This window comes from Streptomyces sp. NPDC040718 (assembly GCF_055593565.1).
On sequence record NZ_JBVIXO010000001.1, the window covers coordinates 679947 to 1109362 of the forward strand.

Annotated in this window: 410 protein-coding genes, 4 tRNA genes, 9 pseudogenes and 1 riboswitch (1 of these 424 only partly in view); of the genes and pseudogenes, 165 read left to right on the forward strand and 258 right to left on the reverse strand. The window is 71.6% G+C overall.

The window, feature by feature from the left end; genetic code table 11:
• From ACZ597_RS03080 to ACZ597_RS03095, 4 genes are all read right to left on the reverse strand, one after another.
• On the reverse strand, nt 1-649 hold the 5' portion of the coding sequence (locus ACZ597_RS03080; RefSeq protein ID WP_471324139.1) for a trypsin-like serine peptidase. It extends 143 nt beyond the left edge of the window; the window shows 649 of its 792 coding nt (coding positions 1-649); it begins with the start codon at nt 647-649; the stop codon falls past the left edge of the window.
• Entirely contained in the window at nt 646-1731 is a 1086-nt protein-coding gene (locus tag ACZ597_RS03085; RefSeq protein WP_471324142.1) for an alpha/beta hydrolase, read from the reverse strand. Before ACZ597_RS03085 ends, ACZ597_RS03080 begins: the two co-directional genes overlap by 4 nt.
• 220 nt (nt 1732-1951) lie before the next feature.
• Entirely contained in the window at nt 1952-3097 is a 1146-nt protein-coding gene (locus tag ACZ597_RS03090; protein WP_471324145.1) for an alpha/beta hydrolase, read from the reverse strand.
• A gap of 137 nt (nt 3098-3234) precedes the next feature.
• Nucleotides 3235-3672, reverse strand: a complete 438-nt coding sequence (locus ACZ597_RS03095) for a MarR family winged helix-turn-helix transcriptional regulator (protein ID WP_471324148.1) — start codon at nt 3670-3672, stop codon at nt 3235-3237.
• A 77-nt stretch (nt 3673-3749) separates the two neighbouring features.
• Here ACZ597_RS03095 and ACZ597_RS03100 point away from each other — a divergent pair, with 77 nt between their 5' ends.
• Complete coding sequence (locus ACZ597_RS03100) at nt 3750-4733, forward strand: SMP-30/gluconolactonase/LRE family protein (protein ID WP_471324151.1); 984 nt, start codon at nt 3750-3752, stop codon at nt 4731-4733.
• Nucleotides 4734-4765: 32 nt separating this feature from the next.
• A pseudogene (locus ACZ597_RS03105) lies at nt 4766-5234 on the forward strand (Uma2 family endonuclease).
• Nucleotides 5235-5280: 46 nt separating this feature from the next.
• Here ACZ597_RS03105 and ACZ597_RS03110 read toward each other — a convergent pair.
• Nucleotides 5281-7671: a xanthine dehydrogenase family protein molybdopterin-binding subunit gene (locus tag ACZ597_RS03110; RefSeq protein ID WP_471324153.1), complete on the reverse strand. Its 2391-nt coding sequence runs from the start codon at nt 7669-7671 to the stop codon at nt 5281-5283.
• Between the two features lie 254 nt (nt 7672-7925).
• On the opposite strand from ACZ597_RS03110, the gene ACZ597_RS03115 reads away from it, so the two are divergent.
• The gene (locus tag ACZ597_RS03115) at nt 7926-9524 is read left to right on the forward strand and encodes a PucR family transcriptional regulator (protein WP_471325118.1); all 1599 of its coding nucleotides are present in this window, start codon (nt 7926-7928) and stop codon (nt 9522-9524) included.
• 52 nt (nt 9525-9576) lie between these two features.
• On the opposite strand, the gene ACZ597_RS03120 is transcribed toward ACZ597_RS03115, so the two are convergent.
• From ACZ597_RS03120 to ACZ597_RS03130, 3 genes are read right to left on the reverse strand one after another with little or no spacing between them, the layout of a single operon-like run.
• Complete coding sequence (locus ACZ597_RS03120; protein ID WP_471324156.1) at nt 9577-10299, reverse strand: sulfite exporter TauE/SafE family protein; 723 nt, start codon at nt 10297-10299, stop codon at nt 9577-9579.
• On the reverse strand, nt 10293-11063 hold the full coding sequence (locus ACZ597_RS03125) for an alpha-ketoglutarate-dependent dioxygenase AlkB (RefSeq protein ID WP_471324159.1): 771 nt from the start codon (nt 11061-11063) through the stop codon (nt 10293-10295). The genes ACZ597_RS03120 and ACZ597_RS03125 overlap by 7 nt, the downstream gene beginning before the upstream one ends.
• Nucleotides 11047-12279 carry a hypothetical protein gene (locus tag ACZ597_RS03130; RefSeq protein ID WP_471324162.1) on the reverse strand — a complete coding sequence of 411 codons (1233 nt, stop codon included), beginning with the start codon at nt 12277-12279 and terminating at the stop codon, nt 11047-11049. Before ACZ597_RS03130 ends, ACZ597_RS03125 begins: the two co-directional genes overlap by 17 nt.
• Before the next feature lie 120 nt (nt 12280-12399).
• On the opposite strand from ACZ597_RS03130, the gene ACZ597_RS03135 reads away from it, so the two are divergent.
• Complete coding sequence (locus tag ACZ597_RS03135; protein ID WP_471324164.1) at nt 12400-12546, forward strand: hypothetical protein; 147 nt, start codon at nt 12400-12402, stop codon at nt 12544-12546.
• A 243-nt stretch (nt 12547-12789) separates the two neighbouring features.
• Here the strand turns inward: ACZ597_RS03135 and ACZ597_RS03140 are convergent, their stop codons facing one another.
• On the reverse strand, nt 12790-13044 hold the full coding sequence (locus tag ACZ597_RS03140; protein ID WP_471324167.1) for a Txe/YoeB family addiction module toxin: 255 nt from the start codon (nt 13042-13044) through the stop codon (nt 12790-12792).
• Nucleotides 13041-13322, reverse strand: a complete 282-nt coding sequence (locus tag ACZ597_RS03145; protein ID WP_384705275.1) for a type II toxin-antitoxin system Phd/YefM family antitoxin — start codon at nt 13320-13322, stop codon at nt 13041-13043. Before ACZ597_RS03145 ends, ACZ597_RS03140 begins: the two co-directional genes overlap by 4 nt.
• Nucleotides 13323-13515: 193 nt before the next feature.
• On the opposite strand from ACZ597_RS03145, the gene ACZ597_RS03150 reads away from it, so the two are divergent.
• The 3 genes from ACZ597_RS03150 (at nt 13516) to ACZ597_RS03160 (ending at nt 14503) form a co-directional block, all read left to right on the forward strand.
• Complete coding sequence (locus ACZ597_RS03150) at nt 13516-13809, forward strand: transposase (protein WP_471324171.1); 294 nt, start codon at nt 13516-13518, stop codon at nt 13807-13809.
• Nucleotides 13810-13977: 168 nt separating this feature from the next.
• On the forward strand, nt 13978-14247 hold the full coding sequence (locus ACZ597_RS03155) for a type II toxin-antitoxin system Phd/YefM family antitoxin (protein WP_019434848.1): 270 nt from the start codon (nt 13978-13980) through the stop codon (nt 14245-14247).
• Complete coding sequence (locus ACZ597_RS03160) at nt 14240-14503, forward strand: type II toxin-antitoxin system RelE family toxin (protein ID WP_365927099.1); 264 nt, start codon at nt 14240-14242, stop codon at nt 14501-14503. Before ACZ597_RS03155 ends, ACZ597_RS03160 begins: the two co-directional genes overlap by 8 nt.
• 134 nt (nt 14504-14637) lie before the next feature.
• Here ACZ597_RS03160 and ychF read toward each other — a convergent pair whose 3' ends face one another.
• Entirely contained in the window at nt 14638-15726 is a 1089-nt protein-coding gene (gene ychF / locus ACZ597_RS03165) for a redox-regulated ATPase YchF (protein WP_471324175.1), read from the reverse strand.
• 150 nt (nt 15727-15876) lie between these two features.
• Here ychF and ACZ597_RS03170 point away from each other — a divergent pair, with 150 nt between their 5' ends.
• The gene (locus ACZ597_RS03170) at nt 15877-16374 is read left to right on the forward strand and encodes a DUF6542 domain-containing protein (RefSeq protein ID WP_471324178.1); all 498 of its coding nucleotides are present in this window, start codon (nt 15877-15879) and stop codon (nt 16372-16374) included.
• Here the strand turns inward: ACZ597_RS03170 and ppgK are convergent.
• On the reverse strand, nt 16368-17141 hold the full coding sequence (gene ppgK, locus ACZ597_RS03175) for a polyphosphate--glucose phosphotransferase (RefSeq protein ID WP_471324181.1): 774 nt from the start codon (nt 17139-17141) through the stop codon (nt 16368-16370). The genes ACZ597_RS03170 and ppgK overlap by 7 nt on opposite strands.
• A 21-nt stretch (nt 17142-17162) precedes the next feature.
• Entirely contained in the window at nt 17163-18167 is a 1005-nt protein-coding gene (locus tag ACZ597_RS03180; RefSeq protein WP_471324184.1) for a 4-hydroxy-3-methylbut-2-enyl diphosphate reductase, read from the reverse strand.
• Nucleotides 18168-18253: 86 nt separating this feature from the next.
• Between ACZ597_RS03180 and ACZ597_RS03185 the strand changes: the two genes are divergently transcribed.
• From ACZ597_RS03185 to ACZ597_RS03200, 4 genes are all read left to right on the forward strand, one after another.
• Nucleotides 18254-19618, forward strand: coding sequence for an APC family permease (locus tag ACZ597_RS03185; RefSeq protein ID WP_471324186.1), 1365 nt, complete (start codon nt 18254-18256; stop codon nt 19616-19618).
• Between the two features lie 58 nt (nt 19619-19676).
• Nucleotides 19677-20969: an exodeoxyribonuclease VII large subunit gene (gene xseA / locus ACZ597_RS03190; protein WP_471324189.1), complete on the forward strand. Its 1293-nt coding sequence runs from the start codon at nt 19677-19679 to the stop codon at nt 20967-20969.
• A 51-nt stretch (nt 20970-21020) separates the two neighbouring features.
• Nucleotides 21021-21257, forward strand: a complete 237-nt coding sequence (locus tag ACZ597_RS03195; protein WP_471324191.1) for an exodeoxyribonuclease VII small subunit — start codon at nt 21021-21023, stop codon at nt 21255-21257.
• Between the two features lie 108 nt (nt 21258-21365).
• The gene (locus tag ACZ597_RS03200; RefSeq protein WP_471324193.1) at nt 21366-21956 is read left to right on the forward strand and encodes a malonic semialdehyde reductase; all 591 of its coding nucleotides are present in this window, start codon (nt 21366-21368) and stop codon (nt 21954-21956) included.
• A 125-nt stretch (nt 21957-22081) separates the two neighbouring features.
• On the opposite strand, the gene ACZ597_RS03205 is transcribed toward ACZ597_RS03200, so the two are convergent.
• Nucleotides 22082-22609 carry a DUF4245 domain-containing protein gene (locus ACZ597_RS03205; RefSeq protein WP_471325121.1) on the reverse strand — a complete coding sequence of 176 codons (528 nt, stop codon included), beginning with the start codon at nt 22607-22609 and terminating at the stop codon, nt 22082-22084.
• A gap of 226 nt (nt 22610-22835) precedes the next feature.
• On the opposite strand from ACZ597_RS03205, the gene glpX reads away from it, so the two are divergent.
• Nucleotides 22836-23867, forward strand: a complete 1032-nt coding sequence (glpX, locus tag ACZ597_RS03210; RefSeq protein ID WP_471324196.1) for a class II fructose-bisphosphatase — start codon at nt 22836-22838, stop codon at nt 23865-23867.
• A gap of 90 nt (nt 23868-23957) precedes the next feature.
• On the opposite strand, the gene ACZ597_RS03215 is transcribed toward glpX, so the two are convergent.
• Nucleotides 23958-24353, reverse strand: coding sequence for a WhiB family transcriptional regulator (locus tag ACZ597_RS03215; protein ID WP_386381584.1), 396 nt, complete (start codon nt 24351-24353; stop codon nt 23958-23960).
• Between the two features lie 132 nt (nt 24354-24485).
• The gene (locus ACZ597_RS03220; protein WP_471324200.1) at nt 24486-25166 is read right to left on the reverse strand and encodes a DUF1707 SHOCT-like domain-containing protein; all 681 of its coding nucleotides are present in this window, start codon (nt 25164-25166) and stop codon (nt 24486-24488) included.
• Between the two features lie 149 nt (nt 25167-25315).
• Between ACZ597_RS03220 and ACZ597_RS03225 the strand changes: the two genes are divergently transcribed.
• From ACZ597_RS03225 to ACZ597_RS03235, 3 genes are all read left to right on the forward strand, one after another.
• The gene (locus tag ACZ597_RS03225) at nt 25316-26980 is read left to right on the forward strand and encodes a fumarate hydratase (RefSeq protein WP_471324203.1); all 1665 of its coding nucleotides are present in this window, start codon (nt 25316-25318) and stop codon (nt 26978-26980) included.
• A 138-nt stretch (nt 26981-27118) separates the two neighbouring features.
• A complete protein-coding gene (locus ACZ597_RS03230) occupies nt 27119-27727 on the forward strand; it encodes a hypothetical protein (protein ID WP_471324205.1) in 609 nt (202 codons plus the stop codon).
• 74 nt (nt 27728-27801) lie between these two features.
• Nucleotides 27802-28575: a glycerophosphodiester phosphodiesterase gene (locus tag ACZ597_RS03235; protein ID WP_471324207.1), complete on the forward strand. Its 774-nt coding sequence runs from the start codon at nt 27802-27804 to the stop codon at nt 28573-28575.
• Nucleotides 28576-28652: 77 nt separating this feature from the next.
• Here the strand turns inward: ACZ597_RS03235 and ACZ597_RS03240 are convergent, their stop codons facing one another.
• Nucleotides 28653-30182 (reverse strand): ricin-type beta-trefoil lectin domain protein, encoded by a 1530-nt coding sequence (locus ACZ597_RS03240; protein ID WP_471324209.1) that lies wholly within the window; start codon nt 30180-30182, stop codon nt 28653-28655.
• Between the two features lie 107 nt (nt 30183-30289).
• Between ACZ597_RS03240 and ACZ597_RS03245 the strand changes: the two genes are divergently transcribed.
• The 3 genes from ACZ597_RS03245 (at nt 30290) to ACZ597_RS03255 (ending at nt 34900) form a co-directional block, all read left to right on the forward strand.
• Entirely contained in the window at nt 30290-31693 is a 1404-nt protein-coding gene (locus tag ACZ597_RS03245) for a class II fumarate hydratase (RefSeq protein ID WP_471324212.1), read from the forward strand.
• A 103-nt stretch (nt 31694-31796) separates the two neighbouring features.
• Nucleotides 31797-32519 carry a cytidylyl-2-hydroxypropylphosphonate hydrolase gene (gene fomD, locus ACZ597_RS03250; protein ID WP_471324215.1) on the forward strand — a complete coding sequence of 241 codons (723 nt, stop codon included), beginning with the start codon at nt 31797-31799 and terminating at the stop codon, nt 32517-32519.
• A 251-nt stretch (nt 32520-32770) separates the two neighbouring features.
• Nucleotides 32771-34900 (forward strand): SpoIIE family protein phosphatase, encoded by a 2130-nt coding sequence (locus ACZ597_RS03255; RefSeq protein WP_471324217.1) that lies wholly within the window; start codon nt 32771-32773, stop codon nt 34898-34900.
• Nucleotides 34901-34959: 59 nt separating this feature from the next.
• Here ACZ597_RS03255 and ACZ597_RS03260 read toward each other — a convergent pair whose 3' ends face one another.
• Entirely contained in the window at nt 34960-37251 is a 2292-nt protein-coding gene (locus ACZ597_RS03260; protein ID WP_471324220.1) for a transglycosylase domain-containing protein, read from the reverse strand.
• Nucleotides 37252-37495: 244 nt separating this feature from the next.
• Between ACZ597_RS03260 and ACZ597_RS03265 the strand changes: the two genes are divergently transcribed.
• The 5 genes from ACZ597_RS03265 to ACZ597_RS03285 all read left to right on the forward strand — a co-directional run bounded on the left by ACZ597_RS03265 (nt 37496) and on the right by ACZ597_RS03285 (nt 42413).
• A complete protein-coding gene (locus ACZ597_RS03265) occupies nt 37496-38407 on the forward strand; it encodes an SPFH domain-containing protein (protein ID WP_471324223.1) in 912 nt (303 codons plus the stop codon).
• Complete coding sequence (locus tag ACZ597_RS03270; protein WP_471324226.1) at nt 38404-38721, forward strand: type II toxin-antitoxin system antitoxin; 318 nt, start codon at nt 38404-38406, stop codon at nt 38719-38721. The genes ACZ597_RS03265 and ACZ597_RS03270 overlap by 4 nt, the downstream gene beginning before the upstream one ends.
• A gap of 139 nt (nt 38722-38860) precedes the next feature.
• Nucleotides 38861-39385, forward strand: coding sequence for a PadR family transcriptional regulator (locus tag ACZ597_RS03275; protein ID WP_471324229.1), 525 nt, complete (start codon nt 38861-38863; stop codon nt 39383-39385).
• On the forward strand, nt 39382-40068 hold the full coding sequence (locus tag ACZ597_RS03280) for an ABC transporter ATP-binding protein (protein WP_471324232.1): 687 nt from the start codon (nt 39382-39384) through the stop codon (nt 40066-40068). Before ACZ597_RS03275 ends, ACZ597_RS03280 begins: the two co-directional genes overlap by 4 nt.
• On the forward strand, nt 40065-42413 hold the full coding sequence (locus ACZ597_RS03285; protein ID WP_471324234.1) for an FtsX-like permease family protein: 2349 nt from the start codon (nt 40065-40067) through the stop codon (nt 42411-42413). Before ACZ597_RS03280 ends, ACZ597_RS03285 begins: the two co-directional genes overlap by 4 nt.
• A 49-nt stretch (nt 42414-42462) precedes the next feature.
• Here the strand turns inward: ACZ597_RS03285 and ACZ597_RS03290 are convergent, their stop codons facing one another.
• Nucleotides 42463-43410, reverse strand: a complete 948-nt coding sequence (locus tag ACZ597_RS03290; protein ID WP_471324236.1) for a hydrogen peroxide-inducible genes activator — start codon at nt 43408-43410, stop codon at nt 42463-42465.
• Between the two features lie 135 nt (nt 43411-43545).
• Here ACZ597_RS03290 and ACZ597_RS03295 point away from each other — a divergent pair, with 135 nt between their 5' ends.
• Entirely contained in the window at nt 43546-44100 is a 555-nt protein-coding gene (locus tag ACZ597_RS03295; RefSeq protein ID WP_469111318.1) for a peroxiredoxin, read from the forward strand.
• Between the two features lie 3 nt (nt 44101-44103).
• Complete coding sequence (locus ACZ597_RS03300; RefSeq protein ID WP_471324239.1) at nt 44104-44643, forward strand: alkyl hydroperoxide reductase; 540 nt, start codon at nt 44104-44106, stop codon at nt 44641-44643.
• A gap of 77 nt (nt 44644-44720) precedes the next feature.
• Here ACZ597_RS03300 and ACZ597_RS03305 read toward each other — a convergent pair whose 3' ends face one another.
• The 5 genes from ACZ597_RS03305 to ACZ597_RS03325 form a co-directional block, all read right to left on the reverse strand.
• Nucleotides 44721-45407, reverse strand: a complete 687-nt coding sequence (locus tag ACZ597_RS03305) for a hypothetical protein (protein ID WP_471324240.1) — start codon at nt 45405-45407, stop codon at nt 44721-44723.
• On the reverse strand, nt 45391-46740 hold the full coding sequence (locus ACZ597_RS03310) for an AI-2E family transporter (RefSeq protein ID WP_471324243.1): 1350 nt from the start codon (nt 46738-46740) through the stop codon (nt 45391-45393). The genes ACZ597_RS03305 and ACZ597_RS03310 overlap by 17 nt, the downstream gene beginning before the upstream one ends.
• 118 nt (nt 46741-46858) lie before the next feature.
• Nucleotides 46859-47578: an aggregation-promoting factor C-terminal-like domain-containing protein gene (locus tag ACZ597_RS03315; RefSeq protein WP_471324245.1), complete on the reverse strand. Its 720-nt coding sequence runs from the start codon at nt 47576-47578 to the stop codon at nt 46859-46861.
• Nucleotides 47579-47992: 414 nt separating this feature from the next.
• Nucleotides 47993-49309: a PhoH family protein gene (locus tag ACZ597_RS03320; protein ID WP_471324248.1), complete on the reverse strand. Its 1317-nt coding sequence runs from the start codon at nt 49307-49309 to the stop codon at nt 47993-47995.
• Nucleotides 49310-49615: 306 nt separating this feature from the next.
• The gene (locus ACZ597_RS03325; protein ID WP_405978907.1) at nt 49616-50377 is read right to left on the reverse strand and encodes an isoprenyl transferase; all 762 of its coding nucleotides are present in this window, start codon (nt 50375-50377) and stop codon (nt 49616-49618) included.
• Between the two features lie 127 nt (nt 50378-50504).
• Here ACZ597_RS03325 and mgrA point away from each other — a divergent pair, with 127 nt between their 5' ends.
• Nucleotides 50505-51542 (forward strand): L-glyceraldehyde 3-phosphate reductase, encoded by a 1038-nt coding sequence (mgrA, locus tag ACZ597_RS03330; protein ID WP_471324251.1) that lies wholly within the window; start codon nt 50505-50507, stop codon nt 51540-51542.
• Nucleotides 51543-51673: 131 nt separating this feature from the next.
• Here mgrA and ACZ597_RS03335 read toward each other — a convergent pair whose 3' ends face one another.
• On the reverse strand, nt 51674-52426 hold the full coding sequence (locus tag ACZ597_RS03335; protein ID WP_471324254.1) for a prepilin peptidase: 753 nt from the start codon (nt 52424-52426) through the stop codon (nt 51674-51676).
• 273 nt (nt 52427-52699) lie between these two features.
• On the opposite strand from ACZ597_RS03335, the gene ACZ597_RS03340 reads away from it, so the two are divergent.
• The 3 genes from ACZ597_RS03340 (at nt 52700) to ACZ597_RS03350 (ending at nt 55290) form a co-directional block, all read left to right on the forward strand.
• Complete coding sequence (locus ACZ597_RS03340) at nt 52700-53077, forward strand: DUF192 domain-containing protein (protein ID WP_471324257.1); 378 nt, start codon at nt 52700-52702, stop codon at nt 53075-53077.
• A gap of 22 nt (nt 53078-53099) precedes the next feature.
• Nucleotides 53100-53717: an SMI1/KNR4 family protein gene (locus ACZ597_RS03345; protein WP_471324261.1), complete on the forward strand. Its 618-nt coding sequence runs from the start codon at nt 53100-53102 to the stop codon at nt 53715-53717.
• A 265-nt stretch (nt 53718-53982) separates the two neighbouring features.
• Nucleotides 53983-55290: an extracellular solute-binding protein gene (locus ACZ597_RS03350; RefSeq protein WP_471324264.1), complete on the forward strand. Its 1308-nt coding sequence runs from the start codon at nt 53983-53985 to the stop codon at nt 55288-55290.
• 166 nt (nt 55291-55456) lie between these two features.
• On the opposite strand, the gene ACZ597_RS03355 is transcribed toward ACZ597_RS03350, so the two are convergent.
• Nucleotides 55457-56080: a hypothetical protein gene (locus ACZ597_RS03355; protein ID WP_471324266.1), complete on the reverse strand. Its 624-nt coding sequence runs from the start codon at nt 56078-56080 to the stop codon at nt 55457-55459.
• 180 nt (nt 56081-56260) lie between these two features.
• Between ACZ597_RS03355 and ACZ597_RS03360 the strand changes: the two genes are divergently transcribed.
• Nucleotides 56261-57394 (forward strand): serine hydrolase domain-containing protein, encoded by a 1134-nt coding sequence (locus ACZ597_RS03360; protein WP_471324268.1) that lies wholly within the window; start codon nt 56261-56263, stop codon nt 57392-57394.
• A gap of 14 nt (nt 57395-57408) precedes the next feature.
• Here ACZ597_RS03360 and ACZ597_RS03365 read toward each other — a convergent pair whose 3' ends face one another.
• From ACZ597_RS03365 to ACZ597_RS03375, 3 genes are all read right to left on the reverse strand, one after another.
• Nucleotides 57409-57729 (reverse strand): nuclear transport factor 2-like protein, encoded by a 321-nt coding sequence (locus ACZ597_RS03365; protein ID WP_471324271.1) that lies wholly within the window; start codon nt 57727-57729, stop codon nt 57409-57411.
• Nucleotides 57730-57858: 129 nt separating this feature from the next.
• Entirely contained in the window at nt 57859-58680 is an 822-nt protein-coding gene (locus ACZ597_RS03370; protein WP_471324273.1) for a polysaccharide deacetylase family protein, read from the reverse strand.
• Nucleotides 58681-58914: 234 nt separating this feature from the next.
• Nucleotides 58915-60501, reverse strand: a complete 1587-nt coding sequence (locus ACZ597_RS03375; protein ID WP_471324275.1) for an MDR family MFS transporter — start codon at nt 60499-60501, stop codon at nt 58915-58917.
• 120 nt (nt 60502-60621) lie between these two features.
• Here ACZ597_RS03375 and ACZ597_RS03380 point away from each other — a divergent pair, with 120 nt between their 5' ends.
• Nucleotides 60622-61206: a TetR/AcrR family transcriptional regulator gene (locus ACZ597_RS03380; RefSeq protein ID WP_471324278.1), complete on the forward strand. Its 585-nt coding sequence runs from the start codon at nt 60622-60624 to the stop codon at nt 61204-61206.
• Nucleotides 61207-61236: 30 nt separating this feature from the next.
• Here ACZ597_RS03380 and ACZ597_RS03385 read toward each other — a convergent pair whose 3' ends face one another.
• Both ACZ597_RS03385 and ACZ597_RS03390 read right to left on the reverse strand, forming a co-directional pair.
• On the reverse strand, nt 61237-61464 hold the full coding sequence (locus tag ACZ597_RS03385) for a hypothetical protein (RefSeq protein WP_471324281.1): 228 nt from the start codon (nt 61462-61464) through the stop codon (nt 61237-61239).
• Nucleotides 61465-61484: 20 nt separating this feature from the next.
• Nucleotides 61485-61802, reverse strand: a complete 318-nt coding sequence (locus tag ACZ597_RS03390; RefSeq protein ID WP_471324284.1) for an antibiotic biosynthesis monooxygenase family protein — start codon at nt 61800-61802, stop codon at nt 61485-61487.
• 150 nt (nt 61803-61952) lie between these two features.
• On the opposite strand from ACZ597_RS03390, the gene ctaD reads away from it, so the two are divergent.
• Entirely contained in the window at nt 61953-63593 is a 1641-nt protein-coding gene (gene ctaD / locus ACZ597_RS03395; protein WP_471324286.1) for an aa3-type cytochrome oxidase subunit I, read from the forward strand.
• Nucleotides 63583-63972: an aa3-type cytochrome oxidase subunit IV gene (gene ctaF / locus ACZ597_RS03400; protein WP_471324288.1), complete on the forward strand. Its 390-nt coding sequence runs from the start codon at nt 63583-63585 to the stop codon at nt 63970-63972. The genes ctaD and ctaF overlap by 11 nt, the downstream gene beginning before the upstream one ends.
• A 1-nt stretch (nt 63973) precedes the next feature.
• On the opposite strand, the gene qcrB is transcribed toward ctaF, so the two are convergent.
• Nucleotides 63974-65608, reverse strand: coding sequence for a cytochrome bc1 complex cytochrome b subunit (gene qcrB, locus ACZ597_RS03405; RefSeq protein ID WP_471324291.1), 1635 nt, complete (start codon nt 65606-65608; stop codon nt 63974-63976).
• A gap of 89 nt (nt 65609-65697) precedes the next feature.
• On the reverse strand, nt 65698-66102 hold the full coding sequence (locus ACZ597_RS03410; protein WP_471324294.1) for a nuclear transport factor 2 family protein: 405 nt from the start codon (nt 66100-66102) through the stop codon (nt 65698-65700).
• Nucleotides 66103-66199: 97 nt separating this feature from the next.
• On the opposite strand from ACZ597_RS03410, the gene ACZ597_RS03415 reads away from it, so the two are divergent.
• A complete protein-coding gene (locus tag ACZ597_RS03415; protein WP_471324297.1) occupies nt 66200-66745 on the forward strand; it encodes a TetR/AcrR family transcriptional regulator in 546 nt (181 codons plus the stop codon).
• A 104-nt stretch (nt 66746-66849) separates the two neighbouring features.
• Nucleotides 66850-67437 carry a Uma2 family endonuclease gene (locus ACZ597_RS03420; protein WP_471324300.1) on the forward strand — a complete coding sequence of 196 codons (588 nt, stop codon included), beginning with the start codon at nt 66850-66852 and terminating at the stop codon, nt 67435-67437.
• Nucleotides 67438-67449: 12 nt separating this feature from the next.
• Here the strand turns inward: ACZ597_RS03420 and ACZ597_RS03425 are convergent, their stop codons facing one another.
• Nucleotides 67450-68019, reverse strand: coding sequence for a hypothetical protein (locus ACZ597_RS03425; protein WP_471324303.1), 570 nt, complete (start codon nt 68017-68019; stop codon nt 67450-67452).
• Nucleotides 68020-68130: 111 nt separating this feature from the next.
• Here ACZ597_RS03425 and ACZ597_RS03430 point away from each other — a divergent pair, with 111 nt between their 5' ends.
• Nucleotides 68131-69240, forward strand: coding sequence for a DNA polymerase III subunit beta family protein (locus ACZ597_RS03430; RefSeq protein ID WP_471324306.1), 1110 nt, complete (start codon nt 68131-68133; stop codon nt 69238-69240).
• Between the two features lie 60 nt (nt 69241-69300).
• Here the strand turns inward: ACZ597_RS03430 and ACZ597_RS03435 are convergent, their stop codons facing one another.
• From ACZ597_RS03435 to ACZ597_RS03450, 4 genes are all read right to left on the reverse strand, one after another.
• On the reverse strand, nt 69301-69777 hold the full coding sequence (locus ACZ597_RS03435) for a ricin-type beta-trefoil lectin domain protein (RefSeq protein ID WP_471324308.1): 477 nt from the start codon (nt 69775-69777) through the stop codon (nt 69301-69303).
• A 351-nt stretch (nt 69778-70128) separates the two neighbouring features.
• Complete coding sequence (locus tag ACZ597_RS03440; protein WP_471324311.1) at nt 70129-70746, reverse strand: hypothetical protein; 618 nt, start codon at nt 70744-70746, stop codon at nt 70129-70131.
• A gap of 69 nt (nt 70747-70815) precedes the next feature.
• Nucleotides 70816-71394 carry a DUF4291 domain-containing protein gene (locus tag ACZ597_RS03445; RefSeq protein ID WP_471324314.1) on the reverse strand — a complete coding sequence of 193 codons (579 nt, stop codon included), beginning with the start codon at nt 71392-71394 and terminating at the stop codon, nt 70816-70818.
• Between the two features lie 44 nt (nt 71395-71438).
• Complete coding sequence (locus ACZ597_RS03450) at nt 71439-71666, reverse strand: hypothetical protein (protein WP_471324316.1); 228 nt, start codon at nt 71664-71666, stop codon at nt 71439-71441.
• A gap of 248 nt (nt 71667-71914) precedes the next feature.
• Here ACZ597_RS03450 and ACZ597_RS03455 point away from each other — a divergent pair, with 248 nt between their 5' ends.
• From ACZ597_RS03455 to ACZ597_RS03465, 3 genes and pseudogenes are all read left to right on the forward strand, one after another.
• Entirely contained in the window at nt 71915-72766 is an 852-nt protein-coding gene (locus ACZ597_RS03455; protein ID WP_471324319.1) for a helix-turn-helix domain-containing protein, read from the forward strand.
• 9 nt (nt 72767-72775) lie between these two features.
• Complete coding sequence (locus ACZ597_RS03460) at nt 72776-72973, forward strand: hypothetical protein (RefSeq protein ID WP_471324322.1); 198 nt, start codon at nt 72776-72778, stop codon at nt 72971-72973.
• A 75-nt stretch (nt 72974-73048) separates the two neighbouring features.
• Nucleotides 73049-73300 (forward strand): annotated as a pseudogene (locus ACZ597_RS03465) (helix-turn-helix domain-containing protein); the annotation flags it as partial.
• 156 nt (nt 73301-73456) lie between these two features.
• Here the strand turns inward: ACZ597_RS03465 and ACZ597_RS03470 are convergent.
• Both ACZ597_RS03470 and ACZ597_RS03475 read right to left on the reverse strand, forming a co-directional pair.
• On the reverse strand, nt 73457-73969 hold the full coding sequence (locus tag ACZ597_RS03470) for a hypothetical protein (RefSeq protein WP_471324324.1): 513 nt from the start codon (nt 73967-73969) through the stop codon (nt 73457-73459).
• An 11-nt stretch (nt 73970-73980) separates the two neighbouring features.
• A complete protein-coding gene (locus tag ACZ597_RS03475) occupies nt 73981-80064 on the reverse strand; it encodes an RHS repeat domain-containing protein (RefSeq protein WP_471324327.1) in 6084 nt (2027 codons plus the stop codon).
• A 795-nt stretch (nt 80065-80859) separates the two neighbouring features.
• Here ACZ597_RS03475 and ACZ597_RS03480 point away from each other — a divergent pair.
• The 3 genes from ACZ597_RS03480 to ACZ597_RS03490 all read left to right on the forward strand — a co-directional run bounded on the left by ACZ597_RS03480 (nt 80860) and on the right by ACZ597_RS03490 (nt 87389).
• Nucleotides 80860-84978 carry a ricin-type beta-trefoil lectin domain protein gene (locus tag ACZ597_RS03480; RefSeq protein WP_471324330.1) on the forward strand — a complete coding sequence of 1373 codons (4119 nt, stop codon included), beginning with the start codon at nt 80860-80862 and terminating at the stop codon, nt 84976-84978.
• A 496-nt stretch (nt 84979-85474) separates the two neighbouring features.
• Complete coding sequence (locus tag ACZ597_RS03485; RefSeq protein ID WP_471324332.1) at nt 85475-85768, forward strand: hypothetical protein; 294 nt, start codon at nt 85475-85477, stop codon at nt 85766-85768.
• Between the two features lie 28 nt (nt 85769-85796).
• On the forward strand, nt 85797-87389 hold the full coding sequence (locus tag ACZ597_RS03490; protein WP_471324335.1) for a peroxidase family protein: 1593 nt from the start codon (nt 85797-85799) through the stop codon (nt 87387-87389).
• 118 nt (nt 87390-87507) lie between these two features.
• Here the strand turns inward: ACZ597_RS03490 and ACZ597_RS03495 are convergent, their stop codons facing one another.
• Nucleotides 87508-87900: a nuclear transport factor 2 family protein gene (locus ACZ597_RS03495; RefSeq protein WP_470966892.1), complete on the reverse strand. Its 393-nt coding sequence runs from the start codon at nt 87898-87900 to the stop codon at nt 87508-87510.
• A gap of 157 nt (nt 87901-88057) precedes the next feature.
• On the opposite strand from ACZ597_RS03495, the gene ACZ597_RS03500 reads away from it, so the two are divergent.
• On the forward strand, nt 88058-88678 hold the full coding sequence (locus ACZ597_RS03500) for an IS5 family transposase (protein WP_471325124.1): 621 nt from the start codon (nt 88058-88060) through the stop codon (nt 88676-88678).
• A gap of 226 nt (nt 88679-88904) precedes the next feature.
• On the opposite strand, the gene ACZ597_RS03505 is transcribed toward ACZ597_RS03500, so the two are convergent.
• The 14 genes from ACZ597_RS03505 to ACZ597_RS03570 form a co-directional block, all read right to left on the reverse strand.
• A complete protein-coding gene (locus ACZ597_RS03505; protein ID WP_471324338.1) occupies nt 88905-89543 on the reverse strand; it encodes an OmpA family protein in 639 nt (212 codons plus the stop codon).
• A gap of 4 nt (nt 89544-89547) precedes the next feature.
• Complete coding sequence (locus tag ACZ597_RS03510; RefSeq protein ID WP_471324340.1) at nt 89548-90135, reverse strand: hypothetical protein; 588 nt, start codon at nt 90133-90135, stop codon at nt 89548-89550.
• Between the two features lie 29 nt (nt 90136-90164).
• A complete protein-coding gene (locus ACZ597_RS03515) occupies nt 90165-90812 on the reverse strand; it encodes a pilus assembly protein TadG-related protein (protein ID WP_471324342.1) in 648 nt (215 codons plus the stop codon).
• The gene (locus ACZ597_RS03520) at nt 90809-91009 is read right to left on the reverse strand and encodes a hypothetical protein (protein ID WP_471324345.1); all 201 of its coding nucleotides are present in this window, start codon (nt 91007-91009) and stop codon (nt 90809-90811) included. The genes ACZ597_RS03515 and ACZ597_RS03520 overlap by 4 nt, the downstream gene beginning before the upstream one ends.
• A gap of 110 nt (nt 91010-91119) precedes the next feature.
• Complete coding sequence (locus ACZ597_RS03525) at nt 91120-91806, reverse strand: response regulator (RefSeq protein ID WP_471324348.1); 687 nt, start codon at nt 91804-91806, stop codon at nt 91120-91122.
• Nucleotides 91803-92882 carry a sensor histidine kinase gene (locus ACZ597_RS03530; RefSeq protein WP_471324351.1) on the reverse strand — a complete coding sequence of 360 codons (1080 nt, stop codon included), beginning with the start codon at nt 92880-92882 and terminating at the stop codon, nt 91803-91805. The genes ACZ597_RS03525 and ACZ597_RS03530 overlap by 4 nt, the downstream gene beginning before the upstream one ends.
• A 3-nt stretch (nt 92883-92885) precedes the next feature.
• A complete protein-coding gene (locus tag ACZ597_RS03535; RefSeq protein ID WP_471324354.1) occupies nt 92886-93788 on the reverse strand; it encodes a DUF5936 domain-containing protein in 903 nt (300 codons plus the stop codon).
• A gap of 16 nt (nt 93789-93804) precedes the next feature.
• Nucleotides 93805-94743 carry a type II secretion system F family protein gene (locus ACZ597_RS03540; RefSeq protein WP_471324356.1) on the reverse strand — a complete coding sequence of 313 codons (939 nt, stop codon included), beginning with the start codon at nt 94741-94743 and terminating at the stop codon, nt 93805-93807.
• Nucleotides 94740-96086, reverse strand: coding sequence for a CpaF family protein (locus tag ACZ597_RS03545; RefSeq protein ID WP_362468118.1), 1347 nt, complete (start codon nt 96084-96086; stop codon nt 94740-94742). Before ACZ597_RS03545 ends, ACZ597_RS03540 begins: the two co-directional genes overlap by 4 nt.
• Entirely contained in the window at nt 96083-96454 is a 372-nt protein-coding gene (locus ACZ597_RS03550) for a TadE/TadG family type IV pilus assembly protein (RefSeq protein ID WP_471324360.1), read from the reverse strand. Before ACZ597_RS03550 ends, ACZ597_RS03545 begins: the two co-directional genes overlap by 4 nt.
• 2 nt (nt 96455-96456) lie before the next feature.
• Nucleotides 96457-96822 (reverse strand): TadE/TadG family type IV pilus assembly protein, encoded by a 366-nt coding sequence (locus tag ACZ597_RS03555; protein ID WP_469111362.1) that lies wholly within the window; start codon nt 96820-96822, stop codon nt 96457-96459.
• A 3-nt stretch (nt 96823-96825) separates the two neighbouring features.
• Entirely contained in the window at nt 96826-98097 is a 1272-nt protein-coding gene (locus ACZ597_RS03560) for an AAA family ATPase (protein ID WP_471324363.1), read from the reverse strand.
• Nucleotides 98098-98104: 7 nt separating this feature from the next.
• Nucleotides 98105-98806, reverse strand: a complete 702-nt coding sequence (gene cpaB, locus ACZ597_RS03565) for a Flp pilus assembly protein CpaB (protein WP_471324366.1) — start codon at nt 98804-98806, stop codon at nt 98105-98107.
• A 39-nt stretch (nt 98807-98845) separates the two neighbouring features.
• Nucleotides 98846-99715 (reverse strand): hypothetical protein, encoded by an 870-nt coding sequence (locus ACZ597_RS03570; RefSeq protein WP_471324369.1) that lies wholly within the window; start codon nt 99713-99715, stop codon nt 98846-98848.
• A gap of 370 nt (nt 99716-100085) precedes the next feature.
• Here ACZ597_RS03570 and ACZ597_RS03575 point away from each other — a divergent pair, with 370 nt between their 5' ends.
• Entirely contained in the window at nt 100086-101780 is a 1695-nt protein-coding gene (locus ACZ597_RS03575; RefSeq protein ID WP_471324372.1) for a chitinase, read from the forward strand.
• A 137-nt stretch (nt 101781-101917) separates the two neighbouring features.
• The gene (locus ACZ597_RS03580; RefSeq protein WP_471324375.1) at nt 101918-103249 is read left to right on the forward strand and encodes a M14 family metallopeptidase; all 1332 of its coding nucleotides are present in this window, start codon (nt 101918-101920) and stop codon (nt 103247-103249) included.
• Nucleotides 103250-103310: 61 nt separating this feature from the next.
• Here ACZ597_RS03580 and ACZ597_RS03585 read toward each other — a convergent pair whose 3' ends face one another.
• Entirely contained in the window at nt 103311-103718 is a 408-nt protein-coding gene (locus ACZ597_RS03585; RefSeq protein WP_471324378.1) for a RidA family protein, read from the reverse strand.
• Between the two features lie 463 nt (nt 103719-104181).
• Between ACZ597_RS03585 and ACZ597_RS03590 the strand changes: the two genes are divergently transcribed.
• Genes ACZ597_RS03590 through ACZ597_RS03600 form a run of 3 tightly spaced genes read left to right on the forward strand, consistent with a single transcriptional unit; the run spans nt 104182 to nt 108107 of the window.
• Nucleotides 104182-105462: an alanine racemase gene (locus ACZ597_RS03590; RefSeq protein ID WP_471324381.1), complete on the forward strand. Its 1281-nt coding sequence runs from the start codon at nt 104182-104184 to the stop codon at nt 105460-105462.
• Nucleotides 105463-105464: 2 nt separating this feature from the next.
• Nucleotides 105465-107045: an N-acyl-D-amino-acid deacylase family protein gene (locus ACZ597_RS03595; protein WP_471324384.1), complete on the forward strand. Its 1581-nt coding sequence runs from the start codon at nt 105465-105467 to the stop codon at nt 107043-107045.
• Nucleotides 107046-107093: 48 nt separating this feature from the next.
• Entirely contained in the window at nt 107094-108107 is a 1014-nt protein-coding gene (locus tag ACZ597_RS03600; protein WP_471324386.1) for a YdcF family protein, read from the forward strand.
• 92 nt (nt 108108-108199) lie between these two features.
• On the opposite strand, the gene ACZ597_RS03605 is transcribed toward ACZ597_RS03600, so the two are convergent.
• Nucleotides 108200-109570 (reverse strand): carbohydrate-binding protein, encoded by a 1371-nt coding sequence (locus tag ACZ597_RS03605; protein ID WP_471324389.1) that lies wholly within the window; start codon nt 109568-109570, stop codon nt 108200-108202.
• Between the two features lie 179 nt (nt 109571-109749).
• Between ACZ597_RS03605 and ACZ597_RS03610 the strand changes: the two genes are divergently transcribed.
• Nucleotides 109750-109935, forward strand: a complete 186-nt coding sequence (locus tag ACZ597_RS03610; protein ID WP_471324392.1) for a hypothetical protein — start codon at nt 109750-109752, stop codon at nt 109933-109935.
• Between the two features lie 211 nt (nt 109936-110146).
• Here ACZ597_RS03610 and ACZ597_RS03615 read toward each other — a convergent pair whose 3' ends face one another.
• Nucleotides 110147-111166 (reverse strand): LysR family transcriptional regulator, encoded by a 1020-nt coding sequence (locus tag ACZ597_RS03615; RefSeq protein ID WP_471324395.1) that lies wholly within the window; start codon nt 111164-111166, stop codon nt 110147-110149.
• Nucleotides 111167-111269: 103 nt separating this feature from the next.
• On the opposite strand from ACZ597_RS03615, the gene ACZ597_RS03620 reads away from it, so the two are divergent.
• Nucleotides 111270-111749, forward strand: coding sequence for a nitroreductase/quinone reductase family protein (locus tag ACZ597_RS03620; RefSeq protein WP_471324397.1), 480 nt, complete (start codon nt 111270-111272; stop codon nt 111747-111749).
• A gap of 121 nt (nt 111750-111870) precedes the next feature.
• On the opposite strand, the gene ACZ597_RS03625 is transcribed toward ACZ597_RS03620, so the two are convergent.
• Genes ACZ597_RS03625 through ACZ597_RS03635 form a run of 3 tightly spaced genes read right to left on the reverse strand, consistent with a single transcriptional unit; the run spans nt 111871 to nt 113576 of the window.
• Complete coding sequence (locus ACZ597_RS03625) at nt 111871-112437, reverse strand: GNAT family N-acetyltransferase (RefSeq protein ID WP_471324400.1); 567 nt, start codon at nt 112435-112437, stop codon at nt 111871-111873.
• Nucleotides 112438-112497: 60 nt separating this feature from the next.
• On the reverse strand, nt 112498-112974 hold the full coding sequence (locus ACZ597_RS03630) for a macro domain-containing protein (protein ID WP_471324402.1): 477 nt from the start codon (nt 112972-112974) through the stop codon (nt 112498-112500).
• 44 nt (nt 112975-113018) lie between these two features.
• Nucleotides 113019-113576 (reverse strand): hypothetical protein, encoded by a 558-nt coding sequence (locus ACZ597_RS03635; RefSeq protein ID WP_471324405.1) that lies wholly within the window; start codon nt 113574-113576, stop codon nt 113019-113021.
• Between the two features lie 462 nt (nt 113577-114038).
• On the opposite strand from ACZ597_RS03635, the gene ACZ597_RS03640 reads away from it, so the two are divergent.
• Together ACZ597_RS03640 and ACZ597_RS03645 are read left to right on the forward strand one after the other, a co-directional pair.
• The gene (locus ACZ597_RS03640; protein WP_471324408.1) at nt 114039-115250 is read left to right on the forward strand and encodes a pyridoxal phosphate-dependent aminotransferase; all 1212 of its coding nucleotides are present in this window, start codon (nt 114039-114041) and stop codon (nt 115248-115250) included.
• A gap of 194 nt (nt 115251-115444) precedes the next feature.
• On the forward strand, nt 115445-115855 hold the full coding sequence (locus tag ACZ597_RS03645; RefSeq protein ID WP_471324410.1) for an SCO4983 family protein: 411 nt from the start codon (nt 115445-115447) through the stop codon (nt 115853-115855).
• Between the two features lie 481 nt (nt 115856-116336).
• On the opposite strand, the gene ACZ597_RS03650 is transcribed toward ACZ597_RS03645, so the two are convergent.
• Nucleotides 116337-116591: a hypothetical protein gene (locus ACZ597_RS03650; RefSeq protein WP_471324413.1), complete on the reverse strand. Its 255-nt coding sequence runs from the start codon at nt 116589-116591 to the stop codon at nt 116337-116339.
• Between the two features lie 319 nt (nt 116592-116910).
• Here ACZ597_RS03650 and ACZ597_RS03655 point away from each other — a divergent pair, with 319 nt between their 5' ends.
• A complete protein-coding gene (locus tag ACZ597_RS03655; protein WP_471324415.1) occupies nt 116911-118167 on the forward strand; it encodes a helix-turn-helix domain-containing protein in 1257 nt (418 codons plus the stop codon).
• 14 nt (nt 118168-118181) lie between these two features.
• Nucleotides 118182-118547, forward strand: coding sequence for a hypothetical protein (locus ACZ597_RS03660; RefSeq protein ID WP_471324416.1), 366 nt, complete (start codon nt 118182-118184; stop codon nt 118545-118547).
• A 66-nt stretch (nt 118548-118613) separates the two neighbouring features.
• Here the strand turns inward: ACZ597_RS03660 and ACZ597_RS03665 are convergent.
• The 4 genes and pseudogenes from ACZ597_RS03665 to ACZ597_RS03680 all read right to left on the reverse strand — a co-directional run.
• A pseudogene (locus ACZ597_RS03665) lies at nt 118614-118820 on the reverse strand (type I restriction endonuclease subunit M); the annotation flags it as partial.
• A gap of 338 nt (nt 118821-119158) precedes the next feature.
• Nucleotides 119159-119251, reverse strand: a pseudogene (locus ACZ597_RS03670) (nuclear transport factor 2 family protein); the annotation flags it as partial.
• Nucleotides 119247-119825: a hypothetical protein gene (locus ACZ597_RS03675; protein WP_471324418.1), complete on the reverse strand. Its 579-nt coding sequence runs from the start codon at nt 119823-119825 to the stop codon at nt 119247-119249. The gene ACZ597_RS03675 and the pseudogene ACZ597_RS03670, both read right to left, overlap by 5 nt.
• Entirely contained in the window at nt 119822-120100 is a 279-nt protein-coding gene (locus ACZ597_RS03680; RefSeq protein ID WP_471324421.1) for a helix-turn-helix domain-containing protein, read from the reverse strand. The genes ACZ597_RS03675 and ACZ597_RS03680 overlap by 4 nt, the downstream gene beginning before the upstream one ends.
• Before the next feature lie 105 nt (nt 120101-120205).
• On the opposite strand from ACZ597_RS03680, the gene ACZ597_RS03685 reads away from it, so the two are divergent.
• Nucleotides 120206-120400, forward strand: a complete 195-nt coding sequence (locus ACZ597_RS03685) for a hypothetical protein (protein ID WP_471324423.1) — start codon at nt 120206-120208, stop codon at nt 120398-120400.
• Complete coding sequence (locus tag ACZ597_RS03690; protein ID WP_471324425.1) at nt 120397-120687, forward strand: VOC family protein; 291 nt, start codon at nt 120397-120399, stop codon at nt 120685-120687. The genes ACZ597_RS03685 and ACZ597_RS03690 overlap by 4 nt, the downstream gene beginning before the upstream one ends.
• A 429-nt stretch (nt 120688-121116) precedes the next feature.
• On the opposite strand, the gene ACZ597_RS03695 is transcribed toward ACZ597_RS03690, so the two are convergent.
• Nucleotides 121117-121533, reverse strand: a complete 417-nt coding sequence (locus ACZ597_RS03695; RefSeq protein WP_471324428.1) for a hypothetical protein — start codon at nt 121531-121533, stop codon at nt 121117-121119.
• Between the two features lie 137 nt (nt 121534-121670).
• Here ACZ597_RS03695 and ACZ597_RS03700 point away from each other — a divergent pair, with 137 nt between their 5' ends.
• Genes ACZ597_RS03700 through ACZ597_RS03715 form a run of 4 tightly spaced genes read left to right on the forward strand, consistent with a single transcriptional unit; the run spans nt 121671 to nt 126250 of the window.
• On the forward strand, nt 121671-122774 hold the full coding sequence (locus tag ACZ597_RS03700) for a hypothetical protein (protein ID WP_471324431.1): 1104 nt from the start codon (nt 121671-121673) through the stop codon (nt 122772-122774).
• Nucleotides 122771-123958, forward strand: a complete 1188-nt coding sequence (locus ACZ597_RS03705) for a toxic anion resistance protein (RefSeq protein ID WP_471324433.1) — start codon at nt 122771-122773, stop codon at nt 123956-123958. The genes ACZ597_RS03700 and ACZ597_RS03705 overlap by 4 nt, the downstream gene beginning before the upstream one ends.
• Nucleotides 123955-125658: a substrate-binding and vWA domain-containing protein gene (locus tag ACZ597_RS03710; protein WP_471324435.1), complete on the forward strand. Its 1704-nt coding sequence runs from the start codon at nt 123955-123957 to the stop codon at nt 125656-125658. The genes ACZ597_RS03705 and ACZ597_RS03710 overlap by 4 nt, the downstream gene beginning before the upstream one ends.
• The gene (locus ACZ597_RS03715) at nt 125645-126250 is read left to right on the forward strand and encodes a hypothetical protein (protein WP_471324437.1); all 606 of its coding nucleotides are present in this window, start codon (nt 125645-125647) and stop codon (nt 126248-126250) included. The genes ACZ597_RS03710 and ACZ597_RS03715 overlap by 14 nt, the downstream gene beginning before the upstream one ends.
• Before the next feature lie 167 nt (nt 126251-126417).
• Here the strand turns inward: ACZ597_RS03715 and ACZ597_RS03720 are convergent, their stop codons facing one another.
• The gene (locus tag ACZ597_RS03720; protein ID WP_471324440.1) at nt 126418-128277 is read right to left on the reverse strand and encodes a phosphoenolpyruvate carboxykinase (GTP); all 1860 of its coding nucleotides are present in this window, start codon (nt 128275-128277) and stop codon (nt 126418-126420) included.
• A gap of 220 nt (nt 128278-128497) precedes the next feature.
• On the opposite strand from ACZ597_RS03720, the gene trhA reads away from it, so the two are divergent.
• The gene (trhA, locus tag ACZ597_RS03725; RefSeq protein ID WP_471324442.1) at nt 128498-129187 is read left to right on the forward strand and encodes a PAQR family membrane homeostasis protein TrhA; all 690 of its coding nucleotides are present in this window, start codon (nt 128498-128500) and stop codon (nt 129185-129187) included.
• A gap of 76 nt (nt 129188-129263) precedes the next feature.
• Here trhA and ACZ597_RS03730 read toward each other — a convergent pair whose 3' ends face one another.
• Nucleotides 129264-130643 carry a virginiamycin B lyase family protein gene (locus ACZ597_RS03730; protein ID WP_471324444.1) on the reverse strand — a complete coding sequence of 460 codons (1380 nt, stop codon included), beginning with the start codon at nt 130641-130643 and terminating at the stop codon, nt 129264-129266.
• A gap of 306 nt (nt 130644-130949) precedes the next feature.
• Between ACZ597_RS03730 and ACZ597_RS03735 the strand changes: the two genes are divergently transcribed.
• Nucleotides 130950-131714: a hypothetical protein gene (locus ACZ597_RS03735; protein WP_471324447.1), complete on the forward strand. Its 765-nt coding sequence runs from the start codon at nt 130950-130952 to the stop codon at nt 131712-131714.
• Between the two features lie 54 nt (nt 131715-131768).
• Here ACZ597_RS03735 and ACZ597_RS03740 read toward each other — a convergent pair whose 3' ends face one another.
• From ACZ597_RS03740 to ACZ597_RS03760, 5 genes are all read right to left on the reverse strand, one after another.
• Entirely contained in the window at nt 131769-134201 is a 2433-nt protein-coding gene (locus ACZ597_RS03740) for a galactose oxidase-like domain-containing protein (protein ID WP_471324450.1), read from the reverse strand.
• A 22-nt stretch (nt 134202-134223) separates the two neighbouring features.
• Complete coding sequence (locus ACZ597_RS03745; RefSeq protein ID WP_471324452.1) at nt 134224-135423, reverse strand: glycosyltransferase; 1200 nt, start codon at nt 135421-135423, stop codon at nt 134224-134226.
• A gap of 6 nt (nt 135424-135429) precedes the next feature.
• Entirely contained in the window at nt 135430-136980 is a 1551-nt protein-coding gene (locus tag ACZ597_RS03750) for an ArnT family glycosyltransferase (protein WP_471325127.1), read from the reverse strand.
• A 164-nt stretch (nt 136981-137144) separates the two neighbouring features.
• Entirely contained in the window at nt 137145-138512 is a 1368-nt protein-coding gene (locus ACZ597_RS03755; RefSeq protein WP_471324454.1) for a glycosyltransferase, read from the reverse strand.
• Between the two features lie 239 nt (nt 138513-138751).
• A complete protein-coding gene (locus tag ACZ597_RS03760) occupies nt 138752-140812 on the reverse strand; it encodes a thioredoxin domain-containing protein (protein ID WP_471324457.1) in 2061 nt (686 codons plus the stop codon).
• A gap of 184 nt (nt 140813-140996) precedes the next feature.
• Here ACZ597_RS03760 and ACZ597_RS03765 point away from each other — a divergent pair, with 184 nt between their 5' ends.
• From ACZ597_RS03765 to ACZ597_RS03775, 3 genes are all read left to right on the forward strand, one after another.
• Complete coding sequence (locus tag ACZ597_RS03765) at nt 140997-141497, forward strand: hypothetical protein (RefSeq protein ID WP_471324459.1); 501 nt, start codon at nt 140997-140999, stop codon at nt 141495-141497.
• Nucleotides 141498-141609: 112 nt separating this feature from the next.
• Nucleotides 141610-141882, forward strand: coding sequence for a hypothetical protein (locus ACZ597_RS03770; RefSeq protein WP_470854031.1), 273 nt, complete (start codon nt 141610-141612; stop codon nt 141880-141882).
• Nucleotides 141879-142286: a PIN domain-containing protein gene (locus ACZ597_RS03775; protein WP_471324462.1), complete on the forward strand. Its 408-nt coding sequence runs from the start codon at nt 141879-141881 to the stop codon at nt 142284-142286. The genes ACZ597_RS03770 and ACZ597_RS03775 overlap by 4 nt, the downstream gene beginning before the upstream one ends.
• A 33-nt stretch (nt 142287-142319) precedes the next feature.
• Here the strand turns inward: ACZ597_RS03775 and ACZ597_RS03780 are convergent.
• Nucleotides 142320-142478 (reverse strand): annotated as a pseudogene (locus ACZ597_RS03780) (DUF255 domain-containing protein); the annotation flags it as partial.
• 209 nt (nt 142479-142687) lie between these two features.
• Between ACZ597_RS03780 and ACZ597_RS03785 the strand changes: the two are divergent.
• The gene (locus ACZ597_RS03785) at nt 142688-145909 is read left to right on the forward strand and encodes a tetratricopeptide repeat protein (protein ID WP_471324465.1); all 3222 of its coding nucleotides are present in this window, start codon (nt 142688-142690) and stop codon (nt 145907-145909) included.
• A gap of 170 nt (nt 145910-146079) precedes the next feature.
• Here the strand turns inward: ACZ597_RS03785 and ACZ597_RS03790 are convergent, their stop codons facing one another.
• A complete protein-coding gene (locus tag ACZ597_RS03790; protein WP_471324468.1) occupies nt 146080-146316 on the reverse strand; it encodes a hypothetical protein in 237 nt (78 codons plus the stop codon).
• A gap of 2 nt (nt 146317-146318) precedes the next feature.
• On the reverse strand, nt 146319-147200 hold the full coding sequence (mca, locus tag ACZ597_RS03795) for a mycothiol conjugate amidase Mca (RefSeq protein WP_471324470.1): 882 nt from the start codon (nt 147198-147200) through the stop codon (nt 146319-146321).
• A gap of 107 nt (nt 147201-147307) precedes the next feature.
• Between mca and ACZ597_RS03800 the strand changes: the two genes are divergently transcribed.
• The 4 genes from ACZ597_RS03800 (at nt 147308) to greA (ending at nt 150297) form a co-directional block, all read left to right on the forward strand.
• Nucleotides 147308-147721, forward strand: a complete 414-nt coding sequence (locus tag ACZ597_RS03800; RefSeq protein ID WP_471324473.1) for a DUF4307 domain-containing protein — start codon at nt 147308-147310, stop codon at nt 147719-147721.
• Nucleotides 147722-147888: 167 nt separating this feature from the next.
• Entirely contained in the window at nt 147889-149082 is a 1194-nt protein-coding gene (locus tag ACZ597_RS03805; RefSeq protein WP_471324476.1) for a hypothetical protein, read from the forward strand.
• Between the two features lie 98 nt (nt 149083-149180).
• Nucleotides 149181-149690, forward strand: coding sequence for a cupin domain-containing protein (locus tag ACZ597_RS03810; RefSeq protein ID WP_471324478.1), 510 nt, complete (start codon nt 149181-149183; stop codon nt 149688-149690).
• A gap of 109 nt (nt 149691-149799) precedes the next feature.
• Complete coding sequence (gene greA, locus ACZ597_RS03815; RefSeq protein ID WP_470967155.1) at nt 149800-150297, forward strand: transcription elongation factor GreA; 498 nt, start codon at nt 149800-149802, stop codon at nt 150295-150297.
• A gap of 106 nt (nt 150298-150403) precedes the next feature.
• Here the strand turns inward: greA and ACZ597_RS03820 are convergent.
• A pseudogene (locus ACZ597_RS03820) lies at nt 150404-150589 on the reverse strand (ATP-binding cassette domain-containing protein); the annotation flags it as partial.
• Nucleotides 150590-150741: 152 nt separating this feature from the next.
• The gene (ilvA, locus tag ACZ597_RS03825; RefSeq protein ID WP_471324482.1) at nt 150742-151974 is read right to left on the reverse strand and encodes a threonine ammonia-lyase; all 1233 of its coding nucleotides are present in this window, start codon (nt 151972-151974) and stop codon (nt 150742-150744) included.
• A 304-nt stretch (nt 151975-152278) separates the two neighbouring features.
• Here ilvA and ACZ597_RS03830 point away from each other — a divergent pair, with 304 nt between their 5' ends.
• From ACZ597_RS03830 to ACZ597_RS03840, 3 genes are all read left to right on the forward strand, one after another.
• Entirely contained in the window at nt 152279-152800 is a 522-nt protein-coding gene (locus ACZ597_RS03830; RefSeq protein WP_007266115.1) for a MarR family winged helix-turn-helix transcriptional regulator, read from the forward strand.
• A gap of 72 nt (nt 152801-152872) precedes the next feature.
• Nucleotides 152873-153316: an RNA polymerase gene (locus tag ACZ597_RS03835; protein WP_471324486.1), complete on the forward strand. Its 444-nt coding sequence runs from the start codon at nt 152873-152875 to the stop codon at nt 153314-153316.
• Nucleotides 153313-153561 carry a hypothetical protein gene (locus ACZ597_RS03840; protein ID WP_471324489.1) on the forward strand — a complete coding sequence of 83 codons (249 nt, stop codon included), beginning with the start codon at nt 153313-153315 and terminating at the stop codon, nt 153559-153561. Before ACZ597_RS03835 ends, ACZ597_RS03840 begins: the two co-directional genes overlap by 4 nt.
• A gap of 38 nt (nt 153562-153599) precedes the next feature.
• Here ACZ597_RS03840 and ACZ597_RS03845 read toward each other — a convergent pair whose 3' ends face one another.
• Nucleotides 153600-154757, reverse strand: a complete 1158-nt coding sequence (locus tag ACZ597_RS03845) for a cystathionine gamma-synthase (RefSeq protein ID WP_471324492.1) — start codon at nt 154755-154757, stop codon at nt 153600-153602.
• Nucleotides 154758-154899: 142 nt separating this feature from the next.
• Here ACZ597_RS03845 and ACZ597_RS03850 point away from each other — a divergent pair, with 142 nt between their 5' ends.
• The 4 genes from ACZ597_RS03850 to msrA all read left to right on the forward strand — a co-directional run bounded on the left by ACZ597_RS03850 (nt 154900) and on the right by msrA (nt 159704).
• A complete protein-coding gene (locus ACZ597_RS03850; RefSeq protein WP_471324495.1) occupies nt 154900-156009 on the forward strand; it encodes a hypothetical protein in 1110 nt (369 codons plus the stop codon).
• A 209-nt stretch (nt 156010-156218) separates the two neighbouring features.
• Nucleotides 156219-157817: a M48 family metalloprotease gene (locus tag ACZ597_RS03855; RefSeq protein ID WP_471324497.1), complete on the forward strand. Its 1599-nt coding sequence runs from the start codon at nt 156219-156221 to the stop codon at nt 157815-157817.
• Nucleotides 157814-158956: a hypothetical protein gene (locus ACZ597_RS03860; protein ID WP_471324500.1), complete on the forward strand. Its 1143-nt coding sequence runs from the start codon at nt 157814-157816 to the stop codon at nt 158954-158956. The genes ACZ597_RS03855 and ACZ597_RS03860 overlap by 4 nt, the downstream gene beginning before the upstream one ends.
• 85 nt (nt 158957-159041) lie before the next feature.
• Nucleotides 159042-159704: a peptide-methionine (S)-S-oxide reductase MsrA gene (msrA, locus tag ACZ597_RS03865; protein WP_471324503.1), complete on the forward strand. Its 663-nt coding sequence runs from the start codon at nt 159042-159044 to the stop codon at nt 159702-159704.
• Between the two features lie 52 nt (nt 159705-159756).
• On the opposite strand, the gene ACZ597_RS03870 is transcribed toward msrA, so the two are convergent.
• Nucleotides 159757-160803, reverse strand: a complete 1047-nt coding sequence (locus ACZ597_RS03870) for an NAD(P)-dependent alcohol dehydrogenase (RefSeq protein ID WP_471324506.1) — start codon at nt 160801-160803, stop codon at nt 159757-159759.
• Between the two features lie 208 nt (nt 160804-161011).
• On the opposite strand from ACZ597_RS03870, the gene ACZ597_RS03875 reads away from it, so the two are divergent.
• Nucleotides 161012-161914: an MmyB family transcriptional regulator gene (locus ACZ597_RS03875; RefSeq protein WP_471324509.1), complete on the forward strand. Its 903-nt coding sequence runs from the start codon at nt 161012-161014 to the stop codon at nt 161912-161914.
• Between the two features lie 16 nt (nt 161915-161930).
• Here ACZ597_RS03875 and ACZ597_RS03880 read toward each other — a convergent pair whose 3' ends face one another.
• The 3 genes from ACZ597_RS03880 to ACZ597_RS03890 all read right to left on the reverse strand — a co-directional run bounded on the left by ACZ597_RS03880 (nt 161931) and on the right by ACZ597_RS03890 (nt 164744).
• Nucleotides 161931-162902: a GNAT family N-acetyltransferase gene (locus ACZ597_RS03880; RefSeq protein WP_471324512.1), complete on the reverse strand. Its 972-nt coding sequence runs from the start codon at nt 162900-162902 to the stop codon at nt 161931-161933.
• Between the two features lie 135 nt (nt 162903-163037).
• Nucleotides 163038-164282 carry a L,D-transpeptidase gene (locus tag ACZ597_RS03885; RefSeq protein WP_471324515.1) on the reverse strand — a complete coding sequence of 415 codons (1245 nt, stop codon included), beginning with the start codon at nt 164280-164282 and terminating at the stop codon, nt 163038-163040.
• Nucleotides 164283-164441: 159 nt separating this feature from the next.
• Nucleotides 164442-164744: a hypothetical protein gene (locus ACZ597_RS03890; RefSeq protein WP_471324518.1), complete on the reverse strand. Its 303-nt coding sequence runs from the start codon at nt 164742-164744 to the stop codon at nt 164442-164444.
• 146 nt (nt 164745-164890) lie between these two features.
• Here ACZ597_RS03890 and ACZ597_RS03895 point away from each other — a divergent pair, with 146 nt between their 5' ends.
• A complete protein-coding gene (locus tag ACZ597_RS03895; protein ID WP_471324520.1) occupies nt 164891-165280 on the forward strand; it encodes a hypothetical protein in 390 nt (129 codons plus the stop codon).
• Between the two features lie 63 nt (nt 165281-165343).
• On the opposite strand, the gene hutH is transcribed toward ACZ597_RS03895, so the two are convergent.
• The 5 genes from hutH to ACZ597_RS03920 form a co-directional block, all read right to left on the reverse strand.
• Entirely contained in the window at nt 165344-166885 is a 1542-nt protein-coding gene (gene hutH / locus ACZ597_RS03900; RefSeq protein WP_471325130.1) for a histidine ammonia-lyase, read from the reverse strand.
• Nucleotides 166886-166951: 66 nt separating this feature from the next.
• Nucleotides 166952-168070: a GGDEF domain-containing protein gene (locus ACZ597_RS03905; protein ID WP_471324523.1), complete on the reverse strand. Its 1119-nt coding sequence runs from the start codon at nt 168068-168070 to the stop codon at nt 166952-166954.
• A 97-nt stretch (nt 168071-168167) separates the two neighbouring features.
• Nucleotides 168168-168971: an enoyl-CoA hydratase/isomerase family protein gene (locus ACZ597_RS03910; RefSeq protein WP_471324526.1), complete on the reverse strand. Its 804-nt coding sequence runs from the start codon at nt 168969-168971 to the stop codon at nt 168168-168170.
• Between the two features lie 26 nt (nt 168972-168997).
• Entirely contained in the window at nt 168998-170149 is a 1152-nt protein-coding gene (locus ACZ597_RS03915; RefSeq protein WP_471324529.1) for an adenylate/guanylate cyclase domain-containing protein, read from the reverse strand.
• Nucleotides 170150-170418: 269 nt separating this feature from the next.
• Nucleotides 170419-171285, reverse strand: a complete 867-nt coding sequence (locus tag ACZ597_RS03920) for a biotin--[acetyl-CoA-carboxylase] ligase (protein WP_471324532.1) — start codon at nt 171283-171285, stop codon at nt 170419-170421.
• A gap of 131 nt (nt 171286-171416) precedes the next feature.
• On the opposite strand from ACZ597_RS03920, the gene ACZ597_RS03925 reads away from it, so the two are divergent.
• The 4 genes from ACZ597_RS03925 (at nt 171417) to ACZ597_RS03940 (ending at nt 174116) form a co-directional block, all read left to right on the forward strand.
• Nucleotides 171417-173009: an acyl-CoA carboxylase subunit beta gene (locus ACZ597_RS03925; RefSeq protein WP_471324534.1), complete on the forward strand. Its 1593-nt coding sequence runs from the start codon at nt 171417-171419 to the stop codon at nt 173007-173009.
• 21 nt (nt 173010-173030) lie between these two features.
• Nucleotides 173031-173243, forward strand: coding sequence for an acyl-CoA carboxylase epsilon subunit (locus ACZ597_RS03930; protein ID WP_471325133.1), 213 nt, complete (start codon nt 173031-173033; stop codon nt 173241-173243).
• A 92-nt stretch (nt 173244-173335) separates the two neighbouring features.
• On the forward strand, nt 173336-173470 hold the full coding sequence (gene mmpB, locus ACZ597_RS03935) for a morphogenic membrane protein MmpB (protein WP_267033075.1): 135 nt from the start codon (nt 173336-173338) through the stop codon (nt 173468-173470).
• 37 nt (nt 173471-173507) lie between these two features.
• Complete coding sequence (locus ACZ597_RS03940; RefSeq protein WP_007266093.1) at nt 173508-174116, forward strand: Maf family protein; 609 nt, start codon at nt 173508-173510, stop codon at nt 174114-174116.
• Here the strand turns inward: ACZ597_RS03940 and ACZ597_RS03945 are convergent.
• On the reverse strand, nt 174097-174543 hold the full coding sequence (locus ACZ597_RS03945) for a hypothetical protein (protein WP_471324536.1): 447 nt from the start codon (nt 174541-174543) through the stop codon (nt 174097-174099). The genes ACZ597_RS03940 and ACZ597_RS03945 overlap by 20 nt on opposite strands.
• Before the next feature lie 390 nt (nt 174544-174933).
• On the opposite strand from ACZ597_RS03945, the gene ACZ597_RS03950 reads away from it, so the two are divergent.
• Entirely contained in the window at nt 174934-176697 is a 1764-nt protein-coding gene (locus tag ACZ597_RS03950; RefSeq protein WP_471324539.1) for an acetyl/propionyl/methylcrotonyl-CoA carboxylase subunit alpha, read from the forward strand.
• A gap of 126 nt (nt 176698-176823) precedes the next feature.
• Here the strand turns inward: ACZ597_RS03950 and ACZ597_RS03955 are convergent, their stop codons facing one another.
• The gene (locus ACZ597_RS03955) at nt 176824-177756 is read right to left on the reverse strand and encodes a DeoR/GlpR family DNA-binding transcription regulator (protein WP_471325136.1); all 933 of its coding nucleotides are present in this window, start codon (nt 177754-177756) and stop codon (nt 176824-176826) included.
• Nucleotides 177757-177991: 235 nt separating this feature from the next.
• Nucleotides 177992-179431, reverse strand: coding sequence for an NAD(P)H-quinone dehydrogenase (locus ACZ597_RS03960; protein WP_471324542.1), 1440 nt, complete (start codon nt 179429-179431; stop codon nt 177992-177994).
• 162 nt (nt 179432-179593) lie between these two features.
• Here ACZ597_RS03960 and ACZ597_RS03965 point away from each other — a divergent pair, with 162 nt between their 5' ends.
• From ACZ597_RS03965 to ACZ597_RS03975, 3 genes are all read left to right on the forward strand, one after another.
• The gene (locus tag ACZ597_RS03965; protein WP_007266087.1) at nt 179594-180031 is read left to right on the forward strand and encodes a gamma-glutamylcyclotransferase family protein; all 438 of its coding nucleotides are present in this window, start codon (nt 179594-179596) and stop codon (nt 180029-180031) included.
• A gap of 125 nt (nt 180032-180156) precedes the next feature.
• Nucleotides 180157-180963: a purine-nucleoside phosphorylase gene (locus ACZ597_RS03970; protein WP_471324546.1), complete on the forward strand. Its 807-nt coding sequence runs from the start codon at nt 180157-180159 to the stop codon at nt 180961-180963.
• Between the two features lie 75 nt (nt 180964-181038).
• Complete coding sequence (locus tag ACZ597_RS03975; RefSeq protein ID WP_471324549.1) at nt 181039-182685, forward strand: phospho-sugar mutase; 1647 nt, start codon at nt 181039-181041, stop codon at nt 182683-182685.
• Nucleotides 182686-182764: 79 nt separating this feature from the next.
• On the opposite strand, the pseudogene ACZ597_RS03980 reads toward ACZ597_RS03975, so the two are convergent.
• The 3 genes and pseudogenes from ACZ597_RS03980 to ACZ597_RS03990 form a co-directional block, all read right to left on the reverse strand.
• Nucleotides 182765-183037: pseudogene (locus ACZ597_RS03980) on the reverse strand (IS30 family transposase); the annotation flags it as partial.
• A 269-nt stretch (nt 183038-183306) separates the two neighbouring features.
• Nucleotides 183307-183606: pseudogene (locus ACZ597_RS03985) on the reverse strand (helix-turn-helix domain-containing protein); the annotation flags it as partial.
• Nucleotides 183607-184397: 791 nt separating this feature from the next.
• Nucleotides 184398-184610: a hypothetical protein gene (locus tag ACZ597_RS03990; RefSeq protein ID WP_471325139.1), complete on the reverse strand. Its 213-nt coding sequence runs from the start codon at nt 184608-184610 to the stop codon at nt 184398-184400.
• 291 nt (nt 184611-184901) lie between these two features.
• Between ACZ597_RS03990 and ACZ597_RS03995 the strand changes: the two genes are divergently transcribed.
• Nucleotides 184902-186020 carry a helix-turn-helix domain-containing protein gene (locus tag ACZ597_RS03995; protein ID WP_471324552.1) on the forward strand — a complete coding sequence of 373 codons (1119 nt, stop codon included), beginning with the start codon at nt 184902-184904 and terminating at the stop codon, nt 186018-186020.
• Between the two features lie 13 nt (nt 186021-186033).
• Nucleotides 186034-186612, forward strand: coding sequence for an HD domain-containing protein (locus ACZ597_RS04000; protein ID WP_471324555.1), 579 nt, complete (start codon nt 186034-186036; stop codon nt 186610-186612).
• 641 nt (nt 186613-187253) lie between these two features.
• On the opposite strand, the gene ACZ597_RS04005 is transcribed toward ACZ597_RS04000, so the two are convergent.
• The 3 genes from ACZ597_RS04005 to afsQ1 are packed head-to-tail and all read right to left on the reverse strand — an operon-like array spanning nt 187254 to nt 190034.
• The gene (locus ACZ597_RS04005; RefSeq protein WP_471324558.1) at nt 187254-187865 is read right to left on the reverse strand and encodes a hypothetical protein; all 612 of its coding nucleotides are present in this window, start codon (nt 187863-187865) and stop codon (nt 187254-187256) included.
• 4 nt (nt 187866-187869) lie between these two features.
• Nucleotides 187870-189360, reverse strand: a complete 1491-nt coding sequence (locus ACZ597_RS04010; RefSeq protein WP_471324561.1) for a sensor histidine kinase — start codon at nt 189358-189360, stop codon at nt 187870-187872.
• Nucleotides 189357-190034: a two-component system response regulator AfsQ1 gene (afsQ1, locus tag ACZ597_RS04015; RefSeq protein ID WP_470967296.1), complete on the reverse strand. Its 678-nt coding sequence runs from the start codon at nt 190032-190034 to the stop codon at nt 189357-189359. Before afsQ1 ends, ACZ597_RS04010 begins: the two co-directional genes overlap by 4 nt.
• Nucleotides 190035-190237: 203 nt before the next feature.
• On the opposite strand from afsQ1, the gene ACZ597_RS04020 reads away from it, so the two are divergent.
• On the forward strand, nt 190238-190942 hold the full coding sequence (locus ACZ597_RS04020) for a SigE family RNA polymerase sigma factor (RefSeq protein WP_471324564.1): 705 nt from the start codon (nt 190238-190240) through the stop codon (nt 190940-190942).
• Nucleotides 190943-191123: 181 nt separating this feature from the next.
• Here ACZ597_RS04020 and ACZ597_RS04025 read toward each other — a convergent pair whose 3' ends face one another.
• Nucleotides 191124-191756 carry a uridine kinase family protein gene (locus ACZ597_RS04025; RefSeq protein WP_471324566.1) on the reverse strand — a complete coding sequence of 211 codons (633 nt, stop codon included), beginning with the start codon at nt 191754-191756 and terminating at the stop codon, nt 191124-191126.
• A 143-nt stretch (nt 191757-191899) separates the two neighbouring features.
• On the opposite strand from ACZ597_RS04025, the gene ACZ597_RS04030 reads away from it, so the two are divergent.
• Nucleotides 191900-192274, forward strand: coding sequence for a hypothetical protein (locus ACZ597_RS04030; RefSeq protein WP_471324568.1), 375 nt, complete (start codon nt 191900-191902; stop codon nt 192272-192274).
• A gap of 79 nt (nt 192275-192353) precedes the next feature.
• Here ACZ597_RS04030 and ACZ597_RS04035 read toward each other — a convergent pair whose 3' ends face one another.
• Genes ACZ597_RS04035 through deoC form a run of 3 tightly spaced genes read right to left on the reverse strand, consistent with a single transcriptional unit; the run spans nt 192354 to nt 195684 of the window.
• Entirely contained in the window at nt 192354-193259 is a 906-nt protein-coding gene (locus tag ACZ597_RS04035; protein ID WP_471324570.1) for an aldehyde dehydrogenase family protein, read from the reverse strand.
• Nucleotides 193259-194716: an aldehyde dehydrogenase family protein gene (locus ACZ597_RS04040; RefSeq protein WP_471324572.1), complete on the reverse strand. Its 1458-nt coding sequence runs from the start codon at nt 194714-194716 to the stop codon at nt 193259-193261. The genes ACZ597_RS04035 and ACZ597_RS04040 overlap by 1 nt, the downstream gene beginning before the upstream one ends.
• A 5-nt stretch (nt 194717-194721) precedes the next feature.
• On the reverse strand, nt 194722-195684 hold the full coding sequence (gene deoC / locus ACZ597_RS04045) for a deoxyribose-phosphate aldolase (RefSeq protein ID WP_471325141.1): 963 nt from the start codon (nt 195682-195684) through the stop codon (nt 194722-194724).
• 137 nt (nt 195685-195821) lie between these two features.
• Between deoC and ACZ597_RS04050 the strand changes: the two genes are divergently transcribed.
• The 3 genes from ACZ597_RS04050 to ACZ597_RS04060 all read left to right on the forward strand — a co-directional run bounded on the left by ACZ597_RS04050 (nt 195822) and on the right by ACZ597_RS04060 (nt 197410).
• Nucleotides 195822-196454, forward strand: a complete 633-nt coding sequence (locus tag ACZ597_RS04050; protein ID WP_471324575.1) for a PH domain-containing protein — start codon at nt 195822-195824, stop codon at nt 196452-196454.
• Between the two features lie 114 nt (nt 196455-196568).
• Entirely contained in the window at nt 196569-197144 is a 576-nt protein-coding gene (locus ACZ597_RS04055; RefSeq protein ID WP_471324578.1) for a VanZ family protein, read from the forward strand.
• Between the two features lie 53 nt (nt 197145-197197).
• Nucleotides 197198-197410 (forward strand): PspC domain-containing protein, encoded by a 213-nt coding sequence (locus ACZ597_RS04060; protein ID WP_471324581.1) that lies wholly within the window; start codon nt 197198-197200, stop codon nt 197408-197410.
• Between the two features lie 46 nt (nt 197411-197456).
• Here the strand turns inward: ACZ597_RS04060 and ACZ597_RS04065 are convergent, their stop codons facing one another.
• The 3 genes from ACZ597_RS04065 to ACZ597_RS04075 all read right to left on the reverse strand — a co-directional run bounded on the left by ACZ597_RS04065 (nt 197457) and on the right by ACZ597_RS04075 (nt 199907).
• Nucleotides 197457-198224, reverse strand: coding sequence for a hypothetical protein (locus ACZ597_RS04065; RefSeq protein WP_471324584.1), 768 nt, complete (start codon nt 198222-198224; stop codon nt 197457-197459).
• Between the two features lie 128 nt (nt 198225-198352).
• Nucleotides 198353-198619 carry a hypothetical protein gene (locus ACZ597_RS04070; protein ID WP_471324587.1) on the reverse strand — a complete coding sequence of 89 codons (267 nt, stop codon included), beginning with the start codon at nt 198617-198619 and terminating at the stop codon, nt 198353-198355.
• Between the two features lie 139 nt (nt 198620-198758).
• A complete protein-coding gene (locus ACZ597_RS04075) occupies nt 198759-199907 on the reverse strand; it encodes an adenosine deaminase (RefSeq protein WP_471324590.1) in 1149 nt (382 codons plus the stop codon).
• 113 nt (nt 199908-200020) lie between these two features.
• Between ACZ597_RS04075 and ACZ597_RS04080 the strand changes: the two genes are divergently transcribed.
• The 3 genes from ACZ597_RS04080 to ACZ597_RS04090 all read left to right on the forward strand — a co-directional run bounded on the left by ACZ597_RS04080 (nt 200021) and on the right by ACZ597_RS04090 (nt 202419).
• A complete protein-coding gene (locus ACZ597_RS04080; RefSeq protein WP_471324593.1) occupies nt 200021-200740 on the forward strand; it encodes an alpha/beta hydrolase in 720 nt (239 codons plus the stop codon).
• A 64-nt stretch (nt 200741-200804) separates the two neighbouring features.
• Nucleotides 200805-201170, forward strand: a complete 366-nt coding sequence (locus tag ACZ597_RS04085; protein WP_471324596.1) for a cupin domain-containing protein — start codon at nt 200805-200807, stop codon at nt 201168-201170.
• A 217-nt stretch (nt 201171-201387) separates the two neighbouring features.
• Complete coding sequence (locus ACZ597_RS04090; RefSeq protein ID WP_471324599.1) at nt 201388-202419, forward strand: helix-turn-helix transcriptional regulator; 1032 nt, start codon at nt 201388-201390, stop codon at nt 202417-202419.
• Nucleotides 202420-202444: 25 nt separating this feature from the next.
• Here ACZ597_RS04090 and ACZ597_RS04095 read toward each other — a convergent pair whose 3' ends face one another.
• Together ACZ597_RS04095 and ACZ597_RS04100 are read right to left on the reverse strand one after the other, a co-directional pair.
• Complete coding sequence (locus ACZ597_RS04095; protein WP_471324602.1) at nt 202445-203242, reverse strand: hypothetical protein; 798 nt, start codon at nt 203240-203242, stop codon at nt 202445-202447.
• 128 nt (nt 203243-203370) lie between these two features.
• Entirely contained in the window at nt 203371-204309 is a 939-nt protein-coding gene (locus ACZ597_RS04100) for a LysR family transcriptional regulator (RefSeq protein WP_471324605.1), read from the reverse strand.
• A 98-nt stretch (nt 204310-204407) separates the two neighbouring features.
• Here ACZ597_RS04100 and ACZ597_RS04105 point away from each other — a divergent pair, with 98 nt between their 5' ends.
• The 3 genes from ACZ597_RS04105 to ACZ597_RS04115 all read left to right on the forward strand — a co-directional run bounded on the left by ACZ597_RS04105 (nt 204408) and on the right by ACZ597_RS04115 (nt 207665).
• Entirely contained in the window at nt 204408-205703 is a 1296-nt protein-coding gene (locus ACZ597_RS04105; RefSeq protein WP_471324608.1) for an MFS transporter, read from the forward strand.
• Between the two features lie 173 nt (nt 205704-205876).
• Nucleotides 205877-206584, forward strand: coding sequence for a L,D-transpeptidase family protein (locus ACZ597_RS04110; RefSeq protein ID WP_471324611.1), 708 nt, complete (start codon nt 205877-205879; stop codon nt 206582-206584).
• A gap of 82 nt (nt 206585-206666) precedes the next feature.
• Complete coding sequence (locus ACZ597_RS04115; protein WP_471324614.1) at nt 206667-207665, forward strand: sigma-70 family RNA polymerase sigma factor; 999 nt, start codon at nt 206667-206669, stop codon at nt 207663-207665.
• On the opposite strand, the gene ACZ597_RS04120 is transcribed toward ACZ597_RS04115, so the two are convergent.
• The 12 genes and pseudogenes from ACZ597_RS04120 to ACZ597_RS04175 form a co-directional block, all read right to left on the reverse strand.
• Nucleotides 207564-207890 (reverse strand): STAS domain-containing protein, encoded by a 327-nt coding sequence (locus ACZ597_RS04120; RefSeq protein ID WP_471324617.1) that lies wholly within the window; start codon nt 207888-207890, stop codon nt 207564-207566. The genes ACZ597_RS04115 and ACZ597_RS04120 overlap by 102 nt on opposite strands.
• A 284-nt stretch (nt 207891-208174) precedes the next feature.
• The gene (locus tag ACZ597_RS04125; protein WP_471324620.1) at nt 208175-209452 is read right to left on the reverse strand and encodes a thymidine phosphorylase; all 1278 of its coding nucleotides are present in this window, start codon (nt 209450-209452) and stop codon (nt 208175-208177) included.
• A 116-nt stretch (nt 209453-209568) separates the two neighbouring features.
• On the reverse strand, nt 209569-209967 hold the full coding sequence (locus ACZ597_RS04130) for a cytidine deaminase (RefSeq protein ID WP_471324623.1): 399 nt from the start codon (nt 209965-209967) through the stop codon (nt 209569-209571).
• On the reverse strand, nt 209964-211226 hold the full coding sequence (locus ACZ597_RS04135) for an ABC transporter permease (RefSeq protein ID WP_471324627.1): 1263 nt from the start codon (nt 211224-211226) through the stop codon (nt 209964-209966). Before ACZ597_RS04135 ends, ACZ597_RS04130 begins: the two co-directional genes overlap by 4 nt.
• Nucleotides 211223-212338 (reverse strand): ABC transporter permease, encoded by a 1116-nt coding sequence (locus ACZ597_RS04140; RefSeq protein ID WP_471324630.1) that lies wholly within the window; start codon nt 212336-212338, stop codon nt 211223-211225. Before ACZ597_RS04140 ends, ACZ597_RS04135 begins: the two co-directional genes overlap by 4 nt.
• Nucleotides 212335-213993, reverse strand: coding sequence for an ABC transporter ATP-binding protein (locus ACZ597_RS04145; protein WP_471325144.1), 1659 nt, complete (start codon nt 213991-213993; stop codon nt 212335-212337). The genes ACZ597_RS04140 and ACZ597_RS04145 overlap by 4 nt, the downstream gene beginning before the upstream one ends.
• A gap of 242 nt (nt 213994-214235) precedes the next feature.
• Nucleotides 214236-215300 carry a BMP family lipoprotein gene (locus tag ACZ597_RS04150; RefSeq protein WP_471324633.1) on the reverse strand — a complete coding sequence of 355 codons (1065 nt, stop codon included), beginning with the start codon at nt 215298-215300 and terminating at the stop codon, nt 214236-214238.
• A 218-nt stretch (nt 215301-215518) separates the two neighbouring features.
• Complete coding sequence (locus tag ACZ597_RS04155) at nt 215519-216775, reverse strand: amidohydrolase (RefSeq protein WP_471325146.1); 1257 nt, start codon at nt 216773-216775, stop codon at nt 215519-215521.
• A gap of 137 nt (nt 216776-216912) precedes the next feature.
• Entirely contained in the window at nt 216913-218055 is a 1143-nt protein-coding gene (locus ACZ597_RS04160; protein ID WP_471324636.1) for a hypothetical protein, read from the reverse strand.
• 39 nt (nt 218056-218094) lie between these two features.
• Complete coding sequence (locus ACZ597_RS04165) at nt 218095-219015, reverse strand: N-acetylneuraminate synthase family protein (protein WP_471325149.1); 921 nt, start codon at nt 219013-219015, stop codon at nt 218095-218097.
• Nucleotides 219016-219381: 366 nt separating this feature from the next.
• Nucleotides 219382-219843: pseudogene (locus ACZ597_RS04170) on the reverse strand (acylneuraminate cytidylyltransferase family protein); the annotation flags it as partial.
• Entirely contained in the window at nt 219747-221102 is a 1356-nt protein-coding gene (locus ACZ597_RS04175) for a DUF6716 putative glycosyltransferase (protein ID WP_471324639.1), read from the reverse strand. The gene ACZ597_RS04175 and the pseudogene ACZ597_RS04170, both read right to left, overlap by 97 nt.
• 155 nt (nt 221103-221257) lie before the next feature.
• Between ACZ597_RS04175 and ACZ597_RS04180 the strand changes: the two genes are divergently transcribed.
• Nucleotides 221258-222253 (forward strand): glycosyltransferase family 2 protein, encoded by a 996-nt coding sequence (locus ACZ597_RS04180; RefSeq protein WP_471324640.1) that lies wholly within the window; start codon nt 221258-221260, stop codon nt 222251-222253.
• Nucleotides 222250-223596, forward strand: a complete 1347-nt coding sequence (locus ACZ597_RS04185) for a polysialyltransferase family glycosyltransferase (protein WP_471324642.1) — start codon at nt 222250-222252, stop codon at nt 223594-223596. Before ACZ597_RS04180 ends, ACZ597_RS04185 begins: the two co-directional genes overlap by 4 nt.
• A gap of 73 nt (nt 223597-223669) precedes the next feature.
• Here ACZ597_RS04185 and leuE read toward each other — a convergent pair whose 3' ends face one another.
• Together leuE and ACZ597_RS04195 are read right to left on the reverse strand one after the other, a co-directional pair.
• Nucleotides 223670-224320, reverse strand: coding sequence for a leucine efflux protein LeuE (gene leuE, locus ACZ597_RS04190; RefSeq protein WP_471324645.1), 651 nt, complete (start codon nt 224318-224320; stop codon nt 223670-223672).
• Nucleotides 224321-224366: 46 nt separating this feature from the next.
• Nucleotides 224367-225950, reverse strand: coding sequence for an acyl-CoA mutase large subunit family protein (locus tag ACZ597_RS04195; RefSeq protein WP_471324647.1), 1584 nt, complete (start codon nt 225948-225950; stop codon nt 224367-224369).
• A gap of 540 nt (nt 225951-226490) precedes the next feature.
• Here ACZ597_RS04195 and ACZ597_RS04200 point away from each other — a divergent pair.
• Nucleotides 226491-227360 carry a L,D-transpeptidase family protein gene (locus ACZ597_RS04200; protein ID WP_471324650.1) on the forward strand — a complete coding sequence of 290 codons (870 nt, stop codon included), beginning with the start codon at nt 226491-226493 and terminating at the stop codon, nt 227358-227360.
• A 279-nt stretch (nt 227361-227639) separates the two neighbouring features.
• Here the strand turns inward: ACZ597_RS04200 and ACZ597_RS04205 are convergent, their stop codons facing one another.
• Entirely contained in the window at nt 227640-228677 is a 1038-nt protein-coding gene (locus tag ACZ597_RS04205; RefSeq protein WP_471324653.1) for a hypothetical protein, read from the reverse strand.
• Nucleotides 228677-229426 (reverse strand): RNA polymerase sigma factor, encoded by a 750-nt coding sequence (locus ACZ597_RS04210; RefSeq protein WP_471325152.1) that lies wholly within the window; start codon nt 229424-229426, stop codon nt 228677-228679. The genes ACZ597_RS04205 and ACZ597_RS04210 overlap by 1 nt, the downstream gene beginning before the upstream one ends.
• A 329-nt stretch (nt 229427-229755) precedes the next feature.
• Here ACZ597_RS04210 and ACZ597_RS04215 point away from each other — a divergent pair, with 329 nt between their 5' ends.
• From ACZ597_RS04215 to ACZ597_RS04260, 10 genes are all read left to right on the forward strand, one after another.
• On the forward strand, nt 229756-230376 hold the full coding sequence (locus ACZ597_RS04215) for a 2-oxo-4-hydroxy-4-carboxy-5-ureidoimidazoline decarboxylase (RefSeq protein WP_471324656.1): 621 nt from the start codon (nt 229756-229758) through the stop codon (nt 230374-230376).
• A 152-nt stretch (nt 230377-230528) separates the two neighbouring features.
• Nucleotides 230529-230909: a succinate dehydrogenase, cytochrome b556 subunit gene (gene sdhC / locus ACZ597_RS04220; RefSeq protein WP_471324659.1), complete on the forward strand. Its 381-nt coding sequence runs from the start codon at nt 230529-230531 to the stop codon at nt 230907-230909.
• A 5-nt stretch (nt 230910-230914) separates the two neighbouring features.
• Nucleotides 230915-231397, forward strand: a complete 483-nt coding sequence (locus tag ACZ597_RS04225; protein ID WP_360872664.1) for a succinate dehydrogenase hydrophobic membrane anchor subunit — start codon at nt 230915-230917, stop codon at nt 231395-231397.
• Nucleotides 231398-231420: 23 nt separating this feature from the next.
• A complete protein-coding gene (gene sdhA / locus ACZ597_RS04230; RefSeq protein WP_471324662.1) occupies nt 231421-233175 on the forward strand; it encodes a succinate dehydrogenase flavoprotein subunit in 1755 nt (584 codons plus the stop codon).
• A complete protein-coding gene (locus ACZ597_RS04235; protein ID WP_471324665.1) occupies nt 233175-233933 on the forward strand; it encodes a succinate dehydrogenase iron-sulfur subunit in 759 nt (252 codons plus the stop codon). Before sdhA ends, ACZ597_RS04235 begins: the two co-directional genes overlap by 1 nt.
• Nucleotides 233934-234066: 133 nt before the next feature.
• Nucleotides 234067-235248, forward strand: a complete 1182-nt coding sequence (locus tag ACZ597_RS04240; RefSeq protein WP_471324667.1) for a serine hydrolase domain-containing protein — start codon at nt 234067-234069, stop codon at nt 235246-235248.
• Nucleotides 235249-235302: 54 nt separating this feature from the next.
• Nucleotides 235303-237300 carry a bifunctional metallophosphatase/5'-nucleotidase gene (locus ACZ597_RS04245; protein ID WP_471324670.1) on the forward strand — a complete coding sequence of 666 codons (1998 nt, stop codon included), beginning with the start codon at nt 235303-235305 and terminating at the stop codon, nt 237298-237300.
• A gap of 91 nt (nt 237301-237391) precedes the next feature.
• Nucleotides 237392-237811 carry a hypothetical protein gene (locus tag ACZ597_RS04250; RefSeq protein WP_471324672.1) on the forward strand — a complete coding sequence of 140 codons (420 nt, stop codon included), beginning with the start codon at nt 237392-237394 and terminating at the stop codon, nt 237809-237811.
• Between the two features lie 3 nt (nt 237812-237814).
• Nucleotides 237815-238252, forward strand: a complete 438-nt coding sequence (locus ACZ597_RS04255; RefSeq protein ID WP_471324675.1) for a thiol-disulfide oxidoreductase DCC family protein — start codon at nt 237815-237817, stop codon at nt 238250-238252.
• A gap of 11 nt (nt 238253-238263) precedes the next feature.
• Complete coding sequence (locus ACZ597_RS04260) at nt 238264-238998, forward strand: TetR/AcrR family transcriptional regulator (RefSeq protein WP_471324678.1); 735 nt, start codon at nt 238264-238266, stop codon at nt 238996-238998.
• Between the two features lie 22 nt (nt 238999-239020).
• On the opposite strand, the gene ACZ597_RS04265 is transcribed toward ACZ597_RS04260, so the two are convergent.
• Nucleotides 239021-240250 carry an MFS transporter gene (locus ACZ597_RS04265; protein ID WP_471324680.1) on the reverse strand — a complete coding sequence of 410 codons (1230 nt, stop codon included), beginning with the start codon at nt 240248-240250 and terminating at the stop codon, nt 239021-239023.
• A gap of 109 nt (nt 240251-240359) precedes the next feature.
• Between ACZ597_RS04265 and ACZ597_RS04270 the strand changes: the two genes are divergently transcribed.
• Entirely contained in the window at nt 240360-240902 is a 543-nt protein-coding gene (locus ACZ597_RS04270; protein ID WP_471324683.1) for a MarR family winged helix-turn-helix transcriptional regulator, read from the forward strand.
• A 19-nt stretch (nt 240903-240921) separates the two neighbouring features.
• On the opposite strand, the gene ACZ597_RS04275 is transcribed toward ACZ597_RS04270, so the two are convergent.
• Both ACZ597_RS04275 and ACZ597_RS04280 read right to left on the reverse strand, forming a co-directional pair.
• Nucleotides 240922-242274 (reverse strand): metallophosphoesterase, encoded by a 1353-nt coding sequence (locus ACZ597_RS04275; protein WP_471324685.1) that lies wholly within the window; start codon nt 242272-242274, stop codon nt 240922-240924.
• Nucleotides 242271-242513, reverse strand: a complete 243-nt coding sequence (locus tag ACZ597_RS04280; RefSeq protein WP_471324688.1) for an SCO4848 family membrane protein — start codon at nt 242511-242513, stop codon at nt 242271-242273. Before ACZ597_RS04280 ends, ACZ597_RS04275 begins: the two co-directional genes overlap by 4 nt.
• 121 nt (nt 242514-242634) lie before the next feature.
• On the opposite strand from ACZ597_RS04280, the gene ACZ597_RS04285 reads away from it, so the two are divergent.
• On the forward strand, nt 242635-243906 hold the full coding sequence (locus tag ACZ597_RS04285) for a D-alanyl-D-alanine carboxypeptidase family protein (protein WP_471324691.1): 1272 nt from the start codon (nt 242635-242637) through the stop codon (nt 243904-243906).
• Here the strand turns inward: ACZ597_RS04285 and ACZ597_RS04290 are convergent.
• From ACZ597_RS04290 to ACZ597_RS04305, 4 genes are all read right to left on the reverse strand, one after another.
• Nucleotides 243903-244811: a YihY/virulence factor BrkB family protein gene (locus ACZ597_RS04290; RefSeq protein ID WP_471324694.1), complete on the reverse strand. Its 909-nt coding sequence runs from the start codon at nt 244809-244811 to the stop codon at nt 243903-243905. The genes ACZ597_RS04285 and ACZ597_RS04290 overlap by 4 nt on opposite strands.
• A 170-nt stretch (nt 244812-244981) precedes the next feature.
• Nucleotides 244982-245566 carry a 2'-5' RNA ligase family protein gene (locus ACZ597_RS04295; protein ID WP_471324696.1) on the reverse strand — a complete coding sequence of 195 codons (585 nt, stop codon included), beginning with the start codon at nt 245564-245566 and terminating at the stop codon, nt 244982-244984.
• An 83-nt stretch (nt 245567-245649) separates the two neighbouring features.
• Nucleotides 245650-246663: a tryptophan--tRNA ligase gene (gene trpS, locus ACZ597_RS04300; RefSeq protein WP_471324698.1), complete on the reverse strand. Its 1014-nt coding sequence runs from the start codon at nt 246661-246663 to the stop codon at nt 245650-245652.
• Between the two features lie 92 nt (nt 246664-246755).
• On the reverse strand, nt 246756-248024 hold the full coding sequence (locus ACZ597_RS04305) for a serine hydroxymethyltransferase (protein WP_471324700.1): 1269 nt from the start codon (nt 248022-248024) through the stop codon (nt 246756-246758).
• A gap of 35 nt (nt 248025-248059) precedes the next feature.
• Nucleotides 248060-248150: riboswitch (ZMP/ZTP riboswitch) on the reverse strand.
• 117 nt (nt 248151-248267) lie between these two features.
• Here ACZ597_RS04305 and rocD point away from each other — a divergent pair.
• A complete protein-coding gene (gene rocD / locus ACZ597_RS04310; RefSeq protein WP_471324702.1) occupies nt 248268-249473 on the forward strand; it encodes an ornithine--oxo-acid transaminase in 1206 nt (401 codons plus the stop codon).
• Between the two features lie 146 nt (nt 249474-249619).
• Nucleotides 249620-250162, forward strand: coding sequence for a hypothetical protein (locus ACZ597_RS04315; protein ID WP_471324704.1), 543 nt, complete (start codon nt 249620-249622; stop codon nt 250160-250162).
• Nucleotides 250163-250186: 24 nt separating this feature from the next.
• On the opposite strand, the gene ACZ597_RS04320 is transcribed toward ACZ597_RS04315, so the two are convergent.
• A complete protein-coding gene (locus ACZ597_RS04320) occupies nt 250187-251383 on the reverse strand; it encodes a glutathionylspermidine synthase family protein (protein ID WP_471324706.1) in 1197 nt (398 codons plus the stop codon).
• Nucleotides 251384-251389: 6 nt separating this feature from the next.
• Nucleotides 251390-251692, reverse strand: a complete 303-nt coding sequence (locus ACZ597_RS04325; RefSeq protein ID WP_471324708.1) for a hypothetical protein — start codon at nt 251690-251692, stop codon at nt 251390-251392.
• Nucleotides 251693-251789: 97 nt separating this feature from the next.
• Between ACZ597_RS04325 and ACZ597_RS04330 the strand changes: the two genes are divergently transcribed.
• Entirely contained in the window at nt 251790-252602 is an 813-nt protein-coding gene (locus tag ACZ597_RS04330; RefSeq protein ID WP_471325155.1) for a DMT family protein, read from the forward strand.
• Nucleotides 252603-253124: 522 nt separating this feature from the next.
• Here ACZ597_RS04330 and pdxR read toward each other — a convergent pair.
• A complete protein-coding gene (gene pdxR, locus ACZ597_RS04335; RefSeq protein ID WP_471324711.1) occupies nt 253125-254543 on the reverse strand; it encodes a MocR-like pyridoxine biosynthesis transcription factor PdxR in 1419 nt (472 codons plus the stop codon).
• Between the two features lie 46 nt (nt 254544-254589).
• Here pdxR and ACZ597_RS04340 point away from each other — a divergent pair, with 46 nt between their 5' ends.
• Nucleotides 254590-255105: a carboxymuconolactone decarboxylase family protein gene (locus tag ACZ597_RS04340; protein WP_471324713.1), complete on the forward strand. Its 516-nt coding sequence runs from the start codon at nt 254590-254592 to the stop codon at nt 255103-255105.
• 16 nt (nt 255106-255121) lie between these two features.
• On the opposite strand, the gene ACZ597_RS04345 is transcribed toward ACZ597_RS04340, so the two are convergent.
• The 7 genes from ACZ597_RS04345 to ACZ597_RS04375 all read right to left on the reverse strand — a co-directional run bounded on the left by ACZ597_RS04345 (nt 255122) and on the right by ACZ597_RS04375 (nt 261672).
• Complete coding sequence (locus tag ACZ597_RS04345; RefSeq protein ID WP_471324716.1) at nt 255122-256129, reverse strand: hypothetical protein; 1008 nt, start codon at nt 256127-256129, stop codon at nt 255122-255124.
• A 3-nt stretch (nt 256130-256132) separates the two neighbouring features.
• A complete protein-coding gene (locus ACZ597_RS04350) occupies nt 256133-256504 on the reverse strand; it encodes a hypothetical protein (protein WP_471324718.1) in 372 nt (123 codons plus the stop codon).
• On the reverse strand, nt 256494-258236 hold the full coding sequence (locus ACZ597_RS04355; protein ID WP_471324720.1) for a hypothetical protein: 1743 nt from the start codon (nt 258234-258236) through the stop codon (nt 256494-256496). Before ACZ597_RS04355 ends, ACZ597_RS04350 begins: the two co-directional genes overlap by 11 nt.
• A 136-nt stretch (nt 258237-258372) precedes the next feature.
• Nucleotides 258373-259362 carry a malate dehydrogenase gene (locus ACZ597_RS04360; protein WP_471324723.1) on the reverse strand — a complete coding sequence of 330 codons (990 nt, stop codon included), beginning with the start codon at nt 259360-259362 and terminating at the stop codon, nt 258373-258375.
• Nucleotides 259363-259587: 225 nt separating this feature from the next.
• The gene (locus ACZ597_RS04365; protein ID WP_471324726.1) at nt 259588-260148 is read right to left on the reverse strand and encodes a Rossmann-fold NAD(P)-binding domain-containing protein; all 561 of its coding nucleotides are present in this window, start codon (nt 260146-260148) and stop codon (nt 259588-259590) included.
• Between the two features lie 50 nt (nt 260149-260198).
• Complete coding sequence (locus ACZ597_RS04370) at nt 260199-260804, reverse strand: DUF3017 domain-containing protein (protein ID WP_471324729.1); 606 nt, start codon at nt 260802-260804, stop codon at nt 260199-260201.
• A gap of 7 nt (nt 260805-260811) precedes the next feature.
• The gene (locus tag ACZ597_RS04375; protein ID WP_471324731.1) at nt 260812-261672 is read right to left on the reverse strand and encodes a bifunctional methylenetetrahydrofolate dehydrogenase/methenyltetrahydrofolate cyclohydrolase; all 861 of its coding nucleotides are present in this window, start codon (nt 261670-261672) and stop codon (nt 260812-260814) included.
• Nucleotides 261673-261924: 252 nt separating this feature from the next.
• Between ACZ597_RS04375 and ACZ597_RS04380 the strand changes: the two genes are divergently transcribed.
• Nucleotides 261925-262671, forward strand: coding sequence for an RDD family protein (locus ACZ597_RS04380; RefSeq protein ID WP_471324734.1), 747 nt, complete (start codon nt 261925-261927; stop codon nt 262669-262671).
• A 100-nt stretch (nt 262672-262771) separates the two neighbouring features.
• Here the strand turns inward: ACZ597_RS04380 and purH are convergent, their stop codons facing one another.
• Nucleotides 262772-264349 (reverse strand): bifunctional phosphoribosylaminoimidazolecarboxamide formyltransferase/IMP cyclohydrolase, encoded by a 1578-nt coding sequence (gene purH / locus ACZ597_RS04385; protein ID WP_471324737.1) that lies wholly within the window; start codon nt 264347-264349, stop codon nt 262772-262774.
• On the reverse strand, nt 264346-264969 hold the full coding sequence (gene purN / locus ACZ597_RS04390) for a phosphoribosylglycinamide formyltransferase (RefSeq protein ID WP_470967611.1): 624 nt from the start codon (nt 264967-264969) through the stop codon (nt 264346-264348). Before purN ends, purH begins: the two co-directional genes overlap by 4 nt.
• A gap of 249 nt (nt 264970-265218) precedes the next feature.
• On the opposite strand from purN, the gene ACZ597_RS04395 reads away from it, so the two are divergent.
• The gene (locus ACZ597_RS04395; RefSeq protein WP_471324741.1) at nt 265219-265797 is read left to right on the forward strand and encodes a hypothetical protein; all 579 of its coding nucleotides are present in this window, start codon (nt 265219-265221) and stop codon (nt 265795-265797) included.
• Between the two features lie 216 nt (nt 265798-266013).
• Here ACZ597_RS04395 and ACZ597_RS04400 read toward each other — a convergent pair whose 3' ends face one another.
• Nucleotides 266014-267507, reverse strand: coding sequence for a cell division protein PerM (locus tag ACZ597_RS04400; protein WP_471324744.1), 1494 nt, complete (start codon nt 267505-267507; stop codon nt 266014-266016).
• A 119-nt stretch (nt 267508-267626) separates the two neighbouring features.
• Between ACZ597_RS04400 and ACZ597_RS04405 the strand changes: the two genes are divergently transcribed.
• On the forward strand, nt 267627-269144 hold the full coding sequence (locus tag ACZ597_RS04405; RefSeq protein WP_471324747.1) for a helix-turn-helix domain-containing protein: 1518 nt from the start codon (nt 267627-267629) through the stop codon (nt 269142-269144).
• A gap of 67 nt (nt 269145-269211) precedes the next feature.
• Here the strand turns inward: ACZ597_RS04405 and sucD are convergent, their stop codons facing one another.
• The 5 genes from sucD to ACZ597_RS04430 form a co-directional block, all read right to left on the reverse strand.
• Nucleotides 269212-270102: a succinate--CoA ligase subunit alpha gene (gene sucD / locus ACZ597_RS04410; protein WP_365158006.1), complete on the reverse strand. Its 891-nt coding sequence runs from the start codon at nt 270100-270102 to the stop codon at nt 269212-269214.
• 21 nt (nt 270103-270123) lie between these two features.
• Entirely contained in the window at nt 270124-271302 is a 1179-nt protein-coding gene (gene sucC, locus ACZ597_RS04415; RefSeq protein WP_471324750.1) for an ADP-forming succinate--CoA ligase subunit beta, read from the reverse strand.
• Between the two features lie 263 nt (nt 271303-271565).
• Nucleotides 271566-272711 carry a VWA domain-containing protein gene (locus ACZ597_RS04420; RefSeq protein ID WP_471324753.1) on the reverse strand — a complete coding sequence of 382 codons (1146 nt, stop codon included), beginning with the start codon at nt 272709-272711 and terminating at the stop codon, nt 271566-271568.
• Between the two features lie 92 nt (nt 272712-272803).
• On the reverse strand, nt 272804-275059 hold the full coding sequence (locus ACZ597_RS04425) for a DUF5682 family protein (RefSeq protein ID WP_471324756.1): 2256 nt from the start codon (nt 275057-275059) through the stop codon (nt 272804-272806).
• Nucleotides 275056-276162, reverse strand: coding sequence for an ATP-binding protein (locus ACZ597_RS04430; protein WP_471324759.1), 1107 nt, complete (start codon nt 276160-276162; stop codon nt 275056-275058). The genes ACZ597_RS04425 and ACZ597_RS04430 overlap by 4 nt, the downstream gene beginning before the upstream one ends.
• 134 nt (nt 276163-276296) lie before the next feature.
• Here ACZ597_RS04430 and ACZ597_RS04435 point away from each other — a divergent pair, with 134 nt between their 5' ends.
• On the forward strand, nt 276297-277634 hold the full coding sequence (locus ACZ597_RS04435; RefSeq protein WP_471324762.1) for an SWIM zinc finger family protein: 1338 nt from the start codon (nt 276297-276299) through the stop codon (nt 277632-277634).
• A 295-nt stretch (nt 277635-277929) separates the two neighbouring features.
• Nucleotides 277930-279501 (forward strand): DUF5691 domain-containing protein, encoded by a 1572-nt coding sequence (locus ACZ597_RS04440; protein ID WP_471324765.1) that lies wholly within the window; start codon nt 277930-277932, stop codon nt 279499-279501.
• A 33-nt stretch (nt 279502-279534) separates the two neighbouring features.
• Here the strand turns inward: ACZ597_RS04440 and ACZ597_RS04445 are convergent, their stop codons facing one another.
• Nucleotides 279535-279939: a cobalamin B12-binding domain-containing protein gene (locus tag ACZ597_RS04445; RefSeq protein WP_007265988.1), complete on the reverse strand. Its 405-nt coding sequence runs from the start codon at nt 279937-279939 to the stop codon at nt 279535-279537.
• Nucleotides 279940-280149: 210 nt separating this feature from the next.
• Here ACZ597_RS04445 and ACZ597_RS04450 point away from each other — a divergent pair, with 210 nt between their 5' ends.
• Both ACZ597_RS04450 and ACZ597_RS04455 read left to right on the forward strand, forming a co-directional pair.
• Nucleotides 280150-280983: an esterase/lipase family protein gene (locus ACZ597_RS04450; protein WP_471324768.1), complete on the forward strand. Its 834-nt coding sequence runs from the start codon at nt 280150-280152 to the stop codon at nt 280981-280983.
• A gap of 263 nt (nt 280984-281246) precedes the next feature.
• Complete coding sequence (locus tag ACZ597_RS04455; protein WP_471324771.1) at nt 281247-282764, forward strand: M23 family metallopeptidase; 1518 nt, start codon at nt 281247-281249, stop codon at nt 282762-282764.
• Nucleotides 282765-282887: 123 nt separating this feature from the next.
• On the opposite strand, the gene pcrA is transcribed toward ACZ597_RS04455, so the two are convergent.
• Nucleotides 282888-285389 carry a DNA helicase PcrA gene (pcrA, locus tag ACZ597_RS04460; protein ID WP_471324774.1) on the reverse strand — a complete coding sequence of 834 codons (2502 nt, stop codon included), beginning with the start codon at nt 285387-285389 and terminating at the stop codon, nt 282888-282890.
• 86 nt (nt 285390-285475) lie between these two features.
• On the opposite strand from pcrA, the gene ACZ597_RS04465 reads away from it, so the two are divergent.
• Both ACZ597_RS04465 and ACZ597_RS04470 read left to right on the forward strand, forming a co-directional pair.
• The gene (locus ACZ597_RS04465) at nt 285476-285832 is read left to right on the forward strand and encodes a hypothetical protein (protein ID WP_471324778.1); all 357 of its coding nucleotides are present in this window, start codon (nt 285476-285478) and stop codon (nt 285830-285832) included.
• 158 nt (nt 285833-285990) lie between these two features.
• A complete protein-coding gene (locus ACZ597_RS04470; protein ID WP_471324781.1) occupies nt 285991-287043 on the forward strand; it encodes a C40 family peptidase in 1053 nt (350 codons plus the stop codon).
• 16 nt (nt 287044-287059) lie between these two features.
• Here ACZ597_RS04470 and ACZ597_RS04475 read toward each other — a convergent pair whose 3' ends face one another.
• The 3 genes from ACZ597_RS04475 to ACZ597_RS04485 form a co-directional block, all read right to left on the reverse strand.
• Entirely contained in the window at nt 287060-288172 is a 1113-nt protein-coding gene (locus ACZ597_RS04475; RefSeq protein ID WP_471324784.1) for an alpha/beta hydrolase, read from the reverse strand.
• Between the two features lie 85 nt (nt 288173-288257).
• On the reverse strand, nt 288258-288953 hold the full coding sequence (locus ACZ597_RS04480; RefSeq protein WP_427715168.1) for a LuxR C-terminal-related transcriptional regulator: 696 nt from the start codon (nt 288951-288953) through the stop codon (nt 288258-288260).
• The gene (locus ACZ597_RS04485) at nt 288950-290242 is read right to left on the reverse strand and encodes a PspC domain-containing protein (protein ID WP_471324788.1); all 1293 of its coding nucleotides are present in this window, start codon (nt 290240-290242) and stop codon (nt 288950-288952) included. Before ACZ597_RS04485 ends, ACZ597_RS04480 begins: the two co-directional genes overlap by 4 nt.
• Nucleotides 290243-290373: 131 nt before the next feature.
• Here ACZ597_RS04485 and ACZ597_RS04490 point away from each other — a divergent pair, with 131 nt between their 5' ends.
• The 6 genes from ACZ597_RS04490 (at nt 290374) to ACZ597_RS04515 (ending at nt 296110) form a co-directional block, all read left to right on the forward strand.
• A complete protein-coding gene (locus ACZ597_RS04490) occupies nt 290374-291669 on the forward strand; it encodes a PspC domain-containing protein (RefSeq protein WP_471324790.1) in 1296 nt (431 codons plus the stop codon).
• Nucleotides 291656-291880, forward strand: coding sequence for a hypothetical protein (locus tag ACZ597_RS04495; RefSeq protein ID WP_469111559.1), 225 nt, complete (start codon nt 291656-291658; stop codon nt 291878-291880). Before ACZ597_RS04490 ends, ACZ597_RS04495 begins: the two co-directional genes overlap by 14 nt.
• Nucleotides 291881-291962: 82 nt before the next feature.
• Nucleotides 291963-293510 (forward strand): recombinase family protein, encoded by a 1548-nt coding sequence (locus ACZ597_RS04500; protein WP_471324793.1) that lies wholly within the window; start codon nt 291963-291965, stop codon nt 293508-293510.
• A 286-nt stretch (nt 293511-293796) separates the two neighbouring features.
• Nucleotides 293797-294384 carry a recombinase family protein gene (locus ACZ597_RS04505; protein WP_351030539.1) on the forward strand — a complete coding sequence of 196 codons (588 nt, stop codon included), beginning with the start codon at nt 293797-293799 and terminating at the stop codon, nt 294382-294384.
• A 545-nt stretch (nt 294385-294929) separates the two neighbouring features.
• Nucleotides 294930-295640, forward strand: a complete 711-nt coding sequence (locus tag ACZ597_RS04510) for a DUF5919 domain-containing protein (protein WP_471325158.1) — start codon at nt 294930-294932, stop codon at nt 295638-295640.
• Nucleotides 295640-296110 (forward strand): NUDIX domain-containing protein, encoded by a 471-nt coding sequence (locus tag ACZ597_RS04515; RefSeq protein ID WP_471324796.1) that lies wholly within the window; start codon nt 295640-295642, stop codon nt 296108-296110. Before ACZ597_RS04510 ends, ACZ597_RS04515 begins: the two co-directional genes overlap by 1 nt.
• An 8-nt stretch (nt 296111-296118) precedes the next feature.
• Here the strand turns inward: ACZ597_RS04515 and ACZ597_RS04520 are convergent, their stop codons facing one another.
• From ACZ597_RS04520 to guaA, 4 genes are all read right to left on the reverse strand, one after another.
• Nucleotides 296119-296622 (reverse strand): DoxX family protein, encoded by a 504-nt coding sequence (locus ACZ597_RS04520; RefSeq protein ID WP_471324799.1) that lies wholly within the window; start codon nt 296620-296622, stop codon nt 296119-296121.
• Between the two features lie 19 nt (nt 296623-296641).
• Complete coding sequence (locus ACZ597_RS04525; protein WP_471324802.1) at nt 296642-297883, reverse strand: hypothetical protein; 1242 nt, start codon at nt 297881-297883, stop codon at nt 296642-296644.
• Between the two features lie 133 nt (nt 297884-298016).
• On the reverse strand, nt 298017-298802 hold the full coding sequence (locus tag ACZ597_RS04530; protein ID WP_471324805.1) for a class II aldolase/adducin family protein: 786 nt from the start codon (nt 298800-298802) through the stop codon (nt 298017-298019).
• A 169-nt stretch (nt 298803-298971) separates the two neighbouring features.
• Complete coding sequence (gene guaA, locus ACZ597_RS04535) at nt 298972-300564, reverse strand: glutamine-hydrolyzing GMP synthase (RefSeq protein ID WP_471324808.1); 1593 nt, start codon at nt 300562-300564, stop codon at nt 298972-298974.
• A gap of 271 nt (nt 300565-300835) precedes the next feature.
• Between guaA and ACZ597_RS04540 the strand changes: the two genes are divergently transcribed.
• Complete coding sequence (locus ACZ597_RS04540; RefSeq protein ID WP_470968207.1) at nt 300836-301189, forward strand: chorismate mutase; 354 nt, start codon at nt 300836-300838, stop codon at nt 301187-301189.
• A 274-nt stretch (nt 301190-301463) separates the two neighbouring features.
• On the opposite strand, the gene ACZ597_RS04545 is transcribed toward ACZ597_RS04540, so the two are convergent.
• The 7 genes from ACZ597_RS04545 to ACZ597_RS04575 form a co-directional block, all read right to left on the reverse strand.
• A complete protein-coding gene (locus ACZ597_RS04545) occupies nt 301464-303140 on the reverse strand; it encodes an LPXTG cell wall anchor domain-containing protein (RefSeq protein ID WP_471324811.1) in 1677 nt (558 codons plus the stop codon).
• Between the two features lie 181 nt (nt 303141-303321).
• Nucleotides 303322-305127, reverse strand: a complete 1806-nt coding sequence (locus tag ACZ597_RS04550; protein ID WP_471324813.1) for a GMC oxidoreductase — start codon at nt 305125-305127, stop codon at nt 303322-303324.
• Nucleotides 305128-305136: 9 nt separating this feature from the next.
• Entirely contained in the window at nt 305137-306768 is a 1632-nt protein-coding gene (locus ACZ597_RS04555) for a succinic semialdehyde dehydrogenase (RefSeq protein WP_471324815.1), read from the reverse strand.
• A gap of 125 nt (nt 306769-306893) precedes the next feature.
• Nucleotides 306894-308528, reverse strand: coding sequence for a serine/threonine-protein kinase (locus ACZ597_RS04560; protein ID WP_471324817.1), 1635 nt, complete (start codon nt 308526-308528; stop codon nt 306894-306896).
• Between the two features lie 114 nt (nt 308529-308642).
• A complete protein-coding gene (locus ACZ597_RS04565; protein ID WP_471324820.1) occupies nt 308643-311153 on the reverse strand; it encodes a protein kinase in 2511 nt (836 codons plus the stop codon).
• A gap of 88 nt (nt 311154-311241) precedes the next feature.
• Nucleotides 311242-313758 (reverse strand): serine/threonine-protein kinase, encoded by a 2517-nt coding sequence (locus ACZ597_RS04570; protein ID WP_471324823.1) that lies wholly within the window; start codon nt 313756-313758, stop codon nt 311242-311244.
• Between the two features lie 192 nt (nt 313759-313950).
• Nucleotides 313951-315657 carry a glycerol-3-phosphate dehydrogenase/oxidase gene (locus ACZ597_RS04575; RefSeq protein WP_471324826.1) on the reverse strand — a complete coding sequence of 569 codons (1707 nt, stop codon included), beginning with the start codon at nt 315655-315657 and terminating at the stop codon, nt 313951-313953.
• 255 nt (nt 315658-315912) lie between these two features.
• On the opposite strand from ACZ597_RS04575, the gene ACZ597_RS04580 reads away from it, so the two are divergent.
• On the forward strand, nt 315913-317142 hold the full coding sequence (locus ACZ597_RS04580) for a nucleotide sugar dehydrogenase (RefSeq protein ID WP_471324829.1): 1230 nt from the start codon (nt 315913-315915) through the stop codon (nt 317140-317142).
• 155 nt (nt 317143-317297) lie between these two features.
• Nucleotides 317298-317777 (forward strand): hypothetical protein, encoded by a 480-nt coding sequence (locus ACZ597_RS04585; protein ID WP_471324832.1) that lies wholly within the window; start codon nt 317298-317300, stop codon nt 317775-317777.
• Between the two features lie 180 nt (nt 317778-317957).
• Here ACZ597_RS04585 and ACZ597_RS04590 read toward each other — a convergent pair whose 3' ends face one another.
• The 4 genes from ACZ597_RS04590 to ACZ597_RS04605 all read right to left on the reverse strand — a co-directional run bounded on the left by ACZ597_RS04590 (nt 317958) and on the right by ACZ597_RS04605 (nt 322477).
• A complete protein-coding gene (locus tag ACZ597_RS04590) occupies nt 317958-319082 on the reverse strand; it encodes a GuaB3 family IMP dehydrogenase-related protein (protein ID WP_471324835.1) in 1125 nt (374 codons plus the stop codon).
• A 155-nt stretch (nt 319083-319237) separates the two neighbouring features.
• Nucleotides 319238-320737, reverse strand: coding sequence for an IMP dehydrogenase (gene guaB / locus ACZ597_RS04595; protein ID WP_471324838.1), 1500 nt, complete (start codon nt 320735-320737; stop codon nt 319238-319240).
• Between the two features lie 148 nt (nt 320738-320885).
• Nucleotides 320886-321515: a sigma-70 family RNA polymerase sigma factor gene (locus ACZ597_RS04600; RefSeq protein ID WP_007265958.1), complete on the reverse strand. Its 630-nt coding sequence runs from the start codon at nt 321513-321515 to the stop codon at nt 320886-320888.
• 350 nt (nt 321516-321865) lie between these two features.
• On the reverse strand, nt 321866-322477 hold the full coding sequence (locus ACZ597_RS04605) for a response regulator transcription factor (protein WP_003948568.1): 612 nt from the start codon (nt 322475-322477) through the stop codon (nt 321866-321868).
• A gap of 379 nt (nt 322478-322856) precedes the next feature.
• On the opposite strand from ACZ597_RS04605, the gene ACZ597_RS04610 reads away from it, so the two are divergent.
• On the forward strand, nt 322857-323183 hold the full coding sequence (locus ACZ597_RS04610; protein ID WP_030298281.1) for a WhiB family transcriptional regulator: 327 nt from the start codon (nt 322857-322859) through the stop codon (nt 323181-323183).
• 137 nt (nt 323184-323320) lie between these two features.
• Here ACZ597_RS04610 and ACZ597_RS04615 read toward each other — a convergent pair whose 3' ends face one another.
• Complete coding sequence (locus ACZ597_RS04615; protein WP_471324841.1) at nt 323321-324217, reverse strand: LysR family transcriptional regulator; 897 nt, start codon at nt 324215-324217, stop codon at nt 323321-323323.
• Nucleotides 324218-324391: 174 nt separating this feature from the next.
• On the opposite strand from ACZ597_RS04615, the gene ACZ597_RS04620 reads away from it, so the two are divergent.
• Nucleotides 324392-325165, forward strand: coding sequence for an SDR family NAD(P)-dependent oxidoreductase (locus ACZ597_RS04620; RefSeq protein ID WP_471324844.1), 774 nt, complete (start codon nt 324392-324394; stop codon nt 325163-325165).
• 74 nt (nt 325166-325239) lie between these two features.
• A complete protein-coding gene (locus ACZ597_RS04625) occupies nt 325240-325932 on the forward strand; it encodes an ester cyclase (protein ID WP_471324846.1) in 693 nt (230 codons plus the stop codon).
• A 93-nt stretch (nt 325933-326025) separates the two neighbouring features.
• Here ACZ597_RS04625 and groL read toward each other — a convergent pair whose 3' ends face one another.
• Complete coding sequence (groL, locus tag ACZ597_RS04630) at nt 326026-327654, reverse strand: chaperonin GroEL (protein ID WP_471324849.1); 1629 nt, start codon at nt 327652-327654, stop codon at nt 326026-326028.
• A 133-nt stretch (nt 327655-327787) separates the two neighbouring features.
• Nucleotides 327788-328096, reverse strand: coding sequence for a co-chaperone GroES (gene groES / locus ACZ597_RS04635; protein ID WP_053682586.1), 309 nt, complete (start codon nt 328094-328096; stop codon nt 327788-327790).
• Nucleotides 328097-328394: 298 nt separating this feature from the next.
• Between groES and ACZ597_RS04640 the strand changes: the two genes are divergently transcribed.
• From ACZ597_RS04640 to ACZ597_RS04655, 4 genes are all read left to right on the forward strand, one after another.
• A complete protein-coding gene (locus ACZ597_RS04640; RefSeq protein ID WP_471324852.1) occupies nt 328395-329075 on the forward strand; it encodes a response regulator transcription factor in 681 nt (226 codons plus the stop codon).
• Nucleotides 329068-330480, forward strand: a complete 1413-nt coding sequence (locus tag ACZ597_RS04645) for a sensor histidine kinase (protein WP_471324854.1) — start codon at nt 329068-329070, stop codon at nt 330478-330480. The genes ACZ597_RS04640 and ACZ597_RS04645 overlap by 8 nt, the downstream gene beginning before the upstream one ends.
• 76 nt (nt 330481-330556) lie before the next feature.
• A complete protein-coding gene (locus ACZ597_RS04650; protein WP_471324857.1) occupies nt 330557-331795 on the forward strand; it encodes an LCP family protein in 1239 nt (412 codons plus the stop codon).
• Nucleotides 331783-333195, forward strand: a complete 1413-nt coding sequence (locus ACZ597_RS04655; RefSeq protein WP_471324859.1) for an FtsW/RodA/SpoVE family cell cycle protein — start codon at nt 331783-331785, stop codon at nt 333193-333195. The genes ACZ597_RS04650 and ACZ597_RS04655 overlap by 13 nt, the downstream gene beginning before the upstream one ends.
• A 530-nt stretch (nt 333196-333725) precedes the next feature.
• Here ACZ597_RS04655 and ACZ597_RS04660 read toward each other — a convergent pair.
• The gene (locus tag ACZ597_RS04660) at nt 333726-334034 is read right to left on the reverse strand and encodes a putative quinol monooxygenase (RefSeq protein WP_471324862.1); all 309 of its coding nucleotides are present in this window, start codon (nt 334032-334034) and stop codon (nt 333726-333728) included.
• Between the two features lie 102 nt (nt 334035-334136).
• Between ACZ597_RS04660 and ACZ597_RS04665 the strand changes: the two genes are divergently transcribed.
• Both ACZ597_RS04665 and ACZ597_RS04670 read left to right on the forward strand, forming a co-directional pair.
• Nucleotides 334137-334472 carry an ArsR/SmtB family transcription factor gene (locus tag ACZ597_RS04665; RefSeq protein ID WP_471324864.1) on the forward strand — a complete coding sequence of 112 codons (336 nt, stop codon included), beginning with the start codon at nt 334137-334139 and terminating at the stop codon, nt 334470-334472.
• A gap of 810 nt (nt 334473-335282) precedes the next feature.
• Nucleotides 335283-335807: a hypothetical protein gene (locus tag ACZ597_RS04670; RefSeq protein ID WP_471324866.1), complete on the forward strand. Its 525-nt coding sequence runs from the start codon at nt 335283-335285 to the stop codon at nt 335805-335807.
• A gap of 5 nt (nt 335808-335812) precedes the next feature.
• On the opposite strand, the gene ACZ597_RS04675 is transcribed toward ACZ597_RS04670, so the two are convergent.
• Nucleotides 335813-336871 (reverse strand): NAD(P)/FAD-dependent oxidoreductase, encoded by a 1059-nt coding sequence (locus ACZ597_RS04675; RefSeq protein WP_471324869.1) that lies wholly within the window; start codon nt 336869-336871, stop codon nt 335813-335815.
• A 179-nt stretch (nt 336872-337050) separates the two neighbouring features.
• Here ACZ597_RS04675 and ACZ597_RS04680 point away from each other — a divergent pair, with 179 nt between their 5' ends.
• Entirely contained in the window at nt 337051-337947 is an 897-nt protein-coding gene (locus tag ACZ597_RS04680; RefSeq protein WP_471324872.1) for an RNA polymerase sigma-70 factor, read from the forward strand.
• Nucleotides 337948-338038: 91 nt separating this feature from the next.
• Here the strand turns inward: ACZ597_RS04680 and ACZ597_RS04685 are convergent, their stop codons facing one another.
• Nucleotides 338039-338908: a polysaccharide deacetylase family protein gene (locus ACZ597_RS04685; RefSeq protein ID WP_471324875.1), complete on the reverse strand. Its 870-nt coding sequence runs from the start codon at nt 338906-338908 to the stop codon at nt 338039-338041.
• Between the two features lie 14 nt (nt 338909-338922).
• The gene (locus ACZ597_RS04690) at nt 338923-339870 is read right to left on the reverse strand and encodes a polysaccharide deacetylase family protein (protein ID WP_471324878.1); all 948 of its coding nucleotides are present in this window, start codon (nt 339868-339870) and stop codon (nt 338923-338925) included.
• A 90-nt stretch (nt 339871-339960) separates the two neighbouring features.
• Between ACZ597_RS04690 and ACZ597_RS04695 the strand changes: the two genes are divergently transcribed.
• The gene (locus ACZ597_RS04695; RefSeq protein WP_471324881.1) at nt 339961-341142 is read left to right on the forward strand and encodes a class I SAM-dependent methyltransferase; all 1182 of its coding nucleotides are present in this window, start codon (nt 339961-339963) and stop codon (nt 341140-341142) included.
• A gap of 147 nt (nt 341143-341289) precedes the next feature.
• On the opposite strand, the gene ACZ597_RS04700 is transcribed toward ACZ597_RS04695, so the two are convergent.
• The 5 genes from ACZ597_RS04700 to tsaB all read right to left on the reverse strand — a co-directional run bounded on the left by ACZ597_RS04700 (nt 341290) and on the right by tsaB (nt 344571).
• A complete protein-coding gene (locus ACZ597_RS04700) occupies nt 341290-341934 on the reverse strand; it encodes a hypothetical protein (RefSeq protein WP_471324884.1) in 645 nt (214 codons plus the stop codon).
• Between the two features lie 70 nt (nt 341935-342004).
• Entirely contained in the window at nt 342005-342280 is a 276-nt protein-coding gene (locus ACZ597_RS04705) for a hypothetical protein (protein ID WP_471324887.1), read from the reverse strand.
• Nucleotides 342277-343398 carry a tRNA (adenosine(37)-N6)-threonylcarbamoyltransferase complex transferase subunit TsaD gene (gene tsaD, locus ACZ597_RS04710; RefSeq protein ID WP_471324890.1) on the reverse strand — a complete coding sequence of 374 codons (1122 nt, stop codon included), beginning with the start codon at nt 343396-343398 and terminating at the stop codon, nt 342277-342279. The genes ACZ597_RS04705 and tsaD overlap by 4 nt, the downstream gene beginning before the upstream one ends.
• The gene (rimI, locus tag ACZ597_RS04715) at nt 343391-343912 is read right to left on the reverse strand and encodes a ribosomal protein S18-alanine N-acetyltransferase (RefSeq protein WP_471324893.1); all 522 of its coding nucleotides are present in this window, start codon (nt 343910-343912) and stop codon (nt 343391-343393) included. Before rimI ends, tsaD begins: the two co-directional genes overlap by 8 nt.
• On the reverse strand, nt 343909-344571 hold the full coding sequence (gene tsaB, locus ACZ597_RS04720; protein WP_471324896.1) for a tRNA (adenosine(37)-N6)-threonylcarbamoyltransferase complex dimerization subunit type 1 TsaB: 663 nt from the start codon (nt 344569-344571) through the stop codon (nt 343909-343911). The genes rimI and tsaB overlap by 4 nt, the downstream gene beginning before the upstream one ends.
• 135 nt (nt 344572-344706) lie before the next feature.
• On the opposite strand from tsaB, the gene ACZ597_RS04725 reads away from it, so the two are divergent.
• Complete coding sequence (locus ACZ597_RS04725; protein ID WP_471324899.1) at nt 344707-345264, forward strand: hypothetical protein; 558 nt, start codon at nt 344707-344709, stop codon at nt 345262-345264.
• 109 nt (nt 345265-345373) lie between these two features.
• On the opposite strand, the gene ACZ597_RS04730 is transcribed toward ACZ597_RS04725, so the two are convergent.
• The 9 genes from ACZ597_RS04730 to ACZ597_RS04770 form a co-directional block, all read right to left on the reverse strand.
• Nucleotides 345374-345550 (reverse strand): hypothetical protein, encoded by a 177-nt coding sequence (locus ACZ597_RS04730; protein WP_471324902.1) that lies wholly within the window; start codon nt 345548-345550, stop codon nt 345374-345376.
• A gap of 172 nt (nt 345551-345722) precedes the next feature.
• Nucleotides 345723-346277: a tRNA (adenosine(37)-N6)-threonylcarbamoyltransferase complex ATPase subunit type 1 TsaE gene (gene tsaE / locus ACZ597_RS04735; RefSeq protein ID WP_471324905.1), complete on the reverse strand. Its 555-nt coding sequence runs from the start codon at nt 346275-346277 to the stop codon at nt 345723-345725.
• A complete protein-coding gene (locus tag ACZ597_RS04740) occupies nt 346234-347409 on the reverse strand; it encodes an alpha/beta fold hydrolase (protein WP_471324908.1) in 1176 nt (391 codons plus the stop codon). Before ACZ597_RS04740 ends, tsaE begins: the two co-directional genes overlap by 44 nt.
• A 27-nt stretch (nt 347410-347436) precedes the next feature.
• Entirely contained in the window at nt 347437-348573 is a 1137-nt protein-coding gene (gene alr / locus ACZ597_RS04745; RefSeq protein ID WP_471324911.1) for an alanine racemase, read from the reverse strand.
• A gap of 221 nt (nt 348574-348794) precedes the next feature.
• The gene (locus ACZ597_RS04750) at nt 348795-350213 is read right to left on the reverse strand and encodes an NAD(P)H-hydrate dehydratase (RefSeq protein WP_471324914.1); all 1419 of its coding nucleotides are present in this window, start codon (nt 350211-350213) and stop codon (nt 348795-348797) included.
• Nucleotides 350214-350216: 3 nt separating this feature from the next.
• Entirely contained in the window at nt 350217-350588 is a 372-nt protein-coding gene (locus ACZ597_RS04755) for a holo-ACP synthase (protein WP_471324917.1), read from the reverse strand.
• A 66-nt stretch (nt 350589-350654) separates the two neighbouring features.
• A complete protein-coding gene (gene glmS / locus ACZ597_RS04760; protein WP_471324919.1) occupies nt 350655-352517 on the reverse strand; it encodes a glutamine--fructose-6-phosphate transaminase (isomerizing) in 1863 nt (620 codons plus the stop codon).
• Nucleotides 352518-352638: 121 nt separating this feature from the next.
• Nucleotides 352639-353406 (reverse strand): hypothetical protein, encoded by a 768-nt coding sequence (locus tag ACZ597_RS04765; RefSeq protein WP_471324921.1) that lies wholly within the window; start codon nt 353404-353406, stop codon nt 352639-352641.
• Nucleotides 353403-354173: a hypothetical protein gene (locus ACZ597_RS04770; protein ID WP_471324924.1), complete on the reverse strand. Its 771-nt coding sequence runs from the start codon at nt 354171-354173 to the stop codon at nt 353403-353405. Before ACZ597_RS04770 ends, ACZ597_RS04765 begins: the two co-directional genes overlap by 4 nt.
• Before the next feature lie 243 nt (nt 354174-354416).
• Between ACZ597_RS04770 and coaA the strand changes: the two genes are divergently transcribed.
• Entirely contained in the window at nt 354417-355436 is a 1020-nt protein-coding gene (coaA, locus tag ACZ597_RS04775; protein WP_471324928.1) for a type I pantothenate kinase, read from the forward strand.
• A gap of 16 nt (nt 355437-355452) precedes the next feature.
• Entirely contained in the window at nt 355453-356421 is a 969-nt protein-coding gene (locus tag ACZ597_RS04780; RefSeq protein WP_471324930.1) for a DUF389 domain-containing protein, read from the forward strand.
• 8 nt (nt 356422-356429) lie between these two features.
• Here the strand turns inward: ACZ597_RS04780 and glmM are convergent, their stop codons facing one another.
• From glmM to rpsL, 41 genes are all read right to left on the reverse strand, one after another.
• Nucleotides 356430-357788, reverse strand: a complete 1359-nt coding sequence (gene glmM / locus ACZ597_RS04785; RefSeq protein WP_471324933.1) for a phosphoglucosamine mutase — start codon at nt 357786-357788, stop codon at nt 356430-356432.
• 136 nt (nt 357789-357924) lie between these two features.
• A complete protein-coding gene (gene rpsI, locus ACZ597_RS04790) occupies nt 357925-358440 on the reverse strand; it encodes a 30S ribosomal protein S9 (protein WP_045945298.1) in 516 nt (171 codons plus the stop codon).
• Between the two features lie 42 nt (nt 358441-358482).
• Nucleotides 358483-358926: a 50S ribosomal protein L13 gene (rplM, locus tag ACZ597_RS04795; RefSeq protein ID WP_362460589.1), complete on the reverse strand. Its 444-nt coding sequence runs from the start codon at nt 358924-358926 to the stop codon at nt 358483-358485.
• Nucleotides 358927-359161: 235 nt separating this feature from the next.
• Complete coding sequence (locus ACZ597_RS04800) at nt 359162-360418, reverse strand: glycosyltransferase family 87 protein (protein ID WP_471324935.1); 1257 nt, start codon at nt 360416-360418, stop codon at nt 359162-359164.
• A 38-nt stretch (nt 360419-360456) separates the two neighbouring features.
• On the reverse strand, nt 360457-362076 hold the full coding sequence (locus ACZ597_RS04805; protein ID WP_471324938.1) for an ABC-F family ATP-binding cassette domain-containing protein: 1620 nt from the start codon (nt 362074-362076) through the stop codon (nt 360457-360459).
• A gap of 69 nt (nt 362077-362145) precedes the next feature.
• Nucleotides 362146-363009: a tRNA pseudouridine(38-40) synthase TruA gene (gene truA, locus ACZ597_RS04810; protein WP_471324941.1), complete on the reverse strand. Its 864-nt coding sequence runs from the start codon at nt 363007-363009 to the stop codon at nt 362146-362148.
• 97 nt (nt 363010-363106) lie between these two features.
• Nucleotides 363107-363571 carry a 50S ribosomal protein L17 gene (rplQ, locus tag ACZ597_RS04815; protein ID WP_215023458.1) on the reverse strand — a complete coding sequence of 155 codons (465 nt, stop codon included), beginning with the start codon at nt 363569-363571 and terminating at the stop codon, nt 363107-363109.
• 105 nt (nt 363572-363676) lie between these two features.
• Nucleotides 363677-364699: a DNA-directed RNA polymerase subunit alpha gene (locus tag ACZ597_RS04820; RefSeq protein WP_007265920.1), complete on the reverse strand. Its 1023-nt coding sequence runs from the start codon at nt 364697-364699 to the stop codon at nt 363677-363679.
• A gap of 147 nt (nt 364700-364846) precedes the next feature.
• Nucleotides 364847-365251, reverse strand: coding sequence for a 30S ribosomal protein S11 (rpsK, locus tag ACZ597_RS04825; protein ID WP_003956432.1), 405 nt, complete (start codon nt 365249-365251; stop codon nt 364847-364849).
• A 54-nt stretch (nt 365252-365305) separates the two neighbouring features.
• A complete protein-coding gene (gene rpsM / locus ACZ597_RS04830; protein WP_007265919.1) occupies nt 365306-365686 on the reverse strand; it encodes a 30S ribosomal protein S13 in 381 nt (126 codons plus the stop codon).
• 199 nt (nt 365687-365885) lie between these two features.
• Nucleotides 365886-365999, reverse strand: coding sequence for a 50S ribosomal protein L36 (gene rpmJ, locus ACZ597_RS04835; RefSeq protein WP_003956441.1), 114 nt, complete (start codon nt 365997-365999; stop codon nt 365886-365888).
• A gap of 73 nt (nt 366000-366072) precedes the next feature.
• Nucleotides 366073-366294: a translation initiation factor IF-1 gene (infA, locus tag ACZ597_RS04840; RefSeq protein ID WP_003956442.1), complete on the reverse strand. Its 222-nt coding sequence runs from the start codon at nt 366292-366294 to the stop codon at nt 366073-366075.
• A 152-nt stretch (nt 366295-366446) separates the two neighbouring features.
• Nucleotides 366447-367298 carry a type I methionyl aminopeptidase gene (gene map / locus ACZ597_RS04845; protein ID WP_471324944.1) on the reverse strand — a complete coding sequence of 284 codons (852 nt, stop codon included), beginning with the start codon at nt 367296-367298 and terminating at the stop codon, nt 366447-366449.
• Nucleotides 367299-367399: 101 nt separating this feature from the next.
• On the reverse strand, nt 367400-368047 hold the full coding sequence (locus ACZ597_RS04850) for an adenylate kinase (protein WP_471324946.1): 648 nt from the start codon (nt 368045-368047) through the stop codon (nt 367400-367402).
• The gene (gene secY, locus ACZ597_RS04855; RefSeq protein ID WP_471324948.1) at nt 368047-369360 is read right to left on the reverse strand and encodes a preprotein translocase subunit SecY; all 1314 of its coding nucleotides are present in this window, start codon (nt 369358-369360) and stop codon (nt 368047-368049) included. The genes ACZ597_RS04850 and secY overlap by 1 nt, the downstream gene beginning before the upstream one ends.
• A 188-nt stretch (nt 369361-369548) precedes the next feature.
• Nucleotides 369549-370004 (reverse strand): 50S ribosomal protein L15, encoded by a 456-nt coding sequence (gene rplO / locus ACZ597_RS04860; protein WP_401247064.1) that lies wholly within the window; start codon nt 370002-370004, stop codon nt 369549-369551.
• Nucleotides 370004-370186, reverse strand: a complete 183-nt coding sequence (gene rpmD / locus ACZ597_RS04865) for a 50S ribosomal protein L30 (protein ID WP_005313525.1) — start codon at nt 370184-370186, stop codon at nt 370004-370006. Before rpmD ends, rplO begins: the two co-directional genes overlap by 1 nt.
• The gene (gene rpsE, locus ACZ597_RS04870; RefSeq protein WP_007265914.1) at nt 370186-370788 is read right to left on the reverse strand and encodes a 30S ribosomal protein S5; all 603 of its coding nucleotides are present in this window, start codon (nt 370786-370788) and stop codon (nt 370186-370188) included. The genes rpmD and rpsE overlap by 1 nt, the downstream gene beginning before the upstream one ends.
• Nucleotides 370789-370833: 45 nt before the next feature.
• The gene (rplR, locus tag ACZ597_RS04875) at nt 370834-371217 is read right to left on the reverse strand and encodes a 50S ribosomal protein L18 (protein WP_401247066.1); all 384 of its coding nucleotides are present in this window, start codon (nt 371215-371217) and stop codon (nt 370834-370836) included.
• A gap of 2 nt (nt 371218-371219) precedes the next feature.
• Nucleotides 371220-371759: a 50S ribosomal protein L6 gene (gene rplF, locus ACZ597_RS04880; protein ID WP_427708472.1), complete on the reverse strand. Its 540-nt coding sequence runs from the start codon at nt 371757-371759 to the stop codon at nt 371220-371222.
• A 20-nt stretch (nt 371760-371779) separates the two neighbouring features.
• Entirely contained in the window at nt 371780-372178 is a 399-nt protein-coding gene (gene rpsH, locus ACZ597_RS04885; RefSeq protein WP_007265911.1) for a 30S ribosomal protein S8, read from the reverse strand.
• Between the two features lie 224 nt (nt 372179-372402).
• Entirely contained in the window at nt 372403-372588 is a 186-nt protein-coding gene (locus tag ACZ597_RS04890; protein WP_003956452.1) for a type Z 30S ribosomal protein S14, read from the reverse strand.
• Nucleotides 372589-372593: 5 nt separating this feature from the next.
• Nucleotides 372594-373145 (reverse strand): 50S ribosomal protein L5, encoded by a 552-nt coding sequence (gene rplE / locus ACZ597_RS04895; protein WP_030298216.1) that lies wholly within the window; start codon nt 373143-373145, stop codon nt 372594-372596.
• Nucleotides 373145-373456, reverse strand: a complete 312-nt coding sequence (gene rplX / locus ACZ597_RS04900) for a 50S ribosomal protein L24 (RefSeq protein WP_388934833.1) — start codon at nt 373454-373456, stop codon at nt 373145-373147. The genes rplE and rplX overlap by 1 nt, the downstream gene beginning before the upstream one ends.
• A gap of 2 nt (nt 373457-373458) precedes the next feature.
• Nucleotides 373459-373827: a 50S ribosomal protein L14 gene (gene rplN, locus ACZ597_RS04905; RefSeq protein ID WP_003956455.1), complete on the reverse strand. Its 369-nt coding sequence runs from the start codon at nt 373825-373827 to the stop codon at nt 373459-373461.
• A 129-nt stretch (nt 373828-373956) separates the two neighbouring features.
• A complete protein-coding gene (gene rpsQ / locus ACZ597_RS04910; RefSeq protein ID WP_007265908.1) occupies nt 373957-374238 on the reverse strand; it encodes a 30S ribosomal protein S17 in 282 nt (93 codons plus the stop codon).
• The gene (gene rpmC / locus ACZ597_RS04915) at nt 374238-374462 is read right to left on the reverse strand and encodes a 50S ribosomal protein L29 (RefSeq protein ID WP_007265907.1); all 225 of its coding nucleotides are present in this window, start codon (nt 374460-374462) and stop codon (nt 374238-374240) included. The genes rpsQ and rpmC overlap by 1 nt, the downstream gene beginning before the upstream one ends.
• A complete protein-coding gene (gene rplP, locus ACZ597_RS04920; protein ID WP_007265906.1) occupies nt 374462-374881 on the reverse strand; it encodes a 50S ribosomal protein L16 in 420 nt (139 codons plus the stop codon). Before rplP ends, rpmC begins: the two co-directional genes overlap by 1 nt.
• 5 nt (nt 374882-374886) lie before the next feature.
• Entirely contained in the window at nt 374887-375726 is an 840-nt protein-coding gene (gene rpsC / locus ACZ597_RS04925; protein WP_007265905.1) for a 30S ribosomal protein S3, read from the reverse strand.
• Nucleotides 375726-376073: a 50S ribosomal protein L22 gene (gene rplV, locus ACZ597_RS04930; RefSeq protein WP_007265904.1), complete on the reverse strand. Its 348-nt coding sequence runs from the start codon at nt 376071-376073 to the stop codon at nt 375726-375728. Before rplV ends, rpsC begins: the two co-directional genes overlap by 1 nt.
• Nucleotides 376074-376116: 43 nt before the next feature.
• Complete coding sequence (gene rpsS / locus ACZ597_RS04935; protein WP_007265903.1) at nt 376117-376398, reverse strand: 30S ribosomal protein S19; 282 nt, start codon at nt 376396-376398, stop codon at nt 376117-376119.
• Between the two features lie 12 nt (nt 376399-376410).
• Complete coding sequence (gene rplB / locus ACZ597_RS04940; protein WP_125822122.1) at nt 376411-377247, reverse strand: 50S ribosomal protein L2; 837 nt, start codon at nt 377245-377247, stop codon at nt 376411-376413.
• A gap of 39 nt (nt 377248-377286) precedes the next feature.
• Nucleotides 377287-377610 (reverse strand): 50S ribosomal protein L23, encoded by a 324-nt coding sequence (gene rplW / locus ACZ597_RS04945; protein ID WP_007265901.1) that lies wholly within the window; start codon nt 377608-377610, stop codon nt 377287-377289.
• Nucleotides 377610-378260, reverse strand: coding sequence for a 50S ribosomal protein L4 (rplD, locus tag ACZ597_RS04950; protein ID WP_401247073.1), 651 nt, complete (start codon nt 378258-378260; stop codon nt 377610-377612). The genes rplW and rplD overlap by 1 nt, the downstream gene beginning before the upstream one ends.
• Nucleotides 378261-378264: 4 nt before the next feature.
• A complete protein-coding gene (rplC, locus tag ACZ597_RS04955; protein WP_007265899.1) occupies nt 378265-378909 on the reverse strand; it encodes a 50S ribosomal protein L3 in 645 nt (214 codons plus the stop codon).
• A gap of 14 nt (nt 378910-378923) precedes the next feature.
• Nucleotides 378924-379232 (reverse strand): 30S ribosomal protein S10, encoded by a 309-nt coding sequence (gene rpsJ / locus ACZ597_RS04960; protein WP_003948644.1) that lies wholly within the window; start codon nt 379230-379232, stop codon nt 378924-378926.
• A gap of 477 nt (nt 379233-379709) precedes the next feature.
• A complete protein-coding gene (locus tag ACZ597_RS04965; protein ID WP_471324951.1) occupies nt 379710-380723 on the reverse strand; it encodes a hypothetical protein in 1014 nt (337 codons plus the stop codon).
• A gap of 180 nt (nt 380724-380903) precedes the next feature.
• Nucleotides 380904-382097: an elongation factor Tu gene (gene tuf / locus ACZ597_RS04970; RefSeq protein WP_361606931.1), complete on the reverse strand. Its 1194-nt coding sequence runs from the start codon at nt 382095-382097 to the stop codon at nt 380904-380906.
• Between the two features lie 150 nt (nt 382098-382247).
• Entirely contained in the window at nt 382248-384380 is a 2133-nt protein-coding gene (gene fusA / locus ACZ597_RS04975) for an elongation factor G (protein WP_471324954.1), read from the reverse strand.
• Nucleotides 384381-384419: 39 nt separating this feature from the next.
• Nucleotides 384420-384890, reverse strand: coding sequence for a 30S ribosomal protein S7 (gene rpsG, locus ACZ597_RS04980; protein WP_007265894.1), 471 nt, complete (start codon nt 384888-384890; stop codon nt 384420-384422).
• Between the two features lie 2 nt (nt 384891-384892).
• Nucleotides 384893-385264, reverse strand: coding sequence for a 30S ribosomal protein S12 (gene rpsL, locus ACZ597_RS04985; protein ID WP_007265893.1), 372 nt, complete (start codon nt 385262-385264; stop codon nt 384893-384895).
• Between the two features lie 403 nt (nt 385265-385667).
• Between rpsL and ACZ597_RS04990 the strand changes: the two genes are divergently transcribed.
• The 5 genes from ACZ597_RS04990 (at nt 385668) to ACZ597_RS05010 (ending at nt 392716) form a co-directional block, all read left to right on the forward strand.
• Entirely contained in the window at nt 385668-388151 is a 2484-nt protein-coding gene (locus tag ACZ597_RS04990) for a YfhO family protein (protein WP_471324957.1), read from the forward strand.
• Nucleotides 388152-388212: 61 nt separating this feature from the next.
• Nucleotides 388213-388926 carry a Crp/Fnr family transcriptional regulator gene (locus ACZ597_RS04995; protein ID WP_471324960.1) on the forward strand — a complete coding sequence of 238 codons (714 nt, stop codon included), beginning with the start codon at nt 388213-388215 and terminating at the stop codon, nt 388924-388926.
• Nucleotides 388927-389052: 126 nt separating this feature from the next.
• Nucleotides 389053-389844, forward strand: a complete 792-nt coding sequence (locus ACZ597_RS05000) for a hypothetical protein (protein WP_471324963.1) — start codon at nt 389053-389055, stop codon at nt 389842-389844.
• Nucleotides 389841-391679, forward strand: coding sequence for a hypothetical protein (locus ACZ597_RS05005; RefSeq protein WP_471324966.1), 1839 nt, complete (start codon nt 389841-389843; stop codon nt 391677-391679). Before ACZ597_RS05000 ends, ACZ597_RS05005 begins: the two co-directional genes overlap by 4 nt.
• Nucleotides 391676-392716, forward strand: coding sequence for a M48 family metalloprotease (locus tag ACZ597_RS05010; protein WP_471324969.1), 1041 nt, complete (start codon nt 391676-391678; stop codon nt 392714-392716). The genes ACZ597_RS05005 and ACZ597_RS05010 overlap by 4 nt, the downstream gene beginning before the upstream one ends.
• 61 nt (nt 392717-392777) lie before the next feature.
• Here ACZ597_RS05010 and ACZ597_RS05015 read toward each other — a convergent pair whose 3' ends face one another.
• The 10 genes from ACZ597_RS05015 to ACZ597_RS05060 form a co-directional block, all read right to left on the reverse strand.
• Nucleotides 392778-396677 carry a DNA-directed RNA polymerase subunit beta' gene (locus ACZ597_RS05015; RefSeq protein ID WP_405979191.1) on the reverse strand — a complete coding sequence of 1300 codons (3900 nt, stop codon included), beginning with the start codon at nt 396675-396677 and terminating at the stop codon, nt 392778-392780.
• 95 nt (nt 396678-396772) lie between these two features.
• Nucleotides 396773-400255: a DNA-directed RNA polymerase subunit beta gene (gene rpoB, locus ACZ597_RS05020; protein WP_470967996.1), complete on the reverse strand. Its 3483-nt coding sequence runs from the start codon at nt 400253-400255 to the stop codon at nt 396773-396775.
• A 563-nt stretch (nt 400256-400818) separates the two neighbouring features.
• On the reverse strand, nt 400819-401205 hold the full coding sequence (rplL, locus tag ACZ597_RS05025) for a 50S ribosomal protein L7/L12 (RefSeq protein ID WP_388934867.1): 387 nt from the start codon (nt 401203-401205) through the stop codon (nt 400819-400821).
• A gap of 110 nt (nt 401206-401315) precedes the next feature.
• Nucleotides 401316-401846 carry a 50S ribosomal protein L10 gene (rplJ, locus tag ACZ597_RS05030; protein ID WP_401452325.1) on the reverse strand — a complete coding sequence of 177 codons (531 nt, stop codon included), beginning with the start codon at nt 401844-401846 and terminating at the stop codon, nt 401316-401318.
• Between the two features lie 283 nt (nt 401847-402129).
• A complete protein-coding gene (locus ACZ597_RS05035; RefSeq protein ID WP_471324974.1) occupies nt 402130-403050 on the reverse strand; it encodes an SCO4651 family lipoprotein in 921 nt (306 codons plus the stop codon).
• A gap of 183 nt (nt 403051-403233) precedes the next feature.
• Nucleotides 403234-403962, reverse strand: coding sequence for a 50S ribosomal protein L1 (gene rplA, locus ACZ597_RS05040; RefSeq protein WP_007265886.1), 729 nt, complete (start codon nt 403960-403962; stop codon nt 403234-403236).
• An 87-nt stretch (nt 403963-404049) separates the two neighbouring features.
• Nucleotides 404050-404484, reverse strand: coding sequence for a 50S ribosomal protein L11 (gene rplK / locus ACZ597_RS05045; RefSeq protein ID WP_007265885.1), 435 nt, complete (start codon nt 404482-404484; stop codon nt 404050-404052).
• A 166-nt stretch (nt 404485-404650) separates the two neighbouring features.
• Nucleotides 404651-405562 carry a transcription termination/antitermination protein NusG gene (nusG, locus tag ACZ597_RS05050; RefSeq protein ID WP_471324977.1) on the reverse strand — a complete coding sequence of 304 codons (912 nt, stop codon included), beginning with the start codon at nt 405560-405562 and terminating at the stop codon, nt 404651-404653.
• An 84-nt stretch (nt 405563-405646) separates the two neighbouring features.
• Nucleotides 405647-405928 (reverse strand): preprotein translocase subunit SecE, encoded by a 282-nt coding sequence (gene secE, locus ACZ597_RS05055; RefSeq protein WP_045945273.1) that lies wholly within the window; start codon nt 405926-405928, stop codon nt 405647-405649.
• A gap of 105 nt (nt 405929-406033) precedes the next feature.
• Nucleotides 406034-406106 (reverse strand) — tRNA-Trp (locus ACZ597_RS05060).
• A gap of 195 nt (nt 406107-406301) precedes the next feature.
• Here ACZ597_RS05060 and ACZ597_RS05065 point away from each other — a divergent pair.
• Together ACZ597_RS05065 and ACZ597_RS05070 are read left to right on the forward strand one after the other, a co-directional pair.
• Nucleotides 406302-407528 carry a pyridoxal phosphate-dependent aminotransferase gene (locus ACZ597_RS05065; protein ID WP_471324980.1) on the forward strand — a complete coding sequence of 409 codons (1227 nt, stop codon included), beginning with the start codon at nt 406302-406304 and terminating at the stop codon, nt 407526-407528.
• Nucleotides 407529-407679: 151 nt separating this feature from the next.
• Nucleotides 407680-408699 (forward strand): adenosine deaminase, encoded by a 1020-nt coding sequence (locus tag ACZ597_RS05070; RefSeq protein ID WP_471324983.1) that lies wholly within the window; start codon nt 407680-407682, stop codon nt 408697-408699.
• On the opposite strand, the gene ACZ597_RS05075 is transcribed toward ACZ597_RS05070, so the two are convergent.
• The 10 genes from ACZ597_RS05075 to ACZ597_RS05120 all read right to left on the reverse strand — a co-directional run bounded on the left by ACZ597_RS05075 (nt 408653) and on the right by ACZ597_RS05120 (nt 414743).
• Nucleotides 408653-409105, reverse strand: a complete 453-nt coding sequence (locus tag ACZ597_RS05075) for a hypothetical protein (protein ID WP_469111620.1) — start codon at nt 409103-409105, stop codon at nt 408653-408655. The two genes, ACZ597_RS05070 and ACZ597_RS05075, sit on opposite strands and share 47 nt — an antisense overlap.
• Before the next feature lies 1 nt (nt 409106).
• A complete protein-coding gene (locus tag ACZ597_RS05080; RefSeq protein WP_471324985.1) occupies nt 409107-410207 on the reverse strand; it encodes a UDP-N-acetylmuramate dehydrogenase in 1101 nt (366 codons plus the stop codon).
• Nucleotides 410208-410606 (reverse strand): DUF3291 domain-containing protein, encoded by a 399-nt coding sequence (locus tag ACZ597_RS05085; protein WP_471324988.1) that lies wholly within the window; start codon nt 410604-410606, stop codon nt 410208-410210. It abuts the gene before it with no gap.
• 20 nt (nt 410607-410626) lie between these two features.
• Entirely contained in the window at nt 410627-412069 is a 1443-nt protein-coding gene (locus ACZ597_RS05090; RefSeq protein WP_471324991.1) for a DHA2 family efflux MFS transporter permease subunit, read from the reverse strand.
• Nucleotides 412070-412159: 90 nt separating this feature from the next.
• Nucleotides 412160-412735 (reverse strand): TetR/AcrR family transcriptional regulator, encoded by a 576-nt coding sequence (locus ACZ597_RS05095; protein ID WP_471324994.1) that lies wholly within the window; start codon nt 412733-412735, stop codon nt 412160-412162.
• 489 nt (nt 412736-413224) lie between these two features.
• Nucleotides 413225-413653, reverse strand: coding sequence for a MaoC family dehydratase (locus tag ACZ597_RS05100; protein ID WP_470968054.1), 429 nt, complete (start codon nt 413651-413653; stop codon nt 413225-413227).
• Between the two features lies 1 nt (nt 413654).
• Entirely contained in the window at nt 413655-414107 is a 453-nt protein-coding gene (locus ACZ597_RS05105; RefSeq protein WP_471324998.1) for an FAS1-like dehydratase domain-containing protein, read from the reverse strand.
• Nucleotides 414108-414298: 191 nt separating this feature from the next.
• On the reverse strand, nt 414299-414463 hold the full coding sequence (gene rpmG / locus ACZ597_RS05110) for a 50S ribosomal protein L33 (RefSeq protein WP_007265873.1): 165 nt from the start codon (nt 414461-414463) through the stop codon (nt 414299-414301).
• Between the two features lie 86 nt (nt 414464-414549).
• Nucleotides 414550-414622: transfer RNA gene (locus ACZ597_RS05115), tRNA-Met, on the reverse strand.
• A gap of 48 nt (nt 414623-414670) precedes the next feature.
• Nucleotides 414671-414743 (reverse strand) — tRNA-Thr (locus tag ACZ597_RS05120).
• Nucleotides 414744-415080: 337 nt separating this feature from the next.
• On the opposite strand from ACZ597_RS05120, the gene ACZ597_RS05125 reads away from it, so the two are divergent.
• Both ACZ597_RS05125 and ACZ597_RS05130 read left to right on the forward strand, forming a co-directional pair.
• Nucleotides 415081-416346 carry an amidohydrolase family protein gene (locus ACZ597_RS05125; RefSeq protein WP_471325002.1) on the forward strand — a complete coding sequence of 422 codons (1266 nt, stop codon included), beginning with the start codon at nt 415081-415083 and terminating at the stop codon, nt 416344-416346.
• Nucleotides 416347-416400: 54 nt separating this feature from the next.
• Entirely contained in the window at nt 416401-417057 is a 657-nt protein-coding gene (locus ACZ597_RS05130) for an SDR family oxidoreductase (protein WP_471325005.1), read from the forward strand.
• A 61-nt stretch (nt 417058-417118) separates the two neighbouring features.
• Here the strand turns inward: ACZ597_RS05130 and ACZ597_RS05135 are convergent, their stop codons facing one another.
• Entirely contained in the window at nt 417119-417559 is a 441-nt protein-coding gene (locus tag ACZ597_RS05135; RefSeq protein ID WP_471325008.1) for a DUF3574 domain-containing protein, read from the reverse strand.
• A 106-nt stretch (nt 417560-417665) separates the two neighbouring features.
• Between ACZ597_RS05135 and ACZ597_RS05140 the strand changes: the two genes are divergently transcribed.
• Nucleotides 417666-418175 (forward strand): hypothetical protein, encoded by a 510-nt coding sequence (locus tag ACZ597_RS05140; protein ID WP_471325009.1) that lies wholly within the window; start codon nt 417666-417668, stop codon nt 418173-418175.
• A gap of 101 nt (nt 418176-418276) precedes the next feature.
• Here the strand turns inward: ACZ597_RS05140 and ACZ597_RS05145 are convergent.
• A tRNA-Tyr gene (locus ACZ597_RS05145) sits at nt 418277-418358 on the reverse strand.
• A 204-nt stretch (nt 418359-418562) separates the two neighbouring features.
• Between ACZ597_RS05145 and ACZ597_RS05150 the strand changes: the two genes are divergently transcribed.
• The 3 genes from ACZ597_RS05150 to ACZ597_RS05160 all read left to right on the forward strand — a co-directional run bounded on the left by ACZ597_RS05150 (nt 418563) and on the right by ACZ597_RS05160 (nt 422010).
• The gene (locus tag ACZ597_RS05150) at nt 418563-419051 is read left to right on the forward strand and encodes a YajQ family cyclic di-GMP-binding protein (RefSeq protein ID WP_470968081.1); all 489 of its coding nucleotides are present in this window, start codon (nt 418563-418565) and stop codon (nt 419049-419051) included.
• A 246-nt stretch (nt 419052-419297) separates the two neighbouring features.
• Entirely contained in the window at nt 419298-420725 is a 1428-nt protein-coding gene (locus ACZ597_RS05155; protein WP_471325013.1) for a SulP family inorganic anion transporter, read from the forward strand.
• A 43-nt stretch (nt 420726-420768) separates the two neighbouring features.
• The gene (locus ACZ597_RS05160) at nt 420769-422010 is read left to right on the forward strand and encodes an APC family permease (protein WP_471325016.1); all 1242 of its coding nucleotides are present in this window, start codon (nt 420769-420771) and stop codon (nt 422008-422010) included.
• Between the two features lie 124 nt (nt 422011-422134).
• Here the strand turns inward: ACZ597_RS05160 and ACZ597_RS05165 are convergent, their stop codons facing one another.
• The 6 genes from ACZ597_RS05165 to ACZ597_RS05190 all read right to left on the reverse strand — a co-directional run.
• Nucleotides 422135-423217: a barstar family protein gene (locus tag ACZ597_RS05165; protein ID WP_471325019.1), complete on the reverse strand. Its 1083-nt coding sequence runs from the start codon at nt 423215-423217 to the stop codon at nt 422135-422137.
• Complete coding sequence (locus tag ACZ597_RS05170) at nt 423214-423606, reverse strand: YccF domain-containing protein (protein ID WP_471325021.1); 393 nt, start codon at nt 423604-423606, stop codon at nt 423214-423216. The genes ACZ597_RS05165 and ACZ597_RS05170 overlap by 4 nt, the downstream gene beginning before the upstream one ends.
• Complete coding sequence (htpX, locus tag ACZ597_RS05175; protein ID WP_471325024.1) at nt 423603-424466, reverse strand: zinc metalloprotease HtpX; 864 nt, start codon at nt 424464-424466, stop codon at nt 423603-423605. Before htpX ends, ACZ597_RS05170 begins: the two co-directional genes overlap by 4 nt.
• A 211-nt stretch (nt 424467-424677) precedes the next feature.
• The gene (locus tag ACZ597_RS05180; protein ID WP_471325027.1) at nt 424678-426222 is read right to left on the reverse strand and encodes an NADH-quinone oxidoreductase subunit N; all 1545 of its coding nucleotides are present in this window, start codon (nt 426220-426222) and stop codon (nt 424678-424680) included.
• Nucleotides 426219-427772, reverse strand: a complete 1554-nt coding sequence (locus ACZ597_RS05185; protein ID WP_471325162.1) for a complex I subunit 4 family protein — start codon at nt 427770-427772, stop codon at nt 426219-426221. Before ACZ597_RS05185 ends, ACZ597_RS05180 begins: the two co-directional genes overlap by 4 nt.
• Before the next feature lie 38 nt (nt 427773-427810).
• Nucleotides 427811-429416, reverse strand: a 1606-nt coding sequence (locus ACZ597_RS05190) for an NADH-quinone oxidoreductase subunit 5 family protein (RefSeq protein ID WP_471325030.1), incomplete at its 5' end; no start/stop codon positions are given.

Sequence of the window (429416 nt, forward strand, 5' to 3'; positions counted from 1 at the left end):
GGCTGCCGCTGGTGCCGGTCCAGAAGCCCGAGCAGCTGATGTACAGCATGTCGGGGTCGTCGAGGTCGTGGCGGGTCTGGGTGGTGCAGGACACGGGCTTGTTCTGCGGGTTGTGCTCGGACTCCGGGTATCCGACGACGGTGACCTCGCGCTCGTACCCGGAGGTCCAGTCGGGCGCGGGCGCCTCGCCCTTGCCACCGACGGCGTCCTGGACGCTGCGGCCGTCCTCGTCGGGCTCGATGGTGAGGAAGGCGAAGTCGGCGGTGTCGTCGCCCCACTTCGTCCAGCGTTCGTCGACGTGGATCGAGCGGACCTTCCACACGCCGAGGGGCTGGGTGCCGGAGCCCTCTCCGGAGAAGGCGGGGGCGAAGGAGAGCTCGCCGATGGCGAGGCCGTCGTGGGCGACCTCGCCGGGCACTCCGTCCTCGCCCGCCGGGGCGACGCAGTGCGCGGCGGTCGCGACGACGTTGCCCTCGGGGCTGTCGACGACGCTCGCCGTGCACCAGTGCTCCCCGTTGGCCATGAGCACGCCGACGGTGGGGAAGGGGTGCACCGGGCGCTCGCCGGGCGCCTTGAGGAACGCGACGGCGCAGACCATCGCGAGCCCCGCGGCGGCGGCCGCCGTGGCCCCCTTCACCCTGGGGCTCATCGCACGGCGGGGTCGGGTGTCGGTCCCTGCATCACCTTGCTGATCCACTCCAGGGAGCCCTCCCTCATTCCGCGTACGTACGACTTCCCGTTGTGCTCACCATCCTGGATCACCTGGAGCCGGGTGTGCACGGGGCCCCTGCCGTACTCGCGCATGAACCGCTCCGCCAGGTCGCGGCCGCTCTCCTTGGTGCCGATCTGGAAGTTGATCCAGACCTCCGGACCACCCTCCTTGATCAGTTCCTCGGCGAGCTTCTCGGGGTTGTTCTCGTCCATGGCCTGCCTGTTCCCCTTCCAGAGGGGGGAGTCGGGGACGATGTCGACGCCGCTGGCGATGACCGCCTTGAAGCGCTCGGGGTACTTGAGAACGTGCTTGAAGGCGCCGAAGCCGCCCGAGGAGGATCCCATGAAGGCCCAGCCGTCGCGGGAGGTGAAGGTGCGGAAATTGGCCTTCGTGAAATCCGGGACGTCATCGGCCATCCAGGTGCCCATCTTCGGCTGGCCCGGGATGTCCGATCCGTCGAAGTGGTGCTTGGTGTCCGCGTTGATCACCGGCATGACGAGGATGAAGGGCAGGCTGGTGCCCGCCTTGACCCCGTCGATCACGGCCTGCTGGAGCCCGAGGCCGGGACCGGTGCCCCAGTAGTTCTTGGGGTAGCCGCGTCCTCCGGGCAGAGAGATCAGCACGGGGAAGGCGCTCTTGGCGTACCTCGGTTCGTCGTACTCCTTGGGCACCCACACCCACACGTCGCCCGTGAACCCGGACTTCCGGCCGGTCAGGGTGGTCATCGCGATCTGCGTGCCGTCCGGCAGCCGGCTCGTGCGGGTGAACTCGGCCTTGGGGCCGGTGGGCATCAGCACCCCCGGGCTGATGTCCTCGGCGGCGGCCGACTCCTGGATCTTGCCGAAGGAGACCGGATCCCCTATGTCCGAGAAGAGGCCCGCCTTGTACGCCGCGCCGCCCCCGGCGGCGAGGGCGAGCGCGAGTCCGCCGCCGATCAGGATCTGGCGCCTTCGAGGGCGCCGGGGGCGACGGCCGCCCTTGGTCGTGGGGCCGCCGTCGCCTTGGTGGTCATACTGCACGGATTCGTTCCCGTTCCTTCTCCGGCGCCCTGGTTGGGCGCGGGTCGGACCGATTGGTCCCCCTTAACACCTGTACAGAGGTGTGAACGACCGTATGGGTTGCCTGGGACCGGGGCGACGTGGTGAGGGCCACGTGGCGGAGTCCGGCGACGGGTCGGCGAAGGCGTCCGGCCTGCGGGAACGGGAGGGTTTTCGAACGTACGGGGCCCCGGTCGGCCGGTCAGCCGACCTCGGGCCTGGGCCCCTTCATCACCTTGCTGATCCACTCCAGCGAGCCCTCCTTCATGCCGCGCACGTAGTGCCAGCCGTTGTGCTCGCCGTTCTGGATGTCGCGGATGGTCGTCTTGACCGGGCCCTTGCCGTACTGCTGCACGAACTTCGCCATCCGGTCCTTGCCCGGCTCCTTCGTGCCGACCTGGAAGTTGATGTAGACGTCCGGGCCGCCGCTCGCGATCAGCTTCTCGGCGAGCTTCTCGGGGTTGTTCGCGTCCATCTCCGCCTGGTGGCCCTTCCAGAGCGGGGAGTCGGGGGTGATCTCGCCGCCGCTGGCGATCACGGCCTTGAACCTGTCCGGGTGCTGGAGGAGCGTCTTCATGCCGACGAAGGCGCCCGAGGAGGAGCCCATGAAGGCCCAGCCGTCGCGGGACCTGTACGTACGGAAGTGGGTCCGGGCGAAGTCCGGGACGTCCTCGGCCATCCAGGTGCCCATCTTGGGCCGGCCGGGTATGTCGGCGCCGTCGTAGTAGTACTTGTCGTCCGGGTTGAGCACCGGCATGACCAGGATGAAGGGCAGGCTGGTGCCGGCCCGGACGCCCTCGGACACGGCCTTCTGGAGGCCGAGGCTGCGGTCGGCCCAGTAGTTGGTGGGGAAGCCGTTGCCGCCGGGCAGGGCTATGAGGACCGGGAAGGCGCTCTTGGCGTACTTCGGGTCCTCGTACTCCTTGGGGGTCCAGACCCAGACGTCGCCCTCGAAGCCGGACTTGGCGCCGGCCAGGCGGGTCTTGGCGATGACCGTGCCGTCGTCGAGCTCGGCGGTCCGCCTGAAGTCGGACCTGGGTCCGGACGGCAGCCGCACGTCCGGGTCACCGGTCGGGCCGGGCGGGGCGGAGGGCTCCGCCGTCTTCGCGCCGCCGTCCGGTCCTGTGGTGGGGTCCGTGGCGCCGGCGGCGGGCGGGCTGGGCTTGCCGAGGGCGGCGGCCCCGCCGTTGCCGGAGAACCAGTCCTTCCCGTAGGCGGCGAAGCCGCCCGCGCCGAGGAGCAGCGCGCAGACGACGCCCCCGCCGGTCCACATCGCGCGCCGGGACTTCCTGCGGCCCTGGCCCCGGTCGGGTTCGTGGCCGGACGGCTGCTGCGGGTACTCGTGCACGGACTTCGCTCCGAACGATCGGGCCTGCCCCGGGCGGGACAGTGCGGGTGGACGCCCCCCTACTCCTGATGCGCGGATCCCGCGAGAAGTTCCGGGACCTCGTGGGAATCCGGCCGGAACATCGGGTTTCCGGCGGCTCACCTCAAGGTGTCGAGCACCTCGGCGCACCGCCCCAGCAACTCGATGAGCTGCGCCCGCTCCTGCTCCGTGAGGGCGGCGGCGAGGGCGGTCTCGACACGGACGGCGCCGGTGTCGGCCCGCTCCATCGCGGCGCGGCCCTCCGGGGTGAGCCGGGTCTCCAGCACGTTGCGGTGCCACTCGTGGGGGGTCCGCTCGATGAGGCCGCGCTCGTGGAGGTTCTTCAGGACGGTGTTCATGGTGGGCGGCGTGACCCCGCAGAGCCGGGCGAGGGCGGCCGCCGAGATGCCCGGCTTCTCGGCGAGCCAGAGCAGGGCGGCGTACTGCGGAACCGTTACTGCCGCCGGCTTGCATGCGGCGTTCTTCGCCGCGAGGAGCGCCTGCTCGGCGCGCTTGATGTGCGCGCCGATGCGCTCCTCGGGAGGCATGGAGGTCATTGCGGCATCCTATGACCCTTGCCAGTCATTAGAACTCTAATTACTCTGCGGACACGCCGATCAAGAAGGGTCCACCCATGCGCAAGTACTCTAACGTCGTCATCGCGGCGGCCGTAGCCCTGGCCGCGGCCCTGACCACGGCGGCCGCCCCCGCACCCGCCGCCGAGTCCGCCTCCTCCGTCGGGACGGCGTTCACCCTCCCCGGCTCGAAGGTCTACCCGGAGGGCATAGCCTCCGACCCCCGCACGGGCACGGTGTACGTCGGCTCGTACGCGGACGGCACGGTGTACCGCGCCCGCCCCGGGGCCCGTACCGCCGAGGTGTTCCTCCCGTCCGGCACCGACGGCCGGCGCACGGCGAACGGGCTGCGCGTGGACGCGCGGGGCCGCCTGTGGGTCACGGACTCCACGGCCGGGGTGGCGGTGTACGACACGGCGACGGGCACCCGCCTGGCCCGCTTCGACGCGGACGCCTCCGTCCCCCACTTCGTCAACGACCTGGTCATCACGCCGGACGGCACCGCCTACCTGACGGACAGCGTCCGCGCGGTGGTCTACCGGGTCACCCCCGGGCAGCTGCGCGCCGGCTCCGGCCCGCTGACCGTGGCGTACGACCTGAGCGGGCACGTCACCCCGCCGCCGCCCGGGCAGTTCACGCTCAACGGCATCACCGCCGACCGGGCGGGCCGCTACCTGCTGACGGTCGACATGACCGCGGGCGAACTCCACCGCGTCGACCTGCGCACCGGAGCCCTGAGCCGGGTCGCCCTCACGGGCGGCGACCTCAAGGCCGCCGACGGCCTCCAGCTCTCCCCCACGGGCACCCTCCGGGCGGCCCACAACATCACCGACACCCTGACCCGCTGGCAGCTCACCCCGGACGGCACCCGGGCCCGCCTGACCCGCACCCTGACGGACCCGTCGCTCCAGATCCCCACCACCCTGGCCCACACCCCGGGCCGCACCCTGGTGGTCCGCTCCCAGTTCGACAAGGGCGGCCCGATCACCCCCTCCACGGGCACCCCCACCACCTTCTCGGTGGCCGCGGTCCAGGGCCTGTGACGGCCGGGGCCCCGGGCCGCTACCGTGAAGCCATCACCGCACTGCCCGAGTGGATGCGCCCGCCGCGCGCGGAAGGCTGGTTCGCGGAGGACCTGGACCGCCTCCCCGAGGCACCGCGCCACCGAGGTCGAGCGGGAAATGACGATCCGCCTGGACTCCCGCAACCGTCCTGAGCCGGACCTGCTGCTGACGGACCTGCCCTACGACCCTGACCGCACCTGGTTCGCCCCCGAAGACGTGAAGCTCGTCATCGAGGTCGTCTCCCCCGAATCCGCCCACCGCGACCGCACGGTGAAGCTCCGCAAGTACGCGGAGGCGGGCATCCCCCACTACTGGTGCATCGAGGACGAGGACGGGTCGGCCGTGGTCCACGTCTACGAACTCGACGGGCCGACGGGCGCCTACGCGCCCGCCGGCATCTTCCGGAACGCCCTCCGGCGCCCGGTGCCCTTCGAGATCGGCCTGGACCTCGACAAGCTCACGCCGCCCCGCAACGGGTGACCGGTGCCCGGGGAGGGGCCGCTCGTGACGCCCCGGGCACCGGTGGTCAGAGGCCCGTCAGGTGCTCCGGGCGGATCGGGGTCTTGTTCAGCTCCAGGCCCGTCGCGTTGCGGATGGCCGCGAGGACGGCCGGGGTGGACGACAGGGTCGGGGCCTCGCCGATGCCGCGGACGCCGTACGGGGCCTCCGGGTCGGCCAGTTCGAGGTAGTCGACCGGAATGGTCGGGGTGTCGAGGATCGTCGGGAGCAGGTAGTCCGTGAAGGAGGGGTTGCGCACCTTCGCGGTCTTCGGGTCCACGATGATCTCCTCCATCACCGCGACGCCCAGCCCCTGAACGGTGCCGCCCTGGATCTGGCCGATGACGGACAGCGGGTTCAGCGCCTTGCCCACGTCCTGCGCGACGGCCAGCTCCACGACCTTGACCAGGCCGAGTTCGGTGTCCACCTCCACCACCGCCCGGTGCGCGGCGAAGGCGTACTGGACGTGGCCCTTGCCCTGGCCTGTGACCCGGTCGAAGGGCTCGGTGGGGAAGTGCCGCCACTCCGCCTCGATCTCGACGGGCTCGTCCTCCAGGACGTCGACGAGGGCGGCGAGGACCTCCCCGCCGGCGGTGACCACCTTGCCGCCCTCCAGCAGCAGCCCGTCGGACGCCCACGCCGCCTGCTGGGCACCGAACCTGCGCCGGCCGATCTCCAGGACCCGCTCCCGGACGAGCTCGCAGGAGTTCTTCACCGAACCGCCGGTCATGTACGTCTGGCGGCCCGCGGAGGTCGAGCCCGCCGAGCCCACCTGGGTGTCGGCGGGGTGGATGGTGACCTGCTGGACGCCGAGTTCGGTGCGGGCGATCTGCGCGTGGATGGTGACACCGCCCTGGCCGACCTCCGCCATGGCCGTGTGGACCATCGCGACGGGCTCGCCGTTGACGGCCTCCAGCCGCACCTTGGCCGTCGAGTAGTCGTCGAAGCCCTCCGAGAAGGCGACGTTCTTGATGCCGACCGCGTAGCCGACCCCGCGGACGACGCCCTCGCCGTGCGTGGTGTTGGACAGGCCGCCCGGCAGCGCGCGCAGGTCGGCCGGGCCGCCGGCGGTCTCCCACTGGCGCACGGGCGGCAGCGGGCGCTCCTTGACCATGCGCAGCAGTTCGGCGACCGGGGCGGGGTGGTGCACGACCTGCCCGGTGGGCATGACCGTGCCCTGCTCCATCGCGTTGAGCTGCCGGAACTTCACCGCGTCCATGCCCAGTTCGGTGGCGAGCTTGTCCATCTGGGCCTCGTACGCGAAGCAGGCCTGGACGGCTCCGAAGCCGCGCATCGCGCCGCAGGGCGGGTTGTTGGTGTAGAGGCCGATCGCCAGGATGTCCACGTCGTCGATGACGTACGGACCGACCGAGAGGGACGCGGCGTTGCCGACGACCGAGGCCGTGGAGGAGGCGTACGCCCCGCCGTCGAGCACGATCTTGCAGCGCATGTGCGTCAGCTTGCCGTCGCGGGTGGCGCCGTGCTCGTAGTACAGCTTCGCCGGGTGGCGGTGCACGTGGCCGAAGAAGGACTCGAAGCGGTTGTAGACCATCTTCACCGGCTTGCCCGTGCGCAGGGCGAGCACGGAGGCGAGGATCTGCATGGAGATGTCCTCGCGTCCGCCGAACGCGCCGCCGACTCCGGCCATCGTCATGCGGACCTTCTCCTCGGGCAGGCCGAGGACGGGGGCGATCTGCCGGAGGTCCGAGTGCAGCCACTGGGTGGCGACGTACAGGTCGACGCCCCCGTCCTCGGACGGCACGGCGAGGCCGGACTCGGGGCCGAGGAAGGCCTGGTCCTGCATGCCGAAGGTGTACTCGCCCGTGACGATGACGTCGGCCCGCGCGGCGGCCGCGTCGGCGTCGCCGCGGACGATCGGCTGGTGGTGGACGATGTTGGGGTGCGGGACGTGGGCGGAGTGGTGGTCGTCGCGGTCCTCGTGGACGAGTACGGCGTCCGGGGCGAGCGCGGAGGCCTCGTCGGTGACGAGCGGCAGCTCCCGGTACTCGACCTTGATCTTCGCGGCGGCGCGGCGGGCGGTCTCGGGGTGGTCGGCGGCCACCAGGGCCACCGGCTCGCCGTGGTGGCGCACCTTGCCGTGGGCCAGGACGGGGGTGTCCAGGAACTCCATGCCGTAGTACTTCGTGGGGGCCGGCAGGTCGTCGTACGTCATGACCGCGTGGACGCCGGGGACGGCGAGGGCCTCGGCGACGTCGATGGAGACGATCTCGGCGTGCGCGACCGTGGACCGCAGGGTCTGGCCCCACAGCATGTCCTCGTGCCACATGTCCGAGGAGTACGCGAACTCACCGGTGACCTTGAGGGTGCCGTCCGGGCGCAGCGTCGACTCGCCGATGCCGCCCCTGGTCCGGGAGCCCTGGGTGACGTTGGTGGGGATACCGCTGGTGGTGCCGGCCATGTTCGGACCGCCTCTCTCCGTGACGTGCCGGTGCCGCGACCCCCGTGCGCGGCATCCGGCTCCCGCGTGGCCGAATCCGCTGTCGGCCGCACGCAGAGCAGTACACACAGGGCCCGGGGGCTCGAGGCAGTCACCGATCCGTCAGAACCGGGTTCCCAGCGGGCTGTGGACGACCGTGCGTTCCCACCGCACCACCTCTGTGAGCTGCGGCGATCCGGCCCCGGGAAGGTGCGTGCCGTGAGAGGGTGACGGCCATGCGGCTGCGCGAACTCCTCGACACCCACGAGCTGGGGCTCCGTCTGCTCGTGGGCCGGGACTCCGGTGACGGCGTACTGGAACGCGCCGTCCGCTCCGTCCCGACCATCGACCTGGCCGACCCCGGCCGCTTCCTCACCGGCGGGGAGCTGGTCCTCACCGGGCTCGCCTGGTGGCGGGGTGCCGGGGACGCCGAGGCGTTCGTACGCGTCCTCGCGCGGGCGGGCGTCACGGCCCTGGCGGCCGGCGAGGTCGAGCACCGGCTCGTGCCGCACGACCTCGTACGGGCCTGCCGGCTGCACGGCCTGCCGCTCGTGGCGGTGCCGCCGGAGACCTCGTTCGCCGCGATCACCGAGCACGTCCTGCACCGTCTGCACCGCCGGGACGTCGGCAGCCTCGCCGCCGTGGTCGAACGCCACCGGCGGCTGCTCGCCGACCGGGCCGCGCCGGACTCCGTACTGGAGCTGCTGCGGCAGAGCCTCGGCCTCGACGTGCGCGTGCTGTCGGCGACCGGGCGCCAGATCGCCGGGGCCCGCCCCGCGCCGCACCCCAGGACGGCGGCGGCCCTGGCCGCCCGGTACCTCGCGGCCCGCCGCGCCGGCGGGGCCGCGCCGTACCGGGTCGAGGTCGGGGAGCGGCTGTACACCCTGATGCCGGTCCCGGGCGGCACCGGAGACGCCGCCGAACTGGGTGACTGGCTGGTCGTCACGGAGGCCGACACCTCCCACTGGACCGCGTCGGACGCGGAACTCCTCGACCGGGTCGCCGAACTGCTCGCCGACGCGCGGGGTGCGCACGAGCAGGCGAAGGCGGCCCGCCGCGACCTCGCCCGCCGCTCCCTCGACCTGGTGCGCGGCACCGTCCCGGGCGAGGAGATCCCCGTACGGCTGCGCAGTACCGCGCAGTCCGTCATCAGCGGGGTGGTCGACTGGCCGCGCTGCCAGTACGTGGTCGCCGGCGGCGTCCCCGCGCCGGCGCTGCGCGTCCTCCTGGAGGAGGCGCTGATCCAGCCGGACGGCCCGGTGCCGGTGTCGTCGGAGGACATCGCCGCCACCGTCGACGGCGACGAGGTGGTGCTCCTCGTCCTGGCCCCGGAGGAGGCCCTCGACCACCCGGCCCTCCGGCGCAGGCTCTCGGCTGCCCTGACGCGCTGGCTCGGTCCCGCGGAGCGCGTCTGCGTAGGCGTCAGCTCTCCGGTGGCCGACCCCGGGAACGCGCGCCGGGCCCTCGCCGAGGCCCGCAACGCGCTGCGGGTCGCCCGGGAGGGCCCGGCCCGGGTGGCCGTGCGCGGCCCCGACGACCTCACCGCGCACATCCTGTCGCTGCTGCCGCTCATCCCGGCCGAGGCCCGCCGGACCTTCGCAGCCCGCCACCTCGGCCCCCTGCGGGACCACGACCGCCGCCACCGCAGCGAGTTGCTGGCCACGCTGGAGGCGTTCCTCGACTGCGACGGGTCCTGGACGAAGACGGCCGCCCGGCTGCACCTCCACGTCAACTCGCTGCGCCGGCGCGTCGCCCGCATCGAGGAACTGACCGGCACCGACCTGGGCCGCCTGGAAGCCAGACTGGACTTCCTCGCGGCCCTCAAGGCCGGCTGAGCCGTCGACCGCCCGGGGCGGGGCGGCGGCGTCGGGCGTCAGGCGGCCGGCGTCAGGCGGCGGCCACGCGCAGGACCACCGAAAGGGAGCTGACGACCAGCAGGCCGAGGACGACGCGTCGGAAGCGCTCGGCGTTCAGGCGGTGGAAGACGTTCTCGCCGACGAATGTCCCGATGAGCAGCGCCGGCACCCCGACGACGAGCATCTGCCCGACGGTCGCGGTGAGCTGCCCGCTGATCCCGAAGCCGGCGAGCGCGGCGAGGCTGGTGCCGGAGAACACCACGCCCAGCGTGGCGCGCTGCACACGGGGCTCCAGCCGCATGCTCTGGAACGCGGCGACCATCGGCGGCCCGTCGATGCCGGTGGCGGCGAAGGAGGCTCCGGAGAGCATCCCCACCGCCATCACCATCTTCATGCCGCCGCCCAGGGTGATCTTCCGCCACACGATGAACGTGCTCAGCAGGACCACCGCCGTGATGACGAACAGCAGCACCCGCGAGGGGAGCGTGGCCAGCAGCCACACGCCGAACGGCACGCCGGCCAGCCCGGACAGCAGGGTGGCCGCCATGACCTTGCGGTCGACGTACCGCCAGTCGCGTACGGCGATCCACAGACTGAGCGGGGCGGCCATGGTCCCGGCCACCACCACCGCGCTCGCCGGGTCGATGAGCAGCGCCAGGGGCGGGACGGCCACCAGGGAGAAGCCGAAGCCCGCCGTGGTGCGTACGGCGGAGGCGGCGGCCAGTAGCAGGAAGGCGGCGAGGAGGATCAGCACGGCGGCTCCAGATCGCTCTCGCTGACGGTGTACGTCAGCGGGGGGTGGGTGAAGTCCGTCTCGTCGTTCTCGCGGCGCCGCAGCCGGTAGAACTCGCGCCGCTGCTCGTCGTCGGCCGGCACGAGGCGCGCGCCCCCGGGGAGGTGGGGGTGTCCGTCGCGGAACCGGACGAAGGTCTTCGAGGTCCGGAAGGTCACGCCCAGCCATTCGTTGTCCGCCGCCGGGGCGGGCGCGTCCAGGATGATCCTGTGCCTGAGCCGCCGGTTCGAGTCGACGGAGAACGCGACGACGCCGTTGTGGTCGAGGGGTATCTCGAACCCCTGCCCGCCGTCCCCCTTCGGTTCGAAGACCAGCTTCCGCGGCGGACCCGCTTCGGGATGCCGGTAGCAGGAGAAGACGGCGATGAACGACCCTTCGGCCAGATCGAGCGCCTGGTCGGAGTGGCCGCCCATGGTCCGGTAGGCGTTCGTGTAGCGCTCGATGAGGGCGTTGTTGAAGCCGGCCGGAAGCGCCGCACGCTCCTGGATCCGCCGCGCCAGCCGTTCGTGCACCGCCCGGAAACGCTGCGCCGGGCTGCCGTACCGGGTGGTGGTGCGCACGAGGGGCACACCGTCCGCCTCGTCGGCCCTGGTGAGCACGGCGCCCCGCCGGCCCTTCCCCAGCTCTTCCCACCGGACCGACCCGGACAGCTCCGCGAAGAGGTCCTCGCCGGCCGGCAGGGCGTAGGAGAGGATCTCGTCCGGGATCCTAGATCCGAGGGGCAACGTAGTCTCCCGTGTTCATGCTGAAGAGGAACGCGTCGCCGTAGTCGACGAAGGACGAGGTCCTGTTCTCCTCGGCGTACAGCCTGCGCAGCTCGTCCATGCCCTCGGGTGTGGGCGGCCCCAGTCTCACCGGACCGCCGGCCTTCTTGAGGAACGTGGCGCCGTCCTTGTGAACGGCTTCGGCGCTCGAACAGCGCACCACGTATCCCAGCCGGGTCGGCAGCAGTTCGGCGTCCAGCCCCGAGGGCCGGATCTCGTGCGTGTACAGGCGGTTGGTGGACAGCGGCATGAAGAACACCGAGCCGGGGTGGAGGGTCACGGTGAACCGCGCGGGCAGCGCGACCCCGTCGCGTTCCCCGACCGGCTCCTTGAGGCGGAACCGGAGGCTGGTCAGCCCGCTGGCACCCTTCACGCCGTGGTCGAAGGGGTCCTCGTCGAGGGGCTGCAGCCGGTCGAGCCGGTCGTAGAAGGTGCAGAAGGCCATGACCCCGTTGACGGGCATGTCCTTGGTCTTGTCCGCGTGCGCGGAGATCTTCGCCTTGGCCTGCTTGCGCCCGGCCGTGGCAAGGGTGTTGGGGTAGATCTGCGCGAGGACGTGGTTCAAGGGCGCGTGGTCGCGGAACACTGCCGCGGCCTCGCGGTTCAGGGCCTCGACGATCTCCGTGTCGGTCGGGCCGAAGCCCTCGGTCGGCCCCGAGAGGTTCGTGGAGCACCGCAGCAGGCGGAAGTGCAGTTCGTCGCCGTCCCGCGTGACGGGCGTCAGGTAGATCCCGCTGCGGTGGGCCGTTCCGGGCTTGGTGGACTCGGTCAGGGACTGGAACTCGTGCTCCGCGCCGATCCGCCCGAAGTGGTCGGCGCCGGGGTCGAAGAACCGGCGGTAGTACACGCCGGCGCCGTGCACGCGGACGGGCACCCGGCCGAGGCCCACGGCGGTCCACGCCCCGCCGGCGTCCTCGCGGTAACCGTGCGACAGCTCCCGGACGGCGAACACCCGGTCCGCCCCGTCCAGTCGGCCGGAGCTGATCGCGGACACGTCACCGCACAGGTAGACGGTCTTCCCCGCGAGGCCTCCGGACGGAACCTGGGCGAGCTCCTCCGGCGTGATCACGGACCCGAAGAACTCCCTGACCAGGTCGTCGTCCCGCAGCGCCGAAGGCGCGACCAGGACGTTGCCCCCGTCCTCGATGCGGGCCTCTGCCGCCTCCGCCGTGCTCATCACGGCACCCCTCCCCACTGCGGACGTGAACGATCAAGCTAACCCACGAATACAGCGACGTCTGCGAGATATGGCCGCCGCCGACGCGGAACACCTCGGCGCTTCCGGGGCCCCGGCCGCGTGAACATCCCCTACCTGTACGACGCCGGGGCGCCCATCGCCATCGACAACGACGACCGGCGCAGGTGGGCCCGCCACAGCTTGGCCCTCGAAGGCGGCCGGGACATCCACGTCCCGGGCGCGACTCGGCTGCGGCCGCAAGCGTGAGCCACGGGGAACTGGTGGCGTGGGTCGTACACGTCGGACACCGCCCCACGGTCTACGACACGTAGCCGCTCCAGGTGTTGCGGACCGCTGCGGACAGCACAACGGCCTGACCCGCGTTCTCGCAGGTCAGGCCGTCTACGGGTGTGCGCTCAGAAGTTGAAGCGGACCGTGGAGTGCAGAGCTGCGACCTGCGGAAACGTCGTTCCTGAGGGGCCTCTCCCAGCACCATCCCGGCACGGTCGGTCAGTAGTGGTACCGAGCCGCGAGAATGACGATCTCCTTGTCGGTCAGCAGGTAGACGAGGCGGTGCTCGTCGTCGATCCGCCGCGACCACGCACCAGGCAGGTGGTACTTCAAAGGTTCGGGCTTGCCGATCCCCGAAAACGGGTCACGCCTGACGTCCTCGATGAGCTTGTTGATCCGGGCGAGCATCTTGCGGTCGTTCTTCAGCCAGGACGTGTAGTCCTCCCAGCCCTGATCCTCGAAGACAAGCCTCACGCGGCACCCGCACCAGCGTCCACCGAGTCCGGATCGATCAGCTCCCGCTCCGACACATTGACGTGGGCCAGGGCGTTCTCGTACGCCTTGAGCAGCCGGCGGGCGTTCGCCGGGGAGCGCAGCAGGTACGAGCCCTCGCGCAGCGCCGCGTAGTCCTCGGCCGAGACGAGCACGGCGTTGCCGTGCTTCGAGACGATCTCGATGGCCTCGTGGTTCTCGTTGACCTTCTTGATCAGCGGAAAGAGTTCCTTGCGGGCTTCGCTCGCAGTTATGGACATGACCTGACCCCTTCCCTCAAGTGGTACCTAATAACGTACCACTCTCGGTGCCGCCCAGAAGGGAGAGGCGCCTGAGGGGCTGCCAGCCATCCCAGCACCACCCCGGCACGGGAAAAAACCAAGGGGGTCTGCCGCACGATCGGGTGACATCTGATCTGGCTTGCCCCGTGGGGCGGGTGGGAAGGATGTCGCTGTGCCGAAGCCTTATCCGGAAGAGTTCCGCCAGGACGTCGTGCGGGTCGCGAGGAACCGCGGCCCGGGTGTGACGGTCGAGCAGGTCGCCACCGACTTCGGGGTCCACCCGATGACCTTGTGGAAGTGGATGCGCCGGGCGGACATCGACGACGGGGCCAAGCCCGGAGTGAGCAGTCAGGAGAACGCGGAGCTACGCGAAGCACGCCGGCGGATCAAGCTGCTGGAACAGGAGAACGAGGTCCTGCGCCGCTGCACGTTTGGCGAAACTAGCCAACATGCAGTAACGAAGTGACTACACGTTGAAGCGGAACGTTCAACGCAGCGCTCCGACCTGCGGAAACACAGCCCTGAAAGTGGCTATCCAGCACCCATCCAGCACGGTGCGAGCTCACTCGGCACATCCGGCACCACGGCCGAACCACGGTTGTGTACACATGGCACACTCGGTACGCTTGAGCATATGACGCAGCCGCTGCCCATAGAGTCCATCCGCGACGTGCGCGCCCACCTGGCGGAAGTCGTGGAGCGTGCGGACCGCGACGACGTACCCACGGTCATCACGCGTCGGGGCAAGGAAGTCGCCGCCGTCGTCTCCATCGAGGTGCTGCGCAAGTATCAGGAGTGGGAAGAGCGCGAGATCAACCGGATCATCGACGAGCGCATGGCCAACCCGGCACCCGGCATCCCGATCGAGGACATCATGAGGGAGACGCTGGCGCGAGGTGAGTGAGTACCGAACCGTCTTCCGACCTGAGGCGCAGGCCGAGCTTCGGAAGATCCCTCGTGACATGGCGCTGCGCATCCTGGCCAAGCTGACCGAGCTGGAGACCGACCCTCTCGGCTTCAACACCACCGCACTCGTGTCCCAGCCCGAGCGACGCCGCCTGCGCGTCGGCGACTACCGCGTCGTCTACACCCTGGACAACGGAGAGCTGGTGGTCTGGGTCGTTCATGTCGGACACCGGTCCACCGTTTACGAGACCTGATCGCCGCTGACCCCACGTCAGAATATCCAGCACCCATCCAGCACGGTGACGGCGAAGGGGTCGGACTCGACAGAGTCCGACCCCTTCTGACCTGCATGTTTGCCACGTCAGCAACGTGGTGTTATTTCATCCGCTCAGACGTTGAAGCGGAACTCCACCACGTCGCCGTCCTGCATGACGTAGTCCTTGCCCTCCATGCGGGCCTTGCCCTTGGCGCGGGCCTCGGTGACCGAGCCGCAGTCGACCAGGTCCGCGAAGGAGATGACCTCGGCCTTGATGAAGCCGCGCTGGAAGTCGGTGTGGATCACGCCGGCCGCCTCGGGGGCGGTGGCGCCCTGCTTGATGGTCCAGGCGCGGGTTTCCTTCGGGCCGGCCGTCAGGTACGTCTGGAGGCCGAGGGTGGCGAAGCCGACGCGGCCGAGGGTGGCGAGGCCGGGCTCGTCCTGGCCGACGGACTGGAGGAGCTCGAGGGCCTCCTCGTCGTCCAGCTCCGCGAGGTCCGCCTCCAGCTTCGCGTTCAGGAAGATCGCCTCGGCCGGGGCGACCAGGGCGGCCTGCTCCGCCTTGAAGGCCTCGTCCGTCAGCTCGTCCTCGTCCACGTTGAAGACGTAGAGGAAGGGCTTGGTGGTGAGCAGGTGCAGCTCGTGGAGGAGGTCGCCCTGCTCCGTGCCCTTCATGATGCCCTTGGAGAAGAGGGTGTCGCCGGCTTCGAGGATCTTCTTGGCCTCGACGACCGCCGCCAGGACCGCGACCTTCTCCTTCTGGAGACGGGACTCCTTGGTCAGGCGCGGCTCGGCCTTCTCGATGGACTGGAGGTCGGCGAGGATCAGCTCGGTGTTGATCGTCTCGATGTCGTCCTTGGGCGAGACCTTGCCGTCGACGTGGACGACGTTCTCGTCCTTGAAGGCGCGGATGACCTGGCAGATCGCGTCCGACTCGCGGATGTTCGCCAGGAACTTGTTGCCCAGGCCCTCGCCCTCCGAGGCGCCGCGCACGATGCCCGCGATGTCGACGAAGTCGACCGTGGCGGGCAGGACGCGCTGCGAGCCGAAGATCTCGGCCAGCTTGGCCAGGCGGGGGTCGGGGACGCCGACCACGCCGATGTTCGGCTCGATGGTGGCGAACGGGTAGTTGGCCGCCAGCACGTCGTTCTTGGTCAGGGCGTTGAACAGGGTCGACTTGCCGACATTCGGCAGGCCGACGATTCCGATCGTGAGCGACACGTTGGCGACTTCCCGTAGCTGGAGGGGGCGGCGGCCCGGAGGTGGGCCACCGGACAGTTTACTTTCCGATGAGCGGCACTGGTTGTACGCGTGTCCGGGCGGGGATCCGGGCCCCTTCCCGCCTAGTTTGGTGGGGTGGAGCAATACAGGATGCGTTCGGTACGTCACCCGCAGGTGCCCGCCCGTGTGCCCGCCGGGGTGCCCGCCCAGTCCCGGCGCCCCGTCGCGCCCCGCCGGATGCCCCGGCCCATGCTGACCGGGTTCGGCGCCGGACTGTTCGCCTGCCTGGCGATGCTGCTGGTGGCGGGGGTCTGCCGGCTCCTCTTCGGCTCCTCCCTCTTCGCGTACGGGCTGCTCTTCCTGCCCGTCGCCGCCGCGATCGGCGTATGGGTGCGGCCGGCGGACCTGGTCACCGCTCCGATCTCGGCCCCCATCGCCTTCGCCGCCGGGGTGTGGCCCGTCTCGGGCGGCTCCGGCGGCTTCGGCGGGCAGCTCATGGGGGTGGTGTCCGCGCTGTCCCTGCACGCCGGGTGGCTGTACGCGGGCACGCTGGCCGCCGGACTGATCGCGCTGGTGCGCCGGGCCGCCCTGAGCGGGCGCAAGCGGGCCGCCCGGCAGCAGCGCAGGACGGCCGGCGCCGCCTACTGAGCGCCGTCGGCCTTGCCGGTCCCGTCCGCCCGGTCGCGGGCGGCCATCGCGGCGCCGACGATCCCCGCGTTGTTCTGGAGCTTCGCGGGGACGATCTCCGCCCGGATCCCCTTGACCAGCGGCAGGAACTTCTCGGGCTTGCGGCTGACGCCGCCGCCCAGGATGAACAGGTCCGGGGAGAAGAGCATCTCCACGTGGGCCAGGTACTTCTGCAGCCGGTGCGCCCAGCGCTCCCAGGTGAGGTCCCCGTCCTCCTTGGCCTTGACCGAGGCCCGCGTCTCCGCGTCGTGCCCCTTGAGCTCCAGGTGGCCCAGCTCCGTGTTCGGCACGAGCCGCCCGTCCTGGAAGAGCGCGCTGCCGATGCCGGTGCCCAGGGTGAGCAGGAGCACCGTGCCCGGGACACCGCGCCCCGCCCCGTACGTCATCTCCGCGACGCCCGCCGCGTCGGCGTCGTTGAGGACCGTGACCGGCCTGCCGTCCAGCCGGGCGGACAGCAGGGCCGCCGCGTCGACGCCGACCCAGCCCGGGTCGACGTTGGCCGCCGTACGGGTGATGCCGCCCGTGACCACGCCCGGGAAGGTGACGCCGACCGGGCCGTCCCAGGAGAACGCGCCGACCACCTCCGCGACACAGCCGGCCACCCCGTCGGGGGTGGCCGGCTGTGGGGTGAGTACCTTGTGGCGCTCCTGCGCCAGCTCGCCGCGGGCCAGGTCCACGGGAGCGCCCTTGATGCCTGAACCGCCGATGTCCACACCGAAGATCTGCATGGACATACGGTACGAAAGGACTTACTTCTCGGCGACCAGTTCCGCGGCCTCCGTGCGCAGGTCGCGGCGGAGCTCCTTGGGCAGGGAGAAGACGATCGACTCCTGGGCCGTCTTGACGATCTCCACGTCGGCGAAGCCGCGCTCCGCGAGCCACTCCAGCACCTGCTCGACCAGCACCTCCGGCACGGAGGCGCCCGAGGTCAGGCCGACCGTGGTGACGCCGTCCAGCCAGGCCTCGTCGATCTCGCTCGCGTAGTCGACGAGGTGGGCGGCCTTGGCACCGGCGTCGAGGGCGACCTCGACGAGGCGGATGGAGTTCGAGGAGTTCTTGGAGCCGACGACGATGACGAGGTCGGAGTCGGCGCCCATCACCTTGACGGCGGCCTGCCGGTTCGAGGTGGCGTAGCAGATGTCGTCGCTGGGCGGGGAGACGAGCAGCGGGAACTTCGTCTTCAGCGCGTCGACGGTCTCCATGGTCTCGTCGACCGAGAGGGTGGTCTGGGAGAGCCAGACGACCTTGGACTCGTCGCGGACCTCGACCTTGGCCACGTCGTCGGGGCCGTCGACGATGGTGATGTGGTCCGGGGCCTCGCCGGAGGTGCCGATGACCTCCTCGTGGCCCTCGTGGCCGATGAGGAGGATGTCGAAGTCCTCGTTGGCGTAGCGGATGGCTTCCTTGTGGACCTTGGTGACCAGCGGGCAGGTCGCGTCGATGGTCGCGAGCCGGCCGGCGGCCGCCTCCTCGTGCACCACCGGCGCCACGCCGTGCGCGGAGAACATCACGATGTTGCCCGGCGGGACCTCCTCCGTCTTCTCGACGAAGACGGCGCCCTTCTTCTGAAGCGTCTGGACGACGTACTTGTTGTGCACGATCTCGTGGCGGACGTAGACCGGAGCACCGTACTGCTCCAGGGCCTTCTCGACGGCGATCACGGCACGGTCCACGCCCGCGCAGTAACCGCGGGGGGCGGCGAGCAGGACGCGGCGGGAGGCGGGAGCAGGGGCGGGAGCAGTCATGTGCTCCATCGTACGGGGGTCTCCAGCAGGCCGGACGTCGCCCGTTCGGCACAGACTTGGCCGAACGTACGTACCGACCGTCCCCCGGAGGATCGATGGCATCCGCTACGGATCCCGCCACGGCGGCTCCCGCGGCGCTGCGCCGGAGCCTGGGCTTCCGGGACCTGGTGGTCTACGGGCTGCTCTTCATCGCCCCCATGGCCCCGGTGGGGGTCTTCGGCACCCTCGACGCGAAGTCGCACGGCGCGGTCGCCCTCGTGTACGTGGTCGCGACCGTCGCGATGGCCTTCACGGCCTTCTCGTACGCGCAGATGGTGCGGGTGGCCCCGCAGGCCGGCTCGGTCTTCACGTACGCCCGCAAGGGGCTCGGCGAGGGGGCGGGGCTGATCGCGGGCTGGATGGCGATGCTCGACTACCTGCTGATCCCGGCGGTGGCGTACCTGTTCTCCGGAATCGCGATGAACGCGCTGGTCCCGGAGGTGTCGCGGTGGGTGTGGACGGCGCTGGCGGTGGTGGTCACCACCGCCCTGAACCTGTGGGGCGTACGGGCCGCCGCGCGGGTGGGCTTCGCCGTGCTGGCCATGGAGATCGTGGTGCTGCTGGTGTTCCTGGTGGCGGCGGTGACCGTGCTGGCCCAGGGCGGGGCCCGGCGCGGCTGGCTCTCGCCGCTGACCGGGGACGGCTCGCTGGGCTTCTCGGCGGCGGCGGTGCTGGGAGCGGTGTCCGTCGCCGTCCTGTCGTACCTGGGCTTCGACGCCATCGCCTCCTTCGCGGAGGAGGTCACCGGCGGCAGCGCCCGGGTGGCCCGGGCGGTGCTGTTCTGCCTGGCTCTGACCGGGGTGCTGTTCGTCGCGCAGACCTACCTGGCGGCGCTGCTGGCCCCGGTGTCCTCGGCGGAGCTGGCGGCCGACCCGGGGCGGCAGGGGCCGGCCTTCTACGACGCGGTCGAGGCCTCGGTCGGGCCCTGGCTGCACGACCTGGTGGCGGCGAGCAAGGCCGTCGGGGCGGCCTTCGCCGCGCTGGCCGGGCAGGCGGCGGCCGGGCGGCTGCTGTTCGCGATGGCCCGGGAACGGCGGCTGCCGGGCGCGCTGGCGCGCACCTCGGGCGGCACTCCGAGGGCGGCGCTGCTGGTGGCGGCCGCGGTGACGCTGGTGGCGGCGGTGTGGGCGGCCCGGCGGGACGACGGCCTCGACCACCTGGTCTCCGTGGTGGACGTGGGGGCGCTGGTGGCGTTCACCCTGCTGCACGCGTCGGTGGTGGGGTGGTTCGTGGTCCGGCGGGGCGAGGGGGCGCCGGTGTGGTGGAAGCACCTGGTGGTTCCGGTGCTGGGGGCGGCGGTGACGGTGGCGGTGATCGTGGAGGCCTCCCGGACCGCGCAGCTGGTGGGGGCGGTGTGGCTGCTGGCGGGGCTCGGGGTGCTCCTCGTGCAGCGCGGGCGCGGGGGCGCGGACCCCGCATGATCCGAAAGACACGGCCTGGGCCTGAGACGCTGTCAGCGGCTGCGGTTAGCCTGCGTGCATGGGTCTGAATACGTCGGCTGATGCGCCGCTGCCGGTCGGTCAGGTGTCCCGGCTCATCGGGGGCTGGATCGACCGCCTGGGCCAGGTGTGGGTGGAGGGGCAGATCACGCAGCTGTCCCGGCGGCCGGGGGCCGGGGTGGTGTTCCTGACGCTGCGCGACCCGTCGCACGACATCTCCGTCAGCGTGACCTGCTTCCGCCAGGTCTGGGACGAGGTCGCGGACGTGGTCTCGGAGGGCGCGCGGATCGTCGTACTGGCCAAGCCTGAGTGGTACGCCCCGCGCGGGCAGCTGTCCCTGCGGGTGACCGAGATCCGCCCGGTCGGGATCGGGGAGCTGCTGGCCCGCCTGGAGCGGCTGAAGCGCTCGCTGGCGGCCGAGGGGCTCTTCGCCCTGGACCGCAAGAAGCCGCTGCCGTTCCTGCCGCAGCTGATCGGCCTGGTGGTCGGGCGGGCCTCGGCGGCCGAGCGGGACGTGCTGGAGAACGCCCGGCGGCGCTGGCCGGCCGTCCGCTTCGAGGTGCGCAACGTGGCGGTGCAGGGGGTGCACGCGGTGCCCCAGGTGGTGGAGGCGGTCAAGGAGCTGGACGCGCGGCCCGACGTGGACGTGATCATCGTGGCGCGGGGCGGCGGCAGCGTGGAGGACCTGCTGCCCTTCTCCGACGAGGAGGTCGTACGGACGGTGGCGGCCGCCGGCACCCCGGTGGTCTCGGCGATCGGGCACGAGCCGGACTCCCCGCTGCTGGACCTGGTCGCGGACCTGCGGGCCTCCACGCCCACGGACGCCGCGAAGAAGGTGGTCCCGGACGTCGGGGAGGAGCTGGAGCGGGTGCGCCAGCTCCAGGGCCGGGGGCTGCGGGCGCTGCGCGGGCTGCTGGACCGGGAGGAGCGGGGCCTCGCGCACGCGCTGGCGCGTCCGGTGTTCGTGCACCCGCAGCGCATGGTGGAGGCGCGGGAGGCCGAGCTGGAGGCGCTGCTTGCCCGCAGCCGGCGCACGCTCGGGCACCTGCTGGACCGGGCCGACTCGGAGCTGGAGCACACCCTCGCCCGGGTGGTCGCGCTGTCGCCCGCGGCCACCCTGGAGCGCGGGTACGCGGTGCTCCAGCGGGCCGACGGGCACGTGGTGCGGGCGGCCGGGGAGGTCGTGGCGGGCGAGGTGCTGCGGGCCCGGGTGGCGGCGGGCGAGTTCACGGTGGCGGTCGCGGAGACCGGCCCGGAAACGGCTTCGCCGCAGGTCCCGGAGCCGACGGTGGAGGCGGGCTCGACCGCTGGTCCAGACCGCCTCGAAAACTGACACATTCTACGCCAATCAGGCGCAGCACGCACCTACGATGGGACCCAAGGAATGACCGACACCGATACGGCGCTGGGGTACGAACAGGCACGGGACGAGCTCGTCGAGGTCGTCCGCAAGCTGGAGGCCGGTGGCACCTCCCTGGAGGAGTCCCTGGCGCTCTGGGAGCGCGGCGAGGAGCTGGCGAAGGTCTGCCGGCACTGGCTCGAAGGGGCCCGCGCCCGGCTGGACTCGGCACTGGCCGCCCGCGAAGCGGCGGCCGGCGAAGGGGACGGCCGCGAGGAGTGATCCGCACCACCACCCGAACCACCCGCCCAGTTAGTAGTTGAAATTTCATCTACTTTGGCCGTAGAGTCGGAGCCACCGCTTCACCTCCGCATAGAAGAAGGCTTACCGATGTCTCTCGTGCTCGATGCCGCTGCCCAGGACCTGCTGTTCCGCGAGGCCCGCACCGCCAACTCGTTCTCCGATGAGCCGGTGACCGAGGAGCAGGTCCAGGCCATCTACGACCTCGTGAAGTTCGGCCCCACCGCCTTCAACCAGAGCCCGCTGCGCGTCACCCTCGTCCGCTCCCCCGAGGCCCGCGAGCGCCTCGTCAAGCACATGGCCGAGGGCAACCAGGCCAAGACCGCCGCCGCCCCGCTGGTCGCGATCCTCTCCGCGGACAACGAGTTCCACGAGGAGCTCCCCCAGCTGCTGCCGCACTTCCCCCAGGCCAAGGACGCCTACTTCTCCGAGCGCCCGGTCCGTGAGCAGGCCGCCGTGCTGAACGGTGCCCTCCAGGCCGCCTACTTCATCATCGGCATCCGCGCCGCCGGCCTGGCCGCCGGCCCGATGACCGGTCTGGACTTCGCCGGTGTCCAGAAGGAGTTCCTGGACGCCGACCACACCCCGCTGATGGTCGTCAACATCGGCAAGCCGGGCGAGAACGCCTGGTTCCCGCGCTCCCCGCGCCTGGACATCGACCAGGTCATCACCACCGTCTGAGCCGCCCGGGCCGCCTGAGCACCGGCACGGACACGACGTACGACGAAAAGGCCGCCCGCCCCGGGGTTCCGGGGCGGGCGGCCTTTCGTCATGCCTTCAGCCGGTACGCGCACGCGGCGCGGCCGCTACGGGGTCTGCGGGCCCTGCTTGAACTCCAGCGCCGCCGCCATCGCGCCGAGCCGCTCGAAGTCGGCCGTGCCCGTCACCACGGTCACGTAGCCCTGCTCCTGCCGGACGAGCGCGTCGTACTTCTCGCCGTCCCAGCGCTCCCACGCCCGGTCGCCGACCTGCTGGGTCTGGCCGGTGGCCTTCGCCTGCTGGGTGAGCTTGGCCACGTTCTTGGCCGAGGCGTCGGTGGACTGCTCGACCGCGACGTACTGCTTGTCCGGGTCCTGGAAGCCCAGGTGCCAGGCGTTCGCGTTCTTGCGCTCGAAGGTCACCGAGGTCGCCCGCCACTGCTCCGGAAGGCCCACCGGGGCCGCCACCGGGTACGGCGCCGCGCGCCGGGCCGTGATGGTCTCCACCCGGTAGTCCACCGTGCGCGTCGGGTCGGCATCCTCGTCATGGGGGACGAATATGTAGATGCCCGCCACGACCACGCCGATCACCGCCAGCGACCGGACCATGTCCCAGACCGTCTGCTTGCCTTTCATACCTGCCACCGCACCATCGTCCCGCATCACCCGCGGCGATCACCGGCGGGGGTGGGAGTGGCGCGGAACGGGGCCGTCCCGCCAGGAGCACACGATGTCCGCTCAGCCGTACGGCATGACCGATATTCCGCTCATACGTGACCCGGTCTGCTCAATATGTCGATGAACCGATAGAGTTCCAGCACCCTCACATCCCGGCCGTCGTCGTACAGAAAGGTGCGCTCCGATGACCGAGCACAACCTGCCGCCCCAGCTCGAAGTCGCTCCCGATTCGCCTGACCGCAACCTCGCCCTGGAACTCGTACGGGTCACCGAGGCCGCGGCCCTCGCCGCGGGCCGGTGGGTCGGCCGTGGCGACAAGATCGGCGCCGACGGCGCCGCGGTCAACGCGATGCGCACCCTGATCTCCACCGTCTCGATGAACGGCGTGGTCGTCATCGGCGAGGGCGAGAAGGACGAAGCCCCGATGCTCTTCAACGGCGAGCGCGTCGGCGACGGCACCGGAGCCGAGGTCGACATCGCCGTCGACCCGATCGACGGCACCACGCTCAACGCCAAGGGCATGCCCAACGCCATCGCCGTCCTGGCCGCCGCCGACCGCGGCACCATGTTCGACCCGTCCGCGGTCTTCTACATGGACAAGCTGGTCACCGGCCCCCAGGCCGCCGACTTCGTCGACATCAACGCCCCCGTCTCGGTGAACATCCGCCGCGTCGCCAAGGCCAAGAGCATCGCCCCCGAGGACGTCACGGTCGTCATCCTGGACCGCCCCCGCCACGAGGGCATCGTCAAGGAGATCCGCGAGACCGGCGCCCGCATCAAGTTCATCTCGGACGGCGACGTCGCCGGCTCGGTCATGGCCGTCCGCGAGGGCACCGGCGTCGACCTGCTCATGGGCATCGGCGGCACCCCCGAGGGCATCATCTCCGCCTGCGCCATAAAGTGCCTCGGCGGCGTCATCCAGGGCAAGCTGTGGCCCAAGGACGAGGCCGAGCGCCAGAAGGCCATCGACGCGGGCCACGACCTGGACCGGGTCCTGACCACGAACGACCTGGTGTCCGGCGAGAACGTCTTCTTCGTCGCCACCGGCATCACGGACGGCGAGCTGCTGCGCGGCGTCCACTACCGTTCCGAGACCGCGACCACGTCCTCGCTGGTCATGCGCTCGAAGTCGGGCACGATCCGGCAGATCGACTCCACGCACCGCCTGTCGAAGCTGCGCGCCTACAGCGACATCGACTTCGACCGCGCCCAGTAGGAGCGGTCCGGCCGGCGACGGCACGGCGAAGGGGCGGCCCCTGTGCGGGGGGCCGCCCCTTCGGCACGTCCACGGCGCCGCGCGCGCCGGTCAGCCCGCCGCGGCGACCGGTCCGGGAGCGCCGGGGAGCAGCTCGGCGGCCCGGCGCCGCCTGCGGCCCAGCACCACCCGCCGCTCGGCGGCGGTGAGCCCGCCCCAGACCCCGTACGGCTCCGGCTGGAGCAGGGCGTGCTCGCGGCAGGCGACCATCACCGGACAGCGGGCGCAGACCCTTTTGGCGGCCTCCTCGCGGGCGAGCCGGGCCGCGGTCGGCTCCTTGGACGGTGCGAAGAAGAGTCCCGCCTCGTCCCTGCGGCAGACGGCCTCGGCGTGCCATGGGCCGTCCTCTTCCCTGGCCGGAACCCGCGGCTTCGGCACGGCTGCCGGGCGCGTCGGAAGACTCTGGACGGCGGCTGCCTGCAGGGACTGATGCGGCGGATGCGGCACGGTCTACTCCTGACGACGTATACGCGAGCGAGAGACGATGCACCAGTCCCTACCCGCTGCGCGTGCCGCTATGCACCGCGTGCCACCGGGGCGACCTGGTTCGTCCGAAACCGGACGCAGCCCGGTCGGGTTTCAGTCGAGGTGTTTGCGGAGCTTCTCGGCCAGGTCGACGAGGCGGGATCCGCGCTTGGGCCGGGCCTCGATGTTGCCGAGCAGGGCGAAGCCGCGGACGATCACCACGGGGGCCTGCGGGTCTGCGGCGACGCCCTCGCCGCGCACTTCGAAGTTGCCGAGGACGCCGCTGCCGTAGCCGCGCAGGGTGACGTTCTCAGGGACCAGGACCTCGACGTTGCCGAGGACACTGGTCACGGTGATCTCGGTGACCTGCTGCTCGAACACGGCCTCGGTGAGGTCGATGGTGATGTCGCCCATGACCGATACCGCACGGGTGCGCGCCCCGGGGCGCCAGCGGCCCTTGCGGGCGGAGCTGCTGCACACGGCGACCACCGTCTCGACGGGCCCGGCGGCGGCCGTGGCCGCCACGGCCTCGGGCGCGGCGGCCGGCCGGTGGCCGCCCGAGGCCGCCGGGAGGTCGCGGACCAGCAGGTCCAGCTCGCCGACCGTCTTGACGGCGTACAGGGTGTCCAGGCGCTCGGAGTGCTCCTCGGAGGTCAGCCGGCCCTCGGCCAGGGCGTCGGAGAGGATGTGCGCGATCCGGTCCCGGTCGGCGTCGGAGGCGCGCAGCCCGGAGGGCCCGGCAGCCGGCTCGGCGGGCGCGGGAGCAGGGGCGGCGGGGTGCTTTTCCATGTCCACGCCACCCAGCATAGCCAGACACGATAGATCGCGATACTGCTGGGTGAGCCTTACCTCACAGACACAGCCGCCGCGAGAGGTCCTACGCTTGATGTCCGCGCTGCCAATTGGTCGCCAGCGTGTCTGCCGAGTGAGGAATGGCTACCCAAATGCCGGAGTTCGCGTACACCGACCTGCTGCCCCTGGGCGAGGACACCACCCCCTACCGGCTGGTGACCTCGGAGGGCGTCTCGACGTTCGAGGCCGACGGCCGTACGTTCCTCAAGGTCGAGCCCGAGGCACTGCGCAAGCTCGCCGCGGAGGCCATCCACGACATCCAGCACTTCCTGCGCCCCGCGCACCTCGCGCAGCTCCGCCGGATCGTCGACGACCCGGAGGCCAGCTCGAACGACAAGTTCGTCGCGCTCGACCTCCTGAAGAACGCGAACATCGCGGCGGCCGGCGTCCTGCCCATGTGCCAGGACACGGGCACGGCGATCGTCATGGGCAAGCGCGGCCAGAACGTCCTCACGCAGGGCGGCGACGAGGAAGCCCTCTCGCGCGGCATCTACGACGCCTACACCGAGCTGAACCTGCGCTACTCGCAGATGGCCCCGCTGACCATGTGGGAGGAGAAGAACACCGGCTCGAACCTGCCCGCGCAGATCGAGCTGTACGCGACCGACGGCGGCGCGTACAAGTTCCTCTTCATGGCGAAGGGCGGCGGCTCCGCCAACAAGTCCTTCCTCTACCAGGAGACGAAGGCGGTCCTCAACGAGGCCTCCATGATGAAGTTCCTGGAGGAGAAGATCCGCTCGCTCGGCACGGCGGCCTGCCCGCCGTACCACCTGGCGATCGTGGTCGGCGGCACCTCGGCCGAGCACGCGCTCAAGACCGCGAAGTACGCCTCCGCGCACTACCTGGACGAGCTGCCGCGCGAGGGCTCCGCACTGGGCCACGGCTTCCGCGACGAGGCCCTCGAACAGCAGGTCTTCGAGCTCACCCAGAAGATCGGCATCGGCGCGCAGTTCGGCGGCAAGTACTTCTGCCACGACGTCCGCGTCGTCCGCCTCCCCCGCCACGGCGCCTCCCTCCCCGTCGCGATCGCCGTCTCCTGCTCGGCGGACCGCCAGGCGGTCGCGAAGATCACCGCCGAGGGCGTCTTCCTGGAGCAGCTGGAGACGGACCCGGCGCGCTTCCTGCCCGACACCACGGACTCCCACCTGGACGAGTCCGCGGACGTGGTCTCCATCGACCTGAACCAGCCGATGGACGAGATCCTGGCGACCCTGACCAAGCACCCGGTCAAGACCCGCCTGTCCCTCACCGGACCCCTGGTCGTGGCCCGCGACATCGCGCACGCCAAGATCAAGGAGCGGCTGGACGCGGGCGAGGGCATGCCGCAGTACCTCAAGGACCACCCGGTGTACTACGCCGGCCCCGCGAAGACCCCCGAGGGCTACGCCTCCGGCTCCTTCGGCCCGACCACGGCCGGCCGCATGGACAGCTACGTCGAGCAGTTCCAGGCGGCGGGCGGCTCCAAGGTCATGCTGGCCAAGGGCAACCGCTCCCAGCAGGTGACGGACGCGTGCGGCTCGCACGGCGGCTTCTACCTCGGCTCGATCGGCGGCCCGGCGGCGCGCCTGGCGCAGGACTGCATCAAGAAGGTCGAGGTCCTGGAGTACGAGGAGCTCGGCATGGAGGCGGTCTGGAAGATCGAGGTCGAGGACTTCCCGGCCTTCATCGTCGTCGACGACAAGGGCAACGACTTCTTCCAGAACCCCGCCCCGGAGCCGACGTTCACCCACATCCCGGTGCGCGGCCCGGGTCTGTAGTACGTGGCTCCAAGGGCCCCTCCCCCGAACGGGGGAGGGGCCCTCGTGCATGTCGGCCGATCGGCAGATGCCCTACCGGCGGGCTCCGGGCGAGGCTGGTCCCGTACCCGAACGGCCTACCTGAAAAGGGAGTTCACCATGAAGACCCGTACGCGCGCCCTCGCCCTCGCCGGAACCGCCGCCCTGCTCGCGGCCCTGGCCCTCGCGAGCCCCGCCCCTGCGGCGCCGGTCGCATCCGAGGTCGCCTCGGTGCACGGGGGCGGCGCGATCCACTTCCCCTACTCCCCCAAGGACGACATCCGCTTCACGGTCGACGCCGAGTCGGCCCCGTGGACCAAGCCCCATCAGGCACCGGGCCTGGAGAAGGGCCTGCCGACGGATGCGCGGGGCCGGGTGACGATCTCCCACCACTTCACGGAGACCGGCTTCACCGGCACCGCCGAGGCGGAGGTGGACTGCCTGGTCACGGGCGGCAAGACCGCCACCCTGACCGCCGTGGTCAAGACCTCGAACGTCGACGGCTGGGAGGACAAGCGGATCGGGATCAGCGTCCAGGACGGTGAGCGCGGGGCGCCGGACCGGGTGGGCTTCTCCTGGGGCGTCGCCAACGTCGACGTGAAGGCCGACGGCTCGGTCTCCGAGCCCCGCGTGGGCACCTGCATGGCCCCGGCCCCCTTCACGGAGGTCGTCAAGGGCGGCTTCAAGATCACGCCCGCCCCACTGGCCCCGATCCCCGCGAAGCAGTAGGGCCGGGTCGCCGGTTAACGTCGGAGTCACCGGCCCGCACCCGGCCGTTCACCCCGGTTCGCAAGGATCCCCGTATGACAGCGACGACTCCCTCCCTCCGCACCGCCCGCACCACGCGGGTCGTCGCGCACCGCGGGGCTTCGCACGAGCACCCCGAGCACACCGTCGAGGCGTACCGGCAGGCCATCGCCGACGGGGCCGACGCCCTGGAGTGCGACGTGCGCCTGAGCCGCGACGGGCGGCTGGTGTGCGTGCACGACCGGACCGTGCAGCGGACCTCCGACGGGCGCGGGGTGGTCTCGGAGCTGACGTACGAGGAGCTGTGCGCGTTCGACTTCGGCGGCTGGAAGGGCGCGGAGCACCGGGGGGCGCGGGTGCTGCTCTTCGAGGACCTGCTGAAGGAGGCCCTGGCGGCGGACCGGCCGGTCGGGCTGGCGGTGGAGACCAAGCACCCCACCCGGGCCGGCGGGCGGCTGGAGGCCGAGCTGGTGCGGGTGCTGAAGGAGCACGGGCTCGCCGACGGCTCCGACGGCCGCGTCGAGGTGATGAGCTTCTCCCGCAACGCGCTGACCCGGATCCACCGACTGGCGCCGGGTCTGCCGGCCGTGTACCTGATCGAGCGGGGGCTGCGGCCGCCGCGGCCGCCGTTCGCGGGGCACGCCGGTCCCGGTATCGACCTGGTGCGCAGGGATCCGGGGCTGGTGGGGCGTCTGAGGGCGAAGGGGCTGCGGGTGCGGGTGTGGACCGTGGACGAGCCCGAGGACGTGGAGCTGTGCGTGCGGCTCGGGGTGGAGACGATCATCACCAACCGGCCCCGTCAGGTGCGGGAGCAGTTGGAGGGCCTGTAGGAGGCCTCCGGCGTGGGAACACCCGGCCGGGATGGTCCGGCCGGGTGTGGGGGGTGCGGTGGCGGTGCGGGAGGGCCCTACGCGAAGCGCTGGTTCGCCGAGCCGTTGCAGGGCTGGAGGCGCAGCGGGTCGTGGGCGGCGGCGACGGTGAGGCACATGCCGGTCGCGGCGGCGGGGCGGAGCGTGGCGCCGTCGCGGACGAACTGCTGGTTGGCTCCGCCGTGGCAGTTGTAGAGGATCAGCCCGGTGCCGGCGCCGTAGTTGGCTCCGGGGGCGTCGAGGCAGCGGTCGTGGGTGAGCTCGACGTGGAGGGACTTCTTGGCGGAGTCGTACCACCAGCCCTGGTTGCGGCCGCCGTGGCAGTCCCAGCCGACCACCTTGGTGTCGTTGGCGCTGGAGCCGCCGAAGGAGTCGAGGCAGTTGCCGGTGGCCTCGTTCTTCAGGGGCTTGTAGAGGGAGTCCCAGGCGCCGGCCTGGAGTACGGGGGTGCCGGTGCTGGCGGGGTCGGCGCAGGAGGCTTCGCGCAGGCCGGAGGCGTAGAGCTGGGTCAGGCAGGACGCGAAGGCGCCGTGGCCGCGGTAGTTGGGGTGGAAGGACTGGCGGGCGGTGTTCTCGTCCCAGGGGAAGTGGTCCCCCAGGTCGAGGTAGAGGCCGCGGGCCCAGGTGTCCTCCATGCAGACCTCGTGGCCGTGGAAGAGCCGCGAGTTGTCGAGGTAGACGGCGCCGGAGGCGAGGGCGGCGGCACGCATGCCCTTCTCGAAGGCGGGCACGGCGTGGTTGCGGCCCCAGGTGGCGTCGGAGTCGTAGCCGGCGCAGCCGCCGGGGAGCTTGCCGGGGAAGTTCGGGTTGTCGTTGAAGTCGGGGCCGATGGGGCTGGGGTAGCCCATGACGACGAGCTTGTAGTCGGAGTCCGCGTAGCCGGCGTCGCGCATGACCGTCTTGAGGTCGGCGACGGTGGCTTCGACCTTGGGCCTGAGGCCGTCGACGCGGGCCTGCCAGCCGGGGCCGTACTTGGGTTCGCAGGTGCCCTGGCTGAGGACCCAGCGGGTGACGCAGTCGGTCATGACGGGGCCGAACTGGAGGTCGTCGTTGGCTCCGGCGACGAGCAGCACCATCTTGATCTTCGTGTTGCGGGCCTTGACGGCGAGGCTGTCGCTCTGTACGAGCTCGTCGGCGTACTGCTTGCTGCCGCCGATGCGGATGTTGCCCGTGTAGCCGCCGGAGCAGGCGACGTTGAAGGTGAGGTCGGCGGGGATGCCGGTGCGGTGGATGGCCGCGTCGGGTGAGCGGTGGCACTGGTTGGACGCGGTGTTGGTGGCGGGGTCGTAGGTGCCGACGCCCTCGCCGGAGATCTCGCTGTCGCCGAGCGAGATGAGGCCGGTCTTGCGTTCGGCGAGCGGCCGGATCGCCGGGTCCCCGTAGATCTTGGTGGCCTCGGCTGCGCGTACGGCCTCCAGCTCCGGCGGGAGGGGTGTGATCGAGCCGGACGCGGCGGGTGCGGCCTGGGCCATGGGGGTGACGGCGGTGACGCCCCCGAGGGCGGCCGCGAACGCCGCGACGGCGGCGAAGGTACATCTGAGCCTGGGTTTCGTACGGGCACGTGCCATGAATGCCTCCCCGATATCGGTGTTACCACCGGTATTTACTGGCCGGTAGGGGAGTTGGGAACAGTTCGAACAAGACAATTGCTCAAGTTTCTGAGGAGGCTACGAAAATGACTGACGATCAGCAGCCGCAGGCGTTCCGGACCGAGCACGACTCCATGGGCGAGGTACGGGTCCCCGCACACGCCAAGTGGCGCGCGCAGACCCAGCGCGCGGTGGAGAACTTCCCGCTCTCCGGGCAGCGCATCGAGCGCGCCCACATCGAGGCCCTCGCCCGGATCAAGGCTGCCGCCGCCCTGGTCAACGCCGAGCTGGGGGTGGTGGACGAGGACGTGGCGCAGGCGATCCGGTCCGCCGCGGCCGAGGTCGCCGAGGGGCGCTGGGACGAGCACTTCCCCGTCGACGTGTTCCAGACCGGGTCCGGGACCTCGTCCAACATGAACACCAACGAGGTGATCGCCACCCTGGCCACCGAGCGGCTCGGGCGCGAGGTCCACCCCAACGACCACGTCAACGCCTCGCAGAGTTCCAACGACGTCTTCCCCTCGTCGATCCACATCGCCGCCACCGCCGCCGTCTCCCGCGAGCTGATCCCGGCCCTGGAGCACCTCGCCGCCGCCCTGGAGCGCAAGGCGGCCGAGTTCGCCGAGGTGGTCAAGGCCGGGCGCACGCACCTGATGGACGCCACCCCGGTCACCCTCGGCCAGGAGTTCGGCGGGTACGCGGCCCAGGTCCGCTACGGCGTCGACCGGCTGCGGGCCGCGCTGCCGAGGCTGGCCGAACTGCCGCTGGGCGGTACGGCGGTGGGCACCGGCATCAACACCCCGCCCGGGTTCTCGGCGGCCGTGATCGCCGAGGTGGCCGACGCGACGGGGCTCCCGCTGACCGAGGCGCGCGACCACTTCGAGGCGCAGGGGGCGCGGGACGCGCTGGTGGAGACCTCGGGGGCGCTCCGTACGATCGCCGTCTCGCTCACCAAGATCTGCAACGACCTGCGCTGGATGGCCTCCGGCCCGCGCACCGGATTGGCCGAAATCAATCTGCCGGATCTCCAGCCGGGGTCCTCGATCATGCCCGGGAAGGTCAATCCGGTCGTCCCCGAGGCCGTGCTGATGATCGCCGCGCAGGTGATGGGGAACGACGCGACGGTCGCCGTGGCGGGCGCCGCCGGCAACTTCGAGCTCAATGTGATGCTCCCGGTCATGGCCCGGAACCTGCTCGAATCGATCCGCCTGCTCGGCAACGGGAGCCGGCTGCTGGCCGACCGCACCGTGGACGGAATCACCGCCAACTCCGAGCGGGCCAGGGAGTACGCGGAGTCCTCGCCGTCGGTGGTGACCCCGCTCAACCGGTACATCGGCTACGAGGAGGCGGCCAAGGTGGCCAAGCGGGCGCTCGCGGAGCGGAAGACGATCAGGGAGGTCGTGCTGGAGTCCGGCTACGTCGACCGGGGCGCGCTCACCCTCGCGCAGCTGGACGAGGCGCTCGACGTACTGCGGATGACCCGGCCCTGAAACCGGTTCCGGACATGGGCCGAATCCGGTCGTTTACCGTCCCCGGACCCCACCGTGACCTGCACCGCAGCATCTCGCGGGGCCGCCGCCCTAAGATCTGCGCATGACAGGTACCTACGGGGGGCCCGGGGGCGGCGCGGTACGGCCCGCCGCGGGGGACGGGACGCGTGAGCAGCACTGGGCGCCCGGGGAGCAGATCCTCTGGCGCTACCGCGACCACGCCCCGGGGCCGGCCGGCCCGTTCCACATCGCCCGCCCGGTGACGGTGGTGCGCGACACCGACGAACTGCTCGCCGTGTGGATGGCGCCCGGCACCGAATGCGTCAAGCCCGTGCTGGCCGACGGCAGTCCGGTGCACCGGGAGCCGCTCGCCACCCGGTACACCGCGCCGCGCACCACCGCGCGCTCGCGCTGGTTCGGCGGGGGCGTGCTGAAGCTGGCCCGGCCCGGGGAGCCGTGGTCGGTCTGGCTGTTCTGGGACGACGACTGGCACCTGCGGAACTGGTACGTCAACCTGGAGGAGCCCCGCACCCGGTGGGCCGGCGGGGTCGACTCCGTGGACCACTTCCTCGACATCGCGGTCTACCCGGACCGCAGCTGGAAGTGGCTGGACGAGGACGAGTTCGCGCAGGCGCAGCGGATCGGCCTGATGGACCAGGACCAGGCGTGCCGGGTGGTGGACGCGGGGCGCGCGGCGGTGGAGGTCGTCAAGGCCTGGGGGGCTCCGTTCTGCGACGGATGGCAGGACTGGAGGCCCGATCCGGCCTGGGGAGTTCCGGTTCTGCCCGAGGACTGGGACCGCACCCCGGCGCATATGACCTCATGAGACCCTTGATGCGCCCCCGGGGTTCAAACGTAGGATCGTCCTCCGCAGGTCGCGCACGAGGGGCCACACTGGTCCCGCATCCGTAAATGACCTGCGGCGACCGGGACTTGACCGGAGGTCGACGCGAGCGAAAGGTAACGAGCGGGACGCGGTACCCGGGGGTGATGGTGCCCCCGCCGCTGAGCGGGTATACCGCGACTGACCGAGTTGAGTGCAGCGCACATCGAGCGCAAACGGACGGAATTCCACGCGTGACGGAGTACCCCACCTCCCAGGAGGGCCCGCAGCCCACCGTCGCCTCCGGCGGAGGTACGGATGAGCTCGGCCACGGCAAGGCCCCCATCGCGGCCGCCGAGGCCGTACGCACGCATGCCGACTTCCCGCGCCCGCGCGGCACCACCGGGGAGGGCTCCGGGCACGGCCCGGCGGACACGGCCGCGGCCTCCGCCCGCGGCCGGGACGGCGAGGCCGCGCGCAACGCCGGCCGGCGCGGCCCGGCCGACGGGGCTCCGGGCGGCGAGCCGGCCGGCGACGGGGCTGCCGCGGCGGCCGTACGGGCGGTCCCGCTCGCGGGCACGGGTGCCGGATCCGGCCCGGGCTCCGGGCCCGGCGAGGTCGGCGTGGCCCGCCGCGAGGGCGACCGGCTGCGCTTCGTCGGCGCCGCCACGCGCCGGATCGCGCGGGGCATCGACCTCGACGAGATCGTGCTGGGCCTGTGCCGGGCCACCGTGCCGACGTTCTCCGACGCCATCCTCGTCTACCTGCGCGACCCGCTGCCCGTCGGCGACGAGCGGCCCGTCGGCCCGGTCGTTTTAAGGCTGCGCCGCACCGACCGGCTCCGGCCGATCGACGACCTGACCGACGCCGCCGAGGGCGCCGGGGCCGCGGGGGCCGCCGGCGAGCTCGACTTCAGCCAGCTGCCGCTGGTCGGCCCGCAGGGTGACCTGCCCGCGGCCGAGCTGTGCGAGATCCGCCCCGGCGGGGCCCTCGCCGAGGTGCTGCGCGGCGTACGGCCGGTCTTCGGGTCGGCCGCCGGGGCCAAGGACGCGCTCCCGGAGCTGCTGGGCACCGACCATCCCGTGCCGCGCGGCCAGCGGGCCATCCTGGCCCCGCTGCGGGGCCGCCGGCGCGTGATCGGCGCGGCCGTGTTCCTGCGCACCCCCGACCGGGACGCGTTCGAGCAGAACGACCTCCTCGTCGCCGCGCAACTGGCCACCCACACCGCGCTCGGCATCGACAAGGCGGTGCTCTACGGACGCGAGGCGTACATCGCCGACGAGCTCCAGCGCACCATGCTGCCCGACGGCCTCCCCCAGCCCACCGGGGTCCGCCTGGCCTCCCGCTACCTGCCCGCGGCCGAGACGGCCCGGGTGGGCGGCGACTGGTACGACGCCATACCTCTGCCCGGCAGCCGGGTCGCGCTGGTCGTCGGCGACGTCATGGGCCACTCCATGACCTCGGCGGCGATCATGGGCCAGCTGCGCACCACCGCGCAGACCCTGGCGCAGCTGGACCTGCCGCCGGCCGAGGTCCTGCACCACCTGGACGAGCAGGCCCAGCGGCTGGGCTCCGACCGCATGGCCACCTGCCTGTACGCGGTCTACGACCCGGTCTCGCACCGCATCACCATCGCCAACGCCGGCCACCCGCCGCCGGTGCTGCTGCACCTGGGCGGCCGCGCCGAGGTGCTGCGCGTCCCGCCCGGCGCCCCCATCGGGGTCGGCGGGGTGGACTTCGAGGCCGTGGAGCTGGACGCCCCGGCCGGGGCCACCCTGCTGCTGTACACGGACGGGCTGGTGGAGTCCCGGCTGCGGGACGTGTGGACGGGCATCGAGCAGCTGCGCGAGCGCCTCGCGACCACCGCGCAGCTGACCGGGCTGGACCACTCGCCGCCGCTGGAGGCCCTCTGCGACGACGTGCTGGACATGCTGGGCCCGGGCGACCGGGACGACGACATCGCGCTGCTCGCGGCCCGCTTCGAGGGCATCGCGCCCAGCGACGTGGCGTACTGGTTCCTGGACCCGGAGGAGACCGCTCCCGGCCGGGCCCGCCGGTTCGCCCGCCGCGCGCTGGCCCGCTGGGGCCTGGAGGAGTTGAGCGACTCGCTGGAACTGCTGGTCAGCGAGGTGGTCACCAATGCCGTCCGGTACGCCGAGCGGCCGGTGACGCTGCGCCTGCTGCGCACGGACGTGCTGCGCTGCGAGGTCGGCGACGACTCCCCGCAGCTGCCGCGCCAGCGGCGGGCCCGGGACACCGACGAGGGCGGGCGCGGCCTGTTCCTGGTCAACCGGCTCGCCCGGCGGTGGGGCGCGACCCGTCTGAGCAGCGGAAAGGTGGTCTGGTTCGAGCTCCCGTTGCCGGGGGCGCACGAGCGGCGCTGACCACGCGGAAACGGAACGGCCCCGCAGCGGGATCGCTGCGGGGCCGTTCTCGTGTGCGCCTAGCGCTCCAGCAGGTTCGGCTGGGGCGGCTGCGGCGGTGTCGGGTCCTTCGTCGGCGGGGTCGGCTTGCCCGTCGGCGGGGTCGGCTTGCCGGTCGGCGGCGTGGGCTTGCCGGTCGGCGGGTTCGAGCCGCCGGAGCTGCCCGACGGGTCCGGGGTGCCGGACGGGCGGACGGTGCCGGAGCCGGTCGGCGACGGGGAGCCGGAGCCACTGGGGCTGGTCGACGGGGTGGCGGCCCGGGAGGGCGCCGGGGTGCCCATCCTGGCGTCGTCCAGGTCGAACTGGCCCGTGGTCTGGCCCTTGAGCGCGGCCGTCGTGTACGCCTGCCAGATCTGCGCGGGGAAGCTGGAGCCGCCCGCGCGGCCCTTGCCGGCGGTACCGGTCAGGGTGACCTGGCCGTGGGTGTTGGGGTCCTCGCCGAACATCGCGACGACGGTGACCAGTTCCGGGGTGTAGCCGGTGAACCAGGCGGCCACGTTGGACTCGGTGGTACCGGTCTTGCCGGCGGCCTCGTAGGCGGAGCTGCGGACGGCCTTGCCGGATCCGTTCTCGACGACGCCGGTGAGGACCTTGGTCACGGTGTCGGCGGTGGTGCTGGTGAGCACCTGGGAGCCGATGGGGTTGACCGCCTCGAACTCGCCGTCCTTGTGCTCGGCCTTCTTGATGATGGTCGGGGTGACCTTCTTGCCGTGGTTGTCGAGGGTGGCGTAGACGGCGGCCATCTCGACGGTGTTGGCGCTCATCGTGCCGAGCGACATGGCGGGCTTGTCGGCCGGCCAGCCCGGGCGGTCGATCATGCCCATGGAGATGGCGGTCTTCTTCACGTTCGTCGGCTTGGCGTCGACGATCATCTGGGCGTACACCGAGTTGACGGAGGAGTTGGTGGCCTCCTGGACCGAGAGCATCGGGTCGCCGTAGTTCTCGTTGTCCTGGTTCTGCGGGGCGAACGGGGTGTCGCTGCCGACCACCTGGCGCTTGCTGGTGCCGTCGTAGAGGGTGCTCGGGTTGATCGGGCGGCCGTCCTGGGTCTTGGACCCGTTCTCCAGGGCGGAGGCCAGCACGATCGGCTTGAAGGTCGATCCCGGCTGGAAGTCGCTGCGCAGGGCGTTGCTCGCCGACTTCTCGGTCAGGCCCACGCCGCCGTACATCGCGACGATGTGGCCGGTCTTGGCGTCGACGGAGGTGGCGCCGGCCTGGACGCTCTGGTCCTGGGGCCGGTTCTTGGTGTCCTTGCGGTCGAGCTTGGACTCCAGCTCGTCCTGGACGGCCTTCTCCAGCGCGGCCTGCTTCTTCTTGTCGATGGCGAGGGTGATCGTCCAACCGCCGGCGTTGATCTGGGCGTCCTTGATCCCCTGCTTGTTCATCTCGGCCTCGGCGGCCTGGATGAGGTAGCCCTTCTGGCCGTCCATGCCCGGACGCGGCTTGGGCTTGATCGGCTCCTGGAACTTCAGGGTCTGGCGCTTGGCCTGGTCCAGCTTGCCCATCTCGACCATGTTGTCGAGGACGGCGTTGAAGCGGATCATCACGAGCCGCTTGCCGTTGGGGCCGGCGGTCGCCCAGTCGTACTGGCTGGGGGCCTGGATGACGGCGGCGAGGTAGGCGCCCTGCTCCAGGGTCAGCTTGTCGGAGTCGACGCCGTAGTAGGCCTGGGCGGCGGCCTGGATGCCGTACGCGTTGCGGCCGTAGAAGTTGGTGTTCAGGTAGCCGGCGAGGATGTCCGGCTTCTCCATCCGCTGGTCGACCTTGAGCGAGATGATCAGCTCGCGCAGCTTGCGCGTCGGCGACTGGTCCTGGGTCAGGTAGTAGTTCTTGACGTACTGCTGGGTGATCGTCGAACCGCCGGCCGTGCCCTTGCCGCGGACCGTGTTGACGAGGCCGCGGAGCACACCCATGGCGTCGACGCCGCGGTCCGTGTAGAAGGTCTTGTTCTCGATCGCGATGAACGCGGTGCGGACGTCCTCGGGGATCTTGTCGATCGTGACGATCTCGCGGTTCATGTCGCCGGTGCGAGCCATGATCGAACCGTCGGCGTACTTGTACGTGTTGCTCTGGAGCGTCGCGGTCTTGTTCGGGTCGTTCGGCTCGTCCACGGAGAAGTAGAGGGCTATGCCCGCGACCACCAGCAGGAGTATGCCGCCGAGGAAAGTCCCCAGCAGCGTCTTCCAGTTGAGGAAGCGGCGTATGCCGCTGCGCTTCCCGGCCGCCTTGCCCGGGCGCCCGCCGGCGCGCCCGCTCGGCGCTTTCCGCGCACCGCGTTGCTGCTGCGCCCGTCGCGCATCTGCTCGGCCCATCGCTCCCGCTCCGCTCGATTACCCCCCCGACGTCAGCTCAGAAAACTAACACCGCAGGCTGTGACAAAGGTTGATCAACCCAGATCAATACCGGTCAATTCGGACGTGAGAATCAGCACCCACTCCGATGGAACCGACGCCCACGATGCCGGAAGGGTTGCGGTGTCCGCAAAAAGTGATATCACTTTGATAGAGCGGCACGACCGACGACGGCCGAACAGAACCGACCAAACGGGGGCATTCCATGGCAAACGCAGCGGACGCGGGACCTGGCGGAGTACGGGAGTTCACAGCGCGCAGCGTCGGCGGCGGACCCGCCCTGCTGCTCGGGCTGGCGGGCGTTGCGGGCGGCGCGGCCCTGCTGGCGCTCGCCGCAGTGTCGGGCGCGGCGGCGGTCAAGGCGTCCCTGATCCCGCTGGGCGTCCTGCTCATCGTCGCCGCCTTCTTCGCGATGACCGGCCTCAACACCGTGGCCCCCGGCGAGGCCCGGGTGGTCCAGCTGTTCGGCCGCTACCGGGGCACCGTCCGCACGGACGGACTGCGCTGGGTCAACCCGCTGACCTCGCGTCAGAAGATCTCCACCCGGGTGCGCAACCACGAGACGGCCGTCCTCAAGGTCAACGACGCCTACGGCAACCCGATCGAGCTCGCGGCCGTCGTGGTGTGGAAGGTCTCCGACACCGCGCGTGCCGTCTTCGAGGTCGAGGACTTCACCGAGTTCGTCGAGACCCAGACCGAGGCGGCGGTCCGGCACATCGCGATCGAGTACCCCTACGACGCCCACGACGAGGGCGGCCTGTCGCTGCGCGGCAATGCCGAGGAGATCACCGAGAAGCTCGCGGCCGAGCTGGCGACCCGGGTCGAGGCGGCGGGCGTGGAGATCATCGAGTCCCGCTTCACGCACCTCGCGTACGCTCCGGAGATCGCCTCCGCGATGCTCCAGCGCCAGCAGGCGGGCGCGGTCGTGGCGGCCCGCAAGCAGATCGTCGAGGGCGCGGTGGGCATGGTGGAGCTCGCCCTGACCCGGCTGGCCGAGGAGGACATCGTGGACCTGGACCCGGAGCGCAAGGCCTCCATGGTCTCGAACCTGATGGTGGTGCTGTGCGGCGACCGCGCGGCGACGCCGGTCATCAACACGGGCACCCTCTACCAGTGACCCCCTCCGCCGCCCCCCGCCCCGGCGGCCCCCAGGGCCCGGGGGCCGGTTCCGGCTCCGGTTCCGCCCCGGGCCCGGGCCCGGCCGAGGACAAGCCCGCCCGGGCGGCACGGCAGGCGCGCAAGCAGGTGCTCCTGCGGCTCGACCCGCAGGTCTACGACGCCCTCGCGCGCTGGGCGGGCGAGGAGCTGCGCAGCGCGAACGCGCAGATCGAGTTCCTGCTGCGCAGGGCCCTGTCCGAGTCGGGCCGGCTCCCCGGCGGCGCCGCCCCGATCCCCCCGCGCGGCCGCCCCCGCAACGCACCCGATTCCTGATCCCGCACACCCGTGAGCCCGTAGGCCCGTCCAGGCCCGCCGACCTCCCGCCGGCGGGCCTTCGGCGTTCCCCGCTGCCCATATCCGCACGCCAATGACCTATACACCAGGCGTATACACGACGTGTATAGTCGCCGCCATGTCCATCGGCCACACCCTGCTCGGCCTCCTGGAGGCCGGCCCGCGCCACGGTTACGACCTCAAGCGCGCCTTCGACGAGACCTTCGGCCACGACCGCCCCCTCGCCTACGGGCAGGTCTACTCGACCATGTCCCGGCTCCTGAAGAACGGCCTCGTCGAGGTCGACGGGGTCGAGAGCGGCGGCGGTCCCGAACGCAAGCGGTACGCGATCACCGACGCCGGCATCACCGACGTCGAGCACTGGCTCTCCCAGCCCGAGAAGCCCGAGCCGTACCTCCAGTCCACCCTGTACACCAAGGTGGTCCTGGCCCTGCTCACCCACCGCAGCGCCGGCGAACTCCTGGACACCCAGCGCGCCGAGCACCTGCGGCTGATGCGCATCCTGACCCAGCGCAAGCGCAAGGGCGACATCGCCGACCAACTGGTCTGCGACCACGCCCTGTTCCACCTGGAGGCCGACCTGCGCTGGCTGGAGCTCACCGCCGCCCGCCTCGACCAGCTCGCCCGGGAGGTACGCCGATGACCCCGGCCGGCACCCTGCTCGCCGCCGCGGACCTGCGCAAGGCCTACGGGCCCACCAAGGCCCTGGACGGCGCCGGGTTCTCCATCCACCCCGGCGAGGTCGTCGCCGTCATGGGGCCCTCCGGTTCCGGCAAGTCGACGCTGCTGCACTGCCTAGCCGGGATCGTCACCCCCGACTCCGGCACCGTCACCTACGCCGGCCGCGAGCTGTCCGCGATGAACGACGCCGAACGCAGCGCGCTGCGCCGCGGCGAGTTCGGCTTCGTCTTCCAGTTCGGCCAGCTCGTCCCCGAGCTGACCTGCGCGGAGAACGTGGCCCTGCCGCTGCGCCTGGCCGGGGCGCGGCGCAAGGAGGCAGAGGCGACCGCGCTGCGCTGGATGGAGCGGCTCCAGGTCGAGGACCTCGCCGCCAAGCGCCCCGGTGAGATCAGCGGCGGCCAGGGCCAGCGGGTGGCCGTGGCCCGGGCCCTGGTCACCGGACCCCGGGTGATCTTCGCGGACGAGCCCACGGGCGCCCTGGACTCCCTCAACGGCGAGCTGGTGATGCAGCTGCTCACCGAGGCCGCCCGGTCCGCGAACGCCGCCGTCGTCCTCGTCACCCACGAGACCCGCGTCGCCGCGTACTCCGACCGCGAGATCGTCGTGCGCGACGGCCGCTCCCGCGACATGGAGCCGGTCGTATGAGCGCGCCCGGCAGGGCCCTCACGTGGTCCCGGGACCTCGCCATGGGCGTCCGGTTCGCCCTCGGCGGCGGCCGCGAGGGGTGGCTGCGGACCCTGTTCACCGGCGTGGGCGTCGGCCTCGGCGTCGCGCTCCTGCTGATCAGCACGGCCGTCCCGGGCGCGCTCACCGCCCGCGCGCAGCGCGGCGACGCCCGCTCCCTCCTGGGCGCCCCCACCGCCGAGGCGCCGGGCCGCGACACCCTGCTGATAGGCCGGGCCGACATGACGTACCGCGGCCAGGACATAGAGGGCCGGCTGCTCAAGCCGGAGGGCCCCGACGCCCCGCTCCCGCCCGGCCTGGAGGCCTTCCCCGCCCCGGGCGAACTGGCCGTCTCCCCCGCCCTGCGGGAGCTGCTGCGGTCCGCGGACGGCGCCCTGCTGCGCGAGCGCCTCGACGGCAGGATCGGCGGGGTCGTCGGCGACGCCGGCCTGACCGGCCCGGCCGAGCTCATCTTCTACCGGGGCGCCGACAGCCTCCCGGCGACCGAGCCGGGCGAGTTCCGCGTCCAGCGCGTCACCGGCTTCGCCGCGGATCCGGGACGCCCGGAGCTCAGCCCGGTGCTGATGCTCACGGTCCTGCTGACCTTCGTCGCCCTGCTGCTGCCGGTCGTCGTGTTCATCGCCGCCGCCGTCCGCTCCGGCGGGGAGCGGCGCGACCAGCGGCTCGCCGCGCTGCGCCTGGTCGGCGCCGACGCGCGGACGGTACGCCGGATCGCGGCCGGCGAGGCGCTGGCCGGAGCGGTGGCCGGGCTGCTGCTGGGCTCCGCGTTCTTCGTGGCCGGCCGGCGGCTGGTCGGCTCGCTCTCCCTCGGGCAGCGCAGCGTCTTCCCGGCCGACCTCACCCCCGCGCCGGGGCTGGTCGCCCTGGTGGCCCTCGCCGTGCCGGTCGCGGCCGTGGCCGTGACCCTGTTCACGCTGCGCGGGGTCGTCATCGAGCCCCTGGGCGTCCTGCGGACCGCTGTGCCGCGCCGGCGCCGCGTGTGGTGGCGGCTGCTGCTGCCGCTCGGCGGGCTCGGGCTGCTCCTGCCGCTGGCGAAGCGCGGCTTCGACGGCGGCCGGTTCAACCAGTGGCAGGTCAGCGGCGGCGTGGTGCTGCTGCTGGTCGGGGTCACCGCGCTGCTCCCCTGGCTGCTGGAACGCTGCGTCGGCCGGATGCGCGGCGGGCCCGTCTCCTGGCAGCTGGCCGTACGCCGCCTCCAGGTCTCCAGCGGCCCCTCCGCACGCCTGGTCAACGGCATCGCGGTGGCGGTCGCCGGGGCCATCGCCCTCCAGATGCTCTTCTCGGGCGTCGAGGGCGACCTCACCGAGGAGACCGGGCAGGACCCGTCCCGGGCCTCGGTCGCGGTCATGATGCACGGCGGTACCGAGTCCGGTCTCGAAGCCCTGGGCCGGCGGATCGCCGGGACCCCCGGTGTCACCCGGGCCGTCCCGCTGAACACCGTGGGCATCGCCCGGCAGGTCCCGAGCCCCGGCTCGCCCGACCTGACCATCGGCACCTGCCAGGCGCTCGCCGAGGTCGCGGAGCTCGGCGCCTGCCGGGACGGTGACGTGTTCGTCCTCGGCGGCGGCCCGCTGGAGGGGGCGATCGGTCCCGGGGACCGGGTCTTCGCCGGTGACGTCAGGATCACCGCGGAGGCCTCGGCCGCCCTGGGCGGGAAGACCGTCGAGTGGACCGTCCCGGCCGGCGTCCGCACCGTCCCCGCCCGCGAGGACCCGACGGGCAAGCTCCGGTCCGGGGTGCTGGCCACCCCGTCCGCCGCCCCGACGGGCATGGGGCGCGCCCAGTTCGCGCAGGTCTACGTCCAGCTCGACGACTCCGTGCCGGACGCGCTGGACCGGGTGCGCACGGCCGCCTTCAAGGCGGACCCCTTCGCCACGGCCATGACCCTGCGGTCCACGCAGCAGTACCGCGCCTTCACCGGGATCCGGGCCGGGCTGTTCTTCGGCGCGGCCGGCGTCCTGGTCCTGATCGGCACGAGCCTGCTGGTCGGCCAGCTGGAGCAGCTGCGCGAGCGCAGGAGGCTGCTCGCCGCCCTGGTCGCCTTCGGTACCAAGCGCTCGACGCTGTGCCTGTCGGTGCTCTGGCAGACGGCCCTGCCGGTGGCCCTCGGGCTGGTCCTGGCGGCGGGTGCCGGCATCGGGCTGGGCTCCGTGCTGATGGGGATGGCGCACGTCCCGGTCCGGGTCGAGTGGACCCCGGTGCTCCTGCTGACCGGCGCCGGCGCGGGGCTGGTGGCCGCGGTCACCCTGCTCAGCCTGCCGCCGCTGCTGCGGCTGATGCGCCCGGACGGGCTGCGCACGGAGTAGCCCGCGGAGCCGTACGCCCGCCCCGACGGCCTGTTCCGCCGGACAGGCCCTAGTCGGCCGGCCAGACCGGGAGGGGGCGTACGGCTTCGCGCAGCGCGGCCGCGATGGCCCGGAACTCGTCCTGCCGGGCCGTCCCCGTCCGCATGGCCAGCGCGATCCGCCGCGAGGGCGCCGGCTCGGCGAAGTAGCCGGTGGCCAGGTACTCGTTGCGCGCGGTCTCCAGCCGCAGCGCGGTGCGCGGCAGGAGGGTCACGCCGAGACCGCCCGCGACGAGCTGGACGAGCGTGGAGAGCCCCGCCGCGGTGGTGGTGACGTCCGCTCCGGCTCCGCGTCCCGCCTCGCGGCAGATGTCCAGGGCCTGGTCGCGCAGGCAGTGCCCCTCGTCGAGCAACAACAGCTGGAGTCCGCGCAGTTCCTCGCGCGGGATGTCGCGCCGCCCGGCGAGCGGGTGTTCGCGGGGTGCCAGCAGGACGAAGTCCTCGTCGAAGACGGGCAGTTCGGTGATGCCGGGGACGCCCAGCGGCACCGCGAGCAGCAGCAGGTCCAGCCGCCCGCCGGCCAGCCCCTCCAGCAGCGGGGCCGTCTGCTCCTCGTGCACCTGGAGGTCCATGCCGGGGTAGCGGCGCTGGAACAGCCCGAGCACGGTCGGCAGCAGGTAGGGGGCCACGGTCGGGATCACCCCGAGCCGCAGTACGCCGGTGAAGGGGGCCCGTACCGAGTCGGCCTCCTCCAGCAGCCCGCCCAGCGCGTCGAGCACGCCCCGCGTGCGCACCGCGATCCGCTCCCCCGCCGGGGAGAGCAGCACCTTGCGGGTGGTGCGCTCCAGCAGCCGCACCCCGAGCGCCTCCTCCAGCGCGGAGACGGCGCCGGAGAGCGCGGGCTGGCTCATTCCGATCGCGGCGGCGGCGTCGCGGAAGTGCAGGTGCTCGGCGACCGCCGCGAAGGCGCGCAGCTGCGCCAGCGTCGGCTGCTTCGGTCCTCTACTACTGACAGCCACTGATAGGTACCTCCGATCACCCGCCACAAGAGTAGCTATTTCCGTAATCAATGCTGCTGTGCCAGCATGTGAGATCCGTCCAACCCCTTCGGAAAGCCCCCAAAAGGGTCACTTTCCATTCTGCAAGGAGTGAGTGTGCTCACTGTCGGTGACAAGTTCCCCACCTACGATCTGACCGCCTGCGTCTCCCTCGACGCCGACAAGCAGTTCGCGCAGATCGACCACAAGTCCTACGAGGGCAAGTGGCGCGTGGTGTTTTTCTGGCCTGCCGACTTCACCTTCGTGTGCCCGACCGAGATCGCCGCGTTCGGCAAGCTGAACGACGAGTTCGCGGACCGCGACGCGCAGATCCTCGGCGTCTCCGGCGACTCCGAGTACGTCCACCACGCCTGGCGCAAGGACCACGCCGACCTGCGTGACCTGCCCTTCCCGATGCTGGCCGACGTCAAGCACGACCTGATGCAGGCCTGCGGCGTCGAGGGCGAGGACGGCTTCGCCAAGCGCGCGGTCTTCATCGTCGACCCGAACAACGAGATCCAGTTCGCCATGGTGACCGCCGGTTCCGTGGGCCGTAACCCCAAGGAGGTCCTGCGGGTCCTCGACGCCCTGCAGACCGACGAGCTGTGCCCCTGCAACTGGACCAAGGGCGACGACACCCTGAACGCCGGCGCCCTGCTGGCCGGTGAGTGACGGATGTCCCTCGACACCCTGAAGTCGGCCATACCGGACTTCGCCAAGGACCTGAAGCTGAACCTCGGTTCGGTCATCGGCAACCAGGACACCCTGACCCGGCAGCAGCTGTGGGGCACCGTCCTGTCCTGCGCGATCGCCGCCCGCTCCCCGCGCGTCCTGCGTGAGCTGGAGCCGGAGGCCAAGGCCGCGCTGTCCCCGGAGGCGTACGGCGCCGCCAAGTCCGCCGCCGCGGTCATGGCGATGAACAACGTCTTCTACCGGACGCGCCACCTGCTCTCCGACCCGGAGTACGGCACGCTGCGCGCGGGCCTGCGGATGAACGTCATCGGCAACCCGGGCGTGGAGAAGGTCGACTTCGAGCTGTGGTCGCTCGCGGTCTCCGCGATCAACGGCTGCGGCCAGTGCCTGGACTCGCACGAGCAGGTCCTGCGCAAGGCGGGCGTCGACCGCGAGACGGTCCAGGAGGCCTTCAAGATCGCCTCGGTGATCCAGGCCGTCGCCGTCACCCTCGACGCGGAAGCGGCCCTCGCCGCCGAGTAGTCACCCGCCGGGGTGCTCCTGCGCGCCACCGTGCCCCCGCAGCCCGCAAGGGCTGCGGGGGCACGTCGCGTTCCGGGTCACTTCCTGCGCAGCCGGTCCATCAGCGCGCGCATGTCCTCGACCATCGCCGCCTTGACGGCGTTCTCGTCGCGGTCGCCGCCCTCGCCGTCCTGGCCCGGCCACCACTGGACCCGCATGGTGAAGACCGCCCCGCCGTCGAGCACCTGGAGCCGGGGCGCCTCCTCCTCCCCCAGGAACACCGCCCGCTCCCCGAGCCCGGGGACCTGCTCCGGCGGGAGGGACGCGCGGCGCAGGTTCAGGTTGAAGGTGGGTCCGTGGCCGAACTCGGCATCGGGGTCGGTCTTCTTGTGCAGTTCGACCAGCACCAGGGCGTCGTGGGTGGGGAGGCTGTCGCCCCGCCCGCCGACGGAGAAGCACTGGGACCAGTCCAGTGCCGCGCTCTGGTCGTGGCTCGGCATGCCCACGCCCAAGCCCCCGAGCACCGCCCCCACGGCCTTCAGCGGGACCTCCCCGCACAGCTGCTCGCTGTGCCGGTACGCGAGGGGCGGCCCGGCGGCGGCGTAACGTTCCTGCACCACCAGCACCCCCGCCCACACGGCGGAGGCCAGCACGGCCCCGCCCATGGCCCAGAGCCAGGGAGCGCGTCGGCGCCCCTCCCGGCCCCCGGGCCGTTCCGACGGGCCCGGGAGCTCGGCCGGGGAGGCCTCGGCCCACTCCCCTTCGAGCTCAGGCTCGCTGATCATCCCCGGCCTCCAGCGCGGCGGCCCGTACCGCCGTGGCCCCGTGCGGGCCCGGACCCGTGGCGGCGACGACCCCGAGCTGCCGCTCGCGGGAGTACGCCCTCAGGTACACCACCACGGTGTTGGTGACGGCCACCAGCGGCACCGCGACGACGGCCCCGCCGATGCCCGCGATCATCCCGCCGGCGGCCACCGCGAGCACCACCGCGAGCGGGTGGACCCGTACGGCCCGGCCGAGGATGAAGGGCTGGAGCACGTGCCCCTCGATCTGCTGGACCGCCAGCACCACGCCCAGTACCGCCAGGGCGATGACGGGCCCCTGGGTGACCAGCGCCACGACCACGGCGAGCGCGCCGGAGATCACGGCTCCGACGAGCGGGATGAAGGCGAACAGGAAGATGAACACGGCCAGCGGCACGGCCATCGTCACGTCGAGGAAGTACAGCCCGAGGCCGATGAAGACGGCGTCGATCAGCGCGACGAGCACCGTGCCGCGCACGTACGCGGTCAGCGTGCGCCAGGCGCGCGGACCCGCGCCCGCGACACCGGGGCGGGCGGCGGCCGGGACGAGGCCCAGCACCCAGGTCCAGATCCTCTTGCCGTCGTAGAGCAGGAAGAGCGTGGAGAACATCGCGAGCAGCATGCCCGTCATCACCTCGACGAGCACCGTCACGCCCTGGAGGCCGGCGGAGGTGATCTCCTCGGTGTTGGTGCCGATGGTCTCGCTGAGGTTCTTCGCGATGTCGTTGATCTGCTTCTCGGTCACGTGGAACGGACTGTCCAGTGCCCAGGTCTTGAGCTCGTTGATGCCCTCGCGGAGCCGGTTGGAGAGGTCGTCCAGGTTCTCCATGACCTGCCAGACCACGAACCAGCCGACCAGCCCGATGACGACGAAGCCGAGGATCGCCGTGACGGCCGTGGCGAGCCCGCGCGGCAGTCCGAGCCTGCGCAGCCGCACCACGAACGGCTGGAGCAGCGCGGTGACGAGCAGGGCGGCGGCGAAGGCGAGGACGACCAGGCGGACTTCGCTGATCACCTTCATCAGGACCCAGACCATTCCGGCGAGGAGCAGCAGCCGCCAGCTCGCCTCGGCGGCGACCCGCACCCCCCACGGGATGACGGTCACCGGGTCGGGCCGCTCGGGCGGCGGGAGCACCCCGGGCGCGCCCGGCGCCGCGGCACCCCGTGCCGCCGCCTCCGAGGCGGGGGCGGGAGCGGGCAGCGGCGGTTCGCCGACGGTCTCGGCCTCGACCTCGGCCCGCCGCTCGTCCAGGGCCGCCTCCATCCGGCTCAGTCTGCTGCCGAGCCGGCCGAGCCAGCCTGCCCTCTTCGCCATGTCGTTCCTTTCCCCCCGCCCAGCGGTGACACCTCGCACGACCGTACACGCGAGGAACCCCACACCGTCGGACGGTGCGGGGTTCCCCGAGGTCGTGCGCGGGCCCTGTGCCAGGGCTCTAGTACCAGCCGTTGGCCTGGTGGAAGCTCCAGGCGCTGCACGGGCTGCCGTAGCGCTCGTTCATGTAGCCCAGACCCCACTTGATCTGGGTGGCCGGGTTGGTGCGCCAGTCGGAGCCGGCCGAGGCCATCTTCGAACCGGGGAGCGCCTGGACCAGACCGTAGGCTCCCGAGGAGGAGTTGACGGCCTTGTAGTTCCAGGTGGATTCCTGGTTGATGATGTTCGAGAAGCACTGGAACTGGCCCGCCGGGACCAGCTGCCGGGCGATGTCCTTGACCTGGGCGACCGTGTAGGAGCCCTGGACCGGGAAGTCGCCGGCGTCGCGGGCCGCGGAACGGCTGGCGACCTCGCCCTCCTCCTCGCGCTGCTCCTTGAGCTTGGCGTCGGCTTCCGCCTTCTTCACCTGCTCGGCCTTCTCGGCCTCCGCCTTCTTGGACTTGGCGTCCTCGGCGGCCTGGATGCGGGCGGCCTCCTCCACCGAGCGCTTGGCGTCGGCGTCGGCGGCGTGGGCGATGGTGTCGGCCTGCTGCGCCAGCGTGGCGCTCTGGACCTGGGCCTGCTCGCCGACCGGGAGGTCGGTGAGGAGAGTCGCGCCGGAAGCGGTCGTCTCGATGTCGTTGGAGGCGGCATCGCCAGTGGCGACGCCCACGACTGCGCCGACGGTGGTGACCGCGGTGGCCGAAGCCACTGCGAACCCCCGGACCGAGATCCGGCTCACACGGTGTCCTTCCAGCAGCGTCCGCAGTGACCGCGCGGTCGCAAGAGTGCCCCCTCGACACTGGTCTCCGTGGTGTTGAGGTCACCGGAGACACTGGCCCGTGGGCAACTCCCTTGCGGGGGCTGCCGGCTGTACCGGGCGGCATACGGACATCGGCTGTGGAGTTGTTCGTACTGCGCGTATCTCAACCGGAGATACAGGTGTGCCGTATGCGGGGCCTGACGGAGAACAGACTCTGCCGGACCTCGACGCCGCAGGGCAATTCTGCGTTGCGTGTGAAAGGTCACACCTGCCGTGATGCCGGTGATTCGGGAAAACGCCTGTGCAGCAGGGCGCCGCCCGGCTAGGCTCCTGGGCCTTTGCCGGGCGGCGCCAACTTACCGTCCCGCTATGGGGGTTTTACCCCGTTCCCTCCTAGAGGGTCTCCAGCATTTCCGTCACCAGTGCGGCGATCGGGGAGCGCTCGGAGCGGGTCAGCGTCACGTGGGCGAAGAGCGGATGCCCCTTCAGCTTCTCAACGACGGCGACCACTCCGTCGTACCGGCCGACGCGCAGATTGTCGCGCTGGGCCACGTCGTGGGTGAGAACGACCCGCGAATTGGCCCCGATACGGGACAGAACGGTCAACAGGACGTTGCGCTCCAGCGACTGGGCCTCGTCCACGATGACGAACGCGTCGTGCAGCGAGCGGCCCCGGATGTGCGTGAGCGGCAGGACCTCCAGCATCCCGCGCCCCAGCACCTCCTCGATGACCTCGCGCCCGGCGACCGCCGAGAGGGTGTCGAAGACCGCCTGCGCCCAGGGGCTCATCTTCTCGGCCGCGTCTCCGGGCAGATAGCCGAGGTCCTGGCCGCCCACCGCGTACAGCGGCCGGAAGACCATGACCTTCTGGTGCTGCCTCCGCTCCAGCACCGCCTCCAGGCCCGCGCACAGCGCCAGCGCCGACTTGCCGGTGCCGGCCCGGCCGCCCATCGAGATGATCCCGATCTCCGGGTCGAGGAGCAGGTCCAGGGCGATGCGCTGCTCGGCGCTGCGCCCGTGCAGGCCGAAGGCCTCGCGGTCGCCCCGTACGAGCTTCACGTTGCCGTCGGCGGTGACCCGGCCCAGGGCCTTGCCGCGCTCGGACTGGAGGACCAGCCCGGTGTGCACGGGCAGTTCCGCGGCCTCCGGTACGTGGAGCCGCTCCTCGGAGTAGAGGAGGTCCACCTGCTCCCCCGACAGGGCGAGCTCGCTCATGCCGGTCCAGCCGGCGTCGGTGATGGCGAGCTCCGCGCGGTACTCCTCGGCGAGCAGCCCCACGGAGGAGGCCTTGATGCGCAGCGGGAGATCCTTCGAGACGACCGTGACGTCGTAGCCCTCGGCCTGGAGGTTGCGGGCGACCGCGAGGATCCGCGAGTCGTTGTCCCCGAGCCGGAAGCCCGCCGGCAGGACGCCGGGGTCGGAGTGGTTGAGCTCGACGCGCAGCGTGCCGCCCAGATCTCCCAGCGGGATGGGGGCGTCGAGGCGACCGTAGCGGACCCGGAAGTCGTCGAGCAGGCGCAGGGCCTGACGGGCGAAGTAGCCGAGTTCGGGATGGTGCCTCTTGGCCTCCAACTCGGTGATCACCACGATCGGGAGCACGACCTCGTGCTCGTCGAAGCGGGAGAACGCGTTGGGGTCTGCCAGCAGGACGCTGGTGTCGAGGACGTAGGTCCGCCTGTCGGGCAGGCGGCGCTTTGTGCTGGTCACCACGGAAGGACGTACCCCCTCGGAAGAGGTCGGGCCATGAAGACCGGACCGGTCATCGGCGCCAGTGCCAGGGCCGACTTCCGGCCCTCCAATCCGTCCGTGCGAACCGCACGCGCGTCCTGGTGCAAAGGGCCTCCCGGGCGGACGGCCCTGTGCCGTCCGCTGAGACTCGACACCCGTGGATCGGGCGTCGACCTGCCTGGGTTATGCCCTCGAACGTGCGGTGCCATGCCATGGCATATGACGGACGCTCGGTGAATCCCTGGTGAAGGGTTCGCGTGGGGCCGAGGGGGGTGTCCTGTGGGTGGGTCAGGTGCCGTAGCGCCGGTGGCGGGCGGCGTAGTCGCGCAGGGCGCGCAGGAAGTCGACCTTGCGGAAGGCCGGCCAGAAGACCTCGCAGAAGTAGTACTCCGAGTGGGCGCTCTGCCACAGCATGAACCCCGACAGCCGCTGCTCGCCGCTGGTGCGGATCACCAGGTCGGGGTCGGGCTGGCCGCGGGTGTAGAGGTGCTCCGCGATGTGGTCGATGTCCAGGACCTCGGCGAGCTCCTCGAAGGACGTGCCCTTCTCGGCGTGCTCCAGCAGGAGCGAGCGGACCGCGTCGGCGATCTCCTGGCGGCCGCCGTAGCCCACGGCGACGTTGACCAGTATCCCGTCGATGTCGTGGGTGGCCTGCTCGGCCTCCTTCAGCACCGTCTGGGTCTGCGCGGGCAGGATGTCCAGGTTGCCGACGTGGTGGACGCGCCAGCGGCCGTCCTCGGCGAGGCCCCGGACCGTGTTCTCGATGATGTTGAGCAGCGGCCGGAGCTCGACCTCCGGCCGGTCCAGGTTGTCCGTGGAGAGCATCCACAGGGTGACGACCTCGACGTCCGTCTCCGTGCACCAGCCGAGCATCTCGGAGATCTTGTCGGCGCCGGCCTGGTGGCCCTGCACCGTCGTGCCTCCGGACGCCTTGGCCCAGCGCCTGTTCCCGTCCAGGATGACGCCGATGTGCTTGGGCGACGCGTCATGGTCGAGGCGGCCTTCCACCCGGCGTGCATAGAGCCTGTACACCAGGTCGCGCAGCTTCACGATCTTCGAGCCCCTCCGTGCAATGCCCCCGTGCGAATTGCGGTCTCCCCCGAGTCCGCCACATTACTGCGCACCGGGATCGGGTACCCAACTCGGTCTGTCACAAGTCCGTGATAGCAAGGACATCGTGACTGATAACAATCCCTATCGGGCAGAGACCTCGCGCTACGACTCCATGCCCTACCGGCGCACGGGTCGCAGCGGCCTCAAGCTCCCCGCGATCTCCCTGGGCCTCTGGCACAACTTCGGGGACGACCGCTCCCTGGAGTCCCAGCGCGCCATCCTGCGCCGCGCCTTCGACCTCGGCGTGACCCACTTCGACCTGGCCAACAACTACGGCCCGCCGCCCGGCTCCGCCGAGCTGAACTTCGGCAAGGTCTTCGCCCAGGACTTCGCGCGGTACCGCGAGGAGCTGGTGCTCTCCACCAAGGCCGGCTACTTCATGCACCCCGGCCCGTACGGCGAATGGGGCAGCCGCAAGTACCTCCTCGGCTCGCTCGACGCCTCGCTGAAGCGGATGGGCGTGGACTACGTCGACGTCTTCTACTCGCACCGCTTCGACCCGGAGACCCCGCTGGAGGAGACCATGGGCGCGCTCGCGTCCGCGGTCCGGCAGGGCAAGGCGCTGTACGTCGGCGTGTCCTCGTACACGGCGGAGCAGACGGCGGAGGCCGCGCGGATCCTGACGGACATGGGCGTGCGCCCGCTGATCCACCAGCCCTCGTACTCCATGATCAACCGCTGGACGGAGGAGGACGCGCTGCTGGACACCCTGGAGGAGGCCGGCATGGGCTGCATCTCCTTCGCGCCGCTCGCGCAGGGCATGCTGACCGGCAAGTACCTCCAGGGCATCCCGGAGGACTCCCGGGCGGCCGCGGGCAAGTCCCTGAACCCCGCGCTGCTGTCGGAGGACGTGGTGCGCCGCCTGCGCGGCCTGAACGACATCGCGGCCCGGCGCGGCCAGTCCCTGGCCCAGCTGGCGCTGACCTGGGTGCTGCGCGACGAGCGGATGACCTCCGCGCTGATCGGCGCGTCGAGCGTGAAGCAGCTGGAGGAGAACGTGGCCGCGCTGGCGGGTGCGCCGCTCACGGAACAGGAGCTGAAGGAGATCGACTCCTTCGCGGTGTCCACCCCCGGCACCAACATCTGGGCCCAGCGCGGCTGACCTGCGCTTTTGCCCTGAGGGCGCGTGGAACAGAAAACGGGCCGGTCCGTGGGGGGGATACGGACCGGCCCGAGGGGGGGGTTCCACCATAACCCTTCGTAAAGCGTCCTGCGTGCATTGCCGCAAAACGATTACGCTCCGAATCCGCCCAGCAGCACTCCGGTGAGGGCTCCGGCGGCCATGAAGGGGCCGAAGGCGAACCCCTGGTCGCGGCCCGCGCGGCCGCTCAGCACAAGGCCGAGGCCGTATACGGCGCCGTAGAGCAGCCCCAGGAACGCCCCGGCCGCCCATACCCCCCACCCGTACCACCCAAGAGCGACCCCCAGGGCGAGCGCCAGCTTGACGTCCCCCAGCCCCATCCCGGCGGGGTTGATCAGGAACAGCACGAGGTACGCGGCCCCGAGCGCGAGTCCGCCCAGCAGGGCGAGCCGCCAGGACCCGGCGGCGCCGGGCAGCAGCGCGGCCGCGCCGAGCAGCGCGGCGCAGGCGGCGGCCAGGGGCAGGGTGAGCACGTCGGGGAGCCGGTGCACGGCGAGGTCGACGACGGCCAGCAGGACGAGCACCGGCGCGAGCGCGACGAACACGGCCGCCTCGGGCCGGGGGCCGAGCCCTGCCCCGAGTGCGGCGCACACCCCGGCGGTGATCCCGCCGGTCCAGCCGGTGCGGGGGCCGTAGGGCCGCGCCGTCGGCCCGCCGGGGGTGCCGGGGGCGCTGGGGGCGCACCGGGCGGGCCCGAGCCAGCCCCGCAGCGGGTGGCCGTCGGGGCAGCGCCCGCGCCAGGGCCGGCCCGGTTCCACCGAGAGGCGGTACGCCGCGCGGGGCAGCGCCAGGCCGGCGGTGGCGCCGTACGCGGCGGCGGCGAGGGTGATCACGAGTGCGCCCATCCGGTGACGGTAGGCCGCCGGGCGCTCCGCGGGATGGGCCCCGGGACCCAACGCCGCCGTCCCGCCGACGGGGCGCGGCCGCTGCGCGGGGCGAGGTCCCCCGCCCGCCCTTCCACCGTTCCCCGGGGGCTCCGCCCCTGACCCCGTTGCGCTCGAACGCCGCGCGGACCGGATGGTGCCGCGCAGCGGCAAATCCGGCCCCGCCGGCGTATGAGGCGCGGGGGTCCGGGGCGGAGCCCCCAGGAGGCGGCGCCGAGCCCTAGGGTGACCCGCATGGCGTACTGGCAGGACGGCCCCGGCACCCTCCTCATCGGCACCGTGGCCGTACCTCTGGAGGTCGCGGCCTCCTACCGGGCCCGGACCCGCGGCCTGCTCGGCCGCGACGGCGTGGAGGGGGCGCTGCTGCTGACGCCGGCGGGGAGCGTGCACACCTTCCGGATGCGGTTCCCGATCGACGTGGCCTACCTCGACCGCCGGATGCGCGTGATCGCCCTGACCACCATGCCCCCGGGCCGCCTGGGCCTGCCCCGGCTCCGCTCCCGGCACGTGCTGGAGGCCGAGGCGGGGGCGATGGCCGGCTGGGGCCTGGCCGTGGGGAGCCCGGTCGCCGTCTCGACCTCTCGGCACGGGGCGGTAGGTTGGGGCGGTTGAGCTGGGGTCTCAGGGGAGCGGCATGACGGAGAACGCGCGGATCAAGGCGCTGGAGCAGATCATGCCGGCGACGCACGGCGCCGACGAGGACGTCGACTGGCAGGCGGCGGAGGCCGTGTGGGGGACCCGGTTCCCGGCCGACTTCGTGGCGTTCATGGGGCGTTACGGGGCCGGTTCCATCAACGGCGAGGCCAGCATCCTGCTGCCGCTGCCCAAGCCCGGACTCCAGTGGGACCCGGCCGAGATGGCCGAGGAGACCGCCAACGCCCGGCAGCTGTGGGACGCCGGGGGCGGCCGGGCGGCCTTCGACGTGGACCCGGAGTCGATCATCGCCTGGGGCGTCACCGGCGGGTCCGACATCCTGTGCTGGCTCACCACCGACCCCGACCCGGACCGGTGGCCGGTGCTGGTCGCCGGACGGCACACCGCCGACGCCTTCGCCGTCCACCCGTACGGCATGGCCGAATTCCTGCTCCGGCTCTGCTCCGACGAGTTCGACGTGAGCCCCGTGAGCATCACCTTCTGGGACGCCGGCCACCTCAGCTTCGTCCACTGGCGCAAGGCCCAGCGCCGCTGGCAGGAGGGCCGCAACCCCGAGACGGGCGAGCCGGACCCCTACGCCGGCGAGTTCGCCGACTAGCAGCCGAAATCACACCCAGCCCGTTTCCGGCCCGGAAACGGGCTTTTCGGCATGTCTACGCGCGTCGCCTATCCCTTGGCCATATCGGAAAACACAATCGGGAAATCCCCCGGTTGGAGCATTGAACACAACTGCCGACCCAATGCGTTCAAGCCGACCGCCCTCGGGAGAGAATTCCGGCCAGACGGGCCACGGCGGGACACCCCAGCCCGGAGCAACTCATAAGTAATAACGGGACTCAAAAGAAAATCAGGGGTATCCACCCGTGCGACGAAGAATGTTCGGCGCGGCCGCCACAGCAGCCGTGTTCGGTCTACTGATACCGCTGTCCGGCTGCGGAAGTTCCTCCGGTGACGGCGGCGCCGACACGCTGCGGCTGATCGCGGCCGAATACGGCAACACCCCCGCCACCAGTTCCAAGGCTTTCTGGGACAAGGTGACGGCCGATTTCACCAAGGCGAACCCCGGCATCAAGGTCGAGGTCAAGCTCCTCCCGTGGGCCGACATCGACCGCGAGGTCTCCCGTATGGTCGACGCGGGCAAGGCGCCGGACATGGCCCTCATGGGCTCCTACTCCGACTTCGCCGCCGAGGGCAAGCTGTATTCCGCGGAAGAACTGCTCTCGATCAGCGCGGAGGCGAACTTCCTCCAGCCCCTCGCCGAGGCCGGGTCGGTCGGCAACACCCTCTACGGCCTGCCCTTCGTGGCGAGCAGCCGCCTGCTCTTCTACAACACCCGGCTGTTCGCGGACGCCGGCCTCGTCGCCAAGGACGGCTCGCCCACCTGGCAGCCGAAGACCTGGGCGGACCTGGAGACCGCCGCCAAGGCGCTCAAGGGCAAGGGCGTGAAGTACCCGTACGCCCTGCCGCTGGGCCCCGAGGAGGCGCACGCGGAGGCGATGATCTGGGAGCTGTCCAACGGCGGCGGCTACGCCGACAGCAGCGGCAACTACAGCCTGGCCTCCGACCAGAACATCCAGGCCTTCAACTGGCTCCAGACCAAGATGGTGAACCCCGGGCTGACCGGCCCGACACCGCCCTCGCAGCTCAACCGCGCCGACGCCTTCGCGGCGTTCCTGCGCGGCGAGGTCGGCATGCTGAACGGCTACCCGTCCCTCTCCCACGAGGCGCGCGCCAAGGGCATCACCGTCGGCGCCGTGGCCATGCCGGTCTCGGACTACCTCGGCACCGGCGAGACCCCGCCGACCGTGGGCGTGGCCGACTGGATGATGGCCTTCAAGCAGAACGGCAAGCGCGAGGAGATCGGCAAGTTCCTGGACTTCGTCTACCAGGACAAGAACCTGTCGGACTTCGCGGGCCGCTACCACCTGCTGCCCTCGACCGTCACGGCCTCCCGCACCCCTTCGGGCGGCGGCCTCGACAGGAACGACGAGCAGTTCCTGACCGCCCTGCGCGGCGCCCAGCTCTACCCGGTGAACAACCCGGCCTGGATGTCGGTCAGCGACACCATCAAGCGCAACATCGGACGGGCCCTCGAACCGGGCGCCAGCCCGAAGGCCGTCCTGGAGGACATCGCCGCGAAGGCGAGCGCCGCCTCGAAGAAGAAGCACTGAAAGTCCCCTGCGACAAGGGACCTTCGCCTCCCTGCCGCACCCCATCCCGTACGGCAGAATGGCTGTCGGCACTCGATCCGAGGCCGCGGCCCCGTCGCCCGCCGAGCACCCACAAGGTGCGCGGGGCGACAGGCCTCCCCCTCCCCATCTCCGCCCCTGCCTCCCGCTACGACCCGCCGTTCTCCGCGGAGAACGCCTTGCGGTACCGCTCGCAGCCGGAGTCCCAGCGCAGGGTGCCCGTCAGCGTCCCGTAGTGGGTGCGCGTGACCGACCACTCCACCGTGTACTCGCCGGTGTCGCACGCGATCTTCTTGTCTCCCGCGACCTTCTGACGCCCCGTCGCCGGCTGCCCCGTCAGCTTCCGCTCCACCTCCGCCCGCGCGACCCCCTTCGCGTCGCGCAGCACGGCGTGCACGACGATCGGGTGCGTACCGTTCTTGGTGGTCAGGCCCTGGTTCACGAGGGCGTCGGAGACCGCCCAGGCGAACTCGTACGAGGGCTGCCAGGAGAGCGTGGCCGGGTCGGGGACCTGCCGCTCGCTCCTCGGGTCGTGGGGGTGCGACGGGCGGGAGACCGTCGAGTACCGGATCCCCGGGTGGAAGCGGGCCTGGCCCTCCAGCTTGTGCTTCTTGTTCTCCGTCCACACGGACTTCATCGCGTGCTCACCCCCGGCCGGGTCCTGGAGGTAATCGGTGCCCGGGGCAGCGGTGGCGGACGTCTGGCCGAGGGCTGGGGCGACGGCCGCGGCTGCCGCGGCGAGGGCGAGGGCGGCGGTGCGAGTGCGCTTCATGCCCGGACCAACGGGCCCCCGCGGCGGGCCGGAACGACGCCGTGCGCGCGTTCACCCGTACGGAGCGGCCGGCGGACGCGCAGGTGACAGATTCCCTTCCGGACCGAAATGCGCGCCGGACGCCTCTGGTTGTCTCTGCCCGAACGGGGAAACGGTCCCCGCACCACCACGGGGGACGGCATGGGCATGACGGTCGACGGGACGGTCGCAGCGGGCTGGGAGGCGGTACGGGAGGAGTTCGAGGCCTTCGTGGCCGCCGAGCCGAACCCGCCGGAGGCCCAGCTGGCGGTGCGCCACCACGGTCGGACCGTGGTGGACCTGTGGGGCGGCGAGGACACCGACGGGTCCACCCTGAGCGGGGTCTTCTCCCTCACCAAGGGCGCCGCGCACCTGGTCGTGGCGCTGCTGGCGCAGGAGGGCGTACTGGACCTGGAGCGCCCGGTGTCGGCGTACTGGCCGGAGTTCACCGGGCACGGCAAGGAGCGGCTGACGGTGCGGCAGCTCGTCGCGCACCGCTCCGGGCTGATCAGCAGCGACGAGGGCTTCTCGTACGAGGAGGTCGCGGACGACGCGTTCATCGCGGCCCGGCTGGCGGTGCAGGAGCCCTTCTGGGAGCCCGGCACGGCGTACGGCTACCACGCGTTCGTGATCGGCGCGCTGACGGGCGAGGTGGTGCGGCGGGCGACGGGCCGCTCGCTCCAGCAGGTCTACGAGGAGCGGGTGCGGGCGCCGTACGGGCTGGACCTGTACATGGGTCTGCCGGCGGAGCTGGAGGGCCGCTGGAAGCCGGTCCTGGAGATGCTGCCGACGCCCGCGCAGCAGGAGCTGCTCGCGGCGGGCGGCCCGCCGCCCGAGATGATGAGGACGGCCTTCAACTGGCACCACGAGCCGCCGATGGACCTGGTCGGGTACGCCAACCACCCGAAGGTGAAGGCCCTCGGCCCGGCCTCGGCGGGCGGCAGCGGTACGGCGCGCGGGGTGGCCGCCCTGTACGCGGCGGCCATCAGCGGGCTGGACGGCATGCCGGCGCTGCTGGAGCCGGCGACGGTGGCCGACGTGGCGCGGCTGCACACGCCGGGGCAGGACCGGGTGACCTCGGAGGCGGACCACTTCGCGCTGGGCTTCGAGACCCAGCCGGCGGTGGGCCCGGAGGCCTTCGGGCACTGCGGTGCGGCGGGCGGCAACGGCTTCGCCGACCCGGTGACGGGGATCGCGTACGGGTACACGCGCCGCCGTTTCGGCTTCCCGGGCGGGCTGGCCCCGGAGAACGGGCGCCTGACGGCGGCGGTGCTCAGGGTGGCGCGAGGGCTGTAGGCGCTTTCCTCCGGTCAGGCCTGGCCGGTCTCGAAGCGGCTGATGTGGCCGTCGGAGACGGTGAACCGCCAGGCGGTGCGCATCTCGCCCCAGGTGTCGTTGCGGTAGGCGACGACGAGGGCCCGGCCGTCGTCGGTCTGCTTCTCGACCGACATGTGACCGCGGGAGGAGAAGATCTCGCGGTCCGCCCAGTCGGTCAGGTCGCGGTCCGAGCCGTCGTCGGACATGGTCGCGCCGGGGGCCAGGACGGCCCGGAAGGCGTCCTGGTCGCCGGCGTTGACGGCGGTGACGAAGGCCCGGACGGCGGGGTCGGTGAGCTGGTCGGTCTTGATCACGGGGTCTCCCGGTCGTGTTCGTGGTCGTGCGTCCTGCGCTGCGCGCGCGACCAGGGAACACCCCCGGCGGGGCCGGGCGGCCGACCCTCACCCGTTCGCCGCCCGGCGGCGTGTCAGTGCCGGTGCGTGTCAGGAGGGGTCGGGGGCGGTGCGCACCGGGAATCCGGTGGGCCGGCCCTGCTCCTCCAGCCAGGTCAGGACCTGGTCCAGGGCGGCGACGGTCTGCTTGCGGTCGCCGCCGCCGTCGTGGAAGAGGACCGTGGGGCCGTTGCCGATCTCGCGCTTGACGGCGTCGACGATGGCGGCGGTGCCGGGCTTGCCGAAGTCCTTGGTGTCGACGTTCCAGCCGAGCGGGCGCATGCCGTCGGCGGCGGCGATCCTGCGGCTGTCGGGGGTGAAGGCCCCGCCGGGGGCCCGGTAGTACTCGACCTTGGCGCCGCCGCCGGCGGCCTCCTCGATCAGCTTCTTCGCGTCGAGGATCTGCGCCCGCTGGTAGGCGACCGGCTTCTTGTCCATGGACGTGTCGTGGTCCATGGAGTGGTCGCAGAGCCGGTGGCCGGCCGCGACCACCTTCTTGACCAGGTCGGGGTGGGCCTTGGCCTGCGGGCCGATCATGCAGAAGACGGCCTTGACGTCGTGCTTGGCCAGCACGTCCAGGACCTGCGGGGTCCAGCGGGGGTCGGGGCCGTCGTCGATGGTGATGTTGACGGCATTGCCGCCGGCCTCGGAGGCGTGGGCGATGCTGTCGGGCAGCCCGGCCGGCTGTGCCTGCGGCGGCTCGGCGCCCGGCCCGTTGCCGCCCTTGGGGGTCTGCGTACCCGCCTGGTGGGCGGCGGGGCCGTCGTCGGTGGCGACGAGGGCCGTCACGCCCCAGATGGTGGCGGCCACGGCGGCGGCCGAGGCACCGACGGCTATCCGGTTCCGGAGGCTGTGCTTCTGCGTGCTCGTCATGTGTCCACTCCCCGTCCGGCCTTGCAAGGGTTCTGTGGGTCATGACGCCTTGGTACCTGGCGGGGTTCCACCGAATTGCCCAATAAATTCCAGGTAATAAGGACTTTGGTCCTCAATAACCTCAGTTGTCACACCTCTTGGGGCGCGTCTGCCCGGGACGCGCGAAAGGCGGGTGCGGCCCGGGGAACCCGGGCCGCACCCGCCTCCACCGCAGGCAGGGCGACGACTGGCGGATCAGTGCGCGAAGGAGTCCTGCGGCGCCTGCGCGGCCTTGGCGGGCTCGCCGCCGGCCGGGGCCGGACCCGCGCCCCGCAGCGGGACCTCCTTGACGAACCAGGCGAGCACGAAGCCCAGTACGGCGATCGCCGCGCCCAGCAGGAACGCCGAGTGGGTGCCGGCGGCCACGGCGTGCTGGTAGGCGTCGCGCACGGCCTCGGGCAGCTTGGCCAGGCTCGCCGCGTCCAGCTGGGCGGAGCCGGCGGCCTGCGCGGCCTGCGGGCCGAGCCGCTCGGACATGGTGTCGGTGACCCGCGAGGTGAACAGGGAGCCCATCAGGGCCACGCCGAAGGAGCCGCCGAGGGTGCGGAAGAGGGTGGCCGAGGAGGAGGCGACGCCCATGTCCTTCATGTCGACGCTGTTCTGCGCGACCAGCATGGTGATCTGCATCAGGAAGCCGAGACCGGCGCCGAGGACGGCCATGTAGAGGCCGGAGACCAGGCGGGTGGTTCCGGTGTCCATGGTGGCGAGCAGGAAGAGTCCGACGACCATGAGGGCGCCGCCGATGATCGGGAAGACCTTGTACTTGCCGCTGCTGGTGGTGATCCGGCCCGCGATGAGCGAGACGACCATCATCGAGAGCAGCATGGGCAGGAGCAGCAGGCCCGAGTTGGTGGCGGAGGCGCCCTGGACCGACTGCTGGAAGAGCGGGAGGTAGAGCACGCCGCCGAACATGGCGAAGCCGACGAGGAAGCCGATCACCGACATGAGGGTGAAGTTGCGGCTGCGGAAGATGTGCAGCGGCATGACCGGCTCGGCGGCCTTGGTCTCGGCGTAGAGGAACGCGGCGACGGACAGGACGCCGACGGCGATCAGGCCGATGATCTCTGCGGAGCCCCAGGCGTACTCGGTGCCGCCCCAGGTCGTCACGAGGACGGTGGAGGTGATGGCGATGGTCAGCAGGGCCGCGCCGATGTAGTCGATCTTCGGGCGGACCCCGTCGGCCTTCTTGGGCAGGTGCAGGACCGCGGTCACCATCGCGAGGGCGACGGCGCCGAGCGGGAGGTTGATGTAGAAGGACCAGCGCCAGCCCATGTGGTCGGTGATGGTGCCGCCGACCAGCGGGCCGCCGATCATGGCGAGGGCCATCACTCCGGCCATCATGCCCTGGTACTTGCCGCGCTCGCGGGGCGGGATCAGGTCGCCGATGATCGCCATGACGCCGACCATCAGACCGCCGGCGCCCAGGCCCTGGACGGCGCGGAAGCCGATGAGCTGGCCCATGTCCTGGGCCATGCCGCTGAGCGCGGAGCCGACGAGGAAGATGATGATCGAGGTGAGGAAGGAGCCCTTCCGCCCGTACATGTCGCCGATCTTGCCCCAGATCGGCGTGGAGGCGGCGGTGGCCAGCGTGTAGGCGGTGACCACCCAGGAGAGGTGTTCGAGGCCGCCGAGCTCGCCGACGATGGTCGGCATCGCGGTACCGATGATCATGTTGTCGAGCATGGCCAGCAGCATTGCGATCATGAGTGCCATGAGGACGACGCGGACGCTGCGCGGCTTCACCTCCTCGGTGACCGCCGTTGCCGTGGTGTTCTCCGCCATGTCCACTCCCCGTTCACACGCAACCGCGCCGGGTACTTACTTGCCGCCCGGCTAGTTCACTACACTGGGGAAGGTAGACCCGTCACTAGCCGGGCGTCAAGTAAGTACTCTGGGAGAGCCATGTCCAGCACCGGTCCGCAGCAGCCGCGCCGTGGCAACACGCGCCAGCGCATCCAGGACGTCGCACTGGAGCTCTTCGCCGAGCAGGGGTACGAGAAGACCTCGCTGCGGGAGATCGCGGAGCGCCTGGAGGTCACGAAGGCGGCTCTGTACTACCACTTCAAGACCAAGGAAGACATCATCATCAGCGTCTTCGACGACCTCACCCGGCCGATCGACGAGCTGATCGAGTGGGCGCAGGAGCAGCCGAAGACGCTGGAGACCAAGCGGGAGATCCTGCGCCGCTACAGCGAGGCCATGGCGGCGGGCGCGCCGCTGTACCGCTTCATGCAGGAGAACCAGGCCACGATGCGGGAGCTGAGCATCGGCGAGACGGTCAAGCGCCGGCTGTTCACCCTGGTGGAACTGCTGCGCAACGACGAGGGCCCGCTGACGGACCAGGTGCGCTGCGTGAGCGCCCTGTTCACGCTGCACGCGGGGATGATGTTCCTCCAGCACGTGGAGGGGGACCCGGAGGAGACCCGGCTGGCGGCCCTGGACGTCGCCACGGACCTGATCACCCGCGCCCACCGCGGCGACGCGTAGCCGCCGCCGGCGGGCCGGGCGGGAGGGATCTCAGGCGCCGTCACCGCCCGGCCGGGTGGCGGAGCGCTTCGCGGCGAGGGAGCGGCGGAGGACGGGGAGGGTGAGTCCCAGGGACATGCCGATGGCCAGGCCGGCACCTATGTTGTCGAACACCAGGAGCCCGAGCAGGATGCCGACGGACATGCCCGCCGAGAGGCCCACGGCCGTTTCCTTGCCGTGAATCGCTTCTTCTGTCTTGGTCTTGTCTTCTTGCGCCATGCACACATTGTGTCAATGGATCACTTGTCCACGGCCATGGCCAGTTCGAAGATGCCGCTGTTCATGTCCTCACACAGGGCCCGGCAGGCGCCGAAGAGCTCCGCGAACTCGGGCATGGCCTGCCAGTCCTTCATGGCCTGCACGCCGGTCCAGCGGGACACGGAGACGAAGTGGGCGGGTTCGTTCAGGTCGCGGATCAGGCGGGCGTGCAGGAAGCCGTCGACGGAACCCTGGGTCCAGGTCAGGAACTCCGTCCAGCGCAGGATGAACTCGTCCTCCTGGCCCGCACGCACCTGCCAGTTCCCTGAGGCCCAGTACCTGCTCGTCGTGTCGGACATCGCGCACCACCTCGGGAGTCGGCCCCTCACCCAGATTAGGCCGGTGAGCGCGTCCCGGCCCGTCCGCGCGGCGCGCCGCGGCGGCGGCCGGGCGGTGAGGCGGTAGGGCATGGGGGTGCACGCTCGACGGCGAGGCTCCCTGGAGGCCCGATGACAGCGGTGGACCACGCGGCCCGGACCGAGCGGCGGGTACGGCAGGGCTCCGCGGTGCTGCGCCTGCTGACGACCACCGACCACAAGACCATCGGCAACCTCTACCTGGTGACGGCCTTCGGCTTCTTCCTCTTCGCCGGCGTCCTCGCCCTGGTCATGCGGGCCGAACTCGCCCGCCCCGGGCTCCAGATCCTCTCCAACCAGCAGTACAACGAGGCGTTCACCATCCACGCCACCATCATGATGCTGCTCTTCGCGACCCCGACCTTCACGGGTTTCGCCAACGCGGTGATGCCGCTCCAGATCGGCGCGCCCGACGTGGCCTTCCCCCGGCTGAACGCCTTCACCTACTGGGTGTACCTCTTCGGCGGGCTGATGGTGGTCTCCGGCTTCCTGACCGCCGACGGGGCCGCCGCCTTCGGGTGGTTCGCGTACGCCCCGCTCAACGGGGCGGTGTTCTCCCCGGGCACGGGCCCCGACCTCTGGGTGATGGGGCTGGCGGTGGCGGGGCTCAGCACGATCCTGGGCGCGGTCAACTTCATCACCACGGTCATCTGCCTGCGCGCACCCGGCATGACGCTCTTCCGGATGCCGGTCTTCACCTGGAACGTGCTGTTCACCTCGATCCTGGCGCTGCTGGCCTTCCCGGTGTTCACCGCCGCCCTGCTGGCCCTGGAGGCGGACCGGAAGTTCGGCGCCCACGTCTTCGACCCGGCGAACGGCGGCGCGCTGCTGTGGCAGCACCTGTTCTGGTTCTTCGGGCATCCGGAGGTCTACATCGTGGCGCTGCCGTTCTTCGGGGTGGTCAGCGAGATCCTGCCGGTCTTCAGCCGCAAGCCCATGTTCGGGTACGTGTCCCTGATCGGCGCCACGATCGCCATCACCGGCCTGTCCGCGACGGTGTGGGCCCACCACATGTTCGCCACGGGCGCCGTGCTGCTCCCCTTCTTCTCCCTGCTGTCGTTCCTGATCGCGGTGCCGACGGGGGTGAAGTTCTTCAACTGGATCGGCACGATGTGGAAGGGTTCGCTGTCCTTCGAGACCCCGATGCTGTGGTCCATCGGGTTCCTGGTCACCTTCCTGCTGGGCGGGCTGACCGGGGTGCTGGTCGCCTCGCCGCCGCTGGACTTCCACCTGACCGACAGCTACTTCGTCGTCGCGCACCTCCACTACGTCCTCTTCGGCACGATCGTCTTCGCCACCTTCGGCGGCCTCTACTTCTGGTGGCCCAAGCTGACCGGGCGGATGCTGGACGAGCGGCTCGGCAGGATCCACTTCTGGACCCTGTTCACCGGCTTCCAGGCCACCTTCCTCGTGCAGCACTGGCTGGGCGAGGCGGGCATGCCCCGCCGGTACGCCGACTACCTGGCGGCCGACGGTTTCACCCTGCTCAACACGGTCTCCACGATCGGCGCCTTCCTGCTCGGGCTGTCCACGCTGCCGTTCCTCTACAACGTGTGGCGCACCCAGCGGTACGCCGAGCGGGTCACCGTCGACGACCCGTGGGGCTGGGGCCGCTCCCTGGAGTGGGCGACCTCCTGCCCGCCGCCCCGGCACAACTTCCACGCCCTGCCCCGGATCCGTTCGGAATCCCCGGCCTTCGACCTTCACCACCCGGAGGTGCCCGTTGAGAGGTGAGGCCTGGCTCTTCACCGGTACGGCCCTGTTCTTCGGGGCCGTCACCGCCGTCTACGCGTGGCTGTCCGACGAGCCGGCGGGCATCGCCGCGCTCTGCGTGTCCTTCGCGATGTCGGCCCTGGTCGCGGCGTTCCTGTGGCGGCAGTACCGGCGGGGCGGGGAGCGCCCGGAGGACCGTGGGGACGCCGAGGTGCGGGAGGCCGGGGGCCGACGGGTCTTCTTCCCGGCCCGCAGCTTCTACCCCGTGCTGACGGCGGCCGGGAGCGCGCTCGTCGGGCTGGGCGTGGTGCAGGGGCTGTGGCTGTGCCTGATCGGCTTCGGGGTGCTGCTGCCGGGGGTCCTCGGCTTCGCCTTCCAGAACCTGGACCACCCGGAGTAGTTCAGGCCCCTTCCTCCGGTGGCTCGGGCCGGTCCGGTCCGGTGAGGGTGGCGGCGACCTTCCGGCGCTGCTCCGGGGTGAGCGGGTACGGGACGCGGTCGCGGTGGAACCAGGCGCTGACGGCCGCCCGGGTGCGGTTCAGGTGCCGGCGCGGGAAGGAGCGGGTGGGGTCGCCGTCGTACTCCAGCGGCTCGGGCAGGTCCCGGGCGAGCATGGTGTAGCGCTCTCCGCGCGGGAGTTCGCCGTACCGCGGGTGGAAGGCGCCCTCCGCGCCCTGCACCGCCAGGCCGGTCTCGGCACCGTCGGTCAGCAGCTCCCGCTCGTGCGCCTGGAGGGCCAGGCAGAGCCGTCTGGTGAGCCAGAAGACCGCTGCCGGGACGGCGAAGAGGGCGATGCGCAGCGTCCAGGTGAGCGGGGGCAGGGGCAGGGCGAAGACGAAGGCGAGGATGTCCTGCGCCCCGGCGAGCAGCAGCACCGCGTACCAGGAGAGGGCCGCCGCGCCGAGGGCCGTGCGGACGGGCCGGTCGCGGGGGCGGTCGCACAGGTGCCGCTCGCCGGTGTCGCCGGTGATCCAGCGTTCGAAGAAGGGGTAGGCGTAGAGCACGGCGAACAGCAGGCCGGGCATGAGGACGGCCGTCACCAGGGGGTTCCAGGAGATGGTGTGCCCCCACGCCCGGGTCTCGACCCCGGGCATCAGCCGCAGGGCGCCCTCCAGGAAGCCGATGTACCAGTCCGGCTGGGAGCCGTCGGAGACCAGGTCGGTGCGGTAGGGGCCGTACACCCAGATCGGGTTGACCTGCGCGACGGCGGCGAGCACGGTGAGGACGCCGAAGACGGCGAGGAAGAGGCCGCCGGACTTGGCCAGGTACTGGGGGAAGAAGGGCAGGCCGACGGCGTTGCGGGCGGTGCGGCCGGGGCCCGCCCAGTGGGTGTGCTTGAGGTGGAACACCAGCAGCAGGTGCACGGTGACCAGCCCCAGCAGCAGTCCGGGGACCAGCAGGATGTGCACGGGGTAGAGGCGGGCGACGATGTCGTCGCCGGGGAACTCGCCGCCGAAGGCGAAGGAGCTCAGGTAGGTGCCGGCCACCGGGACGGACAGCATGACGCCCTGGGCGATCCGCAGTCCGGTGCCGGAGAGCAGGTCGTCGGGGAGCGAGTAGCCGGCGAAGCCCTCCAGCATCGCCAGCATGAACAGGGTCACGCCGATCACCCAGTTCAGCTCGCGGGGGCGGCGGAAGGCGCCGGTGAAGAACACGCGGAGCATGTGCGCGCCGATGGCGGCGAGGAAGACGATCGCCGCCCAGTGGTGGATCTGGCGGATCAGCAGGCCGCCGCGGACGTCGAAGCTGATGCGCAGGGTGGAGAGGTAGGCCTGCGACATCAGGACGCCGCGCAGCGGCTCGTAGGAGCCCTGGTAGGGGGTCTCGCGCATCGACGGGTCGAAGAAGAGCGACAGGTAGACGCCGGTGAGCAGCAGGATGACGAAGCTGTAGAGGGCCAGCTCCCCCAGCAGGAAGGACCAGTGGTCGGGGAACACCTTGCGCAGCACCCCGCGCGTGAGCTCCGCCAGCGGCAGCCGCTCGTCGAGGGCCTCGGCCCCCCGTACCGTCCGTGCTCTGCGCTTGGACCCCGGCACCGGCCTGCACCTCCTGACCGCGCCGCCCGACGCGTCGCCACGCCAAGTTACCGAAACGGGTCAGGATGGCACAGAACAGACACGGCCGCTCAGGGGCGGAGCCGCCGTTCGGACTCCTCGATGGGGACGTCGTTGATGCTGGCCTCGCGGCGGCGCATCAGGCCGTCGTCGTCGAACTCCCACTGCTCGTTGCCGTGGCTGCGCCACCACTGGCCGTCCGCGTCGTGCCACTCGTACGCGAAGCGGACGGAGATGCGGTTGCCGGTGTACGCCCACAGCTCCTTGCGCAGGCGGTAGTCCAGCTCGCGCTCCCACTTGTCGGCGAGGAAGGCGCGGATCTCGGCGCGGCCGGTGAGGAAGCGGTCGCGGTTGCGCCAGGCGGAGTCCTCGGAGTAGGCGAGGGCGACGCGCCCGGGGTCGCGGCTGTTCCAGGCGTCCTCGGCGGCCTGGACCTTGGCGCGGGCGGTCTCCTCGGTGAACGGGGGCTTGAGCATGGGGAGTTCCTTTCGGATCGCAGCTCGGAGAACGTTCGTTCTCAAAGTAGAGAACGAACGTTCTCGACGCAAGCGGTTCTGGACTACCCTTCACCCCATGGACGACGAAGAGGCCCGCACCCGGCTGCTCGACGCGGCGGAGGCGCTGTTCTACGCCGAGGGCATCCAGGCCGTCGGCATGGACCGCATCCGCACGGAGTCGGGCGTACCGCTGAAGCGGCTCTACCGGGTCTTCCCGGCGAAGGAAGCCCTGGTCGCCGCCTACCTGGAGCGGCGCGACGCCCGCTGGATCGGCGGTCTGCGGGAGGCGGTGGCGGGGGCCGGGGAGCCGGTGGCGGCGGTGTTCGACTGGCTGGCGCGATGGTTCTCGGAGCCGGACTTCCGCGGCTGCGCCTTCCTCAACGCGTACGGGGAACTCGGCGCGGGCCCCGCGGCCGTCCTGGACGTCGTACGCCGCCACAAGGCGGAGCTGCGCGCCCTGCTGGGGACCCTGACCGACTCCCCCGCCCTCGCGGACCAGCTCCTGATCCTGGCCGAGGGCGCCACGGTCGTCGCCGCCCTGACCCCGGGCCCGGAACCGGCCCTCCGCGCCCGCGAGGCGGCGCTGCGGCTGCTGGGGGCGGACGCGCGCCCGAACGGGTGAGCGGCCTCGCGGCCGGGGCGGCTGTCGGCGCACCGCGCTAGCCTGGGAGCAGGCACGCAGCGTGACGAGACACCGACGCCGCCCGGAGGACCACGGTGACAGCCATGATCGAGCGACCCCGGCCCATAGGGATCACCGAGGGGGAACGGACCTTCGAGGACGTGCTGCGCACGGTCGAGGAGATGGACACACCAGACGGCCACAAGGCCGAGCTCATCCGGGGGAAGATCGTCGTGTCACCGTGGTCCAGGCTTCGCTACTTCCTGCCCATGGAGTCCCTGCGGGAACAGCTGACGGCGCATGTCCCGGCAGAGCAGGTCGCCACGCACGCACCGTTCCTGTTCAGCTTCCCCTCGGTCGGCCGCGCCTACGGGCCGGACCTCTACGTCGTCGAGCGTGCCGCTTTCCTGGCCGAGGGGCGACACGGCGACGGGGAGGCCCTGAGCCTCGTCGCCGAGTTCACGTCCACCTCCACCAGGGACGCGGACTGGCAGGAGAAGCTCCAGGTGTACGGGCAACTGGTGCCCGTGTACCTCGTGGTCGACATGCAGGCCGATGAGATCACCTGCTTCTCCGACCCCTCCCCGCAGGGCTACCGCGCCCACAAGACCGTCTCCTTCGGCACGCCCCTGCCGGTACCCGCCCCCTTCTCGTGCGAGATCGACACGACGGCGTTCCAGCCGGCCGGCTGAGCACGCGGCCCGTCAGCGGCAGTCGACCCCGTGCAGGGCCGGCATCACGGGGTCGCCCTCGCGGCCGTGCAGTTCCAGGACCCCCGCCCGCTCGCCCCACCTCAGCTCGTACTGACCGGCGGCGATGGGGCGGGCGTTGTCGTCGGCGACCCAGGAGCTGCCCGGGAAGGCGAACCCGAAGCCCTTCACCGCGTACACGCTCCCGTCGCCCATCACGAGGAAGGAGTTCTCCCGCACCACGGCCCGGCATCCGTCCGGCCCCGCCGGTTCCAGCACCCGGTACTCGGCACCCAGGTCCCCCGCCCCGCCGAGCCCGATGCCGACCACCGCCGCCAGCGCGGGCAGGGCGAACGCCGTCCACCACGGCGCGGAGGGCCGGGGACGGCGCAGGAACCGCAGCAGCGCGGCGGTGAGCAGCGCGATCCCCGCGACCACCCAGTGCGGCAGCACCCACCCGGGCACGACCAGGATCGGCTCGGTCCAGCTCACGACGGCGGCGAGCACCGCGCACAGGACGGCGAGGAGGAACGGCCGTCCCACCGTCACCGCCCGCCGCCGCTCCACTTCCGCTTCCGCCTCCATGCCCCCACCCTACGGGGCCGGTTGCCGCACAGGACGCTCGTGACCTGCGATGACGGCGGCCCGCGGGAGAGGCTTGACCCTCGACCTGGTGGAGGGATCAGAGTGCTGGGCGTGGGGAACGAGATGCGCAGTATCGGCGAGATGGCCCGGGACAGCGGACTGGGCGTGAGCGCGCTGCGGTTCTACGACGGAGCCGGGGTGCTGGTCCCGGACCGGGTGGACCCGGTGAGCGGGTACCGCTGGTACGGGCCCGGGCAGCTGGACGAGGCGCGCCTGCTGGCGCACCTGCGGCGGGCCGGCATGCCGCTGGCCGACATCCGGCTGGTGACGGCCGGCTGGTCCGGGTCGGACACCGCCCTCGTGCTGAGGCTGCTCTCGGAGCACCTGCTCCGGCTGGAGCGGGGGCTCTCCGACGCGCGCGGCGAGTTCTCCATGGTCCGTGCCCTTCTCGATGCCAGGGAGATCCCGATGAGTTCGACCACCGCCGGCACCACCGCCGTCCGCCTGACCGTGTCATCGCCCGGGCTGGCCGCCGCGCTGGACGCGGTCCGTTTCGCCGCGAGCACCGATCCGGAACTGCCGATGCTCGGCGGCGTCCTGTTCGACGTCGAGGGGCCGACGCTGCGGGTCGTCGCCACCGACCGGTACCGGCTGGCCGTCTCGGCGGCCGCCGTCACCGGTTCCGAGGGCTACGACGGGTCGTCCCGCGTCCAGGCCGTCGTACCGTCCCCGCTGGTCGACGCGATGCGGGCGCTGCTCGGTGCCGAGGGGTCCGCGGAGCTGCTGGTCGAGGGGGACAGGGTGGTCCTGGAGGCCGGGGAGCGCCAGGCGGGCGGCCGGTGCCTCGGCGCCGGCTTCCCCGACTACCGGCGGCTCGTACGGCTGCCGGCCGGGCGCCGGGCCGTGGTGGACGTGCCCGCGTTCCGGGAGGCGCTGTGCGGCGGGGCCGTACGGAGCCAGGTGCGGGAGCAGGACGGCGCGGCGTACGACGTGAGCGTGCTGGAGGTGACGCCCGCGGGCGCCGCGACCGTCCGCGGACCCGGCGCGCCGGGCGAGGACGGGATCGGCGTCAACCGCGCCTTCCTGCTGGACGCCCTCGCCGCCGGCGACCGGGACCGCCTGGTCCTGGAGGCCGGGGCCCCGACCGCGCCCCTGACGGTCCGGCGCGGCGACGACGAGGAGACGTACTCGCTGCTGATGCCGGTGCGCGTGGAGGACTGAGCCGGGCGTACCGCTCCCGGGGCGGCCGGTTACGGCCGGCCCCGGGCGCGGATGCGGGGGTCAGGCGAGGGCCAGGCTGATCTGGTCGTTGAAGACCACCCAGTTCTGCCCGCGGTCCGCGGAGTCGCACGGCTTCGAGGAGACGGTCGTGGCTCCCCAGGTGTTGGCGAGGCAGTACCCCGGCGCGAAGGCGAGGGAGATCTTCTGGCCGTCGACGTTCCAGTACTGCCCCTGGTCGTTGGGGTTGCACGGCTTCGTCGAGACCTCCGGAGTACCCCAGTTGTTGGCCAGACAGTAGCCGCGCGCGTTGGTGAGGGAGATCTGATGGCCCGAGAGGGTCCAGTGCTGTCCCCGGTCCGCGGTGTCGCACGGCTTCGAGGAGATGTCCGGGGTCCCCCAGGCGTTGGCGAGGCAGTACCGGCCGGGGACGGCCGCCTGCTGGACGGCACCGGCTGCCCCGGCCACACCGGCCGGCAGGAGGGAGGCGGTCAGGGCGAGCACGGCGAGGGCGAGCGTCTTGCGGAGGGCGATTGCCATGATGCGGATTCCATTCTCTACGCAGGCAGGAGTGCTTCACTCAAGCCAAAAGGAGGGGGTTATCCGGCTCGAATCCGAGCACATGGAAATTGATACCAGCGATCACCGGCCGAGTAATTGGGTTGCCCGACCCCTTCACCCGGAACGAGCAGTCGGCAGATGATCCGATGACCGGCGATTGGCCAATTACCTCCGCCCGGGCGCAAAACAGACCCCCTATCCCACCTGCGAAAATGGCCGGAAATTCACGGCTCGGCACACCGGATCCGCCCTGCGCCACACCCCTGCGCAGGGCGGATCCGAATTTCGACGGCAACACCCAATGCGCCGAAACGTTCCGCGCCCGCATTTTCACGCCGAAGGAAATTCCCAGGCCGCCCGCAGGGCCGAGGAAAGGGCGGCGAGGGAGTCCGCCGTGGCGTACACGGTCCTGGCGTCGACGACCCCGGCGGCGCCCAGGTCGAGGCGTACGGGCGGGTCCAGGTGCACGGCCACGTCCAGCGAGTCGCTCACCGAGCAGGCCACCGCGTCCGGCTCGTCCGGCGCGGGCCGCGGCCCGCGCCCGTCCACGGTACGGATCACCGGCGACACGGACCGGACCGCCGAGCGCGGCAGCGCCACGTCCCCGAGGAGCCCGGTACGCAGCACCAGCCGCTCCGCGTCCACCTCGTGCGGATGCCGGATCAGGGCGGCCACCAGGGCGAGCCCGCCCGCGATCAGCAGGACCTCCAGCACCGCGTGCGCGGGCCGGAGCGGGGGCGGGACCATCGAGGACACCAGGAACGAGGTCACGATCTCGATGGCGACCAGCGGCAGCACCAGCTGCCGCACCCCGGACGAGTGCCGCACCCCCCGCACCGCCGGACGCCGTACGACCACCTCCGCCAGCGACCGGGCCAACACCCTGACGATCCCGGCCTTGCCCGGCCCGGCCGTCACCGTCCCGGTCACCCGCTCCGCCGCAGTCACGCGCCCCACTCCCTTCCCCCATCTCCCTCCACCCTGAATGGAGTTGGGCCCGGACGAAAGTGACAAACGTCAGCGTTGGAGCATGACGGTCCCGAGCCGCGACTCCAGCGCCGGCGGCAGCGGGTACGGCCGTTCCGGCGGCAGCAGCCGCCGGGCCCTGCCGGCCTGCCCGGTCCGGATCAGCGCCTCGGCCTTGCGGACCTGCGGGGTGAGATCGGTGATGCCGGTGATCCACTCGTCCGTGAAGGTGCGGATGAGTCCGCGCCCGATGCCGACCTGGATGCTGTAGTGGTTCAGCGCCGCCCCGCGGGGGGATCGCTCGGGGTCCCACTGGACGTGTACGGCCCCCCGGGCGACGGCATCCGGGTCCGAGGTGGTGAGCACGGCCCGCGCCAGCGCCTCCTCCCACCCCTCCCGGGTCATCCGCACGCCCAGGATCCGCTCCTGCCCGGCCTTGTGACCCCAGTTGCTGCGGTGCATCAGCCACAGGAACGACGGCTTGATCCACGTCATCCGCCGGAACGAGAACGACGGCTCGACGAACCGCCCCGCACGCAGGGCCGCCTCCGCGATGGCGGGGGCATACGCCTGGTAGACCACGATCGTGCGGGCGTCGTAGTCGGCGCGGACCTGGAACTGGGGTGTCATGCACCGGAGTATCGGCTCCGGCCCGCCCGCGCCGCGACGGGGTTTCACACCGGCAGCGTGGCCCAGGTCCGCGTCCCGCCGCCGGGCTCCCGGGAGGGGCAGGCCCGCAGCGCGGCCCGCACGACCTGCCGGACGATGCCCGCGGAGCGGGCGGAGGCGGGCAGCGTCACGCTGCACGACAGCCCGGGCGGGCCGGCCTCCGGCGGCTGTTCCGGAGCGACGGGGCAGGAGGTGGGGGCGGTGTACAGGTTCGCGGTGAAGGGGCTGAGCATCTTCGGCTCCCAAGTCGTCGGCGGTGACGGCGGATTGGCATCGGAAGCTCGACGCGCACGGCTGGCTCACGCGGGCGGGGAGGGTGGCTCGTCGCCGAGGCCGAGGCATGCTGCGGCGGTGCACTTCGACTCCCCTGCGTGAGCGGTGCACTACCACATGTAGCGCGACAGGTGGGCTACTGACCACTCGCTTGCGGGATTGGGCAACCCCGTGGATCCGTTGGACCGCGACACGGCAGACTGCACTCATGCCGCCACGGACCTCGCCGACTGAACGGCAAAAGCGACTGGGCGCCGAGCTGCGCAGGATGAGACTCGCAGCTGACGTATCGGCCGAATCCGCTGCCGGGTTGCTCGGCATCGACCGGTCCAAGGTCTCCGCCATCGAGCAGGGGATCCGCACCATCAGCGAGGAGCGTCTACGCTCGCTGGCCTGCCACTGCGACTGCGGGGACGAGGAGTACATCGACGCCCTCGTCGCCATGGCGCAGAACCGCAAGCGCGGCTGGTGGGAGCGCTACCGGGGGTCCCTGTCGGCTGCCGTTCTCGACATCGCCGAGTTGGAGTCCCACGCGAAGCGGATGCGCTGTGCGCATTCGGTCCACATCCCCGGCCTGCTACAGACCAGCGAGCACGCCATGGCCCTCTTCCGCTTCGTGGTGCCGCCCCTCCCGGAGGAACAGGTGGCGCTGCGCTTGGCACACCGGCTGGAGCGCCAGCGGGTCCTGGAGGGCGCAACGGCACCCGAGTACGCCACCGTCGTACACGAGTCGGCGCTGCGCATGCAGTTCGGCGGGCGCAAGGTGGCACGGGCCCAGCTGGAGTACCTGGTTCACATGTCCGAGCGGGAGAACATCACGCTCCGCGTCCTCACCTTCGAGGCGGGAGGCTTCCCCGGCGCAGGCCAGACGGTCAACTACCTGGAAGGGGCCATTCCCCAGCTCGACACCGTGCAGGTCGACAGTACGCATGGCCCTGACTTCCTGCACACCGAAGCCCAACTGGCGAAATACCGCGCCCAGCTGGACTGGACAGAGCGGCTCAGCCTCCCACCTGCCGCGTCGCGGGACTTCATCCACGACCTGGCCCAACAACTCTGAGAGGACACCATGGCCGACATCATCTGGGAAGACGCCTTCTGCGGCGAAGGAGCGAGCTGCTACCGCATCGGGGTGGACAAGGACGGCAACAGCTACATCGCCGTCGCGGGACAGGAAGACCGCCCCCTCACGGACAGCCGCGCCGCGCTCACCGCACTGATCCGGGACATCAAGGCCGGCAAGGCCGATCACCTGCTGGACGGCTGACACACCCCGCTCATCGGCCCCGCCAGCCTGCTTGAGTTCTAGTGTTCGTCGCAACACCCCAGCCTGGGGAGTGCGATGGACTTCAAGATCCGGGACCGTTCGGTCAACCGGGGACCACGTCGACTGACGGATGAACGGCATGCCTACCTTCAGCTCATGCAGCAAGGCGTGAGTCATCGGGAGGCATGCCGGATCGTCGGCATCAACTATCGGACGGGGAAGCGGTGGCGTAACGGCCGCGCCCCGTCCGGCAGGACCGGAAGGGCGCTACCGCTCACGGCGGTAGCGCCCTCGTCCGGTCCTTCGCGCTATCTGCGCGAGGCAGATTGGACAGGTTCCAGAAGAACCCGATGGCCAGGAGTATGACGAACACCCCCGCGACCGCCATAGCAGCTGGGCAAATCTGGACTTCACCGTCGAGAGTCACTTCAGAAGGGCGGCGGCCCCGCAGGCTAGATTCACTGTGCGGGGCCACGGGCTCCCTCACCCCGGAGTGCAACGCTCGGCATCTTTTTTCATGAACTCGGATTTTTTGATTACCTTCGAACCTTTTCCGTCCCGGACCAGGACCTGTCCCGGCTTGATGGTCTCGAAGCGGTCAGGCGTGAACGATATCTCTCCGTCCAGTCCGCGCCCTCTGACCGCGCCGTCGAGAACCACCGTGTATTCTCGGCCGCCTTTAAGGTCACTCAGCTCCGACCGGGTGACACTCCACCCTAGTGGCGCCGAGAAGAGTTCCACGCTGGCAAGCGGGCCGCCCATGGCGTCGTTGATGAGGGACCAGCGCTTATAGCCGATAGTTCCCCCCGAACTGAAAACGGAGAAAGTTTGAGCGTTGTACTTCGGGCAAGGGGCGATCAGCACACGAGCTCGTCCCGCATCTGTACGCTCGACGGCAATTAGCGCCTTGGGGGCGGGCGAGCACCCGACGGCTGCAGCGACCGTGATCGACACCATGGCCGTGGCGGCCCCCATGCGCACTGTCTTCAGTCCCACCTTCACCTCTTTCAGAACTCGAGCTCTTTACCAGGTATCACGAACTGCGCCGGGTACCAACCCAGGTAGTCTCCCCACCACAGATTCGCCTCCACCTCAAAGCGATTCGCATGTGCGGGACTTCCCACTTCATATTCGGATGCCGCCACCTCCCGGAAGTACCTCAGAGCGAAACCCGCAGCGCTCTCAGACCTGGCCCATTGCTGCGAATGAACCGCTTCATGGCGCTCCAGGTCAGGCCCAAATTTATCCACACCCCCCGCACCCACCAGGGGTAGCATCTTCGATCTCCGCGCGGCCTCATTGTCCAGCCTGATGGCGAATCTCTCTTTGCTGTGCGGATAGAAATGGACATCCCCGACTGTGATGGGCTGATCGCCAGCCGGAGAATCGCCGAAACATACGTATTGATGGGCTCGTTTTGTGCAGCTGTCGGCGTTTCCAGCGTACCAGTACGCCAATTCATTGGCGCCGTTCTTCTTGTTCCCCTCATTGAACGGACGGTAAAGGATCTTCTCGGGTGAGATATCCACCATGCAATCAACCCTTGTGTCGTCCGCCCGGCAGTCCTTCGGAACGACCACCGGCAGCGGCGTCGGCAGCCACGGGGGAGCCGGAAGGGGGGTCGGCGGGGCAGGGGGCTTGGAGCCGCCGCAGCCGTAGCGGCTCAGGCTGCAGTTCATGGGCCTGCCCCCGGTGGGAGAAGGCCTGTAGCTGTTGCCGTAGTTCGCGCCGTGGCCGGAGCGGGCTGCCGGGTTGCCCGAGCCGCTGCCCGGCTGCTGGGCGTCCGGACGGGGTTGGTGGCCCGGGGTGGTGTTGTGGCACGTGGCGCAGGCTCGGGTGGGGCAGTCGAGTTCGGCGCACAGGCCGCTGGGGTCCGAGGTGGTGAGCGGGCTGTTGTGCGCGTAGCTGTAGGCGTTGAGTGACTGGCTGGAGCCCGGTGTCAGGACCGGGTCGACGCTGAGGAAGGTGCCGGTGCGGGGGTCGTATTCGCGGGCGCCGAGGTGGGTGAGGCCGGTGGCCGTGTCCTGGGTTCCGCCGACGAAGCCCTTCTCGCCCGGCCAGGTGGCCGGCTTGGTGCCTCTTTCCTCGCCGAAGGGCTTGGTGCTGCGGCGCTGGACCTGGAGGGTGGTGGCGTCGATGGCCGTGGTGCCGGTGTTGTGGTGGTCGGCCACGACGTAGGAGAGCTTGCCGTCGGAGGTGCGGACGATGGTCGTGCCGCCGGGGGTGGCGTAGTAGCGGGTGCCGGTGACCTTGTTCGTCGCGGTGTCGAGGGTGAGTTCGGTCGAGCCGAGGGTGAGTGTGGTCCTGCCTGGGTCGCGGCGTAGCAGCCGGTTGCCGTCGGTGTCGTAGACGTAGGTGGAGGTGCCCGCCTTGGTGGTGGCGGAGGCGAGGTGGCCTTCCTCGTTCCACGTCAGGGTCTGGCTGCCTCCCGTGCCGTCGGGGCGCGTGAGGGCGTTTCCGGTCGCGTCGTAGGTGACGGGGGCCGTGGCTGCCGGGCCGGTGCCGGTCTGCCTGGTCGTGGAGGCCGGGGCGTGCGGGCGCGCTGAGCCGGGGGCCGGGAAGGTGGTCGTGGTGGTCACGGACTTGGCCGGGTCGCCTGCGGGGTCGTGGTCGGTGAGCGAGGTGCGGTTGCCGGTGATGTCGTAGGTGAAGGCCTGGCGGTAGGGGGCCGGGCCGCCGACCGCGCCGGCCTCGGGGGCGGTGCGGGCGCATCCGCCGATCGCGGGGACGAAGGGAGCGGGCAGGGTGGTCGTGGTGCCGGTATCGGTCCACGCGCCGGTAAGGCGGTGCAGGTGGTCGTACGTGAAGCACTGGAGGTCACGTACGGAGCCCTGGTTGTTGTCGACGGAGGTGACGTCGCCGGCCGGGGTGTAGGTGTAGCCGGTGGTCTCGACCGGACTGGTCTGGTCCTGTTTGTCGATCCGGGTGCCGAGCAGCCGGCCGGTGGCCGGGTCCTGGAGGGTGGTGAGGCTGACCTGCCTGGGGACGTCGCCGAAGGTGGTCCGCAGCACGGTGCCGCGTTCGTCGTAGTCGGTGAAGTTGACGTAGTCGACGGTGTCGGAGCCGTAGGAGACCGGCAGCCCGTTGATGTTGCGGCCGGCTTCGAGCCGCTCGGAGGGCAGGCCCCCGGCAGCGGGCAGGGTGGTGCGGCGCTCCAGACCGGTCACGGGATCGTAGGTGGTCGAGAGCGAGTAGGTGCCGGTGAGGGCTCCTTCGCCGTCGGGGACGGTCAGTCTGGTGCCGGTGGGGCGGTAGCCGATGTCGTAGCCGGTGGTCTCCTGCCGCCAGGCCTTGCCGTTCACCCAGCTCGTGGATGAGGTGGGCCTGCCGGGGAGCAGGGTGTCGTACTCGAACGTGGCCAGCTTGGGGCCGTCGACGGCGCCCAGGCTGCGGGAGGTGGGGCGGCCCAGGACGTCGTAGCTGGTGAAGACGGTGATGCCGAGCGCGTCCTGGGAGGAGACGGGACGTCCGGCCTGGTCGTAGGCGGTGGTGGCGACGCCCTTGTCCGGGTCGGTCGAGCGGGTGCGGCGGCCGTGCAGGTCGTACTCGTACGTCCAGGCATTGCCGGCCGCGTCCGTGAGCCGGGTCAGCTGCCCCGCCGTCGAGTACGTGTAGCGGAGCGGGTCGTACTCGCCCTCCGCGACGGCGCCTTTGTAGGTGCGCCGTTCGATTGTCTGGCCGCGGGCGTCCGTGATGGCGCTCGTGGCCGTGTCCCCCATGGGCGGGAGCGTATCCGTGCGGTCGGCTCCGGGGTAGGCGGTGGTGGTCCGCCACTGCTCCTTCCCCCTGGAGAGGAAGACCGAGGCGATCGGCCGCCCGAGGCCGTCGTGGACGGTCGTGGTCTGGGCCGGGACGGTGTTGTCGTCGGCGACGAACCGGACGGCGACCGGGTCGGAGTCCTTGTTGACGTAGGTCTGGTTGGTCTTCACGGCCAGGCCGTGGCTGTCGTAGACGGTGTCGGTGATCAACCGGCTGCCCGCGGCACCGTTCTGCGCGACCGACTGGAGCTGTACCTGCTGTCCGAACGCGTCGTTGATCGCGACGGAGGTCGCGTACGACTGGTCCGACCTCAGCGACTGCGTGGTGACCGCGCTGGTGCCGGTGTTGGAGAGCGCGTAGGTGTAGAGCGTGCTCGGGCTCGACTCCCTGGCGCGGCCCGGCAGCCAGACGCCGGTGGTGCGGCCCAGGGCGTCGTACGCGGCTTCGGTGGTGCGGCCGTTCTGGTCGACCGTTCTGACCGAGAGGCCGCGCAGCGGGTGGAGCGTGGTGGTCGTGGTCCAGCCCTTGGCGTTGGTGACCTTGGTGGTGGCCGGGGGCACGAGGGTCGCCGGCTCGTAGACGGTCGTGGTCTTGGCACCCGCCGGGTCGGTGGTGCTGGTGACGCGGCCGTAGGCGTCGTAGGTGACGGTGGAGGCGGTGGTGTACTTGGGCTGGCCGGACTCGAAGCGGTCCAGGCTCTCCGTACTGGTGGCCAGACCGGGACCGTTCAGGGTGCCGTGCGGCTGGCCGTCGTAGAAGGTGCGGTTGCGGACGAGGGTGTTCGCCACGCTGGGGGTTGCGGAGCAGTCCCCTTGGACCTGCACGGTCTCGGCGACCCGGTCGACCATCCACGCCGGGGTGTTGCGGGCGTACGAGGTGGTGGTGCAGGTGTCGGGCAGACCGTCAGCTCGGTCCAGCGCCCTGAGCAGCATGCCGTAGACGGTGTCGTACGTGGCAACCTGCGAGGTGGTCTGCCAGGTCTTGTCGGCACGCAGGGACTTCTCCAGGGATGCTCCGGGGCGCTGCATCCGGGCCGTGAGCGCGGGAAGTTTCGTGCCGCGGCTGTGGGTCGCGGTGGCCTGGGACAGCCAGGGCTCTGACTGGGACACCGAGACGAGTTCGCCGTTGTCCGAGGCGAAGGTCTGGGATTCGCGGACGCTGCCTGCGAGGGGGTCGCTGTCCTTGAGCGTGTTTCCGAAGATGCCGGTGAAGGTGGCTGTGCGCTTGCTGCCGTCGGCCTTGGCGTCACCGTCCATGCCGCGCAGGTAGAAGGCGGCCGATTTGGACACGGCGTCAGGGGCGGTGCCCGACCGGGAGACGACCTGTTCGTAGCCGCGGAACTGGTTCCAGGTGCGGCGCTTGTCCTCGGTCAGCTCCTCGTCGTCGCGGTGCCATGCGGCGGCGCCGACGTACTCGTACCGGACTTCCCGGGGGCGGGAACCGCCGAAGGGGTCGATCTCGGTGACGCGGGTGACGACGTACTTGTGGAACCAGTCGAGGGTGGGGTCGAGCGGGCTCTTGTCGTCGGGGTTCCAGTAGATCGGATAGCAGCGGGTGGTGTTGGCGTCTTGGGCGGTGGGCAGCCCGGCGCCCGGGCCGCAGTCGGGGTCGGCGTACCCGATGTCGGTCACCTTGCCGGTCTCCGTGGTGATGCCGACGATCCGGCGCCGGTTGAGTGCGGGCTTGTTGTCGCCGCTGGAGTCGACCCGGTTGTTCATCAGGCGGCCGGAGAAGGTGACCGGTGGTGTGGGCAGTGAGGCCGTGCCGTCGTGTCCGGTGTGGGTGAGCGAGGCGAGCCAGAGGGACGGGGCGGTGCCGTCTTGCGGGTTGGGGAACTCGTGCTTGAACTCGTAGGAGTCGACGCTGCTGTAGCCGCCGCTGCCGTTCAGGACCTGGGTGGTGATGGTGGTGAGCCGCTTGGTGGTCCAGAAGGTGGCGGCGGTGTTCTCGCAGGTGCCCGTCGCCGTGCAGCTCTGGTCGAAGGGCACGTCCGGCCACTTCGTGGCGTTGGCCTTGGTCAGCTTGGCCGGGGCGCAGTCGAAGGCGGCGTCGGCGAGGCAGCGCTCGGCCGTGGCGAAGAGGATCTGGGCCGTCGGCTTGACCGTGTCCGCGTCCGTTGCCTTGGAGCCGTAGGTGATCCGGGCGAGGCTGCCACCGCGGATGTACGGGGTGCGCGTTCCGTCCGGGGTGGCGGCGGTGGCGCCGCGCTTGTAGTGGTTGGTCTCGGTCTCGTACCAGTGGGTGATCAGGCCGCCACGCGGGTCGATGACGAAGTCGAGGTTCCAGCGCCAGGCCTGCTGGCACCAGGACGCGGCAAAGGTCGACTGGTGGCACTCCTCGCCCGCGTTGTTGCCGTAGACCGGGGTCGTCCAGGCCGAGTTGGTCGCAGGCGCTGTGGAGCTGCCGGGCTTGCGGCCGGCACCGAAGTAGTACTGGGTGCCGTCCACGGCCGTGATCTTCCAGTGCTCGCCGTTGTTGTCGCCGTTGGCGGCGCCGGTCAGCCGTTCGACCTTGGAGGCGTCGTCGTTCTCCAGACGCCAGGTGCCGGACGTGTCGTCGCGCACCAGCGTGGAGGACTTGCCGTTGAGGGAGAGGGTGGCGTTGTCTCCGGCGAGGCACTGCTCGTTGGAGCCCGTCTCACCGTCCTTGGAACAGGGCTTGAACCGGCGCTCGACGAAACCGGGCGCATAGTCCCAGCCCTCACCGATCCAGGACGCCTGGTTGTTCGTGGCCGCCGTACGGCCGTCGACCGACTGGGAGCTGTAGAAGAGGGCGATGCTCGGCTTGGTGCCGCCGAGCCCGTCGGGCACGGCGATCGGGTAGGTCCAGGAGAAGCCTCCCGTGCCGCCGCCGCTGGTCCAGGTGCCGGAGGGGGCCAGGCTGGTGGCCGTGTAGGTGCCCGCGGGCCCGCCGGGTGCGGCGGCCGCGGCCAGGACGGTGGCTCCGCCTGCGGCAGCAGCGGATCGCTGCCCTTCGGCCCTCGCCCCCGCGTCCCCGTTGAGGGTCACCTCGGCGCTGAGCAGACCGGGCCGCTCCCCGTCCCTGGTGGTTGGCAGAGGCGTCTGCGTACGGCACTCGGCGCGCTCGGGGTTGGACAGTGCGCACTCGGGCAGCTGCACGAGCCGGGCACGGGAGAGCCAGTCACCGCTGAAAGCTCCAGCGATGGAGGAGATGTCGACGGATACCTTGGCCGGGGTCCCGCCGGCCGGGTCCGCCACCGGGCGGACGGCGAGCAGAAGGCCTTGGACGCCGGCCCGCTCGGCCGCGGCCCTGTCCGTGAGCTGAACGGACGCCTTGCCCGTGCTCGGGACGCCCTTCCCCGACGAGGTCACCCATACCGGTGAGGCACCGGCCCGGCTGGGATCACGGAAGGGGACGGCCGGGACACTTGCGGAGGAGCCGGACCCAGAAGTGGTGAACGGAGAGCGGGGGCGCACCGCAGCGGGGGCCGCGCTCAAGTCGACCTCTGCCTGGGCAGCCGCAGGCCAGTTCACGTCCTGCGGTCTCCAAGATCCGGTCCTGTCACCCGGCGGAGCCTTCGGTTTGGTCTTGGCTGCATTCCTGCCGGAGACCGACTTGGTTTCTTTCAAATCCCCCGGTGACCAGCGACGAGGATCTTTTGGTTTCCAGCCGGAGGCGGCATCAGCCGTTCCCGCACTGAAGATGAAAGACAGAATGATCAAGAGAGAAATCGCGGCGTGGCGCCGGGACGCCCGGCTTCTCGCCCCCGATAAAAGATCACTTAGTGCCGACACGGCATGCCCCCACGGTCGCCGAGCATCAATTGACCCGGGAGCCTAGCCCGTTCACGCAACGAAAAATTGGGACCAACCTGGACAAGGAGCGCCTGGCGAGTGCTCCAGATTCGAGAATCTGCCCGAAAATAACTCATCCACTCGCGCGATGACTTGTTTCCAACAGGCGATTAATCACGATTATTCGAATAAGCCTCCGGGAATGGCGAATTCCACATCGGGGCCGTCAGCGGGACGGTCGCCAGGAGCTGTTAGCGTTCGCGCCCAGTTGTCAGTCACAACCACATTGGGGAGGCTGCCGTGGGGGGCATGTCGAGAAGAAGGCGGCCGGCCGGGAGGCCGGTCGCACTGGCTGGGCTGGTCGCACTGGTCATGAGCGTCACCTCGGTCTGCGGAATGCAGGGAGCCTCCGCGGCCGGGCAACCGGGTGCGCAGAACACCCAGCAGCCTCCGGAACGGCCGGCCACCGAGCGGGAGCGTGCCGAGAGCAGCGCCCTGGCCGAGGCTCGGCGCACCGGCAAGCCCGTCCCCGTCCCGGCCGCGACGACCGAGACCGACACGGTGGTTGCCAACCCGGACGGCACACTGGGTCTGACCCGCAGCGTCGTTCCGCTGCGTACGAAACACGGAGGCGGCTGGGCCGACTTGGACGCCACCCTGGTCAAGGAGCCGAGCGGCACCACCTTGCGCCCAAAGGCCACGTCCAGCTCCCTGGCCCTGTCCGGCGGCGGTCCGGGCCCGCTCGCGACCCTGGACCAGGACGGCAGGCAGCTCGTCCTCAGCTGGCCGGAGCAGCTCCCCGAACCGGTCCTGGAGGGGCCGAGCGCGGTCTACCGGGATGTGACCCCGGGAACCGACCTCAAGGTCACGGCCGAGGAGAGCGGCGGGATCTCCCAGGTCCTGGTGGTCAAGTCCGCCGAAGCGGCACGCCACCCGAAGCTGGCCAGGATGACGATGGGGCTCAAGGGCAACGGCGTCACCGTCTCCGCCGACGCCGCCGGAAACCTGAAAGCCGCCGACGCCTCCGGCCGTACGGTCTTCCAGGCTCCGGCACCGACCATGTGGGACTCAAGCGCCTCAGCCGTTCCCGCACCCGCCAAGTCCCCCCAAGCCGCCAAGAGCAGCGACGACTCCGGCCCCGCTGCCACGGTGCCGGAGGCCACCAAACCGGTCTCCGACGCCGCAGGCCCCGGTGACACGGCCAAGGTCACACGCTTGCAGACCGAACTCGGAGAGAACTCCGTCGCCCTCACCCCGGACCGCACCTTCCTTACCGATCCGTCGACCTCCTACCCCGTCTTCATCGACCCGGCCTGGCAACCCACCAACCGCGGCACGCAGCACTGGGCCTGGGTACAGGAGGCATACCCCACCACGACCAGCTACGACGACTACGGGGACACCTACGACCCCGGCGTCGGCTACCAGCACTGGCGCACGCGCATCGGCCTGGAGCGGTACTACGTCCAGGTCGACACCAGCGATCTGCGGGACAAGAGCATCAAGAAGGCCTCCTTCTTCGCCACCCAGTCCTACGCCGCCGACGCCACCTGCAGCCAGACGTACAACGTGGGCCTGCACTCCACCGAGCCACTGCTGTCCAACATCACCTGGAACACCCAGCCCCGCGACTGGGAAGTCCTGCGCACCACAGCGATCAACAGCGCCGGCGGCCCTGGCTGCCCGGGGTCGACCACCCGCGGCGAGTGGGACGTACGCGACCACCTCGTCGCGAACGAATGGCGAGGCAGCCTCACCTACGGCCTCTTCGCCTCCAACGAGTCCAAGAGCAGCAGCAACAACGCCTTCAAGCGATTCACCCGCAACAAGAACAACCTGCCGTTCCTCTACATCGAGTACAACCGTGCGCCGTACGACCCGTGGGCGCTCGGCATGAGTCCCGCTCCACAGAACCCGAACGGCAACGATTGCGGCTGGGTAGGCGCCACTGCCCATTCCGGCCTGAGCATCGGCGCGTGGATCGGAGACCCGGACAACCAGCCTGTCTCGGCACTCTTCTACGTCAACGACTCCGCCGGCAATGCCCTCGTCTACGACAGCGGCCGCGTCGGCGAGGCCACCGGCACCCACTGGACCTCCGTCCGCCCGACGAACCTCTCCGACGGCCACACCTACAGCTGGCGTGTCGCCGCCCACGACGGCGACACGGACTCGGCATGGATGAACGGCTGCACGTTCACCGTAGACACGCAGCCTCCGTCCATCCCGGTGGTCACCTCGGCCGAGTACCCGCCGTCCGGCACTCTTCCGGGCTCCGCCGGACACGTCGGCCGGCCTGGTACCTTCACCGTCAGGTCAGCCGACTCCACCAGTGGAGTCCTGTACTACGAGTGGGCCTTCAATTCGGCCATCCCTGGGGGTGGAGCCAACCGGCTCGACCCAGCCGCAGATGGCAGCGCGTCCATCCCGCTGACACCCACGACCTGGGGCACCAACATCCTGCGCGTCCAGGCCGTCGACCGCGCGGGCAATCGCTCGCAGCAGCAGACGTACACCTTCTACGTGCCCGACAACCCGGATGCGAAGACCACGCTCGGAGACATCACCGGCGACGAACGCGTCGACTTCGTCGCGCCCACAGCAGCAGGCGATCTCGTCGTCTACCCCACGGCGGTTGACCCGGCATCCGGCGGCTCCATTGCCTCCAACGTAGCCAACAGCCCCGGCGGCAAAGGCTGGGGCAACGGCACCCTCACCACCCACCGCGGCGGCAACGGCATCCGCATCGACGACCTGTGGGCCTACCGCGACGGACAGCTCAAGCTCTACCGGAACTCCCTCACCCAGGGCGGACTCGCCGCCAACGGCGGCCTCTACTACACCGCCGCCAATGCCACGCCCGTGCTGCGCCCTTATGCGGAGGACTGTACGGTGGCGACCACCGGCCGGCCCTGCGGTGCCTCGTACGCGACGGACTGGAGCCGGGTCAAGCAGATCCTCGCCGTCGGCGACGCGCTGCCCGAGCATGACGTCGAGCCGCGCAACGACCTGCTGACCGTCGAAGGCAACGGCTCGGGGGGCTCGCAGCTGGTCCTCCTCCAGGGCAAGGCATCGACCGGCACGCTGCGCGATCCGGTCGTGCTCGTCCTCAGTGGCTCCGGCTGGGACAACCTCACCCTCATCGCCCCCGGCGACGCCACCGGCGACGGCCTTCCCGACCTGTGGGCCCGCGACAACACCACCGGCGAGGTCTACCAGTACGCCAATGCCGCCGGAAACCCGGCCGCCCTCGGCGACCACGGCAAGCGCACCCGGATCGGCGGGGGCGTCAGCGCCGCCACCCACCCGGTCATCGGCTCCTCCGGCGACACCAACGCCGACGGCACCCCCGACCTGTGGGCCCTCGACAGCAGCCACCACCTACTGACCTGGAACAGCACCGCCACCAGCGGCAAGGTCACCGGCTTCGGCAGCCCGCAGACGATGGGCGACTCCCGCATCTCCACCGGCGCCTGGAAGCTGAACGAAGGCTCCGGCACCATCACAGCCGACGTGCGCGGCCGTAACAACGCCACCCTCACCGGTGCCGGTGCCACCTGGGCCGACGACACCGTCGCCGGCACCGCCACCAAGGTCGTCGACCTCGACGGCACAGGCGCCACCATCACGGCCGCAGGATCCGGCATCGACACGACCCGCAGCTTCACCGTCTCCACCTGGGCCAAGACCGATAAGGCCGGCGGGACCGTCGTCAGCCAGGACGGACAGCGCTCCAGCGGGTTCATGCTCTGGTCCGACCCCGACGGCACCTGGCGCTTCGCCCTCGGCCGCGCCGACTCCGACGGCTGGAACTACGACCAGACAAACATCCGCAACGACGCCGCCAAGGTCCAGGTCGGGGTCTGGACCCAGCTCACCGCCAGCTATGACGACACCACCGGCCTGATCGCCCTCTACGTCAACGGCACCCTCGCCGCCACCGGCCACCACGCCAAGGCCAACGCCTGGAACGCCACCGGCCCCCTGGTCATCGGCCGCTACAAGAACCAGGGCAACCCCGACGCCTTCCTCGACGGCCGCCTCAGCGGCGTCACCGTCTACAACCACTCCACCGTCCCGTCTGCGCCCCGCACCAGCCTCGTTTCCGGAGTCAGGAGCACCAAGTGCGCGGACGACAGCGCCGGCGGCACGGCCGACGGAAACCGCATCCAGATCTGGGACTGCAACGGCAGCGACCCCCAGCAGTTCGAGATCCGCGAGAACGGCGAGATTCGCGTCCTCGGCAAATGTGTGGACGCCGCCAACAACGGCACCCTGGTCCAGCTGTGGACCTGCAACGGAACCGGTCCCCAGCAGTGGCTGCCGCAGGCCGACGGCAGCCTCTACAACCCGATGAACAACCGCTGCATGGACCTGCCCCAGGGCCGCACGGACAACGGCACCCAGCTCCAGCTGTGGCAGTGCAACGGCACCAACGCCCAGCGCTGGCTCACCCCCGGCCTCGCCTCACCACTGGGAGCCAACGTCTGACACCATCCGCCGACCGACCCCACTTCCCCCGGCAATCCCGGGGGAAGTGGGCCGATGTGCGCCGCCAGCACCGCCGCCCACTACGCCCACCGGCAGGACAGCGTGGCCCAGGTCCGCGTCCCGCCGCCGGGCTCCCGGGAGGGGCCGACGCCCCACTCCCCGCCGTGGTCGCGGACGAGCGCGGCGAAGACCCGCAGGGTGGCCCGGCGGCGGGCTTCGCAGAGGGCGGCGAGGCGGGGGTGGGCGTGCGCGGAGTGGCCGTCGTAGACGATCAGGCGGAGGGCGTCGTCGCGGTGGCGCAGGCTACATCGCCGTCGCGGGACAGGAAGACCGCCCCCTCACGGACAGCCGCGCCGCGCTCACCGCACTGATCCGGGACATCAAGGCCGGCAAGGCCGATCACCTGCTGGACGGCTGACCCGGCCCACCGCGCCGCCAGGCGCCCGGCGGCGTAGCGTCGTGCCTGGGGGGGCGATCAGGAAGCGAGGGGTCCGCCATGGCCGTTCTGGTGCAGAACACGGGCGCGGGCTGGGACCGGGAGCTCTACCAGACCCTGCACGACCGCGTCCTCCCCGACGTCGCCAAACCTCCCGCCGGGCTCATCTCCCACATGGCGATGCCCGGCGACCCCGACGGCTGGACGGTCATCGACGTGTGGGAGTCGGAGGAGGACTACCAGCGCTTCCTGGAGGACGTCCTGCTCCCCGTCGCACAGGAACTCGGGGCGCCGCAGTTCGACACGAAGATCGTGGAGATCTACAACCTGATGGTCCCCCCGAACCCCATCTGAGGGGGCGCATTCCCGGAGGATCCCCGACATGGAAGAGGACTACAAGGCCGAGTCCGGCGGAGGCACGACGGTGACGCCCAAGCCGCCGGTGTACCGGTCTCTCAGCGGTTACGGCAACAACCTCAGGCACCCGGCGCGCGGGGCCAACGGCTCGGTCTTCCTGCGACGCGCCCCCGTCGGGTACGCCGACGGCGTGAGCTCCCAGGCCGGCGCCGACCGGCCGAGCGCCCGGGTGGTCAGCAACGTCGTCTGCCGGCAGGAGGCCGACACCCTCAACGCCCAGCGCCTGACGGACCTGACCTGGATGTGGGGGCAGTTCCTCAACCACGACATCAACCTCATCGCGGCCTCCGACCCCCTGGAGACGGCCGGCATCCCCGTGCCCGCCGACGACACCGCGTTCCCTCCGGGCAGCCAGATCCCGTTCACCCGGTCCGCGTACGACCCGTCCACCGGCACCTGGCGGCGCAACCCGAGGCAGCAGATCGACAGCTTCACCTCGTACATCGACGCCAGCCAGGTCTACGGCCCCGACGAGGGACGGGCCTCGGCGCTGCGCGCCTTCCAGAGCTTCGGGCCGGTATCCGTCTACACCAGCATGCTCAAGACCAGCACGGGCGTCGACGGGCCGGCGCTCCCGCTGAACACGGCCGGACTGTTCAACCAGACGGTCGGGCCCGCCGCAGGCTTCTTCCTGGCCGGTGACGAGCGGGCCAACACCGGGTACGGCCTGATGAGCATCCACACGCTGTTCGTACGGGAGCACAACCGGCTGGCCGCACTGATCGCCGCCGAGCGGCCCACGGCCACGCCCGAGCAGGTCTACCAGCACGCCCGCAAGTGGGTCGGGGCGCTGATCGGGTCGATCACCTTCCAGGAGTTCGTGCCGGCGGTCCTCGGGCCGAACGCGATCGGCCCGTACGGCGGCTACGACCCGGAAGTGGACCCCACCGTGAGCACCGAGTTCGCGACGTTCGGGTTCCGGTTCGGGCATTCGATGCTCTCCCCCGAACTGCTGATCGTGGACGACGACGGCCGGCTCCTGCAGAAGGTGCCGCACGCACAGGCACTGCTCAACATCGGGATCGTCAACCAGTACGGCATCGGCCCGGTGTTCAAGGGCTTCGCGTCCCAGATCATGCAGGAGGTGGACGTCTCGGTGATCGAGGCCATGCGCAGCATCCGGCTGACCGGGGCGCCGCCGCTGGACCTGGTCGCCCTGGACATCCAGCGCGCCCGCGACCACGGCGTCCCGGACTACAACCGGTGCCGTGAGGCGTACGGGCTACCCGCGCGCCGCACGTTCGCCGAGCTGACGCCGGACCCGGCGGTACAGGCGAAGCTCAGCGCGGCGTACGGCGACGTCCGCCTGGTCGACCCGCTGATCGGTGGTCTGGCCGAGCCGCACGTGCCGGGCACGCCGTTCGGTCCGCTCTTCACCGCGGTCATCACCGACCAGCTCACCCGAACCCGGGCCGGCGACCGCTTCTGGTTCGAGAACGACCCGGCCTTCACGCCGGCGGAGGTCGCCGCGATCAAGGGCACCAAGATGTCGGACGTGATCAAGCGGAACACGCAGATCTCGAACATCCAGGACGACGTCTTCCACCTGCCAGTCTAGGCCGTCCCGTGGACCTTGGACGGGTCTACGACGCCTGGCGCGGGTACCGGACTTCCGCGAACACAGGACCGCCACCGTGCCGGGGGCGGCCCTGCGCGTGGGCAAACGGGCGGCGTCTCTACGACCAGAACGCGTCGTACGCCTTCTGGTCGGACCACAGCCCCCAGGCTTCGGTGATCCGGCCCTCCCGGATGTGGAAGGTGATCGTCTCGTTCATGTCCAGCTCTTTGCCCTCGCGTGACGCCGTGACGTGGAGCAGGGCGACCGTGTGCTCGTCGTTGGCGAGCACATCGTGGAGCTGGGGGCGGTAGGTGCCGCCTGTCAGCTCGAATTCCCGTTGGAACAGGGCGAAGGCGGCGTCGCGCCCGCGGTAGTCGCCGGCCAGCGGACCGTGGCCGCCGAGATGCCACACCACATCCGGGTGGAACACCTCCGCCAGCGCCTCCATATCGCCAGCCGAAAACGCCTCCAGAGCCCGGTGAAACACCCCGATATTCGGGTGATCGGCCATGGCAGCCTCCTTTGATCTCCCTACGAACCTAGGTCGGATCCGGCCGGCGGGACTCAGGCACACCGGCTTCGCCAGCCCCGCCACCTGATCGGACGCCCGCCCCCAGAAACTGACCGGTCGGTCATGTCCACTTCATGTCGGCGTCGTTGGCGTGGACATGAGGCGGGGTGACCTGACGGATGCCGAGTGGGCGCGGCTGCGGCCGTTCCTGCCGGTCAGTGACAGGCGCTGTGGCCGGTGGCGAGACCACCGGCAGGTGATCGACGGGATTCTGCACAGGGTGCGGACGGGCCTTCAGTGGCGTGACCTGCCCGAACGGTTCGGCCTGTGGAAGACCGTCTCTGAACGCCACCGGCTGTGGTCCGCGGACGGAACGTGGGAGCGCCTGCTCGAGCAGGTCCAGGCCGCGGTCGACGGGGCCGGTGAGACCGACTGGGACCTCTCGGTCGACTCCACGATCGTCCGCGCTCACCAGCATGCGGCCGGCGCTCGGGCCGACCCGCCCCCGGCACCCGCGTCAAAGGGGGGCGAGCAGGTAGAACACCAGGACGAGACACCGTGGCAGAGCCTGGTCGGCCACCTGGTGAAGGTGGTGCCGGAGGTGAGGCCTGGGCCGCCTCCGGGGCGGGTTCACCAGCAAGCTCCACCCAAGTGCCGACCGCCGCTGCCGGCCCCTGTCCCTGGTCGTCACGCCGGGACAGCGGGCGGACTGCATCCGGTTCAAGCCGGTCCTGGAGAAGATCCGCGTCCCCGGGACAGGACCGGGCAAGCCGCGTGAGTAGCCTGACAGCCTGGCGGCCGACAAGGCATACAGCAACGGGCCCTGCCGCGTACCTGCGGCAGCGGGGCATTCGGCACACCATCCCGGAGAAGAAAGAAGCCAGGCCGCATGCTTGCGCAGAGGATCACGCGGCGGACGGCCACCAGACTTCGACCAGGACCGCTACAAGAAGCGCAACACCGTCGAACCGGCCTGGCTGCGAACTCGATCGCCCGGACAAGTCCTAGCCGACGGCGCCCCGGGGGAACGTGATCTCGACCCGGCGGTTCTTCTTGCGGCCTTCCTCGGTGCTGTTGTCGGCGATCGGGTAGTCCTCGCTGTAGCCGCGGACGTCGTAGGTGACGCCGGGGCTGGTGACGGTCTTGGCCAGCTCGGCCTGGACGGCGTCGGCGCGCTGCTTGGAGAGTTCCTTGCCGTGTTCGTAGCTTCCCTGGTCGTCGGTGAAGCCGAAGACGCGGATGCGGGTGGCCTTCTGGGTGTTGATCTCCTGCGCGATGGCCTGGATGCGGGATGCGGCCTGGGCGTTGAAGACGGCGCTGTTCTCGGGGAAGAGAACCTCTGACTGGAGGGCCATCATGACGTTCTGGTTGGTCTCCTGGCGGCGCTGCTCGCCGCCGAGGTCTTCGACGACCTCGGCGATGTCGAGGACCTTGATGGGTGCGAGGGTGCCGCCCTGGGGGATCTTCAGGCCGGGCGCGTTGGAGTCGATGGGCACGGGTGCGGCTGCCGATGGCTCTGTGCCGGGGGGTACCGATGGCTTCGGGTCGTCGGCGTAGGCGGCGGTGGCGCCGATCAGGTGGGTGCCGGCGATGACGAGCGCGGCGACGGCTGTGGCTGCGGCTACGCGGTGGCGTTTTGTCATGGGGTCACCCGGAGAGTTTGACGGTGGCCGTGGCGAAGGTGGGGAGACTCATCTCCACCTCCATGGTGGCAGCAGGCGGCGCCGGGAACTGGGCAAAGAACGGGACCGACTGGCCTGGTTCGATGATGGCCAGGCCCGTGGTGCACAGGCACCTTCCGTCAGTGTCCCGAAGTACGTAGTAGCGCTTCTTTCCGGCCTTGTCGACCAGGGTCACGCCGGCCACGGAAACACCACTGGAGTTGAGTTCGTTTCCTCGCCAGGGCGCCGTGTTGACGTAGGGAGCGGTGCCGGTGTTCTTCAGCTGACCTTCCACGGTCAGGAATCCACCGGCGTCACGAGCCGCCTTGTTGATGGTCAACGTCATACCGGCTTCACCATTGGCAGTGGCGAGCACCACCGTCGGGGTGGGCTTGGAACCACCACTCGGTGCCTGCGACTTCGGCGCGTCTCCTTGAGGCGCCGATGACGGGCCTGGGGCGGCCTTGGGCTTGTCGTCGCCTCCCCCGCCGCAACCCGCCACCGTGAGCGCCAGGACGGCCGCGGTTACGGCAGCCGCTCCCCCACGGATCTTCGCCGAGCGCCGAGTGCTCATCTATGCAGCTTCCTTTTCTCGCGTCTTCGTCAGTCGACCAGTCGTACCGTGAACAGCGCCTTCGCCAGCTTGCTCAGTGAGCCCGGGTGTGCCAGATCCAAAGTAAGCGGCTCCCCGTCGCAGACGAACTTGACGCTTCCCGGCCCCGGTGTGGAGCTAGGGCTCGGACTCGGGCTCGACGTCGGGTCCGGGGTCGATGTGGGCGTCGGAGGGGCCGAAGCCAGTGAACAGCGGGACTTGATGCGAGCCTTGGCACTGGCCTTGCCGTGAACGCCCTCGGTGCCGGGAACCACCGACTCCCCGACGGTCCCGTTCGTGGTCACACTGACACTGACTAGCGGGATGGCCGCTTCACATTCAGCGACGGCATCGTTCAGAGCCGCGAACTCGGCCGCCTTGGCACACGCTCCTCGCCCGGTGAGGAGGTCACCATGCACGAGCTTCGCCCAGTCCGCAGGCGTGAGGCTGAGCAGATCGAGCCCCGAGAAGGTGTTGTCCCTGGCCTCTCCGGCTGCGGCAAGGGCGGCAGCATCAGCAGCGCCCTGCGCATTGCTGCGCGTCACCCCTGCCTGCCCCACAACGAAGAAGGCCAGGGCGGCGAAGAGCAGGCCCACCACCACGATGATGTAGACGGGGAACGCCTGCCCCCGCTCGTCCCGGAGCCCCTGCTGCCTCACCTCCCCGCAGTGATACTCGCGACCGCCCCTGTGATCTTGGTGGTGATGGCCTGCCCGATACCCGTACCGACGATCGCCCCGATGATCACCACGACCACCAGGATGATCCCCAGGTACTCGAACGCCGTCTGCCCGCGATCCCTCACACCCTTGCCCGCGTACCGCTTCCGCAACCCGGCCAGCGTGTTGTTCGACATAGGGGGTCCCTCCCGGTCCGGTTCCGCTGTCGATCTGCGGACGGTACGGGGAGTGACGAGAGATAACCAAGGGTCCCGGGGCCCAAATACGGTCCCATTGCGCACGGCGTCTACCCATGACCAGCCACCCCCGGGCGGGCGGTTCCCAGCCAGCGGGCTATCGCCTCGCTGCGGCTCGTGCTCTGGAGCTTCGCGAAGATGCGGTTGATGTGGTTCTTCACCGTCTTCTCGCTGATGAAGCACGCGCCGGCGATCTGCTGGTTGTTCATGCCGGACGCGATCAGGTCCATGATCTCCACCTCCCGCGAACTCAGCCCGAAGACAACGGAGTTGTGCACGCGCTCCGTCGACTGTGCCACAGAAGGTTGCGTCTGCGAAGAGGACCTCAGCTCCGCGAGCACCGCCGTCGCCGCCGTCGGGGTGAAGTGCGCGCGGCCCTCGCGGACGTCCCGGACCGCGCGTACCAGCTCGTCGGCGGTGAACTCGCCGTGGATCAGGTAACCGCCCGCGCCCAGGAGCAGGGCCTCGCGGATCTGGTCGGCCTCCTGGCTGTACGTCAGCATCAGCACCGGGGCCAGGCACACCAGGTGCGGCAGGGCCGAGATGCCGTCCACCCCCGGCATCCGGACGTCCAGCAGGATCACGTCCGGAGCGTGGGCCCGGGTCAGGTGCAGGGCCTCGCGGCCGTCGCGGGCCTGTGCCACCACCCGGAGGTCCCCCGCAGTGGCCAGCAGCGCGCTCAGCCCGGCCCGTACCACCGGGTTGTCGTCGGCGATCAGGATGTCGATCGGGGTCATCGGATCCCCTCCAGCGGGAGCGAGAGACGGACACGGGTGCCCGGGCGGCCGGACGGGCGCGGGCCGAGGGACAGGGCGGCTCCGATCGCCGTCGCGCGTTCCCGCATGCCGCGCACGCCGAAGTGGCCCGCGGACGGGAGCTGCGCCGGCAGGCCCCGGCCGTCGTCCTCCACCGAGACGGTGAGGTGCGTGCCGGTCACCGAGACGGTGAGCAGGGTCTCGTTCGCCTCCGCGTGGCGGTGTGCGTTCTCCACCGCCTCCGCGGCGATGGACAGCACGTGCCGGGCCATCGGGGGCGGCAGGCCGGGGAGCTCGCCCGACACCCGGACCTCCGCGTCCAGCGCGCGCAGCGCCGGCAGGAGGGGGACCGGCTCGCCCCGCAGGTCCGTCAGCAGGGCACGCGACTCGGAGGCCGCGCGGCGGGCCGCCGAGGCCACCTGTTCGGCCTGGGTGCGCACCAGAGCCGGGTCCGACGTCCGCGACAGCGCGTCCGCGGCCAGGGCCAGTCCGTGCAGGGTCTTGGAGACCGAGTCGTGCATCTCCCGCGCCAGCCGTTCCCGCTCCTCCCGGACCGCCTCGGCCGCCGCCAGCCGCGCCCGGGTCTCGGACAGGCGGAAGAGGAAGTCCCGAACCGAGGAGCCGGCGGCCCCCGAAAGGACGCACAGGAACGACAGGACCAGCCCGCCCCCGAGCGCCGCCACCACCACCGTCTGCGCCGCGGCGAACACCGCCGAGCCGCGCCAGCCGTACACCAGCCCGGAGAGGAGGGGGGTGCCCAGGGCCACCAGCCCCAGAGGGGACGCGGGGGTGGCGGTGACCAGGAGCAGCGCGCCCACCGCCATGTCCGCTCCCAGCAGCCACCGGTGGCGCAGCAGCAGCGGCCCGAAGCGCTCCCAGTCGCGGAACAGGGCGTAGGAGAGGGTGAAGGTCCCCACCACCGCACCCGCCACCAGGTACGTCGGTACTCCCGGAGCCGTCCGGCCCAGGGCTAGGGGGGCGCCGAGGGGGATCATGACCAGCCGTACCGCGAAGACCCGGCGGCACAGGGCCTGGAGGGCGTTGGCTTCCAGGCGCATGGCTCAGCCGCCTCCCAGCAGCGCGCCGAAGTCGACGTTCGCGCCGTAGACGAAGCCGCAGACCAACAGGATCAGGGTCCCGGGCAGCATGAACATCGTCACCGCGAAGGTGGCCTTCGGGACGGCCCTCGCGGCGCGCCGGCGGGCGTTCTGGGCGTCCGTGCGCCGCATGTCCTCGGCGATCGCGATCAGGGTCTCCACGATCGGGGAGCCCAGTTCCTCGCCCTGCTGGAGGGCGGTGACGAACTGCGCGACCTGCTCGGAGTCGTTGCGGCGGCGGAGCTCGTCGAAGGCCTGACGGCGGCTGACTCCCATGTCCATCTGCTGGAGCGTGATGCGGACCTCGTCCGCCCACGGGCCCTCGTACTTGCCCGCGACGCGTTCGAGGGCCTGCCGGAAGCCGAGCCCGGCGCTGACGACGACGGCGAGGACGTCCAGGAAGTCCGGCAGGGTCCGCTCGATGTTGTCCCGGCGGATCCGGATCGCCGACCACAGACCGGCCTCGATCCAGAACAGCCCGAACGCGACCATGAGGAGGGCCGGGACGAGTTTGCCGTTCATCAGCATGGCGAGGGCCCCGAGGCCGCCCAGGAAGCCGTACACCGCGCGCCGGGCGGCGTAGCGGTCGATGGTGAGGCCGGCCGGGTTGCCGGCCATGTCGATCTGGCGGCGCTTGCGGGCCACCTGCTTGGGCCCCATCAGCCGCAGCACCAGCGGCGCCCAGCGGATGCCGAGGCGGTCGACGACGGAACCGACGGCGGTCGTGCGGGTGGCGCCGACCTCCAGGGCGAGGGCGAGGTCGGTCGGGAGTTTGACGTCGGCGCGGTAGAGCCGGACGCCGTACAGGATCCCGAAGACGGAGAGGGCGGCGGCCAGGGCCAGGAGGAAGGGGAGGTAGGAGTTCATCGCAGCGGCCGGCCCCTCAGACGTCGATCTTCGACAGGCGGCGGATGAGGACGAACCCGAGGGTGAAGAGGCCGAGCGCCACCAGCACCGCCGTCTGCCCGATCAGGGCGCCGGTCATCCGGTCCAGCGCGCCCGGCATCATCACGTCGACGAGGAGGAGGGAGCCGAGGCCGATCGCCGGGACGAGGTACGCGGTCACCGTCACCTGCGAGAGCTGCGTACGGATCTCCCTGCGCGTCTCCTTGCGCTGCTCCAGGGTCACGGTCAGGTTCCGCAGGCTGCCGACGATGGCGCCGCCCGCCCGCGCCGACAGGACGAGGGTGGAGACGAGGACGACCAGCTCGCGGGACGGGAGCCGTTCCACGATCTCCCCGAGCGCCTCCTCGATGGAGTGGCCGACCGCGAGCCGGTCCGCGACCCGGGACAGCTCCTCCCCGGCCGGCGCCTCCAGCTCCTCCGCCGCGATCCCGATGGCCGTGCGCAGGGCGAGCCCGGCCTGGGTGGCGTTGGCCAGGATGCGGGCCAGCTCGGGCAGCTGGTTGATGAACCGCTCCGTACGCCGGGCCCGCTGCCAGTTGAGGAAGGCGTTGGCGGCCCAGAGCCCGATCAGCCCGGCCACCGGGCCGAAGAACGGCGCGAGGAGTGAGGAGGAGATCAGCCATATCCCGGCGACCGCCATCAGCATGTACGCGAAGAACTCGCCCGGGGTGAGGTCCAGGCCGGTGGTCGCCAGCTTCAGTTCGATGCGCCGGCCCAGCTTGGTCCTGCGCAGGCGCCGGTCGAGGCCCTGGAAGCGGCGCCTGCGGCCGGTCGCCCGGGGGGCGCCTTCCGCGGAGAGCCGGTCGATGAGGGCCGCGCGCTGCGCGAGCCCGGCCGAGTACGCGTGCACGCCGAGGGAGACGAACAGGCCCGCCAGCAGCGTGGCGCCGAGGGTGAGGAGGACGAGGTTGGTCACAGCACGGTCCGGGAGGTGAGCGGGTCGAGGTAGTCCTCGGGCGGGGCGACCCCGAAGGCCTGGGGGATGGGCTGGTTGCTCATGTAGAGGCGCTCCGCGATCCGGCGGGGCAGCGGGGCGTAGGCGAAGTAGCCGTGCACGCGCCCGTCGGCCCCCATGGGCTGGGCGATGTATCGGCACACGGTGGTGATCCGGAACGGCTCGCGGCCGTGGGAGTCGAGGATGGAGATCTCCGTGATGCGGCGCGAGCCGTCGCCGAAGCGGGTGAGCTGCACGATGACGTTGACGGCGCTGTTGATCTGGTCCTGGAGCGCCTCGAAGGGGATCTCGACCTCCGACATGGAGGCGAGGGTCTGGAGGCGCATCAGGGCGTCCTGCGAGCTGTTGGCGTGGACGGTCGCGAGGGAGCCGTCGTGGCCGGTGGACATGGCCTGGAGCATGTCGAGGGTCTCGCCGCCGCGGACCTCGCCGACGATGATGCGGTCGGGGCGCATGCGCAGGGAGTTGCGTACGAGGTCGCGGATGGTGATCTGCCCCTTGCCCTCCACGTTCGCGGGCCGGGATTCGAGGCGGATGACGTGTGCCTGCTGGAGCTGGAGCTCGGCGGAGTCCTCGATGGTGATGACGCGCTCGCCCTCCGGGATCAGGCCGGAGAGGGCGTTGAGGAGGGTGGTCTTGCCGGTGCCGGTGGCGCCGGAGACGATCAGGTTCATCTTCGCCTGGACCAGCCCGGACAGCAGGAGCAGCATCTGCTCGTCCAGGGAGCCGAGGGCGATCATCTCGTGCAGGGTGAAGGCCCGCGGGAAGCGGCGGATGGTGAGGGTCGCGCCGGTGAGGGAGAGCGGCGGGATGATGACGTTGACGCGCTCGCCGCTGGGCAGGCGCGCGTCGACCATCGGATTGGCCTCGTCCACGCGCCGGTTGACGGTGGAGACGATGCGCTCGATGGTCTGCATCAGCTGCTCGTGCGAGGCGAAGCGGATGGGGAGCTGCTCGACCCGGCCGGAGCGCTCCACGAAGATCTGGTCGGGCCCGTTGACCATGATCTCGGAGATGGAGGCGTCTTCGAGGAGCGGTTCGAGCACGCCGAGGCCGAGCGCCTCGTCGACGACGCGGCGGATCAGCTGGGCGCGCTCGGCGGTGGAGAGGACGGGGCCCTCGCGGCTGATGATGTGCCCGAGCACGCGCTCCAGGCGCGCCCGGCGCTCTGCGGGTGCGAGCGCGGACATCTCGGCGAGGTCGATCTCCTCCAGCAGCTTGGCGCGGTAGGAGGAGACGAGCCGGCCGTCCTCGCGGGGGCTGTGGCGGTCGTCGGGGGTGTTGACCCGGGAACGCAGGCTCATGGGCGGGCTCCGGTCGGGTCGTCGTTGGGCATCACTGCCGTTGCCCTGGCCGGGTCTACGGACAGGCCGGGCACAATCGAGTTGATGGAGATGGTCACGGTGGCGGTGACGGCGTCTGAGCTCTTGCTGATGGCCACTTCCGCCGTGAGACCGTCCCGGACAGCCGCCTGACCGGCGGCAGCTCCGCCCGAGCCCTTGCGGGCCTCCACCCGGGCCGCCGTACGGGCGGCGGTGTCCGCCTGTTCGTGGACGTAGGCGATCCAGCCCAGCTGGATCCCGCACAGCGCGACGAACAACAGGATCGGCACGAAGCCGATGTACTCCAGGGCCACCTGACCCCGGTCGGAGCGGATGTCCCGTCGTCTCACGTTCACTCCTCCCGCTCCATGGCCGCGCCGCCCTTGCCGTCGATCTCGCCGAAGTCGAGGCCGGGGAAGAGCACCGGGATGCCGAGTTTCACCCGGGCCTGGTAGACGTCCCCGGCCGGGCCGCACTCGACCTCGGGCCCCCACGCGCCCCCGATGTGCTCGACGGCGGCCGCCCGGCACGCCCCGTCGCCCTTGACCGCCCCCGCCCGCGCCGCCTCGTCGGCCGCGTTCCCGGCCAGGGAGAACGCGTAGCCGATCAGTACGCACTCCCACACCGCCGCCACGAGGAGCAGGATCAGCGGCACCATGCCCACGAACTCCAGGGCCACCTGCCCCCGGTCCCCGCCCCGGTACCGCCCCCGGCGCACGCGTCAGCCCTCCCGGCCGCGCCGCAGCCGGGCCACCGGGCCGGACGGCCTGACGGCCAGGGCCGAACCCGTGCCCGGCTGTGCCGGGACCGGGGCCTTGTCGGGCGACGAGAGGAGCCCCAGCTCGCCCGCCACCGCCCACAGGGCCTGCTTCACCGTCGAGCGGTTGTCGAGGTCCTGGACCCGGCCCGCGTCCACCACGGCCTGGAGTTCCTTGAAGGCGGCGGGGACCGCCGTACGGACCGGCCGGGTCTTGGTGATCTTCTCGATCAGCGAGGGCTGGATCTCGGTGTGCTTGCTCCAGCGGTTGACGACCACCGCGGTGTCCTCCGCCTTGCGCACCTGGAGCCGCTCCCACATCCGCACCATCCGCTTGGCCGCCCGTACGGACACCACGTCCGGGGTGGTGACCAGTACGGCCACGTCGGCCTGTTCCACGGCGGCGGCGTTGGCTCCGGTGACCTGGGTGCCGCAGTCGACGACGACCAGCTCGTAGCGGGCGCGCAGGGCGCCGATGACCTGGCGGGTGGCCCGTTCGTCGACCTCCTCGCCCCGCTCCCCCTCCGCCGGGGCCAGCAGCAGCGCCAGCCCGGTGCGGTCCTCGTACACGGCGTCCTGGAGGACTCGGGGGGAGATGTCCTGGATGCCGGCGAGGTCGGCGATGGAGCGGCGGAACTGCACGTCCAGGTAGGAGCCGACGTCCCCGGCCTGGAGGTCGAGGTCGACCAGGGCGGTACGCCGGCCCGAGGCGGCCGCGGCGAGGGCGAACTGGACGGCGGTGAAGGTGGTGCCGACGCCGCCCTTGGCCCCGGTGACGGTGACGACCCGGCCGCCGGGGCCGGTGAAGACCTCCGCGCCGCCGCCCAGGTGGCGGCGTACGCCGACGGCCCACAGGGCGGCGGCCTGGACGCGGGCGCTCAGCTCCTCGTACGAGAGGGGCAGGGCGATCAGGCCCCGCGCGCCGGAGTCCATGGCGGCGGAGAAGAGGCCGGGGCCGGCGTCGGAGGAGAGCAGGACCACGCCCACGGCCGGGAAGCGGAGGGCAACTTCGCGGATGAGCTCCAGGGCGGGGACGGGGCCGATCCGCTCGTGGACGAGGACGACCTCGGGGAGTTCGTCGACGGACTCGGCGGCCATGCGGCCGAGCATGTCGAGGAGGGAGGTGGAGTCGGGGACGGGCGGGGCGGGCTCGGCGTCCGGCAGCTGGCTGAGCAGTGCGGTGATGGAGCGGGCGGCGTCCGGATCGCCGGCCGCGGGGAGGATTCGAGTGGTCATCCGCGCCTCACTTGTCCCCGTCGAGGGTGTACGTGCGGTCGGTCGGGCTGGGGGCCGATTCGGTGCCGGGGGCCACCAGGGCCAGCCGGACGTGCTCCGCGAAGGACTCGGCGTAGGCGACGCGCTGGGTGTCCTTCGTGTTCAGGGCGAAGGTGATCGGGACCGCCTCGGCGGGGCCCTTGCGGTCGCTTTCCTTGTCGAGGGCGGTGAGCTTGCCGACGCCGAGGACGCGGGCGTTGGCGACGATGATCACCGAGCGGGAGGGGTCGGTCTCCTTGGCGCCCTTGAAGGTGGCGATGATGTTGACCTTCGCCCCCGAGGTGATCTTGCCGGCCACGCCGGTGGCCGCGTCGATCATGATGGCGATCTCCTGCTCACCGGCCTGGAGCTGCGGCTTGTCGACGAACATGTCGCTCTGGAGCAGGGAGCCCTTCTTCAGGGTGGTGAGCGCGATCTTGCCCTGGAGCGCGCCGAGGTCGTCGACGGCCGTGTCCGACAGCCACCGCTTGGGGACCTTCACCTCTTCGAACTGGCCGGCCGTCAGGGCGCTGTACGGTGCGATGTCGCCCTTCACGCGGTACGCGACGACCTCGGCGCCGACCTTGGAGTTGACGTCGCCGATCACGACGAGGACCCCGGCGAAGGCGGCGAGTGCGCACAGGACCGACAGGAGCAGCAGGATGACGCCGCGGCGCTGGCGTGAGTTCATTGGCCGTACTACCTCGCCGTTCTACGTTCGTTCGGGCGGTCAGGATCCGGATCCGGTGCGGGCGGCGGGCACCTCGGGCGGGGGTGCGGCCAGGGGGGCGGCGCAGAAGCCGCAGCGGTCGCCGATGAGCTCGAAACCGCACCAGCCGCACTCCTCCCGGCGCACCGAGGAGACCAGCTGGTAGAGCACGGAGACGTCGGGGATGGCCGCGGCGAACTCGATGAGCTTCGGGGTGGCCCACCAGCGGGCGGAGTCGGCGGGCAGCGGGTTCTCCATCACGCCCTGCACCTGCCAGGCGGGGGCCAGTTCGGCCGCCACCCAGTCGGAGGACAGCTGGCCGCGCGCGAAGGTGAGGTGGGTGGCGAAGGCCGGCCCGGGCGGGATGACCCCGGTGGCGGCGGTGCCGAGCCGGGCCAGGTGCGGCGACGGGTGGGCGAGTACGGCGAACTGGGCGCTGGGAGACCAGGAGCGGGCGTGCGCCTTGAGGCCGACCGGGATCCGGTCGAGCTTGGCGACGGAGCCCAGCAGGGCGCCCGCGTGGATGTAGTGGGACAGCAGCCGGGCGGCGGAGGCGATCACGCCGGGGCTGAAGTCGCAGACGGTGAGCTGGCGCAGCTGACGCACCAGCACGGCGGTGCCCAGCGGCGGGAGTCCGACGTCGACGAGCGCGATCCGGTCGGTCTCCAGGACGGCCCGCACGGTGCGCACCCGCTGCACGGTGGCCGGGGGCAGCCAGGACGGTACGACGGCCACGAGGTGGCCGTGCCGTTCCAGCAGGGCGGTGGTCTCGGCGAGCGAGGCCTCCAGGCCCGCCTCGGCGGGCGGGCGCAGTACGGCGGCGCCGGGCGTGTGCCGGTCGGGGGCCGGCAGCACCAGATCGGCACTGGTGACAGCGATGGCGGTCGGCACGCGAATCCCCCCGTTCACCCTCCGCGCGGCGCCCGTTCGCCCGGCCGTCGGCCGGACTTCCGCACGCGCGCATGCTGCGCGACCGCAAACGATCGGCGCCCTTCCCCCTTGCCCGAGCACCATATCCGCGACGCCCCTGGCAGGGCAGGGGCTTGAAGATTCCCGTGCCGGAAGCACATGTCACAGGAGGCGGAAAACCCGGACAACAGGGATCGGGAGCTGATGCATTTCAAGCCACATTGCAAACACTCTTGACACCGGGATTGGTCTGGACCAACTTGGCTGGCGCCGGCTTTCGATCCCGGGGACCCCACTCCCCCTCACGGTTCCCCCCTTCCGCTTCTCCCCTTACTCCCCCCACGGAGCCCACGTGAACCGCATACGCTCCCTCGCCCTGCCCCTCGCCGCCACCCTCGCCGCCGGCGGCCTCACCGCCCTCGCGGCGGGCCCCGCCCAGGCCGCCGACGTCAACGTCGTCCGCAACGGCGGCTTCGAGTCGGGCCTCGCCAACTGGTCATGCTCGAACGGCAGCGGCGCTTCCGTCTCCGCCCCCGTCCACACCGGGGCGGGCGCCCTGAAGGCGACCCCGGCGGGCTCGGACAACGCCCGCTGCGCCCAGACCGTCACGGTCAAGCCGAATTCCACGTACACGCTCAGCGCCCAGGTGCAGGGCTCGTACGTCTACCTGGGCGCGAGCGGCACCGGCACCCAGGACGTCTCCACCTGGACGCCGGGCTCGGGCGGCGGCTGGCAGAAGCTGTCGACCACCTTCACCACCGGCCCGAACACCACCCAGGTCACCGTCTACACCCACGGCTGGTACGGCCAGCCGGCCTACACCGTCGACGAGTTCAGCGTCTTCGGCCCGGACGGAGGCGGCCCCACCGACCCCGGTCCGAGCCTGCCGGGCGCGCCCGCGGGGGCCGCCGTTTCCGGCCAGAGCCAGAACGGGCTCACCCTTTCGTGGAACGCGGTCAGCGGGGCGAGCGGCTATCACGTCTACCAGGACGGCGTGCGCGTCCAGACGGCGGCGAACACCTCCACGCCCGTCACCGGGCTCGCGCCCGGCACCTCGTACTCCTTCCAGGTGAGCGCGTACAACGCGGCCGGGGAGGGCCCCAAGTCGGCACCGGTCACCGGCACCACCACCGGGGGCGGCGGACCGAACCCGAACCCGTCGGTGCCCAAGCACGCGCTGACCGGCTACTGGCAGAACTTCAACAACGGCGCGACCGTCCAGAAGCTCTCCGACGTCTCCGCGCAGTACGACATCATCGCCGTCTCCTTCGCCGACGCCACGGCCACGCCCGGCGCCATCACCTTCAACCTCGACTCGGCCGGCCTCGGCGGCTACACCGTGGCGCAGTTCAAGGCCGACGTAGCCGCGAAGAAGGCCGCCGGAAAGTCGGTCATCCTCTCCATCGGCGGCGAGAAGGGCACGATCTCGGTCAACGACTCCGCCTCGGCGGCCAATCTGGCCAACTCCGCCTGGGCGCTGATGCAGGAGTACGGCTTCAACGGGATCGACATCGACCTGGAGAACGGCCTCAACCCGACCTACATGACGCAGGCGCTGCGCGCCCTGTCGGCGAAGGCGGGCTCCTCCCTGGTCCTGACCATGGCCCCGCAGACCATCGACATGCAGTCCACGCAGGGCGGCTACTTCAAGACGGCGCTTGCCGTGAAGGACATCCTGACGGTCGTGAACATGCAGTACTACAACAGCGGCGCGATGAACGGCTGCGACGGCAAGGTCTACTCCCAGGGCTCGGTGGACTTCCTGACGGCGCTGGCCTGCATCCAGTTGGAGGGCGGCCTCGACCCCTCGCAGGTGGGGATCGGCGTCCCGGCCTCGCCGAGCGGGGCGGGCAGCGGCTACGTCTCCCCGACCGTCGTGAACAACGCCCTGGACTGCCTGGCCAGGGGCACGGGCTGCGGGTCCTTCAAGCCGTCGAAGACCTACCCCTCGCTGCGCGGGGCGATGACCTGGTCGACCAACTGGGACGCCAAGGCGGGTAGCACCTGGTCCAACGCGGTGGGTCCGAAGGTCCACGGGCTGCCGTAGGCGGTAGAGGTGTGGGGGTGGCTGATTCGGTCCGGTGAGCCCGCCGGATACCCCCGGGGCTATTGACCGGGACATGCCACGAGAGCACGCTGTGCGCGTCCGCACGGCTACCCCCACACTCCCACCCAGGAGAACGCATGCGGCTCCACACCCGCCGGAGGGCCGCCGTCACGGCGGCCCTGCTGGCGCTCGCGCTCGGCGCACCCGCCTACGGCCTGAGCGCGACGGCAGCACCCCCGCCCACCCCGTCCACGGCGACGCAGGACGAGGCGATCGCCCAGTACGAGATCCAGGGCCCCTCCACGGCAGCCGAACGCACGGCCCTGCTGCGCACCGGGGCCTCGATCGACGAGGTGGACGCCCGCTCGGTCGTCGTCAGCGCCGACCCCATGCAGGCCAAGAGCCTGCGCGCGCTGGGGTACGCGCTCACCCCGCTGCCCGGCCCGCCGGACCGCAGCGAGCGCGGCGTCGCGGCGGCCCCGATGGACTTCCCCTCGGCCGACTCCAGGTACCACAACTACGCCGAGGCGAACGCGGAGATCGACCAGCGCATCGCCCAGTACCCCGGGATCATGAGCAAGCGGGTCATCGGGAAGTCGTACCAGGGCCGCGACCTCATCGCCATCAAGATCAGCGACAACGTCGGCACGGACGAGGCCGAACCCGAGGTGCTCTTCACGGCCCACCAGCACGCCCGCGAGCACCTCACCGTGGAAATGGCCCTGTACCTGCTCAAGGAGTTCGGCTCCAAGTACGGCAGCGAGAGCCGGATCACGAACATGGTCGACCAGCGGGAGATCTGGATCGTCCCCGACCTCAACCCGGACGGCGGCGAGTACGACATCGCCACCGGCTCCTACCGGTCCTGGCGCAAGAACCGCCAGCCCAACAGCGGCTCCTCGTACGTGGGCACCGACGAGAACCGCAACTGGAACTACAAGTGGGGCTGCTGCGGCGGCTCCAGCAGCAGCAAGAGCTCCGAGACCTACCGCGGGCCGGCCGCCGAGTCCGCACCCGAGGTCAAGGTGGTCTCCGACTTCGTCCGCAGCCGGGTGGTCGGCGGCAAGCAGCAGATCACGGCCGCCATCGACTTCCACACGTACAGCGAACTGGTGCTGTGGCCGTTCGGCTACACGTACAACGACACCGCGCCGGGCCTGACGGCCGACGACCTCGCCGCGTACAAGAAGATCGGCACGAACATGGCCGCGAGCAACGGCTACACGCCCGAACAGTCGAGCGACCTGTACATCACCGACGGCACCATCGACGACTGGCTGTGGGGCAACCAGAAGATCTTCGCCTACACCTTCGAGATGTACCCGGCGAACGGCGGCGGCGGCTTCTACCCGCCCGACGAGGTCATCGACCGCGAGACGGCGCGCAACAAGGAAGCGGTGCTCCAGCTCCTGGAGAACGCGGACTGCATGTACCGCTCCATCGGCAAGGAAGCCCAGTACTGCGCCTAGCCGGCGCGCACGCCGGGCCGGGGCGCCCCACCGCCAGGGGGGCGCCCCCTTCGCCCGCGGCTCAGCCGAGTACGGCGAGGGCGTCGATCTCGATCACCAGACCGGCGGGCAGGCCGACGTACACCGTGGTGCGCGCGGAGGGGACCTTGACGCCCTGCTCGTCGAAGTAGGCGTTGTAGATCTCGTTCATCTCGGCGAAGTGGCCGGTGTCGGTCAGGTACACGCGGATCATCACCACGTCGTCCCAGCTCGCGCCGCCGGCCTCCAGTACGGAGCGGACGTTCTCCAGCGTCTGGAGGGTCTGCTCGCGCAGCGTCGGCCCGGCGGTGGTGGGCGGCTGCCCCTCGACGTGCGGCAGGTAGCCGACCTGGCCGGCCACCTGGAGGATGTTGCCCTTGCGGACGCCGTGCGAGAACTTCGCGGGCGGGGCGGGGTGGGAGTCGGGGGTGACGGCGGTCTTCTCGCTCACGGAGGGGTCCTCTGCGGTCGTATCGGTACGGGGGTGATTCCCCCCGCTGATGGTGTCAGCGGGGCGGCCCCCGCGTGCTCCCTGTTCGACCGGTTCGCGAGGACGGGCTACCGCTGCGCGGGCTTGCTCCCCGCCCCTCCCTTCGCCCGTTCCCCGGGGCTCCGCCCCAGACCCCTTCCTGGGGGCTCCGCCCCCGCACCCCCGCGCCTCAAACGCCGGCGGGGCTGGAAATTCGCTGCGCGAATCCAGCCCGCGCTGCGTTTGAGCGCACCGGGCGCGGAGCGCACGGTATCGGGGTCCGGGGCGGAGCCCCGGGGAACGGTGGAAGGGCGGGTAGGGGACGGCCCCGCGCAGCGGACGCCGCACCGCCCGGCGGAACCGGGGCCGCGTTGACCCTCGTCCCCCCGGGTGTTAGACCACAGGCACACCGCACAGCGCATCCGCACCACCCCAGGAGGACCCCATGGCCAGCGACGCAGTCCGACGGCTCGCCGACGAACCGGTCGACCACCGGTTCAAGGGCCTGCCCCCGGACGCCCAGCCGGCGGGCCTCACCGTCGGAGAGCTGGCCGCGCAGGGGCGGGACCTCTACACCGGCGGGTTCACCACCCCCGTCCTCACCCTCGACGCCGACGCGCTCGCGCACAACCTCACCGTGCTCGGCGAGTACTCCGCCCGCCACGGCCTCGCCTTCGCGCCCCACGGCAAGACCTGCATGGCCCCGCAGCTCTTCGAGCGCCAGCTCGCGCACGGCGCCTGGGGCATCACCGCCGCCGTGCCCCACCAGGCCCGCGTCTACCGCGCCTTCGGGATCCCGCGCATCTTCCTCGCCAACGAGCTCGTCGACCCCGCCGCCCTGCGCTGGGTCGCCGCCGAGCTCGTCGCCGACCCCGGATTCCGGTTCGTCTGCTACGTCGACTCCGTACGCGGGGTCCGGCTCATGGACCGGGCCCTCCAGGGCCGCGGCGCCGTACTCGACGTGGTCGTCGAACTCGGGGCCGGCGAGGGGGCGCGCACGGGGGCCCGTACCGACGAGGACTGCCGGGCCGTCGCCGACGCCGTCGCCGCCACCGACACCCTGCGCCTCGTCGGCATCGCCGGCTACGAGGCCGAGGTGCCCGACGCCGACCCGGAGAAGGTGCACGCCTGGCTGCGCCGGCTCACCGGGCTCGCCGCCGAGTTCGACAAGGCCGGGCGGTTCGGCCCCGACGTCGAGGAGATCGTCGTCAGCGCCGGCGGCTCCGCCTGGTTCGACGCCGTCGCCGACGTGTTCGGGGAACTGCCCGAGCTGTCCCGGCCCGTACTGAAACTGCTGCGCTCCGGGGCGTACGTCTCCCACGACCACGGCTGGTACGGCCGCCTGACCCCCTTCAACCGGGTCCCGGAGGAAGGCGGACTGCGCCCCGCCTTCCGGCTCTGGACGCAGGTCGTCTCCCGCCCCTCCCCCACCCAGGCCTTCGTCAACGCCGGCAAGCGCGACATCGCCTACGACCTCGGGCTGCCCGAGGCCGAGCTGGTCCGCGACGCCCTCGACGGCACCGAGCGGCCCGCCACCGGCATCCGCGTCGTCAAGCTCTCCGACCAGCACGCCTGGCTGGAGACCGGCTCCGCCGAGGACGTACAGGTCGGCGACTGGGTGGCGCTCGGCATGTCGCACCCCTGCACCATCTTCGAGAAGTGGCCGCTGATCCCGGTCGTGGAAGCCGACGGCACGGTCACCGAGTACGTCCGGACGTTCTTCTAGCCGTGGACCTCGTCATCCGGGGCGCCCGTGTCGTCGACGGCACGGGCGGGCCCTCGTACACCGCGGACGTCGCCGTGCACGAGGGCCGGATCGCCGCCATCGGCAGGATCCCGGCCGGCGGACGGCGGACCGTCGACGCCCACGGGCTGGCCCTGGCCCCCGGGTTCGTGGACATGCACGCCCACAGCGACCTCGCACTGCTCCGCGACCCGGACCACACCGCCAAGGCCGCCCAGGGCGTCACCCTCGAAGTCCTCGGCCAGGACGGCCTGTCCTACGCGCCCGCCGACGCACGCACCCTGGTCGGCGTACGGACCGCCATCGCCGGCTGGAACGGCCCCGGGGACGACGTCGACTTCGACTGGCGGACCGTCGGCGAGTACCTCGACCGGCTCGACCGCGCCCACGGCGGACGCGGCATCGCCGTCAACGCCGCCTACCTCGTGCCCCAGGGCACCGTCCGCGCGTACGCCCTCGGCTGGGACGACCGCCCCGCCACCCCGGCCGAACTCGACCGGATGCGGCAGCTCGTCGCCGAAGGGCTGGAACAGGGCGCCGTCGGCATGTCGTCCGGCCTCACCTACACCCCCGGCATGTACGCCACCGGCGCCGAACTCACCGAACTGTGCAAGGTGGTGGCCCGGTACGGCGGCTACTACTGCCCGCACCACCGCTCGTACGGGCGCGGCGCGCTCGCCGCCTACACCGAGATGCTCACCCTGACCCGCGAGGCCGGCTGCGCCCTGCACCTGGCGCACGCCACCATGAACTTCCGGGAGAACGAGGGCCGGGCCCCCGAACTGCTGGCCCTGCTGGACGCGGCCCTCGCCGACGGCGCCGACGTCACCCTCGACAGCTACCCGTACACCCCCGGCTGCACCACCCTCGCCGCACTGCTCCCCGGCTGGGCCCACGAGGGCGGCCCCGAGGCCCTGCTGGCGCGGCTGCGCGACGAGGACACCGCCGCCCGGATCCGGTGGGCGCTGGAGGTGGAGGGCTCCGACGGCTGCCACGGGGTGCCGGTGGACTGGGCGGCCGTCGAGGTCTCCGGGACGAACGACCCCGCGTACGGCGGCCACGTCGGCACGCGCCTCGACGGCTGGGAGACCGCGCGGCGGCTGCTGATCGGCGACCGGCTCGGGCCGACCGTCCTCCAGCACGTCGGCCACGAGGAGAACGTCCGGGCGATCATGCGCCACCCCGTCCACACCGGCGGCTCCGACGGCATCCTGCACGGCGCGAAGCCGCACCCGCGCGCGTACGGCACCTTCCCGCACTACCTCGGCCGCTACGTGCGCGAGTTGGGCGTGCTGTCCCTGGAGGAGTGCGTGGCCCACCTGTCGGGCCGCCCGGCGGCACGGCTGCGGCTGCCCGACCGGGGGCTGGTCCGCGAGGGCCTCCGCGCCGACCTGGTCCTCTTCGACCCGGACACCGTCGCGGCCGGGTCCACGTACGAGCGGCCGCGCGCGCTGCCGACGGGGATCCCGTACGTACTGGTCGACGGACGGTTCGTCATGCGGGACGGGAAGCGGACGGACGTCCTCGCCGGCCGGGCGGTCCGCAGAACCCCCTTCACGGGGTAGGACTTTGGCCCCCTCGGGCGTTCACGGCCTGCACATACGATGAACTGCATGGCCGTCTTCCTCCTCCCCGCCCTCCTCTTCCTCGCCTTCTGCGTGAGCGCCTTCAAGGACCGCCGGCGCTTCAGCAACGCGGTACTGCTCGGCCTGACCTGCATCACGCTGTTGGCGGCGCTGCTCTTCAAGGTGGCGTCCCTGCCTCCGTGGGCGGCCCTGACGATCTTCGCCCTGGCCTTCGCCGGGCCCGTGCTCGGCACGATGGCGATCGGCGGCTTCCTGATCGCCAACGGGGTCACGATGATCCGCAAGGAGGGGCGCCGCCCGGCCAACCTGCTGTCGATGCTGGCGGGGCTCGGCATCTTCGGGATGATCGCGCTGCTGATCGCCGTCCCGATGTTCCACTCCACCGTCCTGACCGGCATGGCCACGACGCTGACCCTGGTCGTCGGCTACGTCGCCTTCATCTTCCTCTGCTTCCTCGGGTACGCCTTCCTCTACGGCCGGATCAAGGTGCGCGGGGACGTCGACCACGTGGTCATGCTGGGCTCCGGCCTGATCGGCGGGGACCGGGTGCCGCCGCTGCTGGCCTCGCGGCTGCGCAAGGGGAAGCAGATCTACGAGGCCCAGCTCGCCCGCGGCTCGCGCCCGCCGGTGCTGCTCACCTCGGGCGGCAAGGGCTCCGACGAGAGGGTCTCCGAGGCGCGGGCCATGGCCGACTGGCTGATCGCGGAGGGCGTCCCGGCGGAGCACGTGAAGCTGGAGGAGAACTCCGCGACGACCGAGGAGAACATGCTCTTCTCGAAGGGCATCATGCTGGCGGACGAGCCGGGCTACCGGTGCGTGGTCGTCACCAACAACTTCCACGCCTTCCGGGCCGCGATGCTGGCCCGCAAGACGGGGGTCAACGGGCAGGTGGTCGGCTCGCCGACGGCCCGCTACTTCCTGCCGAGCGCCACGCTGCGCGAGTTCGTCGCGGTGTTCTGGGAGCACCGGGTGGTGAACCTGTCGATCTGTGGCGCGCTGGTCGCGATCGGCGCCCTGGCCACCCTGGCGGCCGTGCTCTAGGCAACGTCGTGCGGGGGTGCCGGGACGCCCCCCTTGGTCGTCACGGCACCCCCTGCTCGCGGGTCCCCCGCGGTTGGGGCCTCGGTTTCCGGTTACAGCTTCTGCCAGAGCGCCGGGACCACCGACGGCTCCCAGCCCGTCTGGGCCTGGTGGCCCTGGAGGCAGCGGTAGCCCGCGCCGCCGTACGTGACCGTGTCCCCGGCGGCGTAGACGGTGCCGGCCTTCCAGGTGCCGCCGGGCTGCGGGTCCTCGGGGCCGGGGCCGGGGCCCGGGTCGGAGCCGGTGACCTTGAGGGCCAGCCCGTACGCGGACAGGATCGGGTTCAGCGGCTGGAAGAAGGTGGTGCCGCCGCCGGTGCAGTCGCCGGAGCCGCCCGAGGTCACGCCCTGGGCCTGGCTGCCGGAGATGTAGGAGCCCCCGGAATCGCCGGGCTCGGCGCAGACCGTGGTGCGGGTGACGCCCGAGATGGTGCCCTCGGGGTAGGTGACGCTGGTGTTGTGCTGCTGGACGGTTCCGCAGTGCCAGCCGGTGGTGGACCCGGAGCGGCAGACGGAGGAGCCGACGGGCTGCAGGACGGAGCCGGTGACCTGGACGTTCGCCCCGCCGCTGCCCTTGACGTACGGGGTGGCGGTCCAGTTGGCGTCGGCGGCGACCCAGGCCATGTCGTTGCCCGGGAAGACGGACGCCTGGAACGAGCCCTGCGCGACCTGGTTGAAGCCGCTGGTGCTGGTGCCGGCGCGGCCGCAGTGGCCGGCGGTGGCGAAGCCCTGCGTGGTGCCCCTGGTGACCGGGAAGCCGACGGAGCAGCGGCCCCGGCCGTTCATGTAGTACGCGTCCCCGCCGCGCAGGTCGTACAGCGGGCGCGGGGCCTTCTCGGCGGCGGTGCGCACGACCGTGGCGAGGGCGGGGTCGGTGCCGGTGGCGGCCAGCAGCGCGGCGGCCGCGCCGGGCCGGGTCTCCTCGACGACGAGGGCGTTGCCGCGCGGGTCGACGTAGCGGACGGGCGTCTCGGCGGTGGCGGCCCGGTCCAGGCGGGCCTTCGCGGAGTCCAGGTCGGCCAGGGAGCGGGCGACCAGCTTCGGCTTCGCCCCGGCCGCGCGTATCGCGGCGGCGTCGGCGGCGCGGGTGGTGGCCACGGTCAGGGTGGCGGAGTCGGCCCCCTCGACCCAGGCGCCCGCGAAGGCGGCGCCGAGCCGGGCGTTCAGCCGGGCGGCGGTGGCTCCCGCCTCGGCCTCGTGGGCCAGCCGGTCCTTGGCCTGCGTGGGGGTCAGGCCGAGGTCGCGCTGGAGGGCGGTGAGCAGCTCGGCGGGTGCGTCGCCGGGGCGCAGGGTGGCCGTCGCGGACTTCTGCGGGGCGGCCGGGTCCGCGGTGGGGGTGGCGGCCCCGGCGGCGGTGGTGCCGGCCAGCAGCAGCCCGGCGGCGGCCAGGGCGGTACACGCCGCGCGGGCGTGTCGCTTGAGCATGGTGGATCTCCTCGGTTCAGTGGGGGTCACCGAAACCGTAGGAATCCGAACCGGCTTGCGGGAGCTCCCGGTTGGCCCCTCCCCCGGTGTTATGGCCGGCCGTCCCCGGCACCCGAGGTGCGTTCATGGGGCGGGGGCCGCAGGATGGGGGCCTGGGGGGGCACGGTAGGAGGTATCCGATGGACAGTGAACCCAACGAGCAGCCCACCCGGTCGGACCGGCTCTTCACGGGTGGAGAGCGCGCGTACGACCCCGAGGACCTGGTGATGGCGACCGGCCACGACCCGACTCCGGAGCGGGTCGAAGCGGCGCGGAAGCTGATCGAGAAGGAGGGCCCGCAGGTCATCGAGCGCTACCTCCCGTAGCGCCCGCCCGGCCGAAGGCTGCCGAACCCCCACGACCCCGGGGCCGCCCCCGGGGCCGCGGCGCGCCCCCTCCAGCCCCGCCGGCGTCGAGGCGCGGGGTCCTCGGCGACCGCCCGGTTCTTCGTCAACACCGCCGACGACCCGGCGCCGGACCACACCGCCCCGGCCCCGGCCGGGTGGGGCTACGCCTCTTCGGGACGGTGAGCGGCGGTCAGGACGTGGTGGACTCCATCGCCGCCGTCCGCACCGGTCGCGCGGGCGGGCACGGTGACGTCCCGCTGGTCCCGGTGGTGATCGGGAGGGCGACGGCCGGCTGGGTGACGGCCCCCGCCGACCTGGCCAGCGCGTCCGCGTGCGCGGACCGGGCGTGCGCCAGTACGCCCGGCGCCCGGGTCGCGGCCGGCGCCGCCGGGTGCCAGCCCAGCAGGTGCCGCCAGACGAGGGGGCTCCCGGCGAGCGGCCGGGCCACCACGCCGGGGGTGGCGGGGAACGTGGCCCGGCACAGCCCGACGGCGCGGCCGACCTGGACCAGGTGCACGCAGGAGGCGGTGTCGGTCTCGTAGACGCAGGCGGGGGTGAACCCGGCGCGGACGCAGGCCGCGGCGAAGCAGTCCCCGAAGCACCCGTCTCCCGGTACGTCGGTCCACGCCTCGGCGGCCAGCTCCGCCAGCTCGATCCGCGCCCGGTGGGCGAGCGGGTGGTCCTCGGCCAGCATCACGTGGACCGGGTCCCGGGCCACCTCCAGCCAGGCGAGCCGCCCGGGCTCGGGCGGGGCGCTCTCGCCGCAGGCCCCGACCAGCGCGAAGTCCAGCCGGCCCGCGGCCACGCCCTGGGCGATCTCCCGTTCCGACCAGGACGTGTACGTGGTCACGGGCATCCCGGGCTCCTGGTGGGCGATCCGGTCGACGAGCCCGCCGAGCAGCGGCCCGTGGGTGCCGCCGAGCCGGTAGCCGGCCGCACCGCTCCGGGCGAAGCGCAGCGCCTCCTCCTGGAGCTCGGACAGCGCGGGAAGCAGTACCCGGGCCCGCTCCAGCACCAGCTCGCCGAGCGCGGTGGTCCGTACGCCGTCCCGGCCGCGTGCGAAGAGTTCGCCGCCCAGGGCCCGCTCGATCCGCTTGAGCTGGCCGCTCAGGGCGGGTTGCGCGAGCCCGAGGGCGGTGGCGGCGCGGGTCAGGCTGCCCGCGTCGGCGACGGCCCTGACGATCTTGAGGTGCCTCAGCTCCAGATCCATGCCCCGAGCTTGGTCCAGACCTGCGAGCGTGCGCTACGGGTCCGGCGCATCCAGAATCGGTAAAGGCTCGTTAGCGCTCCGGGGGACGCCCTACGGAGGTCAGATGAACAGTGTTGCCGCGCCGCCAGCCCCGGTCACCCCGGTCTCCCCGGTCGACTGGGACCACCCGACGGACCCGCGCCCCGGGCCGCGGCTCGACCACGTACGGACCTACGTGGCGAGCGGCGGCACCGACGGCCACCTGTGGCACGGGGTCCCGACCCTGCTCCTGACCACCCTCGACCGCGCCACGGGCCGGGCGGTGCGCACGCCGCTGGTCTACGCCGAGGACGAGGGCCGGTACCTGGTCGTCGCCGCCGGCTCGGGCGGGCCCCGCCACCCCGCCTGGTACGACAACCTGACCGCACACTCCCAGGTCCGCCTCCAGGTGGGCCCCCGGACCATCACGGCGTGGGCGCGCACGGCGGACGAGGTGGAGCGGGAGACGTACTGGGAGGCCCTGACGGCACTGTGGCCGCCCTTGGAGGAGTACCAGGCGCTCGCGTGGCCCCGGGAGCTCCCGCTGGTCATCGTGGAGGGGTGACGGGCAGCCCCGGCCCTCCGCGGCGGCGAATCGATCCGCCGCCGGCCCCCTCGCGCCGGACCTGCTGCCGGACGGCTTCGAGCGGCTCCGCGGACGGGGCCGGACCTCGGCCCGGCAGGTCCTACGCGGCGGGCTGCTCGGCCGGGGCGGCGACGGCGGTGTAGGTGCGGCCGGCGACGGTGTACTCGCCGAGCGGGGTCATGCCGAAGGCGTCGACGTGCACCCGCCAGGAGGGGGCGTTGCCCGCCTCGATGAAGGCGACCAGCACCTCGGCGCGCCCCGCCGAGGCCTCGACCGCCATGCCGAACAGGCCCCGGGCCACGCCGTGCCCGCGGAAGGCGGCGTCGACCACGACCGGCCCGTACAGCAGCCACGGCACCTCGCTCAGCGGCCGGCCCCTCCAGGTGAGGGCCGACTGGGCGCGCAGCAGCCCGCGGACCGCCTCCGGCGGGGCGGCCATGTCCTCCGCGACCGACAGCGCGAGCAGCCCGGCGATCCGCCCGTGCCCGGCGTCGGCCACGAGCAGCTCCCCGTCCCGGGCCATACCGCGCAGGGTGTCGATGCCGAAGGCACCCTGTACGAAGCCCTGCGCGGCCCGCTGCTCCTCGGTGAGGGCGTCGTGGTGGTTGGCGGCGAACAGCCGGGCCATGGCGGGCGCGTCGGCCTCGGCGGCGTATCGGAAGCGCATGCGGCGATGCTGTCACGCACACCCCGCCCCGTCCCCCGCCGACAGGCTCGGGATGTCACCTCACGCGTGGTCGTACACCGTCACGGCCACGTCCCGCGCGCAGAGCGCCTCGGTGATCAGCGGTTCGACACGGGACCACTTGCCGCCGGCGAGCCCGCACCCGATGCGGGGCATGTGGACGCTCGCCCCCAGCTCCAGGGCGTGGGCCGCCAGCGCGCCGAGACAGCGCTCGACGGCGTCGTAGCGGATGGGCGGGCCGCCGCTGCCGGTGCGTATCCCGCGCTGGCCCACCATGTTGGCCACCCACACGTCGGGCTTCACCCGCACCACCTGCACGGCGCCGAGCCCGAAGTCGTTGCCGCTGCGCCCGCGGTGCCAGGCCCTGAACGCGGCTTCCGGCTCGGGCCAGCGCCGGGAGAGGGCGACCACGAAGCCCTTCCCCCAGCCGCCTATGTCGTTGCAGACGTGCGCGATCAGCTTGGGGCCCTTGGCCTGCGGACTCGTCGCGTCCCCGGAAATGATCGTGAGCGGCTTCATGCACCCACGGTAGGCGGCGGCACTGACAACGGCCCCGGCCCGGCTCAGCGGTTGGTGTTCAGGAAGCCGATGACGACCGCGCCCCACCAGCAGGCCTGGGAGACCAGGGCGGTGGTGCCGCCCCAGAGGAGGAGGCCGCGGCCGACTTCGCCCGTGGCGGCTTCGAGGCGGCGGCCCAGGAGGCCCGCCTGGAGACCGTTGACGGTCAGCAGGGCGACCAGGCCGATCTTGGCGAGGGTCAGCGGGGAGCTCAGGTCGGGGTGAAGCATCAGGCCGCTCACCACGAGGCCGCCGAGGCCGGCCCAGATCGGGACGTGGAGGCGGGAGGTCGCGGTGACGACCTCCGCCAGGCCGCAGCGGCCGGTGGCCCACAGCAGGCCGTAGTAGTCGGCGGACAGCACCGCGCCGAAGCCCAGCACCAGCGAGGCCAGGTGCGCGAACAGCGCGGCGGAGTGCATGGCCGCGTCGGCCTGCACGTGGAGCGAGCACCACAGGCCCGCCGCCAGGACGACCAGTGCGCAGAGGGCCCCCGCCGCCACGGTCCACCACGAGTCGTACAGGCGGACGGGGCGGGGGGAGAGTCTGGCTGCCGGGGAGGACATGGGCGGGCTCCGGGATGAGGGGCGCCGCTCCGTCGGCCGCGCCAAAGCAAGGTAAGGCTCACCTAAAGACCCTCTGCCGTCAATCCGGGTCCACGGGCCGGAACCGTGACCCCGGACACAGGCCCGGCCGGGCCCCGGAAGCCGCTCAGGGCGGCTCGGGCGCGTATCGACGCGCCGCTTCAGCCGCTTGGCGACGGCGCGGCTCCAGGTGCCGGGCATCTCCGGCGCGGGGGGGCGGACTCGGGGCGATCCGGCGCCCCCGCCCGGGGTGACGAGCGCAACACATGGGGCGGAGGGCTCCGGCCCGTTCATCCGATCCGCAGGCGGGACGGGGGCCGGGCCGCCGTTTCAAAGGGTGGACGGGGGCGCCACCCCTACATCGCGCGAAATGGGACATATCGCTCGGTGGATTTCCGCCGGAACGGTCGAGCGGGCGGGCGGACGTGCCCGTAAGCTCCCGTCATGCAGGTGATCCAGTCAACGAAACTCGCCAATGTCTGCTACGAGATCCGCGGACCCGTCCTCGAAGAGGCGATGCGGCTCGAAGCGGCAGGTCATCGCATCCTCAAGCTGAACACCGGCAACCCCGCGGCCTTCGGCTTCGAGTGCCCGCCGGAGATCCTCGAGGACATGCTCCGCAACCTGGGCAACGCCCACGGCTACGGGGACGCGAAGGGCCTGCTGTCGGCGCGGCGCGCGGTCATGCAGCACTACCAGACCAAGGGCATCCACCTGGACGTCGAGGACATCTACCTCGGCAACGGCGTCTCCGAGCTGATCCAGATGTCGATGCAGGCGCTGCTGGACGACGGCGACGAGGTGCTGGTCCCCGCCCCGGACTACCCGCTGTGGACCGCGTCGGTCTCCCTGGCCGGCGGCACCGCCGTTCACTACCGCTGCGACGAGCAGTCCGACTGGATGCCCGACCTCGCCGACATCGAGCGCAAGGTCACCGACCGCACGCGCGCGATCGTGATCATCAACCCGAACAACCCGACCGGCGCCGTCTACGACGACGAGATGCTGCGGGGCCTGACGGACATCGCCCGCCGGCACAACCTGGTGGTCTGCTCCGACGAGATCTACGACCGGATCCTCTACGACGGCACCACGCACACGAACACCGCCGCGATCGCCCCGGACCTGCTGACGCTCACGTTCAACGGCCTGTCCAAGAACTACCGGGTCGCCGGCTACCGGGCGGGCTGGATGGCGGTCTGCGGGCCGAAGAAGCACGCCTCGTCGTACATCGAGGGCCTGACGATCCTGGCCAACATGCGCCTGTGCGCGAACATGCCCTCGCAGCACGCCGTGGCCACGGCGCTGGGCGGGCGGCAGTCGATCGCCGACCTGGTGCTGCCGGGCGGGCGGCTGCTGGAGCAGCGCGACACGGCGTACGACCTGCTGACGCAGATCCCGGGCATCACGTGCGTGAAGCCGAAGGGCGCGCTGTACCTGTTCCCGAAGCTGGACCCGGCGGTCTACAAGGTCAAGGACGACCGGCAGATGGTCCTCGACCTGCTGCGGGCCGAGAAGATCATGGTGGTGCACGGCACGGGCTTCAACTGGCCCGAGCCCGACCACTTCCGCATCGTGACCCTGCCCAACGCGAAGGACCTCGCGGACGCCGTGACCCGGATCGGCCGCTTCCTGGACGGGTACGGGCAGCCGTAGGGCCGCTCGGTCCCCTCCACTCCCACTCGCGGTTCCGCTCCCGGTTGCGCTCTCCCGCTCCCGGTTCCGCTCCCGGTTGCGCTCTCCCGCTCCCGGTTCCGCTCCCGGTTCCACTCCCGCTCTACCAAGATTCAGCTCAACCTTAGACCGGTTCCAATGTAGGATGGCCTCCTGACCACGCAGGAGGCCTCCTCATGTACGAACCGAGCCGCCCCAAGTCGGTCGTCCACCGGATGGACGCCGGCCGCACCGACACCGTCGCGTACCCGCAGAGCAGCCGGGGCGAAGCCCTCGACATCCAGCTCGCCGGTCACCTCGCCGCGCTGCTCGCCGTCACCGACGAGCTCGGCCTCGACGACGATGCCGTACGCATCGCCGCCCAGGTGACCCGCCTGCGCGGGTCGAACCCCGCCCGCGTCGCCCACCCCGCCCTGGCCGACGGCGCCGACGCCCGCACCCTCCACCGCCGCGCCCGCGACCTGGCCGCCCGCGCCCTGCTCGTCGCCGCGTCCCGCGCCGACACCGCCGCGGCGATCCTCGCGGCCCAGCGCATGGACGCCCACACCGCCGCCCTCGAAGCCCCCGACCGGGCCGGCGCCCACTGACCGGCCCCGGTCCGGGACCGCGCAGGCTCCGGACCGGGCGCCATGGCTTCGCTCGGGAGGGCGGGGTTCCGGTGCGGGTTCTCCGCTCGGGCCCGCTACCTCCCCCTCGACCCCCCGGGCCCGGGCGGTGGTTGCCCACCCGCCTCCCTGGATGCGGGCCGGTGGGGTGGGGAGCGGTAGTCCCTGGGGCGGTGTCAGGGTTGGTTTGGGGGTTTCCCGTCAGTCCCATCGTCCTTCCGTGTCGTGCCGGTCCCTCAAGGGCGCTCCTTCGTCGCGTCGCTACGCGATGGCCTTCGGCCACCCTTGACCGACCGACCCGCCCCGGAAAGCCGAAAGACTGCCGGGAAGCCCCCAAAAGAACGGTCACCGGGCAGGAGGAGAGGAACGGGTCTCTCAGCGATGAGACGAGGGGCCGGGCGTCGGCCCGCCTGGCATCCGGGCCCGCTCATGCCCAAGCGGAGCGCCCAGGCGCAGCAGATCGCTACGCGCTCCTCTGATCTCGGCGGCTGACAGCCGTCTGTGGCTGGTCCAGGGCGGGTTCGACGTTGGTGGCGGCGGTGGTGAACTCGCGGCCCGAGGCGTTGCGGATGTAGGCGAGCTCCATCCAGCGCTCGATGCCGGTGTCCGAGACGTTCTCGTTGATCACGGCCATGAGGACGCCTTCGGTGCCGGAGGCGATGTCGCGGACGCGTCGGCGGAGGAGGCGGTGGGGGACGTACTCGTAGCACTCACTCATCGGACGCTCCCCCGAACGTGCCGAGGAAGCGCTCGCAGCCGGCTTGGGCACGGTCCAGCAGCTCCGCGCTGGGCTCGCCCAGTCCCCGAGCCCTGTGCAAGGGAGCGTCGAAGGAGCCGAACGTCGAGTTGGGCATGCAACCCCCATCGACACCAGACGTTGCCATGTCTGCACCTCTCGGTAGTCTCGTCGCCGTTTCATTTGCCACAACACCCAGGAAAGCGGCGAGAGTCGCGAACTTCCACGGCATCCATGCGGCAGGCTTGATGCAGATCCGTGCACGGAACCCAAGAGGGCCAGAGGCACAAGACGAGGTCGTATGGGATTGACAGAACGGCGCAAGACCCTGGGTTACAGTCAGGAGAAATTGGCCGAGTTGCTTGGCGTGGACCGCACAACGGTCGGACGCTGGGAGAGCGGCAAGATCGCACCGCAGCCGCATCAGCGGTCATCCTTGGCGGGCGCCCTGGAAATCAGCCTCCAAGAGCTGGAAGCCCTGCTGTCACCGTCACGAACAACAGAGCGGGGGGCTTCACCCCAAAAGTCCAGCGACCACCCGAGCGCGGGAGACCCCGACGACATGATCCGCCGCGAATTCCTCCGCATACTCACCGTCAGCGGCGCGCTGACGGTCCTTCCACTCGACGAGGCGGAGGCACTGGCCGACGGTGTACACCGGGGCAATCCAGCGGACTTCAACCGGATGAACAGCCACCTCTGGCAGGTCTACCAACTCGCCCGGTCCAAGGGAACGGTCTACCCCATCGTCCGAGACCAGTTGGCTACGTTGAACGAGGCCTTGTCTGGGGGGCGGCACGGGAACTCTCTCCCCCTGCTCAAAGCAGCGGCCGACCTCTTCCAGCTGGCCGGTGAAGTAGCCTTCGACGCCAACCGATATTCGGACGCCGCAGCCTCGTATGCCTTGGCTGCATCCGTGAGCAGGGAGGCGGGGGCGTACGACCTCTGGGCTTGTGCACTCACACGTCACGCCTACGTGGATATTTCCGAGAGTCGGTACCGCGAGGCTACCGAGATCCTGCGTGTAGCGGAACGCGTCGCCGTCCGGGGGGACACGGCGCTGTCAACGCGTCACTGGGTCGCGTCCGTCCAGGCTGAGGCACACGCCGGCATGGGAAACCTGGTGGGGTGCGAGGAGGCCCTGGCCCGGGCCGACGAAGTTCAGCACCTTGCCAACGGCAGCTCTAACGGTGGGTGGCTCCGCTTCGATGGCACACGACTCTCAGAGGAACGCGGTGCCCGATACGTGCAACTCGGCCGTTTCGACCTGGCAGAGGAGACCCTGAAAGCAGCGCTGAATCAGAGCTCACTGGCGTTCGGGCACTCCTATCGGCGAAGAGGCGCGGTGCTGGCCGACCTGGCCGTGATCGGCGCCAAACGCCGGGATCCTGACCAGGTGGTCGCATACGCGAGTGAGGCGCTGGAACTTGCCCGAGCGTCATCATCTGGGTACATCGCCCGTAGACTCCGAAGCCTGTGCGACGAGTTCGGCCCTATGAGCCGAGACCACCGCGTGGCGGGGCTGGGGGCGGAGATCGCCGGGCTGAGGACACCGTGACGAGAGGGGTTGGCATGTCGCAGACCGAAGGTGCACGACTGTTCCGGGAGGCCTGGATCGCGGGGGTGCGGCAGCACTTCCCCGGTGAGCCGAAGGCCGGCTACGTGACGCCGTGGGACGACACGCCCCAGTGGGAGCGCGAGGCCGCTGGGGCCGTATACGCACAGGTGCGCCACTTCGTCGAGATCAGCGACGCCACCACCTCACGGCTCTCCAGGGAGCAGAAGGGCCGGTTCGTCGCCACCTGCTGGACCGCTCAGATGTACCGGCACTTCGAGGACCCGAAGCCGGGTTACGTGGCCGACTGGGCGGACCTTCCGTCCTGGCAGCAGCAGACGGACGCGGACATCTTCGAGGCCATCGAGAAGGCGCTCGGCTGACCGGAGGGACCCTGCCGGGGCCGGGGAGGCGGTCGGCGGGCTGTTCCACTCCACCTGCTGAGGGGATCAGCAGGGTGTCTCACGCGGGACGAGCCGCGAGCGACCAGGCTTGACCGAGGCGGCCGATCTGGCGGCCTGCTCGATCTTCGCGCAGGAGGCGGCACGGGCTTCCTGGTCGATCCGTGGCTCGTGTTCGGCGCGCAGCCCGGTCCGGCCGTGCCCGGCATGCCGGACGGACTCGCCGAGGACATGGACCATGATGGCGAACAGGTTCCCTGACCTGCTACGTCTCCACAAGTGCCGCCGGCTGGCATTGCGGTCGGCCCGCACGGGCGAAGCCAGGTAAGACAAGAGCGTTAGCGGACGGTAATGAAACGTTAGCAGCTCGGCTTACCGTACGCCTCGGAGATCACGCACTGCCTTGCGCAGCTCGATTCCGCCGGGAATTCCATTTCCCGCTGATTGGTCAGCTCTGGGAGCCGTGAGCAGCGAGCCCGCTTCGGCGTCGTGCCCATGGACTTCCCCAACTATCGCCAAGACGTCCTGAGCCTCTTGATCGACAGGAACTCCATCTAAAAGGGTTCGAACGCCTGGGCTACGGCCGGGCTGTCCTCGTAGACGTGGTGCGCGGCGAGCTCGCGGTAGTGGGCGGCCGCATCGGCCCGGGTGGACCGGTGGCGGATCCACGGCGTGTAGGTCCTACCGGACGGGCGCGGGCCGGCCCCGGCCGCCGGTGGGGTCGACGGCCGGACCCTCCTCGCCCTCGTCCCCGTCGTCGCAGTACGGGCACCACGGCGCCAGGCGGTTGTGCGTACGGCTCATCCAGCTGATCCCGACACCCATGACCAGCACGAGGCCCAGGAAGAAGTCCGACCTGCGCGCCGCGCCGTCCATGCCGACGGCGTCGTAGAGCAGGCCGGGGCTCAGGGCCAGGAGGGTGAGCAGCGCGACCAGCAGCAGGATCCGCCGCGGCGTCGATCCGCCCGCGACGTGGCTCACCCCCAGCGCCCGGTGCGACCAGCCGGCCCGGGCCGATTCCGCCGGGTTGAGCGGCAGCTCCATGACGCACTCCGCGCCCGGAGGCCCCGACCGGTGCCGGGCCCGCATCAGATGGGGGACGAGCAGCAGGAAGTGGCTGGCGCTGCCGACCACGTAGTTCGCGTACGTCCCGTGCGTCACCGCCAGGGCGACGATCACGACGGCGACCCCGAGCGCCTCCAGCGCGTTCCCGTAGTGACGGTGCCGCAGCCTGGAGGCCCGTCTGCGCCAGGTCGTCATGGAGCGACCACCTGGACGGCCTTCTCCGCCTCGCGCGGCACGAGGCGCACGGTCAGGTCGGTCTCCATGGCCTCGGCGACCCGGTGCAGGACGTCGAGGCTCGGCAGGCTCCTGGCCGCCTCCAGCCGCGAGACGTGCGGCTGCCTCATGCCGGCCGCCTCCGCCAGCTGTCGCTGCGACCAGCCGAGTTCCATCCGCCGGTCGTACACCGCCTGGGCGATCCGGTAGGCGAGGTCCCGCTCTTCGAGCTCGTCCGACTCATTCTTCCTTGGCATACCCCCAATGGTATGTATACCTTGAGCGGGATACCAGAGGGTGCCGCATCACCCCAGCGTGAAGGCCGAGTTGGCGGCTGCCCCGCCCGACGGAGGGAAGAAAAGATGCTCGAATTCCTCGCCCGCAACACCTTCCTGCGCCCCCTGTTCGCCACCACGAGCCTCGTACTCGCGCTCGTGCTGGCGGCTTCACAGCCCGAATACCGCACGCTGTGGATCGTGTCGGCGGCCTTCGGAAGCCTCGACCTGGCCCTCCAGGGCGTCACGGCCCTGCTCGGACGGCAGAAGGCCGCCGCATGACCATCGACCTGCTCGTCATCTACACGAACCGTCTCGAAGAGTGCCGCGACTTCTACGCGGGCCTCGGCCTCGACCTCGTACCGGAACGCCACGGCAACGGCCCGGACCACTACGCCGCGACCCTCGCCGACGGCAGTGTCCTGGAGCTCTACCCCGCCACCCGCCGCCCCGAGACGGGCTACCTGCGCCTCGGCCTGACGGCACCGCCGGCCGACTCCCCGGCCCGGCACACCCTGACCGACCCCGACGGCCGCACGGTCGTCCTGACCCGGAGCGAAGCCCCATGACCACCAAACCGGCCGCAGGCCGCCGAGATCCCGGAAGCGCGTAGCGACCTGACGCGCCCGGGTGGCCCGCAAGTCGCTCTGATCGACCTCTCGTGCGGGTAGTCGCGCCCCGGCTCGGAATCTCGACTCTTGAGGGCCCGGATGCCCGGGGGCCGGCGCCCGGCCCCGCCGTCCGTCCCTGACAGGCCCGTCCCTGCTCCTCTGGACCGTGCCGTTTCTTTGGGGGTTTCCCGGCAGTCTTTCGGCTTTCCGGGGCGGGCCGGTCGGTCAAGGGTCGCCGAAGGCGATCACGAAGTGACGCGACCGCAGGGAGCGCCCTTGAGGGACCGGCACGACACGGAAGGACGATGGGACTGACGGGAAACCCCCAAACCGGCTCTGACACCGCCCAAGGGGATACCGCTCCCCGGCCCGCCCGCACCACGAGCCTCACCCCACGTCCCCCGGCTCCCCCACCACCCCCGCCACTCCGCACCACACCCCCGCCCCCGGCGCCCACACCGGGCCGACGGCCTCGGGGCGGGCCGGGGGGCCGTCCGGGGTCAGGCCCGGGAGGCGGACCAGGGTGCGGGTCTCCCGGGCGTCCGGCAGCGACGGCGGCCGGTCGCGGAACTCGACCGTGGCGACGTACGAGCCCTCGCCCCGGGCCTCCAGGACCGCCACCGCGCGCCGGCTCGGCGGGTCGATCCGGCACCCGGTGACCCGTACCTCCGGCGGCGCGGCCGCACGGCCCGCCGGGCCGGAAGGGCCGCCGCTGGCCCACACGTACAGCCCCAGGGGGGCGAAGACCAGCAGGCAGGACAGGCCCACCATGCCGACCACCCACCCCTGCCATTTCAATGCCATGCCCCGATCCTCCCGCCGCCCGCCCCCGCCCACCAGCACCGGCCAACCCGGACAGCATTTCGAAGCGGGACCGTCTGGACACCCGGCGTTCACCCAACGCCCCGCGGAATGTGGGTTTCCGTGAGCAGGCTGCACCCGTGAGACGCATCCTAGGAATCGCTCTGGCGGTCCTCCTGACAGGCGGCGTGATCGCCGTCATCGTCCTCGGGAGAACCGGAACATCAGAGGGCACGGCAACGAAGACCGTGCGTGGCGTCATCGGGTCGGAGAAGTCAGAGTTCTTCCGCGATCCCGACGTCGTCAAGGCCCTTGCAGCCAAGGGCTACACCGTGAAGACGGAGACCTCGGGCTCCTGGGCCATGGACCAGCTGGCCCTCAAGGAGTACGACTTCGCCTTCCCCAGCAGCAGCGAGCCCGCCGACGAGATCGCCGCGAAGGCCGGGGTGAAGGGCGCGCAGAGCGCGAAGCCCTTCTTCTCCCCCCTCGTGGTCATCGCCCGCGCCAACGCGGCGCGCGTCCTCGCCGACAACGGCCTCGCCAAGACGAACGGCAAGAACACCGGCACCCTCCTGATGGAGCCCTTCCTCAAGGCGGCCGCCGAGGACCGCACCTGGCAGCAGCTCCCCGGATCCTCGGCCCACACCGAACTGACCGGGACGGTCTTCATCAAGACCTCCGACCCCACCACCTCCAACTCCGGCGCCCTGTTCATCGGAACCACCTCCAACGTGGCCAACAACAAGACGGTCGTCTCCGACGACGCCGGCATCGACCGCACGACCCCCCTCCTCCGGAAGCTGATCTCCGTCCAGGGCTCCCTGGAGCCCAGCACCGACGGCCCGTTCCGCTCCTTCATCAGCGGCAGCGGCGAGCCGCTGGTCCTCGCCTACGAGGCCCAGGTCGCCGCGCTGCTGATGCAGAAGCAGGCCACCGGAGAGGCCGCGAGCATGGTCGTGCTGTACCCGGACACCACGGTGAACTCCCCGCACACCTTCGTCCCGCTCGGCGAGAAGGCCAAGGACCTCGGCACCCTCCTCGCCACCGACAAGAAGCTGCGCGAGCTGGCCGTGCGGCACGGCTTCCGCCCCCAGGAGGGCACCGCCGAGTTCTCCGCCGCCACCAACCAGTACGCCGGGTACCTCAACCCGGAGCTGACCGGGATCCGCCAGGTCAGCGCTCCGACCGTGAAGGTCCTGACGACGCTGGCGGGCCGCGCCAAGGGGCAGGGGGGCACGCCGTGACACTGACACCGCCCGAGGACGGCCCGCTGGTGCTGACAGCGCCCGAGCCGGTACCCGCCGTCCGCCGCGAGCAGGCCTCCGGCCTCGTACCGCTCCAGGACGGCGTCCGGGAGGAGATGGCCCGCCGGGCCGGGGAGTACGTCGGCCAGCTCGCCGGCATCGACGTCCGCTCCCCGGAGTTCGCGACCCGCATCGGCGACATCACCGCGCTCGGCTCCGCCGACGTGCGCACCGCCACCAACCAGTCCAACCGCATGCTGGAGCGGGCCGTGCGCTCCCTCGGCGCGGACGGCGGCGGCGACGCCCAGGCGCGGGTGGCGGGCTCGCTGGTCGAGCTGCGCCGCACCGTCGAGGACCTCGACCCGCGGGACGCGCCCGCCAAGGGCGCCCGCAGGCTGCTGGCGAGGCTGCCGGGCGGCAACCGGTTCCGCGACCACGTGGCCAAGTACGCCTCCTCCCAGACCACCCTGAACCGGATCGTCGGCGCACTGCGCGGCGGCCAGGACGAGTTGCGCCGCGACAACGCCGCGCTGCACACCGAGCGGGCCCGGCTGTGGGAGACCATGGGCAAGCTCCAGGAGTACGCGGTGCTCACCGAGGCCCTGGACGCGGCCGTCGAGCAGCGGATCACCGAGGCCGAACGCACCGACCCCGCCCAGGCGGACGCGCTCCGAGCCGACGTCCTGTTCCCGGTGCGCCAGAAGCACCAGGACCTGCTGACCCAGCTGGCCGTGTGCGCGCAGGGCTACCTGGCGATGGATGTGGTCCGGCGCAACAACGAGGAGCTCATCAAGGGTGTCGACCGGGCCGCGACGACGACCGTCTCGGCGCTGCGCATCGCGGTGATGCTGGCTTCGGCCCTCGACAACCAGCGCAAGGTGGCCGAGCAGGTGAACGCCCTGCGCGGCACCACCGAGGAGCTGATCCGGGGGAACGCGGAGATGCTGGCCACCCAGAGCGGCGAGATCCAGCGGATCGCCGCCGACCCGGCGGTCGGTGTGGAGACGCTCCGTACGGCCTTCGCGCAGATCTACAAGACCCTCGACGCGATCGACACCTTCAAGGTCCAGGCGACGGAGAACATGGCGGCGACGGTGGAGTCCCTGACGGGCGAGCTCCGGGCGGCCTCGGCCCACCTGGCCCGCACCCGTACCGCGAACGCCCTGGAAGGCGGGGACCGATGAAGCCGAGCACCACGACGCCGCGTAAGACAGCGCGTGCGACAACGCGTACGACAGCGCACACGACGACACGTACGTCGACTGCCCGGCTGCGCAGACGCCTGGCCGCGACGGTGGTCCTGGCCGCGACCCTGCTGGGAGCCACGGCCTGCACCTCGGACGAACCCACCGCGAACACCGGCGGCTCCGCCGGGGGCCGGAAGCCCCAGGAGTACAAGGAGGGCCGGCTGCGGGTGCTGGCCTCCAGCGAGCTCACCGACATGGCGCAGATCCTGAAGGACGCCAAGGCGGCCACCGGCGTCTCCGTCGACTTCACCTGGTCGGGGACGCTGGACGCGGCCGAGCAGGTCGCCTCCGGCAAGGCCGACGGCAAGTACGACGCGATCTGGCTGTCCTCCAACGACTACCTGCGGCTGCGGCCCGAGGCCGCCGCCAAGCTCGCCAACGAGACCCCGGTGATGTCCTCTCCGGTCGCCGTCGGCGTCAAGCCGGAGGCGCTGGCCCGCCTGGGCTGGAAGCCCGAGGAGGTGACCTGGTCGGCGGTCGAGGAGGCCGTGGCGGCCGGGAGACTGACGTACGGGATGACCGACCCGGTGCGCTCCAACTCCGGATTCTCCACCCTCGTCTCGGTGGCCTCGGGCCTGTCCGGCGCGCAGTCGGCGCTGACCGACGCGGACGTGCAGAAGGCCCGGCCGCGGCTGAAGGAGTTCTTCAAGGGGCAGAAGCTGACCTCCGGCTCCTCGGGCTGGCTCGTGACGGCGTACGCCAAGCGGGACGACGTGGACGCGCTGGTCAACTACGAGTCGGTGCTGCTGTCGATGAACGACCGGGCGAAGTCCCCGCTGAAGGTGATCCGCCCGAAGGACGGGGTGGTCACCGCGCACTACCCGCTGACGCTGCTGACCTCGGCCCCGGCGGGGGCCAGGGAGTCGGGCCGGCTGCTGACGGACTACCTGCGGGGCGACGCGGCACAGAAGGCGATCACGGAGAAGACGTTCCGCCGGCCGGTGGCGGCCGGGGTGGCCCCGGCCGCCGGACTGGACTCCCCGGTGCGCCGCGAACTGCCCTTCCCCGGCGCCCGGTCGGTGGCGGACGGGCTGCTGGCCTCGTACGAGAACGAGCTGCGCCGGCCCTCGCGGACGGTGTACGTGCTGGACACGTCGGGCTCGATGGAGGAGGCGGACCGGATCGGGCGGCTGCGCACGGCGCTCACCGACCTGACGGGGACGGGGAGTTCGGGGACGGGGCAGCGGTTCCGGGACCGCGAGGAGGTGACGCTGCTGCCCTTCGGCGACAAGGTCAAGCAGGTGCTGACGCACGTCGTCGAGCCGGGCAATCCGGGTCCGGCCCTGGACGCGATCCGGGGTGACGTGAAGTCGCTGCGCCCGGAGGGCGGGACGGCCGTCTACGCCAGCCTGAAGGCGGCGTACCAGCACCTGGGGCAGGGCGGCTCGGACGCGTTCACCTCGATCGTGCTGATGACCGACGGGCAGAGCGGGGACAAGGTGAAGGACTTCGACTCCTTCTACGCCGGGCTGCCGGAGGCGCAGAAGCGCACGCCGGTCTTCGCGGTGCTGTTCGGGGATTCGGACCGCAAGGAGCTGACGCACATCACGGAGCTGACCGGTGGCCGGCTCTTCGACGCGACGGACGGGAACGGGTCGCTCGACGGGGCCTTCGAGGAGATCCGTGGCTACCAGTAGAGCGCTGGCGTACCTGGAGTCGAAGAAGAACCTGGCGGGCAGTGCCTGCGGGCTCGTCGGGCTGGGTCTGACGCTGGCCGGGGTGGCCGGCGCCTACTGGCCGGTGGTGGTCGCGGGGCTGTACGGGGCGGGCGCGCTGATCGCCCCGCCGGACCGGAGCCTGCCGCCGCCGTTCCCGGGTCCCGCCGAGCAGTTGGACCTCGTACGGGAGGACCTGGGCCGGCTGCGCGGGTACGTGGCGGAGGTGGAACTGCCGCCGGCCGCGGAGGGGAAGCTGAGCGAGCTGCTGGACCTGTACGCGGCCCTGCTGGACCCGGGCTGGCCGGCGCAGGAGCTGGCGGCGGACCCGGAGGCGGTGCACTCGCTGGCGCGGGCGGTCCGGCTGGACGTGCCGGAATGCGTGGACACGTACAACCGGACGCGCTGGTGGACGCGGCTGACGCCGGGCGGGGAGTCCCCGGAGCGGCACTTGGAGCGGCAGCTGTCGGTGCTGTCGCAGGAGGCGGAACGCCTGACGGCGGACCTCCAGGACAGGGAGGTCCGCCGTCAGCAGACGCACACGGCCTATCTGGAGGAGCGAGGACGCTCCTGAGGCGGGCGGCGGCCGGGACAGTGGCGCCGGCCCGTCGGCCAGTCAGGCGTGTGCTGCGATGGGAAAGCCTTGGTCGGGGATTCCCACAGCGGTGGGAGCACCTTGGTCGGGGACTCCCACGTTCGTGTGCCCTGTCGTGTCAGGGCGGGGTCGGACCGGGCGGGCGGTCAGCCCAGGCGCTCGACGAGCGCGTGGTACTGGTCCCACAGCTCCTTCGGGGTGTGGTCGCCGTAGGTGTTCAGGTGCTCGGGGACCAGGGCGGCCTCCTCGCGCCAGACCTCCTTGTCGACGGTGAGGAGGAAGTCGAGGTCCTCGTCGGCGATGTCGAGGCCGTCGAGGTCGAGGGCGGCCTTGGTCGGCAGGACGCCGATCGGGGTCTCGACGCCCTCGGCGGTGCCGTCGAGACGGCCGACGATCCACTTCAGGACGCGGCTGTTCTCGCCGAAGCCGGGCCACACGAACTTGCCCGCGTCGTTCTTGCGGAACCAGTTCACGTAGTAGATCTTCGGGAGCTTGGCCTGGTCCTTGTCGGCGGCGACCTTGACCCAGTGGGCCATGTAGTCGCCCATGTTGTAGCCGCAGAAGGGCAGCATCGCGAAGGGGTCGCGGCGCAGTTCGCCGACCTTGCCCTCGGCGGCGGCGGTCTTCTCGGAGGCGATGTTCGAGCCGATGAAGACGCCGTGGTTCCAGTCGAAGGACTCGGTGACCAGCGGGACGGCGGAGGCGCGGCGGCCGCCGAAGAGGATCGCGGAGACCGGGACGCCCTTGGGGTCCTCCCACTCGGGGGCGATCGTCGGGCACTGGGCGGCCGGGACGGCGAAGCGGGCGTTGGGGTGGGCGGCCGGGGTCCCGGACTCCGGGGTCCAGGCGTTGCCCTTCCAGTCGATGAGGTGCGCGGGCGCCTCTTCGGTCATGCCCTCCCACCACACGTCGCCGCCGTCGGGGGTGAGCGCGACGTTGGTGAAGACGGTGTTGGCGTACATGGTCTTCATGGCGTTGGCGTTGGTGTGCTCGCCGGTGCCGGGGGCGACGCCGAAGAAGCCGGCCTCGGGGTTGATCGCGTAGAGGCGGCCGTCCTCGCCGAAGCGCATCCAGGCGATGTCGTCGCCGATGGTCTCGACCGTCCAGCCGGGGATCGTGGGCTCCAGCATGGCCAGGTTGGTCTTGCCGCAGGCGGACGGGAAGGCGGCGGCGACGTACTTCGCTTCGCCCTCGCCGGCCGGCGGGGTCAGCTTCAGGATCAGCATGTGCTCGGCGAGCCAGCCCTCGTCGCGCGCCATGACGGAGGCGATGCGCAGCGCGTAGCACTTCTTGCCGAGCAGGGCGTTACCGCCGTAGCCGGAGCCGAAGGACCAGATCTCGCGGGTCTCGGGGAAGTGCGAGATGTACTTGGTGGTGTTGCAGGGCCACGGCACGTCGTCCTGGCCCTCGGCGAGCGGAGCGCCGAGGGTGTGGACGGCCTTGACGAAGAAGCCGTCGGTGCCGAGCTCGTCGAGGACGGCCTTGCCCATGCGGGTCATGGTGCGCATGGCGACCGCGACGTAGGCGGAGTCGGTGATCTCGACGCCGATCGCGGAGAGGTCGGAGCCGAGGGGGCCCATGCAGAAGGGGACGACGTACATCGTCCGGCCCTTCATGGAGCCGCGGAAGATGCCCTGCTCCCCCGCCACGCCCCCCTCACCGGTGAAAAGGGCCTTCATCTCGGAAGGAGCCTTCCAGTGGTTCGTCGGGCCCGCGTCCTCTTCCTTCTCGGAGCAGATGAAGGTGCGGTCCTCGACGCGCGCGACGTCGGAGGGGTCGGAGGCGGCGTAGTACGAGTTCGGGCGCTTGGTCTCGTCGAGCTTCTTGAACGTGCCCTTGGCCACGAGCTCCTCGCACAGGCGCTCGTACTCGGCCTCGGAGCCGTCGCACCAGACGATGCGGTCCGGCTGGGTCAGGGCTGCGATCTCCTCCACCCAGGAGACGAGCCCTGTGTGTTCGGTGGGGAGTGTCGAACCGGAAGTGGGAGCCGCGTTGTCGCGCGCCACGATTGCTCCTTGTTGAGGGGTTTGTTTGGTGTATGCCCCGTGGGGGCTGCGACCCGGACGCTTCGCGCTCCGCTCATCCGGTGCCGACCGCACTCATCTGATCATCCGGTGGATGTGCGCATATGTCCAGGGGGCCTCTCACGTGAGCATCGCCACGTCCGTCAATCTTCCGTAAAGAGCAGTAACGGAAACCTACGGACCCGTAGGTAGCATGTGGACCATGACTTCAGACGCCGCCGCCATGTCGGCCGTAACGGTCGTTCCGGCAGGTCCGGAGGCCAAGCCGCTGATGCGCGGCTGGCTGCACACCGGGATGTTCCCCGCCGTGGTGATCGCCGGCCTGGTGCTGATGGCCTTCACCGACTCGACGAAGGCCCGCGTCGCCTGCGGGGTGTACGTCCTCACCGCCTGCCTGCTCTTCGGAGTCAGTGCCGTCTACCACCGCGGTACGTGGGGGCCGCGCGGCGAAGCCGTCCTACGCCGGCTCGACCACGCGAACATCTTCCTGATCATCGCGGGCACCTACACCCCGCTCGCGGTCCTGCTGCTGCCCGACTCCACCGGCAAGCCCCTGCTGTGGGCGGTGTGGATCGCGGCCGCGGCCGGCATCGCCTTCCGGGTCTTCTGGGTCGGCGCCCCGCGCTGGCTGTACACCCCCTGCTACATCGCGATGGGGTGGGCGGCCGTGTTCTTCCTGCCCGACTTCATGCGGACCGGCGGTATCGCCGTCCTCGTCCTGGTGATCGTCGGCGGTCTGCTCTACAGCGCGGGCGGGGTCATCTACGGGATGAAGCGCCCCAACCCCTCCCCCCGCGTCTTCGGCTTCCACGAGGTCTTCCACTCCCTGACGCTCGCGGCCTTCGTGGCCCACTACGTCGGCATCTCGCTGGCCGCGTACCGGCACGCGTAGGCGGCGCGCGCAAGCAGCACGCGCCCGGCACACCCCAGCGGCACGCGCAGCGGCACGCGCCCGCGCGCGCCCCGCGTCAGCGGCCGGAGACCGTCGTCCGCACGGTCGCCGCGTTGTTCCCGGTGACCGGGTCGAACGTGGCCGACGCCACCTTCGCCACCGCCTCGACGGCGCCCTCGTTCTTCGGCCGCACCGTGACGCGGAAGGTCCTCGTCTGCCCGGCGCCGAGCGAGCCCACCTCCCAGGCCAGCTCGTCGGCGGTGGGACGCTTGGCCGACGGCTTGGCCGACACCGTGTACGCGCCGCGCGGCTTGGCCAGCCGTACGACCGTGCGGGCCGCGGCGGAGCGGCCGTGGTTGGTCACCGTCACGGTGTAGGTGTACGCGTCGCCCGCACGGGCCTTGACCGGCGCCGCCAGCCGGACGGCCAGGTCGGCGGCCCGGCCCCCGACCTTCACGCGCCCGATCCGGTTGCCGATCAGCTCCGTGAACCACATGTTCCCGTCGGGGCCGGCGGCGATGTGGAAGGGGGTGTTGTCCACGTTGGGGGTGGGCACCGGGAACTCGGTGACCTGCCCGCGCGGGGTGATCCGCCCGATCCGGTTGATGTTGGACTCCCCGAACCAGAGGTTCCCGTCGGGTCCCGCCGCGATGCCGACCGGGCCGCTGTTCGCCGTGCCCAGCGGGAACATCCTGACCTTGCCGTGGGGGGTGATCCGCCCGATCGCGTTGGAGGTCGGGTCGGTGAACCAGAGGTTCCCGTCCGGCCCGCCGGCGATGTTGACGGGGGCGCCCTCCGCGTTCGGCAGCGCGTACCCGGTGACCTTCCCGGACGGGGTGATCTTCCCGACCCGGTTGGTGGCGGGCTCGGTGAACCACAGGTTCCCGTCCGGGCCGTTGGTGATCCGGTACGGGGCGCTCTCGGTGGTCGGCAGCGGGAACTCGGTGACCTTGCCGGACGGGGTGATCCGCCCGATCCGCCCGGCACCGTTCTCGGCGAACCACACGTTGCCGTCCGGCCCCCCGGTGATCCCCACCGGGAAGGCGTCCGGCCGTGGCAGCGGGAACTCCTTGGTCTTGCCGCTCGTGTCGATCCGGCCGATCCGGTTGCGCCCGGGCTCGCTGAACCACAGCCGGTCGTCGGCGCCGGCGGCGATGTCGTCCGGGAAGCTGCCCGCGGGCAGGGTGAACTCCTTGATCGCGCCCTTCGGCGTGATCCGCCCGATCCGGTCGGTGGCGTTCTCGGTGAACCACACGTTGCCGTCGGGCCCCGCGGTGATGCCGACCGGACCGCTGCCCGCCGTCGGCGGCGCGTACTCCTTGATGCTCCCGACGTCATCGGCGGCGGCCTGCGCCTGCCCCACGAGCACCGGAGGCCCGAGCAGGGCGCAGGCCAGCAGCACGGCGGAACACCTGCGGCGCGCGGCGTTCGGAGCGGACGGGGCGGTCTCGGGCATGGTGGCGGAACCTTTCGACCAAAACGGGACGGGCCGGAAATCACCAGCGCCCAGCGTAGGAGCCCGACCCCCGCACGGGGTGGGACGCCGGGCCGTCAAACGGGTTCGATTCCCCTACCGCCCGGTACCGCCCCGCACCGCCCCGTACCGGGCCGCTCCCCGCGGAACGGCCGGGTCTGCGGGAGCTCCGCCCCCGTTGTACGGTCGAAAGGGGAGCCCGCCGACCGGCCGGTTCGGCACTCCGTCTTGCCGCCCGTCCGGTTCGGCCGCCACGGCCCGTTCCGACAGGCACCGGAGGCAGACACCATGACCCGGCACCACCGTTCCACGCTCCTCGCGCCACTCGCCGTCGCCGCGTGCGTCCTCGCACCGGCCCTCGCCGCCCCGTACGCCTCCGCCGCGGGAACCGGCTCCGCCGCGGGAACCGGCTCCGCGGCCGCGGCTCCCGCCGGAACCTGCGCCCTGGTCAAGGGCGGACCCGGCCCGGACAAGAAGCCCACGTACGACCTCAAGCTCTCCGGGTTCGACCGGGGGGCGCGCGTGACGATCTCCGTCGGCGGCGCGAGCGAGAGCGTCAGGGTCGCGTCCAACGGGAAGTACGTCGACGAGAACGTCCCCTACGGTTCCTACAGCGTCAAGGAGCAGAACAGGAAGACGGCGCCCGTCACGTGCAGCAAGGTCCCGAAGGAGCCCGCGGCGCCGGCCAAGCCCGCAGAGCCTCAGGCGAAGACGGCGGACGTCACCGCCGCGTCCGCGGCGTACCGGGGCAAGCAAGGTGAGATCGGCTGCATCGTCTTCCCCGACGGGGTCGTCCCGTCGTTCGACGGCACCATCAGTACCTCGGGGCCGGGCACCGTCAAGTACCGCTGGGTCCGGAGCGACGGCTTCGTCTCGGGCGTGCTGACCCTCACCTTCACCGCGGCCGACACCCAGGCCGTGCCCAAGACGTACTGGGACGGCGTCAACCTCAAGAAGGCACCCGACAAGTTCAGCGGCTGGGCGCAGATCACGATCGTCGGCGACGACACGAAGTCGAACCGCGCCGAAGTCAGCCTCGCCTGCAACGCCTGACCGACGACCCCTCCGCCGCGCGGGCGGCGAAGGGGCGTCGGCCGCTCCCGCGGCTCAGCAGGCGTAGCCGTCCCTGTCCGGGTCCAGCCGCAGCGGGTCGCTGCCGTTGACCTTCATCCGCTTCGGGAACTGGTGCGCGGCCAGCCACTCGCAGCGGTCCTTGGTCGTCTTCTTCACCTCCGCCGGGAAGGTGCCCGGTACGCAGATGCTCGCCGTTCCGTAGTGCCGGTCGCAGCCGGCCACGGTGGGGGCGACCGGGGCCGAGTCCCGCTGCGCCGGGTTGGCCTTCGGCGGGGCGAGCTTGTCGGCGAAGGTGTGCTCGTGCGGGGCGGGCAGCTGCTTCCCGTCCGTCTTCGCGGCCGCCGCCAGCGCCGGGGCCCCGCCCAGGTGGACCCAGGTCGCGACCGACGGGACGCCGTTGGCGTCGACCCCGAACAGCATGTACCAGCCGGGCGGCGCCAGGTTGGGGTTGCTCGTGACGTTGAGGTCGATGGTCTTGTTGTCGATCACCGTCATCGGCAGGTCCACGAACCGCTGGTTGGGGTCCGAGGAGTGGGTCACCGCCGCCGGGCGGATCAGCTCCGCCTTGGCGATCGGCCGGTCGACGGTGATCCGCTGCGTGTCCCCGTACACCCACTCCGTGTCGATCACCGAGGTGAGCTTCGGGCGCGGCCCCTTGAACAGGTACGGCGGGGTGTAGATCGACACCGCGTGGTTGTACGTGCCGTTGCCCGGGTTGTCGCCGACCGACATGACGCGGCCGTCGGGCAGCAGGAACGCCCCCGAGTGGTAGGTGCGCGGGATCGGGTCGGTTGCCAGGCCCGCCTGGTAGGTGTTGTTCGCCGGGTCGAAGAACGAGGCCTCGAAGACCGGGTCGGCCCGGTCGTGGAGGCCGCCGCCGGTCTCCAGCACCTTGCCGTCCGGCAGCAGCACCGCGGACGCGTACATCTTGCCCTCGGCGCCGGTCTGCGGGCGCTTGCCCGTACCGGTGTCGACGAGGCCCTGCGGGAGGTCGGGTCCCGCCGTGTAGGCGGGGCTCGGCTTCTTCAGGTCGATGATGTCGGTCAGCCGGTTCGCGGCCGGGTTGGTCTCGTTGTTGCCGCCGCCGACGGTCAGCACCCGCTGGTCCTGGGCCGGGGGCAGCAGGACGCTCGCCGACTCGTCCCGCTCGTCCTTCTTCCGCAGGCCGGGCACGTCCGTGATGGTGTTGGCGTCGTAGTCGTACACCGAGGCGCCCGAGCCGGGCGTGCCGTTGCCGAAGGTGTGGCTGCCGGAGTAGAACAGCCGGCCGTCCTGCATGAGGATCATCGACGGGTACAGGCCCCAGTACGACCAGGTCTGGTTGACCTCGTTCATCGGCAGCCACTTGTTCTGCGCCGCCGAGAACTTCTCGGCCGTGACGTTGCCCGTGGAGTCCTCCTTCAGCCCGCCGAAGGAGATCACGTCACCGTTGCCGAGGACGGTGGCGGACGGGTACCAGTGCCCGCCGTTCATGTCGTTGGTCTTCGTGTACGTCTCGGTCGCCGGGTCGAAGACGTAACTGTCCTTCAGCCCCTGGTAGCCGATCTTGCCGTCGGCGGACGGATAGCCCTTGTTGCCGCTCATGACCAGCACCCGGCCGTCGGCCAGCTGCACGTGCCCCGAGCAGAACATGTCCACCGGCGTCGGGATCGTCTTGGCGGTGCCCGCCACCGGGTCGTAGACGGCGGAGGTGAAGGTCCCGGCGTTGAACTGGGAGATGTCGTTGCCGGAGCCGGCGATCAGCAGCACCTTGCCGTTCTTGAGGACCACCGCGTGCATCGACCGCACCGGGTTCTGGGCCGCCATCACCTCCCACTTGCCCTTGGCGCACTGCTCGGCCGTACCCGTGCAGGTGGGCTGCGGCGGGACCGCGCCCACCTCCTCCAGCGCGTAGTCGTCGGTGGTGAGGGTGCCCACGCCGTAGACGGACAGACCCCACGCGATCTTGTCGGTGTTCGGCGGTACGGCCGGCGTACGGACCTCCGTACGCGCCCACGCGGCACTGACCGGCGGGTTCTGCAGATCCGTCCAGTACTGCCAGCCGGCGGTGGTGTCGTGGCGGAACACCGTCACCGACACGTCAGGGGTGTCCGACTTGTACCAGGCGGACAGGTCGTACTGCCTGCCCGGCACCACGGTCGGCGCGCAGGCGGCGTTCTCGGTGACCAGGGCCTTGCGGTCGCCGCTGACCCGGCGGGTCACCGAGACCTTCATGGCCTTGGTGCCGCTGTGGGAGTCGGCGACGGCGGCGAAGGTGAAGTCGTTGTCGCCCCAGCCCGATTTCGACCAGCAGGCGGGCATGTCGGAGCCCGCCGGACCGGCGGTCTCGAATCCGGGGTTCGTCAGCAGGTTCGGCGCTCCGGCCGTGGCCTGCTGGGGTGCGGTCAGGAGCAGGCTGGCGGTCATCGCGCCGACGGCGACCAGGGCGGCCCGGCGCCCCGCCCCCCGTCGGATCTTCCTACGCATACGTGGATCCTTTCGGTACGGCTCAACCCCTGCTGGTGCGCGCCGCACGTGGCCCGCGCGGCAGGTAGACGAGCGCTTCGGTGGCGGCGAAACGCAGGACGAAGGTGGTGACCAGCGCCAGGGCGGTCGCGGGCAGCACCTCCATGCCGAAGCGGCCCACGAACAGCGCGATGACCGGGATGCGCAGCAGCAGGTCGGCGTTGGCGAGGAGGGCGAAGCGGCCCAGGCGGTCCGCCCAGTGGCGGTGGCGGCGCCGGTCGCGGAAGAGCAGCGTCTCGATGAACAGGAAGTTCCACAGCACTCCGGCCTGGTTGGCGAGCACCTCGGCGGCGAGGTACTGCATCCCGGTGTGGGTGAGCAGCCAGAGCGCCAGCAGGTTGGGCACGAAGCCGGAGAGCCCGATCAGCCCGAAGCCGATCATCCGTGCGAGGGGGCTCGCGGAGCGCAGGGCCGCGAGGTGCGTCAGGAAGCGCAGCCCCTCCCGGGCGGTGGACTTGGACTCCCCGGCGAAACGGTCCTGGAAGACGAAGGGGACCTCGGCCCGCCGCTCCGGGCGGCAGCGGACGGTGAGCTCCAGCAGGATCTTGTAGCCGAGCGGCTGGAGCTCCGCACCCGCCGCAGCCGTGCGGCGCATCGCGAAGAAGCCGCTCATCGGGTCGCTGACGCCGCGCAGGGCGCGCGGGAAGAGCCCCTTGGCCAGCCAGGTCGCGCCGCGCGAGACGGCGACCCGGTAGCCGCCGGCGAGCCCGGCCCGGCTGCCGCCGGGCAGGTAGCGGGAGGCGACGACGAGGTCGGCCCCGGTGCGCTCGCCCTCGCCGACGAGTTCGGGGACCAGGTGGGGCGGGTGCTGGAGGTCGGCGTCCATGACGACGATCCAGTCGGAGCCGACCCGTTCGAGCCCGGCGACGACGGCCCCGCCGAGGCCCCCGTCCGGGCTGTCGCGGTGCAGTACGGAGACCGGGAAGGGGCAGTCGGCGGCCGCCTTCTCGATCGCGGCGGGGGTGTCGTCGGTGGAGTCGTCGACGAACAGCACCTCGAAGGGCCGCCCGTCGGGAACGGCCGCGCGCAGTCGGCCGAGCAACTCCCCCACGTTCGCGGACTCGTTGAAGGTCGGGACGATCAGGGTGACGCTGCCGTCGGCCCCGTGACCGTGCGCACGGGGCGGCGGAGCGTCGACTTCCGGATCATCCAGGGCATGCGGGGGCCACAGGTCCTCGCTCATCGTGGTTCAGCTCCCACTCTCGCGGTCGGTCCGGCGGATCTCGATACGGTCCTCGCCCGTACCGAAGACGGCGACCGCGGTCGAATGCTCCAGAGCAGCCTTCACGTTGGGCAGGTCCGCCGCGTCGCGACGCACGGTGGGCGAGGAGACCACGTAGTCGATGTCCCGCCACCCGCGCGGCAGGGTCTTGGTGACGGCCGGGTCGAGGTCCGCCTTGTAGAACCAGATGGCCCCGTCCCCGGGTGCAAAACCGTGGTGAACGGCGTCGAGCCAGAGCGCGTCGTCGACGAGGACGCGGGTGTTCGCCGGGTCGGCCACCTCACGGCCCAGCCAGGCCGCCGCCTGCCGGTAGGGGGCGTTGGCGTCGACGGTGAGGGCGGTCCGGTTGCCCTCGTACCAGCGCGGCAGCACGTACGCGGCGGCCGACACGGCCAGTACGCCGACCAGCGCCCGGCGCGCGTACACCACGCCCCGGTGCTCCCCCGGCGCACGGCGGCGGCGCAGCACGGCGTGCGTGATGCTGGCCGCGCCGCCGGCGAGGACCAGGGCGAGGAACGGCAGCGCCTGGATCACGTACATCGCCGGGAGGTAGCCGGAGGGGCGCATCGCGACCACGGCCAGGATCACGACGGCCAGGGCAGGCCCGGCGAGCGCGCGGGCGGTCACCGACCAGCGGTGGGTGGCCAGCAGCAGCACGGCGCCGGCCAGCCCGCCGAGCGGCAGGACGGCGTCGTAGTAGAGCCACGACCGGAAGACCCCGTTCGAGCCGGTGCCGGATTCGAGGATGAAGCCGGAGCCGGGGCGGCTCATCTGGTAGGTGATGCCGTCGATCAGGGAGACGTGCCCGGCGCCGGGCAGCAGCTCGTTGTTGAGCAGGGCGTACAGCGGGTACGACAGCCCTATCAGCGCGCAGGCGGTGATCGCCCCGGTCACGGCGAACTTGCGGGTGTCGCGGTGGCTGTGGCGCCACATCGTCACCAGCAGCGCCGGGAGCACCACCAGCATCGTCTCCTTGGTCAGGACGGCGGTGGCGGCCGCCAGACCCGAACCGAAGTGGTGCCACAGGTGGCGGCTGGGCGACGCGGCGAGGCAGAAGGCCAGCAGCATCCACATCACGGCGAGGTTGTCGAGGAAGATCTCCCGCTGGAGGACCACCGACAGCGGCGACAGCCCGAACAGCCCCATCGCCAGCCCCGCCGCCCAGCGCGGCAGCCACAGCCGGCGCGCCAGCACGTACATCAGCACCGAGCCGGCCGCGGAGACCGCCAGCATCGAGAACCGCATCGGCGCGACCGTCATCCAGTCGGGCACGAACAGGGCGGGCAGGTACGTCAGACCGGCGACCTGTATCCAGCCCAGCGGCGGATGGTCGTACCAGTACGTGTAGTGGGCCAGCCCGTCACCCTGCTGGACGGCCCACGCCTGCGCGAGGTAGGTGCCCTCGTCGTCGCTCAGCGTCGGGAAGTTGGTGATGTTCCAGCCCTGTACGAGGACGATCGCCAGCAGGATCACACCGCAGAGCAGCAGGTCCGGACGGGAGGAGCGGAAGCGCACCATCGGGCGCGCGAACGCCGCGGGGCGCACCCCGAGGCCGCCGCCCCGGCCACCGGAGCCCGCGGCTCCGGCACCTCCGGAACCGGGCGGACGGCGTACGGGCAGCAGCTGGGCGGTGTCGGTGGTGTCAGCCGGCTGGGGATCAGTGGCCGTGGGCAGGGTGGCGGTCACTGGAGGCTGTCCTCTCGGATCGGAGTGGCGGCGGAGGTGGCGGAGGCGCCCGAGGCGGCGGAGGCGCCCGAGGCAGCGGAGGCGCCCGAGGCAGCGGAGGCGCCCGAGGCAGCGGAGGAGGTGGCGGCGGTGAGGTGCGCGCCGGTGTGACTGGTCAGCTCCCACTCGTTGCGGCCGCGCTGCTCGCGCCAGACCGCCCGGATCGCGGCACCCGCCAGCAGCACCTGGTAGAAGGGCCCGCCCACGATGAGCTTGAGGTAGTGCGTGAACCGCACGCGCAGGCCGTACTGGCGGCCGAAGTCGTGCAGGCCGACGATCTCGAAGACGAACGTCACCATCGCCGTGATCATGGGGAGGAAGGTGATGATCGCGATGCCCACGGGCACGTCGAGGAAGACCGCCACCGCGAAGTTGACCGGGATGATCACCCCGGTGGCCGCCTGCATGAACGGGGTCATCAGGGTGTAGCGGGCCAGCCACCGCTGCCCCCGGCCGGGCAGCTGCTGCCAGTCCTTCTTCCGGTAGACCTGGAGGAAGCCCTGGTTCCAGCGGGTGCGCTGCTTCAGCAGGCTCATCAGCGAACCCGGGGTCTCCTCGCGGGTGACCATGTCGGAGTCGTACGCGACGACCACCTTCTTGCCCACCGACGACAGCCGCACGCCCAGGTCGCAGTCCTCGGCGAGGCAGTTCTGGTCCCAGCCGCCGGCCTCCCGCAGCACCGCGGTGCGCACGAAGACGGTGTTGCCGCCCAGCGGGATGAAGCCCTTCTCGGCGTGCAGGTGGAGGCGGGAGCGGAACCAGAAGAAGTACTCCAGGCAGTTGCGCAGGCTGTACCAGCTGGAGTGGAAGTTGATCAGCTGCACCCCGCCCTGGACCACGTCCGCGTCGGTGGAGCGGAAGGCGTGGTCGACGTGGGCGAGCAGCTCGGGGTGGACCTGGTCCTCGGCGTCGAAGACCCCGACTATGTCGCCCCGGCAGTGCGGCAGGGCGGTGTTGAGGGCCTTCGGCTTGTTCTTGGTCTCGTTGTGGTCGACGACGACGCGCACCCGTTCCGGCGCGCGGACGGCGGCGCGCTCGGCGACGGCGGCCGTCTCCGGGTCGTCGTGGCCGACGATGACGATGATCTCGTAGTCGGCGTGGCTCGATTCGAGCAGCCGGTCGATGGTGTGCTCCAGCACGGCCTGCTCGTGGCGGGCGGGCAGCAGCAGCGAGAAGGCCAGCCGTCCCCCGCCGTCGGGACTGTCGAAACGGGTCGAGGCGAGCGTCTCGGGCGTCCGCCAGGCGTGCATCTGCCACCACAGCGTGAACGCGGCCATCCAGAAGAGCGCCAGAGAAATGGCGGCAATAAAGACAGAGGTGAGCAAACTGTCCCCCACAGCCGAGCCGCAACCCCAGGCGGCGATCGAAAACCCCCCGGAGACGGCCCGGCCCCCCGGCCTGCCGCCCCCGCATCCCCCACACGCGCGCACCCCCCAGTGCGCCGTCTCGTCACTCCCGAAGACACGAGACTAGACAGTGAAAATGAAACTCAGGCGCCGCTCGAATAAAAACCACGTTTCCACGTGGCAGTGCGGCAACCGGAATTGACGCCACTCTGCCACAATCAGTGATGAACCACACCCAACTGCTCAGCCAGTGAGACGAGTTCCGTCGTAGGCCGCGCGCAGACGAAATGACGGCACACATACGCCGTCGGAAGGTCGCGCACGAGTGTGCGCTCGGCCAGAAGTGGGAACTCCCCACCACTCCCGTCCGCATTGCGCGGCAGCCCGACCGCCACCACCGCCCCCGGAGCCGTCGCCAGCAACGCCGTCCGGTGCAGCGCGGCCGTCGCCGGATCCTCCGGATGACCCACCACGGCCACCTCCCGCGGCCCGTCCACCAGCGCCTCCGCCACGGCCAGACCGTGCCCGATGAAGCGCGGGGCGCGCGGCCCGAGGGCGTGCACCACCCCGAGCGCCCGCTCCGCCGCCTCCCGGTGGGCCCCCGAACCGGTGTGCGCGGCGTACGACAGCAGCGCGCCGGCGGCCGCCGTCCAGCCCGAGGGGGCCGCGGTGTCGGTGGGGTCCTGCGGCCGGCGGATCAGCTGCTCGGCGTCGTGGGCGGTGTCGTAGAGCGAGCCGTCCTCGGCGGTGAACCGGTCCATGACCAGGTCGACGAGGAACCCGGCGAATTCCAGCCACACCCCTTCCCCGGTCACGGAGGCCAGCGTCAGGAAGCCCTCGGCGACGTCCCCGTAGTCCTCCAGCACCCCGGCGTTGGCGCCGACCCGCCCGTCCCTGCTGGTCCGCGCCAGCCGGGCCCTCCCGGCCGCGGAGTCGAAGTGAACCCGTACGAGCAGGTCGGCGGCCTCGATGGCCCGCTCGACCAGGTCCGGGCGCTCGAAGAAGGCCCCGCACTCGGCGAGCGCGGCGATGGCCAGCCCGTTCCAGGCGGCGACGACCTTGTCGTCCCGCCCGGGCGCGGGCCGCCGGCCCCGCGCCCGGAGCAGCCGCTCCTTGATCGAGGCGACCCTCTCGCCCTCCACCGCCGGCCCGTCCTGCGGCAGTTGCAGCACCGACTTGCCGTGCTCGAAGGTCCCCTCCTCGGTCACCCCGAAGTACGCGGCGGCGAGCGCCCCGTCGTCCTCCCCCAGCACCTCCGCCAGCTGCGCGGGCGTCCAGGCGTAGTACGCCCCCTCGACGTGCAGGCCGGTCACCGGATCCTCACTGTCGGCATCGAGCGCGGAGGCGAAGCCCCCTTGTTCCGTCCGCAGTTCCCGCACCATGAAGTCGGCGGTCTCCAGCGCCACGCGCCGCGCCGGCTCCGACCCGGTGGCCCGCCACAGGTGCGCGTACACCCGGCACAGCAGCGCGTTGTCGTACAGCATCTTCTCGAAGTGGGGCACGACCCACTCCCGGTCCACGGAGTACCGCGCGAACCCGCCGCCGAGCTGGTCGTAGATCCCGCCCCGGGCCATCGCCTCACAGGTGTCGGCGGCCATCTGAAGGGCGCCCTCGGACCCGGTCCGGGCGTGGTGGCGCAGCAGGAACTCCAGCACCATCGACGGCGGGAACTTCGGCGCCCCGCCGAACCCGCCCCGCGCGGCGTCGTACTCCCGCGTCAGCCCGAGCAGCGCCTGCCCCAGCTCCTCGGGCCCCGGCAGCCCGGCCTTCCCGTAGTCGAGCTGCCGCCCGGCCAGATCCCGCACGATCCGCTGCGCGACCTCGGCGACCTCCTCCCGCCGCCCGACCCAGGCGGTCCGCACCCCTTCGAGCACCTGCGTGAAGGAGGGCATCCCGTGCCGGGGCTCGGGCGGGAAGTAGGTCCCGAAGTAGAAGGGCTCGGCCTCGGGCGTGAGGAACACGGTCATGGGCCACCCGCCCTGCCCGGTCGCCGCCTGCACGGCCTCCATGTAGACGGCGTCGATGTCGGGGCGCTCTTCGCGGTCGACCTTGATGTTGACGAAGTGCTCGTTCATGTAGGCGGCGGCCAGTTCGTCCTCGAACGATTCGCTGGCCATGACATGACACCAATGACACGCAGAGTAGCCGACCGACAGCAGAACGGGTACATCACGCCGTTTCGCTTCCTCGAACGCCTCGGGTCCCCACGGCCACCAGTCGACCGGATTGTCAGCGTGCTGAAGCAGATAAGGCGAGGTCGTACCAGCCAACCGGTTCATACGGCCCAGCCTCTCACAGCACCTGGCCCGAGCACCGAAACCCTCCCGAGCCCGCCACGCTCGGCCGGGTCGGGGGCCCCGCCACCTCGGAACCGCAGGCTGGACCACCGACCGTTCACCCGCGCCAGGACCCATGGGAACGAGTGGTGCACCGATCGCCCAGGTCGCGCCAGGTGAGCCGGTGGTGCCGGAGCGCCACGATGTCAGCTATGCCGATCATCTGATCGACGTCCTGCCCTACCTGGAGCAGTACGGCTTCCTCCTGGTGAGGGACCAGACGAAGCAGGTCGCTGGAATCATCACCATCGCGGACGTGGCCGCCGAGTACGGGGCCACGGCCCGGCCGTTCCTCCTCATCGGCGACCTCGACCGGCAGCTGCGCCGGGTCATCTCGGAAGGCCTCGACCTTCAGGAGGTGATCACGCTCTGCGATCCGGACAAGCTCCGCAACATCACCTCCTTCGGCCAGATGTCGTATGGGGACTATCAGCGGGTGCTCAGCAATCAGCAGCGATGGGACAAGCTGGGCTGGCCGCTGGACCGCAAGTCCTTCGCGGCCCGCCTCGACGAGCTGCGCGAGGTCCGCAACGAGTTGATGCACTTCAACGACAAGGACAAGGCCGGCGATGACGCGATACCGAAGCTCCGCAACATGATCGAGCTGCTGCGCCGATACGGAAGCTGAGGCGAGGGGCGCGGCCACCCCCGGACTGCCACGCGCCTCCGCCGCCACCCCCTCGTCGGTGCCGATACCTCAATCCTTCTCATTGTAATAGATATCGTCTTACACTTCGGGTATGAAGCAGACTCGAGCCGGGACGACTGAGAACATCTCCGTGTCCATGCCCGCCGAGCTGGTCAGCGAGCTTCGCTCCCGAACCGGCCGCCGCGGGCTTTCCAGCTACATCACCGAAGCCGTCAGGCACCAGCTCGCCATGGACGGACTCGCCGAGATCGTGGCGTCCCACGAGGAGGAGCACGGCGCGCTCACGGAGCAGGAGATCGAAGCCGCTCGTCGTGAGCTGTTCGGAGATGTGAACGCCGAGGATGTCGAGCGGGGCGCCGCATGAAGGAGCAGCCAGCCCGCTCGCTGGTGCTCGACTCCGAGGCGCTCTCTCTGCTCCTGCGCAACGACCGCGGTATGGCGGCTCGCATCGAGGCATCCCGGCAGGCTGGGATTCCCGTCCTCGTGTCCGCGCTGACCATTGTTGAAGCCGTGCACGGGAAGACCGATCCGGCGCGCTTGAAGTGGGTGCTGTCCCGGCTGCGGGTGGAGCCGGTCAGTCAGGAGGACTCCCTGACCGCAGTGAAGCTTCTTCAGGACGCAGGCGGGTTACACGGACACAAGTACGCGATCGACGCCCTCGTCGCCGCGCTCGCGCTCCGCGTCCCAGCCCCCGTGATCGTCCTGACCTCCGACCGGGACGACTGGTCGAAGCTCTGCGGGAAGCACGTGATCATCAGAGAGGTGTGAACACCGCAGACTACCGGGTTTGTGAGTTCACTGGCACCAATGGCAGCTGGAATAGCCGACGCTGAGCAGCACCGGCACCCCGCGCTCCCGCGCCTCCGCGAACGCCTCGGGCGACCAGGGCCACCACTCGACCGGATTGTCGGCGTGCTGGAGCAGGTACGGCGAGGTCTCGTTCGCGAGGCGGTTCGACATACCCACATCCTGCCGCACCGTCCGGCGCTCGCCTCACGACCTGGCCATCGGGGCGCCGGATCGGCGGGTGCGGCGGGGTTCCCGCATATATGCACGCGGATGTCCGTCGAGCCGCCAACTCCCTCTGAAATAGCTCAGATTCCTCGCGCTGCGGACTGTCCCGCAGGACACTTGGCGCACGTTTCCGGAGCTCTCCGAGGAGGATGCCGATGCGGGACAGCCATCGTGTCGAGGCCGAACGGGTGCTGGCCCGGGCAGTCGAGGAGGAGGTCCGGCGGGCGGGCGCGGGGGATCCCGGGGCGTTGCTCGCGCGCGGGCGGGAGGCGCTGGACGGGATCGCGGCGGCGGCCGACGAGGAGTACGCGGCGTACGTGGCGGCTCTGGACGAGGCGGCCGCCGGGGAGCAGTCGCTCGGGGAGGCCTTCCGTCGGGGCAACACCGGGGCTTCGTTGTTCGTGACGGGGGTGGCCGCGGCCGCCGCCGTCGGGGCGGACCTGGCGTTCGGGGTGGAGGCGGGGACGGCGTTCAGTGCGGGGATCGTCGTGGGCGTCGCGGGGGCGGCGGCGACGGTGGCCAAGGTGACGGCCCTGCACGTGCCGGCGGCGAACCGGCGGGCCGGCGCGGCGGGCCGGCCGGGCGGGGCGGAACAGCTGCGGTTGCAGTGGCTGACGGCGTTGGAGGTGCGTGGGATCCGGCCGTTCCTGGAGCAGGAGCGGGCGGTGGCGGCGGCTTCGGCACGGGGTCCGGTGCGCGGGCGGGTCGCGAACGGGAAGCCGGTCAACGGCAGCGGTGGGGCGCCGAAGGCGCGCGGGGGCGACCGCAGCGCGGAGGCCCGGCGGCGCAGCATGCTGGAGCAGTCGTTCGGGCAGCTCCCGGACGCGGACGCGCTGTTCACGGGCCGGCGTGCGGAGCTGACGCGGATCGCGCAGTGGGTGCAGGCCGCTCGGGCCAGTACGGAGACCCGGCCGGTGGTGGTCGTACTGCACGGCGAGCCGGGGGTGGGGCGTACGGCGCTGGCGCTGCGGGCGGCGCACGCGTTGCGGGACCAGTTCCGCGGAGCGTGCGTGGTGGACCTGCGGGGCGGGGCCACGGGTGCGGGTGAGGCGCCGCTGTCGACGCGGGAGGCGTTGCTGCACCTGCTGAACCGGCTGGGGGCTCCGCGTGAGCAGCTGCTGTTCCGCGAGGGGGCTTCGGCGGAGTCGCAGGTGCGCCGGCTGACCGAGCTGTACCACCAGCACTTGCAGGGGTTCCCGGTGACGGTGGTGCTGGACGACACGGTGGACGTGCGGCAGGTGCGGGCGCTGGTGCCGGAGCGGTCGGAGAGCCTGGTGCTGGTCACGGCGCGGGAGCCGCTGGAGTTGCCCGCGGACCTGGGGGCGTGGGTGTACCAGTTGCCGGTGGTGCGCCTGGTGCGGGAGGAGGCGGCGGAGGTGCTGCGCGCCGGGGCGCGGGCTGCGGGTGAGGCGGCGCCGGAGGGGGCGGCGCTGGACGGGTTGCTGGAGCTGGGGGCGGGGCTGCCGCTGGCGTTGCGGGTGCTGGCTCCGCTGGGGTCGGCACGGGCGTCGGACGGGGGCGGGGGCGGGGGGCTGGAGCACGCCCTGGAGCTGGCCTACGTACGGCTGCCGGAGGAGCGGCGGCGGCTGCTGCGGCGGCTGACGCTGGCCGGGCGGGCGTCGCTGGGGGCGGCCGCGGCGGCGGCGCTGGCGGGCGCGGACCGGGTGGAGGCGGGACGGCTGCTGGGTGAGCTGGCGCGGGCGGGTCTGCTGGACCTGGTGCGCGGGGAGCGGTACCGGATGCACGACGCGGTGCGCTCGTACGCGGCGGCGCGGCTGGCGGCGGACGAGGAACGGGCGGAGGCGGCGGCCGCGCACGAGCGGCTGATCCGGGACTACGCGCAGCTGGCGGACTCGGTGATCCGGATGGTCGACGGGAAGATGTCGACGCGGGCGAACCACTTCGGGGGGCACGGCTTCTCGTCGCTGGACGCGGCACTGCGCTGGCTGGACGAGGAGTCGAGCTTCATCACGGCGGCGCTGCGGCATTCGGAGGGGGTGGACCAGCAGGCGGTGCTGGACCTGCTGGGGGCGTTGTGCGATTTCTGTCTGCTGCGCGGGGACCTGTACCGGCTGGGTGAGATCAACGAGCTGACGCGGGCGGTGGACCAGGGGCGGCTGAACCGTTCGGTGCAGTGGCGTACGGGTATCGCGGCGCGGCAGCTGGGTGAGCTGGACAAGTCCCGTACGACGCTGACGTCGCTGGTGGACCAGTACCGGGAGGCGCAGCAGGAGGCTGGTGCGGGGATGGCTCTGGTGTCGCTGGGGATCACGCTGCACCACCAGGGGAACCTGCCGGAGGCGGCGGCGCGGATCCGGGAGGCGCTGGTGCTGCAGGAGCCGGAGGAGCTGGCGGGTGACCGGGCGTGGGCACTGCACGCGCTGGGGGCGGTGGAGCGGGACCGGGCGCGGCTGGGTGAGGCGGTGGCGCTGCTGGAGCGGTCGTTGGAGCTGCACCGGGAGAGCGAGAGCGTGCACGGTGAGGCGTGGGCGCATTTCCAGCTGGGGCAGGTGTACCTGCGGACGGGTGAGGTGGCGCGGGCGGAGGGGGAGCTCCGGCTGGCGCTGGACCTGTACGGGCGGACGCGGGACGACCGGGGCGAGGCGTGGGCGCTGACGCAGCTGGGGCGGGCGCGGGTGGTGGACGGCGATGCGGAGGCGGCGCTGGAGCGGCTGCGGGACGCGTTGGCGCGGCACCGGCTGGCGGAGGACGCGCGGGGTGAGGCGTGGACGCTGTACTACCTGGGGCAGGCGCTGGAGGAGGACGGTGAGCGGGACCGGGCGGTGCGGGAGCTGGAGCGGGCGCGGACGATGTTCTCGCGGATGCGGGACGTGTACGGGCTGGCGCACGCCCGTTACCACTCGGGGCGGGTGACGCGGGACCAGCGGGCGGCGCAGACGGGGAACCTGCGGAACTCCGGGTTCGCGCGGCAGCTGCTGGTGGACGCGCGGGCGGATTTCCGGCGGATCGGGCTGGCGCACGGGGAGGGCTGGACCTGTGTGGAGCTGGCCGTGATCGACGCGGGGAACGGCCGGGTGCCGCAGGCGGTCGGGCTGTGCGAGGACGCGGTGCGGCTCTTCGTGTCGTACGGGGACCGGCGGGGGGAGGACTGGGCGCGGTTCCTGCGCTGCACGATGCTGCCGTACGCGGGTGCGGGGGATTCGGCGGTGGAGGAGGCGCGGGCGGAGCTGGCCCGGCTGGCGGCGGGTCCGCATCCGCTGCGGGACGGCCGGCTGGAGGACTGCCTGGAGACGTACGGGGTGGTGCTGGCGCGGGGGGTGGATCCCGCGGAGGGCTGGCAGGCGTGGCGTCTGGGCCTGGTCCCGAACCTGCGGGCGCGGGAGGTCATGGGCGTGCCGGTGCGCGGCGCGGAGTAGCCCGGGTTCCGGCGCGGGCCCGCGCCGGGCGGGTGCGGAGCTGCGTCGCCGGCCCGCGCCGCCCGTGCCCGCGGGCGGGCCGGACCAGGCCGTCCCGGCCCGCCGGGACGTGCGGGCGCGGTCCCGCCCGGTCGTGCCGGGCGGGACGCGGGCCGTGCCTGGCCGCGTGCCTAGCCCTTGGCGGCGGAGGCGTCTCCGGCCTTGCCGGCAGCCGGGGCCGCCTCCGGGGCCTCCTGGAAGTCGACGCGGCCCATGTGCTTGCTCATGGACTTCATCAGGCCCCACACGCCGAGGGCGAGGGCGGCGAACACGATGAACCCGAGGAGGCCCGGGGTCACCTTGTTCTTGTCGAAGGTGTCGGCGGCCAGCGGAAGGAGCTGGGTGACTGCTGCCTGCGTAGCGCTCATGGTCAGGCATTCTCCCGGATGCCCGCGAAGAGGTCGGACTCGGGGAGGGAGGTGTCGACGAGCGACTTGGCGAGCTCGTACTCCTCGGTGGGCCAGACCTCCTTCTGGATCTCCATGGGGACGCGGAACCAGCCGCCGTCCGGGTCGATCTGCGTGGCGTGGGCGATGAGGGCCTTGTCGCGGATCTCGAAGAAGTCGGAGCAGGGGACGTGGGTGGTCAGGGTCCGCTCCTTGCGCTCGAACTCCTTCCAGCGCTCCAGCCATTCGCCGTAGGGGGACTCCAGGCCGCGGGAGAGGAGGGCCTCGTGGAGGGCGATGGTGCGGGGCTTGTTGAAGCCCTGGTTGTAGTAGAGCTTCTGGGGCTGGTACGGGGTGCCGTACTCGGCCTCGGGGAACTTGTCGGTGTCGGCCGCGCCGTCGAAGGCCACCATCGTGATCTTGTGGGTCATGATGTGGTCGGGGTGCGGGTAGCCGCCGTTCTCGTCGTAGGTGGTGATGACCTGCGGCTTGAAGGCTCGGATCTTCTTCACCAGCTCGCCGGCGGCCTCCTCCACGTCGGCGAGGGCGAAGCAGCCCTCGGGGAGCGGGGGCAGCGGGTCGCCCTCGGGAAGGCCGGAGTCGACGTAGCCGAGCCATTCCTGGTCGATGCCGAGGATCTCGCGGGCCTCGTCCATCTCCTTGGCTCTCACCTCGTGGATGTTCTCCTCGATGTACTTGTCGCCCTGGAGCTTGGGATTCAGCACGGAGCCGCGCTCGCCTCCCGTGCAGGTGACCACGAGCACCGGCACCCCCTCGGACACGTACTTGGCCATCGTGGCCGCGCCCTTGCTCGACTCGTCGTCGGGGTGGGCGTGGACGGCCATCAGTCGAAGCTGCTCGGTCAAGACAGGATCCTCTGTGATTCGGCGCGACGGTCAACCTCTATATTGACCGAATCGGGGGTTGGAAAATTCCGGGGTGTCCCGCCCCTCCCCGACGAGAGGAATCGATCATGAGCGCGGTGCGCGAAGGGCTCCCCGAGGGCCGGTACGGCCGGTCGGCGGACGAGCGCGCGGACCGGAAGCTGAAGATCGTGGGGTCGGTCCTCGGGGTCGGGCTGCTGGCCGTGGTCGGCTGGATCGGCTGGGACTACGTCGGCGGGCAGAGCGTCAGCGCCGAGGTGATCAAGTTCCAGATCGTCTCCGACAGCGAGGTCAAGGTGCACCTGGAGGTCCGCAAGGACGCCTCCGTCACCGGTGTGTGCACCCTCAGCTCCCAGGACGAGCAGCACGGCGAGGTGGGCCGCGCGGACTTCACGTTCGGGCAGGACGCGAAGCGGGTGGACGAGATGGTCACCCTGAAGACCACGGGGCGCGCCACGATGGTGGAGCTGGTCGGCTGCCAGCCGGCGGGCACGACGGGCTGAGGCCCTCGGGCCCTCGGGCCCTCGCCGTCGCGGCGCCCGGCCCGTCCGCGGCAGTCTGCGCCGGGCGCCCCGCCGCTCGCGGCGCAGCGTCTTTGATCATGACGTTGGCCCCGGCCTAGCATGTGCACGCCATCCCCCGTGCCGTGTCCAGCCGACGGAAGACACCCATGCGCCTCCAGCGGATACTCGCCGCCACCGCGGCCCTCACCGCGCTCACCGCCCTCGCCACCGCCTGCGAGGACCCCAAGAAGGCGGGCCCGCCCGCCGCGGGCCCCGCCGCGTCCGCCGGGGCCTCCGCCCAGGCCTCCCCCGCCACCGCGCCCGCCACGCTGGCCGGGGCGCAGGCGCACGTACGGAAGTACACGTCCTGCGAGGACCTGAGCACCGACCCGAACGACAAGCGGGTGGCGCTCAGCGGGTTCATCGGCGCCGGGGACTGGTCCATCACCGAGCGCGGCGTCTGCACGGACAAGAAGGCGCCCGGCGAGATCGTCCTCTTCCTCACCCCGGACATGAAGGCCTTCCAGCAGGCCGTCAAGGAGCACGACGCGAGGCTGATCGCCGAGGGCCGCGTCGAAACCGGCCTGGCCAGCCGGATGGTGGTGGGCAAGGACTTCGCGCTGACCGCGCTCAAGACCGCCACCGCGGTGTCCCTGGTCGACCCGCCCAACTCCGACCTGCGCATCCTGAGCTGCAACCCGGACGTCTTCGTACCGGAGGGCTTCAAGAAGGAGAAGGCCCTGGTCGAGGGGTGCTTCCTCACCGACTACGTCAACAGCCCCGACGGCCAGGGCAGCCCCTTCCGCGGGGCGGTCCGCGACCCCTCCACCGAGGGGAGCGCGAAGCCGGGCCAGCCGTCCGCCGGCAGCCTGGGCCTGCCGAGCGCCGGCAGCATCGACGAGCTGAAGAAGCTCGTCAGCCCCCACACGGTCGACTGCACGAAGATGACCGTCACCGACGAGCACGTGCAGTCGATCGACTACATGCCGGTCGTCGACGGCAGCCCGCGCTCGTGGGGCGTCAAGCAGCGGGCCGTCTGCGGCGAGCTCGGCGGGGAGCGGCGCGCGCACAACCTGAACTGGCTGGACACCGTCTCCGACATGAAGACCCTCCAGACCAAGGCCAAGGCGGCGCAGCTGGCCGACCTGAAGGACGACGGACGGCTCAAGGCCACCGCGAGCAAGCTGCTGGTGGGTACGGACATCGCCGTGGAGACGAACAACGAGAGCATCCGCCGCGGGCTGTACCAGCTCCAGTTCCTGTACCTGAACTGCGAGGCCGGATTCACCGCTCCGGCCGGCTACCGGCTGGAGAAGGCGCAGGTCGACGGCTGCGTCCTGACGAACTACGAGCGCCAGTAGAGGTGACAGACGAACGTCCGGGGGGTGCGCGGCACGCCCCGGGCGGGGTATCGACTGGGGTGTTCCGCCATCCGCGCACCAGGACCCCAGGAGCCGACGTGTCACTGTTCATCCCGGATTTCAACGACTCCGTGGTCGTCCGCGCCGCCGACACGGAGGAGATCCACTACGGACCGAACTCCTCCCTGCGACTGCTGGCCGACAGCTCCACGGGCGGCGGGTTCCTCTCCACCATGCGCGTGAGCCTGCGGGCGGGCTCCGACGGGGCCCGCCCGCACCACCACGGGCGGTCCGCCGAGATGTTCTACATGATCGACGGGACGGCACAGCTGCTGGCCGGCGACAAGGTGGTCACCGCCGAGGCCGGCGACCTGGTCGTGGTGCCTCCGGGGCAGCAGCACGCCTTCGCCGCCGCGCCCGGGGAGAACGCCGAGATGCTGGTGGTCATCACCCCCGGCGTGGAGCGGTTCGAGTACTTCCGCCACCTGGAGCGGATCAGGTTCGGGAAGGTGCCGCCGGAGAGCCTGCTGGAGGTCCAGGACCTGTACGACACGTACTTCGGGACCAGCACGGCCTGGGAGGACGTCCGCGCTCCACGGCCCCGATGACACACTTCATACACATCGGCTCCTCCCCCTTTTCTTCCCGAATTGTTAGGCTCGTGGTTTCGCCCGCCGATGGCGGCTTTGTAGTCCCCTGTACCGACGAGGAGCACCCGTGACCCAGACGAGCGAGAGCGTCACCTGGCTGACCCAGGCGGCGTACGACCAGCTGAAGGCCGAGCTGGACTACCTCTCTGGTCCCGCCCGCACGGAGATCGCCATGAAGATCGCGGCTGCCCGCGAGGAGGGCGACCTGCGCGAGAACGGCGGTTACCACGCGGCCAAGGAGGAGCAGGGCAAGCAGGAGCTGCGCGTGCGCCAGCTCACGCAGCTCCTGGAGAACGCCAAGGTCGGCACGGCCCCCGCCTCCGACGGCGAGGTCGCGCCGGGCACCCTCGTCACGATCGCCTTCGACGGCGACGAGGACGACACCCTGGAGTTCCTGCTGGCCTCCCGCGAGTACGCGTCCTCCGACTTCGAGACGTACTCGCCGCAGTCCCCGCTGGGCGCGGGCGTGAACGGCAAGAAGGTCGGCGACGACGCCCAGTACGAGCTGCCGAACGGCAAGAAGGCCACGGTCAAGATCCTGGCCGTCAAGCCCTTCAACGGCTGATCACCCCCTTACGCACACCCGTGCGCGAGCCCCCGCCGGACCGGTTCCGGCGGGGGCTCGCCCATGTCGTGGCGCGCCGGGCGGCTCAGGCGCTCGCCGAGCGGGCGACGGCGCGGCCGCTGTCGGGCTGGAGGAGGGTGGTCAGGACGCGCACGGTCGTCGTCTTGCCGGCGCCGTTCGGGCCGAGGAGGCCGAGGACGGTGCCTTCGGGGACGTCGAGGTCCACGCCGTCCAGTGCTCGTACGTCGCCGAAGGTCTTGACCAGGCCTACGGCGTATATGGCGCCTGGCATAGGGGTTCTCCCTGAGCGATGCCGTTTGATTCCGGACTTTTCCAGGCAAAGCCTAGGGGCGTCGGGCGGCGCTCGCCCGGCGCACCGGCACCATATCGCGTCATATCGCGTCCCGCCACGGTGTCCGCGCCGGCGAACCGGCGCGCACCGCGTCAGTCCATGACCCGGTAGCCCGCCGCGTGCAGGGAGCGGGCGACCTCCGCGCAGTGCTCGGGCCCCTTCGTCTCCAGTTGGAGCTCCACCTCGACCTCGGTCAGCCCGAGCCGCGGGTCGGTCCGTACGTGGCTGACGTCCAGCACGTTGGCGTCCACCGTCGACAGCACCGCCAGCAGCCCCGCCAGGGCCCCCGGCCGGTCCGCGACCCGCAGCCGCAGCGACAGGTAGCGGCCCGCCGCCGCCATGCCGTGCCGCAGGATCCGCTGGAGCAGCAGCGGGTCGACGTTGCCGCCCGACAGCACGGCGACCACCGGGCCGCTCCCGTACAGCTCCGGCTCTTGCAGCAGGGCCGCCACCGTGCTGCACCCGGCCGGCTCCACGACCAGCTTGGCCCGCTCCAGGCAGAGCAGCAGGGCGCTGGACAGGGCGTCCTCGGACACGGTCCGCACGTCGTCCAGCAGCTCCCCGATGATCGCGAAGGGGACGTCGCCGGGGCGGCCGACCTTGATGCCGTCCGCCATCGTGTTCGGGTTCTCGACCGCCACCGGGTGCCCGACCCGCAGCGAGGGCGGGTACGCGGCGGCGCCCGCCGCCTGCACGCCGATCACCTTCACGTCCGGGCGCAGCGCCTTGACCGCGACCGCGACGCCGGCGGCGAGCCCGCCGCCGCCGATGCCGACGAGGATGGTGCGCACCTCGGGGCACTGCTCCAGGACCTCCAGGCCCACCGTGCCCTGGCCGGCGATGATGTCGCGGTGGTCGAAGGGGTGGATGAACACCGCCCCGGTGCGGTCGGCGTACTCCTGCGCGGCGGCGAGGGTCTCGTCGACGACCTGGCCGTGCAGGCGCACCTCGGCGCCGTACTCCTGGGTGGCGGCCACCTTCGGGAGCGGGGCCCCGACCGGCATGAACACGGTGGAGCGGACCCCGAGCAGGGAGGAGGCCAGGGCCACGCCCTGGGCGTGGTTGCCGGCGCTGGCGGCGACGACCCCGGCGGCGCGCTGTTCGGGGCGCAGGCCCGCGATGCGCACGTACGCCCCGCGCAGCTTGAAGGAGCCGGTGCGCTGGAGGTTCTCGCACTTGAAGTGGACGGGGGAGCCCGTGAGCGCCGAGAGGTGCCGGCTGCCCTCCATCGGCGTCACCCGGGACACGCCCGACAGCATCTTCTGGGCCCCTCGTACGTCGTCGAGGATGACCTGCGGAACGGGCACGGGCACGCGGTAGTTCATGCGGCCAGTCTCGCAGCCCGCGGGGGCCCCGGCCCAGGGACGGACGGAGGCCCGGCAGGGCGCCGCGCGTGGGGTGCGCCGGGCCGGGCCGGCGGCGGCGCGGGGGCCGTCCGGGAGCCTCGCGAGGGCGTCGCAAGGGGCGCATTAGGGGCACACAAGCGGCGAAATCTCGCCATGCGGGACACTCCTGCGGCGGTCGCCACCACGGGCCGTATCAGTTATCAAACGCGGCGTACGAGCCGCCGCAGGGCCGCGTACTCTGTCCCCCATCCCTGTCGGCCCCATGCGAAGAGAGCCCACGGCCATGCCCTCGATCCCGGCCAGTTCCGACCTGCCCACGGCGGCCGAAGCGCCCGCCGGAGCCGGACTCCTCGACGCGCTCCAGCACCAGGTGGCCGTCTTCGCCCGCCGGGCGGAGCAGACCCGCCTGGGCGGCGTCGGCCAGGCCCGCAACTCGATGGACCGGGCCGCGTACCTGCTGCTGAACCGGCTCGACCTCGAAGGCCCGATGGGCGTGAAGGCGCTCGCGGGCGGGATGGGCATCGACTCGTCCACCGTGACCCGTCAGGTCGCCCCGCTCGTCGACAGCGGCCTGGTCAAGCGGACCTCGCACCCCGAGGACGGCCGGGCCGTGGTGCTCGCGCTGTCCCCGCGCGGGCTGGCCCGCCTGGAGGAGGTCCGCTCCTCGCGGCGGGAGCTGATGGCCCGGGTGACGGAGGGCTGGGCGGAGGACGAGCGCGAGGTGTTCACCGCGCTGCTGACCCGTTTCAACGGCTCGCTGTCGGAGCTGATGTCCGCCGCCTCCGAGGGCGGCCCGGCCTCCTGACCCTGCGGGCGCCCGTGCGTCGCATCCGGCCGTGTCCGACCCCTTGACCGGGGTGGTGGCACCGGCCCCACCATGTGTGCTGTGGACCGGCGTTCGGGGCGGGATGCGGAGTTCGAGGCCTTCGTCGCGGGCGCGGCGGGGCGGCTGCTGCACGTCGCCGCGCTGCTGACGGCCGAGCCCCCGGACGCGGCGCCCGCCGCCCGGCGGATCCTCGCGGGCGCGCTGGCCCGTACGTACGCGCACTGGGCGCGGCTGCGCGACGACGACCCGTACGACCGCACCCGCGCCGAGCTGTGCGCCGCGTACGCCCGCACCGCCCGCCGGCTCCCCGCGCGCGGCGGGGTCCTGGCGCCGCTGGGCCCGCTGGAGCGGCTGGTGCTGGTGATGCGGATCTATGAGGGCGTCGCGGAGGAGGTCACGGCCGCGCAGCTGGGGCTGCCGCCGGAGCGGGTCGAAGCGGTGTGCAACCGGGCGGTGGCGATCATGCGCTCCGAAGCCTCGGCGGAGGCGGCATGAGCCCCCTGGACCGCAAGGAGACGCAGGTCAGGCAGCTGCTCGACGGGCCGCACCCGGCGGTCCCGGCCGGCCTCGCTGCGACGGCGCGGGCGCACGGCAGGCGGCTGCTGCGCCGGCGGCGGGCCCTGCGCCGGTTCGGCTGGGCGCTGCTGTGGGCGGCGGCGGTGGCCTTCACGGTGTGGGCGGCGCTGGCCCGCCCGTGGGAGGTCCCGCCGAGTGACGTGTCGCCGCCCCTGGGCTGGTAGCGCTCCAGGGGCGGCGGCGTGCGTCTTGGCCGAAGGGCCTAGCCGAGGGCCTGGACGAGGTCCGCGACGAGGTCGTCGGCGTTCTCGATGCCGACGGAGACGCGGATCAGGTCCGCGGGGACCTCCAGGGCCGAGCCGGCCACCGAGGCGTGGGTCATCCGGCCCGGGTGCTCGATGAGGGACTCGACGCCGCCGAGGGACTCGGCCAGGGTGAAGATCCGGGTGCGGCCGCAGACCGCGACGGCCTCCTCCTCGCCGCCGGCGACCTGGAAGGAGACCATGCCGCCGAAGTTGCGCATCTGCTTGGCGGCGATCTCGTGGCCGGGGTGCTCGGGCAGGCCCGGGTAGAGGACCTTGGTGACCTTCGGGTGCCGCTTGAGCGCCTCCACGACCTTCGCCGCGTTCTCGGCGTGCCGGTCCATGCGCACGGCCAGCGTCTTGATGCCGCGCAGCACGACCCAGGAGTCGAAGGGTCCGGCGACCGCGCCCATCGCGTTCTGGTGGTAGGCCAGCTCCTCGCCGAGGGCCTCGTCGGCCGTGACCAGGGCGCCGCCGACGACGTCGGAGTGGCCGCCCATGTACTTCGTCAGCGAGTGCACGACCACGTCGGCGCCGAGCGCCAGCGGCTGCTGGAGGTAGGGGGAGGCGAAGGTGTTGTCGACGACCAGCTTCGCTCCGGCTTCGCGCGCGATCTGGGCGGTCATCGCGATGTCGGTGATGCCCAGCAGCGGGTTCGAGGGGGTCTCGACCCAGATGACCTTGGTCTTCGGGGTGAGGGCGGCGCGCACCGAGTCCGCGTCGGAGGTGTCGGCCACCGACCACTCCACGCCCCAGCGGGAGACGACCTTCGCGAAGAGGCGGAACGTGCCGCCGTAGGCGTCGTTGGGGATGACCACGTGGTCGCCCGGGGAGAGCAGCGTACGCAGCAGGCAGTCCTCGGCGGCGAGCCCGGACGCGAAGGCGAGGCCGCGCCGGCCGCCCTCCAGCGCCGCGAGGTTCTCCTCCAGCGCGGTACGGGTCGGGTTGGCGCTGCGGCTGTACTCGTAGCCGCCGCGCAGTCCGCCCACGCCGTCCTGCTTGTAGGTGGACACCTGGTAGATGGGCGGTACGACCGCGCCGGTCTGCGGGTCCGCCGTGTTGCCCGCGTGGATCGCGCGGGTCTCGAAGCTCTGGTGCTCGTGGCTGTCGTCGCTCATGAGGCAGATGCTATGCCCCGTCAGCCCCACGGTCCTCTCCTGGCCTGACCGCGCGCTGACCCGTGCGCCGACCTGCGCGCGGACCGGGTGGGCGGAGCGGGCCGCTCGCCATTCGGCCGCCGGGTCTGGTTCGCTTGGCGGTATGCAGATTATCTGGGTCCTGATGGGGCTGGCCGTGGTCGCCGCCGTGTTCTTCTCGTTCAGACGGGCGACCAGGGCCGGCGGTCTGACCCTGGTCGCGCCGGGCAGCCCCGACGCCGCCGACCCCGCGGACTACGGGTTCGCGCGCGAGGAGGAGCTGGACGTCCGGGTGCCCGGGCCCGACCAGGACCTGATGGACGCTCTGGAGAACGTCCAGCGCACCGGCCACTGGCGGGCCGCGTCCGCGCTGCTCGCCGGCACCCCGAAGGACGGCGAGCGGCGCTGGCAGCGCGTGCAGGCCTTCGGCGGCGCGGCGGCCCTGGACCTGGCGCAGCGGCCCGGGGTGGGCGCGCAGTGGCTGAAGGCCTGGCGGCTGGAGGCCGAGAAGGACGCGGGCGGCGCGCAGGTGCACGCGGAGCTGCTGGTGCAGCAGGCGTGGCGGTCCTCGGGCGGCGTGGGCTCGCAGGACCACCGGATCATCCTGGAGGAGGCCCGTGACGCCTGCCGCAAGGCGTCGCTGCTGGCTCCCGGGGACCCGGTGCCCGTCATCACGGAGCTCGCGATCGCCCGGGGGCTGGGGTACTCGGAAGCGGAGTTCGACGCGCTGTGGGCCCGGGTGATCGACGTGGCGCCGGCGCACATGGGCGCGCACCTGGCCGCCCTGCACTACTGGTGCGAGAAGTGGCACGGCTCCCGGGAGAAGGCCGACGCCTTCGCGCAGACGGCCGCGGCCCGCGCCCCGCAGGGCTCGCTGCTGGCGGCGCTGCCGCTGTTCTCCGTGTACGAGAACATGCCGGACACGGTCCTGGTGAGCGACTTCGGGAAGACCGCGGTCGTCTCGCGGGCGGTGGAGGGGGCCCTGTACGCGGTGCACCAGGCGCGGGCGGACGACCCGATGCTGGCGCACGTACGGCACCTGCTGCTGTGGTTCCTGGTGGGCTCGGGCCGCTGGGCGGAGGCCATGGAGCAGGTCCGGCACGTCGACGGGTACGTGGGCGCGCTGCCGTGGTCGGCCTCGGAGGAGCCGGCGGCCGCCTACGCGGTGGCCCGGGCGATGGCGGTGGCCGGATACGAGGCCAACGGCGGCTCCCCGGCGACGCTGCCGCACTGACCGGAGCCGGCTGAGCGGCCGGCCCGGCGGCTGCTGCGGCCCGAGCCGGGCCGGGGCGGGGGGGGCGGGCGGCGCGCGCTCCCCCGCCCCGTTCTCCGGATATCGGTACCCCCGCTCCCGGCCTGTCGGCGCCGGGCCATAAGGTGCGCGTAAACATTGCACCATGTGCGCGTCAAAAACCGCACCATCCGTGGGGGGACCCCAACCATATGGGCGCTTCGCTGCGCGCTCTGCGCGCCCTCGTCCTGCTCGCAGGCTTCTACCTGCTGAGCGTCGTCCTGCTCGCCCTCCTCGGGCTCGCCGACTGGGCCGCCATCGCCTGGCTCCCCGGCACCGTCGGCGGCAAGATCGTCATCGGTACGGTGGTCCTCGCCGTCCCGATCGTGCGCGGCATGTTCATGCTCCGCACCCCCAAGGCCGACCCCATGCCCGGCGTCCCCGTCACCGAGGCGCAGGAGCCCGCCCTGTGGCAGGCCGTGCGCGAGATCGCCGCCGAGGTCGGCACCCGCGCACCCGACGAGATCCTGCTGATCGACGAGGTCAACGCCGCCGTCTCCGAGGACTCCCGGCTGCTCGGGCTGCTGCCCGGCACCCGCCGCCTCTACCTGGGCCTGCCCCTGATGACGGGCCTGGACGAGATGCAGCTGCGCGCCGTCCTCGCCCACGAGATGGGCCACTACGCCAACCTCGACACCCGCCTCACCCCGCTGATCGCCCGCGGCCGGGCCCAGCTCGTGCGCACCATCAACCACTTCCACGACCGCGCCGACAACACCGAGGCGAAGGAGCGCGCCAAGCAGGAGAAGCGCGCCGAGAAGCGGATCGCCAAGGGCAAGAAGGCCAAGGAGATCGACACCGACGGCGCCGGCTTCTCGTACCGCGCCATGGCGAAGATCTACACCGGGTACGCCCACTTCTACATGCGCGCCACCCTGTCCTCCTCGCGCCGCCAGGAGCTGGCCGCCGACCTCGCCTCCGTCCGCGTGGCCGGCCGCGACTCCGCCGCCTCCGCGCTGCGCGAGCTGAACGCCCTGGACTCGGCGCACGGCTTCTACATGAGCTCGTACGCCACCCTCGGCGTCGGCGCCGGCCTGCTGCCGCGCCCCGGCCAGGTCTTCGGCGGACTCCGGCAGCTGCTCGACGCCCGCGCCGGCGAGCTGGAGAAGCTGCGCCACGAGCTGTCCACCGAGCCCGCCTCCCCGTACGACTCGCACCCCGCGCTCGCCGAGCGCGTGGCCCGCATCGAGGCCCTGCCCGACGACGGCCGCGCCGGCCAGGCGGCCCGCCCGGCCCTGGAGCTGCTGTCCTCCCCGCAGGAGGCGCTGGCCGCGCTGGAGCAGGTCGTCCTCACCCCCGAGGCCCTCGCGCTCACCCGCGTGGACTGGGACGAGCTCGTGCACCGGTCGATGACCACCTACGTCGGCCGGGGCGCCGAGGAGGTCCGCGAGGCCCTCGACGCCGAGGGCGCGGGCCCCGGCCTGGACGCCCTGCTCGACGCGATCGACGCCGACCCGGCGGTGCGCTGGCGGATAGCCGACCGTTTCCCGAAGTCCGAGGAGGCGCAGGCCGCGACCGGCCGCACCGCCCGCGAGTACGCCCGCCCGGTCGTCCGGCGGGCCCTCGGCCAGCTGGTCACCGTCGAGCTGCTGGCCCGCGGCGCCGCCCGCTGGCAGCTGTCCTGGTCGGACTCGGCCAGCCTGTCCTACCCCGTTCCCGGTTTCGAGGACGAGCTCGGCCCCGCCCTGGACGCGGCCGTCGCAGACCTGCCCGACACCGAACTCCTGCGGAAGCTGGTGCTCGCCCCGTGACCGTCGTACTCACCGTCCTCGGCGTCCTGCTGCTGGCCGTCGCCTGCTGGGTCATGCGCGGGATGTACCTCATCCGCAAGGCCAAGCGCCTGGAGGCCGAGATCGGCGCCCTGGACGCGCAGACCGAGGCCGCCAAGACCGGCGAGGAGGACCGCAAGGCGGCCGCGGCCGTCGCGCTGGGCTTCGTCGCGGAGGCCGACCTCGACACCGAGAACCCGGCGCCGGTCCCGGCCGGGCGGCTCGCCGTCCTGGAGGCCGTCCGCTCGGGCGACTGGGAGGCGGCCGCCGCGTACGTCGAGGCCGCCGGGCAGGACTGGCAGGAGCGGCTGGAGCGGGTGCGCCCGCTGGCCGAGGCGGCCGCCGAGGACGACGCGTGGCTGCTGGCCTGGCGCGCGGCCCGGCCCGGCGACGCCACGGCGGCCCTCGTCAACGCCGACACCAGCGTGATGGTCGCCTGGAACGTGCGCGGCAGCCAGTCCGGCAGCCGCACCACCCAGGAGCAGTTCAGGATCTTCCACCAGCTGCTGACCAAGGCCCAGGCCGACGCGCACGAGGCGCAGAAGCTGGCCGGCCCCGCCGATCCCAGCCCGTACGTCGTCGAGCAGGCCATCGGCATGGGCCTGGGCTACTCGCACGAGCGCTACCGGGAGCTGTGGGAGCGCATCACCGAACGCGCCCCGCGGGTGCTGTGGTCGCACGTCGCGGGCCTGCAGTACTGGTGCGCGAAGTGGCAGGGCTCGCACGAGCTGGCCATGGCCTTCGCCCGCGAGTCCGCGGCCGCCGGCGAGCCGGGCGACCTGCTGACCCTGCTCCCCCTGATGGCGTACTTCGAGCAGGAGACGTACGAGGACGACCTCCTGCCGGAGACGTACTACCAGGAGCCGGAGATCGTCGCCGCGACCGACGCGGCCCTCGCCGACCTGGCCGCCGCCGGCAACGAGCACCCCGGGACGCCGCGGATGCGGCACATGCTGGCCTACCTGCTGTTCTGGCAGGACCGGGACGCGGAGGCGGTCGAGCAGTTCCGCCACGTCGACGGGCACATCGGCGCCGTGCCGTGGACGTACGCCGGGGAGCCGAAGCGGCGCTACCTGTACGCCCGCGACTGGGCGGTGAACGTGACCACGCCCGACGAGTAGTCGCGGGCGACGGCGGTCGGGGGCGGGCGGGGAGGGAATCCCCGCCCGCCCCCGACCGTTGTCCCTCCCACAAGGAGGGAATCCCATGTTCTCGTACCGCCGCACGCCCGAGCTCCCCACCCGCGAGGAGGCCCTGAAGGGCCGCGCCGAAGCGCCGTTCCCGCTGCCGGAGCGCCACACCGTCCTCGGCAACCCGCTGTCCGGCCCCTACCCGGAGGGCCTGGAGGTCGCCGACTTCGGGCTGGGATGCTTCTGGGGCGCCGAGCGCAAGTTCTGGCAGACCCCCGGAGTGTGGACCACCCTGGCCGGCTACCAGGGCGGCTACACCGAGAACCCGCTGTACGAGGAGGTGTGCTCCGGCCAGACCGGCCACACCGAGGTCGTCCGCGTGGTCTTCGACCCGGCACAGGTGTCCTATTCCACCCTCCTCAAGCTCTTCTGGGAGTCCCACGACCCGACCCAGGGCTTCCGCCAGGGCAACGACGTCGGCACCCAGTACCGCTCGGCCGTCTACACCCACTCCCCCGCCCACCAGGCGACCGCCGAAGCCTCCCGCGAGGCCTACCAGCGCGTCCTGACGGCCTCGGGCCACGGCGACATCACCACGGCCGTCCTCCCCGCCGAGGACCGCCCCTTCTGGCCCGCGGAGCCGTACCACCAGCAGTACCTCGACAAGAACCCGGGCGGCTACTGCGGCATCGGCGGCACGGGCGTGGCCTGCCCGATCGGCGTGGCCGCGGCGGAGTAGCGGCGGACGCGGAGACGGTCCCGGCGGAGCGGATCCCGGCGGGGCCGGCGGGTCAGATCGTCGAGGCGTCGATGACGAAGCGGTAGCGGACGTCGCCGGCCAGGACGCGTTCGTAGGCGTCGTTGACGTCCTCGCCGCGGATCACCTCGACGTCCGAGCCCAGGCCGTGCTCCGCGCAGAAGTCCAGCATCTCCTGCGTCTCGGCGATGCCGCCGATCATCGACCCGGCGAGGGTCTTGTTGCCGCCGATGACGGAGAACAGGTTCAGCTCCACCGGCTCCTCGGGGGCGCCCACGTTCACGAGCGCGCCCCCCACCCGCAGCAGGGACAGGTACCGGTCCAGGCCGAGCGGCGCGGAGACGGTGGAGACGATCAGGTCGAAGCGGCCCTTCAGCTCCTCGAAGGTGGCCTCGTCATCGGTCGCGTAGTAGTGGGTGGCGCCCAGCCGCAGACCGTCGTCCTTCTTGCGCAGCGACTGGGACAGGACGGTCACCTCGGCGCCGAGCGCGGCAGCGATCTTCACGCCCATGTGGCCGAGGCCGCCGAGGCCGACGACCGCGACCTTCTTGCCCGGTCCCGCCTGCCAGTGCCTGAGCGGCGAGTACAGGGTGATGCCGGCGCACAGCAGCGGCGCCGCGACGTCGAGGGAGAGGCCATCGGGGATGCGGACGGCGTAGCCCTCGTCGACGACGAGGTGCGTGGAGTAACCGCCGTACGTGGGTTCGCCGTTCTTGTCGAGGGCGTTGTACGTGCCGGTCGCGCCCCGGACGCAGTGCTGCTCCTGCCCGGCCAGGCAGGACTCGCACTCGCGGCAGGAGTCGACCAGGCAGCCGACGCCGATCCGGTCGCCGACCGCGAACTTCGAGACGCCCGGGCCGACTTCGGCGACGACACCGGCGATCTCGTGGCCGGGGACCATCGGGTAGATGCCCTCGCCCCAGCCGTCGCGGGCCTGGTGGATGTCGGAGTGGCAGATGCCGGCGTACTTGATCTCGATGAGTACGTCGTGCTCGCCGACCGGGCGGCGGGGGACCGTGGTGCGCTCCAGCGGGGCCTTGGGGGCGGGGGCGGCGTAGGCGGCTACCTGGGTGACGGACATGGGGGTGCTCTCCTCGGACGGGGACGCCCGGGGCCGCACCGCGGGACGGCGGTGCGGCAGGCCGGGGCGTCCGTTCTGCGATGCCCCCACGATGACCCGGTCCGCGCCCCGTACCCAGACCCCTGTCGAGCCTATGACCGCTGTACCTACCCCTGGCGGGGTCAGGCTGAGACCCGCGCCGGGCCCTCGCGCCGGGGATACTGACGGTATGGACCAGCTTGATCAGCGAGCCGAACTCGGGGACTTCCTGCGCAGCTGCCGCGCCCGGCTGCGGCCCGCCGACGTGGGGCTGCCCGACCACGGGCGGCGCCGCCGGGTCCCCGGCCTGCGCCGCGAGGAGCTGGCACAGCTGGCCGGGGTGTCGGTGGCCTACTACACGCGCCTGGAGCAGGGACACGGCCAGAACGTGTCGGCGGAGGTGCTGGACGCCATCGCGCGGGCGCTGCGGCTGAGCGGCACCGAGTCGGCTCACCTGAACCACCTGGCGAGCCCCCGCACCCGGCGGTCCGGCGGCCGCACCGCCCGCCCCCAGCAGGTCCGCCCGGAGCTGCGCACGCTGCTGGCGGCGATGGAGGGCGTACCGGCGTACCTGGTGGGGCGGCGGCAGGACGTGATCGGCTGGAACCCGCTCGCGGCGGCCGTCTTCGGGGACTTCGGGGCGCTGCCGGCGGCCGAGCGGAACCTGGTGCGGCTGGTGTTCCTCGACCCGGCGACGGCCGAGCTGTACGCGGACTGGGAGTGCCGGGCCTGCGAGGTGGTCAGCAACCTGCGCCTGTACGCGGGCCAGCACCCCGACGACGAGCGGCTGTCGGCGCTGGTCGGGGAGCTGTCGGTGAAGGACGAGGAGTTCCGTCGGCTGTGGGCGGCGCACACGGTGGCCGACAAGACGCACGGGGTGAAGCGGCTGCGGCACCCGATCGTGGGCGAGCTGGAGCTGTCCTTCGAGACGCTGACGCTGCCCGACGACCCGGCGCAGTGCCTCGTGACCTACCACGCCGAGCCGGGCTCGCCCTCGGCGGACGCCCTGCGGCTGCTGTCGTCCTGGACGGCGCCTCCGGTGGAACCGGTGACGCCGGTGACGCCGCAACGGCCCGCCGAGGACCGCGCGTAGGAGTCGGAGCCAGGGGTCAGAGCTTGAGCTGGAAGAGGCCCGCGCCGCGTTCGCGGCGGTAGCCGAGGGACTCGTTCACGGCCAGCATCGGGGCGTTCTCGTCGGCCACCGTGGTGCCGATGCGGCGCAGCCCCGGGAGGTGCTCGGCGGCGTACGCCTCCATGCGGACCTTGACCGCGCGGCCCAGACCGTGGCCGCGGTGGGCGGGGACGACGACGGTGTCGTACTGGAGGGCGCGCGGGCCCTGCGGATCCGGCAGCACCAGGGCCGTGTACGCGGCCACCTCGCCGACCGGGGTGACGGCCGCGACCATGGCCATCTCCCCGCCGCGGTCCAGGACGAGCTGCTGCGCGCCGTGCACCCGCTGGGCGGTCCAGGGCTGGAAGGCCTCGTCGCTGTCCCCGCTGGGGGCGTCCTCCATCGCACCGTGGGCGACGGCGGCGGCCGGGGCCCAGGCGTCGGGCACCAGGCCGGGCCAGACGAGGAGTTCGTAGCCGGGGGTGGCCGGGAGCGGCGGCGGACCGTCCGCGCCGAGTTCCCGTACGTACCAGCCCATGGAGAGCACGTTCTCGAAGCCGAGGGACTCCGCGAAGGCCTGGCCGGGGCCGCCGAGGTCGGTGACGGTGGCGACGGAGGTGCGGTCCTGGTCGAGGAGCTCGCGGCGGACCCGCTGCCACAGGGCCGTGCCGACGCCGCGCCGGCGGGCGTCGGGCCGTACGGTCAGCTCGTCGAGGAAGGCGGTGTGGGTGTTGCCCCGCTCGGTGAAGAGGAGCAGGGCGGCCTGCCCCTCGCCGCCCTCGGCCGTCCAGTGTTCGAGGCGGCCGCGCAGCGGCGGGACGCGCAGCCGTCCCGCGGCCTCCGTCCGCGAGGGGGCGGGTACGGCGGGCAGGGCCCCGGCGTCCGCGGCGTGGGCGGCGGCCTGGACGGCCCACCAGGCGTCGACCTCGGCGTCGGTGGGGGGCGCGGACAGCGTGTTGATCTTCGTCATGGCAGGACTGTAGGCGCTGCCCCGCCGAACTGGGCTTTGCCGATGGCCGGTTCACGGCCGGGCCGCCAAACGCCGGACGGCGGGGAGCCCTTCCGGGCTCCCCGCCGTCCGTCCGTCAGTACCGCTGCCGTGGCGTCAGGCCGACGGACCGGCCTTCCACTCGGCCCACGACATGTTCCAGCCGTTGAGGCCGTTGTCCGGCTTGATGGTCTTGTCCGGGGAGTTCACCACGGTGACGACGTCGCCGATGAGCGAGTTGTCGAAGAACCAGGCGCCGGGCTGGTTCGGGTCGTTGGCGCCCTTGGCGTCGTTCAGACCGACACAGCCGTGGCTGGTGTTGACCTTGCCGAAGATGGAGTCGGCGCCCCAGTAGTTGCCGTGGATGAAGGTGCCGGACGTGGACAGCCGCATCGCGTGCGGGACGTCCTTGATGTCGTACTCGCCCTTGCCTTCCTTGTTCGTGAAGCCGACGGTCGAGCCGTCCATCCGGGTCTCCTTGAACTTCTCGGAGATCACCATCTGGCCGTTGTACGTGGGGTTGTCGGGCGAACCCGCCGAGATCGGGATGGTCTTGAGGACCTGCCCGTCACGGGTGACCGTCATCGTCTTGGCCTTCACGTCGACGGTGGAGACCTGGCTCCGGCCGACCTTGAAGGTGACGGTCTTGTTCTGCGCGCCGACGATGCCGGGCGCACCCTGGACGCCCTGGAGGGCGAGCTTCAGGGTGATGGTGGAGTTCGCCTGCCAGTACTGCTCGGGGCGGAAGTCCAGGCGCTGGTTGCCGAACCAGTGGCCGACGACCTCCTGGCCGCTGCTGGAGGTGACGCTGATGGCCGCCTGCACGGCCTTCTGGTCCTTGATCGGCTTGTTGAAGGTGATCGAGACCGGCATGCCCACGCCGACCGTCTCGTTCTCCTCCGGGACGAAGGAGCCGACGAAGCTGTTCTCCGGGGAGAGGGTGGTGAAGGAGGCGTTCTCGTGCGCCTCGCGCCCGGACTCGTCCTTCGCGGTCGCCGCGAGGGCGTACTTCGTGGAGCGCTTCAGCGCGGCGTCCGGCTTCCAGCTCTTGCCGTCGGCGGCGATCTTGCCCGTGACGGCCGTGCCGTCGGAGCTCTTCAGCTCGACCTTCGTGAGCGTGCCGTCGCTGACGGCGACGTTCGTCCCGTCGTTCAGCGGGACGTTGGTGGAGCCGTCCTTGGGCGTGATGGCTATTCGGGCCTTCGAGGCGTCCTTGGCCGCTGCCGCGTCGACCTCCGCCTGCGACTTGCCTGCCTCCGAGCTGCCCTGAGACTTCTCGCCGCCCCCGTCATTGCAGGCCGAAAGCATCAGTACGCCACCGAGCACGGCGGACACGGCCACCAGGGACCTTCTCCGCCGCATGCTGTACGTCCTCACACGTCACTCCATCGTTGCCGTGAAACCCCGGGCTGCGATCCCGGGATCGGGCCGGGCAGGGGGCGTCGCCCCCTGCTCGTCCTGACAACGCGTTAACGATGCGGATCGGTTCCACATTCCGTTCGAATGTGTGCAACCCCACGGTCAGGCGTTGTCGGCCCCTTCTTCGAAACCACCATCTTCCTCGTCGAGGTCCCACTCCAGGGACTCGGGGTCGTATTCGACGGGTTCGCTGCTCCAGGAGGCCTGCGCCAGCTCGACTCCGGTCAGCTCCGCGACGAGGTCGGTGGGGTCGACGAGGTAGGCCAGGGCCTCCGATTCGTCCTCCATGACGGCCGACTCCGCGTGCGCGCGCTCCTCGTCCGGCATGAACTCGTCGGCCTTGATGTGTTCGAGGGCGGCGCCGATGAGTGCGTCGGAGTCCGACACCTCCAGCACCAAATCCACCCGAAGCCGTACGTATCGTGATGCATCAGAAGGGTTCATACGACGGAGAGTAAGCCCGCGACAGCCTCGACTTTCCCGCGACCCGCCCCTTTCACTAGCATCTGCGCACACGGCCAATTCGCTGCTTCCGCAAGGGGGATCGCACCGTGTCCGCACGTCGACCTCTGCTCACCGCCCTCGGGGCGACCACCCTCCTCGCCGCCCTCTGGTTCGTCCCGTCGGCGAACGCCACCGGCCCCGGCCTGTCGGCGGGCACCTCGGGCGCGCCCGCCGCCGCCAACACCGGAACCGTCTCGGACACCGGCACGGACGACGGCGCCGACACCAACACCGATACCGACACCGGTACGGGTACGGGTACGGGTACGGGGACCATCGCCGGCGTCTCCGACGAACGGCCCGCCGGCATCACCGTCCTCTCGCTCGCCGACACCGGCAGCGTCGACACCACCCCCTACGTACTGGGCGGCACCCTCTGCCTTGGCCTCGGAGCGGGCTTCGTGGCCTTCTCCGTACGCCGCTCCCGCAGCCTCTAGACACGGCGGAAGGGCCGCACCCCCAGTGGGGATGCGGCCCTTCCGCTGTTCCGGATCTCCGGGTCAGGCGAGGGGGCCGGTCACCGGCTCCACGGCCGCGACCAGCCCGCCCGCGCGCACGAAGGCGTCGGCGGCGGCCAGATCCGGCGCGAGGAAGCGGTCCGGGCCGGGGCCCTCGACACCCGCCGCCCGCGCCGCGGCGATCGCGGCCTGACTGGCCGGCGCCGGGGTGAGCCCGTGACGCAGCTCGATGGCGCGGGTGGCCGCGTACAGCTCGATGGCGATGATCCGGGTCAGATTGTCGACCGCGGTACGCAGCTTGCGCGCCGCCGACCAGCCCATGGAGACGTGGTCCTCCTGCATCGCGGAGGAGGGGATCGAGTCGGCGGACGCCGGAACGGCGAGCCGCTTCATCTCGCTGACCAGGGCGGCCTGCGTGTACTGGGCGATCATCAGACCGGAGTCGACGCCCGCGTCGTCCGCGAGGAACGGCGGCAGGCCGTGCGAGCGGTTCTTGTCGAGCAGGCGGTCGGTGCGCCGCTCGGCGATGGAGCCGAGGTCCGCGGCGGCGATGGCCAGGAAGTCCAGCACGTACGCCACGGGCGCGCCGTGGAAGTTGCCGTTGGACTCGACACGGCCGTCGGGCAGCACGACCGGGTTGTCGACGGCCGAGGCCAGCTCGCGGGAGGCGACGAGGGCGGCGTGCGCCATGGTGTCGCGGCCGGCGCCGGCGACCTGCGGGGCGCAGCGCACGGAGTAGGCGTCCTGTACGCGCGGGGCGGACTCCTCCTGGAAGTGCCCGGTGAGCCCGGAGCCCTTCAGCACCGCGGCCATGTTGGCGGCCGAGGCGCCCTGGCCCGGGTGCGGGCGGATGGCGTGCAGCTCGGGCGCGAGCACCTTCTCGGTGCCGAGCAGCGCCTCCAGGGTGAGCGCGGCGGTGATGTCGGCCGACTTGTACAGCTTGTCGAGGTCCGCGAGGGCCATCACCAGCATGCCGAGCATGCCGTCGGTGCCGTTGAGGAGGGCGAGGCCCTCCTTCTCGCGGAGCTCGACGGGCTCGATGCCGTGCTCGGCGAGCAGCTCGCCGGCGGGGCGGACGCTGCCGTCGGGGCCCTCCGCGTCACCCTCGCCCATGAGCGCGAGGGCGCAGTGGGAGAGCGGCGCGAGGTCGCCGGAGCAGCCGAGGGAGCCGTACTCGTGGACGATGGGGGTGATCCCGGCGTTCAGCAGGTCGGCCATGGTCTGCGCGACCGACGGCCGCACGCCGGTGTGCCCGGAGGCCACCGTCTTCAGACGCAGGAACATCAGGGCGCGGACGACCTCCCGCTCGACGCGCGGACCCATGCCGGCGGCGTGCGAACGGACGATGTTGCGCTGGAGCTGCGCGCGCAGCTCGGGGCTGATGTGCCGGGAGGCGAGCGCCCCGAAGCCGGTGGAGACCCCGTAGACGGGTTCGGGCTTGGCGGCGAGCGCGTCGACGATCTCGCGAGCGCGGCCGAGCGCTTCCAGCGCCTCGCCGGACAGCTCGACCCGCGCGTTGCCGCGGGCGACGGCGATGACGTCCTCGGCGGTGGTCCCGGACGTCCCCACCACGACAGTGTGCATATCCATATTCAGCACCCTACGGACTGAATCCCTTCATGTCACCCCTCCATTTCCGACGGGCCGCCCCTACTGCCGCCCCCGGAAGCGGCGGCGCTCGCCGCGGCCCTCGCGGGCGGCCGCGGCGTCGGCCAGGCGGACCACCGCCGTGTCGCGCCCCGCGACCACCGGCTGCGCCGAACGGGCCGCCTTCGCCTTGTACTGCGCCGCGTCCGCCAGCCGGAACAGCCGCCGGGAGGACTTCACCGGCCCGATCGGGTCCCCCGTGGAGGCGACCCCGCACGCCACCCCCTCGCCCAGCTCCAGCTCGGCGGCCCGTACGCACACCTCCCCGGTGACCCGGACCACCTCGTCCGCCGAGGGCCCCGCGCTGACCAGGCAGAACTCGTCCCCGCCCAGCCGTGCGACCAGCGCCCCCGGCAGCATCGCCCCGCACAGGCTCAGCACCGACCCGAACCTCTCCAGCAGCCGGTCGCCCGTCGCGTGCCCCAGGGTGTCGTTGACCCGCTTGAGGCCGTTCAGGTCGCACACCACCAGGCTCACCACCGCCCCGCTGCGCCGGTGCTCCTCCAGCGCCTCGTCCAGCCGCATGTCCACGGCCCGGCGGTTCGCCAGGCCGGTCAGCGGATCGGTGAAGGCGAGGCGCCGGGCCTCTTCCAGGCGCTCGTTCTGCGCGAGCCCGGCCGCCACCACCGCGGCCAGCACCGCCGCGAACTCCGCGTCGTCCTCGTCGAAGTCCGGCAGCCCCTCGTCCCGGGCCACGTACAGCTCGCCCCAGGCCCGCCCGCTGAGCACGATCGGCGCGACCACGCACGTACCGCGCCCGCGCCGGCGCAGGGCGTCGCCGCGGCGGCCCGGGCGGTCGCCGACCGCGCTCTCGACCCAGGCGTGCGGGCCGCCGCCGCCCGCCCAGCGCTCGTGCAGGAACTCGGTGATCTCGGGGAAGTCGTGCACGGGGTAGGACTCGTCCTCGGGGAACTCCTCCTCCCCGGCCCGCCGCTCGCCCTCGTTCACCAGGACCCGCAGCCGCCCGCGCTCGCGCTCCCAGGACGAGATCGCGGCGAACGAGCCGTCCATCGCCAGCCGGGCACCCCGTGCGGCCGCCCGGACGCTGTCCCGCGGGGCGCAGGCCGCCGCCATGGCCTGCGCGAGTGCCACGACGGCCCGCAGCCGCCCGTCAACTCCCATCACCCCAGACTAGGGAGTTTTATCCGATTTAGTGACAGTTAGCCCTGCTTGGGGTGACCGTCGGTCACCCCGAGCGGCCGATCCGGGCGGCTGTCGGCTACTCCCCCGGCCAGTTCGGCTTGCGCTTCTCGTTGAAGGCCGCCACGCCCTCCGCCCGGTCCCCGGAGAAGGCCACCGTCCGCCAGGCCGCGTCCTCGATCTCCAGGCCCGCCGCCAGGTCCATCCCGTGCCCCAGCCGCAGCGCCCGCTTGGCGGCGCGCAGCCCGACGGGGGAGTTCGCGGCCATCGTCAGCGCCAGCTCCAGGGCCCGCGCGCGGTCTCCGCCCGCCGGCGCCACCTCGTCGACCAGGCCCAGGGACAGCGCCTCGGCCGCCTCCACCCGGCGGGCCGTGAAGATGAGCTCCGCCGCCCGGGCGGCACCGACGCGGCGCGGCAGGAGCTGCGTACCGCCGCCGCCGGGGATCACGCCCACCGACACCTCGGGCAGGCCCACCACCGCCGTCTCGTCGGCCACGATCACGTCGCAGGCCAGCGCCAGCTCGAAGCCGCCGCCCAGCGCGAAGCCGTGCACCGCCGCGACCGTCGGCATCGGCAGTTCCAGCACGCCCCCGTAGGCGCCCCGGGTGGTCGGCCGCTGGCGCACCAGCTCGGCGTCGGAGAAGGAGTTGCGCTCCTTGAGGTCCGCGCCGACGCAGAACGCGCGCTCGTGGGTGGAGGTCAGTACGACGACCCGTACGCCGGGGTCCGCGGCGAGCGCGGCGCACGCCGCGGAGACCGAGCGCGCCATCTCCGTGGAAACGGCGTTCATCGCCTTCGGCCGGTCCAGCACCAGCTCGGCGACCACGTCGCCGCCACCGTGCCGCCGCACCGCCACGAACTCTCCGAAGCGCTGCTCAGACATCCTGCCACCCTCCCGGTTAACGATCGTTACCCCGGGATCTTAGGTGTCCTCCGCGTCAGCGACCAGGGCTCCACGACCCCCAGACCGCGTACCGGCCGCTGCCACATCGGCTGGAGCGCGAAGCGGTACGCGCCGCCGCCCTCCTCGTTCTCGGCGTCCTTCTCGGACTTCGGCGCGGCGCCCGTCCGGCTCAGCTCCTCGGCCATCGCCCCGTCGACCAGCACCGCGTCCTTCGGGGCTATGGAGGTCAGCCGGCTCGCCAGGTTCACCGTCGTACCGAAGACGTCGCCCATCCGGGTCGTCACCGTCCCGAAGGCGATCCCGACCCGCAGCTCCGGCATCTGCGGGTCCGCCTCCATGGTCTCGATCAGCCGCAGCGCGATCTCGGCCGCCGTCGCCGCGTCGTCGGCGCAGTACAGCACCTCGTCGCCCAGCGTCTTGATCAGCCGGCCGCCGTGCGCGGCCACCAGGTCCGCCGCCGTCGTCTCGAAGGCCTCGACGAGCTCTCCGAGCTCCTCCTCCTCCAGCCGGCGCGTCAGCCGGGTGAAGCCCACCAGGTCCGCGAAGCCCACCGCGAGGCGCCGGTCGACCATCTCCTCGTCGTCCGCGACCTGCACCACCCGGCCGGTCGCCGCCGCCAGCTGGCGGCGCCACACGTAGACGAGGAACTCCTCCAGCTCCGGCAGCAGCAGCTCGACCAGCGGGTACGTGACCTCCGTGCGGGTCATGCCCGGCTCGGGCGGCTCGGTCAGCCCCTCCAGGAAGGAATCGATCTGCCATTCGGCCAGCCGGGCGGTGGTCTGGCCGGTGGACCGGGCCACCTGCACCGCCATCGGCTCGCTCAGCAGCCCCGCCTCCACCAGGCCGGCCAGGCGCCGCAGCGCCAGTACGTCGGCCTCCGTCAGGGCCTTGGCCTGCCCGATGTCCGCGAAGCCCATGGCCCGCCAGAACCGCGAGGCCAGCTCCATCGACACGCCCGCGCTCCGGGCGGCCTGGAACGGCGTGTACCGCCGCTCGGCGCCCAGGATCAGCTGCTCCAGCCGGATGGCGAGCGGGTCGGCCGTCGGCTGCGCCGCGTGGTCGACCTCGTGGAACGGCGTGTGCTGGTCACGCCCGATCGGGGTGCCCGGGTTCCCGGCCGAGCCGGACGCGCTGGACGTAGAGTCGTCGACGGTCAAGGGCCGCCTCCTGTCCATTCCGTGCGCGCTGCCGAACCGGGTGATCACCGGGAGGACCGGGATCGCCTAAACCATACGGCAGGTGTGCCGTAGCTCACTCCCCCAGTTCCGGTCCCGGCCCGATCGAGCCGGTCGACCGGCCCGGCCCGCCGGCGTCCGGGGCGCGGGCTACCGGGGCGCGGGCTACCGGGGCGCGGGGGTCCGGGGCGCGGGAGCATCCCCGGCGGCGGCGCCGCACCCGGAACCACCCGCGCCCCCGAGCGGCAGCGCTAGCGCACGGACCTCAGGTGCACCACGTCCCCCGCGCCCACCGCCTCACGGGCGTCGTCGGCCGTACGGATCACCAGCCGCCCTTCCGCGTCCAGTGCTTCGGCCGTTCCGGTGAGCTCGCGCCCGCCCGGCAGGTCCGCGCGGACGTGGCGGCCCAGCGTCGCGCAGCCGGCCGCGTACGCCTCCTGGAGGCCGCTGTCCGCCGGGTCGCCGGCCGCGTCGCGCCAGCGCCCGTACCACTCCTCCAGGGACCGCAGCACGGCCTTGAGCAGCGGCTCCCGGTCGGTCACCGCCGCCTTGGCCAGGGCCAGGGACCCGGCCGCCGGTACGGGGAGCTCGTCCTCCGTGAGGGTGACGTTGAGGCCGATCCCGAGGACCACCCCGTCCTCGACCCGCTCCGCGAGGATGCCCCCGGTCTTGCGCTCCTCCCCCTCCACGTTCACCAGCAGGTCGTTCGGCCACTTGAGCGCGGTGTCGACGCCCGCTCCCCGCGAGAGCCCGGCCGCCGTGGCCACGCCGGCCAGCAGCGGCAGCCACCCCCACCGCTCCTGCGGCACGCCGGCGCCCGGCTTGAGGAGCACGGAGAAGAACAGTCCCGACCGGGCCGGCGCGACCCAGCTGCGGTCCAGGCGTCCGCGTCCGGCCGTCTGCTCCTCGGCGACCAGCACGGCGCCCTCGGACAGTTCCGCGGCCCGGGCCGCGAGATCGGTGTTGGTGGACCCGGTGGCGGCGACGACCTCCAGGGAGGTCCACAGGCCGTCCGGCGCGACGAGCGCCTTCGTGAGCGCGGAGGCGTTCAGGGGCGGGCGGTCCAGGCTCGACCAGCGGCCCTGACCCGCTCCGGCTGAAGCATCTTGTGGAGTCATGCAAGTAAATGTAGGTGTGTCAAACGCCGCACTGCCGAGCGCCATGCCCGCCGATACGCTACGCACCAGTAGCCAGCAGCAGTCAATCAATTGACCAGGCAGTTGACACCACACAGGGAGCCGCGACCCCGATGTCCCAACCCTCAGAGCCGATCGACATGCACACGACCGCGGGCAAGCTCGCGGACCTGCGGCGCCGCGTCGAGGAAGCCACGCACGCCGGTTCCGAGCGTGCCGTCGAGAAGCAGCACGCCAAGGGCAAGCTGACGGCACGTGAGCGAGTGGCGTTGCTGCTGGACGAGGGGTCCTTCGTAGAGCTGGACGAGTTCGCCCGGCACCGTTCGACCGCCTTCGGGCTGGAGAAGACCCGCCCCTACGGCGACGGCGTCGTCACCGGCTACGGCACGGTCGACGGCCGCCCGGTGGCCGTTTTCTCGCAGGACTTCACCGTCTTCGGCGGGGCCCTCGGCGAGGTCTACGGCCAGAAGATCATGAAGGTCATGGACTTCGCGCTGAAGACCGGCTGCCCCCTCGTCGGCATCAACGACTCCGGCGGCGCCCGCATCCAGGAGGGCGTCAGCGCGCTGGGCATGTACGGCGAGATCTTCCGCCGCAACGTGCACGCCTCCGGGGTGATCCCGCAGATCAGCCTGATCGTGGGTCCCTGCGCCGGCGGTGCCGTGTACTCCCCGGCGATCACCGACTTCACGGTCATGGTCGACCAGACCTCGCACATGTTCATCACCGGCCCGGACGTCATCAAGACGGTCACCGGCGAGGACGTCGGCTTCGAGGAGCTGGGCGGGGCCCGTACGCACAACAGCACGTCCGGCGTCGCCCACCACATGGCCGGTGACGAGAAGGACGCCATCGAGTACGTGAAGTCGCTGCTCGCGTACCTGCCGTCGAACAACCTCTCCGAGCCGCCGGCCTTCCCGGAGGAGGCGGACACCGAGGTCTCGGACGCCGACCTGGAACTCGACGTCCTGATCCCGGACAGTGCGAACCAGCCGTACGACATGCACACTGTGATTGAGCACGTGCTGGACGACGCGGAGTTCCTGGAGACCCAGTCCCTGTTCGCGCCGAACATCCTCACCGGCTTCGGCCGGGTCGAGGGGCACCCGGTGGGCGTCGTCGCCAACCAGCCGATGCAGTTCGCCGGCTGCCTGGACATCAACGCCTCCGAGAAGGCCGCCCGCTTCGTCCGTACGTGCGACGCCTTCAACATCCCGGTGCTGACGTTCGTCGACGTCCCGGGCTTCCTCCCCGGCACCGACCAGGAGTACAACGGAATCATCCGGCGCGGCGCGAAGCTGATCTACGCGTACGCAGAGGCGACCGTTCCCCTCATCACCGTCATCACGCGCAAGGCCTTCGGCGGCGCCTACGACGTCATGGGCTCCAAGCACCTCGGCGCGGACCTGAACCTCGCCTGGCCGACCGCCCAGATCGCCGTCATGGGCGCACAGGGCGCGGTGAACATCCTGCACCGGCGCACCATCGCGGAGGCCGCTCCCGAGGAGGTGGAGGAGACCAGGGCACGGCTCATCACCGAGTACGAGGACACCCTGCTCAACCCCTACACCGCCGCCGAGCGCGGTTACATCGACGCGGTGACCATGCCGTCCGAGACCCGCGCGCACGTGGTGAAGGGGCTGCGGCAGCTGCGTACGAAGCGGGAGTCGCTGCCCCCGAAGAAGCACGGCAACATCCCCCTCTAGGCCCTCCAGGAGGACTCTGTGGTGATCAAGGTCGTCAAGGGCAACCCGACCCCCGAGGAGCTGGCCGCCGCACTGGCGGTGGTCCAAGCGCGCGCGGCGGCGCTGGCCTCGGCCCCGTCGGGCGCGCCCCGGATCCCGGACGAGTGGGCCTCGCCGACCCGGGTGGCCCGGCGGCGCCAGATGCTGCCCGGGCCGCGCGCGTGGGGCCGTACGTACTGGCCCGGACAGGGCTGAGCCCCGGGTTCCGGAAGATGGCGCGAACGGACGGTGGCGCCTGAGTACCCGTACTCAGGCGCCACCGGCGTACCGGGGGCCAGGATCGGAGCATGCTCTGGTCAGACCCGAAGAACGAGCCCCCGAAGGACATGCGCGACGCCCAGGCGATGCTCCGGCGGATGCTGGTGGTCCTCGTACTGGCGATGGTGGTCGCGGTGTACGTCCTCGGCGTACCCCCCTTCTAGGGCCGCGGCCGGGGACGGGTCCGGCGGCCGCCCTACGATGGCCCCCATGACCGTACGCACGCTCGTCCTCGCCTCCGCCTCGCCCGCCCGGCTGAACCTGCTGCGGCAGGCCGGGCTCGCCCCGCACGTGATCGTCAGCGGCTTCGACGAGGACACCCTCGACCACGACGAACCGGCCGGCCTGGCGCTGGCCCTGGCCGAGGCCAAGGCGGGCGTGGTGGCGGGCCTGGAGGAGGCCGCGGGCGCCCTGGTGATCGGCTGCGACTCCGTGCTGGAGCTGGACGGCGAGGCGCTCGGCAAGCCGGCCGACGCGGCCGACGCCACGGCCCGCTGGAAGTCCATGCGCGGCCGGGCCGGGGTGCTGCGCACGGGCCACTGCGTGATCGACACGGCCACCGGCCGTCAGGTCTCGGCGACGGCCTCCACGACGGTCCGCTTCGGCGAGCCGACGGACGCGGAGGTGGCGGCGTACGTGGCCAGCGGCGAGCCGCTGCACGTGGCCGGGGCGTTCACCCTGGACGGCCTGTCGGCGCCGTTCATCGACGGCATCGACGGGGACCCGGGGAACGTCATCGGGCTGTCGCTGCCGCTGCTGCGCTCGCTGCTGGGCGAACTGGACGTGTCCATCACGGACTTGTGGGCCTGAGGCTCCCACCGGGCCGCTCGGCGGGCTGCCCGGCCTCCGGCCCGCCGTAGAGCATCAGGGTCAGTACGAGGAGGCACAGGATCGCCATCGTCGCCGCGAAGGCGCCCCAGCCGACGAGTGCCGCGGCGATGGAGCCGAGCACCCCGTGGGTGACGGCGGCGACGACGAGCACGACGCGGGCGGGGCGGCCCGGCGGGCGGTCGCGCAGGGCGGCGACGGCGGCCAGGACGGCGCAGAGCAGGAGGAAGGCGCCCAGGCCGGCACCCATCCCATAGGTTGCCGTGGACATGACATCCGAATCCATGCCCGCGATGGACATCGACTGGGCCTCGGTCGTCCGGCCCAGCACGACGTGGACGAGCACGAGGACGGCAGCCTCCGCGACGAGCGTGATCGCGGCCAGCCCCGCCACGAGTCTGCGCAGCACGACGCCCCCATCCCTCCCACGCCACAAGCGTGTTCGACGCCAGGGAGGCTACTAACGAGTAAACCTTCGGACAAGAGTCCGGGCCCGCTTCGTTACGGGAAAGGCGCCGCACGGGTGACCGTGACGGCTCTCACTCAAAGAATGCATAGGCCGTTCGTAGGGACTCCACAAAGAATCAGCGGGGGCCGCTGACCCGCCGAACAGAGACCTGCCCCTCCCAACGGGGTTACTGTGCAGTCGGGGATCTCCCTGACCTGGGGCGACACACGGGATATCGCACTCAAGGGGCAATCGAATCACGCTCCGTGTGGGCAAGGTCACCACCGGGGAAGGGTCGTAAGGCCGTGTCGGCAGTCCCTAAACTCAGCTTGTTTCAAGGAGGGAGCCATCGTGCGCAAGGTGCTCATCGCCAACCGTGGCGAAATCGCTGTCCGCGTTGCTCGGGCCTGCCGGGATGCCGGGATCGCGAGCGTAGCCGTCTACGCCGATCCGGACCGGGACGCCCTGCACGTCCGCGCGGCAGACGAAGCTTTCGCGTTGGGCGGTGACACCCCGGCAGCCAGCTACCTCGACATCGCGAAGGTCCTGCAGGCCGCCGCGGACTCCGGTGCGGACGCCATCCACCCCGGATACGGCTTCCTCTCCGAGAACGCCGACTTCGCCCAGGCCGTGCTCGACGCCGGCCTGACGTGGATCGGCCCGCCGCCGCAGGCCATCCGCGACCTCGGCGACAAGGTGGCCGCCCGCCACATCGCCCAGCGCGCCGGGGCCCCCCTGGTCGCGGGCACCCCCGACCCCGTCTCCGGGGCCGACGAGGTCGTCGCCTTCGCCCAGGAGCACGGCCTGCCCATCGCCATCAAGGCCGCCTTCGGCGGTGGCGGCCGCGGCCTCAAGGTCGCCCGCAACCTCGAAGAGGTGCCGGAGCTCTACGAGTCCGCCGTTCGCGAGGCCGTGGCCGCCTTCGGCCGCGGCGAGTGCTTCGTCGAGCGCTACCTCGACAAGCCGCGCCACGTCGAGACCCAGTGCCTCGCCGACTCGCACGGCAACGTGGTCGTCGTCTCCACCCGCGACTGCTCCCTCCAGCGCCGCCACCAGAAGCTCGTCGAGGAGGCCCCGGCCCCCTTCCTGACGGAAGCCCAGAACGCCGAGCTCTACGCCGCGTCCAAGGCCATCCTCAAGGAGGCCGGCTACGTCGGCGCGGGCACCGTCGAGTTCCTCGTCGGCACCGACGGCACCATCTCCTTCCTGGAGGTCAACACCCGCCTCCAGGTCGAGCACCCGGTGACCGAAGAGGTCGCCGGCATCGACCTCGTCCGCGAGATGTTCCGCATCGCCGACGGCGAGGAGCTCGGCTACGGCGACCCCGAGCTGCGCGGCCACTCCTTCGAGTTCCGCATCAACGGCGAGGACCCGGGCCGGAACTTCCTGCCCGCCCCCGGCACCGTCACCCTCTTCGCCCCGCCGACCGGCCCCGGCGTGCGCCTGGACGCGGGCGTCGAGACCGGCTCGGTCATCGGCCCCGCCTGGGACTCGCTGCTCGCCAAGCTGATCGTCACCGGCGCCACCCGCGAGCAGGCCCTCCAGCGCGCCGCGCGCGCCCTGGCGGAGTTCAACGTGGAGGGCATGGCCACCGCCATCCCCTTCCACCGCGCGGTCGTCGCCGACCCGGCCTTCGCCCCGGCCGACGGCACCCCGTTCAAGGTCCACACCCGCTGGATCGAGACGGAGTTCGTCAACGAGATCAAGCCCTTCGCCGCTCCGGCGGCCGAGGAGACCGAGGACGAGCCGGGCCGCGAGACGGTCGTCGTCGAGGTGGGAGGCAAGCGCCTGGAGGTCTCCCTCCCGTCCTCGCTGGGCATGACCCTGGCCCGCACGGCCGCCGCGGGCGGTGCCAAGCCGAAGCGCCGCGCCGCCAAGAAGTCCGGCCCGGCCGCCTCCGGCGACACCCTGGCGTCCCCGATGCAGGGCACGATCGTCAAGGTCGCGGTCGAGGAGGGCCAGCAGGTCAACGAGGGCGACCTGGTCGTCGTCCTGGAGGCGATGAAGATGGAGCAGCCGCTGAACGCGCACCGCTCCGGCACCGTCGTCGGCCTGACCGCCGAGGTCGGCGCGTCCCTCACCTCGGGCGCCACGATCTGCGAGATCAAGGACTGACACCCCGCCCGCTCACGCGAAGGCCCCCGCCCGGGATCCCGGGCGGGGGCCTTCGCGCATCCGGCCGCTGTCCGACGGGCCGCCCTGGCGGGGACGGCCCGGCAGCACACCGGCTCCGCCGAGCGGCTAGCGGCGCCGCATGTCCGCGACCCGCGCCCGCTCCCCGGCCTGCTGCTCCAGCAGCGACGCGGGGGCGCTGCGCAGCTGGGCGGTGGGCCCGCCGCGCCGCTGGACCGGCAGCGGGGTCTCCCGCCGCGGCCTGCGCCCCGGCATGCCCTCCCCGTGGCCGCCGGCGCCGCCGCCGGCCACCGGCGCCGACCCCGCCACGGTGATCTGCACGCCCTGGTCGGCCAGCGCCTGGAGCTCCGTCGCCGCACGTTCGTCGTGCTGCGGGGGCTCGTCCGTCACCAGCCGCGTCATCACGTCCGTCGGCACGGTCTGGAACATCGTGTCCGTGCCGAGCTTCGTGTGGTCGGCCAGTACGACGACCTCCGCCGCCGCCTGCACCAGCGCCCGGTCCACGCTCGCGGAGAGCATGTTGGACGTGGAGAGCCCGCGCTCGGCGGTCAGGCCGCTCCCGGACAGGAAGGCCCGGGAGACCCGCAGCCCCTGGAGGGACTGCTCGGCGCCGCTGCCCACGAGGGCGTAGTTCGAGCCGCGCAGCGTGCCGCCGGTCATCACCACCTCCACCCGGTTGGCGTGCGCCAGCGCCTGGGCGACGAGCAGCGAGTTGGTGACGACGGTCAGACCGGGCACCCGCGCGAGCCGGCGGGCCAGCTCCTGGGTCGTGGTACCCGCGCCGACGACGACGGCCTCGCCTTCTTCGACGAGGCCGGCCGCTACATCGGCGATGGCGGTCTTCTCCGCCGTCGCGAGATGGGACTTTTGCGGAAAGCCGGACTCCCGCGTGAAACCGCCCGGCAAAACCGCACCGCCGTGCCGGCGGTCGAGGAGTCCTTCTGCCTCCAGTGCCCGCACGTCCCGCCGTACGGTCACTTCGGAGGTCTGGACGACGCGGGCGAGCTCACGGAGCGATACCGCACCGTTGGCCCGCACCATTTCGAGGATCAATTGGCGACGTTCAGCAGCGAACACGAAACTGACAGTAACCCCAACGACCGTCTGCTTTCAGCTCTTTGCGCCGGAATACCGAAGTTGTCCATACGGTGCCCCGGCAGGTGGTATACGCGGCGGGCCCGCTGCCGGCCCGCGCCACCACGCGCTCCCGCCCCACCTCGGCTTCCGCCCCAACCCGCGTACGGGAAGAGGCGGTTGGGCCTCGGGGCGGGACTCCTTACGCCTCGCCGCCCGCCTTGCGGGTGTGCAACTGGCGGGCCACTTCGGCGATCGAACCGGACAGCGAGGGGTACACGGTGAACGCGTTTGCGATCTGCTCGACGGTCAGGTTGTTGTCGACGGCGATCGAGATGGGGTGGATCAGCTCGCTCGCGCGCGGCGAGACGACGACGCCGCCCACCACGATCCCGGTGCCCGGACGGCAGAACAGCTTCACGAACCCGTCCCGGATGCCCTGCATCTTGGCGCGCGGGTTGCGCAGCAGCGGCAGCTTCACCACGCGGGCGTCGATCTTGCCGGCGTCCACGTCGGCCTGGGTGTAGCCGACGGTGGCGATCTCGGGGTCGGTGAAGACGTTCGAGGAGACCGTCTTCAGGTTCAGCGGGGCCACCGCGTCGCCGAGGAAGTGGTACATCGCGATGCGCCCCTGCATGGCGGCGACGGAGGCGAGCGCGAAGATCCCGGTCACGTCGCCGGCGGCGTACACGCCCGGCGAGGACGTGCGCGACACCTTGTCGGTCCAGATGTGCCCGGACTCCTTGAGCCGGACCCCGGACTCCTCCAGGTTCATGTCCTTGGTGTTCGGGATCGCGCCGACCGCCATCAGGCAGTGGGTGCCCGTGATCACACGGCCGTCGGAGAGGGTGACCTCGACCCGGTCGCCCACCCGCTTGGCGGACTCGGCGCGCGAGCGGCCGATGACGTTCATGCCGCGGCGGCGGAAGACGTCCTCCAGGACGGCGGCCGCGTCCGGGTCCTCACCCGGCAGCACGCGGTCGCGCGAGGACACCAGGGTCACCCGGGAGCCCAGCGCCTGGTACGCGCCGGCGAACTCGGCACCGGTCACACCGGAGCCGACGACGATGAGCTCCTCGGGGAGCTCCTCCAGGTCGTACACCTGGGTCCAGTTCAGGATCCGCTCCCCGTCGGGCATCGCGTCCGGGATCTCGCGGGGGTGCCCGCCGGTGGCGATCAGCACGGCGTCGGCGGTGAGGATCGTCTCCGTGCCGTCGGCGGCGGTGACGATGACGTCCCGCGTGCCGTCGATGCCCTGCGGGCCGCCGAGCTTGCCGCGGCCGCGCATGACGCGGGCGCCGGCCCGGGTCACGGACGCGGTGATGTCGTGGGACTGGGCCAGGGCGAGGCGCTTCACGCGCCGGTTCACCTTGCCGAGGTCCACGCCGACGACGCGCGCGGCCTGCTCGATGTGCGGGGTGTCGTCCGCGACGACGATCCCCAGCTCCTCGTACGACGAGTCGAAGGTCGTCATGACCTCTGCGGTCGCGATGAGGGTCTTCGAGGGGACGCAGTCGGTCAGCACCGACGCCCCGCCCAGACCGTCGCAGTCGACGACGGTCACCTCCGCGCCGAGCTGGGCCCCCACCAGGGCTGCCTCATACCCGCCGGGTCCGCCGCCGATGATCACGATCCGGGTCACGAAAAGTCCGCCTCACGTCTACCCGGCCGGCTGCCGCCCCGGCCGGTGTTCCGGGGGTTCTCCCCGGGGGATGCATTCCGTGCCCCATTGTCCCGCACGCTTCAAGGTGCTCGCACCATCCGGACACGCGTGCCGGGGCGACCCTCCCGTACCCTCGACCTCATGTCGCTCTACGCCGCGTACGCCGGCAACCTCGACCCGCGGCTGATGACGCGCCGCGCTCCCCATTCGCCGCTGCGCGGAACGGGCTGGATCAACGACTGGCGGCTGACCTTCGGCGGCGAGCAGATGGGCTGGGAGGGCGCCCTCGCCACCATCGTGGAGGCCCCCCGCCAGCAGGTGTTCGTCGCCCTGTACGACATCGCCCCGCTGGACGAGGACTCCATGGACCGCTGGGAGGGTGTCGGCCTCGACATCTACCGCCGCATGCGGATCCGCGTCCACACCCTGGACGGCGAGGAGGCGGCCTGGTGCTACGTCCTCAACGGCTACGAGGGCGGCCTGCCCTCGGCGCGCTACCTGGGCGAGATCGCGGACGCCGCCGAGTCGGCCGGCGCTCCGCACGACTACGTCATGGAACTCCGCAAGCGCCCCTGCTGAGGCCCACCGGCCCCCGCCCGCACGGGCGGAGGGGGACGATTCGGCGGAAACGACAAGGCAACGATCCGAACACCGTGAGCTGCGCCATCTACGCGCGTAGGCGATAAGCGGCTACGCTCGTCTGCGTGAACGCATCTGTTACCGACCCCTTCGCCGCCGCCGACGCCGCCGCCGCCCGCCTCCGCGAGCTCACCGGCGTCGAATCCCACGATGTCGCCCTCGTCATGGGCTCCGGCTGGGCCCCCGCCGCAGAGGCGCTCGGCGCCCCCGAGTCCGAGTTCCTCGTCACCGAGCTGCCCGGCTTCCCCCCCGCCGCCGTCCAGGGCCACGGCGGCAAGATCCGCTCGTACAAGATCGGCGACAAGCGCGCCCTGGTCTTCCTCGGCCGGACCCACTTCTACGAGGGCCGCGGCGTCGCCGCCGTCGCCCACGGCGTGCGCACCGCCGTCGCCGCCGGCTGCAAGACCGTCGTCCTGACCAACGGCTGCGGCGGCCTCCGCCAGGGCATGCAGCCCGGCCAGCCGGTCCTGATCAGCGACCACCTCAACCTGACGGCCACCTCGCCGATCGTCGGCGCGAACTTCGTCGACCTCACCGACCTGTACTCCCCGCGCCTGCGCGCGATGTGCAAGGAGATCGACGAGACCCTCGAAGAGGGCGTCTACGTCCAGTTCCCCGGCCCGCACTACGAGACCCCGGCCGAGATCAACATGATCCGCGTCATGGGCGCCGACCTGGTCGGCATGTCCACCGTGCTGGAGGCCATCGCCGCCCGTGAGGCCGGCGCCGAGGTGCTCGGCATCTCCCTGGTCACCAACCTGGCCGCGGGCCTGTCCGGCGAGCCGCTGAACCACGAAGAGGTCCTCCAGGCCGGCCGCGACTCCGCCGCCCGCATGGGCACGCTGCTCACGCAGGTCCTCGCCCGCATCTGATCGACACGATCGACACCCGACGATCGACACCCGACGATCGACATCGACCGACGTACGAGAGGTAAGGCGGAAGCAGTGCAGGAACAGGACGACCTCCTCACCCGGGCCCGGGCCTGGCTGGCCGAGGACCCCGACCCGGAGACGGCGGCGGAGCTCGCGGCCCTGATCGACGCCGGCGACACGGCCGAGCTCGCGGACCGCTTCTCCGGCACGCTCCAGTTCGGCACCGCCGGACTGCGCGGCGAGATCGGCGCCGGTCCGATGCGGATGAACCGCTCCGTGGTCATCCGCGCCGCGGCGGGCCTCGCGGCCTACCTGAAGGCCCAGGGGCACGACGGCGGCCTGGTCGTCGTCGGCTACGACGCGCGCTACAAGTCGGCCGACTTCGCCCGCGACACCGCCGCCGTGATGACCGGCGCCGGACTGCGCGCGGCCGTCCTGCCCCGGCCGCTGCCGACGCCCGTCCTCGCGTACGCCATAAGGCACCTCGGCGCCGTCGCCGGCGTCGAGGTGACCGCGAGCCACAACCCTCCCCGGGACAACGGCTACAAGGTCTACCTCGGCGACGGCTCCCAGATCGTGTCCCCCGCGGACACCGAGATCGCGGCGCAGATCGCGGCCGTCGGCGCGCTGGCCGACGTACCGCGGCCCTCGGACGGCTGGCTGCAGCTCGACGAGGAGGTCCTGGAGGCCTACCTGACCCGCACGGACGCCGTCCTTACCCCCGGCTCCCCCCGGGGCGTGCGGACCGTCTACACGGCCATGCACGGCGTCGGCAAGGACGTCGTCCTCGCCGCCTTCGCCCGCCACGGCTTCCCCGCCCCGGTGCTCGTCGCCGAGCAGGCGGAGCCGGACCCGGCGTTCCCGACGGTCGCGTTCCCGAACCCGGAGGAGCCGGGCGCCATGGACCTGGCCTTCGCGAAGGCCGCCGAGGTCCAGCCCGACATCGTCATCGCCAACGACCCGGACGCCGACCGCTGCGCGGTCGCCGTCCCGGACAACGGCGGCTGGCGCATGCTCCGCGGCGACGAGGTCGGCGCGCTGCTCGCGGCCCACCTGGTCCACAAGGGCGCGCAGGGCGTCTTCGCCGAGTCGATCGTCTCCTCCTCCCTCCTCGGGCGGATCGCGGAGGCGGCCGGCGTCGGCTACGAGGAGACCCTGACCGGCTTCAAGTGGATCGCCCGCGTCGAGGGCCTGCGCTACGGCTACGAGGAAGCCCTCGGCTACTGCGTGGACCCCGAGGGTGTCCGCGACAAGGACGGCATCACCGCCGCCCTGCTGGTCGCCGAGCTCGCCTCCACGCTCAAGGAGCAGGGCCGCACCCTGACCGACCTGCTGGACGACCTGGCGATGGCCCACGGCCTGCACCACACCGACCAGCTGTCGGTCCGCGTCTCGGACCTGTCGGTCATCGCCAACGCCATGGCGCAGCTGCGCGCCGAGCCCCCGGCCTCCCTGGCGGGCCTGCGGGTGGTCTCGGCGGAGGACCTGTCGCAGGGCACTGAGAAGCTTCCGCCCACGGACGGCCTGCGCTACTACCTGGACGGCGACTACAAGGCCCGCGTCATCTGCCGCCCGTCCGGCACGGAGCCCAAGCTCAAGTGCTACCTGGAGGTGGTCGTCCCGGTCGCCGAAGCCTCCGACCTGGCGAGCGCCCGCGTCCGGGGCCAGGAGATCCTGGACGCGGTGAAGAAGGACCTCGCGGCGGCGATGGGCCTCTGAGCCCGCGTCCTCAGCGCCGCGACGGCCCCCTCAGCTTCGGGGCGGTTTCTAGGGATCGTTGCAACACGTGGTCGGTTGGTTAGGCCGCGAGCAGTTTATGCAGGCGCTCGGCTGGGGTTTCCCAGCCGAGCGTTTTGCGTGGGCGGCCGTTGAGCTGGGCGGCGACGGCTTCGAGGTGCTCACGGCTGTGGACGGACAGGTCGGTGCCCTTGGGGAAGTACTGACGGAGCAGCCCGTTCGTGTTCTCGTTCGAGCCGCGCTGCCAGGGGCTGGCGGGGTCGCAGAAGTGGACCGGGATGTCGGTGGCGAAGGTAAAGGAGCCATGCGCGGCCATCTCCGAGCCCTGGTCCCATCGTGGACCACGTGCATCTCCGGCCGGTCGGGGAACGTCCGGCGCAGACTCTCGCAGATCTGTTCCGGGCTCCACTTCCGGTCCAGGCCGTCCTGGACGTAGTCCCGCAGCTCGGGGTTCTGACCGATCTTGCCGGGCTTTGGGCGGGGCCGGCGGGCATCGGCGCGGGCCTGAGCGGCGTGCGGCCGGTACTGGCCGTTGACCGGGTGCCGGTTGCGGCGTATCTCGCGGCTGACCGTGGACGGGCTGCGGCCCAGCTCGGCCGCGATAGTCCGGACGGCGGCCTTCTCACGCAGCCGGTCCGCGATGTGGATCCGGTCCGCCTCGCGCAGATAACGCGAAGGACCGGACGAGGGCGCTACCGCTGTGAGCGGTAGCGCCCCTCCGGTCCTGCCGGACGGGGCTCGGCCGTTACGCCACCGCTTCCCCGTCCGATAGTTGATGCCGACGATCCGGCATGCCTCCCGATGACTCACGCCTTGCTGCATGAGCTGAAGGTAGGCATGCCGTTCATCCGTCAGCCGACGTGGTCCCCGGTTGACCGAACGGTCCCGGATCTCGAAGTCCATCGCACTCCCCAGGCTGGGGTGTTGCGACGATCACTAGAACTCAAGTTCGGCTGAGGGGGCCGTCGGCGTACGGGGCTTGCGGCGGAGGCCGGCTACCTCCCCCTCGGGGGGGTGGGGGCGGGGTCCCCTTGGGCGGTCTCAGGGAGGGTTGGGGCTTCCCGTCAGTCCCATCGTCCTTCCGGGGCGGGCCGGTCCCTCAAGGGCGCTCCTTCGTCGCGTCGCTACGCGATCGCCTTCGGCGACCCTTGACCGACCGGCCCGCCCCGGAAAGCCGAAAGACTGCCGGGAAACCCCCAAAGAAACGGCACGGTCCAGAGGAGCAGGGACGGGCCTGTCAGGGACGGACGGCGGGGCCGGGCGCCGGCCCGCCGGGCATCCGGGCCCTCAAGAGCCGCCATCCCGGGCCAGGGGCGCGACTACCCGCACGAGAGGTCGACCAGAGCGACCTCCGGAGCCCCCGGGCGCAGCAGATCGCTACGCGCTCCTGTCGTCTCAGCGTCCGGCGACCGCCCTGAGCTGATATCCGCACCAGAGGACGAACAGAGCAGCCCAGGGATCGGATGGACGCCTGAGATCGCTACGCGCTCCTCTGGTCTCGGCGGCCGGCGGCCCTCTCGGGCTGATACCGGCGCCAGAGGGGCGTCAGAGTTCTAGACCGGTGGGCGTCCGGGGGTCGGGGTGGGTGGGGGTGAGGGGAGTGAGGAGACCACCCAGCGCCGGCGTGGGTGGGGCGGCGGGCTTGGTGCTGCACGGGGGCGGCGGGAGCGGAGTAGACATGGCTCTCCTGAGGGTCAGTGGGTGGCCGGCTCGATGTTGGTGACTGCCGTGGTGAACTCGCGGCCGGAGGCGTTGCGGATGTAAGCGAGCTCCATCCAGCGTTCGATGCCGGTGTCGGAGACGTTCTCGTTGATCACCGCCATCAGCACGCCCTCAGTACCGGACGCGATGTCGCGCACGCGGCGGCGAAGGAGCCTGTGGGGGATGTACTCGTAGCACTCACTCATGTCCTCCTCCATGGAATCGACGAAGCGCTCCCACCCGGCGCGCGCTCGGGCGAGAAGCTCCGGACTTGGTGCGGAAACGCCTTCCGGCTCCGGCCAGGACACGACAAAACGCTTGCCGCCCGGAGGCTGTGCGCTGGCGGCATCCTTCTCTGCTGCGTTCAAGACGGCCCCATGTCGCTACGCTGAGTGGTCTGCTTGTCACTGTCCTACGAGCGTAGGTACATCGCCCGACCGGTCGAAGTGACTGTTGGTACGGGTACTTGGCGGAGAATCCGAGGGCCTGGAGGTGCTGTGGTCGGCAAGGGACGTACCAACCTGACCATCAGTCCGGGAAGTCGACGGCCCAGCCGTCTCGGGACGGTTTCCGGGTATGTCTTCCGGGTCATCCGGGAGCAGCTCGGCCACACTCAGGAGACCCTCGCGGAGGCCTTTCACCTCTCGACGGACGCCATCGCGGGATGGGAATCCGGCAGACGGCCGCTCACGGCTCTCTCCGTCGGTCAGATGCTCGGACACCGTCATCGGCTCATGCACATGGGGACTCCGGCAGCCTTACTCACCGCCTTGGAAAGGGCGATGGAGTCAGACGTCCTGTTGCTGAGTGCCCTCGAAGGGGATAAGTCGGCCAGCATCAGCCCTCTCGGCTCGTGGGTCATGCAACGCGACCTGGTGGAAATCCTGGCCTGGCCATTGAACGGCGAAGCGCCGGAGTCCATGCGTGCGCTGCCGCCTTCGATTCGCTCCCGGCGCGGCCCGGTGCCAAGAGGGCCCGAGTTGGACGTGGCAGAACGCACCCGGTTCTTCCAGTACCTGCGCACGACAGCCGAGGAGGCACGTGCCGCCGACCAGTTCCTGCTGCGCCGCCAAGCCCTGTACCTCGCGGGCTACGACCAGGCAGAGGACACCGTCGACTGGCTGATGCAGCAGCAAAAGGCGGAACGACCCAACGACTGGCTCACCCGTTGGCTCAATGCCCGTTCCGTGGCCGCCGTTGCGGCCCGTCAAGGTGACCGGGAGCGCATGGGGCATTTCATCTCCGCCACGCTCGAAGGCGATGACTTGGGAGAGACCGCCAACCTCAACTACTGGGCGTACTGGACCGGCGAGGCCGCGCACCCCCAGCTCTCCGATGATTTCATCGTGGAGACCGATCCCGCCTCCTGGCAAGGACACAAGCTCTTCCAGCATTTGGTGAAGGGGCTCAGGCCGCAACACGGCTACTTCGACCTGAACGTGCACACCCTCTGGGCACTCCTGGCGGCCCGCCCCAGCCTCCTGAAGACGGCCACTTCCACTACCCGAGACCTGCGGGCCCGGATGCCCGTGCTGTTGGATGGCACCGAGCCCTCGACCGGATCGCGTCGGGAGCTTGAAGGCATTCGGTACGCAATCCGCCTCGCTGAGGCGTGAGAAGGAGACAGACGTGGCTGACGACCTGTCCGCGGTGGCGCGATTCCTCTACGAAGCCGGAACGCTCAAGAACGCACGCCGCACGGGCTGGTGGATGGCAGGCATCAACAACCCCGAGAGTGTGGCCGAGCACTCCTGGCGCACGTCCCTGATCGCCTCCGTCATCGCCAAGCTGGAGGGCGCGGACCCGGCCCGCGCAGCCTTCCTCGCCGTGTGGCACGACACCCAGGAAACCCGCAGCGGCGACGTGAATCACTTGGGCAAGAAGTACTCCCCGTCCGCCGACCCCGCCGCGATCACGGCCGACCAGACGGCCGGCATGCCCGACCTCCTCGCCGCAACCATCCAAGAACTCGTAGCGGAATACGAGGCCAAGGAAACACCCGAATCGATCTGCGCCCGGGACGCCGACAAGCTTGAGTGCATGCTCCAGGGCATCGAGTACAAGGCACAGGGCTACGCGAACGCCCAACGCTGGATCGACAACAGCCGCGCCCGCCTGACCACCGAAACCTCCCAGCGCCTCGCCGACGAACTCCTCGCCCAAGGCACCCTGGACTGGCTCCGCGCAGCCATGGGCGAGCAGCCCTGATCCCCCGGCGATCCGATCAGCCCCGGACGGCCGTCAGCCGCCGAGACCAGAAAAGCGCGTAGCGATCTCACGCGCCCGTCCGCTCCCTGAGCTGGTCTGATCGACCTCTGGTGCGGGTATCAGCCCCGGACGGTCGTCGGACGCTGAGACGACGGGAGCGCGTAGCGATCTGGCGCGCCTGGGGGCGCCGCAGGTCGCTCTGATGAACCTCTCGTGCGCATGGCCGCGCCCCGGCCCGGAATCTCGGCTCTTGAGGGCCCGGATGCCCGGCCGGCCGACCCCCGGCCCCTCGCCTCATCGCTGAGAGACCCGCCCCTCCCCCTCTGGACCGTGCCGTTCTTTTGGGGGCTTCCCGTCAGTCTTCCGGCTTTCCGGGGCGGGTCGGTCGGTCAAGAGTGGAGCGAAGCGACATCGCGCAGCGACGCGACGAAGGAGCGCCCTTGAGGGACCGGCACGACACGGAAGGACGATGGGACTGACGGGAAACCCCCAAACCGGCCATGAGACCGCCTGGGCAGGACGCCGCTCCCCACCCCACCGGCCCGCAGACAAGGGGGCGGGTGGGCAGCCGCCGTCCCGCCCCCACCCCCTCGAGGGGGAGATGGCCGGCCCGCGCCGCAAGCCCCGTACGCCCCCGCCCCCTACGACGCCGAAGGCGACGCCACCGGCGTCGGCGAGGCCAGGTCGCCCAGGGTCGGGACGGACTCCGGGCGGGACCGGACCGCGTCCGTGCACTCCCACGCGCGTGGCGGGTCGGCGTTCGGGCCGCCGAGGACCACCGGGCCCGGGCCGGCCGAGACGGCCTCGCTCGCCGACAGGGTGCACACGATCTGCGCCAGCGCCACCGGCGGGAGGTCCTCCGGCTTGCGGCTGAGCCGCAGCGTTCCCGCCGGGTCGCCGGGGCGGGCCGGGACGGCGGCCAGCTGGTCGGGGACGCTGGTGGTGAAGCCGCCGTCGCGTTCCTCCGCCGACGGGCTGCGTTCCAGTTCCTCCAGCAGCGCCTGCGCGACCAGCACCACGGGCTGCCCCGTGGCGCGCTTCTCGGGGACGGGAACAACGCGTTCCACACCCACCAGCTGCGATCCGCACACCAGCTCCACCGTGGCCCGGAAGCCCTGGACCCCGCTCTGGCCCGCCTGCTGTCCGGCGGTCTCGCAGGACACCCGCGACGGGGCCGCGCCCACGTCGACCGGCACGGTCGTGGCCCGGATGCCGCATCCGGACAGGAGGGCCGCACCCACGGCCAGCGTCACAGCCCTACGCCTCCACGCCGCCACCGGCGATCACCGCCCCCACGTCCATCGGGAGCCGCAGCGTGAACACGGCCCCGCCTTCCGGCCCGTTCGCGGCGGTGATGTCGCCGCCGTGGATGTGGGCGTTCTCCATCGCGATCGACAGGCCGAGCCCGCTGCCGTCCGACTTCGGCCGGGACGCGCTCGCCTTGTAGAAGCGGTCGAAGACGTGCGGCAGCACTTCCTCCGGGATGCCCGGCCCGTTGTCCCTGACCGCGATGACCAGCCACTCCCCCTCCACGCACACCGACACCCGCACCGGCGAGCCGCCGTGCTTGAGCGCGTTGCCGATGAGGTTGGCGAGGATGACGTCCAGGCGGCGCGGGTCGAGGCGTGCCACGATCCCGCGGCCGGCGTCGAGTTCGACCGCGTCCAGCCAGGCCCGCGCGTCGATGCAGGCGGTGACCTGGTCGGCGACGTTCACGTCGTCCAGCACCAGCCGGGCCGTTCCCGCGTCGAAGCGGGTGACCTCCATCAGGTTCTCCACCAGGTCGTTCAGCCGGCGCGTCTCGCTCACCACCAGGCCCACCGCCGGGGCGATCATCGGGTCGAGGTCCTCGACCTCCTCCTCCAGCACCTCGGCGACCGCCGTCAGTGCCGTGAGCGGTGTGCGCAGTTCGTGCGACATGTCGGCCACGAAGCGCCGACTGGCCTCCTCGCGGGCGCTCATGTCGGCGACCTTCTTCTCCAGCGCCTCCGCCGTGCGGTTGAACGTCCTCGCCAGGTCGGCGAGTTCGTCGGTCCCCGACACGTCGAGCCGGTGGTCGAGCTCGCCTTCGCCGAGGCGTCGTGCCGCGTCTCCGAGGCGCTGTACGGGCTTCAGGACGGTGCGTGCCGCGCCCTGCGCGAGCAGCGCGGACCCGAGCAGGGCCAGGCCCGTGGCGATGGTCAGGGACCAGCCGAGCGCGTTGAGGTCGTCCCGTTCGGTGGCGAGGGACTTGTACATGTAGCCGGTGGGGCCGCCGCCCACGATCCGGGTGCCGCCGACCAGGTACGGGTTGCCCTGCGGCTTCGTCCGCTGCCAGTACATGTGGTACTCGGCGTCGTTGGCGGCGGTGGTCTTCTGCCGGTCGTTGACGGCGTACTGGAGGGACTTCGGTACGTCGTTCAGCCCGAAGGGGACCGCGCCGGCGGCGCCGATGACCTTGCGGCCGTCCTTGCGTTCGTGGACGAGCAGCACGCTGTACCCGGGGCTGCTGCCCGCCATCAGCTCGGCGGTGCGCTGTATCTCCTCGGGCGTCGGGTCGGCGGGCAGTGCCGCGGCCCGGTTCTGCATCTCCTGGCGGAAGTCGCCGAGGGCCGCGTCCTGGGTACGGGTGAGCACGGCCTCGCGGTTGAGCCAGTACGCGATGCCGGACGCGGAGACCGCGGCCACCAGCGCGACGAGCGCGAACACGACGAGGAGGCGCAGCCGCAGGCTGGTCCAGCGCCGGCCCGCGAACAGGGCCTTGGTCACTGTGGGGAGTCCAGCCGGTAGCCGACACCCCGGACGGTACGGATCAGCGTGGGCGAGGAGGGCACTTCCTCGACCTTGGCGCGCAGCCGCTGCACGCAGGCGTCGACGAGCCGCGAGTCCCCGAGGTAGTCGTGCTCCCACACCAGCCGCAGCAGCTGCTGGCGGGAGAGCGCCTGGCCGGGGCGGCGGCTGAGTTCCAGCAGCAGCCTCAGCTCGGTCGGGGTGAGCTGGAGGTCCTCGCCGTTCTTCGTCACGGTCATCGCGGACCGGTCGATGACGAGGGACCCGAAGGTGGCGGAGTCGCTCGCCTCGCGTTCGCCGCGGCGCAGCACGGCCCGGATGCGCGCGTCGAGCACGCGCCCCTGGACGGGCTTGACGACGTAGTCGTCGGCTCCGGACTCCAGGCCGACGACGACATCGATGTCGTCGCTGCGCGCGGTGAGCAGGATGATCGGCAGCTGGTCGGTGCGGCGGATCCGCCGGCACACCTCGAAGCCGTCGATCCCGGGCAGCATGACGTCGAGCACGATCAGGTCCGGCCGCTGCTCGCGCAGCAGTTTCAGGCCGTCCTCGCCCGTCGCCGCGGTGGCCACTCGGTGGCCCTGGCGTGACAGGGAGAGTTCGAGGGCCGTGCGGATGGCGTCGTCGTCCTCGATCAGCAACAGGAAAGGCACGGGCTCATTCTGTCCCATCGGCCGTCCGCACTTCGACCGTCGGGACGGTGGCAATCGCGAGGGGCGCAATCGCGCCACGGTCTGGCGCACGGGTGGCTGTGACAGGCCTGTGACAGTCGGCGGACACCCTGGTTATACCCGGCGGGCAGTCTTTTCTCATCGACACGACGGACCGAAGCAGACTCCACGACGGGGGGCGCGAGATGAACACGCTGCACAGCACCACGACCAGCGCGGTCGTCACGCGGCTGCACGATGTGAACCGCCGGGCGGGTGTCCGTACGGTGACGGTCGCCCGTCAGCGGCCGGCACACGTCACAGCCATTGACGCGAAGCAGTACCAGGCGGTTCCCGCGCAGCGCACGGCGCCGGCCCCCTCCTCCACGTCGGAGGCGGAGTTCACGGCGTACGTCCAGGAGCGGCGGGCGGCGCTGTACGCGACGGCCTTCCACCTCACCGGCGACCGCCACGAGGCCGAGGACCTGCTGCAGAGCGCGCTGTTCTCCACGTACCGCGCCTGGGACCGGATCAGCGACAAGGCCGCGGTGGGCGGGTACCTGCGCCGCACGATGACGAACCTGCACATCAGTGCCTGGCGCCGGCGGAAGCTGAACGAGTACCCGACCGAGGAGCTGCCGGAGACGGCGTCGGACACGGACGCGATGCGCGGTACGGAGCTGCGCGCGGTGCTGTGGCAGGCGCTGGCCCGGATCCCGGAGCCGCAGCGCACGATGCTGGTGCTGCGCTACTACGAGGGCCGTACGGACCCGGAGATCGCGGAGATCCTGGGCATCAGCGTCGGCACCGTGAAGTCGAGCATCTGGCGCTCGCTGCGCCGGCTGCGCGAGGACGAGGTGCTGAGCTTCGGGCGTGACGAGTCGGAGTCCTTCGGGGAGCTCGTCGCGTAACCGGAAAGACCATGGGGCCAGGGGGTCCGTCCTACGGGGGTGGGACGGGGGCCGCAGGGGGAGAAGAGGCGGGATCAAGCGGCCGGGGGTCCGCGTGATCCCGCCTTTTCACTTTGTCCGGGAGTTTCCGGGAGTTTCCGGTGGGTTCCGGGGGGGGGCCGGGGTGCCGTCGCCGGGTCCGTCAGATGGCGGTGGGGGTGCGGTGGCGGCCGGCGGCAGCGGCGGCCAGCCGGCCGAGGGCCTCGTCGCGGCCGCAGGCGTGGGCGCCGAGGGCGACGTGGCGGGCGACGATGCCGCGTTCGGCGCGCATCAGGCGGTAGCCGCGGCGCAGCAGGAACGGCACGGACTTGCGGCCTTCGCGCAGGTCGCGCAGGAAGCGGCGGCGGAAGGTGGTCGAGGGGCGGCCGCGCAGGCAGATGGCGTCGGCGAGCAGGCCCAGTTCCTGGCAGCGGGCCGCGATGTCGGCGGCGAAGATGCCCTCCGCGATGAACAGCGGGGTGCGGTCGATGTCGAGGGTCTCCGTGCCGGTCCGGGAGGACGAGGCGATGGAGTAGACGGGGACTTCGGTGCGGCCGGCGGCGCAGAGTTCCGCGATGGCGGCGACGGCGGTGTCCGCGTCCCAGGAGAGCGGGGAGTCCCAGTCGATGTCGGAGCTGCCTTCGACCAGCGGGAGGGTCGGGTCCGTCGCTTCTTTGTAGAAGTCGTCCAGGCGCAGTACGGGGAGGCCCGACCGGGCCGCGAGCGAGGACTTGCCGGAACCCGAGGGGCCGGTCAGCAGTACGACGCGCGTGGGAAGGGGAGATGAACAGCTCACGGGAGACCAGTGTGAGGCATTACCCGGCGTATCAACACACTGCCGACAGCCCCTGCGACCGGTCTCACACGGCGGGTTGGAATCCGGGAGACCGCCTCCACTACTCTGTGTGCGCACGCGACTACGACCACAGGCAGGAACCCATGGCCCGTCACGCAGCCCCCGAACCCTCTCCGCACCGGCTCCGCGCCGCCGGCCTGAGCCTGTCCATGGCCGGTGCGGCCCTGGCGATGTCGGCCGGCGGGGCCCAGGCCTCGCAGACGCACCTCCAGGCGGCCGAGACCGACCTCCAGGCGGCGGTGGCGGGGGTCGCCAATCCGCTCGGGGACCTCAAGGTGAACCCGCTCGCCAACACCGGGGTGGACCCGCTGGACAACGGGGTGGCGACGAAGGTCGCGGACTTCCCGGCCGTGGGCACCACGATGGTGACGGGGATCCTGACACAGGGGCCGTCGGTGAAGGAGCTGCCGACGGCGGCGGTCGGCTCGCTGCTGGGGCCGGTGCTCCCCAAGGGCTAGCGGACGCGTGAAGGCCCTGGCAGCTCGGGGGTTTCGCTGCCAGGGCCGGTCTCACGGGGGCCGTTCCAGAACTGCCGGCCTAGTACGAGGAGCCGCCCGAGCCCAGCGAGCCCGTCGGGTGCCAGACCGTCTTGGTCTCCAGGAAGGCCGTCATCCGGTGGGTGCCGGGGTCGGCGGTCCAGTCGTCCACAGGCTGTGGACGCAGGACGCGCTTGAGGTTGTCGGCCGCAGCGATCTCCAGCTCCTTGGCGAGGGCCGCGTCGGCGCCCGCCAGGTCGATGGCGTTGACGTCCTGGTGGGCCGCCAGGTGGGGGCCCATCTCGGCGGCCTTGCCGGAGAGGATGTTGACCACGCCGCCGGGCAGGTCGGAGGTGGCCAGCGCCTCGCCCAGGGAGAGGGCGGGGAGCGGGGCCTCCTCGCTGGCGATGACGACCGCGGTGTTGCCGGTCGCGATGACCGGGGCGATCACCGAGACGAGGCCCAGGAACGACGACTGCTGCGGGGCGACGACGGTGACGACACCGGTCGGCTCCGGGGTGGAGAGGTTGAAGAACGGGCCCGCGACCGGGTTGGCCCCGCCCACGATCTGGCCGATCTTGTCGGTCCAGCCCGCGTACCAGACCCAGCGGTCGATGGCCGCGTCCACGACCGCGCCGGCCTTGGACTTCGACAGGCCCTCGGCCTCGCCGACCTCGCGGACGAACTGCTCGCGGCGGCCCTCCAGCATCTCGGCGATGCGGTAGAGGATCTGGCCGCGGTTGTAGGCGGTGGCGCCGGACCAGCCGCCGAAGGCCTTGCGCGCGGCGACGACCGCGTCACGGGCGTCCTTGCGGGAGGACAGCGGGGCGTTGGCCAGCCAGTTGCCCTTGGAGTCGGTCACCTCGTACACCCGGCCGCTCTCGGAACGGGGGAACTTGCCCCCGACGTACAGCTTGTAGGTCTTGAAGACGTTCAGACGGGTCGCAGAAGACTCAACAGCACTCATCAGCGCTCACCCTTCGGGTTCGACGGGGCGAGGTAGCCCTCCAGGCCGTGGCGGCCGCCCTCGCGGCCGAAGCCCGACTCCTTGTAGCCGCCGAAGGGCGAGGTCGGGTCGAACTTGTTGAACGTGTTGGCCCACACCACACCCGCGCGGAGCTTGTTGGCGACCGCGAGGATGCGGGAGCCCTTCTCCGTCCAGATGCCGGCGGACAGGCCGTACTGGCTGTTGTTGGCCTTGGCGACGGCCTCGTCGGGGGTGCGGAAGGTCAGCACGGACAGGACCGGGCCGAAGATCTCGTCGCGGGCGACGGTGTGCGCCTGGGTGACGTTCGTGAAGAGCGTCGGGGCGAACCAGTAGCCGGCGGACGGCAGCTCGCAGGCCGGGGACCAGCGCTCGGCGCCCTCGGCCTCGCCGGTTTCGGCCAGGGCCGTGATCCGGGCGAGCTGTTCGGCGGAGTTGATCGCGCCGATGTCGGTGTTCTTGTCGAGCGGGTCGCCCAGGCGCAGCGTGGAGAGGCGGCGCTTGAGGGAGTCGAGCAGCTCGTCGTGGATCGACTCCTGGACCAGGAGGCGGGAGCCCGCGCAGCAGACCTGGCCCTGGTTGAAGAAGATGCCGTTGACGATGCCCTCGACGGCCTGGTCGATGGGGGCGTCGTCGAAGACGATGTTGGCGCCCTTGCCGCCCAGCTCCAGGGTGACCTTCTTGTCGGTGCCGGCGATCTGGCGGGCGATGGCCTTGCCGACCGCGGTGGAGCCGGTGAAGGCGACCTTGTCGACGTCCGGGTGGGCGACGAGTTCGGCGCCCGCGTCCCCGTAGCCGGGGATGATGTTGACGACGCCCTTGGGCAGGCCGGCCTGGCGGCAGATGTCCGCGAAGAACAGCGCCGAGAGGGGGGTCGTCTCCGCCGGCTTCAGGACGACGGTGTTGCCGGTGGCGAGCGCCGGGGCGATCTTCCACGCGAGCATCAGCAGCGGGAAGTTCCACGGGATGACCTGGCCGGCCACGCCGAGGGGGCGGGGGTTCGCGCCGTAGCCGGCGTGGTCGAGCTTGTCGGCCCAGCCCGCGTAGTAGAAGAAGTGCGCGGCGACCAGGGGGAGGTCCGCGTCGCGGGTCTCCTTGATCGGCTTGCCGTTGTCCAGGGTCTCCAGGACGGCCAGCTCGCGGCTGCGCTCCTGGATGATCCGGGCGATGCGGAAGAGGTACTTGGCGCGCTCGGAGCCGGGCAGCGCGGACCACTTCTCGAAGGCGCGGCGGGCGGCCTTGACGGCGCGGTCCACGTCGGCGGCACCGGCCTGGGCGACCTCGGCCAGCACCTCCTCGCTGGAGGGGCTGACGGTCTTGAAGACCTTGCCGTCGGCGGCGTCGGTGAACTCGCCGTCGATGAAGAGCCCGTAGGAGGGGGCGATGTCGACGACCGAGCGGGACTCGGGGGCCGGTGCGTACTCGAAGAGGGATGCCATGGTGATCAGTCCACCGTCACGTAGTCGGGACCGGAGTAACGCCCGGTGCTCAGCTTCTGGCGCTGCATGAGCAGGTCGTTCAGCAGGCTGGAGGCGCCGAAGCGGAACCACTCGTTGGTCAGCCAGTCCTCGCCCGCGGTCTCGTTGACCAGGACCAGGAACTTGACGGCGTCCTTGGTGGTGCGGATGCCGCCGGCCGGCTTCACACCGATCTGGATTCCAGTCTGCGCCTTGAAGTCGCGTACGGCTTCGAGCATGAGCAGGGTGTTGGCGGGTGTGGCGTTGACGCCGACCTTGCCGGTGGAGGTCTTGATGAAGTCGGCGCCCGCGAGCATGCCGATCCAGGAGGCGCGGCGGATGTTGTCGTACGTCGACAGCTCGCCGGTCTCGAAGATGACCTTGAGGCGGGCGGCGCTGCCGTCGGGGCGGACGCAGGCCTCCTTGACGGCCTTGATCAGCTCGTACGTGTCCAGGTAGCGGCCGGCGAGGAAGGCGCCACGGTCGATGACCATGTCGATCTCGTCGGCGCCGGCGGCGACGGCGTCCCGGGTGTCGGCCAGCTTGACCGGCAGGGCGGCGCGTCCGGCCGGGAAGGCGGTGGCGACGGAGGCGACCTTGACGTCGGCACCGTTCAGCGCGGCCTTGGCGGTGGCCACCATGTCGGGGTAGACGCAGACCGCGGCGGTCATGGGCGTGCTGCGGTCGGTCGGGTCGGGGTTGACGGCCTTGGCGGAGAGCGCCCGGACCTTGCCCGGGGTGTCCGCACCCTCAAGCGTGGTCAGGTCGATCATCGAGATGGCCAGGTCGATGGCGTACGCCTTGGCCGTCGTCTTGATCGAGCGGGTGCCGAGCGAGGCCGCGCGGGCCTCCAGGCCGACTGCGTCTACGCCGGGCAGCCCGTGCAGGAAGCGGCGCAGCGCGCTGTCGGACGTCGTCACGTCAGCGAATGCGGTGAGGGTGGTGGGCATGGTCACCAGATGAGCATATCTACGCGCGTAGCGCCTGTCACCCCCCACGATGCACATATGGGCGTGAGATCCGTCATCGGAGCTTCCGGGGCCGCGTGCCCGTACCTCCCGGCGGACCATGCGGCACAATCGGCGGCATGACTACGCCCTCCCCCCACGAGCCGGTCTACGCCGACCGCGTCTACCGCTCCCCCATGGCCGTCGTCTCCGGGGTGCTGCTGCTCGCGCTGGTCGCCTGGCTGTGCGGGGACGCCGTCGTCCGGGGCGGGGGGAGCGCGCGGTGGATCGGCATCGCGGTCGCGCTCGTCGCCGTCCCGCTGATCGTGGCGTTCACCCTCCGCCCGGCCGTCTTCGCCAACGACGACCGGATGCGGATCCGCAACCCCTTCCGGATCATCGAGCTGCCCTGGGCCGCCATCGACGCGGTACGCGCCGGGTACTCGGCGGAGGTGCTGGCGCAGGGGTCGAAGTACCAGCTGTGGTCGGTGCCGGTGTCCCTGCGCGAGCGCAAGAAGGCGGGCAGGCAGCTGAGCCGCCGGGAAGCGCTGCGCGGCACGGGCACGGCGGCCAAGGACGGCGGGGCGGCGGCGCCGGCCGCGCGGACGCGGGCCACCGCCGACCGGGCCGTGGACGAGCTGCGAGAGCTCGCCGAGCGCGGGGCCGGCCGGCCCGGCGCGCAGGGCGGCGTCCGCGTGCGGTGGGCGTACGAGATCATCGCGCCGGCGGTGGTGGGCGCGGTACTGCTGGCCGTACTGCTGGCCACGGGCTGACCGCGGCCCGCCCGCCACGTCTGCCGATCGGGACATCCGCTGAGCTGCCGTAACCACTGCGTAACGGACACCGCTGCCGGAACCGGCGCCGCCGGGGGGTGCGTCCTCGCAGGTGTGCACCGTCATGAGGGCAGCGGCAGCGCCGCCACCGCCACAAAGCTCCCGGTCCGCTCGCGGCTCCTGAGCGGGGCCCTGCTGGCCGCGCATCTGCTGCTCGTCGGATGGCTGACCCTGAGCCCGCTGGACGTCCCCTGGGCGGCGGCCGCGAACCTGACGCCGCTGGAGGGCATCAGGGCGGACCTCGCCTACGGCCCGCTGGAGGCCGCGCAGCGGATCGGCGAGGGGCTGGCGCTGCTGGCCCCGCTGGGGGTGCTGCTGCCGCTGGCCGGGGGGCGGCTGGCGCCCGGGCCGCTGGCGGCCTGGTCCTCGCTGGCCCGGACGGCGGCCGCGGCCGTACTGATCTCGCTCGGCATCGAGATGCTCCAGACCGCCGTCCCGGGACGGGTGCTGGACGTGGACGCGCTGCTGCTGAACACCGCCGGGGTGGTGATCGTCCACCTGGCCGTCGTCCCCGTGCTGCGCGCCCGGCTGCGCCGCACGCACGCGTCTCAGGGGCCCACCCCGAGAATTACCAGGGTCGGCATCGGACCCTGGACCGAGGTCCTTTCGGCGGTACCGCGCGAGTATTGAGGCATCGCGGAAGGGAAAATCCCGGAGCGCGATCCCCTACGAAGGAGAAGACAATGAGCGCGATTACCCGCCCCCGTGAAGGACGGATGATCGGCGGCGTCTGCGCCGGGCTCGCACGGCGTTTCGGTATCAAGGCCCGCACGATGCGGATCATCTTCGTGGCCTCGTGCCTGCTGCCCGGACCGCAGTTCCTCATCTACCTGGCGCTGTGGCTGCTGCTCCCGAACGAGAAGGCCGGCGCCGGCTCGGCGCAGACGGCCTGGTAGATCCCCCGGACGCCCGAACGGCGCCCGAGCCGCGCTCCGGCGGGACTCAGCCCGCCTTCCCGACCTTTTCGAGCTGCTTGTCGGCGACTTCCTGCGGGACCAGCGCCTTCTGGTCCGCGGCGGCCACGTTCAGCGCCATCAGCCGCACGACCCGGTCGCCCTGGCGTACGACGACCAGGTGGACCGGCGCCGAGACGCCCTCGGCGGTGGCGGTCGTGGTCCAGCTGACCGTCTCGTCGCCCGCCGTCTTGTACGGGACGGCCTTCACGTCCCGGTAGCGGCCGGTCTGCTTCTCGACGGTGGCGGTGAAGCCCGTACCGCAGGCCGCGACGGCCTCGCGCAGCCGGGCGACGACCCGCTTGGCCTCGGCCTCCCCGTAAGAGCTGACGGAGGCGGAGACCGCGAGTCCGACCTGCTTCTGGGAGCCGATGCCGCGGTTGACCGTCTCGCGGGCGGCCGGGTCGGGCTTGTCGCCCATGATGTCGGCGAGCGGCTGGCAGGCCTTCTTGTCGGCCTGCGGCTGGCCGTCGGGGGCGTTCGGGTTCTTGCCCTGCGCGGAGATCTGGTAGCCGGCGAGGTCGCCCTGGACGAGGGCGGCCCGTTCCAGGCTCGCGTCCTTGGCCTTGGGCGCGGCGGGGGCCGCCGGGGCGCCGGGCGCGCCCGAGGGGCGGGCGGCTGCGGAGCCCTTGGGGTCGGGGGTCTTCCCGGGTGCGGAGGGGTCCGTACCGCCGCCGCACGCGACCGCTCCGAGGAGCAGGGCGGGGAGCAGCGCGAACCTCGTCGCGGGCGCCGTGAATCGTGCCGTGATGCGCATGACCGAACCTCATACCCATTGCGTCGGCGGGCAGTTGGTGGTGATCGTGGCACACCGCGCGACGCGGCGCACACCTCCTCGAAGGGGCGTGCACCGCGGGCACGTGCGTGCGATTTCCGGGGCTACGGTCAGCCGAGGGCGCCGAGCGGGCCGGCCACCGGAGCCAGGCCGCCGAGCAGCTGGCCGACGGGGGCGGCGGCGTCGGCGGCCTCGCCCTCCTGCCCGGCCTGCTGCGTCTGGTCGGTGAGGGAGCCGGTGGCGCTGGTCAGGGAGCCGAGGGTGTCCGTCAGGCTGGCGGCGGGGAGCGCCGAGGCGGAGGCGGTACCGGCGGCGCCCGCGGCGAGGGCGGCACCAATCACAGCGACACCGAGGGACTTGGCAGCAGACTGCTTCATGAAAAATCGTCCTTGCGACGGGGAACTGAGCGGCTCCGCAAACTAGCCACTTCAAACCCCGTCCCGCAAACATCCTTAAATACGAGAAAGCGTCCGGGAGTTGATTCTCCCGGACGCTTTCCGTGGGTCAGCCCGTGGCCTAGGCCGAGACAGTTCCGCTGGTGGAGGCGGTCTGCCGGAACAGCCATTCGGACTTGAGCTCCGCATAGCCCGGCTTGATCACGTCGTTGATCATCGCCAGTCGTTCATCGAAAGGAATGAACGCGGACTTCATCGCATTGACGGTGAACCACTGCATGTCGTCGAGCGAGTAGCCGAAGGTGTCGACCAGGTGCTCGAACTCGCGGCTCATGCTGGTGCCGCTCATCAGGCGGTTGTCGGTGTTGACCGTCAGCCGGAAGTGCAGCTTGCGCAGCAGGCCGATGGGGTGCTCGGCGTACGAGGCGGCCGCGGCGGTCTGCAGGTTGGAGGTCGGGCACATCTCCAGGGGGATGCGCTTGTCCCGGACGTACGAGGCCAGGCGGCCCAGGGTGACCGAGCCGTCCTCGGCGACCTCGATGTCGTCGATGATCTTCACGCCGTGACCGAGGCGGTCGGCGCCGCACCACTGCAAGGCCTGCCAGATCGACGGGAGGCCGAAGGCCTCGCCCGCGTGGATGGTGAAGTGGTTGTTCTCGCGCTTGAGGTATTCGAAGGCGTCGAGGTGGCGAGTGGGAGGGAACCCGGCCTCGGCGCCGGCGATGTCGAAGCCGACCACGCCGTTGTCGCGGTAGCGGTTGGCCAGCTCGGCGATCTCCAGCGCGCGGGCCGCGTGGCGCATGGCGGTCAGCAGGGCGCCGATGCGGATGCGGTGGCCGTTGGCCTTGGCGCGGCGCTCTCCCTCGCGGAAGCCGTCGTTCACGGCCTCGACGACCTCTTCGAGGGTCAGGCCCGCTTCGAGGTGCTGCTCGGGGGCGTAGCGGATCTCGGCGTACACGACGCCGTCCTCGGCCAGGTCCTCGGCGCATTCGGCGGCGACCCGGAAAAGGGACGCCTTCGTCTGCATGACGGCGCAGGTGTGCGCGAACGTCTCCAGGTAGCGCGGGAGGGATCCGGAGTCCGCGGCGTCACGGAACCAGACGCCCAGCTTGTCGGCGTCGGTCTCGGGCAGCTTGTCGTAGCCGACCTCTGCCGCCAGCTCGATGATGGTCCCGGGACGCAGTCCACCGTCGAGGTGGTCGTGCAGCAGCACCTTCGGGGAGCGGCGGATCTGGTCCGGGGTGGGCAGGTTGAGGGTCTCGCTCGTCATCCCGGCACTCTACTCCTACGCGCGTAGAGCAGCGCGTCGGCAGCAGGGGTCGATATGTAACAGAGACCGTACGGACGGGTGGCGTACACCTGTCAGTCTGAGACTGTTCCGCCATGGCACAGCATGCGCCGCCGGCGCGCGGGGCCCGCCTGGGGCGGGCGGCCGGCGCGAACGGCTCGGTCTCGACGGTCAGTGGTGTGGTGCTCCTGTTCCCCGGAGCGTCCAGATTCGCCCCCGGTCCGGTACGCCCGCTCGCGCGGGCGCTGGCCCGGGCGGGCGGGGCGCAGGGGCTGGTGGCGCACACCGTGGTGCACGGGGCCGGGCCCCGGGAGGAGGCCGCCGGGTGGGCGGCGGACGAGGCGGTCCGGCTGTACGGGGACGTCCCGTTGTGCCTGGCCGGCTTCGGCGCGGGCGGCCGGGCGGCGCTGCGCGCGGCGGGGCACGAGGCCGTCAACTCGGTGGTGGCGCTGGCCCCTTGCTTACCCGAGGGCGCGGACACGGGCTCCCCTGAACCGGTGAAACAGCTCGCGGGGCGGCAGGTGCTCATCGTGCACGGCACGAACGACGCGCGCAGCGACCCGGAGTCCTCGTTCCGGCTGGCGGCCCGGGCGAAGAAGGCGAATCGTTCTACTTGCCGGTTCGAGGTGCACTCGGACGGCCACGGGTTGCGGGAGCACCGCTCGGAAGTGGTGGCGCTGGCGGTGGACTTCGTACTCGGCGCGGTGTTCTCGGGCCGGTACTCGCGGCCGGTCGTGGACGCGCTGGCGGCGCCGCCGCCGCTGGGGCTGCGGATGCCGCTGGCCTCGGGGTTCGGCAAGTCGCTGCGGGGCTGAGCGGGCGTAGAGTGAGGAGTGGACTCGGGGTCGGCTCGGGGTGCTCTCCGGGAGGCGGTCCGCCATGGCCGGAATGGTACGCAGGAACTTCGACAGCGCGGACGAGACGCGGCCGTTCGCCGACGGCAAGGGCAGGCTGGACCTGATCCAGACGGCCGGCGGGGCGGTCGGGCGCGCGGTCTTCGAGCCGGGCTGGAAGTGGTCCGAGCACATCAAGCCGCTGGCGGGCACGGACAGCTGCCAGTCGGCGCACACGGGGTACGTGGCCGCCGGCCGGATGCAGGTCGTGATGGACGACGGCGAGGGCGCCGAGTACGGCCCGGGTGACTTCATGCAGATCGCCCCGGGGCACGACGCGTGGGTGCTCGGCGACGAGCAGTGCGTGGTGGTGGACTGGACGGGCTTCGACAACTACGCGAAGCCGGCCTGAGCACGCCTCGGCGGACTTCGCCACGGGCCGCGCCGGAACTCCGGGACCTGCCGCTCCGTCCCCTCTCGGTCGGATGGCCCCGGGCGGCGCGGCCGCGCGCCGTGGGTCCACTGTGCCTGTTCGGCATATGCCGGAAGCCGGGGTCCAGGCGTCGACTTGCCGCCTTGCGGGAACCTGAGGGGTTTACGAACCGGCACAGGCAGGGACGAATGTGCATATGCCAGCCGATGCCGAAGCCGAAGCCTCCGACGACCTGAGCCCCACGGCCCGGCGCCTGTACGCGTACGCCGTCGAGCGGCACGCCTTCACCGTCGCCGAGGCCACCACCGCCCTCGGGGCCCGCGCGGGGGCGGCCGTCACCGAGCTGGCCGCCGCGCACCTGCTCCAGCGGGTCCCCGACGGCGACGGCCCCGAGCGGTGGACCGCGGTCGCGCCCCGCGCGGCGGCGGCCCGGGCGCTGGCCCCGCTGGCGCTGCTCGTACGGGAGACCCACGACGAGATGGACCGGCTGCGCGGGCGGCTGGAGACGCTGGTGCCCGCGTACGAGGCGGGGGCCGCCCACCGGGACCTGAGCGGGTCGGGACGGCTGGAGCTGGTGACCGACCTCGGCGCGGTGCGCGGGATGATCACCGAGCTGGTGGCGGGGTGCGAACGGGAGCTGCTGACCTCGCAGCCGGGCGGGGGCCGGCCGCAGGAGACCCTGGAGGAGGCCGTCGGGCGGGACGAGTCGCTGCTGGCGCGCGGGGTCCGGATGCGGACGATCTACCAGCACACGGCGCGCTACTCCCGCCCGACGGCGGCGTACGTCGAGCGGGTCACGGCACTGGGGGCCCAGGTGCGGACCCTCGGCGACGGGCTGATGCGGATGCTGATCTTCGACGGGCACACCGGCCTCATGGCGGTGCCCGACCGGCAGGGGGCGGCGCTGGTGGTGCGGGAGCCGAGCGTCGTCCACTTCATGACGGCGGCCTTCGAACGCTCCTGGCTCGGCGCGCGCCCCTTCCCGACCACGGTGAGCCCGGAGGCGGCCAAGTCCCTCTCGGACGAACTGCGCCAGACGATCGTCCGGCTGCTGTCGGACGGGCTGGAGGACAAGGTGATCGCCCGCCGCCTCGGCATGTCGGAGCGGACCTGCCAGCGCCACATCGCCGAGATCATGCGCGCGGTCGGCGCCAAGTCCCGCTTCCAAGCCGGGTACTTGTTGTCCGCGGCGGCAGCGGCCCGCTGCCCGGACGAGGGCACCCCCTGAGGGGTGGCCCCGGCCCGGGGGTACGTCAGACGGTGGTGCAGCCCGGGAGGGGGGTCGTCGAGGAGCAGTTGTTCGGGGTGTTGGCGGTGATCGAGTTGCCGAGGAGGGTCAGGTTGCTGAAGTTGAAGATCCCGCCGCCCGACAGGGGGCCGCCCAGGGCGGTGTTCGCCGTGATCGTCGAGCCGACCACCCGCGCCTGCCCGACGACGATCATGCCGCCGCCCTGCTGGGTGGCGGTGTTGCCGCGCACCGTGCTCCAGAACACCGTCAGCACGCCGGGGCCGTTGATGATGCCGCCGCCGAGCTTGCTGGTGTTGTCGCGCACCGTGCTGCCGTTCAGCGTGGTGGTGCCGAGGCTGGCGATGCCTCCCCCCGCCTCGGTGGAGGTGTTGTTGCGTACGGTGCTGCTCTGCAGGGTCACCGTGGCGCCGTTGTTGAACAGCCCGCCGCCGTTGTCGACGCCCGCGCCGCCGGTGATGGTCAGTCCGGAGAGAACGACCCGGACCGTCGTCGGGCCGTTGACGGTGAGGGTCCGGCCCGCGTTGTTGCCGTTCAGCGTGGCGCCGGAGGAGCCGGTGAGGGTGAGGCTCTTGCCGATCGTGAAGTTGCCGGTGCAGGTGCCCCGGACCAGCAGGGTGTCCCCGGACGCCGCGTTGTCGATCGCGGTCTGGAGGTTCTGCGTCGGGCAGTTCACGACGCTGATGGCGGCCGAGGCCGGGGATGCGGCGGCCAGCGTGGCCGCGGCGGTCGTGAACGCCACGGCCAGGGCCGGTGCCGACCGGCGCCACCCGGACCGAAGCGTTCGTCGTCTGGGCATGGGCATGGCTGTCGCTCCTGTCCGTCGGTCCGCCGGACCTCCCGGCGCGGGACATCCGTGCCCGTGCCGGCGCCGGGGGCAACCCGAACACCGCACCGCTCCCACGAACGCACGACCGCGACCACCGGCCTGGCCTAGGCGGGCGGCTCCAGCTCCGGGATGAGGCGGCCGCGGCGGGAGAGGAGGAAGCGTTTGAACGCGGCCACCGGCGGGGTGTCCGGGTGGCCGTCCAGCCAGGCCACTCCGATCTCGCGGACCGCGCGCGGCGCCGTCACCGTCAGTTCGACCACGCCCGGCCGGGGGACGGGCGGCGGCGGGAGCAGGGCCACGCCCAGGCCCGCCGCGACCAGGCCGCGCAGCGTCTCGGCCTCCTCGCCCTCGAAGGCGACCCGGGGCGTGAAGCCGGCCTCCGCGCACAGGTCGTCGGTGATCCGGCGCAGGCCGTAGCCGGCCTCCAGGGTGACGAAGGTTTCCTCCGCGGCCTCGGCGAGGCGGATGCGCTTGCGGCCCGCGAGGCGGTGGTCGTCCGGGACCACCAGGCGCAGCCGCTGCTCGTCGAGGCGGCGGGCCACCAGGTCGGGGGCGTCCGGGACGGGCGAGGTCAGGCAGAGGTCGAGTTCCCCGGCGCGGAGCTTCTCCAGCATGGCCTCGCCGTAGTTCTGGACCAGGGCGAAGCGGACTCCCGGGTGGTCGGCGCGGAAGGCCCGGATCAGGGCGGGTACGGTCTCGGGCCCGAGGGTGTGCAGGAACCCGAACGCGACCTTGCCGAAGGACGGGTCGGCGTCCTGCTGGACGGATCCGGCGGCACGGGCGATCCCTTCGAGGGCCTGTTCGGCGGAGGCGAGGAAGGTGCGGCCCGCCGTGGTGAGGGCGACGGTGCGGCCCTTGCGGGCGAACAGCGAGACGCCCAGGTCCTGTTCGAGGCGGACCATCGCCCGCGACAGGGTGGACTGCGGGACGCCCAGCTCGTGGGCGGCGCGGGTGACGTGCTCGTGCCGGGCGACCGCCACGAACTGGGCGAGGCGGGGGGCCAGGCCTTGTGTCACGGCCATGTCTTCTTCGTAACGGTTCATTGATATCCGAAGCCCTGAGCTGTGGTGATGCGTGAGTGGATCGATTATCCGCGTTCTGTGCATTGGACGCATGAAAAAGGGGGGCCTACGGTCGACGTATGCCTCCCGTTCATACCGGGGCACCCGTCACCACGGGTGCCTCCACCCCGTCGTCCCCGCAGCCCGAGCCCCACTCCCCCGGCCGCCCCGGCTACCGCCGGATGAGCCTCGCGCTCTTCGCCGCCGGACTGGCGACCTTCGCCCTCCTCTACTCCACCCAGGCCCTGCTGCCCGCCGTCTCCTCCGGCTTCGGCGTGACGGCCGGTCAGGCCAGCTGGACGGTGTCCGCGGCCACCGGGGCGCTCGCCCTGTTCGTCCTGCCGCTCAGCGCGCTGTCCGAGCGGTTCGGCCGGACCCGGATGATGACCTGCTCGATGGTGGTCGCCGTCGGCATCGGCCTGCTGGTGCCGTTCGCGCCGAGCCTGGAGTGGCTGGTGGCGCTGCGCGCGGTGCAGGGCGCCGCGATCGCCGGGATCCCCGCCTCCGCGATGGCCTACCTGGCGGAGGAGGTCAAGCCGAAGGCGCTGGTCGGGGCGATCGGCCTGTTCGTGGCCGGCAACTCCATCGGCGGCATGAGCGGCCGCATCGTCACCGGGTGGGGTGCGCAGCTGTGGGGCTGGCGCGGCGGGCTGCTGGCCGTCGGCGTGATGGCGCTGGTCTGCGCGGTGGCCTTCCTGGTGCTGCTGCCCCGGGCGCGGTTCTTCCGGCCGGCGTCGCTGAACCCGCGCGCGGTGGGCCGTACCGTCGCCGGGCACCTGCGCGATCCGCTGCTGCTGCGGCTGTACGGGATCGGCGCGCTGTTCATGACCGTGTTCGGGGCCGTGTACACGGTCATCGGGTACCGGCTGGTGGAGGCGCCGTTCTCGCTGGGCCAGGGTGTCGTCGGGTCGATCTTCCTGGTGTACCTGGTGGGTACGGTCTCCTCGGCCGCGGCCGGGCAGCTGGTGGCCCGGGCGGGCCGGCGCGGGGCGCTGTACCTGGCGGTGACCACGACCGCGCTGGGGCTGCTGCTGTCGCTCGGGGACTCGTTGTGGCTGGTCCTGCCGGGGCTGGTGCTGATCACGGCCGGGTTCTTCGCGGGGCACGCGGTGGCGTCGGCGGCGGTGAGCCGGACGGCGAAGACGGGCCGGGCGCAGGCTTCCGCGCTGTACCAGTCCGCGTACTACCTCGGCTCCAGCGCGGGCGGCACCCTGGGCGCGCTGGCGTACCACGCCTCGGGGTGGGCGGCCACGGTCGGGATCGCGCTCCTCGCGGTGCTGGGCGTCGTCTCGATCACCCTGTACGGGTCCCACGCGGCCCGCGCCGAGCGGCGCCGGCTGCTCGCCCCGGGCGCCCGGGCCGCGGCGGCCCGCTGACCGCTGACCGCTGACCGCTGACCGCTGCCGACCGTCTAGGAACCGGTCCGCCGGCGGCCCTCGGCGGACCCGCTGCGGCCAACTCCGTTCAAGGTCTGTGCGGCGTGCGCAACTCGCTCTAGCTTGGGAGGCATTGGCGCCCCCACAGTGCGGGCGAGGCAGGGGAGGACCGGATGGCGGCGATACGCGTGCGCGCGCGGCGGCGGGCTGCGGTGGTGTTCGGCGGGGCTCTGGCGCTGGCGGCGCCCCTGGTGGTCGCGGGGGGCGGTACGGCTCAGGCCGCCGCCTGCAACGTGACCACCGGGCCCTATCAGCGGCAGGTCGAGCAGTTCCTCGGGCGGCCGGTGGACGGGGTGCAGTCGGCGGCCGACTGCACGGCGATCCAGTCCTTCCAGGCCACCCACGGGATCACCCCGACCATGGGGTACGCCGGCCCGCTGACCTGGCAGACGATGAGCACGATGCTGGCGCAGCGGGCGGCGGGCAAGAACCCGAACGCCGAGGGGAAGTGCCCCACCAACCTGGGGCGGATCGCGTGCGTCGACCTGACCCGCCAGCTCAGCTGGATCCAGGACGGGTCGGCGCTGAAGTACGGTCCGGTGCCGGTGCGCACCGGCAAGGCGGAGACGCCGACGCGGACCGGCCTGAAGAAGATCTACTACCGGTCCATCAACCACTGGTCGACGATCTACAACGTCTCCATGCCCTACTCGCAGTTCTTCGACGGGGGCATCGCCTTCCACTCGGTCACCAAGAGCATGTGGAACCCGCCGGGTTCGGGCGGCTGCGTGAACATGACGACGACCGACGCGAAGGCCTACTGGAACATGCTGGGCAACGGCGAGGACGTCTACGTGTACGGGCGCAAGCCCGGGACCTGACGTTCCCGCCCGCTCCGGCTGCCGTTGTCGGACCCCTCGGGTAGTTTCCGAAGGGACGGAAACCACTTGGGGGACGGCTGCCATGAGCGACCTTGCTACCTCGTCACCGGAACTCGACGCGGCGATGGACCGCTACCGCGTCGAGCTGACCGGCTACTGCTACCGGATGCTCGGCTCGTCCTTCGACGCCGAGGACGCGGTGCAGGACACGTACGTCCGCGCCTGGCGGGCCCACGAGAAGTTCGAGGGGCGCTCCTCGCTGCGGTCGTGGCTGTACCGGATCGCCACGAACGTGTGCCTGGACCTGCTGAAGGCGGGGAACAAGCGGGCCCGCCCGATGGACCTGTCCGCGCCGCAGCACCAGGCCTCGGCCGTGCTCAACGAGCGGCCCGAGGTGACCTGGCTGGAGCCGGTGCCGGACGGGCGGGTGCTGCCGCAGACCTCCGACCCGGCGGAGCTGGCGCTGGCGAAGGAGTCGGTCCGGCTGGCCTTCGTCGCGGCCCTCCAGCACCTGCCGGCGAAGCAGCGGGCCGTGCTGATCCTGCGGGAGGTGCTGGCCTGGAAGGCGGACGAGGTCGCGCAGCTCCTGGAGACGTCGGTGGCGTCGGTGAACAGCGCGCTCCAGCGGGCGCGGGCGACCCTCTCGGGGCAGGCGCTGCGGCCGAGCGAGCCGAAGGACCCGCTGGACGCGGAGCAGGCGAAGCTGCTGGAGCAGTACCTGTCGGCCTTCGAGACGTACGACATCTCGCGGCTCACCGAGCTGCTGCACGAGGACGCGGTGCTGTCGATGCCGCCGTTCGACCTGTGGCTGCGGGGGCCGGCGGACATCGCCGCGTGGCACCTGAACCAGGGCATCGGCTGCAAGGGCTCGCGGCTGGTCCCGACCACGGCGAACGGACTGCCGGCGTTCGGGCAGTACCGTCCGCGGGAGGACGGCCTGCCCGGGCACGTGCCGTGGGCGCTCCAGGTGCTGGAGGTGTCAGAGGGGCGGATCGTCGGGCTGAACGCCTTCCTGGACACCGCGCGGTGGTTCCCGCTGTTCGGGCTGCCCGAGGAGCTCTCTGAGGCCGACCAGGTGTAGCAGGGCCCTTAGCCGGGCGTCGGCGCCGGTGACGGTGAAGGGGGTGCCGTGGTGGCGGGCGGTGAGGGCCATGCGGGCGAGGGCGTCGACGGTGGCGAGGGTGGGCCTGCCGACGCGGCGGACGTCACAGGTCACCGGCCCGTCGCGGCAGGCCTCGCGGACGCGGGCGCAGAGGGTGGTTACGTCCGGCTGGGGGCCCTCCAGGGCCAGGGTTCTGATCTCCACGGGTGAATGACCGTCCGCTGCCGCGGAACTCATCGGTGGCGGGCCCTGCGGTGCCGCTGCGCGGGGGGGGCGAGCTCCCCCACCCGCCCTTCGCCCGTTCCCTGGGGGCTCCGCCCCCCCCAGACCCTCCCCCAGCTACCGCTGGGAGGTGCACCCAGCGCCCCGAACGCCGGCGGGGCTGGAGTGCGCGCAGCGCACCTCCCGCCCCGCCGGCGTTCGGGGCGGGAACGGTGGGGAGGGGCAGGCTCCGCGCAGCGGTGTTGTGCCCCTCCTCCGGCCAGGGGTCAGGCGATGCGGTCCAGGACGATCGGCTTCGCCGAGAACGCGGTGCCCGCCGGGGCGATGTCGTGGCAGCCCTCCAGGGAGGCCAGGGCGTACTCGAACTTCTCCGGGGTGTCCGTGTGCAGGGTCATCAGCGGCTGGCCCGCGGTGACCGTGTCGCCCGGCTTCGCGTGCAGCTCGATGCCCGCGCCCGCCTGGACCGGGTCCTCCTTGCGGGCGCGGCCCGCGCCCAGGCGCCAGGCGCCGACGCCGACCGCGTACGCGTCGAGGCGGGTCAGGACGCCCGAGGCGGAGGCGGTGACCACGTGCTGCTCGCGGGCGACCGGCAGGGCCGCGTCCGGGTCGCCGCCCTGGGCGGAGATCATCCGGCGCCACACGTCCATGGCGGAGCCGTCGGCGAGGGCCTTCGCCGGGTCGGCGTCCTTGATGCCGGCGGCCGTCAGCATCTCCTGCGCGAGGGCGATGGTCAGCTCGACCACGTCGGCCGGGCCGCCGCCGGCGAGGACCTCGACGGACTCGCGGACCTCCAGCGCGTTGCCGGCGGTCAGGCCCAGCGGGGTGGACATGTCGGTGAGCAGGGCGACGGTCTTGACGCCGGAGTCGGTGCCGAGGCCGACCATGGTGCGGGCCAGCTCGCGGGCGTCCTCGATGTTCTTCATGAAGGCGCCGGATCCGACCTTCACGTCGAGGACGAGGGAGCCGGTGCCCTCGGCGATCTTCTTCGACATGATCGAGGAGGCGATCAGCGGGATGGCCTCGACGGTGCCCGTGACGTCACGCAGGGCGTAGAGCTTCTTGTCCGCCGGGGCCAGCCCGTCGCCGGCGGCGCAGATGACGGCGCCGGTGGTGTCGAGGACGTTCAGCATCTCCTCGTTGGAGAGGAGGGCGCGCCAGCCGGGGATGGACTCCAGCTTGTCGAGGGTGCCGCCGGTGTGGCCGAGGCCTCGGCCGGACAGCTGCGGCACGGCCGCGCCGCAGGCGGCGACGAGCGGGGCGAGCGGGAGGGTGATCTTGTCGCCGACGCCGCCCGTGGAGTGCTTGTCGGCGGTGGGGCGGGAGAGGGAGTCGAAGTTCATCCGCTCGCCGGAGGCGATCATCGCGGCGGTCCAGCGGGCGATCTCGGCACGGTTCATGCCGTTCAGCAGGATGGCCATCGCGAGCGCCGACATCTGCTCGTCGGCGACGATCCCGCGGGTGTAGGCGTCGATGACCCAGTCGATCTGCTCGGGGCTCAGCTCACCGCGGTCCCGCTTGGTCCGGATGACGGAGATGACGTCCATGAGGTGACTTCCTTCTACGCGCATAGAGATGAGGGAGGGAGGTTCAAGGAGTGTTCGAGGAGGGGGCGAGAGCGGCGACGGCCCTCCGCCCGGCAGGGCGGAGGGCCGTCGTACGGCTATCTCAGGTGGTCGGGCCCGAAGGCCTGCGGCAGCATCTCGCTCAGCGGCAGGATCCCGTCCGGTGTCTCCACCAGGAGCTCCGGGCCGCCGAACTCGTAGAGCAGCTGGCGGCAGCGTCCGCACGGTACGAGGATCGCGCCCTTGCCGTCCACGCAGGTGAAGTGCGTGAGCCGGCCGCCGCCGGTGGCCTGGAGGGAGGAGACCAGGCCGCACTCGGCGCACAGGCCGAGTCCGTAGCTCGCGTTCTCGACGTTGCAGCCGGTGACGACGCGGCCGTCGTCGACCCGGGCCGCGACCCCGACCGGGAAGCCCGAGTAGGGGGCGTACGCCCGGGTCATCGCGTCCCGGGCGGCCGTCCGCAGGGCTTCCCAGTCCACCGCCGGGGCCGGGGTCACTTGCCCTGGCCCTTGCGGTACGGCATGCCGTCCGCCTTCGGCATCCGCAGGCGCTGCGCCGACAGGGCGAGCACGAGCAGCGTCGTGACGTACGGGGCGGCGTCCACGAACTGGCTGGGCACCTGGTCGGTGGCCGCGTACCAGGCGAAGAGCCCGGCGGCGCAGACCGCGGCGATGCCGGCCTGGAGGTACTTCTTCTTGTACAGCTGCCAGCCGACGGCGAGCACCAGCAGGATGGCGATCAGCAGCAGCATCGCGTGGACGTTCTCGGCGCCGCCGCGCAGCTTGAGGCTGTCGGTGAAGCCGAAGAGGCCCGCGCCCAGCGCCATGCCGCCCGGCATCCAGTTGCCGAAGATCATCGCGGCGAGACCGATGTAGCCGCGGCCGCCGGTCTGGCCCTCCTGGTAGATGCCGGTGGAGACGATCGCGAGGAACGCGCCGCCGAGGCCGGCCAGGCCGCCGGAGACGATCACGGCGATGTACTTGTACTTGTAGACGTTGACGCCGAGGGACTCCGCCGCGACCGGGTTCTCACCGCAGGAGCGCAGGCGCAGGCCGAAGGCGGTGCGCCAGAGCACCCACCAGGTGGCGGGGATCAGCAGCACGGCGACGATGGTCAGCAGCGACAGGTTGGTGACCAGGCCGCCGAGGACGCCGGCGATGTCCGACACGAGGAACCAGTGCTTGGCCTGGAGGCTTTCCAGTCCGCTGGAGAGTCCCGGGATGGTGATCTCGGTGATGGGCTCGATGCGCGGGGACTGCTTGGAGGAGCCGCCCTCGGCCTTGTCGAAGGTGAAGTTCGACAGGTACTGGGTGAAGCCCGTCGCCAGGATGGTGACCGCCACACCGGAGACGATGTGGTTGACGTTGAAGGTGACGGTGATGATCGCGTGCAGCAGGCCGCCGATGGCGCCGCCGACGATGCCCATCAGGACGCCGGTCCAGGGGCCCCACTGGTAGCCGGCCCAGGCGCCGAACCAGGTGCCGAGGATCATCATGCCTTCGAGGCCGATGTTGACCACGCCGGCCCGCTCGGCCCAGAGGCCGCCGAGGCCCGCGAGGCCGATCGGCACGGCGAGCTGGAGGGCGCCGGAGACCTGGCCGACGGAGGTCAGGTCGTTCGCGCCGGAGATGACCCGGACCAGCGAGACCAGCGCGAGGCCGCCCGCGATGATCAGCAGGATCCAGGGCAGGGTGAGCTTGCGTCGGCCGCCCGGCTTGGGCGCGGCTTTCGTCGTGGAAACGGTGCTGGCGCTCACGCCGCGACCTCCTTCTCGGTCTTGATGGCGTGGCCGGCTGCCAGCTCCTCGCCGACCTTCTGCTGCTGGCGGCGGATGCCGTAGCGGCGGACGAGCTCGTAGCTGACGACCACGGCGACCACGATCAGGCCCTTCATGATCGTGCCGATTTCCTTGGCGTAGCCGGCCGTGTCGAGGCCGGCGGACGCCTTGTCGATGAAGGCGATCAGCAGCGCGGCGAAGAAGATGCCGACCGGGTTGTTGCGGCCGAGCAGCGCGATGGTGATGCCGGTGAAGCCGATGCCCGCCGGGAAGGACAGGTTGTACGTGTGGGACTCGCCCAGCAGCAGCGGCATGCTGACCAGACCGGCGACGGCGCCCGAGATGAGCATCGAGGTCATGATCATCTTCTTGGCGTCCACGCCGGAGGCCTGGGCGGCGGACTCGCTGGCGCCGGTGGCGCGCAGGTCGAAGCCGAACCGGGTGCGGTTGAGCACGAACCAGTAGACGATGCCCAGGGCGAAGGCGATGAAGGTGAAGCCGTAGATCTCCATCCCGTCACCGATCTCGACGCCCGGGAACCAGCCCGACTCCGGGATGTCGCCGGTGGTCAGGTCGTTGGAGCCGACGGGCTGCACGCCGAGGTTCTTCGGCAGGATCAGCCAGGCGATCAGCGAGGTCGCGATGGCGTTGAGCATGATCGTCGAGACGACCTCGCTCACGCCGCGCTTGGCCTTGAGGACACCCGCGATGCCGGACCAGAAGGCGCCGACGAGCATGGCGACGAGCACGATCACCAGGATGTGCAGCGGGCCGGGCAGCGTGACCGCCGCGCCGACCAGGGCGCTGACCATCGCCGCGAGGCGGTACTGGCCGTCCACACCGATGTTGAAGAGGTTCATCCGGAAGCCGATGGCGACGGCCAGGGCTGCCAGGTAGTACGTGCCGGCCTGGTTCACGATGAGGACCTGGACGTCCTCGTAGCCGGACTGTTCGATCATGATGCGCAGCGGCTCGATCGGGTCGACGCCCGACGCGGCCAGCACGATCATGCTGAGTACGAAGGCGCTGACCAGTGCCAGCGCGGGTCCGGCGAAGCCGAGAAGCAGCCGGTCCTTGTCGAATTTCTTCATCGGGCCTCGTCCTCCGTCGTGTCGCCGTCGACCTCGGCGGAGTGGTCGTCAGTGGCTTCCAGGTGCCCGGTGGCGGCGCCGGTCATGGCGGTGCCGAGCTCCTCGGGGGTGATCGTCGCCGGGTCGGCGTCCGCGACCAGGCGGCCGCGGTAGATGACGCGCAGCGTGTCGGACAGGCCGATCAGCTCGTCCAGGTCGGCGGAGATCAGCAGCACGGCGAGGCCCTCGCGGCGGGCTTCGCGGATCGCGTCCCAGATCTGCGCCTGCGCGCCGACGTCCACACCGCGCGTGGGGTGGGCGGCGATGAGGAACTTCGGGTTGTGGCTCATCTCGCGGCCGACGATCAGCTTCTGCTGGTTGCCGCCGGAGAGCGAGGCCGCGGTGACGTCGATGCCGGGCGTGCGGACGTCGTACTCGCGCACGATCCGCTCGGTGTCCTTGCGGGCGGCCTTCGGGTCGAGGATGCCGCGCTTGGAGTTGGGCGCCTCGGTGACGTGGCCGAGGATGCGGTTCTCCCAGAGCGGGGACTCCAGCAGCAGGCCGTGGCGGTGGCGGTCCTCGGGGATGTAGCCGATGCCGCCCTCGCGGCGCTTGCGCACCGCCATCTTGGTGATGTCGGTACCGTCGAGCGTGATGACGCCCGCGTCGGGGCTGACCATGCCCATGAGGGCCTCGATCAGCTCCGTCTGGCCGTTGCCCTCGACACCGGCGATGCCGAGGACCTCGCCCTTGTGGATCGTGAAGGTGATCCCGTCGAGCAGCAGGCGGCCGGCCACGGCGGGCTCGCGCAGGTCGGTGTCGGAGTCGCCGAGGGCGCTCGTGGAGGTCTCGGGGGTGACGACGGCACCCGCGTCGGCGACGGTCAGGCCGTCGACCTCCAGCATGGGCGTCGTGGTGACCGTGGACTCGCGGGTCTCCGGCGAGGGCAGCTCGCTGCCGACCATCAGCTCGGCGAGCTGCTTGGTCGTCGCCGTCTTCGGGTCGGCGGTGCCGACCGTGGTGCCGCGGCGGATGACGGTGATGTCGTCGGCGACCTTCAGGATCTCGCCCAGCTTGTGGGAGATGAAGATGACCGTGAGGCCCTCGGCCTTGAGCTCGCGCAGGTTGTCGAAGAGCGCGTCCACTTCCTGCGGCACGAGCACGGCGGTCGGCTCGTCGAGGATGAGGGTCTTGGCACCGCGGTAGAGGACCTTGAGGATCTCCACGCGCTGGCGGTCGGCGACACCGAGGTCCTCGATCAGGGCATCGGGGCGCACGCCGAGGCCGTACGCGTCCGAGATCTCCTTGATCTTCTTGCGGGCCTTGGAGCCGATGCCGTAGAGCTTCTCGCCGCCGAGGACGACGTTCTCCAGGACGGTGAGGTTGTCGGCGAGCATGAAGTGCTGGTGCACCATGCCGATGCCGCGGGCGATGGCCTCACCGGGGTTGTTGAAGGAGACCTGCTCCCCGTCGATGGCGATGGTGCCCTCGTCCGGCTTCTGCATGCCGTAGAGGATCTTCATCAGGGTCGACTTGCCGGCACCGTTCTCGCCGATGAGGGCGTGGACCGTGCCCTTGCGGACGGAGATGGCGATGTCCTTGTTGGCGACGACGCCGGGGAAACGCTTGGTGATGCCGTGCAGTTCTACGGCGAGAGGGGGGCTGGACGCGTTGATGACGCACTCTCCTTGGCGCGGAAGGAGCTGGAAAAGCCAAGTGGCTCGGCAGGAGGACAGGGCGGGGAGAGAAGGTATCGCGTCCACGATGCCTCTACGCGCGTAGCACTGTCGGAAGTGAAAACTTGCGGCCAACTGGCCACAAGTGGTCACGGACTAGGGGCGAAGACGCGGTTCGGGGTCCGGAGCGGTTGAGACCGCTTCCCGGACCCCGGAGACCGCGTCGAGTGTCAGACAGGCCGTTACGGCGTGGTCTTGACGGTGATCTTCTTCGCGATGATGTCGGCCTTCGCCTTGTCCACCGCGGCGATCAGGTCGGCCATGTTCTTGTACTCGGGGTTGGAGTCGGCCAGGCCGACGCCGTCCTTGTCCAGGCCGTAGCGGACCTCACCGGACTCCGGCTTGCCGTCCTTGACCGACTTGATCAGGTTGTAGACCGCGTCGGACACGTCCTTGGTGACCGAGGTCAGGATCTTGTCCTTGTACTTCGACAGACCGGCCTGGTTGTACTGGTCGGAGTCGACACCGATGGCCCACTTGCCGGAGGTCGCGGCGGCCTCGATGGCGCCCGAGCCGGCGAGGCCGGCGGCGGCGTAGATCACGTCGGCGCCACCGTCGATCTGACCCTTGGCGGCGGCCTTACCCAGGTCGGGCTTGGCGAAGCCACCGAAGTCCGGCGGCTGGGAGAGGTACTTGGTCAGTACCTTGGCGTTGGGGTTGGTGTCCTTGACGCCCTGCGCGAAGCCCGCCTCGAACTTCTTGATCAGCGGAACCTCGACACCGCCGATGAAGCCGACCGTGCCGCTCTTCGACGCCTTGGCGGCGGCGACGCCGGCCAGGTAGGAGCCCTGCTCCTCGTTGAAGACCAGGTTGGCGATGTTCTTCTCGGTCACCGAGGTGTCGTCGATGATGCCGAACGTGGTGTTCGGGAACTTCGCCGCGACCTTCTTGATGGCCGGCGCGTAGGCGAAGCCGACGCCGATGACCGGGTTGTTGCCCTTGCGCGCCAGCTCGGTGAGGCGCTGGACCTTGTCGGCCTCGCTCTCGCCCTCGGTGGGCTCCGCCTCGGCGGGCTTGATCTTCAGGTCCTTCGTGGCCTTCTCCAGGCCCGCGTAGGCGGCGTCGTTGAACGACTGGTCACCACGACCGCCGATGTCGTACGCGATGGCCGCACCCGCGGCCGAGGACGACGCGCTGCCGTCGGAAGAGGGGCTGTCCGAGGACTTCTTTCCGCCACAGGCGGTGGCCGAGAGGGCCAGCGCCGCGGACGCGATGCCCACGGTGGCGATCCTGGTGATCCGGCGCAAGGGGAGGCTCCTTCAAAACCTGACCGAAGCGCCACGACCGGCGCTGGTTTCGCGGCGATCGTAACGCGCGTAGATGTCAGTTAAAGGCCCGTTCATGAGTCGTTATCGGATCGTCGCGAACCGGACAGTGACCGATCGGTAACGGGACAGTCGTCCAGCCCTTGTGTACCAAGGGCTGGACGTCGCCGACGGGCGACCCGCCGGTGTTGTATGGAGCTTTACCCGATCTTTGATGTGACGGCGCCGTTGCGGCGGCCGTCGAGCAGGGCGGCCGCCGTGAAGAACTCGACGCCGTAGCCGATCGAGGACTCGTCGACGTCGAAGTCGCCCCGGTGCAGGTCCCGCTTGGCGGTGTCGCCCGGGCGGCGGACGCCGAGGCGGGCCATGGCGCCGGGGACGTGCTCCAGGTACCAGGAGAAATCCTCGCCGCCGAGGCTCTGCTCGGTGTCCTCCACCGACTCGGGGCCGCGCCGGGCGCCCATGGCCTCCCGGAGCAGTTCGGTGACCACCGGGTCGTTGACCACGGGCGGCACGCCGCGCACGTGGTTGATCTCGAACTTGGCCCCGTGCATCGTGGCGACCTCGTCGATGGCCGCGTGGATCATGTCCGGCGCCTCGTACCAGGCGTTCAGGTCGAGGCAGCGGACCGTGCCGGAGAGCTCGGCGTGCATCGGGACGACGTTGCAGGCGTGCCCGGACTCGATCCGGCCCCAGGTGACGGACATGCCCGAGCGGGCGTCCATCCGGCGGGCCAGCAGGGCCGGCACGTCGACGGCGACCCGCGCGGCGGCCGTCACCATGTCGGTGGTCAGGTGCGGGCGGGCGGTGTGGCCGCCCGGGCCGGCGAGGGTGACCTCCAGGCGGTCGCAGGCCGAGGTGATGGGGCCGGGCCGCAGGCCGATCATGCCCGCGTCGACCCGGGGGTCGCAGTGCACCGCGATGATCTTGCCGACGCCGTCCAGCACCCCGGACTCGATGGCCTCGGTCGCCCCGCCGGGCAGTACCTCCTCGGCCGGCTGGAAGAGCAGCCGCACCGGCCGGGGCAGCAGGCCCTGCCGGTCGAGCTCGGCGAGCACCAGGCCGGCGCCGAGGACCACGGTGGTGTGGACGTCGTGTCCGCAGGCGTGGGCGCGGTCCGGGTAGGTGGAGCGGTACGAGACGTGCGTCTTGGCGTCGGGGATGGGAAGGGCGTCGATGTCCGCGCGCAGGGCCAGCATCGGCCGTCCCCCGTCCCAGGTGCCGACGTCGCAGATGAGCCCGGTGCCGGACTTCAGGACGCGTGGTCGCAGGCCGGCTTTCTCCAGCCGGGCCTTGATCGCCGCGGTGGTACGGAACTCCTGGTGTCCTAGCTCGGGGTGCATGTGCAAGTCCCGGCGGAAGGCGATCAGTTCGGCACGGAGCCGGTCCGGCAGCTTGCCGGGCAGCTCGGGCCGGACAGGCTTGCCGGGCAGGGCGGTCTGGGGCTCGCGGGACATCAACTGGTTCACCCGTTGAAGGGTAGGCGCACGGATGGGTCAACTGTCCGGAGATCACCAAAAGTTCATGCCCTTAGGGGAAAGAAAAGCGACCTCTGGACGCATGACCGGTTGCGGCCGGGGGTAAACTCGCGCGCTCATCCGGCGGCGGGGGCACTCCGTGCGGGGAGTCTGCGCACATCACGAGCGGTGTCGGTGACGCCCGCGAGGAAGCCGCGGGCCCTGGGCGAGGCTCCGGGGGCGAGCCAGGCGGGGTCGATACCGCATACCGCCACCGTCACGCCAGTGCCGGTGAGCGCGTACGGCAGCGTGTGGACGACCGTGGACGGAAAGCTGACGATCGTACGTCCCACCGGTCCCCGACGGGCGATCAGCTCCAGTGGCAGGTCCGGCCGTACGATCTCCAGCCCGGTCGCCCCGCTCAGCGCGCGCAGCTTCTCCGGGGTCTCCCGGCGGTGCGCGAAGTACCGGGTCACGCCGTGCTCCCGGGTCAGGGCGCACACGGCCTCCAGGTAGCGGGCCGGGTCGACGACGCCGGTCTCCACGAGGGAGGTGCCGACGAGGTCGGTGCCCTTGGTCAGGCGGGGCGGGCCGAAGCGGGCGCGGGTCCAGGCGAAGTCGTTGACCCGCAGCTCGGTCCCGGGCAGCGGGGTGACCGGCATCGAGGTGAACAGCTCCACGCGGCGCCCCTCCCCCGGCCGCAGCCGGCGCCGGGCCGTGCCGGACACCGGCGCGTACGCCAGTTCGCGCATCCGGGACAGGGCGCCGCCGCCGGTGCGGTGCCAGCGGCGCAGCCGCTCGCCCCGGCCGAGCTGCGCGACGAACTCCATGGTGGCGGTGCCGTCGTCGACGACGACGATCTCGGTGGCGGCCGCGGCCGGGGTCAGCAGCAGCTGGACGAAGCGGGAGAAGGGGTCGCCGACCACGATCCGCTCGACGCGGCGCACGGCCGGGCCGAGGGCGGCCAGGGCCCGCAGGGGCGCGCCGGAGCCGCCCCGGGCCTCCTGCCAGTGGACGGCGTACCCCTCGTCGCGGGCGATCCCGGCGACCCGGCGCAGCTGTCCCCGGGACATGGGGTCGGTGGGCGGCAGGACGACGATCCGCAGCCGGTCGGCGACGGTGCGCGGGTCGGGCCGGCGGCGCTCGGCGAGGGGGCCGGGCTGGGCCGGGACGGCGGTCAGCAGGGGCTCGCGCCCGCGCCGGGTGTGTGCCCACTCCAGCACGTTGAGGAGCTGGACCGGGCTCTCCACGAGGGCCAGGGTGGGGGCGGAAGGGTTCACCACGTACTCCGCTCGGGGGTGGAGGGGGCTGCGGCCGGGTCAGACCGTTGCCGGGGCGGGGAGGGTGCCCTGGACTCGGCGGAGCTTCTTCATGGGGCCGAGCTCGGAGGCGTAGACGCGCTTCACGCCGTCGCCGAGGGCGGTCTCGATGGTGCGGATGTCGCGGACCAGGCGGGCCAGGCCCCCCGGCTCGACGGAGGCGGCCTGGTCGGAGCCCCACATGGCGCGGTCGAGGGTGATGTGCCGCTCGACGAAGGTGGCGCCGAGGGCGACGGCGGCCAGGGTGGTCTGGAGGCCCGTCTCGTGGCCGGAGTAGCCGATCGGGACGTTGGGGTACTCCTCCTGGAGCGTGTTGATGACGCGCAGGTTGAGCTCCTCGGCCTTCGCCGGGTACGTCGAAGTGGCGTGGCAGAGGAGGATGTTGTCGCTGCCGAGCACCTCGACGGCGTGCCGGATCTGCTTGGGGGTGGACATGCCGGTGGAGAGGACGACGGTGCGGCCGGTGGCGCGCAGGGCGCGCAGCAGCTCGTCGTCGGTGAGGCAGGCGGAGGCCACCTTGTGGGCGGGGAGGTCGAACTTCTCCAGGAAGGCGACGGCCTCGGTGTCCCAGGGGGAGGCGAACCAGGCGATGCCGCGGCGGGCGCAGTGCTCGTCGATGGCGAGGTAGTCGGCCTCGCCGAACTCGACGCGGTGGCGGTAGTCGATGTAGGTCATGCGGCCCCAGGGGGTGTCGCGTTCGACGTCCCACTGGTCGCGGGGGGTGCAGATCTCGGGGGTGCGCTTCTGGAACTTGACGGCGTCGCATCCGGCTTCGGCGGCGGCGTCGATGAGGGCGAAGGCGGTGCCGAGGTCGCCGTTGTGGTTGATGCCGATCTCGCCGACGACGTAGACGGGCCGGCCCGGGCCGGCGACGCGCGGGCCGAAGGTGCGGAGGCGGGGTTCGGTGGTGGCGACCGTCATGGCGGGTGGTGTCCTTCGCTCGGTGCGTGGGGTGTGGGGCGGGGCGGTGTGCGGGGTGTCGAACAGGGGCGCGAGGAGGCGCGCCCGGGCGAGGTCGTGGGGGTCGTCGATCTCCAGGACCCGCGCCGGGTCGGCGGGGACGGGGAGGGTGCGTCCGAAGAAGCGGTGCCGGGCGGCGCGGAAGCCGGCGGCGGTCATGGCGTAGGCGGCGCCGGTCTCCAGCAGTTCCTCGGGGCGGTCCTGGCGGCGGGGGCGGTACGCGGCCTCGTGGTTGACGCCGCTCCCGGCGCCGTCGGCCGCGCGGCGCCAGAGGAAGCCGTGGAAAGGGGCGGCGGTCAGGGCGGAGTCGGCGGCGCCGGAGGCCACGGCGGCGGCGACGGACTCGACGTCCGGGCCGGTGAGGAAGGGGCTGGTGCACTGGACCAGGAGGACCACGTCCACGGTGGGGGAGTTCAGCTCCTCGAAGGCGTCCAGGGCGTGCAGGACGGCGGCCTCGCTGGTGGCGGTGTCCCCGGAGAGGGCGGCGGGCCGGGAGACCACGTGGGCCCCGGCGGCGCGGGCGGCGTCCGCCACGGACCCGGAGTCGGTGGAGACCACCACGTCGGTGACGGTGGGCGCGTCCCGGCAGGCGCGTACGGCGCGGGCGACGAGCGGCACCCCGCCGACGGGCGCGGTGTTCTTCCCCGGCACCCCCTTGGACCCGCCCCGGGCCGGGATCACGGCCAGGACCCTCACAGCTCGCCCAGCCTGCGGATCGCCGGGGCCACGCGCTGGACCCCGTGCCGGTAGGCGCCCCGGGCGGCGTCGCGCAGGTGCGCCCGCAGCCACCGCCGGGCCGCCGACCCGTCCTGGCGGACGGCGCCCGGCAGCGGGGTCCCGTCGGGGGCGAGGTGCTGGCGGGCCAGGATCCCGGGCAGGTACCCGGGGGCGGTGCGGAGCGTGTAGTACGGGTCCACCGGCGGCAGCCGGTCGGCCCCGAGCAGCCCGTCGAGGCGCTCCCGCGCGGCGGCGTGGGGGTCGGCGCTGCCCGGGGCCGGGACGCCGTGGGCCGCCAGCCAGGCCGGGTCGGCCCCGGGGAGGAGGCCCCGGTCCAGGTGGTCCCACGAGGTCAGGCAGCCGGAGCCGAGGAAGTGCTGGTTGCCCAGGGCCTCGCGGATGCCGAGGTCGGTGAGGACCGCGGTCGGGATGCCCCGGTGCAGGGATTCCAGGGCGGCGGTGGAGGAGACGGTGACCAGCAGGTCGGCGGTGTCCAGCACCTCGCCCATGTGCCCGTAGACCAGTCGGCAGTTGGGCGGGAGCCCGCCGGGAAGGCGCTCGGCGAGGCGCTGGTAGGGGTGCTCCTCCAGGTGGGTGGTGTGCTCCCCCGGGCGGCTGCGCAGCTTGACCAGCACCTCGCGGTCCGGGTGCAGCCTCGCATGGCCGGCGGCCCGGCCCAGCAGGTAGGCGCGGTCGGCGCGGCTCTCCGGTACCGAGGGCTGCACCGCGAAGACGACCCGGTGGGTGCGGATCCCGGCGGGTTCGTACGGCGCACCGTCCAGGAAGGGGAGGGCCGTCTCGGTGACGGCGTCCGGGTCGGCGCCGGCGCCCTCGTACACGGCGCGGAAGCGGGCGGCGTCGTGGCGGGAGTTGGCGAGGACCAGGTCGGCGCCGTGCCGCAGCAGCAGCCCGTCGGCGAGCTTCTCGTAGACGACCCCGACGTACCCGGTGACGAACACCGGCCGGGCGGCGGGCTCGGGCCACAGGGCGCGGGCCCCGTGCAGTACGGCCTGGACGGCGCCGCCGACGAGGGCCAGTACGACCACGTCGTACCGTTCCCGCCCGCCCGCGAGCTCCCCGAGGAACTCGGCACAGGTCACCTCCACGGGCGCGGCGTCCGCTCCGACGCCCGCCTCGCCGAGCTGGCGTGCGGTGGGGGTGGCCCGGCCGCGCAGCAGGTAGCCGGTGACCCGGTGGTTCGCGGGGGCGAGGCGGCGGGCGGTGAGGGCGCCCCATTTCCAGCGTGTGTCGGAATCGGCGAGTACGGCGATACGTTGATCGTCCCGGCTGCTTCTGAATGGCACTGGCACCCGGCAGAAGCTATTCCGCATTTCCGGTGTTCGGCCCAACGAGCGCACAACGGCGGGTTAACAACCAGTCGACGAAATGCGAAAGCGTACGGGTTAACGCGCCCGCCCCGTTTAGTTCACATGGAATCCGCATCCGGTCCACGGTGAATGCCGGGGTGCGCCCTATTGTCTCGCGGGTGCTCAAGCTCTCTGTTGTCGTGCCGTTCTACAACGTGCAGACGTACGCACCGGATGCCCTGAAGAGTCTCGAACTGAACGCCCGCGGGGACTTCGAGTTCCTGCTGGTCGACGACCGTTCCACGGACGGGACGGCCGAGCTGCTGGAGCGTGCGGCGGCCGGCGGGCTGCCGGGCGCGGTGCACCTCAGACGGGACCGCAACGGCGGCCTGGCGACCGCCCGCAACACGGGGCTGGACGCGGCGCGCGGGGAGTACGTCGCCTTCCTGGACGGGGACGACTGGCTGGCGCCGGGCCACCTCGCCCGCACCCTGGCCGCCATCGAGGCTCTGGGCTGCGATTTCGTACGGACCGACCACGTGCAGGTGACGGGCCGGACCCGCGCCGTGCAGCGGGTGCCGTACGGGCCCGAGATGGTGGTGGGCGATCCGCGCGCCGGGATCCTGCCGGTCTCGCGGGCCACGGCGGTGGACTATCCGTACGCCTGGGCGGGGATGTACCACCGGCGGCTGCTGGACCGGGGGCTGCTGCACTTCACCGACGGGCTGCGGACGGCGGAGGACCGGCCGTGGATCTGGCGGCTGCACCGGGAGGCCGCTTCCTTCGCGGCGGTGGGCCTGCCCGGGGTTTTCTACCGTCGGGGCGTTTCCACCTCGTTGACGCAGATCGGCGACGAGCGCCGGCTCGATTTCATTCGCGCATTCGACCAGGTCCTCGCGGACGTGGCGACCGACCGGGAATACGAACTGTTGATCCCCAAGGCCGTCCGGACGTATTGCGCGATTATCGCCCATCACATCGGCTCCATCGAGGGGTTCGAACCGGCCGTGGCGAAAAGACTCCGCTCCATGAGCGCGGCCGCGCTCGGCCGCATGCCCGCCCCGGTCCTGGACCGGGTCATCGGCTCCATGGACGCCGAGCGCTCCGCCCTGCTCCGCGGACTGCGGCGCCGGCGGCGGGCCGCGGGGGCCCACGTGGCGGGGGCGGCCTCGTGAACGTCACGCAGGTCTTCCTCGCCTCCACCCTCTACGGGACGGCCACCCTCGCCGCCGCCCTCGACTCGGGCGCCTTCCCGCCGGCCGGCCGGAGGATCCTGCTGACCAGCAACCACTCGCTCACCCCCGAGATCACCCCGGGGCTCGACGCCCTGCCGGGCTTCGGCGCGCTGCGCACCCGCTTCGACGAGGTGCTCGACTGGAACGCGGTGATCGCCCCGCAGCACCCCAGCGGCTGGGCCCCCCGCCCGGAGGACGTGCCGATGTGGGAGCGGCAGCTGCGCGCGCTGTGGGGGCTGGGCGCGGACCGGGTCGAACTGGTCGTGGAGTCCCTCCAGGTGCCGCCCGCGCAGAGCCTGTGCCGGCTGTTCCCGGGGGCGGCGGTCGACGTCTACGCCGACGGGCTCATGTCGTACGGGCCCACCCGCTTCCGGCTCGACCCGCAGATCGGCATGCGGGTGCGCCGCGTGCTGCACCCGGACCTGGTGCCGGGGCTGGAGCCGCTGCTCCTGACGGAGTTCGGGGTGCGGGGGGAGGTGGTCCCGGCGCCCGCGCTGCTGAAGGTCCTGGCGGAGCTCGCGGACCTGCCCGAGGGGTCGGCCCTCGGCTACGAGCCCCGCGAGGAGGAACCGCCCGCCGTGCTGCTGGGCCAGTACCTGTCGGCGCTGGACCTGATGTCCCCCGACGAGGAGGAGGAGCTGCACGCCGACATGGTGCGCGGCGCCTTCGAGTGGGGCCACCGGGAGCTGGTGTTCAAACCGCATCCGAGCGCCCCGGCGGCGTACTGGCGGCGGGCACGGGCCGAGGCCGAGCGGCTCGGGGCTCGGCTGACGGTGCTGGACGCGCCGGTGCCGGCCGAGATCCTGTACCAGCGGCTGCGCCCGGCGCTGGTGGCGGGCTGCTTCTCGACGGGGCTGCTGACGGCGCGGGCGCTGTACGGGATCCCGGTGGCGCGTACCGGGACGGCGGCGCTGCTGGCGCGGCTGGCCCCGTACCAGAACAGCAACCGGATCCCGCTGACGCTGGTGGACGCGCTGGTCCCGGACCTGCACGGGCCGGCGCAGGATCCGCCGGCGGACCTGGCCGGGCTCGTCGCGGCGGTGGGGTTCACGATGCAGCCCAGGGTGCTGGCCGGGCGCCGGGCGGAGGCGGAGGCCCACCTCGCGCGGCACCTGGACCCGCAGACCCGGCGCTACTTCGGCCGCCGCCGGCTGACCACGCTGGGGCTGCCGGGCGGGATCCCGGCGCAGCTGTCGTTCCTGCCGCGGAGCCCGGCCGTCCGGCGGACGGTGCACCGCCTGCGCAGGAAGCTCGGCGGACGGCTCGGCGGACGGCTGGGCTGAGGGCCGGGCCGAGGGCCGGGCTGACGGCCGGGCTGACCGGCCGGGCCGAGGGCAGGGCGGCCGGCCCGGCCGGTCAGCTGACGGCGAGCTTCGCGGCGAAGCCGAGGAAGATCACGCCGGCCGCCGAGGTCGCCCCGGCCGACAGCCGCCTGCGGCGGCGGAAGGCGGCGGACAGCCGGGTGCCCGCGAATATCAGCGTGGACAGGTACAGGAGGCTGACCAGCTGCGAGACCGTGCCGAGCAGCAGGAACGACAGTGCCGGGCGGGCGTACCCGGGGTCCACGAACTGCACGAAGAAGGACAGCAGGAAGATGATCGCCTTCGGGTTGAGCAGGCTGCCCAGCAGCGCCCGCCGGTAGGCGTTCCCGGCCGAGCCGGCCCGCTCCTCCACCGTCACGAGCTCCTCGTGCCGGGCCTTGCGGGTACGCCACATGCCCCGGGCGGCCCGCAGCATGCCGACGGCCAGCCAGCCGAGGTAGCCGGCTCCGAGCACCTTGACCGCCGTGAACAGCACCGGGCTGGCCTGGAGCAGCGCGCCCGCGCCGACCGCCGCGAGCACCATGAGCACGGTGTCGCCGGTGAACACCCCGCAGGCGGCCTTGTAGCCCTCCTTGACCCCGCGCCGTGAGGCGACGGAGAGCACGTACAGCGAATTGGGCCCCGGCAGCAGCACGATCAGCACGACGGCGGCGAGGTAGGCGGGGAGATCTGTGACACCGAGCATGAGCAGGAGTGTCCCATGAGGACGCACCTGTCACGCCAGCCCCATTTCAGTAAGCGGAACCGGACGGTTCGTAGCTGCCCCAGACCTCTCGCAGCACCCCGCACACCTCCCCCACCGTGGCCCGCTCCCGCAGGGCCTCCTTCATCGGGGGCAGGACGTTCTCCCGCGTCCCGGCCGCCGCCTCCCGCAGTCGGGCCAGCGCCGCCGAAACGGAACCGGCGTCCCGCTCCGCCCGGAGCCGTGCCAGGGCGGCGCACTGACGGGCCTCGATCGCCGGGTCGACCCGCAGCGGCTCGTACGGCTCCTCCCGCTCCAGCGCGAAGCGGTTGACCCCGACCACGACCCGTTCGCCGCTCTCCTGCTCCCGGGCGATCCGGTAGGCGTTGGCCTCGATCTCCTCCTTCTGGAACCCGGCCTCGATCGCGGCGACCGCCCCGCCCATGTCCTCGATCCGCCGCATCAGGGCGAGCGCCGCCTCCTCCACCTGGTCCGTCATCCGCTCCACCGCGTACGACCCGGCGAAGGGGTCGACCGTCAGCGGCACGTCCGTCTCGTACGCCAGCACCTGCTGGGTGCGCAGCGCGAGGCGGGCCGCCTTCTCCGTGGGCAGCGCGATGGCCTCGTCGAAGGAGTTGGTGTGCAGCGACTGGGTGCCGCCGAGTACGGCGGCCAGCGCCTGCACGCCCACGCGTACGAGGTTCAGCTCGGGCTGCTGCGCCGTCAGCTGCACCCCGGCCGTCTGGGTGTGGAAGCGCAGCATCAGCGACTTGGGGTCCCGGGCGCCGAACTCCTCGCGCATCACCCGGGCCCAGATGCGCCGGGCGGCCCGGAACTTGGCCACCTCCTCCAGCAGCGCGGTCCGGGCGACGAAGAAGAAGGAGAGCCGGGGCGCGAACTCGTCGACCGCCATCCCGGCGGCGAGCGCGGTACGGACGTACGCGATGGCGTCGGCGAGGGTGAAGGCGATCTCCTGCACGGGCGAGGCCCCGGCCTCGGCCATGTGGTAGCCGGAGACGGAGATGGTGTTCCACCTGGGGATCTGCTCGCGGCAGTAGCGGAAGGTGTCGGCGGTCAGCCGCAGCGAGGGGCCGGGCGGGAAGATGTACGTGCCGCGCGCGATGTACTCCTTCAGGACGTCGTTCTGCACGGTGCCCGTCAGCTGCCCGCCCGCGATGCCCTGTTCCTCGGCGACGAGCTGGTACATCAGGAGCAGCAGGGCGGCCGGGGCGTTGATGGTCATCGAGGTGGACACCCGGTCGAGGGGGATCCCGGCGAGGAGCACCCGCATGTCCTCGACCGAGTCGACGGCGACGCCGACCTTGCCGACCTCCCCCTGCGCGAGCGGGGCGTCGGAGTCGTGCCCCATCTGGGTGGGCAGGTCGAAGGCCACGGACAGGCCGGTCCCGCCGCCCGCGATGAGCGCCCGGTAGCGGGCGTTGGACTCGGCGGCCGTGCCGAAGCCGGCGTACTGGCGCATGGTCCAGGGCCGTCCGGTGTACATCGTGGGGTGGATCCCCCGGGTGAAGGGGTACTCGCCCGGACTGCCGAGACTGGCCCGCGGGTCCCAGCCCGTCAGGTCGGCCGGTCCGTAGACCGGTTCGATCGGGATTCCGCTCTCGCTCCGTGCCATCGACGCGCCTCCGTGGGGTCCTCGCCCGGATGGAACCGGTGGGATTCCTGCCTACCTCGCGGTGGCGGGCCAGAGGCGGCTGACGCGCTTGACTCTTTTCTCCCGGCCGCCCGGAAGCCGCGTACGGCCACTCGTTCGAGTGTGCTGTGGAGGATTTCCGTCGAGAAGGCGGCCTGCTGACCTACGTTGGTTTCATGACGGCATGCACTGGGGTCGGGGACGCCGCCGGGCATGCCCGGTACACCCCCCGGCTGCGCGTCTCGGAACGTATCCGCACGTGCGCCGCGTCCGGGGCCGTCTCGGCTCGGGGCAAGAACTCCGCACGCGTCATGCTCGTCCGGGCAGGTCTCGACCCGGCTGGTGCTGATCGCGGAAGACCTGACGGACCGCCGGTCCGACAGGCTGCGTAAGCCAGGAATCCCCTTCCCCACCAAGAGGGGGAGGATGTCCAAAATGGGGCAACATCGCGTGGACGGGTGCAACTTTCCAGGCCGGCGGGGCGTCACCCTGATACACGACGTTGAACTCGGGGGAACCGCCATGCACCGACAGAGAGCCATCATCCGTACGCTCGGCCTGGCCGCCGCCGTCGCGCTCGCCGCGACCGCGTGCGGTCCCCAGAATCCCGGTGCCGGCCCGGCCGCCCCCTCCTCGCCGGCCGGGGGTTCCCCCTCGGCCTCCCCGTCCGGGCAGGACGACAAACCCGGCTCCGCCTCGCCGTCCGCTCCGTCCTCGCAGCGGCCCTCGTCCGCCCCCTCGGGGTCGGCCGCCCCGGGCGCCAAGCCGCTCATGGCCAACGGCGACGAGAACGAGCAGGTCCGCGAGCTCCAGGCGCGGCTGCGCCAGCTCAAGCTCGTGTCGACGGCGCCCACCGCCTTCTACGGTTCGAAGACCACGGCCGCGGTCAAGACCTTCCAGTCGCAGCACAGTCTGCCCGCGACCGGCTCGGTGGACGAGGCCACCTGGCAGAAGGTGCAGGGCCTCACCAAGAAGCCGACGGATGAGGAGCTGCGCCCGCCGACCACCAACGAGGTGGACGCCCCGGACCCGCGCTGCATGCAGGGCCGGGTGATGTGCATCAGCAAGGAGAGCCGCACCCTGGCCTGGATGATCGACGGCAAGATCGTCTCCACGATGGACGTGCGCTTCGGCTCGGAGAACACGCCGACCCGCGAGGGCCTGTTCCAGGTGGAGTGGAAGGCGAAGGAGTGGACGTCGACGATCTACCACACGTCGATGCCCTACTCGATGTTCTTCAGCCAGGGCCAGGCGGTGCACTACTCGTCCGACTTCGCGGCCCGCGGCTACGACGGCGCCTCGCACGGGTGCGTGAACGTCCGGGACAAGAAGAAGCTGTCGGAGCTGTTCGACCAGGTGAAGGTGGGCGACAAGGTCGTCGTCTACTGGTGACCCCGGTCCGGCGGCGCCGGTCCGGTGATCCTGGTCCGGCGGTCCCGGTCCGGCGGTCCCGGTCCCGGGAGGGAGAAGAAAGGGGGCGCGGGCAGGGCCGGGGGAACGTGCCCCGCCCGCGCCGGGTGCGCCGAGCCCAGGGGTACGGGGGGAACCCCGGCTCGTGCGCGGCCGATGACCAGTCGGCTCGATACGTACTGCGCCGGCGGTTCGAAAAGTGTTACTGCCCTCGCGCGGAAGACCGCAGAAACGTTTCAGCCGGTCGTTTCCGGCCCCGTCTCAGCGGGTGCGGAAGCCCAGCCCGCCGCCCGTCAGCGGGGACGGCGTCGGCAGCGGGGCGCTGCCCTGGTCGGCCCCGCTCTGCGGGAGACCGCCCCGGGGGGCCCCGTCCAGCAGGGTCGCGCAGAAGCGCTGGACCTTCGCGGCCCCGCCGGCGAGCTTGGAGAGGTACTCGCGCCGGTCCTCGGCGAGCTTCTTCTCCTTGTTCTCCCGGCACAGGTCCTCGGGGCGCGGCTTCTCCGCCCCGCCGCCCTGGTCCTTCCCCCGGTCGGGGACCGAGCCGCCGCCGTCGATGAACCTGTCGCGAGCGCCGTCGGTCCCCGCCGCGCCCCCGCCGCCACCGCCCGAGGCGGTCGTGCCGGGCGGTACCGACAGGCTGGGTGCGACGTCGGGGAGGGTACGCGTCTCCGTGCCCGGCGTCCGCGCGGCGTCCGGGCCGCGCGAGAAGCCGTCGACGCCCAGGGACGGGGTCGGCCGCAGCTGCGGTACGAGGGTGGGGCCGGCGGTGTCCCCGGCGGGCGCCGGGTCCGAGTCGGCACTGACCGAGACCGCCGGAGCGGGGCCCGCCGTCAGGTGCACGGCCCGGTCCAGCAGACCGGTGCCGGCGACGGCGGCGATCCCGCCGACGGCGACGCCGGCCAGCGCGGCAGCCAGCCCGAACCGCGCGGCGGTGACGGGACGCCGTTGCGCGGGTATCCGTACGGGGGGTATCGGGGCCAGGTCGACCAGGGGTTCGCGGTCGCCCCCGGAGGCCGGGGCTCCCCCGGGCACGCCGGAGCCGGCCGCGGCGGAGGCCGCCTCGGGCGCCGTCGCGGGCGCCGCGGCGCGGGCCGCGCGGAAGGCGGCCAGGGCGGCTTCCTCACCGGGCAGTTCTCCCCCGGCTGAGCGGGGCGTCAGGGCGTCGAGGGCGGCGCGCAAGCGGGCGGCCTCCGCCCGGGCGCGCGGGTCGGCACCGGTTCCGACCGGGCCGGGGGTTCCTCCGCGCAGCAGCTCGTCCGCCGTGGCCCCGTCCAGCCACGCGTTGTGCTCGTCGGCCATCACATGTCCTTCTGCGTCCGCCAACGTGAATGCGTCACACCGGTTTGCTCCACCAGGTCCCCCGCCCGCGCGCGCTGCGCGGGCACCGCGTCGAGATCGCGTTCCCGTGCCTGGTCCCCGGCATTATGGCCGACCCGGGCGCGGGGTTCCGCTTCGTTTTCCGTCCCGCCCGCCGCTCCCGCCACCCCGGCGGGGCCGAACTCCGAGCCCAGCAGTTCCGCGAGCTTCTTCAGTCCCCGGTGCGCTGCCGTGCGGACCGCGCCGGGGCGCTTGCCCAGGGTCTCGGCCGCGCTCTTGGCGTCCAGGCCGACGACCACGCGCAGGACGACGGCCTCGGCCTGGTCCTGCGGCAGCTGGGCTATCAGCTTCATGGTCCGCCCGGTGGACAGGGCCTCCATGGCCTCGCCGTACGTGTCGGAGTCCGCGGCCCGGCCGGTCAGCTCGGTCTCGTCGCCGCCGATGGCGGGGCGTCGGCCGCGCATGCGGATGTGGTCGAGGGCCCGGTTGCGGGCGATGCGGGCGGCCCAGCCGCGGAAGCGGTCGGCGTCGCCGGTGAAGGAGCCGAGGTCGCGGGCGATCTGCAGCCAGGCCTCGGAGGTGACGTCCTCGGCGTCGGAGTCCCCGACGAGAGTGCGTACGTATCCGAGCAGGCGTGGGTGCACGGTGCGGTACACAGTCCGGAACGCGCTCTCGTCGCCGTCCTGTGCCGCGAGCACCGCGGCGGTCAGCTCCGCGTCGTCCCCCAGCAAAGTCCCCAACCCGTTCAACGTCCTGTACGTGTGGCGCAAATCCGCACGTTACGGCGTTCATGCACCTCTCGTCCACGAGTTGTACAACCAGCAACCAACCCTGCGCGGAGCGGGGTGTGACAGAAAACGCACTCCATACGCTGACATGAATACGGGCTTGTCGCACGAGCCCGTGACGGATGGCGACCGGGGCCTCTCCTGTGGGGGGTGGCGGCCTCGGTCGCCCTCCCCTCTCCAGCCGGTGCAAACCTCCCCGGCCTCATCCTTTCGGCTCACTTCCGGGTGAAATCCCCGAATGGGCAGGGCACAGCCCCTCCGAGATCGCTAGCGTGGCGGTACACCCGCGCCACGCCCCGAGGAGTACTCCGCTGTCCAGCCACCTTCCGGCACAGGTCCGCGGCCCGGCCTCCGCCCCCGGCGCCGGACTGGCGCGATTCAACTCCCTGCCGCCCGAGACCGCCCGCGCGGTCCTGCTGCGCTGCTGCGGCAGCGGGCGCTGGGCCCACCGGGTGGCCGCCCACCGCCCCTACCCGGACACCGCCTCCCTGCTGGCGGCCGGCGACGAGGCCTCGTACGACCTCTCCCAGGGCGACCTCTCCGAGGCACTGGCCCGGGAGTCCTCGGCGGAGCTGGGCCAGGGCGCCCCGTACGCCGCGCTCCTCGCCCTCGGCGCGGCGCGGGCGGAGTACGAGCGGACCTTCGGGCACGCCTTCGTGATCTGCCTGGACGGACACCCGCCGGAGGAGCAGGTGGACCAGCTGCTGGCCGCGATCCGCCGCAGGATGGCTCACGAGATCGACGAGGAGCGCTCGATCTCCGCCGAGGAACTGCGCCTGGTTGCCCGGTCCCGGACGGTCCGGCTGCTGGACCGACTCGCCGGTGCGCAGCCCTGGAACCCGGACGACGGCCTGTCTGCTGCCGATTTCGGGCTATTTGCCCCTGTGGGATAGCCCGTCCGTGCCTGTTTGATCACACCGGCGGACCCCGGGCGAGGGAACCGACAAAGCGTCGCTACGATGTCCGGGGCCGGTGGACCGTACCCGGCCGGGCCCGACCGACAAAGAAGCCGGCTGGCCCCCGCCCCGCTTCCGGAGGGTTTTCCGTGCCGGCTGGAACGTTGTACCGCGGCCGGGAAGGAATGTGGTCCTGGGTGGCTCATCGAGTCACCGGCGTCCTCATTTTCTTCTTCCTGTTCGTACACGTCCTCGACACCGCTCTCGTCCGCGTCTCCCCCGAGGCGTACGACGATGTCGTGGCTACCTACAAGACTCCGATCGTCGCGCTGCTGGAGTACGGCCTCGTCGCCGCAATCCTGTTCCACGCGCTCAACGGTCTCCGTGTCATCGCCGTGGACTTCTGGTCCAAGGGCCCCCGCCACCAGAAGACGATGCTCTGGTGGGTCGTGGGCATCTGGGTCGTCCTGATGATCGGGGCCCTGTACCCCGTACTCGGCCACGCCTACCTCGAACTGTTCGGGAAGTGACACGCATGTCTTCTGACACTTCTTCCGCCAAGGCGATCGGTGACGTGGAGGGCGTTTCCCTTTACGACACCGACAACCCGGCGCCGTACATCGAGGCCCCGCGCAAGCGCACGGGCAAGACCCCGCGCTCGACCCGCGGCAACTTCGAGATGGTCGCGTGGCTCTTCATGCGCCTCTCGGGCATCGTGCTCGTCGTCCTCGTCATCGGCCACCTGGTCATCCAGCTGGTGCTGGACGGCGGCGTCTCCAAGATCGGCTTCGCCTTCGTGGCCGGCCGCTGGGCGTCCCCGTTCTGGCAGGTCTGGGACCTGCTGATGCTGTGGCTGGCCATGCTGCACGGCGCCAACGGTCTGCGTACCGTCATCAACGACTACGCGGAGCGCGCCAACACGCGGCTGTGGCTGAAGGGCCTGCTCTACACCGCCACGGTGTTCACCATCCTTCTGGGCACGCTGGTGATCTTCACCTTCGACCCGAACATCCGCTAGGCAACGGGGCTGAGGCGAATCCCATGAAGATCCACAAGTACGACACCGTCATCGTCGGCGCAGGTGGCGCCGGCATGCGCGCCGCCATCGAGTCGACGAAGCGCAGCCGCACCGCGGTGCTGACGAAGCTCTACCCCACCCGCTCCCACACGGGCGCCGCGCAGGGCGGCATGGCCGCCGCGCTGGCCAACGTGGAGGACGACAACTGGGAGTGGCACACCTTCGACACGGTCAAGGGCGGTGACTACCTGGTCGACCAGGACGCCGCCGAGATCCTGGCGAAGGAGGCCATCGACGCGGTCCTCGACCTCGAGAAGATGGGCCTGCCGTTCAACCGCACCCCGGACGGCACCATCGACCAGCGCCGCTTCGGCGGCCACTCCCGCAACCACGGCGAGGCGCCGGTCCGCCGGTCCTGCTACGCCGCGGACCGCACGGGCCACATGATCCTCCAGACGCTGTACCAGAACTGCGTCAAGGAGGGCGTGGAGTTCTTCAACGAGTTCTACGTCCTGGACCAGCTCCTGGTCGAGGAGGACGGCGTCAAGAAGTCGGCCGGTGTGGTCGCGTACGAGCTCGCCACCGGCGAGATCCACGTGTTCCAGGCCAAGGCCGTCATCTACGCCTCCGGCGGCACCGGCAAGTTCTTCAAGGTGACCTCCAACGCGCACACCCTCACGGGTGACGGCCAGGCGGCCTGCTACCGCCGCGGCCTGCCGCTGGAGGACATGGAGTTCTTCCAGTTCCACCCGACGGGCATCTGGCGCATGGGCATCCTGCTGACGGAGGGCGCCCGCGGTGAGGGCGGCATCCTCCGCAACAAGGACGGCGAGCGCTTCATGGAGAAGTACGCGCCGGTCATGAAGGACCTCGCGTCCCGTGACGTCGTCTCGCGCTCCATCTACACGGAGATCCGCGAGGGCCGCGGCTGCGGCCCCGCCGGCGACCACGTGTACCTGGACCTGACGCACCTCCCGCCGGAGCAGCTCGACGCGAAGCTCCCGGACATCACGGAGTTCGCGCGCACCTACCTCGGCATCGAGCCCTACACGGACCCGATCCCGATCCAGCCCACCGCGCACTACGCCATGGGCGGCATCCCGACCAACGTCGAGGGTGAGGTCCTGTCGGACAACACCACCGTCGTCCCCGGCCTGTACGCGGCCGGCGAGGTCGCGTGCGTTTCGGTGCACGGCGCCAACCGCCTGGGCACCAACTCGCTGCTGGACATCAACGTCTTCGGCAAGCGCTCCGGCATCGCGGCGGCCGAGTACGCGGCGAAGCACGACTACGTCGAGCTGCCGGAGAACCCGGCGCAGCAGGTCACCGAGCTGGTCGAGCAGCTGCGCAACTCCACGGGCAAGGAGCGGGTCGCCGACCTGCGCCTGGAGCTCCAGGAGACGATGGACGCGAACGTGATGGTGTTCCGTACGGAGCAGACCATCAAGACCGCGGTCGAGAAGATCGCGGAACTGCGCGAGCGCTACAAGAACGTGTCCGTCCAGGACAAGGGCAAGCGCTTCAACACGGACCTGCTGGAGGCCATCGAGCTGGGCAACCTGCTCGACCTGGCCGAGGTCATGGCCGTGTCCGCGCTGGCGCGCAAGGAGTCCCGCGGCGGTCACTACCGCGAGGACTACCCGAACCGCGACGACGTCAACTTCATGCGCCACACCATGGCGTACCGCGAGGTCGACGCCGACGGCCAGGACTCCGTCCGCCTGGACTACAAGCCCGTCGTCGTCACCCGCTACCAGCCGATGGAGCGTAAGTACTGATGGCTACCCCGACCTTCGACAAGGTGGAGTCCGAGGCCGCGGCCTCGCACAACATCACGGTCACCTTCCGGATCCGCCGCTTCAACCCCGAGGTCTCGGCCGAGGCGGAGTGGCAGGACTTCCAGATCGAGATCGACCCGAAGGAGCGCGTGCTCGACGGTCTCCACAAGATCAAGTGGGACCTCGACGGCACGCTGACCTTCCGCCGCTCGTGCGCGCACGGCATCTGCGGCTCCGACGCGATGCGGATCAACGGCAAGAACAGGCTCGCCTGCAAGACGCTGATCAAGGACATCAACCCGGAGAAGCCGATCACCGTCGAGGCCATCAAGGGCCTCACGGTGATGAAGGACCTCGTGGTCGACATGGAGCCCTTCTTCCAGGCGTACCGCGACGTCATGCCGTTCCTGGTCACCAAGGGCAACGAGCCGACGCGTGAGCGCCTGCAGTCCGCCGAGGACCGCGAGCGCTTCGACGACACCACCAAGTGCATCCTGTGCGCCGCGTGCACGTCCTCGTGCCCGGTGTTCTGGAACGACGGCCAGTACTTCGGCCCGGCGGCGATCGTCAACGCCCACCGCTTCATCTTCGACTCGCGCGACGAGGCCGGCGAGCAGCGGCTGGAGATCCTGAACGACAAGGACGGCGTGTGGCGCTGCCGCACGACCTTCAACTGCACCGACGCGTGCCCGCGTGGCATCGAGGTCACGAAGGCGATCCAGGAAGTCAAGCGCGCGCTCATCACCCGCCGCTTCTGATTCCTCCCGTCCGAGCCCGAGGCCCGTACCCCGTTCCGGGGTGCGGGCCTCGGGTGTGCTCGGGGGTGGGTCAGGGTCGGGTCAGGGGTGATCCCCATGGTCTGCGGATCTTCCTCACGGCAGGCTTACGGGCATGACGAACCCCGCGAACTCCGCTCCCCGCAAGGCCCGTTGGGCGACCCTGCTGGCCGCCGGAGTGGCCCTGGCCGCCATCGGCGCCGGCACACTGCCCGCCGTGGCCTCCGCCGCCGAGCAGCCCGCCCGCACCCCGGTCACCGGGACCCTGCACGCGCACCGCCCGCTGGACCGCGCCGCCCTCCGGGCCTCCCTCGACGGGCTCCCGGACGTCGCCGTCAGCGGCGCCCTGGCCCGGGTGAGCGGCAGGGACGGCCACTGGAGCGGGGCGGCCGGGCCCACGGTGCCCTCGGCCGACGCGAACTTCCGGATCGGGAGCATCACCAAGGTGTTCACCTCGACGGTGACGCTCCAGCTGGTCGCGGAGGGCCGCCTGGGCCTGGACACCCCCGTCCAGCAGGTCCTGCCGGGGGTCCTGCCGACCGACTGGGCACCGATGACCATCGGGCAGCTGCTGAGCCACACCAGCGGCCTGCCCCAGCCCGTGGCGCCCTCCGCCGGAACCACTCCGGCCTCGGCGGTCGCCGACGCGGTGCGGGCCGCCGCCGAGGCGGGAGCCCCGAAGCCCGTACCGGGCGCCGCGCAGCGGTACAACGGCCTGAACCACCTCCTGCTCGGCATGGCCATCGAGAAGACGACCGGCCGTACGTACGCGGAGGAGGTGCAGCGCCGGATCGCCCGGCCGCTGGGGCTGCGCCACACGTACGTGCCCGCCGCCGACGACCGGTCGCTCCCGGCCCCGCACACCCGGGCCCTGTGGGACGCCTCCGGCGACGGCACCGGGGAGCTCGTCGACAACTCCCGGCAGAGCCCCTGGGCCTGGGCAGAGGGCGGGATGATCTCCAACGCCCCCGAGCTGGACCGGTTCTTCACCGCCCTGATGAACGGCCGGCTGCTGCCGCCCGCCCAGCAGGAGCTGCTCACCGAGCCGGTCCCGGGCTTCGAGGGGGACCGCACCTTCAGCCGGGGCGGCCTCCAGCACGTGCTGCTCGGCCCGGACACCTGGGTCTGGGGCAAGACCGGCTCGTACAACGGCTACACCAGCGGCGTCTTCGTCAACGAGGACCGCGGCCGGGTCCTGGTGTACTCCCTCAACCCGACGAACCGCCGCCCCCAGCAGAAGGAGGACGGCCTGACGGAGCGGGACCACATCTTCAAGATCGCCGGCGCGGCCTTCTGATCCCCCGGCCCGGCGCGTCGACACGGGCGGCCGGGCACGGAAGCATGGGCGGATGTGACGAGGCTCACCAAGACCGCGTGTCCGGACCGGAGTTCGCACCACCTCGGGCGGCGGACGTTCCTCACCGCCCTGGGGACCGTCGCCACCACCTTCGCCACCGGGATCCCCGCCCACGCCACCGAGCACGCGCGGGACGCCGCCACCGCCGCCGAGTACGTGGACGTGCAGCTCCTGAACATCACCGACCTGCACGGCTACCTCCAGGCCGCTCCCGGCGGCAACGCCGTGATCAGCGGCAACGGCGGCCGGACCCATACCGTCGGAGGGGTCGCGTACATGGCAGCCCACCTCGCCCGGCTCCGGGACGGGCGGCCCAACTCGTTCTTCTTCACCCCCGGGGACGCCTTCGCCGGGTGGGAGTTCGACGCCGCCGCCTTCGCCGACGAGCCCACCATCGAGGCCCTCAACCGGATGGGGCTCGATTTCGCGACCGCCGGGAACCACGAGTTCGACAAGTCCCCGGCCATGCTGCGCCGGCACATGGAGCAGGGCGTGCCGTTCCCCGTCGAGGGCCGGGACGCCTCCTTCACCGACTCCTCCGGCGCCCGCTTCCACGGCGCCGACTTCCGCTACCACAGCGCCAACGTCGTCTGGGGCGCCGACGGGCGCACGGTCCTGCCCGCGTACAACATCGAGACGGTACGGTCCGCCTCCGGGCAGGAGCTGCGGATCGGCTTCATCCACCTGACCGCGCTCGGCACCGAGCTGATGCCCGGCTCCTACCAGCCGGGGCTGGCCACCCTCGACGAGGTCGCCACCGCCGACCGGTACGCGGCCCTGCTCAAGGCGCAGGGGGTGGGCGCCATCGTGCTCAGCGTCCACGACGGGGCGGTGGCGGGCGCGGACTTCAACAGCGGCGCCGACCCCTCCGGGCCGGCCCTGGAGCTGGCGCTGCGGGTCTCCCCCGACATCGACGCCGTCGTCACCGGACACTGGCACACCCGGTTCAACATGATGGTGCCCGACCCCGACGGGGTCCCCCGCCCCTTCGTCGAGGCGGGCTGCCACGGCCAGCTCGTCAACGAGATCAGCCTGCGCCTCGACCCGGCGACCGGGAAGGTGGTCCGCGAGCTGACGGTCTCCGTCAACCACCCCAACAGCCGGGACGTCGTCCCCGATCCGGCCCTCAAGGAGGTCGTCGACTACTGGGCCGGACAGGCCTCCGCCCGCAACGCCGCCCGGATCGGCCGGCAGACCGGCTCGTTCCTGCGTACGCGCAACAGCGCGGGCGAGTCCACCATGGGCGACCTGGTCGCCGACTGGGCGCTGTGGGCGGGCCGCAGGCCTGCCGACCCGGAGAACGACGCCAACGTCCACCCCAACGTGCCGGCCCAGCTCGCGCTGGTCGCCGCCGCGCCCCGGGTGGGCCAGGCGGTCATCGCGGGCGATCTGGTGCGCGACGCGGCCTCGGGCGGGGCCGTCACCTTCGGCCGCGCGTGGAAGGCCGTCGGCTTCGGCGACCCGATCGTCAGCGCGACGGTGACCGGACAGCAGATCCACGACGCCCTGGAGCAGCAGTGGACGACGGCGGCCAGCGGCGAGCTGCTCTTCGCGCCGCTGGCCGTCTCCAGGAACGTCCGGTACACGTTCGACGCCCGGGGCGGGGTCGGCGACCGGGTCAGCCCGGCGGACGTGTTCATCGACGGCGTCCCGCTCGACCCGGCCCGGACCTACCGGCTCGCCGCCCCCTCGTACACGTTCCTGGCGTACGACGGCTACGGCGCGCTGCGCGGTTTCCGGGCCCCGTACCGCCACCAGCGCGACTACGAGAGCTTCGTCGCGTACGTCCGCGAGACGCAGACGCTCACCCCCGCGCCGCTGAACCGGGTGGCGGCGGCGAACACGACCCGGCGAGGCGCCGACGTCGGCACCGTCCTGGAGCCGGGGCCGTACCTGCTGGCGGACGGCTCCCCGATGCCCCGGCCGGAGGCCGCCATCGTCTCGGCGGACCGCCCGCCCGCCACTCCCGGGGGCTTCCGGCCGCCCTGCTGAGCGTCCGCGGAAGCAAGGCTTGAACCTGTTCAAAAACAGGTCTACAGTCAGTCCCGCCAAGGAGTTGAACACGTTCAAGGGGGCTGGGGCAATGGACCTCACCGTGGTCGCGTACGTCATCTACCTGCTCATCAGCATCGGGCTGACCATCTGGGTCGCCCGCACGCTCAGCCGCAACGGCCGCGTCTTCATCGCCGACGTCCTCCAGGGCAACGAGAAGCTCGCGGACGCCGTCAACCACCTGCTGGTGGTGGGCTTCTACCTCGTCAACATCGGCTTCGTGACCCTCTACCTGCGCTCGGGCGAGACGATCCTCGAAGCCCGCGGCCTCTTCGAGGAGCTGTCGGTCAAGCTCGGCGTCGTCCTGCTGGTGCTCGGCGTCATGCACCTCGGCAACGTGTGGGTGCTGAGCCGGATGCGCCGCCGCGGGATCATGGAGCGGCAGGCCGCCCAGCTGCCCCCCGTGCCGCCGGTCGCCCCCCAGGGGTGGACCGCGCCGGCCGGAGCCTGAGCCGTGGCACGGGCCGCGCTGGACGCAGGGGCCGGCGTCCGGTACCTGACCGTCCTGTACGACGCCGACTGCCCCGTGTGCACCCGCATCCGGAACTGGCTCATCAGGCAGCGGCAGCTGGTCCCGCTCCGGCTGGTGCCGGCCGCCTCCGCCGAGGCCTGGCGGAGCTTCCCGAAGCTGGCGCACGCCGAGACGCTGCGCGAGATCACCGTCGTCGGGGACGGGGGGCAGGTGTGGCGGGGGACGGACGCCTTCACCGTCTGCCTCTGGGCGCTCGCCGAGTACCGCGCGAAGGCCGACTGGCTCGCCACCCCGGCGGGCCGCCCCTTCGCCGGGGCGGTCATGAACACGGCCGCCGCCGTCCGGCACGCGGTACGTACCAATTCCGAAGCGGAGTCCGGGGAACCAGCCTGTGACGATCACTGCTCCGCACCCCGATAAGGTCGGACACCGTGACAGATCAGAAGGCGCCCAAGAGCGAGCAGACCCGGACGCTCATCCTCGAAACCGCGCTCCGGCTCTTCCAGGAGCGCGGTTTCGACAAGACGACCATGCGGGGCATCGCCAAGGAGGCGGGGGTCTCGGTCGGCAACGCGTACTACTACTTCGAGTCGAAGGAGCACCTCGTCCAGGGCTTCTACGACCGGATCGGCGCGGCCCACCAGGCCGCGGTCCGGCCCATCCTGGACCAGGAGACCGATCTCCAGAAGCGGCTCGCAGGCGTGCTGACGAGCTGGATGGACATCGCGGAGCCCTACCACGAGTTCGCCTCGCAGTTCTTCAAGAACGCGGCGGATCCGGAGAGTCCGCTCAGCCCGTTCTCGGTGGAGTCGGAGCCGGCGCGCAAGGCCGCCATCGACATCCACCGCGAGGTGCTGGCCGGGGCGAAGACCAAGGTGCCGGCCGAACTGGCCGACGTACTGCCGGAGCTGATGTGGCTCTCACAGATGGGCCTGGTCCTGTACTGGGTCTTCGACCGCTCTCCCGGCAGCGAGAAGACGCGGCGGCTCGCCCAGCGCGGTGCGCAGCTGACCACGCGGGGCATCGTGCTGGCCCGGTTCCGGGTGCTGCGCCCGCTGGTGCGCGAAGTGCACGAGCTCTTCGCGGACTTCCTGCCGGGCATGGCCCAGACGGCGGCCGCGCGCGGCGGGAAGCGCGCCTCGGACCCCCACCCCGGCGAGGAGTGAGGGTCCGGGAACCGGGGCCGTCTCAGCCCAGGACCAGCAGGGTGGCCACGGCCGGCCCGAAGGCGCCGCCGAGCTGGTAGCAGAGGGTGAACAGCCCGATGGCGCTGGGCCGGTGGGCCTCGTCGGGGGCGGCCGACACGGCGTGGGTCGACAGGACGGCGTTCGCGGCGCTGGCGGTGAACACGCCCACCCCGGTGGCCGCCAGCAGCAGCGGGCCGGACGGGGCGAGGACCCCGGTGAGCGCGGCGGCCGCGCCGGCCGCGACGAGGACCGTACGGACGGCCGTGCGGCCCATCCGGGCCGAGGCGGCGGCGAGCAGCCAGGACAGGGCCGCCCCGGCCAGCAGCGCGACCAGCTGCCCGGTCCCGGCGGAGGCCGCGTCCCAGCCGGCGCGGTCGGCGAGCAGCCGGGGCACCGAGAAGAGCAGGGTGAAGTAGGAGGTCGACAGCGCCAGCGCGAGCAGCGCCGAGACCACGAACACGGGCCGGCGCAGCAGCACGGCGGGCACGAACCCGTCGGGCCGGCGGCGTACGTGCAGGGTGAGCAGCACGCCGGCGGCGAGGGCACCGGCGAGGGCGGCGAGGGGCTGGGTCGGCAGCAGCACCAGGGCGGTGGCGAGAGCGGTCAGCAGGGCGGCGCCGCGTCCGTCGAAGCGGCCCGCGGGGGCCGGTGCCGTCCCGCTGCCGGCGTGGCGCAGGACCGCGGGCACCGCCAGCAGGGAGACGGCCTGGACGGCGAGGGCGAGCCGCCAGGAGGCGCCGTCGGCGAGGGTCCGGCCCAGTAGCGGCCCGGCCGCGCCGAGCATGCCGAAGCCGGCGCTGATGACGCCCATCCGGCGGGCGGTCCCGGCGAGGCTCATCGCCGCCGCCACCAGTCCGGCGCCGCCCGCGGCCTGTGCGCAGCGGCCGATGAGGGTGAGCGGGAGCCAGGGGGAGGCGGCGACCAGCAGCGTGCCGCCCAGGACGAGGACGGTGGCCAGGCGGAGCACCGCGGCGAGGCCCCGGCGGCGCAGGAGGCCGGCGATCAGCGGGGTGCCGACGGCGATGGCCCAGCCGAAGGCGGTGAGCAGCCAGGCGGCGGTGGCGTTGCCGACCCCGAGCGAGCGGGCCATGTCCGGGAGGATCAGCACCGGCGCGTTGGCCCCGGCGGCGATGGGGGTGGCCAGCAGGGCGAGCCAGAAGACCGGGACGGGCGCCCGGGTGGCGGCGGCTGCCGGCGCCCCGGCCCTGCTGGTGGTGGCGGTGACCGTCATGGACGACCCACTCCCCTTCATGTCTCAACCTTGACAATCTCAACGTTGAGATAAAAACAGAGAGACTCCCTCAACGTCAAGTGTCTTAACGTTGAGGTATTCTCGGGCCATGGAGAAGGACCAGGACCGCAGCGACCAGGACATCGTGGCCACGATCGTCGGCCAGTGGGGCACGGCGCGCCCCGACCTCGCCGAGGCGCTGTGGCCCGTCGAGGTGCTGGCCAGGATCCAGCGCATGACCCGGCTGATCGACAAGCACCTCAAGGCCTTCACCGCCGAGCACGGCCTGGAGGTGGGCGAGTTCGACGTACTGGCCAGCCTCCGCCGCTCAGGCCCCCCGTACGCGCTGACCGCCGGTGCGCTGATCCCGGCCGCCATGGTGACCTCGGGCGCGATCACCAACCGGATCGACCGGCTGGAGGCCAAGGGCCTGGTCGAGCGGGTCCGCGACGAGGCCGACCGCCGCTCGGTGCGCATCCGCCTGACCGACGCGGGCCACACCCTGGTCGACGCGGTCATGGAGGAGCACCTGAGGCACTACGAGCGCCTGCTGGCCCCGCTGGACCGCACGGCCTGCGAGGCCCTGGCCGGCTCCCTGCGCACCCTGCTGCTGGCGCACGGGGACACCCTCGCGCCGCCCACGGCCGGCTGAGCCGGCCGGTCGGAGCAGGTCAGGCCTGGTACGAGGCGAGTTCGACGACGGTGATGTCCGACGGCGCCCCGACCCGCACCGGCGGCCCCCAGGCACCCGCGCCCCGGGACACGTACAGCTGGGTGTCGCCGTAGCGCTCCAGGCCCGCGACGGTCGGGTTCGCCAGCTCGGCCAGGTACTTGCCGGGCCACAGCTGGCCGCCGTGGGTGTGTCCGGAGAGCTGGAGGTCCACGCCGTGGCGGACGGCCTCGTCGATCACGATCGGCTGGTGGGCGAGGAGCACGGAGGCCCGGGCGCGGTCGCGGTCCCCGAGGGCCGCCTGGAAGTCGGGGCCCTTGCCCTCCTTCTCCCCCTGGACGTCGTTGACCCCGGCGAGGTCGAAGTGGGGCAGCTCGCGGCGGGCGTTCTCCAGGGGGGTGAGGCCGAGTTCGCGGACGTGGTCCACCCACTGCTGGGCGCCGGAGAAGTACTCGTGGTTGCCGGTGACGAAGAAGCTGCCGAGGCGGGCGCGGAGCTCGCGCAGCGGCTCGGCGGCGGGGCCCAGGTCGCGGACGTCGCCGTCCACGAGGTCGCCCACGATGGCGATGAGGTCGGGCTGGGTGCGGTTGACGGTGTCGACGATGCGGCGGGTGTGGGCGCGGCCGAGCACCGGGCCGAGGTGGACGTCGCTGACGACGGCGATCCGGAACCCGTGCGCCGCGCGGGGCAGCCGGGCGAGGGGCACCTGGACGCGCTTCACGCGGGGCCCGCGGAGCACTCCGTAGGTCCCGTTCCCGACGACCCCCGCGGCGGCGACCGCGGCCGCCCCGCCGAGCACCCGCGCGACGAACACCCGCCGCCCCACCCCTCCGGGGGGCGTGACGATGTCCGTGCCGGCCGCGGTGGCGTCGGCCGGCCGGTCGGCGGGGGTGGGGGCCTGCGGGGCCGTTCCCCCGCCCGCGCCTTCCCGCAACCGGGGCTCCGCCCCGGCATCGCCCCCGGTGGAAACGGAGGGCACCAGATCAAGCCCCTCCGGCGACCGGGGAGCGGGTCCCGCGGCCGGAGCGGGCCGCACGGGCAGCCGGCGGAGCCACAGGCGGCGGATCGGTTCCGCCACCGCCATCGCCATCGTGAGGTACAGCAGCACCGCCAGCCACATGTACCCCGGCCACGCCACCAGCCGCTCCAGCCAGAACGGCGCGCCCGCCCGACCGGCCGTCAGCGCGGCCAGCGCCAGCAGCGGCAGCGCGAAGGCCAGCACCGTTCCCGCCCTCCGTGCCGCCCCGCCCGCACGGGTCGTGTCCCGGACCAGCCGGACCCACAGCCACCGGTGGACCAACCCGAGCAGCGCCAGTACCGCGACCACCGCCACAATCACCACAAACACGGTCATCGTGATTCACGTCGCAGAGCCAGGACACCGCGCAACCCGATCACACCAACGACGGTCCCCAGGAGAAAGGACGTGATCGCCAGGAGAAGGTGGACCCAGAAGTAGGCCGTGGGCTGACCGTCATCGAATGCCAGACCGCTGGCGTCATTGAAGAGGTTCTTGACGAACGTGGACCAGATCACCCAGGACCAAGCTCCGAACGCTGCGAGGAACCAGGACGCGGTGCGGCTGAGTTTCATGCCCCCAGTATCGGATTCGTCCCCAGGACGGACGCGCCGGGGTGGGCCGTACCGGGGGAGGTTGGGCCCGGTTGGCCGGTCCCGGACGCTTGGCAGTCCATCGGGATGTACGTTCACCTGCGTGTCTGCCAAGAAGACCGCACTGACGGTCCTTTCCGCCGCACTGCTGGTCCCGGCGGTGCTCGTGGCACCCGCGAGCACGCGCGCGCTCGCCGCGCCCACGCCGCCCCCGGCGGCCGACGGGAAGGGGCAGCCCCCGAAGGCACCGAACGCCCCCGCGCCGCCCCCCTCGATGTCCACCGTCGGCGGCGCCCGCCTCGGGCAGCCCGGGACCCAGGTCAACCCGCTGCCCGGCGCGCCCGCCCTGCCCGCCAACCTCAGCGGCCGGTCCTGGATCGTGGCGGACGCCGAGACCGGCGAGGTGCTCGCCGCGCACAACGCCCACTGGCGGCTGCCCCCGGCCTCCACCATGAAGATGCTCTTCGCCGACACCGTGCTGCCCGGCCTCCCCAAGGACCAGGTGCACCACGTCACCGACCAGGACATGGACGGCGTCGGCCCGGGCAGCAGCCTGGTGGGCGTCAAGGAGGACCACGACTACAGCGTCCACGACCTGTGGCTCGGGGTGTTCCTGCGCTCCGGGAACGACGCGGTGCACGTGCTCTCGGCCATGAACGGCGGCATCGACAAGACCGTCAAGGACATGCAGGCCCACGCCGAGGAGCTCCAGGCACTGGACACCCACGTGGTGTCCCCGGACGGCTACGACGCCCCCGAGCAGGTGTCGAGCGCGTACGACCTCACCCTCATCGCCCGCTCCGGCCTGCAGAAGCAGGACTTCCGCGAGTACTGCGGCACGGCGGAGGCGAAGTTCCCCGGCAGGCAGGAGGCGGGCAGGCCCCGCGAGTACTTCGAGATCCAGAACACCAACCGGCTGATGACCGGCGCCGGCGGCATCACCCCGTACAAGGGCATCGCCGGGGTGAAGAACGGCAACACGAGCATGGCCGGCTCGACCTTCACCGGCGCCGCCCAGCGCGGCGACAAGAAGCTGCTGGTGACCGTGATGAACCCGGACAACGGCGGGCTGAACTCGGTCTACGAGGAGACCGCCGAGCTCTTCGACTGGGGGTTCGCGGCGGCCGGGAAGGTCAAGCCGGTCGGCGAGCTGGTGCCGCCGAAGAGCGCGGACACCTCCCCGCTCGGCTCCCCCGCCACCTCGCACGAGAAGGCCGGGCCCGCCGCGGGCGGCGAAGCCTCCGGCGGCGGCGGGCTCGGCACGGCGCTCGGCATCGCGGGCGGGGCGCTGGCCGTCCTGGCCGGCGGGGCCTTCGTGGTCAACCGGCGCTGGCCGCGCGGCCGCCGCGGCCCGGGAGGCGGCACCGGGAGCTAGGCCGTGCCTTCCGCGGACTCCGTGCCCTCCGCGGACTCCGCGGACTCCGCGCCCTCGTCGTCGCGGGTCGCCGTCCAGGACGCGCAGAAGAGCAGCAGCTTCGCCGTGAAGCTGATCCACAGCAGAAGGGCGATCGGCACGCCGAAGGCCCCGTACATGCTCTTGCCCGCGACCTCCCGCATGTAGCCGCTGAGCAGCAGCTTCAGCAGTTCGAAGCCCGCCGCGCCGATGAGCGCCGCCTGGATCAGGCGGCCGCGCGGCGGCTCGACCCCGGGGAGCAGGGTCAGCAGGTAGAGCAGGAGCAGGAAGGCCGCCAGTACGCCGACGCCGAAGGCCGCGGCGCGCAGCAGCGCCCCGCCCGCGCCCTCGCGCGGGATGCCGAGGAGCTCGGCGGACTTGCCGACCGCGCTGGCCCCGAAGATCGAAGCGGCGGCCGAGGCCAGGGCCGCGCCGCCGAGGCCGAGGAGGACCAGGCCGTCCTTGCCCTTGCGCAGGACGGGGTTGCCCTCGTCCTCGTCGTCCTTCTCCCAGACGGCGCGCAGGCAGTCGCGCATCGAGCCGATCCAGCCGATGCCGGTGAAGAGGAGGATGGCGCCGGCGACGAGGCCGACGGTGCCGGCGTTGGCGACGAGGCCTTCCAGGTCGAGCTGGTCGGAGATGCCCGGGACCTGTTCGGCGAGGCTCTTCTGGAGCTTGTCCAACTGCTCCTGGCTCAGCAGCGCGGCGCCGACGGCGGCGGCGACGGTGATCAGCGGGAAGAGCGCGAGGAAGCTGATGAAGGTGATCGCGGCGGCGAGCCGGGTCCAGTGGACGCGGTCGAGGCGCTCGTAGGAACGCCAGGCGTGGGTGCGCATGCCGGCGGAGACCGCCGGTCCGACCACTGGGAGTTTCTTCAGCCAGTCCATGGGGGCCACCGTAAATGAGCTGATCGAAATAGCGGGGATTGCCGGTTTCGGGCGCTACGGTCGTCGATTGTGACTTTTCGCCCTACGGATCGTCCCCAGCCCCGCCCGTTCCATGCCCTGCTGCTGCGGAGTCTCCGCTTCCGCGCGCACCGGACCCTGCGGCCCCTGCGTCAGAGGCGCGGCACGGCCGCGTCGCCCAGCGGAGCGGCCTGTGCGGGGACGCCGGCGGCGCCGGTGCCGAAGGGGTACTCGCGCAGCTTGCGCCAGACCCCGTCCGAGCCCTGCTCGTAGAGCGCGAAGCCCTCGCACAGCCAGCCGGCGGCGTAGTCGGCGAGTTCGGTGAAGGCCCGGTCCATCGCCTCCTCGGAGATCCCGTGGGCGACCGTGACGTGCGGGTGGTACGGGAACGCCAGCTCGCGGGCGAGCGGCCCCTCCGGGTCGCGCACCTGCCCCTGGAGGCGGGTGCAGCCCGGGGTGCCCTCGGCGAGCCGGACGAAGACGACCGGCGAGAGGGGGCGGAAGGTGCCCGTCCCCTCCAGCCGCATCGGGAAGGCCGGGAAGCCCCGCGCGACCTCCGCCAGGTGGGCGCGGATCGCGGGCAGCCGGTCCGCCTCCACCTCGGTGGGCGGTACGAGGGTGACGTGCGTGGGGATGCCGTGCGCGGCGGCGTCCCCGAAGCCCGCGCGCAGCTCCTGGAGCTGGCGGCCGTACGGCTCCGGGACCGCGATCGAAACGCCGAGCGTTACGGTCCCCACGTGTGTCTCCTTGGTGTGTGTGCGAGGTGCTGCCGCTCAGTGTGGCGGCAGCACCCCCTCGGCCGCCAGGGGCCTGAGGTCCGTCAGTGCTTGGCCGGCAGGAAACCGAGGTGGTCGTAGGCCTGCGCCAGGGTCTCGGCGGCGACCGCCCGGGCCTTCTCCGCGCCCTTGGCCAGCAGGGAGTCCAGGGTCTCCGGGTCGTCCAGGAACTCCTGCGTGCGCTTCCTGAAGGGTGTGACGAAATCGACCATCGCGCCGGCGAGGTCGGTCTTGAGCGCTCCGTAGCCCTTGCCCTCGTACGAGGCCTCCAGGGCGGGGACCGACTCGCCCGTGAGGGTGGAGAGGATCGTGAGCAGGTTGCTGACGCCGGGCTTGTTCTCGGTGTCGAAGCGGATCACGGTGTCCGTGTCGGTGACCGCGCTCTTGATCTTCTTCTCGGTGACCTTGGGCTCGTCGAGGAGGTTGATCAGCCCCTTGGGGGAGGACGCGGACTTCGACATCTTGATCGCCGGGTCCTGGAGGTCGTAGATCTTCGCGACCTCCTTGACGATGTGCGCGGCGGGGAGGGTGAAGGTCCGGCCGAAGCGCTGGTTGAAGCGCTCGGCCAGGTCGCGGGTCAGCTCGATGTGCTGGCGCTGGTCCTCGCCGACCGGGACGGCGTTCGCCTGGTAGAGGAGGATGTCGGCGACCTGGAGGATCGGGTACGTGAACAGGCCGACGCTGGCGCTGTTGACCCCGCCCTTGGCGGACTTGTCCTTGAACTGGGTCATCCGGCTGGCCTCGCCGAAGCCGGTGATGCAGTTCATGACCCAGCCGAGCTGCGCGTGCTCCGGGACGTGGCTCTGGATGAAGAGCGTGCACCGGTCGGGGTCCAGGCCGGCGGCGAGGAGCTGCGCGGCGGACAGCCGGGTGTTCGCGCGGAGGTCCTTCGGATCCTGCGGCATGGTGATCGCGTGGAGGTCGACGACCATGTAGAAGGCGTCGTGCGTCTCCTGGAGGGCGACGTACTGGCGGATCGCTCCGAGGTAGTTCCCGAGGTGGAACGAACCGGAGGTGGGCTGGATGCCGGAGAGCGCGCGAGGACGGTCAGAAGCCATGCCCCCATTCTTCCACCTGCCCGGCGCCCCTCCGCCCGGCGGGCCGGGCCCCTCCTCCACGCGCCGCGTGGAGGAGGGGCCCGGCACATGCCTCAGGAAAGGGGCAGCCCGGGGGCGGGGAAGGCGGCCATGAGCTCCGCGACCTCGGAACGGATCGCGGCGAGGGCCGGCTCGTCGGCCTTGGCGGCGGCGTCCACCGCGCGGGAGATCCAGTCCGCCACCGCCGGCATGTGCTCCGCCGCCAGGCCGCGGGAGGTCAGCGAGGGCGTGCCGATGCGGATGCCCGACGGGTCGAACGGCTTGCGCGGGTCGAACGGCACCGTGTTGTAGTTCACCACGATGCCCGCCCGGTCCAGGGCCTTCGCCGCGACCTTGCCCGGGACGTCCTTCCCGGTGAGGTCGATCAGGATCAGGTGGTTGTCCGTACCGCCCGAGACCAGGTCGAAGCCCCGCTCCAGGAGCGCCGCGGCCAGCGCCTTCGCGTTGGCCACGACCGCGTGCGCGTACGAGACGAAGGACGGCTGCGCGGCCTCGTGCAGGGCCACCGCGATGCCCGCCGTCGTCTGGTTGTGCGGGCCGCCCTGGAGGCCCGGGAAGACCGCCTTGTCGATGGCCTTCGCGTGCTCCTCGCGGCACATCAGCATCGCGCCGCGCGGACCGCGCAGGGTCTTGTGGGTGGTCGTGGAGATCACGTCCACGTGGCCCGCCGGGGAGGGGTGGGCCCCGCCGGCGATCAGGCCGGCGATGTGGGCCACGTCCGCGACCAGGATCGAGCCGGCCTCCTCGGCGATGGAGGCGAAGGCCGCGAAGTCGATGGTGCGGGGCAGGGCCGTACCGCCACAGAAGATGATCTTCGGGCGTTCGGCCAGGGCCAGCGCCCGCACCGCGTCGTAGTCGACGAGCCCCGTGTCGGGCCGGACGCCGTACTGGACGCCGCGGAACCAGGAGCCCGTGGCCGAGACGCCCCAGCCGTGCGTCAGGTGCCCGCCCATCGGGAGGGCCATGCCCATCACCGTGTCGCCGGGCTTCGCGAAGGCCAGGTAGACGGCCAGGTTGGCCGGGGAGCCGGAGTACGGCTGGACGTTGGCGTGGTCCACCCCGAACAGGCCCTTGGCCCGCTCGATCGCGAGGGCCTCGACGCGGTCGATGTTCTGCTGGCCCTCGTAGTAGCGGCGGCCCGGGTAGCCCTCGCTGTACTTGTTCTGCAGGACGGTGCCGGAGGCCTCCAGCACGGCCGCGGAGACGTAGTTCTCGCTGGGGATCAGCCGCAGGGTCTCCGCCTGGAGGGTCTCCTCGGCGGACACGAGCGAGGCGAGCTCGGGGTCGGTTGCGTAGAGGGCGGGCTGGCGGTGCGCGGTCATCGCGGCTCCTCCGGGGTCGATGTCGAATCTCGTCCCCGCGAGGCCCAGGCGAGCGGCCCTGTGTGCGGTCGTGCGCGCACGACTCCCCCGGAGTCGGTTCTCCGTACGCCAGTCGCCGTGCGTACCGAACACCATAGCGGGCGCGGCACCGAGGAGGTTTCCGGTTCCACGATCCGAGCGACGATACAAATGACGTCACCCACGTCACCCGCGCCACCAGCCAGACGGACGATCGGAGACCCCGTGTCGAGAACTGCTGATGCCATCCGCTCCGCCGACGAACACAGCGCGCACAACTACCACCCCCTGCCGATCGTCGTCGCGTCGGCGGACGGGGCGTGGATGACCGACGTGGAGGGCCGCCGGTACCTCGACATGCTCGCCGGGTACTCGGCGCTCAACTTCGGCCACGGCAACCGCAGGCTGATCGACGCCGCCCGGGCCCAGCTGGAGCGGGTCACCCTCACCTCCCGCGCCTTCCACCACGACCGCTTCGCCGACTTCTGCGCCGAACTCGCCGCGCTGTGCGGCAAGGAGATGGTGCTGCCCATGAACACGGGCGCGGAGGCGGTGGAGACGGCGGTCAAGACGGCCCGCAAGTGGGGGTACGAGGTCAAGGGCGTCCCCGACGGCCAGGCCAAGATCGTCGTCGCCGCGAACAACTTCCACGGCCGTACGACGACCATCGTGTCCTTCTCCACCGACCACGAGGCCCGCGACCACTACGGCCCCTACACGCCCGGCTTCGAGATCGTCCCGTACGGGGACCTGACCGCCCTCGACGCCGCCGTCACCGCCAACACCGTGGCCGTGCTGCTGGAGCCGGTCCAGGGCGAGGCCGGGGTGCTCGTCCCGCCCGCCGGATACCTGTCGGGCGTACGGGAGCTGACGCGCCGGCGGAACGTCCTGTTCATGGCGGACGAGATCCAGTCGGGCCTGGGCCGCACCGGCCGCACCTTCGCGTGCGAGCACGAGGGCGTCGTGCCCGACGTGTACGTCCTCGGCAAGGCGCTCGGCGGCGGTGTCGTGCCCGTGTCGGCAGTGGTCGCCGACCGGGACGTGCTCGGTGTGTTCCGCCCCGGCGAGCACGGATCCACCTTCGGCGGGAACCCGCTCGCCTGCGCCGTCGCGCTGGAGGTGATCGCGATGCTGCGCACCGGCGAGTACCAGCAGCGCGCCGCCGAACTCGGCGACCACCTGCACCGGGAGCTCAACCTGCTGGTCGGCGGCGGTTCGGTGACCGCCGTGCGCGGCCGCGGGCTGTGGGCGGGCGTGGACGTCGACCCGGCTCTCGGGACGGGCCGCGAGGTCTCCGAGAAGCTGATGGAGCTCGGCGTCCTGGTGAAGGACACCCACGGGTCGACGATCCGGATCGCGCCGCCGCTGGTGATCTCCAAGGAGGACCTGGACTGGGGGCTCGACCAGCTGCGGTCGGTCCTCTCCGCGTAGCGGCCGGATGGGCGGGTGCGGCCGGTCCGCCGGCCGTGCCCGCCGCTGCGGTGGACACCGGCAGCGGCCCGCCGGACGATGGGAGGACCCCGTACGGGTGCGCGCCCCGCCGATCCCGGGCCCGACCCTCCGATGGGAGCATCCCCATGCACCGACGCAACCGACACCCCGTGCTCTGCGGCCTCCTGGCGTCCTCCGTCGCCCTCGGCGGCGCCGCCGCCCTCGCCGCACCGGCCGCCGCCGCCCCGGCGGCGGTTCCCGCCGCCAGCTGCACGGTCACGCCCGACCCGCAAGGGCGGTTCGTCGTCATCACCGGCGAGGGGTTCACTCCCCCGCGCACCCTCAACGACGGCGAGTCCACCGAACCGCTGAACATCGACGCCGACGGCAACTTCCGGGTCCAGCGGTTCCAGAAGAACGTCGAGTACACCGTCCTCGCGGTCAACGAGGACCAGTCCCCCGTCTTCGTGAACTGCAAGGTCGCGGGGTCCACGCCCTCCGCCGGGGACTCCAGGGAGTTCCAGAAGGGCTACGCGGACGGGCACCTGGCCGGCATGAAGGCGGCGTCACGGTCGAACTGCGACGTCCCGGCCCAGCCCGACACGAGCCAGGACCACTCCAAGTCCTACTGGCTCGGCTGGAAGTCGGGGGCCGAGACGTCCTTCGACAGCTACTGCGGCGACAACTGACGGATCCTGACGGCCCTGACGGCCCTACAGGATGACATGGGGCAGGAAGCGGGCGTACTCGTCCGTGACGAGCCCCGCCGATTCCCGGATGCCCAGCCCCGCCGCCTCCTCCTCGACGACCCACGCGCCGAGCACCACGCGGTTGCCGTCGAAGTCGGGCAGGGGGGCCAGCGCCTGGAAGACGTACGTCTCCCCCTCGGCCGGGACGAAGGGCTCGCCCTCCCCGCCCGCCTCGTGCAGCGTGACCCCGGCGCCCTCCCGGCCCAGCAGCGGCTTGGCGGCGTACCCGCAGGTGTCGGCCAGCTCGCGCGGCCCGTCGAGGTAGGCGGGCAGCAGGTTGGGATGCTCGGGGAAGAGCTCCCACAGGATCGCCAGCAGCGCCTTGTTGGCGAGCAGCATCTTCCACAGCGGCTCGATCCAGGCGGTGGTGCCCGAGCCGCCGCCGTGGTCGTAGGTGCCCAGCACCTGCGGGCCGAACTCGTCGGTGACCAGCCACTCCCACGGGTAGAGCTTGAAGCAGCCGCGGATGAAGCGGAGCTTCTCGTCCACGAACCGGCCCGAGAGGCTGTCCCAGCCGATCGTCTCGACCGACAGCGCGTGCGTCTCCAGCCCGGCCTGCTCGGCGGTCTCCTGGAGGTAGGCCACCGTCATCAGGTCCTCGCCGAGCTCGTCGGTCTCGGAGTGCGCGAAGTGCACCGGGCCCGGCGGCAGCAGCTCGGCCTGGCGGCGCCAGGCCTCGACGAGCCGCTCGTGGAGGGAGTTCCACTGGTCGGCGCCGGGGAAGCGCTCCTCCATCCAGAACCACTGCGGGCTCGCGGCCTCCACCAGGGAGGTGGGCGTGTCCGCGTTGTACTCCAGCAGCTTGGCGGGCTCGCCGGTGCCGTCGTAGCGCAGGTCGAACCGGCCGTAGAGGGAGGGCTGTTCGGCGCGCCGGCGCCAGGACTCGGTGATCAGCGCGGCCAGCTTCGGGTCCGTGATGCCGAGGTCCGCGAAGCGGTCGTTGTCGACGATGTGCGCGGCGGCGGCCAGGCACATGGCGTGCAGTTCCTCGACCACCTCCTCCAGCGCCTCGACCTCGGGGAGTGAGAAGGAGTAGTAGGCGCTCTCGTCCCAGTAGGGGCGCAGGGAGTCGTCGGGGTAGCGGGTGAGGGGGTAGATCAGCCCCTGCTCCTCGACGGTCTTCTGCCAGTCGGGGCGCGGTTCGATGGTGTGCCGCTGCATGTGCGCTCAGCCGCCGGAGGAGCCGGAGCTGCTGTGGCCGCCGATGCCGCCGCGGGTGACGGCGGACTTGTCGAAGCTGCCGCCGGTCACCTTGCCGTTGCGGACGGAGCCGCCGTAGTAGTACGAGCCGGTGCCGCCGGTCTTGCACTCCTTGGAGTTCAGGTGGTCCAGCGTCTTGCGGGAGGCGCAGCGCTTGTCGGGCTCGTCGCTGCTCCCGCAGGCCACGAGGGTGGCGGCGAGCAGGCCCATGCCGCCGAGGGCGACCGCGCCGGAGCGCATGCGTCGTCTGGTCGTGTTGCCGGTATCCATGGCCTGCACCCTAGAGCGGAGGCGCGGGGGGATGGAATCCGGCCGCCGTCACACCCTTGTCACGATGGTGACCTAGAGTCGGTTCGTGCTGGTTGGGATGGTTTGTGCGCTGGGTGCGGCGGTCTGTTTCGGTACGGCGTCCGTGCTCCAGGCCGTGGCGGCCCGGGCCGCGGCGAGGCCGGGGGCGGGCTCGGGGGTGGACGCGGCGCTGTTCCTGAGGGCGGTGCGGCAGTGGCGGTACCTGGCGGGGCTCGGGCTGGACGCGGTCGGCTTCGTGCTCCAGATCATCGCCCTGCGGCATGTCCCGATCTATGCGGTGGGGGCCGCGCTGGCCGCGAGCCTGGCGGTGACGGCGGTGGTCGCGGCCCGGCTGTTGCGGGTGCGGCTGTCACGGGTGGAGTGGGGCGCGGTGGGGGTGGTGTGCGCGGGGCTGCTGATGCTCGGGCTGGCCTCCGGTGAGGAGGGCTCGGGAACGGGCACGCTCGCGCTGAAGCTGGGCCTGCTGGGGGTGGCGGGGCTGGTGCTGGTGGCCGGCGCGGTGGCCGGCGGGCTGCCGGACGGCTCGCGCGCGCTGGTGCTCGGGCTGGCGGCGGGGACGGGCTTCGGGGTGGTGGAGGTGGCGGTCCGCCTCATCGACTCCGTCTCCCTGCGGGAGCTGCGCAACCCGGCGCTGTACGCGCTGCTGCTGGGCGGGGCGGCGGCGTTCCTGCTGCTCACCTCCGCCCTGCAGCGCGGCTCGGTCACGGCGGCGACGGCGGGCCTGGTGCTGGGCGAGACGATCGGCCCGGCGGTGGTGGGCGTGGCCTGGCTCGGCGACCGCACCCGCGAGGGCCTGACGTGGCTGGCGGTGGCCGGCTTCGCGGTGGCCGTGGCCGGCTCCCTGGCCCTGTCCCGCTTCGGCGAACCGTAACCCTGGCCGGACCGTGCGGGGGTGTGCCCTGCGGCTGGCCGCCGTTCCCCGGGGCGGGACGTTCCGAGTGCGGGTGTGCTCTGCGGCTGGCCGCCGTTCCCCAGGGCCGGACCGTGCGGGGGTGTGCCCTGCGGCTGGCCGCCGTTCCCCGGGGCGGGACCGTGCGGGGGTGTGCCCTGCGGCTGGCCGCCGTTCCCCGGGGCGGGGCCGGGGGTGCCGCTCTTGGAGCGTCCCGCCCCGCCCGGGCGGGGGTGCCCTGCGGGGCGGTCCCCTACCCGCCCTTCCGCCGTTCCCAGGGTCTCCGCCCCAGACCCCGCGCCTCAATCGCCGGCGGGGCTGATTTCAGCCGCGCCGGCGTCTGAGGCGAGAATGGTTGAAGGGCGGGTAGGGGAACTCGGCCCCGCGCAGCGGCACTCCACCCGCAGACGACCACCGGCCCCGCCCCGGGCCCGACGGCCGGAGGCCGGCGCAGCGGGCCGAAGCCCGGGAAGCGCGCCGGCGCTGAGCGGTGCGAGGGCCGCGTCAAGAAGGAAGGGCGGCGGTCAGGGCGGACAGCGTCGGGGTCCAGGCGCTCACGGGCGGGGTGCCGTAGCCGACGATCAGGGCCTCGCGCGGCGGCATCTCCGAGTCCGGGTGGCGGAACCGCGCGAGCCCCTCCAGCGCGAGGTCCTGCCAGGCGGCGGCCTGGACGATGGACCGCTCCGTGCCGGGCGGGAGGTCCAGCACCGCGTGCAGTCCCGCCGCGATCCCGGACACCGGCACCCGCCCCGCCACCGCGGCCACCAGCTCGTCCCGGCGGCGCCGGTACCGCAGGCGCATGCCGCGCACGTGGCGGTCGTACGCCCCGGAGGTGATGAACTCCGCCAGGGTCAGCTGGTCCAGCGCGCTGGACGTCCAGTCGACCGCGCCCTTCGCCGCCAGCACCTCCTCCAGCAGGTCCGGCGGGACCACCATCCAGCCCATCCGCAGCGCCGGGGCCAGGGACTTGCTCGCCGTGCCCAGGTACACCACGCGGTCCGGGTCCAGCCCCTGGAGCGCGCCGACGGGCTGGCGGTCGTAGCGGAACTCCCCGTCGTAGTCGTCCTCCAGGACCACCCCGCCCGTGCTCCGCGCCCAGTCCACGGCCGCCGCCCGCCGCCCGGGGGTGAGGGCCGCGCCCGTCGGGAACTGGTGCGCCGGGGTCAGCAGCACCGCGCCCGTCCGGGGGCCGAGCCCGGCCAGGTCCGGAGTGCGGGCCCCGGCGTCGTCCACCCACAGCGGGCGGGTCGCCAGCCCGGCGTCGGTCAGCAGGTCCCGGTGCACGTCGAGGCTGTACCCCTCCACCGCCACCTCCCGCACCCGCCGCCCCCGCAGCACCCGCCCGAGGAGCTGGAGCGCGTGCGCGAAGCCGGCGCACAGCACGATCCGGTCCGGGTCCGCGTACACCCCGCGGGCCCGCGCCAGGTACCCGGCGAGCGCTTCGCGCAGCTCCGGCCGGCCGCGCACGTCGACCGCGTACCCGAAGGCCTCGTTCGGGGCGTCGGTCAGGGCCCGCCGGGCCGCCGCCAGCCACGCCCCGCGCGGGAAGCCGCCCAGGTCCGGGGTGCCGGGGACCAGGCTGTACGCGGGCCCCCGCCGCGCGGGGCGGCGTACGGCCTGCCGGTCGCCGCCGGCCCGGCGGACCCTGGACCGCTCGGCGACCCGGGTGCCCGAGCCCTGCCGGGCCGTCAGCCAGCCCTCGGCGACGAGTTCCGCGTACGCCTCCGCGACGGTGTTGCGGGCGATCCCCAGGTCGGCGGCGAAGGAACGCGAGGACGGCAGCCGGGTCCCGGGCGCGAGCCGCCCGCTGCGCGCGGCCTCCCGCAGCGCCTCCGTCAGCGCGGCCCGCAGGCCCCGGCCGCCCGCCGCCGCGGCGAGGTCCACGTGCAGGTCGGATCCGAAAGTGGCCCACGATCCAGTCATGAACATGGACCATATAGGCGGGCCGCCCCGCCCCTACGGTTGAAACATGAGCAACCAGAACGGAACCCACGCCCACACCGCCGAACTCGCCTCCGAGCACGCCCCCCGCATGCAGTTCGCCAAGGTCGCCCCCGAGGTCTACAAGGCCGTCATCGGCCTGGAGATCGCGGCGAAGAAGGGCCTGGACCCGAGCCTCGTCGAACTCGTCAAGCTCCGCGCCTCGCAGATCAACCACTGCGCCTTCTGCATGGACATGCACAGCAAGGACGCGCTCGCCGCCGGCGAGAGCGTCGAGCGCATCCTGCTGCTCGGCGCCTGGGAGGAGTCGCGGCACTTCTACACCGAGAAGGAGCTGGCAGCGATCGAGCTGACCGAGGCCGTCACCGTGCTGACGGACGGCTTCGTGCCCGACGAGGTGTACGCGCGGGCCGCGAAGCACTTCGAGGAGGCCGAGCTGGCCCAGCTGATCGCCGTCATCGCGACGATCAACGTCTGGAACCGGATCGGCGTCACCACCCGCATGACCCCGGGGCACTACACCCCGCCGGTGAAGAAGGCCTGACCGGACGCACGTCCGGTCAGTCGGGGCGGAACGACTCCAGGGCCGCCGTCAGGTTCGCGCGGGTCGTCCCGACGTCGGCGGCCGGTCCGGCCGCCAGCAGCGCCCACCGCCCGCCACCCGGGATGGTGACGATCCGCTCGATGCCCCGGCGGCGGCCGTTCGACTCCGCGCTGTCGTACTCGTAGACCAGCTCGCAGCCGGTCCCCGCCGTCGGTTCGACGGAGACCTGCCGATAGGCGGGGGTTCCGGAGTCCAGCCGCTCGGAGGACATGCGCAGCAGCTCGCAGGAGCCGGTGGAGGCGGGCTCCGTGATCCGGAAGATCTGGAGCAGGGCGCTGCGGTCCCCGCCGGGCGGACGGTAGAAGGCCCCGTTGCCCTGTTCGTCGCGACTGGTCGCCCAGCCGTTGGGCACGGCCACCGAGAAGCCGGCCTCGTTGCGCACCACCGTGTGGCCGGTGCTCGCCGAGGGGCTCGGTGAACCGCTGGGGGGCATGCCCGCGGAGGGGCTCCCCGGGGCGCTCCCGGAGGGCCCGGAGGACTGCGGCGTCGGCGGGGCCGACAGGCCCGGCGGACGGGCTTCCGCGGCGGGCTCCTCCTTGTCGCCGAGCAGCATCCAGGCCGCGACGGAGGCTCCGCCGACGACCGCCGCGGCCAGCCCCACCAGCAACGGGGTCTGCCACTGCCCCATGCGCCCGCCCGGCTGGTACGGGGGTTCCGGCGGCGGGGGCGGGCCCCAGCCGCCGGAACCGGGCGGCGGGGGCGGCATCGGCGGAAGCCCCGGATCCGGGGCGGTGGGCGGCGGAGCCCACCCCTGCCCGGCCGATTGCTCGTACCACGCGGGCCGCGCCGGCTGCCCGGGCTCCTGGGCCCGCGTGGGCGCCTCGGGAGCCACCGGCTCGGCGGGCGGGTCCGGCTGTACGGGCCGGTCGGACGGCAGCGCCGACTGCCCCGGGCGGGCCGGTTCCGGGCCCTGCTCCCAGCGTTGCGTGCGCGGGTTCCACCAGGCGTCGTCGGAGGAGGACACCGGTCAGCCTCCCAGCGAGGCGAGCAGCCCGCCCAGCGCGGTGGCCGCGCTCACCGTCTCCACCAGCGGGGCCCACCGCTCCAGTGCCCCGCGCAGCCGCGCCGGCAGGCCGGGCCGGATCTCCCCGGACTCCTCCAGGTCCGCGGCCGCGTCCTCCAGTTCCGCGTCGAGCTCCCCCCGCCCGCTGCTGCGGGGCATGCGCACGAGCTCCGTGCGGAGCCCGCGTACGGCCTCCAGCAGCTCCGCGGCACTGGGCGCGCGCTCGGTACCGCTGTTGTTGTGGACGGTGTTGGTGTTGTTGCTGCCGCCGATGCTGAAGGCGCTGTTGTTGACGTCGCCGAACTGGACCGGGCGGTCCTCGCCGTTACTTGCCACCGCTGCTCCCCTTGCCGCTCGTACCGCCCCCGGCGGTGTTGTGGTGTCCGGTGCCGCCGACGCTGAACGCGCTGTTGCTCACCGACTGGATGAAGGTGGCCCCCTCGGCCACGTGGATCGCGCGCTGCGCGAATTCCTCGGTGTGCCAGCCCGCTTCGTGCAGGGCGACGGTAACCCCGCCGACGACCCGGTCCTGAATGGTTTTCAGATACCGGTCGAGGTCCATGAGGTGGAAGAGCGAGCCGTCGTCCATGGCGGCGATCTCCCGCACCGACAGCCGGGGCCCCTCGGGGCGGGCGCCGCCGTGGCCGCCGGTGATGATCCGCCACCAGGTGGCGAGTCCCCGGAACAGGCTCGCGACGGATCCCCAGAACGATCCGGGGGTGGCGGCGAGCGCCGCGACGGCCTTGCCGAGCCAGTTGTTGTTCAGGAAGCGCTGGGCGTCCGCGTCGGCGTTCTGGAAGACGGTCCGTACGGGAAGCAGCACGTGCGGGGCGACTTCCAGCATCAGCATGCCGCCCTGGGTGTGGACCCGTACGAACAAGGTGACCACGAGGTTCTCGTCCCAGCCGCCGACCCGGATGCGCAGGAAGTGCCTGCGCCGCTCCCCGCCCTCCTCCATGGCGCCGAGGCGGTGCGCGGTGAACGCGTCCCGCACCAGCCGGGCCTTGTCCCGGTGCGGGAGCCCCGCGGCCGGAATGAACACGCATTCGTCCACGACCAGCTCGCGGAGCCGGTCCAGTACGTCGGCCTGTGCCTGTGCCGAGCCGTGCGGGGACGGCACGCGCAGGGCCAGGAGCAGCGGCACGATGCGCTTGACGATGTCGGCGTTGGTGACCAGCTGCGGTTTGCGGCCGCCGCCGAGGTCCTCGCGGGGGCGCAGCTCGACGGACAGCTGCCAGGGGCGGTAGGCGTTCCCGGCCCCTGTGAACGGGCCGTTGATGTCGTACATGATCAGTGCCGAGTGCTGCTCGCCGCGGATCCGGTCGAGGACGCGGGCGAAGCGGGGGTTCTCCGTGACGGGGTCGGCGGACTGGTCGGCGTAGCGGTCCGGGCTGAGCTCCCGGGCGACGAGTCGGGCACCGTGGCCGCGCTGGAGCGCCACCAGGGTGACGACGGCCGCGAATACCGGCGGGGTCAGCCACACGGCCAGGGGCGGCGAGTCGTCGGAGCCGCCGGAGTCGTCGTAACCGGCGTAGCCGTCGTAACCGCTGGAGGAGTCGGAGAACAGCGATCCGAAGAGTCCGGCCCCGCCGTCCGACAGGGCCGACCAGAGGAAGAAGAGGGTGAAGGCGAGCATCACCCACGCGCACGTCCTGACCATGATGGACAGGAACCGCATGAGCAGGCTCCGCTTGCCCCGGAGCCAGTTGGCGAAGCTCAGCAGCAGGAAGGGGACGAGCAGCGAGCTGAGCATCCCGCTGGTCAGCAGGGAACCCACGAACCAGGCACCGACGATTCCACCGGCCCACGCCAGCTCGATGCGCCGGGCGCGCAGCGCGTGGGCGAGGACGCGGGTGGCGTCGAAGCCGTACGAGGGGGCGGCGATCCGCTCCTCGTGGACGTACAGCTCGTCGATCACCCGGTCGCGGTAGGTGCCGTCGAGGTAGGTTCCCGCGCACAGCAGGCGGCCGGCCTCGCTGACGGAGGGGTGTACCGGCGGACGGCCGCCGTGCGGGTCGGTTCCGGCGTCACCGCCGCCGGACTGAGGGGGAATCAGGTGGTCGGTCACCGGGCGACCTTATTTTCCGCCTACAGGGATGGACAGGTGCTTTTACGCCAAAGCGCCCCGACCGGGTTTGGACGGGGCGCTTCGGGATTCGTACCGGTCAGGCCTTCAGGTGAAGGGCCTGGTCAGGACGGGTTGATCAGATCAGGCCGAGCTCGCGGACCGCGTCGCGCTCCTCGACGAGCTCCGCCACGGACGCGTCGATGCGCGCACGGGAGAACTCGTTGATCTCCAGGTCCTGGACGATCTCGTACTTGCCGTCCTTGGTGGTGACGGGGAAGGAGGAGATGATGCCCTCCGGGACGCCGTAGGAGCCGTCCGACGGGATGCCCATCGAGGTCCAGTCGCCCGCGGCGGTGCCGTTGACCCAGGTGTGCACGTGGTCGATGGCGGCGTTGGCGGCCGAGGCGGCCGAGGAGGCGCCACGGGCGTCGATGATCGCGGCGCCGCGCTTGGCGACGGTCGGGATGAAGCTGTCGGCGAGCCACGCCTGGTCGCCCACGACCTCGGCGGCGTTCTTGCCGGCGATCTCCGCGTGGAAGATGTCCGGGTACTGGGTCGCCGAGTGGTTGCCCCAGATGGTGAGGCGCTTGATGTCGGTGACGTCCGAGCCGGTCTTCTGGGCCAGCTGCGTGATCGCGCGGTTGTGGTCCAGGCGGGTCATCGCGGTGAAGCGCTCGGCCGGCACGTCCGGGGCGGCGGCCTGCGCGATGAGCGCGTTGGTGTTGGCCGGGTTGCCCACGACCAGGACCTTGATGTCGTCCGCGGCGTGCGCGTTGATCGCGGCGCCCTGCGGCTTGAAGATGCCGCCGTTGGCGGCGAGCAGGTCGCCGCGCTCCATGCCCTTGGTACGCGGGCGGGCGCCCACGAGCAGCGCGACGTTGGCGCCGGCGAAGCCCTGGTTCGGGTCGTCGAAGATGTCGATGCCCTTGAGCAGCGGGAAGGCGCAGTCGTCGAGCTCCATGGCGGTGCCCTCGGCGGCCTTCATGCCCTGGGGGATCTCCAGGAGGCGGAGCTTGACCGGCACGTCCGCGCCGAGCAGGTGGCCGGACGCGATGCGGAAGAGCAGCGCGTAGCCGATCTGGCCGGCGGCGCCGGTGACAGTGACATTCACGGGAGTGCGGGTCATGGCCTTCTCCGTTAGACAGCTGGCGGTGGGGCGTCCCCGCCCCATGTGCTGGACCCCAATTGCTGGGGAGGACGCCGCTCCCCTGTCCTGTGAATCTTGACGTGAAGAGACATCCGCGGTCAGGCTATCCGACCCGCGGGGCCCCCAACCCCCCGGACCCTGTGGTCCACGGCACACGAACGCCCGGGTTCGGAGGTTTCGAAGGTCCGGACGGGTGTACGGCCCCTACTCCACCCGGAAGACCTCCCCGGTCCGGTGCCCTTCCACGGACTTGACGTAGGCGTTCGCCGCGCGGGCGACCGGCACCGGGTCGAATCCGGCGAAGGCGTCCCCGTACGCGTCGAGGGACTCCGTGAAGACGGTCGGGCTGACGGCGTTGATCCGCTGGCGGCCCGGGAGCTCGATGGCGGCGGCCCGCACGAAGGCCTCGACCGCGCCGTTGACGAGGGAGGCGACCGATCCGGTGAGCAGCGGTTCGCGCGCGAGGATCCCGGTGACCAGGGTGAAGGAGGCGTGCGCGGGGAGCCGGGCGGCACCCTGGCGGACCAGCTCGACCTGGCTGACGGCCTTGCCCTCCAGGCCCTCGCGGACATCGGCGGTGCTCAGCTCGGACAGCGGGCGCCACGGGACGTGCTCCGACCTGCGGGCGGGGCTGTGGCTGGTCGCCGCCGGGCGGGCCGCGTCGGTGCTGCCGAAGCTGCTGTGCGACGCGCCGCCGCCCGGCACGGCGGTGGTGGAGCTGCCGGGCCGGGGGCGGACCCTCCAGGCGCTGGTCCGGGCCGGCACGGAGGCCCGCCCGGCGGTCGCCGCGGCCCTGGGCGCGCTGGTGGAGGTGACTAGCGGACGGTGAAGCGGACCGCGCTCTCCAGGAAGGGGATGTGCAGCCACGGCCCGGGTTCCATGACCAGCGCGAGCAGCGTGATGGCCACGCCGAGCACCCCGTACGTGATCATGTCCGTGAAGCGGGAGCGCACCGCGAGCATGCCCACCGAGGGCAGGACGCGCCGCATCACCGCCGCCGCGATCAGCGCGACGCCGATCACCAGGCAGCCGACCCGCGGGTGCCCCACCGCCGTGGTCAGCAGCCCCACCGCGGTGGCGGCGAGGACGCTGAGCATCGGCCACTGACGGGCCGGCGTGGACACCGCCCCAGGGATGGCGCGGCCGCCGCCCTCGGGGCGGGCCGTGTCCTGGGTGACGGTGGGGAAGCGCCGGGACCGCGCGACGGACGGAGCGGGCCTCTCCGCCCCCGGTTCCCGGCGGGGCGCGGACTCCGGTGCCTGCTCGGGTCCGGACTCCGGGGTCTTCCCCGGCCCGGCCTCCGGCGCCTTCCCGGTGCCGGACCCTGGGGCGGATCCGGGGCCGGACCCGGGGCCCGCGGCCGCCGGCGTACCGCCGTCCGGGCGGGGCGCCCCGCCGGGCGCCCCGTCCGTACCGCTCACGTCGTGCTCAGCCCGCACTGGTGGTCCGCTCCGCCGCCTCGACGACGTTCACCAGCAGCTGCGCGCGCGTCATCGGGCCGACACCGCCCGGGTTCGGGGAGAGCCAGCCCGCCACCTCGGCGACGCCCGGATGGACGTCCCCGACGATCTTGCCGTTCTCGTCGCGGCTGACGCCGACGTCGAGCACCGCCGCGCCGGGCTTCACGTCCTCCGGCTTCACCAGGTGCGGGACGCCCGCCGCCGCGACGACGACGTCCGCCTGGCGCAGCAGCCCGGCGAGGTCGCGCGTACCCGTGTGGCACAGCGTCACGGTGGCGTTCTCGGACTTGCGGGTCAGCAGCAGCCCGATGGAGCGGCCGACGGTGATGCCCCGTCCGAGTACGACGACGTGCGCGCCGTTGATCTCGACCCCGTGGTGGCGCAGCAGCTCGACGATCCCGTACGGGGTGCAGGGCAGCGGGCCCTGCTCGTTCAGGACCAGCCGGCCCAGCGACATCGGGTGCAGGCCGTCGGCGTCCTTGGCCGGGTCCATCAGCTCCAGGACACGGTTGGTGTCGATGCCCTTGGGCAGCGGGAGTTGGACGATATAGCCCGTGCAGTCCGGATTGTCGTTCAGCTCGCGCACGACCGCCTCGATGTCCTCCTGGGAGGCCGTCGCGGGCAGTTCGCGCTGGATGGAGGCGATGCCGACCTCGGCGCAGTCCTTGTGCTTGCCGTTGACGTACCAGCGGCTGCCCGGGTCGTCGCCGACCAGCAGCGTGCCGAGGCCGGGGGTGACGCCCCGGGCCTTCAGCTGCTCCACACGGGCCTTCAGTTCGGATTTGATCGCGGCCGCGGTGGCCTTGCCATCGAGAATCTGGGCGGTCATGGGGGCATCCTCCCGGATGGGGCGGCCCGGCTTCCACTCGGACGTCGGCCGGATCGCGCTCTTGATTGCACTTGCACAACAAGTCTGGCCCGCCCTGGCAACCAACTGGACAAGCCCGGTGCGGGCCCACCACGATGACGGGCAGCAAGACGATCGGAAAGAGTGCCGCGGGCAGTGCCGGGGGGCGTACCGCAGAAGCAAGTGTCCTCCAGCGTGCCGTGCGTCCCCGCACTTCACGGAGGAAAGACCCAGATGAGCTTCGGCGACCCGAACAACCCCTACGGGCAGCAGCAGCCGCCGCAGGGCCAGCCCGGCTACGGCTACCCGCAGCAGGCCCCGCAGGGCGTCCCGCCGCAGGGCCAGCCCGGTTACGGCTACCCGCAGCAGGGCCAGCAGCCCTACGGCGTCCCGCCCCAGGCGCCGGGTACCCTCCAGGCCAACAACGGCTACATCAACGTCGCGGGCCTCGGCACCGTCCAGGTCGCCACGATGGGCCGCCGCTTCGGCGCCCGTCTGATCGACGGCCTGATCATCGGTGTCATCTACTTCATCCTGAGCTCCGTCGTGTTCGCGGGCGCCTTCAGTGCGGCCAGCGACATCAAGGACTGCACGGGCATCGACCCGCTGTCCCCCGAGTACAGCACCTGCCTCAACGAGGCGTCGGCCCAGGCCGGCGAGGCCGCGGGCGGCATCTTCGCGGCCTTCTTCGGCGTTCTGCTCATCCTCGGTCTCACCACCCTGCTCTACGAATGGCTGATGATCGCCTTCGTCGGCGCCACCGTCGGCAAGATGGCCCTCGGCCTGAAGGTCGTCAAGGAGAACACGGGTCAGAACCCGGGCATCGGCGGCGGCTTCATCCGCTGGATCATCCCGATGGTCGGCTCCGTCCTCTGCGGCATCGGCCAGATCCTGGTCTACCTCTCCCCCTTCTTCGACAACTCGGGCAAGCTCCAGGGCTGGCACGACCGTGCCGCGGGCACGATCGTCGTCAAGAAGTAAGCACCACCTGTTCACGGCGAAGGCCGCGTCCCGCACTGCGGGACGCGGCCTTCGCCGTTGCTGCTCTACCGGCCTACCCGGCCTACCGGGTCGCCCGGTGTCAGTGGAAGAAGTGGCGCGTACCGGTGAAGTACATCGTCACGCCGGCCTTCTTCGCGGCCTCGACGACCTGCTCGTCGCGGACCGAACCACCCGGCTGGACCACGGCCTTGACGCCGGCGGCGGTCAGGATCTCCAGCCCGTCCGGGAAGGGGAAGAAGGCGTCCGAGGCCGCGTACGAGCCCTGCGCGCGCTCGGCGCCCGCCCGCTCGACGGCGAGCTTCGCCGAGTCGACGCGGTTGACCTGGCCCATGCCGACGCCGACCGAGGCGCCGTCCTTGGCGAGCAGGATCGCGTTGGACTTGACGGCGCGGCAGGCCTTCCAGGCGAAGGACAGCTCGGCCAGCTCCTCGGCGGACAGCGCCTCGCCCGTGGCCAGGGTCCAGTTCGCCGGGTCGTCGCCCTCGGCCTGGAGGCGGTCGGTGACCTGGAGCAGTGCGCCGCCGTCGATCGGCTTGACCTCGACCGGGTTGGCCGGGGCGCCCTCGGCGCGCAGCACGCGGATGTTCTTCTTGCGGGCCAGTACCTCGACGGCGCCGTCCTCGTAGGCCGGGGCCACGATGACCTCGGTGAAGATCTCGGAGACCTGCTCGGCCAGCTCCACCGTCACCGGGCGGTTGACGGCGATGACGCCGCCGAACGCGGAGAGCGGGTCGCAGGCGTGCGCCTTGCGGTGCGCCTCGGCGACGTCGGCACCGGTCGCGATGCCGCACGGGTTGGCGTGCTTGATGATCGCGACGCAGGGGTCGGCGTGGTCGTACGCGGCCCGGCGCGCGGCGTCGGTGTCCGTGTAGTTATTGTACGACATCTCCTTGCCGTGCAGCTGCTCCGCCTCGGCCAGGCCGCCCGTGCCGTCGACGTAGAGCGCGGCGCCCTGGTGCGGGTTCTCGCCGTAGCGCAGCACGTTGTTCCGCGCGTACGTGGCGCCCAGGAAGTCGGGGAAGCCGGATTCGTCCGCGGCGGCGTAGTCGTCGGCGAACCAGGACGCGACGGCCACGTCGTACGCGGCGGTGTGCTGGAAGGCCTCGGCCGCGAGCCGCTTGCGGGCGGTCAGGTCGAAGCCGCCGCCCTGGGCGGCCGCGAGGACGTCGGCGTAGCGGGCGGGGCTGGTGACGACCGCGACCGAGGGGTGGTTCTTGGCGGCGGCGCGGACCATCGAGGGGCCGCCGATGTCGATCTGCTCGACGCACTCGTCGGGGGTGGCGCCGGAGGCGACGGTCTCCCGGAACGGGTACAGGTTGACGATCACCAGGTCGAAGGGCTCCACGCCCAGCTCGGCGAGCTGGTTGCGGTGGTCCTCCAGGCGCAGGTCGGCGAGGATGCCGGCGTGCACGCGGGGGTGGAGGGTCTTGACTCGGCCGTCGAGGCACTCGGGGAAGCCGGTGAGCTCCTCGACCTTGGTGACGGGCACCCCGGCGGCGGCGATCTTCGACGCGGTGGAGCCCGTCGAGACGAGCGCGACGCCCGCCTCGTGCAGGCCGCGGGCCAGCTCTTCCAGTCCCGTCTTGTCGTAGACACTCACGAGCGCGCGGCGGATCGGCCGCTGGGTCGTAGCCGTCGTCGTTTCGTTGGCGGTCACTGGATTGTTACCTTTCGTCCCTCAATGCGGTAGCCGTGCCGGGCCAGGCGCCCCACGACGTCGACGAGCAGCTGGCGCTCGACTTCCTTGATGCGCTCATGGAGCGCGGCTTCGTCCTCCCCGTCCCGGATCTCCACGACACCCTGGGCGATGATCGGACCGGTGTCCACGCCGCTGTCCACGAAGTGGACCGTGCAGCCGGTGACCTTCGCCCCGTACGCGAGGGCGTCGCGCACCCCGTGCGCGCCGGGGAAGGCCGGGAGGAGGGCGGGGTGGGTGTTGACGAACCGGCCGCCGAAGCGGTCGATGAAGCTCTTGCCGACGATCTTCATGAACCCGGCGGAGACGACGAGGTCCGGTGCGTGGGCGTCGGTCGCCTCGGTGAGCGCGGCGTCCCACTCCTCGCGGCTGCCGTAGGCCTTCACCGGACACACGAAGGTCGGGATCCCCGCCTTCTCGGCCCGCTCCAGACCGGCGATGTTGTCGCGGTCGGCGCCGACGGCGACGACCTCGGCCCCGAAACCCTCGGCTCCGCCGGGGTGGGCCTCGATGGCGTCGAGCAGGGCCTGGAGGTTGGTGCCGGAGCCGGAAACCAGCACGACCAGGCGGGAGGCGGCCATGGGAGGCCCTTTCTCACAGGATTTGCGACGTTCGTCTTGTGCGGTCATACGAAACTTCGGGGTACCGATATACGGGGAACCATACGAAGCCACCGACCGCCTGCAACGATACCGGCACACCGGACCGCCCCCGAGGGACGGGGGGACGGCCGGGCGGTAGCGTCTGGCGTACAAGCCGCGAACCACGCGGAACGCGCCCTCGTACGCGGGGCGCGCACCGCCCACGACACAGGGGAAGTCACACACTCGATGCCGGACCGCCGCCAGCCCGACCCCTCGACCGACGACAACCCCTTCGCGGCGCCCCCGGAGGACCGGCCCGACCAGCCGTGGCAGCCCCGGCAGCCGCCGCGGCCACAGGACGGCGGCGGTCCGGGCGGCGGCGGCCCCACGGAACCCGGCGAGGGCGGCCCGGCCCGGTGGGACCCCATGGACCCGGTCCAGCGGCGCGCCCGCTACGCGCTCCTCGCGGGCATGTGGGGCTTCTTCTTCGGCATCTTCGGGATCCCGTCGGTCGGGCTGCTGCTGGGCGCGCTGGCCATGTACTGGGGCATCAGCGCCCTCCGCGGCCGCCCGGCGACGGACGCGAACCCCGGCGGCCTGTCCGCCCTCGGCCCGGCGGCCCGCCCCCAGCGCGCGGCGGCGGTGAGCGGCCTGGTCACGGCCTCGCTGGCCCTGCTGCTGGCGGGCAGCTCGTACGCACTACAGCTGGCGTACAAGGACTTCTACATCTGCCGCGACGACGCCCTGACCCGCACGGCGGAACTGGAATGCAACACCCTCCTCCCGGACAACGTGGTCGGCAAGATCCTCAAGGTCCAACGCTGACCGACGCCGGCGAAATCCAGCCCCGCCGGCGTTCGAGGCGCGGGGGGTCGGGGGCGGAGCCCCCAAGGGGTCCGGGGCGGAGCCCCCAGGGGGTCCGGGGCGCAGCCCCCAGGGGGTCCGGGGCGCAGCCCCCAGGGGGTCCGGGGCGCAGCCCCGGGGAACGGGCGAAGGGCGGGTAGGGGAACTCGCCCCGCGCAGCGGCGGCCCCTCCCCGGGTTAGGACTCCGGCCGCCGCCGCGCGAGCACCCGCGCCCCCACCACGGGCACGGGGAGCAACGGTTCCGCAGCGGGCACCGGAGCAACCGGAGCAACCGGAGCCGGCACCGGCACCGGCACCGCGGGAGCAACCAACGGCTCGGCCGCCCTCCGCAACGCCTCCCACCGGAGCTCCCGCACCCCCGAGTCGTGCCAGGCGTCCCCCTCCGGCCCATCCCCCGCGGAACGCACCGGCCGGGTCCGCCACACCTGCACCCCCACCGCCAGCGGCACGGCCAGCACCAGCGTCCACCCCGCCGCCGCACCCCCCACCGCCCACCACACCGGCCCGACACCGGCCAGCGCCCGCGACCCCAGCGGGCCCGCCGAGGCCGCCGCGAGGCCCGCCATCCCGAGCCCGCACACCACCGCGCCCAGGGCCGCCGTCAGCGCGGTCTCCCCGTACGAGACCTCCCGCGCCCGCCGCACCGCGAACCACCCCACCGTCAGCCCCGCCGCCACCGGCAGCCCCAGCGCCGCCCACGTCAGCGGGGTCCCCGGCCCCGCCGCCGGCAGCGCCGCCAGCAGCGGGAACCTCGGCAGCGCCGCCGCCCCCTCCAGCCCGAGCGGGGTCGCCACCGCCCCGGCGCCGAGCGCGAACCCGGGCCCGAGCCCGTACGCCGCGCCCCACACCATGGCGTTCGGGACCAGCGCCAGAGAGAGCAGCAGCACCGCGAACCGCCCGGACCACACCCCGGTCAGCGCCAGGAAGGAGTTCTGCACCTCCGCCCCGTGCCACGCCAGCGAGACCCCGACGAGCAGGGCCCCGCCACCCAGCAGGACGAGCACCCCTGCCGCGCCGGCGCGCAGCGCCAGCGCGTACCGGGGTCGGCCCACGGCCCGGCGTACGCCGCCCGGAACCCACTCCGGCAGGGGTCCCGGCGGCCTGCCCTTGGCCGCCCACACCCCGCCGGCGGCGGCGAACACGGCCACCAGCGGCACGTGCCAGGCCGCGCTGAGCGGGTCCGCCGGCATCGGCCCGCCGGCCGCGTACACGGTGGCGAACGCACCGACCGTCAGGTAGCCGCAGGTCACGGCGGAGAACACGGCGGCGGCCGGCAGCACCTCGTCCCCCTCCGCCCCGGCGGCGTCGCCCGAGGCACTGCCGAGCCGGGCCGCGCGCCGCATGAGCAGCACGGGCAGCGCCACGAGCAGCAGCGGGACCAGGCCGACGGGGGCGGGCACCCCGGAGAGGGTCTCGTAGCGGACGAGTTCGGTGCCGTGGGCCATCAGCCACAGCCCGGCGGCGAGGTGCAGCGCGCCGCCGGGGCCGCTGTCGGGGTAGGGGGAGCTGATCCACAGCACGATCACGAGCACGGCGAGGAAGCCGAGCCCCAGTCCGGCGGCCACGGCGCCGCCCAGTACGCAGGCGGCGGCCGCCGGAGAACGGCGCCGCGCGGCAGCGGCCCGCGGGGCCTCCTGCAACGGCGTCCCGCGTTCGGTCACTTGGGTCACCTGGCCATGGTGCCCTCGACACGCGCTATGTCCGGGTAACGACCGATTGTCCGTGGTGTCGTTCAAGATACGTTTATGTACTTTATTGCCCAGAGCAGCCGTGTCGCGGGGAGAGTGGCATGACACAAGACGTCGAAGCGTCCTCCGGCTCGGAGCTGGGCCTCCCGTCCCCCAAGGAGCGCCGGTGGCTGCGCGAGTCGGGCGGGCTGACGTACGAGGAGGTCGCGGCGGAGGTCGGCGTCACGGCGGCCACCGTCCACTCCTGGGAGTGCGGCCGCACCGAGCCCCGCGGGCGCACGCGCGCAGCCTACGCGGCCCTCCTGGACCGGCTCGCGGCCGCCGGGGCCACCGGAGCCGCCCCGGAGCGGCCCGTCGCGGCGGGCCCGCCCGCCCACCGGCCCCGGACCGCCGCCAGGCACGCCTCCAAGCCGGCGCCCCACCCGGCACCGGGCCCGGTCGGACCGGCCCCCCACCCGGCCCCGGCGCCGGTCGGACCGGCCCCCCTCCCGGGCTCCCCCGGCCCGCCGCCGCCCACCGCCGCCCCGGCCTGGGCCCGGCCCGCCGACCCCGCCCCCGAGGGCCTGGCCGCCCCGGCCGGCGCCCCTGCCCCTGCCCCGGCCCGCCCGCACCCGGCCGCACCCGAGCCCGCCGCGGCGAAGCCGGCCCCCGCGCCCGCCCCGGCCCCCGCCGCTGAGGAACCGTTTCAGCAGATCGGCTCCGACCAGCCGGACCCCGCGCGGGGGGAGCCCGCCCCCGAAGAGCGCCCGGCCGAGACGTACGCCGCGCCGCCGCGACCGCCGTCCGGGCCCCGCCCGAGACCCCCGCGGGACCCCGCCGAGGCCTTCGACAGCCTCTACGACCACGCCGCGGCCGCGCTCGTCCGCCAGGCCTACCTGCTCACCGGCCGCCGCCGCCTCGCCCTGCACTCGGTCGAAGTGGCGTTCCGCCAGGCCTGGGGCCGCTGGCCCGAGGTGGCCACCGACCGGGACCCCGTCGGCTGGGTGCGCTCGGCCGCGCACGAATACGCCCTCTCCCCCTGGCACCGGTTCCGGCGGGCCCACCGGCACCCCGACAAGCCCCCGGCCGACCCCGCCGACCGGATCCTGCTGGACGCCCTCCTCGCGCTGCCGCCCGTACACCGCCGGACGGTGCTGCTCTACGACGGCGTCGGCCTCGACCTGCCCGACACCGCCGCCGAGACCGAGGCCAGCACCCCGGCCACCGGACACCGGCTGCTGCGCGCGCACGCCGAACTCGCCCGCCGGATCCCCCTGCCGGCGGACGTGACGCCCGAGCGGCGGTCGGCCATGCTGCGCGAGCGGCTCGGCGCGGTGCGGCCCGCCGTGTCCCTGGAGCCGCGCCCGGCGGCCACCGTCCGCACCGTCGGCGAGCGCCGGGCCCGGCGGCTGGCGCGGGCCGCGCTCGTCCTGACCGCGGTGATCGCCACCTCGACGGCGTACACCACCGTCACCGCCCCGGACCACTACGAGCCGCCGATCGCCCCCGGCGCGAGCGTCTCCGGGGTCCCGCCGCTGAGCGGCCCCCCGAGGGTCACCGAGACCAGCCGGGAGCTCCGGGACAGGCTCCGCGCCCACCCGGCCGCCGGCCCCCACCGGCTCCACCCGGGCCTGGAATGAGGAAAGGGCGTGGCCCGCACCCCGAGGGGTGCGGGCCACGCCCGTGCATCCGTATTCGGAAGACCGCTTACTTGGCGGCTTCCAGGATCTCGCGAGCCAGCTTGGCCGTCTCGGTCGGCGTCTTGCCGACCTTGACGCCGGCGGCCTCGAGGGCCTCCTTCTTGGCCTGCGCGGTGCCGGAAGAGCCGGAGACGATGGCGCCGGCGTGGCCCATGGTCTTGCCCTCGGGGGCGGTGAAGCCCGCGACGTAGCCGACGACCGGCTTGGTGACGTTCTTCGCGATGAAGTCCGCCGCACGCTCCTCGGCGTCGCCGCCGATCTCGCCGATCATGACGATGAGCTCGGTCTCCGGGTCGGCCTCGAAGGCCTCCAGGGCGTCGATGTGCGTGGTGCCGATGACCGGGTCGCCACCGATGCCGACGGCGGAGGTGAAGCCGATGTCGCGCAGCTCGTACATCATCTGGTAGGTCAGCGTGCCGGACTTGGACACGAGACCGATCTTGCCGGGCTTGGTGATGTCGCCCGGGATGATGCCGGCGTTGGACTGGCCGGGGGTGATCAGACCCGGGCAGTTCGGGCCGATGATGCGGGTCTTGTTGCCCTTGGCGGTCGCGTACGCCCAGAAGGCGGCGGAGTCGTGCACCGCGATGCCCTCGGTGATGACGACGGCCAGCGGGATCTCGGCGTCGATGGCCTCGACGACGGCGGCCTTGGCGAAGGCCGGCGGGACGAAGAGGACGGAGACGTTGGCGCCCGTCTTCTCCATCGCCTCGGCGACGGAGCCGAAGACCGGGACCTCGGTGCCGTCGAAGTCGACGGTCGTGCCGGCCTTGCGCGGGTTCACGCCGCCGACGATGTTGGTGCCGTCAGCCAGCATCAGCTTGGTGTGCTTCATGCCCGTGGCACCGGTCATGCCCTGGACGATGACCTTGCTGTCCTTGTTGAGGAAGATAGCCATGTGAGTCTGTGACCTCTGCCCTTACTTCGCAGCCGCGAGCTCGGCGGCCTTGTCGGCCGCGCCGTCCATGGTGTCCACGCGCTGCACCAGCGGGTGGTTGGCGTCCGAGAGGATCTTGCGACCCAGCTCGGCGTTGTTGCCGTCGAGGCGGACGACCAGCGGCTTGGTGACCGCCTCGCCCCGGTCCTCGAGCAGCTGCAGCGCCTGGACGATGCCGTTGGCGACCTCGTCACACGCGGTGATGCCACCGAAGACGTTGACGAACACGGACTTGACGTCCGGGTCGCCGAGGATGATCTCGAGGCCGTTGGCCATGACGGCGGCGGAGGCGCCACCGCCGATGTCGAGGAAGTTGGCGGGCTTGACGCCACCGTGGTTCTCACCGGCGTACGCGACGACGTCCAGGGTGCTCATGACGAGACCCGCGCCGTTGCCGATGATGCCGACCTCGCCGTCGAGCTTGACGTAGTTGAGGCCCTTCTCCTTGGCGGCGGCCTCGAGCGGGTTCGCGGCGGCGTGGTCCACGAACTCCTCGTGGGACGGCTGGCGGAACTCGGCGTTCTCGTCGAGCGAGACCTTGCCGTCGAGCGCGATGACCTCACCGGAGGCGACCTTCGCGAGCGGGTTGACCTCGACGAGGAGCGCGTCCTCGGCGATGAAGGTCTTCCACAGGGTCACGAGGACCTCGGCGACCTTCTCGGCGACCTCGGCCGGGAACTTCGCCAGGGCGACGATCTCGCGGGCCTTCTCGATGGTCACGCCCTCGTTGGCGTTCACCGGGACCTTGGCGAGCTTCTCCGGGGTCTCCTCGGCGACCTGCTCGATGTCCATGCCGCCGGCGACCGAGGCCATGGCCAGGAAGGTGCGGTTGGTGCGGTCGAGGAGGTAGGAGACGTAGTACTCCTCCAGGATCTCCGGCGCGGTCTCGGCGATCATCACCTTGTGGACCGTGTGGCCCTTGATGTCCATGCCGAGGATGTCCGTCGCGCGGGCGACGGCCTCGTCCGGGGTGGCGGCGAGCTTCACGCCACCGGCCTTGCCGCGCCCGCCGACCTTCACCTGGGCCTTGACGACCGACTTGCCGCCCAGCTTCTCGGTGGCCTCGCGAGCCGCCTCAGGCGTGTCGATGACTTCACCGGCCAGCACCGGTACACCGTGCTTGGCGAAGAGGTCCCTCGCCTGGTACTCGAACAGGTCCACGCGCGTCCGTCCCTTGTCTTCAAAGATTCGCAGTGATTCGCGGTTTGTCTGCTATCTGCGTGGGCGTGCCGCGGAGGGCAACGTGACGGCGCTGTCACTAGGAAGGCGCACACGGTGACCGTGGACGCGGCATGTCCGTCTCGCAGGTTATCCCCGTGGGACGTAGGTCCCTAAATCACAGATCACACCTGAGCGGTGATACCTGTCACAGATCGCCTCACGGTTGAACTGCGTCTTCGTGTGATCTGCCGACGCCGCGCCCGTCACGGGACCGGCAGGGGGCGCTTCTCCAGCGCGGCCGCCATCACCTCCGGGAACAGGTCGGGGGTGCAGGCGAAGGCGGGCGCACCCAGCGCGGCCAGGGCCGCGGCGTGCTCGCGGTCGTAGGCGGGAGCCCCCTCGTCGGACAGGGCCAGCAGCGTCACGAACTCCACCCCGGCCGCCTTCATCGCGACGACCCGCCCCAGCATCTCGTCACGGATCCCGCCCTCGTAGAGGTCGCTGATCAGGACGACGACCGTGTCGGCCGGTCGGGTGATCTTGGACTGGCAGTAGGCGAGGGCGCGGTTGATGTCGGTGCCGCCGCCCAGCTGGGTGCCGAAGAGGACGTCCACCGGGTCGTCGAGCTGATCGGTCAGGTCGACCACCGCCGTGTCGAAGACGACCAGCCGGGTGGCGATGGACCGCATGGAGGCGAGGACCGCCCCGAAGACGGAGGCGTAGACGACCGAGGCCGCCATCGAGCCCGACTGGTCGATGCAGAGGACCACCTCCTTCTTCACCGCCCGCGAGGCCCGGCCGTAGCCGACGAGCCGCTCGGGGACGACGGTCCGGTGCTCCGGGAGGTAGTTCTTCAGGTTCGCCCGGATGGTCCGGTCCCAGTCGATGTCGTGGTGGCGGGGACGGCTGGTCCGCGCCGAACGGTCCAGCGCGCCCGTCAGCGTGGCCCGGGTGCGCGCCGCGAGCCGCTTCTCCAGTTGTTCCACCACCTTGCGGACCACGGTCCGCGCCGTCTCCCTCGTGGTGTCGGGCATGGCCTTGTTCAGCGACAGCAGGGTGCCGACCAGGTGGACGTCGGGCTCGACCGCCTCCAGCATCTCCGGCTCCAGCAGGAGCGCGGACAGGCCGAGCCGCTCGATGGCGTCCCGCTGCATGACCTGGACCACCGGGCTCGGGAAGTACGTTCGGATGTCCCCGAGCCAGCGCGCCACGCGCGGCGCGGACCCCCCGAGCCCGCCGGACCGCTCCCCCTGCGCCCGGCCTCCCCCGTAGAGCGCCCCGAGCGCCCCGTCCATCGCGGCGTCCCGCCCGCCGAGGGCGCGGCCCGTCCCGTCGCTCTCGCCGCCGAGCACGAGCCGCCACCGCCGCAGCCGCTCGCCCCCGGCGGTTTCCGTGCCGCTCTCCGTCATCTGCCGATCCCCTCTCGTTCCGTGTGTGCCGCTGCGCGGGCGGGACCCCCTCCCCCGGACCCCGCCCGCTCCGCCCGGCAAGGGCAGAGGTGTCAGGCCGCCGCGAGGAGCAGCCGGGCCAGTTCGGCCATCGCGTCCGCGCGGGCCGGGTCCAGGTCCGGGGCGAAGCCCGGCGGGGCGGTGGTGGGCGCCGCGCGGGTGCTCGGGCCGCGCCTGGCCAGCTCGCCCAGGGTGCGCTTCACGCCCGGCTCGTACGCCCCGAACGTGCGCCGCAGCAGCGGCAGTACGTCGATGAAGGCGCCCTCCGGCACCGACACCAGCCAGGCGTCGATCAGGCCCAGCAACACCTCGTCGTGGACCAGCAGCGTCCCCCCGCCTGCGCCCCCGGCGAACCCCTCGATCCAGCCCGCCGCGTCGGCCGGGGAGGCCGCCGGGGACAGGGCGAGCCCCATCAGCCGCGCCGTCTCCCCGGCCGGGAGCCGGCCGTCGTCCAGCAGCAGCCGCGCGGCCCGCCCGCGTATCCGCCCGGGGACGCTGTCCCGCCCGGCCAGCGTCCGCAGCACCGCCGACCACCGCTCCCGCAGCCCCGGGTCCGTGTCGGCCAGCAGGCCCACCGCCCCGTGCACGCCGTCGACGTGGCCCCGCAGCTCCGCCGCCCCGTCGGCGTCGAGCCCGGCCGCGCAGGCCGGCGGCAGGGCCACGCAGATCCGCTCCGCCAGCCCGGCCGCGACCCTGCCGAGCGCCGCCGCGTCCGTACCCCGTACGTCCCCGTACCGCAGCGAGCGCGCCAGCGCGGGCAGCGCCTTGGCGAGCCGGGCCACGTCCGTGTCCAGCGCGGCCCGGTCGGCGAGCGCCCGCAACACCGCCGGCAGGGCTTCCGAGAGCCCCGCCAGCAGGCAGCGCTCGGCCAGCGCCGTGACCTCCCCCAGATCCCCGGCCGCCGCCGCGTCGGCCTCCGCCTTGGCGGTGGCGGCTCCCTGCACGGTGGTGCCCCAGATGCCGGCCTCGGCGACCCGCACCGACAGCTCCGGCTCCCAGCACAGCCGCCAGGTCTCCCGGAAGGTGCCCGTACCGCTGCGGGAGGCCGTCGGCGTCCCCCAGTCGATGCCGAGCAGCCGCAGCCGGTGCAGGAGCAGGGACTTGGCCGCGTCGGAGTCCTTGCGCAGGTCCAGCTCCAGGTCGCGCCGCTGCGCCTCGGGCTTGAGCCGCAGCGAGCGCTGCCGGCGGGTGAGGTCCCGCTGGAGCGGTACGACGGGCGCCGCGTCCGGGACCTCGCCGAGCACGTCCCCGACCACGAGCCGGTCCTCGACCAGCGCGAGCGGTACGTCGGATCCGTCGCACATCACGGCCCGGACCGCCTCCAGGGTCTCCGTGAGCCCCGGGAGCGGGCGGCCCCGTACGGCGGCCAGCGTCTCCGCCAGCCGGACCGCCTCGATCACATGGGCCGGGGAGACCTGCCGGTCCTCCTCCCGCAGCAGCCCGGCGACCTTGGTCAGCCACCGCTCGACGGGCCGGTCGCGGGCCGCGAACAGGTGCGCGTACCAGCCGGGCGAGGTGACGCCCGCCCCGTACCCGCCGGCCCGGGCGAGCCGGCGGTGGCTCCACGGCACCCAGGTGGTCTCCACCTTGGCCTTGGGCAGCCCGGTGAGCAGCGCCCTGTCCGCGGCCACCGTGGACCTGGCCCGCAGTGCCGGGACGTGCCAGGCGCCGCAGACCACGGCGTAGTCGTCCCCGAACTCCCGGCGGGCCGCCCGCATCTTCTGCCGCATGTGCGCCTCGCGGGCCGGGTCCCGGGCGTGGCCGCCGTCGCCGTAGGTCTCGCGCAGGGCGCCCATGACCTCCGCCAGGGCCTCGAAGACGGCCAGCGGGTCCCGCACCTCCCCCGTGCCCCGGTGCTCGACCACGTCCTCCCACCAGTGTTCGGGGTCCTCGTACCCGGCGGTCTCCGCGAGCACGGCGAGCGGATCGACCCGCACGGCGTCCGGCTCGCGGGCGCCCGGCTCCCCCTCCCCGGGCGCGGCCAGCGCATGGGCGGCGGGCAGGTCGATGAAGCGCACCGGCACGCCCCGGGCCTGTGCCCAGCGGATGGCGACCCACTCCGGGGAGAAGGCGGCCAGCGGCCAGAACGCGGCCCTGCCGGGGTCGTCCGCCACGTGCGCGAGGAGGGCGACGGGCGGGCGCATCCCGGGCTCGGCGGCCAGCGCGAGCAGCGCGTCGCCCTCGGGAGGCCCCTCGACGAGTACGGCCCGCGGCTGCGCCCGGTCCAGCGCGGCCCGCACCGCTCGGGCCGAGCCGGGTCCGTGGTGGCGGACGCCCAGCAGCAGCGGTCCCGCGGCCGCCGGGCTCATGCGGTCACCTCCCGGCAGGCGCGGTAGAAGTCCTTCCAGCCGTCCCGCTCGCGGACGACCGCCTCCAGGTACTCCTGCCAGACGACGCGGTCGGCGGCCGGGTCGCGGACGACGGCGCCGAGGATCCCGGCGGCCACGTCGGAGGGGCGCAGGACGCCGTCCCCGAAGTGCGCGGCCAGGGCCAGTCCGCCGGTGACGACGGAGATGGCCTCGGCGGTGGACAGGGTGCCGCTGGGCGACTTGACCTTGGTGCGGCCGTCGTCGGTGACGCCGTCGCGCAGTTCCCGGAAGACGGTGACGACCCGGCGGATCTCCTCCAGTCCCTCGGGCGCGGCGGGAAGGTCCAGGGCGCGGCCCATCTGGTCGACGCGGCGGGCGACGATGTCGACCTCGGCGTCGGCGGTGGCGGGCAGCGGGAGGACCACGGTGTTGAAGCGGCGGCGCAGTGCGCTGGAGAGCTCGTTGACCCCGCGGTCGCGGTCGTTGGCGGTGGCGATGAGGTTGAAGCCGCGCACGGCCTGTACCTCCTCGCCGAGCTCCGGTACGGGGAGGGTCTTCTCGGACAGGACGGTGATGAGCGTGTCCTGCACGTCGGCCGGGATGCGGGTGAGCTCCTCGACGCGGGCGGTCATGCCCTCGGCCATGGCCCGCATGACGGGGCTGGGGACGAGGGCTTCGCGGCTGGGGCCGTGGGCGAGGAGGCGGGCGTAGTTCCAGCCGTAGCGGATGGCCTCCTCGGGGGTGCCGGCGGTGCCCTGGACGAGGAGGGTGGAGCCCCCGCTGACGGCGGCGGCGAGGTGTTCGGACACCCAGGTCTTGGCGGTGCCCGGGACGCCGAGCAGCAGGAGGGCGCGGTCGGTGGCGAGCGTGGTGACGGCGACCTCGACGATCCGGCGCGGCCCGACGTACTTGGGGGTGATGACGGTGCCGTCGGCGAGGGTGCCGCCCTGGAGATAGGTGGCCACGGCCCACGGGGAGAGCTTCCAGCGGGCCGGGCGGGGCCGGTCGTCCTGGGCGGCGAGGGCTTTCAGTTCGTGCGCGAAGGCGTCTTCGGCGTGCGGTCGCAGTGCGTCGGTTCCGGTGCTGCTCTCGGGCGTGGTCATGGTCCCCCTCCAATGCTCGGCAGCCGCTCCCGACTGCTCCGTCCACGGTGCACCATGCCACTGACAACACCCCTTGTTCGGACCGTTGTTGCAGGTCAGGGCGATTGTCAGTGGGGGTCTCTACGGTGGTTCCCATGACTGAGCAGGGGGTCCGCTGGACGGCGGAACAGGTACTGGCTCTGGCTCCTGACGACGCGTCGCGCAAGGCTGGGGGCAGGCTGGGAGGGGCGGGTCCGTGGTCACAGACCGGAGGTTCCGCTTCCGGTGCGGTGTGGGGGTCTTGCAAGGGCAGCGGCAGTACGCCGTACCGGACGGTCGTCGACCTGACGGGGCCCGCGTACAAGTGCTCCTGCCCGAGCCGGAAGTTCCCGTGCAAGCACGCGCTGGGGCTGCTGCTGCTCTGGGCTGCGGAGGGGTTCGGCGATCCGGCCGGAGCGCCCGACTGGGCGGGGGAATGGCTCGCGGGGCGCGCGGCGAAGGCGGCGCGCCCGGCGGCCGGTCCGGCGGACGCGGAGGCGGCCCGCAAGCGGGCGGAGCGGCGGGCCGAGCGGATCGGGGCGGGAGTCACCGAGCTGGAACAACGGCTGGCGGACCTGCTGCGGGGCGGGATGGCCGGGCAGCAGCAGGCCGGCTACGCCCCCTGGGAGGAGGTCGCGGCCCGGATGGTCGACGCCCAGGCGCCCGGACTGGCCGCTCGGGCAAGGGAGTTGGGGGCAATACCCGGTTGCGGCCCCGGCTGGCCCGCCCGGATGCTTGAGGAGTTCGCGCTGCTGCACCTGCTGGACAGGGCCTGGCTGGGGGTGTCCGGGCTGCCGGAGCCGCTGGCCGCGACCGTCCGGAGCCGGGTGGGGCTGCCGTCTCCGGCGGGGGGTGAGACCGTCCGGGACCGCTGGCTCGTACTGGCCCAGTACGACTCGGTGTCCCCGGACGGCCGGCTCACGACCCGCCGGATATGGCTGCGCGGGCTGGAGAGCGGACGCCCGGCGCTGGTCCTGGACTTCGGTCCGCCCGGACGGCCGCCGGGGCTGGCACTGCCCGTCGGGCTGGTACTGGAGGCGGAAGCCCGCTTCCGGCCCGGGTCGGCGGGGCTGCGGGCGGATCTGGGGGACCGTACCGCGGCCGCGGTACCGGCCGCCCGCACTCCGCCCGGGGTGGGCACCGGGGAGGCCCTTGAGGCCTACGGGGCCGCGCTACGGGAGGACCCGTGGCTGGAGTCCTGGCCGGTGGTCCTCGGCCCCGTCGTCCCGGTACCGGGCGAGGGGGGCGAGGCGGCCTGGCAGCTGGCGGACGCGCAGGGGACGTCCGCACTGCCGGTGTCGCTGCCACAGGGCCGCTCGCGGTCCGGGCTGTGGCAGCTGGCCGCCCTCTCGGGCGGCGGGCCCGTCACGGTCTTCGGCGAGTGCGGCCACCGCGGCTTCACTCCGCTGACGGCCTGGCAGCCCGGCTCGCCCGAGCCGGTGCCGCTGCACTGACGGGGCGGGGAACCAACCGAAAACGCAGGGGGCCTGGGGGGATCCATGCCGTCTCGCAGACCGACATGGAGGACGCGGCGGCGCGGGGGCGCCACCGCGAGGACGAGGAGCCGGGGGGCTTTCATGAACGACAACCACGCCAGCTGAACACGGTCGTACGGCGATTCCGGCCGCGGTCCCGCGGAGGGGGCGGGACCGCGGCCCGGGCCGGTACGACGCATGACTGACGACGCACGACGGACGGGCGCACGACGGACGGCGCACGACTGCCGGGGACTGACGAGGGAGGGGTCCGATGGGCCAGGGTGGCGAGGAGTCCGAGGGGTACCGGGACTGGGAGGAGTTGGTCACCGCCGCGCTGCTGGGCACCGAGCGGCGGGGCGGCTCACCGCAGGCGCTGCTCGACGCGGCGGCCGTGCAGACGCTGCGGCGCCGCGCCGGGCTGCGGCCCGCCGAGGCGGCGCGGCGGCCCCGGCCCGCGGCGCCCGATCCGCGCCCGGAGCCCCCGCAGGCCGCCCGGCGGCGGCTCGCGCAGCTACTGGCGGGCCGGGCCGCGGCGGGCGGCGGCGGGCGGCGCGGTGCCGCCCCGGATCTGACGGAGCTGCTCCCGCAGTGGCTGGCCGCCGCCGGGCGGCACGGCTACCGGGCGCCGTCGGCGCTGGTCCCCGCGCTGCTGGACGCGGCCCGGGCCCGGACCGACCTGCGCCCGCAGGCGCTGGCCCTGGCCGGGGCGCGGGGGGTGTGGCTGGCCCGGCTGAATCCCGAGTGGCGGTTCGCGCTGCGCGGTGCGGCCGGGGGCGCCGGGGAGCTGCCCGACCCGGCCGACGGTGAGGCGGTGGCCCGGCTCTGGGAGGAGGGGCTGTTCGCGGAGCGGGTCGCCCTGCTCGGCGCCGTCCGGGCCCACGAGCCGGCGGCGGCGCCCCGGCTGCTGGCCACGACCTGGGCCACGGAGCGGGCCGAGGACCGGCTGATGTTCCTCGACTCCCTGCGGTCCGGGCTGTCGGCGCAGGACGAGCCGTTCCTGGAGGCGGCGCTCGGCGACCGCAGCCGCAACGTCAGGGCGACCGCCGCCGAACTGCTGTCCGCGCTGCCCGGGTCGGCCCTGGCCGGGCGGATGGCGGAACGGGCGCTGGCCTGCGTCGGCCCGGAGGCGGTGGTGCCCCCGGCGGAGTGCGACGCGGGCATGCTGCGCGACGGGGTGGTCAAGCGGCCGCCGGCCGGCCGCGGGGAGCGGGCCTGGTGGCTCGGCCAGCTGGTGGAGGCGGCCCCGCTGTCCCGCTGGCGGGACCGCTTCGGCGGGCTCGCACCGGCGGAGATCGTGGCACTGCCGGTGGCCGAGGGCTGGGCGGAGGAGATACACGCGGCCTGGTGCCGGGCGGCGGTGCGCCAGCGCGACGCCGCGTGGTCGAAGGCCCTGCTGGGCCCCGCGTCCGCGCCGCCCGCGGCGGGTCCGGGCACCGCGTCGCTCGCGGAGCGGGCGAAGCTGCTGGAGACGCTGACCGAGGAGGAGCGGGCCGGGTGGGTCGCGGAGTTCATCCGCGCCCACGGGCTGTCGGAGGCCTTCCAGCTGCTGGGCGTCTGCCTGGTCCCCTGGGCGGGGGAGCTGGGCCGGGCGGTGGTGGACGCGCTGGACGCGGCGCGCGAGGCGGGCAGTTACCCGTGGAGCTTCAGCGGGGTGATGGGCCTGGCGGAGCGCTGTCTGGACCCTGGGGAGGCGGACCGGCTGGAGGCCCTGACCGCCACCACCGCGGATCCGCCGGAGGCTTCACCGGGAGCGGCCGCCTACTGGGCGGAGGCCTTCCAGCGCCTGGTGGCCACCCTCCGGCTGCGCGCGGCGATGCTCGCGGAACTGGCCCCGGCCGCCTGATTCCAGGCAGCGGGGCCGGCCGGGAAGGGGTGGTCAGCCCTGGCGGACGTGGGCGTTGACCCACTCCACGATGGAGGTGGTGGTGGCGCCGGGGGTGAAGATCTCGGCGACGCCCTTCTCCTTGAGCGGGGCGATGTCGTCCTCCGGGATGATCCCGCCGCCGAAGACCTTGATGTCCTCCGCGTCGCGCTCCTTGAGGAGCTCGATGACGCGGGCGAAGAGCGTGTTGTGCGCCCCGGAGAGGATGGAGAGGCCGATGGCGTCCGCGTCCTCCTGAATCGCGGTGTCCACGATCTGCTCGGGGGTCTGGTGGAGGCCGGTGTAGATGACCTCCATACCGGCGTCCCGCAGCGCCCGCGCGATCACCTTCGCGCCGCGGTCGTGGCCGTCGAGACCCGGCTTGGCCACCACCACACGGATCGGACCGGTCACACCCATCGCACTGCCTCCCGAGTGAACGAACGTTAAGTACAGCATTGCGCACGGCACCGTTTCGCGGTCAACGGGGAGGGGGAAATCACACGTGGGACGCCGTTGATTCACCACCGCCCCGTCGCCCCGCCACCGCGCCGACAGCCGCACGGCACGGTGGCGGGGCCGCGCCGGCGGTACGGCCCCGCACCCGAATGGTCCAGGGGGAGGCCGTCCATGGGGCTGACGATCGCGCCGCTGCCCGTGCCGCGCACGGGCGCCGCCCTTCGGGCGGCGGTCCTGGAGGCGGCGGTGCTCGCCGGGCACCTCCTCCTCTACCCCACCGGGATACGGGAGGAACGCCCGCCGGACCTGCCCGCCGCCCGGACTCCCGGGCAGCCGCCGCCCGTGCTGCTCCTGCACGGCTTCACCGACAACCGTTCGGTCTTCGTCCTGCTGCGCCGCGCCCTCGGCGCGGGCGGTCTGCGGCGCGTGGAGACGTACAACCACTCCCCCTTCACCCGCGACCTGCGCGTGACGGCCCGCCACCTCGCCCGGCGCGTCGAGGAGCTGTGCGAGCGCAGCGGCCAAGAGCGGGTGGACCTCATCGGCCACAGCCTCGGCGGGCTGGTCGCGCGGTACTACGTCCAGCGGCTCGGCGGCGACGCGCGCGTGCGGACGGTGGTCACCCTGGGGACCCCGCACGGCGGCACCCGGGTGGCGTCCTTCATGGACGCGCACCCCCTGGTCCGCCAGATGCGCCCGGGCTCCGAGGTGATGGACGAGCTGAGCGCTCCGGCGCCCGGCTGCCGGACCCGGTTCGTGGCGTTCTGGAGCGAGTTCGACGCATTGATGGCGCCCGCCGCGACGGCCCGGATCGAGCACCCGGACCTGGACGCGACGAACGTCCAGGTCACCGGTATCGGACACCTCGCCCTCCCCGTCCATCCCGCCGTCATCGCCGCCGTCCGGCGCGCCGTCGACGGCCCGCTCCGAGCCGCGGACGGCGCGCCCCGCCCGGCGGAGTCCGCCCGCACCACGGGAACCGAGGGTCAGAGCCTGGTCGTCTGACGACCCCGCGCACACCCGGCCGCCCGCGGGTCCGCGCGTACAACACCGGTCGACCGCCAGTCGAACGAATTTCGAACTCAAGGCCAAGGCTCGGTCTTCCAGCGACCGAAAGGCGGCCGAATGCCCGGTTCCGCTGAGGACGAAACACTCGGAAGATTGTCGAGGCGAGTAACCGCCGGGTACAGTCACGCCACTGCTCTCCTCCGGTGAACCTTGAGTTCCCCGGCCACCCAGGCCCCACTGCCGAGGCGAAAGAGAAGTTGGTGAACGACCGCCCGACGTCGGGCCAGTACCCCGATTTCGGGTACGACGGCCTTTCCACCACCACTTTCGCTGGTGACCAGGCATATGCGTCCTATGAAACGCAGGGCCAGGGCTATCAGTTCGTCACGGACTACGCCGCTCCCGGCAGTTACGGAACGTACGACGCGTACGGGGCGTACCCCTCCGCGGCCTGCACCGGCTCGTACGACACCACCGCCTGGTCCGCTCCGGAGAGTTACCTTTCGAGCGTCCCGGCCCAGACCGTCCCCGAGGACACCACGGGCCAGTACGACGCGAGCGCCTGGAACGCCGCGACCGCCGAGTACCAGACGGCGCCCTTCGACTACGGCTCCGCCGGCGCGGAGCAGACCGGGCACTGGACCCTCCCCGGCTACGGCCAGGACACCGGCGCCTACGACGCCACCGCCTGGAACGGCGGCGCGGCCGACGCGCCCGTGACCGCCGGCTACGAGGCCACGACCGTCGTCCCCGTGTTCACGGAGGCCGCCGCGGCCGAGGGCCGCAGCGAAGCCGACGGCTTCGCGGACGCCGACCCGTACGCCGAGGACGAGACCTCCGTCTTCGAGCCCGTGCCCGCCACGGCCGAGGAGGAGCCGGACTTCCCGGACGGCCCGGTGCACGACATGCCCACGCAGGCCGTGCCCGTCACCCCGTCCGTCGCCGCCTCCGGGCCCCGCGCCGGCCGCCGGGCCACCGGCAAGGCCGGCTCCGGCCGCGGCAACGCGGCCAAGGGCGGCGGCAGCAGCGCCGCCGGCAACCGCAGGCGCACCCCGGCCAAACGGTCCGCCCTGCTGACGGTGGCCGTGCCCTCCGCGTGCGTGATGGGCGTCGCGGGCGTGGCCGCCGCCTCCGTCGGCGGACTCACCGGAGCCGACAAGCCGGCCGAGGAGACGACCACGGTCGCCGCCCCGGACCCGTCCTCGGTGCAGCCGGTCGAGGCGAACAACAAGCTCGACACGCAACTGGCGGCGCTCAGCGCCGACGCGGGCGACTTCGCGGACCGCGCGAGCCGCACCCAGGAGCGCATCGACCTCAAGCAGCGCCAGGAAGAGGACAAGAAGAAGCGGGCCGAGGAGGCCGCGGCCAAGGAAGCCGCCCGGCCCAAGTTCTCGGTACCCGTCGCCCAGCGGGGCCTGAGCGCCAGCTTCGGCCAGGCCGGCGGCATGTGGATGTCGGTGCACACCGGCATCGACTTCCCCGTCGGCTACGGCACCCCGGTCATGGCCGCCACCGACGGCACCGTGCGCACCCAGTGGAACAGCGCCTACGGCAACATGGCCATAGTGACCTCCCCCGATGGCACCGAGACCTGGTACTGCCACCTCGGCAGCACCAAGATCCGGTCCGGCAAGGTCAAGGCCGGCGACGTCATCGCGTACTCCGGCAACTCCGGCAACTCCACCGGCCCGCACCTCCACTTCGAGGTACGGCCCGGCGGCGGGTCCGCGATCGACCCCGCCGCCTGGCTGCGCAGCCACGGCCTGGACCCGAGCTGAGCCGACGCCGGTAGCGGCCTGGCCCCGTCAGGCCGACGCCCGTAGAACCGACGCCCGTAGAACCGACGCCCGTCAAGCCGGGGCCCCGGGCCCGAAGGCCCCGGCCGCCCCGGCCCCCGGGTCCTACAGCTTCTGCACCGGCGCGTAGCGCAGCAGCAGCCGCTTCGGCTTGGCGTCCCCGAAGTCGACGGTGGCCTGCGCGTCCGCACCGGCGCCCCGGACCTCCATGACGGTGCCCAGCCCGAACTGGTCGTGCGTGACCCGGTCCCCGACGGACAGCGCGACGACCGGCTTGTCGGCGGCCCTGCGCGTGGCGAAGCCGGACGGGCCGGACTTGGTGCGCGACGAGGACAGGAACGCCTCGGGCGAGGTCCCGAAGGAGGCCTTCCCGGAGGACGAGCCGTACCCGGAACCGCGCACCGGCCCCGCCGGCTTCTGCGCGGCGCCCGTGCGCTTCCACTGGAGGTACTCGGCCGGGATCTCCTCCAGGAACCGCGAGGGCGGGTTGTACGAGGGCGTCCCCCACGCGCTGCGCATGCTGGAGCGGGTGAGGTACAGCCGTTCCCGGGCCCGGGTGATGCCCACGTAGGCGAGGCGGCGCTCCTCCTCCAGCTCCTTGGTCTGGCCGAGCGCGCGCATGTGCGGGAAGACCCCGTCCTCCATGCCGGTCAGGAAGACGACCGGGAACTCCAGGCCCTTGGCGGTGTGCAGGGTCATCAGCGTGATGACGCCCGAGCCGTCGGTGTCCTCGTCCGGGATCTGGTCGGAGTCGGCGACGAGCGCGACCTGCTCCAGGAACTCGGCGAGGGTGCCGCCCGTGGCGGCAGCCGCCGGTGGCCCGGTGGACTCGTCCCGGGCCTGCTCGAACTCCAGGGCCACGGCCGCGAGCTCCTGGAGGTTCTCGATCCGGGTCTCGTCCTGCGGGTCGGTCGACGCCTGGAGCTCGGCGAGGTAGCCGGTGCGCTCCAGCACCGCCTCCAGCACCACGGCCGGGCCGGCGCCGGAGTCGACGATCGTGCGCAGCTCCTCCATCAGCACGTTGAACCGCTTGACGGCGTTGGTGGAGCGGGCGGCCATGCCGAAGGCCTCGTCGACGCGGCGCAGCGCCTGCGGGAAGGTGATCTTCTCGCGCAGCGCGAGGGCGTCGATCATCGCCTCGGCGCGCTCGCCGATGCCGCGCTTGGGCACGTTCAGGATCCGGCGGAGCGGGACGTTGTCCTCGGGGTTCGCGAGGACGCGCAGGTAGGCCAGGACGTCCCGGACCTCCTTGCGCTCGTAGAAGCGGACGCCGCCGACGACCTTGTACGCGAGTCCGACGCGGATGAAGATCTCCTCGAAGACGCGCGACTGGGCGTTCGTCCGGTAGAAGATCGCGACGTCGCCGGCCTTGGCGTCGCCGGCGTCCGTGAGCCGGTCGATCTCGTCGGCGACGAACTGGGCCTCGTCGTGCTCGGTGTCGGCGACGTAGCCGGTGATGACGGCGCCCGTGCCGGCCTGGGTCCACAGGTTCTTGGCGCGGCGGTTCTCGTTGCGCTCGATGACCGCGTTGGCCGCCGACAGGATCGTCTGCGTGGAGCGGTAGTTCTGCTCCAGCAGGATCGTCGTCGCGTCCTTGTAGTCCTCCTCGAACTGGAGGATGTTGCGGATCGTCGCGCCGCGGAAGGCGTAGATCGACTGGTCGGCGTCGCCCACCACGCACAGCTCGGCGGGCGGCAGGTCCGGGTAGCCGGGGCCGACCAGCTCGCGCACCAGCGTGTACTGGGCGTGGTTGGTGTCCTGGTACTCGTCGACCAGGACGTGGCGGAAGCGGCGCCGGTAGTGCTCGGCGACGTCCGGGAAGGCCTGGAGGAGGTGGACCGTGGTCATGATGATGTCGTCGAAGTCGAGCGCGTTGGCCTCGCGCAGCCGCCCCTGGTACATCGCGTACGCCTGGGCGAGCGTCTTCTCGAAGCCGTCGGCCGCCTGCGCGGCGAAGGCGTCCTCGTCGATCAGCTCGTTCTTCAGGTTCGAGATCTTGGCGTTGAAGGACTTGGGCGGGAACTTCTTCGGGTCCAGGTCCAGGTCCCGGCAGACGAGCGCCATCAGGCGCTTCGAGTCGGCCGCGTCGTAGATCGAGAACGAGGAGGTGAAGCCGAGCCGCTTCGACTCGCGGCGCAGGATGCGCACGCAGGCGCTGTGGAAGGTGGAGACCCACATGGCGTTCGCGCGGGGGCCGACCAGGCCCTCGACGCGTTCCTTCATCTCGCCGGCGGCCTTGTTGGTGAAGGTGATCGCCAGGATCTGGCCGGGGTGGACGTTCCGCGCGGACAGCAGGTGGCCGATGCGGTGGGTGAGCACCCGGGTCTTTCCGGAGCCGGCGCCGGCCACGATGAGCAGCGGCGAGCCCGCGTGCACCACGGCGGCGGCCTGCTGCTCGTTCAGCCCGTCCAGGAGGGTCGCCGGGTCGATGACGGGGCGCGGGGCGCCGTCCCGGTAGTACGCGTCCCCGCTCATGGGCAGGTCGAAGGCGCCCCCGAAGAGGTCGTCCGCGCCGTGCTCCGGCTCGGGGTGCTCCTCGGGCGGCGGCGGGACCTCGTCGGAGGGGGTGAGGTCGGCCAGGAAGCTGTCGTCAAAGAGGCTGCTCATCGCCTTCCGAGTTTAGGGGTCGGGACCGACAACCGGTCCCGCCCCCGGAAAATCGGCCGCGGAGGGCGCCCCGTACCCTCGGCGGCATGACCGTTCTGACCAACATCTTCGTCGGCCTGCACATCATCGGCATCGCCTCGCTCCTCGGCGGGTTCCTGACCCAGATGAAGGCGATGGGCGCCGGTACGGCGCGTTTCGTGCCCGCGATGCTGCACGGCGCGCTGACCATGCTCGTCACCGGCGTGCTGCTGGTGGGCTTCCGCGAGATGGGCGACGGTGCCCCGCTCAACCACGTCAAGATCGGCGTGAAGCTGGCGGTCCTGTTCGTGATCCTGGCCCTCGTCTACGTCAAGCGGGACGAGGAGCACGTGGAGAAGGGGCTCTTCGCGGCGGTCGGCGGCCTGACCGTCGCCAACATCTTCATCGCCGTCCTCTGGCACTGATCCGCCTTCCTCCGCCGCGGTCCGGTCAGTCCGGACCCAGTCCCGGTCGGACAAGACCAGTTCCGATCATCTCGTCATCCTCCCGTTACCTTCAGGTTTAGCGTCCTCCCCCGAGACCTCCCAGACCTGCGGGACGAGCGGAAGGACGTGAGGCCCCCGTGGCCAGTCATCGAAAGCCCAGGCAGCGCCCGTTCTCCGGCGGCACCGTACGGACCGCCGCCACCCTCGCCCTCGCGGGCGCTGCCACGGCCACCGCCTTCGAAGGCACCTCGCACGCCGACCCGCAGCTCAGCCCCGCCCAGGTCAAGACGGAGGTGGACCGGCTCTACGGGGAGGCCGAGGCGGCGACGGAGAAGTACAACGGGGCGAAGGCAAGGTCCGACGAGGCCGAGCGGGCGCTGACCGGTCTGCGCGAGGAGACCGCCCGCAAGGCGGACCGGCTGAACACCGCCCGCAGCGCGCTCGGCTCGCTCGCCGCCTCCCAGTACCGCAGCGGCGGCCTGGGCCCGGCCCTCCAGCTGGCCATGGCCGACGACCCGCAGGAGTACCTGGACCGGGCCGGCATGCTGACCCGGGCCGGCGACCGGACCGCCGCCGAGGTGGCCGCCGTCAAGCGCGGCCTCGACGAGGTCGGGCGGCTGCGCGACCAGGCCGCCGGCCGGCTCGCGGACCTGCGCGCCCGCCAGCACGAGCTCGCCGAGCAGAAGACCGTGATCGAGGACCGGCTCGCCACCGCCCGGCAGCTGCTGGCCCGGCTGACCGCCGAGGAGCGGGCCGCGTACGAGGCGCGCTCGGGCACGGCCGGCGCCGTCGGGGCCGACCCCGCGAGCGCCCCCCACACCCCGCCCCCGGCCACCGAGGGCTCGCGCGCCGCCCGCGCGGTGGCCTTCGCGTACGGGGCGATCGGCAAGCCGTACGTCTGGGGCGCGACGGGACCGGGCTCGTTCGACTGCTCGGGCCTGACGCAGGCCGCGTGGCGCGCGGCCGGGGTGTCCCTGCCCCGGACCACCTACACCCAGATCAACGCGGGCCGGCGGGTCTCCCGGGACCAGCTGGCCCCCGGGGACCTGGTCTTCTTCTACTCCGGGGTCACCCACGTCGGCATGTACGTCGGCAACGGCCGGATGATCCACGCCCCGCGCCCCGGCTCCACGGTCCGGCTGGCCCCGGTCGACTCCATGCCCTGGGCCGGCGCCTCCCGCCCCGCGTAGGGGCCGCCGCGGCTGGCTACGGCGTCTTGACCTGCTGGCTGAGCCACCCGAAGGTCTGCGGCAGCTGCTTCGACCAGGCCTCCAGGTTGTGCCCGCCGGTGATCTTCTCGGCGTGCACGGTGGTCGGGTTCTGCGCGAGGGCCTTGAGGTCGGTGCCGGACAGGTAGCCGTCGTGCTCGGCGCCCGACATCCACAGCGCGACCGCCGGCGGCGCGGGCTGGGCCTTCAGCAGTTCCTTCAGGTTGTGGGTGCGACGCAGCTCCGGGTCCTTGGCCACCAGCGAGCTGGGCTCCTGGCCGGGGTCGTTGTAGCCGGACAGGGAGACGGCGGCGCTGTAGCGGTCGGGGTGCAGGATCGCCAGCTTGGCGGCGCAGTACGCGCCTGCCGAATAGCCGGCGACGCCCCAGGTGCGGGCCTCGTCGGAGGCGCGGAAGTTGTCGGTGACCATCTTGCGGACGTCGACGCTGAACCAGCTGTCGGCGTTGACCTTGCCGGGGATGTTGGCGCAGCCGGTGTCGCCGTTGCCGAGCAGCATGGCGCGCGGGGAGACCAGGATGAAGGGCTGGACCTTGCCCTCCTTCATCAGCGGTTCCAGCACCTCGTGCGCCTTGAGCCCCTGGAACCAGGACTTGCCCGTGCCGGGTATGCCCGGAATCAGTTCGACGACCGGGAACTTCCTGTCCTTGTAGGCGGGGTCGTCGTACTGCGGCGGCAGCCACACCATGACGTCGCCCTTGACGCCGGAGATCTTGCCGTCGAGCTCGGTCTTCTTCACCCGCCCGCCGAGGCCCTCGACGGGCACGAACTCCTGGCGGACCTTCGGCTCCTGCCGGACCTGCTCGGCCTTCTTGCCGCCGAGCCCGTCGGCGCCCAGGTCGGGGGCGGCCTGGACGTACTTGCCGGTGCCCATCAGGTCACCCCAGGAGACGTAGAAGTTCATCTCCCGGTTGAGCGCGAGGAAGACCAGGGCGACTGCGGTGACCTGCGCGAACACCACCATCAGCGCGCGGGTGGCGACGCGTGCGACGGCCGGGCCGCGCACCTTGCCCCACACGGCCAGCGGCAGGACGACGGCGGTCACGGTCAGGGCGACCGCCGTCGCGAAGAGAGGGGTCCCGGTCAGGCTCATCACGCCACCCAAGAGTCGGGTGCGCCGCCTTCCGGTTGCCCTCCCCGCCTGCGGCGTGGATCACATCCGATCGGAAGGGACCGGATCAGACCAGTCGGCGGGCCGTCGCCCAGCGGGTCAGCTCGTGCCGGTTGGAGAGCTGGAGCTTCCTGAGCACCGCCGAGACGTGCGACTCCACCGTCTTCACCGAGATGAACAGCTGCTTGGCGATCTCCTTGTACGCGTACCCGCGCGCGATCAGCCGCAGCACCTCGCGCTCGCGCTGGGTGAGCCGGTCGAGGTCCTCGTCGACCGGCGGGGCGTCGGTCGAGGCGAAGGCGTCCAGCACGAAGCCGGCCAGGCGGGGCGAGAACACCGCGTCCCCGTCCTGGACCCGGAAGACCGAGTCCACCAGGTCGGTGCCGGTGATGGTCTTGGTGACGTAGCCGCGCGCGCCGCCGCGGATGACGCCGATGACGTCCTCGGCGGCGTCCGACACGGACAGCGCCAGGAACCGCACCGGGTTCTCGGCGGCCGCCATCAGCGGGGCGCAGCGCCGCAGCACCTCGACGCCGCCGCCGCCGGGGAGGTGGACGTCGAGGAGGACCACCTCCGGGCGGGTGGCGGTGATGACGGTGACGGCCTGGTCCACGTCGGCGGCCTCGCCGACGACCTCGACGCCGGTCCGGTCGGTCTCGCCGATCTCGGCCTGGACCCCGGTGCGGAACATCCGGTGGTCGTCGACGAGGACCACCCGGACCCTCCTGCCCGCGCCGCCGGTGGTCGCGTTGTCCTCGGTCATGCTGTCTTCGCCGCCCTCTCCATCTCCAGCTCGACTACCGTGCCGCCGTCGGGCGCGGACCGCAGCACCGCGGTCCCCCCGTTGCGCTGCATCCGGCCGATGATCGATTCTCGTACGCCCATGCGGTCGTCCGGTACCGCTTCCATGTCGAAGCCCGGTCCGCGGTCGCGCACGGACACGAACACCGTCTGTCCCTCGACCTCCGCGTACACCTGGACGGGCCCCTCGCCACCGTACTTGGCGGCGTTGACCATCGCCTCGCGCGCGGCCTGGACCTGGGCACCGAGGCCCTCGTCGAGCGGGCAGTCGCCGACGACGACGACCTCGATCGGGACGCCGTGGTGGTCCTCCACGTCGGCGGCGGTCTTCTTCACGGCCTCGGCGAGGGTGGCCGGCTCCTCGGCCTCGTCCTTGCCGGTGCCCTCGGGCTTGTAGAGCCAGTTGCGCAGCTCCCGCTCCTGGGCGCGGGCGAGGCGGCGCACCTCGCCGACGTCCTCGGCGTTGCGCTGGATCAGCGTCAGGGTGTGCAACACCGAGTCGTGGACGTGGGCCGCGACCTCGGCGCGCTCCTGGGCGCGGATGCGCATCAGGCGCTCCTCGGAGAGGTCCTGGGTCATGCGGATCAGCCAGGGCCCGGCGAGCAGGGCTATGCCGACGAGGACGGCGAGGACGGCGGTGAGGAGGTTGCCGAGCTGGGCCGCGGAGCCCCGTACGACGATGAACACGGTCAGGCCGACGCCGACGAGGACGACCCCGGCGAGGGCGCGGGCGGCCTGGAACAGGCGCTTCTGGCGGTCGCCGGCGGAGCTCCAGTGGGCGCGGCGGGCGTTGTCCGCCTGGCGCCACACGAGGACGACGCCGGCCCCGACGAGCAGGGTGGGCCAGATGTAGCGGCCGTTCTCCCCGCCGAAGCGCAGCTGGGAGACGAAGATGCCGGCGCCGACGGCCAGCGCGATCAGCCCGGAGACCGCTCCCTTGTCGGGCTTGCGCAGCCGCCGGGTGCCGTCGGTGAGGGTCTCGAAGAAGGAGTGGTGCCCGGTCTTGCCGCCCTGGCCGAGCGGTACGAAGACCCAGAACGCCGCGTAGAGCAGTACGCCGAGCCCGTCCCCGAACATGAACATGCCGAGGAACGCGAGCCGGACCCAGATCACGGGCAGCCCGAGGTGGCCGGCGAGGCCGCGCGCGACCCCGCCGAGCATCCGGCCGTCGGCGCTGCGGTAGAGCTTGCGCTGCGGGACGTCCTCCGGGTCGGGTGCGTGCGGTATGCGTGGAGCGGCGGCTACGGGCATGGCACCAAGGGTCACACGCCCGGGCGCGGCCCGGCATCAGGGCATCCCCCCAGTTCCGCACGGGGGATATCAGGGTTACGCCAGGGTAGGGCCCGGTGCCGGGGGGCCGCCCCGCCCGTCACCATGGACACATGACCGACGTACAAGACGCCCCGCCCGGGGATCCCGGGGCACCGGCCCCCGCCGAGCGGCCACCGCTGCGCCGCAGCAAGCGCGACAAGGTCCTCGCGGGCGTGTGCGGCGGCCTCGGCCGGTACTTCGACCTGGACCCGGTCGTCTTCCGGATCGTGCTCGGGGTGCTCGCCGTCACCGGCGGCGTCGGCCTGATCTTCTACGGCTTCGCCTGGCTGCTGCTCCCCCTGGAGGGGGACGAGGACAGCGAGGGCAAGCGGCTGCTGACCGGCCGTGTCGAGGGCGCCACCCTGGCCGCCGTGTTCAGCGCCCTGGTGGGCTGCGCGCTGTTCCTGTCGATGCTGGACAACGGGGTGATGGGGGCCTTCTCGGTCCTGGTCGTCCTGGCGCTCGGCGGCGCCGCCTACTGGTCCCGGCGCCACCGCGGCGCCGCCGCCCCCGAGGCCCAGGCCCCGGCCGCGCACCGCCCGGCGCCGCCCGAGACGCAGGCGCCGCCGGTGCCGGGCAGCCCCTCCTGGTGGCGGGACCCGCTGGTCAAGGACGGCACCACGGGCCCGGTCGGCTCGGCCGGCTACCTGTGGGGCCCCGACGACAGCGGCCCCGACCGGGACCGGCCGGGCACCGACCCGGAGAAGCCCCGGCGCGGGGCGCCCGCACGGCCGCGCGGCGGCATCGGCGGCCGGGTGTTCGTACTGGCCCTGCTGGCGGGAGGGGCCGGCACCGCCGCGGTGTGGGAGGACGCCACGCTCGGGCACGCCCTCCAGGTGGGCCTGGCCTCCGCGCTCGCCGTCTTCGGACTGGGTCTGGCCGTCAGCTCCGTCAAGGGCCGCACCGGCTTCGGCACGGTTCTGCTCGGCCTGATCACCGCCGTGCTGCTCGCGGGTGCGGTGGCCCTGCCGCGCGAGATCGGCACCGACTGGCGGGACGTGGCCTGGCGCCCGGCGGCGGTGGCCGACGTACGTCCCGCGTACGAGGCGGGGACCGGGCTGGCGACCCTGGACCTGAGCCGCCTGGACGTCCCCAAGGGCGCCACCGTCAGCGTCCGCGCCTCCATCGAGGCGGGCCGGCTGAAGGTGGTCCTCCCCCGGGAGGTCACCGCGAAGGCCGACGTGTCGATCCGGCTCGGCGACATCGAGCTGCCCGGGGAGGCCGGCCCCGGCATCAGGATCAGGAGCGAGGGCGAGACCCGGCGGGCGACCCTGCCCCCCGCCGCCGGCACCGAGGCCGGCGGGACGATCGAGCTGCGCCTGGACGCGGGCGTGGGACAGGTGGAGGTGGCCCGTGCGGCGTCATGAGTTCCAGCCGGGACGGCTGCTGGCGGGGCTGGTCCTGACCGCCGCGGGCGTGCTCTACCTGCTCGACGCGGCCGGCGAGACGGACGTGCCGTGGTTCCTGGTGGTCCCGTTCGCCCTGGGCGGGCTGGTTCTGTCCGCCCTGGTCGGGATGGTCACGTACGCCGTGCGCCGGGATCAGCGCGACCGGATCATCGAGTCGAACGACCAGTAGGGCGCCCCCGCGAGGACCAGCGGGGTCCAGGCCATCAGGTACGCCAGGTCACTGACGTACTGCTGTTATAGGGTCTGCGTCTATGAAGCCTGTGCGTGTACTGATCGCTCTCAGGATCAGCAACGAGACTGACGCATCCACTTCGCTGGAGCGCCAGCTCCAGGACTGCATGGCCTACGTAGCCGAGAGGCAGCACCTCGGATGGCAGGTTGTGGGCGTGGCCAAGGACGCCCACATCTCCGCCACCAAGTCCCATCCGTTCGAGAGACCACAGCTCGGGGAATGGCTGAACAACCGGGCACCTGAATTCGATCTGCTGCTGTTCTGGAAGATGGACAGGTTCGTCCGCAAAGTCGTCGACATGCAGGACATGATCAAATGGGCGACGACTCACGGCGGCAAGTTCCTGGTTTCCGCCAAGGAACCCGTACTCGACATGGTCGGCCCCTTTCGGCACGTCATCATCGACCTGTTCGCGGCTATCGCCGAGACCGAAGCCCAGAACATCTCCATGCGAGTCAAGTCGTTCCAGAGCTACGCCAAGTCGAAGAACGTCTGGGCCAAGGGAATCCCGCCCTACGGATACGAATCATTCCGCGACACCGACGGAGCAATGAGACTCCGGGTGCGCGAGAATCAGAAGGAAGTCATTCGGGAGATGTACAAGCGGGTGGTCGAGGCCGGCGAGCCCTACTCAGCCATCTGCGATGACTTCAACGCCAGAGGCATTCTTTCCCCAGGCGGCGAGAGGATGTCGAATCGCCGGAAGAACAACGGCGAACCTCTGCCGATATGGCGGAGCCGCACCCTCACATCCATCCTGAGGTCTGAAACAATCCTCGGCTGGAAGTGTGAGGAAGCGAAGGTTCCCGGAAAGAAGTACGGATTCTCCCAGCCGATCCTGACTTCCGAAGGAAAGATTCGGATGGCAGACCCGCTTCTCACAGATGACGAATGGGCGAAGCTCCAGGACGAAATGAATGGGCGCCCAAGCGCTGCCCGTCGCTCGACGAAGAACACGACTGCATATCGCGGCGTGGTCCTCTGCGGCGGCTGCGGCGGCAACTTGTATCTCTTCAATCCGGAGAGGCAGCAGGGCAAGCCTGTCTACCGCTGCAACAAGTCGGCCAACCGAGAGTCCTGCGGGAAGGGTTACGCCTTCCGAGCCGAGAAGGTGAGGGAGGTCATAGAGAGCACGGTGCTGGGAGTCATCGGAGACTTCCCCATGCACGAGCGTCACTACGTCAAGGGTTCGAACAACTCCCAGAGACTCCAGGAGATCAAGGAGTATGTGACGGAACTCCAGAGGTCCATCCGCCCCGGAGGGAAGAACTCGGCCGGATTCGCCAAGAAGGCCACCGAAGAAGAGATTGCAGCCCTCTACGAGGAACATGATTCCTTGGCGGCCGAGGGAGACAAGCCGGACAGGTACGAATACCGGGACACCGGGGAGACCTTCCGCCACATGTGGGAGCGGAACGAAGGCAACGACACCGAGAGGACACGCCACCTACTCAAGGCGGGAATCAGCGTCCGCCTGAACCCGCTCATCAAGGGAGTCTCCAATACCACGGACTTCGGGGCAGAGGTGGATCTCGGCAACCTGAGCCAGCCGTTCACTATCCACTGACAAACAACTGGGCCTCCAAAGGGGGCCCAGTGCTAAGTAATAGTAGATATAGAGAACCCCTCAAAATAGATGTACCTGTCCTGCGGGCAATTCCCGGACGGAACCCGGGGAAACTGAGATCCGGATCACAAGGCACAGGAGGCCTAGACGGCCCAGGAAACCCGTACAGGGTGAACGGAAGGCGCCCCGGCGGTCCGCAGCGAAGTATTCGCCGAGTGTTACCCCAGCTCTCGAAACACGGCTCAGCCTCTTGATGTTCTGAGACGAGTTGTGAGACTGTCTCCGCATGACGACGCCCGGTACGGCAACAGGCCACTTGATCGGATACGCACGGGTCTCGACCGATGCTCAGGAGGCACAGCTACAGCTCGACGCCCTGGAAGCTGCGGGGTGCTCTCGCATCTTCATCGACAAGGCATCGGGCAAGAACGCGGAGCGGCAGGAGCTCAAGGCGGCCCTGGACTACCTCAGAGGCGGTGACTCGCTCTGTGTGTGGAAGCTGGACCGCTTCGCACGGTCCCTCATCGACCTGGTGGGGATGGTGGACGAGCTTGCAGAACGCGGCATCGGCTTCAAGGTGCTGACTGGTGCACTGGCCAACATCGACCCGAACACTCCAGACGGCCGCCTCATGCTCCAAGTGATCGGAGCCATGGCGGAGTTCGAACGCTCTCTCATCCGGGAACGCACCAAGGCCGGGCTGGAAGCGGCCAAGGCGCAGGGAAGAACTGGCGGACGTCCCACAGTCATCAATGACGACATGCTCACGGTGGCCAAGGCGAGGAAGGGCAAGGGAGAAAGCGTCAGTGCCATCGCCAAGACTCTTGGAGTCTCAAGGGCCACCCTTTACCGGTACCTCGACGACAGCACCTGAGGCAGACGTTCAGGGATCAACCCGCTCGACCGCCCGGGGAGGGACCAGCCACTCACGGCCCCCATGCTCAGGCGCCAGAAAGGCCACAGGTTGTTTGCGGCGCTCCTGCGGAGGGTCCGATGGGTCTTCATAGTCAGGGATGACGTCACGCAGGATGCCGACTCGTCCGGCCGAATCCTTCACCCTGGAGCCGATATCTCGCGCCGTGATCACGCCGAGCACTTCTCGTAGTGGCGATAGACCACAGTGAGGGCGCCTGGCTGACGCTCCAAGGAGCCACGTCGCACCCGCTCAAGGGGCTTGATCTGCTTCAAACAGGCGGGGCACGTCTCGCCCTTGGGGGCATAGGTCACATACTCCCACCGACTTGCATCCGTATCTGCTGCCGCCTGGCTCACGACGTCCAGCCCTCCGCTCTCCCCGTTGCGATGCTTCATGCTCCAGCCGGCAACTGGGACGGGGGAACCTCGTACATTCCCCACTTTGGGACGTCCTGATGGGGGTAGAACGTCCCTATGGCTGGCAATGAGCGTCTGCGGGCGACGATGACTTCCAGGGGCTGGACACACTCAACTCTCGCCGAGGCATCGGGAGTCGATCCCAAGAGCGTCGAGCGATGGGTGAACCTCGGGAGGGTGCCCCGGAGGGCAACTGCGGTCAAAGCTGCCGAGGCGCTGGGAGAGGACATACACGCTTTGTGGCCCGCGTTGAGGCAGGCTCGGTTGGCAAGGGCTGTGAGTCCCGAACTGGTGGCCCTCTACGAGCAGCGAGCAGACCTTCCCGTGTCGGTGTTCGTCGACCTTCTGTCGTCAGCTCAAGAGCGCGTCGATGTCTTGGTGTATGCGGCCGTCTTCCTGCATGAGGCGTACCCCCGCCTCAACGACCTGCTCAGGGAGAGGGCAGAGGCCGGATGCCGGGTGCGCATCTGCCTGGGTGACGCGGACTCTCAGAACGTTCAGCTACGGGGCCGAGAGGAGAAGTTCGGGCACGGCATCGAGTCACGGTGCCGGCTGGCGCTGCTGCACTACCGGTCGCTTGTCGACGTCGCTGGTGTGGAGATCAGAACCCATGGAACGACGCTCTACAACTCGATCTACAGGGCCGACGACCAAGCCCTGGTCAATGCCCACGTGTGGGGCGTGAACGCGTACGGTGCGCCGGTGTGGCACCTGCGACGCGCTGACGGCGGGTCCGTGTTCGACACCTACGCCGAGAGCTTTGATGCCGTCTGGTCCACGGCACAGGAGGTCAGCTAGTGGCACGCATCGAGTACTTCGATGATCCGGACGCCCCAGAGCCGAACAGCATGGTCGTAGCGGCGTCCGCCGTGGTGACCGACGACAAGGGCCGCATCCTGCTCCAGAAGCGCTCAGACAGCGGTCTGTGGGCTTTGCCGGGCGGAGGCATGGAGATGACCGACAGCCTGCCCGGCACGGCCATCCGGGAGGTGAAAGAAGAGACGGGCCTGGACGTAGAGATCACCGGGCTCGTCGGGACGTACACCGACCCCCGGCACGTCATCGCGTACACCGACGGAGAGGTACGCCGACAGTTCAACGTGTGCTTCCGTGCCCGCCTGGTGGGCGGGACTCTGGCCGTCTCGGACGAGTCCCTGGAACTCCGCTGGGTGGCCCCTGGAGCTCTCAGCTCCCTGGACATGCACCACACACAACGCCTGAGGCTGACCCACTTCCTGGAGGACCGGGAGGCCCCCTACCTCGGGTAGCTCCGTCCTCAGTCGGTCGCCCTCCGCCTGCGCCTGATCAGGGCATCCAGTGACCAGTAAGGTGCTCCGGCCATCACGAGAGGTACCCAGCAAAACAAGTACGCGAGGTCGTTGCCGTAGTAGTACGGGGTCACGGCCCAGGAGACGGTGAGCCACAGGCTGAGCGAGATCAGCAGTCCGCCGGCGGCGGCGACCCGGGTCAGCACCCCGGCGAGCACGCCGAGACCGACGAGGAGTTCCCCGATGGCGATGGCGACGCCGAAGCCGACGGGGGCCTTCAGGGCGAGGTCCACCAGGGCGGGGATCGCGGAGGTGTCGCGCACCCCGCGCATCATCTCGCCGATCGATCCGCTGCCGGTCTCCGCGAGGAAGCCCGCGGCCGTCAGCTTGTCGATGCCTGCGTAGACGAAGGTCACGCCGAGGAAGATCCGCAGCGGGAAGAGCGCGTAGCGGGTGGCCAGCTCCTTGAGCGGGGTGGTCCGCTGCCCGGATGGGGCGTCAGTTCGGGTCACGCCCCCATGTCTACCCCGTTCACTCGGCCACGTCGATGATGCAGCGGTTGGATTCCACCCCCGCGGCCGTGACCACCTGGACGTCGACGCGGCCCGGCTCGACCTCCGCGGGCACGGGAACGGTGAGCACCGAGTCCGAGGGGTTGGTGAACCCGCCGGCGACCGGGACCAGCGGCACGTGCACGTGGACCGCCCCGACCCGTACGACCAGCCGGGCGAGCATCTCCGGGGTCCGCGCGCCGGGCGGCACGAAGCCGACGCCGCGGATCTCGATGTCGTCGCCGGGCCGGACGGCGGCGTCGATGTCGCCGGGCTCGCGCCTGCGCACCACCGAGAGCACCAGCGGGCGGCTGCCCTCGGCGTACTTCGCCGCGAGGTACACCGCCGCCGACAGCGCCACCAGCATGGCCAGCGCCCACGGCAGCTGCGGCAGCCGGTCGGGGAAGCGGGCCAGCGACACCGCCGCGTAGGCCAGCACCACCGTGGAGACGAGCACGTACTGCGCGTCCGGGAAGCTGCCGCGGCCGTCGTCGTCCGTGAGCAGGTCCACCCCGCGCGGCCGGTCGGCCGGCAGCTTCTGCAGCCGCTGCCCCATGATCCGTACGGAGACCACCCGGCGCACCAGCACCGCCACCGCCGAGGTCAGCGCGACCACCGACAGCAGCGGCAGGGCCCGCCCCAGTGCGAACCCCTCGTACAGGGCCTCGCGCTCGGGACCGGGCGAGGAGGCGGCCAGCCGCAGCGCGGGCAGCAGCGCCGCGAACGCTGTCAGCACCAGCCAGGCGCTCGGCACCGCCTTCGAGGTCGACAGCCGGTTGTCCTCCCCGACGACCGGGGCCAGCAGCCCGCCGCGCAGCGACTGGGCGCGGGCGGCGGCGGTGAGCAGCCCGGCCAGCACCAGCGCGGCCAGCAGCCCGGCGGTGCGGGCGGTGGACCAGCCGGTGCCGAGCGCGGTGCCGACCTGGACCACCAGCAGCACTCCGGCGGCGATCCACAGGGCGAGGACGGCCCGCCGGGAGAACAGGTACAGCCAGGAGCTGCCCGCCTCCCGGCCGCGGTCGGCGACCGTGCGGGCGGACAGGGTCAGCTCGTCGGAGACCCACTGGCGGGAGGCGCCGAGGGAGTGGGCCACCGCGGCCGGCACCCCTTGCCCGGAGGCGAACTCGTCCCGTTTCTCCAGGAACGCGGCGACCGCTCTGCGGTGCCCCTCCCGTGCGCAGTCGTCGCAGGCGCAGACGGCGGTATGGGTACTCCGGGACATCTCTTGGACAGCCACGTGCGTGCCGCCTCTCTGAACTACGGGGCAATGCCGGCTCTGAACTACGGGGCAATGCCAGCGAATTGTGCACCACTGCGGCAGTGCTCCGGATTGCGCACGATGTCAGAGCAGGTGATTAACGGTTCATGATGTTGACGCCACCGTCCTCGACGGTCTGCCACAGCGGCTGGTAGTTCACCCACGCCGCGAGATCGCCGCCGAACCGCGCGCGGGTGGCCAGGGCCGCGCGGTGGTCGACGGGCACCGGTTTGCCGGCCGCCCGCGCGATCAGCTGCACCTGCGCGGCCCGCTCCGCCGCGATGAACCACCACACGGCCGCGTCCACCGAGCCGCCGACCGTCAGCAGCCCCTGGTTGCGCAGGACCAGCGCCTTGTACGGGCCGAGGGCGCGGGCGACCCGCCACGGGTCGGCGACGCCGTCGCCGGGGTACTCGTCCAGCAGCGCGTGGTCCTCGTAGAAGGCGCAGGCCTCCTGCGTGACCGGGGCCAGCAGCTCGCCGAGGCAGGCCAGCGCCCTGCCGTACGGGCCCTGCGCGCGGACCACCGCGACCACGTCGGGCCGGGCCCGGTGCACGGCGGCGTGCACGGCGAAGGCCAGCTCGTTGACCCGCCGGCCGCCCTCCAGCACCCGCCCGTTCCCGTCGGCCAGCAGCAGGTCCCGGGGGCGGGTACCGGCGAAGGCCCGGCCGAAGGGGTTCACCCAGTAGCAGTCCTCGAACTCCGGGTCCCGTGCGGTGACGTGCCCCGAGACCCCGTCCTCGTACCCGAGGCGCCCCAGCAGCCGCAGCGCCCCGGCGAGCCGCTCCTTGCGGTGGGCGCGCTCCTGCGCCGGGTCCTCGTACGCGGGCGGCATCTCGAAGGCCAGCCGGTCCACGGGCACGGGTACGGGCTGGTCCGGCATGCGCCCTCCTCCAGGTCGCGGCGTGCGCGGGGGTGCGCGGTCGTGCGCTGCGGTGCGCCGCGCAAGGTACCGGCGCGGGCCGCAAGTGGCCAGAGGAAAGTCCGGGAAAGGCGGAAGCCGCCGCCCCCGTGGAAGGGGGCGGCGGCTCCGTCGGGCGCGCCGGGTGGGACTACTCCCACTCGATGGTGCCCGGGGGCTTGCTGGTGCAGTCGAGGACCACGCGGTTCACGTCCGGCACCTCGTTGGTGATGCGGGTCGAGATCCGGGCGAGCACCTCGTACGGCATGCGCGTCCAGTCCGCGGTCATCGCGTCCTCGGAGGAGACGGGGCGCAGCACGATCGGGTGGCCGTAGGTGCGGCCGTCGCCCTGCACGCCGACGCTGCGGACGTCAGCGAGGAGGACGACCGGGCACTGCCAGATCTCGCGGTCGAGACCGGCGGCGGTGAGCTCGTGGCGGGCGATGGCGTCGGCCTCGCGCAGCAGGTCCAGGCGCTCCTTGGTGACCTCGCCGACGATGCGGATGCCGAGGCCGGGGCCGGGGAAGGGCTGGCGCTGGACGATCTCCTCGGGCAGGCCGAGCTCCTGGCCGACCATCCGGACCTCGTCCTTGAACAGCTGGCGCAGCGGCTCGACGAGCTCGAACTCGATGTCGTCGGGGAGGCCGCCCACGTTGTGGTGGGACTTGATGTTGGCGGTGCCGGTGCCGCCGCCGGACTCCACGACGTCCGGGTACAGGGTGCCCTGGACCAGGAACGCGACCGCCGGGCCGTCCTCCTGGAGGATCTCCAGCTGGGCCTGCTCGAAGACGCGGATGAACTCGCGGCCGATGATCTTGCGCTTGGTCTCCGGGTCGGAGACGCCGGCCAGCGCGGTCAGGAAGCGCTCCTGCGCGTCGACGACCTTGAGCTGCACGCCGGTGGCCGCGACGAAGTCCTTCTCGACCTGCTCGGTCTCGCCCTTGCGCATCAGGCCGTGGTCGACGTACACGCAGGTCAGCTGGGAACCGATGGCCTTCTGGACGAGGGCCGCGGCGACAGCGGAGTCCACGCCGCCGGACAGGCCGCAGATGGCGCGCTTGTCGCCGACCTGCGCCTTGATCGCCGCGATCTGCTCCTCGACGATGTTGCCGGTGGTCCAGGTGGGCTTCAGGCCCGCACCCCGGTAGAGGAAGTGCTCCAGGACCTGCTGGCCGTGCGTGGAGTGCATGACCTCGGGGTGGTACTGCACGCCGTACAGCTTCTGCTCGTCGTTCTCGAAGGCCGCGACCGGGACGACGTTCGTCGACGCGGTGACGGTGAAGCCCTCGGGGGCGGCGGAGCAGGCGTCGCCGTGGGACATCCACACCGACTGGTGCTCGGGGGTGCCCTCGAAGAGGGTGGAGCCGGCCTTGGAGACGGACAGCGGGGTGCGGCCGTACTCGCGCGCGCCGGTGTTGTCGACGGTGCCGCCGAGGGTCGTCGCCATCAGCTGGAAGCCGTAGCACATGCCGAAGACGGGGACGCCGGAGCCGAAGAGGGCGTCGGCGTCGTCCAGGCGCGGTGCGCCCTCCTCGTACACGGAGGACGGGCCGCCGGAGAGGATGATCGCCTTGGGCTCCTTGGCGAGCATCTCGGCCACGGGCATCGTGCTGGGCACGATCTCGCTGTAGACGCGGGCCTCGCGGACGCGGCGGGCGATGAGCTGGGCGTACTGCGCGCCGAAGTCGACGACGAGGACCGTGTCCGGGGCGCTGTCGTGGGCGGCGGAGGGTGCTTCTGGCACGGGACGGCCTTCCGGCGGAAAGAGGTGGCTGTTTTGTCGATTCTACCGGTGGCGCCGACCGCCGGTTTGTCGCACCATCCGAGGCACACGTCACGCCGGGGCGCCCCGGCGTGACGTGTGCCTCCGGGGCGTCTCAGCATCCGGGCCCGGTTGGCCGGGGCACGGGCGGGGGGCCATAATCCACACCATGCGCAAGCAGCTGAGCTTCCTCTTTACCTATGGCACCGGCCGGTCCGGTCGCCATGGGTCCGCGTGATGCTCGCTTGAGCCGCTGACTTCCCAGAGCGCCCCGGTCCGACAGGACCGGGGCGCTCCGCGTTTCCGCTCCTGCCGGGCCACCACCCACCACAGGAGAGACGCCATGACCACGATCACCACCACCCCCGAGCAGCTGATCGCCGGCTCCCGCGAGCGCATCGACGCCCTCGACGACCGGATCATCGGGCTGATCCAGGAGCGGATGGCCGTCTCGGCCGTCATCCAGGAGGCGAGGATCGGCGCGGGCGGCCGGCGGGTGCACCTGTCGCGCGAGATGGAGGTGCTCTCCCATTGGAGCGATGCCCTCGGAAAGCCCGGGACCGCCCTCGCGATGACTCTGCTGGAGCTGTGCCGGGGCCGCGTCTGACCGCGCGGGCGCCTGTTCGTCACCCGTCCGGACCGTGACCGGGCCGGGGGCCCTTCGTTGGTGAGGTTGTCCGTGCCAGCCAGGCGCGGGACGCAGCACCACGCGTGGCTCCACGGGAGCGATGAGACGCGACGCCCGACGGCGCGCGTCGTGGGACCTCGCTCCCCTCGTGTGACCGGACGGCAGGGGACAGCAGCCCGGTCACCCCATGAGGACGGCCGGCCCGGGGGACGCCCCGGGCCGGCCGTTCGTCTTTTCCCCCGCCTTCACGCGGTTACGCGTGCGCGCCGCCGTTGTTCCGGCGGCGGAAGGACAGGTACAGGGCGGCGCCGACGGCGAACAGCCCGGCGCCGGCGAGGCCGACCAGGCCGGCCGTGCTGCCGGTGGAGGCCAGCGGGCCGCCGTTGCGGCCGGCGGCCGCCGAGGCGCCGTTGCCCGTGGTGGAGCCGGTGCTGCTGCCCGCGGTGGGCGAGCCGCTCTTGGAGGCGCTCGGCGATGCGGTGCCGGAGCCGGAGGGGCTCGGCGACTTCGTCGGGGTGGCCGTCGGGTTCGCCGTGAAGGCGGCCTGGTTGTTGGTCAGGACCCGGTCGAAGTCGTGCCGCTTGGGCTCGCCCTTCGGGTCGAGGCCGCCGACGGTGATGGCGCCCTTGGCGTCCTTGACCGCCTTCTCGATCTTCAGCTCGAAGGGGAAGGCCAGCTTCTCGTTCTCCAGTACGACCGGCCCGGTGGCGCAGCGGTACAGCGCCGGCTGTACGGCGCGGCAGGCCGCGGGGGCCGTGACGACCTTCACGCCCTGCGGGAGCGCCACGTCGACGACGGCCGCGGGGGCGGTGGACTTGTGGTCGGCGGGGGCGACCCAGGCCGGGCCGTTGTTGCGCGCGCCCACGACGGCCTTGACGGTGGTGCCGGCGGCACCCTTGACGGTGAGGGGGTCGGCCGCGAAGTCGGCGGTGTTCGGCACGGTGAGGTCGAACACGCGCTTGTTGTCGGCCACGTTCAGGTCGGGGCCGCGCAGCGGGGCGGGGGCGGCCTCGGTCTTCTTGCGGGCGATCAGCTTCCGGCCGGCGGCGCCGGCCGCGTTGGGCGCCTTGGCGTCGGGGGCCTTCGCGTCGGGCGCCTTCGTGTCGGGCGCCTTGGCGTCCGCCGCCTTCTGCGGGGCGGCCAGCGGGTAGATGCCGTAGTCGAACCGCTCGTTGAGGGCGTGCGGACCGGCCTTCAGGTGCAGCGGGCTGTCGCCGGCCAGCTCATAGGTGGCCTTGGCCTCGAAGTCCCCCTCGACCGCGCAGACGGCGGTGGTGGAGACGCCGGTGGTGCGGTAGGCGCAGTTGTCGTAGCGCTCCGGGAGCTCCAGGCCGCGGGTGGCCTCCAGTTCCAGGACCACGCCCTTGGCCGACTGCGTGCCCTCGTTGCGGAACGCGAGGGGCAGGGCCTGGCTCTCGCCGGGCTTCGGGTCCTTCTTGAGGTCCAGCTTCCGCATGACCAGGTCGGGGCCGCCGATCTGGAGGGTGGTCTCGGCGGGGGTGACGGTGGCCCCGGCGGCTGCACCGGTCACCTTGAGCGCGCCGGACGCGCCCTCCCTTGCCCCCTTCTCGGCGGTGGCCACGAGGTCCACGCGGGGGTGCGGGCCCTTGTCCTTGCAGACGAGCTTGGTGCCGCTCTCCTCGCACTTCCTGGGAGCGGCGGAGCTCTCCTTGACGGAGGCGAAGCCCGCGACCGCGGTCCGGTCGACGGTGAAGGTGAACTCGCCGGCGAAGGAGCCGGTGTCCTCCAGGTGGAAGGACATGGCCACCGGCTGCGGGGAGCCCGTCGCCGGGTGGGGCGTGAGGGCGATGGCGGGCTGTCCGGCCAGCCGGAAGACGGGGTCCGCGGATTCGGCGGCCATCGCGGTGGGGGTGGTCAGCCCCACGGCCACCAGGCCGCACGCGGCCAGCAGGGAGATGCGCTGTCTCATGCCCCCCTTGACCCCCGGGCCGCCGTCGCGGTTGCACGCTCGACCGTGTGACCGACACCACAGCTTGCCGCAAAGGATTCCGGTACAACCTTTTTCGGCAACCGCCTGTCCACTCTTGTACTGCGGTGAGCACCGCGCTCGGAGGGGGAGCGCGGTGCTCACCGCCGTCGTCTTCCCGGGGTCAGTGCTCCGGTTCCGGTTGCCTGGGCGGGATTTCGGGGACCGCGAGGAACGGCAGCCGCAGGGCGCCGAAGGCCTCCTTGGGGACCGCCGGGCTGACCGGCTCCACCGCCTCCAGCCGCCGGTACGCCTCCCCCTGCGCGGGCCGCCGGTCCGCCTCGCCCTTGTTGGGCCAGTACGACATGGCCCGCTCGGCCTGCGCCGTGATGGTCAGGGACGGGTTGACCCCGAGGTTCGCGGAGACCGCCGAGCCGTCGACCACCGAGATGCCCGGGTGCCCGTACAGCCGGTGGTACGGGTCCACGACGCCCTCCTCGGCGGAGGCGCCGATGGGGCAGCCGCCGAGGAAGTGCGCGGTCAGCGGGGTGCCCATCAGCTCGCCGATGTTGCTGCCCGGGAAGCCGTTGATCTCCTCGGCCAGCAGCGTCGCCGCCTCGGTCGCCTCCGCGATCTGCACCGGGTTGGGCGCGCCGTGGCCCTGGCGGGCGGTCAGCAGGCCCTTGCCCAGGCCGCCGGGCTTGCGGTAGGTGGTCAGGGAGTTGTCCAGGGACTGCATGACGAGGCCGATGATGGTCCGCTCCGACCAGCGCCGGTTCGACAGGGAGCGCAGCAGCTGCACCGGGTGGGTGGCGGTGCGGGCGAACCAGGCCCGCACCCGGTGCCGGGCATGGGGCACCTGGAGGATCGTCATGAACCCCATGGCGTTCGAGCCCCGGCCGTAGCGGACGGGCTCGATGTGGGTGTCGGCGTTGGGGTGCACGGACGAGGTGATGGCCACGCCACGGGTGAAGTCCGCCCGGGCCCCGGCGCCGTGCCGCCTGCGGTAGCGGCGGTCGTCGGTCTGGGCGCCGACCAGGCCCTCGGAGTTGGTCCGGGTCAGGTCGCCGAGCCGGCCGGAGATCCGGGGGAGCTCGCCGAGGTCCCTCATGGTGTGCAGCAGGGTCTGGGTGCCGTACGTACCCGCCGCGACGACCACGTGCCGGGCGCGCAGCACCTGCGCCCTGCCCTTGCGGCGGTCGGCGGTGGGCACGGTGCGGACCCGGTAGCCGCCGTCGGGGTGTTCGGAGAGGGCGGTGACGGTGGTCATGGGGCGGATCTCCGCCCCGGCCTTCTCCGCGAGGTGCAGGTAGTTCTCGTTGAGGGTGTTCTTCGCGCCGTGCCGACAGCCGGTCATGCACTCGCCGCATTCGGTGCAGGCCTTGCGGGCGGGCCCGGCGCCGCCGAAGTACGGGTCGGGGACCTCCTGGCCGGGGCGGACCTTCGGCTGCCCTCCGGCGTCCGCGCCGTCGCCGAAGAAGACGCCGACCGGGGCCATGTGGAAGGAGTCCCCGACGCCCATCTTCTCGGCGACGGCCTTCAGGTGGACGTCGGAGGGGGTGAGCGTCGGGTTGAGCCGTACGCCGAGCATCCGCTTGGCCTGGTCGTAGTACGGGGCGAGTTCCGCCCGCCAGTCGGTGATGGAGGCCCACTGCCGGTCCTCGAAGAAGGCGGCGGGCGGCACGTACAGGGTGTTGGCGTAGTTGAGCGAGCCGCCGCCGACCCCGGCGCCGGCGAGGACCATCACGTTGCCGAGCAGGTGGATGCGCTGGATCCCGTACAGCCCGAGGGCCGGCGCCCACAGGTAGTTGCGCAGGTCCCAGCTGTTGCGGGGCAGGTCCTGGCGGGTGAAGCGGCGGCCCGCCTCCAGGACGCCGACCCGGTAGCCCTTCTCGGTCAGGCGCAGCGCCGAGACCGACCCGCCGAAACCCGATCCGATGACGATGACGTCGTAGTCGTACTCGTGGTCGTACTCGTGGTCGTGAGGCACGGGTTCCCCTTAGCGCAGTCGGAGGGCCTTGAGGACCTTGAGGCTGCTCGTCATGAAACGGGCGTACTGCTCGTCGTCCATGCCGAGCGAGGGCGCCATCGGCAGCAGCCGCTGGTGGGCGACGGTCTGCGCCTCGGTGTACTTGAGGATGCCCTCGGAGCCGTGCCGTCGGCCGAGGCCGGACTCCTTCATGCCGCCCATGGGGGCCTGGGCGCTGCCGTAGGCGGGGGCGTAGCCGTCGTTGATGTTGACGGTGCCGGTGCGCAGCCGTGCGGCGACGGCGTGGCCGCGCCGGGCGTCCTTGGTCCAGACGCTGGAGTTGAGGCCGTAGGGGGTGGCGTTGGCCTGGGCGACGGCCTCGTCCTCGTCGGTGAACCGGTAGACGGAGACGACCGGGCCGAAGGTCTCCTCGGCGCAGACCGACATGGGGGCCTCGACCCCGTCGAGGATGGTGGGCTCGTAGAAGAGCGGGCCGATGTCGGGGCGGGCGGTGCCGCCGGCGACGAGGGTGGCGCCCTTGGCGACGGCCTCGTCCACGTGCCGCTGCACGGTCTCCAGCTGGCGTTCGCCGACGAGGGAGCCCATGTCGGCGCCGTAGGCGAGGGAGGCGCCGAGCCGCATGGCCTTGGTGCGGGCGGCGAAGCGCTCGACGAAGGCGTCGGCGATCGAGGCGTGGACGTAGAGCCGCTCGATGGAGATGCAGAGCTGGCCGGCGGAGGAGAAGCAGGCGCGGACGGCGCCGGCGGCGGCCTTCTCCACGTCGGCGTCGTGCAGTACGAGCATGGCGTTCTTGCCGCCGAGTTCGAGGGAGACGCCGACCAGGCGGGCGGCTGCGCCCTGGGCGACCTCGCGGCCGGTGCGGGTGGAGCCGGTGAAGGAGACGTAGTCGGCGTGCCGGACCACCTCGGGGCCGACGACGGGGCCCTCGCCGAGGACGACCTGGAAGACCTCGGCGGGCAGTCCGGCCTCCATGAGCAGGTCGCGGGCCCACAGGGCGGTCAGCGCGGTCTCGGTGTCGGGCTTCATGACGACGGCGTTGCCCGAGACGAAGGCGGGCAGGGCGTCGCCGACGGAGAGTTCGAGGGGGTAGTTCCAGGGGGCGATCTGGCCGACGACCCCGCGCGGCTGGCGCAGCTCGGTGACCTTGGTGAGGGTCGGCATGGCGCCGGTGTGGCCCTTGGGCCGCAGGTACGAGGGAGCCTTGCGGCCGTAGTGCCGGGCGGCGACGGCGACGGCCTGGACCTCCTCGTGGGCGTGCAGGCGGGCCTTGCCGGTCTCCAGCTGGATGAGGTCGAGGACCTCGGACTGGCGGGCGAGGACCAGGTCGTGGAAGCGCAGCAGTACGGCGGCGCGCCTCCGTACGGGGACCGCGGCCCAGGCGGGCTGGGCGGCGCGGGCCTTCGCGAAGGCGGTGGCCACGTCCTCGGGGGTGGCCTCGGGCAGGTCCGCCAGCTTGGCCCCGGTGAAGGGGGTGTGGTTGGCGGTCCGGCCGGAGCCGATCACTCCGCGGGTGAGCCGGGTGACCAGGTCGGGGGTCACCACGTCGGCGGCGGTGCGGACGCCTGCCGGGGCCGGGGCGACCGGATTGGTGGGCTGCGGTGCGGAGCGGAGGGTGGCGGCGGGGGCCTGCGAGTCCGTCATGGCGGTGAGCGTATTGGGCGGGCGGGCCTTTGGGTACCCGTGGGTAACCGGATTTTGCCAAATCTGCCAGTGATCGCTGGCAGGATGGCCGGGTACCGGGGGCCCGGCCCCCGGGCGCCGGGGGCTCAGCTCCCCTGGGGGGCCGGCTCCCAGCCGCTGAGCACGATGTCGAACTGCTGGCGGGTCGTCGCCCAGTCGGCGGCGGGGCCCGTCATGTAGATCGCGTACTCGGTGCCGTTCGGGGCGATGTACATCTGCTCGATGGCCCGGCGCGGCCCGGCGTGCACCCCCTTCTCCGTCCACGTGAAGTCCCAGAGGACGGCCTGGGTGGTTTCCCGGAACGTGTTCGGGTTGAGCTTCTGCCGCTTGTAGTCCGTCCGTTGCGCCACCTGCTTCTCCAGGTCGAGCAGGTGCGTGTACGGGTTCGGGTAGTCCGGGGTCGGGTCGGCGGCGATCCGGATGTAGTGCTTGCCGTTGTCCGCGGTGTAGTCGATCTGGTTGCCGTCCGTCTGGCGCATCCAGCCGTTCGGGACGAAGAGCGTGAAGCCCTCCTTGTCCGTGACCTTGTTCCAGCCGGCCGGCGGAGTGGCGGCGGCCTTGCGGCCGCTCTGGCCGTCCTGGCCGCCGGTGGCGCTCGTGTTCCTGTCGGAGCCGCCCTTGTCCGCGTCCCCGTCGCCGCCCCCGGTGAGCTTCAGCGCCCCGAACACGGCGCCGCCGCCCAGCAGCGCCGCCACCAGGGCCACCGCGGCCACCCGCCGCATCCGGCCCGGCCGACGGCCCGCGGTCTGCTCGGGCAGGGCGGTGGTGGCCACCGGGGCGGGCGCCGGGGCGGGGGCGGGCTCCTGCACCGGGGCCGCGGGCGCCTGCGCGGAGGCCCGCTCCTCGTCGCTCACCGCGCGCGTGGGCACGTACGCCTGGGCGGCCTTCGGCTCGCGGCCCTCCATCGCCTCCAGCAGCATCCGCTCGGCCTCCGCGGCCGAGGGACGCTCGGCCGGGTCCTTGCGCAGCAGCGCCGTGATGACCGGGCCCAGGGCGCCGGACTGGCGGGGCACGGGCGGCTCGTCGTTCACCACTGCCTGGAGGCTGGAGATCGGCGAGGTCCGGCGGAAGGGCGAGCGGGCCTCTACGGCCGTGTACAGGGTGGCGCCCAGCGACCACAGGTCGGAGGACGGGTCGGGGGCGCCGCCCGTTACCCGCTCCGGGGCCAGGTAGTCGATGGAGCCGACGAGTTCACCCGTCCGCGTGATCGACGAGTCGCCCTCGATCGCGGCGATCCCGAAGTCGGTCAGCAGCACCCGGCCGTCCTTGGCCAGCAGCACGTTGCCCGGCTTCACGTCCCGGTGCATCACCCCGACCGCGTGCGCGGCGCGCAGCGCGCCCAGCACGTGCAGGCCGATCCGGGCCGCCTCGCGGGGCTCGATCCGGCCGGCGGCCTTGGCCGCCTCGGCGAGGGAGGGGCCGTCGATGTGCTCCATGACGATCCACGGCCGGTCGTCGTGCTCCAGCACGTCGTGGACGGTCACCACCGCCGGATGCTGGATCCGGGCCGCCGCCCGGGCCTCCTTCTGCGTCCGGGCGTGCATGACCTCCCGGTCGGCCTGGGACACGTAGAGCCCCGCCGTCAGTTCCTTGACCGCGACCGTTCTGTGCAGCAGCTCGTCATGCGCGCGCCACACCTTCCCCATGCCGCCGCTGCCGATGGGCTCCACGAGCCGGTACCGGCCTGCGAGCACCGCACCCGCGCCTGTCTGCTGTTCCACGAATTCCCGCCGCTCTGTGCACTCCACGCCAGATTACGGAGCCTGCGGGCGCTGCCGGAACAAGGCGGGGCCCATAGGACAGCACTGTGACGCAATCGCCGTACTGACCGTCCGTCAGCCGCCTGCTTTGTAACTCGCCGTCGCCTTCTCGAAGACGTCGGTGACCTTGTCCTGGTTGTCCTCCGGTCCCGTGACCATGACGACGTGGTAGGCGCCGCCGAGCGCGACCACGAAATTGCGGGCGAACAGGGACCGGCCCGCCGCGTCGATCCAGGTGTAGCGGCCGGTGACCCGCAACTGCTGCCCGACCTTGGTGGACTTGACGTCCCCGCCGGACGCCCAGGTGGAGTTGCGGTACGGGGCCAGCTCGGGCTCCTTGTCCTTCTGGTAGCCCAGCGGATCCGGATCGCCGCCCTCGACCCGGTCCCGGCCGGCTACGACGATCAGGGTGAACTGGCCCTGGGTGTAGCGCACCTGCCCGGCCTCGTTGATGGACTGGCGCTCCCAGCCGCCCGGCACGGCGATGCTGAAGTGCGCCGGGTCCTGCTGGACGGTGTAGCCCTCCGGTGCGGGCGCGTCGCCCGGCGGGGCGGGCTTGGACTCCGGGGCTCCGCCCGGGGTGCGCCCGGGCGTCTGCGCGGGCTTGGGCGCCGGGCCCTGCTGGGTGCCGGCCGGGCCGGAGGCGGACGCCGCCGGGCTCTGGGCGGCCGTGGGCTGCTGCCCGGAGTCCGTGTCGCGGGGCAGGAAGAGCATCGCGTACGCCACCCCGCCCGCGAGCAGGGCCAGTACGCCGACCAGCAGGAGCCGGCCGGGGGAACGCGGCTTGCGGGGGGCGGCGGGGTTGCGGTGGCGCCCGTGCAGATCACCGCGGCGGCGTACGACGGGCAGCCGGGCGGGGTCCGGCTCGGGCATCGGAAGTCCGGCGAAGTCCCCCTCGGGTTCGGGGGCGGAGCGGATCAGCGAGCGCAGCCAGCCGCGCAGCTCCTCGAAGTCGGGCCGCTCGGCCGGGTCCTGGCGCAGCAGGGACTCGACGACGGGGCGCAGCGGGCCGCAGTCCTCGGCGAAGGCGGGCGGCTCGGCGCAGACCATCTCGACGAGTTCCGCGACGCTGTCCTCGGGGTACGGGGCGTGCCCCTGGACGGCGCGGTACAGCAGGGCTCCGAGGGCCCACAGGTCGGCGGCGGGGCCTACGGGCGCGGCCAGCTGCCAGTTGCCGTGGACGGGGCCGGCGGCCTGCTCGGGCGCCCAGCGCTCGGTGAGGGGGCCGATGACGGCCATCCGGGTCTGGCGGGCCCGCTCGGCGTCGAGGCCGGTGCGGGGGCCGCCCCAGGCTCCGCGGGTGCCGGTGCCGGTGCCGACGCGGGAGGCGGGGGCGGGGCGCGGGGCCGGGCGGGGCGCCGGCGGCCGTACCGGCGCGGCGGGCTCGGGGGGCGCGGCCGGCTCGGCCTGGCGGTAGCCCTGCGGGAGGGCGAGCTGGGCGGGCAGCGCGGGCCGGGCCGGGGCGGGCCCGGGGGCCGGCTCCGGGCGCTCGGGCTCCGGCTCGGCCTGCTCCGGTTCCGGCTGCTGGGGCTCGGGCTGCGGCGGCGTCTGCGGTTCGGCCGGGCGGCGGGGGGCCACTCCGTGCCAGGGCGTGGCGGCGGCGGTGTCCGGACCCCCGTACGGGTACGCGTACTCCTGGGGCAGATTGGCCCCGGTCGGCGGCAGCACCGGCACGACCACGGGGCCTCGCCCGCCGCGCTGCCGGGCCACCTCGGCGGTGGCGGCCCGGGTTCCGGCCCGGTACGCGGCGACGGTCCCGGCGCGGGCGGCCGCCTCGGCGGCGGCCCGGTCCTGCCCGGGGGACGGCGCGGGGCGGGCCGGCTCCGGTGCCGGATCCGGATCCGGGGTGATGTGGTCCGTGTAGCGCGGGCCGGTGTCGTACCCGGGCGCCACCAGGGGCGCGTACCGGGGCCCTTCGTCGCGGGATCCGGCGGGCGGGGGCTCCGGCGCGGGGTCCGGGGGCGGCGGGGTGCCCCAGGCGGCGTCCGCGCCCGCTTCCCCGCCCGGCTCCCCGGTGTCCGGCTGCGGCACCGGGTCGTACCCGCACAGGGCCTCCTCGGCGGCACCCGCCGCCAGACCCGTCAGGACGACCCTGCCGTCCTCGCATATCAACACGGTCCGGGCCGTGATGTTGCGGTGCGTCCAGCCGTGCGCGTGCAGCACGCGCAGCGCGGTCAGCACGTCCGAGGCGACCTCCGCCGCCCGGTAGGGGCTCAGCGGCTCGTCGGCGATCAGCGCGGCCAGCGGCCTGGCGGGGACGAGTTCGCTCACTATCCACAGCGAGCCGTCCTCCGCGAACACGTCGAAGACCTGGTCGAGGCGGGGATGGTCCGGCACGGAGGCGGCCGCCTGGGCGGCGGCGATCGCACGCCGGACGGCGGGGAGTTCCCCGGCGGCCACGGCGTGCGCACCGGTTCCGTCGAGCAGTTCCGCGTCCACCACCTCGGGCAGCGGCACCTGCCGGACGAGGACTTCCTGCCCGCTGCGCGTGTCGAAGGCGCGGGTCTCTATCAGCTCGTACTCGTCGGACGGCGGAATCGGCAGACGGTAGCGGTCGGACAGGATCCGGCCGGCGTAGTCCTCCACATCGCCTCCCCCGAGTGCGGTCCCCCATGGCCCCCGCTGGACACGATACGTCGCCGGGGCCGCCCGCGTCCCGGGCTTGCGAGGCCCGTCAGCCCAACGGCTGGAAGGTCTGGAAGGCGGTGTCGCGCAGCTGCGCGCATTCGGGACCGTCCCACTGGTCGGCGGCGCAACTGATCATGATGGCGTAGCCGTGCGTGGCGTCCGCCTTGAAGCCGCGGTTGAGGACGCGGACCCGCGTGCCCTGCTGGTCCCGCTCGAACTCCCAGTCCGCGACGGTCGGGTAGTTGCGGTAGTTCACCCCGTCCAGGCGGATCAGGCGGTAGTTCTTGCTGCTGCCCGCGACGGCCGGGGCGAGCTTGTTCCAGGCGAGGCGGGCGTCGTTGCCGGGGCTGCCGGTGTAGTCGACCTGGATCCTCGGGAAGCCTCCGTCGCGGCTGTATATCGCGCCGGAGTTCTCGCCCGCGGTGTCGGTCTGGCGGAAGCCCTCGGGCATGGCCATCGAGAAGTGGAACCGCAGGTCCGTCACGGTGGCGAAGCCCGCCGGGAGTCCGCCGGGGCCGCCGGGGCTGGCGCCCTGGCCCTGGCTCTGGCCCTGCGCCGGGTTCTGGCCCTGCCCCTGACCCTGCCCCTGGTCGGTGCCGCCGGGGGTGCCGCCGGGCACGGGCGTGCCCGGGGTGCCGCTCGGGTTCGCGTTCGGCGAGGAACCGGCCGACGCGGCGGGGCCGTTGCCGGCGGAGGTGCCGGGCGAGGGGCTGCCGGAGGCGACCGGGCCGCCCTTGCCCTCGTTCTTGCGGCCGCCGTCCTTGCCGTCGCCCTTGACCAGGTACGCGATGAGCGAGCCGACGACCGCGAGGACGACGACCACCGCGGCTATGGCCAGCACGATGGTGCGGCGCGACACCACGTCGGTGAGCGAGGCCCCGGCCTGCGCGGGACGGGCCGGGGGTGCCTCGGCCGCGGCAGCGGCCGCTGCCTCGGCGGCGGCGGCCTTGCGGGCGGCCTTCAGCGCGGCACGGGTCCGCTCGCGCTGCTCGCGCTCACGGCGCTCGCGTTCCTTCTTCGCGGCCTTCTCGGCCGCCGCGTCGGCCTTGGTGAGGGAGATCGGGCGGGTCTCCTCGACCGGCGGAACCGGCTGGGGCTCCGGCTCGGCGACCGGCTCGGGGGCGTTGACGACGGCGGTGAGCATCGTCCGCGCCTGGTCCTCGCCGAGGCGCTGGGCCGGGTCCTTGACCAGCAGCCCGTAGATGACCTCGGTCAGCGGGCCGCCGGCGTTCCGCGGCGGGTCCACGGGCTCGGTCATCACGGCGGTGAGGGTGGCGAGGGCGTTGCCCTTGTCGTACGGGGGCACGCCCTCGACGGCCGCGTACAGCAGCCCGCCGAGGGACCACATGTCGGCGGGCGGGCCGGGCTTCTGGCCGCGGGCGCGCTCCGGGGAGATGTACGAGGGGGCGCCGACGAGCATGCCGGTGGAGGTGATGGAGGGGTCGCCCTCCACCTGGGCGATGCCGAAGTCGGTGAGCACGACGCGGCCGGAGGCGGCGATCAGCACGTTGGACGGCTTCACGTCGCGGTGCAGGATCCCCTGGCGGTGCGCGGCGCGGAGCACGTCGAGCACGGCGAGGCCGACCTCGGCCGCGCGGTGCGGGGTCAGCGGGCCGTTCTCCCGGACGAACTCGGCGAGCGAGGGGCCCTCGATGAGCTCCATGACGATCCAGGGGCGGGCGTCCTCGTCGACGACGTCGAAGACGGTGACGGCGCCTTCGCTGCGGATCCGCGCGATGGCCTTGGCCTCGCGGAGGGTCCGGGTGATGAGGCGGCGCTTCTCGTCCTCGTCGACGCCGTTGCCGAAGCGGAGCTCCTTGACGGCGACCGTCCGGCCGAGGACCACGTCCTCGGCGCGCCAGACGGTGCCCATGCCGCCCTTGCCGAGCACGGCGCCCAGCCGGTACCGCCCGGCCAGCAACCGTCCCTCGCGCCGCGCCTCTTCGGCCGCCTCGTCGCCCTCCCCCTCGTCCGCCGCGACCGCCGCGGCGGGAGGGGCCTTCGCGGGCGCCACATCGGCGGGCTCGCCCTCGGCGGGGGCCGACTTCTCGGAGACCGCCTTGGCGGGCGCGCCCTCCGCGGGCACCGCGTCCGCGGACGTGCCCTTGGCGGTGCCGCCCGCTCCCACGCCCGCCTTCGCGGAAGCACCGTCGGGGGACGCACCGTTCTCCGCAGCGGCCGTGGCGGGCTCGACCTTGGCCGGGGCCGCCTCCGCAGGAGCGCCCTCCGCCGCCGCCTTCGCGGAGGTGGACTTCTCCGTGTTCACCTTCGCGGGAGCGTCCTTCGCGGGAGCGTCTTCGGCAGGGGTCCTCGTGGCGGGCGCGTCCTTCGCAGGAGTGCCCTTCTCAACCGGAACCTTCGCGGACGCGTCCTCCGCGGGCGCGTCGGAGTCCGCTGCGGGCTCCGGCTCCTCAACGCCCCCGGCCGGAGCGGGCTTCGCCGTGGCGGCGGAACGCGGCCGGGGCACGGCGGTGGCCTCGGCGCCCCCGGCCGACGCGGCCTTCGACACCTTCGCAGCGGCAGCGGAACCGGCCGCCCCGGCCCCGTCATCCAGCTTCGCCATAGGCGCCCCGGCAGACGACTCGGTGTGCTCCGGCTTCGACATGCGTCCCCTCTGCGATCGTGCAGCCTGCCCCGGCTGCCTCGGCAGCCGCCGGGGGGCACGGTAATCCACCCCGGCAGAAACCTCATTGTTGCTCACTCCGCATCCGACGGGAGCCCCGGGGCCGCCGGTTCCCCCTCCTGTATCTCGGAGTTACAACGGGACGATGTCGGGCGCCCCCAGCCGTGCCGCGTCCGCCGTCTGGTCGTCCGGCTGGCGCTGTGATTCCCGCTCCGCCTGTACCCGCTTCTCGTAGTGCTCGACCTCCTTCTCGATCTGCTGCTTGTCCCAGCCCAGCACCGGAGCCATCAATTCCGCACACTCGCGCGCCGATCGCGTTCCCCGGTCGAAGGTCTCGATGGAGATCCGGGTCCGCCGGGTCAGCACGTCGTCCAGGTGCCGGGCGCCCTCGTGCGACGCGGCGTAGGCGATTTCCGCCCGCAGGTAGTCCTCCGCCCCGGTCACCGGCTCCCCGAGCCCCGGGTCGGCCCCGATCAGGTCGAACAGCTCCTCCGACAGGGATCCGTAGCGGTTCAACAGGTGCTCCACCCGCACCACATGGAGCCCCGTCCGCGCGGCGATGCGCGCGCGGCCGTTCCACAGGGCCCGGTAGCCCTCCGCCCCCACCAGCGGCACGTCCTCCGTCACGCACGCCGCGACCCGCTGGTCCAGCCCGTGCACCGCCTCGTCGACCGCGTCCTTCGCCATCACCCGGTACGTCGTGTACTTGCCGCCCGCCACCACCACCAGGCCCGGCACCGGATGGGCCACCGTGTGCTCGCGGGACAGCTTGCTCGTCGCGTCCGACTCCCCGGCCAGCAGCGGCCGCAGGCCCGCGTACACGCCCTGGACGTCGTCCCGCGTGAGCGGCACGGCCAGCACCGAGTTCACGTGCTCCAGCAGGTAGTCGATGTCCGCGCTCGACGCCGCCGGGTGTGCCTTGTCCAGGTCCCAGTCCGTGTCCGTGGTGCCCACGATCCAGTGCCGGCCCCACGGGATCACGAACAGCACCGACTTCTCGGTCCGCAGGATCAGCCCGGTGCTGGAGTGGATCCGGTCCTTCGGGACGACCAGGTGGATCCCCTTCGAGGCCCGTACGTGGAACTGCCCGCGCTCCCCGATCAGCGCCTGGGTGTCGTCCGTCCACACCCCGGTCGCGTTCACGATCTGCTTCGCGCGGATCTCGTACTCGCCCCCGCCCTCCACGTCGCGCACCTTCGCCCCGACGACCCGCTCGCCCTCGCGCAGGAAGCCGACGACCCTCGCCCGGTTGGCGCAGTGCGCCCCGTACGCCGCGGCCGTCCGGACCAGCGTGGCGACGTAGCGCGCGTCGTCCATCTGGGCGTCGTAGTACTGGAGGGCGCCCACCAGAGCGTCCTTGCGCAGGGCCGGGGCGATGCGCAGGGCCCGTTTGCGCGAGAGGTGGCGGTGGGTGGGCAGGCCGCGCCCGTGCCCGCTGGAGACGGACATCGCGTCGTACAGGGCCACGCCCGAGCCGGCGTAGAAGCGCTCCCAGCCCTTGTGCTGGAGCGGGTACAGGAAGGGCACCGGCTTCACCAGGTGCGGGGCGAGCCGCTCCAGCAGCAGCCCGCGCTCCTTGAGCGCCTCCCGTACGAGGGCGAAGTCGAGCATCTCCAGGTACCGCAGGCCGCCGTGGATCAGCTTGCTCGACCGGCTCGACGTCCCGGACGCCCAGTCACGGGCCTCCACCAGGCCCGTGGAAAGGCCTCTGGTCACGGCGTCCAGCGCGGTGCCCGCGCCGACCACGCCCGCGCCGACGACCAGAACGTCCACTTCCCGCTCGGCCATCCGGGCGAGCGCCTCCGCGCGCTGCGCCGGTCCCAGTGTCGCTGTCCTCACGGCTGCCTCCCGTCGGTGCGGGCCCTACCCGCTCGGTGCGGGTGATCCCGCTCACATCCCCCCGCTTCTCGATTCTGACCGGCCGCACCCACATCAGCCACCGCCTGTGGACAACACAACGGCGACCACCACCCCACAATGCGACATATCTGTCATATATACGCCTAGTCTGACATTGCGCCAGCTCCGGTCGTCCACAGGACTTGCGCGCACCGCCCCCTCATGCATGCCAGGGAAGGGAAGGGACCGCCCCCCATGCCCGCAGATCTCGCCGTCATCGGACTCGGCCACCTCGGCCTCCCCCTCGCCCAGGCGGCCGTAGCCGCCGGGATCGAGACCGTCGGCTACGACAGCGGCCCCGCCACGGACAGCACCCTCACCGCCGCCGAGATCCGCCGCATGTCGGCGGCCGGCTTCCGTGTCACCACCAACCCCGCCGAGCTCGGCCGGGTCCGCACCGCGGTCATCTGCGCCCCCACCCAGCTCGGCGCCGACCGCGCGCTCGACCTCGGGGCCGTCGGCGAGGCGGGCCGCACCCTCGCCGCCCGGCTGCGCCCGCACACCACCGTGATCCTGGAGTCCGCCGCCCACCCCGGCGTCACCGAGGACTACCTGCGGCCCGTCCTCGAAGAGGGCTCCGGCCTGCGGGCCGGCCGGGACTTCCACCTGGCCTACTCCCCCAGCCGCCTCGACCCGGGCAACCGGACCCACACCATCTCCAACACCCCCAAGGTCATCGGCGGCCTCACCCCCGCCTGCACCGAGTCCGCGCACGCCTTCTACGCCCGCCTCACCGAGAAGGTCGTCCGCGCCCGCGGCCTGCGCGAGGCCGAGACCGTACAGCTCCTGGAGACCAACTACCGGCACGTCAACATCGCCCTGATGAACGAGATGGCCGTCCTCTGCCACGACCTCGGCGTCGACCTGTGGGACGTCATCCGCTGCGCCGAGACCAAGCCGTACGGCTTCCAGGCCTTCCGCCCCGGCCCCGGCGTCGGCGGCCACGGCGTCCCCCTCGACCCCAACTACCTCCCCCACACCACCCGCACCCCGGGCCACCCCCTGCGCATGGTCGGACTGGCCCAGGAGATCAACAACCGGATGCCGCAGTACGTCATCCAGCGCTGCGCCACCCTGCTGAACGAGCACGGCAAGTCCGCGCGCGGCGCCCGCGTCCTCCTGCTGGGCGTCACCTACAAGCCCGACCTCGCCGACCAGGAGGGCTCACCGGCCCGGGAGATCGCCAGCCGGCTCCTCGACCTCGGGGCGCTGATCAGCTACCACGACCCGTACATCGCGGGCTGGCGGGTCCGCGACCAGCCCGTGCCGCGCGCCGACTCGCTCTACGAGGCCGCCGCCAACGCCGACCTGACGATCCTGCTCCAGCACCACCGCACGTACGACATGCAGGGCCTGGCGGTGAAGGCGCAGCTCCTCCTCGACACCCGCGGCGCCAGCCCGGCCGGCGCGGCCCACCGCCTCTGACCGCGCCCCAACCCAGGTCACGGCCGGATCCCAGTCCGGTCACCCGACCGAAATCCCCCGGTGGAATTCCACCGTCCGCTGTTAGCCTGCGGCTTCGCTTATCCCGCACTTACGCCCTCCGGGCCCCGTGCGCCGATTCCCTGGGGGGGACCACCATGAGCCAGAACTTCCAGCCGCCCACACCCACGCCCACGCCCTACGCCGAGGTGCCCGCCCCGGCCCCCGCCCGCAAGGGCAACGTAGGCCTGGGCATCGTCGCCGCCGTCGTCGCGGGCCTGGCCGCCGCGGCGGCGTACGGCGGCATCATGTACGCGATGGACCGCGAGCGGGCCTTCGGCGCGATCGGCATCGGCCTCCTCGTCGGCTACGCCGCCGGGAAGATCGGCGGCCGCGGCCCGGTCCCGCCCGCGATCGCGGGCCTGGTGTCCATCGGCGCCGTCTACCTCGGCAAGATGTTCCTCTTCGCCCTCGCCCTGGCCGACCTCAACAAGGTCGGCCTGTCCGAGCTGATCGACAAGATCGGCATCAGCGGCCTGAACGACATCGTCAAGGAGGGCGTGGACGGCTGGGCCCTCGCCTACATCGGCATCAGCGTCCTCGTCGCCGTCGGGGCGGCCAAGAAGGCCAACGACTGACACCGGGTACGCGGCGCCGGAGCACGCACCCCCGGACCGGACACCGGCCGGGGCGTGGACTGGGCCGGACTCCGGCCTTCGCCGCGCCGGCGCTTGCACAGGATCCGGCCCGCGCGTACGCCGGAGGGCCGGCACCCCACTCGGGGTGCCGGCCCTCCGGCGTACGTACGGGACGACGGGTCAGCGGCTGTGCTGCGAGTCCGCGACCGTGACCTCGACGCGCTGGAACTCCTTGAGCTCGCTGTAGCCCGTGGTGGCCATCGAGCGGCGGAGCGCGCCGAAGAAGTTCATCGAGCCGTCCGGGGTGTGCGACGGGCCGGTGAGGATCTCCTCGGTGGTCCCGACGGTGCCGAGGTCCACCTTCTTGCCGCGCGGCACGTCCTCGTGGACGGCCTCCATGCCCCAGTGGTTGCCCTTGCCCGGGGCGTCGGTGGCGCGGGCCAGCGGGGAGCCCATCATCACGGCGTCGGCGCCGCAGGCCACGGCCTTCGGGATGTCGCCGGACCAGCCCACGCCGCCGTCGGCGATGACGTGGACGTAGCGGCCGCCGGACTCGTCCATGTAGTCGCGGCGGGCCGCGGCCACGTCGGCGACGGCGGTGGCCATCGGGACCTGGATGCCGAGCACGTTGCGCGTGGTGTGCGCCGCGCCGCCGCCGAAGCCGACGAGGACGCCCGCGGCGCCGGTGCGCATCAGGTGCAGGGCCGCCGTGTAGGTGGCGCAGCCGCCGACGATGACCGGGACGTCGAGCTCGTAGATGAACTGCTTGAGGTTCAGCGGCTCGGCGGCGCCGGAGACGTGCTCGGCGGAGACGGTGGTGCCGCGGATCACGAAGATGTCCACGCCCGCGTCGACGACGGCCTTGGAGAACTCGGCGGTGCGCTGCGGGGAGAGCGCGGCGGCGGTGACGACACCGGAGTCGCGCACCTCCTTGATCCGCTGCCGGATCAGGTCGGCCTGGATCGGCGCGGCGTAGATCTCCTGGAGACGGCGGGTCGCGGCCGCCTCGTCCAGCTCCGCGATCTCGTCGAGCAGCGGCTGCGGGTCCTCGTAGCGGGTCCACAGGCCTTCGAGGTTGAGCACGCCGAGGCCGCCGAGCTCGCCGATGCGGATCGCGGTCTGCGGGGAGACCACCGAGTCCATGGGGGCGGCCAGGAAGGGGAGCTCGAAGCGGTACGCGTCGATCTGCCAGGCGATCGAGACCTCCTTCGGGTCCCGCGTACGCCGGCTGGGGACGATGGCGATGTCGTCGAAGGCGTACGCCCGGCGGCCGCGCTTGCCGCGCCCGATCTCGATCTCAGTCACGTGTGGTGGCCTTTCCTCTGGGTCTGCCCGTCCAGTATCCCCGAACGGCGGGGGGCCGCGTTCCGGTGACCGCTGTACGGACGACCGCGGACGGCCCCGGGCACGCCCGAGGGGGCGGGCCCGGCCGGGCCCGCCCCCTCGGGCGATCGTCGTGCTCAGCCCTTGCGGCTGTAGTTCGGTGCTTCCACCGTCATCTGGATGTCGTGCGGGTGGCTCTCCTTGAGGCCCGCCGAGGTGATCCGGACGAAGCGGCCCCGGTCCTGGAGCTCGGGGACGGTGCGGCCGCCGACGTAGAACATCGACTGGCGCAGGCCGCCGACCAGCTGGTGGACGACCGCGGAGAGCGGGCCGCGGTAGGGCACCTGGCCCTCGATGCCCTCGGGGATGAGCTTGTCGTCGCCGCCCACGCCCTCCTGGAAGTAGCGGTCCTTGGAGAAGGACTTGCGGTCGCCGCGGGACTGCATCGCGCCGAGCGAGCCCATGCCGCGGTACGACTTGAACTGCTTGCCGTTGATGAAGAGCAGCTCGCCCGGGGACTCCTCGCAGCCCGCGAGCAGCGAGCCGAGCATCACCGTGTCGGCGCCCGCGACGAGGGCCTTGGCGATGTCGCCGGAGTACTGGAGGCCGCCGTCGCCGATGACGGGGACGCCGGCGGCCTTGGCGGCGAGGGAGGCCTCGTAGATCGCGGTGACCTGCGGGACTCCGATGCCGGCGACGACGCGGGTGGTGCAGATGGAGCCCGGGCCGACGCCGACCTTGATGCCGTCGACGCCCGAGTCGATGAGCGCCTGGGCGCCGTCGCGGGTGGCGACGTTGCCGCCGATGACGTCGACGGGGGCGTTCGACTTGATCTTGGCGACCATGTCGCCGACCAGGCGGGAGTGGCCGTGGGCGGTGTCGACGACGATGAAGTCGGCGCCCGCCTCGATCAGGGCCTGGGCGCGCTCGTACGCGTCGCCGGCGACGCCGACCGCGGCGCCGACCAGCAGGCGGCCGTCCTTGTCCTTGGCGGCGTTCGGGTACTTCTCGGCCTTGACGAAGTCCTTGACCGTGATGAGGCCCTTGAGGATGCCCGCCTCGTCGACGAGCGGAAGCTTCTCGATCTTGTGGCGGCGCAGCAGCTCCATGGCGTCCACGCCGGAGATGCCGACCTTGCCCGTGACCAGCGGCATCGGGGTCATGACCTCGCGCACCTGGCGGCTGCGGTCCGACTCGAAGGCCATGTCGCGGTTGGTGACGATGCCGAGCAGCTTGCCGGCCGGGTCGGTGACCGGGACGCCGGAGATGCGGAACTTGGCGCAGAGCTCGTCGGCCTCGCGCAGCGTCGCGTCCGGGTGCACCGTGATCGGGTCGGTGACCATGCCGGACTCGGAGCGCTTGACCAGGTCTACCTGGTTGGCCTGGTCGGCGATCGACAGGTTGCGGTGCAGCACGCCGACGCCGCCCTGGCGGGCCATCGCGATGGCCATGCGGGACTCGGTGACCTTGTCCATGGCGGCGGACAGCAGCGGAACGTTCACCCGGACGTTGCGCGAGATGAGCGAAGAGGTGTCGATCTCGTCCGGAGCCATGTCCGACGCGCCCGGCAGCAGCAGCACGTCGTCGTAGGTCAGTCCGAGCGTGGCGAATTTGTCGGGTACTCCGTCGGCGGTCATGACACCTTCCAAATGGTCTTGCTCAGCGCGGATGTCCATGCTAACGGGATCCCGGGGCGTCTCATTCCACGACCAAGGTCAACCGCAATTTTCGTCGCTTCCTACGACAGAAAACGGCGCGAAAGGGAACCCGAGGCTCCGGCAGGGGTCACTGCTCGGCGAGCGCGCGGAGCCTGCTGAGGGCCCGGTGCTGGGCCACGCGCACCGCTCCCGGGGACATGCCGAGCATCTGCCCGGTCTCCTCCGCGGTCAGCCCGACGGCCACCCGCAGGACGAGCAGCTCGCGCTGGTTCTCCGGCAGGTTCGCGAGGAGCTTCTTGGCCCAGGCCGCGTCACTGCTGAGCAGCGCCCGCTCCTCGGGGCCGAGCGAGTCGTCCGGCCGCTCCGGCATCTCGTCGGAGGGCACGGCCGTGCTGCCGGGATGGCGCATGGCGGCCCGCTGGAGGTCGGCGACCTTGTGCGCGGCGATGGCGAAGACGAAGGCCTCGAAGGGCCTGCCGGTGTCCCGGTAGCGGGGCAGCGCCATCAGCACGGCGACGCAGACCTCCTGCGCGAGGTCCTCCACGAAGTGACGGGCATCACCGGGGAGCCGCGACAGCCGGGTGCGGCAGTAGCGCAGGGCGAGGGGGTGCACGAAGGCCAGGAGATCGTGCGTGGCCTGCTCGTCCCCCTCGACGGCACGGCGTACGAGCGCGCCGACGGCCCCGGCGTTGCCGCCTTTGGCGGCGCCGGTGGGGCCTGTGGCCGCGGGTGACCCCAGGGCCTCGTCGTCGCGCATCAATCCATGGTGCCTTGGCGCGGGAGCGTTCGCGGCATCGCGGTCCGTGTTGTGCATCGAAGCGTTATGAGCGGGTGCGCCGGAACTCATCATTTGCGCCCTCCCCTCCGCTCGGCCCGAATCGTCGTCCCGCGGGACTCGACCTCTCCAAGAATGCGGCACACCTTCAAGGATGCGGCATCGCGCCCGAAGCGACACGTCCCCCGGATTGTGCCCCGCCAATCCCCGGCGTGACACCGGGTGCGGCGGGACTTTCCGCGGCTTCCGTCCCGGCGGCGCCGGCGGACGCCTGCCGCCCCGTCCGCCGCGGGCGGACGGGACCGCGGCCGCCGCCGGCCGCCGGTACCGCGTCAGCGGACGAGACCCCAGCGGAAGCCGAGTGCCACGGCGTGCGCCCGGTCCGAGGCGCCGAGCTTCTTGAACAGCCTGCGGGCATGCGTCTTGACCGTGTCCTCGGAGAGGAAGAGCTCGCGCCCGATCTCCGCGTTGGACCGGCCGTGGCTCATGCCCTCCAGCACCTGGATCTCGCGCGCGGTCAGGGTGGGGGCGGCCCCCATCTCGGCCGAGCGGAGCCGGCGCGGGGCCAGCCGCCAGGTGGGGTCGGCGAGCGCCTGGGTGACCGTGGCCCGCAACTCGGCGCGCGAGGCGTCCTTGTGCAGGTAGCCGCGGGCGCCGGCGGCGACCGCGAGGGCCACCCCGTCCAGGTCCTCGGCGACCGTCAGCATGATGATGCGGGCGCCCGGGTCGGCGGACAGGAGTCGGCGGACCGTCTCGACACCGCCCAGGCCGGGCATCCGTACATCCATCAGAATCAGGTCGGAGCGGTCGGCACCCCAGCGGCGGAGGACTTCCTCGCCGTTGGCAGCCGTCGTCACACGCTCGACGCCGGGCACGGTGGCAACCGCGCGACGGAGCGCCTCTCGGGCAAGCGGGGAGTCGTCGCAGACGAGGACGGAAGTCATGACCGCCCTCCGCAGCTGCTGATGCGCGTCACCTTGAGCCTCCAGGCTGGTACGTATCGTCACCTGTGCGGTCGACGCCCTCGGACACCTGTCCGGGAACCTCTCGTTTCAACCGCACTCGCTCTCTCAACGATGGTCACTCGAAAGAGTTACGGGTCGGACGGACACCTTCGGCACTCTACGTGAGGAAGCGATCACCGCGCCGGAGGCGCGAGCCAACTGTCCTCCATCTGGAGCTATGCCCTATTTGGCGGCTTTCCTTCCGTTTGCCATGTGTCTGAGGCTAGGGTCCCAATGAGTCATATTTACATCTACTACGACAGTAGGTGTGGAGACATGGACCGTATCCGCGTAGTACCCGGCACCAAGAGGACTACCAATGGCAGATTTCTCCCGCCTCCCCGGACCGAACGCCGACCTCTGGGACTGGCAGCTGCTGGCCGCCTGCCGCGGGGTCGACAGCTCCCTCTTCTTCCACCCGGAAGGCGAGCGGGGCGCGGCCAGGAGTGCGCGCGAGGCCTCGGCTAAAGAGGTCTGCATGCGCTGCCCGGTGCGTTCGGAATGCGCCGCGCACGCACTCGCCGTCCGAGAGCCCTACGGGGTGTGGGGAGGGCTCACCGAGGACGAACGCGAGGAGCTGATGGGCCGCGCACGGCACCGGCTGATCCCCGCCTCCAGCACGATCGGCCCAGTCCCGCCGCACTGACGGCCGGCCCGCCCGAAGCGCACACCCACCCGGAAAGACATCCGAAGGAACGTTCCCTCACATCCGCGCGCGATCCCGAGCGCGCCGCCGTGACCCAGGTCCGGGCCGTCACCCGTCCGGCCGTACGCCCCGTACGGTCAGCGGGCGGCGGCCCGCACCAGCTCGCCGAGGGTCGCCGCCACCGCCGGTACGCGCGCCAGGTCCGGCAGGGTCAGCGCCACGACCTCCCGCTCCACGGCCGGCTCCACGGCCAGGATGCTCACGCCCTTCGCGCGCACGGACTCCACCGCCAGCTCCGGCAGCACCGCCACCCCCAGCCCCGCCCCGACCAGCCCGACCACTGCGGGGTAGTCGTCGGTGGCGAAGTCGATCCGCGGGGTGAAGCCCGCGCCCTCGCACACCTCCACCAGGTGGCGGCGGCAGCGCGGACAGCCCGCGATCCACGGCTCGTCCGCCAGCTCGGCCATGCCCGCCCGCGCGGCGCCCGCCAGCCGGTGGCCCTCGGGAACCAGCCCGACGAGCCGGTCGGTCAGCAGCGGGGTGACCACCAGGTCCTCCCACTCGGCCACGGTCGACGCCCCGGCGTAGCGGAAGGCCAGCGCCACGTCGCAGTCGCCCTCGCGCAGCATCTCCACGGACCGCGGCGGCTCCGCCTCGACCAGCGAGATACGGGTACCCGGGTGCGCGGCGCGCATCGCCGCGAGCGCGGTGGGAACCAGCGTGGAGCTGCCGCTCGGGAAGGAGACGAGCCGGACCCGGCCGGCCCGCAGCCCGGCGATGGCCGCGACCTCCTCCTCGGCGGCCGTCAGTCCGGCCAGGATGCCGGCGGCGTGCCGCACCAGGGCCTCACCGGCCTGGGTCAGCCGCATCTCGCGGCCGGTGCGCACCAGCAGCGGGGTCCCGGCCGACTGCTCCAGGGCCTTCATCTGCTGGGAGACGGCGGGCTGGGTGCAGCCGAGCTCGCGGGCGGCGGCGGAGAAGGAACCGGTCCCGGCGACAGCGCGCAGGATCCGGAGGTGGCGTGCCTCGATCACCCTCCGAGCATAAGACCGGCTTTGACCGCGACGCCAATCCCCCAGCCGCCGCTTTGGGAAGGGGACCCGAGGAAGCCGGGCCGCGCGACCGCGCCGCGGGGTCCGGGTATCACGGGATCGCACGCATGTGCCCGCGGAAGCACGCGCGTCGGCGCGGGCGGCTATTTTGCGCACATGACGACTGCGCTGATCACAGGATCCACGGCGGGCATCGGCGCCGCCTTCGCCCGGCGGCTCGCCTCCCAGGGCCACAACCTCGTACTGGTGGCCCGCGACACCGAGCGGCTCGCCGAACAGGCCACCGAGCTGCACGACCGGCACGGCATCGAGGCGGAGGTACTGGCCGCCGACCTCTCCACCGAGGAGGGCATCAAGGCCGTCGAGACCCGCCTCGGCGACCGTACGCACCCGGTGGACCTGCTCGTCAACAACGCGGGCTTCGGCAACAAGGGCCGCTACCTCGAAGTCTCCATGGCCGACGAGCTGACCATGCTGAAGGTGCACATCGAGGCGGTGCTGCGGCTGACCTCGGCGGCGACGGAGTCGATGCGCTCGCGCGGCCGCGGCGGGGTCGTCAACGTGGCCTCCGTGGCCGCCTTCGTACCGCGCGGCACCTACGGCGCCAGCAAGGCCTGGGTCGTGCAGTTCACCCAGGGCGCGGCGCGGGACCTCGGCGGGTCCGGGGTGCGCCTTATGGCCCTGTGCCCCGGCTTCGTGCGGACCGAGTTCCACGAGCGGGCGGGCATGGGCACGGACAACATCCCGGGCTGGCTGTGGCTCGACGCGGACAAGCTGGTGGCCGCGGCACTGGCCGACCTGGCGCGCGGCAAGACCGTGTCGATCCCGGACCCGCGCTACAAGGCGTTGATGGGCGTGGTGAAGCTGACGCCGCGCGGTCTGCTCGGCGGGATGTCCTCCCGTACGGGCCGCAAGTACGGGCCCCAGTGACCCGCCGATAGACCGGGCTGAACGGGTGAATCCTCCCTAAACTGGACATGTCCCACCCAGCACGGGAGCCCACCATGACATTCGTACAACTGGTTGATTACAGGACCCACCAGCCCGAGGCGATGAACGACCTGCTGGACAAGTACGTCGCCCAGAGCCGGGGCAAGCGCACGGTCACCCACAGCATCGTGGCCAAGGACCGCGAACAAACGGACCACTACGTGAACTTCGTCGAGTTCCCGTCGTACGAGGAGGCCATGAAGAACTCCGACCTCCCCGAGACGGACCGGATGTTCCACGAGATGGTGTCGCTGTGCGACGGCATGCCGACGTTCACCAACCTCGACGCGGTCCGTGACGAGCACCTCAACACCCTGCTGGCGAACCGGATGTACGACGACATCTCGATGAAGGGCGACATGTCCGCCATCGAGGAGGTCTTCGCCCCGGACTACCACGACCACGACATCTCCAACCCCGAGGACAAGCACGGCCACGCCGCGATCCGCGAGGACGTCGAGATGTGGCGCGCCGCCTTCGACTTCACCTTCACCCGTGACGCCCAGATGGCGCAGGACGACTACGTCACCACGCTGTGGACCTGGACCGGCACGCACAAGGGCGAGTTCATGGGCGTCGCCCCCACCGGCAAGACCTGCACGATGACCGGCACCACGGTCTTCCGATGTCAGGACGGCATGATCAAGGAAGGCTGGTGGCACTACGACGCCATGGCCGTGATGCGGCAGCTGGGCGTCATGGAGTGACGGCCGCCCGGGCGGCCCCGGCAGACGGGAAGGCCCCCGTCCCACCGTTCACACGGTGGGACGGGGGCCTTCTCGTCGAAGCGCGCGGACGCGTCAGTGGCTGTGGCCGTGACCGTGGCCGTGGCCGGCGTCGGCCTCTTCCTCGGCCGGCTTCTCGACGACCAGGGTCTCGGTCGTGAGCAGCAGGGAGGCGATGGAGGCGGCGTTCTCCAGGGCGGAGCGGGTGACCTTGACCGGGTCGATGACGCCGGCCTTGACCAGGTCGCCGTACTCGCCGGTGGCGGCGTTGAAGCCCTGGCCCTTGTCGAGCTCGGAGACCTTCGAGGTGATGACGTAGCCCTCGAGGCCGGCGTTCTCGGCGATCCAGCGCAGCGGCTCGACGGCGGCGCGGCGGACCACGGAGACGCCGGTGCCCTCGTCGCCGGTCAGGCCGAGGTTGCCCTCCAGGACCTTGACGGCGTGGACGAGCGCGGAGCCACCGCCGGAGACGATGCCCTCCTCGACCGCGGCGCGGGTCGCGGAGATGGCGTCCTCGAGGCGGTGCTTCTTCTCCTTGAGCTCCACCTCGGTGGCGGCGCCGACCTTGATGACGCAGACGCCGCCGGCGAGCTTCGCCAGGCGCTCCTGCAGCTTCTCGCGGTCCCAGTCGGAGTCCGTGGACTCGATCTCGGCCTTGATCTGGTTGACGCGACCGGCGACTTCCTCGTGGCTGCCGCCACCGTCGACGATGGTCGTGTCGTCCTTGGAGATGGTCACGCGGCGCGCGGAACCGAGGACGTCCAGACCGGCCTGGTCGAGCTTGAGGCCGACCTCCTCGGCGATGACGGTGGCACCGGTGAGGGTGGCCATGTCCTGGAGCATCGCCTTGCGACGGTCACCGAAGCCGGGGGCCTTGACGGCCACCGCGTTGAAGGTGCCGCGGATCTTGTTGACGACGAGGGTGGAGAGGGCCTCGCCCTCGACGTCCTCGGCGATGATCAGCAGCGGCTTGGAGCCACCCGCCTGGATGACCTTCTCCAGCAGCGGCAGGAGGTCCTGGATGGAGGAGATCTTGCCCTGGTTGATCAGGATGTACGGGTCGTCGAGGACGGCCTCCATACGCTCCTGGTCGGTGACCATGTAGGGGGACAGGTAGCCCTTGTCGAAGGCCATGCCCTCGGTGAACTCCAGCTCCAGGCCGAAGGCGTTGGACTCCTCGACGGTGATGACACCGTCCTTGCCGACCTTGTCCATCGCCTCGGCGATGAGCTCGCCGACCTGCGAGTCCTGCGCGGAGAGCGCGGCCACGGCGGCGATGTCGGACTTGTCCTCGATCGGGCGGGCGGTCGCGAGGAGCTCCTCGGACACGGCCTTGACCGCGGCGTCGATGCCCTTCTTCAGGGCGGCCGGGGAAGCGCCGGCGGCGACGTTGCGCAGACCCTCGCGGACGAGCGCCTGGGCCAGCACGGTGGCGGTGGTGGTGCCGTCACCCGCGATGTCGTTGGTCTTGGTCGCCACCTCCTTCACGAGCTGCGCGCCCAGGTTCTCGTACGGGTCGTCCAGCTCGACCTCGCGGGCGATGGTGACACCGTCGTTGGTGATGGTGGGGGCGCCGAACTTCTTGTCGATGACGACGTTGCGGCCCTTGGGGCCGATCGTCACCTTGACCGTGTCGGCAAGCTTGTTGACGCCGCGCTCGAGGGCGCGACGGGCGTCCTCGTCGAACTTGAGAATCTTCGGCATGGGAGCGGTTCAGCCCTCTCGTTGCGATCCCCGGCCGCTCACCGCGACCGCCTGGAACGAACTACGCCCCTCGCCGCCCGGCATCAGCAGGGGTGACCAGGGGCGCAGCTCAAAACAAAACTGAAGAAATGACTTACTTCTCGACGATCGCGAGCACGTCGCGGGCCGAGAGGACGAGGTACTCCTCGCCGCTGTACTTCACTTCGGTGCCGCCGTACTTGCTGTACAGCACGATGTCGCCGACGCTGACGTCCAGCGGGAGACGCTGGCCGTCCTCGAAGCGGCCCGGGCCGACCGCGAGGACGACGCCCTCCTGGGGCTTCTCCTTCGCGGTGTCCGGGATGACCAGGCCAGAGGCCGTGGTCTGCTCGGCGTCGAGCGGCTGGACCACGATGCGGTCCTCAAGCGGCTTGATGGCAACCTTGGAGCTGGTGGTCGTCACGATCCGACCTCCCCCTTCGGAGATCCGGGGTTAACTGTCTGAGGTGGCGACCAGGTCGATCCGTCGTCGCGGGTGCCGGATCTGCCTGTCGCTGTGTTGGCACTCACCGGGGGCGAGTGCCAGACGCGAGACTATTCCGGTGATTAGCACTCGGTCAAGCGGAGTGCCAACACGGTCCGCTGGTTCCACGTATTCCGGCCGCCGAACCCCCCGTTCGGCCGAACCCCGACCCGATGGGCAGCCCCCCGCCGGGCGCCGGGGCCGGAGCAGCCCCTGCCCGGTATGTGAGGCTTGGGGCGTGCGCATCCTCGTGGTCGAAGACGAAGAGAACCTGGCCGAATCCCTCCGCCAGGGCCTGTCCGCCGAGGGCCACCGCGTCGAGGTCGCCCGCGACGGCCACCGGGGCCTCGAACTGGCCCTCACCGGCGGCCCGTACGACGTCGTCCTCCTCGACCTGATGCTCCCCGGCCCCGGCGGCGCCGAGATATGCGCCCGGATGCGGGCCCACGGCGACCCCACCGCCGTCCTGGTGCTGACCGCCCGGGACGGCGAGCAGGACGAGGCCGAGGGGCTCGACGCCGGCGCCGACGACTACCTCACCAAGCCCTTCTCCTTCCTGGTGCTGGCCGCCCGCCTGCGCGCCCTCGCCCGCCGCGCCGCCGCCCCCGAACCCACCGCGCTCCGGGCCGGGGACCTCTTCCTCGACCCGCCGGACCGCCGCTGCCGCCGCGGGAGCCACGACATCGAACTCACCGCCCGGGAGATCGGCGTCCTCGCCTGCCTGATGCGCCGCCCCGGCCGGGCCGTCGCCAAGCAGGACGTCCTCGACGAGGTCTGGGACGCCCCGCACGGCATCGACCCGAACATCGTCGAGGTCTACGTCTCCTCGCTGCGCAAGAAGATCGACGCCCCCTTCGGCCGCCGCTCCATCCTCACCGTCCACGGAACCGGCTACCGCATGGCGCCCGACGGTGGGTAGGCCACGGCCTGCCGGCCGGCGCGGGCCGCGCGGCCCGCGCGTCGGCAACCTCCGCGCGCGGACCGCCCTCGCCGCCGCCCTCGCGATGGCCGCGGTCCTCACCACCGGCGGACTGTGGCTCTACAGCCTCATGCGCACCAACCTCCTCGACAACACCACCGGCCGCACCGAGCTCGCCGCGCGCAAGGTCGCCGCCCAGCTCGACACCCGGACCCTCCCGCCCGGCGGCCGGCTGCCCGCGCCCGACGGCGGGGTCGACCTGGTCCTCGTACGGGACGCCCGCGGCCGCGACGTCGCCAGCACCGCCGCCGGAGCGCCCAAGGACCCCCCGCGCCTCGACGGGCTGCGCCCCGGCCCCGGCCAGGACTCCCGCTCGGCCGTACTGCCGCCCGCGCGTCCCGGCGCGCAACGCCGCCTGGTCGTCGCGGTCGAGGCCCCCGGCCCGCCGGACGCGCACGATCCGCACACCGTGTACGCGGTGACCGTGCTCGGCGACGTCGACGACGCCACCCGCGCCGTCGCCACCGGCTTCCTCGCCGGCGCTCCCCCGCTGACCGCCTTCGCCGCCGCCCTGGCCTGGTGGGCCACCGGCCGCGCGCTGCGGCCCGTCACCGCGATCCGCACCGGACTCGCCGCCGTCACCGCGAGCGAGCTGGACCGGCGCGTCCCCGACCCCGGCGGCGGCGACGAGATCGCCCAGCTGGCCCGGACCGTCAACGACACCCTCGACCGGCTGGAGCGCTCCGACGCCCGGCAGCGCCAGTTCACCGCCGACGCCTCCCACGAGCTGCGCAACCCGCTCGCCGCCGTCCGCTCCCGGCTGGAGGTGGCCCTCGCCATGCCGCGCCCCGACCAGGCGTCGGTCGCCGCCGCGCTGGCCGACACCGAGCGGCTCCAGCGGATCGCCGCCGACCTGCTGCTCCTGGCCCGCCTCGACGGCGGACCCGCGCCCCGCCCCGAGCCGGTGGACCTCGCGCTGCTGGCGGCGGAGGACGCGGCGCGGCGGCCCGCGCCCCGGGTGCCGCTGCGGGTGGAGGCGCCCGCGCCGGTGCCGGCGTACGGGGACCCGGCGCGGCTGGAACGGGCCCTGGCCAACCTGGTGGACAACGCCCTTCGGTACGCGGACGCCGGGGTCGTGGTGCGGGCCGCCGCGCGGGACGGGCGGGCGGTGCTGGAAGTGGCCGACGACGGCCCGGGGATCCCGGAGGCGGACCGCGACCGGGTCTTCGAGCGGTTCGTACGCCTCGACGCGGACCGGGGCCGGGCCAGCGGCGGGACCGGGCTGGGCCTGGCCATCGCCCGGGAGATCGCGCGGGCGCACGGGGGCGACGTACGCGCCCTCGGCACGCCGGGCGGGGGCGCGCGGCTGGAGCTGCACGTGCCGGCGGACGGCCCGCACCGCTGAGGGCGCCCCCTGCTCCGCTGCTCCCCTGCCGCCTCCTCAGGATTCCTTCAGCGCCGCTGCGCCAGGATCGAGCGGCATGAGCGCTGCACGGACACGGAGCAAGACCGGCCACCGCAGGCCCTCACGGCGCCGGAGGCTCGGGCGCACGCTGCTGATCACGGGCTGCGCGCTGACGGTGCTGGCGGGCGGCGGCGCCTGGTACGTCTACCGCGACCTCGCCTCCTCGATCGCCGGCTCCAAGGCCCTGGAAGGCGCCGAGAAGTCGGCGAACGGCGATGTGAACATCCTGCTCATGGGCCTGGACAGCAGGCGCGACCAGAACGGCGACCCGCTGCCCGAGGAGATCCTCGACCAGCTGCACGCGGGGAGTTCGGACATCGGCGGCTACAACGCGAACACCATGATCCTGCTGCACGTACCGGGCGACGGCGGCGAGGCGAAGGCGTTCTCCATACCGCGCGACGACTTCGTGGAGATCGCGGGGCGGGGGCCGGGCCACAAGGACAAGATCAAGAAGGCGTACGGGCTGGCGAAGGCCGCCAAGGAGGAGCAGCTGTCCCGGGGCGGCGTGAAGGACCGGCGCCGACTGGAGCGCGAGGGGCGCGAGGCGGGGCGCAGGGCGCAGATCGACACGGTGCGGAACTTCCTGGGCGTCCCGGTCGATCACTTCGCCGAGCTGAACCTGGCAGGCTTCCACCACCTCGCGGACGCGCTGGGCGGCGTACCGGTGTGCCTGAAGAAGCCGGTGAAGGACAGCTACTCCGGCGCCGACTTCCCGGCGGGCCGACAGACCCTGAACGGCAGGCAGTCCCTGGCCTTCGTACGGCAGCGGCACGGTCTGACGATGGGCGACCTGGACCGGACGAAGCGGCAGCAGGCCTTCCTCGCGGGTGCGACGCAGAAGCTGAACTCCGCCGGGACCTTCACGGATCCGGTGAAACTGCTCAAGCTGATCGACACGGCGAAAGAGGACGTCGTGACGGACGCGGGATGGGACCTGCTGTCCTTCGTGAAGCAGGCGAAGAACCTGTCCGGGGGCAAAGTGCGGTTCACGACACTCCCCGTCGAGGGCTTCGGAAGGAACCATGGGGAGGACATCAACGTCGTAGATGATATGAAGATAAAGCGCCTCATTGCCGAGCAGATCGGTCCCCGGTCGACCACTGCGACGACCCCGGGTGCGCCGGACGCCGCGCCGTCCTCTTCTCCCGCTTCTCCCTCTTCTTCCCCCGCGTCGCCCCCGTCACCCGCCCCGCCCCCGCCACAGCCGGAGGACGGCGCCATCGACGGCGGCGGTATCCCGTGCGTGGACTGAGGCCCCTGACGGTGGCGGGCGCCCGCCGCCGCACCGAAGCGCTGCTGCTCGTCCTGGTCACCGGCATCGCCGTCTTCGGCCACGTCAGCGCCGGGCTGGCCATGAACGGCGAGCTGCCGCAGCACCTCACCAGCTTCGCCATCAGCATGACGCTGCTGTCACTGGTGGGACACCTCGGCATCCGCCGGTTCGCGGCGTACGCGGACCCACTGATCTTCCCGCTCGCGATGCTGCTGACCGGGCTCGGACTGGTGCTCATCCACCGGCTCGACCAGGGCTACATCGAGCGGTGGGACTCCGTGGCCAACGCGCCGGACCAGCTGATGTGGACGGTGGTCGGGGTCGCCGCCTGCATCCTGGTGGTGGCCCTGCTGCGCGACCACCGGCTGCTCCAGCGCTTCATCTACATCACGATGGCCGTCGCGCTGGTGCTGCTGATCGCCCCGGCGTTCTTCGGCGCGGACACGTACGGCGCCAAGCGCTGGATCATCCTCTTCGGCTTCTCGCTCCAGCCCGGCGAGTTCGTGAAGATCATGATCGCGATCTTCTTCGCCGGGTACCTGGTCATCCACCGCGACTCCCTGGCCCTGACCGGCCGCAAGTTCCTGGGCATGCGGCTGCCGCCGATGCGCCAGCTCGGGCCGATCATCACCGTGTGGATCCTGTCGCTGCTCGTCCTGGTCTTCGAGCGCGACCTCGGCACCTCGCTGATCTTCTTCGGCGTCTTCGTGGTGATGCTGTACGTGGCCACCGAGCGCACCAGCTGGATCGTGTGCGGCCTGCTGATGGCGGCCGTGGGTGCCTTCGTCGTGGGCTCGACGGAACCCCACGTCAAGGCACGCGTCGCCGCCTGGCTGAACCCCCTGGCGATCTACTCGCAGAACCGGCCGGAGGGCCTGAACTCGGAGCAGTCGGCCCAGGCGCTGTTCAGCTTCGGCACCGGCGGCGTCTCCGGCACCGGCCTGGGGATGGGACACCCGGAGCTGATCAAGTTCGCGGGCCGCAGCGACTTCATCCTGACGACGGTGGGCGAGGAACTCGGCCTGGCCGGGGTCATGGCCGTACTGATCATCTACGCCCTGCTCGTGCAGCGGGGCCTGCGCATGGCGCTGGCCGCGCGGGACCCGTTCGGCAAGCTGCTGGCGGTGGGCCTGGCGGCGGCACTGGCGCTCCAGGTCTTCGTGGTCGCCGGCGGAGTGACGGGCCTGATCCCCCTGACCGGCAAGGCCCTGCCCTTCCTGGCGAAGGGCGGCTCGTCCCTGCTGGCCAACTGGATCATGATCGCCCTGCTCCTGCGCATTAGCGACAGCGCGGAACGCCAACGCGAAGCCGACGCAAGGGGCCCGGCGGAAACGACGATCACCCCGGTGGTGGCGGGGGCCGGAGCGGGGGCACGCTGAGGACGGGATCCCCTCGGGCGGTGTCAGAGCCGGTTTGGGGGTTTCCCGTCAGTCCCATCGTCCTTCCGTGTCGTGCCGGTCCCTCAAGGGCGCTCACTGCGTTCGCGTCGCTTCGCGATGGCCTTCGGCCACCCTTGACCGACCGACCCGCCCCGGAAAGCCGAAAGACTGCCGGGAAACCCCCAAAAGAACGGTCACCGGGCAGGAGGAGACGAGCAGGTCCATCAGCGATGAGACGACGGGGCCAGGGCTCGCCCTGCCGGGCATCCGAGCCCTCAACAGTCGCCATTCCGGACCAGGGGCGCGACTACCCGCCCGAAAGGTCGATCAGAGCGGCCCACGGGCCCCAAAGGCGCACCAGATCGCTACGCGCTCCTGTCGTCTCAGCGTCCGACGACCGTCCGATGCTGATACCCGCACCAGAGGACGAACAGAGCAGCCGAGGGAGCCGTCGGGCGCGACCGATCGCTACGCGCTCCTCTGATCTCAGCGACTGACGGCCGTCCGGGGCTGACGGGGACAACAAGCGGCTAGTGGCCGTGAGGGCTGCGCATGTCCACGAAGCGGATCTCCAGATCGGTGGCCAGGTAGTCCATCCGACGCTCCCAGAAGTCCTGCAAGTGCGGGAGCGCCAGGTGGGCGTCCAGGTCGGCCTGGCTGCGCCATGCCTCGTAGAAGACGAAGACGCCCGGCTCGTCACGGTCCTCGTGGAAGTGGTACTCAAGGCAACCGGGTTCCTGCCGGGTCGGCTCGACGAAGGAGAGCAGGAGCTCCTTGAGTTCTTGGGCACGTTCGGGCTTGGGGCGGGCGACGCCAATGAGAGTGACGAGCTGGTCCATCAGGTTTCTCCCCCACAGATAGGTACGAGCAACTTCGTACCTATCGGACGCTAGCAGTCGCCAGAGGTAAGATCCAATCCATACCTGAGGGAGGTCGTCACCATGCCCGACGACGAGGGTCATCCGGCCGTCGAGGAGATCGAGCTCGGCAGAGTGCTGTCCGCGCTCGCCGACCCCCTGCGCCGCCGCGTGGTGCGCGAGCTGGCCGTCGCCCCTGACGGCACGGCGCGCACCTGCGCCTCGTTCTCGCTTCCGGTTTCCAAGGCGACGGTCACCCACCACTTCCGCACCCTGAGGGAGGCCGGCCTGATCCGCCAGGTCGACCGGGGCAACAGCCGAATGGCGGGCCTGCGTCGAGCCGACATCGAGGCCCGCTTTCCCGGACTCCTCGCCATCCTGACGGCCGAGCCGACCGGCGATGACCGCGTAGCGGTCTGATGTCCTCCTCCGCCCCTGGCTGCCGATATCAGCCACAGGCGGTCGCCGGACGCCAAGCCGGGCGAAGCGCGTAGCGATCCGATGCGCCCAACGGCTCCCCAGGCTGCTCCGTTCGTCCTCTGGTGCGGGTATCAGCCACGGGCGGTCGCCGGACGCCGAGACGACAGGAGCGCGTAGCGATCTGCTGCGCTTGGGCGGTCTGCTGGGGGCTCCGATGAACCTCTCGTGCGGGTAGCCGCGCCCCCGGCCCGGAAGCTGGACTCTTGAGGGCCCGGATGCCCGGCCGGCCAAGGCCCCGGCCCCTCGCCTCATCGCTGACGAGGCCGCTCCCCTCCTTCCTGCCCCGTGACCGTTCCTTTGGGGGCTTCCCGGCAGTCTTTCGGCTTTCCGGGGCGGGACGGGCTGTCAAGGGTCGCCGAAGGCGATCACGAAGTGACGCGACCGAAGGGAGCGCCCTTGACAGGCCGGCCCGACACGGAAGGACGATGGGACTGACGGGAAACCCCCAAACCAGCCCTGACACCGCCCAGCCGAAACCCCGCCCCCCGCCACCCCCGAAGCCCCACCACCCCCGCCACCTGGGGAAACGTGATTGCGGCCGGTTGCCGCCCCGGGGGATACTCCGTCGCCGTCGCTGGGATCGTTCAGGTCATTCCGTCACTCGGGGGCTCCAACCGTGGAAGTCGCACGCTTCATCGTCATCGCGCGCCGAGCAGTTCGCCGGGTTCCACTCCACCCTGGCCCGGGTGCCGCGGGAGAGCGCGCGCGGCCGAGCTGAACCCGGACGATCCGACCCCCTACGTCAACGAGATGTGGGCTGCGCTGGGCCTCGGCTACTCCCGGGAGACGATGGACCTGATCTGGAAGCAGATCACCGATCGCGACCCGTACCACTACGCCGCGCACTACGCCGCGCTCCAGTACTGGTGCGCGAAGTGGCACGGCTCCGAGGAACGCGCCGTGGCTTTCGCCCGGGAAGCCGCGGCCGGTGCGCCGGCCGGGAGTCTGCTCGCCGCCATGCCCCTGATCGCCTGGTACGAGCACCGTGACCGGAAGGACCGTGGCGCCGACTACCGCACGCCCCACCTGGTCTCCCTGGTGGACGCCGCCCTGGCCGATGTCGCCGCGGCCGCGCCGGACCACCCGAACACCGCCGAGGTGCGCCATCTGCTGGCCTGGTTCCTGACCCGTCAGAAGCGGTACGACCTGGCGCCGGCGCAGTTCCGCCTCGTCGACGGGTACGTGGACGCGCTCCCGTGGAGGTACTGGACCGACCCGGCGGCGGTGTACTGCGAGTGGCGCGACCGCGCGGTGCGCCGGGCCCGTCGACGCTGAGGCGTTCACCCTCCGGTGCCCGTGCGGGCTCCGTACTTGCCTCCCCGGGACGCCATCTCCTTGATCACGGCGGCGGTGCGCCCGGTGAGGCAGGTGCGCCGGAGGGTGTCGTCGGAGCGGGTGAACTGGGCCACCGCGCCCTTGCGGCCGAGCGTGACGGCCCGGGCCACGTACCGCGGTGCGTACGGTTCGGGCTCGCGGCCGCCGATCAGGCGGACCAGGGTGTCGGCGGCGTGGGCGGCCTGCGGGCCGGCGAGGGCGCAGGCGAAGCGGGCGCCGGGCACCGCCGCGCAGTCGCCCACGACGAAGATCCGTCCGTCGTCGACGCTGCGCAGGCACTCGTCCACCAGCGCCCGCCCCCGCGCGTCGACCGTGAGGCCGCTGCGCGCGGCCAGGTCGGGCACGTCCGACACGATGGCCCACAGGGTCAGGTCGGAGGCGGCCGCCGCCCCGGAGCGGAGGTGCACGACGCCGGCGGCGGCCTCCGTGACCGTGTCGTCCAGGACGTCGACCCCCAGCCGCTCCAGTCCGGCGCGGGCCTTGGCCCGCGCCCGGTCGGAGAACCCGTCCGCGACCGACGGCCCGATGATCCGCACCCGCAGGTCCGGCCTGGCCTCGGCGACCTCGGCCGCCGTCTCGATGCCCGTCGCGCCACCCCCGACCACCGTGACCGTGCTGTGCGCGGACAGGGCGGCGAGCGCCGCGCGGGCCCGTTCCGCGCCTTCCCAGGTGCCGACGGGGACCGTTCCCGCCATGGCCCGGACCGTGCTGCCGACGGCCAGGAAGGCGTGGTCGAAGTCGAGGGACTCCCCGCCCTCGAGGGTGACGTGGCCGTCGCCCACCTTCTCCACGGTGGCGACCCGGGTGGTGATCCCCGGGCGCAGCATCGACGCGAGGGGCGTCGCCACGGCGGCGGTCCCGGCGACCTGCTGGTGGAGCCGTACGCGTTCCACGAAATCGGGGCGCGGATTGACCACCGTGATCTCGGCGGTCTTGACCTTCTTGGCGATCCGGTTCGCCGCGAGCATCCCCGCGTAGCCGGCGCCCACCACCACGACCTTCATGTCTTCCTCCTCGTCGACGCGACTGGTCGCACATGGGATGCCGGCCGGCCGGCGCCCGTGACAGGGGCCGGGTGTGTCGCGCGTCACAGGAGGCGGGGCGGGGTGGCCTGTCACAAAGCGGCGGGGTCCGGCGTCCTATGCGCGACACGGTCATGAACGAAGGAAGAGGAGACCGGAGCATGAGCGAGGACGGCCGTACCGACCCCGCCACCGAGGCGTTCGTCAGGCATCGCAGGCTGCTGTTCACCGTCGCGTACGAGATGCTCGGCTCGGCCGTGGACGCGGAGGACGTCCTCCAGGAGACCTGGCTGCGCTGGGCGGGGGTCGCCCTCGAAACGGTGCGGGAGCCGCGTGCGTACCTGGTCCGGATCGCGACCCGGCAGGCGCTCGGCCGGCTGCGCACGCTGAGCCGCCGCAAGGAGTCCTACGTGGGCCCCTGGCTGCCCGAACCGCTGCTCACCGCGCCGGACGTGGCCGAGGACGTGGAACTGGCCGACAGCGTCTCGATGGCGATGATGCTGGTCCTGGAGACGCTCGCGCCGACCGAGCGGGCGGTGTTCGTCCTGCGCGAGGTGTTCGACCTGGGGTACGAGGAGATCGCGGAGGCCGTGGAGAAGAGCCCGGCGGCGGTCCGCCAGATCGCCCACCGGGCGCGCTCCCACGTCGCCGCGCGCCGGCCGCGCGGCGCCGTCTCCGCGGCCGAGACCCGGGCCGCCCTCCAGGCCTTCCGGCGCGCGCTGGAGACGGGCGACCTCCAGGGCCTGCTCGACCTCCTCGCGCCGGACGTCGTCGCCCTGAGCGACGGCGGCGGCATCAAGCAGGCCATGCCGCGGCCGGTCGTGGGCGCGGAGAAGGTGGCCCGCCTGCTGGCCGCGGGCGTCGCCGCGTTCGGCCCGCTGATGACCGCGGAGCCGACCCGGGTCAACGGTCACCCGGCGCTCCTCATGCGGATCGACGGGGAGGTGGAGATGGTCGTGGCGATGCGGATCGACGAGGGCCTCGTCACCGGCCTCTACTCGGTCCGCAACCCGCAGAAGCTGACGCACATGGAGCACGAGACCCCCCTGGGCCGCTGACGGCCGGGGGGTGGGGGCGGGTGGGCGAACACCGGCCGCCCCCACCCCCTTGAGGGGGAGATGGCCCGCCCGCGCGGTGGAGCCGCGCCCCCTAGAGGTAGTCCTCCAGGCGGCCTATCCGGTAGCCCTGGTCCTGTATCCGCTGGAGCATCCGGGCCGTCATCTGGGTCTCCGTGGCGCCCTTGAGCTCCGACGGGCCGCGGAAGTGGGCCAGGATGATGTCGCCCGGCTTGAGGGCGGAGCCCTCCGCGTACTGGAAGTCGTTGATCTGCATCGACGCCCGCCACAGGACCACCGTCGGGGCCCCGCACTCGGCGGCGGCCTTGAGGGTGTCGTCGTTGTAGTTCCCGAACGGCGGGCGGAAGAGCGGGGGCCGCTTGCCGAAGCGCTTCTCCAGGTGGTCCTGCTGCCCGCATATCTCCTTCTTCTGCGCCGCGAAGGGCAGGGTGCGGAGGTTCGGGTGGGTCAGGGTGTGGTTGTTCACCGTGCTGCCGGAGCCGTTGTCGCGGAGCTTCTCGAAGTGGCCGTAGTCCGAGGAGGCGACGTTGTCCGTCAGGAACATGCTGATCGGCAGCTTCAGGTCGGCCGCCATCTTCAGGAACTCGGGGTCCTTCTCCGCACCGTCGTCGAAGGTCAGGAAGACGACCTTCTCCGTCGGCGCGACGGGTATTCGGTCCAGAACGGCCGCCTTGCCCGGGGCGGCCTTGGGGAGTTGGGGCTTCCGGTCCGGCTTGGGGGCGTACTGGACGGGGGTCTTCAGGCCCCACTTCCGGTACGCCTCGTCCCCCGCCGTACCGGCCTGCGCGGAGCTCGCCGCGGGGGCCGGTGCGGACGGGGAGGACGACGGGGCCGCGCTGTCCGGCGCGGTCTTGCGGCCCAGCCGTTCGATGGGATCCACGCTGTTACCGCATCCCGTCAGGGAGAGCGCGAGCGCGCCGGCCGTCAGCGTCCCGGCTACCAACCGGCGCGCGTACCTCACAAGTAGTCCTCCAGGCGGGCCACGGCGTATCCCTTGTCCGTGACGGTCTTCATGACATGACGGATCATGTCAGGCATCGTGCCCTTCCAGTCCTCCCGGCCCCGGAAGTGCGTGAGGATGATGTCACCGGGGTGGAGGTCGCGGTCCCATTCGCGGTAGTCCATCCGGTTCACGAACGCCTCGGCGTTCCACAGCGGAACGGCCTTGATGCCGCAGGACTTGGCTGCCTTCAGCGTGTCCTGGTTGTAGTTGCCGTACGGCGGGCGGAACAGCGAGGGCCGCTTGCCGAACTGCTTCTGGATGGTGTCCTGCTGGCCGCAGATCTCCTCGCGCTGCTGCTCGTACGAGAGGCCGGGCATGTAGCGGTGGTTGAGGGTGTGGTTGTTCAGGGTGACGCCCGCCGCCTGCATCTCCTTGAAGTAGGGGTAGTTCTCGCGCACGAGGTAGTCGCTGAGGAACGCCGTGTAGGGGATCTTCAGCTCGCTCATCATCCTGATGAACTCGGGGTCCTTCTCGGCCCCGTCGTCCACGGTCAGGAAGACGACCTTGTCCTCGGTCGGGATGGTGGTGAAGACCGGGGGCAGTTCGTCCTGGTCCTCGACCTCGAAGCCCTCGCGCGTGGTGATCTCGGGCTTCACCTTCGGCGCGGCCGGGGCCAGGAGCGGCGTCTTGGCCAGCCGCCACTTCTTCGCGGCGGCGATCCGGGCCTGCTGCGCGGCCTTGAGCCTCTCGGCGGAGTTGGCGAGCGCGCCGGCCGCGCCGCCCGCCTCCGCCCCCTGGCCGGGCTTGGCCTTGGCCGGCTTCTCGGGCTCCGTCGCCCCGCACCCCGTGCCCAGGGCGGCGACCAGCAGTGCGGCCAGGGCCACCCCGTACCGGCCGCGCGGGCGTCCCGCGAACCGGTGACCAAACTGCGAATTATTTCCCTTTTGTCGTACAAGCTGCATAGCAGCGGATCTTTCCACCGCGTGGCTCCGCGCCCCGGGCGACACCACGGCCGGACGCCCGCCTTCCACCGGCTGGCCCACAATGAACCGGTGACCCCCGAAGACTTCGCCGCGCTCCTCACCCCCGAGGGCCGCGCCCTCCTCGACTCCCTCCGCGACTACGACCCCGCCCGGGAACTGGCCGTGGCCACCCGGCTGCGCCGCGAGCACCCCGCCGGGCTGGTGTCGGCCGCATTGGGGCAGGCCCGGCTGAGGCAGCGGGCGGTGGCGAAGTTCGGGGCCGAGGACGCCTTCCGGATGTACTTCACCCCCGGCGGCGGGGAGATGGCCACCCGCGCGCCGGTGGCCGCGTACCGGGCGGAACGGCTCGACGGTCTGGGCGTACGGAGCGTCGCGGACCTGTGCTGCGGGATCGGCGGGGACGCGCTGGCGCTCGCCCGGCGCGGGATCCGGGTGCTGGCGGTGGACCTGGACCCGCTGACGGTGGCCGTCGCGCGGGCCAACGCCGAGGCACTGGGGCTGGCGGACCTGATCGAGGTCCGGGAGGCGGACGTGACCGCGGTGGACGTGTCGGCGTACGACGCCGTCTTCATCGACCCCGCGCGACGGGGCGGACGCGGGCGGATCTTCGACCCCGAGTCGTACTCGCCGCCGCTGTCGTGGGCGGTGGACGCGGCGCGTGCGGCGAAGTTCGCCGCCATCAAGATCGCGCCCGGTATCCCGCACGAGGCGGTGCCGGCGGAGGCGGAGGCCGAGTGGATCTCCGACCACGGGGACGTGAAGGAGGCCGTGCTGTGGTTCGGCACCGCCCCCGGCACGGTACGCGCCACCCTGCTCCCGGGGCCCCGCGCGCTGGAGACCGCCGAGCCGCTGCCGGACCCCGAGGCGGGGCCGGTCGGGCGCTGGCTCTACGAGCCCGACGGGGCGGTGATCCGGGCGCACCTCGTCGCGGAGGTGGCCGCGCAGCTGGACGGACGGCTCATCGACCCGACCATCGCGTACGTCACGGCCGACGAGCTGCGGGAGACGCCGTACGCGACGGCGTACGAGATCACGGACGTGTTGCCGTTCGGGCTGAAGAAGCTGAAGGCGCTGCTGCGGGAGCGGGGGGTCGGGATCCTGACGGTGAAGAAGCGGGGGTCCGCGATCGAGCCGGAGGAGCTGCGCAAGAAGGTGAAGCCGTCGGGGCCGAACTCGGCGACGGTCTTCCTGACGCGGGTGGCGGGGGCGCCGGCGATGCTGATCGGGCACCCTTCCCCCGGCCGGGGGTGACGGTGACCCGGTGCCGCGCCGCCGCGCGAGCGGCCCCGGGCTGCGCCCGGGCTGTCCGGTGGCTCCGCCCCCGGGCCCCCGCGCCTCAAACGCCGGCGGGGCTGGATCGTGCCGGCCGGCAGTGGATCGCCCCGCGGGGTGAGCGCCTCAAACGCCGGCGGGGACGGATGTGCCGGCGGGGCTGGTTTTCTGGGTCCAGCGGTAGTACGCCGTGGCTTTGGCCAGGCCCAGGAGGGCGGTGATCCACAGGATCATGCCGAATCCGGTGAAGTACGCCACCTCCCCGTACGTGTCCGTGCCCGGGCGCGCTCCGGACGCCGACGCGAAGGCCAGCCAGAGGCCGAAGCCGCCCAGGGCCAGGGAGGCCGTCAGCCACACCGCGCTGCGGGCCGGAGCGCGCAGGCGGGCGTCGGCCTCGGGGTCGCGGCCCGCCAGGACCCAGGCGCACAGCAGTTGCCGCACCCGCCGCTCCTGCCGGGCGCCCCGCGCGAAGCAGAGCCCGGCGCACAGCAGTACGGCGACTCCCGCCGCGGAGCAGGCGGCGCCGCCGAGCAGGCCGGGTGCGCCGCCCGCCGTGAAGGCCGTCACGGCCAGGCCGACCAGGGTCCAGCCCAGCGCGAAGGCCGCCGCGACGCCCCAGAGCGACAGCAGCCGCCCCAGCCCCAGGCTGCGCCGGCCCAGGTCCGCGAGGAAACGCGCGCGGTCGGCCCGTACGACGCCCTCGTCCAGCCACTCGCGCAGGTGCGCGGGCGGCGGCGGGGGCGGTAGCTCACGGGCGGCGAGTCTCGGCATGGGCATGACCCTAACTGCGGGCCTTCGAGCTTCGCCGCAGCACTCCTCGACCACCGCCCCGACCTGGGCCTCAGCCGGTGCCCGTGGTCTCCAGCGACTCGAAACGCCAGCGGTGCACCGCCCGGGTGATCAGGTCCGCGGCCGGCTCCGGCAGTTCGGGCAGCTCCGCCGCCAGGCCCTCGGGGGCCTCCCACCAGGTGATCACGAGCACCCGGTCCTGCGGGCCGCGCAGCACCTCGCGGCGCACCGGCTCCCGGGCGAGGACCTGCGCCCGGGCCCACTCCAGGAGTTCGTTGCCCCGGCCCTCGACGGCCCGGGCCTCCCACATCAGCGCGACGGTGCTCACGAGTAGAGGTTGTCCTTGCTGAGTTCGTGCACGTGGTCGTGGTCGTGGTCGTGCGAGTGACCGTGGTCGTGCGACGTGCCGGGGACGTGCGGGTCCGTCACCGGCAGCGAGGAGTCCGCCGACAGGTCCCAGTCGGAAGCCGGCCGGTTGCGCTTGACCATCTCCGCACCCAGCGCCGCCACCATCGCACCGTTGTCGGTGCACAGCTTCGGCCGCGGCACCCGCAGGATGATCCCCGCGTCGTCGCAGCGCTCCTGCGCGAGCGAGCGCAGCCGGGAGTTGGCCGCCACGCCGCCGCCGATCATCAGGTGGTCCACGCCCTCGTCCTTGCAGGCGCGGATCGCCTTGCGCGTCAGCACGTCCACCACGGCCTCCTGGAAGGACGCCGCCACGTCGCGCACCGGCACCTCCTCGCCCGCGTTGCGCTTGGCCTCGATCCAGCGGGCCACGGCCGTCTTCAGGCCGGAGAAGGAGAAGTCGTACGCCGCGTCGCGCGGGCCCGTCAGGCCGCGCGGGAAGTTGATCGCCTTCGGGTCGCCCTCCTTCGCCAGCCGGTCGATGACCGGACCGCCGGGGAAGCCGAGCTGGAGCACGCGCGCGATCTTGTCGAAGGCCTCGCCCGCCGCGTCGTCGATGGTCGCGCCCAGCGGCCGTACGTCGCTGGTGATGTCCGGGGCCAGCAGCAGCGAGGAGTGCCCGCCGGAGACCAGCAGCGCCATGGTCGGCTCGGGCAGCGGCCCGTGCTCCAGCTGGTCGACGCAGATGTGGGAGGCGAGGTGGTTCACCCCGTACAGCGGCTTGCCGAGCGCGTACGCGTACGCCTTCGCCGCCGAGACGCCCACCAGCAGCGCCCCCGCGAGGCCGGGGCCGGCCGTGACGGCGATGCCGTCGAGGTCCCGGGCGCTGACCCCGGCTTCCTTCAGGGCTCGCTCGATGGTGGGGACCATCGCCTCCAGGTGGGCGCGGGAGGCCACTTCGGGCACGACGCCGCCGAAGCGGGCGTGCTCGTCGACGCTCGACGCGATCGCGTCGGCCAGCAGGGTGGTACCGCGGACGACGCCGACGCCGGTCTCGTCGCAGGAGGTCTCGATGCCGAGGACGAGCGGTTCGTCAGCCATTGCTCTCACTGCTCTCAGGGTTTTCGGTTCTGGTCTGTGCCGGGTCGGTCAGGCGCATCACGAGCGCGTCCACGTTCCCGGGCTGGTAGTAGCCGCGCCGGAAGCCGATCGGCTCGAAGCCGAACCGCTCGTAGAGCCGCTGGGCCCGGGTGTTGTCCACCCGTACCTCCAGCAGCACCTCGGCGCATTCGAAGGCGGTCGCGGCGCGCAGCAGGTCGGTGAGGAGCCGGGCGCCGAGGCCCGTTCCCCACTGGTCCTTGGCGGCCGCGATGGTCTGTACGTCGCCCAGGTCGCCGGCGGCGGCCAGTCCGGCGTAGCCGACGACGCGGCCGGTGTCCGGCTCTTCGGCGACGACGTAGCGGCGGGTGGCCTGCGGGCCGCGCGCGTGGGCGAGTTCGGACCAGAACATCCCGGCCGACCAGGCGTCGTCGGGGAACAGCTCGTTCTCCAGCTCCAGCACCGGTTCGATGTCCCACCAGCGCATCTCGCGGAGCACTGCGGTCGGGGCCGTCACTGCGGGGTGACCACCTTGTAGTTCTTGGGCACCTGCGCGTCGGGGCGGCGCAGGTAGAGCGGGGTCGGGGGCAGGAACGGCTCCCCCGCCGCGAGGCGTTCGGCGGCCAGGGCGGCCAGCGCCGCGGCCGACTGGTGCAGGGGGCCGCGCGCGTCCGGGAAGACGTCCGGGTACAGCGCGGCGCCCTGGCCGACGGCCGGGAGGCCGGCGACCCGTTCCGCGATGTCGGCCGGGCGGTCGACCGCGGGCTCGCCGACGCGGGTGCGCGGGTCCTCGTAGCGCGCCCAGTAGACCTCCTTGCGCCGCGCGTCGGTGGCGACGGTGAAGGGGCCCTCGATCCCGGCGGCGCCGGCGGCGTACGCGAGGCCGTCGAGGGTGCACAGGCCGTGCACCGGGACGCCGAGGACGGCGGCGAAGGTGGAGGCGGTGACGAGGCCGACGCGGAGCCCTGTGTAGGGACCGGGGCCGACGCCGACGACGATGCCGGTGACGGCTTCGAGCTTGACCCCGGCCTCGGCGAGGACCTGGTCCACGGAGGGCAGCAGGAGCTCCCCGTGGCGGCGGGCGTCGACCTGGTTCGACTCCGCGAGGACGGATTCCCCGTCGTGCAGGGCGACGGTGACGGCGGGCGTGGCGGTATCTACGGCGAGCAAGAGCACGCGAACAGCCTACGACTCCCCGCCCCCAGGGCCTTGCGGCCGGTCGGTGCGGGGCCCGGCTGCTACCTTTCGACCGGGTACACACGCGGGTCGCCCGAGAGTTCGACGGCCCGAGGCGCGGAGAGGTGGAGCAAGGTGGCACGCAGCAGCTCGGGAATCGTGGCCGGGCTCACCGTGGCGGCGCTCGCCGCGATCGGCTTCCTGGGCTACCAGGCCTCCGCGACCGCGCCGGCGGTTCCCCCCAAGGCGGGTCCGCAGGCCCCGGCCGCGCCCCAGGCGCAGGCCCCCGCGAAGCAGGACCCTGCGAAGCCCGCGGCGGTGCCGGCCGACTCCGGGACGGGTACGCGGGTCGTGTACTCGGTGTCCCAGAAGCGGGTGTGGCTGGTCGCCGAGGACGGCAAGGAGCCGCGGACCTTCACGGTGATGCCGAGCACGGTGCACCCGGTGCCGGGCAACTACGCCGTCACCTCGCGCGCGGGCACGGTCACCGGCACGGACGGGGTGCCGATCGAGCACGTCGTGCGGTTCGCCAGCACGGACGGGATCGCGATCGGCTTCAGCGCCCGCGTGGACGGTTCGATGCCGGAGCCGGACACCACGAAGAAGACCGGCGGCATCCGCATGGGGCGCGCGGACGGCGACGCGATCTGGGCCTTCGCGACGATCGGCGCGAAGGTGGTCGTCGTCGCCTGACGGCACTCCCCCGGCGATCCGCCAACGGCGCTCCCCGGGGCGTTCTCCGACCGGTGCCGCTCCCCGCGCCGCGCGTCGGCACTCGGCGTGATTCACCCGAACGTGGGTATCAGGCCGCTTCCGGCTCCGGGGTGGCCCGTTCCGCGTCGGTCTCGGGCGCGGCGCCCGGTTCGGGTTCGGCCTCGGCGCGCGCGGGCGGCGTGGACACCGCCGTGGCGGCCACGCCCGCCGCGAGCAGGGCCCGCATGGACACGACGGGCGCTCGCTCTGCTCCTGCTGCCGACATGGCTGCCTCCTGAGACCCGGGACGCCGTACTTAGGTACACCTAACCAGCGCTCGGTACCATGTCATCACGCGATCCTGCGCCAACGCAATGTTTTCCCGACGAGTTGTCGGTACGTTGTCGGAACAGTGACCGGAACGGTGTGCGGTGTCCGGAACCACGGCGTCCCGCGGGCTACCGGGCCGCCAGCCCCGCCAGCTCCGCGCCGGCCCAGCGGTCGCCGACGCCGCGCAGCGCGACCTCGCGCACGTCGTCCAGGACCTCCTCGTGGCCGACGGCCCGCCCGATCACCACGTGCAGGCGGTCGTCGGAGAGCTCCTCGACCTTGCCGTCGCCCCACTCCACGACGACCACGGACTCGGGCAGCGAGACGTCGAGGTCCAGGTCCTCCATCTCGTCGAGCCCGCCGCCGAGGCGGTACGCGTCCACGTGCACCAGCGGCGGACCGTCGCCCAGCGACGGGTGCACCCGGGCGATCACGAAGGTCGGCGAGGTCACGGCCCCGCGCACGCCCAGGCCCTCGCCCAGCCCGCGGGTCAGGGTGGTCTTGCCGGCGCCGAGTTCGCCGGTCAGCAGGACCAGGTCGCCGGGGCGCAGCAGGCCGGCGATCCTGCGGCCCAGCTCCTGCATGGAGGCGGGCGACTCGACGGTGATCAGGGTTTCTGCGGCGGCCTCGGCCAGGGCCTCAGCGGCCGGGCTGCGCGGCGCTTCCCGCGGTACTTCTTCCATGTCCCCCAACGTTAGCCGCTGCGGGGACGGCTCCGGTGCGCGCCAGCAGGCCGGTCAGCAGGCCGGTCACGATGTCGGGGCGCTCCAGCATCATCAGGTGCCCGGTGTCCTCCAGCACCACCAGCTCGGCGGCCGGGAGCTCCTCCTTGATGGTCACGCTGTGCCCGGCCGGGATGATCATGTCCCGGTCCCCGGCGACGACGGTGACCGGGATGTCCGCGAACCGCTGGAGGGCGGCGCTCTTGTCGTGGGTCTGGAAGGCCGGGTAGAACTCCGCGACCACGTCGATCGGGGTCGCCTCGATCAGCCGCTCGGCGAAGCGCGCCACGCCGGGATCGACGTCCCGGGAGCCGAACGAGTACATCTTGATCATGCCGGCGAAGAGGTCGGCGGTGGCCCGGCGGCCCTTCTCCACCAGCTCGACCTGGGAGCCGAGCGCCTTCAGCACCCCGGGCAGGATGCGGCGCACCGCGCCCCGTCCGACGGACGGCAGCCCGTACGTCACCTCGTCGAGCCGGCCGCTGGAGGTGCCGACCAGGGCCACGCCGAGCACGCGTTCGCGGACCAGCTCGGGGAACTGCTCGGCGAGGGCCATGACGGTCATGCCGCCCATGGAGTGGCCGACGAGGAGGAGCGGGCCCTCGGGCGCGGCGGCGTCGATGACGGCCTTCAGGTCGCGGCCGAGCTGGTCGATGGTCACCGGCTCGCCGTCGGCCTGGGCCAGGCCCCGGGCGCTGCGGCCGTGGCTGCGCTGGTCCCAGTACACGGAGCGGACGACCCCGCGCAGGGCGGCGCGCTGGAAGTGCCAGGAGTCCTGGGAGAGGCAGTAGCCGTGGCAGAAGACGACGGTGGCGCCCTCCGCCGGGTCCTTGCGCCGCAGCCGGCGCTTCTTGCCGTCCGCGGGCGGTTCGTCGACCTCGTAGTAGAGCTCGGTGCCGTCCTCGGCGCGGCAGCCGCCCTCGGTCCCGCGCAGGGAGCCGAAGTCCCCGGCGGCGTCGAGCGCGAGGCGCGCCTTCATCCGGATGCCGCGCCCCACCGTGATCCGTTCGACCGCGACACCGGCCGCGGCGCCCGCCGCCAGCACACCGATGGCGGCGCCTGCCCAGCCGGCCCTGCGCCAGTTCTCGCTCACGACGTCGCCGTCCTCACTCGGCGCGCGTCAGCCGCCGAGGTAGACCCGGGGCACCCTGCCTCCGATACGTGTGACGATCTCATACGCGATCGTATGTGCCGCTTGAGCCCAGTCCTCGGCGGTCGGCTCGCCGCGCTCGGCGTCCCCGAAGATGACCGCCTCGTCGCCGGCTTCGGCGAGGTCCTCGCCGAGGTCCACGACGAACTGGTCCATGGCGATCCGGCCGGCGGCCTGCCGGACCTTGCCGCCCACGAGCACCGGACCGCGGCCGGAGGCGTTGCGCGGGATGCCGTCGGCGTAGCCGGCGGGGACGAGCGCGAGGTGCGTCTCGGACTCGGTGACGTAGTGGTGGCCGTAGCTGACGCCGTGCCCGGCGGGGACCGTCTTGACCAGCGCGAGGGAGGCCTTGAGGGTCATGGCGGGGCGCAGTCCGAGCTGGGCGGGGGTGCCGAGTTCGGGCGAGGGGGAGACGCCGTAGACGGCGATCCCGGTGCGCACGAGGTCGAAGTGGCTCTCGGGGAGGGTGAGCGTCGCGGGCGAGTTGGCGATGTGCCGGACCTCGGGGTCGATGCCCTCCTTCTCCGCGTAGGCCAGCATGTCGCGGAAGGCGTCGAGCTGGAGCCGGATGGAGGGGTGGCCGGGCTCGTCGGCGCAGGCGAAGTGGGACCAGACTCCGGTGACCTGGACGGTGCCCTCGGCCTGCGCGGCGACGGCCGCGCCGACCAGTTCGGCCCAGTCGGCGGGCTGGCACCCGTTGCGGCCGAGGCCGGTGTCGGCCTTGAGCTGGACGCGGGCGGTACGGCCGGCCGCGCGTGCGGCGGCCCGGACCTCTTCCAGGGCCCACATCCCGCTGACGGACACGTCGACGTCGGCCTCGACGGCCTCCCGCCAGGGCCCGCCGGGGGTCCAGAGCCAGCACATGACCCGGCCCTCGATGCCGGCCTCGCGCAGGGCCAGCGCCTCCTCGGGGGTGGCGGTGCCGAGCCACGTGGCACCGGCCTCCTGGGCCGCGCGGGCGCACTGGACGGCACCGTGCCCGTAAGCGTTCGACTTGACGACGGCCATCAGCTCGGCCCGGGGCGCCCGCGCGCGCAGGGCGCGCACGTTCTCCCGTACCGCGTCAAGATCGATCTCGGCGCACACGCGCATCGGTGTCTCGTTCATCGCCCACAGTCTCTCAGAAGCCGTACGGCCCGGTGATCGGGCACGGTTCGCCCGCCTTGCCCCACTCGCCCGCTATCCCCGACTCCGTCACCCTTCAGCCCCGCCGCACCCTCCGGCCCCGCCGGCGTTCGAGGCGCGGGGGTCCGGGGGCGGAACCCCTGGGGAGCGGGCGAAGGGCGGGGCGGGGAGCGAGCCCGCGCAGCGGCCCCGCCCGGCCGGGGTCAGCCGCGCACCGACCGCCACGCCTCCGGCAGCGCGGCCGCCACCTCCTGCGCCACCACCGGCGCGCCCCCGGCGGCCAACCGCCCGGCCAGCCCGTGCAGGTACGCACCCACCGACCCCGCGTCGACCCCCGACAGCCCGCCCGCCAGCAGCGCCCCCGCCAGCCCGGACAGCACGTCCCCGCTCCCCGCGGTCGCCAGCCACGGCGTACCCGTCGGATTCACCCGTACGACCCCGCCCCCACCCCCGCCGGAGGCGACCAGCGTCGTCGACCCCTTCAGCAGCACCGCCGCCCCGTACCGCCCCGCCAGTTCCCGCACCGCGGCCAGCCGCCCCGCCTCCACCGCCTCCCGCGCCACCCCCAGCAGCGCCGCCGCCTCCCCCGCGTGCGGCGTCAGCAGGGTCGCCGCCCGGCGTGAACGCACCACCGCCGGGTCCAGCCCGCGCAGCCCGTCCGCGTCGACCAGCACGGGCACGTCCCGGTCGGCCAGGGCCCGTTCGACCTCGGCGGCCCGCCCGGACCCCAGCCCGGGGCCGACCACCCAGGCCTGCACCCGCCCCCGCCCGACCAGCACCTCCGGGTACCGCACCAGCACGGCGTCCGCGGCCGGGCCCACGTACCGCACCGCGCCCGCACCGCCCCGCAGCGCACCCGCCACGGCGAGCACGGCCGCGCCCGGGTACTGCTCCGAACCGGCGACGACCCCGACCACGCCCCGGCGGTACTTGTCGCTCGACGCCCCCGGCACCGGGAGCAGCCGCGCCACGTCGGCGTTCTGGAGCGCCTCCAGCTCCGCCGGGGCCGGCGGCTCCAGCCCGATGGGGACGAGCCGCAGCGCGCCCGCCCGCGAGGCCCCGGGGTCGATCAGCAGGCCGGGCTTGTACGCGCCGAAGGTGACCGTCACGTCGGCCGACACCGCCGGGCCGGCGACCTCCCCGGTGTCCGCGTCGACCCCGCTCGGCAGGTCCACCGCGACCACGAGCGCCCCCTCCGGGATCCGCTCCGCCAGCGCGGCCGCCGCGGGCCGCAGCCCGCCCCGGCCGCCGATCCCGGTGAGCCCGTCCAGTACGAGGTCCGCCCGCGCGGGGACCGACTCCGCGACCCGTCCCCCGGCGGCCCGGAGCGCGGCCAGCCCGCCCGGGTGGATCCGCTCCGGGTCCATCGGCACCGCCGTCACCGCGGCCCCGCGCCGCGCCAGCCGGGCGCCCGCGTACAGCGCGTCGCCGCCGTTGTCCCCGGGCCCGGCCAGCAGCACGACCCGGGACCCGTAGACCCGGCCGCGGCTCCGCGCCAGCAACTCCGCGCACACGGCGGCCAGTCCGGCCGCCGCCCGGGCCATCAGGGCGCCCTCCGGCAGCCCGGCCATCAGCTCGCGCTCGGCGGCCCGTACGGTCTCCACGCTGTAGGCAGTACGCATGGACTAACCTTCGGCGATCACCACCGCCGACGCGACGCCGGCGTCATGGCTGAGCGAGATGTGCCAGGACTTCACCCCGAGCGCCCGCGCCCGCGCCTCGACCGTCCCGGACACCCGCAGCCGGGGCTGCCCGGTGTCCTCGACGTACACCTCGGCGTCGGTCCACAGCAGCCCGGCGGGCGCACCCAGGGCCTTGGCCAGGGCTTCCTTGGCCGCGAACCGGGCGGCGAGCGAGGCGGTACCGCGCCGCTCGCCGCTCGGCAGCGTCAACTCGGATTCGAGGAAGAGGCGCTGGGCCATCTGCGGCGTCCGCTCCAGTGCCGCGCCGAACCGCTCGATCTCGGCAACGTCAATCCCCACTCCGACAATCACCACACAACCCCAACCACTCCACGGCCACCACTGCGTCCCACGGTCGGCGACCCGCTCCGTTCGCTTCGCTCACTCCACGGTCACCGACTTCGCGAGATTACGCGGCTGGTCCACCTCGTTGCCCCGCGCGGTCGCCAGCTCGCACGCGAACACCTGGAGAGGCACCGTCGCCACCAGCGGCTGGAGCAGCGTCGGGGTCGCCGGGATCCGGATCAGGTGGTCGGCGTACGGGACCACGGCCTCGTCACCCTCCTCCGCGATCACGATGGTCCGCGCCCCGCGCGCCCGGATCTCCTGGATGTTCGAGACGATCTTGTCGTGCAGGACCGAACGCCCGCGCGGCGACGGCACGACGACCACCACCGGCAGGTCCTTCTCGATCAGCGCGATCGGCCCGTGCTTGAGCTCGCCCGCCGCGAAGCCCTCGGCGTGCATGTACGCCAGCTCCTTGAGCTTGAGCGCACCCTCCAGCGCCACCGGGTACCCGACGTGGCGGCCGAGGAAGAGGACGGTGTCCTTGTCGGCGAGGGAGCGCGCCAGGGCGCGTACCGGCTCCATCGTCTCCAGTACGGTGTCCACCGCCGCGGCGATGTCCGACAGCTCCCGGATCACCGCCCGGATCTCGTCGCCCCACTTCGTCCCCCGCACCTGCCCGAGGTACAGCGCGACGAGGTAGCAGGCGACCAGCTGCGTCAGGAACGCCTTCGTGGAGGCGACGGCCACCTCCGGACCGGCGTGCGTGTACAGCACGGCGTCCGATTCGCGGGGGATGGTCGAACCGTTCGTATTGCAGACGGCCAGCACCTTGGCACCCTGCTCGCGCGCGTGCCGCAGCGCCATCAGGGTGTCCATGGTCTCGCCGGACTGCGAGATCGCGATCACCAGCGTCCGCTGGTCGAGGATCGGATCGCGGTAGCGGAACTCGCTGGCCAGCTCCGTCTCGCACGGGATGCGGGTCCAGTGCTCGATGGCCAGCTTCGCGATCATGCCCGCGTGGTAGGCCGTACCGCAGGCCACGATCACGACCTTGTCGACCTCCCGGAGCACCGAGGCGGGAATGCGCACCTCGTCCAGGGTCAGCAGGCCGCTCGCGTCGATCCTGCCCAGCAGCGTGTCGGCGACGGCCTTCGGCTGCTCGGCGATCTCCTTGAGCATGAAGTAGTCATAGCCCCCCTTCTCGGCCGCCGAGGCGTCCCAGTCCACGTGGTACGCCCGCACGGTCGCGGGCGCACCGTCGAAGCCGGTCACCGTGACCCCGTCGCGGCGGAGTTCGACGACCTGGTCCTGCCCCAGCTCGATCGCGGACCGGGTGTGGGCGATGAACGCGGCCACGTCCGAGGCGAGGAAGTTCTCGCCCTCTCCAACGCCCACCACCAGGGGGGAGTTCCGGCGCGCGCCGACCACCACGTCCGGCTCGTCGGCGTGCACGGCGACCAGGGTGAACGCGCCCTCCAGCCGCCGGCACACCTGCCGCATCGCCTCCGCGAGGCCGCCTCCCCCGGCGCCGCCGACCGCCTCGAAGCGCTCGGCCAGCAGGTGCGCCACCACCTCGGTGTCCGTCTCGGACTCCAGCCGGTGTCCCCGCTCGGCGAGTTCGGCGCGCAGCTCGGCGAAGTTCTCGATGATGCCGTTGTGCACGACCGCCACCCGGCCGGAGTTGTCCAGGTGGGGGTGGGCGTTGACGTCGGTGGGCCCGCCGTGGGTCGCCCACCGGGTGTGCCCCAGGCCCGTGGAGCCGGCCGGCAGCGGCCGGGTGACCAGCTCCTTCTCCAGGTTGACGAGCTTTCCGGCCTTCTTGACGTTGGCGAGCACCCCGTCGGCGAGCACGGCGACCCCGGCCGAGTCGTAGCCGCGGTACTCCAGCCGCTTCAGTCCGGCGATGACCACATCGAGCGCAGACTGCGCCCCTACGTAACCCACAATTCCGCACATAGGCGGCAGCGTACGCCGTGGCCGCCCCTCTGCCCCGTACCCGAACAAGACGAAAACCCCGCCCCGGCGAATCCACCGGAGCGGGGTTGACGATGTTTTCGAATCCGTCGTTCGACGGCCCTCAGCCCAGCTTGCGCAGCTGCGCCTCGACCACCGGAGCCGCGAGCTCCGCCGCCCCGGAGGTCCGGCCGGCCACGAAGTTCGCGAGCGTGCCGCCCTTGCGCACCACCACGACCTCGGTGGTGCGGTGTTCGCCGTCGTGCTCGGCCTCCACCGTGTAGCCGACCGCCTCGTCACCGCCGTGCGCGGCGTGCGGGACGACCCGCGTCACCTTGACGGTCTCCCCGTTCGCCGTCGCGGAGTAGCCGGCCGTGCAGGCCTCGCCCGCTGCCCGCACCCCGGCGAAGTGCCCGCCGGCCGCGTTCTCCGCGTACGAGCCGAGGGTCACCACCGTCACGGTGGAGCTGGCGGCGTCCTGGGCGGCGGCCCGCTTCTGGCGTTCCGTGGCGTCCTGCGGCAGCGGCGCCGGTACGGCGACAACCGACGCCTTGGCCCACCCGGTCCGCCCGGTCGGCAGGAATCCGGTGGCCGCGTAGGCCAGCTCCCGGCACTCCGGCCGGTCCACGCTCACCAGGGCGCTGTCCGCCCCCTCGGGGCTGACCCTGTGGTCCGCCAGGTCCCCCTGCGCCACGATCAGCCGGGCCGGGGGCTCCTGCCCCTTGCCCTTCAACGCATGGCCGGCCGCGCCGGCGGGCAGTTCCGCCGGCACGATCTCCAGCACCATGCCCGGCCGGGCGGTCCCGCATCCGGTGGCCAGCAGGGCCAGCGTCAGACCGGAGACCGCCGAGGCGCCCAGTGCGGCCGCGCGCCGCGCGCGGACGCCTCTCATCCGAGTCTCTTGAGCTGGGCCTCCATGACCGCCTTCGGCGGCTGGGCGGCCTCACCGGTCACGCTCAGGCCGTCGAAGGTGACCAGCGTGCTGCCCTTGCGGACGATCACGAACTGCATGCTGCCCTTCTGACCGCCCTTGAGGTCCACCACCAGCTGGAACGCCAGCGACTCGTCGCCGCCCGCGACGGGGGCGGAGGGCAGGACCTTCTCGACCTTGACGGTCCTGGCCCCGTCGATGGACTGGTACCCGCCCGCGCACTGCGCGCTCGCGGTCTTCAGCGTCTTGAACGCCTCCTCGGCGCCCTTGGCGTCGTAGGAGCCGAGGTCGACCGAGGTCCCCGACACGCCCGCGCTGTCCTTGAGCGCGTCGATCTGCTCCTCCAGGGTCGCCCCCGCACCCACCGGCTTCGGCTTCTCCATGACCGAGACCATCGCCGTGCCCGAGGGGGCGCCGATCGGGACGGCACCCTGGAGCTGGACCAGCGCCTTGCACGCGGGCTTGTCGGAGTCGACCTCGCGCGCCGGGTCGTCCTTCGGGGTGTCCGGCACGACCTTGTACTGCGGCAGGTCCGCCTGGGTCACCAGCAGCGGGGTCAGCTCGGCGGCCGACTTCCCCGTGCGGGCGGACGCGGACGCACCCGTCTTCGCGTCGGCCGCGGCGCCGCCCTTCGCGTCGGCGTCGCCCGATCCGCAGGCCGTCGCGAGCAGGCTCAGCGACACCGCGGACGCGGCCAGGACAGCACGACGGACATGATTCGTACCCACGAAGACTTCCCCCCAGGAAAAGCAGAACAGCGCCGGGACGCTGGTCGACGTCGCGGCGATATTCAATGTACGACTCATTCGATCACCTGATCGGCGTTCCCGGCGCAAGGGCCGAATCGTGATGCGCACGAGACCGCTCGGGCCTCCGATCGATACGTACTCGTGCACAACCCGCCGGGGCCCCGCCCGCCACGTGACCGACCCCACCACCCACGAGCGCCCCGCAGCCCCGACAATGGCGGTGTGATCACCTCGCCGACGCGTTGTACGCCGGACCGCGCAACGGAGCGCCCCGGTCCCCGCCGGGCCCAGGACCCGTCTCCGTACGTCGACCTCACCCGGGCCGAGTGGAGCGCCCTGCGCGAGCGGACCCCGCTGCCTCTGACCGCCGAGGAGGTGGAGCGGCTGCGGGGCCTGGGCGACGTCATCGACCTCGACGAGGTGCGGGACGTGTACCTGCCGCTCTCCCGCCTGCTGAACCTGTACGTCGGCGCCACCAGCAACCTCCGCGGGACCCTGAACACCTTCCTCGGCGACGCCGGCAACGGCCACGGCGCCCAGCAGGGCACCCCCTTCGTCATAGGCGTCGCCGGCTCCGTCGCCGTCGGCAAGTCCACCGTGGCCCGTCTGCTCCAGGCGCTCCTGGCCCGCTGGCCCGAGCACCCCCGCGTCGAGCTGGTCACCACGGACGGCTTCCTGTACCCGATGAAGGAGCTCCAGCGCCGCGGCCTGACCTCCCGCAAGGGCTTCCCGGAGTCCTACGACCGCCGGGCGCTGACCCGCTTCGTCGCCGACATCAAGGCGGGCAAGGACGAGGTCAAGGCCCCGGTCTACTCGCACCTGATCTACGACATCGTGCCGGGCGAGCAGCTCGTCGTGCGCCGCCCGGACATCCTCATCGTCGAGGGCCTCAACGTCCTGCAGCCCGCGCTGCCCGGCAAGGACGGCCGTACCCGCGTCGGCCTCGCCGACTACTTCGACTTCAGCGTGTACGTGGACGCGCGCGCCGAGGACATCGAGCGCTGGTACCTCAACCGGTTCCGGAAGCTGCGCGAGACCGCGTTCCAGAACCCGTTCTCCTACTTCCGCAGGTACACCCAGGTCTCCGAGGAGGAGGCCCTGGAGTACGCGCAGACGATGTGGCGGACCATCAACAAGCCCAACCTGCTGGAGAACGTGGCCCCCACCCGCGGCCGCGCCACCCTCGTCGTGCGCAAGGGACCCGACCACAAGGTGCAGAAGCTGAGCCTGCGCAAGCTGTAGTGGCTATGGTGCGGCCATGCTGCACCTGAGGATGATCTCCCCGCACCACCTCACCGAGCGGGTGGTGGAGCTGATCGGGCAGACCGTCGGCACCACCCATCTGGTCGTACTGGAGGGCGCCGCCCGCGATCCCGAGGGCGACCTGGTGCTGTGCGACGTGGCGCGCGAGTCCGCCGACGAGCTGCTCCAGGAGATGCGCTCCCTCGGACTCGGCCGGACCGGGTCCATCGCGGTCGAGAACATCGACCTCTCCATCTCCACGCGTGCCGACGAGGCGGAGGAGGAGGCCCCGGGCGAGGCCGCGGACGCGGTGATCTGGGAGCAGCTCGCCGAGTCCACGCACGAGGAGTCGACCCTCACGATCACCTACAGCGCCTTCATGATCGTCGCCACGATGATCGCGGCCTGCGGTGTGGTCCTGGACAACGCGATCCTGATCGTCGGCGCGATGGCCGTCGGCCCCGAGTTCGGGCCGCTCGCAGGGATCTGCACGGGGCTGGTGCAGCGCGCCCCGAAGGCGGCGTGGCGCTCGCTGATCGCACTGCTGGTCGGCTTCGCCGCCGCGATCGTGGCGACGACCGTGTTCAGCCTGGCCATGGACGCGCTCGGCCTGTTCCATCCGGGGATGCTCGACAGGCCGCGGCCCAACACCAGCTTCATCTGGCAGCCCGACCCGTTCTCCTTCGTCGTCGCGGTGCTCGCCGGCGTGGCCGGGATGCTGTCGCTGACGTCGGCGAAGTCGGGGGCGCTGGTGGGGGTGGCGATCTCCGTGACCACCGTCCCGGCCGGCGCGAACGCGGCCGTGGCGCTGAGCTACGGGGAGTTCGGCCAGATGTGGGGCTCGGCGGAGCAGCTGCTGCTGAACCTGCTCGGCATCATCGTCTCCGGCTCGCTGACCCTCATCGGCTGGAAACTCCTGTGGCGCACCCAGCACGCGCGGATGATCCGCCGACCGGGTGCGCCACGAGGGAGCGGGGGCGCCTGAGGCCCTGTCTAGCCGAGCGCCGACTTCACGGCGTCCGCGAGCCGCCCGGCGACCGTGCGGGCCTGCTCGATGTCGGCGGCCTCCACCATCACGCGGACGAGGGGCTCGGTGCCGGACGGGCGCAGCAGCACCCGGCCGGTGGAGCCCAGCTCGCGCTCGGCGTCGGCGACGGCCGCGGCCAGCTCGCCCGAGGTGGCGACGCGGGACTTGTCGACGTCCGGGACGTTGATCAGGATCTGCGGCAGCCGCTGCATGACCCCGGCGAGGTCGGCCAGCGTGCGCCCGGTGGCCGCGACGCGCGCCGCCAGCATCAGGCCGGTCAGGGTGCCGTCGCCGGTCGTCGCGTGGTCGAGGATGATCACGTGGCCGGACTGCTCGCCGCCCAGGGCGTAGCCGTGCTCCTTCATCGACTCCAGCACGTACCGGTCGCCGACGCCGGTCTGCACGACCTGGATGCCCTCGGCCTCCATGGCGAGCTTGAAGCCCAGGTTGGACATCACGGTGCCGACCACGGTGTTCCCGCGCAGCTGCCCGGCCTCGCGCATGGCCAGCGCCAGGACCGCGAGGATCTGGTCGCCGTCGACCTCGGCCCCGGAGCCGTCCACCGCCAGGCAGCGGTCCGCGTCGCCGTCGTGCGCGATGCCGAAGGCGGCGCCGTGCTCGACCACGGCCTGCTTCAGCAGGCCCAGGTGGGTGGAGCCGCAGCCGTCGTTGATGTTCAGGCCGTCGGGCTCGGCGCCGATCGTGACGACCTCCGCGCCGGCCCGGGTGAAGGCCTCGGGCGAGACGAACGCGGCCGCGCCGTGGGCCTCGTCCAGGACGACCTTCAGGCCGTCGAGGCGGTTGGGGAGCACCCCGATGAGGTGCGCGACGTACTTGTCGAAGCCCTCGTCGTAGTCGGAGACGCGGCCGACGCCGGAGCCGGTCGGACGCTGCCAGGGCGCGCCCGTGCGGTGCTCCTCGTACACGGACTCGATGCGGTCCTCCAGCTCGTCGGCGAGCTTGTGACCGCCGCGCGCGAAGAACTTGATGCCGTTGTCGGGCATGGCGTTGTGGCTCGCGGAGAGCATCACGCCGAGGTCGGCACCCAGCGCACCGGTGAGATACGCCACCGCCGGGGTGGGCAGCACACCGACGCGCAGGACGTCCACGCCGGCGCTGGCGAGGCCGGCGACGACCGCCGCCTCCAGGAACTCGCCCGACGCGCGGGGGTCGCGGCCGACCACCGCGGTGGGCCGGTGGCCCTCGAAGGTGCCCGCCTCGGCCAGTACATGTGCGGCCGCCACGGAGAGGCCGAGCGCGAGCTCAGCCGTCAGATCCGCGTTGGCGACGCCTCGTACACCGTCCGTCCCGAAGAGTCGTCCCACTGTTGTCCTCCCGAGTTCAAGCTTCGCTTGGTGACCGCTAGTGACAGTTGTTTGCCGCTTTTGGCGGTAAACGAACCGCCCCGACAGCACAGAGAGTGCTGCCGGGGCGGTTTCGTTGCTGAACAGCAGGCGCAGATTAACGCTTGCTGTACTGCGGAGCCTTACGGGCCTTCTTGAGACCGGCCTTCTTGCGCTCGACCGCACGGTCGTCGCGGGAGAGGAAGCCGGCCTTCTTCAGCGCCGGGCGGTTGTTGTCCACGTCCGCCTCGTTCAGCGCGCGGGCCACGCCGAGGCGCAGGGCGCCGGCCTGACCGGAGACGCCGCCACCCGAGATGCGGGCGATGACGTCGTAGCGGCCGTCAAGCTCGAGGAGCTTGAAGGGCTCGTTGACTTCCTGCTGGTGCACCTTGTTGGGGAAGTAGTCCTCAAGGGTGCGACCGTTGATCTTCCACTTGCCGGTGCCCGGAACGATCCGGACGCGGGCGATGGCGTTCTTGCGACGACCCAGGCCGGCGGCCGGCTGGGGGTCACCGAAGCGACCGGCAAGCGACTCGGAGGTGTAGTCGCCCTCGACGACGACGTCCGACTCGGTGGTGTACTCCTCGACGCCCTCGAACTCGTCGACGGGGGTCTCGGCGGTGGTCTCGGCCACGATGCTCCTCAGAATTCTCTACGTCTTAGGGGGTGGCCGGAACTACTGCGCGACCTGGGTGATCTCGAACGGCACCGGCTGCTGGGCAGCGTGCGGGTGCTGGTCGCCCGAGTAGACCTTCAGCTTCGAGAGCATCTGACGGCCCAGGGTGTTCTTGGGGAGCATGCCCTTGACGGCCTTCTCGACGGCCTTCTCCGGGTTGTTCGCCAGGAGGTCGTCGTAGCGCACCGAACGCAGACCGCCCGGGAAACCGGAGTGGCGGTACGCCATCTTCTGGGAAGCCTTGTTGCCGGACAGGTGAACCTTGTCGGCGTTGATGATGATGACGAAGTCGCCCATGTCCATGTGGGGGGCGTAGGTCGGCTTGTGCTTGCCCTTGAGGAGGGCAGCGGCCTGGGTCGCCAGACGGCCGAGGACGACGTCCTGGGCGTCGATGACGAGCCACTGGCGCGAGATGTCGCCGGGCTTGGGGCTGTACGTACGCACGCGTATGCCTTCGCTTCTTCAGTGGTGGGTCATCCCATAGGGCGCGAGCCCCGCGGGAAGGGTCCTGACAGGGTCACCACGGACGATCACGACAGCCCTCGTTCACATCAGGGACGCAACCCGTGTGAACCGCTGGTCATCGGTCCGGTGGACCGGCGTAAGGCCCTTTCACGTGAGAATGAGAAAGCCAATACGCATAACAAACCAGCAGGATACCCAAGCAGACCCGTACGGGTCAAAACGCGGTCCGCGATGCCGATTCTGCTGGCGTCGCGGCGCACTCCGGTTCGGTCCTGGGTGGGGACCCCGCAGTTGTTACGGGTTCCAGAGTAACCCGACCGGAGACCAGTGCACGACGCACCAGCAGACCCGCCAGCCCGCAGAGGGTGGCGCAGTCCTTGAACGCACGCCGTTTGCGGGCCAGCTCGTCCGGCCACGGAACCAGCGCCATCTGGGGCGTCAGGGCCAGCCAGAACCAGGGCGAGCGGGGCATCGACCCCGGCCGCACCCCCGAGGCCAGCAGCAGCGGCAGCACCACCAGCAGGTAGTGGTCGAAGGAGGGCCGGGAGACCAGAAATGCGGCGAGCATCACCATGCAGGCCGTCTCCACGAGCCGCAGCTCCCCCCCGTCACCCTCCGGGTCCGGCCGGCGCCAGCGCGTCCACGCCGCCCACAGCCCGGCCCCCGCCCCCGCGAAGGCCACCGCCACCGCCACCGGCTGGGGCACCCCCAGCCGCGGCAGCACCGCGATCGGCGAGGCGTCCCAGGGCAGCGCGTAGGAGTCCTGCCCCTGGAAGAGGAACGGCAGCGTCTTGGTGAAGAACAGCGACGGGCTCGGCATCACCAGCGCCCCCGCCAGCGACATCCCCAGCGGCACCAGCACCGCCACCGCCAGCCCCCGCCACCGCCGGGCCAGCAGGAACAGCAGCCCGATCGGCACGAGCATCGGCTTGCAGGCGATCGCCAGCCCCACCACCAGGCCGGCCGCCCCCCACCGCCCCCGGTGCGCGAGCAGCAGCGCGCCGGGCAGCGCGGCCGCCGAGACCGCCGTCCAGTTCCCGATCAGCACCAGGTTCACGTACGGCTTGTGGGCCAGGGCCAGCACCGCGAACCCGCCCACCGCCAGCCGCGAGCACAGCGGCACCGAGAACAGCTTCAGCGCGGCCAGCCAGCCCGCGCCCAGCAGCCCCGACATCCCGGCCGGAAGCAGCCAGCGCAGCACCTCACGCGGCAGCAACGCCTCGGGCACCGCCATCAGCACCGCGCTGGGCAGGTACAGGAACCGCTTGTCCTCGTACGGCGAGCCGCCGTCCAGCAGCGTCCGCGCGGCCTTCACCACGAAGGCGTTGTCGGAGCCCCAGTTCGCCCGCAGGCTCGTGGAGACGGCGATGAACAGCAGGATCCCGGCGGAGACCACCCGCCACGGCCGCGGGGCCGGCCCGAGCAGCCACGCGGTCACCCGGCCCGCCGTGGACGGCTGCCGCCACCGCATGAGCCAGATGCTCGGCCGCAGCCCCACGGCACTCCCCCTCAGCGCTTGCGCTCGACCCTGCGTTCGTCCCAGACGGGCTCCTGAGTTTCCCTCACGACACCGTCCGAACCGAAGACCAGATAACGGTCGAAGGTCCGCGCGAACCAGCGGTCGTGCGTCACGCACAGCACCGTGCCCTCGTACGACTCCAGGCCGTCCTGGAGGGCCTCCGCCGACTCCAGGTCGAGGTTGTCCGTCGGCTCGTCCAGCAGCAGCGCCGTCGTCCCCGCCAGCTCCAGCAGCAGGATCTGGAAACGCGCCTGCTGGCCGCCCGAGAGCTTCTCGAACTTCTGCTCGCCCTGCCGCTCCAGCTCGTAGCGGCGCAGCACCGCCATGGCCGGGCCCAGCGGCTTCGCCGCCTCCGTCCACAGGATGTCGACCAGCGTGCGCCCGAACAGCTCCGGATGGGCGTGGGTCTGCGCGAAATGGCCGGGAAGCACCCGTGCTCCCAGCTTCCAGGCCCCGGTGTGCTTGACGTCCTCGCCCGCCAGCAGCCGCAGGAAGTGCGACTTGCCGGAGCCGTTCGAGCCGAGCACCGCGACCCGCTCGCCGTAGAAGACCTCCAGCGAGAAGGGCTTCATCAGCCCCGTCAGCTCCAGGTTCTCCACGGTCAGCGCGCGGACGCCCGTCCGGCCGCCCTTGAGCCGCATCTTGATCTCCTGCTCCCGCGGCGGCTCGGGCGGCGGGCCGGCCTCCTCGAACTTCTGGAAGCGGGTCTGCATCGCGCGGTACCGCGAAGCCATGTCCGGGCTGCTCGCGGCCTGGTTGCGCAGCCGCAGGACCAGCGCCTTCAGCCGGGCGTGCTCCTCGTCCCAGCGGCGCTTGAGCTCCTCGAAGCGGGCGAAGCGCTCCTTGCGGGCCTCGTGGTACGTGTCGAAGCCCGCGCCGTGCACCCAGACGTCCGTACCGGTCGGGCTCGGCTCCAGGCTGATGATCTTCTCGGCGGCCCGGGACAGCAGCTCCCGGTCGTGCGACACGAAGAGCACCGTCTTGCGGGTGGCCTTCAGCTGCTCCTCCAGCCACCGCTTGCCCGGGACGTCGAGGTAGTTGTCCGGCTCGTCGAGCAGCAGCACCTCGTCCGGCCCGCGCAGCAGCGCCTCCAGCACCAGCCGCTTCTGCTCACCGCCCGACAGCGTGCGCACCTCTCGGTACTGGGCCCGGTCGAACGGGATGTCCAGCGCGGCCGTGGTGCACACGTCCCACAGGGTCTCCGCCTCGTAGCCCTGTACGTCGGCCCAGTCGCTCAGCGCCTGCGCGTACGCCATCTGCGCGGCCTCGTCGTCGACCGTCAGGATCAGGTGCTCGGCCTGGTCCACGGCCTTCGCCGCGTCCCGGATCCGCGGCTGCGCCACCGAGACCAGCAGGTCCCGCACGGTCGTCTCGTCCCGGACCGAGCCCACGAACTGCGACATCACGCCCAGGCCGCCGCTGATGGCGACCCCGCCGCCGTGCGGCTGGAGCTCGCCCGAGATCAGCTTCAGCAGGGTGGTCTTGCCGGCGCCGTTGGCCCCCACCAGGGCCACCACCGACCCCTCCCCCACGCGGAAGGAGACGTCGGGGAGCAGGACCCGCCCGTCGGGAAGGTAGTACTCCAGGTGGCTGGCTTCGAGATGTCCCATGCGGGGCATTGTCCCGGTCCGGCGGTGATCCGCCCAAACGGTTTGCGGCGGCCCGGCGGGGCGGAGGGCTCAGCAGCCCCCGCAGCCGCCGCCCGCCCCGGGCAGCGTGCGCATGTTCCGCGCCTCCTTGCTGCGGGCGGCCAGCAGCTCGTCCGCCGGGTAGCCGACCTCCTCCAGCGTCAGCCCGTGCGGCTTGACCACGTGCACCGAGGAGTCCCGTACGGCGGCGGCCAGCACCTGCCCGGGCCACTCGACCGGCCGGTGCCCGTCACCGACGTGCAGCAGGGCCCCCACCAGCGAGCGGACCATGTTGTGGCAGAACGCGTCCGCGCGGACCGTCGCCGTGATGACGCCGTCCTCCCCGCGCTCCCAGCTGAGCTGCTGGAGCGTACGGATGGTCGTGGCGCCCTCGCGCTTCTTGCAGTAGGCGGCGAAGTCGTGCTCGCCGACCAGCGCGGCGGCGGCCTGGTTCATGGCGTCCACGTCCAGCGGCCACTGGTGCCACAGCACGTGCCCGCGGCGCAGCGGGTCCACGCCCGCCTGGTGGTCGCCGACGCGGTACGCGTAGCGGCGCCAGATGGCGGAGAACCGCGCGTTGAAGCCCTCGGGGGCCTCGGCGGCCTTCCACACCCGTACGTCGTGCGGCAGTCGGCCCGCGAGGCGGCGCAGCAGCTTGTCGTGGTGCTCGGCCCACACCTCCTCGGCCAGGTCGAACTGCGCGACCTGCCCGCGCGCGTGCACCCCGGCGTCGGTGCGGCCGGCGACGGTCAGCTCGACCGGCTCCTTGAGCCGCATCACGGTCTGCAGTGCGCTCTCCAGCTCGCCCTGGACGGTCCGCAGCGTGCGCTGCTTCGCCCAGCCGGAGAAGTCCTTGCCGTCGTAGCTCAGGTCCAGCCGTACCCGGACGCGCCCGGGCTCCACCTCGTCACTCACGTGACCGATCCTCTCAGAAGCTCACATATGCAGAACGGGCCCGCCCCCGGAAGGGGCGGGCCCGTTCAGAGCCTTTTCAGCGTGATCCCGGGAGGGATCAGGCCTCCTTGGTCTCCTCGGCGGCGGGAGCCTCGGCGGCCTCCGCCTCCTTCACGGCGCGCTTGGTGGCGGCCTCGGCCTCACCGGTGGCCTGCTGGGCCACGGTCAGGGCCTCGACCAGCTCGATCACGGCCATCGGGGCGTTGTCGCCACGACGGTTGCCGATCTTGGTGATGCGCGTGTAACCACCGGGGCGGTTCTCGTAGCGCGGGGCGATCTCGGTGAAGAGCGTGTGCACGATGCTCTTGTCCGTGATCGTCTGCAGCACCAGGCGACGGTTGTGGATGTCGCCCTTCTTGGCCTTGGTGACCAGACGCTCGGCGTAGGGACGCAGGCGGCGGGCCTTGGCCTCGGTGGTGGTGATGCGGCCGTGCTCGAAGAGCGCCTTCGCGAGGTTCGCGAGGAGGTGCTTCTCGTGCGCGGCGGAGCCGCCCAGGCGGGCACCCTTTGCGGGACGCGGCATTGTTACTCCTTCAAATCTGCACCGGCCGTGTCAGGTACCGGTGTCAGTTCCCTCAGGCGGTCGCGAGAGGGTGGGTGCGGGGGGCGCGAGCCCCCCGCAAGCTTTCTAGTACTGCTCGGTCTCGACGAAACCGGCGTCCGCGTCGTCGTCGGCGCCGAAGGCGTCGGCGGCGGCGGTCGGGTCGAATCCGGGCGGGCTGTCCTTGAGGGCCAGGCCCATGCCGGCCAGCTTCGCCTTGACCTCGTCGATCGACTTCGCACCGAAGTTGCGGATGTCGAGCAGGTCGGCCTCGGAGCGGGCGACGAGCTCACCCACGGAGTGGATGCCCTCGCGCTTGAGGCAGTTGTACGACCGAACGGTGAGCTCCAGCTCCTCGATCGGCAGCGCCAGGTCGGCGGCCAGGGCGGCGTCCGTCGGGGACGGGCCCATGTCGATGCCCTCGGCGTCGATGTTGAGCTCGCGGGCCAGACCGAACAGCTCGACCAGGGTCTTGCCGGCGGACGCCATGGCGTCGCGCGGGCGCATGGCCTGCTTGGTCTCGACGTCGACGATCAGCTTGTCGAAGTCGGTGCGCTGCTCGACTCGGGTCGCCTCGACCTTGTAGGTGACCTTGAGGACCGGGCTGTAGATGGAGTCGACCGGGATACGGCCGATCTCCTGGCCCAGCTGCTTGTTCTGGACGGCGGAGACGTAGCCGCGACCGCGCTCGACGGTCAGCTCCATCTCCAGCTTGCCCTTGCCGTTGAGCGTGGCGAGGACCAGGTCCGGGTTGTGCACCTCGACACCGGCCGGGGGCGCGATGTCGGCAGCGGTGACCAGGCCGGGACCCTGCTTGCGCAGGTACATCACGACCGGCTCGTCGTGCTCCGAGGAGACGACCAGCTGCTTGATGTTGAGGATGATGTCCGTGACGTCTTCCTTGACGCCCGGCACGGTGGTGAACTCGTGCAGGACGCCGTCCACGCGGATGCTGGTGACAGCGGCACCCGGGATGGAGGACAGGAGGGTACGGCGCAGGGAGTTGCCGAGGGTGTAGCCGAAGCCCGGCTCCAGCGGCTCGATCACGAACCGCGAGCGGTACTCGTCGACGACCTCTTCGGTCAGCGAAGGACGCTGAGCGATAAGCATGTCTGTTCCTTCAGTCGTGGACGCCCACTATTTGACGCCCGACGGGTGCGGCCCGGAGGCCGCGGACTTACAAGGGTACGGGCGGTACGTCCCCCGAAGGGTTCGTACCGCCCGGACACTCAAGAACGCACAGGTGCGTCCGCTGCGTCAGACGCGGCGGCGCTTCGGCGGGCGGCAGCCGTTGTGCGGGGTGGGGGTGACGTCCTGGATCGAGCCGACCTCGAGGCCGGTGGCCTGGAGGGAGCGGATCGCGGTCTCGCGGCCGGAGCCGGGACCCTTGACGAAGACGTCAACCTTGCGCATGCCGTGCTCCTGCGCGCGGCGGGCGGCCGACTCGGCGGCCATCTGCGCGGCGAAGGGGGTGGACTTGCGCGAGCCCTTGAAGCCGACGTGGCCGGCGGAGGCCCAGGAGATCACGTTGCCGGACGGGTCCGTGATCGAAACGATGGTGTTGTTGAACGTGCTCTTGATGTGGGCGTGCCCGTGAGCGACGTTCTTCTTTTCCTTGCGGCGCACCTTCTTGGCAGCGCCCTGACGACCCTTGGGGGGCATCTCTTACTCCTACGGGAGGTGGTCGGTCCTACAGCGCAAGACCGCTGAACAGGACTACTTCTTGCCCGGCTTCTTCTTACCGGCGATCGCGCGACGCGGGCCCTTGCGGGTACGCGCGTTCGTGCTGGTGCGCTGACCGTGCACCGGCAGGCCACGACGGTGGCGGATGCCCTGGTAGCACTGGATCTCGATCTTGCGGCGGATGTCGCCCTGGATCTCGCGGCGGAGGTCACCCTCGGTACGGAGGTTGGCGTCCACGTACTCGCGGATCTTGACGAGGTCCTCTTCGGCCAGGTCACGAACGCGGGTGTTCGGGTTCACGCCGGTGGAGGCGAGGATCTCCTTGGACCGGGTGCGCCCGATACCGAAGACGTAGGTGAGTGCGATCTCCACACGCTTTTCGCGCGGGATGTCAACACCGGAAACGCGTGCCATTCAATGGCTCCTGTGTGTTCGGGGGTCTGCAACAGAACCGCTCCCGACCGCCGACCACCCGAATGGGCGGTGGTACGTCCGGGTCCCCGGCCCCCGCCGGAGGTGCCGCCGGCCCCTTCTCAGGGCTGGGCGGGTTCTGCTTATGTACGTTTTCTTACGTCGCGCGAAGAACTGCGTAGTGCAGGTCGGTCGGCGTGCGTCAGCCCTGGCGCTGCTTGTGGCGCAGGTTGTCGCAGATGACCATGACCCGACCGTGACGGCGGATCACCTTGCACTTGTCGCAGATCTTCTTGACGCTCGGCTTGACCTTCATGTTGGTGAGGTTCTCCGGGTCAGTGCCACCACCCGCACCGGGACGGACGCCCAGGCAGGAGTGAGGACAAGATCTACTTGTATCGGTAGACGATCCGGCCACGCGTCAGGTCGTACGGAGACAGCTCCACAACGACCCGGTCATCGGGAAGGATGCGGATGTAGTGCATACGCATCTTGCCGCTGATGTGCGCGAGGACCTTGTGACCGTTCTGGAGTTCCACCTTGAACATGGCGTTCGGGAGGGACTCGATCACGGTGCCCTCGATCTCGATGGCACCTTGCTTCTTGGCCACGCTTCGCCTTTCGAATCGGCTACCTTGATCGGCACCGTGCCCCCCATGCAGGGCATGGAAATGCACGTGAGCCGACGAGTCAGTCTACGTCAGGGCACCCAGAAAGACGAATCCGGAAAGTTTGCCCATGAGTCTAGATCATTAACCGGGGGCTAGCCGAGGGGGTCCGGGGCCGTGGTGACCCCGTACTCCGCCAGCTTCGCCTTGCCGCAGTCCGGGCTGGTCAGGACGATCGGGCCGGCCTCCGTCAGGGCGACCGAGTGCTCCCAGTGCGAGGACCAGGTGCCGTCCGTGGTGATGACCGTCCAGTCGTCCGCCAGGACCTCCGTCTGGGCGGTGCCCAGGGAGACCATCGGCTCGATCGCCAGGCACAGGCCCGGGACCAGCTTGATGCCCTTGCCCCGCTTGCGCGAGACGTAGTTCAGCAGGTGCGGGTCCATGTGCATCTCGGAGCCGATGCCGTGGCCGCCGTAGTCCTCGATGATCCCGAACTTGCCGAGGCTGTGCTCACCCGTCGACGGCCGCGGCTGGCGCTTGATGTAGCCCTCGATCGCCTTCGAGATGTCCACCAGGCGGTTGCCGAGCTTCATGGCCGCGATGCCGGCCCACATCGACTCCTCGGTGACCCGGGAGAGCTCGATCAGCTCCGGAGCGTGACCGGTGCCCACGAAGGCCGTGTACGCCGCGTCGCCGTGCCAGCCGTCCACGATCGCGCCGGCGTCGATGGAGATGACGTCGCCGTCCTTCAGGACCGTCTTGTCGTCCGGGATGCCGTGGACGACGACCTCGTTGACCGAGGTGCAGATGGTCGCGGGGAAGCCGCCGTACCCGAGGAAGTTCGACTTCGCACCGGCGTCGGCGATCACCTTCCGGGCCACCATGTCCAGGTCCCGCGTCGTGGAGCCCGGCACGGCCGCCTCACGGGTCGCCGCGTGGATCGCGGCGACGACCAGCCCTGCCTCCCGCATCTTCGCGATCTGCTCGGGGGTCTTCAGCTGAACCATTGAAACTGGGCCTTCCACCTTCGAAAACGGGTCTTCCCAACAGTACGGCCGCGATGCCCGAAGGACACCGCGGCCGTACTGTCGGTCACGAACTGGAGTGACTACTTCTTCAGGGCGTCCATCGCCCGCTTGGTGATCTCGTGCACCTCGCCGAGGGCGGAGATGGTCACCAGCAGACCCTGGGCCTTGTAGTAGTCGATGATCGGCTCGGTCTGCGTGTGGTAGACCTCCAGCCGGTTGCGGACCGTGGCCTCGGAGTCGTCGTCGCGCTGGTAGAGCTCGCCCTCGCACTTGTCGCAGACGCCCTCGACCTTCGGCGCCGCGTAGATCACGTGGAAGACGTGCGAGGAGTCCTTGCGGCAGATGCGCCGGCCGGCGATCCGCTTCACGACCTCGTCCTCCTCGACCTCCAGGTCGAGGATGGCGTCGAGCTTCATGCCCGCTTCCTTGAGCATGGCGTCGAGCGCCTCGGCCTGGGCCACGTTGCGCGGGAAGCCGTCGAGCAGGAACCCGCCCTTGGCGTCCGGCTGCTCCATCCGGTCCTTGGCCATACCGATGGTGATCTCGTCCGGGACGAGCTCACCGGCGTCCATGAACGCCTTCGCGCGACGGCCCAGCTCGGTGTTCTGGCTGATGTTGGCGCGGAAGAGGTCGCCCGTGGAGATGTGCGGGATCGACAGGTTCTTGGCAAGGAACGCGGCCTGCGTTCCCTTGCCCGCACCGGGAGGCCCGACGAGGACGATTCGCATCAGCGGAGGAACCCTTCGTAGTTGCGCTGCTGGAGCTGGCTCTCGATCTGCTTCACGGTTTCCAGACCCACACCCACGATGATGAGGATGCTCGTCCCGCCGAACGGGAAGTTCTGGTTCGCTCCGAAGCCGGCCAACGCCATTGTCGGCACAAGAGCGATCAGACCCAGGTACAGCGACCCCGGCCAAGTGATCCGGTTGAGTACGTAGCTCAGGTACTCGGCGGTAGGCCGGCCGGCGCGGATGCCCGGGATGAACCCACCATACTTCTTCATGTTGTCCGCAACTTCCTCGGGGTTGAACGAGATCGCCACGTAGAAGAACGCGAAGAAGACGATCAGGAGGAAGTAGGCGGCGATGTAGTACGGGTGGTCGCCCTTGACGAAGTGCTTCTGGATCCAGGTCGCCCAGCCGGCCGTCGAGCCGCTGAACTGCACGATCAGCGCCGGGATGTACAGCAGCGACGAGGCGAAGATGACCGGGATGACACCGGCCTGGTTCACCTTGAGCGGGATGTAGGTGGACGTACCGCCGTAGGCACGGCGGCCGATCATGCGCTTCGCGTACTGGACCGGGATCCGGCGCTGCGCCTGTTCGACGAAGACCACCAGGGCCACCATCGCGAGGCCCACCAGGATGACGACGGCGAACTCCACCCAGCCATCAGCGATCTTGCCCTGGAGCTTGATGGTCCACAGGGCGCCGACGAAGCCGGCCGCGATCGAGATGAACATCAGGATGGACATGCCGTTGCCGATGCCGCGGTCGGTGATGAGCTCACCGAGCCACATGACGACACAGGTACCGGCGGTCATGGTGAGCACCATGACGATGGTGGTGAAGATCGACTGGTTCGGGACGATCTCGCGAGCGACCGGGCAGCTGCCGAACAGGGCGCCGGTACGCGCGGTGGCGACCAGGCCGGTGCCCTGCAGGATCGCGAGCGCGACCGTCAGATAGCGCGTGTACTGGGTGATCTTCGCCGTGCCGGACTGGCCCTCTTTCTTGAGGTTCTCCAGCTTCGGGATGACCACGGTCAGCAGCTGCAGGATGATGCTCGCCGTGATGTACGGCATGATGCCGAGCGCGAAGATCGTGATCTGCAGCAGCGCACCGCCGCTGAACATGTTGACGAGACCGAAGAGGCTGTTACTGCTGCCCATCGACTCGACACAGATCTGAACGTTCTTGTAGCTCACGCCGGGTACCGGGATGTGGGACCCGAGCCGATACAGCACGATGATGCCGAGCGTGAAGAGCAGCTTCTTGCGCAGGTCGGGCGTCTTGAACGCCCGGGCGAACGCGGTGAGCACGGTGCCTCCTGCGACCCCCGCGCTACTGCGTCAGAGGTGACGGTCTGAGGGATCGACGAATACGTACAAGCAAAGGTGCACGCCACCTTACCGGCGAGTGTGCCCCCCGTGGAACGACCAACCGGGGATGCCCCTTATGTGAGGCATCCCCGGTCGGGTTTCTAGCTATTTGTCACAAGAGTTTCGTCTTAGACGAGCTCGGTGACGGTGCCGCCGGCGGCGGCAATCTTCTCCTTGGCGGAGGCGGAGACGGCGTCAACCGAAACCGTCAGCGCCACGGAGATCTCGCCCTGGCCCAGGACCTTGACGAGGCTGTTCTTGCGAACCGCGCCCTTGGCGACCAGGTCGGCCACCGTGACCTCTCCACCCTCGGGGTAGAGGGCACCGAGCTTGTCCAGGTTGACAACCTGGAACTCGGTGCGGAACGGGTTCTTGAAGCCCTTCAGCTTCGGCAGGCGCATGTGGAGGGGCATCTGCCCGCCCTCGAAGCGCTGCGGAACCTGGTAGCGGGCCTTCGTGCCCTTGGTACCACGACCAGCCGTCTTACCCTTCGACGCCTCACCGCGACCCACACGGGTCTTCGCGGTCTTGGCACCGGGGGCGGGACGGAGGTTGTGGGCCTTCAGCGGGTTGGTCTCAGCCATTAGTCAACCTCCTCAACCGTCACGAGGTGGCGGACGGTGTGCACCATGCCGCGGAACTCGGGGCGGTCCTCCTTGACGACCACGTCGTTCAGGCGCTTGAGCCCGAGCGAACGGAGGGTGTCGCGGTGGTTCTGCTTGCTGCCGATGTACGACTTCGTCTGCGTGATCTTGAGGCGGGCCATCAGACACCCGCCCCAGCGCGCGCACGAAGCAGAGCCGCGGGGGCGACGTCCTCGAGCGGCAGACCACGGCGAGCCGCGATCTCCTCGGGACGCTGCAGGCCCTTCAGGGCCTCCACGGTCGCGTGCACGATGTTGATCGCGTTGTCGGAGCCGAGCGACTTCGACAGGATGTCGTGAACGCCGGCGCACTCCAGAACGGCGCGCACCGGGCCACCGGCGATAACACCGGTACCGGGGGAAGCAGGCTTCAGCAGGACAACGCCGGCCGCCTTCTCGCCCTGGATCGGGTGCGGGATGGTGCCCTGGATGCGGGGAACCTTGAAGAAGTTCTTCTTGGCTTCCTCGACGCCCTTGGCGATGGCCGCGGGAACTTCCTTGGCCTTGCCGTAACCGACACCTACGGTGCCGTCACCGTCACCCACCACGACGAGCGCGGTGAAGCTGAAGCGACGACCACCCTTGACAACCTTGGCGACACGGTTGATCGCGACAACGCGCTCAACGTAAGCGGTCTTCTCGGCGGCAGCGCCACCGTCGCGACCCTTCCGGTCCCGCCGCTCGCCGCCACCGGCACCGCTGCCGCGGCGCTGGGGTCCAGCCATTGGATTACCTCTCTCTGTTACGTCCGTGAGTCCCGGAACCGGGGCTTAGAACTTCAGCCCGGCTTCGCGGGCGGCGTCAGCCAGAGCGGCAATGCGCCCGGCGTATCGGTTGCCACCGCGGTCGAACACGACGGTCTCGACACCCGCGGCCTTGGCACGCTCGGCGACGAGCGCGCCGACGGCCTGGGCCTGAGTGCTCTTGTCGCCTTCGCCACCGCGGATCGAAGCGTCCAGGGTCGACGCCGACGCAAGGGTGTGACCCTTGAGGTCGTCGATGACCTGAGCAACGATGTTGCGGTTGGAACGCGTCACGACGAGGCGCGGACGCTCCGCCGTACCCGAGACGTTCTTGCGGATGCGGATGTGGCGGCGAGCCTTGGCAGCGCGCTTGTACGCGTCGCCCTTGGCGATCTTCACACCGTATGCCATGGCTACTTACCAGCCTTTCCGACCTTGCGGCGGATGACCTCGCCGGCGTACTTGACACCCTTGGCCTTGTACGGGTCGGGCTTCCGCAGCTTGCGGATGTTGGCGGCGACCTCGCCGACCTTCTGCTTGTCGATGCCCTCGACCGAGAACTTGGTCGGGGACTCGACCTTGAACGAGATGCCGTCGGGCGCCGTGACCAGGATCGGGTGGCTGTAGCCGAGCTGGAACTCCAGGTCGGAGCCCTTCGCGGCCACGCGGTAACCGACACCGCTGATCTCGAGGGCCTTGGCGTATCCCTGGGTCACGCCGGTGATCATGTTCGCCACCAGCGTGCGGGACAGGCCGTGCAGGGCCTTGTTCTGACGCTCGTCGTTCGGACGGGTGACGTTCAGAACGCCGTCCTCACCCTTGACGATCTCGATCGGCGCGGCGACGGTGTGCGAAAGGAGACCCTTGGGGCCCTTCACCGCAACCGTGCGGCCATCGATGGTGACGTCCACACCGGCGGGAACCTGGATGGGGAGCTTGCCGATTCGCGACATTGCTTTTCCTCCGTTCCCGACTACCAGACGTAGGCGAGGACTTCCCCACCTACGCCCTTCTTGCCTGCCTGCTGTCCGGTCAGGAGACCGTGCGACGTGGAGATGATCGCCACGCCCAGGCCACCGAGGACCTTCGGCAGGTTGGTGGACTTCGCGTACACGCGCAGACCGGGCTTCGAGATCCGCTTGATGCCCGCGATGGAGCGCTCACGGTTCGGCCCGAACTTCAGCTCGAGGACGAGGTTCTTGCCGACCTCGGCGTCCTCGACCTTCCAGCCGGTGATGAAACCCTCCTGCTTGAGGATCTCCGCGATGTGCGACTTGATCTTGCTGTGCGGCATCACGACGGTGTCGTGGTACGCCGAGTTAGCGTTACGCAGACGAGTGAGCATGTCTGCGATCGGGTCAGTCATGGTCATGAAGTGGCCTTCGGCCTCTCTCGCCGGGGTTTCCTGTATGCGCCATCCCTCTCCCCGCTCAGAGGCGGGACGGGTGCGGTGCGGGGACCTACGGCGTAGTAAGTCGTTATGGGCGGCGGACGCCCAACCACACAAGCCTAAGGCATGCGCGGCCGGGCATCCGCCGACCAGATGCTTACCGAGAGTCTCTGGAACTTCCCCAAGTCCTTACGGACTGGGAGGAGTTACCAGGAGCTCTTGGTCACGCCCGGCAGCTCGCCACGGTGAGCCATCTCACGAAGGCAGACGCGGCACAGGCCGAACTTGCGGTACACGGAGTGGGGGCGACCGCAGCGCTGGCAGCGGGTGTACGCACGCACACCGAACTTGGGCTTGCGGGCAGCCTTCGCGATGAGAGCCTTCTTCGCCATCTCGCTTACGCCTCCTTGAAGGGGAAGCCGAGGTGACGAAGGAGCGCGCGGCCCTCGTCGTCGTTGGTCGCCGTGGTGACCACGGTGATGTCCATACCCCGGGTACGGTCGATCTTGTCCTGGTCGATCTCGTGGAACATGACCTGCTCCGTGAGACCGAAGGTGTAGTTGCCACGGCCGTCGAACTGCTTCGGCGACAGACCGCGGAAGTCACGGATACGCGGCAGCGCGAGCGACAGCGTACGGTCCAGGAACTCCCACATGCGGTCACCACGGAGGGTGACGTGGCAGCCGATCGGCTGACCCTCGCGCAGCTTGAACTGCGCGATGGACTTGCGGGCCTTCGTGACGGCCGGCTTCTGACCGGTGATCGTCGTCAGGTCGCGGATGGCACCGTCGATCAGCTTCGAGTCACGGGCGGCGTCGCCGACACCCATGTTCACGACGATCTTGACGAGGCCGGGGATCTGCATGACGTTCTCGTAGGAGAACTCCTCACGCAGCTTGCCCGCGATGTCCTCGCGGTACTTCGTCTTCAGACGCGGAGTGGTAGCCATCAGATGTCCTCACCCGTGCGCTTGGCAACGCGGATCTTGTTGCCCTCGTCGTCGAAGCGGAAACCGACGCGGGTGACGACCTTCTTGCCGTCCTTCTCCACAACCAGCTGAACGTTGCTGACGTGGACCGGGGCCTCGGTGATCACGATGCCACCGGCCTGGTTCTGGCCAGCCTTGGTGTGCTTCTTGACCCGGTTGACACCCTCGACCAGGACGCGGTTCTCGCTGGGCATGGCCGCGATGACCTTGCCCTGCTTGCCCTTGTCCTTACCGGTGATGACCTGGACCAGGTCGCCCTTCTTGATCTTCATGCTTACAGCACCTCCGGCGCGAGCGAGATGATCTTCATGAACTTCTTCTCGCGCAGCTCACGGCCCACGGGGCCGAAGATACGGGTGCCGCGAGGGTCGCCGTCGTTCTTCAGAATGACGGCGGCGTTCTCGTCGAAGCGGATGTACGAGCCGTCCTGGCGGCGGCGCTCCTTGACGGTGCGAACGATGACCGCCTTGACGACGTCACCCTTCTTCACGTTGCCACCGGGGATCGCATCCTTGACGGTGGCGACGATGACGTCACCGATGCCCGCGTAGCGGCGACCGGAGCCACCGAGAACACGGATGCAAAGGATCTCCTTGGCACCAGTGTTGTCGGCGACACGCAGTCGCGACTCCTGCTGGATCACGTCTATCTCCTGTTTGTCTGCCGGTTCCCGGCCGGGGCTTCAGAGAAGCCCCGGCCGAGCCTGGCGGAACGAACCCGAAGGGTTACCCCTTCAAGCTGTGGATATTGGATTCCGCTTGCGCGAAATTCCTTACTTGGCCTTCTCGAGGATCTCGACGATGCGCCAGCGCTTCGTCGCCGACAGCGGACGCGTCTCCATGATGAGGACGCGGTCGCCGACGCCGGCAGCGTTCTGCTCGTCGTGCGCCTTGAGCTTGTTCGTACGGCGGATGACCTTGCCGTACAGCGCGTGCTTCACGCGGTCCTCGACGGCGACGACGACGGTCTTGTCCATCTTGTCGCTGACGACCAGACCCTCACGGGTCTTGCGGAAACCGCGCTCGGTCTTCTCAGTCACGTTGTTCTCGCTCATCAGGCGTTCTCCACCGTCTCGATACCGAGCTCACGCTCGTGCATCAGGGTGTAGATGCGAGCGATGTCCTTACGGACGGACTTGAGCCGGCCGTTGTTCTCCAGCTGGCCGGTGGCCGCCTGGAAACGGAGCTTGAACAGCTCCTCCTTGGCCTCGCGCAGCTTGGCAACGAGCTCCTCGTTGCCGAGCTCGCGGAGCTCGGACGCCTTGGTTCCCGTCGCCATCACGACTCACCTGCCTCGCGCTTGACGATGCGGCACTTCATCGGCAGCTTGTGGGCCGCACGAGTCAGAGCCTCACGCGCAATCTTTTCGTTCGGGTAGGACAGCTCGAACATGACCCGGCCCGGGTGCACGTTCGCGATCCACCACTCGGGAGAACCCTTACCGGAACCCATGCGGGTCTCGGCCGGCTTCTTCGTCAGCGGACGGTCCGGGTAGATGTTGATCCAGACCTTGCCACCACGCTTGATGTGGCGGGTCATCGCGATACGAGCCGCCTCGATCTGGCGGTTCGTCACGTAGGCGGGGGTGAGCGCCTGGATGCCGTACTCGCCGAACGAGACCTCAGTACCGCCCTTGGCCATACCGCTGCGCTTCGGGTGGTGCTGCTTGCGGTGCTTGACCCTACGAGGGATCAGCATGTCGGTCAGGCCTCCGTTCCGGTGCTCTCGGCCGGAGCGGCGGCGGGGGCGTCGGCCTTGGGGGCCTCGGCACCAGCAGCCTGCTGCGGCTTGCGGCCACCACGGCCGCCGCGCTCGCCACCACGGCCACCACGGCCGGCGGGACGGTCGCCAGCGCCGGCACCACGGGCCGGGCGGTTACCCGCACGGGCCGCAGCGTTCTCGGCGCGAACCTCGGCGATGTTCTTGACGTCGCCCTTGTAGATCCAGACCTTCACGCCGATACGGCCGAAGGTGGTCTTGGCCTCGAAGAAGCCGTAGTCCACGTTCGCGCGCAGCGTGTGCAGCGGCACACGACCCTCGCGGTAGAACTCGGAGCGGGACATCTCGGCGCCGCCGAGACGGCCGCCACACTGGATCTTGATGCCCTTGGCGCCGGCCTTCATGGTGCCCTGCATGCTCTTGCGCATGGCACGACGGAAGGAGACGCGGGAGGAGAGCTGCTCGGCAACGGCCTGGGCAACGAGCTGAGCGTCGAGCTCGGGGTTCTTGACCTCGAGGATGTTCAGCTGGACCTGCTTGCCCGTGAGCTTCTCGAGGTCACCGCGGATGCGGTCGGCCTCGGCGCCACGGCGGCCGATGACGATGCCGGGACGGGCGGTGTGGATGTCCACACGCACGCGGTCACGGGTGCGCTCGATCTCAACCTTCGAGATGCCGGCGCGCTCCATGCCGGACGTCATCATCCGACGGATGGCGACGTCTTCCTTGACGTAGTCCTTGTACAGCTTGTCGGCGTACCAACGCGACTTGAAGTCGGTGGTGATGCCGAGTCGGAACCCGTGCGGGTTTACCTTCTGGCCCATTACCGGGAACCTTCCTTGCTGCTGACGACCACGGTGATGTGGCTGGTCCGCTTGCGGATCCGGTAGGCACGGCCCTGGGCACGCGGACGGAACCGCTTCAGGGTCGGGCCCTCGTCCACGTACGCCTCGCTGATGACCAGCGTGGAGGCGTCCGGGTGGTTGTAGTTGTGCGCGGCGTTGGCAATGGCGCTGTCAAGCACCTTGCCGACCGGCACGCTCGCGGCCTGCGGGGCGAAACGCAGGACCGCCTGAGCCTCCGTGGCATCCATGCCACGGATGAGGTCCACCACTCGGCGGGCCTTCATGGGCGTGACGCGGATGTACCGCGCCTGGGCCCTGGCTTCCATGGTTGTCCCTTCGGTGTTAGTCATAGTCGTAACCACCCCGCGATTAGCGGCGCTTCGACTTCCGGTCGTCCTTGACGTGGCCGCGGAAGGTGCGAGTCGGCGAGAACTCGCCGAGCTTGTGGCCGACCATCGACTCGGTGACGAACACCGGGACGTGGGTCTTGCCGTTGTGCACCGCGATCGTGTGACCCAGCATGCTGGGGATGATCATCGAGCGACGGGACCAGGTCTTGATGACGTTCTTGGTGCCGGCTTCGTTCTGGGCGTCCACCTTCTTTACGAGGTGGTCGTCGACGAAGGGCCCCTTCTTGAGACTGCGCGGCATCTAAACCCGCTCCTAGCGCTTCTTGTTCGTCTTGCGGCGGCGGACGATGTACTTGCTCGAAGCCTTCTTCGGCGAGCGAGTACGACCCTCCTTCTGACCCCACGGGGAGACCGGGTGGCGACCACCGCTGGTCTTGCCCTCACCACCACCGTGCGGGTGGTCAACCGGGTTCATCGCGACACCGCGGACGGTCGGGCGAACGCCCTTCCAGCGCATGCGGCCGGCCTTGCCCCAGTTGATGTTCGACTGCTCGGCGTTGCCGACCTCGCCGACCGTGGCGCGGCAGCGCGCGTCGACGAGACGGATCTCACCGGACGGCATGCGGAGGTGGGCCATCACGCCCTCCTTCGCGAGCAGCTGCACGGAGGCACCAGCGGAGCGGGCGAACTTCGCGCCGCCACCGGGACGGAGCTCGATCGCGTGGATCGTGGTACCGACCGGGATGTTGCGGAGCGCGAGGTTGTTGCCCGGCTTGATGTCGGCCGTGGGGCCGTTCTCGATCCGGTCACCCTGCTGCAGGCCGCGCGGCGCGATGATGTAGCGCTTCTCGCCGTCGGCGTAGTGCAGCAGCGCGATGCGCGCGGTGCGGTTGGGGTCGTACTCGATGTGCGCGACCTTGGCCGGCACGCCGTCCTTGTCGTGACGACGGAAGTCGATCACTCGGTAGGCGCGCTTGTGTCCGCCACCCTGGTGGCGAACGGTGATCCGGCCGGTGTTGTTACGGCCGCCCTTGCTGTGCAGAGGGCGAACCAGCGACTTCTCCGGCGTGGACCGCGTGATCTCGACAAAGTCGGCGACGCTGGAGCCACGACGGCCCGGGGTCGTCGGCTTGTACTTGCGGATACCCATTTCTCAGTCCTCGTCCGATTCCGGACGACTAGACCTCCGTTAGGAGGCCTGGCCGCCGAAGATGTCGATACGGTTGCCCTCGGCAAGGGTCACGATGGCGCGCTTGGTGTTGGCGCGCTTGCCGAAACCGGTCTTGGTGCGCTTGCGCTTACCCTGACGGTTGATCGTGTTGACCCCGGTGACCTTGACCGAGAAGACCGCCTCGACGGCCTGCTTGATCTGGGTCTTGTTGGCGCCGGGCGCGACGATGAACGTGTACTTGTTCTCGTCCAGCAGCGCGTAGCTCTTCTCCGAGACGACCGGCTTGATCAGCAGGTCGCGCGGGTCGGTGAAGGTCTTGCTGGTAACGGTCGCCTCAGACATCAGGCCTCGTTCCCTTCGGTCTCATCGGCCTTGGGGCCAGACACGAAGGACTCGAGCGCGGCCTGGGTGAAGACCACGTCGTCAGAGACGATCACGTCGTACGTGTTCAGCTGGCCCGGCTCCAGGATGTGAACCTGGGGCAGGTTGCGGGCGGACAGCCACGCCAGCTCGTCAGAGCGCTCGGCGACCAGGAGCAGGTTCTTGCGCTCCGAGATCTTGCCGAACAGCGTCTTGGCGGCCTTCGTGGAGGCGGAACCCTCGACCACGCCGGTGACGACGTGGATGCGGGAGTGACGCGCACGGTCCGAGAGGGCACCGCGGAGGGCGGCGGCCTTCATCTTCTTGGGGGTCCGCTGCGAGTAGTCACGCGGCTGCGGGCCGTGGACGACGCCACCGCCGGCGAACTGCGGAGCGCGGGTCGAACCCTGACGGGCGCGGCCGGTGCCCTTCTGGCGGTAAGGCTTCTTGCCACCACCACGGACTTCGCCACGGGTCTTGGTCTTGTGCGTGCCCTGACGGGCAGCTGCCAGCTGGGCGACGACGACCTGGTGGATCAGCGGAACGCTGGTCTTCGCGTCGAAGATCTCCGCGGGGAGCTCGACGGTACCGGCCTTGTCGCCTGCCGGCGAAAGGATGTCAATGGTGCTCATTACCTCAAGCCCCCTTGGCCGCGGTACGGACCAGGACGAGGCCGCCGTTCGGACCGGGGACCGCGCCCTTGATGAGGAGCAGACCCTTCTCCGCGTCAACCGCGTGGATGGTCAGGTTCTGGGTGGTGACGCGCTCGTTACCCATGCGACCGGCCATGCGCATGCCCTTGAAGACACGCCCAGGGGTGGCGCAGCCACCGATCGAACCGGGGGAGCGGTGCTTGCGCTGCACACCGTGACCGGCGCCGAGGCCCCGGAAGTTGTGCCGCTTCATGACACCGGCGAAGCCCTTGCCCTTGCTGTTGCCCGTGACGTCAACCTTGACGCCGGACTCGAACACCTCGGCAGTGATCTCCTGGCCGAGCGTGTACTCGCTGGCGTCGGAGGTGCGGAGCTCCACCAGGTGGCGGCGGGGGGTCACGTCGGCCTTGGCGAAGTGGCCCTTGAGGGGCTTGTTCACCTTGCGCGGGTCGATCTCGCCGAAGGCGATCTGGACCGACTCGTAGCCGTCGATGTCGTTCGTACGGACCTGGGTCACGACGCAGGGTCCGGCCTTGACGACGGTCACCGGGACGACACGGTTGTTCTCGTCCCAGACCTGGGTCATGCCGAGCTTCTCGCCCAGGACGCCCTTGATCTGCTTTGCCATCTTCTCGACGCCTCTCAGAGCTTGATCTCGATGTCAACGCCGGCCGGAAGGTCCAGGCGCATCAGCGAGTCAACGGTCTTGGGCGTCGGGTCGAGGATGTCGATCAGGCGCTTGTGCGTGCGCATCTCGAAGTGCTCGCGCGAGTCCTTGTACTTGTGCGGCGACTTGATGACGCAGTACACGTTCTTCTCAGTGGGCAGCGGCACCGGGCCCGCGACCGACGCACCAGTGCGGGTCACCGTCTCGACGATCTTCTTCGCCGAGGAGTCGATGACCTCGTGGTCGTAGGCCTTGAGCCGGATGCGGATCTTCTGTCCCGCCATGGCTACTCCGTAGTCCTGTCTCTGTGTGGAAACGCTCTGGCTCCCGGGCGGCTGCGAAACGGGGTTCCGCGGCTTCTCTCCGACCCACGCGGTCGGGCGTGTCGCACACCCTCTACAGAAAATTCCCATACGGAAATTCCCTCGTCCAAGGGGATGCGGTCCTGACCGCGTCTCGGGGGAGAAACACCCACCGGGCGCCTGGTGGGCACCGTGCTGACACTTCCCAGAAGATTCCCGTACGTCCGTCCTCATTGCTGCCCCGAAAGGCAGATTAAGGACGACGAGTACTGTGGGACTCGCTTCCGGTCCTCCCGGCGGGAGGCGCACAGCATCGGCACTCAGCCGAGCAACTTGAGTAGTCTGCCATACGAGACACGTACCTGGCCAATCGGGCCGAAGAGAATACCCCGCCGCGCGGACACGTCAAACCGCGCCGCACCCTCCGCCGGGCGGGGTTCCCGCAGGCCGGACCGCTGATCACGTCCGGGACACCGTCCCGCAGCCCTCCTGGCCCTCGACCGCGATGCCCTTGCTGCGGTCGTACGGGTCCACCGGCGGCCCGGAGGGATCCGTTCCACCGTTGTCGGGGTCCGAGGAGAACGACGGGTGCAGGTACCCGTCGAAGCGGTCGCAGGAGCTGTTGGCGATGTCCCGGTTGATCTGGAAGAGCCACAGCTTGCCGGCGGTGCCCTCCCACTTGTCGGGGTCCGCGATCGAGAAGGTGAAGTCGCGGCGGACGATGGTGCGCGCGACGTCCTCCGGGTTTCCCCCGAGCTTCGTGAAGGGGTAGACGAACGAGTAGTCCGCCCGCACGTGGGCCTGCCCGGACTCCTCGCCGGCCTCCACCCACATCCGGCCCCGGACCTTGACCACGTCGCCGGCCGGCTTGAGCTCGGCCGGGTCGTAGCGGGTGAACCAGTCCAGCGGGTCCTGGTCCCGGCCCGGCTTCTCGAAGGCCTTCGCCATCGCCGTCCGGGTCTTCTCGTCCTTCGGGTCCAGCAGGGCCGTCGCGGCCTGCGGGCGCTCCCCCCGCAGGGTGGCCGGCTCCAGGTTGGCCGCGACCAGGAACTGCCTCGCCTTCGCCAGCGCGTCGGCCACCGCCTCCCGGGACATGCCTCCGACGGCCGTCGCCTCCGGCACCTCGATCCCGGCGGCGCCATCGGCCCACTGGGCGGCCGGCGAGCCGCGGAAGGGCTCCTTCAGGGTCGGACGGTCCGGGTACGCGGCCTCCGGGGCCGCGGTCGGGCGTACCGACTCGGCGGGCAGCGGCGGGGCCCCGGCGGCCGCCTCGCGGGCTTCCGCCTTCCCCGTCACCTTGTCGATGACCAGTTCCGGCCGTACGACGATCAGCGCGGCCGCCCCGATGGCGACGAGCGCCGCCGCGGCCTTCAGGCGCCGCCGGCCCCGGCCGCGGCCCCCCGTCTCCTGCCACGCCGGCCCGGTCCGCCACCCCTGCGGCTCGTCGTGTCTGCCGCCGCCCTGCTGTCCCATGCGCTTCCCACCCTGGTCGATCGCCCGTTCGTGCTGCTGCGGAGCCTCTCACACGGTCTTTACGCGGCCCTTACAGGGGGTACGGCGAAGGGCCCCTCCCCCACCGCCGGAGCGGTGGGAAAGGGGCCCTCGCGTCAAACATGGTGCCCGCTGCTGCGAGCTACCAGGTCAGAGCACGAATTACTTCGTGATCTTGGTGACCTGGCCGGCGCCGACGGTGCGACCACCCTCACGGATGGCGAACTTCAGGCCCTCCTCCATGGCGACCGGCTGGATCAGCGCGACCGTCATGTCGGTGTTGTCGCCCGGCATGACCATCTCGGTGCCCTCGGGGAGGGTCACGACGCCGGTCACGTCCGTGGTACGGAAGTAGAACTGCGGGCGGTAGTTGTTGAAGAACGGGGTGTGACGGCCACCCTCGTCCTTCGACAGGATGTACGCGGCGGCCTCGAACTCGGTGTGCGGCGTGACCGAACCGGGCTTGATGATGACCTGGCCGCGCTCGACGTCCTCGCGCTTGATGCCACGGAGGAGCAGACCGACGTTCTCACCGGCCTGGCCCTCGTCGAGCAGCTTGCGGAACATCTCGATGCCGGTGACCGTGGTGGTGGTCTTCTCGGTCTTGATGCCGATGATGTCGACGGTCTCGTTGACCTTGAGGACACCACGCTCGATGCGACCGGTGACGACGGTGCCACGACCGGTGATCGTGAAGACGTCCTCGACGGGCATCAGGAACGGCTTGTCGGTGTCACGCGGCGGGGTCGGGATCGACTCGTCGACGGCCTTCATGAGGCCGAGGAGCTTCTCGCCCCACTCCTTGTCGCCCTCGAGCGCCTTGAGCGCGGAGACCTGGACGACCGGAAGGTCGTCGCCCGGGAAGTCGTACTCGGAGAGCAGCTCACGGACCTCGAGCTCGACGAGCTCCAGGATCTCCTCGTCGTCCACCATGTCGGCCTTGTTCAGGGCGACGACGATGTACGGAACGCCGACCTGGCGGGCCAGGAGCACGTGCTCCTTGGTCTGCGGCATCGGGCCGTCGGTGGCGGCGACCACGAGGATGGCGCCGTCCATCTGCGCGGCACCGGTGATCATGTTCTTGATGTAGTCCGCGTGACCCGGGCAGTCGACGTGGGCGTAGTGACGCGCCTCGGTCTGGTACTCGACGTGCGCGATGGAGATGGTGATACCGCGCTGGCGCTCCTCAGGAGCCTTGTCGATCTGGTCGAAGGCCGAGGCCTCGTTCAGGTCCGGGTACGCGTCGTGCAGCACCTTGGTAATGGCGGCCGTGAGGGTCGTCTTACCGTGGTCAATGTGACCGATGGTGCCGATGTTGACGTGCGGCTTAGTCCGCTCGAACTTCGCCTTCGCCACGGGGGTCCTCCTGGAGAGTGGTTCTGTACGCCTTACAGATCGGCGCCAGGTGATCTTTGCTGGAAAGCCGGGTTCCCCGGGGCAACGAGAGATTTGCTCCTGTTGCCCCAGAGGCTCCGGTGACAAGCCTAAAGCGTGTACTCGGAAGAGTTACTCGCCCTTGGCCTTCGCGATGATCTCCTCGGCGACGTTCCGGGGAACCTCGGCGTAGGAGTCGAACTGCATCGAGTAGCTGGCGCGACCCGAGGTCTTGCTGCGGAGGTCTCCGACGTAGCCGAACATCTCCGAAAGCGGCACGAGGCCCTTGACGATCTTGGCTCCGTGACGGTCCTCCATGGCCTGGATCTGGCCACGGCGGGAGTTGATGTCACCGATGACGTCGCCCATGGACTCCTCCGGCGTGGTGACCTCGACGGCCATCATCGGCTCGAGGAGCACGGGAGAAGCCTTGCGCGCGGCCTCCTTGAAGGCCTGCGAACCGGCGATCTTGAAGGCGAGCTCGGAGGAGTCGACCTCGTGGTAGCCACCGTCGAGAAGCGTGACGCGGACGCCAGTCATCTCGTAGCCGGCCAGGATGCCGAACTGCATGGCTTCCTGCGCACCGGCGTCGACCGAAGGGATGTACTCCTTCGGCACGCGGCCACCGGTGACCTTGTTGACGAACTCGTACGCCGGACCATCGGCGTCCGTGATCGGCTCGATCGCGATCTGCACCTTGGCGAACTGACCGGTACCACCGGTCTGCTTCTTGTGGGTGTAGTCGTGACGCTCGACGGCCTTGCGGATCGTCTCGCGGTACGCGACCTGCGGCTTGCCGACGTTGGCGACGACCTTGAACTCGCGCTTCATACGGTCGACCAGCACCTCGAGGTGCAGCTCGCCCATACCGCCGAGGATGGTCTGGCCGGTCTCCTCGTCCGAGTGGACGTGGAACGACGGGTCCTCTTCCGCGAGACGCTGGATGGCGACACCCAGCTTCTCCTGGTCGCCCTTGGAGGCGGGCTCGATGGCGACCTGGATGACCGGAGCCGGGAAGTCCATGGACTCCAGGATCACGGGCGCCTTGTCGTCACACAGCGTCTCACCGGTGGTGGTCTGCTTCAGGCCCATGACGGCGACGATGTCGCCGGCGCCCACCGCGTCGATCTCCTCACGCTTGTTCGCGTGCATGCGGTAGATCTTGCCGATGCGCTCCTTCTTGCCCTTGACGGAGTTCAGCACCGCGGTGCCGGCCTCCAGGCGGCCCGAGTAAACCCGGACGAAGGTGAGCTTGCCGAGGTGCGGGTCGCTCATGATCTTGAACGCGAGCGCGGCGAGGGGCTCCTCGTCCGACGGCTTGCGCTTCACGACGAGCTCGGCGTCCTTGACGTCGTGGCCCTCGATGGCCTCGATGTCGAGCGGCGACGGGAGGTAGCGCACGACGGCGTCGAGCAGGGGCTGGACGCCCTTGTTCTTGAACGCCGTACCGCAGAACACCGCGGTGATCGTGGGCTCGCCCTTGCCCTTGCCGGAGCCGAGGATGATGCGACGCACGGCGGCGTGCAGCTGCTCCTCGGAGGGCTCTTCGCCCTCGAGGAAGAGCTCCATCATCTCTTCGTCGTTCTCGGCGACCTGCTCGACGAGCTTGCCGCGCCATTCCTCGGCGAGCTCGGCGTGCGAGGCCGGGATGTCGACGACGTCGTACATCTCGCCCTTGGTGGCCTCGGCGGACCACACGAGAGCCTTCATGCGGACGAGGTCGACGACACCCTGGAAGTCGGCCTCGGCACCGATCGGGAGCTGCATGACGATCGGAACCGCACCGAGGCGGTCCTTGATCATGTCGACGCAGCGCATGAACTCGGCGCCGGTGCGGTCGAGCTTGTTGACGAAGCAGATGCGCGGGACGCCGTAGCGGTCCGCCTGACGCCAAACGGTCTCGGACTGCGGCTCTACGCCGGCCACACCGTCGAACACGGTGACGGCGCCGTCGAGGACGCGGAGCGAACGCTCCACCTCGACGGTGAAGTCGACGTGACCCGGGGTGTCGATGATGTTGATGGTGTGGTCAACATCTTCGAGCGGCCAGTGGCAGGTGGTGGCGGCAGACGTGATGGTGATACCACGCTCCTGCTCCTGCTCCATCCAGTCCATCGTGGCGGCGCCGTCGTGGACCTCACCGATCTTGTACGACACACCGGTGTAGAACAGGATGCGCTCGGTGGTGGTCGTCTTGCCCGCGTCGATGTGGGCCATGATGCCGATGTTGCGCACCTTGGCCAGGTCAAGCGAAGTGGTAGCCATATCGGCTCAGTCTTCTCTCGGTCTCGATGTGGGTTGGGACTACCAGCGGTAGTGCGCGAAGGCCTTGTTGGACTCGGCCATCTTGTGCGTGTCCTCACGCTTCTTGACGGCAGCGCCAAGACCGTTCGAGGCGTCGAGCAGCTCGTTCATCAGGCGCTCGGTCATGGTCTTCTCACGGCGGGCGCGGGAGTAACCCACGAGCCAGCGGAGGGCCAGGGTCGACTGGCGACCCGGCTTGACCTCGACGGGGACCTGGTAGGTCGCGCCACCGACACGGCGGGACTTGACCTCGAGGGACGGCTTGACGTTCTCCAGCGCGCGCTTCAGCGTGATGACCGGGTCGTTGCCGGTCTTCTCGCGGAGGCCTTCCATGGCGCCGTAGACGATGCGCTCGGCGGTGGAGCGCTTGCCGTTCAGCAGGATCTTGTTGATGAGCGAGGTCACCAGAGGAGATGCGTAGACCGGGTCGATGATGACCGGGCGCTTCGGGGCGGGGCCCTTACGAGGCATTCTTACTTCTCCTTCTTGGCGCCGTAGCGGCTGCGGGCCTGCTTGCGGTTCTTGACAGCCTGGGTGTCAAGCGCACCGCGGATGATCTTGTAACGAACACCCGGCAGGTCCTTCACACGGCCACCACGCACGAGCACGATGGAGTGCTCCTGCAGGTTGTGTCCCTCACCCGGAATGTAAGCGGTGACCTCGATGCCGGAGGTCAGACGCACACGCGCGACCTTACGGAGCGCCGAGTTCGGCTTCTTCGGGGTGGTCGTGAACACACGCGTGCAGACGCCGCGACGCTGGGGCGAGGCCTCGAGCGCGGGGGTCTTTGTCTTCTCGACCTTGTCCTGCCGGCCCTTACGGACCAGCTGCTGGATCGTAGGCACTACTTCTCCGGTTTCTGTGTGCCGTGTAGTGAAGCTAACCTGGAACTTTGCCGACCCACGCGGTCGGGTGTGTCGGATCCGGCGGACCCCTCCGCAAGCGCGGAAGAACGCATGGATCGCGGTGGCCGTTGACTCTCGCGTGCGGTTGATGGACACGCACGGGAGCCCAGGCACACCCCAGGCACAAGGTCTGAGCGTACCCACCGCATCCACTCCGGTCAAAACATGAGCCTCCCCGCCCCCTCCGCGACGACCGCACAGCTCAGACGCCGCACGGGCGGGGCGGCCCTGGCCGGGGTGGCCGCGCGGGACGCGCACGGCCGTGGTAAACGGAGGGCGAACTACACTGCCCAGCGAATCCCAGCGAGACAGCCCAAAACGTACGAGCGCCAGGAGCAGGACATTGGGGACGGTCACACCGGAGCCGAAGACGGCGGAGAACCCGCCCCCCGACGGCGGCCGAACCCCCTCGTCACGACGGCGCGCCGCACTCTCCCGGCTGTACGGCCCCCTGCTGGCCTTCCTCGTCACCTCGGGCGCCTTCTGCGCGGCCTGGGCGGCGCGGGGCACCTTCCCCTTCGGGGACAAGGGCCGGGCCATCAACGACCAGGCCAACCAGTACGTCCCCTTCCACCGAGCCCTGTGGGACCTGGTCCACGACCAGGCCGCCGGCGACCTGCTGTTCACCTGGCGGGGAGGCTTCGGACAACAGTTCCTGTCCGACTACTACACCTACCTCGGCAATCCGTTCTCCTGGCTGGCCGTGCTGGTCCCGCGCGAGCACGTCGACCTCGCCGTCTTCGTGATCACCCCGGTCACCATGGGCACGGCCGCCGCCCTGATGGCCGTCTACCTCGGCAGGCTGCACCCCGGTCCGTGGTGGCAGCGCGGGGTGCTCGGGGCGACGTACGGGCTGTGCGGGTGGGCGCTGAGCGACGCCTCGTACATCCCCATGTGGCTGTGGGGCCTGGTGGCGCTCCCGCTGCTCGGCATCGCCGTCGAGTGGTGCCTGGAGGGGCGCCGCTGGCCCGGGGCGGCACTGCTGGTCGCCCTCGCCTGGTTCGGCAACTTCTACACCGCCATGATGGCCACGATGGCGGCCTGCGTACTGCTGGCGATCCGCCTGATCACCCTGGACATGACCGGCGCGCAGCGCCTCCGCGCCCTGTGGCGCGCGGCCACCGCCGCCGCGGCCGGCATCCTCCTCACCCTCCCCCTCCTGCTGCCGTCGTTCCTGTCCAGCGGGGCGGCGCAGCCCACCAAGGCCGGCGCCTTCGACCCCGTCCGGATCGAGGTCTTCCTCTCCGGCATGCTCCCGGCCACCCACCTGTGGGGCGGCCGTCCGCGGCTGTACGTGGCCTCCCTGGGCCTGATCCTGGCGGGCAGCTTCCTCCTGAACAGCCGCATCGCGGCCCGTACCCGCCTGGTCTGGGCGGCGGCCACGCTCCTGGTCCTGGCCTCCTTCCAGTTCCCCCCGACGCAGTACCTGTGGCACGGCCTGGCGGTGCCGAACGGCAACCCGTACCGCGAGGCGTTCGTGTTCAGCGGGATGGTCGTCATCCTGGCCTGGCTCGCGCTGGCCAACCGCCCCCGCCCCCTGCACCTGGCCCTGTCGGCGGCCCTGCTCCTCCTGGCCGCCTTCGTACTCCGCCACACCGACGACTTCGGCGGCTGGACCTGGCCGGCCGTCCTCGCGGGCGGCGCGGCCTCGCTGCTGGCCCTCGTCCTCCTGACCCGGGCGGAGAAGCACCGCGCGGTGCTCCCCCTCGCGGCCCTCCTCATGATCGGCGTGGTCTTCGCCGAATCGACCGTCGCGGCGGCCAACGCGGACGCCCGCCGCTCCCGCGAGCGCTGGGCCGCTCCCGTCCCGACCTCGAACCGCTCGATCACGAACCACTTCGAAGCGGTCCGGAACGTGGACGGCTGGCCCGCCTACCGGACGGACTCGGGCGCGCCGCAGACCTCGTACAACGACGCCCTCGCCCTCCGGGCGGAGGGCCCGCAGTACTACAGCAGCTACCTCCCCGAAGTCACCTACCAGGCCCTGGAACCCCTCGGCTACGGCTTCAAGAACGACGGCCGGACCTTCTTCGGCGCCGACAACCCGGTGCTCGACGCGATCTTCTCGATCGGCGCCCGCGTCCGCCCCGGCACCGCCCCCGGCACCTGGACGGCCACGAAGCAGGCCGCCCCTCCCCTGGTCACACTCCGCACCGCCCCGTACACCTCCCCCAACCCCGCCGGCTCGGTCTACGCCCACCAGGAGGACGTCCTGGGCGCCACGGTGTACGAGGTCCCGCGGACCACCCGGACGGGCACCCCCACCACCCAGACGTACGCGGCCCGGTGCACCCCGGGCTCCGAGGCGTACTGGTTCTCCCCCACCCTGTACGGCACCCTCCGTACGGCGGACTCCGCGCTCCCCCTGATGGACCGCATGACGGGCGTCGTCCCCCTGGGCCCGGTCCCCGCCTCGGGCGAGGTCACCGCGACGGTGGAAACCCGCACGGAGAACGCCACGGCCGGCCCGAACCCCATCGGCTGCCTGGACCGCCCCGCCCTCGACGGGGCGGTCGAGCGCCTCACCGCCACGGGTGCCACATCGGTCCGCGTCGGCGGCCACACCCTCGAAGCCACCCTCCCTCCGAACACCACCGGCACCGCCGTCCTGGCGGTGACGAACGTCCCCGGCTGGCAGTGCTCGGCCCCGATCCGCGACTTCCACGGCCTCCTCGCCGTCCCCGTCACCCCGGACACGCGCAGCCTCTCCTGCACCTTCACCCCGAAGGGCCTCACCCCGGGCCTCGCAGCCGCCGCCCTGTCCCTCCTCACCCTGACCTCGGTCACCACAACCACCTACCTCAGGCGCCGCCGGGAAATCCGCTGATCCACCGCCGCGCGTCCCCGCCGGCCAGTACATTGACCGCCCTGACAACCGGGGGGCGGGCATGGCGGTGGAGCACGTGGCGGGCGACGGAGGGCTGGACGACCGGGTCCCCTTCCTGGCCCGCCTGGAGGACGAGGACGGCGCCGCGTTACGGGCGCTGGGCCGCGAGCTGACGTTCGCACCCCGCGCGCACCTCATCCACCAGAACGAACCCGCCGCCCACGTCCTGCTGATCCTCCACGGCTGGACCAAGGTCACCGCCTCCGCCGCGAACGGCAAGGAGGCCCTGCTCGCCCTGCGCGGCCCGGGCGACATCGTCGGCGAATCCGCCGCCGTCACACGCCGCGCCCGCTCCGCCACCGTGACCGCACTCGAACCGGTACGCGCCGTGGCCGTCGACCCCGAGCGCTTCCGGGCCTTCCTCGCCCGCGTCCCCTCCGCCGCCTTCCAGCTCCTGGCCCTCACCGCGGACCGCGCACGCGCCGGCGACCGGAGGCGGCTGGAGTTCGCCTCGCTGAGCGTGCGCGAGCGGCTGGCCGTGCTCCTCCAGGACCTGGCACGGACCCACGGACGGCGCACCGAGGGCGGGATCGAGATCACCGTCCCCCTCAGCAAGCAGGAGATCGGTGGAGCCATCGGGGCCTCCCGCGAGATGGTCCAGCGCGAGCTGAAGCACCTGCGCGACCGCGGGGTCGTCATCACGGGCCGCCGCACGACGGTGATCGCACGGCCGGACGTACTGCGCCGGATCGCGCAGGCCCAGGGCGGGAGCTGAACCGTCCCCTTCAGTGCGGCCCGTCACACTCCGGGTGTGTCATCCGCCCTCTCGGCGGGGCGCCCGCCTGCGCCAATCTCTTGCCATCCCTGCCGCAAGGGCAGGAACCCACCACGAGAGGCGATCATGAGCGACCCCGTCCCCCGCACCTTCCTCCTCGTCGACACGGAGCGGTTCAGCGACCGCGACGACGTCCAGCAGGCCTACCTGCGCCGGATGCTGTACGACGTCGTCGACCGGACCTTGCTGGCCGCCGGGATCGACCAGACGTTACGGCTGCGCGCCGACCGGGGCGACGCGGTCATGGAGCTGATCGACCCGCACGTTCCCCTCAACGTCTTGCTGCGCGCCCTGCTGACGGAGATCCCGGCCCAGCTCCACGCGGTGAACCGGCTGGCGGCCGACTCGGCCCAGATCCGGCTGCGCGTGGTGCTCGCGACGGGAATCGTGGTGATCGACGAATTCGACGGGTGGGTGGGCACCGACCTCAACGAGGCCTGCCGGCTCCTGGACGGCGAACCCCTGCGTGCGGCGCTGCGCGAGCGGACGGACGACTACGCCCTCTGTGTTTCCCGGTCGGTCCACTCCGGAATCGTGCGGCACGGCCACACCGGTGTCCCGGCGGAAGAGTTCCGCGAGATCACCATGCCCAGCAAGAACGGCCCGCTACAGGCGTGGCTGTACGGCCCCCTCCCCTCGGGAACGGTCGCCGCGCCGGTCGCGGCCCCCGCCGCCAAGGACTCCGGAGCGCCCGGACGAGCGGGAGCGGAGGCGGAGGCCGTCGGAGAAGACCGACCGGACGCCGCCGGAATCCGCTTCCAGGGCGTCAACGACGGAATCGTCGCCGGTCGCATCGACGGCAACGCGGTCCGTGCCGAAGTGGTCCACGGCGACATCATCTTCGGTGACCGCCGGTGAGCGATCAGCCGGACCAGCCGGCCGACCCCGCCGAGGAGCCCGAACAGGCACCGGCGGTAGACGGGGGCGCGGCCGAACAGGGGAGGAAGACCGAGGAGGAGGCCCAGCAGCCCTGGGCCACCCGTCGCGAGCTGCACGCCCACGCGCCGAAGTCGATGGCGTTCGACGGCACCAACCACGGCGTCGTCGCCGACCGGATCATCGGCAACGTCACGACCGAGATCCACTACAGCTTCGGCGGGTTCGGCAGCGGCACCCCCGCCTCGGGGGAGATATCGCCTTCCCACCTCGACCGGCTGTCCGGTGTCTTCGTCGACGAGGGCACCCGTTTCGCGCAGCTGCGTGACCGCCTCTTGAAGGAGCAGGTCCTCGTCCTCACGGGTACGCCCTTCACCGGGCGCCGGGCCGCCGCGCTGATGCTCCTCCGCTCCGTGGGCGCCACCCCGGTGCACGCCCTGGACAGCACCACGACCCCGCGGAACCTGACGGGCCTGTTCGGCACACCCGGGAAGGCGGCCGGCTACGTGCTGTGCGACCTGACCACCAGCCGGGACGACCCCCTGCGCGAGGCCCAGTTCAACGCCCTGCGCGACCTCATGCAGGAACGGAAGACCCATCTGGTGATCACCACGGGTGTGGGGGCGTACCTGGAGGACGCCATCCGCCCGGAGGCCTGGGAACCCCCCGGCCAGAGGGCCGTTCTGGCCGCCCGGTTGACCGTGGACATCGGAGCCGATGCCACCTCCCGTCTGCTCGCCCTGCCAGCCGTCGGCGAATTCCTCTCCCGCGACCACCAGCTCCGCGAGGTCGTCGGGTACGCAACCGAGTTGCGCCAGTACGCAGTGGGCCAGTGCGGCGAGAAGCAGTTGACCGATTACTCCCTGCGCGCGCTGAAGCACCAGGTGCGCGAATGGTTCGCGGAGTCCGAGGAGATCGTCCATCTGCGGGAAAAGGCCTTCCTGATCGCCCTGGCCGCCTTCGACGGAGGGCCGTACGCCTTGACGGCCGAGCTCAGCGACCTGCTGTACTCCCAGCTCCAGCGGGTCGGAGACCCCAAGCGGTCCGAGACCATCCCCGTGTTCAGCACCCACATCGGCAAACGGCTCCAGCTCGCCCGGGCGGCCACGTACCCGGAACGGGAGGAGACGGAGTGGGGCGAGGTCACCCAGCTGAAGGCCGCCTTCCAGGACGACCGGACGGCTCTCGTCCTGCTGCCCGAGGTATGGACCGGCCATCCCGCCGCCCGACCCGCACTGGTGAACTGGCTGAACGGGCTCGCTGACGACGGGCGCCCCTTGGTACGCACCCGCGCCGCGGCCACCGCCGCCGTACTCGCGTGCACGGACCTCCCGTCCGCGATGGCTCTGATCATCGAGCCGTGGGCGCGCTCCGACAGAGCCCAGAGGCGGACTGCCGCAGTCAGCGCGCTCACCCTCGAGCGGCGCCTCCAGGCCGCCCGCCACGAGCTGGAGCTCCAGCGGTACGAGGCCCAGAAGATCGCCTTCTACCAGCAGCACTTCGCCCGGGGCGGCGTTCAGGCCTGGGCCCTGCATCTGGCCCGGCACCCCGAGGACACCCGGCTCGCACTGGACAGCATGGAGGAGCACCACCTAGCGCTCCTCCGCTCACAGCTCGACCAGGTCAAGACACTGCTGGGCCCGGACGGCGGTGAAGCCCACGAACTGGACCGCACCCGGCAGCTCATGATCGAGCAGATCAACGAAGCGCTCGCGCCCCGTTCCCCTGCCACACTGCCCACCCCGGAGCTCCCCGAGCTGCCTCCCGGCTACGGACGCCGCCCCCATCCGCCCGTCGACCCGGAGCAGGCACCGTGACCGAGCCCGCCGAGTCACACGGTCCGCCGCCCGCGTACCCCCGCTACCCGGAGGCCCCGCCGCCCGCGCCCGCGCACGTCCCCCAGCAGCCCCGGCCCGACCATGACGACCTCGGCTACCGCCACCCACCGGGGACCCGCGTCCATTACCGCTCCCGGCAGCGCACCACGGACGCCACCGCCCTCGGCCGGCTCGCCCTGCACCTGCCCGGTTTCCTGTTGAGCCTGCTCGTCGTACTGGGCACGGCCATGCTGCTGGAGGCCTGGAACGGGCTGCCGGCCTGGGTGCCGACCGCGCTGTGGCTCGCTTCCGGCGCCCTCACGTTCCACCGCCCCAGCGAGCGCTTGCTCGCCCGCCACCTGCTCCGGCTCCAGCACCCGCTCCCTTCCGAGCTGGCCGTGCTCGCCCCCGTGTGGCGCGAGGTCACCGCCCGTGCCGGGGTGGACGGCACCCGCTATGAGCTGTGGATCGAGGACAGCGACGACCTGAACGCCCTCGCCGCCGCCGGGCACATCGTCGCCGTCACCCGGCGCGCCCTGGAACGCCTACCCGAGGCGCAGCTGGCCGCGGTACTCGCCCACGAGCTGGGCCATCACACCGCCGGGCACGCGTGGACAGGGCTTCTCAGCTGGTGGTACGCGCTCCCGGGCCGGCTGGCCTGGCTGGGCCTGGCCGCGGGCACGATCAGGCTGATCCGCATCGCGAGCGGCTTCTCGTACGCGGCCGCGGGCATCCTGATCGTCCTCTTCGGGTGGATCACCTTCGCCACCCTGACCCTGACCTACGGCCTGCCGCTGCTCCTGCTCGCGCTGCCCTACTTGGCCGCTGCCGTCGGCCGCCGCGCCGAACTCCGCGCCGACGGGCACGCAGCCGCACTGGGCTTCGCTCCGATGCTCTCCCGGATGCTGCACGACGTACTGGCCGAGGAGACACCGGCCTCCGCGGACGGCGGCGTACTGTCGCGGCTGCTCTCCAGCCACCCCGACCACCGCACCCGCCTCCACCACCTCCAGCGCTACCTGGAGCCGCGGGCCTAGGAACGCCGCAGGGCGGCCACCCTCTCGGGTGACCGCCCTGCGGTTACTGCACGTGTCCGACTCAGCCGTTGTACGGGCCGTAGTCGTAGTCCTCCAGCGGGACAGCCTGGCCGGAGCCGGTGCCGAAGGGCGAGTAGTCGATGTCGTCGTAGCCGACGGCCGAGTACATCGCGGCCTTGGCCTCCTCGGTCGGCTCCACCCGGATGTTGCGGTAGCGGGACAGGCCCGTACCGGCCGGGATGAGCTTACCGATGATGACGTTCTCCTTGAGGCCGATGAGGCTGTCGGACTTGGCGTTGATCGCCGCGTCCGTCAGGACTCGGGTCGTCTCCTGGAAGGAGGCGGCCGACAGCCAGGATTCCGTCGCCAGCGAGGCCTTGGTGATACCCATCAGCTGCGGACGGCCGGAGGCGGGGTGACCGCCCTCGGTGACCACACGACGGTTCTCGGTCTCGAACTTCGAGCGCTCGACGAGCTCGCCCGGCAGGAGCTCCGCGTCGCCGGACTCGATGATCGTCACGCGGCGCAGCATCTGCCGGATGATGATCTCGATGTGCTTGTCGTGGATCGACACGCCCTGCGAGTTGTAGACCTTCTGGACTTCGCCGACCAGGTGGACCTGGACGGCACGCTGGCCGAGGATGCGCAGCACGTCGTGCGGGTTGGTGGCACCCATGGTGAGCTTCTGGCCCACCTCGACGTGGTCGCCCTCGTGCACGATGACCTTGGCGCGCTTGGAGATCGGGAAGGCCGTCTCCTCGCTGCCGTCGTCGGGCGTGATGACGATCTTCTTCGTCTTCTCGGTCTCCTCGATCCGCACGCGGCCGGCGGCCTCGGAGATCGGGGCGACACCCTTCGGGGTACGGGCCTCGAAGAGCTCGACGACACGCGGCAGACCCTGCGTGATGTCGTCACCGGCCACACCACCGGTGTGGAAGGTACGCATCGTCAGCTGGGTACCGGGCTCACCGATGGACTGGGCGGCGATGATGCCGACCGCCTCGCCGATGTCGACGAGCTTGCCGGTGGCCAGCGAGCGGCCGTAGCAGAAGGCACAGGTGCCGACCGCGGACTCGCAGGTCAGGACCGAGCGGGTCTTGACCTCCTCGACGCCGTTCGCGATGAGGGCGTCGATGAGCACGTCGCCGAGGTCCACGTTCGCCGGCGCGATGACCTTGCCGTCGATGACGACGTCCTCGGCCAGCATGCGGGCGTACACGGAGGTCTCGACGTCGTCCGCCTTGCGGAGGACACCCGCCTCGTCCTTGACACCGATCTTGAGCTTGAGGCCGCGCTCGGTGCCGCAGTCCTCCTCGCGGATGATGACGTCCTGCGAGACGTCCACCAGACGACGGGTGAGGTAACCCGAGTCGGCGGTACGCAGGGCGGTGTCCGCCAGACCCTTACGGGCACCGTGCGTGGAGATGAAGTACTCCAGAACGGTGAGGCCCTCACGGAAGGACGCCTTGATCGGACGCGGGATGGTCTCGTTCTTCGCGTTCGACACCAGACCACGCATACCGGCGATCTGTCGCATCTGCATCATGTTTCCTCGGGCACCCGAGTCAACCATCATGAAGATGGGGTTCGTCTTGGGGAAGTTCGCGTTCATCGCCTCGGCAACCTCGTTGGTCGCCTTGGTCCAGATCGCGATGAGCTCCTGCGTGCGCTCGTCCTTGGTGATCAGACCGCGCTCGTACTGCTTCTGGACCTTCTCGTCCTGAGCCTCGTAGCCCGCGACGATGGCCTTCTTGGCCTCGGGCACGACGACGTCGGAGATGGCCACGGTGACGCCCGAACGGGTCGCCCAGTGGAAGCCGGCCGCCTTCAGGTTGTCGAGCGTCGCCGCCACGATGACCTTGGGGTAGCGCTCCGCCAGGTCGTTGACGATCTCGGAGAGCTGCTTCTTGCCCACCGAGTAGTCGACGAACGGGTAGTCCTCGGGCAGCAGCTCGTTGAAGAGCGCGCGACCCAGGGTCGTCTTCAGACGGAAGCTGTCGCCCGGCTGGAACTCCTGCTCGCCCTCCTCGGCGACCGGCGCCACCCAGCCGCGCGGCGGGATGGTGCCCACCGGGAAGCGGATGTCGACGGACGACTGCAGCGCGAGCTCGCCGGCGTCGAACGCCATGATCGCCTCGGCGGTGGAGCCGAACGCGCGGCCCTCGCCCTTGACGTCACGGAGCTCACCGTCGGTGGTCAGGAAGAACAGACCCAGGACCATGTCCTGCGTCGGCATGGTGACCGGACGGCCGTCGGCCGGCTTGAGGATGTTGTTCGAGGACAGCATCAGGATGCGGGCCTCGGCCTGCGCCTCCGCGGAGAGCGGCAGGTGGACGGCCATCTGGTCACCGTCGAAGTCCGCGTTGAACGCGGTGCAGACGAGCGGGTGGATCTGGATGGCCTTGCCTTCGACCAGCTGGGGCTCGAAGGCCTGGATGCCGAGACGGTGCAGCGTGGGCGCACGGTTCAGCAGCACCGGGTGCTCGGCGATGACCTCTTCGAGCACGTCGTACACGACCGTGCGGCCGCGCTCGACCATGCGCTTCGCGCTCTTGATGTTCTGCGCGTGGTTCAGGTCGACCAGGCGCTTCATCACGAACGGCTTGAAGAGCTCCAGCGCCATGGCCTTGGGCAGACCACACTGGTGCAGCTTCAGCTGCGGACCGACGACGATCACGGAACGCGCCGAGTAGTCCACGCGCTTGCCGAGAAGGTTCTGACGGAATCGACCCTGCTTGCCCTTCAGCATGTCGCTGAGGGACTTCAGCGGACGGTTGCCGGGGCCCGTCACCGGGCGACCGCGACGGCCGTTGTCGAAGAGGGCGTCGACCGCCTCCTGGAGCATGCGCTTCTCGTTGTTCACGATGATCTCGGGGGCACCGAGGTCGAGAAGGCGCTTCAGGCGGTTGTTGCGGTTGATGACGCGGCGGTACAGGTCGTTCAGGTCGGAGGTCGCGAAGCGGCCACCGTCCAGCTGCACCATCGGACGCAGGTCCGGCGGGATGACCGGGACGCAGTCCAGGACCATGCCCTTGGGGCTGTTGCTGGTCTGCAGGAACGCGGAGACGACCTTGAGGCGCTTGAGCGCACGGGTCTTCTTCTGGCCCTTGCCGGTACGGATGATCTCGCGGAGGCGCTCGGCCTCCTCCTCGAGGTCGAAGGACTCCAGGCGCTTCTGCAGAGCAGCCGCACCCATGGAACCGTCGAAGTACGTGCCGAAGCGGTCACGCAGCTCGCGGTAGAGGAGCTCGTCGCCCTCCAGGTCCTGGACCTTGAGGTTCTTGAAGCGGTTCCACACCTCGTCGAGGCGGTCGATCTCGCGCTGGGCGCGGTCGCGGAGCTGCTTCATCTCGCGCTCGGCGCCTTCGCGCACCTTGCGGCGCACGTCGGCCTTGGCGCCCTCGGCCTCAAGCTCGCCCAGGTCGCTCTCGAGCTTCTTGGCACGGCCTTCGAGGTCCGCGTCACGGCGGTTCTCGATCTGCTGGCGCTCGACGGAGACGTGGGCCTCCAGCGACGGCAGGTCGCGCTGACGGCGCTCGTCGTCGACGAACGTGATCATGTACGCGGCGAAGTAGATGACCTTCTCGAGGTCCTTCGGCGCGAGGTCCAGCAGGTAGCCCAGGCGCGACGGGACGCCCTTGAAGTACCAGATGTGGGTGACGGGAGCGGCGAGCTCGATGTGGCCCATGCGCTCACGGCGCACCTTGGCGCGCGTGACCTCGACGCCACAGCGCTCACAGATGATGCCCTTGAAGCGGACACGCTTGTACTTGCCGCAGTAGCACTCCCAGTCCCGGGTAGGACCGAAGATCTTCTCGCAGAAGAGTCCGTCCTTCTCGGGCTTGAGGGTGCGGTAGTTGATGGTCTCCGGCTTCTTGACCTCGCCGTGTGACCAGGTTCGGATGTCGTCCGCGGTGGCAAGGCCGATCCGCAGCTCGTCGAAGAAGTTGACGTCGAGCACTGTGCGTCAATCCCTCTTTCGGGGTCGAGTCTCAATCATGGTCTGAACGGTCCCGGGGGCGACGGGGGCTCCGTGAGGAGCCCCCGTCAGGCCCGTCAGACCTCTTCGACGCTGCTCGGCTCGCGCCGGGACAGGTCGATACCGAGCTCCTCCGCCGCGCGGAAGACGTCCTCGTCGGTGTCGCGCATCTCGATGGACATGCCGTCCGAGGACAGCACCTCCACGTTGAGGCAGAGCGACTGCATTTCCTTGATGAGCACCTTGAAGGACTCGGGAATGCCCGGCTCGGGGATGTTCTCGCCCTTGACGATGGCCTCGTAGACCTTCACGCGGCCGGTCACGTCGTCGGACTTGATCGTCAGGAGTTCCTGGAGCGCGTAAGCGGCGCCGTAAGCCTCAAGCGCCCACACCTCCATCTCACCGAAGCGCTGACCACCGAACTGCGCCTTACCACCCAGCGGCTGCTGCGTGATCATCGAGTACGGACCGGTCGAACGGGCGTGGAGCTTGTCGTCGACCAGGTGGTGCAGCTTGAGGATGTACATGTACCCGACCGAGATCGGGTCCGGGAACGGCTCGCCGGAGCGGCCGTCGAACAGGCGCGCCTTACCGGTCGGGAGCACCATGCGCTCGCCGTCGCGGTTCGGGATCGTGTGCTGGAGCAGGCCGGCCAGCTCGTCCTCACGCGCACCGTCGAAGACGGGGGTGGCGACGTTGGTGCCGGGGGCGACCTGGTCGGCGCCGATCGCCTGGAGGCGCTGCGCCCACTCGTCCGCGAGGCCGGAGACGTCCCAGCCGCGGCTGGCGAGCCAGCCGAGGTGGATCTCCAGGACCTGTCCCGGGTTCATTCGGGACGGGACACCCAGCGGGTTCAGGATGATGTCGACCGGCGTGCCGTCCTCAAGGAAGGGCATGTCCTCGATCGGAAGGATCTTGGAGATGACACCCTTGTTGCCGTGGCGGCCGGCGAGCTTGTCACCGTCGGTGATCTTGCGCTTCTGGGCGACGTAGACGCGGACCAGCTGGTTCACGCCCGGAGGCAGCTCGTCGCCCTCCTCGCGGTCGAAGACGCGGACGCCGATGACCTTGCCGATCTCACCGTGAGGAACCTTGAGCGAGGTGTCACGCACCTCGCGGGCCTTCTCACCGAAGATCGCGCGGAGCAGGCGCTCCTCGGGGGTCAGCTCGGTCTCACCCTTGGGCGTGACCTTGCCGACCAGGATGTCGCCGGCGACGACGTCCGCACCGATGCGGATGATGCCGCGCTCGTCGAGGTCGGCGAGGACCTCCTCGGAGACGTTCGGGATGTCCCGGGTGATCTCCTCGGGGCCCAGCTTGGTGTCACGGGCGTCGACCTCGTGCTCCTCGATGTGGATCGAGGAGAGGACGTCGTCCTGCACGAGGCGCTGCGACAGGATGATCGCGTCCTCGTAGTTGTGGCCTTCCCACGGCATGAACGCGACGAGCAGGTTCTTGCCGAGGGCCATCTCGCCCTCTTCGGTCGCCGGACCGTCGGCGAGGACCTGGGCCTCGATGATCCGGTCACCCTCGTTGACGATGACCTTCTGGTTGACCGAGGTGCCCTGGTTCGAGCGGGAGAACTTGGCGACGCGGTACGTGGTGTACGTGCCGTCGTCGTTGGCGACGGTGATGTAGTCGGCCGAGACCTCCTGGACGACACCGTCCTTCTCCGCCTTGATCGAGTCGCCGGCGTCGACCGCACAGCGGTACTCCATGCCGGTGCCGACGAGCGGGGCCTCCGCCTTGATGAGCGGAACGGCCTGGCGCATCATGTTCGCGCCCATGAGGGCGCGGTTGGCGTCGTCGTGCTCGAGGAAGGGGATCATCGCGGTGGCGACGGACACCATCTGGCGCGGCGAGACGTCCATGTAGTCCACGTCGGACGGCTCGACGTAGTCGACCTCGCCGCCACGCTTGCGGACCAGGACGCGACCCTCGGTGAAGCGCAGCTCGTCGTCCAGGCGGGCGTTCGCCTGGGCGATGACGAAGCGGTCTTCCTCGTCGGCGGTGACGTAGTCGACCTCGTCGGTGACCTGGCCGTCGACGACCTTGCGGTACGGGGTCTCGATGAAACCGAACGCGTTGACGCGGCCGTAGGACGCGAGCGAGCCGATCAGACCGATGTTCGGGCCTTCGGGGGTCTCGATCGGGCACATGCGGCCGTAGTGCGACGGGTGCACGTCACGGACCTCGAAGCCGGCCCGCTCACGGGAGAGACCGCCGGGACCCAGCGCCGAGAGACGACGCTTGTGCGTCAGACCCGACAGCGGGTTGTTCTGGTCCATGAACTGCGACAGCTGGCTGGTGCCGAAGAACTCCTTGATGGAGGCGACGACCGGCCGGATGTTGATCAGGGTCTGCGGCGTGATCGCCTCGACGTCCTGGGTGGTCATGCGCTCGCGCACGACGCGCTCCATACGAGCCAGACCCGTGCGGACCTGGTTCTGGATGAGCTCGCCGACGTTGCGCAGACGACGGTTGCCGAAGTGGTCGATGTCGTCGGTCTCGACGACGATCGAACGGCCCGACTCACCGATGGTCTCGGTCTCGCCCGCGTGGAGCTTGACGAGGTACTTGATCGTCGCGATCACGTCGTCGGTGGTGAGCACACCGGCGTCGAGCGGCTCGTCGGCGCCGAGCTTCTTGTTCACCTTGTAGCGGCCGACCTTCGCGAGGTCGTAGCGCTTCGGGTTGAAGTAGAGGTTCTCGAGCAGCGTCTGAGCGGCCTCGCGGGTCGGCGGCTCGCCCGGGCGGAGCTTGCGGTAGATGTCGAGCAGCGCGTCGTCCTGGCCCTGGGTGTGGTCCTTCTCCAGGGTGGCGCGCATGGACTCGTACTCGCCGAACTCCTCGAGGATCTGCTCGGTGGTCCAGCCGAGAGCCTTCAGGAGGACGGTGACGGACTGCTTGCGCTTGCGGTCGATGCGGACGCCGACCATGTCGCGCTTGTCGACCTCCATCTCCAGCCAGGCACCCCGGGACGGGATGATCTTGGCGGAGAAGATGTCCTTGTCGGACGTCTTGTCGATGGAGGAGTCGAAGTAGACACCCGGGGAACGGACGAGCTGCGACACGACGACGCGCTCGGTGCCGTTGATGACGAAGGTGCCCTTGTTGGTCATGAGCGGGAAGTCGCCCATGAAGACCGTCTGAGACTTGATCTCACCGGTCTCGTTGTTCGTGAACTCGGCCGTGACGAAGAGCGGCGCCGCGTACGTGAAGTCGCGCTCCTTGCACTCGTCGACGGAGTTCTTCGCCGGCTCGAACCGGTGGTCGCGGAACGTCAGCGACATCGACCCGGAGAAGTCCTCGATCGGCGAGATCTCCTCGAAGATCTCTTCCAGACCGGACTTGGTGGGGACGTCCTGTCCACTCTCAAGCGCCGACTCGACGCGGGACTTCCAGGCAGCGTTGCCGAGCAGCCAGTCAAAGCTCTCGGTCTGCAGCGCCAGGAGGTTCGGAACCTCGAGGGGCTCCTTGATCTTTGCAAAGGAGATGCGCAGCGGGGCGGTGCTGGCACCGTTGTTCGTATTGGTCGAGGCGTTGCGCGAGGCGGCCAAGAGGGGGTCCTTCCGAGGGCTCGGACTCACTACGCGCGTACCGGTCCCAGCCGACACAGAAGACAAGGTGCTCCCGATCTGGCGAAAAGGCCAGGTCAGAGGCGGTCAGTCAGGTGTGCTCGAGCGTGGGCATGCCCCTGGCGACGGGCAGGGGACAGCTAACAGGCAGCGCAAAGGGTCAGTGTAGCCACTCGGCTCACTGATGTCCAGACCAGGTTTCCGGAAACCGGCAACAGGCCCTTCCCTACCGTTGTTCAACCAACACGCTGCGGCTCTCGTACACAGAGCGCGTATGAGTACTGCCCTCTTCGTAGTCGATCCATGCCTCGGATCTCGGATCGAGCTGGCCGACCTCACGACGGGACTGAGAATTGCGCGCCGTTGGCCGTTCGTCAAGGCCCCGTGCTCCGAGCGGATCATCTCCGGACCCTGCTTCGGGACAACGAAGATCACCCTACTCCCCAACGAGACGAGGGCAAGTCAGGCACTGCGGATACGCCAAAGGGCGACCACCCTTACGGGTGATCGCCCTTCGCAGAGGCCGTCAGACGGCCTCAGAGGTGTTACTTGACCTCGACGCCCGCGCCAGCGGCCTTGAGGGCCTCGGCGGCCTTGTCAGCGGCCTCCTTGTTGACCTTCTCGAGGACCGGCTTCGGGGTGCCGTCGACGAGGTCCTTGGCCTCCTTCAGACCCAGGGAGGTCAGCTCGCGCACGACCTTGATGACCTGGATCTTCTTGTCGCCGGCGCCGGTGAGGATGACGTCGAACTCGTCCTTCTCCTCGACCTCGGCGACGGCACCGGCGCCCGGGGCACCCGGGGCGGCAACGGCGACGGCCGCGGCGGCGGTGACGTCGAACTTCTCCTCGAAGGCCTTCACGAACTCGGAGAGCTCGATGAGGGTCATCTCCTCGAACTGGGCGAGGAGGTCGTCCTGAGAGAGCTTCGCCATGATGGGCGATCCTTCCACTAATTCGGCAGGTGCCGGATGTATATAGAGGCGGGCGTAACGGCCCGCTACGACCCACGCACTAGGCGGCGTGGATCAGTGCGCGAGCCGAATTACTCGGCACCGCCCTGCTCGGCGAGCTTGACCCGAAGCGCCTCCGCGGTGCGGACGAACTTCGACGGGAGCGCCTGGAAGAGCGAGGCAGCCTGAGACTGCTTGCCCTTGAACGCACCGGCCAGCTTGCTGAGCAGAACCTCGCGGGACTCGAGGTCCGCAAGCTTCTTGATGTCGTCGGCGGAGAGAGCCTTACCGTCAAGGACACCGGCCTTGATGATGAGGTTCGGGTTCTCCTTGGCGAAGTCACGCAGGGCCTTCGCCGACTCCACCGGGTCACCGGTGATGAAGGCGACCGCGGTCGGACCAGCGAAGTGCTCGTCCAGCGCGGTGATCCCGGCCTCATTGGCCGCAATCTTGGTCAGCGTGTTCTTCACCACGGCGTACTGGGCGTTCTCACCGAGGGAGCGACGCAGCGTCTTGAGCTGCGCGACGGTGAGACCCCGGTACTCGGTCAGCACGGCGGCGTTGGAGCTCTGGAACGCGTCCTTGAGCTCGGCCACCGATGCAGCCTTGTTGGGCGTCGGCATGGTGCGTTCGCCTCCTTCCGGGTGATGAGGACCGCTCAGAAGGGGCTGACATACAAAACGCCCCGGCGCAGGCGCCAGGGCGTAGCTCGACCGGAAACGAATTCCCGGGAACCTTCCACAGTCACCTGCGCGGGTCGTCCGCAGTAGCGGATCCTTCGGCCACCGCACCCTTGCAGGCACGGCAACGACCAGCGGTCTTTGGCTTCTCGGGAAGCGTACGCGAACCATCCGCCGCAGAGCAAATCCGCCCGTACGGCGGATCCGCTCCGCGGGTTCTGCCTGGTCAGCCCTGCTCGGTGCCGGAGCCGGCGCGGGAGCGCTTCATCACCTCGGCGAGGTCGACGACCTGGTCGGCCGGCGGGGCGGCGATGTCGACCGGCTTGTTGAAGTCCAGGAACTTGATGGTCGTGTCCATCGGGCCCTTGGTGCCCTCGCCGCGGGTGCGGACCTGCCTGGTGTGGCCGGACTCGTCGATCCACATGTCGACGTTGAGGTTCTTGATGCCCTCGCCCTCCAGCTGCTTGAGGCTCTTCTCCCGGCGCTCCCTGGCCTCCGGAGCACCGGTCGTCGCGAGGTCGGCGCGCATCTGCTCGGTCGTGACGGTTCCGGAGAGGTGCGTGGTCTTCACCCCGTCGACGGTCTCCTCGCCGAGGTTCTTGAGGTCCTTGGCACCCATGAGCTGGTCCGCCCGGTCCCCCGGGTTCTCGCCGGAGCTGTTCGCGCCGCCCCGGGCGCTCTCCATCTTCTTCGCCGTCGCCGGGTCGAGGGCCTTCATGTCGAACTTCAGCCACGTGCCCTCGGAGCCCAGGTACACGGCCCCGTCGATCATGCGGATCTCCACGGTGCCGGATTCGGCGCCCTGCGAGGTCGTCTTCATCGACATCGCCGTGGACGGCTTGAACCGCATGGCGGCCTCGGAGGTGACCTGCTGCCCGGAGACCGTGCCCGTCAGGGTGTAGCGGGCGGAGGTGATCTCCTCGGACGTCTTCTTGGCCTTCTGCAGGAACGCGGCCGGAGCCGCGTCCGCGGCGCCCTTGGCGGCCTGGGAGCCGGACGGGGAGGCCCCCGCGGCCGGGGCGGACGCCGCGGGGGCCGCCTTGCCGCCCTCGGCCTTCTTGCCGTCCTGGCACGCCGTCGTGGCCCCACCCACGAGGAGTACGGCGGCCAGCGCGGCGCCTGCGGTCTTCTTACGGTACGTGAGCATGGAGTCCCCACCCCTGGTGTTGATCGATATCCATATGACCATACGGGGCCGCGCACCGTGAGCGCTCCTGAGATACCGCTCACCGGACGGACACCGGCCACGGCGCACGGAAACGGGCCCCCCGCTCCCGAGGGAGCGAGGGGCCCGTTCAGCCACTCGGGCGAGCCGTGAGGCCCTGCCGGATCAGACCGCGGCCGGGTCTTCCTCGACGAGGAGGTTCCGGGTGCGGTTGGAGTCCAGCTGGATGCCGGGGCCCATCGTGGTGCTCAGGGCGGCCTTCTTGATGTAGCGGCCCTTGGCGGCGGACGGCTTCAGACGAATGATCTCGTCCAGGGCCGCCGCGTAGTTCTCGACCAGCTGCTCGTCGGTGAAGGAGACCTTGCCGACGATGAAGTGCAGGTTCGAGTGCTTGTCGACGCGGAACTCGATCTTGCCACCCTTGATCTCGGTGACAGCCTTGGCCACGTCCATGGTGACGGTGCCGGTCTTCGGGTTCGGCATGAGACCACGCGGACCGAGCACGCGGCCGAGGCGGCCGACCTTGCCCATGAGGTCCGGGGTCGCCACGACGGCGTCGAACTCGTTCAGGCGGTTGCCCTTGGCGATCTCGTTGATCAGCTCGTCGTCGCCGACGATGTCGGCGCCGGCGGCTTCCGCGGCCGCAGCACGGTCACCGGTCGCGAAGACCAGGACCCGGGCGGTCTTACCGGTGCCGTGCGGGAGGTTCACGGTGCCGCGGACCATCTGGTCGGCCTTGCGCGGGTCGACACCCAGGCGGAAGGCAACCTCGACGGTGGCGTCGAACTTGGTGGTGGAGGTCTCCTTGGCGAGACGGACGGCCTCGAGCGGGGCGTACAGCTTCTCCCGGTCGACCTTGGCGTCCGCAGCGCGGAGAGTCTTGCTGCGCTTCACTTCTGCTCCTGTGTAAGTGCTTCAGGCATGGAGTCGTGGTACGGACCAGCGCTTGGCCCTACCACTGGGGAACTGCGAGGGGCTTGATCAGCCCTCGACCGTGATACCCATCGAACGGGCGGTGCCGGCGATGATCTTCTCGGCGGCGTCGATGTCGTTCGCGTTGAGGTCGGGCATCTTGATCGTGGCGATCTCGCGGACCTGGTCACGCGTGAGCTTCGCGACCTTGGTCTTGTGCGGCTCGCCAGAGCCCTTCTCGATGCCGGCGCTCTTCAGGATGAGGCGCGCGGCCGGCGGCGTCTTGGTGATGAAGGTGAAGGAGCGGTCCTCGTAGACCGTGATCTCCACCGGCACGACCATGCCACGCTGCGACTCGGTCGCGGCGTTGTAGGCCTTGCAGAACTCCATGATGTTGACGCCGTGCTGACCGAGCGCGGGGCCGACCGGCGGAGCCGGGTTGGCCGCACCGGCCTTGATCTGGAGCTTGATAAGCCCCGTGACCTTCTTCTTCTTGGGAGGCATTGCTCTCTCCGGGTCCTAGTGAGAGTTTTCAGCCGTCCTTCCGGTCATCCGGATGGAGGCATACCGCACCACGATAACGGGTAAGGGCGCGGGGCTAAAAACCGAGCAGGTCAGACCGCCCTTTACGGGCTGGTCTGACCTGTTTCGGAAGCTGGAATCCGGAAGATCAGTTCTTCTGGATCTGGTCGAAGCTCAGCTCGACCGGGGTCTCGCGGCCGAAGATCTCGACGAGGCCCTTGACCTTCTTCGAGTCCGGGTTGATCTCGTTGATCGTCGCCTGGAGCGTGGCGAACGGGCCGTCGGTGACGGTGACCGAGTCGCCGACCTCGAAGTCCAGGACCTCGATGGTGCGCTTGACGGCGGGCGCGGGCAGGCCGGCCTCTTCCGCGGCCTGCTTGGCGGCCTTCTCCTGCGCCTCGGGGGCGAGCATCTTGACGATCTCGTCGAGGGTCAGCGGGTACGGGTCGTACGCGTTGCCGACGAAGCCGGTGACACCCGGGGTGTTGCGGACGACGCCCCAGGATTCGTTCGTCAGATCCATGCGGACGAGAACGTAACCGGGCAGCTTGTTCTGCCGGACGTTCTTGCGCTCGCCGTTCTTGATCTGGACGATCTCTTCCTCGGGCACCTCGGCCTGGTAGATGAACTCCTCGACGTTCAGCGAGACGGCGCGCTGCTCCAGGTTGGCCTTCACGCGCTTCTCGTAGCCCGCGTAGGTGTGGATCACGTACCACTCGCCGGGGAGCAGGCGCAGCTCGTCGCGGAGGGCCTGGATGGGGTCGACGGGCTCGGCGGGCTCGGCCGGGGCGGCTTCCTCGACGTCCTCGATCTCGACGTCGGCGTCGGCCTCGTCCTCGATGGCGCCCTCGTCCTCGGCGTCCTCGTCCTCGTCGGCGTCAGCCTCGGCGTCGACCTCGTCCTCGACGTGCAGCGCGGCTTCCTCGGCGGCGATGCCGGCCTCGGCGTCGGCGAGCTCGACCTCGTCGGGGTCCACAGCGTCTGCCGCCTCGACGATGTCGAGCTGGTCCTCGACGGACTCGACGGAGTCGTGGCTCGCGTTCAGGTTCGGGTCAGACACGGTGGCTGCTTCTTCCTGGATACAAAAGGTGGTCGAACATGCGAAAAAAGGCGGCACCCATCAAGGCGCCGCCCTCCGCGGGGATCAGCCGAAGACGAACTTGATGGCTTCCTGGAACCCATAGTCAATCACGGTCACCAGACCGATCATGATGACGACGAAGACAATCACCACGGTGGTGTACGTCGTGAGCTGGTTACGGGTGGGCCATACGACCTTGCGGAGCTCCGCGACGATCTGGCGGTAGAACAGCGCGAGGCGCCCGAGGGGGCCCTTCTTTCCGCGCTTGCCGCCCTTGCGGGCCTTCTTCTCGCGAGTGTCGCTGTCGGCGTCAGGCATGTCGATGGAGCCCAGGGCGTCCGTCACGTCTCTCACCTGAATCCGGGTCGTGGCCGTAGCCGCGCCCGGTTGCGCCGCACGGCGTTGCATCGAAGTACGTACCTGCGCACACATCCGAGAAGGAGTGTGGAGCAGGGCCGGAGGGACTCGAACCCCCAACCGCTGGTTTTGGAGACCAGTGCTCTACCAATTGAGCTACGACCCTTTGTTGCGTCCCCCAACCTACCGCATCCGGGCGAGTGCACGGAGTGCTCACGCTTCGGGGCGGCTGTTGAGGACCAACGACAGGTGAGTGTACGTGGTCCGGGCCGTGACGTCGAACAGCAGGCATCCGGATCTGCTCCGTCCGGTGATTGAAACGGTGTGCGGGCCTTCTCGGCCGTCTGGGACGATTGGCCCCATGACCTCTGCAACGCCTTCCTCCGAGCGCCGGGTGTCTGCCCGCATCGGCGCCATTTCCGAGTCCGCCACCCTCGCCGTCGACGCCAAGGCCAAGGCCCTCAAGGCCGCCGGGCGCCCGGTGATCGGCTTCGGCGCGGGCGAGCCCGACTTCCCGACGCCGGACTACATCGTCGAAGCGGCGGTCGAGGCCTGCCGCGACCCCAGGTTCCACCGCTACACCCCGGCCGGCGGCCTTCCCGAGCTGAAGAAGGCCATCGCCGCCAAGACGCTCCGCGACTCCGGCTACGAGGTCGACGCCTCCCAGGTCCTGGTGACCAACGGCGGCAAGCAGGCCATCTACGAGGCCTTCGCGGCGATCCTCGACCCGGGCGACGAGGTCATCGTCCCCGCCCCGTACTGGACCACCTACCCGGAGTCGATCCGCCTCGCCGGCGGTGTCCCGGTCGAGGTCGTCGCCGACGAGACCACCGGCTACCGCGTCTCCGTCGAGCAGCTGGAGGCCGCGCGCACCGAGCGCACCAAGGTCGTCCTGTTCGTCTCCCCCTCCAACCCGACCGGCGCGGTCTACAGCGAGGACGACGCGAAGGCGATCGGCGAGTGGGCCGCCGAGCACGGCCTGTGGGTGCTGACCGACGAGATCTACGAGCACCTCGTCTACGGCGACGCGAAGTTCACCTCGCTGCCCGTGCTGGTCCCGGCCCTGCGCGACAAGTGCATCATCGTCAACGGCGTCGCCAAGACGTACGCCATGACCGGCTGGCGCGTGGGCTGGGTCATCGCCCCGCAGGACGTCGTCAAGGCCGCGACCAACCTCCAGTCGCACGCCACCTCCAACGTCTCCAACGTGGCCCAGGTCGCCGCGCTGGCCGCCGTCTCGGGCAACCTGGACGCCGTCGCCGAGATGCGCAAGGCCTTCGACCGCCGCCGCCAGACGATGGTGAAGATGCTCAACGAGATCGACGGCGTCTTCTGCCCGACCCCCGAGGGCGCGTTCTACGCGTACCCGTCGGTCAAGGAGCTGCTCGGCAAGGAGATCCGCGGCAAGCGCCCGCAGACCTCCGTCGAGCTCGCCGCGCTGATCCTCGACGAGGCCGAGGTCGCGGTCGTCCCGGGCGAGGCCTTCGGCACCCCGGGCTACCTGCGCCTGTCCTACGCCCTGGGCGACGAGGACCTGGTCGAGGGCGTGTCCCGGATCCAGAAGCTCCTGGCGGAGGCCAAGGCCTAGGCCACCGGCTCTTCCGCGGTACGGAGCGGCGTCACCCCCGCGGGGGCGGCGCCGCTCCGGCCCTTCCGGCGTACGTCAGATTCATGTTCGGGCAATGTCCCGTTCAGGTAATCCGCTGCCAATCGGGTGACCGATACGGCAGGATCACCAGATGGAGCACGTACGCGATCTCACGCTTCTGCCGAAGGCCCACCTCCACCTGCACTTCACGGGCTCGATGCGCCCGTCGACCCTGCTGGAGCTCGCCGACAAGTACGGCGTCCGCCTCCCCGACGCCCTGACCGCCGGGGAGCCGCCCAAACTGCGGGCCACCGACGAACGCGGCTGGTTCCGCTTCCAGCGGCTCTACGACGCCGCCCGCAACTGCCTGCGCGAGCCCGAGGACATCCGGCGGCTGGTCCGCGAGGCGGCCGAGGAGGACGTCCGGGACGGCAGCGGCTGGCTGGAGATCCAGGTCGACCCCACCTCCTACGCCCCGCTGCTCGGCGGGATGATCCCGGCGGTCGAGGTCATCCTCGACGCCGTCGACAGCGCCTCCCGCGAGACCGGACTCGGCATGCGGGTCCTGATCGCCGCGAACCGCATGAAGCACCCCCTCGACGCCCGTACCCTCGCCCGCCTGGCCGTCCGCTACGCCGACCGCGGCATCGTCGGCTTCGGGCTCTCCAACGACGAGCGCCGCGGCATGGCCCGCGACTTCGACCGCGCCTTCGCCATCGCCCGCGAGGGCGGCCTGCTCGCGGCCCCGCACGGCGGCGAGCTGACCGGCCCGGCCTCCGTCCGCGACTGCCTCGACGACCTGCACGCCGCCCGCATCGGGCACGGCGTACGCGCCGCCGAGGACCCCCGGCTGCTGAAGCGGCTCGCCGACCGCCAGATCACCTGCGAGGTCTGCCCGGCCTCCAACGTCGCCCTCGGCGTCTACGAGCGGCCCGAGGACGTGCCGCTGCGCACCCTCTTCGAGGCCGGGGTGCCGATGGCGCTGGGCGCGGACGACCCGCTGCTCTTCGGATCCCGGCTCGCGGCCCAGTACGAGATCGCCCGCCGCCACCACGCCTTCACGGACGCGGAGCTGGCCGAGCTGGCCCGTCAGTCGGTGCGCGGGTCGGCCGCGCCGGAGGACGTCAAGGCGAAGCTGCTGGACGGGATCGAGCACTGGCTGGCCGGGTGAGCCGCAGATCGCCCTCGTGGCAGTCGGCCCGTACCCGGTGACCGTCGGGGAAGCCGATCTCCAGGTGGGTGCGCCCCTGCTCGGGCAGCGCGAACTCGGCGACCGATTCGACGGTCTGGCCGAGGTGGCGCAGGAAGGGGTGTTCGCCGAGGTCCTCGCCGACCTCGATCCGGCCCCATTCCCCCAGGTCGTACGGCTCGTGCGGCTCGGCGCACTCGACGATGAGGCACTGGTCGGACCCCGTGGTGATGCGCGTGCACTCGCCGACGCTGTCGATCAGCCAGACGTCGAGGGGCGCCTCGGAGCGCTCGCCTTCGCAGATGTGCCAGGACGCGACGACCCGGCGGATCTCGCGCCCCACCAGTCGTGTGGGGTCCGTACCGGCCCCGTGCAGGGGGCAGTGCATGTCAGAGGTCGACGCCTACCGTCACCGGCTCGTTGACGAGGGTGACGCCGAAGGCCGCGTGGACGCCCGCGACGACCTCCCGGGCGAGGGTCAGCAGGTCCTCGGTGGTGGCCTCGCCCCGGTTGGTGAGGGCGAGGGTGTGCTTGGTGGAGATGCGGGCGGGGCCGCTGCCGTAGCCCTTGGTGAAGCCCGCCTTGTCGATCAGCCACGCCGCGCTGGTCTTCGTACGGCCCTCGCCGGCCGGGTAGGCGGGCGGGGCGGTGTCGGCGCCGAGGCGGTCCTGGACGCGGGCCAGGAAGGCCGCGTAGGCCTCGTCGGTCAGGATCGGGTTGTGGAAGAAGGAGCCGGCGGACCAGGTGTCGTGGTCGGCGGGGTCCAGGACCATGCCCTTGCCGGCGCGCAGGCGCAGTACGGTCTCGCGGGCGAGGGCGGCCGGGACGCGGTCGCCGGCCTCGACGCCGAGGGCGCGGGCCGTCTCGGGGTACTTGATCGGGGCGGAGAGGCCGCCCGCGTCCTCCAGGGCGAAGCGCACGCGCAGGACGACGTAGCGGTCGGGCTGGTCCTTGAAGGTGCTGTTGCGGTACCGGAAGGCGCACTCGGCGGCGGTCAGGGTGACCGTCTCGCCGGTGGTGCGGTCGTAGGCGACGACCTCGGTGATGGTGTCGCAGACCTCCTGGCCGTACGCGCCCACGTTCTGGATCGGGGTGGCGCCGGCCGAGCCGGGGATTCCGGCGAGGCACTCGATGCCGGCGAGCCCGGCCTCGACGGTGCGGGCGACGGCGTCGGACCAGTTCTCGCCGGCCGCGAGTTCGAGGGTCGTCCCGTCGAGGGTGAAGCCGGTGGTGGCGATGCGCAGGGCGGTTCCGGCGAAGCCCCGGTCTCCGATGACCAGGTTGCTGCCGCCGCCGATGACCAGGAGCGGAGTACCGCTCTCGTCCGCGGCGCGCACGGTTTCGACCACTTCGGCGTCGGTGGTCGCGGTGACCAGCCGGGCCGCGGGGCCGCCGAGGCGGAAGGTGGTCAGCGGGGCGAGGGGGGCGTCGTGGAGTTCCTGCACGTGGACAAGAGTACGGTCCGTCCCCCTCGCATCCCGGCGGGGCACTCAGTAGCCCTGCTTCTGCTCCGCCAGTCGGCGTTCGGCCTCGGCCCAGGTGATGGGGAGTTCGGCGGCCGGAACGGTCCAGAAGGTGAAGGCGGATTCCTTCGTGTAGGCGCCGGCGGCGCGGGAGCTGGAGCGGTGGGGCTCGCTGCGGGCGAAGCGGTACAGCGCGTCCCGGTCCTCCCAGGCGGAGACGGTGAGGAAGGTCCGGCCGAGGACGCGGGCGCGGAGGGCCGCGCCGTGGGCGCCGGGGGCCTTGCGGATCTGGCCGATGATGCCGGGCGCCCTGAGGAAGAACCTGACGGCGCCGAGGAGGGTGGCGGTCTCGAAGCGGGAGGCCATGACGTAGACCTCGGCGTCGGGGGCGGCCCGGGTGGTCGTGAGCCAGGGGATGTCGGGCATGACGGGGTCTCCTTCTCGGGTCAGGCGGCGCGGACGGGGACGGGGGCGGGGTGCGGAGCCGGCGCGGCGGCCGGGGCGGTCTTCGCCCTGCGCGGGAGGAGCAGGGCGAGGGCGGCGGCCAGGGCCACCGCGGCGGCGCCGATCCACAGGGCGGGGACGGTGCCGTCGGTGAAGGTCTGCGGGGTCTCGTAGCCGCCGCGGGCGGAGAAGACGGAAGCCAGGACCGCGACTCCGAGGGCGCCGCCGACCTCGCGCAGGGCGCTGTTGGCACCGGACGCCCTGCCCTGGTCGGCGGGGGCCACGGTGGACATGAGCACGTTGTTGGCGGGGGCGAAGTAAAGGGACATGCCGATCCCGCTGAGGACGAGCGCGGGGAGCTGGGCGGCGTACGAGACGTCCGCGCTCAGGATCGCCGCGAACCAGCCGAGCCCGAGTGCCTGCAGGCCCAGCCCGGCGACGACGACGGGCCGGCCGCCGATCCGGTCGGACAGCACCCCCGCGATCGGGGCGACGAGGACCGCCATCCCGGTCCAGGGCAGCATGCGCAGGCCCGCCTCGGTGGGCGAGTAGCCGGCGACGCCCTGGAGGAACTGGCTGAGCAGGAAGATCGACCCGAACATGCCGAGGTACATCAGCAGGCTGGCGAAGTTGATCCCGAAGAAGCCCCGGCTGCGGAAGAGCCGCATGGGGAGTATCGGGTTCGCGTTGTGGAAGCCGTGGTGGACGAAGCCCCCGACGAGGGCGGCGCCCGCGATCAGGCCGGTCAGGACGGGGGCGCTGGTCCAGCCGTCGGCGTTGGCGTTGACCAGGCCGTAGACGATGGCGAAGAGGCCGCCGCTGATGAGGAGGGTGCCGGGCAGGTCGAGACGGGCGTTGGGAGCGGTGGACTCGGCCAGGAGCAGCCGGGCGAGCGGGATCACGGCGAGGCCGACGGGAACGTTGAGCCAGAAGATCCACTGCCAGGAGATGTGCTCGGTGAGGCTGCCCCCGATGAGGGGGCCGCTCGCGACGGCCAGCCCGCTCACGGCTCCGTAGATCCCCAGGGCCATCCCCCGCCGCGCGGCGGGAACGGCGGCGGTGAGCAGGGTGAGGCTGAGCGGCATCATGACCGCAGCTCCCACCCCCTGGACGGCGCGGGCGGCGATGAGCTGGCCGATCCCGGGGGAGAGCGCGGCCGCCGCGGAGGCGCCGGTGAAGACCGCGAGACCGGCGATGAAGAGCCGCCGGCGGCCGAACCGGTCGCCGAGGGCGGAGCCGAACATCAGCAGGACGGCGAAGGTGAGCGTGTAGGCGTTCACCGTCCACTCCAGGTCCTCCAGCCCGCCGCCGAGGTCGGCGCGGATGGCGGGGAGGGCGGTGGTGACGACGAGGTTGTCGAGCGCGGCCATGAAGCTGGCGGCCCCGGTGAGCACGAGCGCCCACACGGCGGGCCGGCGGAGCTTCGCTTCTGCTTGCTGGGTCAACGGTTCCCCCTGAGGTTTGTTAGTTATTGCTGACTAACTTTCACGGGCAGAAAAAGACGGCGGAGCCGTCAGTGGTGGCTGGGGGTGGAGCTACGCCTCGGGCCGGGGCTCGGGCTGGGGCTCGGGCTTCGTGTGGAACCCCTCCCAGATCCGGTGACCGGGCGGGAAGCCCATCGCGGTGAGGGTGTTGATGAGCATGCCGTAGGCCATGAAGGTGGTCGTCTCGCCGGCGTCCCCGCCGAGCGGCACCCGCACCGTGTCCCAGAGCTCCAGCCAGCCCGCCCGTACGAGCTCGCCGAACTCCCGGTCACCGGCCGCCTCGGCGGCGGCGACGGTGACGTACATCTGGAGCTGCATCTGCACGACCTGCGGGTCTTCGGTGATGTGCCGCTGATACGCCTCGGCCATGGCCTTCGCCGCCTCCTCCCCCACGAGCCCGTCCGCCGCCCGGGCGAACACGTCCCGCGTCCGCTCGATGCAGCGGGCGGCGGCGGCGAGGAAGATGGCTTGCTTGCCGGGGAAGAGCCGGAAGAGATACGGCTGCGAAACCCCGACCCGCCTGGCGATCGCCTCGGTGGAGGTCCCGTGATACCCGCCGCGCGCGAACTCGTGAATCGCCGCGCGAATGACGCTCTCGCGCCGCTCGTCCGCACTCATCCTTGCCATGGTTGTAAGTTAGTACTCAATCACTAACTTGGTCAAGGGGTGGGCGGGGCGGGGCTGGGCGGGGGGTGCGGCGGGGTTTCGCCGGGGCGGGGGCGGATGCCGGGCGGGGTACCGGGGGCGGGGGTACGGCGGGGCGGCCTCACAGCCGGTTTGGGGGCTTCCCGTCAGTCCCATCGTCCTTCCGTGTCGGGCCGGTCCCTCAAGGGCGCTCACTGCGTTCGCGTCGCTTCGCGATGGCCTTCGGCCACCCTTGACCGACCGTCCCGCCCCGGAAAGCCGAAAGACTGCCGGGAAACCCCCAAACCAGCCCTGACACCGCCCGAGGGGACACCGCTCCCCACCCCACCACCCCACACCCGGGCAGGCGGGTGGGCAACCACCGCCCCACCTGCACCCCGCGACGGGGAGATGGCCCGCCCGCGCCGCAGCCGCCACGCCGCAGCCGCCGCCCCGCCGGGCGGCATACCCGCCGGGCGGCATGCCCGCGGGTCAGGCCAGCTTCACCACGGCGCGGGACATGCCCAGGACCTTCTGGCCGGCGCTGATCGCCGTCAGGTCGACCCGTACGCGGTTGTCGTCCAGCTTGGCGGCGACCTTCGCGGTGACCTCGATCAGCGCGCCCTGGTCGTCGTTCGCGACGACGACCGGCTTGGTGAAGCGGACGCCGTACTCGACGACCGCGCCCGGGTCGCCCACCCAGTCGGTCACCACGCGGATCGCCTCGGCCATGGTGAACATGCCGTGCGCGATCACGTCCGGCAGTCCGACCTCCTTGGCGAACTTCTCGTTCCAGTGGATCGGGTTGAAGTCACCCGAGGCGCCGGCGTAGCGGACGAGCGTGGCGCGGGTCACGGGGAACGACGCCGCCGGGAGCTCGGTGCCGACCTCGACGTCGGCGTAGTGGATCTGCGCGGTCATCTCAGGCCTCCTCGGGGGCGCGGGACACGAGCTTGGTCCATGCGGTCACCACGTGCTCGCCGGACTCGTCGTGGACTTCGCCGCGGATGTCGATGATGTCGTTGCCCGCGAGGGACTTCACGGCCTCGATGGTGGAGGTCACGGTGAGCCGGTCACCCGCCCGCACGGGGCGGACGTACGCGAACTTCTGGTCGCCGTGCACGACGCGGCTGTAGTCCAGCCCGAGCTGCGGGTCCTCGACGACCTGGCCCGCCGCCTTGAACGTGATGGCGAACACAAAAGTCGGCGGGGCGATCACGTCCTGGTGACCGAACGCCTTGGCGGCTTCGGGATCGGTGTAGACGGGATTCTCGTCACCCACCGCGACCGCGAATTCGCGGATCTTCTCCCGGCCGACCTCGTACGGCTCGGTGGGCGGGTAGGTCCGCCCCACGAAGGTCTGATCGAGGGCCATGGCTCACTGCCTCCTGTTGCAGGGACACGTTGAAGGGGCACGTTTGTGGGCGGCACGAATCGAGTACTCCGGCCGCACCCGGTCCGGCGTACCGCGCACCTGATCAAGATCCGGCGCGGAAACGACACAAGGCCGCCCCCTTGAAGGGGACGACCTCATGACGGTGCCTGTATTTGAGACTTCGCCAGTGACTAGCGGGTCTCGCGGTGCGCGGTGTGCGAGTTGCAGCGCGGGCAGTGCTTCTTCATCTCCATGCGGTCCGGGTTGTTACGCCGGTTCTTCTTGGTGATGTAGTTCCGCTCCTTGCACTCCACGCAGGCCAGCGTGATCTTCGGGCGGACGTCGGTGGCAGCCACGTGAGTGCTCCTTGACGGATTGGGACGGATGAACGCATAAAAGAGTAGCCGATCGGGAGACCGACCCCGCAATCGGCTACTGGGTGTAGCGGCGACCGGACTTGAACCGGTGACACAGCGATTATGAGCCGCTTGCTCTACCGACTGAGCTACGCCGCTTTGATGAGATCCGTTCCCCACCCGAGGGTGGGGAACCTCTCTCACCAGAGCCCCAATGCGGAATCGAACCGCAGACCTTCTCCTTACCATGGAGACGCTCTACCGACTGAGCTATTGGGGCGAGCGAGGAAGACATTACACGGTTGCCAGCCGATCGCCCAAATCCTTTGGGGGGACTGGCCTCCGAAGCTCTCGCCAGGGACATTCCACAAGGCTCCCGGGCCACACGACGGCCCATTTGTGCCCGGGGTCACATCCCGGACCCGCTCCTGCCCCCCTTTGCCCGGTGTCCGTCTCCGCGTACGCGCCCGGGGCGGGCCGGGGCCACACCGGTACGACTATTGCGCTCTTCCGCGAACCCGGGACCCCCGCGCCCTAGGCTCTGAGCACGCTGCGTGATCTTGGGCCGCCGGCTGCGGCCACGGCACAGGAACCGCCCGAGCCACCGCAGGAGCGCGATGTCCGACAGCCAGCCGCAGCAGCCCTCCCCCTCCCCGCGCAATCCGGTCGGCGGATCCGTCCCCGAGGCCACGGGGCTCCTGCTCACCGGGGCCCGGCTCACCGACGGCCGTACCGTCGACGTCCGGCTCAGCGGCGGCCGCATCCAGGCCGTGGGCACCACGGGCAGCCTGCCCGCCCCCGCCCTGTCCCGGGTGGACCTGCGCGGCTACCTGCTCCTGCCGGCGCCCGCCGAGCCGCACGCGCACGGGGACACCGCGCTGACCGCCGACGGCGAGGGGCCGGTCTCGTACACCCCCGACGAGGTGCAGCGCCGCGCCACCGAGGCGGCCCTGCTCCAGCTCGGGCACGGCGCCACCGCCGTGCGCTCCCACGTCCGGATCGGCGACGTGCACGGGCTGGGGCCGATGGAAGCCGTGCTCCAGGCCCGCCGCTCCCTGCGCGGGCTCGCGGACCTGACCACGGTGGCCGTCCCCCGGCTGCTGACCGGGGTGGCCGGCGCGGACGGGCTCGCCATGCTGCGCGACGCCGTCAAGATGGGCGCCTCGGTCATCGGCGGCTGTCCCGACCTCGACCCCGACCCGACGGGCTTCCTGGAGGCGGTCCTGGAGCTGGCCGCGGAGCACGGCTGCCCGGTGGACCTGCACACCGACGGTGACGACCCGGGCAGGCTCGCCCGGCTGGCGGCCATGGCCGGGGGGATGCGGCCCGGGGTGACCATCGGCCCGTGCGGCGGCCTGTCCCGGCTCCCGCTGGACTCGGCCACCCGCGCGGCCGACCGGCTCGCCGCCGCCGGCGTACGCGTCACCTGCCTGCCGCAGGGCGACTGCGCGGCCCTGGAGCGCCGCGGGCTGCGCACCGCCCCCGTCCGCCTCCTGCGGTCGGCCGGGGTCCGCGTCGCGGCCGGCAGCGGGGCGCTGCGGGACGCCGGGAACCCGGTCGGCCGGGGCGACCCGCTCGAAGCCGCGTACCTGCTGGCCTCCCAGGGTGGCCTGCGCGCGGGCGAGGCGTACGAGACGGTGAGTACGGCCGCCCGGGAGGCCATGGGGCTGCCGGAGGTGCGGGTGGAGGCCGGCTTCCCGGCGGAGCTGCTGGCCGTGCGCGGGGACCGGATCGCCGGGGTGCTGTCGCTGGCGTACAGCCGCATCGTGATCCACCGGGGGCGGGTGGTAGCCCGTACGAGTGCCGTGCGGGAGTACTGCGACTCGGCGGTCGCCGTGGCCCTGGACCTGCCCCGGCAGGGCCGTACGGAGCCGGGGCCGTAGCGGTTCGCGGGGTGTTCGCGGGCGGGGGCGGGCGGCTCGTCGTACGGTCGGGACATGCGCATCGTCATCGCGGGTGGACACGGTCGGATCGCGCTGCGGCTGGAGCGCCTGCTCGCCGCGCGCGGGTACGAGGTCGCGGGCGTCATCCGTGATCCGGAGCAGGGCGGCGACCTGCGGGAGGCCGGTGCCGAACCGGTGCTGTGCGACCTGGAGTCGGCTTCGGTCGAGCACGTCGCGGGGATCCTGCAGGGCGCGGACGTGGCGGTGTTCGCCGCCGGGGCCGGTCCCGGGAGCGGTGCGGCGCGCAAGGACACCGTGGACCGGGGCGCGGCGGTGCTGTTCGCGGACGCCGCCGAACGGGCGCGCGTACGCCGCTTCCTGATGGTCTCCACGATGGGCGCCGACCCGCGGCACGAGGGCGAGGAGGTCTTCGACGAGTACCTGCGGGCGAAGGGCGACGCCGATGACCATCTGCGGACCCGGCTGGGGCTGGAGTGGACGGTGCTGCGTCCGGGGCAGCTGACGGACGACGCCGGTACGGGGCTGGTGCGGCTGGAGGCCCGGACGGGCCGGGGTCCGGTGTCGCGCGACGACGTGGCGGCGGTGCTCGCGGAGCTGGTCGAGACTCCGGCGACGGCGGGGCTGACGCTGGAACTCGTCTCGGGTTCGGCGCCGGTCTCGGTGGCCGTGAAGGACGTGGCGGGCAACTGACGCGGGGTGCGGTCGGCGCGGGCTGCCGGTCGGCGGGCCGGCGGGCCGGCCCGACCGGGCGTCAGAAACCGGCCTGGACCTCGTCGTCGGAGCGGCCGACCGCGTGCTCGCGGAACTGCTTCTCGTACTGGCGGCGGATCCGCTCGACGCGGGCGCCGCGCTCGTCGGCCTCCTTCCGGGGGTAGAGCAGTACGACCTCGTAGCCGGCCTCGCGGACGATGGCGCCGTCGTCGCCGCGCCGCTGGCCGTACGTGTCGTGGAGGGTGAGCCCTTCGGGGAAGGCGGGGGTGACCTCGCGGTCCAGGAACCGGGTGAACTCCCCCTTGCCGACGGGTTCCCGGCCGTCGGGGCGCTGCGCGGCGAAGTGCAGCCGGGTCTCCCGGTAGGGCTCCCCCGTGGGGCCGTGCAGCGCGGCTCCGACCAGGGCGGGAATGCCGGCGCCGAGCAGGGCGAGCAGGACGCCGCCTCCGGCTTTGCCGTGTTTGTCCGAAGTCCATGTCATGCCGCGTGAAACGACCGGCCGACCGCTTCGGTGCTGGGCGGGGGGCCGATAGGGTCACCCCGAAATCGGCCGCAGGGGGCGGCCGTACGGGGTTCCGGGGTGGGGCATGGGCGACGGCGAGTGGCGCGTCAGCGCGGCGGAGGGCGGCCGGCTCGCGGCCCGGTGGTGGCGGTGGGCCCTGTCCGCGCCGGACGAGGAGAGTCCGGTGGGGGACACGACGGGGGCGTACGCCGGGTGGCGTCAGCCCCGGGACCTGTGGTTCCTCGCGGGGACCTACGGCGGCCGGGTGGTGCGCCGGTGCAGCATCCCGTCGGGCCGTCCGCTGTTCTTCCCGGTGCTGAACACCAAGCGGGCGGCGGTGCCTTTCCTGACCAAGCCGTGGCGGCTGGAGGTGACCCGGGCCTCGGCGGCCCTGAACAGCTCTCCGCTGGAGCTGAGCGAGTTCTCCTCGAAGCCCTTCCCGCTGAGGGGGATACCGCAGGTGGCCTGGGGGCTGTGGTGCGCCCTGGAACCCCTCCCGCCGGGCCAGTTCGTCCTGGAGGTCGAGGCGGCGGCGGCGAACGGCTTCTGGATCGACACGACCTACCACCTGACGGTCACCGCTCCCCGGCCCTGAACCGGGCCCCGGTCCGGGCGTGCCCCGGGTATCCGGGGCCGGGTATGCGAAGAAACCCCCGTCCACTGCGTTTCCGCAGATGAACGGGGGTTCCACTCGCGTGGCGGCGCCAGGATTCGAACCTGGGTAGGCTAAGCCGACGGATTTACAGTCCGCTCCCATTGGCCACTCGGGCACACCGCCATGGGACGTCGCCCGGTTTCCTCCGCCTTCCGGCGTTGTTCCCTGGCAACGACGTAAACGATACCCGATGCTCGGGGGTGGTTCGCCACCGGATTGATCAGCGCCCCACGTGGGCGTGGTGGCTAGGCTTTGCGGAGCGGTCCGGGGATGTCCGGCCGCGGCCCTCCGGGGCCCATCACAGCCGACTTCAAGGAGCCACAGCACATGGCCGACTCCAGTTTCGACATCGTCTCGAAGGTCGAGCGGCAGGAGGTCGACAACGCCCTCAACCAGGCCGCCAAGGAACTCTCGCAGCGCTACGACTTCAAGGGCACCGGCGCCACCATCGCCTGGTCCGGCGACAAGATCCTGATGGAGGCGGTCTCCGAGGAGCGCGTCAAGGCCGTCCTCGACGTGTTCGAGACCAAGCTGGTCAAGCGCGGTATCTCGCTGAAGGCGCTGGACGCCGGCGAGCCGCAGCTGTCCGGCAAGGAGTACAAGATCTTCGCCTCCATCGAGGAGGGCATCTCCCAGGAGAACGCCAAGAAGGTCGCGAAGATCATCCGGGACGAGGGCCCCAAGGGCGTCAAGGCCCAGGTCCAGGGCGAGGAGCTGCGCGTCAGCTCCAAGAGCCGCGACGACCTCCAGGCCGTCCAGGCCCTCCTCAAGGGCAAGGACCTGGACTTCGCGATCCAGTTCGTGAACTACCGCTGAACCACCGCTGAGGCGCGACCGCGCCACTGACCGGACCCGTGGGGCACAACGGGGGCGGATCGCCGGGCACACCGGCGGCCGCCCGCGTTGTGCCCTTCGTCATGGGCGCCCGGCGGGGAGCGCAAGGTGTGTGCGGGGCGTGAGCGGCGCGTGCTCCTGCCCGGCCTCCCGGTGGTCACTAGGCGGCGGCGGGTGCGCCCACCACGCTGGGTGACATCCATCACCGTGTGACGAGGGGGTTCCCGCATGCCCGGGGCCGGCAATTTCCGAGCGGACTTCGGCGCGTCCGTCGTCGTCGCCCTGGTGGCGCTTCCGCTCTGTGTGGGGGTGGCCGTCGCCTCGGGGGTACCGGCCGAGCTGGGGATCGTCACCGGGGTGGTCGGGGGGCTGGTGACCGGCTGGTTCCGGGGCAGCTCCCTCCAGGTCAGCGGTCCCGCGGCCGGGCTGACGGTGCTGGTCTACGAGGCCGTCCACGGCTACGGACCGGCCGCCCTCGGGGTGCTGGTGCTGGCCGCCGGGGTGCTCCAGCTGGCCATGGGGGTGCTGCGGCTCGGGCGGTGGTTCCGGGCGATCTCGGTGGCCGTGGTGCACGGGATGCTGGCCGGGATCGGGCTCGTGCTGATCGCCGGGCAGCTCTACGCCGTGGGCGGGGTGGAGGCGCCCGGCAAGACCCTGGCCAAGATGGCCGCGGTGCACGAGCTCGGGGCGCAGGCGGACTGGGCCGCCGTGGCGCTGGGCGCGGGGACCATCGCCGTCCTGGTGCTCTGGCGCCGGGTGCCGGCCCGGGCCCGGCTCGTGCCGGGCGCGCTGGTCGGGGTGGCGGCGGCCACCGTCCTGGCCGCGGTGCTGCGGCTGCCCGTCGAGAAGGTCCGGGTGACGGGGGTGCTGGACGCGGTGGCGCCGCCGGGATGGTCCGGCTTCGGGGTGCTGGGGTCGGTCGGAGCCGTCGGGACCGTGCTCGCGCTCTCGCTGATCGCCTCCGCCGAGACCCTCTTCAGCGCCGCGGCCGTCGACCGGATGCACGACGGGCCGCGCACCGACTACGACCGCGAACTCGTGGCGCAGGGCGTCGGGAACACCGTGTGCGGGCTGCTCGGGGCGCTGCCGATGACCGCCGTGATCGTGCGCAGCTCGGCGAACGTGGAGGCCGGGGCCCGTACCCGGGCGGCCCGGATCATGCACGGCGGCTGGCTGCTGCTGTTCGCGGTGGCCTTTCCGCAGGTGCTGGAGGTGGTTCCGCTGGCCGCGCTCGCGGGGGTGCTGCTGCACGCGGGCTGGAAGCTGCTGCCGGCGCGGGCGGTGGCGGCCCTGTGGCGGACGCACCGGGGTGAGGCGGTGGTCCTGGTGGTGACCGCCGTCTCGATCGTGGCCACCAGCCTCTTCGAGGGGGTGCTGATCGGGCTGGGCCTGGCGGTGGCCAAGGCGGCCTGGGAGACCTCGCACGTGCACATCGAGGAGGCGTGGGAGGGCGACGAGTTGTGCGTCCGGGTCGTGGGGAACGCCAGTTTCCTGCGGCTGCCGAAGCTGCTGGACGCGCTGGAGGCGCTGCCGCACGGGCCGTCGGTGCGGCTGGACCTCAGCGGGCTGCGGCACCTGGACCACGCCTGCCTGACCGCCCTGGAGGGGTGGGAGCGGGGGCGGGTGCCGCTCCCGGGCCGCGAAGGCGTCGGTTAGCCGGTCATCCGGCCCGTTCGCCCGGCACCGCTACCCTCCGCCCGTGGACAACGAGCTGAAGCGCACCCTGGGGGTTTCCGACGCCGTCGTGGTGGGACTCGGCGCCATGGTCGGCGCCGGGATCTTCGCCGCCCTCGCCCCGGCGGCGCGTGCGGCGGGCGGCGGGCTGCTCGCCGCCCTCGCGGTGGCGGCCCTGGTGGCGTACTGCAACGCCTGGTCGTCGGCCCGGCTGGCCGCCCGGTATCCGGCGTCCGGCGGGACCTACGTCTACGGTCGCGAACGGCTCGGCCCTTTCTGGGGATACCTGGCCGGCTGGGCCTTCGTGGTCGGCAAGACGGCCTCCTGTGCGGCGATGGCCCTGACCGTCGGGGCGTACGTGTGGCCGGGGCGGCAGCACGCGGTGGCCGTCGCGGCGGTGGTGGCGCTGACCGCCGCGGGCTACGGCGGGGTGCAGAAGTCGGCCCGGATCGCCCGGCTGATCGTGGCGGCGGTCCTGGCGGTGCTGGCCGGGGTCGTCGTGGTGTGCCTGACCTCCGAGACGGCGGATTCCGGCGCTCTGGCGGCCGGGGACTGGGAGGTCACCGGGCTGTTGCAGGGGGCGGGTCTGCTGTTCTTCGCCTTCGCGGGCTATGCCCGGATCACCACCCTGGGCGAGGAGGTGCGTGATCCGCGGCGCACGATCCCGCGCGCGGTGCCGCTCGCTCTGGGGATCGCGCTGCTGGTGTACGCCGCCGTGGCGGTGGCGGCCCTGTCGGTGCTCGGCAGCGGTGGTCTGGCGGCGTCGGCCGCCCCGCTGGCCGACGCGGTGCGCGCGTCCGGGTGGCCCGGGCTGTCCCCGGTCGTCCGGGCGGGCGCGGCGCTGGCCGCGCTGGGCTCTCTGCTGGCCCTCGTGCTCGGGGTGTCGCGCACGGCCCTGGCGATGGCCCGGGACGGTCATCTGCCGCGCGCGCTGGCGGCCGTACATCCCCGGCATCAGGTGCCGCACCACGCGGAGCTCGCGGTGGGTGCGGTCGTGGCGGTGCTCGCGGCCACCGCCGATCTGCGGGGCGCGATCGGCTTCTCCTCTTTCGGAGTTCTGGTCTACTACGCGATCGCGAACGCTTCCGCGTGGACTCTCGGTTCAGCTGTCAAGGACCGGGCCGTGGCAGCGGTCGGGCTGTCCGGCTGTGTGGTGCTGGCGTGCACGCTGCCCTTCGCGTCGGCGGTTTCGGGCGCGGCGGTGCTGGCGGTGGGCGTGCTGGTCTACGGGGTGCGGGGCGGGCTCAGGCCCCGCACCGGGAGCTGAACTCGGCCGTGTTCGCGCGCGGAGGCGCGCACGCGGTTGGCGACTTGCTCCGGCAACTGCTCGGTTTCGTTCACGTGTTCATGGTGGCGCACCCCACTGACAGTCGCCCGGGCCTGTGGACAACTCAGGCCAGGACGACCTCGATGCGCTCCTCCGCCAGGAATTCGAGGAGGTCGTGGAAGGTGGCGGGGGGCCGGACCAGCGGCTGGGGCCCGAGGTTGCGGCGGGCCACCTCGTGGTCGTGCCAGACGAGGGTGAAGGGTTTCGTGACTCCGAATCCGCCGCACAGGGCGTCCGCGACGCCGTTCAGGCAGCGGCCGAAGTAGCCGCCCGGGCCGTTGACGGCCTCGCCGAGGGCGCAGAAGAAGCCCTCGGCGTCGGTGACGTGCCTCCCGTCGAGGTGGTAGGTGCCTCCGGCCGGCCGGTCCGGCCCCCTGGGGTGGGCGAGGGCCGGGTCCAGCCAGAGCTCACGGCCGGTGCCGTCGAAACCCGCCCACAGGTTGGGGACGGCCGGGAGGCCTTCGTGCCACAGGGGCCAGATGTCGGCGACGACGGGCGGCTGCGGGTCCATGTGCACGGTCAGGTCGTACAGGCCCGGCCCTCGCGGTGAGGGCTGCCAGTCGACGACGTGCGGGTGTCCCGCCCGTGCGAGGAGCCCGCCCGAGGCGTCCAGGGCGTCCAGGTGCCGGTAGCCGAGCGACCGCTCCTCCCGGCCTTCCAGTACGTCGAGCAGCGGCCCCTGCACCGCGCACCCCAGGAGGCGCACGGTGTGCGGCGGCGGCTCCTCGGCGGACGTCACCTCGGCGAGGTCGCGGAAGTGGCCCAGGAGCCGGTCCTGGTGGTCCGACAGGCCGAAGCCCGCGGCCGCGGCGGCGCCCGCCGGGCGGGGCGGCTGGTGGTCGGAGCGGACGGCCTCGACGGTCACGTCCCGCCACGCGCCACGGACGCGGGTGCTGAGGACCCGGGCGTCCTCCAGGTACCACTCCGGCGTGGGATCGCCGTGCTCGTGGAGCGGTTGCAGTACGAGGAACCCCAGCGCGGCCGGGAGTTCGGTCTCCGCGGTGAATCCGCGCAGCTCGTAGCTGCGCCGCAGGGGCTCCGGCGGTTCGGCGAAGAGGTTCTCGGCGTCCTCGCACAGCGCCCACAGCTGCTCGTCCTCGTGGTCCTCGTCCTCGCCCCACAGGGCGAAGCGCGGGGCCGCCGTCACCGGGAGGCGAAGGGGGCGTCGGTGGGAACGATTTCGCGGCCCAGGGGGAGCAGGGAGAGGGGGACCATCTTGAAGTTGGCGATGCCGAAGGGGATGCCGATGATCGTGACGCAGAGCGCGAGGCCGGTGACGATGTGTCCGAGGGCCAGCCACCAGCCGGCCAGGACCAGCCACAGGACGTTGCCGACGCAGGACGGCGCGCCCGCGTCGTGGCGTTCGACCGTGGTGTAGCCGAAGGGCCAGAGGGCGTAGACGGCGATGCGGAAGGCGGCTATCCCGAAGGGGATGCCGATGATGGTGACGCAGAGGATCAGGCCGGCCACGCAGTAGCCGAGGAACAGCCAGATCCCGCTGAGTACGAGCCAAATGACGTTCAGGATGGTTTTCAACGGCTGTGTCCTGCCATCTGTTCGAGCCGGGCGATGCGCTCGGCCATCGGCGGGTGGGTCGAGAACATCCTGGAGAGCCCCTGGCCGGGCCGGAACGGGTTGGCGATCATCATGTGGCTCGCCGTCTCCAGGCGGGGCTCGGGGGGCAGCGGGAGCTGCTTGGTGCCGGCGTCGAGCTTGCGCAGGGCGCTGGCCAGGGCGAGCGGGTCGCCGGTGAGCTGGGCGCCGGACGCGTCGGCCTCGTACTCGCGGGAGCGGCTGATGGCGAGCTGGATCACGGACGCGGCCAGCGGGCCGAGGATCATGATGAGCAGCATGCCGAAGATGCCGGGGCCCTCGTCGTCGTTGGAGCGGCCGACCGGGATCAGCCAGGCGAAGTTGACCAGGAACATGATCACGGAGGCGAGTGCTCCGGCGACGGACGAGATGAGGATGTCGCGGTTGTAGACGTGGCTCAGCTCGTGCCCGATGACCCCGCGCAACTCGCGCTCGTCGAGGATGCGCAGGACGCCCTCGGTGCAGCAGACGGCGGCGTTGCGCGGGTTGCGGCCCGTCGCGAAGGCGTTGGGGGCCTCGGTCGGGGAGATGTAGAGCCGGGGCATGGGCTGGCGCGCGGACGTGGAGAGCTCGCGCACCATGCGGTAGAGCTCGGGGGCCTCGAACTCGCTGACGGGGCGGGCGCGCATCGCGCGTAGAGCCAGCTTGTCGCTGTTCCAGTACGCGTAGGCGTTCGTCCCCAGGGCGACGAGGACGGCGACTATCAGGCCGCCCCGTCCGAAGAAGCTTCCGATGAGGATGATGAGTGCGGACAGCCCGCCGAGGAGTACGGCGGTCTTCAGCCCGTTGTGCCGGCGGTGCACGGTACGCCCTCCAAGTGGTGCGGCAGGGGAGCCCCGTCGTGGATCTGAGGGACTTCGGTCCAGTGGACCCTCCCTTCCTGGTCAACGCGAGGTGGCGGCGTCTGGTTCCCAGGGCACGGCGGAGCCGCTGCCCCCGTGGCACGGGCCGGGGGGCAGCGGCGGGCGTTACTCCGTACGGGTGAGCCGCTGTGGCCAGGCGCGGCCGCGAGGGCTACAGCGGGAAGAGGGTGCCGGAGGCGAAGCGCAGGACGAGCTGCGGGGCGCCCGAGAGGACCAGTGCGGTCACGGCGGTGAGGCCGATCGCGGCGGCGACGGGCCAGGGCGCCTTCGTACGGGCGGGTGCGTCCCCGGCGGCCTCCGGCGCCGGCTCCGGGGTGCGGAACAGGAGCGCGGTCCAGCGCAGGTAGTAGTACAGGGCGACGACGACGTTGACGGCCATGAGCACGGCCAGCCAGCCCAGGCCCGCGTCGACGGCCGACCGGAAGACGGCGACCTTGGCGAAGAGGCCGATGACGCCCGGCGGCAGTCCGGCCAGGCAGAGCAGGAAGAACGCCATCGCGAGGGCGGCGGCGGGGCGCTCCGCGTACAGGCCGCGGTAGTCGCTGATCCGGTGCAGCGGCTTCGTACGGGCCACCAGGGCGGCCACGGCGAAGGCGCCGAGGTTCACGGCCGCGTACATCAGCGCGTAGGCGACGGTGGAGCCGATCTGGTCGCGGTCGGTGTACGCGGCCGCGGCGATCGGGACCAGGAGGTAGCCGGCCTGGCCGACGGAGGACCAGGCGAGGAGGCGTACGGCGCTGTGGGCGCGGTCGGCGGACTGGCGCAGGGCCGCGGCGTTGCCGAGGGTCATGGTGAGGGCGGCGAGGACGGCCAGGGCCGGGCCCCAGATGTCGGAGTACGCGGGGAAGGCGATCACCGTGACGAGGATGAGGCCGGTGAAGCCGACGGCCTTGCCGATCACCGAGAGGTATCCGGCGACGGGCAGCGGGGCGCCCACGTAGGTGTCGGGGACCCAGAAGTGGAAGGGGACGGCGGCGGTCTTGAAGGCGAAGCCGACGAGGGTGAGGGCGACGCCCGCCATGGCGAGGGTGTCGAGCTGCCCGGGTACCTCTTCGAGCCGTCCCGCGACCTGCGAGAGGTGCAGGGAGCCGGTGGCGGCGTAGACGAAGCTGACGCCCATCAGGGAGACGGCGGTGGCGGTGACCGAGGACAGGAAGAACTTGAGGGCGGCCTCGGAGGAGAGCCGGTCGCCGCGGCGCATTCCGACGAGGGCGAAGGCGGGCAGCGAGGCCACTTCGAGGGCGACGATCAGGGTGGCGAGGTCGCGGGAGGCGGGCAGCAGGGCGGCGCCGGCGGCGGAGGACAGCAGCAGGAACCAGTACTCGCCGGCGGGGGTGCGCGCGTCGCGGACCGCGGTGACCGACAGCAGCGCGGTGACCAGGGCTCCGGCCAGCACCAGGAACTGCACGACGAGCGTGAAGTGGTCGGCGGTGTAGCTGCACGCGGCCGGGTCGGTGGTGAGGCAGAAGGTGGTGCGGTCGCCGGCGCGCAGCGGCAGCAGGAGCGCGGTCGCTGCGGCCAGGCCGGCGACGGAGGTCCAGCCGAGGACCTGCTTGCGGGCCTCGGGCATGAACAGGTCGGCGACCAGGACGAGCACGGCGACGGCGGCGGTGACGGCCACGGGCGCGATCGCGAGCCAGTCGACGGACTGGACGAGGCTGGGGGTGTCGGCGGCGAGGACCGTCGTGGCCGTCATGCGTTGCCTCCTGCGAGGAGCTTCTGTACGGCCGGGTCGGTGAGGCCGAGGAGGACCGCCGGCCACAGGCCGGCGAGGACGGTGAGGGCGACGAGCGGGGTCCAGGCGGCGAACTCGTAGCGCTGGACGTCGGCGACGGTGATCTCGGGGCCGGCCTTCGGGTCGCCCATGCAGACGCGGCGTACGACGATCAGCAGGTAGGCGGCGGTGAGGAGGGTGCCGAACGCGCCGGCGGCCATGTAGGTGAGGAACGCGGGCCGGGACAGGCCCTCGGCCGGGTCGAAGGCGCCGAAGAGGGCCAGCATCTCGCCCCAGAAGCCGGCCAGGCCTGGCAGGCCGAGGGAGGCGACGGCGGCGAAGGCGAGGAGGGCGCCGAGGCGGGGGGCGCGGCCGTAGAGGGCGGCGCCGGTGGCTCCGGCGAGGGTGTCGAGGTCGCTGCTGCCGTAGCGGTCCTTGAGGGCGCCGACGAGGAAGAAGAGGAGGCCGGTGATCAGGCCGTGGGCGATGTTGGCGAAGAGCGCGCCGTTGACGCCGGTGGGGGTCATGGAGGCGATGCCGAGGAGGACGAAGCCCATGTGTCCGACGGAGGAGTACGCGATGAGGCGCTTGAGGTCGCCCTTGCCGTTCTTGCGGGTCAGCGCGAGGCAGGCGAGGGATCCGTAGACGATGCCGACGGCGGCGAAGGCGCCCAGGTAGGGGGCGAAGGTGTGCATGCCGTCGGGGGTGACGGGCAGCAGGATGCGGACGAACCCGTAGGTGCCCATCTTCAGCATGACGCCGGCGAGGAGGACGGAGCCGACGGTGGGGGCGGCGGTGTGGGCGTCGGGCAGCCAGGTGTGCAGCGGCCACATCGGGGTCTTCACGGCGAGGCCGGTGCCGATGGCGAGGACGGCCAGGAGCTGGGTGGTGTGGCTCAGTCCGCGGCCGTTGTCAGAGGCGAGTGCCACCATGTCGAAAGTGCCGCTGTTCAGGCCGATCAGCAGCAGCCCGAGCAGCATGACCACGGAGCCGAGGAGCGTGTAGAGGATGAACTTCCAGGCGGCGGCCTGCCGCTGAGCACCGCCCCAGCGGGCGATGAGGAAGTACATCGGGATGAGGACCATCTCGAAGGCGAGGAAGAAGAGCATGAGGTCGAGCACGGCGAAGGTCGCGAGGGTGCCGGACTCGAGTACGAGGAGCAGCGCGACGAAGGCCTTCGGGGAGGGGCCTTCGGGGAGCTTGAAGTAGCTGTACACCGCGCAGAGGAAGAACAGCAGCGCGGTCATCAGGAGGAGGGGGAGCGAGATGCCGTCGATGCCGAGGTGGACCCGGATGTTCAGCGCCTGGATCCAGCTGATGTCCGTCGTCGCCTGGAAGCGCGACGGGGCGTCGTGGTCGAAGCCCAGGGTGAGGGCGACGGCCGCGGCGAGGACGACTCCGGTGACGGTGACGCCGTGGCGGAGCACGGCTTGTCCGGGGCTCTTGCCCTTGAGGCCGGGCGGGGCCGGCAGGAGGGCCGCGACGGCGCCGAGGAGCGGTGCGGCCACGGTGAACGCCAGGAGGAACTGCATCACGGACGGGCTGATATCGATCACGGCTGACTCTCGGCTCACGATCCGGCGTTGACGTTGGCGAGGACGGCGGTGGCGACGGCCAGGACCACGGCGCCGGCGAGCAGGGCGCTCAGGTAGCTCTGCACGTTGCCGGTCTGGGCCCGGCGGACGAGGCTGCCGAGCAGCCGGGGGCCGGTGCCCGCGCCGCGGACGTACGTGTCGACGACCTCGCGGTCCAGGAAGCGGACCAGGCCCGCGGCCGCCCGGGTGGGGCGGACGAAGAGCCGGTCGTAGACGGCGTCGAGGTGGAAGCCGTCGGCGGCGTGGCGGTGCAGCGGGCCGAGGAGGGCCCGGCCGGGGTCGGCCGCGGGGGTGGCCGGGACGGCGGGGTGGTCGTGGGTCACCTCGGCCACCTCGGGGGTCTCGGCGGCGGATTCGGCGGCGGCGACGGACGCGGGCACGGCGGCACCGTTGCGGATCCCGGCGGCGGCGCGGGCGGTGGCCCGCTGCCAGAGGCCGTAGGTGAGCACGATGCCGATGAGCGCGGCGCCGGTGCCGAGGACCGAGGTGGTCACGGACGGGGTGAGTTCCTCGCCGTCGAACCAGTCGGCGAGGGGGCCTGCGGCGAGGCCGAAGGCGGTCGAGGGGACGGCCAGCAGCCACAGCACGCCGGTCATGGCGACGGGTTCCCTGCCGTGGTCGGGGGCTGCGGCGCCGCGGCCCCGGAAGGCCATCAGCCACAGGCGGGTGGCGTAGGCGGCGGTGAGCAGGGCGGTCAGCACTCCGGCGGTGAGGACGATCCAGCCGGCCGCGCCGGGGGCGAGGTCGGAGTGTCCGCCGGCGGCGTGCTCGGCGGCGACGAGGACGGCTTCCTTGGAGAAGAAGCCGGCGAAGGGCGGGATGGCGGCGAGCGCGAGCAGCGCGACCGTCATCGTCCAGAAGGCGTCGGGGATGCGCTTGGCCAGGCCGTCCATGCGGGACATGGCGGCCAGGGAGTTCGTTCCGGCGGCGTGGATGATGACGCCCGCGCCGAGGAAGAGGAGCGCCTTGAAGGCGCCGTGGGACAGGAGGTGGAAGACGGCGGCGCCGCGGTCGCCGACGGCGAGGGCTCCGGTCATGTAGCCGAGCTGGCCGACGGTGGAGTAGGCGAGTACGCGCTTGATGTCGTCCTGGGCGAGGGCGGCGAGGCCGGAGCCGATCATCGTGACGGCGGCCATGACGGCCATGACCACGAGTGCGGCCCGGGAGGCCGTGAAGACCGGCAGCAGGCGGGCGATGAAGTAGACGCCGGCGGCGACCATCGTCGCGGCGTGGATCAGCGCGGAGACCGGGGTGGGGCCGGCCATGGCGTCGGGCAGCCAGGTGTGGAGCGGGAACTGCGCGGACTTGCCTGCGACGCCGGCGAGCAGGAGCAGCGCGATGAGCGTCGGGTGGTCGAGTCCGCCGGCGGCGACGGTTCCGAGGATCTTGGTGATCCGGAAGGAGCCGGCGTCGGCGGCGAGCGCGAACAGTCCGATGAGGAAGGGGACGTCGCCGAGCTTGGTGACGAGGAAGGCCTTGAGGGAGCCGGAGCGGGCCGCCTCGGTCTCCCAGTAGTGGCCGACGAGGAAGTACGAGCAGATGCCCATGATCTCCCAGCCGACCAGCAGCACCATCAGGTCG

Bases quoted from the DNA above. Each gene is read 5' to 3' on its own strand.
- ACZ597_RS03095 (WP_471324148.1), bottom strand. From the start codon at position 3,672: ATGACCTCCATGCCTCCCGAGGAGCGCATCGGCGCGCACATCAAGCGC.
- ACZ597_RS03100 (WP_471324151.1), top strand. From the start codon at position 3,750: ATGCGCAAGTACTCTAACGTCGTCATCGCGGCGGCCGTAGCCCTGGCC.
- ACZ597_RS03110 (WP_471324153.1), bottom strand. From the start codon at position 7,671: ATGGCCGGCACCACCAGCGGTATCCCCACCAACGTCACCCAGGGCTCC.
- ACZ597_RS03115 (WP_471325118.1), top strand. From the start codon at position 7,926: ATGCGGCTGCGCGAACTCCTCGACACCCACGAGCTGGGGCTCCGTCTG.
- ACZ597_RS03130 (WP_471324162.1), bottom strand. From the start codon at position 12,279: ATGAGCACGGCGGAGGCGGCAGAGGCCCGCATCGAGGACGGGGGCAAC.
- ACZ597_RS03145 (WP_384705275.1), bottom strand. From the start codon at position 13,322: ATGTCCATAACTGCGAGCGAAGCCCGCAAGGAACTCTTTCCGCTGATC.
- ACZ597_RS03155 (WP_019434848.1), top strand. From the start codon at position 13,978: ATGACGCAGCCGCTGCCCATAGAGTCCATCCGCGACGTGCGCGCCCAC.
- ACZ597_RS03170 (WP_471324178.1), top strand. From the start codon at position 15,877: ATGCGTTCGGTACGTCACCCGCAGGTGCCCGCCCGTGTGCCCGCCGGG.
- ppgK (WP_471324181.1), bottom strand. From the start codon at position 17,141: ATGCAGATCTTCGGTGTGGACATCGGCGGTTCAGGCATCAAGGGCGCT.
- ACZ597_RS03180 (WP_471324184.1), bottom strand. From the start codon at position 18,167: ATGGAGCACATGACTGCTCCCGCCCCTGCTCCCGCCTCCCGCCGCGTC.
- ACZ597_RS03185 (WP_471324186.1), top strand. From the start codon at position 18,254: ATGGCATCCGCTACGGATCCCGCCACGGCGGCTCCCGCGGCGCTGCGC.
- xseA (WP_471324189.1), top strand. From the start codon at position 19,677: ATGGGTCTGAATACGTCGGCTGATGCGCCGCTGCCGGTCGGTCAGGTG.
- ACZ597_RS03195 (WP_471324191.1), top strand. From the start codon at position 21,021: ATGACCGACACCGATACGGCGCTGGGGTACGAACAGGCACGGGACGAG.
- ACZ597_RS03200 (WP_471324193.1), top strand. From the start codon at position 21,366: ATGTCTCTCGTGCTCGATGCCGCTGCCCAGGACCTGCTGTTCCGCGAG.
- ACZ597_RS03205 (WP_471325121.1), bottom strand. From the start codon at position 22,609: ATGAAAGGCAAGCAGACGGTCTGGGACATGGTCCGGTCGCTGGCGGTG.
- glpX (WP_471324196.1), top strand. From the start codon at position 22,836: ATGACCGAGCACAACCTGCCGCCCCAGCTCGAAGTCGCTCCCGATTCG.
- ACZ597_RS03225 (WP_471324203.1), top strand. From the start codon at position 25,316: ATGCCGGAGTTCGCGTACACCGACCTGCTGCCCCTGGGCGAGGACACC.
- ACZ597_RS03230 (WP_471324205.1), top strand. From the start codon at position 27,119: ATGAAGACCCGTACGCGCGCCCTCGCCCTCGCCGGAACCGCCGCCCTG.
- ACZ597_RS03235 (WP_471324207.1), top strand. From the start codon at position 27,802: ATGACAGCGACGACTCCCTCCCTCCGCACCGCCCGCACCACGCGGGTC.
- ACZ597_RS03240 (WP_471324209.1), bottom strand. From the start codon at position 30,182: ATGGCACGTGCCCGTACGAAACCCAGGCTCAGATGTACCTTCGCCGCC.
- ACZ597_RS03245 (WP_471324212.1), top strand. From the start codon at position 30,290: ATGACTGACGATCAGCAGCCGCAGGCGTTCCGGACCGAGCACGACTCC.
- fomD (WP_471324215.1), top strand. From the start codon at position 31,797: ATGACAGGTACCTACGGGGGGCCCGGGGGCGGCGCGGTACGGCCCGCC.
- ACZ597_RS03260 (WP_471324220.1), bottom strand. From the start codon at position 37,251: ATGGGCCGAGCAGATGCGCGACGGGCGCAGCAGCAACGCGGTGCGCGG.
- ACZ597_RS03265 (WP_471324223.1), top strand. From the start codon at position 37,496: ATGGCAAACGCAGCGGACGCGGGACCTGGCGGAGTACGGGAGTTCACA.
- ACZ597_RS03275 (WP_471324229.1), top strand. From the start codon at position 38,861: ATGTCCATCGGCCACACCCTGCTCGGCCTCCTGGAGGCCGGCCCGCGC.
- ACZ597_RS03280 (WP_471324232.1), top strand. From the start codon at position 39,382: ATGACCCCGGCCGGCACCCTGCTCGCCGCCGCGGACCTGCGCAAGGCC.
- ACZ597_RS03285 (WP_471324234.1), top strand. From the start codon at position 40,065: ATGAGCGCGCCCGGCAGGGCCCTCACGTGGTCCCGGGACCTCGCCATG.
- ACZ597_RS03300 (WP_471324239.1), top strand. From the start codon at position 44,104: ATGTCCCTCGACACCCTGAAGTCGGCCATACCGGACTTCGCCAAGGAC.
- ACZ597_RS03305 (WP_471324240.1), bottom strand. From the start codon at position 45,407: ATGATCAGCGAGCCTGAGCTCGAAGGGGAGTGGGCCGAGGCCTCCCCG.
- ACZ597_RS03310 (WP_471324243.1), bottom strand. From the start codon at position 46,740: ATGGCGAAGAGGGCAGGCTGGCTCGGCCGGCTCGGCAGCAGACTGAGC.
- ACZ597_RS03335 (WP_471324254.1), bottom strand. From the start codon at position 52,426: ATGGGCGCACTCGTGATCACCCTCGCCGCCGCCGCGTACGGCGCCACC.
- ACZ597_RS03340 (WP_471324257.1), top strand. From the start codon at position 52,700: ATGGCGTACTGGCAGGACGGCCCCGGCACCCTCCTCATCGGCACCGTG.
- ACZ597_RS03345 (WP_471324261.1), top strand. From the start codon at position 53,100: ATGACGGAGAACGCGCGGATCAAGGCGCTGGAGCAGATCATGCCGGCG.
- ACZ597_RS03355 (WP_471324266.1), bottom strand. From the start codon at position 56,080: ATGAAGCGCACTCGCACCGCCGCCCTCGCCCTCGCCGCGGCAGCCGCG.
- ACZ597_RS03360 (WP_471324268.1), top strand. From the start codon at position 56,261: ATGGGCATGACGGTCGACGGGACGGTCGCAGCGGGCTGGGAGGCGGTA.
- ACZ597_RS03370 (WP_471324273.1), bottom strand. From the start codon at position 58,680: ATGACGAGCACGCAGAAGCACAGCCTCCGGAACCGGATAGCCGTCGGT.
- ACZ597_RS03375 (WP_471324275.1), bottom strand. From the start codon at position 60,501: ATGGCGGAGAACACCACGGCAACGGCGGTCACCGAGGAGGTGAAGCCG.
- ACZ597_RS03380 (WP_471324278.1), top strand. From the start codon at position 60,622: ATGTCCAGCACCGGTCCGCAGCAGCCGCGCCGTGGCAACACGCGCCAG.
- ACZ597_RS03385 (WP_471324281.1), bottom strand. From the start codon at position 61,464: ATGGCGCAAGAAGACAAGACCAAGACAGAAGAAGCGATTCACGGCAAG.
- ACZ597_RS03390 (WP_471324284.1), bottom strand. From the start codon at position 61,802: ATGTCCGACACGACGAGCAGGTACTGGGCCTCAGGGAACTGGCAGGTG.
- ctaD (WP_471324286.1), top strand. From the start codon at position 61,953: ATGACAGCGGTGGACCACGCGGCCCGGACCGAGCGGCGGGTACGGCAG.
- ACZ597_RS03410 (WP_471324294.1), bottom strand. From the start codon at position 66,102: ATGCTCAAGCCCCCGTTCACCGAGGAGACCGCCCGCGCCAAGGTCCAG.
- ACZ597_RS03415 (WP_471324297.1), top strand. From the start codon at position 66,200: ATGGACGACGAAGAGGCCCGCACCCGGCTGCTCGACGCGGCGGAGGCG.
- ACZ597_RS03420 (WP_471324300.1), top strand. From the start codon at position 66,850: ATGATCGAGCGACCCCGGCCCATAGGGATCACCGAGGGGGAACGGACC.
- ACZ597_RS03425 (WP_471324303.1), bottom strand. From the start codon at position 68,019: ATGGAGGCGGAAGCGGAAGTGGAGCGGCGGCGGGCGGTGACGGTGGGA.
- ACZ597_RS03435 (WP_471324308.1), bottom strand. From the start codon at position 69,777: ATGGCAATCGCCCTCCGCAAGACGCTCGCCCTCGCCGTGCTCGCCCTG.
- ACZ597_RS03445 (WP_471324314.1), bottom strand. From the start codon at position 71,394: ATGACACCCCAGTTCCAGGTCCGCGCCGACTACGACGCCCGCACGATC.
- ACZ597_RS03450 (WP_471324316.1), bottom strand. From the start codon at position 71,666: ATGCTCAGCCCCTTCACCGCGAACCTGTACACCGCCCCCACCTCCTGC.
- ACZ597_RS03455 (WP_471324319.1), top strand. From the start codon at position 71,915: ATGCCGCCACGGACCTCGCCGACTGAACGGCAAAAGCGACTGGGCGCC.
- ACZ597_RS03460 (WP_471324322.1), top strand. From the start codon at position 72,776: ATGGCCGACATCATCTGGGAAGACGCCTTCTGCGGCGAAGGAGCGAGC.
- ACZ597_RS03480 (WP_471324330.1), top strand. From the start codon at position 80,860: ATGAGCGTCACCTCGGTCTGCGGAATGCAGGGAGCCTCCGCGGCCGGG.
- ACZ597_RS03485 (WP_471324332.1), top strand. From the start codon at position 85,475: ATGGCCGTTCTGGTGCAGAACACGGGCGCGGGCTGGGACCGGGAGCTC.
- ACZ597_RS03490 (WP_471324335.1), top strand. From the start codon at position 85,797: ATGGAAGAGGACTACAAGGCCGAGTCCGGCGGAGGCACGACGGTGACG.
- ACZ597_RS03495 (WP_470966892.1), bottom strand. From the start codon at position 87,900: ATGGCCGATCACCCGAATATCGGGGTGTTTCACCGGGCTCTGGAGGCG.
- ACZ597_RS03500 (WP_471325124.1), top strand. From the start codon at position 88,058: ATGAGGCGGGGTGACCTGACGGATGCCGAGTGGGCGCGGCTGCGGCCG.
- ACZ597_RS03505 (WP_471324338.1), bottom strand. From the start codon at position 89,543: ATGACAAAACGCCACCGCGTAGCCGCAGCCACAGCCGTCGCCGCGCTC.
- ACZ597_RS03510 (WP_471324340.1), bottom strand. From the start codon at position 90,135: ATGAGCACTCGGCGCTCGGCGAAGATCCGTGGGGGAGCGGCTGCCGTA.
- ACZ597_RS03520 (WP_471324345.1), bottom strand. From the start codon at position 91,009: ATGTCGAACAACACGCTGGCCGGGTTGCGGAAGCGGTACGCGGGCAAG.
- ACZ597_RS03525 (WP_471324348.1), bottom strand. From the start codon at position 91,806: ATGACCCCGATCGACATCCTGATCGCCGACGACAACCCGGTGGTACGG.
- ACZ597_RS03530 (WP_471324351.1), bottom strand. From the start codon at position 92,882: ATGCGCCTGGAAGCCAACGCCCTCCAGGCCCTGTGCCGCCGGGTCTTC.
- ACZ597_RS03535 (WP_471324354.1), bottom strand. From the start codon at position 93,788: ATGAACTCCTACCTCCCCTTCCTCCTGGCCCTGGCCGCCGCCCTCTCC.
- ACZ597_RS03545 (WP_362468118.1), bottom strand. From the start codon at position 96,086: ATGAGCCTGCGTTCCCGGGTCAACACCCCCGACGACCGCCACAGCCCC.
- ACZ597_RS03560 (WP_471324363.1), bottom strand. From the start codon at position 98,097: ATGACCACTCGAATCCTCCCCGCGGCCGGCGATCCGGACGCCGCCCGC.
- cpaB (WP_471324366.1), bottom strand. From the start codon at position 98,806: ATGAACTCACGCCAGCGCCGCGGCGTCATCCTGCTGCTCCTGTCGGTC.
- ACZ597_RS03580 (WP_471324375.1), top strand. From the start codon at position 101,918: ATGCGGCTCCACACCCGCCGGAGGGCCGCCGTCACGGCGGCCCTGCTG.
- ACZ597_RS03590 (WP_471324381.1), top strand. From the start codon at position 104,182: ATGGCCAGCGACGCAGTCCGACGGCTCGCCGACGAACCGGTCGACCAC.
- ACZ597_RS03600 (WP_471324386.1), top strand. From the start codon at position 107,094: ATGGCCGTCTTCCTCCTCCCCGCCCTCCTCTTCCTCGCCTTCTGCGTG.
- ACZ597_RS03605 (WP_471324389.1), bottom strand. From the start codon at position 109,570: ATGCTCAAGCGACACGCCCGCGCGGCGTGTACCGCCCTGGCCGCCGCC.
- ACZ597_RS03610 (WP_471324392.1), top strand. From the start codon at position 109,750: ATGGACAGTGAACCCAACGAGCAGCCCACCCGGTCGGACCGGCTCTTC.
- ACZ597_RS03615 (WP_471324395.1), bottom strand. From the start codon at position 111,166: ATGGATCTGGAGCTGAGGCACCTCAAGATCGTCAGGGCCGTCGCCGAC.
- ACZ597_RS03620 (WP_471324397.1), top strand. From the start codon at position 111,270: ATGAACAGTGTTGCCGCGCCGCCAGCCCCGGTCACCCCGGTCTCCCCG.
- ACZ597_RS03625 (WP_471324400.1), bottom strand. From the start codon at position 112,437: ATGCGCTTCCGATACGCCGCCGAGGCCGACGCGCCCGCCATGGCCCGG.
- ACZ597_RS03630 (WP_471324402.1), bottom strand. From the start codon at position 112,974: ATGAAGCCGCTCACGATCATTTCCGGGGACGCGACGAGTCCGCAGGCC.
- ACZ597_RS03635 (WP_471324405.1), bottom strand. From the start codon at position 113,576: ATGTCCTCCCCGGCAGCCAGACTCTCCCCCCGCCCCGTCCGCCTGTAC.
- ACZ597_RS03640 (WP_471324408.1), top strand. From the start codon at position 114,039: ATGCAGGTGATCCAGTCAACGAAACTCGCCAATGTCTGCTACGAGATC.
- ACZ597_RS03645 (WP_471324410.1), top strand. From the start codon at position 115,445: ATGTACGAACCGAGCCGCCCCAAGTCGGTCGTCCACCGGATGGACGCC.
- ACZ597_RS03650 (WP_471324413.1), bottom strand. From the start codon at position 116,591: ATGAGTGAGTGCTACGAGTACGTCCCCCACCGCCTCCTCCGCCGACGC.
- ACZ597_RS03655 (WP_471324415.1), top strand. From the start codon at position 116,911: ATGGGATTGACAGAACGGCGCAAGACCCTGGGTTACAGTCAGGAGAAA.
- ACZ597_RS03660 (WP_471324416.1), top strand. From the start codon at position 118,182: ATGTCGCAGACCGAAGGTGCACGACTGTTCCGGGAGGCCTGGATCGCG.
- ACZ597_RS03675 (WP_471324418.1), bottom strand. From the start codon at position 119,825: ATGACGACCTGGCGCAGACGGGCCTCCAGGCTGCGGCACCGTCACTAC.
- ACZ597_RS03680 (WP_471324421.1), bottom strand. From the start codon at position 120,100: ATGCCAAGGAAGAATGAGTCGGACGAGCTCGAAGAGCGGGACCTCGCC.
- ACZ597_RS03685 (WP_471324423.1), top strand. From the start codon at position 120,206: ATGCTCGAATTCCTCGCCCGCAACACCTTCCTGCGCCCCCTGTTCGCC.
- ACZ597_RS03690 (WP_471324425.1), top strand. From the start codon at position 120,397: ATGACCATCGACCTGCTCGTCATCTACACGAACCGTCTCGAAGAGTGC.
- ACZ597_RS03695 (WP_471324428.1), bottom strand. From the start codon at position 121,533: ATGGCATTGAAATGGCAGGGGTGGGTGGTCGGCATGGTGGGCCTGTCC.
- ACZ597_RS03710 (WP_471324435.1), top strand. From the start codon at position 123,955: ATGAAGCCGAGCACCACGACGCCGCGTAAGACAGCGCGTGCGACAACG.
- trhA (WP_471324442.1), top strand. From the start codon at position 128,498: ATGACTTCAGACGCCGCCGCCATGTCGGCCGTAACGGTCGTTCCGGCA.
- ACZ597_RS03730 (WP_471324444.1), bottom strand. From the start codon at position 130,643: ATGCCCGAGACCGCCCCGTCCGCTCCGAACGCCGCGCGCCGCAGGTGT.
- ACZ597_RS03735 (WP_471324447.1), top strand. From the start codon at position 130,950: ATGACCCGGCACCACCGTTCCACGCTCCTCGCGCCACTCGCCGTCGCC.
- ACZ597_RS03740 (WP_471324450.1), bottom strand. From the start codon at position 134,201: ATGCGTAGGAAGATCCGACGGGGGGCGGGGCGCCGGGCCGCCCTGGTC.
- ACZ597_RS03745 (WP_471324452.1), bottom strand. From the start codon at position 135,423: ATGAGCGAGGACCTGTGGCCCCCGCATGCCCTGGATGATCCGGAAGTC.
- ACZ597_RS03750 (WP_471325127.1), bottom strand. From the start codon at position 136,980: ATGGTGCGCTTCCGCTCCTCCCGTCCGGACCTGCTGCTCTGCGGTGTG.
- ACZ597_RS03760 (WP_471324457.1), bottom strand. From the start codon at position 140,812: ATGAACCGGTTGGCTGGTACGACCTCGCCTTATCTGCTTCAGCACGCT.
- ACZ597_RS03770 (WP_470854031.1), top strand. From the start codon at position 141,610: ATGAAGCAGACTCGAGCCGGGACGACTGAGAACATCTCCGTGTCCATG.
- ACZ597_RS03775 (WP_471324462.1), top strand. From the start codon at position 141,879: ATGAAGGAGCAGCCAGCCCGCTCGCTGGTGCTCGACTCCGAGGCGCTC.
- ACZ597_RS03785 (WP_471324465.1), top strand. From the start codon at position 142,688: ATGCGGGACAGCCATCGTGTCGAGGCCGAACGGGTGCTGGCCCGGGCA.
- ACZ597_RS03790 (WP_471324468.1), bottom strand. From the start codon at position 146,316: ATGAGCGCTACGCAGGCAGCAGTCACCCAGCTCCTTCCGCTGGCCGCC.
- ACZ597_RS03800 (WP_471324473.1), top strand. From the start codon at position 147,308: ATGAGCGCGGTGCGCGAAGGGCTCCCCGAGGGCCGGTACGGCCGGTCG.
- ACZ597_RS03805 (WP_471324476.1), top strand. From the start codon at position 147,889: ATGCGCCTCCAGCGGATACTCGCCGCCACCGCGGCCCTCACCGCGCTC.
- ilvA (WP_471324482.1), bottom strand. From the start codon at position 151,974: ATGAACTACCGCGTGCCCGTGCCCGTTCCGCAGGTCATCCTCGACGAC.
- ACZ597_RS03830 (WP_007266115.1), top strand. From the start codon at position 152,279: ATGCCCTCGATCCCGGCCAGTTCCGACCTGCCCACGGCGGCCGAAGCG.
- ACZ597_RS03835 (WP_471324486.1), top strand. From the start codon at position 152,873: ATGTGTGCTGTGGACCGGCGTTCGGGGCGGGATGCGGAGTTCGAGGCC.
- ACZ597_RS03840 (WP_471324489.1), top strand. From the start codon at position 153,313: ATGAGCCCCCTGGACCGCAAGGAGACGCAGGTCAGGCAGCTGCTCGAC.
- ACZ597_RS03845 (WP_471324492.1), bottom strand. From the start codon at position 154,757: ATGAGCGACGACAGCCACGAGCACCAGAGCTTCGAGACCCGCGCGATC.
- ACZ597_RS03850 (WP_471324495.1), top strand. From the start codon at position 154,900: ATGCAGATTATCTGGGTCCTGATGGGGCTGGCCGTGGTCGCCGCCGTG.
- ACZ597_RS03855 (WP_471324497.1), top strand. From the start codon at position 156,219: ATGGGCGCTTCGCTGCGCGCTCTGCGCGCCCTCGTCCTGCTCGCAGGC.
- msrA (WP_471324503.1), top strand. From the start codon at position 159,042: ATGTTCTCGTACCGCCGCACGCCCGAGCTCCCCACCCGCGAGGAGGCC.
- ACZ597_RS03870 (WP_471324506.1), bottom strand. From the start codon at position 160,803: ATGTCCGTCACCCAGGTAGCCGCCTACGCCGCCCCCGCCCCCAAGGCC.
- ACZ597_RS03875 (WP_471324509.1), top strand. From the start codon at position 161,012: ATGGACCAGCTTGATCAGCGAGCCGAACTCGGGGACTTCCTGCGCAGC.
- ACZ597_RS03880 (WP_471324512.1), bottom strand. From the start codon at position 162,902: ATGACGAAGATCAACACGCTGTCCGCGCCCCCCACCGACGCCGAGGTC.
- ACZ597_RS03885 (WP_471324515.1), bottom strand. From the start codon at position 164,282: ATGCGGCGGAGAAGGTCCCTGGTGGCCGTGTCCGCCGTGCTCGGTGGC.
- hutH (WP_471325130.1), bottom strand. From the start codon at position 166,885: ATGCACACTGTCGTGGTGGGGACGTCCGGGACCACCGCCGAGGACGTC.
- ACZ597_RS03905 (WP_471324523.1), bottom strand. From the start codon at position 168,070: ATGGGAGTTGACGGGCGGCTGCGGGCCGTCGTGGCACTCGCGCAGGCC.
- ACZ597_RS03910 (WP_471324526.1), bottom strand. From the start codon at position 168,971: ATGTCTGAGCAGCGCTTCGGAGAGTTCGTGGCGGTGCGGCGGCACGGT.
- ACZ597_RS03920 (WP_471324532.1), bottom strand. From the start codon at position 171,285: ATGACTCCACAAGATGCTTCAGCCGGAGCGGGTCAGGGCCGCTGGTCG.
- ACZ597_RS03925 (WP_471324534.1), top strand. From the start codon at position 171,417: ATGTCCCAACCCTCAGAGCCGATCGACATGCACACGACCGCGGGCAAG.
- mmpB (WP_267033075.1), top strand. From the start codon at position 173,336: ATGCTCTGGTCAGACCCGAAGAACGAGCCCCCGAAGGACATGCGCGAC.
- ACZ597_RS03940 (WP_007266093.1), top strand. From the start codon at position 173,508: ATGGCCCCCATGACCGTACGCACGCTCGTCCTCGCCTCCGCCTCGCCC.
- ACZ597_RS03955 (WP_471325136.1), bottom strand. From the start codon at position 177,756: ATGGTGCGGGCCAACGGTGCGGTATCGCTCCGTGAGCTCGCCCGCGTC.
- ACZ597_RS03965 (WP_007266087.1), top strand. From the start codon at position 179,594: ATGTCGCTCTACGCCGCGTACGCCGGCAACCTCGACCCGCGGCTGATG.
- ACZ597_RS03990 (WP_471325139.1), bottom strand. From the start codon at position 184,610: ATGAGTGAGTGCTACGAGTACATCCCCCACAGGCTCCTTCGCCGCCGC.
- ACZ597_RS04020 (WP_471324564.1), top strand. From the start codon at position 190,238: ATGAACACGCTGCACAGCACCACGACCAGCGCGGTCGTCACGCGGCTG.
- ACZ597_RS04030 (WP_471324568.1), top strand. From the start codon at position 191,900: ATGGCCCGTCACGCAGCCCCCGAACCCTCTCCGCACCGGCTCCGCGCC.
- ACZ597_RS04035 (WP_471324570.1), bottom strand. From the start codon at position 193,259: ATGAGTGCTGTTGAGTCTTCTGCGACCCGTCTGAACGTCTTCAAGACC.
- ACZ597_RS04040 (WP_471324572.1), bottom strand. From the start codon at position 194,716: ATGGCATCCCTCTTCGAGTACGCACCGGCCCCCGAGTCCCGCTCGGTC.
- deoC (WP_471325141.1), bottom strand. From the start codon at position 195,684: ATGCCCACCACCCTCACCGCATTCGCTGACGTGACGACGTCCGACAGC.
- ACZ597_RS04050 (WP_471324575.1), top strand. From the start codon at position 195,822: ATGACTACGCCCTCCCCCCACGAGCCGGTCTACGCCGACCGCGTCTAC.
- ACZ597_RS04060 (WP_471324581.1), top strand. From the start codon at position 197,198: ATGAGCGCGATTACCCGCCCCCGTGAAGGACGGATGATCGGCGGCGTC.
- ACZ597_RS04065 (WP_471324584.1), bottom strand. From the start codon at position 198,224: ATGCGCATCACGGCACGATTCACGGCGCCCGCGACGAGGTTCGCGCTG.
- ACZ597_RS04070 (WP_471324587.1), bottom strand. From the start codon at position 198,619: ATGAAGCAGTCTGCTGCCAAGTCCCTCGGTGTCGCTGTGATTGGTGCC.
- ACZ597_RS04075 (WP_471324590.1), bottom strand. From the start codon at position 199,907: ATGACGAGCGAGACCCTCAACCTGCCCACCCCGGACCAGATCCGCCGC.
- ACZ597_RS04080 (WP_471324593.1), top strand. From the start codon at position 200,021: ATGGCACAGCATGCGCCGCCGGCGCGCGGGGCCCGCCTGGGGCGGGCG.
- ACZ597_RS04085 (WP_471324596.1), top strand. From the start codon at position 200,805: ATGGCCGGAATGGTACGCAGGAACTTCGACAGCGCGGACGAGACGCGG.
- ACZ597_RS04090 (WP_471324599.1), top strand. From the start codon at position 201,388: ATGCCAGCCGATGCCGAAGCCGAAGCCTCCGACGACCTGAGCCCCACG.
- ACZ597_RS04095 (WP_471324602.1), bottom strand. From the start codon at position 203,242: ATGCCCATGCCCAGACGACGAACGCTTCGGTCCGGGTGGCGCCGGTCG.
- ACZ597_RS04100 (WP_471324605.1), bottom strand. From the start codon at position 204,309: ATGAACCGTTACGAAGAAGACATGGCCGTGACACAAGGCCTGGCCCCC.
- ACZ597_RS04105 (WP_471324608.1), top strand. From the start codon at position 204,408: ATGCCTCCCGTTCATACCGGGGCACCCGTCACCACGGGTGCCTCCACC.
- ACZ597_RS04110 (WP_471324611.1), top strand. From the start codon at position 205,877: ATGGCGGCGATACGCGTGCGCGCGCGGCGGCGGGCTGCGGTGGTGTTC.
- ACZ597_RS04115 (WP_471324614.1), top strand. From the start codon at position 206,667: ATGAGCGACCTTGCTACCTCGTCACCGGAACTCGACGCGGCGATGGAC.
- ACZ597_RS04125 (WP_471324620.1), bottom strand. From the start codon at position 209,452: ATGGACGTCATCTCCGTCATCCGGACCAAGCGGGACCGCGGTGAGCTG.
- ACZ597_RS04140 (WP_471324630.1), bottom strand. From the start codon at position 212,338: ATGAAGAAATTCGACAAGGACCGGCTGCTTCTCGGCTTCGCCGGACCC.
- ACZ597_RS04155 (WP_471325146.1), bottom strand. From the start codon at position 216,775: ATGTCCCGCGAGCCCCAGACCGCCCTGCCCGGCAAGCCTGTCCGGCCC.
- ACZ597_RS04165 (WP_471325149.1), bottom strand. From the start codon at position 219,015: ATGACGGTCGCCACCACCGAACCCCGCCTCCGCACCTTCGGCCCGCGC.
- ACZ597_RS04175 (WP_471324639.1), bottom strand. From the start codon at position 221,102: ATGCGGAATAGCTTCTGCCGGGTGCCAGTGCCATTCAGAAGCAGCCGG.
- leuE (WP_471324645.1), bottom strand. From the start codon at position 224,320: ATGCTCGGTGTCACAGATCTCCCCGCCTACCTCGCCGCCGTCGTGCTG.
- ACZ597_RS04195 (WP_471324647.1), bottom strand. From the start codon at position 225,950: ATGGCACGGAGCGAGAGCGGAATCCCGATCGAACCGGTCTACGGACCG.
- ACZ597_RS04200 (WP_471324650.1), top strand. From the start codon at position 226,491: ATGCACCGACAGAGAGCCATCATCCGTACGCTCGGCCTGGCCGCCGCC.
- ACZ597_RS04205 (WP_471324653.1), bottom strand. From the start codon at position 228,677: ATGGCCGACGAGCACAACGCGTGGCTGGACGGGGCCACGGCGGACGAG.
- ACZ597_RS04225 (WP_360872664.1), top strand. From the start codon at position 230,915: ATGTCTTCTGACACTTCTTCCGCCAAGGCGATCGGTGACGTGGAGGGC.
- sdhA (WP_471324662.1), top strand. From the start codon at position 231,421: ATGAAGATCCACAAGTACGACACCGTCATCGTCGGCGCAGGTGGCGCC.
- ACZ597_RS04235 (WP_471324665.1), top strand. From the start codon at position 233,175: ATGGCTACCCCGACCTTCGACAAGGTGGAGTCCGAGGCCGCGGCCTCG.
- ACZ597_RS04240 (WP_471324667.1), top strand. From the start codon at position 234,067: ATGACGAACCCCGCGAACTCCGCTCCCCGCAAGGCCCGTTGGGCGACC.
- ACZ597_RS04250 (WP_471324672.1), top strand. From the start codon at position 237,392: ATGGACCTCACCGTGGTCGCGTACGTCATCTACCTGCTCATCAGCATC.
- ACZ597_RS04265 (WP_471324680.1), bottom strand. From the start codon at position 240,250: ATGACGGTCACCGCCACCACCAGCAGGGCCGGGGCGCCGGCAGCCGCC.
- ACZ597_RS04270 (WP_471324683.1), top strand. From the start codon at position 240,360: ATGGAGAAGGACCAGGACCGCAGCGACCAGGACATCGTGGCCACGATC.
- ACZ597_RS04275 (WP_471324685.1), bottom strand. From the start codon at position 242,274: ATGACCGTGTTTGTGGTGATTGTGGCGGTGGTCGCGGTACTGGCGCTG.
- ACZ597_RS04280 (WP_471324688.1), bottom strand. From the start codon at position 242,513: ATGAAACTCAGCCGCACCGCGTCCTGGTTCCTCGCAGCGTTCGGAGCT.
- ACZ597_RS04290 (WP_471324694.1), bottom strand. From the start codon at position 244,811: ATGGACTGGCTGAAGAAACTCCCAGTGGTCGGACCGGCGGTCTCCGCC.
- trpS (WP_471324698.1), bottom strand. From the start codon at position 246,663: ATGGCTTCTGACCGTCCTCGCGCGCTCTCCGGCATCCAGCCCACCTCC.
- ACZ597_RS04305 (WP_471324700.1), bottom strand. From the start codon at position 248,024: ATGACCGCGCACCGCCAGCCCGCCCTCTACGCAACCGACCCCGAGCTC.
- ACZ597_RS04315 (WP_471324704.1), top strand. From the start codon at position 249,620: ATGCACCGACGCAACCGACACCCCGTGCTCTGCGGCCTCCTGGCGTCC.
- ACZ597_RS04320 (WP_471324706.1), bottom strand. From the start codon at position 251,383: ATGCAGCGGCACACCATCGAACCGCGCCCCGACTGGCAGAAGACCGTC.
- ACZ597_RS04325 (WP_471324708.1), bottom strand. From the start codon at position 251,692: ATGGATACCGGCAACACGACCAGACGACGCATGCGCTCCGGCGCGGTC.
- ACZ597_RS04330 (WP_471325155.1), top strand. From the start codon at position 251,790: ATGGTTTGTGCGCTGGGTGCGGCGGTCTGTTTCGGTACGGCGTCCGTG.
- pdxR (WP_471324711.1), bottom strand. From the start codon at position 254,543: ATGACTGGATCGTGGGCCACTTTCGGATCCGACCTGCACGTGGACCTC.
- ACZ597_RS04340 (WP_471324713.1), top strand. From the start codon at position 254,590: ATGAGCAACCAGAACGGAACCCACGCCCACACCGCCGAACTCGCCTCC.
- ACZ597_RS04360 (WP_471324723.1), bottom strand. From the start codon at position 259,362: ATGACCCGCACTCCCGTGAATGTCACTGTCACCGGCGCCGCCGGCCAG.
- ACZ597_RS04375 (WP_471324731.1), bottom strand. From the start codon at position 261,672: ATGACCGCCCAGATTCTCGATGGCAAGGCCACCGCGGCCGCGATCAAA.
- ACZ597_RS04380 (WP_471324734.1), top strand. From the start codon at position 261,925: ATGAGCTTCGGCGACCCGAACAACCCCTACGGGCAGCAGCAGCCGCCG.
- purN (WP_470967611.1), bottom strand. From the start codon at position 264,969: ATGGCCGCCTCCCGCCTGGTCGTGCTGGTTTCCGGCTCCGGCACCAAC.
- ACZ597_RS04395 (WP_471324741.1), top strand. From the start codon at position 265,219: ATGCCGGACCGCCGCCAGCCCGACCCCTCGACCGACGACAACCCCTTC.
- ACZ597_RS04405 (WP_471324747.1), top strand. From the start codon at position 267,627: ATGACACAAGACGTCGAAGCGTCCTCCGGCTCGGAGCTGGGCCTCCCG.
- sucD (WP_365158006.1), bottom strand. From the start codon at position 270,102: ATGGCTATCTTCCTCAACAAGGACAGCAAGGTCATCGTCCAGGGCATG.
- ACZ597_RS04420 (WP_471324753.1), bottom strand. From the start codon at position 272,711: ATGACGGAGAGCGGCACGGAAACCGCCGGGGGCGAGCGGCTGCGGCGG.
- ACZ597_RS04425 (WP_471324756.1), bottom strand. From the start codon at position 275,059: ATGAGCCCGGCGGCCGCGGGACCGCTGCTGCTGGGCGTCCGCCACCAC.
- ACZ597_RS04430 (WP_471324759.1), bottom strand. From the start codon at position 276,162: ATGACCACGCCCGAGAGCAGCACCGGAACCGACGCACTGCGACCGCAC.
- ACZ597_RS04435 (WP_471324762.1), top strand. From the start codon at position 276,297: ATGACTGAGCAGGGGGTCCGCTGGACGGCGGAACAGGTACTGGCTCTG.
- ACZ597_RS04440 (WP_471324765.1), top strand. From the start codon at position 277,930: ATGGGCCAGGGTGGCGAGGAGTCCGAGGGGTACCGGGACTGGGAGGAG.
- ACZ597_RS04445 (WP_007265988.1), bottom strand. From the start codon at position 279,939: ATGGGTGTGACCGGTCCGATCCGTGTGGTGGTGGCCAAGCCGGGTCTC.
- ACZ597_RS04450 (WP_471324768.1), top strand. From the start codon at position 280,150: ATGGGGCTGACGATCGCGCCGCTGCCCGTGCCGCGCACGGGCGCCGCC.
- pcrA (WP_471324774.1), bottom strand. From the start codon at position 285,389: ATGAGCAGCCTCTTTGACGACAGCTTCCTGGCCGACCTCACCCCCTCC.
- ACZ597_RS04465 (WP_471324778.1), top strand. From the start codon at position 285,476: ATGACCGTTCTGACCAACATCTTCGTCGGCCTGCACATCATCGGCATC.
- ACZ597_RS04475 (WP_471324784.1), bottom strand. From the start codon at position 288,172: ATGAGCCTGACCGGGACCCCTCTCTTCGCGACGGCGGTCGCCCTGACC.
- ACZ597_RS04480 (WP_427715168.1), bottom strand. From the start codon at position 288,953: ATGACCGAGGACAACGCGACCACCGGCGGCGCGGGCAGGAGGGTCCGG.
- ACZ597_RS04485 (WP_471324788.1), bottom strand. From the start codon at position 290,242: ATGCCCGTAGCCGCCGCTCCACGCATACCGCACGCACCCGACCCGGAG.
- ACZ597_RS04490 (WP_471324790.1), top strand. From the start codon at position 290,374: ATGACCGACGTACAAGACGCCCCGCCCGGGGATCCCGGGGCACCGGCC.
- ACZ597_RS04500 (WP_471324793.1), top strand. From the start codon at position 291,963: ATGAAGCCTGTGCGTGTACTGATCGCTCTCAGGATCAGCAACGAGACT.
- ACZ597_RS04505 (WP_351030539.1), top strand. From the start codon at position 293,797: ATGACGACGCCCGGTACGGCAACAGGCCACTTGATCGGATACGCACGG.
- ACZ597_RS04510 (WP_471325158.1), top strand. From the start codon at position 294,930: ATGACTTCCAGGGGCTGGACACACTCAACTCTCGCCGAGGCATCGGGA.
- ACZ597_RS04525 (WP_471324802.1), bottom strand. From the start codon at position 297,883: ATGTCCCGGAGTACCCATACCGCCGTCTGCGCCTGCGACGACTGCGCA.
- ACZ597_RS04530 (WP_471324805.1), bottom strand. From the start codon at position 298,802: ATGCCGGACCAGCCCGTACCCGTGCCCGTGGACCGGCTGGCCTTCGAG.
- ACZ597_RS04545 (WP_471324811.1), bottom strand. From the start codon at position 303,140: ATGAGACAGCGCATCTCCCTGCTGGCCGCGTGCGGCCTGGTGGCCGTG.
- ACZ597_RS04555 (WP_471324815.1), bottom strand. From the start codon at position 306,768: ATGACGGACTCGCAGGCCCCCGCCGCCACCCTCCGCTCCGCACCGCAG.
- ACZ597_RS04570 (WP_471324823.1), bottom strand. From the start codon at position 313,758: ATGGCGAAGCTGGATGACGGGGCCGGGGCGGCCGGTTCCGCTGCCGCT.
- ACZ597_RS04580 (WP_471324829.1), top strand. From the start codon at position 315,913: ATGCCCGCAGATCTCGCCGTCATCGGACTCGGCCACCTCGGCCTCCCC.
- ACZ597_RS04585 (WP_471324832.1), top strand. From the start codon at position 317,298: ATGAGCCAGAACTTCCAGCCGCCCACACCCACGCCCACGCCCTACGCC.
- guaB (WP_471324838.1), bottom strand. From the start codon at position 320,737: ATGACCGCCGACGGAGTACCCGACAAATTCGCCACGCTCGGACTGACC.
- ACZ597_RS04600 (WP_007265958.1), bottom strand. From the start codon at position 321,515: ATGCGCGACGACGAGGCCCTGGGGTCACCCGCGGCCACAGGCCCCACC.
- ACZ597_RS04605 (WP_003948568.1), bottom strand. From the start codon at position 322,477: ATGACTTCCGTCCTCGTCTGCGACGACTCCCCGCTTGCCCGAGAGGCG.
- ACZ597_RS04610 (WP_030298281.1), top strand. From the start codon at position 322,857: ATGGCAGATTTCTCCCGCCTCCCCGGACCGAACGCCGACCTCTGGGAC.
- ACZ597_RS04620 (WP_471324844.1), top strand. From the start codon at position 324,392: ATGACGACTGCGCTGATCACAGGATCCACGGCGGGCATCGGCGCCGCC.
- ACZ597_RS04625 (WP_471324846.1), top strand. From the start codon at position 325,240: ATGACATTCGTACAACTGGTTGATTACAGGACCCACCAGCCCGAGGCG.
- groL (WP_471324849.1), bottom strand. From the start codon at position 327,654: ATGCCGAAGATTCTCAAGTTCGACGAGGACGCCCGTCGCGCCCTCGAG.
- ACZ597_RS04650 (WP_471324857.1), top strand. From the start codon at position 330,557: ATGAGCGCTGCACGGACACGGAGCAAGACCGGCCACCGCAGGCCCTCA.
- ACZ597_RS04660 (WP_471324862.1), bottom strand. From the start codon at position 334,034: ATGGACCAGCTCGTCACTCTCATTGGCGTCGCCCGCCCCAAGCCCGAA.
- ACZ597_RS04665 (WP_471324864.1), top strand. From the start codon at position 334,137: ATGCCCGACGACGAGGGTCATCCGGCCGTCGAGGAGATCGAGCTCGGC.
- ACZ597_RS04670 (WP_471324866.1), top strand. From the start codon at position 335,283: ATGTGGGCTGCGCTGGGCCTCGGCTACTCCCGGGAGACGATGGACCTG.
- ACZ597_RS04675 (WP_471324869.1), bottom strand. From the start codon at position 336,871: ATGAAGGTCGTGGTGGTGGGCGCCGGCTACGCGGGGATGCTCGCGGCG.
- ACZ597_RS04680 (WP_471324872.1), top strand. From the start codon at position 337,051: ATGAGCGAGGACGGCCGTACCGACCCCGCCACCGAGGCGTTCGTCAGG.
- ACZ597_RS04690 (WP_471324878.1), bottom strand. From the start codon at position 339,870: ATGCAGCTTGTACGACAAAAGGGAAATAATTCGCAGTTTGGTCACCGG.
- ACZ597_RS04700 (WP_471324884.1), bottom strand. From the start codon at position 341,934: ATGCCGAGACTCGCCGCCCGTGAGCTACCGCCCCCGCCGCCGCCCGCG.
- tsaD (WP_471324890.1), bottom strand. From the start codon at position 343,398: ATGGCTGACGAACCGCTCGTCCTCGGCATCGAGACCTCCTGCGACGAG.
- ACZ597_RS04730 (WP_471324902.1), bottom strand. From the start codon at position 345,550: ATGTCGGCAGCAGGAGCAGAGCGAGCGCCCGTCGTGTCCATGCGGGCC.
- tsaE (WP_471324905.1), bottom strand. From the start codon at position 346,277: ATGGAAGAAGTACCGCGGGAAGCGCCGCGCAGCCCGGCCGCTGAGGCC.
- alr (WP_471324911.1), bottom strand. From the start codon at position 348,573: ATGAACGAGACACCGATGCGCGTGTGCGCCGAGATCGATCTTGACGCG.
- ACZ597_RS04750 (WP_471324914.1), bottom strand. From the start codon at position 350,213: ATGCGTACTGCCTACAGCGTGGAGACCGTACGGGCCGCCGAGCGCGAG.
- glmS (WP_471324919.1), bottom strand. From the start codon at position 352,517: ATGTGCGGAATTGTGGGTTACGTAGGGGCGCAGTCTGCGCTCGATGTG.
- ACZ597_RS04765 (WP_471324921.1), bottom strand. From the start codon at position 353,406: ATGAGAGGCGTCCGCGCGCGGCGCGCGGCCGCACTGGGCGCCTCGGCG.
- ACZ597_RS04780 (WP_471324930.1), top strand. From the start codon at position 355,453: ATGCTGCACCTGAGGATGATCTCCCCGCACCACCTCACCGAGCGGGTG.
- ACZ597_RS04800 (WP_471324935.1), bottom strand. From the start codon at position 360,418: ATGCGGTGGCGGCAGCCGTCCACGGCGGGCCGGGTGACCGCGTGGCTG.
- ACZ597_RS04805 (WP_471324938.1), bottom strand. From the start codon at position 362,076: ATGGGACATCTCGAAGCCAGCCACCTGGAGTACTACCTTCCCGACGGG.
- rplQ (WP_215023458.1), bottom strand. From the start codon at position 363,571: ATGCCGCGTCCCGCAAAGGGTGCCCGCCTGGGCGGCTCCGCCGCGCAC.
- ACZ597_RS04820 (WP_007265920.1), bottom strand. From the start codon at position 364,699: ATGCTTATCGCTCAGCGTCCTTCGCTGACCGAAGAGGTCGTCGACGAG.
- rpsK (WP_003956432.1), bottom strand. From the start codon at position 365,251: ATGCCCCCCAAGGGTCGTCAGGGCGCTGCCAAGAAGGTGCGCCGCAAG.
- rpsM (WP_007265919.1), bottom strand. From the start codon at position 365,686: ATGGCACGCGTTTCCGGTGTTGACATCCCGCGCGAAAAGCGTGTGGAG.
- rpmJ (WP_003956441.1), bottom strand. From the start codon at position 365,999: ATGAAGGTCAAGCCGAGCGTCAAGAAGATCTGCGACAAGTGCAAGGTG.
- map (WP_471324944.1), bottom strand. From the start codon at position 367,298: ATGGTTCAGCTGAAGACCCCCGAGCAGATCGCGAAGATGCGGGAGGCA.
- ACZ597_RS04850 (WP_471324946.1), bottom strand. From the start codon at position 368,047: ATGCGAATCGTCCTCGTCGGGCCTCCCGGTGCGGGCAAGGGAACGCAG.
- rplO (WP_401247064.1), bottom strand. From the start codon at position 370,004: ATGGCTGAGACCAACCCGCTGAAGGCCCACAACCTCCGTCCCGCCCCC.
- rpmD (WP_005313525.1), bottom strand. From the start codon at position 370,186: ATGGCCCGCCTCAAGATCACGCAGACGAAGTCGTACATCGGCAGCAAG.
- rpsE (WP_007265914.1), bottom strand. From the start codon at position 370,788: ATGGCTGGACCCCAGCGCCGCGGCAGCGGTGCCGGTGGCGGCGAGCGG.
- rplR (WP_401247066.1), bottom strand. From the start codon at position 371,217: ATGGCATACGGTGTGAAGATCGCCAAGGGCGACGCGTACAAGCGCGCT.
- rplF (WP_427708472.1), bottom strand. From the start codon at position 371,759: ATGTCGCGAATCGGCAAGCTCCCCATCCAGGTTCCCGCCGGTGTGGAC.
- rpsH (WP_007265911.1), bottom strand. From the start codon at position 372,178: ATGACCATGACTGACCCGATCGCAGACATGCTCACTCGTCTGCGTAAC.
- ACZ597_RS04890 (WP_003956452.1), bottom strand. From the start codon at position 372,588: ATGGCGAAGAAGGCTCTCATCGCGAAGGCTGCCCGCAAGCCCAAGTTC.
- rplE (WP_030298216.1), bottom strand. From the start codon at position 373,145: ATGGCTACCACTCCGCGTCTGAAGACGAAGTACCGCGAGGACATCGCG.
- rplX (WP_388934833.1), bottom strand. From the start codon at position 373,456: ATGAAGATCAAGAAGGGCGACCTGGTCCAGGTCATCACCGGTAAGGAC.
- rpsQ (WP_007265908.1), bottom strand. From the start codon at position 374,238: ATGAGCGAGAACAACGTGACTGAGAAGACCGAGCGCGGTTTCCGCAAG.
- rpmC (WP_007265907.1), bottom strand. From the start codon at position 374,462: ATGGCGACGGGAACCAAGGCGTCCGAGCTCCGCGAGCTCGGCAACGAG.
- rplP (WP_007265906.1), bottom strand. From the start codon at position 374,881: ATGCTGATCCCTCGTAGGGTCAAGCACCGCAAGCAGCACCACCCGAAG.
- rpsC (WP_007265905.1), bottom strand. From the start codon at position 375,726: ATGGGCCAGAAGGTAAACCCGCACGGGTTCCGACTCGGCATCACCACC.
- rplV (WP_007265904.1), bottom strand. From the start codon at position 376,073: ATGGAAGCCAGGGCCCAGGCGCGGTACATCCGCGTCACGCCCATGAAG.
- rpsS (WP_007265903.1), bottom strand. From the start codon at position 376,398: ATGCCGCGCAGTCTCAAGAAGGGGCCCTTCGTCGACGACCACCTCGTA.
- rplB (WP_125822122.1), bottom strand. From the start codon at position 377,247: ATGGGTATCCGCAAGTACAAGCCGACGACCCCGGGCCGTCGTGGCTCC.
- rplW (WP_007265901.1), bottom strand. From the start codon at position 377,610: ATGTCTGAGGCGACCGTTACCAGCAAGACCTTCACCGACCCGCGCGAC.
- rplD (WP_401247073.1), bottom strand. From the start codon at position 378,260: ATGAGCACCATTGACATCCTTTCGCCGGCAGGCGACAAGGCCGGTACC.
- rplC (WP_007265899.1), bottom strand. From the start codon at position 378,909: ATGGCAAAGCAGATCAAGGGCGTCCTGGGCGAGAAGCTCGGCATGACC.
- rpsJ (WP_003948644.1), bottom strand. From the start codon at position 379,232: ATGGCGGGACAGAAGATCCGCATCCGGCTCAAGGCCTACGACCACGAG.
- ACZ597_RS04965 (WP_471324951.1), bottom strand. From the start codon at position 380,723: ATGGGACAGCAGGGCGGCGGCAGACACGACGAGCCGCAGGGGTGGCGG.
- fusA (WP_471324954.1), bottom strand. From the start codon at position 384,380: ATGGCTACCACTTCGCTTGACCTGGCCAAGGTGCGCAACATCGGCATC.
- rpsG (WP_007265894.1), bottom strand. From the start codon at position 384,890: ATGCCTCGTAAGGGCCCCGCCCCGAAGCGCCCGGTCATCATCGACCCG.
- ACZ597_RS04995 (WP_471324960.1), top strand. From the start codon at position 388,213: ATGGCGGTGGAGCACGTGGCGGGCGACGGAGGGCTGGACGACCGGGTC.
- ACZ597_RS05000 (WP_471324963.1), top strand. From the start codon at position 389,053: ATGAGCGACCCCGTCCCCCGCACCTTCCTCCTCGTCGACACGGAGCGG.
- rplL (WP_388934867.1), bottom strand. From the start codon at position 401,205: ATGGCGAAGCTCTCTCAGGACGACCTCCTCGCCCAGTTCGAGGAGATG.
- rplJ (WP_401452325.1), bottom strand. From the start codon at position 401,846: ATGCCGACGCCCAACAAGGCTGCATCGGTGGCCGAGCTCAAGGACGCG.
- ACZ597_RS05035 (WP_471324974.1), bottom strand. From the start codon at position 403,050: ATGCTCACGTACCGTAAGAAGACCGCAGGCGCCGCGCTGGCCGCCGTA.
- rplK (WP_007265885.1), bottom strand. From the start codon at position 404,484: ATGCCTCCCAAGAAGAAGAAGGTCACGGGGCTTATCAAGCTCCAGATC.
- ACZ597_RS05065 (WP_471324980.1), top strand. From the start codon at position 406,302: ATGACCTCTGCAACGCCTTCCTCCGAGCGCCGGGTGTCTGCCCGCATC.
- ACZ597_RS05070 (WP_471324983.1), top strand. From the start codon at position 407,680: ATGGAGCACGTACGCGATCTCACGCTTCTGCCGAAGGCCCACCTCCAC.
- ACZ597_RS05075 (WP_469111620.1), bottom strand. From the start codon at position 409,105: ATGCACTGCCCCCTGCACGGGGCCGGTACGGACCCCACACGACTGGTG.
- ACZ597_RS05085 (WP_471324988.1), bottom strand. From the start codon at position 410,606: ATGCCCGACATCCCCTGGCTCACGACCACCCGGGCCGCCCCCGACGCC.
- ACZ597_RS05095 (WP_471324994.1), bottom strand. From the start codon at position 412,735: ATGGCAAGGATGAGTGCGGACGAGCGGCGCGAGAGCGTCATTCGCGCG.
- ACZ597_RS05100 (WP_470968054.1), bottom strand. From the start codon at position 413,653: ATGACCGCGCAGATCCACTACGCCGACGTCGAGGTCGGCACCGAGCTC.
- ACZ597_RS05105 (WP_471324998.1), bottom strand. From the start codon at position 414,107: ATGGCCCTCGATCAGACCTTCGTGGGGCGGACCTACCCGCCCACCGAG.
- ACZ597_RS05125 (WP_471325002.1), top strand. From the start codon at position 415,081: ATGTCCGACAGCCAGCCGCAGCAGCCCTCCCCCTCCCCGCGCAATCCG.
- ACZ597_RS05130 (WP_471325005.1), top strand. From the start codon at position 416,401: ATGCGCATCGTCATCGCGGGTGGACACGGTCGGATCGCGCTGCGGCTG.
- ACZ597_RS05135 (WP_471325008.1), bottom strand. From the start codon at position 417,559: ATGACATGGACTTCGGACAAACACGGCAAAGCCGGAGGCGGCGTCCTG.
- ACZ597_RS05140 (WP_471325009.1), top strand. From the start codon at position 417,666: ATGGGCGACGGCGAGTGGCGCGTCAGCGCGGCGGAGGGCGGCCGGCTC.
- ACZ597_RS05150 (WP_470968081.1), top strand. From the start codon at position 418,563: ATGGCCGACTCCAGTTTCGACATCGTCTCGAAGGTCGAGCGGCAGGAG.
- ACZ597_RS05155 (WP_471325013.1), top strand. From the start codon at position 419,298: ATGCCCGGGGCCGGCAATTTCCGAGCGGACTTCGGCGCGTCCGTCGTC.
- ACZ597_RS05180 (WP_471325027.1), bottom strand. From the start codon at position 426,222: ATGACGGCCACGACGGTCCTCGCCGCCGACACCCCCAGCCTCGTCCAG.
- ACZ597_RS05185 (WP_471325162.1), bottom strand. From the start codon at position 427,772: ATGCAGTTCCTCCTGGCGTTCACCGTGGCCGCACCGCTCCTCGGCGCC.